This window comes from Bacillus sp. FSL K6-0993 (assembly GCF_037977205.1).
Lineage (GTDB): Bacteria > Bacillota > Bacilli > Bacillales > Bacillaceae > Bacillus > Bacillus subtilis.
Window position 1 is genome coordinate 981,263 of sequence record NZ_CP150275.1, and the last position, 458,892, is coordinate 1,440,154.

The 458,892-nt window shown below is 44.1% G+C and carries 483 protein-coding genes, 1 tRNA gene, 14 pseudogenes, 10 riboswitches and 2 other annotated features (1 of these 510 running past the window's edge); of the genes and pseudogenes, 310 read left to right on the forward strand and 188 right to left on the reverse strand.

The annotated features are described in order from the left end of the window. Positions 1-35: 35 nt before the first annotated feature. The 3 genes from yhcY to yhdA are packed head-to-tail and all read left to right on the forward strand — an operon-like array spanning position 36 to position 2,340. The gene (gene yhcY / locus MHH79_RS05090) at positions 36-1,175 is read left to right on the forward strand and encodes a two-component system sensor histidine kinase YhcY (RefSeq protein ID WP_063334950.1); all 1,140 of its coding nucleotides are present in this window, start codon (positions 36-38) and stop codon (positions 1,173-1,175) included. Further along, positions 1,172-1,819, forward strand: a complete 648-nt coding sequence (yhcZ, locus tag MHH79_RS05095; RefSeq protein WP_015383201.1) for a two-component system response regulator YhcZ — start codon at positions 1,172-1,174, stop codon at positions 1,817-1,819. Before yhcY ends, yhcZ begins: the two co-directional genes overlap by 4 nt. Next, positions 1,816-2,340 carry an FMN-dependent NADPH-azoreductase gene (yhdA, locus tag MHH79_RS05100; RefSeq protein WP_063334951.1) on the forward strand — a complete coding sequence of 175 codons (525 nt, stop codon included), beginning with the start codon at positions 1,816-1,818 and terminating at the stop codon, positions 2,338-2,340. The genes yhcZ and yhdA overlap by 4 nt, the downstream gene beginning before the upstream one ends. A gap of 14 nt (positions 2,341-2,354) precedes the next feature. On the opposite strand, the gene MHH79_RS05105 is transcribed toward yhdA, so the two are convergent. Further along, positions 2,355-2,597, reverse strand: coding sequence for a YhdB family protein (locus MHH79_RS05105; RefSeq protein ID WP_003233373.1), 243 nt, complete (start codon positions 2,595-2,597; stop codon positions 2,355-2,357). A 200-nt stretch (positions 2,598-2,797) separates the two neighbouring features. On the opposite strand from MHH79_RS05105, the gene MHH79_RS05110 reads away from it, so the two are divergent. Then, a complete protein-coding gene (locus MHH79_RS05110; RefSeq protein WP_014476269.1) occupies positions 2,798-3,121 on the forward strand; it encodes a YqzG/YhdC family protein in 324 nt (107 codons plus the stop codon). Between the two features lie 41 nt (positions 3,122-3,162). Here the strand turns inward: MHH79_RS05110 and lytF are convergent, their stop codons facing one another. From lytF to MHH79_RS05125, 3 genes and pseudogenes are all read right to left on the reverse strand, one after another. Continuing rightward, positions 3,163-4,626, reverse strand: a complete 1,464-nt coding sequence (gene lytF, locus MHH79_RS05115) for a peptidoglycan endopeptidase LytF (protein WP_063334952.1) — start codon at positions 4,624-4,626, stop codon at positions 3,163-3,165. A 152-nt stretch (positions 4,627-4,778) separates the two neighbouring features. Beyond that, on the reverse strand, positions 4,779-5,219 hold the full coding sequence (gene nsrR, locus MHH79_RS05120) for a nitric oxide-sensing transcriptional repressor NsrR (protein WP_063334953.1): 441 nt from the start codon (positions 5,217-5,219) through the stop codon (positions 4,779-4,781). A 107-nt stretch (positions 5,220-5,326) separates the two neighbouring features. Next, a pseudogene (locus MHH79_RS05125) lies at positions 5,327-6,987 on the reverse strand (mechanosensitive ion channel). A gap of 30 nt (positions 6,988-7,017) precedes the next feature. Here MHH79_RS05125 and spoVR point away from each other — a divergent pair. After that, positions 7,018-8,424: a stage V sporulation protein SpoVR gene (gene spoVR / locus MHH79_RS05130; RefSeq protein ID WP_003233364.1), complete on the forward strand. Its 1,407-nt coding sequence runs from the start codon at positions 7,018-7,020 to the stop codon at positions 8,422-8,424. A 29-nt stretch (positions 8,425-8,453) separates the two neighbouring features. Here the strand turns inward: spoVR and phoA are convergent, their stop codons facing one another. Continuing rightward, positions 8,454-9,839: an alkaline phosphatase PhoA gene (gene phoA / locus MHH79_RS05135; protein ID WP_080467285.1), complete on the reverse strand. Its 1,386-nt coding sequence runs from the start codon at positions 9,837-9,839 to the stop codon at positions 8,454-8,456. 528 nt (positions 9,840-10,367) lie between these two features. On the opposite strand from phoA, the gene lytE reads away from it, so the two are divergent. Continuing rightward, on the forward strand, positions 10,368-11,372 hold the full coding sequence (gene lytE / locus MHH79_RS05140; RefSeq protein WP_063334956.1) for a peptidoglycan endopeptidase LytE: 1,005 nt from the start codon (positions 10,368-10,370) through the stop codon (positions 11,370-11,372). Between the two features lie 70 nt (positions 11,373-11,442). Here the strand turns inward: lytE and citR are convergent, their stop codons facing one another. Then, a complete protein-coding gene (gene citR, locus MHH79_RS05145) occupies positions 11,443-12,318 on the reverse strand; it encodes a transcriptional regulator CitR (RefSeq protein WP_003233357.1) in 876 nt (291 codons plus the stop codon). 108 nt (positions 12,319-12,426) lie between these two features. Here citR and citA point away from each other — a divergent pair, with 108 nt between their 5' ends. The 4 genes from citA (at position 12,427) to MHH79_RS05165 (ending at position 17,591) form a co-directional block, all read left to right on the forward strand. Beyond that, positions 12,427-13,527 (forward strand): citrate synthase CitA, encoded by a 1,101-nt coding sequence (citA, locus tag MHH79_RS05150; RefSeq protein ID WP_063334957.1) that lies wholly within the window; start codon positions 12,427-12,429, stop codon positions 13,525-13,527. Between the two features lie 73 nt (positions 13,528-13,600). After that, on the forward strand, positions 13,601-14,470 hold the full coding sequence (locus MHH79_RS05155; protein WP_015483011.1) for an SDR family oxidoreductase: 870 nt from the start codon (positions 13,601-13,603) through the stop codon (positions 14,468-14,470). Between the two features lie 249 nt (positions 14,471-14,719). Continuing rightward, positions 14,720-16,117 carry a branched-chain amino acid transporter BcaP gene (gene bcaP / locus MHH79_RS05160; RefSeq protein ID WP_003233350.1) on the forward strand — a complete coding sequence of 466 codons (1,398 nt, stop codon included), beginning with the start codon at positions 14,720-14,722 and terminating at the stop codon, positions 16,115-16,117. A 118-nt stretch (positions 16,118-16,235) separates the two neighbouring features. Further along, positions 16,236-17,591: a sodium-dependent transporter gene (locus MHH79_RS05165; RefSeq protein ID WP_063334958.1), complete on the forward strand. Its 1,356-nt coding sequence runs from the start codon at positions 16,236-16,238 to the stop codon at positions 17,589-17,591. 35 nt (positions 17,592-17,626) lie between these two features. On the opposite strand, the gene MHH79_RS05170 is transcribed toward MHH79_RS05165, so the two are convergent. Next, positions 17,627-19,036 (reverse strand): PLP-dependent aminotransferase family protein, encoded by a 1,410-nt coding sequence (locus tag MHH79_RS05170; protein WP_340035023.1) that lies wholly within the window; start codon positions 19,034-19,036, stop codon positions 17,627-17,629. A 109-nt stretch (positions 19,037-19,145) separates the two neighbouring features. On the opposite strand from MHH79_RS05170, the gene MHH79_RS05175 reads away from it, so the two are divergent. After that, a complete protein-coding gene (locus tag MHH79_RS05175) occupies positions 19,146-19,574 on the forward strand; it encodes a GNAT family N-acetyltransferase (protein ID WP_100506249.1) in 429 nt (142 codons plus the stop codon). Between the two features lie 32 nt (positions 19,575-19,606). Here MHH79_RS05175 and MHH79_RS05180 read toward each other — a convergent pair whose 3' ends face one another. From MHH79_RS05180 to sigM, 3 genes are read right to left on the reverse strand one after another with little or no spacing between them, the layout of a single operon-like run. After that, on the reverse strand, positions 19,607-19,897 hold the full coding sequence (locus tag MHH79_RS05180; protein ID WP_063334960.1) for a hypothetical protein: 291 nt from the start codon (positions 19,895-19,897) through the stop codon (positions 19,607-19,609). After that, positions 19,885-20,961 carry an anti-sigma factor gene (locus MHH79_RS05185; protein WP_010886459.1) on the reverse strand — a complete coding sequence of 359 codons (1,077 nt, stop codon included), beginning with the start codon at positions 20,959-20,961 and terminating at the stop codon, positions 19,885-19,887. Before MHH79_RS05185 ends, MHH79_RS05180 begins: the two co-directional genes overlap by 13 nt. Continuing rightward, entirely contained in the window at positions 20,951-21,442 is a 492-nt protein-coding gene (sigM, locus tag MHH79_RS05190) for an RNA polymerase sigma factor SigM (protein WP_003224177.1), read from the reverse strand. Before sigM ends, MHH79_RS05185 begins: the two co-directional genes overlap by 11 nt. A 196-nt stretch (positions 21,443-21,638) precedes the next feature. On the opposite strand from sigM, the gene akrN reads away from it, so the two are divergent. Both akrN and MHH79_RS05200 read left to right on the forward strand, forming a co-directional pair. Then, positions 21,639-22,634, forward strand: a complete 996-nt coding sequence (gene akrN / locus MHH79_RS05195; protein ID WP_003245422.1) for an aldo/keto reductase AkrN — start codon at positions 21,639-21,641, stop codon at positions 22,632-22,634. 133 nt (positions 22,635-22,767) lie between these two features. Next, on the forward strand, positions 22,768-23,367 hold the full coding sequence (locus tag MHH79_RS05200) for a 1-acylglycerol-3-phosphate O-acyltransferase (RefSeq protein WP_003233335.1): 600 nt from the start codon (positions 22,768-22,770) through the stop codon (positions 23,365-23,367). A gap of 68 nt (positions 23,368-23,435) precedes the next feature. Here MHH79_RS05200 and MHH79_RS05205 read toward each other — a convergent pair whose 3' ends face one another. Together MHH79_RS05205 and cueR are read right to left on the reverse strand one after the other, a co-directional pair. Next, positions 23,436-24,770, reverse strand: a complete 1,335-nt coding sequence (locus MHH79_RS05205; protein ID WP_009966903.1) for a hemolysin family protein — start codon at positions 24,768-24,770, stop codon at positions 23,436-23,438. 60 nt (positions 24,771-24,830) lie between these two features. Further along, positions 24,831-25,262: a Cu(I)-responsive transcriptional regulator gene (cueR, locus tag MHH79_RS05210; RefSeq protein WP_010886460.1), complete on the reverse strand. Its 432-nt coding sequence runs from the start codon at positions 25,260-25,262 to the stop codon at positions 24,831-24,833. Positions 25,263-25,418: 156 nt separating this feature from the next. Between cueR and MHH79_RS05215 the strand changes: the two genes are divergently transcribed. Both MHH79_RS05215 and MHH79_RS05220 read left to right on the forward strand, forming a co-directional pair. Next, positions 25,419-26,600, forward strand: coding sequence for a pyridoxal phosphate-dependent aminotransferase (locus tag MHH79_RS05215; RefSeq protein ID WP_047183551.1), 1,182 nt, complete (start codon positions 25,419-25,421; stop codon positions 26,598-26,600). 299 nt (positions 26,601-26,899) lie between these two features. After that, positions 26,900-28,285, forward strand: a complete 1,386-nt coding sequence (locus tag MHH79_RS05220; protein ID WP_015483017.1) for a hemolysin family protein — start codon at positions 26,900-26,902, stop codon at positions 28,283-28,285. Positions 28,286-28,300: 15 nt separating this feature from the next. Here MHH79_RS05220 and crcB read toward each other — a convergent pair whose 3' ends face one another. Genes crcB through MHH79_RS05235 form a run of 3 tightly spaced genes read right to left on the reverse strand, consistent with a single transcriptional unit; the run spans position 28,301 to position 29,767 of the window. Then, positions 28,301-28,657 carry a fluoride efflux transporter CrcB gene (gene crcB / locus MHH79_RS05225; protein ID WP_063334961.1) on the reverse strand — a complete coding sequence of 119 codons (357 nt, stop codon included), beginning with the start codon at positions 28,655-28,657 and terminating at the stop codon, positions 28,301-28,303. Next, positions 28,654-29,049 (reverse strand): CrcB family protein, encoded by a 396-nt coding sequence (locus MHH79_RS05230; protein ID WP_014479308.1) that lies wholly within the window; start codon positions 29,047-29,049, stop codon positions 28,654-28,656. Before MHH79_RS05230 ends, crcB begins: the two co-directional genes overlap by 4 nt. Further along, a complete protein-coding gene (locus tag MHH79_RS05235; RefSeq protein WP_015383217.1) occupies positions 29,036-29,767 on the reverse strand; it encodes a glycerophosphodiester phosphodiesterase family protein in 732 nt (243 codons plus the stop codon). Before MHH79_RS05235 ends, MHH79_RS05230 begins: the two co-directional genes overlap by 14 nt. 233 nt (positions 29,768-30,000) lie before the next feature. Here MHH79_RS05235 and MHH79_RS05240 point away from each other — a divergent pair, with 233 nt between their 5' ends. The 3 genes from MHH79_RS05240 (at position 30,001) to srtN (ending at position 32,185) form a co-directional block, all read left to right on the forward strand. Continuing rightward, on the forward strand, positions 30,001-30,108 hold the full coding sequence (locus MHH79_RS05240; protein WP_009966908.1) for a YhdX family protein: 108 nt from the start codon (positions 30,001-30,003) through the stop codon (positions 30,106-30,108). A gap of 148 nt (positions 30,109-30,256) precedes the next feature. Beyond that, on the forward strand, positions 30,257-31,372 hold the full coding sequence (gene mscY, locus MHH79_RS05245) for a small-conductance mechanosensitive channel protein MscY (protein WP_063334962.1): 1,116 nt from the start codon (positions 30,257-30,259) through the stop codon (positions 31,370-31,372). 69 nt (positions 31,373-31,441) lie between these two features. Further along, positions 31,442-32,185, forward strand: a complete 744-nt coding sequence (srtN, locus tag MHH79_RS05250) for a sirtuin NAD-dependent deacetylase (RefSeq protein ID WP_063334963.1) — start codon at positions 31,442-31,444, stop codon at positions 32,183-32,185. Between the two features lie 23 nt (positions 32,186-32,208). Here srtN and MHH79_RS05255 read toward each other — a convergent pair whose 3' ends face one another. Then, positions 32,209-33,057 (reverse strand): polysaccharide deacetylase family protein, encoded by an 849-nt coding sequence (locus tag MHH79_RS05255; protein ID WP_063334964.1) that lies wholly within the window; start codon positions 33,055-33,057, stop codon positions 32,209-32,211. A gap of 284 nt (positions 33,058-33,341) precedes the next feature. Here MHH79_RS05255 and dat point away from each other — a divergent pair, with 284 nt between their 5' ends. After that, positions 33,342-34,190, forward strand: a complete 849-nt coding sequence (dat, locus tag MHH79_RS05260; protein WP_015483020.1) for a D-amino-acid transaminase — start codon at positions 33,342-33,344, stop codon at positions 34,188-34,190. 42 nt (positions 34,191-34,232) lie between these two features. On the opposite strand, the gene nhaC is transcribed toward dat, so the two are convergent. Both nhaC and MHH79_RS05270 read right to left on the reverse strand, forming a co-directional pair. Beyond that, positions 34,233-35,594: a Na+/H+ antiporter NhaC gene (nhaC, locus tag MHH79_RS05265; protein WP_319932082.1), complete on the reverse strand. Its 1,362-nt coding sequence runs from the start codon at positions 35,592-35,594 to the stop codon at positions 34,233-34,235. Positions 35,595-35,720: 126 nt separating this feature from the next. Continuing rightward, the gene (locus MHH79_RS05270; RefSeq protein ID WP_015383222.1) at positions 35,721-36,221 is read right to left on the reverse strand and encodes a universal stress protein; all 501 of its coding nucleotides are present in this window, start codon (positions 36,219-36,221) and stop codon (positions 35,721-35,723) included. A 163-nt stretch (positions 36,222-36,384) separates the two neighbouring features. On the opposite strand from MHH79_RS05270, the gene MHH79_RS05275 reads away from it, so the two are divergent. The 3 genes from MHH79_RS05275 (at position 36,385) to bmrD (ending at position 40,441) form a co-directional block, all read left to right on the forward strand. Further along, positions 36,385-36,546, forward strand: coding sequence for a hypothetical protein (locus tag MHH79_RS05275; protein ID WP_010886461.1), 162 nt, complete (start codon positions 36,385-36,387; stop codon positions 36,544-36,546). A gap of 119 nt (positions 36,547-36,665) precedes the next feature. Continuing rightward, a complete protein-coding gene (gene bmrC / locus MHH79_RS05280; protein WP_063334966.1) occupies positions 36,666-38,423 on the forward strand; it encodes a multidrug ABC transporter ATP-binding protein BmrC in 1,758 nt (585 codons plus the stop codon). Next, on the forward strand, positions 38,420-40,441 hold the full coding sequence (gene bmrD / locus MHH79_RS05285; protein ID WP_063334967.1) for a multidrug resistance ABC transporter ATP-binding protein/permease BmrD: 2,022 nt from the start codon (positions 38,420-38,422) through the stop codon (positions 40,439-40,441). The genes bmrC and bmrD overlap by 4 nt, the downstream gene beginning before the upstream one ends. Before the next feature lie 49 nt (positions 40,442-40,490). Here the strand turns inward: bmrD and MHH79_RS05290 are convergent, their stop codons facing one another. From MHH79_RS05290 to spaC, 6 genes are all read right to left on the reverse strand, one after another. Beyond that, on the reverse strand, positions 40,491-41,111 hold the full coding sequence (locus MHH79_RS05290; protein WP_063334968.1) for an SDR family oxidoreductase: 621 nt from the start codon (positions 41,109-41,111) through the stop codon (positions 40,491-40,493). A 38-nt stretch (positions 41,112-41,149) separates the two neighbouring features. Further along, positions 41,150-41,275: a hypothetical protein gene (locus MHH79_RS05295; protein WP_003245136.1), complete on the reverse strand. Its 126-nt coding sequence runs from the start codon at positions 41,273-41,275 to the stop codon at positions 41,150-41,152. Positions 41,276-41,378: 103 nt separating this feature from the next. Beyond that, positions 41,379-41,582 (reverse strand): beta type acid-soluble spore protein SspB, encoded by a 204-nt coding sequence (gene sspB / locus MHH79_RS05300; RefSeq protein WP_003233287.1) that lies wholly within the window; start codon positions 41,580-41,582, stop codon positions 41,379-41,381. Positions 41,583-41,792: 210 nt separating this feature from the next. Beyond that, on the reverse strand, positions 41,793-42,011 hold the full coding sequence (locus MHH79_RS05305; RefSeq protein WP_010886462.1) for a YheE family protein: 219 nt from the start codon (positions 42,009-42,011) through the stop codon (positions 41,793-41,795). A 149-nt stretch (positions 42,012-42,160) separates the two neighbouring features. Beyond that, positions 42,161-43,522 (reverse strand): spore coat associated protein YheD, encoded by a 1,362-nt coding sequence (yheD, locus tag MHH79_RS05310; protein ID WP_015383228.1) that lies wholly within the window; start codon positions 43,520-43,522, stop codon positions 42,161-42,163. After that, positions 43,512-44,603 carry a spore coat associated protein SpaC gene (gene spaC / locus MHH79_RS05315; protein ID WP_003233283.1) on the reverse strand — a complete coding sequence of 364 codons (1,092 nt, stop codon included), beginning with the start codon at positions 44,601-44,603 and terminating at the stop codon, positions 43,512-43,514. Before spaC ends, yheD begins: the two co-directional genes overlap by 11 nt. A gap of 266 nt (positions 44,604-44,869) precedes the next feature. On the opposite strand from spaC, the gene MHH79_RS05320 reads away from it, so the two are divergent. Both MHH79_RS05320 and MHH79_RS05325 read left to right on the forward strand, forming a co-directional pair. Next, positions 44,870-46,003, forward strand: a complete 1,134-nt coding sequence (locus tag MHH79_RS05320) for a DUF445 domain-containing protein (protein WP_063334969.1) — start codon at positions 44,870-44,872, stop codon at positions 46,001-46,003. A gap of 92 nt (positions 46,004-46,095) precedes the next feature. Beyond that, positions 46,096-46,449 (forward strand): YlbF family regulator, encoded by a 354-nt coding sequence (locus tag MHH79_RS05325; protein WP_003224239.1) that lies wholly within the window; start codon positions 46,096-46,098, stop codon positions 46,447-46,449. A gap of 43 nt (positions 46,450-46,492) precedes the next feature. Here MHH79_RS05325 and MHH79_RS05330 read toward each other — a convergent pair whose 3' ends face one another. Next, positions 46,493-47,566 (reverse strand): DNA alkylation repair protein, encoded by a 1,074-nt coding sequence (locus MHH79_RS05330; RefSeq protein WP_063334970.1) that lies wholly within the window; start codon positions 47,564-47,566, stop codon positions 46,493-46,495. Between the two features lie 485 nt (positions 47,567-48,051). Here MHH79_RS05330 and MHH79_RS05335 point away from each other — a divergent pair, with 485 nt between their 5' ends. Continuing rightward, positions 48,052-48,918, forward strand: a complete 867-nt coding sequence (locus MHH79_RS05335; protein WP_003233277.1) for a Cof-type HAD-IIB family hydrolase — start codon at positions 48,052-48,054, stop codon at positions 48,916-48,918. A gap of 111 nt (positions 48,919-49,029) precedes the next feature. Then, the gene (locus tag MHH79_RS05340; protein ID WP_063334971.1) at positions 49,030-50,535 is read left to right on the forward strand and encodes a coproporphyrinogen III oxidase; all 1,506 of its coding nucleotides are present in this window, start codon (positions 49,030-49,032) and stop codon (positions 50,533-50,535) included. 17 nt (positions 50,536-50,552) lie between these two features. Here the strand turns inward: MHH79_RS05340 and khtU are convergent, their stop codons facing one another. The 3 genes from khtU to khtS all read right to left on the reverse strand — a co-directional run bounded on the left by khtU (position 50,553) and on the right by khtS (position 52,676). Then, on the reverse strand, positions 50,553-51,770 hold the full coding sequence (gene khtU / locus MHH79_RS05345; RefSeq protein WP_063334972.1) for a K(+)/H(+) antiporter subunit KhtU: 1,218 nt from the start codon (positions 51,768-51,770) through the stop codon (positions 50,553-50,555). A 6-nt stretch (positions 51,771-51,776) separates the two neighbouring features. Next, entirely contained in the window at positions 51,777-52,274 is a 498-nt protein-coding gene (gene khtT, locus MHH79_RS05350) for a K(+)/H(+) antiporter subunit KhtT (RefSeq protein WP_015383233.1), read from the reverse strand. Positions 52,275-52,337: 63 nt separating this feature from the next. Continuing rightward, on the reverse strand, positions 52,338-52,676 hold the full coding sequence (khtS, locus tag MHH79_RS05355) for a K(+)/H(+) antiporter modulator KhtS (protein WP_010886463.1): 339 nt from the start codon (positions 52,674-52,676) through the stop codon (positions 52,338-52,340). Between the two features lie 164 nt (positions 52,677-52,840). On the opposite strand from khtS, the gene MHH79_RS05360 reads away from it, so the two are divergent. Then, positions 52,841-53,608, forward strand: coding sequence for an enoyl-CoA hydratase (locus MHH79_RS05360; protein WP_015483023.1), 768 nt, complete (start codon positions 52,841-52,843; stop codon positions 53,606-53,608). Positions 53,609-53,628: 20 nt separating this feature from the next. Here MHH79_RS05360 and MHH79_RS05365 read toward each other — a convergent pair whose 3' ends face one another. Then, positions 53,629-53,814: a YhzD family protein gene (locus tag MHH79_RS05365; protein WP_003233264.1), complete on the reverse strand. Its 186-nt coding sequence runs from the start codon at positions 53,812-53,814 to the stop codon at positions 53,629-53,631. 126 nt (positions 53,815-53,940) lie between these two features. Here MHH79_RS05365 and MHH79_RS05370 point away from each other — a divergent pair, with 126 nt between their 5' ends. The 6 genes from MHH79_RS05370 to yhaL all read left to right on the forward strand — a co-directional run bounded on the left by MHH79_RS05370 (position 53,941) and on the right by yhaL (position 61,673). Continuing rightward, positions 53,941-54,837, forward strand: coding sequence for an ABC transporter ATP-binding protein (locus MHH79_RS05370; protein WP_003233262.1), 897 nt, complete (start codon positions 53,941-53,943; stop codon positions 54,835-54,837). Beyond that, positions 54,830-56,089: an ABC transporter permease gene (locus MHH79_RS05375; RefSeq protein WP_015383237.1), complete on the forward strand. Its 1,260-nt coding sequence runs from the start codon at positions 54,830-54,832 to the stop codon at positions 56,087-56,089. Before MHH79_RS05370 ends, MHH79_RS05375 begins: the two co-directional genes overlap by 8 nt. Before the next feature lie 106 nt (positions 56,090-56,195). After that, positions 56,196-57,422, forward strand: coding sequence for a DNA repair exonuclease (locus MHH79_RS05380; protein ID WP_340035024.1), 1,227 nt, complete (start codon positions 56,196-56,198; stop codon positions 57,420-57,422). 4 nt (positions 57,423-57,426) lie between these two features. Next, a complete protein-coding gene (gene sbcE / locus MHH79_RS05385) occupies positions 57,427-60,318 on the forward strand; it encodes a DNA repair/recombination ATPase SbcE (RefSeq protein ID WP_251218196.1) in 2,892 nt (963 codons plus the stop codon). A gap of 73 nt (positions 60,319-60,391) precedes the next feature. After that, on the forward strand, positions 60,392-61,336 hold the full coding sequence (gene yhaM, locus MHH79_RS05390; RefSeq protein ID WP_003245698.1) for a 3'-5' exoribonuclease YhaM: 945 nt from the start codon (positions 60,392-60,394) through the stop codon (positions 61,334-61,336). 124 nt (positions 61,337-61,460) lie between these two features. Then, positions 61,461-61,673, forward strand: coding sequence for a sporulation protein YhaL (yhaL, locus tag MHH79_RS05395; protein WP_003233252.1), 213 nt, complete (start codon positions 61,461-61,463; stop codon positions 61,671-61,673). 40 nt (positions 61,674-61,713) lie between these two features. Here yhaL and prsA read toward each other — a convergent pair whose 3' ends face one another. Continuing rightward, positions 61,714-62,592: a peptidylprolyl isomerase PrsA gene (gene prsA / locus MHH79_RS05400; protein ID WP_015383240.1), complete on the reverse strand. Its 879-nt coding sequence runs from the start codon at positions 62,590-62,592 to the stop codon at positions 61,714-61,716. 159 nt (positions 62,593-62,751) lie between these two features. Here prsA and yhzE1 point away from each other — a divergent pair, with 159 nt between their 5' ends. Continuing rightward, positions 62,752-62,838: a sporulation protein YhzE1 gene (gene yhzE1, locus MHH79_RS05405; protein ID WP_003327753.1), complete on the forward strand. Its 87-nt coding sequence runs from the start codon at positions 62,752-62,754 to the stop codon at positions 62,836-62,838. Between the two features lie 124 nt (positions 62,839-62,962). Beyond that, positions 62,963-63,049 carry a sporulation protein YhzE2 gene (yhzE2, locus tag MHH79_RS05410; RefSeq protein ID WP_003155248.1) on the forward strand — a complete coding sequence of 29 codons (87 nt, stop codon included), beginning with the start codon at positions 62,963-62,965 and terminating at the stop codon, positions 63,047-63,049. 52 nt (positions 63,050-63,101) lie between these two features. On the opposite strand, the gene MHH79_RS05415 is transcribed toward yhzE2, so the two are convergent. Both MHH79_RS05415 and MHH79_RS05420 read right to left on the reverse strand, forming a co-directional pair. Beyond that, complete coding sequence (locus MHH79_RS05415; protein WP_024571667.1) at positions 63,102-63,284, reverse strand: hypothetical protein; 183 nt, start codon at positions 63,282-63,284, stop codon at positions 63,102-63,104. A gap of 107 nt (positions 63,285-63,391) precedes the next feature. Continuing rightward, positions 63,392-63,910, reverse strand: coding sequence for a DUF3267 domain-containing protein (locus MHH79_RS05420; protein ID WP_015483028.1), 519 nt, complete (start codon positions 63,908-63,910; stop codon positions 63,392-63,394). A gap of 207 nt (positions 63,911-64,117) precedes the next feature. Between MHH79_RS05420 and MHH79_RS05425 the strand changes: the two genes are divergently transcribed. After that, positions 64,118-64,459 carry a YhaI family protein gene (locus MHH79_RS05425; protein ID WP_009966921.1) on the forward strand — a complete coding sequence of 114 codons (342 nt, stop codon included), beginning with the start codon at positions 64,118-64,120 and terminating at the stop codon, positions 64,457-64,459. On the opposite strand, the gene MHH79_RS05430 is transcribed toward MHH79_RS05425, so the two are convergent. Together MHH79_RS05430 and MHH79_RS05435 are read right to left on the reverse strand one after the other, a co-directional pair. Beyond that, a complete protein-coding gene (locus MHH79_RS05430; protein ID WP_003239501.1) occupies positions 64,456-65,067 on the reverse strand; it encodes an HTH-type transcriptional regulator Hpr in 612 nt (203 codons plus the stop codon). The two genes, MHH79_RS05425 and MHH79_RS05430, sit on opposite strands and share 4 nt — an antisense overlap. A gap of 177 nt (positions 65,068-65,244) precedes the next feature. Then, entirely contained in the window at positions 65,245-65,601 is a 357-nt protein-coding gene (locus tag MHH79_RS05435) for a YtxH domain-containing protein (protein ID WP_003245875.1), read from the reverse strand. 129 nt (positions 65,602-65,730) lie between these two features. Here MHH79_RS05435 and MHH79_RS05440 point away from each other — a divergent pair, with 129 nt between their 5' ends. Next, positions 65,731-65,922, forward strand: coding sequence for a hypothetical protein (locus MHH79_RS05440; RefSeq protein ID WP_014476318.1), 192 nt, complete (start codon positions 65,731-65,733; stop codon positions 65,920-65,922). Positions 65,923-65,995: 73 nt separating this feature from the next. Here MHH79_RS05440 and trpP read toward each other — a convergent pair whose 3' ends face one another. From trpP to MHH79_RS05455, 3 genes are all read right to left on the reverse strand, one after another. Beyond that, entirely contained in the window at positions 65,996-66,514 is a 519-nt protein-coding gene (gene trpP, locus MHH79_RS05445) for a tryptophan transporter TrpP (RefSeq protein WP_340035025.1), read from the reverse strand. A gap of 124 nt (positions 66,515-66,638) precedes the next feature. Continuing rightward, positions 66,639-67,718, reverse strand: a complete 1,080-nt coding sequence (gene serC / locus MHH79_RS05450; RefSeq protein ID WP_340035026.1) for a 3-phosphoserine/phosphohydroxythreonine transaminase — start codon at positions 67,716-67,718, stop codon at positions 66,639-66,641. Between the two features lie 146 nt (positions 67,719-67,864). Next, positions 67,865-68,302: an HIT family protein gene (locus MHH79_RS05455; RefSeq protein WP_003233231.1), complete on the reverse strand. Its 438-nt coding sequence runs from the start codon at positions 68,300-68,302 to the stop codon at positions 67,865-67,867. Between the two features lie 487 nt (positions 68,303-68,789). Here MHH79_RS05455 and ecsA point away from each other — a divergent pair, with 487 nt between their 5' ends. From ecsA to MHH79_RS05470, 3 genes are read left to right on the forward strand one after another with little or no spacing between them, the layout of a single operon-like run. Further along, positions 68,790-69,533 carry an ABC transporter ATP-binding protein EcsA gene (ecsA, locus tag MHH79_RS05460; protein ID WP_003233230.1) on the forward strand — a complete coding sequence of 248 codons (744 nt, stop codon included), beginning with the start codon at positions 68,790-68,792 and terminating at the stop codon, positions 69,531-69,533. Further along, positions 69,526-70,752 carry an ABC transporter permease EcsB gene (gene ecsB, locus MHH79_RS05465; RefSeq protein WP_017695369.1) on the forward strand — a complete coding sequence of 409 codons (1,227 nt, stop codon included), beginning with the start codon at positions 69,526-69,528 and terminating at the stop codon, positions 70,750-70,752. Before ecsA ends, ecsB begins: the two co-directional genes overlap by 8 nt. Before the next feature lie 19 nt (positions 70,753-70,771). Continuing rightward, positions 70,772-71,482, forward strand: a complete 711-nt coding sequence (locus tag MHH79_RS05470; RefSeq protein ID WP_047182363.1) for an EcsC family protein — start codon at positions 70,772-70,774, stop codon at positions 71,480-71,482. Positions 71,483-71,499: 17 nt separating this feature from the next. Here the strand turns inward: MHH79_RS05470 and sndC are convergent, their stop codons facing one another. The 4 genes and pseudogenes from sndC to hmoB all read right to left on the reverse strand — a co-directional run bounded on the left by sndC (position 71,500) and on the right by hmoB (position 75,082). Further along, positions 71,500-72,690, reverse strand: a complete 1,191-nt coding sequence (sndC, locus tag MHH79_RS05475; protein WP_063334979.1) for an N-acetyl amino acid acetylase SndC — start codon at positions 72,688-72,690, stop codon at positions 71,500-71,502. 72 nt (positions 72,691-72,762) lie between these two features. After that, positions 72,763-74,154, reverse strand: coding sequence for a hypothetical protein (locus MHH79_RS05480; protein ID WP_340035027.1), 1,392 nt, complete (start codon positions 74,152-74,154; stop codon positions 72,763-72,765). 65 nt (positions 74,155-74,219) lie between these two features. After that, positions 74,220-74,537, reverse strand: a pseudogene (locus MHH79_RS05485) (hypothetical protein). A gap of 44 nt (positions 74,538-74,581) precedes the next feature. Then, positions 74,582-75,082, reverse strand: a complete 501-nt coding sequence (hmoB, locus tag MHH79_RS05490) for a heme-degrading oxygenase HmoB (protein ID WP_015483033.1) — start codon at positions 75,080-75,082, stop codon at positions 74,582-74,584. 121 nt (positions 75,083-75,203) lie between these two features. Here hmoB and MHH79_RS05495 point away from each other — a divergent pair, with 121 nt between their 5' ends. The 6 genes from MHH79_RS05495 (at position 75,204) to MHH79_RS05520 (ending at position 84,081) form a co-directional block, all read left to right on the forward strand. After that, the gene (locus MHH79_RS05495; protein WP_340035028.1) at positions 75,204-77,348 is read left to right on the forward strand and encodes a transglycosylase domain-containing protein; all 2,145 of its coding nucleotides are present in this window, start codon (positions 75,204-75,206) and stop codon (positions 77,346-77,348) included. Between the two features lie 121 nt (positions 77,349-77,469). Continuing rightward, the gene (gene hemE / locus MHH79_RS05500; RefSeq protein ID WP_015483035.1) at positions 77,470-78,531 is read left to right on the forward strand and encodes a uroporphyrinogen decarboxylase; all 1,062 of its coding nucleotides are present in this window, start codon (positions 77,470-77,472) and stop codon (positions 78,529-78,531) included. Between the two features lie 71 nt (positions 78,532-78,602). Further along, positions 78,603-79,535: a ferrochelatase gene (hemH, locus tag MHH79_RS05505; protein ID WP_014663414.1), complete on the forward strand. Its 933-nt coding sequence runs from the start codon at positions 78,603-78,605 to the stop codon at positions 79,533-79,535. Between the two features lie 14 nt (positions 79,536-79,549). Beyond that, the gene (gene hemY / locus MHH79_RS05510; RefSeq protein WP_340035029.1) at positions 79,550-80,962 is read left to right on the forward strand and encodes a protoporphyrinogen oxidase; all 1,413 of its coding nucleotides are present in this window, start codon (positions 79,550-79,552) and stop codon (positions 80,960-80,962) included. 145 nt (positions 80,963-81,107) lie between these two features. Further along, entirely contained in the window at positions 81,108-81,683 is a 576-nt protein-coding gene (locus tag MHH79_RS05515; RefSeq protein WP_014479348.1) for a TetR/AcrR family transcriptional regulator, read from the forward strand. Positions 81,684-81,753: 70 nt separating this feature from the next. Continuing rightward, entirely contained in the window at positions 81,754-84,081 is a 2,328-nt protein-coding gene (locus tag MHH79_RS05520; RefSeq protein ID WP_015483038.1) for a YhgE/Pip domain-containing protein, read from the forward strand. 41 nt (positions 84,082-84,122) lie between these two features. On the opposite strand, the gene fabHB is transcribed toward MHH79_RS05520, so the two are convergent. Next, positions 84,123-85,100: a beta-ketoacyl-ACP synthase III FabHB gene (fabHB, locus tag MHH79_RS05525; protein ID WP_003233200.1), complete on the reverse strand. Its 978-nt coding sequence runs from the start codon at positions 85,098-85,100 to the stop codon at positions 84,123-84,125. Between the two features lie 128 nt (positions 85,101-85,228). On the opposite strand from fabHB, the gene MHH79_RS05530 reads away from it, so the two are divergent. The 4 genes from MHH79_RS05530 (at position 85,229) to MHH79_RS05545 (ending at position 87,881) form a co-directional block, all read left to right on the forward strand. Next, on the forward strand, positions 85,229-86,005 hold the full coding sequence (locus tag MHH79_RS05530; RefSeq protein ID WP_100506226.1) for a YhfC family intramembrane metalloprotease: 777 nt from the start codon (positions 85,229-85,231) through the stop codon (positions 86,003-86,005). Between the two features lie 114 nt (positions 86,006-86,119). Then, positions 86,120-86,287, forward strand: coding sequence for a hypothetical protein (locus tag MHH79_RS05535; protein ID WP_172398294.1), 168 nt, complete (start codon positions 86,120-86,122; stop codon positions 86,285-86,287). A 133-nt stretch (positions 86,288-86,420) separates the two neighbouring features. Continuing rightward, positions 86,421-87,461 carry a M42 family metallopeptidase gene (locus MHH79_RS05540; protein WP_038428732.1) on the forward strand — a complete coding sequence of 347 codons (1,041 nt, stop codon included), beginning with the start codon at positions 86,421-86,423 and terminating at the stop codon, positions 87,459-87,461. Positions 87,462-87,473: 12 nt separating this feature from the next. Next, a complete protein-coding gene (locus tag MHH79_RS05545) occupies positions 87,474-87,881 on the forward strand; it encodes an ASCH domain-containing protein (RefSeq protein ID WP_015383260.1) in 408 nt (135 codons plus the stop codon). A 37-nt stretch (positions 87,882-87,918) separates the two neighbouring features. On the opposite strand, the gene gltT is transcribed toward MHH79_RS05545, so the two are convergent. Next, on the reverse strand, positions 87,919-89,208 hold the full coding sequence (gltT, locus tag MHH79_RS05550; RefSeq protein ID WP_003245579.1) for a glutamate/proton symporter GltT: 1,290 nt from the start codon (positions 89,206-89,208) through the stop codon (positions 87,919-87,921). Between the two features lie 270 nt (positions 89,209-89,478). Continuing rightward, positions 89,479-89,613, reverse strand: a complete 135-nt coding sequence (gene yhfH / locus MHH79_RS05555; protein WP_003244802.1) for a protein YhfH — start codon at positions 89,611-89,613, stop codon at positions 89,479-89,481. 157 nt (positions 89,614-89,770) lie between these two features. Here yhfH and MHH79_RS05560 point away from each other — a divergent pair, with 157 nt between their 5' ends. The 4 genes from MHH79_RS05560 (at position 89,771) to lcfB (ending at position 93,881) form a co-directional block, all read left to right on the forward strand. Beyond that, on the forward strand, positions 89,771-90,505 hold the full coding sequence (locus MHH79_RS05560) for an MBL fold metallo-hydrolase (RefSeq protein ID WP_047182374.1): 735 nt from the start codon (positions 89,771-89,773) through the stop codon (positions 90,503-90,505). 12 nt (positions 90,506-90,517) lie between these two features. Further along, on the forward strand, positions 90,518-91,513 hold the full coding sequence (gene lplJ / locus MHH79_RS05565; RefSeq protein ID WP_014479356.1) for a lipoate--protein ligase LplJ: 996 nt from the start codon (positions 90,518-90,520) through the stop codon (positions 91,511-91,513). A gap of 64 nt (positions 91,514-91,577) precedes the next feature. Continuing rightward, complete coding sequence (locus MHH79_RS05570; protein ID WP_015483041.1) at positions 91,578-92,222, forward strand: SDR family oxidoreductase; 645 nt, start codon at positions 91,578-91,580, stop codon at positions 92,220-92,222. A 117-nt stretch (positions 92,223-92,339) separates the two neighbouring features. Continuing rightward, positions 92,340-93,881 (forward strand): long-chain-fatty-acid--CoA ligase LcfB, encoded by a 1,542-nt coding sequence (gene lcfB, locus MHH79_RS05575; protein ID WP_309529744.1) that lies wholly within the window; start codon positions 92,340-92,342, stop codon positions 93,879-93,881. A gap of 38 nt (positions 93,882-93,919) precedes the next feature. Here the strand turns inward: lcfB and MHH79_RS05580 are convergent, their stop codons facing one another. Beyond that, positions 93,920-94,315, reverse strand: coding sequence for a hypothetical protein (locus tag MHH79_RS05580; protein WP_003245187.1), 396 nt, complete (start codon positions 94,313-94,315; stop codon positions 93,920-93,922). Between the two features lie 148 nt (positions 94,316-94,463). Here MHH79_RS05580 and MHH79_RS05585 point away from each other — a divergent pair, with 148 nt between their 5' ends. Beyond that, positions 94,464-95,744 carry a M48 family metallopeptidase gene (locus MHH79_RS05585; protein ID WP_309529743.1) on the forward strand — a complete coding sequence of 427 codons (1,281 nt, stop codon included), beginning with the start codon at positions 94,464-94,466 and terminating at the stop codon, positions 95,742-95,744. A 38-nt stretch (positions 95,745-95,782) separates the two neighbouring features. Here MHH79_RS05585 and aprE read toward each other — a convergent pair whose 3' ends face one another. Then, the gene (gene aprE / locus MHH79_RS05590) at positions 95,783-96,928 is read right to left on the reverse strand and encodes a subtilisin AprE (RefSeq protein WP_046340224.1); all 1,146 of its coding nucleotides are present in this window, start codon (positions 96,926-96,928) and stop codon (positions 95,783-95,785) included. Positions 96,929-97,354: 426 nt separating this feature from the next. Between aprE and MHH79_RS05595 the strand changes: the two are divergent. The 3 genes and pseudogenes from MHH79_RS05595 (at position 97,355) to MHH79_RS05605 (ending at position 100,048) form a co-directional block, all read left to right on the forward strand. Next, positions 97,355-97,797 (forward strand): annotated as a pseudogene (locus MHH79_RS05595) (GNAT family N-acetyltransferase). A 71-nt stretch (positions 97,798-97,868) separates the two neighbouring features. Continuing rightward, positions 97,869-98,861: an acryloyl-CoA reductase gene (locus MHH79_RS05600; protein ID WP_003233163.1), complete on the forward strand. Its 993-nt coding sequence runs from the start codon at positions 97,869-97,871 to the stop codon at positions 98,859-98,861. A gap of 215 nt (positions 98,862-99,076) precedes the next feature. Then, positions 99,077-100,048: an ABC transporter substrate-binding protein gene (locus MHH79_RS05605; protein WP_063334991.1), complete on the forward strand. Its 972-nt coding sequence runs from the start codon at positions 99,077-99,079 to the stop codon at positions 100,046-100,048. A 31-nt stretch (positions 100,049-100,079) separates the two neighbouring features. On the opposite strand, the gene phoE is transcribed toward MHH79_RS05605, so the two are convergent. From phoE to MHH79_RS05635, 6 genes are all read right to left on the reverse strand, one after another. Continuing rightward, positions 100,080-100,661 carry a phosphatase PhoE gene (gene phoE / locus MHH79_RS05610; RefSeq protein ID WP_003233157.1) on the reverse strand — a complete coding sequence of 194 codons (582 nt, stop codon included), beginning with the start codon at positions 100,659-100,661 and terminating at the stop codon, positions 100,080-100,082. A gap of 70 nt (positions 100,662-100,731) precedes the next feature. Further along, a complete protein-coding gene (locus tag MHH79_RS05615; RefSeq protein ID WP_063334992.1) occupies positions 100,732-101,826 on the reverse strand; it encodes an acetyl-CoA C-acyltransferase in 1,095 nt (364 codons plus the stop codon). After that, positions 101,827-103,263 (reverse strand): acyl-CoA synthetase, encoded by a 1,437-nt coding sequence (locus MHH79_RS05620; RefSeq protein ID WP_063334993.1) that lies wholly within the window; start codon positions 103,261-103,263, stop codon positions 101,827-101,829. 4 nt (positions 103,264-103,267) lie between these two features. After that, positions 103,268-103,828, reverse strand: a complete 561-nt coding sequence (locus MHH79_RS05625; RefSeq protein WP_015383271.1) for a biotin transporter BioY — start codon at positions 103,826-103,828, stop codon at positions 103,268-103,270. 134 nt (positions 103,829-103,962) lie between these two features. After that, a complete protein-coding gene (gene hemAT, locus MHH79_RS05630; protein WP_309529742.1) occupies positions 103,963-105,261 on the reverse strand; it encodes a heme-based aerotactic transducer HemAT in 1,299 nt (432 codons plus the stop codon). A gap of 138 nt (positions 105,262-105,399) precedes the next feature. Beyond that, positions 105,400-106,929, reverse strand: coding sequence for an FAD-dependent oxidoreductase (locus MHH79_RS05635; RefSeq protein WP_181218753.1), 1,530 nt, complete (start codon positions 106,927-106,929; stop codon positions 105,400-105,402). Positions 106,930-107,040: 111 nt separating this feature from the next. Between MHH79_RS05635 and MHH79_RS05640 the strand changes: the two genes are divergently transcribed. Further along, positions 107,041-107,898, forward strand: a complete 858-nt coding sequence (locus MHH79_RS05640) for an SDR family oxidoreductase (RefSeq protein WP_015483049.1) — start codon at positions 107,041-107,043, stop codon at positions 107,896-107,898. Positions 107,899-107,925: 27 nt separating this feature from the next. Here MHH79_RS05640 and MHH79_RS05645 read toward each other — a convergent pair whose 3' ends face one another. Next, complete coding sequence (locus MHH79_RS05645) at positions 107,926-108,159, reverse strand: IDEAL domain-containing protein (RefSeq protein WP_003233142.1); 234 nt, start codon at positions 108,157-108,159, stop codon at positions 107,926-107,928. Positions 108,160-108,451: 292 nt separating this feature from the next. Here MHH79_RS05645 and comK point away from each other — a divergent pair, with 292 nt between their 5' ends. Further along, positions 108,452-109,030: a competence transcription factor ComK gene (gene comK, locus MHH79_RS05650; RefSeq protein WP_015483050.1), complete on the forward strand. Its 579-nt coding sequence runs from the start codon at positions 108,452-108,454 to the stop codon at positions 109,028-109,030. Positions 109,031-109,076: 46 nt separating this feature from the next. Here comK and MHH79_RS05655 read toward each other — a convergent pair whose 3' ends face one another. Then, positions 109,077-109,976: an SDR family oxidoreductase gene (locus MHH79_RS05655; RefSeq protein ID WP_063334995.1), complete on the reverse strand. Its 900-nt coding sequence runs from the start codon at positions 109,974-109,976 to the stop codon at positions 109,077-109,079. Between the two features lie 217 nt (positions 109,977-110,193). Between MHH79_RS05655 and MHH79_RS05660 the strand changes: the two genes are divergently transcribed. Next, positions 110,194-110,463 (forward strand): excalibur calcium-binding domain-containing protein, encoded by a 270-nt coding sequence (locus MHH79_RS05660; protein WP_100506218.1) that lies wholly within the window; start codon positions 110,194-110,196, stop codon positions 110,461-110,463. 43 nt (positions 110,464-110,506) lie between these two features. Here the strand turns inward: MHH79_RS05660 and MHH79_RS05665 are convergent, their stop codons facing one another. From MHH79_RS05665 to MHH79_RS05675, 3 genes are all read right to left on the reverse strand, one after another. Then, positions 110,507-111,976, reverse strand: coding sequence for a sodium:solute symporter (locus tag MHH79_RS05665; RefSeq protein ID WP_340035030.1), 1,470 nt, complete (start codon positions 111,974-111,976; stop codon positions 110,507-110,509). Then, on the reverse strand, positions 111,973-112,173 hold the full coding sequence (locus MHH79_RS05670; protein WP_003224377.1) for a DUF3311 domain-containing protein: 201 nt from the start codon (positions 112,171-112,173) through the stop codon (positions 111,973-111,975). Before MHH79_RS05670 ends, MHH79_RS05665 begins: the two co-directional genes overlap by 4 nt. A gap of 207 nt (positions 112,174-112,380) precedes the next feature. After that, positions 112,381-112,743 carry a hypothetical protein gene (locus tag MHH79_RS05675; RefSeq protein WP_003233132.1) on the reverse strand — a complete coding sequence of 121 codons (363 nt, stop codon included), beginning with the start codon at positions 112,741-112,743 and terminating at the stop codon, positions 112,381-112,383. A gap of 151 nt (positions 112,744-112,894) precedes the next feature. Here MHH79_RS05675 and MHH79_RS05680 point away from each other — a divergent pair, with 151 nt between their 5' ends. The 4 genes from MHH79_RS05680 to MHH79_RS05695 all read left to right on the forward strand — a co-directional run bounded on the left by MHH79_RS05680 (position 112,895) and on the right by MHH79_RS05695 (position 116,309). Continuing rightward, positions 112,895-113,518 carry a VTT domain-containing protein gene (locus MHH79_RS05680; RefSeq protein WP_010886465.1) on the forward strand — a complete coding sequence of 208 codons (624 nt, stop codon included), beginning with the start codon at positions 112,895-112,897 and terminating at the stop codon, positions 113,516-113,518. 1 nt (position 113,519) lies between these two features. After that, entirely contained in the window at positions 113,520-114,026 is a 507-nt protein-coding gene (lepB, locus tag MHH79_RS05685) for a signal peptidase I (protein WP_003233128.1), read from the forward strand. Positions 114,027-114,205: 179 nt separating this feature from the next. Continuing rightward, positions 114,206-115,705 carry a monooxygenase gene (locus tag MHH79_RS05690; protein ID WP_340035031.1) on the forward strand — a complete coding sequence of 500 codons (1,500 nt, stop codon included), beginning with the start codon at positions 114,206-114,208 and terminating at the stop codon, positions 115,703-115,705. A gap of 76 nt (positions 115,706-115,781) precedes the next feature. Continuing rightward, entirely contained in the window at positions 115,782-116,309 is a 528-nt protein-coding gene (locus tag MHH79_RS05695; protein ID WP_003245853.1) for a MarR family transcriptional regulator, read from the forward strand. 157 nt (positions 116,310-116,466) lie between these two features. On the opposite strand, the gene glcP is transcribed toward MHH79_RS05695, so the two are convergent. The 4 genes from glcP to ntdA all read right to left on the reverse strand — a co-directional run bounded on the left by glcP (position 116,467) and on the right by ntdA (position 120,955). After that, complete coding sequence (glcP, locus tag MHH79_RS05700; protein WP_063334999.1) at positions 116,467-117,672, reverse strand: glucose/mannose transporter GlcP; 1,206 nt, start codon at positions 117,670-117,672, stop codon at positions 116,467-116,469. 71 nt (positions 117,673-117,743) lie between these two features. Then, the gene (gene ntdC / locus MHH79_RS05705; RefSeq protein ID WP_063335000.1) at positions 117,744-118,796 is read right to left on the reverse strand and encodes a glucose-6-phosphate 3-dehydrogenase NdtC; all 1,053 of its coding nucleotides are present in this window, start codon (positions 118,794-118,796) and stop codon (positions 117,744-117,746) included. 13 nt (positions 118,797-118,809) lie between these two features. Further along, complete coding sequence (gene ntdB, locus MHH79_RS05710) at positions 118,810-119,658, reverse strand: kanosamine-6-phosphate phosphatase (protein WP_340035032.1); 849 nt, start codon at positions 119,656-119,658, stop codon at positions 118,810-118,812. Further along, on the reverse strand, positions 119,630-120,955 hold the full coding sequence (gene ntdA, locus MHH79_RS05715) for a 3-dehydro-glucose-6-phosphate--glutamate transaminase (RefSeq protein ID WP_133953536.1): 1,326 nt from the start codon (positions 120,953-120,955) through the stop codon (positions 119,630-119,632). The genes ntdB and ntdA overlap by 29 nt, the downstream gene beginning before the upstream one ends. A 103-nt stretch (positions 120,956-121,058) precedes the next feature. Here ntdA and ntdR point away from each other — a divergent pair, with 103 nt between their 5' ends. Beyond that, positions 121,059-122,048 carry an NTD biosynthesis operon transcriptional regulator NtdR gene (gene ntdR, locus MHH79_RS05720; protein ID WP_340035033.1) on the forward strand — a complete coding sequence of 330 codons (990 nt, stop codon included), beginning with the start codon at positions 121,059-121,061 and terminating at the stop codon, positions 122,046-122,048. A gap of 219 nt (positions 122,049-122,267) precedes the next feature. Here the strand turns inward: ntdR and MHH79_RS05725 are convergent, their stop codons facing one another. After that, positions 122,268-123,422 (reverse strand): AbrB family transcriptional regulator, encoded by a 1,155-nt coding sequence (locus MHH79_RS05725; protein ID WP_015383286.1) that lies wholly within the window; start codon positions 123,420-123,422, stop codon positions 122,268-122,270. A gap of 106 nt (positions 123,423-123,528) precedes the next feature. Next, entirely contained in the window at positions 123,529-124,734 is a 1,206-nt protein-coding gene (locus MHH79_RS05730; RefSeq protein WP_309529737.1) for an MFS transporter, read from the reverse strand. A gap of 113 nt (positions 124,735-124,847) precedes the next feature. Between MHH79_RS05730 and MHH79_RS05735 the strand changes: the two genes are divergently transcribed. Further along, positions 124,848-126,575, forward strand: a complete 1,728-nt coding sequence (locus MHH79_RS05735) for an SgrR family transcriptional regulator (protein WP_015483055.1) — start codon at positions 124,848-124,850, stop codon at positions 126,573-126,575. Between the two features lie 29 nt (positions 126,576-126,604). On the opposite strand, the gene MHH79_RS05740 is transcribed toward MHH79_RS05735, so the two are convergent. Next, entirely contained in the window at positions 126,605-126,931 is a 327-nt protein-coding gene (locus MHH79_RS05740) for a four-helix bundle copper-binding protein (protein ID WP_063335007.1), read from the reverse strand. A 117-nt stretch (positions 126,932-127,048) separates the two neighbouring features. Next, complete coding sequence (locus MHH79_RS05745) at positions 127,049-127,486, reverse strand: ferritin family protein (protein ID WP_063335008.1); 438 nt, start codon at positions 127,484-127,486, stop codon at positions 127,049-127,051. A 183-nt stretch (positions 127,487-127,669) separates the two neighbouring features. Between MHH79_RS05745 and addB the strand changes: the two genes are divergently transcribed. The 5 genes from addB to hlpB all read left to right on the forward strand — a co-directional run bounded on the left by addB (position 127,670) and on the right by hlpB (position 139,807). Continuing rightward, a complete protein-coding gene (gene addB, locus MHH79_RS05750) occupies positions 127,670-131,170 on the forward strand; it encodes a helicase-exonuclease AddAB subunit AddB (RefSeq protein WP_340035034.1) in 3,501 nt (1,166 codons plus the stop codon). Beyond that, positions 131,157-134,855, forward strand: a complete 3,699-nt coding sequence (gene addA / locus MHH79_RS05755; RefSeq protein ID WP_340035035.1) for a helicase-exonuclease AddAB subunit AddA — start codon at positions 131,157-131,159, stop codon at positions 134,853-134,855. The genes addB and addA overlap by 14 nt, the downstream gene beginning before the upstream one ends. A gap of 71 nt (positions 134,856-134,926) precedes the next feature. Further along, on the forward strand, positions 134,927-136,102 hold the full coding sequence (gene sbcD, locus MHH79_RS05760) for an exonuclease subunit SbcD (protein WP_047182392.1): 1,176 nt from the start codon (positions 134,927-134,929) through the stop codon (positions 136,100-136,102). Next, on the forward strand, positions 136,099-139,491 hold the full coding sequence (gene sbcC / locus MHH79_RS05765) for an exonuclease subunit SbcC (protein WP_340035036.1): 3,393 nt from the start codon (positions 136,099-136,101) through the stop codon (positions 139,489-139,491). Before sbcD ends, sbcC begins: the two co-directional genes overlap by 4 nt. A gap of 13 nt (positions 139,492-139,504) precedes the next feature. Further along, positions 139,505-139,807, forward strand: coding sequence for an HNH nuclease-like protein HlpB (gene hlpB / locus MHH79_RS05770; protein ID WP_015383294.1), 303 nt, complete (start codon positions 139,505-139,507; stop codon positions 139,805-139,807). Between the two features lie 36 nt (positions 139,808-139,843). Here hlpB and MHH79_RS05775 read toward each other — a convergent pair whose 3' ends face one another. From MHH79_RS05775 to MHH79_RS05810, 8 genes are all read right to left on the reverse strand, one after another. Then, complete coding sequence (locus tag MHH79_RS05775; protein WP_003233096.1) at positions 139,844-140,062, reverse strand: spore germination protein; 219 nt, start codon at positions 140,060-140,062, stop codon at positions 139,844-139,846. A 31-nt stretch (positions 140,063-140,093) separates the two neighbouring features. Beyond that, entirely contained in the window at positions 140,094-140,495 is a 402-nt protein-coding gene (locus MHH79_RS05780; RefSeq protein WP_032725362.1) for a spore germination protein GerPE, read from the reverse strand. After that, positions 140,495-140,671, reverse strand: coding sequence for a spore germination protein GerPD (gene gerPD, locus MHH79_RS05785; RefSeq protein WP_014476380.1), 177 nt, complete (start codon positions 140,669-140,671; stop codon positions 140,495-140,497). The genes MHH79_RS05780 and gerPD overlap by 1 nt, the downstream gene beginning before the upstream one ends. After that, positions 140,668-141,285: a spore germination protein GerPC gene (locus tag MHH79_RS05790; RefSeq protein ID WP_014476381.1), complete on the reverse strand. Its 618-nt coding sequence runs from the start codon at positions 141,283-141,285 to the stop codon at positions 140,668-140,670. The genes gerPD and MHH79_RS05790 overlap by 4 nt, the downstream gene beginning before the upstream one ends. A 23-nt stretch (positions 141,286-141,308) precedes the next feature. After that, positions 141,309-141,542 (reverse strand): spore germination protein GerPB, encoded by a 234-nt coding sequence (locus MHH79_RS05795; RefSeq protein ID WP_340035037.1) that lies wholly within the window; start codon positions 141,540-141,542, stop codon positions 141,309-141,311. A gap of 14 nt (positions 141,543-141,556) precedes the next feature. Next, complete coding sequence (locus MHH79_RS05800; RefSeq protein ID WP_003233088.1) at positions 141,557-141,778, reverse strand: spore germination protein; 222 nt, start codon at positions 141,776-141,778, stop codon at positions 141,557-141,559. 422 nt (positions 141,779-142,200) lie between these two features. Then, positions 142,201-142,371, reverse strand: a complete 171-nt coding sequence (gene yisI / locus MHH79_RS05805; RefSeq protein WP_003233086.1) for an aspartyl-phosphate phosphatase YisI — start codon at positions 142,369-142,371, stop codon at positions 142,201-142,203. 145 nt (positions 142,372-142,516) lie between these two features. Further along, positions 142,517-143,440, reverse strand: a complete 924-nt coding sequence (locus MHH79_RS05810) for a CotH kinase family protein (protein ID WP_063335014.1) — start codon at positions 143,438-143,440, stop codon at positions 142,517-142,519. Between the two features lie 154 nt (positions 143,441-143,594). On the opposite strand from MHH79_RS05810, the gene MHH79_RS05815 reads away from it, so the two are divergent. The 3 genes from MHH79_RS05815 to wprA all read left to right on the forward strand — a co-directional run bounded on the left by MHH79_RS05815 (position 143,595) and on the right by wprA (position 147,824). Next, positions 143,595-144,500 (forward strand): fumarylacetoacetate hydrolase family protein, encoded by a 906-nt coding sequence (locus tag MHH79_RS05815; RefSeq protein ID WP_063335015.1) that lies wholly within the window; start codon positions 143,595-143,597, stop codon positions 144,498-144,500. A 115-nt stretch (positions 144,501-144,615) separates the two neighbouring features. Continuing rightward, positions 144,616-144,972, forward strand: a complete 357-nt coding sequence (locus tag MHH79_RS05820) for a YisL family protein (RefSeq protein ID WP_014479397.1) — start codon at positions 144,616-144,618, stop codon at positions 144,970-144,972. A gap of 167 nt (positions 144,973-145,139) precedes the next feature. After that, positions 145,140-147,824: a cell wall-associated protease WprA gene (wprA, locus tag MHH79_RS05825; protein WP_063335016.1), complete on the forward strand. Its 2,685-nt coding sequence runs from the start codon at positions 145,140-145,142 to the stop codon at positions 147,822-147,824. Between the two features lie 30 nt (positions 147,825-147,854). Here the strand turns inward: wprA and MHH79_RS05830 are convergent, their stop codons facing one another. Then, complete coding sequence (locus MHH79_RS05830) at positions 147,855-148,433, reverse strand: DUF2777 domain-containing protein (RefSeq protein WP_080467295.1); 579 nt, start codon at positions 148,431-148,433, stop codon at positions 147,855-147,857. 145 nt (positions 148,434-148,578) lie between these two features. Between MHH79_RS05830 and asnB the strand changes: the two genes are divergently transcribed. Together asnB and MHH79_RS05840 are read left to right on the forward strand one after the other, a co-directional pair. Continuing rightward, the gene (gene asnB, locus MHH79_RS05835) at positions 148,579-150,423 is read left to right on the forward strand and encodes an asparagine synthase (glutamine-hydrolyzing) (RefSeq protein ID WP_100506208.1); all 1,845 of its coding nucleotides are present in this window, start codon (positions 148,579-148,581) and stop codon (positions 150,421-150,423) included. Positions 150,424-150,504: 81 nt separating this feature from the next. Next, positions 150,505-151,334: pseudogene (locus tag MHH79_RS05840) on the forward strand (phytoene/squalene synthase family protein). Positions 151,335-151,363: 29 nt separating this feature from the next. Here the strand turns inward: MHH79_RS05840 and MHH79_RS05845 are convergent. After that, positions 151,364-152,731, reverse strand: coding sequence for an MATE family efflux transporter (locus tag MHH79_RS05845; RefSeq protein WP_014476390.1), 1,368 nt, complete (start codon positions 152,729-152,731; stop codon positions 151,364-151,366). Positions 152,732-152,854: 123 nt separating this feature from the next. Here MHH79_RS05845 and MHH79_RS05850 point away from each other — a divergent pair, with 123 nt between their 5' ends. The 3 genes from MHH79_RS05850 (at position 152,855) to iolX (ending at position 155,980) form a co-directional block, all read left to right on the forward strand. Further along, on the forward strand, positions 152,855-153,718 hold the full coding sequence (locus tag MHH79_RS05850; protein WP_015483064.1) for an AraC family transcriptional regulator: 864 nt from the start codon (positions 152,855-152,857) through the stop codon (positions 153,716-153,718). Positions 153,719-153,735: 17 nt separating this feature from the next. After that, the gene (gene degA, locus MHH79_RS05855) at positions 153,736-154,749 is read left to right on the forward strand and encodes a transcriptional regulator DegA (protein WP_100506207.1); all 1,014 of its coding nucleotides are present in this window, start codon (positions 153,736-153,738) and stop codon (positions 154,747-154,749) included. Positions 154,750-154,951: 202 nt separating this feature from the next. After that, positions 154,952-155,980: a scyllo-inositol 2-dehydrogenase gene (iolX, locus tag MHH79_RS05860; protein ID WP_251218215.1), complete on the forward strand. Its 1,029-nt coding sequence runs from the start codon at positions 154,952-154,954 to the stop codon at positions 155,978-155,980. 50 nt (positions 155,981-156,030) lie between these two features. On the opposite strand, the gene MHH79_RS05865 is transcribed toward iolX, so the two are convergent. Together MHH79_RS05865 and MHH79_RS05870 are read right to left on the reverse strand one after the other, a co-directional pair. Continuing rightward, positions 156,031-156,540, reverse strand: a complete 510-nt coding sequence (locus MHH79_RS05865; RefSeq protein ID WP_251218216.1) for a DinB family protein — start codon at positions 156,538-156,540, stop codon at positions 156,031-156,033. A gap of 49 nt (positions 156,541-156,589) precedes the next feature. Next, positions 156,590-157,078: pseudogene (locus MHH79_RS05870) on the reverse strand (LysE family transporter); the annotation flags it as partial. 74 nt (positions 157,079-157,152) lie between these two features. On the opposite strand from MHH79_RS05870, the gene MHH79_RS05875 reads away from it, so the two are divergent. Then, a complete protein-coding gene (locus tag MHH79_RS05875) occupies positions 157,153-157,305 on the forward strand; it encodes a recombinase family protein (RefSeq protein WP_339202489.1) in 153 nt (50 codons plus the stop codon). A gap of 625 nt (positions 157,306-157,930) precedes the next feature. Here the strand turns inward: MHH79_RS05875 and MHH79_RS05880 are convergent. Together MHH79_RS05880 and MHH79_RS05885 are read right to left on the reverse strand one after the other, a co-directional pair. Next, the gene (locus MHH79_RS05880) at positions 157,931-158,254 is read right to left on the reverse strand and encodes a hypothetical protein (protein ID WP_340035038.1); all 324 of its coding nucleotides are present in this window, start codon (positions 158,252-158,254) and stop codon (positions 157,931-157,933) included. A 14-nt stretch (positions 158,255-158,268) separates the two neighbouring features. After that, the gene (locus tag MHH79_RS05885) at positions 158,269-160,134 is read right to left on the reverse strand and encodes a DEAD/DEAH box helicase family protein (RefSeq protein ID WP_339202491.1); all 1,866 of its coding nucleotides are present in this window, start codon (positions 160,132-160,134) and stop codon (positions 158,269-158,271) included. 183 nt (positions 160,135-160,317) lie between these two features. On the opposite strand from MHH79_RS05885, the pseudogene MHH79_RS05890 reads away from it, so the two are divergent. Then, positions 160,318-160,653 (forward strand): annotated as a pseudogene (locus MHH79_RS05890) (PLP-dependent aminotransferase family protein); the annotation flags it as partial. A gap of 7 nt (positions 160,654-160,660) precedes the next feature. Here MHH79_RS05890 and MHH79_RS05895 read toward each other — a convergent pair. Then, the gene (locus MHH79_RS05895) at positions 160,661-161,299 is read right to left on the reverse strand and encodes a pentapeptide repeat-containing protein (protein WP_251218218.1); all 639 of its coding nucleotides are present in this window, start codon (positions 161,297-161,299) and stop codon (positions 160,661-160,663) included. A gap of 205 nt (positions 161,300-161,504) precedes the next feature. On the opposite strand from MHH79_RS05895, the gene MHH79_RS05900 reads away from it, so the two are divergent. Beyond that, positions 161,505-162,311, forward strand: coding sequence for an alpha/beta hydrolase (locus MHH79_RS05900; protein ID WP_340035039.1), 807 nt, complete (start codon positions 161,505-161,507; stop codon positions 162,309-162,311). 27 nt (positions 162,312-162,338) lie between these two features. Here the strand turns inward: MHH79_RS05900 and cysC are convergent, their stop codons facing one another. The 3 genes from cysC to MHH79_RS05915 form a co-directional block, all read right to left on the reverse strand. Then, the gene (gene cysC, locus MHH79_RS05905; protein WP_003245829.1) at positions 162,339-162,938 is read right to left on the reverse strand and encodes an adenylyl-sulfate kinase; all 600 of its coding nucleotides are present in this window, start codon (positions 162,936-162,938) and stop codon (positions 162,339-162,341) included. Continuing rightward, positions 162,935-164,104, reverse strand: coding sequence for a sulfate adenylyltransferase (sat, locus tag MHH79_RS05910; protein WP_047182406.1), 1,170 nt, complete (start codon positions 164,102-164,104; stop codon positions 162,935-162,937). The genes cysC and sat overlap by 4 nt, the downstream gene beginning before the upstream one ends. A gap of 112 nt (positions 164,105-164,216) precedes the next feature. After that, positions 164,217-164,927, reverse strand: coding sequence for a phosphoadenylyl-sulfate reductase (locus tag MHH79_RS05915; RefSeq protein ID WP_080344184.1), 711 nt, complete (start codon positions 164,925-164,927; stop codon positions 164,217-164,219). Positions 164,928-165,113: 186 nt separating this feature from the next. On the opposite strand from MHH79_RS05915, the gene MHH79_RS05920 reads away from it, so the two are divergent. Next, positions 165,114-165,800: a 2-phosphosulfolactate phosphatase gene (locus MHH79_RS05920; protein WP_340035040.1), complete on the forward strand. Its 687-nt coding sequence runs from the start codon at positions 165,114-165,116 to the stop codon at positions 165,798-165,800. Then, a complete protein-coding gene (locus MHH79_RS05925) occupies positions 165,797-166,555 on the forward strand; it encodes a phosphosulfolactate synthase (RefSeq protein WP_003233048.1) in 759 nt (252 codons plus the stop codon). Before MHH79_RS05920 ends, MHH79_RS05925 begins: the two co-directional genes overlap by 4 nt. 44 nt (positions 166,556-166,599) lie before the next feature. On the opposite strand, the gene MHH79_RS05930 is transcribed toward MHH79_RS05925, so the two are convergent. From MHH79_RS05930 to MHH79_RS05960, 7 genes are all read right to left on the reverse strand, one after another. Beyond that, positions 166,600-167,229, reverse strand: coding sequence for a YitT family protein (locus MHH79_RS05930; RefSeq protein ID WP_340035041.1), 630 nt, complete (start codon positions 167,227-167,229; stop codon positions 166,600-166,602). A gap of 95 nt (positions 167,230-167,324) precedes the next feature. Continuing rightward, entirely contained in the window at positions 167,325-168,440 is a 1,116-nt protein-coding gene (locus MHH79_RS05935; protein ID WP_340035042.1) for a mandelate racemase/muconate lactonizing enzyme family protein, read from the reverse strand. An 8-nt stretch (positions 168,441-168,448) separates the two neighbouring features. After that, positions 168,449-169,717: an MFS transporter gene (locus tag MHH79_RS05940; protein ID WP_047182410.1), complete on the reverse strand. Its 1,269-nt coding sequence runs from the start codon at positions 169,715-169,717 to the stop codon at positions 168,449-168,451. Between the two features lie 111 nt (positions 169,718-169,828). After that, complete coding sequence (locus MHH79_RS05945; protein WP_100506200.1) at positions 169,829-170,677, reverse strand: GNAT family N-acetyltransferase; 849 nt, start codon at positions 170,675-170,677, stop codon at positions 169,829-169,831. Positions 170,678-170,682: 5 nt separating this feature from the next. After that, a complete protein-coding gene (locus MHH79_RS05950) occupies positions 170,683-171,132 on the reverse strand; it encodes a GNAT family N-acetyltransferase (protein ID WP_015383317.1) in 450 nt (149 codons plus the stop codon). A gap of 90 nt (positions 171,133-171,222) precedes the next feature. After that, the gene (locus MHH79_RS05955; RefSeq protein WP_327844253.1) at positions 171,223-173,061 is read right to left on the reverse strand and encodes a bifunctional homocysteine S-methyltransferase/methylenetetrahydrofolate reductase; all 1,839 of its coding nucleotides are present in this window, start codon (positions 173,059-173,061) and stop codon (positions 171,223-171,225) included. 89 nt (positions 173,062-173,150) lie between these two features. Then, a riboswitch (SAM riboswitch) is annotated at positions 173,151-173,268 on the reverse strand. 106 nt (positions 173,269-173,374) lie between these two features. After that, positions 173,375-173,866 carry a YajQ family cyclic di-GMP-binding protein gene (locus MHH79_RS05960; protein WP_047182413.1) on the reverse strand — a complete coding sequence of 164 codons (492 nt, stop codon included), beginning with the start codon at positions 173,864-173,866 and terminating at the stop codon, positions 173,375-173,377. Between the two features lie 98 nt (positions 173,867-173,964). On the opposite strand from MHH79_RS05960, the pseudogene MHH79_RS05965 reads away from it, so the two are divergent. Next, positions 173,965-174,862, forward strand: a pseudogene (locus MHH79_RS05965) (S1 RNA-binding domain-containing protein). A gap of 51 nt (positions 174,863-174,913) precedes the next feature. Here MHH79_RS05965 and MHH79_RS05970 read toward each other — a convergent pair. Genes MHH79_RS05970 through MHH79_RS05980 form a run of 3 tightly spaced genes read right to left on the reverse strand, consistent with a single transcriptional unit; the run spans position 174,914 to position 176,945 of the window. Beyond that, entirely contained in the window at positions 174,914-175,498 is a 585-nt protein-coding gene (locus tag MHH79_RS05970; RefSeq protein WP_003244950.1) for a sporulation delaying protein family toxin, read from the reverse strand. After that, positions 175,495-176,424 (reverse strand): sporulation-delaying protein SdpB family protein, encoded by a 930-nt coding sequence (locus MHH79_RS05975; protein ID WP_063335028.1) that lies wholly within the window; start codon positions 176,422-176,424, stop codon positions 175,495-175,497. Before MHH79_RS05975 ends, MHH79_RS05970 begins: the two co-directional genes overlap by 4 nt. Further along, entirely contained in the window at positions 176,409-176,945 is a 537-nt protein-coding gene (locus tag MHH79_RS05980; RefSeq protein ID WP_047182414.1) for an SdpA family antimicrobial peptide system protein, read from the reverse strand. The genes MHH79_RS05975 and MHH79_RS05980 overlap by 16 nt, the downstream gene beginning before the upstream one ends. A 177-nt stretch (positions 176,946-177,122) precedes the next feature. Here MHH79_RS05980 and MHH79_RS05985 point away from each other — a divergent pair, with 177 nt between their 5' ends. The 4 genes from MHH79_RS05985 (at position 177,123) to nprB (ending at position 180,119) form a co-directional block, all read left to right on the forward strand. Continuing rightward, positions 177,123-177,470, forward strand: coding sequence for a PadR family transcriptional regulator (locus tag MHH79_RS05985; protein ID WP_003245674.1), 348 nt, complete (start codon positions 177,123-177,125; stop codon positions 177,468-177,470). After that, positions 177,467-178,054, forward strand: coding sequence for a hypothetical protein (locus MHH79_RS05990; protein ID WP_063335029.1), 588 nt, complete (start codon positions 177,467-177,469; stop codon positions 178,052-178,054). Before MHH79_RS05985 ends, MHH79_RS05990 begins: the two co-directional genes overlap by 4 nt. A 19-nt stretch (positions 178,055-178,073) precedes the next feature. Beyond that, the gene (locus MHH79_RS05995) at positions 178,074-178,367 is read left to right on the forward strand and encodes a DUF3784 domain-containing protein (protein WP_003233021.1); all 294 of its coding nucleotides are present in this window, start codon (positions 178,074-178,076) and stop codon (positions 178,365-178,367) included. 135 nt (positions 178,368-178,502) lie between these two features. Continuing rightward, positions 178,503-180,119 carry a neutral protease NprB gene (gene nprB, locus MHH79_RS06000; protein WP_063335030.1) on the forward strand — a complete coding sequence of 539 codons (1,617 nt, stop codon included), beginning with the start codon at positions 178,503-178,505 and terminating at the stop codon, positions 180,117-180,119. A gap of 46 nt (positions 180,120-180,165) precedes the next feature. Here the strand turns inward: nprB and MHH79_RS06005 are convergent, their stop codons facing one another. Then, the gene (locus tag MHH79_RS06005) at positions 180,166-181,017 is read right to left on the reverse strand and encodes a DegV family protein (RefSeq protein ID WP_309529718.1); all 852 of its coding nucleotides are present in this window, start codon (positions 181,015-181,017) and stop codon (positions 180,166-180,168) included. Between the two features lie 137 nt (positions 181,018-181,154). Between MHH79_RS06005 and MHH79_RS06010 the strand changes: the two genes are divergently transcribed. Both MHH79_RS06010 and MHH79_RS06015 read left to right on the forward strand, forming a co-directional pair. Beyond that, on the forward strand, positions 181,155-181,997 hold the full coding sequence (locus MHH79_RS06010; protein WP_003245017.1) for a YitT family protein: 843 nt from the start codon (positions 181,155-181,157) through the stop codon (positions 181,995-181,997). Between the two features lie 18 nt (positions 181,998-182,015). Next, on the forward strand, positions 182,016-182,471 hold the full coding sequence (locus MHH79_RS06015) for a BsuPI-related putative proteinase inhibitor (protein ID WP_047182417.1): 456 nt from the start codon (positions 182,016-182,018) through the stop codon (positions 182,469-182,471). A 30-nt stretch (positions 182,472-182,501) separates the two neighbouring features. On the opposite strand, the gene MHH79_RS06020 is transcribed toward MHH79_RS06015, so the two are convergent. From MHH79_RS06020 to yitU, 3 genes are all read right to left on the reverse strand, one after another. After that, positions 182,502-182,699: a DUF3813 domain-containing protein gene (locus tag MHH79_RS06020; RefSeq protein ID WP_003245613.1), complete on the reverse strand. Its 198-nt coding sequence runs from the start codon at positions 182,697-182,699 to the stop codon at positions 182,502-182,504. Continuing rightward, the gene (locus MHH79_RS06025) at positions 182,700-182,852 is read right to left on the reverse strand and encodes a hypothetical protein (protein ID WP_015483078.1); all 153 of its coding nucleotides are present in this window, start codon (positions 182,850-182,852) and stop codon (positions 182,700-182,702) included. It abuts the gene before it with no gap. Between the two features lie 103 nt (positions 182,853-182,955). Then, positions 182,956-183,768 (reverse strand): 5-amino-6-(5-phospho-D-ribitylamino)uracil phosphatase YitU, encoded by an 813-nt coding sequence (gene yitU, locus MHH79_RS06030; protein ID WP_309529717.1) that lies wholly within the window; start codon positions 183,766-183,768, stop codon positions 182,956-182,958. Positions 183,769-183,888: 120 nt separating this feature from the next. Here yitU and MHH79_RS06035 point away from each other — a divergent pair, with 120 nt between their 5' ends. From MHH79_RS06035 to MHH79_RS06095, 13 genes are all read left to right on the forward strand, one after another. Further along, on the forward strand, positions 183,889-184,656 hold the full coding sequence (locus tag MHH79_RS06035; protein ID WP_100506196.1) for a prolyl oligopeptidase family serine peptidase: 768 nt from the start codon (positions 183,889-183,891) through the stop codon (positions 184,654-184,656). Positions 184,657-184,718: 62 nt separating this feature from the next. Beyond that, complete coding sequence (locus tag MHH79_RS06040) at positions 184,719-185,027, forward strand: metal-sulfur cluster assembly factor (protein ID WP_014479422.1); 309 nt, start codon at positions 184,719-184,721, stop codon at positions 185,025-185,027. Between the two features lie 64 nt (positions 185,028-185,091). Next, positions 185,092-185,262, forward strand: a complete 171-nt coding sequence (locus tag MHH79_RS06045; RefSeq protein WP_003232996.1) for a YqaE/Pmp3 family membrane protein — start codon at positions 185,092-185,094, stop codon at positions 185,260-185,262. A gap of 61 nt (positions 185,263-185,323) precedes the next feature. Beyond that, the gene (locus MHH79_RS06050) at positions 185,324-186,754 is read left to right on the forward strand and encodes an FAD-binding oxidoreductase (RefSeq protein WP_181218819.1); all 1,431 of its coding nucleotides are present in this window, start codon (positions 185,324-185,326) and stop codon (positions 186,752-186,754) included. Continuing rightward, positions 186,754-187,293: an MFS transporter gene (locus MHH79_RS06055; RefSeq protein ID WP_003232993.1), complete on the forward strand. Its 540-nt coding sequence runs from the start codon at positions 186,754-186,756 to the stop codon at positions 187,291-187,293. Before MHH79_RS06050 ends, MHH79_RS06055 begins: the two co-directional genes overlap by 1 nt. A 204-nt stretch (positions 187,294-187,497) precedes the next feature. Next, the gene (argC, locus tag MHH79_RS06060) at positions 187,498-188,535 is read left to right on the forward strand and encodes an N-acetyl-gamma-glutamyl-phosphate reductase (RefSeq protein WP_047182419.1); all 1,038 of its coding nucleotides are present in this window, start codon (positions 187,498-187,500) and stop codon (positions 188,533-188,535) included. Between the two features lie 19 nt (positions 188,536-188,554). Beyond that, positions 188,555-189,775 (forward strand): bifunctional ornithine acetyltransferase/N-acetylglutamate synthase, encoded by a 1,221-nt coding sequence (gene argJ, locus MHH79_RS06065; protein WP_340035043.1) that lies wholly within the window; start codon positions 188,555-188,557, stop codon positions 189,773-189,775. Between the two features lie 14 nt (positions 189,776-189,789). Then, entirely contained in the window at positions 189,790-190,566 is a 777-nt protein-coding gene (argB, locus tag MHH79_RS06070) for an acetylglutamate kinase (RefSeq protein WP_014476417.1), read from the forward strand. After that, a complete protein-coding gene (locus tag MHH79_RS06075) occupies positions 190,563-191,720 on the forward strand; it encodes an acetylornithine transaminase (RefSeq protein WP_340035044.1) in 1,158 nt (385 codons plus the stop codon). Before argB ends, MHH79_RS06075 begins: the two co-directional genes overlap by 4 nt. 70 nt (positions 191,721-191,790) lie before the next feature. After that, entirely contained in the window at positions 191,791-192,852 is a 1,062-nt protein-coding gene (locus tag MHH79_RS06080; protein WP_327844259.1) for a carbamoyl phosphate synthase small subunit, read from the forward strand. After that, positions 192,845-195,937: a carbamoyl phosphate synthase large subunit gene (locus MHH79_RS06085; RefSeq protein ID WP_340035045.1), complete on the forward strand. Its 3,093-nt coding sequence runs from the start codon at positions 192,845-192,847 to the stop codon at positions 195,935-195,937. Before MHH79_RS06080 ends, MHH79_RS06085 begins: the two co-directional genes overlap by 8 nt. Beyond that, positions 195,925-196,884: an ornithine carbamoyltransferase gene (argF, locus tag MHH79_RS06090; RefSeq protein ID WP_340035046.1), complete on the forward strand. Its 960-nt coding sequence runs from the start codon at positions 195,925-195,927 to the stop codon at positions 196,882-196,884. The genes MHH79_RS06085 and argF overlap by 13 nt, the downstream gene beginning before the upstream one ends. 85 nt (positions 196,885-196,969) lie before the next feature. Further along, positions 196,970-197,149, forward strand: coding sequence for a YjzC family protein (locus tag MHH79_RS06095; RefSeq protein ID WP_003245356.1), 180 nt, complete (start codon positions 196,970-196,972; stop codon positions 197,147-197,149). Between the two features lie 45 nt (positions 197,150-197,194). Here MHH79_RS06095 and MHH79_RS06100 read toward each other — a convergent pair whose 3' ends face one another. Further along, complete coding sequence (locus tag MHH79_RS06100; protein ID WP_003245236.1) at positions 197,195-197,380, reverse strand: DUF2929 domain-containing protein; 186 nt, start codon at positions 197,378-197,380, stop codon at positions 197,195-197,197. A 250-nt stretch (positions 197,381-197,630) separates the two neighbouring features. Here MHH79_RS06100 and MHH79_RS06105 point away from each other — a divergent pair, with 250 nt between their 5' ends. The 4 genes from MHH79_RS06105 to comZ all read left to right on the forward strand — a co-directional run bounded on the left by MHH79_RS06105 (position 197,631) and on the right by comZ (position 200,253). Beyond that, positions 197,631-198,365 (forward strand): hypothetical protein, encoded by a 735-nt coding sequence (locus MHH79_RS06105; RefSeq protein WP_014479433.1) that lies wholly within the window; start codon positions 197,631-197,633, stop codon positions 198,363-198,365. Positions 198,366-198,446: 81 nt separating this feature from the next. After that, positions 198,447-199,004 carry a hypothetical protein gene (locus tag MHH79_RS06110; protein WP_063335038.1) on the forward strand — a complete coding sequence of 186 codons (558 nt, stop codon included), beginning with the start codon at positions 198,447-198,449 and terminating at the stop codon, positions 199,002-199,004. Positions 199,005-199,093: 89 nt separating this feature from the next. Next, positions 199,094-200,047, forward strand: coding sequence for a transcriptional regulator Med (med, locus tag MHH79_RS06115; RefSeq protein ID WP_014476425.1), 954 nt, complete (start codon positions 199,094-199,096; stop codon positions 200,045-200,047). A 14-nt stretch (positions 200,048-200,061) separates the two neighbouring features. After that, positions 200,062-200,253, forward strand: a complete 192-nt coding sequence (gene comZ / locus MHH79_RS06120) for a ComG operon transcriptional repressor ComZ (RefSeq protein WP_003224559.1) — start codon at positions 200,062-200,064, stop codon at positions 200,251-200,253. A gap of 29 nt (positions 200,254-200,282) precedes the next feature. Here comZ and yjzB read toward each other — a convergent pair whose 3' ends face one another. Further along, entirely contained in the window at positions 200,283-200,519 is a 237-nt protein-coding gene (gene yjzB, locus MHH79_RS06125; RefSeq protein ID WP_015383342.1) for a spore coat protein YjzB, read from the reverse strand. A gap of 164 nt (positions 200,520-200,683) precedes the next feature. Between yjzB and fabH the strand changes: the two genes are divergently transcribed. From fabH to MHH79_RS06170, 9 genes are all read left to right on the forward strand, one after another. After that, positions 200,684-201,622 carry a beta-ketoacyl-ACP synthase III gene (gene fabH, locus MHH79_RS06130; RefSeq protein ID WP_015483083.1) on the forward strand — a complete coding sequence of 313 codons (939 nt, stop codon included), beginning with the start codon at positions 200,684-200,686 and terminating at the stop codon, positions 201,620-201,622. Positions 201,623-201,644: 22 nt separating this feature from the next. Next, positions 201,645-202,886: a beta-ketoacyl-ACP synthase II gene (gene fabF / locus MHH79_RS06135; RefSeq protein WP_003244890.1), complete on the forward strand. Its 1,242-nt coding sequence runs from the start codon at positions 201,645-201,647 to the stop codon at positions 202,884-202,886. A gap of 75 nt (positions 202,887-202,961) precedes the next feature. Then, positions 202,962-203,747: a DUF2268 domain-containing protein gene (locus tag MHH79_RS06140; RefSeq protein ID WP_063335039.1), complete on the forward strand. Its 786-nt coding sequence runs from the start codon at positions 202,962-202,964 to the stop codon at positions 203,745-203,747. 191 nt (positions 203,748-203,938) lie between these two features. Beyond that, a complete protein-coding gene (appD, locus tag MHH79_RS06145; RefSeq protein WP_047182427.1) occupies positions 203,939-204,925 on the forward strand; it encodes an oligopeptide ABC transporter ATP-binding protein AppD in 987 nt (328 codons plus the stop codon). Further along, positions 204,922-205,911, forward strand: coding sequence for an oligopeptide ABC transporter ATP-binding protein AppF (gene appF, locus MHH79_RS06150; RefSeq protein WP_047182428.1), 990 nt, complete (start codon positions 204,922-204,924; stop codon positions 205,909-205,911). Before appD ends, appF begins: the two co-directional genes overlap by 4 nt. A gap of 87 nt (positions 205,912-205,998) precedes the next feature. Then, positions 205,999-207,627, forward strand: coding sequence for a peptide-binding protein (locus MHH79_RS06155; RefSeq protein ID WP_015383346.1), 1,629 nt, complete (start codon positions 205,999-206,001; stop codon positions 207,625-207,627). A gap of 78 nt (positions 207,628-207,705) precedes the next feature. Then, complete coding sequence (locus MHH79_RS06160) at positions 207,706-208,656, forward strand: ABC transporter permease (RefSeq protein WP_041056500.1); 951 nt, start codon at positions 207,706-207,708, stop codon at positions 208,654-208,656. 15 nt (positions 208,657-208,671) lie between these two features. Then, on the forward strand, positions 208,672-209,586 hold the full coding sequence (gene opp4C / locus MHH79_RS06165; protein ID WP_015383348.1) for an oligopeptide ABC transporter permease: 915 nt from the start codon (positions 208,672-208,674) through the stop codon (positions 209,584-209,586). A 205-nt stretch (positions 209,587-209,791) separates the two neighbouring features. Continuing rightward, positions 209,792-210,544: a YjbA family protein gene (locus MHH79_RS06170; RefSeq protein WP_003239298.1), complete on the forward strand. Its 753-nt coding sequence runs from the start codon at positions 209,792-209,794 to the stop codon at positions 210,542-210,544. A gap of 34 nt (positions 210,545-210,578) precedes the next feature. Here the strand turns inward: MHH79_RS06170 and trpS are convergent, their stop codons facing one another. Further along, the gene (gene trpS, locus MHH79_RS06175) at positions 210,579-211,571 is read right to left on the reverse strand and encodes a tryptophan--tRNA ligase (protein WP_015483084.1); all 993 of its coding nucleotides are present in this window, start codon (positions 211,569-211,571) and stop codon (positions 210,579-210,581) included. A 58-nt stretch (positions 211,572-211,629) separates the two neighbouring features. Then, positions 211,630-211,844: a binding site (T-box leader), on the reverse strand. 470 nt (positions 211,845-212,314) lie between these two features. On the opposite strand from trpS, the gene oppA reads away from it, so the two are divergent. The 8 genes from oppA (at position 212,315) to spx (ending at position 220,556) form a co-directional block, all read left to right on the forward strand. Continuing rightward, entirely contained in the window at positions 212,315-213,952 is a 1,638-nt protein-coding gene (oppA, locus tag MHH79_RS06180) for an oligopeptide ABC transporter substrate-binding protein OppA (protein ID WP_063335040.1), read from the forward strand. Positions 213,953-214,059: 107 nt separating this feature from the next. Further along, the gene (gene oppB, locus MHH79_RS06185) at positions 214,060-214,995 is read left to right on the forward strand and encodes an oligopeptide ABC transporter permease OppB (RefSeq protein WP_003245554.1); all 936 of its coding nucleotides are present in this window, start codon (positions 214,060-214,062) and stop codon (positions 214,993-214,995) included. Between the two features lie 3 nt (positions 214,996-214,998). After that, positions 214,999-215,916: an oligopeptide ABC transporter permease OppC gene (gene oppC / locus MHH79_RS06190; protein WP_003232954.1), complete on the forward strand. Its 918-nt coding sequence runs from the start codon at positions 214,999-215,001 to the stop codon at positions 215,914-215,916. Between the two features lie 4 nt (positions 215,917-215,920). Beyond that, the gene (oppD, locus tag MHH79_RS06195) at positions 215,921-216,997 is read left to right on the forward strand and encodes an oligopeptide ABC transporter ATP-binding protein OppD (protein ID WP_077670618.1); all 1,077 of its coding nucleotides are present in this window, start codon (positions 215,921-215,923) and stop codon (positions 216,995-216,997) included. A gap of 1 nt (position 216,998) precedes the next feature. Further along, a complete protein-coding gene (oppF, locus tag MHH79_RS06200; RefSeq protein ID WP_047182432.1) occupies positions 216,999-217,916 on the forward strand; it encodes an oligopeptide ABC transporter ATP-binding protein OppF in 918 nt (305 codons plus the stop codon). Between the two features lie 105 nt (positions 217,917-218,021). Continuing rightward, positions 218,022-219,239 (forward strand): MFS transporter, encoded by a 1,218-nt coding sequence (locus tag MHH79_RS06205; protein WP_080467291.1) that lies wholly within the window; start codon positions 218,022-218,024, stop codon positions 219,237-219,239. 162 nt (positions 219,240-219,401) lie between these two features. Continuing rightward, the gene (locus tag MHH79_RS06210) at positions 219,402-219,980 is read left to right on the forward strand and encodes a GNAT family N-acetyltransferase (protein WP_003224597.1); all 579 of its coding nucleotides are present in this window, start codon (positions 219,402-219,404) and stop codon (positions 219,978-219,980) included. Between the two features lie 180 nt (positions 219,981-220,160). Beyond that, entirely contained in the window at positions 220,161-220,556 is a 396-nt protein-coding gene (gene spx, locus MHH79_RS06215) for a transcriptional regulator Spx (RefSeq protein WP_014476435.1), read from the forward strand. A gap of 42 nt (positions 220,557-220,598) precedes the next feature. On the opposite strand, the gene MHH79_RS06220 is transcribed toward spx, so the two are convergent. Then, positions 220,599-221,255 (reverse strand): TerC family protein, encoded by a 657-nt coding sequence (locus MHH79_RS06220; protein ID WP_003232944.1) that lies wholly within the window; start codon positions 221,253-221,255, stop codon positions 220,599-220,601. Positions 221,256-221,424: 169 nt separating this feature from the next. On the opposite strand from MHH79_RS06220, the gene MHH79_RS06225 reads away from it, so the two are divergent. Beyond that, positions 221,425-221,565, forward strand: a complete 141-nt coding sequence (locus MHH79_RS06225; protein ID WP_119122854.1) for a hypothetical protein — start codon at positions 221,425-221,427, stop codon at positions 221,563-221,565. Beyond that, positions 221,532-222,188: an adaptor protein MecA gene (mecA, locus tag MHH79_RS06230; RefSeq protein ID WP_003232942.1), complete on the forward strand. Its 657-nt coding sequence runs from the start codon at positions 221,532-221,534 to the stop codon at positions 222,186-222,188. Before MHH79_RS06225 ends, mecA begins: the two co-directional genes overlap by 34 nt. On the opposite strand, the gene MHH79_RS06235 is transcribed toward mecA, so the two are convergent. Next, a complete protein-coding gene (locus MHH79_RS06235; RefSeq protein ID WP_021479547.1) occupies positions 222,183-222,305 on the reverse strand; it encodes a hypothetical protein in 123 nt (40 codons plus the stop codon). The genes mecA and MHH79_RS06235 overlap by 6 nt on opposite strands. Positions 222,306-222,348: 43 nt before the next feature. Here MHH79_RS06235 and coiA point away from each other — a divergent pair, with 43 nt between their 5' ends. Next, positions 222,349-223,500 carry a competence protein CoiA gene (coiA, locus tag MHH79_RS06240; protein ID WP_063335042.1) on the forward strand — a complete coding sequence of 384 codons (1,152 nt, stop codon included), beginning with the start codon at positions 222,349-222,351 and terminating at the stop codon, positions 223,498-223,500. Positions 223,501-223,729: 229 nt separating this feature from the next. Beyond that, positions 223,730-225,559 carry an oligoendopeptidase F gene (pepF, locus tag MHH79_RS06245; RefSeq protein ID WP_003245178.1) on the forward strand — a complete coding sequence of 610 codons (1,830 nt, stop codon included), beginning with the start codon at positions 223,730-223,732 and terminating at the stop codon, positions 225,557-225,559. Between the two features lie 37 nt (positions 225,560-225,596). Here pepF and MHH79_RS06250 read toward each other — a convergent pair whose 3' ends face one another. The 5 genes from MHH79_RS06250 to MHH79_RS06270 form a co-directional block, all read right to left on the reverse strand. Continuing rightward, a complete protein-coding gene (locus MHH79_RS06250; RefSeq protein WP_003244944.1) occupies positions 225,597-225,764 on the reverse strand; it encodes a hypothetical protein in 168 nt (55 codons plus the stop codon). Between the two features lie 314 nt (positions 225,765-226,078). Continuing rightward, the gene (gene spxH / locus MHH79_RS06255) at positions 226,079-226,978 is read right to left on the reverse strand and encodes a protease adaptor protein SpxH (protein WP_003245184.1); all 900 of its coding nucleotides are present in this window, start codon (positions 226,976-226,978) and stop codon (positions 226,079-226,081) included. Continuing rightward, positions 226,975-227,373, reverse strand: coding sequence for a group 2 truncated hemoglobin YjbI (locus MHH79_RS06260; RefSeq protein ID WP_003232928.1), 399 nt, complete (start codon positions 227,371-227,373; stop codon positions 226,975-226,977). The genes spxH and MHH79_RS06260 overlap by 4 nt, the downstream gene beginning before the upstream one ends. Positions 227,374-227,627: 254 nt before the next feature. Next, positions 227,628-228,362: a bifunctional muramidase/murein lytic transglycosylase gene (gene cwlQ / locus MHH79_RS06265; protein WP_041340378.1), complete on the reverse strand. Its 735-nt coding sequence runs from the start codon at positions 228,360-228,362 to the stop codon at positions 227,628-227,630. Between the two features lie 14 nt (positions 228,363-228,376). Beyond that, a complete protein-coding gene (locus MHH79_RS06270) occupies positions 228,377-228,949 on the reverse strand; it encodes a CYTH domain-containing protein (RefSeq protein WP_015252351.1) in 573 nt (190 codons plus the stop codon). 124 nt (positions 228,950-229,073) lie between these two features. Here MHH79_RS06270 and MHH79_RS06275 point away from each other — a divergent pair, with 124 nt between their 5' ends. The 4 genes from MHH79_RS06275 to MHH79_RS06290 are packed head-to-tail and all read left to right on the forward strand — an operon-like array spanning position 229,074 to position 231,839. Next, positions 229,074-229,442, forward strand: coding sequence for a hypothetical protein (locus MHH79_RS06275; RefSeq protein WP_003232922.1), 369 nt, complete (start codon positions 229,074-229,076; stop codon positions 229,440-229,442). 28 nt (positions 229,443-229,470) lie between these two features. Further along, positions 229,471-230,106: a GTP diphosphokinase gene (gene yjbM, locus MHH79_RS06280; RefSeq protein ID WP_003245294.1), complete on the forward strand. Its 636-nt coding sequence runs from the start codon at positions 229,471-229,473 to the stop codon at positions 230,104-230,106. Between the two features lie 18 nt (positions 230,107-230,124). Continuing rightward, the gene (locus MHH79_RS06285; RefSeq protein WP_003232918.1) at positions 230,125-230,925 is read left to right on the forward strand and encodes an NAD kinase; all 801 of its coding nucleotides are present in this window, start codon (positions 230,125-230,127) and stop codon (positions 230,923-230,925) included. A gap of 14 nt (positions 230,926-230,939) precedes the next feature. Next, a complete protein-coding gene (locus MHH79_RS06290; protein ID WP_063335045.1) occupies positions 230,940-231,839 on the forward strand; it encodes an RluA family pseudouridine synthase in 900 nt (299 codons plus the stop codon). A gap of 12 nt (positions 231,840-231,851) precedes the next feature. Here MHH79_RS06290 and prpE read toward each other — a convergent pair whose 3' ends face one another. Continuing rightward, entirely contained in the window at positions 231,852-232,586 is a 735-nt protein-coding gene (prpE, locus tag MHH79_RS06295; RefSeq protein WP_015383361.1) for a bis(5'-nucleosyl)-tetraphosphatase PrpE, read from the reverse strand. 234 nt (positions 232,587-232,820) lie between these two features. Here prpE and MHH79_RS06300 point away from each other — a divergent pair, with 234 nt between their 5' ends. The 10 genes from MHH79_RS06300 (at position 232,821) to cotO (ending at position 241,813) form a co-directional block, all read left to right on the forward strand. Continuing rightward, positions 232,821-234,665: a monovalent cation:proton antiporter family protein gene (locus MHH79_RS06300; protein ID WP_340035047.1), complete on the forward strand. Its 1,845-nt coding sequence runs from the start codon at positions 232,821-232,823 to the stop codon at positions 234,663-234,665. Between the two features lie 61 nt (positions 234,666-234,726). Further along, positions 234,727-234,835, forward strand: a riboswitch (TPP riboswitch). 78 nt (positions 234,836-234,913) lie between these two features. Next, the gene (gene tenA / locus MHH79_RS06305) at positions 234,914-235,624 is read left to right on the forward strand and encodes a thiaminase II (protein ID WP_340035048.1); all 711 of its coding nucleotides are present in this window, start codon (positions 234,914-234,916) and stop codon (positions 235,622-235,624) included. Beyond that, positions 235,599-236,216, forward strand: a complete 618-nt coding sequence (gene tenI, locus MHH79_RS06310) for a thiazole tautomerase TenI (protein WP_015383364.1) — start codon at positions 235,599-235,601, stop codon at positions 236,214-236,216. Before tenA ends, tenI begins: the two co-directional genes overlap by 26 nt. Then, positions 236,200-237,309, forward strand: a complete 1,110-nt coding sequence (thiO, locus tag MHH79_RS06315) for a glycine oxidase ThiO (RefSeq protein WP_047182438.1) — start codon at positions 236,200-236,202, stop codon at positions 237,307-237,309. Before tenI ends, thiO begins: the two co-directional genes overlap by 17 nt. Next, positions 237,309-237,509 carry a sulfur carrier protein ThiS gene (thiS, locus tag MHH79_RS06320; protein WP_072173897.1) on the forward strand — a complete coding sequence of 67 codons (201 nt, stop codon included), beginning with the start codon at positions 237,309-237,311 and terminating at the stop codon, positions 237,507-237,509. The genes thiO and thiS overlap by 1 nt, the downstream gene beginning before the upstream one ends. Next, the gene (thiG, locus tag MHH79_RS06325; RefSeq protein ID WP_010886483.1) at positions 237,506-238,276 is read left to right on the forward strand and encodes a thiazole synthase; all 771 of its coding nucleotides are present in this window, start codon (positions 237,506-237,508) and stop codon (positions 238,274-238,276) included. The genes thiS and thiG overlap by 4 nt, the downstream gene beginning before the upstream one ends. Then, positions 238,273-239,283, forward strand: a complete 1,011-nt coding sequence (gene thiF / locus MHH79_RS06330; protein WP_100506179.1) for a thiazole biosynthesis adenylyltransferase ThiF — start codon at positions 238,273-238,275, stop codon at positions 239,281-239,283. The genes thiG and thiF overlap by 4 nt, the downstream gene beginning before the upstream one ends. A gap of 18 nt (positions 239,284-239,301) precedes the next feature. Continuing rightward, positions 239,302-240,117, forward strand: coding sequence for a bifunctional hydroxymethylpyrimidine kinase/phosphomethylpyrimidine kinase (gene thiD, locus MHH79_RS06335; protein ID WP_251218232.1), 816 nt, complete (start codon positions 239,302-239,304; stop codon positions 240,115-240,117). A 135-nt stretch (positions 240,118-240,252) separates the two neighbouring features. Beyond that, positions 240,253-241,029, forward strand: coding sequence for an enoyl-ACP reductase FabI (gene fabI, locus MHH79_RS06340; RefSeq protein WP_340035049.1), 777 nt, complete (start codon positions 240,253-240,255; stop codon positions 241,027-241,029). Positions 241,030-241,129: 100 nt separating this feature from the next. After that, positions 241,130-241,813 (forward strand): spore coat protein CotO, encoded by a 684-nt coding sequence (cotO, locus tag MHH79_RS06345; protein WP_015383369.1) that lies wholly within the window; start codon positions 241,130-241,132, stop codon positions 241,811-241,813. A 93-nt stretch (positions 241,814-241,906) separates the two neighbouring features. Here the strand turns inward: cotO and cotZ are convergent, their stop codons facing one another. The 5 genes from cotZ to cotV all read right to left on the reverse strand — a co-directional run bounded on the left by cotZ (position 241,907) and on the right by cotV (position 244,485). Further along, the gene (gene cotZ, locus MHH79_RS06350; RefSeq protein WP_003239244.1) at positions 241,907-242,356 is read right to left on the reverse strand and encodes a spore coat protein CotZ; all 450 of its coding nucleotides are present in this window, start codon (positions 242,354-242,356) and stop codon (positions 241,907-241,909) included. 127 nt (positions 242,357-242,483) lie between these two features. Then, positions 242,484-242,972, reverse strand: coding sequence for a spore coat protein CotY (gene cotY, locus MHH79_RS06355; protein ID WP_003239243.1), 489 nt, complete (start codon positions 242,970-242,972; stop codon positions 242,484-242,486). A 151-nt stretch (positions 242,973-243,123) separates the two neighbouring features. Next, positions 243,124-243,642, reverse strand: coding sequence for a spore coat protein CotX (gene cotX, locus MHH79_RS06360; RefSeq protein ID WP_003244668.1), 519 nt, complete (start codon positions 243,640-243,642; stop codon positions 243,124-243,126). Positions 243,643-243,742: 100 nt separating this feature from the next. Then, positions 243,743-244,057, reverse strand: coding sequence for a spore coat protein CotW (cotW, locus tag MHH79_RS06365; protein WP_024572403.1), 315 nt, complete (start codon positions 244,055-244,057; stop codon positions 243,743-243,745). Between the two features lie 41 nt (positions 244,058-244,098). Beyond that, positions 244,099-244,485 carry a spore coat protein CotV gene (gene cotV, locus MHH79_RS06370; RefSeq protein ID WP_063335049.1) on the reverse strand — a complete coding sequence of 129 codons (387 nt, stop codon included), beginning with the start codon at positions 244,483-244,485 and terminating at the stop codon, positions 244,099-244,101. A gap of 159 nt (positions 244,486-244,644) precedes the next feature. Here cotV and yjcA point away from each other — a divergent pair, with 159 nt between their 5' ends. The 4 genes from yjcA to spoVIF all read left to right on the forward strand — a co-directional run bounded on the left by yjcA (position 244,645) and on the right by spoVIF (position 246,107). Then, positions 244,645-245,001 (forward strand): sporulation protein YjcA, encoded by a 357-nt coding sequence (gene yjcA / locus MHH79_RS06375; RefSeq protein WP_100506178.1) that lies wholly within the window; start codon positions 244,645-244,647, stop codon positions 244,999-245,001. Positions 245,002-245,282: 281 nt separating this feature from the next. Next, positions 245,283-245,489, forward strand: a complete 207-nt coding sequence (locus MHH79_RS06380) for a hypothetical protein (protein ID WP_003244769.1) — start codon at positions 245,283-245,285, stop codon at positions 245,487-245,489. An 81-nt stretch (positions 245,490-245,570) separates the two neighbouring features. Next, a complete protein-coding gene (gene yjcZ / locus MHH79_RS06385; protein WP_003232872.1) occupies positions 245,571-245,720 on the forward strand; it encodes a sporulation protein YjcZ in 150 nt (49 codons plus the stop codon). Between the two features lie 132 nt (positions 245,721-245,852). Further along, positions 245,853-246,107: a sporulation-specific transcription regulator SopVIF gene (gene spoVIF / locus MHH79_RS06390; RefSeq protein ID WP_014479471.1), complete on the forward strand. Its 255-nt coding sequence runs from the start codon at positions 245,853-245,855 to the stop codon at positions 246,105-246,107. Between the two features lie 73 nt (positions 246,108-246,180). On the opposite strand, the gene MHH79_RS06395 is transcribed toward spoVIF, so the two are convergent. Further along, positions 246,181-248,460, reverse strand: coding sequence for an ATP-dependent helicase (locus MHH79_RS06395; RefSeq protein ID WP_340035050.1), 2,280 nt, complete (start codon positions 248,458-248,460; stop codon positions 246,181-246,183). A gap of 116 nt (positions 248,461-248,576) precedes the next feature. Here MHH79_RS06395 and MHH79_RS06400 point away from each other — a divergent pair, with 116 nt between their 5' ends. Next, positions 248,577-248,831: a hypothetical protein gene (locus tag MHH79_RS06400; RefSeq protein WP_003232866.1), complete on the forward strand. Its 255-nt coding sequence runs from the start codon at positions 248,577-248,579 to the stop codon at positions 248,829-248,831. Between the two features lie 71 nt (positions 248,832-248,902). Here MHH79_RS06400 and MHH79_RS06405 read toward each other — a convergent pair whose 3' ends face one another. Genes MHH79_RS06405 through MHH79_RS06415 form a run of 3 tightly spaced genes read right to left on the reverse strand, consistent with a single transcriptional unit; the run spans position 248,903 to position 250,603 of the window. Further along, entirely contained in the window at positions 248,903-249,325 is a 423-nt protein-coding gene (locus MHH79_RS06405; protein ID WP_003245407.1) for a GNAT family N-acetyltransferase, read from the reverse strand. 3 nt (positions 249,326-249,328) lie between these two features. Then, positions 249,329-249,844 carry a YjcG family protein gene (locus MHH79_RS06410; protein ID WP_015383375.1) on the reverse strand — a complete coding sequence of 172 codons (516 nt, stop codon included), beginning with the start codon at positions 249,842-249,844 and terminating at the stop codon, positions 249,329-249,331. Between the two features lie 36 nt (positions 249,845-249,880). Beyond that, complete coding sequence (locus MHH79_RS06415; RefSeq protein ID WP_015383376.1) at positions 249,881-250,603, reverse strand: esterase family protein; 723 nt, start codon at positions 250,601-250,603, stop codon at positions 249,881-249,883. Between the two features lie 167 nt (positions 250,604-250,770). Then, positions 250,771-250,890, forward strand: a riboswitch (SAM riboswitch). Positions 250,891-250,957: 67 nt separating this feature from the next. Here MHH79_RS06415 and metI point away from each other — a divergent pair. Both metI and metC read left to right on the forward strand, forming a co-directional pair. Then, entirely contained in the window at positions 250,958-252,079 is a 1,122-nt protein-coding gene (gene metI, locus MHH79_RS06420; protein ID WP_003232857.1) for a cystathionine gamma-synthase/O-acetylhomoserine thiolyase, read from the forward strand. Beyond that, entirely contained in the window at positions 252,072-253,244 is a 1,173-nt protein-coding gene (gene metC, locus MHH79_RS06425) for a cystathionine beta-lyase (protein WP_063335052.1), read from the forward strand. The genes metI and metC overlap by 8 nt, the downstream gene beginning before the upstream one ends. Positions 253,245-253,276: 32 nt before the next feature. On the opposite strand, the gene MHH79_RS06430 is transcribed toward metC, so the two are convergent. Both MHH79_RS06430 and MHH79_RS06435 read right to left on the reverse strand, forming a co-directional pair. Beyond that, positions 253,277-253,822 carry a GNAT family protein gene (locus MHH79_RS06430; RefSeq protein ID WP_014476464.1) on the reverse strand — a complete coding sequence of 182 codons (546 nt, stop codon included), beginning with the start codon at positions 253,820-253,822 and terminating at the stop codon, positions 253,277-253,279. 69 nt (positions 253,823-253,891) lie between these two features. After that, positions 253,892-255,082: a DUF819 family protein gene (locus tag MHH79_RS06435; protein ID WP_309529705.1), complete on the reverse strand. Its 1,191-nt coding sequence runs from the start codon at positions 255,080-255,082 to the stop codon at positions 253,892-253,894. 168 nt (positions 255,083-255,250) lie between these two features. On the opposite strand from MHH79_RS06435, the gene MHH79_RS06440 reads away from it, so the two are divergent. Beyond that, positions 255,251-255,323, forward strand: a tRNA-Val gene (locus MHH79_RS06440). Between the two features lie 147 nt (positions 255,324-255,470). Here the strand turns inward: MHH79_RS06440 and MHH79_RS06445 are convergent. The 3 genes and pseudogenes from MHH79_RS06445 to MHH79_RS06455 all read right to left on the reverse strand — a co-directional run. Next, a pseudogene (locus tag MHH79_RS06445) lies at positions 255,471-255,755 on the reverse strand (contact-dependent growth inhibition system immunity protein). 67 nt (positions 255,756-255,822) lie between these two features. Further along, on the reverse strand, positions 255,823-256,131 hold the full coding sequence (locus tag MHH79_RS06450) for a hypothetical protein (RefSeq protein WP_044453792.1): 309 nt from the start codon (positions 256,129-256,131) through the stop codon (positions 255,823-255,825). Between the two features lie 20 nt (positions 256,132-256,151). Then, a pseudogene (locus MHH79_RS06455) lies at positions 256,152-256,325 on the reverse strand (EndoU domain-containing protein); the annotation flags it as partial. A gap of 97 nt (positions 256,326-256,422) precedes the next feature. Between MHH79_RS06455 and MHH79_RS06460 the strand changes: the two are divergent. After that, a pseudogene (locus tag MHH79_RS06460) lies at positions 256,423-256,530 on the forward strand (N-acetylmuramoyl-L-alanine amidase); the annotation flags it as partial. Positions 256,531-256,636: 106 nt separating this feature from the next. On the opposite strand, the gene MHH79_RS06465 reads toward MHH79_RS06460, so the two are convergent. Next, a complete protein-coding gene (locus tag MHH79_RS06465) occupies positions 256,637-256,927 on the reverse strand; it encodes a contact-dependent growth inhibition system immunity protein (RefSeq protein WP_070548821.1) in 291 nt (96 codons plus the stop codon). Between the two features lie 16 nt (positions 256,928-256,943). Further along, positions 256,944-258,806 (reverse strand): T7SS effector LXG polymorphic toxin, encoded by a 1,863-nt coding sequence (locus tag MHH79_RS06470; protein WP_340035051.1) that lies wholly within the window; start codon positions 258,804-258,806, stop codon positions 256,944-256,946. 136 nt (positions 258,807-258,942) lie between these two features. Here MHH79_RS06470 and MHH79_RS06475 point away from each other — a divergent pair. Then, positions 258,943-259,047: pseudogene (locus MHH79_RS06475) on the forward strand (peptidoglycan-binding domain-containing protein); the annotation flags it as partial. A gap of 290 nt (positions 259,048-259,337) precedes the next feature. On the opposite strand, the gene MHH79_RS06480 reads toward MHH79_RS06475, so the two are convergent. Further along, positions 259,338-259,739 (reverse strand): hypothetical protein, encoded by a 402-nt coding sequence (locus MHH79_RS06480; protein WP_309529679.1) that lies wholly within the window; start codon positions 259,737-259,739, stop codon positions 259,338-259,340. A 197-nt stretch (positions 259,740-259,936) separates the two neighbouring features. On the opposite strand from MHH79_RS06480, the gene MHH79_RS06485 reads away from it, so the two are divergent. Next, positions 259,937-260,317 carry a hypothetical protein gene (locus MHH79_RS06485; protein ID WP_309529678.1) on the forward strand — a complete coding sequence of 127 codons (381 nt, stop codon included), beginning with the start codon at positions 259,937-259,939 and terminating at the stop codon, positions 260,315-260,317. A 481-nt stretch (positions 260,318-260,798) separates the two neighbouring features. Here the strand turns inward: MHH79_RS06485 and MHH79_RS06490 are convergent, their stop codons facing one another. Next, a complete protein-coding gene (locus MHH79_RS06490; protein ID WP_063335058.1) occupies positions 260,799-261,206 on the reverse strand; it encodes a hypothetical protein in 408 nt (135 codons plus the stop codon). Positions 261,207-261,319: 113 nt separating this feature from the next. Here MHH79_RS06490 and MHH79_RS06495 point away from each other — a divergent pair, with 113 nt between their 5' ends. Both MHH79_RS06495 and MHH79_RS06500 read left to right on the forward strand, forming a co-directional pair. Then, on the forward strand, positions 261,320-261,637 hold the full coding sequence (locus tag MHH79_RS06495; protein ID WP_015383387.1) for a putative quinol monooxygenase: 318 nt from the start codon (positions 261,320-261,322) through the stop codon (positions 261,635-261,637). Between the two features lie 237 nt (positions 261,638-261,874). Further along, positions 261,875-262,630, forward strand: coding sequence for an SDR family oxidoreductase (locus MHH79_RS06500; RefSeq protein WP_063335059.1), 756 nt, complete (start codon positions 261,875-261,877; stop codon positions 262,628-262,630). A gap of 159 nt (positions 262,631-262,789) precedes the next feature. On the opposite strand, the gene MHH79_RS06505 is transcribed toward MHH79_RS06500, so the two are convergent. Beyond that, a complete protein-coding gene (locus MHH79_RS06505; protein WP_003232839.1) occupies positions 262,790-263,137 on the reverse strand; it encodes an Ig-like domain-containing protein in 348 nt (115 codons plus the stop codon). A gap of 561 nt (positions 263,138-263,698) precedes the next feature. Here MHH79_RS06505 and manR point away from each other — a divergent pair. The 4 genes from manR to MHH79_RS06525 all read left to right on the forward strand — a co-directional run bounded on the left by manR (position 263,699) and on the right by MHH79_RS06525 (position 269,361). Next, positions 263,699-265,645, forward strand: a complete 1,947-nt coding sequence (manR, locus tag MHH79_RS06510) for a mannose transport/utilization transcriptional regulator ManR (protein ID WP_340035052.1) — start codon at positions 263,699-263,701, stop codon at positions 265,643-265,645. Between the two features lie 149 nt (positions 265,646-265,794). After that, positions 265,795-267,747 carry a PTS mannose transporter subunit IIABC gene (manP, locus tag MHH79_RS06515; protein WP_100506169.1) on the forward strand — a complete coding sequence of 651 codons (1,953 nt, stop codon included), beginning with the start codon at positions 265,795-265,797 and terminating at the stop codon, positions 267,745-267,747. 14 nt (positions 267,748-267,761) lie between these two features. Further along, positions 267,762-268,709 (forward strand): mannose-6-phosphate isomerase, class I, encoded by a 948-nt coding sequence (gene manA / locus MHH79_RS06520; RefSeq protein ID WP_340035053.1) that lies wholly within the window; start codon positions 267,762-267,764, stop codon positions 268,707-268,709. Between the two features lie 169 nt (positions 268,710-268,878). Next, positions 268,879-269,361: a YjdF family protein gene (locus tag MHH79_RS06525; RefSeq protein ID WP_080030658.1), complete on the forward strand. Its 483-nt coding sequence runs from the start codon at positions 268,879-268,881 to the stop codon at positions 269,359-269,361. 45 nt (positions 269,362-269,406) lie between these two features. Here the strand turns inward: MHH79_RS06525 and MHH79_RS06530 are convergent, their stop codons facing one another. Together MHH79_RS06530 and MHH79_RS06535 are read right to left on the reverse strand one after the other, a co-directional pair. Next, positions 269,407-269,913 (reverse strand): GNAT family N-acetyltransferase, encoded by a 507-nt coding sequence (locus MHH79_RS06530; RefSeq protein ID WP_340035054.1) that lies wholly within the window; start codon positions 269,911-269,913, stop codon positions 269,407-269,409. Between the two features lie 218 nt (positions 269,914-270,131). Then, positions 270,132-270,527, reverse strand: a complete 396-nt coding sequence (locus tag MHH79_RS06535; RefSeq protein ID WP_009967031.1) for a hypothetical protein — start codon at positions 270,525-270,527, stop codon at positions 270,132-270,134. 228 nt (positions 270,528-270,755) lie between these two features. Between MHH79_RS06535 and ybaK the strand changes: the two genes are divergently transcribed. Continuing rightward, positions 270,756-271,235: a Cys-tRNA(Pro) deacylase gene (gene ybaK / locus MHH79_RS06540; RefSeq protein WP_100506167.1), complete on the forward strand. Its 480-nt coding sequence runs from the start codon at positions 270,756-270,758 to the stop codon at positions 271,233-271,235. Positions 271,236-271,275: 40 nt separating this feature from the next. Here ybaK and MHH79_RS06545 read toward each other — a convergent pair whose 3' ends face one another. The 4 genes from MHH79_RS06545 to cotT form a co-directional block, all read right to left on the reverse strand. Beyond that, positions 271,276-271,470, reverse strand: a complete 195-nt coding sequence (locus MHH79_RS06545; protein WP_003232825.1) for a DUF4177 domain-containing protein — start codon at positions 271,468-271,470, stop codon at positions 271,276-271,278. Between the two features lie 165 nt (positions 271,471-271,635). Further along, positions 271,636-271,965: a YjdJ family protein gene (locus MHH79_RS06550; RefSeq protein ID WP_003232822.1), complete on the reverse strand. Its 330-nt coding sequence runs from the start codon at positions 271,963-271,965 to the stop codon at positions 271,636-271,638. Between the two features lie 619 nt (positions 271,966-272,584). Then, positions 272,585-273,574, reverse strand: a complete 990-nt coding sequence (gene cyoE / locus MHH79_RS06555) for a heme o synthase (protein WP_100506276.1) — start codon at positions 273,572-273,574, stop codon at positions 272,585-272,587. Positions 273,575-273,697: 123 nt separating this feature from the next. Next, the gene (gene cotT / locus MHH79_RS06560; protein WP_014479515.1) at positions 273,698-273,931 is read right to left on the reverse strand and encodes a spore coat protein CotT; all 234 of its coding nucleotides are present in this window, start codon (positions 273,929-273,931) and stop codon (positions 273,698-273,700) included. 254 nt (positions 273,932-274,185) lie between these two features. Here cotT and pdaC point away from each other — a divergent pair, with 254 nt between their 5' ends. After that, positions 274,186-275,589 carry a peptidoglycan-N-acetylmuramic acid deacetylase PdaC gene (gene pdaC / locus MHH79_RS06565; RefSeq protein ID WP_100506166.1) on the forward strand — a complete coding sequence of 468 codons (1,404 nt, stop codon included), beginning with the start codon at positions 274,186-274,188 and terminating at the stop codon, positions 275,587-275,589. A gap of 39 nt (positions 275,590-275,628) precedes the next feature. Here pdaC and MHH79_RS06570 read toward each other — a convergent pair whose 3' ends face one another. Beyond that, positions 275,629-276,102 carry a YjfA family protein gene (locus tag MHH79_RS06570; RefSeq protein WP_015383395.1) on the reverse strand — a complete coding sequence of 158 codons (474 nt, stop codon included), beginning with the start codon at positions 276,100-276,102 and terminating at the stop codon, positions 275,629-275,631. 128 nt (positions 276,103-276,230) lie between these two features. Continuing rightward, a complete protein-coding gene (locus tag MHH79_RS06575) occupies positions 276,231-276,398 on the reverse strand; it encodes a YjfB family protein (RefSeq protein ID WP_014476499.1) in 168 nt (55 codons plus the stop codon). 126 nt (positions 276,399-276,524) lie between these two features. Here MHH79_RS06575 and MHH79_RS06580 point away from each other — a divergent pair, with 126 nt between their 5' ends. Further along, positions 276,525-277,424 (forward strand): DUF2268 domain-containing protein, encoded by a 900-nt coding sequence (locus MHH79_RS06580; protein WP_100506165.1) that lies wholly within the window; start codon positions 276,525-276,527, stop codon positions 277,422-277,424. Positions 277,425-277,432: 8 nt separating this feature from the next. Here MHH79_RS06580 and MHH79_RS06585 read toward each other — a convergent pair whose 3' ends face one another. Beyond that, the gene (locus MHH79_RS06585; RefSeq protein ID WP_041517813.1) at positions 277,433-277,831 is read right to left on the reverse strand and encodes a DUF2809 domain-containing protein; all 399 of its coding nucleotides are present in this window, start codon (positions 277,829-277,831) and stop codon (positions 277,433-277,435) included. 101 nt (positions 277,832-277,932) lie between these two features. Beyond that, positions 277,933-278,508: a YjgB family protein gene (locus tag MHH79_RS06590; RefSeq protein WP_063335065.1), complete on the reverse strand. Its 576-nt coding sequence runs from the start codon at positions 278,506-278,508 to the stop codon at positions 277,933-277,935. A gap of 145 nt (positions 278,509-278,653) precedes the next feature. Here MHH79_RS06590 and fdhF point away from each other — a divergent pair, with 145 nt between their 5' ends. From fdhF to MHH79_RS06610, 4 genes are all read left to right on the forward strand, one after another. Beyond that, on the forward strand, positions 278,654-281,611 hold the full coding sequence (gene fdhF, locus MHH79_RS06595; RefSeq protein WP_340035055.1) for a formate dehydrogenase subunit alpha: 2,958 nt from the start codon (positions 278,654-278,656) through the stop codon (positions 281,609-281,611). Next, on the forward strand, positions 281,604-282,164 hold the full coding sequence (locus MHH79_RS06600) for a DUF1641 domain-containing protein (RefSeq protein ID WP_029726254.1): 561 nt from the start codon (positions 281,604-281,606) through the stop codon (positions 282,162-282,164). The genes fdhF and MHH79_RS06600 overlap by 8 nt, the downstream gene beginning before the upstream one ends. Positions 282,165-282,453: 289 nt before the next feature. Continuing rightward, complete coding sequence (locus MHH79_RS06605) at positions 282,454-283,044, forward strand: DUF4352 domain-containing protein (protein ID WP_047182464.1); 591 nt, start codon at positions 282,454-282,456, stop codon at positions 283,042-283,044. Positions 283,045-283,134: 90 nt separating this feature from the next. Further along, complete coding sequence (locus MHH79_RS06610) at positions 283,135-283,737, forward strand: NUDIX hydrolase (protein ID WP_340035056.1); 603 nt, start codon at positions 283,135-283,137, stop codon at positions 283,735-283,737. 30 nt (positions 283,738-283,767) lie between these two features. Here the strand turns inward: MHH79_RS06610 and MHH79_RS06615 are convergent, their stop codons facing one another. After that, positions 283,768-284,046, reverse strand: a complete 279-nt coding sequence (locus MHH79_RS06615; protein ID WP_003232791.1) for a hypothetical protein — start codon at positions 284,044-284,046, stop codon at positions 283,768-283,770. 390 nt (positions 284,047-284,436) lie between these two features. Between MHH79_RS06615 and yjiB the strand changes: the two genes are divergently transcribed. Beyond that, positions 284,437-285,627: a monooxygenase YjiB gene (gene yjiB / locus MHH79_RS06620; protein ID WP_063335068.1), complete on the forward strand. Its 1,191-nt coding sequence runs from the start codon at positions 284,437-284,439 to the stop codon at positions 285,625-285,627. 22 nt (positions 285,628-285,649) lie between these two features. Then, positions 285,650-286,828, forward strand: a complete 1,179-nt coding sequence (locus MHH79_RS06625) for a glycosyltransferase (protein ID WP_181216994.1) — start codon at positions 285,650-285,652, stop codon at positions 286,826-286,828. Positions 286,829-286,868: 40 nt separating this feature from the next. Here the strand turns inward: MHH79_RS06625 and MHH79_RS06630 are convergent, their stop codons facing one another. Then, complete coding sequence (locus MHH79_RS06630; RefSeq protein ID WP_003232781.1) at positions 286,869-287,057, reverse strand: hypothetical protein; 189 nt, start codon at positions 287,055-287,057, stop codon at positions 286,869-286,871. Between the two features lie 173 nt (positions 287,058-287,230). Here MHH79_RS06630 and MHH79_RS06635 point away from each other — a divergent pair, with 173 nt between their 5' ends. Next, entirely contained in the window at positions 287,231-288,046 is an 816-nt protein-coding gene (locus tag MHH79_RS06635) for a uroporphyrinogen-III synthase (protein WP_063335070.1), read from the forward strand. A gap of 45 nt (positions 288,047-288,091) precedes the next feature. On the opposite strand, the gene fetB is transcribed toward MHH79_RS06635, so the two are convergent. The 3 genes from fetB to MHH79_RS06650 all read right to left on the reverse strand — a co-directional run bounded on the left by fetB (position 288,092) and on the right by MHH79_RS06650 (position 290,690). Next, complete coding sequence (gene fetB / locus MHH79_RS06640; RefSeq protein WP_041344741.1) at positions 288,092-288,844, reverse strand: iron export ABC transporter permease subunit FetB; 753 nt, start codon at positions 288,842-288,844, stop codon at positions 288,092-288,094. After that, the gene (locus MHH79_RS06645; protein ID WP_181218927.1) at positions 288,844-289,596 is read right to left on the reverse strand and encodes an ATP-binding cassette domain-containing protein; all 753 of its coding nucleotides are present in this window, start codon (positions 289,594-289,596) and stop codon (positions 288,844-288,846) included. The genes fetB and MHH79_RS06645 overlap by 1 nt, the downstream gene beginning before the upstream one ends. Positions 289,597-289,715: 119 nt before the next feature. Next, the gene (locus MHH79_RS06650; RefSeq protein ID WP_340035057.1) at positions 289,716-290,690 is read right to left on the reverse strand and encodes a multidrug resistance efflux transporter family protein; all 975 of its coding nucleotides are present in this window, start codon (positions 290,688-290,690) and stop codon (positions 289,716-289,718) included. A gap of 131 nt (positions 290,691-290,821) precedes the next feature. On the opposite strand from MHH79_RS06650, the gene MHH79_RS06655 reads away from it, so the two are divergent. The 13 genes from MHH79_RS06655 to MHH79_RS06715 all read left to right on the forward strand — a co-directional run bounded on the left by MHH79_RS06655 (position 290,822) and on the right by MHH79_RS06715 (position 305,908). Continuing rightward, positions 290,822-291,319: a cupin domain-containing protein gene (locus MHH79_RS06655; RefSeq protein ID WP_340035058.1), complete on the forward strand. Its 498-nt coding sequence runs from the start codon at positions 290,822-290,824 to the stop codon at positions 291,317-291,319. Between the two features lie 388 nt (positions 291,320-291,707). Next, positions 291,708-292,130 carry a DUF1641 domain-containing protein gene (locus MHH79_RS06660; RefSeq protein WP_003220510.1) on the forward strand — a complete coding sequence of 141 codons (423 nt, stop codon included), beginning with the start codon at positions 291,708-291,710 and terminating at the stop codon, positions 292,128-292,130. A gap of 39 nt (positions 292,131-292,169) precedes the next feature. After that, a complete protein-coding gene (locus MHH79_RS06665) occupies positions 292,170-293,348 on the forward strand; it encodes an NAD(P)/FAD-dependent oxidoreductase (protein ID WP_015383407.1) in 1,179 nt (392 codons plus the stop codon). 197 nt (positions 293,349-293,545) lie between these two features. Further along, positions 293,546-294,967: a glucuronate isomerase gene (gene uxaC / locus MHH79_RS06670; RefSeq protein WP_100506155.1), complete on the forward strand. Its 1,422-nt coding sequence runs from the start codon at positions 293,546-293,548 to the stop codon at positions 294,965-294,967. A 67-nt stretch (positions 294,968-295,034) separates the two neighbouring features. Next, complete coding sequence (locus MHH79_RS06675; protein WP_063335073.1) at positions 295,035-296,414, forward strand: MFS transporter; 1,380 nt, start codon at positions 295,035-295,037, stop codon at positions 296,412-296,414. A 104-nt stretch (positions 296,415-296,518) separates the two neighbouring features. Next, entirely contained in the window at positions 296,519-297,532 is a 1,014-nt protein-coding gene (gene allD / locus MHH79_RS06680) for an ureidoglycolate dehydrogenase (RefSeq protein ID WP_340035059.1), read from the forward strand. Between the two features lie 5 nt (positions 297,533-297,537). Beyond that, positions 297,538-298,557 (forward strand): zinc-binding alcohol dehydrogenase family protein, encoded by a 1,020-nt coding sequence (locus tag MHH79_RS06685; protein ID WP_047182472.1) that lies wholly within the window; start codon positions 297,538-297,540, stop codon positions 298,555-298,557. Between the two features lie 24 nt (positions 298,558-298,581). Next, a complete protein-coding gene (uxuA, locus tag MHH79_RS06690; RefSeq protein WP_063335076.1) occupies positions 298,582-299,661 on the forward strand; it encodes a mannonate dehydratase in 1,080 nt (359 codons plus the stop codon). After that, entirely contained in the window at positions 299,658-300,494 is an 837-nt protein-coding gene (locus MHH79_RS06695; RefSeq protein ID WP_063335077.1) for an SDR family oxidoreductase, read from the forward strand. The genes uxuA and MHH79_RS06695 overlap by 4 nt, the downstream gene beginning before the upstream one ends. A gap of 47 nt (positions 300,495-300,541) precedes the next feature. Further along, positions 300,542-301,810, forward strand: a complete 1,269-nt coding sequence (locus MHH79_RS06700; RefSeq protein ID WP_063335078.1) for an MFS transporter — start codon at positions 300,542-300,544, stop codon at positions 301,808-301,810. 87 nt (positions 301,811-301,897) lie between these two features. Then, positions 301,898-302,899, forward strand: coding sequence for a LacI family DNA-binding transcriptional regulator (locus MHH79_RS06705; RefSeq protein WP_340035060.1), 1,002 nt, complete (start codon positions 301,898-301,900; stop codon positions 302,897-302,899). 76 nt (positions 302,900-302,975) lie between these two features. Next, positions 302,976-304,418 (forward strand): tagaturonate reductase, encoded by a 1,443-nt coding sequence (locus MHH79_RS06710; protein WP_340035061.1) that lies wholly within the window; start codon positions 302,976-302,978, stop codon positions 304,416-304,418. After that, positions 304,415-305,908: an altronate dehydratase family protein gene (locus MHH79_RS06715; RefSeq protein ID WP_340035062.1), complete on the forward strand. Its 1,494-nt coding sequence runs from the start codon at positions 304,415-304,417 to the stop codon at positions 305,906-305,908. The genes MHH79_RS06710 and MHH79_RS06715 overlap by 4 nt, the downstream gene beginning before the upstream one ends. A gap of 38 nt (positions 305,909-305,946) precedes the next feature. Here MHH79_RS06715 and MHH79_RS06720 read toward each other — a convergent pair whose 3' ends face one another. Both MHH79_RS06720 and MHH79_RS06725 read right to left on the reverse strand, forming a co-directional pair. Beyond that, positions 305,947-306,711 carry a sulfite exporter TauE/SafE family protein gene (locus MHH79_RS06720; protein WP_014476525.1) on the reverse strand — a complete coding sequence of 255 codons (765 nt, stop codon included), beginning with the start codon at positions 306,709-306,711 and terminating at the stop codon, positions 305,947-305,949. A 224-nt stretch (positions 306,712-306,935) separates the two neighbouring features. After that, on the reverse strand, positions 306,936-307,400 hold the full coding sequence (locus MHH79_RS06725; protein ID WP_327844302.1) for a DinB family protein: 465 nt from the start codon (positions 307,398-307,400) through the stop codon (positions 306,936-306,938). 148 nt (positions 307,401-307,548) lie between these two features. Here MHH79_RS06725 and yjoB point away from each other — a divergent pair, with 148 nt between their 5' ends. The 3 genes from yjoB to phrA all read left to right on the forward strand — a co-directional run bounded on the left by yjoB (position 307,549) and on the right by phrA (position 310,225). Next, complete coding sequence (gene yjoB, locus MHH79_RS06730) at positions 307,549-308,820, forward strand: ATPase YjoB (RefSeq protein ID WP_015383418.1); 1,272 nt, start codon at positions 307,549-307,551, stop codon at positions 308,818-308,820. Between the two features lie 144 nt (positions 308,821-308,964). Beyond that, positions 308,965-310,101 carry a response regulator aspartate phosphatase RapA gene (gene rapA / locus MHH79_RS06735; RefSeq protein WP_340035063.1) on the forward strand — a complete coding sequence of 379 codons (1,137 nt, stop codon included), beginning with the start codon at positions 308,965-308,967 and terminating at the stop codon, positions 310,099-310,101. Then, positions 310,091-310,225, forward strand: a complete 135-nt coding sequence (gene phrA / locus MHH79_RS06740; protein ID WP_003245487.1) for a phosphatase RapA inhibitor PhrA — start codon at positions 310,091-310,093, stop codon at positions 310,223-310,225. Before rapA ends, phrA begins: the two co-directional genes overlap by 11 nt. 29 nt (positions 310,226-310,254) lie before the next feature. Here the strand turns inward: phrA and MHH79_RS06745 are convergent. Beyond that, positions 310,255-310,511: pseudogene (locus MHH79_RS06745) on the reverse strand (YciI family protein). Positions 310,512-310,630: 119 nt separating this feature from the next. Here MHH79_RS06745 and MHH79_RS06750 point away from each other — a divergent pair. Further along, entirely contained in the window at positions 310,631-311,584 is a 954-nt protein-coding gene (locus MHH79_RS06750; protein WP_015483118.1) for an N-acetylmuramoyl-L-alanine amidase, read from the forward strand. Positions 311,585-311,622: 38 nt separating this feature from the next. On the opposite strand, the gene MHH79_RS06755 is transcribed toward MHH79_RS06750, so the two are convergent. Next, positions 311,623-312,000, reverse strand: coding sequence for a PH domain-containing protein (locus tag MHH79_RS06755; protein ID WP_015483119.1), 378 nt, complete (start codon positions 311,998-312,000; stop codon positions 311,623-311,625). Positions 312,001-312,104: 104 nt separating this feature from the next. Between MHH79_RS06755 and MHH79_RS06760 the strand changes: the two genes are divergently transcribed. Further along, positions 312,105-312,707, forward strand: coding sequence for a poly-gamma-glutamate hydrolase family protein (locus MHH79_RS06760; RefSeq protein WP_015252289.1), 603 nt, complete (start codon positions 312,105-312,107; stop codon positions 312,705-312,707). 76 nt (positions 312,708-312,783) lie between these two features. Beyond that, the gene (locus MHH79_RS06765; protein WP_003245071.1) at positions 312,784-313,620 is read left to right on the forward strand and encodes a manganese catalase family protein; all 837 of its coding nucleotides are present in this window, start codon (positions 312,784-312,786) and stop codon (positions 313,618-313,620) included. A gap of 43 nt (positions 313,621-313,663) precedes the next feature. Here the strand turns inward: MHH79_RS06765 and MHH79_RS06770 are convergent, their stop codons facing one another. Both MHH79_RS06770 and xre read right to left on the reverse strand, forming a co-directional pair. Continuing rightward, complete coding sequence (locus MHH79_RS06770; RefSeq protein WP_015483120.1) at positions 313,664-314,260, reverse strand: ImmA/IrrE family metallo-endopeptidase; 597 nt, start codon at positions 314,258-314,260, stop codon at positions 313,664-313,666. Between the two features lie 162 nt (positions 314,261-314,422). Beyond that, complete coding sequence (gene xre, locus MHH79_RS06775) at positions 314,423-314,764, reverse strand: HTH-type transcriptional regulator Xre (RefSeq protein WP_003232719.1); 342 nt, start codon at positions 314,762-314,764, stop codon at positions 314,423-314,425. Positions 314,765-314,942: 178 nt separating this feature from the next. Here xre and MHH79_RS06780 point away from each other — a divergent pair, with 178 nt between their 5' ends. From MHH79_RS06780 to MHH79_RS06955, 36 genes are all read left to right on the forward strand, one after another. After that, positions 314,943-315,122: a hypothetical protein gene (locus tag MHH79_RS06780; RefSeq protein ID WP_015383422.1), complete on the forward strand. Its 180-nt coding sequence runs from the start codon at positions 314,943-314,945 to the stop codon at positions 315,120-315,122. Continuing rightward, on the forward strand, positions 315,109-315,945 hold the full coding sequence (locus tag MHH79_RS06785; RefSeq protein WP_251218343.1) for a phage portal protein: 837 nt from the start codon (positions 315,109-315,111) through the stop codon (positions 315,943-315,945). The genes MHH79_RS06780 and MHH79_RS06785 overlap by 14 nt, the downstream gene beginning before the upstream one ends. After that, positions 315,845-316,645: an ATP-binding protein gene (locus MHH79_RS06790; RefSeq protein WP_080030662.1), complete on the forward strand. Its 801-nt coding sequence runs from the start codon at positions 315,845-315,847 to the stop codon at positions 316,643-316,645. The genes MHH79_RS06785 and MHH79_RS06790 overlap by 101 nt, the downstream gene beginning before the upstream one ends. Further along, a complete protein-coding gene (locus MHH79_RS06795) occupies positions 316,645-316,812 on the forward strand; it encodes a hypothetical protein (protein ID WP_015383425.1) in 168 nt (55 codons plus the stop codon). The genes MHH79_RS06790 and MHH79_RS06795 overlap by 1 nt, the downstream gene beginning before the upstream one ends. A gap of 84 nt (positions 316,813-316,896) precedes the next feature. Then, positions 316,897-317,247, forward strand: a complete 351-nt coding sequence (gene xkdD, locus MHH79_RS06800; protein WP_251218344.1) for a phage-like element PBSX protein XkdD — start codon at positions 316,897-316,899, stop codon at positions 317,245-317,247. Beyond that, positions 317,244-317,450, forward strand: coding sequence for a phage-like element PBSX protein XtrA (xtrA, locus tag MHH79_RS06805; RefSeq protein WP_014476537.1), 207 nt, complete (start codon positions 317,244-317,246; stop codon positions 317,448-317,450). Before xkdD ends, xtrA begins: the two co-directional genes overlap by 4 nt. Before the next feature lie 115 nt (positions 317,451-317,565). Beyond that, a complete protein-coding gene (locus MHH79_RS06810; protein WP_015483123.1) occupies positions 317,566-318,075 on the forward strand; it encodes a sigma-70 family RNA polymerase sigma factor in 510 nt (169 codons plus the stop codon). Positions 318,076-318,192: 117 nt separating this feature from the next. Continuing rightward, complete coding sequence (gene xtmA / locus MHH79_RS06815) at positions 318,193-318,990, forward strand: phage terminase small subunit (RefSeq protein WP_251218345.1); 798 nt, start codon at positions 318,193-318,195, stop codon at positions 318,988-318,990. Then, on the forward strand, positions 318,987-320,288 hold the full coding sequence (locus tag MHH79_RS06820) for a PBSX family phage terminase large subunit (protein ID WP_251218346.1): 1,302 nt from the start codon (positions 318,987-318,989) through the stop codon (positions 320,286-320,288). The genes xtmA and MHH79_RS06820 overlap by 4 nt, the downstream gene beginning before the upstream one ends. 3 nt (positions 320,289-320,291) lie before the next feature. Further along, positions 320,292-321,779: a phage portal protein gene (locus MHH79_RS06825; protein ID WP_047182485.1), complete on the forward strand. Its 1,488-nt coding sequence runs from the start codon at positions 320,292-320,294 to the stop codon at positions 321,777-321,779. A 19-nt stretch (positions 321,780-321,798) separates the two neighbouring features. Next, positions 321,799-322,626: an XkdF-like putative serine protease domain-containing protein gene (locus tag MHH79_RS06830; protein WP_047182486.1), complete on the forward strand. Its 828-nt coding sequence runs from the start codon at positions 321,799-321,801 to the stop codon at positions 322,624-322,626. Positions 322,627-322,651: 25 nt separating this feature from the next. Then, complete coding sequence (locus MHH79_RS06835; RefSeq protein ID WP_003232690.1) at positions 322,652-323,587, forward strand: phage major capsid protein; 936 nt, start codon at positions 322,652-322,654, stop codon at positions 323,585-323,587. A 21-nt stretch (positions 323,588-323,608) separates the two neighbouring features. Continuing rightward, the gene (locus tag MHH79_RS06840) at positions 323,609-323,992 is read left to right on the forward strand and encodes a DUF3199 family protein (protein WP_021479474.1); all 384 of its coding nucleotides are present in this window, start codon (positions 323,609-323,611) and stop codon (positions 323,990-323,992) included. Continuing rightward, complete coding sequence (locus MHH79_RS06845) at positions 323,989-324,345, forward strand: YqbH/XkdH family protein (protein WP_015383432.1); 357 nt, start codon at positions 323,989-323,991, stop codon at positions 324,343-324,345. The genes MHH79_RS06840 and MHH79_RS06845 overlap by 4 nt, the downstream gene beginning before the upstream one ends. After that, positions 324,342-324,827 carry an HK97 gp10 family phage protein gene (locus MHH79_RS06850; protein WP_063335090.1) on the forward strand — a complete coding sequence of 162 codons (486 nt, stop codon included), beginning with the start codon at positions 324,342-324,344 and terminating at the stop codon, positions 324,825-324,827. The genes MHH79_RS06845 and MHH79_RS06850 overlap by 4 nt, the downstream gene beginning before the upstream one ends. A 12-nt stretch (positions 324,828-324,839) precedes the next feature. Then, positions 324,840-325,280, forward strand: coding sequence for a hypothetical protein (locus tag MHH79_RS06855; RefSeq protein ID WP_063335091.1), 441 nt, complete (start codon positions 324,840-324,842; stop codon positions 325,278-325,280). Positions 325,281-325,283: 3 nt separating this feature from the next. Then, on the forward strand, positions 325,284-325,499 hold the full coding sequence (locus tag MHH79_RS06860) for a hypothetical protein (RefSeq protein ID WP_015383435.1): 216 nt from the start codon (positions 325,284-325,286) through the stop codon (positions 325,497-325,499). Beyond that, positions 325,496-326,896, forward strand: coding sequence for a phage tail sheath family protein (locus tag MHH79_RS06865; RefSeq protein ID WP_003245369.1), 1,401 nt, complete (start codon positions 325,496-325,498; stop codon positions 326,894-326,896). Before MHH79_RS06860 ends, MHH79_RS06865 begins: the two co-directional genes overlap by 4 nt. 1 nt (position 326,897) lies before the next feature. After that, positions 326,898-327,341 carry a phage tail tube protein gene (locus MHH79_RS06870; protein WP_003232677.1) on the forward strand — a complete coding sequence of 148 codons (444 nt, stop codon included), beginning with the start codon at positions 326,898-326,900 and terminating at the stop codon, positions 327,339-327,341. Between the two features lie 90 nt (positions 327,342-327,431). Continuing rightward, positions 327,432-327,878 carry a phage portal protein gene (locus MHH79_RS06875; RefSeq protein WP_063335092.1) on the forward strand — a complete coding sequence of 149 codons (447 nt, stop codon included), beginning with the start codon at positions 327,432-327,434 and terminating at the stop codon, positions 327,876-327,878. Between the two features lie 41 nt (positions 327,879-327,919). Beyond that, complete coding sequence (locus MHH79_RS06880) at positions 327,920-328,060, forward strand: hypothetical protein (RefSeq protein WP_014479557.1); 141 nt, start codon at positions 327,920-327,922, stop codon at positions 328,058-328,060. Then, positions 328,061-332,983, forward strand: a complete 4,923-nt coding sequence (locus tag MHH79_RS06885) for a transglycosylase SLT domain-containing protein (protein WP_340035064.1) — start codon at positions 328,061-328,063, stop codon at positions 332,981-332,983. After that, a complete protein-coding gene (locus tag MHH79_RS06890) occupies positions 332,976-333,635 on the forward strand; it encodes a LysM peptidoglycan-binding domain-containing protein (RefSeq protein WP_063335094.1) in 660 nt (219 codons plus the stop codon). Before MHH79_RS06885 ends, MHH79_RS06890 begins: the two co-directional genes overlap by 8 nt. A 15-nt stretch (positions 333,636-333,650) precedes the next feature. Then, the gene (locus tag MHH79_RS06895) at positions 333,651-334,628 is read left to right on the forward strand and encodes a phage-like element PBSX protein XkdQ (RefSeq protein ID WP_003245730.1); all 978 of its coding nucleotides are present in this window, start codon (positions 333,651-333,653) and stop codon (positions 334,626-334,628) included. After that, positions 334,628-334,894, forward strand: a complete 267-nt coding sequence (locus MHH79_RS06900; RefSeq protein ID WP_015383440.1) for a DUF2577 family protein — start codon at positions 334,628-334,630, stop codon at positions 334,892-334,894. The genes MHH79_RS06895 and MHH79_RS06900 overlap by 1 nt, the downstream gene beginning before the upstream one ends. A gap of 58 nt (positions 334,895-334,952) precedes the next feature. Next, entirely contained in the window at positions 334,953-335,378 is a 426-nt protein-coding gene (locus MHH79_RS06905; protein WP_100506136.1) for a DUF2634 domain-containing protein, read from the forward strand. Beyond that, a complete protein-coding gene (locus MHH79_RS06910; RefSeq protein WP_340035065.1) occupies positions 335,371-336,417 on the forward strand; it encodes a baseplate J/gp47 family protein in 1,047 nt (348 codons plus the stop codon). Before MHH79_RS06905 ends, MHH79_RS06910 begins: the two co-directional genes overlap by 8 nt. Further along, positions 336,401-336,979: a YmfQ family protein gene (locus MHH79_RS06915; RefSeq protein WP_309529656.1), complete on the forward strand. Its 579-nt coding sequence runs from the start codon at positions 336,401-336,403 to the stop codon at positions 336,977-336,979. The genes MHH79_RS06910 and MHH79_RS06915 overlap by 17 nt, the downstream gene beginning before the upstream one ends. Next, positions 336,976-337,248, forward strand: a complete 273-nt coding sequence (locus MHH79_RS06920) for a hypothetical protein (protein WP_047182490.1) — start codon at positions 336,976-336,978, stop codon at positions 337,246-337,248. The genes MHH79_RS06915 and MHH79_RS06920 overlap by 4 nt, the downstream gene beginning before the upstream one ends. 2 nt (positions 337,249-337,250) lie before the next feature. After that, the gene (locus MHH79_RS06925; RefSeq protein WP_309529655.1) at positions 337,251-339,332 is read left to right on the forward strand and encodes a terminase; all 2,082 of its coding nucleotides are present in this window, start codon (positions 337,251-337,253) and stop codon (positions 339,330-339,332) included. A 13-nt stretch (positions 339,333-339,345) separates the two neighbouring features. Beyond that, positions 339,346-339,675 carry an XkdW family protein gene (locus MHH79_RS06930; protein ID WP_063335097.1) on the forward strand — a complete coding sequence of 110 codons (330 nt, stop codon included), beginning with the start codon at positions 339,346-339,348 and terminating at the stop codon, positions 339,673-339,675. After that, a complete protein-coding gene (locus MHH79_RS06935) occupies positions 339,672-339,836 on the forward strand; it encodes an XkdX family protein (protein WP_063335098.1) in 165 nt (54 codons plus the stop codon). Before MHH79_RS06930 ends, MHH79_RS06935 begins: the two co-directional genes overlap by 4 nt. Positions 339,837-339,879: 43 nt before the next feature. Then, entirely contained in the window at positions 339,880-340,719 is an 840-nt protein-coding gene (gene xepA, locus MHH79_RS06940) for a phage-like element PBSX protein XepA (protein ID WP_340035066.1), read from the forward strand. A 52-nt stretch (positions 340,720-340,771) separates the two neighbouring features. Further along, positions 340,772-341,041, forward strand: coding sequence for a hemolysin XhlA family protein (locus MHH79_RS06945; protein ID WP_003232655.1), 270 nt, complete (start codon positions 340,772-340,774; stop codon positions 341,039-341,041). A 12-nt stretch (positions 341,042-341,053) separates the two neighbouring features. Further along, the gene (locus MHH79_RS06950) at positions 341,054-341,317 is read left to right on the forward strand and encodes a phage holin (protein WP_003232653.1); all 264 of its coding nucleotides are present in this window, start codon (positions 341,054-341,056) and stop codon (positions 341,315-341,317) included. 12 nt (positions 341,318-341,329) lie between these two features. Further along, positions 341,330-342,223, forward strand: a complete 894-nt coding sequence (locus tag MHH79_RS06955; protein ID WP_251218349.1) for an N-acetylmuramoyl-L-alanine amidase — start codon at positions 341,330-341,332, stop codon at positions 342,221-342,223. A 36-nt stretch (positions 342,224-342,259) separates the two neighbouring features. Here the strand turns inward: MHH79_RS06955 and spoIISC are convergent, their stop codons facing one another. From spoIISC to steT, 6 genes are all read right to left on the reverse strand, one after another. After that, entirely contained in the window at positions 342,260-342,397 is a 138-nt protein-coding gene (spoIISC, locus tag MHH79_RS06960; protein ID WP_003232648.1) for a three component toxin-antitoxin-antitoxin system antitoxin SpoIISC, read from the reverse strand. Between the two features lie 85 nt (positions 342,398-342,482). Continuing rightward, positions 342,483-342,653 carry a three component toxin-antitoxin-antitoxin system antitoxin SpoIISB gene (spoIISB, locus tag MHH79_RS06965; protein ID WP_003232646.1) on the reverse strand — a complete coding sequence of 57 codons (171 nt, stop codon included), beginning with the start codon at positions 342,651-342,653 and terminating at the stop codon, positions 342,483-342,485. Then, positions 342,653-343,399, reverse strand: coding sequence for a toxin-antitoxin-antitoxin system toxin SpoIISA (gene spoIISA / locus MHH79_RS06970; protein WP_047182497.1), 747 nt, complete (start codon positions 343,397-343,399; stop codon positions 342,653-342,655). The genes spoIISB and spoIISA overlap by 1 nt, the downstream gene beginning before the upstream one ends. 109 nt (positions 343,400-343,508) lie before the next feature. Continuing rightward, positions 343,509-344,510 carry an inorganic phosphate transporter gene (locus tag MHH79_RS06975; protein ID WP_340035067.1) on the reverse strand — a complete coding sequence of 334 codons (1,002 nt, stop codon included), beginning with the start codon at positions 344,508-344,510 and terminating at the stop codon, positions 343,509-343,511. A 12-nt stretch (positions 344,511-344,522) separates the two neighbouring features. Next, complete coding sequence (locus MHH79_RS06980) at positions 344,523-345,140, reverse strand: DUF47 domain-containing protein (RefSeq protein WP_003218470.1); 618 nt, start codon at positions 345,138-345,140, stop codon at positions 344,523-344,525. A gap of 275 nt (positions 345,141-345,415) precedes the next feature. Then, complete coding sequence (steT, locus tag MHH79_RS06985) at positions 345,416-346,732, reverse strand: serine/threonine exchanger (protein ID WP_041850924.1); 1,317 nt, start codon at positions 346,730-346,732, stop codon at positions 345,416-345,418. 388 nt (positions 346,733-347,120) lie between these two features. Here steT and MHH79_RS06990 point away from each other — a divergent pair, with 388 nt between their 5' ends. The 4 genes and pseudogenes from MHH79_RS06990 (at position 347,121) to MHH79_RS07005 (ending at position 351,411) form a co-directional block, all read left to right on the forward strand. Then, positions 347,121-348,071: a ring-cleaving dioxygenase gene (locus tag MHH79_RS06990; RefSeq protein WP_340035068.1), complete on the forward strand. Its 951-nt coding sequence runs from the start codon at positions 347,121-347,123 to the stop codon at positions 348,069-348,071. Between the two features lie 100 nt (positions 348,072-348,171). Further along, a pseudogene (locus tag MHH79_RS06995) lies at positions 348,172-348,279 on the forward strand (hypothetical protein); the annotation flags it as partial. A 7-nt stretch (positions 348,280-348,286) separates the two neighbouring features. After that, entirely contained in the window at positions 348,287-350,428 is a 2,142-nt protein-coding gene (locus MHH79_RS07000; RefSeq protein ID WP_251218350.1) for a glycosyltransferase family 39 protein, read from the forward strand. A gap of 11 nt (positions 350,429-350,439) precedes the next feature. Further along, positions 350,440-351,411 carry a glycosyltransferase family 2 protein gene (locus MHH79_RS07005; RefSeq protein WP_251218351.1) on the forward strand — a complete coding sequence of 324 codons (972 nt, stop codon included), beginning with the start codon at positions 350,440-350,442 and terminating at the stop codon, positions 351,409-351,411. A 183-nt stretch (positions 351,412-351,594) separates the two neighbouring features. Here the strand turns inward: MHH79_RS07005 and MHH79_RS07010 are convergent, their stop codons facing one another. Together MHH79_RS07010 and htrA are read right to left on the reverse strand one after the other, a co-directional pair. Continuing rightward, a complete protein-coding gene (locus MHH79_RS07010; protein WP_340035069.1) occupies positions 351,595-351,771 on the reverse strand; it encodes a hypothetical protein in 177 nt (58 codons plus the stop codon). A gap of 156 nt (positions 351,772-351,927) precedes the next feature. Beyond that, positions 351,928-353,286, reverse strand: a complete 1,359-nt coding sequence (gene htrA, locus MHH79_RS07015) for a serine protease HtrA (RefSeq protein WP_340035152.1) — start codon at positions 353,284-353,286, stop codon at positions 351,928-351,930. Positions 353,287-353,454: 168 nt separating this feature from the next. Between htrA and proG the strand changes: the two genes are divergently transcribed. The 10 genes from proG (at position 353,455) to MHH79_RS07065 (ending at position 363,834) form a co-directional block, all read left to right on the forward strand. Continuing rightward, entirely contained in the window at positions 353,455-354,273 is an 819-nt protein-coding gene (gene proG / locus MHH79_RS07020; RefSeq protein ID WP_015483138.1) for a pyrroline-5-carboxylate reductase ProG, read from the forward strand. Positions 354,274-354,401: 128 nt separating this feature from the next. After that, positions 354,402-355,226 carry a D-aminopeptidase DppA gene (gene dppA, locus MHH79_RS07025; RefSeq protein WP_340035070.1) on the forward strand — a complete coding sequence of 275 codons (825 nt, stop codon included), beginning with the start codon at positions 354,402-354,404 and terminating at the stop codon, positions 355,224-355,226. Between the two features lie 16 nt (positions 355,227-355,242). Further along, the gene (gene dppB / locus MHH79_RS07030) at positions 355,243-356,169 is read left to right on the forward strand and encodes a dipeptide ABC transporter permease DppB (protein ID WP_003245446.1); all 927 of its coding nucleotides are present in this window, start codon (positions 355,243-355,245) and stop codon (positions 356,167-356,169) included. 5 nt (positions 356,170-356,174) lie between these two features. Further along, positions 356,175-357,137 (forward strand): dipeptide ABC transporter permease DppC, encoded by a 963-nt coding sequence (gene dppC / locus MHH79_RS07035; protein WP_181218967.1) that lies wholly within the window; start codon positions 356,175-356,177, stop codon positions 357,135-357,137. Between the two features lie 4 nt (positions 357,138-357,141). Beyond that, positions 357,142-358,149 (forward strand): dipeptide ABC transporter ATP-binding subunit DppD, encoded by a 1,008-nt coding sequence (dppD, locus tag MHH79_RS07040; RefSeq protein WP_015715751.1) that lies wholly within the window; start codon positions 357,142-357,144, stop codon positions 358,147-358,149. A 2-nt stretch (positions 358,150-358,151) separates the two neighbouring features. After that, positions 358,152-359,801 carry a dipeptide ABC transporter substrate-binding protein DppE gene (dppE, locus tag MHH79_RS07045; protein WP_072174130.1) on the forward strand — a complete coding sequence of 550 codons (1,650 nt, stop codon included), beginning with the start codon at positions 358,152-358,154 and terminating at the stop codon, positions 359,799-359,801. An 87-nt stretch (positions 359,802-359,888) separates the two neighbouring features. Next, positions 359,889-360,848 (forward strand): LD-carboxypeptidase, encoded by a 960-nt coding sequence (locus tag MHH79_RS07050; protein WP_181218972.1) that lies wholly within the window; start codon positions 359,889-359,891, stop codon positions 360,846-360,848. Further along, entirely contained in the window at positions 360,845-361,945 is a 1,101-nt protein-coding gene (gene ykfB, locus MHH79_RS07055; RefSeq protein WP_251187009.1) for an L-Ala-D/L-Glu epimerase, read from the forward strand. The genes MHH79_RS07050 and ykfB overlap by 4 nt, the downstream gene beginning before the upstream one ends. After that, positions 361,942-362,832 carry a gamma-D-glutamyl-L-lysine dipeptidyl-peptidase gene (gene eepC / locus MHH79_RS07060; RefSeq protein WP_015383461.1) on the forward strand — a complete coding sequence of 297 codons (891 nt, stop codon included), beginning with the start codon at positions 361,942-361,944 and terminating at the stop codon, positions 362,830-362,832. Before ykfB ends, eepC begins: the two co-directional genes overlap by 4 nt. 12 nt (positions 362,833-362,844) lie before the next feature. Beyond that, positions 362,845-363,834: an oligopeptide/dipeptide ABC transporter ATP-binding protein gene (locus MHH79_RS07065; protein WP_015483140.1), complete on the forward strand. Its 990-nt coding sequence runs from the start codon at positions 362,845-362,847 to the stop codon at positions 363,832-363,834. Between the two features lie 42 nt (positions 363,835-363,876). On the opposite strand, the gene pgl is transcribed toward MHH79_RS07065, so the two are convergent. Further along, a complete protein-coding gene (pgl, locus tag MHH79_RS07070; protein WP_015383463.1) occupies positions 363,877-364,926 on the reverse strand; it encodes a 6-phosphogluconolactonase in 1,050 nt (349 codons plus the stop codon). 89 nt (positions 364,927-365,015) lie between these two features. Beyond that, positions 365,016-365,876 carry a dimethylarginine dimethylaminohydrolase family protein gene (locus MHH79_RS07075; protein ID WP_322839566.1) on the reverse strand — a complete coding sequence of 287 codons (861 nt, stop codon included), beginning with the start codon at positions 365,874-365,876 and terminating at the stop codon, positions 365,016-365,018. 159 nt (positions 365,877-366,035) lie between these two features. Here MHH79_RS07075 and MHH79_RS07080 point away from each other — a divergent pair, with 159 nt between their 5' ends. After that, entirely contained in the window at positions 366,036-366,554 is a 519-nt protein-coding gene (locus MHH79_RS07080) for an acyl-CoA thioesterase (RefSeq protein WP_003232595.1), read from the forward strand. A gap of 226 nt (positions 366,555-366,780) precedes the next feature. Further along, positions 366,781-367,992: an NO-inducible flavohemoprotein gene (gene hmpA / locus MHH79_RS07085; RefSeq protein ID WP_340035153.1), complete on the forward strand. Its 1,212-nt coding sequence runs from the start codon at positions 366,781-366,783 to the stop codon at positions 367,990-367,992. Between the two features lie 77 nt (positions 367,993-368,069). Here the strand turns inward: hmpA and MHH79_RS07090 are convergent, their stop codons facing one another. Then, the gene (locus MHH79_RS07090) at positions 368,070-368,294 is read right to left on the reverse strand and encodes a hypothetical protein (protein ID WP_015252245.1); all 225 of its coding nucleotides are present in this window, start codon (positions 368,292-368,294) and stop codon (positions 368,070-368,072) included. Positions 368,295-368,442: 148 nt separating this feature from the next. Here MHH79_RS07090 and MHH79_RS07095 point away from each other — a divergent pair, with 148 nt between their 5' ends. The 9 genes from MHH79_RS07095 to MHH79_RS07135 all read left to right on the forward strand — a co-directional run bounded on the left by MHH79_RS07095 (position 368,443) and on the right by MHH79_RS07135 (position 375,412). After that, positions 368,443-369,174: a DUF421 domain-containing protein gene (locus tag MHH79_RS07095; protein WP_017695102.1), complete on the forward strand. Its 732-nt coding sequence runs from the start codon at positions 368,443-368,445 to the stop codon at positions 369,172-369,174. Between the two features lie 92 nt (positions 369,175-369,266). Beyond that, on the forward strand, positions 369,267-369,794 hold the full coding sequence (locus tag MHH79_RS07100; RefSeq protein WP_100506123.1) for a DinB family protein: 528 nt from the start codon (positions 369,267-369,269) through the stop codon (positions 369,792-369,794). Continuing rightward, positions 369,784-370,302, forward strand: coding sequence for a GNAT family N-acetyltransferase (locus MHH79_RS07105; RefSeq protein ID WP_100506122.1), 519 nt, complete (start codon positions 369,784-369,786; stop codon positions 370,300-370,302). Before MHH79_RS07100 ends, MHH79_RS07105 begins: the two co-directional genes overlap by 11 nt. Positions 370,303-370,334: 32 nt before the next feature. Then, positions 370,335-370,446, forward strand: a riboswitch (guanidine-I (ykkC/yxkD leader). Positions 370,447-370,523: 77 nt separating this feature from the next. Continuing rightward, positions 370,524-370,862 (forward strand): multidrug efflux SMR transporter subunit YkkC, encoded by a 339-nt coding sequence (ykkC, locus tag MHH79_RS07110; protein ID WP_015383469.1) that lies wholly within the window; start codon positions 370,524-370,526, stop codon positions 370,860-370,862. Further along, a complete protein-coding gene (gene ykkD / locus MHH79_RS07115) occupies positions 370,862-371,179 on the forward strand; it encodes a multidrug efflux SMR transporter subunit YkkD (protein WP_014476583.1) in 318 nt (105 codons plus the stop codon). The genes ykkC and ykkD overlap by 1 nt, the downstream gene beginning before the upstream one ends. 70 nt (positions 371,180-371,249) lie before the next feature. Further along, positions 371,250-372,152, forward strand: coding sequence for a formyltetrahydrofolate deformylase (gene purU / locus MHH79_RS07120; protein WP_100506121.1), 903 nt, complete (start codon positions 371,250-371,252; stop codon positions 372,150-372,152). 87 nt (positions 372,153-372,239) lie between these two features. Then, positions 372,240-372,450 (forward strand) — a binding site (T-box leader). Between the two features lie 52 nt (positions 372,451-372,502). Then, positions 372,503-373,600, forward strand: coding sequence for a glutamate 5-kinase (gene proB, locus MHH79_RS07125; RefSeq protein WP_063335117.1), 1,098 nt, complete (start codon positions 372,503-372,505; stop codon positions 373,598-373,600). A gap of 11 nt (positions 373,601-373,611) precedes the next feature. Next, the gene (gene proA / locus MHH79_RS07130) at positions 373,612-374,859 is read left to right on the forward strand and encodes a glutamate-5-semialdehyde dehydrogenase (RefSeq protein ID WP_063335118.1); all 1,248 of its coding nucleotides are present in this window, start codon (positions 373,612-373,614) and stop codon (positions 374,857-374,859) included. A 127-nt stretch (positions 374,860-374,986) separates the two neighbouring features. Further along, positions 374,987-375,412 carry an organic hydroperoxide resistance protein gene (locus MHH79_RS07135; RefSeq protein WP_003232574.1) on the forward strand — a complete coding sequence of 142 codons (426 nt, stop codon included), beginning with the start codon at positions 374,987-374,989 and terminating at the stop codon, positions 375,410-375,412. A gap of 30 nt (positions 375,413-375,442) precedes the next feature. On the opposite strand, the gene ohrR is transcribed toward MHH79_RS07135, so the two are convergent. Next, positions 375,443-375,886, reverse strand: a complete 444-nt coding sequence (gene ohrR, locus MHH79_RS07140; protein ID WP_014476587.1) for an organic hydroperoxide resistance transcriptional regulator OhrR — start codon at positions 375,884-375,886, stop codon at positions 375,443-375,445. 142 nt (positions 375,887-376,028) lie between these two features. Here ohrR and MHH79_RS07145 point away from each other — a divergent pair, with 142 nt between their 5' ends. Next, a complete protein-coding gene (locus MHH79_RS07145) occupies positions 376,029-376,439 on the forward strand; it encodes an organic hydroperoxide resistance protein (RefSeq protein WP_015383474.1) in 411 nt (136 codons plus the stop codon). 333 nt (positions 376,440-376,772) lie between these two features. On the opposite strand, the gene guaD is transcribed toward MHH79_RS07145, so the two are convergent. Then, entirely contained in the window at positions 376,773-377,243 is a 471-nt protein-coding gene (gene guaD / locus MHH79_RS07150) for a guanine deaminase (RefSeq protein ID WP_063336194.1), read from the reverse strand. Positions 377,244-377,377: 134 nt separating this feature from the next. Here guaD and MHH79_RS07155 point away from each other — a divergent pair, with 134 nt between their 5' ends. Beyond that, the gene (locus MHH79_RS07155) at positions 377,378-378,004 is read left to right on the forward strand and encodes a histidine phosphatase family protein (protein WP_015383476.1); all 627 of its coding nucleotides are present in this window, start codon (positions 377,378-377,380) and stop codon (positions 378,002-378,004) included. A gap of 40 nt (positions 378,005-378,044) precedes the next feature. Here the strand turns inward: MHH79_RS07155 and metE are convergent, their stop codons facing one another. Beyond that, entirely contained in the window at positions 378,045-380,333 is a 2,289-nt protein-coding gene (metE, locus tag MHH79_RS07160; RefSeq protein WP_003232565.1) for a 5-methyltetrahydropteroyltriglutamate--homocysteine S-methyltransferase, read from the reverse strand. 127 nt (positions 380,334-380,460) lie between these two features. Next, positions 380,461-380,616, reverse strand: a riboswitch (SAM riboswitch). A 132-nt stretch (positions 380,617-380,748) separates the two neighbouring features. Continuing rightward, on the reverse strand, positions 380,749-381,708 hold the full coding sequence (gene isp / locus MHH79_RS07165) for a serine protease Isp (protein WP_309529648.1): 960 nt from the start codon (positions 381,706-381,708) through the stop codon (positions 380,749-380,751). A 222-nt stretch (positions 381,709-381,930) separates the two neighbouring features. Between isp and rsbRB the strand changes: the two genes are divergently transcribed. Then, positions 381,931-382,764 (forward strand): RsbT co-antagonist RsbRB, encoded by an 834-nt coding sequence (gene rsbRB, locus MHH79_RS07170; protein ID WP_003232560.1) that lies wholly within the window; start codon positions 381,931-381,933, stop codon positions 382,762-382,764. Positions 382,765-382,796: 32 nt separating this feature from the next. Here rsbRB and thiX read toward each other — a convergent pair whose 3' ends face one another. From thiX to thiU, 4 genes are read right to left on the reverse strand one after another with little or no spacing between them, the layout of a single operon-like run. Then, positions 382,797-383,561, reverse strand: coding sequence for an HMP/thiamine ABC transporter permease ThiX (thiX, locus tag MHH79_RS07175; protein ID WP_015483146.1), 765 nt, complete (start codon positions 383,559-383,561; stop codon positions 382,797-382,799). After that, the gene (locus MHH79_RS07180; RefSeq protein ID WP_100506116.1) at positions 383,536-385,179 is read right to left on the reverse strand and encodes an ABC transporter ATP-binding protein; all 1,644 of its coding nucleotides are present in this window, start codon (positions 385,177-385,179) and stop codon (positions 383,536-383,538) included. The genes thiX and MHH79_RS07180 overlap by 26 nt, the downstream gene beginning before the upstream one ends. Beyond that, a complete protein-coding gene (locus MHH79_RS07185) occupies positions 385,166-385,765 on the reverse strand; it encodes an ECF transporter S component (RefSeq protein WP_003232554.1) in 600 nt (199 codons plus the stop codon). The genes MHH79_RS07180 and MHH79_RS07185 overlap by 14 nt, the downstream gene beginning before the upstream one ends. A 1-nt stretch (position 385,766) precedes the next feature. Then, positions 385,767-386,369 carry an HMP/thiamine ABC transporter substrate-binding protein ThiU gene (thiU, locus tag MHH79_RS07190; protein WP_100506115.1) on the reverse strand — a complete coding sequence of 201 codons (603 nt, stop codon included), beginning with the start codon at positions 386,367-386,369 and terminating at the stop codon, positions 385,767-385,769. 94 nt (positions 386,370-386,463) lie between these two features. Continuing rightward, positions 386,464-386,576, reverse strand: a riboswitch (TPP riboswitch). 101 nt (positions 386,577-386,677) lie between these two features. On the opposite strand from thiU, the gene ykoG reads away from it, so the two are divergent. The 7 genes from ykoG (at position 386,678) to mgtE (ending at position 392,093) form a co-directional block, all read left to right on the forward strand. Beyond that, positions 386,678-387,364, forward strand: coding sequence for a two-component system response regulator YkoG (ykoG, locus tag MHH79_RS07195; RefSeq protein ID WP_038428855.1), 687 nt, complete (start codon positions 386,678-386,680; stop codon positions 387,362-387,364). A 3-nt stretch (positions 387,365-387,367) separates the two neighbouring features. Next, a complete protein-coding gene (ykoH, locus tag MHH79_RS07200; protein WP_015383484.1) occupies positions 387,368-388,732 on the forward strand; it encodes a two-component system sensor histidine kinase YkoH in 1,365 nt (454 codons plus the stop codon). Next, positions 388,729-389,409, forward strand: coding sequence for a PepSY domain-containing protein (locus MHH79_RS07205; RefSeq protein WP_340035071.1), 681 nt, complete (start codon positions 388,729-388,731; stop codon positions 389,407-389,409). Before ykoH ends, MHH79_RS07205 begins: the two co-directional genes overlap by 4 nt. Before the next feature lie 91 nt (positions 389,410-389,500). Next, positions 389,501-390,013, forward strand: a complete 513-nt coding sequence (locus MHH79_RS07210) for a PepSY domain-containing protein (protein WP_003232544.1) — start codon at positions 389,501-389,503, stop codon at positions 390,011-390,013. An 82-nt stretch (positions 390,014-390,095) separates the two neighbouring features. Then, entirely contained in the window at positions 390,096-390,233 is a 138-nt protein-coding gene (locus tag MHH79_RS07215) for a transcriptional regulator SplA domain-containing protein (RefSeq protein WP_003218541.1), read from the forward strand. A 107-nt stretch (positions 390,234-390,340) separates the two neighbouring features. After that, positions 390,341-390,506: riboswitch (M-box (ykoK) riboswitch) on the forward strand. 91 nt (positions 390,507-390,597) lie between these two features. Continuing rightward, on the forward strand, positions 390,598-390,720 hold the full coding sequence (locus MHH79_RS07220; protein ID WP_009967087.1) for a hypothetical protein: 123 nt from the start codon (positions 390,598-390,600) through the stop codon (positions 390,718-390,720). A 17-nt stretch (positions 390,721-390,737) separates the two neighbouring features. Next, complete coding sequence (gene mgtE / locus MHH79_RS07225) at positions 390,738-392,093, forward strand: magnesium transporter (protein ID WP_003232543.1); 1,356 nt, start codon at positions 390,738-390,740, stop codon at positions 392,091-392,093. A 42-nt stretch (positions 392,094-392,135) separates the two neighbouring features. Here mgtE and tnrA read toward each other — a convergent pair whose 3' ends face one another. After that, positions 392,136-392,468, reverse strand: coding sequence for a MerR family transcriptional regulator TnrA (gene tnrA / locus MHH79_RS07230; protein ID WP_003232541.1), 333 nt, complete (start codon positions 392,466-392,468; stop codon positions 392,136-392,138). 193 nt (positions 392,469-392,661) lie between these two features. Here tnrA and MHH79_RS07235 point away from each other — a divergent pair, with 193 nt between their 5' ends. From MHH79_RS07235 to MHH79_RS07245, 3 genes are all read left to right on the forward strand, one after another. Next, positions 392,662-392,817 (forward strand): hypothetical protein, encoded by a 156-nt coding sequence (locus MHH79_RS07235; protein WP_003232538.1) that lies wholly within the window; start codon positions 392,662-392,664, stop codon positions 392,815-392,817. 87 nt (positions 392,818-392,904) lie between these two features. Continuing rightward, positions 392,905-393,087 (forward strand): stress response protein YkoL, encoded by a 183-nt coding sequence (ykoL, locus tag MHH79_RS07240; protein ID WP_003245766.1) that lies wholly within the window; start codon positions 392,905-392,907, stop codon positions 393,085-393,087. 132 nt (positions 393,088-393,219) lie between these two features. Next, on the forward strand, positions 393,220-393,684 hold the full coding sequence (locus MHH79_RS07245; protein ID WP_003232536.1) for a MarR family transcriptional regulator: 465 nt from the start codon (positions 393,220-393,222) through the stop codon (positions 393,682-393,684). Between the two features lie 5 nt (positions 393,685-393,689). Here the strand turns inward: MHH79_RS07245 and MHH79_RS07250 are convergent. Further along, positions 393,690-394,819: pseudogene (locus tag MHH79_RS07250) on the reverse strand (glycosyltransferase). Between the two features lie 91 nt (positions 394,820-394,910). Between MHH79_RS07250 and MHH79_RS07255 the strand changes: the two are divergent. Beyond that, the gene (locus tag MHH79_RS07255) at positions 394,911-395,462 is read left to right on the forward strand and encodes a hypothetical protein (protein ID WP_100506274.1); all 552 of its coding nucleotides are present in this window, start codon (positions 394,911-394,913) and stop codon (positions 395,460-395,462) included. Positions 395,463-395,489: 27 nt separating this feature from the next. On the opposite strand, the gene MHH79_RS07260 is transcribed toward MHH79_RS07255, so the two are convergent. Next, positions 395,490-396,302 (reverse strand): metallophosphoesterase, encoded by an 813-nt coding sequence (locus tag MHH79_RS07260; RefSeq protein ID WP_251218362.1) that lies wholly within the window; start codon positions 396,300-396,302, stop codon positions 395,490-395,492. A 192-nt stretch (positions 396,303-396,494) separates the two neighbouring features. On the opposite strand from MHH79_RS07260, the gene MHH79_RS07265 reads away from it, so the two are divergent. Continuing rightward, positions 396,495-398,189 carry a DUF6044 family protein gene (locus MHH79_RS07265; RefSeq protein WP_014479610.1) on the forward strand — a complete coding sequence of 565 codons (1,695 nt, stop codon included), beginning with the start codon at positions 396,495-396,497 and terminating at the stop codon, positions 398,187-398,189. A 12-nt stretch (positions 398,190-398,201) separates the two neighbouring features. Then, positions 398,202-399,215, forward strand: a complete 1,014-nt coding sequence (locus MHH79_RS07270; protein ID WP_015483153.1) for a glycosyltransferase family 2 protein — start codon at positions 398,202-398,204, stop codon at positions 399,213-399,215. A gap of 25 nt (positions 399,216-399,240) precedes the next feature. On the opposite strand, the gene MHH79_RS07275 is transcribed toward MHH79_RS07270, so the two are convergent. From MHH79_RS07275 to MHH79_RS07285, 3 genes are read right to left on the reverse strand one after another with little or no spacing between them, the layout of a single operon-like run. Continuing rightward, on the reverse strand, positions 399,241-401,076 hold the full coding sequence (locus MHH79_RS07275; protein WP_015483154.1) for a DNA ligase D: 1,836 nt from the start codon (positions 401,074-401,076) through the stop codon (positions 399,241-399,243). A 3-nt stretch (positions 401,077-401,079) separates the two neighbouring features. Continuing rightward, positions 401,080-402,015, reverse strand: coding sequence for a Ku protein (locus tag MHH79_RS07280; RefSeq protein ID WP_080344191.1), 936 nt, complete (start codon positions 402,013-402,015; stop codon positions 401,080-401,082). Between the two features lie 36 nt (positions 402,016-402,051). Continuing rightward, positions 402,052-404,454, reverse strand: coding sequence for an EAL domain-containing protein (locus MHH79_RS07285; protein WP_340035072.1), 2,403 nt, complete (start codon positions 404,452-404,454; stop codon positions 402,052-402,054). Between the two features lie 180 nt (positions 404,455-404,634). Here MHH79_RS07285 and MHH79_RS07290 point away from each other — a divergent pair, with 180 nt between their 5' ends. The 4 genes from MHH79_RS07290 to rsgI all read left to right on the forward strand — a co-directional run bounded on the left by MHH79_RS07290 (position 404,635) and on the right by rsgI (position 408,512). Then, positions 404,635-405,300 (forward strand): DedA family protein, encoded by a 666-nt coding sequence (locus tag MHH79_RS07290; RefSeq protein ID WP_041518224.1) that lies wholly within the window; start codon positions 404,635-404,637, stop codon positions 405,298-405,300. Between the two features lie 76 nt (positions 405,301-405,376). Further along, positions 405,377-406,351: a TerC family protein gene (locus tag MHH79_RS07295; RefSeq protein ID WP_251218364.1), complete on the forward strand. Its 975-nt coding sequence runs from the start codon at positions 405,377-405,379 to the stop codon at positions 406,349-406,351. A gap of 263 nt (positions 406,352-406,614) precedes the next feature. Next, a complete protein-coding gene (gene sigI, locus MHH79_RS07300; protein ID WP_003245855.1) occupies positions 406,615-407,370 on the forward strand; it encodes an RNA polymerase sigma factor SigI in 756 nt (251 codons plus the stop codon). Beyond that, positions 407,367-408,512: an anti-sigma-I factor RsgI gene (gene rsgI, locus MHH79_RS07305; protein ID WP_014476612.1), complete on the forward strand. Its 1,146-nt coding sequence runs from the start codon at positions 407,367-407,369 to the stop codon at positions 408,510-408,512. Before sigI ends, rsgI begins: the two co-directional genes overlap by 4 nt. 10 nt (positions 408,513-408,522) lie before the next feature. Here the strand turns inward: rsgI and sspD are convergent, their stop codons facing one another. After that, entirely contained in the window at positions 408,523-408,717 is a 195-nt protein-coding gene (gene sspD / locus MHH79_RS07310; RefSeq protein WP_003218568.1) for an acid-soluble spore protein SspD, read from the reverse strand. Between the two features lie 129 nt (positions 408,718-408,846). Further along, the gene (gene htpK / locus MHH79_RS07315; protein WP_015483158.1) at positions 408,847-409,548 is read right to left on the reverse strand and encodes a transcriptional regulator HtpK; all 702 of its coding nucleotides are present in this window, start codon (positions 409,546-409,548) and stop codon (positions 408,847-408,849) included. A 170-nt stretch (positions 409,549-409,718) separates the two neighbouring features. Here htpK and htpX point away from each other — a divergent pair, with 170 nt between their 5' ends. The 4 genes from htpX to MHH79_RS07335 all read left to right on the forward strand — a co-directional run bounded on the left by htpX (position 409,719) and on the right by MHH79_RS07335 (position 412,626). Then, the gene (htpX, locus tag MHH79_RS07320) at positions 409,719-410,615 is read left to right on the forward strand and encodes a protease HtpX (protein ID WP_003232513.1); all 897 of its coding nucleotides are present in this window, start codon (positions 409,719-409,721) and stop codon (positions 410,613-410,615) included. A gap of 173 nt (positions 410,616-410,788) precedes the next feature. After that, the gene (ktrD, locus tag MHH79_RS07325; protein ID WP_015383499.1) at positions 410,789-412,138 is read left to right on the forward strand and encodes a Ktr system potassium transporter KtrD; all 1,350 of its coding nucleotides are present in this window, start codon (positions 410,789-410,791) and stop codon (positions 412,136-412,138) included. A gap of 153 nt (positions 412,139-412,291) precedes the next feature. Continuing rightward, a complete protein-coding gene (locus tag MHH79_RS07330) occupies positions 412,292-412,447 on the forward strand; it encodes a hypothetical protein (protein ID WP_003232510.1) in 156 nt (51 codons plus the stop codon). 2 nt (positions 412,448-412,449) lie between these two features. Continuing rightward, on the forward strand, positions 412,450-412,626 hold the full coding sequence (locus tag MHH79_RS07335; RefSeq protein WP_003245411.1) for a hypothetical protein: 177 nt from the start codon (positions 412,450-412,452) through the stop codon (positions 412,624-412,626). A 41-nt stretch (positions 412,627-412,667) separates the two neighbouring features. Here MHH79_RS07335 and MHH79_RS07340 read toward each other — a convergent pair whose 3' ends face one another. Beyond that, the gene (locus tag MHH79_RS07340) at positions 412,668-413,690 is read right to left on the reverse strand and encodes an acyltransferase family protein (protein WP_015252222.1); all 1,023 of its coding nucleotides are present in this window, start codon (positions 413,688-413,690) and stop codon (positions 412,668-412,670) included. Between the two features lie 252 nt (positions 413,691-413,942). Here MHH79_RS07340 and kinE point away from each other — a divergent pair, with 252 nt between their 5' ends. The 3 genes from kinE (at position 413,943) to MHH79_RS07355 (ending at position 416,869) form a co-directional block, all read left to right on the forward strand. After that, positions 413,943-416,159: a sporulation two-component system sensor histidine kinase KinE gene (kinE, locus tag MHH79_RS07345; protein ID WP_063336184.1), complete on the forward strand. Its 2,217-nt coding sequence runs from the start codon at positions 413,943-413,945 to the stop codon at positions 416,157-416,159. Next, positions 416,156-416,653: a methylated-DNA--protein-cysteine methyltransferase gene (gene ogt / locus MHH79_RS07350; RefSeq protein WP_181219011.1), complete on the forward strand. Its 498-nt coding sequence runs from the start codon at positions 416,156-416,158 to the stop codon at positions 416,651-416,653. Before kinE ends, ogt begins: the two co-directional genes overlap by 4 nt. Positions 416,654-416,743: 90 nt before the next feature. After that, positions 416,744-416,869 carry a hypothetical protein gene (locus MHH79_RS07355; RefSeq protein ID WP_003232500.1) on the forward strand — a complete coding sequence of 42 codons (126 nt, stop codon included), beginning with the start codon at positions 416,744-416,746 and terminating at the stop codon, positions 416,867-416,869. Between the two features lie 33 nt (positions 416,870-416,902). On the opposite strand, the gene mtnA is transcribed toward MHH79_RS07355, so the two are convergent. The 3 genes from mtnA to MHH79_RS07370 form a co-directional block, all read right to left on the reverse strand. Beyond that, positions 416,903-417,964, reverse strand: a complete 1,062-nt coding sequence (gene mtnA, locus MHH79_RS07360; RefSeq protein WP_021479417.1) for an S-methyl-5-thioribose-1-phosphate isomerase — start codon at positions 417,962-417,964, stop codon at positions 416,903-416,905. Positions 417,965-417,971: 7 nt separating this feature from the next. Next, positions 417,972-419,165 (reverse strand): S-methyl-5-thioribose kinase, encoded by a 1,194-nt coding sequence (gene mtnK, locus MHH79_RS07365; RefSeq protein WP_251218365.1) that lies wholly within the window; start codon positions 419,163-419,165, stop codon positions 417,972-417,974. Positions 419,166-419,257: 92 nt separating this feature from the next. Continuing rightward, positions 419,258-419,414: riboswitch (SAM riboswitch) on the reverse strand. Between the two features lie 83 nt (positions 419,415-419,497). Beyond that, positions 419,498-420,277 (reverse strand): carbon-nitrogen family hydrolase, encoded by a 780-nt coding sequence (locus MHH79_RS07370; protein WP_047182533.1) that lies wholly within the window; start codon positions 420,275-420,277, stop codon positions 419,498-419,500. 94 nt (positions 420,278-420,371) lie between these two features. On the opposite strand from MHH79_RS07370, the gene mtnE reads away from it, so the two are divergent. From mtnE to mtnD, 5 genes are all read left to right on the forward strand, one after another. Continuing rightward, complete coding sequence (gene mtnE / locus MHH79_RS07375; protein ID WP_015383505.1) at positions 420,372-421,568, forward strand: methionine-glutamine aminotransferase; 1,197 nt, start codon at positions 420,372-420,374, stop codon at positions 421,566-421,568. A 38-nt stretch (positions 421,569-421,606) separates the two neighbouring features. Continuing rightward, positions 421,607-421,707, forward strand: a riboswitch (SAM riboswitch). 84 nt (positions 421,708-421,791) lie between these two features. Further along, entirely contained in the window at positions 421,792-423,009 is a 1,218-nt protein-coding gene (mtnW, locus tag MHH79_RS07380) for a 2,3-diketo-5-methylthiopentyl-1-phosphate enolase (protein WP_154796996.1), read from the forward strand. After that, positions 423,006-423,713, forward strand: a complete 708-nt coding sequence (mtnX, locus tag MHH79_RS07385) for a 2-hydroxy-3-keto-5-methylthiopentenyl-1-phosphate phosphatase (RefSeq protein WP_063336179.1) — start codon at positions 423,006-423,008, stop codon at positions 423,711-423,713. The genes mtnW and mtnX overlap by 4 nt, the downstream gene beginning before the upstream one ends. After that, the gene (locus MHH79_RS07390; RefSeq protein WP_029726989.1) at positions 423,671-424,300 is read left to right on the forward strand and encodes a methylthioribulose 1-phosphate dehydratase; all 630 of its coding nucleotides are present in this window, start codon (positions 423,671-423,673) and stop codon (positions 424,298-424,300) included. The genes mtnX and MHH79_RS07390 overlap by 43 nt, the downstream gene beginning before the upstream one ends. Positions 424,301-424,314: 14 nt before the next feature. Next, a complete protein-coding gene (gene mtnD, locus MHH79_RS07395) occupies positions 424,315-424,851 on the forward strand; it encodes an acireductone dioxygenase (RefSeq protein ID WP_015383508.1) in 537 nt (178 codons plus the stop codon). A gap of 40 nt (positions 424,852-424,891) precedes the next feature. On the opposite strand, the gene MHH79_RS07400 is transcribed toward mtnD, so the two are convergent. After that, positions 424,892-425,212 (reverse strand): YkvA family protein, encoded by a 321-nt coding sequence (locus tag MHH79_RS07400; RefSeq protein WP_024572991.1) that lies wholly within the window; start codon positions 425,210-425,212, stop codon positions 424,892-424,894. Between the two features lie 202 nt (positions 425,213-425,414). Between MHH79_RS07400 and spo0E the strand changes: the two genes are divergently transcribed. Together spo0E and MHH79_RS07410 are read left to right on the forward strand one after the other, a co-directional pair. Next, a complete protein-coding gene (gene spo0E / locus MHH79_RS07405; protein ID WP_003218598.1) occupies positions 425,415-425,672 on the forward strand; it encodes an aspartyl-phosphate phosphatase Spo0E in 258 nt (85 codons plus the stop codon). Positions 425,673-425,757: 85 nt separating this feature from the next. Next, positions 425,758-426,189, forward strand: a complete 432-nt coding sequence (locus MHH79_RS07410) for a hypothetical protein (protein WP_041344817.1) — start codon at positions 425,758-425,760, stop codon at positions 426,187-426,189. A gap of 27 nt (positions 426,190-426,216) precedes the next feature. On the opposite strand, the gene kinD is transcribed toward MHH79_RS07410, so the two are convergent. Next, positions 426,217-427,737 (reverse strand): sporulation kinase KinD, encoded by a 1,521-nt coding sequence (gene kinD / locus MHH79_RS07415; RefSeq protein ID WP_072557174.1) that lies wholly within the window; start codon positions 427,735-427,737, stop codon positions 426,217-426,219. Between the two features lie 192 nt (positions 427,738-427,929). On the opposite strand from kinD, the gene mhqR reads away from it, so the two are divergent. Beyond that, positions 427,930-428,367 carry a MarR family transcriptional regulator MhqR gene (gene mhqR / locus MHH79_RS07420; RefSeq protein WP_003232475.1) on the forward strand — a complete coding sequence of 146 codons (438 nt, stop codon included), beginning with the start codon at positions 427,930-427,932 and terminating at the stop codon, positions 428,365-428,367. A gap of 39 nt (positions 428,368-428,406) precedes the next feature. On the opposite strand, the gene motB is transcribed toward mhqR, so the two are convergent. The 3 genes from motB to clpE all read right to left on the reverse strand — a co-directional run bounded on the left by motB (position 428,407) and on the right by clpE (position 432,459). After that, complete coding sequence (motB, locus tag MHH79_RS07425) at positions 428,407-429,192, reverse strand: flagellar motor protein MotB (RefSeq protein WP_003232473.1); 786 nt, start codon at positions 429,190-429,192, stop codon at positions 428,407-428,409. Continuing rightward, the gene (gene motA, locus MHH79_RS07430) at positions 429,164-429,976 is read right to left on the reverse strand and encodes a flagellar motor stator protein MotA (RefSeq protein ID WP_003238984.1); all 813 of its coding nucleotides are present in this window, start codon (positions 429,974-429,976) and stop codon (positions 429,164-429,166) included. Before motA ends, motB begins: the two co-directional genes overlap by 29 nt. A gap of 383 nt (positions 429,977-430,359) precedes the next feature. Continuing rightward, on the reverse strand, positions 430,360-432,459 hold the full coding sequence (gene clpE, locus MHH79_RS07435) for an ATP-dependent protease ATP-binding subunit ClpE (RefSeq protein ID WP_047182535.1): 2,100 nt from the start codon (positions 432,457-432,459) through the stop codon (positions 430,360-430,362). Positions 432,460-432,824: 365 nt separating this feature from the next. Between clpE and MHH79_RS07440 the strand changes: the two genes are divergently transcribed. From MHH79_RS07440 to queF, 5 genes are all read left to right on the forward strand, one after another. Beyond that, positions 432,825-433,868 (forward strand): transporter, encoded by a 1,044-nt coding sequence (locus MHH79_RS07440; RefSeq protein WP_015383514.1) that lies wholly within the window; start codon positions 432,825-432,827, stop codon positions 433,866-433,868. A gap of 138 nt (positions 433,869-434,006) precedes the next feature. Further along, a riboswitch (PreQ1 riboswitch) is annotated at positions 434,007-434,051 on the forward strand. Between the two features lie 129 nt (positions 434,052-434,180). Continuing rightward, positions 434,181-434,840 carry a 7-cyano-7-deazaguanine synthase QueC gene (gene queC / locus MHH79_RS07445; RefSeq protein WP_014476630.1) on the forward strand — a complete coding sequence of 220 codons (660 nt, stop codon included), beginning with the start codon at positions 434,181-434,183 and terminating at the stop codon, positions 434,838-434,840. Beyond that, positions 434,833-435,282, forward strand: a complete 450-nt coding sequence (gene queD, locus MHH79_RS07450; RefSeq protein ID WP_003232462.1) for a 6-carboxytetrahydropterin synthase QueD — start codon at positions 434,833-434,835, stop codon at positions 435,280-435,282. Before queC ends, queD begins: the two co-directional genes overlap by 8 nt. Beyond that, positions 435,275-436,006 carry a 7-carboxy-7-deazaguanine synthase QueE gene (queE, locus tag MHH79_RS07455; protein WP_340035073.1) on the forward strand — a complete coding sequence of 244 codons (732 nt, stop codon included), beginning with the start codon at positions 435,275-435,277 and terminating at the stop codon, positions 436,004-436,006. Before queD ends, queE begins: the two co-directional genes overlap by 8 nt. 17 nt (positions 436,007-436,023) lie before the next feature. After that, entirely contained in the window at positions 436,024-436,521 is a 498-nt protein-coding gene (gene queF, locus MHH79_RS07460) for a preQ(1) synthase (protein WP_003218613.1), read from the forward strand. Between the two features lie 580 nt (positions 436,522-437,101). Here queF and MHH79_RS07465 read toward each other — a convergent pair. Then, positions 437,102-437,458, reverse strand: coding sequence for a winged helix-turn-helix transcriptional regulator (locus MHH79_RS07465; RefSeq protein ID WP_022553431.1), 357 nt, complete (start codon positions 437,456-437,458; stop codon positions 437,102-437,104). Positions 437,459-437,626: 168 nt separating this feature from the next. Between MHH79_RS07465 and MHH79_RS07470 the strand changes: the two genes are divergently transcribed. The 5 genes from MHH79_RS07470 to MHH79_RS07490 all read left to right on the forward strand — a co-directional run bounded on the left by MHH79_RS07470 (position 437,627) and on the right by MHH79_RS07490 (position 442,307). After that, the gene (locus MHH79_RS07470; protein WP_010334554.1) at positions 437,627-438,373 is read left to right on the forward strand and encodes a glucose 1-dehydrogenase; all 747 of its coding nucleotides are present in this window, start codon (positions 437,627-437,629) and stop codon (positions 438,371-438,373) included. A gap of 481 nt (positions 438,374-438,854) precedes the next feature. Continuing rightward, positions 438,855-440,054, forward strand: a complete 1,200-nt coding sequence (gene ykvP / locus MHH79_RS07475) for a spore protein YkvP (protein ID WP_340035074.1) — start codon at positions 438,855-438,857, stop codon at positions 440,052-440,054. 15 nt (positions 440,055-440,069) lie between these two features. Next, complete coding sequence (locus MHH79_RS07480) at positions 440,070-440,297, forward strand: LysM peptidoglycan-binding domain-containing protein (protein ID WP_015417349.1); 228 nt, start codon at positions 440,070-440,072, stop codon at positions 440,295-440,297. Between the two features lie 95 nt (positions 440,298-440,392). Next, entirely contained in the window at positions 440,393-441,328 is a 936-nt protein-coding gene (locus MHH79_RS07485) for a glycosyl hydrolase family 18 protein (protein WP_063336174.1), read from the forward strand. A 688-nt stretch (positions 441,329-442,016) separates the two neighbouring features. Further along, entirely contained in the window at positions 442,017-442,307 is a 291-nt protein-coding gene (locus tag MHH79_RS07490) for a YkvR family protein (RefSeq protein WP_063336173.1), read from the forward strand. 120 nt (positions 442,308-442,427) lie between these two features. Here the strand turns inward: MHH79_RS07490 and MHH79_RS07495 are convergent, their stop codons facing one another. After that, positions 442,428-442,613, reverse strand: a complete 186-nt coding sequence (locus MHH79_RS07495) for a YkvS family protein (RefSeq protein WP_003232446.1) — start codon at positions 442,611-442,613, stop codon at positions 442,428-442,430. Between the two features lie 165 nt (positions 442,614-442,778). Here MHH79_RS07495 and MHH79_RS07500 point away from each other — a divergent pair, with 165 nt between their 5' ends. The 5 genes from MHH79_RS07500 to pfeT all read left to right on the forward strand — a co-directional run bounded on the left by MHH79_RS07500 (position 442,779) and on the right by pfeT (position 448,050). Next, on the forward strand, positions 442,779-442,973 hold the full coding sequence (locus tag MHH79_RS07500; protein WP_015383518.1) for a hypothetical protein: 195 nt from the start codon (positions 442,779-442,781) through the stop codon (positions 442,971-442,973). 298 nt (positions 442,974-443,271) lie between these two features. Then, on the forward strand, positions 443,272-443,898 hold the full coding sequence (locus tag MHH79_RS07505) for a cell wall hydrolase (RefSeq protein WP_003232442.1): 627 nt from the start codon (positions 443,272-443,274) through the stop codon (positions 443,896-443,898). A 117-nt stretch (positions 443,899-444,015) separates the two neighbouring features. After that, positions 444,016-445,353, forward strand: a complete 1,338-nt coding sequence (ykvU, locus tag MHH79_RS07510) for a sporulation protein YkvU (protein WP_251218368.1) — start codon at positions 444,016-444,018, stop codon at positions 445,351-445,353. 50 nt (positions 445,354-445,403) lie between these two features. Continuing rightward, on the forward strand, positions 445,404-445,901 hold the full coding sequence (stoA, locus tag MHH79_RS07515; protein ID WP_251218369.1) for a sporulation thiol-disulfide oxidoreductase StoA: 498 nt from the start codon (positions 445,404-445,406) through the stop codon (positions 445,899-445,901). Between the two features lie 235 nt (positions 445,902-446,136). Next, complete coding sequence (gene pfeT / locus MHH79_RS07520) at positions 446,137-448,050, forward strand: metal-transporting ATPase PfeT (protein WP_100506100.1); 1,914 nt, start codon at positions 446,137-446,139, stop codon at positions 448,048-448,050. Between the two features lie 37 nt (positions 448,051-448,087). On the opposite strand, the gene MHH79_RS07525 is transcribed toward pfeT, so the two are convergent. After that, on the reverse strand, positions 448,088-448,291 hold the full coding sequence (locus tag MHH79_RS07525; protein WP_014476643.1) for a hypothetical protein: 204 nt from the start codon (positions 448,289-448,291) through the stop codon (positions 448,088-448,090). 165 nt (positions 448,292-448,456) lie between these two features. Between MHH79_RS07525 and papB the strand changes: the two genes are divergently transcribed. From papB to splB, 8 genes are all read left to right on the forward strand, one after another. Next, positions 448,457-449,551 carry a di/tri-peptidase gene (papB, locus tag MHH79_RS07530; protein WP_033884222.1) on the forward strand — a complete coding sequence of 365 codons (1,095 nt, stop codon included), beginning with the start codon at positions 448,457-448,459 and terminating at the stop codon, positions 449,549-449,551. Between the two features lie 281 nt (positions 449,552-449,832). After that, positions 449,833-450,798 carry a LacI family DNA-binding transcriptional regulator gene (locus tag MHH79_RS07535; protein WP_340035075.1) on the forward strand — a complete coding sequence of 322 codons (966 nt, stop codon included), beginning with the start codon at positions 449,833-449,835 and terminating at the stop codon, positions 450,796-450,798. A gap of 62 nt (positions 450,799-450,860) precedes the next feature. Then, positions 450,861-451,727 carry a ptsGHI operon transcription antiterminator GlcT gene (glcT, locus tag MHH79_RS07540; RefSeq protein ID WP_015383525.1) on the forward strand — a complete coding sequence of 289 codons (867 nt, stop codon included), beginning with the start codon at positions 450,861-450,863 and terminating at the stop codon, positions 451,725-451,727. Positions 451,728-451,955: 228 nt separating this feature from the next. Next, positions 451,956-454,055, forward strand: a complete 2,100-nt coding sequence (ptsG, locus tag MHH79_RS07545) for a PTS glucose transporter subunit IIABC (RefSeq protein WP_003244661.1) — start codon at positions 451,956-451,958, stop codon at positions 454,053-454,055. 97 nt (positions 454,056-454,152) lie between these two features. After that, positions 454,153-454,419: a phosphocarrier protein HPr gene (locus tag MHH79_RS07550; protein WP_003154654.1), complete on the forward strand. Its 267-nt coding sequence runs from the start codon at positions 454,153-454,155 to the stop codon at positions 454,417-454,419. Continuing rightward, positions 454,419-456,131 (forward strand): phosphoenolpyruvate--protein phosphotransferase, encoded by a 1,713-nt coding sequence (gene ptsP, locus MHH79_RS07555; protein WP_003218638.1) that lies wholly within the window; start codon positions 454,419-454,421, stop codon positions 456,129-456,131. Before MHH79_RS07550 ends, ptsP begins: the two co-directional genes overlap by 1 nt. A gap of 90 nt (positions 456,132-456,221) precedes the next feature. Continuing rightward, a complete protein-coding gene (splA, locus tag MHH79_RS07560; RefSeq protein WP_003218644.1) occupies positions 456,222-456,461 on the forward strand; it encodes a splAB operon transcriptional regulator SplA in 240 nt (79 codons plus the stop codon). A 77-nt stretch (positions 456,462-456,538) separates the two neighbouring features. Continuing rightward, a complete protein-coding gene (splB, locus tag MHH79_RS07565; RefSeq protein ID WP_251218370.1) occupies positions 456,539-457,567 on the forward strand; it encodes a spore photoproduct lyase in 1,029 nt (342 codons plus the stop codon). Here splB and MHH79_RS07570 read toward each other — a convergent pair. Then, the gene (locus MHH79_RS07570; protein WP_041517836.1) at positions 457,560-458,261 is read right to left on the reverse strand and encodes a GNAT family N-acetyltransferase; all 702 of its coding nucleotides are present in this window, start codon (positions 458,259-458,261) and stop codon (positions 457,560-457,562) included. The genes splB and MHH79_RS07570 overlap by 8 nt on opposite strands. A 134-nt stretch (positions 458,262-458,395) precedes the next feature. On the opposite strand from MHH79_RS07570, the gene mcpC reads away from it, so the two are divergent. Next, positions 458,396-458,892, forward strand: partial view of a methyl-accepting chemotaxis protein McpC gene (gene mcpC, locus MHH79_RS07575; protein WP_309529632.1) — the beginning only. Its footprint extends 1,471 nt past the window's final position; the window shows 497 of its 1,968 coding nt (coding positions 1-497); its start codon is at positions 458,396-458,398; its stop codon lies beyond the right edge, outside the window.

A 458,892-nucleotide genomic window follows, 5' to 3' on the forward strand; every position in this document is an offset into this window, starting at 1 on the left:
ATCTTAAATACAAGATCAATGCCGGAGTGAGAAACGTGAGCAAAACGAGGATGGAAAAATTAAAAACGCTTAAAATGATTGCGGAAACCTTAAATCAAGGGCACGATATCAAAGCAACACTGGATGAGGTTTTAAAAGAGTTGCTGAGTCTGACAAACCTTCAATCCGGATGGATTTTTCTGATCGAAGAAGATGGAACTTATACGTTAGCGGCCGACGCGTATCTGCCTCCGGCTTTAAGCCGCAAGGAAAAAGTGCTGATGTGCGAAGGGGAGTGTTACTGCCTGACGAAATTCAATAACGGAGGGCTTAGAAAGGCTGCAAATATCATGAACTGCAAACGCATCGAATCAGCAGAAAACCTGCATTGTTTTGACACAGAAGGGATTACGCATCATGCAACTGTGCCTTTAGAAGATGGGGACAGAAGATTCGGATTGTTAAATGTAGCGGCGGCCGGAAAAACCATGTTTGATGAGGAAGAGCTGCATTTACTCGAGTCTGTCGCCTTTCAGATCGGAACGGCAATTCAGCGTATGAGACTTTCTGAATATCAACAAAAAAATGCTCTTTTAATGGAGCGTAACCGCCTCGCTCAGGAGCTTCACGATTCAGTCAATCAAATGCTGTTTTCCGTCAGTTTAACTGCCAAAGCTGCGAAGACACTAACAAAAGATGAGAATTTACAGCAGATGATTGATTTCATCCAAAACCTATCACAGGACGCGCTCGCAGAAATGAAAGCGTTAATTTGGCAGCTTCGCCCCGGAGGATTGGAAAAAGGGCTGGCTGAAGCCATTAAAAGCTATGGTGCGCTCATTGGATTGAAGATCATTTTTACACAAAAAGGCTGTCCTGTTCTGACTGATGAGCAGGAGCATATGCTATGGCGTGTCGTACAGGAAGCTTTAAATAACTGCAAAAAGCATGCTGGAACGGATACGGCGTATGTTAGTCTGACTGCTTCTTTGTGCCATGCGGAGCTGGATATCATCGATCATGGGGCAGGATTTCGCTATGAAGCGCATGCCGGTCTGCCTTCACTTGGCATCAAGGGTATGAAAGAACGGGCGGAAAAAGCCGGCGCTAAGTTTTGGATTGAGTCAGCGCTTGGAACTGGAACAAAGCTGTCCATCAGGCTTCCGCTAAAAAGCCGAAAAGGAGGGGCGGTATGAAAATTGTCATTGCTGATGATCATCATGTTGTCAGAAAGGGTCTGCGTTTTTTCTTTGCCACCCAGGATGATATTGAAGTTGTCGGAGAAGCTGCAACCGGATTAGAAGCACTCCGTGTCATCGAAGAGACAAAGCCGGATCTTGTGCTAATGGATCTGTCTATGCCCGAGATGGACGGCATTCAAGCCATTAAAAAAGCAATACAGCAATTCCCGGAGACGAATATCATTGTGCTGACGAGCTACTCTGATCAGGAGCACGTCATCCCCGCGCTTCGGGCAGGCGCGAAGGCGTATCAATTAAAGGATACGGAGCCCGAGGAATTGGTGAAAACACTAAGACAAGTGCATGCTGGCGAATACAAGCTTTCTACAGCTATTATGCCCCATGTGCTGACACATATGAAAAATCAGCACGACCCGGAAAAAGAAAAATACTATCAATTAACAAGAAGGGAAAAAGATGTTCTGACTGAAATAGCGAACGGGAAAAGCAATAAAGAAATCGCAGCAGCCTTGTTTATTTCAGAAAAAACAGTAAAAACCCATGTATCGAATCTTTTAGCAAAACTTGAAGTGGCTGATCGTACGCAAGCAGCGCTTTTCGCAGTGAAATATAACCTGAATGGAGAGATCTCGAAATGAACATGTTAGTCATAAATGGCACGCCTAGAAAACATGGCAGGACAAGAATTGCAGCATCCTATATTTCAGCACTGTATCACACGGATTTGATTGATCTAAGTGAGTTTGTATTGCCGATTTTTAACGGTGAAGCGGATCAATCTGAACTGTTGAAGGTACAGGAGCTTAAACAACGCGTTACTAAAGCGGAAGCGATTGTATTATTATCGCCTGAATATCATAGCGGCATGAGCGGTGCTTTAAAAAATGCCTTGGATTTTCTAAGCAGCGAACAATTCAAATATAAGCCCGTTGCATTATTGGCAGTAGCGGGAGGCGGAAAAGGCGGCATCAATGCGCTGAACAATATGAGAACTGTGATGCGGGGTGTCTACGCCAATGTCATCCCGAAGCAGCTGGTGCTTGATCCGGTGCATATTGATGTTGAAAATGCTACAGTGGCTGAAAACATTAAGGAAAGCTTAAAAGAGCTTGTCGAAGAACTCAGTATGTTCGCAAAAGCAGGAAATCCCGGCGTCTAAACGCCGGGATTTGTTTATGTGAGAAGGGCTATTTGATCTTCATAAGTCAGCTCTGTGGCATGATCAATATAACGGAGAAGGGAATACAGCATCTTTTCTAAAACGGCGTAATCCTGTTCAAAATGATACGCATGCAGAAAATGCTCAATTCGTTTTGACAACAAATCGTCCTCTGTACGCACCATTAAAATTAATAAATTATCCCATTGAGAACGATGGGTGTAATAAAGCGCTTTATCGTAATCGGCATAATCCATGAATCGCTTCTCCTTTCTTGGATGAGAAGTTCATGATTAGTTTATGCCGCATCCTCTGTTATTGACGGGGCAAAACTTGGCGTCTGCGGCAGTAAAGGGGTAGCAATATGAGGGAGACATAAAATCCAAATGCCTGAATGAAGATATCGCTTTTGGTAAACCTATGAGGGAACATATTCTGGGTACAGGAGACTGAAAAAATGAAATCTCTGCCGTATACCATCGCGCTTCTTTTTTGCGGATTGATTATCGTGTCAATGGCTGCAAAAGGTCATTCAACGGACACAAACGAGTCCGTTCAAAAGTGGGAACAGCTTGCCTGGAGCAAAATTCAGGATGAATATAAGGGCGCTTCATTTTCTGATTATGCTTATATGGGGCGTACAGAGGTGAATGATCAGCAGACGAAAGATGTCTTTCGGGTGACAGTCAGACAGAAAGATGACACTTTTTCTGTTCGGGCCGAAGTCTATTTTCATCCGGTGACAAATCATATGATCAGCATCAACGTCTTTAGGCTCTAATAAAAAACTGTACAGCCGTTAAGGCCGCACAGTTTCTGTTTTTAGAAATATCGTTTTGCACCGAGATAGCGCTGTTTCCAGTAAGAGTTGTTCATATTGGAAATGACAACTCCGGAATCGTTGGCATTTATGAATTCCCCGTTGCCTAGGTAAATTCCGACGTGGGAAGGGCCGGCTTTATATGTTGTAAAGAAAACGAAATCTCCGACAGCAGGCTGGCTAACTGATTTCATTGTGTTCCAATATCCCGCTGCCGTTAATCTAGATACGGATGTGACTTTGTTCAGTACATAATAAATGAATCCGCTGCAGTCAAACCCGGACGGTGTCGTGCCTCCCCAGCGATACGGAACCCCAAGCTGCGCTTTAGCGGCCGAAATCATTGTGTTAATCTTCGCACTCGTTGAGCTGGTGTTGTTTGAAGAACCGGATGAAGACGATGATGAAGCTTTTCCGGAAATGACCAGCTTTTGGCCAACCTGCAAGACATCCGTTTTTAAATTGTTTTTCTCACGAATCTGCTGAGCTGTTACATTAAATTTTTGAGCAATCACCCATAAGGAATCACCGCTTTTCACCGTGTATGTAGTCGTCGTGCCGGAGCTTGCATTTGACGAAGAAGACGACGATGATGAAGAGCCTGAAGATGCTTCTTTACCTGTCAGCTTCAATACTTGTCCAACGTACAGCACATCTGATTTCAGATTGTTGATATTTCGGATTTGCTGTACAGTCAGGTTATAGTTGTTTGCGATTTTCCAAAGTGAATCTCCGCTTTTAACGGTATATTTAGTTGTTGCTGAAGTTTGGTTCGATTTGGATGAATTGTCTTTAGAAGACGTATCAGAGCCGCTTGATTTTGTTTTCAACACCTGATTCACGTAAATGGTGTCTGATTTTAAGTTGTTCAAGACCTTCAATTCAGCGATGGACATATTGACTTTGTTTGCAATTTTCCAAAGTGAATCTCCAAGCTGCACCTTATATGTTCCCGTAGAAGATGAAGAACTTGAACTCTTATTAGAACTGCTTTTTGAACTGGAGCTTGAACTCTTATTGGAACTGCTTTTTGTACTGGAACTTGAAGAAACAGTACCGGACACCTTTAATTTCTGCCCAGCACGAATTAAATCGCTGCTTAGTCCGTTTAATTTTTTCAGTTCCTGCACCGTCATTTTAAACTCATTTGCGATCAGCCAAAGTGAATCTCCGCTTTTCACTGTGTAAACAGAACTTCCGCTCTTCTTGGTTGTTGAGCTTGAAGTAGATGAAGAAGTGCTGGAATTGCTGCCTGGAATAGTAAGCGTCTGGCCGATCGACAGAACAGTAGTCGAAAGATGATTGGCGGATGTGAGGGCCGCCACACTTGTGTTATAGGTTTGGGCCAGTTTCCATAAAGAATCTCCGCTTTTGACCTTAATCGTTGCTGCTTCAGCTGGTGTCACTACTAAAGTTGTGCCGACAATCGCAGATGCTGTCAGCCCTGCTGCTAATTTCTTTTTCATCTTAGCTCTCCTTTTTCCCCCAATGATTTTGCATTTGCTGTTTCTTTTTTATATCGGCACATTTGTCTCATCGTTTTGCCTTTTTATAAAAATAGCCAAATTATCTTAACAATAAGGGGGAAAAAGGGCATAAAAAAAGAAGGAATCTTGATCTATTCCTTCATTTTTAAAAGCTTCATGATATCTTCTTTGTTTTTGACGAGGTCGCGCAGTGTGTATCTGTCTAAAACTGCGAGGTAGGCTAAAAGCGCTTCATTCAGCACATGTTTTAAGCCGCAAACCGGGGAAATAACACAGAGATTCTTGTTCGCATCAAAACATTCAACAATATTAAAATCGTCCTCCGTTTTTCTGACAACCTCACCGATGTTGATGTCTTCAGGTTCCATGCCTAATCGTATGCCGCCGCCCCGTCCGCGTATCGTTTCTACGTAGCCGAGCTGGCCAAGCCTGTATATGACTTTCATGAGATGATTTTTTGAAATAGAATACGTTTCGGCAATCTGTTTTATATTTGAAAGTTCTCCGGGACGCTCTGCAGCCAGAAAAATCAACACTCTTAATGAATAATCTGTATAATTGGTTAACTTCATAATAAGACCTCAGAATAAGACATTTTCTATATCTTATCATAATCGATTGAAAAATGAAAAAAAAGGAATTAAAAAAACATGCACCCAGCTGGGTGCATGTTTTTTGCTTACATGTCATTCGGCGGATTTTGGTTTTTACGGTTTTTTTCGATTTCTGCATTTTGCATTTTGCGTTCAAATGTAGACAGATAACGTGATGCAAAATCCTTACCGCCAAGGCCGAAGGATAAACCGAAAGCGAGTCCGAAGCCGCTAAGAACGATGATGAACGCGGAATTGACGATTGTCGCAGCGACACCAAGCTGATCCAGGGCCATAAAGAAAGCAAGTGCGATAATCGTATATTTAGCAATAGGCGCTAAAGACTTGAATTCCTGGCCTTTTATCATGCTTGCGAGCACTTTTCTCACCAATTCTCCTGCGTAAAGGCCGAGTCCGAGAATGAATACGGCGACAAGGACATTCGGCAGATACGCGATGATGCCAGTGGCAATTTCTACGAGGAAGTGCAGCCGAACAATTTGAAGCGCCTCAGCTGTAAAGAGCAGAATGACAATGATTTGCGCAATCATACCGACAACTTGAGACAAGGACAGCTTTGCAGGCGTTCCGGCTTCCATGCCCATTTTCCCTAAGACAGAATCAAAGCCTGCGCGATGGAGCAGTCCGGACACCATGGATTTCACCCATTTTCCTGCCCAGATACCCGCTAAAACAAGCACGATGGCAATCAAGATGTTCGGAAGCATGTTTAAAATCGTATTCAGCATAGAGACAGCCGGTTTTGAAATGCCAGCGACATCCAGCTGATCAAGCGCTGAAATGACCACCGGAATCATAATCAGCACATAAGCGATTGTTCCGATGACTGCTGAAAGGCTTGTATCTTTTAAGTAAATTGATAAACCCATACGTGCCGCGAATCTCTCCGTGCCGATGCTCGCAAGGAAATTCGTAATGATACCACGAACAAGGCGGGCAACAAGCCAGCCGATTAATACGATAAGCGCCGCTGCAAATAATTTCGGCAGAAAAGCGAGCACGCTTTCCATCATATTTGTAAAAGGACCTGAAATGCCGCTGATTTTCAAAGAAGATAAGACCCCTGGCAGAAAAACAAGCAGCACGAGATAAAAGACAATTTGTGAAGCGGTATTGACAGCCTGGTGAATATCTTTTCCTTCAGACACCAAATTCCACTTGCGCAGTTTGTCACTCGTGTTCAGCTTCATCCCGATTTTTTTGACAAGGAAGCTCAAAACAGAGGCTGCAGCCCATCCTAACAGCAGAATGAGTCCGGCTTTCAGCACGCTTGGAATCGCCGCTGCAATCGCCGAAAGCATACTGACAAACGGCGATGCCACTGTTGTCAGGTGCAAAATGTTAAAGAATAAAATAAAGACGATGATCAGTGCGATAAAATAAACGACCTTGCTTATGACTTTTTCTGAGGAATAGCGTGAAGGCTTTTTCCCAGCAAAGAGCTTGTCGTCGATTTTTGTTTTGCTGAGCCCTTTGTATACCGCTTTTTCAATGATTTTAGCGATAGCCCATCCGATTAATAGGACGAGTAAAGCAATGATTACGTTTGGCAGCTTACTGAGATAAGAAGAAAGCACGTCTGCTACATTCAATTGGTATCGCTCCTTTTTTTCGTAGTATGGTGTGTGTTTACCCACTGATCCAATAAGCAAACAGCTGAATGTGCCGGGGGAATTTTTTTCTGCCTGAGTGAGGCTATCATCTTTTGTCTGGCGGGCTCATACATTATAGATAAGTCCAAGTAGGGGGGATTCGGTTGAACGCGGAGGAGAAGAAGGGATTACAGCGGGCAATTGAGGAAATTACCGAAATTGCAAAAGGATTCGGCCTTGATTTCTACCCGATGAGATATGAAATCTGCCCGGCTGAAATTATTTATACATTTGGCGCGTACGGGATGCCGACAAGATTCAGCCACTGGAGCTTCGGCAAGCAGTTTCACAAGATGAAGCTGCACTATGATCTAGGGTTAAGCAAGATCTATGAGCTGGTCATTAACTCAGATCCATGCTACGCTTTTTTGCTGGACAGCAACTCACTGATCCAAAATAAATTGATTGTCGCACACGTTCTTGCCCATTGCGATTTCTTCAAAAACAACTGCCGTTTCCAAAACACGAAGCGCGATATGGTGGAAAGCATGGCGGCAACGGCTGAACGGATAAAACACTATGAACAGGTTCACGGGATTAAAGAAGTCGAATCTTTTTTAGATGCGATCCTTTCGATTCAGGAGCATATCGATCCGTCGTTGGTCCGACCAAAGCTCCAATGGAGTGTGGATGATGAGGAAGAGGAGATTGAAGAGGCAGCCACGCCTTACGATGATCTATGGTCTTTGGATGAAAAGAAGCCGAAAAAACAAGTGAAAAAATCGAAAAAACCGTTCCCGCCGCGGCCTGAAAAAGATATCCTGCTTTTTATCGAGGAGCATTCCCGGGAGCTGGAGCCATGGCAGCGTGATATATTAACGATGATGAGAGAGGAAATGCTTTATTTCTGGCCTCAGCTGGAAACCAAGATTATGAATGAGGGCTGGGCTTCCTATTGGCACCAGCGAATTATACGTGAGCTTGATTTAACCTCTGATGAAGCGATCGAGTTCGCCAAGCTGAATGCAGGTGTCGTTCAGCCGTCCAAAACAGGCATTAATCCTTATTATTTAGGGCTGAAAATATTTGAAGACATTGAAAAGAGGTACAACAACCCGACGGAGGAAATGAAGAAAATGGGCGTGCAGCCTGACTCCGGCCGGGAGAAAATGTTTGAGGTCAGGGAGATTGAATCCGATATCTCTTTCATCCGCAATTATTTAACCAAAGAATTGGTCATGCGCGAGGATCTTTATTTGTTTCAAAAACAGGGCCGAGATTATAAAATCATCGATAAACAGTGGAAGTCGGTGCGCGACCAGCTCGTAAGCATGCGGGTAAATGGCGGTTTTCCATATTTGACAGTAAACGACGGCGATTATATGAAAAATAACGAGCTCTATATTAAGCATTGGTATGAGGGAATAGAGTTAGATTTGAAATATTTGGAGAAAGTGCTCCCTTATTTATTCCAGCTTTGGGGAAGAAGCGTGCACATTGAGTCTGTGCTTGAGGATAAGGAAGTCATGTTTTCGTACGACGGAAAAGGTGTTCACCGCAGATATTTATAAAAAAGAGGATGCAGCGTTCTGCATCCTTTTTATTTTCCAGTTTTTAAAATCTTAAATATGATGTTTGCCTGGTCCGTATTGTTAATCAATCCGCGGAATTTTTCTTTTCCGGGGCCGTACGCGTATACCGGTACTTCTTCGCCGGTATGATCGGTACTCGTCCATCCGCTGTTGGAGCGGGTATTAAAAATCTTGATGATAGCTTTGTAGGCCCCTTTGCTTTTGTCAGCCTGTGCAGCTGCTTCAACGCTTTTGATTTCTTCAGATGTGAATTTCAGATTGGCATAGCGGGCGAGCACATCTTTAACCGGCTTGCCTTCACTGATTTTTTTGGCCATGAATTCAGGTGTTTTCTTAGCGGAGAGAATCGGTTCTGCGTGCCAATTCTTTTCCCCGTTTGCGCCAATGGTAAAGCCGCCGGTTGTATGGTCAGCAGCTGCAATCACAAGTGTATGTTTGTCTTTTTTCGCAAATTCAATCGCGGCTTTATAGGCCTGTTCAAAATCTTTAACCTCGCTCATGGCTCCTACGGTATCATTGTCATGGGCCGCCCAGTCAATCTGGCTCCCTTCGACCATCAAGAAAAATCCTTTTTTATTTTGGTTCAGGCGATCAATTGCTGAAACCGTCATTTCTTTGAGAGACGGTGTTTTACTGTCACGGTCGAGCGCTTTAGCAAGCCCTCCATCTGCGAAAAGCCCGAGCACCTGCTGATCTTTATTTTTTTTCAATGCTTGTTTCGTTGTCACATAGCTGTAGCCGGCTTGTTTGAATTCCTTTGTCAAGTTTCTGTCCTTGCGGTTAAAATAAGATTTTCCGCCGCCGAGCAGCACGTCTATTTTATGTTTGCCTTTTATTTTGTCATCCATATAGCTGTTGGCGATTTGGTCCATGTTTTTCCGTGATTCATTGTGGGCGCCATATGCGGCTGGAGTGGCGTGGTTAATTTCAGACGTGGCGACAAGCCCTGTTGACTTGCCTTGCTGTTTGGCCTCTTCAAGTACAGATTTCACTTTTTTTCCATTTTTATCGACGCCAATTGCATTGTTGTATGTCTTAACGCCTGTCGCTAATGCTGTTCCGGCTGCTGCTGAATCTGTAATATTATAGTCAGGGTCATCCGGATGCGTCATCATCATGCCTGTCAGGTTCCGGTCAAATTCTGTTAACTTCGGGTTATTCGGTGTGTCACCGTTATTTTTCATGGAACGGTAGGCTCTTATGTAAGGCGTCCCCATGCCGTCGCCTATCATCACAATGACATTTCTGATCTCAGCTTTGTCTTGTTTTTTGGCGCTGGCCTTTTCTGTTTGCTGCAGCTCAGCTCCGGCAAAAATTCCAGCTGTAAGGACAGAAACAGCGGCGATTGGCAGAAATTTTGATTTCATTTTTTGAAACAAATTCATTTTTTTCATGCCTCCTTTAATGTATTCCGTTTATCATGTTAGGGAAATTTTGTTAAATATGGCTGTTGATCATGTAAACAATAAGTAAAGCCTTGTAAGGAAATGAAAAAACACTTTTCGTTATCTTGCCTTATTTGATGTAAAGCATTCATTTTTCAGAAAAATCTTTACCTCTCTGTCTTTGCATGATATGTTTGTTTAAATAAAAAAACTGCGGATAACCGCAGCTCTCCTCGAATATTCTTTATCACTCATTTTCCGGTATGTGAGCCGACCCCGAAAGTTTTTCATTTATTTCCTTTATGTTGAAAAACATCCCATAAAACATGACAAAAGCACTCATTTTTTGTCACCTTTGCAACGAAAATGAAATATTTAATACCCTTAAAAACTTTTTTTTAGAACGAATAATTAAGAAATTTGTCACATGAAGTCAAGACTATTTCTGATGGGAATCTATCCTTATAATAGAAATCAATAAGAATAATTAAAAAAAAGAGATACATATATATAGAGTTAACATTTGGGGAGGAAAATATGAAAAAGCAAATCATTACAGCTACGACAGCAGTTGTTTTAGGATCGACGTTATTTGCAGGAGCGGCATCTGCACAAAGCATTAAGGTGAAAAAAGGCGACACGTTATGGGATCTTTCAAGAAAATACGACACAACGATCAGTAAAATTAAATCAGAGAACCACCTTCGTTCAGACATTATTTACGTGGGACAAACTTTATCGATTAACGGCAAATCTACAAGTTCAAAAAGCAGCAGTTCTTCTTCCTCTTCTTCTACATACAAAGTAAAGAGCGGGGACAGCCTTTGGAAAATTTCAAAAAAATACGGCATGACAATCAATGAACTGAAGAAGCTGAATGGCTTAAAATCAGATTTGCTTCGTGTTGGACAAGTCCTGAAACTGAAAGGTTCAACTAGTTCAAGCAGCTCCAGCTCATCAAAAGTGTCATCATCTTCCACTTCTACTTATAAAGTGAAGAGCGGAGACAGCCTTTCTAAAATTGCGAGCAAATACGGCACTACGGTTAGCAAATTAAAAAGCTTAAACGGCTTAAAATCAGATGTAATCTATGTCAACCAAGTATTGAAGGTGAAAGGAACAAGCACAAGCAGCTCAAAACCTGCTTCATCTTCATCATCTTCAAGCAGCAAAACGTCATCTACATCACTTAATGTGAGCAAACTGGTTTCTGATGCAAAAGCGTTAGTCGGAACGCCATATAAATGGGGCGGAACGACAACTTCCGGCTTTGACTGCAGCGGATTCATTTGGTACGTACTGAATAAACAAACAAGTGTGGGCAGAACAAGCACTGCAGGATACTGGAGTTCTATGAAGAGCATTGCCAGCCCGTCTGTTGGTGATTTCGTCTTCTTCACAACATATAAATCCGGCCCTTCTCACATGGGGATTTACATTGGAAACAACAGTTTCATTCATGCAGGGTCTGACGGCGTACAAGTCAGCAGCCTGAACAACAGCTACTGGAAGCCTCGTTACCTCGGTGCGAAAAGATTCTAATTTTTAGAGAAAACCCGTTCATTGGAACGGGTTTTTTTCATTAGGCGGAGCACAGGCGTTTTGGTTGCTCCTAAAAATGAAAATGTGATAAAAAATCCAAGAATTTTTTTTCTTTCTTATTTTCATAAAGGGCAATCGCGTAAGCGCCGGCATAGGGCAGCTGTACAGACTGATAAGGAATTCTGATCATCTGTTTCTCTGCTAACTCACGCTTTACTGTAGATAAAGGCAGAAATGAAACTCCGAGTCCTTCCTTGATAAACCGTTTCGTTATATGTGTTTGAGTGACCTTCATTGTTCTCACAAATGGAAATGTCATTCTGACTTGACGGAGCAAGTCGTCCCAGTAATCAGGATGATTGTGGGTCAAAAGCAGGTATTGTTCGAGCACCTCTTTGGCATCAATTTCGTTGTCTTCTATGAAACGCTTATCGGGCGGGGCAACAAGGACGACAGGGTCTTTGTATAAGCAGTGGCAGCTTAAAGAAGAAGACTGTACTTTTAAACAGCTTAGTCCGATATCTGCTTCCCCGGCTTTAATCAGTGACGCGATTTCCGCTGATTCGAAAATCGTAACCGCCATTTCTGTTTCCGTATTCATTGCTGTGTACCGCTTCATGACAGAAGGAAGCACTGTATCTGCAATAAGCGGAGAAACCGCGAGCTGTAAGGTTTGAGAGTAGCCTTGTCTCACTCTGTGAAGCTCTGCCATGCTGTTTTCATAATCATCAAGAAGCCTGAGCGCATACGGCAAATACGCCCTGCCTTCATCAGTCAGCTGGATTTGCCTGCCTTTACGCTCGAACAGCTTGCAGCTGATTTCTTTTTCTAATTGCTTGATATGTACGGTCACAGTGGGCTGAGATAAGAAAAGCGTTTCCGCCGTTTTTCGGAAGTTTTCATATTTTGCAGCGGTCACAAAGGTGTGAAGCCATTTGAAATCCATTTCTATTCTCCCTCTGATTAATATTTTTAATTAATTCCCTTTAAAATATTCATTATTTTTTAAATATTATATTTACTATAATAACAGAAAAGGATAGGGGGAATACAAATGGTACATTACGGATTAAAGGGAATTACATGTGTGGAAACATCCATCAGCCATATTGATGGTGAAAAAGGGCGTCTGATTTACAGAGGACATCATGCAAAAGACATCGCACTGAATCACAGCTTTGAAGAAGCGGCTTATTTGATTTTATTTGGAAAACTGCCTTCAACTGAAGAATTGCAGGTATTTAAAGATAAGCTGGCTGCGGAACGGAACCTTCCGGAACACATTGAGCGCTTGATTCAATCACTGCCAAACAACATGGACGATATGTCGGTGCTGAGAACGGTTGTTTCAGCATTGGGGGAAAATACGTACACATTCCATCCGAAAACAGAAGAAGCAATCCGGCTGATTGCAATCACGCCTTCCATCATTGCATACAGAAAAAGATGGACGCGCGGTGAACAAGCAATTGCACCTTCTTCCCAGTACGGACATGTCGAAAACTACTATTATATGCTCACAGGCGAACAGCCTTCAGAGGCAAAAAAGAAAGCGCTTGAAACCTATATGATTCTGGCCATGGAGCACGGCATGAACGCATCCACTTTTTCGGCACGAGTCACGTTATCAACAGAGAGTGATTTAGTGTCAGCCGTCACGGCTGCTCTCGGCACGATGAAAGGTCCGCTGCACGGAGGCGCTCCTTCTGCGGTGACAAAAATGCTTGAAGACATTGGAGAAAAAGAACATGTTGAAGCATATCTAAAAGAAAAACTCGAAAAAGGAGAGCGCTTGATGGGATTCGGCCACAGGGTGTACAAAACAAAAGACCCGCGGGCAGAAGCTTTGAGACAGAAAGCAGAACAGGTGGCCGGCAATGACCGTGATCTTGATCTTGCGCTGCATGTAGAAGCAGAAGCGATTCGTTTGCTAGAAATCTACAAACCGGGACGTAAGCTGTACACAAATGTTGAATTTTACGCAGCTGCAGTGATGAAGGCCATCGATTTTGACGATGAATTGTTTACTCCGACCTTTTCAGCAAGCCGAATGGTAGGGTGGTGCGCCCATGTACTGGAACAGGCAGAAAACAACATGATTTTCCGCCCGTCAGCGCAATATACCGGTGCCATTCCCGAGGAAGTTCTTTCATAACATATTTTGGCGTTTATTCATTTCTATCGTGTGGTAACGTTCAGTATCAACCACATGTCTAGGAGTGATGAATGTGAACCCAATGGACAGACAAACAGAAGGACAAGAACCGCAGCATCAGGACAGACAGCCGGGCATTGAGTCAAAAATGAATCCGCTGCCGCTGTCAGAGGACGAGGATTATCGAGGAAGCGGAAAACTGAAAGGAAAAGTTGCGATCATTACTGGAGGCGACAGCGGAATAGGGAGAGCAGCAGCTATTGCCTTTGCTAAAGAGGGGGCTGATATCTCCATTCTATACTTAGACGAGCATTCGGACGCAGAGGAAACACGTAAACGGATCGAAAAGGAGAATGTCCGCTGCCTGCTTATCCCGGGAGATGTCGGGGATGAGAACCATTGTGAACAAGCTGTGCAGCAAACAGTGGACCATTTTGGTAAACTCGATATCTTGGTGAACAACGCCGCTGAACAGCATCCCCAGGACAGCATTCTCAATATTTCAACAGAACAGCTGGAAAAAACCTTTCGCACAAATATTTTTTCCATGTTTCATATGACGAAGAAAGCTTTGCCTCACCTGCAAGAGGGGAGTGCCATTATTAATACGACATCGATTACCGCTTATGAAGGGGATACGGCGTTAATTGATTATTCTAGCACAAAGGGTGCGATTGTCTCCTTTACGCGTTCCATGGCGAAGTCGCTTGCAGATAAAGGCATCAGAGTGAATGCGGTGGCGCCCGGTCCGATTTGGACACCGCTTATTCCGGCGACATTCCCTGAGGAAAAAGTGAAACAGCATGGCTTGGATACCCCAATGGGAAGACCGGGACAGCCGGTTGAGCATGCAGGCGCCTATGTTCTGCTGGCGTCTGACGAATCTTCCTATATGACAGGGCAGACCATTCATGTGAATGGCGGCCGTTTTATTTCAACGTAATCAACGAAAAACCAGCTCCAGAGCTGGTTTTTTTGTATGGTAAAAAATTTCAAAATAAAAAATTTGTCGATTTTTCTAACAATTTTGTTTTCATTTTTGCAATTTTATATATAATATTGAGTAGGAGAAAGGAATGATTCGCGACCAGTACAAATATAGTAGAAAAAAAGAAAAATGACCATTGTTGCTCATGAATTCAGAAAATTCAAATAAAATATATAAAAATAGATGATCGGGAGTTGAAGGGGAATGAAAGGGAGCGTTTTTAGGAAGAAAAGCATTCAGGATTTAATCGCTGCGACGAGCGGGGAAAAATCTTTAAAAAGAGAATTAGGGGCATTTGATTTAACGTTGCTTGGAATCGGCGCCATTATTGGCACAGGGATTTTTGTTCTGACGGGAACAGGTGCAGTCACGGCCGGTCCCGGGCTGACGATTTCATTTGTTGTGGCGGCGCTGGCTTGTTTATTCGCCGCCCTGTCTTACGCGGAATTTGCGTCAAGTGTGCCTGTTTCAGGTTCGGTATATACATTCACTTATGCGACATTGGGAGAGCTTATGGCCTTTATTATCGGGTGGGATTTAATTTTAGAATACATGCTGGCGGTAAGTGCAGTGTCGGTCGGCTGGTCTGGTTATTTCCAATCGTTTTTATCAGGGCTCGGCATTCATCTTCCGGTTGCTTTAACAGCGGCACCGGGCGCAGTGAAAGGCACCTTTACCCTGTTTAATCTTCCTGCATTCGTCATTGTAATGGCGATCACATATTTGCTTTATTTAGGCATCAAAGAATCAAAAAGAGTCAACAATATCATGGTTATCTTGAAGATACTGGTTGTTCTGCTGTTTATCGCGGTGGCAGCCGTTTACGTGAAGCCGCACAACTGGCAGCCGTTTATGCCAATGGGCTTTGGCGGCGTGTTCAGTGCAGCGGCGCTCGTATTCTTTGCTTTTATCGGATTTGACGCTGTATCCTCTGCTGCGGAAGAAACGAAAAATCCCGCGAAGGATCTGCCTAAAGGCATTATTTTCTCTTTATTGGTCTGCACGATTTTATATGTCACCGTATCAGCGATCATGACTGGGGTTATCCCGTTTGCTCAATTTGCGGGTGTGGATCATCCGGTTTCTCTAGTTCTTCAAAGCGCAGGGCAAAATTGGGTGGCAGGCATCATTGATATTGGCGCCGTGCTGGGAATGACAACAGTTATGCTCGTGATGCTTTACGGGCAGACCCGCGTCATGTTTGCCATGTCGCGTGACGGGCTTGTGCCGGGTTCACTTTCTAAAGTGCATCCAAAGCACAAAACACCTTATGTAGCCACTTGGTTTTTCGGAACGATGTCGGCGCTTCTCGGCTCACTTGTTCCGCTGGATGAACTTGCAAAGCTGGTGAACATCGGGACGCTGTCGGCATTTGTACTGATTTCTGTGGCAGTTATCGTTTTGAGAAAGAAGCAACCGGATCTTCCGAGAGCCTTTAAATGCCCGGGAGTTCCGTTTATCCCAGGCCTGGCGATTCTGTTCTGCCTGTTCTTGATTTTAAATCTGGGGTGGGTGACGATTGTTCGCTTCCTAGTGTGGCTGTTAATCGGCTTGGTAATCTATTTCCTGTATTCAAGAAAGCATTCAAAATTAAATCAATAACTTTTTGATAAAGAGAGCGGCCATACAGGCCGCTCTCTTTTCTGTTCTTGGCAAATGAATCTATAGAAATGAAGACAAAAATAAGAGATAATATAGGCTGGAAAGGAAGTGACGTTTATTGTCTGAGCAAAAACCAGTCCAATGGGCTTCGAAAATCGGTTTCGTCATGGCAGCGGCCGGCTCGGCTATCGGCTTGGGCGCGATTTGGAAGTTCCCTTACGTAGCGGGGACCAATGGGGGAGGAGCCTTTTTTCTTATCTTCGTGTTATTTACCATCCTCTTAGGCTATCCGCTTTTGGTGGGGGAATTTATTTTTGGAAGACGGAACCAGACGAATGCCATTGATGCATATAAAAAAGAAGCGCCGCGATCAGCTTGGTTTCTTACAGGGTGGATCGGCGTAGCCGCGTGTTTCTTAGTGCTGTCGTTTTACAGTGTAATCGGGGGATGGATTTTGCTGTATATCGTGAAAACAGCGTCAGGATCACTGTCCGGGCTTTCTCAAGCACAGTATGGCGCTCTTTTTGCTTCTATTATCCAAAATCCGGTGCAGACGCTCGCGGCTCAGCTTGTCTTTATGGCACTGACTGTACTCGTTGTCGCAAGAGGGGTTCAAAAAGGGATTGAACGGGTCAGCGCGGTGATGATGCCAATTTTGTTTTTATTGTTTATTCTGCTCGTTCTTCGGTCTCTTACGCTTAATGGTGCAATGGAAGGCGTAAAGTTTCTGCTTGTGCCTCATTTCGGCGATCTGACTCCGGAATCCATATTATTCGCGCTGGGACAGGCCTTCTTTACGTTAACACTGGGGGTTTCGGTGATGGTGACCTACAGCTCCTATTTGCCGAAAACACAAAATATCCCTCGTTCGGCAGCCTCCATTGTCTTGATGAATATCATTGTGACACTCTTGGCAGGTTTGGCTATTTTTCCGGCGGTTTTCTCATTCGGTTTTCAGCCAAATGAAGGACCGACATTGCTGTTTACAGTGCTTCCGGCCGTTTTTGAACAGCTTCCGTTCGGCACGTTGTTTTTTATCGGCTTTCTCGTTGCATTTTTATTTGCAGCCTTAACCTCAGCATTTTCGATGGTTGAAATTATCGTTGCCACAATCGGAAAAGGGGACGAAAAGAAAAGAAAAAAACTGTCATGGACGAGCGGGCTTTTGATCTTTTTGGTCGGAATCCCATGCTGCTTGTCTTATGGCGTATTGAGTGATGTGCACCTATTTGGCAAAACGTTTTTTGATATTGCCGATTTTACCGTCAGCAATGTTTTAATGCCTTCAGGCGCTCTGTTAATTTCTCTATTTATCCCGCTGAAAATTTCGAAAAGCGAACTCTTATCTGAAATGCGAAATGGATCAAATGCAGGTAAAGCATTCTTTTACACGTGGTTTTATTTGCTTCGTTTTATCGTGCCGCTTGCCATTATTATCGTGTTCTTAAATTTAATCGGAATTTTATCATTTTAAAAAAACAGGCTCCGTTTCTGGGGCCTGTTTTTTATTTAATAAGATGATATCAATGGTGCCCATGCCGTTTTCAGTTTTTGGATGCCGAGCCTGATGTCCTCTTCTGACAAACCGCCATAACCGATTAAGACAGAAGCAAAAGGCGTCTGTTCTTTATATGAGGGAGACACGGGATAGATGGTTACACCGTGGTCTGCGGCTGCTTGTATTGCTTCTTCCTCACTTGCTGGAAACAAAAGGCGCAGCAGAATGTGAAGCCCCGAGTTTTTACCGAGAATCTCAACGGTGTTTCCTAGTTCAGAGCGGATGGCTTCTAACAGGACAGCGTGTTTTTTTCGGTATAAGCTTCTCATTCTATTTATGTGTTTTTGCCACTCTCCGGTTTCGATGAAGTCTGCCAGTGCCAATTGCGAGTGAACAGAGACGGTCTGCTTCATTAACTGAGCGTTGTTTTTGATTGGTTCCATGAGTTCAGGGGGCATAATCATGAAGCTGAGCCGCAAAGAAGGCAGAAGTGACTTTGAAAAAGTGCCCAGATATATGACTCTGCCATTCGGATCAAGACCCTGTAAAGACGGAATGGGATGGCCGCTGTAGCGAAATTCTCCATCGTAATCATCTTCTATAATGAATGAATTTGTTTCTGCCGCCCATGCCAGCAGCTCCTGTCTGCGGGTAATCGTCATAATGGTCCCAATCGGAAACTGATGCGAAGGAGTCGTATACATGAGATAAGGATTCTGACGGTAGAGCTCATCTGGCAGGACGCCTTCTGCATCAGAACAAATCGGAGTGACATCCATGTGATTTGCTTCAAACATCCTTCTTGAACGGTGAAAGCCCGGTTCTTCAAAGCCGATTTTTGTACCTGGCTTTAGCGAAAGGCAAAGAATTTGCAGAAGCACGGTGGTTCCTGCGCCGATGATAATCTGGCCGGGTTCGCAATTTACTCCCCGAGACAGCTTGACGAATCGGGCAATCATGTGCCTGAGTTCGTATTCTCCTTGAGGGTCGCCAGAGGTGTGAAACGATCCGGAATAGCGATCAAGACTTTTTACTATGCTTTTTCTCCATGCGTTAAAGGGAAAGAGGGTCGGATCAACGTTGCCCTGATGGAAGTCAATAGCAGGTGCGTTCTTTTCATGTAATCCCGGCTGTACAGACTGCTGGAAATGGTCAGGAGCCGTCGGGAAGCATGGTTCTACTTCCGTCGCGAACCAGCCGATTTTCGGCTTGCTTTTGACATAGCCCTCAGCAGTTAATTGCTCGTAAGCTCGTTCTATAGTTGCCGTGCTGACATCGAGCAAACTGGAGAGCCTGCGTTTTGACGGAAGTCTTGTTCCCTTTGTTATTCGCGCATGTGAAATTTCTTGTTTAAAAAAGGTATAAAGCTGCTCATACAGCGGTGTTTTGCTCTTTTTATCAAGAAACGGCGTAATATCCATCTCATGTCTCCTTTATATCTGGCATGGTCATTTTTTCTGATATTGGCTATTTGGCAAATGCCATTTATTAGCTATGATCATTGTAACGAAAGGAAAGGGGATTGAGAAGATGATCCATATGAAACAATTAACCTCGAAAGAAGAATGGGCTGAGTCGTATCCGATTATGAGTGAATTGAGAACAGAACTGGATATTGAGACGTATTTACAAAGGCTTGAAGTCTGTGTGCAGAAAGAATCGTATATGCTGTTTGCCTTATATGAGGATACAGCAATCAGAGCGCTGTGCGGGGCTCTGCCGAGGGTTTCCATTCATAAAGGAGAGCACTTGTGGATTGCGGATCTTGTTACAACGGCACCTTGCCGATCAAAGGGATACGGCAAAATGCTTTTGGATTATGCCTCAGACTGGGCGAGAAAAGCCGGACTTGGTTTTGTCAGTCTTTCATCTGGCCTTCAGCGTAAAGACGCACATCGATTTTATACAGATAAGATGGGTTTTACTATAGAAAGTTATTTGTTCCGAAAACCGGTATAACGAAAAAAAAGACGCCTGAAAAGGCGTCTTTTTTAAAAGCCAAACTGTAAATTCGTATCTACAGATACAATGGTATACACACAAATAATCACAAAGAGATTAAGGATGACGCCGAGCAGGCCGGGGCCTGTGCGCCCTCTCTTGATGAAGAGTTCAACAACGCCAAACGGAACGGCAGCCATGGCGAATGGAAGCATTTGATAGGAATAAAACGTGACGTTGCTGATAATGGCCAAATTCAGCAACAGCAGGGACAGAACCGCTGTCCCGACAGAGATCCAGCCGAATACATTGTGTTCTTTAAAAATTTTTACCAGTTCCATAATTCCACCTCGCCGACATTCGCTGATTTTACAGATTTATTTTTCAGCATGCGCTGGATTTCCTTGGTTGGCCCTGTAACGACCGAACCGTATACATTGACACCGTTTTTCTCTACATAATCTAATCGGTTATCTACATTCAGGTCTTTCCGTTTTGAAATGACCTGAGCCCATTTTTCGTGTTTGGACATGAATTTCAGGGCGTTGATAAACTGATCGCCATTCGACTTGCCTTTTGTATTAAGGGCGGCCAAGAACTTTGAATCCTTCCCAGGATAGCCAAGAGGTTCTGTGGAAGCTGTCTTATTTGTGTTTTTCTCTGTTTCGATTGCGTTCCACAAAAAGCTCACATCATAGCCTTTGAATTTGTTATACACGTCTTTTGTCGGATATGCACGGTCATATGAAAGGTAGACCTCTGATACCGTTCCTTCGGGCAATGTGCTTAACGTTTTTTCTGCTTTTGCGGTCGTTTGTTCAGACTTGTTTGAAGGATGTGTAAAGTAATGGCCAGTTTTATTCACTTCTAAGTCATAGTAGTTTACTGCCGGCGCTTTTACTTTGTTATAAAACATTTCAACCCGTTCATTCCCTACGGCAGCCGTCTTCGTGCCAATCTGCTTTTGCAGCGGGAATTCCGTATTCATTCCAAATAGCTTCACTTGGCTTTTCAGTCCGGAAGTATCAACAAGAACATTCGGCATGGTCAGGGCTACAGTGACTGCGGCAGTTTCCATAAACTCATTGCCGGTGCTGTGTTTTCCACCCATTCCGTAATAGAGGTAGCTTCCCAGCGTACAAAGCGGCAAAATCATCAATGTCGAAATGACGGCAAGCACAGAAATTCGCAAATAAGACTTGCGTTTGCCGTAGGCTAAAATCGCTTTTTGTTTTTCAGGACTGATGCTGAGATCCCAATCGTTATCGTCCTCGAGTTCGCTGTCAATCAGTTCCTGATATACTTCGAGCTTCTCAAGTTCTTCCTCAAATGCAGTCATTTCCTGGTCGCTCATTTCCCCATTTTTATATTGATCAAAACGCTTTTTAAATTCTTCATTCATCATTAACACCTCTATTATAAAGTGCTTTCAGCCGCTGTCTGGCACGAAATAAAACACTTTTAAAATTCGCCTCTGAAATATTCATAATATGGGATGCTTCTTTGTAGTTTAACTCTTTTAAATAATATAGCGTTAAGGCCTCCCGATAATTATCGGGGAGCTCGGACATATAACCAGTCAGCACTTCCTTTATCTCTACCTGATGGGCAGGACTTTGAACAGCATTTTGAAAGAGGCTTCCGATTAAGTCATCAGAAATGGTTACTTCTTTCTTATGCTTTCTGACGTAATCAATGAAGGCGTTTCGCGCCACTTGAAAAAGCCAGGGCTTTACTTTGCTGTGATCATAGGAGTGAATGTGTATGTATGCCCGCATAAAGGTTTCCTGCAGCAAGTCTTCAGCAAGATGCTTGTCTTTTGTCATGGAGAGCAGGAACCTGTAAACATCATTCATGTACATTTGGTAAATTTCATCGATCGTCACTGCCTTTTCTCCCCTCTATGTTATACACGCATAAGAAAGGTTTAAAGTTGCACATTACATGCAAACGGCTTTTTTATACCTAATCAAACACCATTACTATATAGTACCCAAAAATGGCCCCAAAAGATAGTGCGGAGAAATGTTTAACATTTTTTCCAGAGGGGAAAAAATAGTGAAAAAGTGAAGGAGTGGCACAATGGAATATACCAGTATAGCAGATACAGGAATAGAAGCCTCTAGAATCGGCCTCGGCACATGGGCCATTGGCGGAACGATGTGGGGAGGCACTGACGAAAAAACATCGATTGAAACAATCCGCGCCGCTCTTGATCAGGGGATTACACTGATTGACACCGCACCGGCTTACGGCTTCGGGCAGTCCGAGGAAATCGTCGGAAAGGCAATCAAAGAGTACGGTAAAAGAGACCAGGTGATTCTCGCAACGAAAACGGCTCTGGACTGGAAGAACAACCAGCTGTTCCGCCATGCGAACAGAGCGAGAATTGTAGAGGAAGTTGAGAATTCTTTGAAGCGGCTTCAAACAGACTATATTGATCTTTATCAGGTGCATTGGCCCGATCCGCTTGTGCCAATTGAAGAAACGGCTGAAGTCATGAAGGAATTATATGATGCGGGAAAAATCCGGGCGATTGGCGTCAGCAATTTTTCAATTGAGCAAATGGATACATTTCGCGCCGTCGCACCTCTCCATACGATTCAGCCTCCATATAATCTGTTTGAAAGAGAGATGGAAGAGAGTGTTCTTCCTTATGCGAAAGATAACAAGATAACAACATTATTATACGGCAGTTTATGCAGAGGGCTGTTAACAGGAAAAATGACCGAAGAGTATACATTTGAGGGCGATGATCTGCGTAATCACGATCCAAAATTCCAGAAGCCCCGCTTTAAAGAGTATCTTTCTGCTGTCAATCAATTGGATAAGCTGGCGAAGACACGTTATGGAAAATCAGTGATTCACTTGGCTGTCAGATGGATCTTAGATCAGCCGGGAGCGGATATCGCTCTTTGGGGAGCAAGAAAGCCTGGGCAGCTTGAGGCCCTATCTGAGATTACAGGCTGGACGCTGAACAGTGAAGATCAGAAAGATATCAATACTATATTGGAAAATACGATATCAGACCCTGTCGGACCGGAGTTTATGGCCCCGCCGACCAGAGAGGAAATATAACAAAAGCTGAGGATGAATCCTCAGTTTTTTGGCGTTTAACGGGAGAAATCTTAAAAATTAGTACCAGGTAATAAAAAATGTTGTTATAATAGATGACAGAAAGAATCATTGATTACGACAAAGGAAGTGCGATATGTATAAGTTTTGTGCAAATGCTTTAAAAGTTATTCTTTCTCTTCGCGGAGGAGTGAAGGTGTATAACAAAGAAAACCTTCCGGCCGATTCAGGTTTTGTCATCGCGTGTACACATTCCGGCTGGGTTGATGTGATTACACTCGGAGTCGGGATTCTTCCTTATCAAATACACTATATGGCGAAAAAAGAGCTTTTTCAAAATAAATGGATCGGTTCGTTTCTGAAGAAAATTCATGCCTTTCCGGTAGATCGGGAAAATCCCGGGCCAAGCAGTATTAAAACGCCGATTAAGCTGCTGAAAGAAGGAGAGATCGTCGGTATCTTCCCAAGCGGAACAAGAACCTCTGAGGATGTGCCTTTGAAAAGAGGTGCGGTGACGATTGCGCAAATGGGGAAAGCGCCGCTTGTCCCCGCTGCATATCAGGGCCCTTCAAGCGGAAAAGAATTATTCAAAAAAGGAAAAATGAAGCTGATTATCGGTGAGCCTCTTCACCAGGCTGATTTTGCCCACCTGCCTTCAAAGGAAAGACTTGCAGCAATGACAGAGGCTTTGAATCAGCGGATTAAAGAACTAGAGAATAAACTTGATCAGCTATAAGGCGTTATGAGAGATTGCCCTGAAACTGTGAAAATAAGAAAAGCACCTTATACAAGGTGCTTTTCTTATTATGCTTCCTGCTGGTTAGCTGTCTCCAGAAGTTCTTCTTCTTGAAGCTTTTTCACTTCAATATATGCGACGTGGTGGCCGTCAATTTCATTAATGATGAACTCGCAGCCCTCTTCGATGATGGAATCATCTTTTTCAACATCGTATTTTTGAGTAAGGAACCAGCCGCCGATTGTATCGACTTCTTCGTTCTCTAAATGAATGCCTAGCAGGTCGTTTACTTGGTCAATTAACACTTTTCCGTCAAGAATATAATGGCCTTCGCCGATTTTGCGGATTTCGCTAATTTCATCAATATCAAATTCGTCGCGGATTTCACCGACAATTTCCTCAATGATGTCCTCAACCGTCACAAGCCCGGCAGTACCGCCGTATTCATCAGACAATATGGCCATGTGGACCCTCTCTTTTTGCATTTTGACAAGCAGGTCTTGGATCGGCGCAGATTCAATGACATGAATGATCGGGTTGACGAATTGAGAAATGGTGGAATCAACAGATACCTCACCGCTGATGCAGGCGGTCAGCACTTCTTTAATGTTAATAACCCCGATAATGTTATCTTTATCGCCCTCTTCCACAGGGTAGCGGGTATATTTTTCAATCTGAATGATGTCCATCATTTCAGAAATCTTGATATCATGCGGAAGGCTGACAATTTCGGTCCGCGGAATCATAATTTCTTTCGCAAGCCTGTCGTCAAATTCAAAGATTTTATTCACATATTTAAACTCTGATTGGTTGATTTCACCGCTTTTATAGCTTTCAGACAAAATGATTCGCAGCTCTTCTTCTGAGTGAGCCAGTTCGTTTTCTGAAACGGTCTCCAGGCCAAATGCTTTGGTCAATAACCGTGCGGAATTGTTCAAAAGCCAAATGAATGGGAACGCGATGCGGTAAAACCAAATCAGCGGTTTCGCAAACAGCATAGACACTGCTTCCGCCTTTTGGATAGCGACTGTCTTAGGTGCAAGTTCTCCGACAACAACGTGTAAGAACGTGATAATGGCATACGCAAAAATAAACGATATGACATGTGAAAGGGAACCTGGAACGTTCATTTGTACGAAAAGCGGGTGAAGCAGCCTTTCGATCGTTGATTCACCTAAAACCCCTAATCCGATGGAAGTCAATGTAATTCCGAGCTGACACGCAGATAAATATTCATCAAGATGCGTGGTCACTTTTTTTACGGCTATTGCTGCTTTATTTCCTTCCGCGATCAGCTGATCGATCCGTGAGCCTCTGATTCTGATAATGGCAAACTCAGATGCCACGAAAAATGCCGTCAGGGCGATTAAAACAGCAACTAAAATCAAATTCACTATGTCCAATTAGAACCTTCACTCTAGCAATGAGAATGAAGGTAACACCTCCTGTTAGATAAAATGGTTTTAACTTAACAGCAGCATAAATGATTGGAACACGGCGAGCTTTTCAGGCGGGAGTTTGCTTTTCAGCTTGTCACGATCCTCGGGCTTCAGCCGTTCAAACCGATGCAAGATTCCGGAGATGTTTTGATTCATATGATCAATTTCTAATGCCAGATTTCCAATTTCATCATCAAGTTTAGCTGAAGAGGGAAACTGGTTCTCCAGTCGATCTTTAATATCGGACAGGGCCAATCGCTGCTTCTTGCAATCTACAATAAATATAAGTCGTTTGAGTGCATTTTCGTCGTAGTAACGGTAATTTGAACAGGATCTGGCCGGCGTAAGCAGACCGAGATTCGTATAATAATCAACTGTCCGTTTCGTTACTCCGGCGAGTGCCGCTAGTTCACTGATGCGATAAGTCTCAGCCCCATCTATATCCCTCCCAACCATCACGTTATAGTTATGAGAATAGTTTAATATATGAACGGTGTCTTGCACAAGTTTATTGTTTTTTTCGGACCGGAATTGGAAGTTGTGGAATTCATCATCTGATTGAAGTAACATAGGAAGATAGAATTTTCAAATTTTTATATGCGGAAGGGACAGATGAAATTGGCTGGGTTATCCCGGGAAGTTGAAGAAAACTTAAATAAAGGATCATGGATTCGCAAGCTGTTTGATGAAGGTGCAAGGCTGAAGAAGGAGTTCGGGGAAGACCAGGTATTTGATTTTTCACTCGGCAACCCGATTGTTGAACCGCCTGAAGCTTTTAAGAGAGCGTTAATAGAGGAAGCTGAAAAAGGCAGCCACGGATACATACAAAACCAAGGGCTTCCTGCAGCCAGAGAAAAAGTCGCGCAATTTCTGGGGTCGCGTTTTGAAGCTGATTTCTCAGCGGAGCGTATCGTCATGACGGTGGGCGCGGGAGGCGCTTTGAATGTTGCGTTAAAAAGCATCGTAAACCCTGGGGAAGAGGTCATTATTCTCGCACCTTATTTTGCCGAATATAAGTTGTATATTGAGAACTACGGGGGAAAGCCCGTCAGCTGCCCGTTGACAGGCCGGTTTGAGATCGACATTGAAGCGGTAAGGCAATCGATCACTCCACAGACGAAAGGGCTGATCCTCAATACACCGCATAACCCCACAGGCACGGTTCTCAGCCAGAAAAATATAGACGATTTAGGCGCTTTATTAAAAGAAATAGAAGAGAAGAGCGGCCAGACGATTTATGTGCTGTTTGATGAACCGTACAGTCAATTAATCTATGATGAAGAGCTGGCAAATCCGTTTCAATCGTACCATCGTGTGATATTGGCTAGCTCATTCAGTAAAGATCTCGGCATAGCCGGGGAGCGGCTCGGGTATATCGGATTGGACAGCCGAATGCCGGATGCGGACCTTTTGATCAACGCTTTTGTGTATTGTAATCGAACGCTTGGATTTGTGAATGCCCCTGTCATGATGCAGCGGGCTGTGGCACGAATGGATGATTTAAGAGTAGACGCGAGCGCTTATAAAGAGCGCCGGGATTTAATGGTAGACATTTTAAAAGAAGCCGGTTTTGAATTTGAAATGCCAAAGGGAGGTTTCTTTGTTTTTCCGAGATCGCCGATTGAAGATGAAGTTGCATTTTGCGTGCATGCCGCCCAAAAATACAAATTATTAATTGTGCCGAGCAGCGGATTTGGAATGAGCGGGCATTTCCGATTATCCTTCAGTGTGCCGATCGAGCAGATTAAAAACTCACGGGACATTTTCATTTCTTTATATAAAGATTTTGCTTAAGAAGGCAAAGAAAAGAAAACAGTTTTCAAGGCTGTTTTCTTTTTATATCCGCAAAATCCTTCCTCTTCCAATCCAGACAGGCGCAGAATTGACCATGATAAAAGTCTAAAAATTAAAAATCATTTTTGGAATGAGTTGTGTTACAATAAAATATACAATTTATAATCAAACTTTGACTTTTGGAGGTGGTATGATGGGGCCCTCTGCTTAGGCAACAATACACCGCGTACCTCAATGTTAAGGAAAAATGATTATATCAGGAGGTGACTCCTTATCCTTTGTTGAGAGGATAGGGTTAAATGGACGATATTGACAGTCTGATTTTAATTGGCGTGCTCATTGCTTTAACCGCGTTTTTCGTTGCAAGCGAGTTTGCGATTGTTAGAGTAAGGAGATCCAGAATAGATCAGCTTATCACAGAAGGAAACAAACGGGCGATACTCGCAAGGCGTGTCATTACAGATTTGGATGAATATTTATCCGCATCCCAGCTAGGCATTACATTGACATCAATCGGGCTTGGCGTACTGGGTGAGCCGGCCTTTGAACGGCTGCTGCATCCACTGTTTGAACCGCTCGGCTTGCCGGAATCGGTTTCACATGCAGTCTCTTTTGCAGTCGCGTACGGCTTGATCACGTTCCTGCACGTTGTTGTAGGTGAACTGGCCCCGAAAACGGTCGCGATTCAAAAGGCAGAACAGCTGACTTTACTGATAGCGGGCCCTTTGCGTTTATTCTATTTGCTCCTGTTTCCGTTTATTTGGATCCTCAATGGATCGGCGCGGCTTTTATGCGGGATGTTCGGTTTGAAGCCTGCGTCAGAACATGATGGTTCCCATTCTGAGGAAGAACTCAGGATGCTGTTATCTGAGAGTTTAAAAAACGGAGAGATTAATCCGTCTGAATATAAATATGTGAATAAGATTTTTGAATTTGATAATCGGATCGCCAAAGAAATTATGATACCGCGGAAGGAAATGGCTGCTGTGTCAACTGAGATGACGATGGCCGAGATGCTTGAAGTCATGCTGAAGGAAAAATACACGCGCTGGCCAGTCACAGATGGAGACAAAGACAGTGTGATCGGTTTGGTCAATACGAAGCATTTGTTTTCTGATTTGCTGTTTATGACAGAAGAAGAACGAATGAAGATGACGATCCATCCGTATGTGAGGCCGGTCATCGAAGTGATTGAAACGATCCCGGTTCATGACTTGCTGATTAAAATGCAGCGCGAGCGCATTCATATGGCTATATTGTCGGATGAATACGGAGGAACCTCGGGACTTGTGACGACAGAGGATATTCTTGAGGAAATTGTCGGAGAGATCAGAGATGAATTTGATGAAGATGAACAGCCGCTGATCCAAAAGCTTGGCGACGGCCATTATGTGATGGATGGAAAGGTTCGGATCGATCAGGTGAACAGCCTTCTTGGCGCATCGATTCAAGAAGACGTCGATACGATCGGCGGGCTGATATTAAAAGAAAACATCGATATTGAGGCTGGTGAATCCATTCGCATCGGTTCATATACGATAAAGGTGCTGAAGATGGACGGCCGATTAATCAAGCAAATCGATATAAAAGAAGAAGCCGGCAACACAACCGGGATTACGGCGCACCACAAGCTGCCGCTGCCTGAGCCTGTGATGCTGAACAGTGCAACCTTGAGCGAGAAATAAGCTCAAGGTTTTTTTTTATATTGTGATTATCCAGCCGCACCAAAATGCCAAAAGCGACCCGTAAAGTGTCAGGGCGATGTACAAGATGCTTTCTATTACACGTTTGGCCATAAGGAGTTGAATACTTTCAACGCTGAAAGTGGAAAAGGTCGTAAAGGCGCCAAAAAACCCCGTGCCGATGATAAGCGAGACCGAAGCATTTGCAACGTGAAGTCCTGTAAATATTCCGAGCCCGAGAGCTCCGAGAATATTGACTGTCAGTATGCCAATGGGCAGGCTGAGACCTTTGGTTTTGGCGGTTATGACATTGCCAAGCCAGAAGCGAAGCATTGCGCCAAGTCCGCCCCCTATGAAAATACCCGCTAGTGTCATCTTTCCTGCAGCCCCTTTCTTTGCTGAATGCCTGCTATGCGCCGTCCCGCAAAAACACCAATCAGTGCAAATATGATCCCTGATATCAATGAGGCTGCCACATATAAAAGAGCCAATGAGGGTTGTCCTTGCAAAAGCATCACTGTTTCCTTAGAAAACGTGGACATTGTTGTGAAGCCTCCGCAAAAGCCGGTGCCTAAAAAAGCCGACAGCAGAGGCCGTTTTGCCCCGATCATAAAAAATCCGGTCAAAATGCCTAATAGGAGGCTGCCTGCCGCATTTTCCAGCCAGGTTGCCGCCGGGAACTGACCGGTGTGTATCCATAAGTTTAATCCGTATCGGAGGCAGGCGCCAAGCGCGCCTCCGATAAAAACCGCGCTATATATTTTCATGTTTGCCATCCTTTATGATGAAATCCGGGTAATCTGTAACGATGCCGTCCACGCCCATGGCTTGTAATTTTGCCGCTGTCTTTTGATTGTTGACAGTCCATGCAAATATGGTTAAGCCATTTTTATGGACGGAGCCGATCATCAGACGGTTGAGCCGTGTGTATTTTATATTGACATAGTTTGCAAAAGAGCGGAAGGCCTTCATCTGATTTCTGGACAGCATGCCAAAGTTGGGCCTTGTAATGATGGCTGTCGGAATCGATGGATAAAGCTCGCGGAATCTTTGGACGGAGCGGAACTGAAAGGATTGAACAATATTATTGATAGAAAAAGAAAATTGCCCTAATAGCTGCCCCACCTCTTCTTCAATTCCGACTTGAGACGGATGGCCTTTTAGTTCAATTAAAAGGCCGATTTTTTTGTGGTAGCGCTTGAGCACCGCTTCCAGGGTCGGAATACGCTCTCCTTGAAAAGCGGGGCCGTACCAGCTTCCTGCATCGAGTTTTTGCAATTCCTCCAAGGTAAAATCCTTAACAAAGCCCGATCCGTTTGTTGTTCGGTCAACCCTGTCATCGTGTATCACAACAATCTGCCTGTCTTTTGTAAGCTGGACATCCAGTTCGATCATATCTGCATTCATTTTCACCGCAAGGTCAAATGCGGCAATCGTATTTTCCGGAGCGTAGCCGGATGCTCCGCGATGGGCAATGATGTACAAGCTAAGTCAGCTCCTCGTATGGGCATTTCTGTTATTGTATCAAATCCATATATGCACCGCGATACAAACTGGTGAATTTTTTCTGCCATATCGGAATGGTCCGGGCTGAGGAATGCGTATAACTAAAAAAAGACACTCAGCGTATCAGAACACATTTCGTCAGAAAATTAGGTCTTTCGACATGTTCACAACAAAATATGATCCTTTATAATAGCAAAAAAGGAGGCGAGATCATGGGAAAAGGGAGAATCAGAGTGGAGGAAAGAATTAAAGCCGAAACGGATGCTGAAATGCAAAAAGCAACTCTCCTTGATCAGACACAAACGAAAAAAGGTAAGTGACTGTCCCTATTGAATCTGGCTGATAGATGAATTGAGAAATGACCCCGGCGTTTCGCCGGGGTTTTGTGCTGCAAAAGACATTTAAATGAACATCCTTACGAATATTTTAGTATAATAAACAATTGATTGGGATAGAGGGGAGACAGTCATGCCGGATTATCTGCAGCAGTATTTTACGCTTGATATCATCATTCAAATCGGCATCAGCTTGGCGATTTTGCTGGTGTTTCTTATACTTAGAAAATTATTCACAAGATATTTCTTTAACCTGCTTTTTAATTTGACAAACCGGCCGAAAACAGAAATTTTTAAACAGGTGGTTCTGGCGTTTGATAAGCCGGCCAGATGGTTTTTTGTTGCCCTTGGGCTGTTTTTAGCGATCCGGTATTCACCGTTTTTAGATGAGCAAATGCCGGTCATCAGCAAAATATACCGCTCACTGATTGTGGCGCTCTTGTGCTGGGGTCTTTGTAACTTGACCGCAACATCGTCGTTTATCTTCCATAAGGTGAATCAGCGCTTCGAGCTTGACATGGATGACATTCTGGCTCCGTTTTTATCCAAATTGCTTCGTTTTGTGATCATTGCGCTCAGTGTCAGTGTGATCGCTCAGGAATTCAATTATGATGTCAACGGATTTGTAGCGGGCCTAGGTCTTGGTGGGCTGGCTTTTGCGCTTGCCGCGAAGGATACCATCAGCAACTTCTTCGGCGGTATTATTATTATTACTGAAAAGCCGTTTACAATTGGTGACTGGGTGGAGACGTCGACAGTAACAGGATCAGTCGAGGATATTACTTTTAGGAGCACGAGATTCAGAACAGCACAGGGGGCGCTTGTAACGGTGCCGAACTCTACGCTGTCGATGGAAGCGATCACGAACTGGACAAGAATGACCAAACGCCAGATTACGTTTTCCATCCATGTGTCCTACGCTACGCCGATTGAGAATCTTGAACGCTCCATTCATTCTCTCAGAACAATGCTCTTAGAGCATGAGGGCATTGATAATGAAACAATCATGGTCAACTTTGATACGTTTGCCGACAGCTACTACAATTTATTTTTTAACTTCTATACAAAAACGACGGTTTGGGCTGAAAACCTTAATATTAGAGAGGATATCAACTATAAAATTATTGAGATTTTAGGTGCAGAAGGCGTTCAGTTTGCATATCCTGGCCAAATGGTTGTTGTCAAGCAAAAGCACGAAAGCGACCCATTCCAGGTGAATCTAAATAAAGAGGAAAAGGAACGGGCTTAAAAGAGAGACTTCGTCTGACAGAGGCGGAGTCTTTTTCATGGTAAAATAAGAGAAAAAGGCGGTGTTGAGTTGGAAGCATTCAAAAGTATTCTACATGAAGCACAGCGAATTGTTGTGCTGACCGGAGCGGGAATGAGCACAGAATCAGGGATTCCCGACTTTCGTTCAGCAGGGGGCATTTGGACGGAAGATGCCTCAAGAATGGAAGCGATGAGCCTTGATTATTTTTTAAGTCATCCGCGTCTGTTTTGGCCCAAATTCAAAGAATTGTTCCAGATGAAAATGAGCGGCAGCTTTGAACCGAATGAAGGCCATTTGCTTTTAGCTGAGCTGGAGAAGCAAGGGAAGCAGGTCGATATTTTTACGCAAAACATTGACGGTCTTCATAAAAAAGCGGGGAGCAGGCATGTATACGAACTGCATGGTTCTATCCAGACAGCAGCTTGTCCGGCATGCGGCGCCCGATATGATCTTCCCCATTTGCTGGAGCGGGAGGTGCCGGAGTGCACGGCGCCCGGAAACAATGGGGACATTTGCGGAACGGTATTAAAAACCGATGTTGTTCTCTTTGGCGACGCCGTCATGCACTTTGACACCCTTTATGAAAAGCTGGATCAAGCAGATCTTTTATTGGTTATCGGCACGTCTCTCGAAGTGGCTCCGGCTAGATTTGTGCCTGAGGATGCAAGTCTGATTCCCGGCATGAAGAAAGTCATCATAAACCTTGAACCAACGTATTGCGACAGCTTGTTTGACATGGTCATCCATCAAAAAATCGGCGAGTTTGCCCGAAGTTTGGGCATAAAAAAGTGAGCCGCCTTATGCGCCTCACTTTTTTATTCATGAACAGGAACCATTGTGTCCTCTAACACTCCGAAGGAATAGCCTTTTTCTTTTAATTTATTGATTAGTACCGGCAGCGCGTTTACGGTAGCGGGAAGATCATGCATGAGAATCACATTTGGGCGGCCTGAAGAGCTGTGTTCCATATTTTCAAGCTGCTCTAACACGGCCGTCACATACTTTGAATTTCGGTATTTCCAGTCCATGCTGTCAATCGTCCAATCCCAGTACACAAAACCGTCTTTCTCAAGATTGCGGATTTGTGAGGGGGTTAGTGACGGTTTGCTTCCGTATGGCGTTCTGACAAGATCGGTTTTATAACCTGTAATGTCCTGCAGCGTGTCACGCGCCTCCTGCATTTCTTTTAGAGGAGATGTCGGTGTTTGATAGAACAATCTGTTATTGTGGGTAACGCCATGTAAACCGAGTGCGTGGCCTTCCTTTTCTGCTCTTTTCACAGCTTGTTTGAATTCGTTCATCCGCGGTGACAGCATAAAAAACGTCGCTTTTACATCAGCGCTTTTCAGTACATCGAGCAAGCGGTTTGTAAAGGCTGACGGGCCGTCATCGAAGGTTAAGTAAACCGTTTTATCTCCCATGTCCTGCTTTGTCTGCAGATGTTTTATCAGCAGATCGGGGGAGTCGTTTTTCAGCTTAAGGCTTTCCTTCTCATCTCGAAGCTGTCCGTTAGTTGTGACAGTGACTTCCTTTGCTTTCGTTGAACTGTTGGAATAACCCAAAATCACCATAAGCAAAAGCAGCACGCATAAAACTGCTAAACTTGCAAATTTAAAAGCAAGCGAAACTGCAGAAGGAGAAGCCTCTCCTCTCGTTTGTCGCATAACAATCTCTCCATTGGCATAAAATCTCTACATAATGCTGTACAGCAGGCAGCTTATGAAGATGCCTTATGTTTACAACCTATGTATTACCAGTCAAGTATACAGGAATAAAACTGGAAAGCACATAGAAAATTTGTCGAAATGTCAGATTTTAAGGAAAAAATAAACTCCTTTCCGCTATAGATCTCTTGATCTTTTTGTTTTTCAGCTTGTCCAATATGGTAGAATTAGTGACAATGACAGCTTGAATTACATCAGGGACATCTCGAAAAGGGAGGGCTTTTATGAAGGTTTTAGTCAATGGCCGGCTGATTGGGCGCAGTGAAGCATCAATCGATTTGGAAGATCGCGGTTATCAGTTTGGTGACGGCATCTATGAAGTGATCAGGGTGTACAAAGGAGTATTGTTTGGCTTACGTGAGCATGCTGAGCGTTTTTTCAGAAGTGCTGCTGAAATCGGAATTTCACTGCCATTCAGTATAGAAGATCTCGAGTGGGACCTGCAAAAGCTTGTACAGGAAAATGCGGTCAGTGAGGGAGCGGTATACATTCAGACAACAAGAGGTGTGGCCCCGCGAAAACACCAGTATGAAGCCGGCCTCGAGCCGCAGACTACTGCTTATACGTTTACGGTGAAAAAACCGGAGCAAGAGCAGGCATACGGAGTGGCGGCCATTACAGATGAGGATCTTCGCTGGCTAAGATGTGATATCAAAAGTCTGAATTTACTGTATAATGTCATGACAAAGCAAAAGGCCTATGAAGCGGGAGCATTTGAAGCCATTTTACTTAGGGACGGCGTTGTTACGGAGGGTACATCCTCTAACGTTTATGCCGTTATCAACGGCACGGTGCGAACACATCCAGCTAACCGGCTCATTCTCAATGGAATTACACGGATGAATATTTTAGGACTGATTGAAAAGAATGGGATCAAACTGGATGAGACTCCTGTCAGTGAAGAAGAGTTGAAACAGGCGGAAGAGATCTTTATTTCGTCAACGACGGCAGAAATTATTCCGGTCGTGACGCTCGATGGACAATCGGTCGGAAGCGGGAAACCCGGACCGGTGACCAAACAGCTTCAGGCTGCTTTTCAAGAAAGCATTCAACAGGCTGCTAGCATTTCATAAATGAACGAAGAAAAGAGCCCGCTTTATACAGCGGAGCTCTTTTTATTTTTTAACAAATCCAATCAAAATGGAGATCATCGGCGATATATAGAGGAAGAACGTAAACGGGATGTAGTCTATGACTGGAACACCAAGTGCGCTCGCCATAAATGCGCCGCTGACGCCCCAAGGAATCAATGGGTTAATTAATGTTCCGCCGTCCTCTAATGACCTTGTCAGAAATTTTCGCTGGATGTTTTGTTTGTCATATAAGGATTTAAATGATTGTCCCGGTATTAATATCGATAAATACTGTTCGCCGGTTGCCAAGTTGACGCCGATGCTTGAGCAGACAGTTGCTGCAACAAGACGGCCTTTTGAGCGGATGCCTTTCATGACGCCTTCCAATAGTGCAGAAATCAATCCGATTTTCTCCATCAATCCGCCAAGTGCAAAAGCAATCATAATGAGAGAGACAGAGCCCATCATGGATTGCAGTCCGCCTCTGTTGATAATTTTAGCGGCTGCCTCATTGTCAGTTTCGAAAGTTGTGCCATTTTGCAAAGCTGTCATAAACGCCTGCAGGCTGCTGTCGGGTACAAAAATAGCAGTCAAAATTCCCGAGGAAATAATTCCGGCAGTCAGAACGGGGATTACTGATACCCGTTTAATTGCCAGCAAAACGACTAAGAGCGGAGAAAGAAGGGCCCACGGTGTCACGTTTGCAGCATCTTTTATTCCGGTTATGACCTGCTGAATATTATCGGTTGAAGCAGCGTCCGCTGACACTGATGAACCGAGAAAGTAAAACAGAACGACAGTGACGAGCAAAGCTGGAATGGTTGTGCCCATCATATGGCGAATGTGTTCAAAGATCGGTATTTCGCCTATCCCGGCTGCAAAGTTGGTTGTGTCCGACATCGGCGACATTTTATCCCCAAAACAAGCGCCGCATATGACTGCGCCTGCTGTCCATTCAAGCGGAACGCCAGCCGCGCTCGCCACGCCAATCAGCGCTACTCCGATTGTGCTTACAGTTGTCAGGCTTGAGCCAACAAGTGTGCTGATAATCATACATGAAAACAAAGCAGTCAACAGAAGGTGGCTTGGTTCAATAAAGGCTAGGGCATAAACTGTCACAGTCGGTATTGCGCCGCTGTACATCCAGGCGCCGATTAAGATGCCGATCAGCGCTAGAACAATAATCGGCTGTACGCCGTTTTTGATCCCATCTACAATCCCTTTTTCAATGCTCTTCCAGGAAAATCCAAACCATAAAGCTGCTGCTGAAAGCATGACAACACTTAAAAACAGCGGGATATGAGGTTCTACATGAAGCAAGAATAAGCAAGAAATAATAATGCATAACATGAATATAAATAAACCGACGGCTAACGGAAACGTCAGCTTTTTTTGAGAATCCAAAATAACACCCCATATTTATCTTTAATGCTTTTGTGCTTTTGGGCACGAAAGCATTATAACAGAAAAAAACGAAAATCTATGTTTTTTCACAATTATGAATATAAAAGAAGTGAGCACAGGGCGTGCTCACTTTACAATCAGGACGGGTATATCCGATTTTGCTGAAAGCTTTTCACTTACACTTCCGAATATTAGCTTTTTCAGCCTGTTTTGGTCTCTGCTTCCGGTTACGATCATATCGGCAGAAATGCGGTTTGCATGCTCGATAATTGATTCAGCCGGATCGCCTTCTAATATATCGATATCTCCATCTGCCTGCTGTTCATTCAGCATCATTCTGGCTTCGGCGATGACTTCTTCCGTACGGTCTTCATAGATCATTGGCTCAGGTGATGTTACATCCGATATCAGTGGATCAGGAACACTTGTCACGCCTCCGCTGATATAGCTTGCCTCAGCTGCGGGTCTGGGCGGGTCGATGACGGTCTGATTGTCTTTCATATCATGTGAATGGGCGACGGTAATAGTGGCATTTACGGTTTTAGCAAGATCAATGGCTGTCTGAAGCGCTTTCTTACTATTTTCACTTCCGTCAAACGCAACAATGATACGGTCAGCATGGAACATCCTTCTCACCCTTTCAAAGCGTCTTACAACACTACTACCCGAATTTGAGTACAATTAACCTTTTCCTATTCAAGTAATGATTGACAATAAAAGGTTTTGTTTATATGATGATAAAAAGATGAAATCAGAATGGAAGGAGGGTTTGCTATGCCAAGGAATTTGCGTGTTTATCAAACAGTTTCATATTGGCGCGGCAAATCTTTTGTTCTGTTTTCGTGAACGGTTTTTTAGGTCGGACCGCGCGCTGAAAAGCGCTGTGCGTAACATATCGGTTAAAAAAGGCATGGAGCTGACGCTTCATGCCTTTTTTATATACAAAATCTAAGGAAAGACAGGTGTATGGGATGTGAAGACAAATACAGAGGCGAGGGCTGTTCGTGCCAAATTGGATGAAAAAAGCTGCAAGGAAAAAATAGAAGGCGGCTGATGAGGAGATGGGGATAGATGTTTTCAGTTTTGAAAAAGCTTGGCTGGTTTTTTAAGGCGTACTGGCTGCGCTATACGATTGCGATTGTCCTTTTATTAGCAGTCAATGTCATTGAAATGTTTCCGCCTAAGCTCTTGGGGAACGCCATAGATGATATGAAAGCAGGGGCGTTTACTGCGGAAGGGCTGCTGTTTTATATCGGTATCTTTTTTGTGCTGACGGCGGCCGTGTATATCATGTCTTATTTTTGGATGCATCAGCTGTTTGGCGGAGCGAATCTGATGGAGAAAATTCTTCGTACGAAGCTGATGGGGCATTTGCTGACTATGTCGCCGCCGTTTTATGAAAAAAACCGGACAGGCGATTTAATGGCACGAGGGACAAATGATCTTCAGGCCGTCAGTTTAACGACAGGGTTTGGCATCTTGACGTTAGTCGATTCTACGATGTTTATGATGACGATCTTTTTGACGATGGGGTTTTTGATCAGCTGGAAGCTGACCTTTGCCGCCATTATCCCGCTTCCAGTCATGGCGATTGCAATCAGTCTATATGGAAGTAAAATTCATGAGCGGTTTACTGAGGCCCAAAACGCGTTCGGGGCGCTGAATGACAGAGTGCTGGAATCTGTTTCAGGCGTGCGGGTGATTCGCGCGTATGTTCAGGAAACAAACGATGTTCGCCGGTTTAATGAAATGACCGCTGATGTTTATCAGAAAAATATGAAAGTGGCTTTTATTGATTCCCTGTTTGAGCCGACGGTGAAACTGCTTGTCGGCGCAAGCTATCTGATTGGGCTCGGCTACGGAGCGTTTCTTGTATTCCGGAACGAGCTGACGCTTGGAGAGTTAGTGTCCTTTAACGTTTATCTAGGCATGATGATTTGGCCGATGTTTGCAATCGGTGAACTCATTAACGTGATGCAGCGCGGCAATGCGTCATTAGACCGGGTAAATGAAACTCTTTCTTATGAAACGGATGTGACAGATCCAAAACAGCCCGCTGATCTTAAAGAGCCTGGAGATATCGTTTTCAGTCATGTCAGCTTTACATATCCAAGCTCAACAAGTGACAATCTTCAGGATATTTCATTTACGGTGCGAAAAGGGCAGACTGTCGGGATTGCAGGTAAAACCGGGAGCGGAAAAACCACAATTATTAAGCAGCTTTTGCGCCAGTATCCTCCAGGTGAAGGGAGCATTACATTTTCAGGCGTACCGATTCAGCAAATCCCTCTTGACCGGCTTCGCGGATGGATCGGATATGTGCCTCAGGATCATTTACTGTTTTCACGGACTGTAAAAGAAAATATTTTATACGGAAAACAGGATGCAACTGATAAAGAGGTTCAGCAAGCCATTGCCGAAGCACATTTTGAAAAAGATTTGCACATGCTTCCGTCCGGTCTGGAGACAATGGTCGGTGAAAAAGGCGTGGCACTGTCAGGCGGGCAGAAACAAAGAATTTCGATTGCGAGAGCACTCATGGCGAATCCGGAAATCTTGATTCTGGATGATTCACTATCCGCTGTAGATGCCAAAACAGAGGCTGCAATTATCAAGAACATCAGAGAAAACCGCAAAGGAAAAACGACAATGATTTTGACGCACCGATTATCCGCGGTAGAGCACGCTGACCTGATCCTTGTGATGGACGGCGGCGTCATTGCTGAGAGAGGCACACATCAAGAACTGCTGGCCAATAATGGGTGGTACCGGGAACAATATGAAAGACAGCAGCTGTTCACTGCGGAAGAAGGGGGAGCAGGGGCATGAAAATAGGAAAAACGTTATGGAGATACGCACTTCTTTATCGAAAATTGCTGATCACAGCCGTCCTTTTGCTAGCTGTTGCCGTCGGTGCAGAACTGACTGGGCCCTTTATTGGCAAAAAAATGATAGACGACCATATCCTCGGCATTGAGAAAACATGGTATGAAGCTGCGGAAAAAGATAAAAATGCCGTTCAGTTTCACGGCGTCTCATATGTCAGAGAGGACCGCTTGCAGGAGCCTGTTTCAAAAGCAAAAGAAGCGCATATTTATCAAGTGGGAATGGCGTTCTATTTTGTTGATCAGGCTGTCAGCTTCGACGGGCATAGAACGGTTTCTGACGGGAAGCTGACGATCATAAACGGAGACAAGAGCCGAGCATATGCTGCCGAAAAGCTGACTAAGCAGGAACTTTTCCAGTTCTATCAGCCGGAAATAAAGGGAATGGTGTTACTGATCTGCCTGTATGGGGGCTTGCTCGTGTTTTCGGTATTCTTTCAATACGGACAGCATTATCTGCTGCAGATGAGTGCCAATCGGATTATTCAAAAGATGAGGCAGGACGTGTTTTCGCACATACAGAAAATGCCGATTCGCTATTTTGACAACCTTCCGGCCGGAAAAGTCGTTGCGCGGATTACCAATGATACGGAGGCTATCAGGGATTTATATGTCACAGTGCTTTCAACATTTGTGACAAGCGGAATCTATATGTTCGGGATATTCACGGCCTTGTTTCTGCTTGATGTGAAGCTTGCGTTTGTATGTCTGGCAATTGTGCCGATTATCTGGCTGTGGTCGGTCATATACCGGAGATATGCGTCATATTACAACCAAAAAATCCGCTCGATCAACAGTGACATTAACGCAAAAATGAATGAGTCAATTCAAGGCATGACCATTATTCAGGCTTTCCGCCATCAAAAGGAAACAATGAGAGAATTTGAGGAATTAAATGAATCACATTTTTATTTCCAAAACAGGATGCTGAATTTAAACTCCTTAATGTCCCATAATCTGGTCAATGTCATCCGCAATCTTGCGTTCGTCTGTCTGATCTGGCATTTTGGCGGTGCGAGCCTGAATGCGGCCGGGATTGTTTCTATCGGTGTGCTGTACGCGTTTGTCGATTATTTGAACCGGTTATTTCAGCCGATCACAGGCATCGTCAATCAGTTTTCAAAGCTGGAGCTTGCAAGGGTCTCCGCCGGGCGTGTTTTTGAACTGCTTGAAGAAAAGAAAACGGAAGAAGCGGGTGAACCGGCGAAGGAGCGTGCGCTGGGGCGGGTTGAATTTCGTGATGTGTCATTTGCGTATCAAGAAGGTGAGGAGGTATTAAAGCATATTTCCTTTACTGCACAAAAAGGCGAAACCGTAGCGCTCGTCGGCCATACCGGATCAGGAAAAAGCTCGATTTTGAATCTTCTGTTTCGTTTTTATGATGCGCAAAAAGGTGATATTCTGATTGATGGGAGAAGCATTTACAACATGTCAAGACAGGAACTCAGATCCCATATGGGCATTGTGCTTCAGGACCCGTACTTATTCTCGGGTACAATCGGATCTAATGTAAGTCTGGATGACGAAAGAATGACTGAAGAAGAAATAAAAAATGCACTGCGGCAAGTCGGTGCTGAGCCTCTTCTAAAGAAGCTTTCGAAGGGCATTAATGAGCCCGTGATTGAAAAAGGCAGCACGCTATCCTCGGGAGAGCGGCAGTTAATTTCTTTCGCTAGAGCTTTGGCGTTTGATCCCGCGATCTTGATTTTAGATGAAGCTACAGCGCATATTGATACAGAGACAGAGGCCGTAATCCAGAAGGCGCTTGATGTCGTCAAACAAGGACGCACCACCTTCGTCATCGCTCACCGGCTTTCAACAATCAGAAATGCTGATCAGATTTTGGTTCTTGATAAAGGAGAAATTGTTGAGAGAGGGAACCACGAGGAACTGATGGCATTAGAAGGCCAATATTATCAAATGTATGAACTGCAAAAGGGACAGAAACATTCCATTGCATAACGCTCAAAAAACCCAAAACAATCGTGTTTTGGGTTTTTGGTTTATGTAGTCAATAAGCCAGTCCGACACGGTATCCGACATACTTACCTGTAACGAGCTCACGATATAAAAAGTCCGCAGTATCGCCGACCGAAATGCTTGTGCCGCCCTCAGGCAAAACGTTACGCTCCGTACGATATACGCCGGTTGCTGTTCCGTCCGGGAGGTAAGTGGGGCAGATGATTGTCCAGTCTAATGATGATTCTTTAAGCATTTCGTATACTTTTGTATGCTCCTTGGCTGCGCGGGTCTGCTTTCGTTTCGATTCATTTGTTTCAAACCGGTATTTTCCCGGTTCATATCGGGAATCTAGGATCCCTGCGGTGCCGATCGTAATAAGCCGTTTGATATGCTGTTCCTCCATAGCGGAGAGAATGTGTGCCATAGCAGTTGACAAGGTATCATCACCATCTGTGTCTAGACAGCTGATCACGATTTCAGCATTCTCCATTATTTTTTTCACATCTTCTAAGCGGCGGGCGTTCCCCATGACGGTTCTGTCTTTTGAAAGGGGAAGATCAGTATGTTGAGATCTGATCAGAGCGAAAATATCAAATCTTTCATCTGCTGCAGCTTGTGTTAAAAAGGCCTGTCCGACGCGGCCGCTGGCTCCTAATAAAGCGATTTTCATCAAAAAACCTCCTCGCCTTTCATTATAAAAGGATGTTCTCAGTTTGAACAGCGCGGGAAAGAATACCTGTACAAATAAACAGAACGATGGGAAACATATTCATGAATCATGGATACACTTACGAACTGAACCAGCTCCCAATTCACAATGGTGATGAATGACACCCCGATTCCCTCCCTTTTTTTCTAGGATATGTGGAGCAGGAAAAAAGGGTGACAAAAAAAGAGAGCGCGGAAACCGCGCCCTCTATAGCCATATATTGAATTGTTATTGAACTCTGCCGCCCATTTGCTGCTGAGCGAAAGATACTAAACGTTTTGTGATTTCTCCTCCGACAGAACCGTTAGCGCGAGAAGTAGTGTCCGCTCCAAGGTTAACGCCGAATTCAGAAGCGATTTCAAGTTTCATTTGATCGATAGCCTGAGCTGCGCCAGGAACTAGTAAGTCATTTGAAGAGTTTTGGTTAGCCATGTGTAAAATCTCCTTTTTATTTAGTATGGTTGGGTTAACTGGAGTTGCACCAGATCTGTGAACCCTTATCGGATGTCACTGCCGCCTCGGCGTAACCCAATGCTTTGTCGGCTTGTTACTACGTATTATGTTAAAATGGCCGGAAACTCATGCGGAGAATTGTGTGGTAAATCTTGAGAAAGCAAAAAAAGCTTAGCCGTTTAGGCTAAGCTAGTCATAAATATGAAAAAGCATCAGTTCATGTATCTCGTTTGTAAGAGCAGGCTCGTCAGCGCGGGCGGGAAACAAGTCTCCCCATTCAATTTCACCGCTCTTATGATAGATGCCTTCATAATGGGTTCCTTTATAATAAAATGATATTTTCCAACCGGGCAGCTTTTCTTTTGGGAACAAAGGTTTCCAGCTGAAATGAGAAATCATAACGGCCACGCTCCTTACATTTGGTATCAATTGACCTGAATATAAACGGCTTATGTTCATTGTATCATTGTTCCAGAACATCATTGAAGAGGCCTTAATATGCAGTTTGTCCCAGCCTTGGATAAAGATAAGCCCGCTTTATTAAAAAAGCGGACAGGTTACGAAGGCCACAATGCTTCAGGAGATGTGATTGCCTTCTCAGATAAATAGGACGCGTATTCAAAGCTTCTTCGTTTTGTAAGAGAATCAACATGATGCAAATTTGGATGAGAAAAAATGCTTCGGCCCGGGCGCGAATTCGCTTCAAACATCCATACTTTACCGTTCTGATCAATGCCAAAATCGAAACCGATCTCCCCGATAAACCCCTCGATATGATCATGAAGGACATGGCTTGCCGTCAGTGCCGCTGCAGAAAGCTTTTTTATGACCTCAACTCTTTCAGCGGGATCATCGTATACTTCCGCAAGTGTCTTTACAGTGCCGCCGTTAGAAAGATGTGTTGTAATGCTGTTCTTTCCGGAAATTTTTACGGCGATTGCTGTCACTGTCCATTTTCCTTTTCTGTTTTTATTGGTATGGACACGGAAATCTGCTGGTTTGCCTTGAAATTCGATTAGATCAACACCTTGCTGAATGAGAAAGTCGGACGGGTTGTGCTGTTTTTGAAATTCTGCAAGGAATGAGGCGGCATCGGAATAATCAATCGAAGTAAATGTTTTGGCGTCATTCGTATGCTTTACCGTCAGGCCGCCATCTGTTCTTGTCAGCTGATAAATGCCGGTGCCGAGTGCTCCATTTGCCGGTTTGATATAGACTTTTTTGTATGCGCCACAGAGCTCATCTATCAGCTCCACAGACGGTGTCAGCTCGGATCTAGGCAAAAAGGGTGCCGTTCTCGGATCTTTTTCGAGCAATTGATGAACGTTCCATTTATTGAAAAACGTTTTATTAAACCATGGGATCTGATATTCATCGATCAGCCTCTTTTTTGTATGTTGCAAGAGAAGTGAATCTTCAATTTTTCGGTTCGGCAAACGGTCATAAACGACGTTCGGCAATGGAACGATTTTTTTCTCCCAGCCGTTTTCCCTGTAAAGGAGGCCTTCAATCGTGCCTTCCTCCCAATTGATTTGGTGCGCGCCAAAAACGAAGCAGTAGCCTCCGGCTTGCTCGTGTAACGTGACAAGCTTAGAAAAAAAGAGGGAACGATCCTTAAATGGACGTTCAAGAGATACAGTAAACCCTGCCGTAAAGATGCCGACTAATGGCCCGATATGCACTGTATGATCATGAATCAGTATATCAGCCCTGCTTCGGTGGGGAAGCAAAAGCTCATGAAACAGATTTTCAGAGAGAAGCACGGTTTGTTCCAGATGCCGTCTGTAAGCAACGTGGCATCTGACAACCTTCGTTCCGAATGCGGCATGCAAAAGTCCGTCTTGCTTCAGCGAAGAGGGCAGAAACAGGGTGTTTTCACTGGTTTTGTCTATGCCGATCAAAAACCGTTTAGGATTCACGCGGAAGAACTCCTTTCTGGCTTTGCTCAGAAAACAGATATTGGCAGCGCTTTAGGGGACAAGTGTACAGCTGTTCTTTTTGCTCGGGAGAGACACGAAGGATTGACTTCCTGCCCGGTTTGGAATTGATATCTAAAATCCAAATTCTCCCGTCCTTTGCAAGACATATATCAAGACCGAGTTCAAACAACGGCCCGTAGCGCTCGTCAAGATAATACGGAACCGATTGGGTAATCGAAAACACATCATCTAGTAAAACCACTTGCTGTTTTTTCGGTATATCTTCAAACCAGGAGTCAAATGTCAGCGCATCAGATCCGCCTGACAAATTGGCCAGCAGCCCGTGTTTGTATCCGCGTCTTACTGCCTTTCCGACTGTATTCCATTCACCTGCTTCGTTTTTTTCCATAAACAGACGAATATCACAAGGGTATTGTTCCTTATCTTGAATGTTTAAGTAAGGCTGAAGCAAATATTGATGCTGAAGCACTTTTTTGCACCATGTTTTAAAAGAAGTCTGGTTGGAAAACGTTTTTGTCTGCTTATCCTTTCCGATGTGATAAGTAGCAGTGATGTTTTTCTTGCCCAGCTTCAAAAGAATCACGCCTCTGCCTCCCGCGCCGAATGCCGGTTTAAGGATGCAGGCTTTTTCTTTGGATAAAAAGGAGTGAATTTGTTCGTAGCGGTTCACCTTTATCGTTTCGGGAATATAGGGATTGATTACAGAGTGCTGCTGCAAATCGTGAAGGACGGTCCACTTATCGGGAAGACCCCGCCCAATAAATTCCGTTTTCGGATATTTTTTGAGCCACTCAACGATTGGTTTTGCTTTTTGGGAATGTGAATCCTTGCCGTAAAAACAGCGATCATAAATATAATCTGGAATCGCCATTTCAGTTTCGTTCCATGTGCTGCTGGCCGAATGATAGACCGATGCTTTGACACGCAAAGTGTCAGGTGAAATATCAAATGGTGTAAACCGGATGAAACGTATGCCGAATTCGGGTGCTCTTTTGGCCAGTTCTGCGGAATAATCCGCTTCATGCTGGCGGGATAAGGACATAAAACCGAGTGTTATCATGGTGAGACTCCCCCTTTTATTCAAAAGCTGCCGGCGGGTGTCCGCAGCTTTACACTAAATACATGTAAGACGAACGCAGCTGACGGTATTCTACTTTACAGAATACGATTCTCCACCTTGCCCTATTCCAAAAGAACAAGCTGATTTTCTAAGAATAGGAATTTGTCTCCTCGTTTGCTAAGTGATTGCATGAGCCTCTATAATACGTATAGGTACATAATCTATATGAAAAAAGCTGAAGCACAGATGGAGGAAGATGAATAGGAATGGGTATTGCAGGAACCTTTATTTTTATGATCGTGATCGGCGCTGCCATTGGAGCGGTGACCAATCATTTAGCAATTCAAATGCTGTTTAGGCCGTATAAAGCATACTATTTGTTTGGGAAACGAGTTCCTTTTACGCCCGGGCTGATTCCGAGACGGCGAGATGAACTTGCAAAACAAATGGGACTGATGGTAGTCAATCATCTCTTAACCCCTGAAGGCATTAAAAAGCGGCTCGTCTCTGATGCAGCCAAAACGCAGGCTCTTCGAGTGGGGGAACAGCTGATTCAAAAGCTGTCACTTTCTGAAGTGACAGTAAAAGAAGCGCTTGAAAAAGCCGGGATGAAGCGCCCCGAAAAAGCTGCTGATGCATGGATCAGCAGCTGGACGGATGATAAGCTGAATGAGCTTTTCCGCCAATACGGGCACCAATCGTTAAAAGAGCTGGTGCCTATAGAGGTGCAGGAAAAGCTAGAGGAAAAGATTCCGATGATTTCAGGATATATATTGTCACGGAGTGTCCGTTATTTTGAAAGTGATGAAGGAAAAATCCGTCTTGGCAATATGATTGATGACTTTTTAAAAGAGCGCGGCATGCTTGGAAGCATGGTGCAAATGTTTCTTGGCAATTCAAGCCTTGCGGATCGCGTGCTGCCGGAGCTGCTGAAATTCTTGCGGAATGAGGAAACAAATAAATTGCTTTCTGATCTCTTAAAAAACGAATGGGGCAAGCTGAGGGAGTATACGTTTAATGAAGCAGATGAAAAATGGAATGCAAAGGCGCTCATTTTCAGTTTGAAACGAAGAGTGCTGCAAGCATTTTCGACTGCCCCTTTCTTCGACAATACGATTGGCACGCTTACCGTCCGCTATGAATCTGAGCTGACCCAGCAAATGCTGCCGGCACTGTTAGACAAATTGCTTGAAGGGATTTCGTCCAACCTTGAAAGTGTCTTAAAACGGTTGCGTCTTGAGGAAATCGTCAAGGAGCAGGTGGATCAGTTCCCGGTGGAGCGTCTTGAAGAAATGGTGCTGTCCATTTCAAAAAAAGAATTTAAAATGATTACCTATTTGGGGGGCCTTCTCGGCGGAATGATAGGCGCGATTCAAGCACTGTTTGTCATCCTTTTTTAAGAAGAAATGGTTTTTGATTAATGAAAGGAGCTCCATAGTCTGTTATAGTGGAGTGGTATGTCAAACGGCAATGATGAAAGGAGCTATTTACAATGGCTGTTAATTTTTATGATGTAGCGTATGATCTGGAAAATGCATTACGCGGGAGCGAAGAGTTCACCCGTTTAAAAAACCTTTACGACGAAGTTAACGCAGATGAATCAGCGAAGCGCATGTTCGAAAACTTCCGTGATGTACAGCTTAGACTCCAGCAAAAACAAATGGCAGGAGAAGAGATTACACAAGAAGAAGTGACGCAGGCTCAAAAAACAGTTGCGCTTGTACAGCAGCACGAGAAAATTTCTCAGCTGATGGAAGCGGAGCAGCGCATGAGCATGCTGATTGGTGAATTGAACAAAATCATTATGAAGCCTTTAGAAGAGCTTTACGGCAGTGTTGAAGGCTAATCAGCAAAATCCCTTCTTGGATAAGAAGGGATTTTTTATTCATTCAGCAAACTTGGAAATCCAATGAATCTTTTACCTCTCCATTGATGATCACTGATAATGTATGAATTCCTTTGTAATGCTTTCTGGTGGTTAAATCCTTAAAGGATTGGATTCTTGTGTATGATTTCGTTTCGTTTTTTCGTATATTTGTTTCTGTTATTTTAAATACTTTCTGATGACGCTGGCCTCTTGCTTTTACAAAATCAATTGCGTACTCAATTCTTACTTTTTGATCCCTGTCTGAATGAATATAGAAAGAAAATTCAAGGCTTTCGCCAATAACTATACGTTTGGGCTGGCATGTTAAATCATGTAGTTGTATCGAATCAGCATTTTCATAACCAAAAAGCGCTAAGGCCTGTTTATCACCCTTTTTTAATAAGGTCCGATAGGCGTGTTTGATAATCCAGTCTGTATGTGGATGTGTTCCATACCATTGATCTGCGACTTTTCTCAGTAAATGAGGATGCGTTTTTGATATATCATTAAGGTTGTTGGCCACGCTTTTTCTTACATATAAGGACTCGTCCTGCATCAGCTTCTCAAGGATCGGCAATACGGGGGAAGGGTCCGATTTCAAAGCCGGTATCGATTTTCCCCATGGCAGTCGGGGCCTGCTGCCTTCGCTCGCAAGTCTTCTCACGTGTTCATTTTTATGCTCAGACCATGCAAGCAATTGTGCAATCATCTTTTCTTGATCTAACAGCAAAAAAGGCCTTACAGCAAATTCTGAGGTCGAATATTGCGTAAAGTATTCCAATGCCTTTATTGATTCTTCCCAATGCGCTAACCCGTACTGTTCCACATAATCTGGAAATAAAATTCCGCTGAGTCCTTTAAAATGAGGGGCTGTATCCCGTAAAATTGCGAGCGCTTCAACGTATTGCTTTGGCAAAGTTTCGTATAAAGAAACTGTCATGCGGCGCATCCGCTCTTTTAAAGTGAGTTCAGGCCAGTCCTCCAGCCGTAATGTATCCAAGAATCTGTTTTTGTTAAAATCAGGATAGGATGACCTTACATGATGGATCAACTGAGATATCAGTTCTTCATTATATATTTCTTTTAAATCAGCCATATAAACACCGCTTTTTCGTTTATTATTTATATTGTATGGGAATATACGTTCTGAATCAAGCGTATGGTCCTAAAAATTAACAACTGATCCTACCACGGATATACAAAAGTTGGTTACTTTTTTTAGTTAAAAAAACCCTTGTCATCGGCAAGGAAAACTGAGATAATAGCATTGAAAGCGCCTACACTTACCTATTTCAAATGGATACGGTCGCATATCATGCCGTTATATAGAGGGGATAAGCAACAGAGAGTAAGTGTTCGGAGCGCATCATTGGTCAAACAAGGGGTTCCTGATACATGATTTTTCGTAAATCGAAATAACGATATTAGGGAGAATGGCTGCTTCGATCGTATCCTATCAACAAGCCATACATAAAGTCTGCTGAGCCAGGCTTTTTTTGCTTTAAGAAAAGGTTGTTCTAAACACAGAGACAGGGTCATATCCTATACACAAGTACAGTCATCAAGGAGGGGGACATCTCTGTGTCAAAACAATTGCTTGCCTTAAATATAGATGGAGCGCTGCTTCGGTCGAACGGGAAGATTCATCAGGCAACGAAAGACGCGATTGAATATGTAAAGAAAAAAGGGATTTACGTCACACTTGTGACCAACCGTCATTTTCGCTCAGCACAGAAAATAGCGAAATCGCTAAAGCTTGATGCCAAGCTGATCACCCATAGCGGGGCATATATCGCTGAGAAAATTGACGCCCCGTTTTTTGAAAAAAGAATTTCTGATGATCATACCTTTAACATTGTTCAAGTGCTGGAGAGCTATCAATGCAATATTCGGCTTCTTCACGAAAAGTATTCCATCGGAAACAAGAAAAAGGTGAATTCGAATTTATTGGGGAAAGCACTCATTCATCCGTCTGACCCGATCTTTTATCCAGTCCAGTTCGTTGAATCATTAAGCGATCTCCTCATGGATGAGCCGGTGAGTGCACCCGTCATCGAGGTGTACACGGAGCACGACATTCAGCATGACATTACAGAAACGATTACAAAAGCCTTCCCTGCGGTGGACGTGATTCGCGTAAACGATGAGAAGCTGAATATCGTCCCGAAAGGTGTCTCGAAGGAAGCGGGGTTGGCCCTCGTCGCTTCAGAGCTGGGGCTGAGTATGGATGATGTCGTGGCCATTGGGCATCAGTATGACGATCTGCCGATGATCGAACTTGCAGGTCTTGGGGTAGCGATGGGGAATGCCGTTCCGGAAATTAAGAGAAAGGCAGATTGGGTTACAAGGTCCAATGACGAGCAAGGTGTCGCTTATATGATGAAGGAATATTTCCGAATGCAGCAGCGAAAAGGATTTCTTGATAAGTTCCACATGAAACGTGTGTAAAAAAGCCGCTCGCACCCTGACAGGTGCGGCGGCTTTTTTGCCGGATTGATTTTAGCAGTTTATTTCTGTACACTAAAGAAAGTTTTGAATCTGATAAATTAGGTGATGAAGTTGCAAATTAAAATAGAAGGCATACATGATGACCGCCTGCATCGGCCTCTGCAAAATATTGCAAATTTGTTTTATGAAGAGTGCGAGCTTGCGTATGGCGGAGAGGAGCCCGCAGATTTTGTCATTTCTTTAGCGTTGTCACAAACGGATGAGCATGTGACGGTTTCGGGAGAAGTGAAGGGTACTGGCATAAAGGAACAGCATACAAAAAATTTTTCTCCCGGCATGACTGAAAAAGAAGCTTTTAAGCAAGTGAAAAACACAATTTCTTATGTGTATCTCAATCTTCTTCAGGCGCATACGGGCATTACGCAGAAGTGGGGAATCCTGACAGGAATCCGGCCCACAAAGCTGCTTCATAAAAAACTGCAAAGCGGAATGTCCAAGGAGCAAGCGCATGCTGAGTTGAAAAAAGACTATTTAATTCATGATGAAAAAATCATGCTAATGCAGGAAATTGTTGACCGTCAGCTGGCGGCAGTTCCGGATTTGTACCGAGTAAAGGATGAAGTCAGCATTTATATCGGCATTCCGTTCTGCCCGACAAAATGCGCGTATTGCACATTCCCTGCGTATGCCATCCAGGGACAGGCGGGCAGAGTCGGCTCATTCCTATGGGGACTGCATTACGAAATGCAGAAAATCGGTGAATGGCTGAAGGAGCATGATGTTAAGGTTACAACCATTTACTTTGGCGGCGGGACGCCGACAAGCATTACAGCGGAGGAGATGGATCTGCTGTATGAAGAAATGGTCCGCTCCTTCCCGGATGTGAAAAACATTCGTGAGATTACGGTGGAGGCCGGTCGTCCTGACACGATTACAGAAGAAAAACTCGCCGTTTTAAACAAATATGACATTGATCGGATAAGCATCAATCCGCAATCCTATGAAAACGAAACGCTAAAGGCGATCGGGCGGCACCATACGGTTGAAGAGACCATTGAGAAATATCATCTGTCACGCCAGCACGGCATGAATAATATCAACATGGACTTGATTATTGGTTTGCCTGGGGAAGGCGTGAAGGAGTTCAGGCACAGTCTTTCAGAAACAGAAAAACTGATGCCGGAATCCCTTACCGTTCATACTCTTTCATTTAAACGGGCGTCAGAAATGACGAGAAACAAGCATAAGTACAAAGTTGCCGGCAGGGAAGAGGTTTCTCAAATGATGGAAGACGCGGTAGCCTGGACGAAAGAGCATGGGTACGTGCCTTATTATTTATACCGCCAGAAAAACATTCTTGGAAACCTTGAAAACGTCGGATACTCTTTGCCGGGACAAGAAAGCATCTACAACATTATGATTATGGAAGAGGTGCAGACGATTATCGGCATCGGCTGCGGCGCTGCTAGTAAATTTATTGATCGGGATACAGGGAAAATCACGCATTTTGCGAATCCGAAAGATCCGAAATCGTACAATGAGCGCTTCGAGCACTACACGGACGCAAAAATCAAATATTTAGAGCAGATTTTTGAGAAGACGACAAAGCAGCACTGATCACAGTGCTGCTTTTTTTATCCCTGTTTTTTTGCGGGCTGAACCTCAGGCTTCCATTTAAATACCTTGTTCAGCAAGCGGTAAATTCGTTTTGATTCCTTTGTGACAAGCGGTCCCAAAATCGCCAGAATGAGGACATATAATGCGGCAAACGGCTTTAATGTGGCCGACAGTCCGCCTGCTATTCCGAGATTCGCAACGATAATCGAAAATTCTCCCCGCGATACGATCGTCAGCCCGATATTCGATGAAGCCTTATGAGAAAGCCCTGCGCGTCGTCCTGCCACCATTCCGGCGATAAAATTTCCCAGAATGGTCAAAATCACTGCACCCAACGCAAGCCAAACCGCTTCACCGAGCGAAAACGGATCGATGCTGAGGCCGAAGCTGAAAAAGAACATCGCACCGAAGAAGTCGCGAAACGGAACGACGAGGTGTTCAATCCTATCGGAATGCTCTGTTTCTGAAAAGACCAAACCGAGCAACAGCGCGCCGATTGCTTCCGCTACATGAATCGTCTCGGAAAACCCGGCGATAAAAAAGAGTGCTGCGAAAATGACGATAATAAACACTTCGTTTGAGCGAATGTCCAACAGTTTGTTCAACAGCGGCGGGAGTTTTCTTGCTGCGATAAAAAACAGCAGCATATAACCGAAGGCGATCAAAATGGACAAGAGTGCACTCCCTACGGATGTCGCATCACCTAGCACAAGGCCGGAAACAACGGACAGATATACGGCAAGGAAAATATCTTCAAACATGATGATGCCGAGAATCAATTCGGTTTCCGGATTGGCGGTTCTTTTTAAATCAACGAGCACTTTTGCGACAATCGCACTTGACGAGATTGTGATGACGCCTGCGAGGATGAGGACTTCCAGAAAGGAAAATCCGGTGATAAACCCGTAAAGCAGTCCGAGGCTGAAGTTAATCAAAATATAAATCGTCCCGCCGACCGCGATTGATTTTCCAGATTTGATTAACTTCCCGACAGAGAATTCGAGTCCGAGATAGAAGAGGAGGAACAGTACGCCCATTCGCCCGAAAAACTCGATGATTTCACTGCTTTGAATAAATGTTAGATCAATAATCCCTATTTTCGGCGCGTGCGGTCCAACAAGCATTCCCAGCACAATCAGAAACGGAATAATCGAAAATTTAATTTTATTGGCGATCACACTGGCGATTGCCACAAGGACAAGTGCAGTTCCGACTTCAAATACAAGATGGTCCATCGGGGCTCACACGCCCTCTCCAGAAAGAAAATCGTGAATCAGTTTCTTCAGATGCTTTCTCTCACCTGAGAGGACAAGGGTGTCATTTTCTTCAATAATCGAATCGGCTCCGGGATTTAGGAGCTTTTCCTGGTTGTGTTTGATAATGGCAATCACAGTGACATCGTAATTCTGGCGAACATCAAGCTCTCCGAGTGTGCGTCCGATCGATTTGGCGCCTTTTTCGACCTTAAACCATTCAATAATAAGATCGCTGAAGGCCATTTCGATGGACTCCAGAGCTTGCGGTTTATAGACCATGCCCCCGAGAATAGCTGCAATTTGCCTTGCTTCAGTATCATCCAATGAAATATTTGAAAGAAGCTCATCCGGGTCCCGGTCATTAAACCGGTAAATTTCCCTTCTTCCGTCATCATGAATGATAATCGTCATTTTTTCATGGCTTCTTGTTTCGATTTCAAACTTTTTGCCGATGCCCGGCAGATCGTTTTCTTTAATATTCAATGAAAATCCCTCCGAATGTAGTGTTGGCAGTATGGGGTGAGTTACAAATAAAACTTGAGCAAATTATATTCGGAGGTAATTAGACTGGTATTTGACAGGGACGGCCAAAGCCTTTTCCAGCCTGTTTATCAGCGGTTCGTCAAGTGGTTTGACAGAGAGCTGCCTGACAGACTGCGCCAGCGGGCTGTACTCTTTGATCAGCTCAGCCGGGTGCATGCTGCCCGGCGACGGCGTTTTTGCCGATTGTGTTTCCTGCGGATATGAGGACATAGGCACATAGCTGTCAGTGCTTGCTTCAAACTGGGAAGGCAGAACCACGTCCGAAGGGGGAAAGTACACCATAAATAAACTTAACAGAAAACTGATCAGCAATTTATCCATGTTCCTTTCCTCCCTTCTCATCAAGATATCCCTTCTATTTCACTATATAAAACTTTATGTTTCCATTCAAACAATATGCATTTTTCAGTATCTATTGACCTTGAAAAATAAAAAGGTTTATTTGAGGATGGCGGGGAATGTATAGGAGAAAGAAAAAAGCAAGCGCATACATGGAGGTGCTTCATATGGAGTTTGTTCAATATGCATGTAATGGGGCCGTTGCAGAGATTATCCTGAATCGGCCTGATGCCCATCACGCCCTGAATGAACAGATGCTGTCTGAATTGAAGGAGGCAGTCGAAATGGCGGCTGCAAGCGAGGCGCTCATCGTTCTCCTGAGAGGAAGCGGGAAAGGCTTTTCGGCCGGCGGTGATATCAGGATGATGACATCAGAGCATGACTCTGATCAATTTAAACGGCTGATGGATACGATTGAGGCTGTCACCCTGAATTTATATCAGATGAAGAAAGTGACAATTGCAGCCATTCATGGCGCTGCTGCGGGACTAGGCCTGAGTTTGGCGCTTTGTGCGGACATTGTGCTCGCTGAAAAAAACGCCGTCCTCGCGATGAATTTTATCGGCATTGGGCTTGTTCCGGACGGCGGAGGACATTATTTGCTGAAGAAAAGAATCGGTGAAGCAAAAGCGAAAAAACTGATTTGGAGCGGAAAAAAACTATCTGCCTCGGAAGCTGACGATATGGGGCTTCTTGATGGGACATTTGCCGGAGACCCTGCCGAAGGCGCAAGACCCATTATCGAAACCCTGTTGGCCTCCCCTCTTTTGGCGATGATCGAAACGAAAGCTATTTTTCAAAGCCTCCAAATTGAAGAACTGAAAAAAGTGCTATTCCTTGAGCGCAGCGCCCAAGAGAGAATGAGAAGGACCAAGGATCACCAAGAAGGAATCCGTGCCTTTTTAGAAAAACGGGAGCCGAAGTTTCAAGCGTAACAGATCAGCCGGAAAGCTGATCATCTGTGAAACAAAATCAGCTTTCCGGCTGCATTGACTAAACGATGAGTATGACTATGAAGCTCTTTTTCTTTTAAGAGGGCTTCACCATGCGTTTTTGCCGCTTCTTCATGTTCTGCCTCGAATTGCTCGTTTACCAGCGTGTTCCCCGAAGGATCAAATACGGTAAGGAAATAATCAGCCATCAGGTTTCTCCCCCATTTTAAGGTTTATCAGTCTTTCTTCATTTATATTCTAAATAGGAAATCAAAATCCTTTATTATGCTTTATCCAAAATTAGTATATAATGGGTCAGGGAAGGAGGAGATTCAGTGCTTACAATTGATCACGTAACGAAGACATTTGGAGATTATAAAGCCGTTGACGGATTGGACTTAGATATTCCGGAACAGCAAATGTTTGGTCTATTAGGCGCAAACGGAGCGGGAAAAACAACGACGTTTCGCATGATCCTAGGATTATTAAGCATTACGGAGGGCTCAATCAGCTGGAAGGGCCGTCCTGTGAATTATCATATCAGCAACAAAATCGGTTATCTGCCGGAAGAACGGGGCCTTTATCCGAAAATGAAGGTAAGGGATCAGCTCGTCTATCTTGCCAGATTAAAAGGGATGGAGAAGCGGGAGGCTGTAAAAGAGCTCGGGACATGGCTTGAACGCTTCAATATCACAGATTACGAGAATAAGAAGGTGGAAGAGCTTTCAAAAGGGAATCAGCAGAAAATCCAATTCATTTCGGCAGTTTTGCATAAGCCGGAGCTCCTGATTCTAGATGAACCATTCAGCGGCTTGGACCCTGTCAATGTTGAGCTGTTAAAAGAGGCTGTGATCTCGCTGAAAAACAGCGGTGTTTCTATTTTATTTTCAAGCCATCGGATGGAACATGTGGAGGAGCTTTGTGAGAACCTTTGCATATTGCAGAAAGGAAAACCGGTTGTACAAGGCAAGCTGAAGGAGATCAAGCGTTCTTTCGGTAAAAAGAATGTTACCATTCACTCCGATGACGATTTGCGCTTTTTGCAGTCTCATGAAGGCATTCTTCAATGGAAGGAAACGGCTGACGGCGTCAAGCTGCAGATTGCCAATGAAGACATTTCTCAAGAGATTTTTGCGATGCTCCAAGGAAAAGGGTTTATCAGAAAGTTTGAGCTTGAAGAGCCGTCACTGCATGATATTTTTATAGAAAAGGTGGGGGCCGTCTATGAATAAATTTTGGATCATGCTTTCTCATACATACAAAAATAAGATTATGGCAAAATCCTTTATTATTTCGACTGTCATCACGGTGCTGCTTGTTTTAGTTGTAACGAATCTGGAGTCGATCATTTCTTTGTTTCAAGGTGACGATGCGAAAGAAAAAATTGCCGTTGTTGATGAAACAAACGAATTATATCCGGTTTTTTCAAAGCAGCTGAAAGCGGTGGATACAGATGGCGATCTTGATGTGAAGCTGTCGAAGCAATCGGAGGATGAGGTCACAAAGCAAGTCAAAGATGAATCACTCGATGGCATGCTCATCATCAAACGAGATGAAAAAGGGACCATTTCAGGAACATATAAAGCGTTAACGATTTCTGATGAAAGCACGTATCAAACGCTGCAGCAGGCGCTGACGCAAACCAAAACAGCTGTCGGAACAGCGGAGCTCGGCGTGTCGCAGGAAACGATCAGCAGCCTTTATGCGCCCGTTACTGTGGGGCAGAAGGCGCTGAAAGAAGGGGCAAAGTCTGAGGAAGAGCTTGGCCAGACGGTAGGGCTTGTTTACATTATGCTGTTCGTCATTTATTTTTCGGTGATTATGTATGCCAGCATGATAGCGATGGAGGTCGCAACCGAAAAATCTTCGCGAGTTATGGAAATCCTGATCTCAAGTATGCCGCCGATCCAGCAAATGTTTGCAAAGCTGCTTGGTATCGGGCTTGTCGGGATCACACAGCTTGCTATTATTATAGGAGCCGGCTCTCTGTCGCTTAAGCTGAACGAAAAGAGCGAAACGGCTTCATCTGTCGGCGGATTCCTTAATTTGACCGATGTATCTGCAACCACTGTCATCTATGCTGTCATTTTCTTTTTGCTCGGATACTTTTTGTACGCGACACTTGCCGCGTTTCTCGGCAGTGTCGTCAGCAGAATAGAGGACGTGCAGCAAACGATCACGCCGATGACGCTTTTGGTTGTCGCCGGTTTTATGATCGCGATGTTCGGTTTGAATGCGCCTGACGCAGGATTTATCACGGTAACTTCGTTTATTCCGTTCTTTACGCCAATGATTATGTTCCTGCGCGTCGGCATGCTTGATATTCCGTTCTGGCAGGCGGCTGTCGGAATCGGAATCACACTGCTCACCATTGTCATACTGGCCGTTATCGGCGCCAGAATTTATAAAGGCGGTGTATTAATTTACGGCAATTCAAGCGCGTTCAAAGCGATCAAACAAGCGCTACGTTTAGCGAAAAACTGATTGGAAAACAGCCTGGGGATTCTCAGGCTGTTTCTTTATTGACAGAACGTGCATTCGCAAGAATTCGGTGCTAAAATAAGGGTACTTCATCCTGGAAAGGAGCAGAATGTTGACTGATCTAACCTTTATTCATGCGGCAGATCATCATCTTGACAGCCCGTTTTACGGGATATCGCATCTGCCGGAGCCGATTTTTGCCCGGATTAAAGAAAGCACGTTTGCAAGCGTGAGACATATGATAGACGCCGCAGTGAGAGAACACGTTGATTTCATTTTGCTGGCGGGAGATCTGTTTGATGAAGCCAATCGAAGCTTAAAGGCTCAGCTCTTTTTGAAAAAACAGTTTGAAAGACTCAGAGAGTGCGGGATTTCGGTATACGTCATCTTTGGGAATCACGATCATCTTGGCGGGGAGTGGACGCCGATTGAATGGCCTGAGAATGTCCATATTTTTTCGTCCGCTGTTCCAGAAGAAAAATCGTTTTTTAAAGAAGGCAGGCGCATAGCAAGCATTTACGGCTTCAGCTATCAAGCCAGAGCAGTGACGGAAAACCAAGCTGCCCGCTATCGGAGATCAACTGACGCACCGTTTCATATCGGCATGCTCCACGGCACGCTGTCTGGATCTGAAGGACACGATCCGTATTGCCCGTTTACACATGACGACCTCGTGAAAAGCGGGATGGATTATTGGGCGCTTGGCCATATACATAAACGCCAAGTTCTATCTGCCGAGCACCCGGCAGTCATTTACCCGGGAAACACGCAAGCACGCCATATGAAGGAGACGGGAGATAAAGGCTATTATCTCGTTCGTGTGACTAACGGAGATATTTCTTATGAATTTCAGAGAGCGCATGATGTCCTGTGGGAAAAAGCGGCAGTTGATGTGACGGGGGCAAAGAATATGACCGCCCTCTTCCAAATGGTGGAGAACACGTTTTCGAAGCTGCGGAAAAAGGGGAGCCCTGTTTGTGTAAGGCTTGTTTTACAAGGGACGGCGCCGGAATGGCTGCTGGAGGCGCCAAAAGGCACCTTGGATGAGTTTCTTGAAGCTCTTCAGGAACAAGAAGCGGAAGAGGAACATTTCGTTTGGCCTCTTGGATTGGACGATGAGACAGAAAACGAAGCAAACCTAACAAACCTTGATCCTTTTTTTGGCGGTTTATTTGCGGACATTGACCGCGGCGATCTGTCAGACGTGCTGGAAGGGCTTGAGCGCCATCCTGTGTACAGAAGGCACGTGGACCGGTTTAGCCAAGAGGAAGTAAAGGAAATAAAAGAGCAGGCACAGATTTTATTGAAAAGGCAGCTTAAGGTGCTTGATACATGAGGCGGTGACAGCTTTGCGAATTATATCTTTACATATCTACCAATACGGAAAATTTTCTAATCGGACCTTTCGCTTTTCCGCCTCTCCTGTCCAAGTCATCTACGGATTAAATGAGGCAGGAAAAACGACGATGATGTCATTTATTGAAAGCATGCTGTTCGGTTTTCCGAAAACGAAAAAATATGAACCGAAAACAGGCGGTGTCTACGGTGGTGTTCTTGAAGCTGAACATCCTGAGTATGGGGTGCTGAAGATCGAACGGACGAAAGGGAAAGCCGAAAAACTAAGCGTGTACACAGAAAAGGGCGAAGTAAAGCAGGGAGATGTTATAAAGCAGCTGTTCCAGGGCACAGACAGGTCGTTGTACAAAGCCATATATTCGTTCGACGTATTCGGGCTGCAGGAAGTTCACGCCTTTAATCGGGACAAGATAGGGGAATTTTTGCTCTTTTCCAGCTTGTTTGGTGCTGAAGCCGTATCAAAGCTTGATACAAGGCTGACGAAGGAAAGCGAAAGGCTCTATAAACCAAATGGGCGAAACCCTCAATTGAATCAGGAGCTGGAAACGCTTAAGCAGCTGGCAGTGAAGCTAAAACAGGCTGAAGCAGAGGAAGCGGGCTATCATCAGCTTCTCGAGGAAAAACGAACGCTTGAAGCCCGCCTTGCAGCCGCGGAAATCGAATTGAAAGAGACGGCAGGACATATCCGAATGATTGAGGGGGCGATTGAGCGAAAGCCGCTGCTAAATGAAAAAGCGACACTCGAACAGGTAATTGCAGAATGTCAGGAACATGCAGGACAATTTCCTGCTGACGGACTGCATCAGCTGGAAAAATATGAATCCCATCTTCACCCGAAATCAGCACAGCTTGAGGCGCTTCGGGTGAAGATGGCGGAGTTGGACAAACAGAGGCAAAAGCTTATCCCCGATAAAGAACTATTGGCGAAAGAAACGCTGATACAAGAGCTTTCGGCAGCGTTTCATATGTACCAATCCTGGGGAGAACAGCTGGCAGCCATTCAGGCACAGCTGCGCCAGGCGTCTGCGCAGACAGCGGCAGGGCTGGAACAGCTCAATAAAACGGATGAAAATGAGCTCCTGAATATGAACACCTCATATGATTATGAATGGCAGCTTCAGCAAGCGGTGCAGCAATATGTACAGGCAAGAGACAGAAAACGGCAGCTTGACGAGACGTTTGAACTTGCCCGGCATGAGCTGGAAGACGCGGAAAAGGCCGTTCGTGCCGCTTCGTCCGCGATTCTTGAAAACAGCCAAAGAAAAGATAAAGAAGCAGCTCTTAGAGCATATGATGAAACACAGGGGCAGCACCAAGAGCAAACGAAGCTCAGAGAACAGCTAACGTTTTTTGAAAGACAGCAGGCTAAACAGAAAAAGACTGTCATTGCAGCTGGTATGTTGTTCTTCGTTCTCTTTTCTCTGCTGCAGCAATGGATTCCCGCCATAAGTTTCGGCGCTGCACTTATTGTGTATTGGCTTGTATCAGGAAAACCGTCTTCTCGAAACAGCCGAGAGACAAGACAGTCCATGACGGATATTTCACCAGCAGAAGCTGAAATGCTTAGAGAAGCGTTATGGGAGGATGACCGCAATAAGCAGCACCTTCTCACACAGCGTGCAGCGCTCCAGCAAAAGGAGGCGGCGTATGAAAGGGTCATCCAGCAGTTTGAACAGTGGGAAGCCGAAATGGCGCCGTCCTTTACACAGATTGAGCGTTTTATGAATGAGCTCGGATTTAAGGAAGATCCATCATTTTTGCTTGATGCATACAGCTTAATGAAGGATGTTAAAAAAGAAGTGAAGAAAAAGCATGAGCTGACCATTGAAGCAGGCAGGCTGAAAAAGCACCGGAGAACATTCGAAGAACGCGTCAGTATGCTTCTTCCCGTGAATCAGAGTCAGGATATCTCCATTTCGGACGCCCTTCACACATTGCGGAAAAGCATTGAACGTGCAAAAGAAATTGAGAAGCAAAAAAAGGAAATTGAAACAGATATTCATTATACAAAGGAACAGATGCTTGAACTTGAGCAAGAAATACAGTATTTCCACGCACAGATTGAACAGTTATTTGCCGCGGCTGCTGCAAAAGACAGAGATGCGTTTTTTTCCATAGCCGACATCAGCAGGCAATTGAAGGATACGGAGAACAAGCTTTATCACGTAAACGCACAGCTTCAAGGCGGGTACCCGGAGGAACTTGAACTGGCGGATTCCAATACGCTTTCTGAATTGAAAGATAAGCAATTTGTTGAGAATGAAAGAAAAGAGCGGCTGACTGAGGAGATCGAGCAGCTCCGCAGCCAAATCGCACTGCTCTCAGTCAAACAGGAACAATTAGAGGCTTCGGGATTGGTCTCAGACCTCAAGCTTCAAACCGAAATGCAAAAAGAACGTGTAAAAGAAACGGCTAAAAAATGGGCCTCGATACAAATGATCAAACAGGTGATCAAAAACAAATTGGAGCGGCATAAAAAAATCGAGCTTCCGCGCCTTCTGGAGACGGCAGGAGAATTCTTCCGCCCTCTGACTGACGGAAACTACCAAACCATTTATTTTTCCGAAACGGATGATTCGATCATGGTTATGCATGGCGATGGAACTGTCTATCATGCGGAAGAGCTGTCACAAGGGACATGTGAACAGCTGTATACAGCGATCCGATTTGCTTTGGCTGTTACGCGCCAGGATGGGTCAATGCTTCCGTTCCAGCTTGACGACAGTTTTGTTCATTTTGATCAGGAAAGGCTGAAACGTGTATTACATGTTCTGTATGATTTATCCGAAGGCGGTAGGCAGATTTTGTATTTTACATGCCATGAGCACGTAAAAGATGCATTTCATAGCAGCCAAATCATCCATTTGGTGTCATAAAAGAGGTTCTATAGCTGAAAATCGGTATGTGATATACTGGTATTATGTAAGATACGGAGGGAGCTTTAATAGAATGGCTAAAGGGATTATGCTACATGAGGTTGGCGAACAGGTGGACCAGTATCTATTGATTAAATCCTCGACGAAAGGGATTGCAAGCAATGGAAAACCGTTTCTGACGCTGATGCTGCAAGACCAGTCAGGCGATATTGAAGCGAAGCTGTGGGATGCCAAGCAAAGTGATGAAGTGACCTATGCGCCGCAGACGATTGTCAAGGTCGTCGGCGATGTTCATCATTACCGCGGACGCACCCAGCTGAAGCTAAGAAATATCAGACCGGTAAGCGAGCAAGAAAACGTCAATATTGATGATTTTTTAGAAACCGCGCCGATTCCGAAAAATGAAATGATGGATACCATCACTCAATATATATTTGAAATGAAAAATCCGAATATCCAGCGAATCACAAGGTTCTTGGTTAAAAAACACGAAGCTGAGTTTATGGATTATCCGGCGGCTACGAAAAACCACCATGAGTTTGTCTCAGGTTTGGCGTATCATGTTGTCTCTATGCTGAACCTGGCGAAAGCAATAGCAGATTTATATCCGTCTCTTGATCGTGATCTGCTTTACGCCGGTGTCATCCTGCATGATCTTGGAAAAGTGAAGGAGCTGTCCGGCCCTGTTTCCACTTCGTACACGGTTGAAGGCAATTTGCTCGGCCATATTTCCATCATGGTGACAGAGCTTTCAAAAGCGGCTGAGGAGCTTCAAATCGATTCTGAAGAGGTGTTAATTCTTCAGCATTTGATTTTGAGTCACCACGGCAAAGCAGAATGGGGCAGCCCGAAACCGCCGATGGTGAAAGAAGCGGAAATTCTTCACTATATAGACAATCTGGATGCAAAAATGAATATGATGGACAGAGCGCTTGAGCGCGTGAAGCCGGGCGAGTATACTGAACGCGTATTTGCACTGGAAAACCGTTCCTTTTATAAACCGACATTTCATAAATAACTTAAAAAGGACTGATGCTGACATATTCAGCTCAGTCCTTTTTGATGCGTCTTTCCCGCACATAACTCGTCTCATTCCCGCATATGGTTAAGAATAAAGAATCTATGCAAAGGGGGAGGAGCCCGTGTTATTTTTTCCATGGTGGGTGTATCTTTGTATTGTAGGCATCATTTTCAGCGCATATAAACTTGTGGCGGCAGCCAAAGAGGAAGAAAAAGTAGACCAGGCTTTTATTGAAAAAGAAGGGCAGATTTATATGGAGAGGATGGAAAAGGAGCGAGAACGCCGCAGTTCTCAGCAGCATGAAGAAGAAAATCAAAACCATTCCATCGCATAAAAAAAGCTGTGCGGCTCATTGAGCCTGCACAGCTTTTTTATTATTTAGAACTGCTTGAAGGTGAAGAAGTGCTGTTGCTTGTTGAAGATGTATTAAATGTGTCTTTCAGATCTTTATCTTTTACTTCGATGTCAGCTTTCTTCATGACTTTTTGAACAGCTTCCTGAACAGCTGCGTTGTCATTTAATTTTTGTTCAAGCACTTCAGATTTCAGTTCTTTTTTCATATCATCGTATTTGCCGCGTTCTTCTGTCTTTTTAATGATATGGTAGCCGTATTGCGTTTTGACAGGGTCACTGACTTCACCTGTTTTTAATTTGAATGCAGCTTTGCTGAATGTTTCGTCCATTTGGCCTTCTTTTGCAAACCAGCCTAGATCTCCGCCTTGTGAAGCAGAGCTGTCTGTTGAGTATTCTTTCGCAAGATCTTCAAACTTCTCGCCTTTTTTCAGCTTTTTCTCTACTTCTTCAGCTGTCTTTTTATCAGCAACAAGGATGTGGCTTGCACGGATTTTGCCTTTTAAGCCTTCCCAGTACTCTTTGATATCGGCGTCTGTTACTTTGATGTTATCTTTAGCCGCTTTTTGTGTCAGCAATTCATATTTTACTTGTTCTTTCAGGTAATCCTTGCCATATTGCTTTTCGAGGGCAGTATATTGATCGCCAAGCTGCGTTTTGTATTCTTTCAGCTTGTTGTCAATTTCTTTATCCGAAACTTTATACTTCTTGTCCAATACTTTTTCTTGCACTAGCTGTGTCAGTACGCTTGCGCCAGCTGTTTTCTTCATGTTTGTGTAAAGCTCGCCTTTTGTGACATCGCCTGCGTCTGTTTTTGCGATGACTTCTTTGTCGCCGCTGCTGCAAGCACTGAGAGCGAGGATGCTTGTAGCAGTAATAGCTGCTATTGCGATTTTCTTCATTGGTTTCAAACACTCCTAATCATTCCAAATTAAATTACCTATGCGTATCATAACATATTGTGGCTTTCTGTAAAAAGATTTTAAATAAAGGGCATTCGTCTAGTCAAACTTTTGCTGATGACATACTTATATATTGATCAAGAAAAGGAGGTATGTAACATGAGCGGAGGATACTCTAACGGATTCGCGTTGCTCGTAGTACTGTTCATTTTGCTTATCATCGTAGGTGCAGCTTACATCTACTAAGCAGCCCGAGGATCGCTTGCAACATAAGCGATCCTTTATTTTCACTAGCGCCTAATCGTTTCAAACATGAATTGCATAACATGTAATTGGTAAATAAAGCTTATTACAGGAGGTGCTTTTTAAGATGGGTGAAGTATTTGCAGGCGGATTCGCTTTATTGGTTGTGTTATTTATTTTATTGATTATCATCGGCGCTTCTTGGCTGTACTAATCAACATAAAAAAGCATAGCTGCTTAATCAGCAGCTATGCTTTCTTTCGTATTTACACTGTAAAGGAGATCTCCACAAACGAAGAGATCAGTAAAATTAATATAGATACATTAATAAATCGGAATACCTTATCTTGCCGCTCTTCAGGAATCTCTCTGACAAGGCATAATGTATTGGTGAGCCTGTTTATGAAATATAAAATAAACACGGCAGCCACGATAAAATAGAATAAAATGATGGGAGATTCCCCCTCTCTCTGAACTGTCCCATATTACATTACCAAATATTTATTAAAAAAGATAGAATGCAAATTGAAAAATCGCCACCAGCACCAGGGGTTGACTACTTTTCAACAAGAATATCCAAGCCGTCTGCTTCCTGATCAATAAAAGCGGTTTTCGGTGCTTTTATCAGCTTGAGAGCCAGCAGGAAATCAGGCAGACAGTAGCCGGCGTGAATGCCCGAGATCATGCAGAAATAATGAGCATGATTCGGAAATGCCAGTGCTGCGTAAAACAATACCGGTGTAATCAGCAAGAACGGGCTGACCAGTGAAATGAGCATTGTTGTTTTTGGTATACGTTTCCATGTGCGCGTGCGCAATATGTAAAACTTTTTTTCTATTTTTCTTTTTTTGCAGATGATTGGCAGGACATGGATGACTTTATGTACAAATAAAATAACGACGAGCAAACCGCCGAATAAAGATACATATTCATCGCTTAAGCTTGTGCCAGGCCGCAGCAGCTCAAAAGCTAAAAAGGTAGATATAAAAACCAAAATCATAAAACATACAGCAGTTAATATTATGCGAACGGCGCCATAATCCTTCATGAGATTTATGGTCTTCCAGCAATTCATCAAAGTCATCCTTCCATACATCTTGAATAGAATCTCAAAATAATTTACTCCTCCCAAGAGAAAAAATCAATGCTTTTTTAAGAAAAAATATCATCCGGCAGGTATTTTTTTGAAACAAGCAAACAAACTGCGAAATATGGGGTTAGAACTTTCTTCTCAGTGAATTATCAGCTAAAATAAGATTAAAGATAGAAAGAAGTGGTGTGGATGGATTCGATGGATCATCGCATTGAGCGATTAGAATATTACATACAATTATTAGTGAAAACAGTAGATATGGACAGGTACCCCTTCTATGCGCTTCTCATTGACAAAGGGCTGAGCAAGGAAGAAGGGGAAGCGGTTATGAGGATATGCGATGAATTGTCGGAAGAGCTGGCAACACAAAAAGCGCAAGGATTTGTAACCTTTGATAAGCTCCTTGCGCTTTTTGCCGGACAGCTGAATGAAAAATTAGATGTTCATGAAACGATTTTTGCCCTGTATGAGCAGGGGCTTTATCAAGAGCTGATGGAAGTCTTTATCGACATCATGAAGCATTTTGATTAACTGTTTACAGGTTCGAGCTCTTCAGCCGGTTCATCCGCCGCACTGTCCTTTGCTTTTTTCTTCAGTTTTCCGTTTACGCTTTCAAAGTCATTGTCAATATTGGTGAGTGACGTTTCGAAAATTTCCATAAAATCATCGCCGTAGATATGGCGTATCATACACATCATTTCTGCCACTTCAGGAAATTTTCCGAATAAATGATACAAAGGCTGTGACCCTTTAAAAACAGCGTTGCGTGTCGGATCAAATTCCTCAAGCAAGCTCCAGAATACCTCGGTACCTTCCTCAGTCAATTGGACATATGTGTTCCGTTTATCATTCAGCCGTTTGGAGAACCTTAAATATCCCCGTTCTTCCAGCTTTTTTGAAAAGTTGAATGCGGTTGATACGTGCATGACCCCGAATTTCGCGATTTCAGAAATGGAAGCTCCATTCAATTGATACGCAATCCATAAAATATGATGCTCATTAATATTCAGGTCATACGGTTTGAGCCATTGCTGCCAATCCTTCTCGATCGATTTCCAAAGAGCCTTGCTAAGCTGAGCCATTTTCTGGGTGAAGACTAGAGCTTCTTTCACATCATAGGGCGGTTCCACTCGATTCATTACGTCACCTGCTTCTCTTTTTCTTTTTCTCTATTATGCCAATAAAATAAAGATTAATAAAGATGAAAATGTAAGAATTTTTTAATAAATTCACAAACCATTGCGGCGGAAGGGTTTTTCGGCCAAAAAAAATACGGGTCCAATTTTGGCCCGCATTTTTTTCTTTTGAATAGGATATTAGTTTTGTAAGGTTTTCTCCAGCTGTCTGATTTTCTCTTCGATATCGGCAATTTCTTTTTGCAAATCCTGCTGGTGAGGCTTGATCTCTTCCTGCCATTTTTTAATTGACGTTTGGAGCTCGCCGCCCACGTCTTTAATAACATCCGTGCTTTCTTTTGCCGCTTTGATCAGCTGGTCTTTTAATGCAAGCCCGTCTGACTTTAAGCGTTTGATTGTTTCTTCAAAAGAATCATAATTGGTTTTCATTTTTTCACGCAGCTGCTTTCCTGAGGAAGGTGCAGTAAGAAGAACCGCTGCTCCTCCGATGATGCCGCCTACGAATAGTCCTGTTAATAGAGAACGTCCGCTCGCCATTACAATCACCCCGTCTTTTTCTTCAAAATAGGATTCATTCAGCATTTTTCATTTTTGTTGAAAGCCTGAACTTCTATACATAGCTTGCTTTATTTTAGCATATTTTTTAAGTGAAAAGGAGGGAGAAGGTTGTCTGTCTTTTTAATTGTGTTATCCTGCATCACCCTTGCCTTCGCTTCAGGCGCTGTTTACTATATCAGACTTCTCAGCCAGGCTGCTTCTTATCCGCCCAAGAAAGTCATCCGGCAGAAAGCGCTTGTTTGTTCAACCGGAACCGCCTTTACACTATGTCTTATCTTTTTCACAAAACTCCTCGCTTAAAACATGCTGACATGCTGCGAGCGCTCTGTTCAAAAAAACCTCTCCCGGAAGCGGAAGAGGTTTTGTGTGACAATTATTTAGCAGCTTCCATAAAGCTTGAACGTCTTAAAATGGTTTGCACAATCGGATAAATAATGATCATTGAGATTGTATTCAGCACAGCGGCCGGCAGAACAACAGCCGCGAACAATGCGGCGAAACCGCCCGGCAAACCGACGATCAATAAAGCTGACGATAGAAACACAATTCCTGATAAGATGGTCCCGATCACTGTCAGCGCAGAGGCTGCACCTGTTTTCCGGCTCTTTCTGAACAAGAGAAACAGGGAGAAGAACAGAAACGCTGATACGGGTTTATCAATGATGTTAGGGATCTGTCCGGCTGGAAACGCGGTTGTAAGCGCGGAAATGATTCCGGTCACGATCCCGATGACGAGTACATTTTGCACCCGCGGGAACAGCAGAATGCCCATGAACATCATGATCAGCATCATATCTGGTTTCATGCCGCCTAAAAAGGGCGGAATAATGGAATGAAGCGCTGCGCCGATTGCGGCAAACAGAGCCATAATGACTAACTCTTTTGTTTTCATAACTATGCTCTCCTCTGCTAAGCTTTTTGCCCTCCAATAATATGCTCATCATTTATTGCGAAGGCTTTACAGAATGTGTTATGCAAACAGTATACCAAACGGACGGTTTACATAGCCAGACTTTTTACTCATTTTCCTGCTGGAATTTCTTCATGAACGCAGCTAATTTTTCACAGTCTTCGAGAGAGACCGCGTTATAAATAGAAGCGCGGCAGCCTCCCACCGAACGGTGTCCGCCAAGGCCGATCATCTTCGCATCTTTTGCTTTCTGAACGAATGTATTCGTTAATTCGTCATCCCGAAGCGTGAAGGTGACATTCATGTGTGAGCGGCTGTCCTTTCTGGCATGTCCTTTATAGAAGCCGTTGCTTTCATCAATACAGCTGTAGAGAACCTGCGCTTTTTGTTCATTGCGCTGTTCAACAGCTTCCACACCGCCGTTTTCCTTGAGCCATTCCAGAACAAGGCTCAGCATATAAATCGCAAATGTCGGCGGAGTGTTGTAGAGTGAATCCGCTTTGACATGCGTGGAATATTTCAGGATTTTTGGGACGTTCGCATTTTCATTTTTCAGCCAGTTTTTTTTCATGATGACTACAGTCACGCCGGAAGGGCCGAGGTTCTTTTGGGCGCCTCCGTAGATCACATCAAATTTAGACACATCGATTTTTCTGCTTAAAATATCGCTGGACATGTCGGCTACGAGCGGAATTGGAGAATTCGGAAACTCCTGCCACTGAGTGCCGAAAATTGTATTGTTGGATGTGATATGTAAATATGCGCCGTCTTTTACATTCGTAAGGTCAACCTCTGGAATATAGCTGTAATTGTCTGTTTCACTAGTAGCGATGATAGACGTGTTCCCGAACAGTTTCGTTTCTGCCAGTGCTTTTTCAGACCAAGCGCCTGTCATGACAAAATGTGCGGTTTTTTCAGGTGTTAAAAAGTTCATCGGAAGCATTGAGAATTGAAGGCTTGCCCCGCCTTGAAGAAACAAGATATCGTAATCTTCCGGAATGCCCATCAGTTCAATTAAGAGGCTTTTCGCTTTTTGGTGCACCGCTTCATACTCTTTGCTGCGGTGGGAAAGCTCCATAACAGACATGCCGGATTCGTTAAAATCAATAAATTCTTTCTGTGCTTTTTGCAGAACTTCCAGTGGCAGCGCTGCAGGACCTGCGTTAAAATTCGTTGTACGTTCCATTATGATCTCTCCCTGTTTTCCACGTTAATGTATAAAATAATACAATTATCCTATCACAAAAATTCAGTTTTTTGATAAAAAATTAGAATTATCAAAAGAAATTGACGGATGTTTGCGAAATGTTCACAAAATAAAATAACCTCATCTTATGATGAGGCCAGGCGTTTTGCGATAGAGGAAGAGATGTTCTGCAGATCCTCCGGTTTATAATCATCAGCATGCGTTTTCCAAACCGCTCCGAAACCATCTCCTTTTCCGTAGCGAGGGATAATATGCATATGGTAGTGGAACACAGATTGTCCAGCTTTTTCGCCGTTATTGTTCAGCGTATTTAAGCCGATCGGTTCAAATTCATCCCGGATAGCGCGGGCGATTTTCGGAACAGCATGGAAATATTGTTTTGCTAATTCATCTGTAAATTCATATACATTCTCAATATGTGTTTTCGGAATGACAAGCGTATGGCCTTTTGTCACTTGGCTGATATCAAGAAAGGCAAGTACATGTTCATCTTCATACACCTTTGCGGATGGAATGTCGCCGGCGATAATTTTACAAAAGATACAATTCTCTGCACAATGCATGAGGGTTCCTCCTTATGAAATTGTTTAGTATGTATACACTCATCGTACCACAGAAATGCAGAAAATAGAAAACAGGATGAACGGCGAGCGTTCACCCTGAATGCAGAGGAAGAGCTTATATGAAGAAAATGTGTTATGCCTTTGGTAAGCACCTCATTTGTCAATAAAATGAAGACTTGTTTAATGCCTAACGATTCCTGCGATAAACACCTCATTTGACAATTTGCTTCATACATGAAGAATTCATCAATTCAGTGAAGAGAAATGGTTTGAGCATTGGACATGTTTATTTTCTATCCAACTGTTTCTAAGACGTCTTTGACAAACACCTCATTTTTCAGTTGATATGCTTTTCCTCTACAACTATTAAGATGTCCAGAACCCTGTCTCTTTATGACAGCAAATTCATCATTTGTTAAAAGGGAATTGTTTCAAATCAGGCCTTGTTTTTGGTACTATGAAGAAAAACACTATAAGGGGAGAAACTATGTCTCTGCTATCGGTAAAAGACTTGACCGGCGGATATACAAGGAATCCGGTTTTAAAAAACGTATCATTCACCCTTGAACCGAATCAAATTGTCGGCTTAATCGGGCTGAATGGTGCTGGTAAAAGTACAACAATCAGACACATCATCGGGCTGATGGACCCGCATAAAGGTTCAATCGAATTAAACGGTAAAACGTTTGCTGAGGATCCGGAAGGCTACCGTTCACAATTTACCTATATACCTGAAACACCTGTTTTATACGAAGAATTGACGCTGATGGAGCATCTTGAACTAACAGCCATGGCATATGGACTGTCAAAAGAAACGATGGAGAAAAGGCTGCCTCCGCTTTTAAAGGAATTCCGAATGGAAAAGAGGCTGAAGTGGTTCCCGGCCCATTTTTCTAAAGGAATGAAGCAGAAGGTTATGATTATGTGCGCATTTTTGGCAGAGCCTGCGCTCTACATTATTGATGAGCCTTTTCTAGGGCTTGATCCGCTTGCCATTAACGCGCTGCTTGAACGGATGAATGAAGCGAAAAAAGGCGGGGCGAGCGTGCTGATGTCAACACACATTTTGGCAACGGCAGAACGCTATTGCGATTCGTTTATTATTTTACATAACGGCGAGGTGCGGGCGCGCGGCACGCTGTCAGAGCTCAGAGAGCAGTTTGGAATGAAGGACGCGGCGCTGGACGATTTGTATCTTGAGCTTACAAAGGAAGACGCTGGCCATGAATAATATGCTTGATATTTGGCAGTCGCGGCTGCAGGAGCATATCAAAGAAACAAGAACATACATGAAATATATGCTCAACGATCACCTCGTCATTGTTTTGATTTTTTTTCTAGCGGGCGCTGCAAGCTGGTACAGCAAATGGATACGGGACATTCCCGCTCACTTTCCGTCCTTTTGGGTGATGGCTGTGCTGTTTTCGCTCGTGTTGACAAGCTCTTATGTGCGAACGCTTTTGAAGGAGGCTGACCTTGTTTTCTTATTGCCACTTGAAGCAAAAATGGAGCCTTACTTGAAGCAGGCGTTTGTCTACAGCTATGTGTCTCAGCTGTTTCCGCTTATTGCGCTGAGCATCGTTGCGATGCCGCTTTATTTCGCAGTCACACCGGGGGCTTCGCTCGTATCGTATGCCGCGGTCTTTGTCCAACTGTTGCTGCTGAAAGCGTGGAATCAGGTAATGGAATGGCGCACGACTTTCCAAAACGACCGCAGCATGAAACGGATGGACGTCATCATTCGCTTTGCGGCGAATACACTCGTTCTTTATTTTGTTTTCCAATCTGTTTATATGTATGCGCTTCTCGTCTATGTCATTATGGCTGTTCTTTATCTGTATATGTCTTCCGCAGCAAAACGGAAAACATTTAAATGGGAAAGCCATATTGAGTCCGAATTGAGACGAAAGCAGCGTTTCTATCGGATTGCCAACCTGTTTACTGATGTGCCGCATTTACGAAAGCAAGCCAAACGCAGAGCTTATCTCGACTTTTTGCTGCGGCTTGTGCCGTTTGAACAGCGCAAAACATTTGCCTATATGTTCACCCGCGCCTTTTTGCGTTCGAGTGATTATTTGGGCATTCTTGTCAGATTAACGATCGTTTTCGCGCTGATCATTATGTATGTCTCAGCTAGCCCACTGATTGCAGCGGTTTTGACAGTGTTTGCCATTTTCATTACGGGCATTCAGCTTCTGCCGCTCTTCGGCCACTTTGACCATCTGGCGCTTCAAGAGCTGTACCCTGTGAAAAAAGAAACAAAGCTGAAAAGCTATTTCTCTCTATTAAAAACTGCACTTAGTATTCAAGCGCTGCTGATGTCTGTTGCATCTGCCTATGCAGCCGGCTTGACCGGTTTTCTGTACGCGCTGATCGGTTCTGCCGTTCTGATTTTTGTTGTTTTGCCTGCTTATATGACAACCAGGCTGAAAAAGCACGGAAAGCTGTGAACTGAAAAGAGGTAATCAAATGACAGATAATCAGCTGCTGATGCAGGAAGCTTTGCAATGGAAAATGCATTTTTTGCGAAAGGGTTCCATGTTTGAACGCTTTTCGAAGCGTGTGCAGACGAAGGTGAATGAACGGATTCCTGAAAAAATCCATACGGTCGTCACCGAGAGTGTGAAAAAAATGGTAGAAGCGACAATGGCCGGCTCCAATATCATCACTTATAAAAAGGATACAAGCGCACTGTCGCTCAGTGAAAAAAACGAATTGGCGAAAAAAACGATTGTTTCTTATCAGAAAGTGGCAGCTGCTGAGGGAGTCGGCACCGGAGCGGGCGGCATTTTTTTAGGCATTGCTGATTTTCCGCTGCTGCTTTCAATTAAGATGAAGTGTTTATTTACCTTGTCTTCCATTTACGGCTTTGATGTCAAGGATGCACAAGAAAGGATGTTTTTGCTGCTCGTATTTCAGCTTGCATTTTCGAGTGACGATGGCCGTAAATCGCTTTTTTCTGTCATCGAAAATTGGGAGACGGAGAAAAAGAGCATCGACTGGAGAGTGTTCCAGCAGGAATATCGCGATTATATCGACGTCGTGAAGCTTTTTCAGCTTTTGCCGGGCGTAGGAGCGGCAGTCGGCGGAATTGCCAATTATAAGCTGCTTGCTCAGCTTGGAGAAACGGCAAGACATGTTTTTCATCTGAGGATATTAAAGGAAACAGCCGGAGAATAAACACTCCGGCTGTTTTTTTATAGCTGATGATAGGTGATCGCAGCGCCGGCAAGGACCTTGGCCGCTGTCAGCATGGCTTTTTCGTTGATATCAAATTTCGGATGGTGGTGGGAATAAACTCGCTCTGGCTGTTCGGGAGCGGCACCTGTAAAGAAAAAAGTGCCTTTCACGTTTTGTAAGTAATAAGCAAAATCCTCGCCGCCCATTTGCGGTTCACCGTCAATGACCTGCTGAACGCCCTCGGTATTCTTTGCGGTGCTCACCAAGTGGTTCGTTTCGGCAGTATGGTTCATAACCGCCGGATAACCCTGTTCATAGGTGTACTCATAGGACGCGCCGTGCATGCTGCATATTCCTTTTACAACCGCTTCAATTTCTTTCTCCAGAATGTCCCGGACATTTTCATCAAAAGAACGCGCTGTGCCGATGAGTACTGCTTGGTCTGCGATGACATTAAACGGATTGTCGGCGATGAAGGAGCCTGTCGAAATGACGGCGGATTGAATCGGATTGACTTTGCGGCTGACAATGTGCTGCAAAGAGGAAACGATTTGCGAACCGATCAGGACGGCGTCTTTAGTATCATGCGGATGAGCGCCGTGGCCGCCCTTTCCGAAGACTTTAATCGTAAATCGGTCTGCCGCCGCCATTACGGCACCGGGGCGGCAAAGAATGGTTCCGAGCGGTTCGGTTGCCCAAAGATGAGTGCCGAATATCACATCCGCATTTTCGAGACAGCCGTCATCAATCATTGGCTTTGCGCCTCCCGGATAATATTCTTCTGCATGCTGGTGGATCATCACAAATGTTCCCTTCAGTTCATGTCTGTTTTGGTGAAGGACCTTGGCCACTGCGAGAAGAGCTGCGGTGTGGCCGTCGTGGCCGCATGCATGCATGACACCTGGCACTTTGGAGGCGTAAGGGACATCTTTTTCATCTTGAATGGGGAGAGCGTCAAAGTCGGCCCTCAAAGCGACTGTAGGGCCGGGTTCGCTTCCTTCTATATATGCTAAAACCCCTCTGCCGCCGACGTTCGTGCGGATTGGGACTCCTAACGATTCATAATAGGAAGCAATAAATGCGGCGGTTTTTTCTTCTTGAAATGAGAGCTCAGGATACATATGAAAATGGCGCCTGATCTCAACCATTTCTTCAAAACAGCTGTCGAGCTGTTTGTTTATCTCTTTCTGCAGTGTGGATATGGACAAAGCCGCTTCCCCCTTTTCTATGCTTTTCCATGATTGTATAGAAAAAGTCTGAATATTTCAACTTGTACTGTTTTAAAGCATCATCACAGCTGCGAGGGTTGTCACCAAAAGGCCAATCGCGACTGGAATGAAGTTTTTTCTGGCAAGCTCAAAAGGATCAACTTTGCAAATGGCCGCGGCGGGAATCAACGCCCATGGGACCAGTGTTCCTCCGCCCACCCAGATGGCAGAGATTTGTCCGAGCGCGGTCAGAACGGCGGGATCGGCATGGAGAGCGGACGAAAAGAGCTTTGCGATGGAGCCGGCGAGAGAAATGCCAGAAAATCCTGAGCCGTCAAGGCCTGTTATGGCTCCAGCGGCAGTTAATGCAGCGGCGGCAAGCTCCTTTGACATAGGCATCATATGGGATAAAGCAATGCCAAGATCGTTGACAATGCCGTGGGAACCTTTAGGGAGTGAAGTGCCCAGTATGCTCTCATAGCCTGAGTCGCCAAGATAAAAGAAAGCGGCAATCGGGATGACGGGGCCGAAAACCTTAAAACCAAACTTAAATCCGTCAATAAAATAGCCGGTGATTTTTTCAAGCCCTTGATGCTTATACACGAAAAAATGAACGGTAAGGAGGATACAGATTGCAGACCCGCCAATTAACGCGGTGGCATCATTTCCTTGTAGGTTAAACAAGAGCATGCAGGCGATATCTGCAAGAAAGGCAAGTGGAATCAAAAAAGCCAGTATGGACCGCAGGCGTTTTGGCAAGTACAGCGAGTTGTCTTGTTCGCCGGAAAGAACGAGGGAAAAAGAAGCGGGATGCTCCTGTTTTTTGCGTTCGCGCTGAATCATGATAAAGGCAGCGGTTGTTGTGGTCACACCCATAATCAGCACAAGCGGAATGCTGGCCGAGACGACATCACCGACTGGAATGCCTGCTGCATCCGCAGTCAGCTTTGGCGCCGCCTGAATGACAAAGTCTCCTGACAGGGCAAAACCGTGTCCGAATAAGTTCATGGCCATGGCCGCGGCAAGAGGCGTCAAACCGGCACGTGCGGCTGCGGGGAGCAGGACGGCGCCGATTAAAGCGACACCCGGAGAAGGCCAGAAGAAGAGAGAAATGGCGAACATCAGGCCTCCAATCAGCCAATAGGCAGTCACAGGCCCTCTCACAAGGCTTGCAAAGGGAGAAATCATCGCTTCATTTATCCCTGTTTTTGTTAACAAATCACTCATCGAAACGATAAAGCAAATGATGAAAATCGTGGGCAGCAGTTCGCCGGCCGCATAGATAAAGCTGTGGAATAAACTGCTGACAGAAGCTGAAAGTGAATGGCTGGCCCATAGCGATATGATAAAAATGCCGAATAGAGAAATAAATGTCGTGTCTTTTCTCAGCAGCATAAATAGGATAATTGCACCGATAAAAAACACATACAGAACATGGACAGACAAAATCCCGACTTCCATCATCGATCACTCCTTCCGCTTACAGATTATTCATAGGCGGGCGGAAGGTGCCGGGACAGAGGGGAGGGTTATGATGGAAGATGAACATTGATTTGTTTCAGCTGCTCAATCAGATGATGCATTAATACTCTATTCGCTTTTTGCAGATGTTTTGGGAAGCATTCAGGAGAAAAAATGACGCACCCTTCAGCAAGCCAGTTTTTTCTATAGGCGATGGTGCTTTCCGATGGCTCTACATATGAACCATCCTCGTGCTGCATCTCGTACTCATCAAATCCGAACTGAAAAACGCAGCACGGGCAGATTTCATGAGAATGATTGCCTTCATGATCATATGGCGGTTCAGCCAATCCCTTAAACCCGCAGACTGGGCAAGTATGCTTCATTTTGCTTTCCTCCCAATAAAATAAGCTGCCGGACATGACGGCAGCTATTCGACAGCGAAATATGTGGTGACATAGGAAGGCCGGGAGAAGATGGACGTTGTGTCAATTCCGGCAGATGTATCGCGTTTTTTGTGGGCTTCTTTGTAAGAACCGGACTGCTGCCAGTCTTGAAAGGCGCTTTCCGTTTCCCACAAGGTCAGAATGACATAGGTGTCACTGTCAAGCGGACGGAGCACTCGAATGGCTTCAAAGCCAGGCTCGTTTTCGACTTTTCCCGCTCTGTTTTTAAATCTGTTTTCAAACAGCGGACGCCCTTCCTGAGTGACGGCAATATTGTTCAATACTGCAAAACCGGGATGCATAATCTCTCCGACTTGGTCAATGACTTCATAAGCGTGTGGTGCCTGGAAAACGGTATCTCCGTTTGTTTCATGAATCAAAATGGCGTTTTCCTGCCCCTGCATCAAAAGGATATTTTCTGAGGGATGCTTCTCTACGATCGTTTTTAAAAAATCGGCTGTCCCATATGTAATATAAACCTTCATATCAGCCACCTCCTGCTTGCTAGTATATCAAAACAATGGTATAAGTTTCTATTGGCGAGTGCTTCGAACATAATTCCAAACAATTTTTCCCATACTACCTTTAGAAAGGCGAGGTGAGTTCATGTTTAAGATAAAGAAAAAGAAACTTTTTATACCTATCATTATTTTAGTGTTAACTGCTTTTCTCGCTTTAATAGGATATATTTCAATTATTTTTCTCGGCCATTATGTCATAGATGAAAAAAAGCTTATTCTTCATGCTTCTTCAAAAATTGTTGATCAAAACGGAGATGAGGTTGCAAGCCTGTATACAGAAAATCGCGAGCCGGTCTCGATCAATGAGATTCCAAAGCAGGTCAGAGAAGCGTTTATCGCTGTTGAGGATAAAAGGTTCTATGAGCATCACGGCATTGATGCAAAATCTGTCGGAAGGGCAGTGTATCGCGATATATTAGCAGGCGGAAAGGTGGAAGGAGGAAGCACGATCACCCAGCAGCTTGCCAAAAATATTTTTCTGACACATGACAAAACATTTCTAAGAAAAACAAAAGAAGTGATCATTGCGATCAATCTTGAACGGGATTACAGCAAGGACAAGCTGCTTGAAATGTATTTGAACCAGCTTTACTTCGGACACGGGGTCTACGGCATACAAGCGGCGTCCCATTATTATTTTAATAAAGAAGTAAAAGATTTGACTGTATCTGAAGGCGCTGTTTTGGCCGCTATTCCGAAGGCGCCTTCTACGTACTCTCCGATTTTGCACCCTGATAAAAATAAGGAGCGGCGTGATACAATTCTAGGTATGATGAATGACCAAGGCTATATCAGTGCGAAAGAGGCTGTCACCGCACAGGGCCGAACGCTTGGACTGCATGTGAAGAAACAGTCGGAAACACCTTGGTTTGACAGCTACATTGACCTTGTGATCAAAGAGGCAGAAGACAAGTATTCCATTTCCGGAGAGCAGCTTCTTCAAGGCGGATACACGATCAAGGTGCCGCTCGATTCGAAGCTGCAGAAGACGGCTTACCAGGTGATGAAAGAGGGGAGCTATTATCCCGGAACAGATCAGAATGCCGAGGGAAGCGCGGTCTTTATTAATAACAAGACAGGCGGTGTAGAAGCGGCCATCGGCGGAAGGGATTACACATCCAAAGGATATAACCGTGTCACAGCTGTCCGCCAGCCGGGTTCCACATTTAAGCCGCTTGCCGTATACGGACCGGCGATGCAGGAAAAGAAATTTAAGCCATATTCTCTATTGAAGGATGAGTTGCAGTCCTACGGAGATTATACGCCGAAAAACTACGACAGCCGGTATGAGGGCGAAGTCACTATGTCTGACGCCATTACGTACAGCAAAAACGCGCCGGCTGTCTGGACGCTGAATGAGATCGGCGTCGAAACAGGAAAATCTTATTTGAAAGCAAACGGCATTGATATCCCTGATGAAGGCCTTGCTCTTGCTCTAGGCGGCTTGGAAAAAGGCGTTTCGCCGCTCCAGCTTGCCGGCGCGTTTCATACATTTGCCGCGAATGGAACGTATACTGAACCCTTCTTTATCTCGAGCATAATAGATGAAGACGGAGAAACAATAGCCGATCATAAAGAGGAAGGAAAGCGGGTTTTCAGCAAGCAGACGTCTTGGAATATGACGAGAATGCTGCAGCAGGTAGTCAAAAAGGGAACGGCCACGTCCGGCACCTATCACGGGGACCTGGCGGGAAAAACAGGTTCTACATCTTATACAGGCGTCTCCGGCGCGACAAAGGACGCCTGGTTTGCAGGCTATACGCCGAAAATAACCGGGGCAGTCTGGATGGGCTATGACAAAACGGATCAAAGCCATTATTTGAAAGCCGGGAGCTCATACTCGACGCGGCTGTTTAAGGATATTTTGACACAGGCAGGAGAAACCGGTCATGTGTTCACAAAGCCTAAAAACGTTAAAGAACTGGAAAGCCCGATTGAGCTGAAGCCGGTCAAAACACTCACAGCCGATTACACATTTAAAGCAGCGGGGCTCTTTACTATTGAATTAAAGTGGGACGCTCAAGAGGATGATCGGGCCGTATACAGAATTTATGTAAACAAGGAAGGCAAGGAGACGCTTCTTGATTCGGTTGAAGGGAAAGGAAGCTATGAAATTCCTTATGCCAACTTATTTTCGGGCGCGTCTTATAAAATTGTGCCTTATAATACACAGACAAAAAGAGAAGGGGAAGGAACCGATTACGTTCAGCCAAAATTGTTTTCCTCTTAATGGAATTCGGCGATTTTTTGAACTTTGAGCTACATTTCTATACCATTTGCCTAAAACAAGGTATAGTGTAATAAGTCAAGAAATACGAACGTATGGTTGCCGTATGAAAGGTGGAAATCAGATGAGTAAACGAGAAACGTTTAACGAGACGTTTTTAAAAGCTGCGCGGGGAGAAAAAGCGGATCACACGCCTGTGTGGTATATGAGGCAAGCAGGGCGCTCACAGCCGGAATACCGCAAGCTGAAGGAAAAGTACGGATTGTTTGAGATCACCCATCAGCCCGAACTTTGTGCGTATGTCACAAGACTGCCGGTTGAGCAATACGGAGTCGATGCTGCAATCCTTTATAAAGATATCATGACGCCGCTGCCGTCAATCGGTGTGGATGTTGAAATCAAAAACGGGATCGGTCCTGTGATTGATCAGCCAATCCGGTCTCTGGCGGACATTGAAAAACTCGGCCAAATTGATCCGAAACAGGACGTGCCGTACGTGCTTGAGACAATTAAACTGCTTGTCAATGAGCAGCTGAACGTCCCGCTCATCGGTTTCTCAGGTGCGCCTTTTACGCTTGCAAGCTATATGATCGAAGGCGGCCCGTCGAAAAACTACAATAAAACAAAAGCCTTCATGTACAGCATGCCGGATGCATGGAATCTGCTGATGTCCAAGCTTGCCGACATGATCATCGTGTACGTGAAAGCGCAGATTGAGGCAGGCGCAAAAGCGATTCAAATCTTTGATTCGTGGGTCGGCGCATTGAATCAGGCAGATTACAGAACATACATCAAACCCGTAATGAACCGGATTTTTTCAGAGCTCGCAAAGGAGAATGTGCCGCTGATCATGTTTGGCGTTGGCGCAAGCCATCTTGCAGGTGATTGGCATGACCTTCCTCTCGATGTTGTCGGGCTTGACTGGAGACTCGGCATTGATGAAGCCAGGTCAAAAGGAATTACTAAAACAGTGCAGGGCAACCTGGACCCGTCCATTTTGCTTGCGCCATGGGAAGTCATTGAGAAGAAAACAAAGGAAATACTTGATCAGGGTATGAAATCAGACGGCTTCATTTTCAATCTTGGCCATGGGGTATTTCCTGACGTCAGTCCCGAGGTTTTGAAAAAACTGACAGCATTTGTCCATGAATATTCACAAAATAAAAAAATGGGTCAATATTCCTAAGCATATCTTTTGGTATCTTAATGATATCCTGTCAAAATGTTTGTATCAGATCATTAAAGAGGGTGTAAACAGTGAGTAGAAAGAAAATGGGGCTTCTCGTGATGGCGTACGGCACGCCTTATAAGGAAGAAGATATTGAACGTTATTATACACATATCAGAAGAGGCAGAAAGCCTGAACCTGAAATGCTTCAAGATTTGAAAGACAGATACGAAGCGATTGGCGGCATTTCACCGCTTGCCAAAATCACAGAAGAGCAGGCGCATAATCTGGAACAGCACTTGAATGAAATTCAGGATGAGATTACATTTAAAGCGTATATCGGACTGAAGCATATCGAGCCGTTTATTGAAGACGCCGTAGCAGAGATGCATAAGGATGGCATTACAGAAGCAGTCAGCATCGTGCTGGCGCCACATTTCTCCACGTTCAGCGTTCAGTCCTACAACAAACGTGCCAAAGAAGAGGCTGAAAAACTCGGCGGCTTAACGATTACGTCAGTTGAAAGCTGGTACGATGAACCGAAGTTCGTGACATATTGGGTTGACCGAGTGAAGGAAACATATGCGTCAATGCCTGAGGATGAAAGAGAAAACGCAATGCTTATCGTATCCGCACACAGCCTGCCAGAAAAAATCAAAGAATTTGGAGACCCGTACCCGGACCAGCTGCATGAATCGGCGAAATTGATTGCTGAAGGCGCAGGCGTTTCCGAATATGCTGTCGGCTGGCAAAGTGAAGGGAACACGCCTGATCCTTGGCTCGGACCCGATGTTCAGGATTTAACACGTGATTTATTCGAACAAAAAGGCTATCAAGCATTTGTATATGTTCCTGTTGGATTTGTCGCGGATCACTTAGAAGTGCTTTATGATAATGATTATGAATGCAAAGTGGTTACTGACGATATCGGCGCAAGCTATTACCGGCCGGAAATGCCAAATGCCAAGCCTGAATTTATTGATGCTTTGGCAACAGTCGTATTAAAAAAATTAGGACGTTAAAGAAGGCGATGAACATGAGTGACGGCAAAAAACATGTAGTCATCATCGGCGGCGGCATTACCGGTTTAGCCGCCGCCTTCTATATGGAAAAAGAAATCAAAGAAAAGAATCTGCCGCTTGAGCTGACACTTGTTGAGGCAAGTCCGAGAGTCGGCGGGAAAATCCAGACTGTCAAGAAAGACGGCTATATCATCGAAAGAGGGCCAGACTCATTTCTGGAACGAAAGAAAAGCGCCCCGCAGCTTGTTAAAGACTTAGGTCTTGAGCATTTGCTTGTCAACAATGCGACTGGACAATCCTATGTGCTTGTAAACCGCACCCTGCATCCAATGCCGAAGGGCGCTGTAATGGGGATACCGACAAAAATTGCGCCGTTTGTTTCTACGGGTCTGTTTTCCTTGTCCGGGAAGGCGAGAGCTGCTATGGATTTCATCCTGCCTGCAAGCAAAACAAAGGATGATCAGTCATTGGGAGAATTCTTCCGCAGACGTGTCGGAGATGAAGTGGTCGAGAACTTAATCGAGCCGCTTCTATCAGGGATCTACGCAGGCGACATTGACAAGCTCAGCCTGATGTCGACATTTCCGCAATTTTACCAGACGGAACAAAAGCATAGAAGCCTGATTCTCGGCATGAAAAAAACAAGGCCTCAAGGCTCAGGCCAGCAGCTGACGGCAAAAAAACAAGGGCAGTTCCAGACTCTGTCAACCGGTTTGCAGACCCTTGTAGAAGAGATCGAAAAGCAGTTAAAGCTGACGAAGGTGTATAAAGGCACAAAAGTGACCAAACTCAGCCATAGCGGCTCTGGCTATTCGCTCGAACTGGATAACGGCGTCACACTTGATGCTGATTCAGTAATTGTGACTGCTCCGCATAAAGCGGCTGCGGGAATGCTTTCTGAGCTTCCTGCCATTTCTCATTTGAAAAATATGCACTCCACATCCGTGGCAAACGTCGCTTTAGGTTTCCCTGAAGGCACCGTCCAAATGGAGCATGAGGGCACGGGTTTTGTCATTTCAAGAAACAGTGACTTTGCGATCACAGCCTGTACGTGGACGAATAAAAAATGGCCGCACGCAGCGCCGGAAGGCAAAACGCTGCTTCGGGCATATGTCGGAAAAGCTGGAGACGAATCCATTGTCGATCTATCAGATAATGACATTATCAACATTGTGTTAGAAGACTTAAAGAAAGTCATGAACATAAACGGCGAGCCGGAAATGACATGTGTCACCCGATGGCATGAAAGCATGCCGCAGTACCATGTCGGCCATAAGCAGCGTATCAAGGAGTTGCGTGAAGCACTTGCATCTGCGTATCCGGGTGTTTATATGACAGGCGCTTCTTTCGAAGGTGTCGGCATTCCCGACTGCATTGATCAAGGAAAAGCTGCCGTGTCTGACGCGCTTACCTATTTATTCAGCTAAAACCTCCGCTTTATCGCGGAGGTTTTTTGATGTGCAATGGCAATATTGTGTAAAAAAATGATTGAATTGAACGGAAGGTTATGATACATTTGCATATGTACTTAATGACTAAAATGTTCAAATGGTCAGTTTCGAGGTGAATACAATGTCAATAGATCGAAAAAAGCTCATTTTGGAGGCGGCTACAAAGTCTTTCACGCAGTTCGGGTATAAAGCGACGACAATGGATCTTGTCGCAAAACTTGCGAACGTGGGGAAGGGAACCATTTATACTTTTTTCAAAAACAAAGAAGAGCTGTTTGACGAGATTTTCACTACTTTATTAAAGGAAATGAAGCAAAAAGCGGATGAAGCGATGGAGCCGAACCTTCCGTTCCATGAAAATGTGCACAGAGCGCTGTTTGCCATTCTGGAGTTCAGGAAAACACATCAGCTGACGATTAAAATTTTCCAAGAGAATGCCGAGATTGGTACAATGGCTGTTCAGGAAGTGATCCAGAAAATGGAGCGAGCCATACTGTCTTATATCAAAAGTAAGATTGAAGACGGGATCAAAAGCGGCGCAATCAAGCCGTGCGACCCTGAGCTGACAGCCTTTGTGATGCTGAAGCTTTATATCGCGCTCATTTTTGACTGGGAAAAACAACACCCCCCGCTTGATAAAGAGACAATTGCGGGACTGCTTGAATTGTATGTTGTCAAAGGATTGTCAGCGAACTAGATAATCCTTTCTCTTTGCAAGAAAATGACCATTTTTCATGATGAGTCAGTTTTAGAATGGAGGCATCAGGATGAACACAATACGAAGTCAGTGGAAAGACATCGTAACAAGTAAAAAATTATTGATTCCCATCATCGCCATTTTGTTTGTCCCGCTTATTTACAGCGGCGTATTCTTAAAGGCTTATTGGGACCCGTACGGCACAGTTGACCAGCTGCCTGTCGTTGTCGTCAACCAAGACAAGGGAGCAACGTATGAAGGAGAAAAACTTCAAATCGGTGATGATCTGGTCAAAGAATTAAAGGATAATAACAACTTTGATTGGCATTTTTCCAATGATCTCGACCAATCGTTAAAGGACTTATTGAATCAAAAATATTATTTAGTTGTCGAGATTCCTGAGGATTTTTCTAAGAATGCCAGCACTGTATTAGACAAAAATCCGAAAAAATTGGATCTGAAATACCATACAAATGCAGGGTCCAACTATGTAGGGGCAACGATCGGCGAAAAAGCAATTGATAAACTGAAAGCCTCTGTTTCAAAAGAAGTGACCGAGCAATATACGAAAGTTATTTTTGATAACTTTAAAGATATCGCAAAAGGTTTGAGCGACGCGAGCAGCGGCGCGAAAAAAATTGATGACGGCACAAAGGATGCGAAAAACGGAAGCGCCCAGCTGAAAGAAAATCTGGCGAAGCTGAAGGAAAGTACCGCTACCATCAGTGACAAAACAGCGCAGCTTGCAGATGGAGCGGCTCAGGTGACGAGCGGCATCCAATCACTTGACAGCTCGCTTGGGAAATTCCAGGACAGCAGCAACCAGATTTATGATAAATCTGGTCAGCTTGCAACAGGATCTGGCAAGATAACGGGCAAACTGAATGAACTGAATGCCGGCCTTCAAAAGGTGCAGCAGGGCTTGCCTAATCTGACAAACGGGCTGGATCAGCTCAACAGTAAAGCGCAAGAAGAGTCGGAAAAAGCAGCAAAAGCGGAAAAACTCATAAATGCGCTCGATTTAACACAGCTTGAAACAGCTGTGAACAACCTGGAAAAGTCAGAAACTGCGATGAAGGAATTTAAAAAACAGCTGTCTGACTTTGAAAACAGCTTAAAAAACCGTGATCAGGCATTCAAAAATCTCATCAATTCGAGTGATTTCTTAACAGCGGAGCAAAAAAGCCAGTTGATCAGCTCTGTTGAAAAGCAGCTTCCGAAAGTTGATGCGCCTGATTTTGATGAAATTTTAAGTGGGCTTCCTTCAGCTGATCAGCTGCCTGACATCGCAACGATAAAAAGCTCATTGGAAGATGTGAAAGCGGAGGTTGCCCAGGTGAAGGCATTGCCGGAAGCTACCGCTAAGCTTTATAACGGCGCAAAAGCCACTCAAGATGCGATTGACAAATTAACTGCTGGATCTGAGAAGATATACAATGGTTCACAGCAGCTGACAGAAAACCAAAATAAACTGACAGCGGGCATCGGTGAATATAATAAGCAATTCGCAAAAGCAAAAGCGGGCTCAGAGCAATTGGTGACAGGAAGCAGCCAAGTATCCGGCGGATTGTTTAAGCTGTTAGACGGGTCTAAACAGGTCCAAAGCGGATCATCAAAACTTGCAGACGGATCTGCATCACTTGATACAGGTTTAGGCAAGTTATTGGACGGCACAGGAGAGCTGTCTAGTAAGCTGAAGGATGCGGCTGACCAAACAGGAGATATCGATGCTGATGATCAAACATATGGCATGTTTGCAGATCCGGTTAAAACCAAAGATGATGCCATTCATTCCGTTCCTAACTACGGTACAGGGCTGACACCTTATATCCTGTCAATGGGCTTATATGTCGGCGGCATCATGCTGACGGTTGTCTTCCCGCTGAAGGAAGCGTCAGGACGTCCGAGAAACGGTTTTGAGTGGTTCTTCAGCAAATTCAATGTCATGATGCTTGTAGGAATCATTCAATCATTGATTGTGGCGACGGTTCTTCTATTGGGAATTGGTCTCGAGGTAGAGAGCACGTGGAGATTTTACGTGTTTACGATCATTACGAGTCTAGCTTTCCTGGCGATAATTCAATTTTTGGCTACAACGATGGGCAACCCGGGACGATTTATCGCAGTCATTATTTTAGTGCTGCAGCTGGGAGCGAGCGGAGGAACCTTCCCGCTGGAATTGCTTCCGAATTTCTATCAGGTCATCCATGGTGCATTGCCGATGACCTACAGCATTAACGGATTCAGAGCAGTCATTTCAAACGGTGACTTTGGCTACATGTGGCAGATGGCCGGCGTCTTAATCGGCATCGCCCTCGTCATGATTGCACTAAGCATTACTTACTTTACAATGTTAAGCCGGAAGGAAGAATCATCAGAAGAACAGCCGGCTTCATAAAGAAAAAGAACTTGTTTCCTTGGAAACAAGTTCTTTTTTTGTTACATTCCCCATTTAATAAGCAATCCTGTATAGGTTAATCCGCCGCCAAACCCGAAAAGCAAAACGATTTGATCTTTTTTCAGCTTCCCGGCTTTCACTGCGAGATCGAGCGCCAAAACAATTGAAACCGAAGACGTGTTTCCGTAGTGCTCAACACTAGTGAGCGTTTTTTCAATCGGGAACGGTGTTTTTTCACAAATTGACTCGATCATGCGCAAGTTGGCGCTGTGAGGAACAAACCAATCGAGATCATCAGAGCTGAGTCCTGCTTTATGTAAAAGCCGTTCAAATTCGCCAGGGACGGTTCGTGCGGCCCATTTATATACCTCGCGTCCGTTTTGCACCATTTTTCCAGAACCGACAAGCTGCACACCGTTTATTTCATTTCGCAGTCCGGCACGATACAAAATATCGCCGCCGTTCCCGCTTGTTCCTTGTACAGACGCAAGAAATCCCGGCGTCTCTTCATCTCGTTCCACTAACAGCGCACCCGCGGCATCGCCGAACAGAACGCATGTCGTTCGATCGGTATAATCCGTTACCTTTGATAACGTCTCTCCGGCGATCACGAGAATTTTTTGATGAAGGCCAGATGTGATCAATCCATTTGCCAAATGGAGGCCGTAAGTCAGCCCGGCGCATGTCGCATTAATATCCAGCGCGCCGGTGCTTTCCCAGCCGAAATATTCCTGTACGCGGCATGCCGTACTCGGAAAGGCGTAATCGGATGTGGTTGTGGCAACGAGGATCATATCGACATCATCAAGTGTTCCTTTATAACGGCTCTTGAGATTCTTCACAGCTTCTATGCATAAATCAGAGGTAAATTGATGTTCATCCGCAATCCGGCGTTCTCTCATTCCTGTGCGCTGAACGATCCATTCATCAGAGGTATCAACGATCTTTTCTAAATCTGCATTGGTTAAGCGTCTGCTCGGCGCATAGGTGCCGATAGCTGTAATTTTTGCTTTTGACATATGAATCACTCCTTATGGTCAGATTATAACACTAGATATTAGTATCTGGTACTAAAAAGAAGGTTTTTTTACAAAAAAAGAGAAGTGTAGAATAGGGAATCTATGAAAAAGAAAAAGGAGGCTGAAAAATGGTCAGTCAAGAAGCAGTAGTCTTTTTGGCATTATCCGGGGCTATTGCGTTTCTGTTGCCAATCGGGCTGATTGTATGGTTTAAGCGAAAGTATGGCGCCTCGCTTAAAGTGTTTTTTATTGGCGCTCTCACGTTTTTTGTCTTCGCTCAGCTGCTGGAAGGCGGCGTTCATGTTTATGTACTGCAAGTGAATGAAATGACGAAAGAAGCGATGCAACATCCATTATGGTATGGCATTTACGGCTGCTTGATGGCTGGAATTTTTGAGGAGTGCGGAAGGTATATGATGATGCGATTTTTTATGAAGCGCCATCATACTTGGGCGGATGGTCTGGCTTTCGGGGCAGGCCATGGCGGGCTTGAAGCCATCCTGATTACAGGCTTGTCCTCTATCTCACTTATTGTATACGCATTTGCAATCAATAGCGGGACGTTTGAACAGCTTTTGGTCAATGGCGACGTCAAACAGGCGCTTTTGCCGATACAGGAGCAGCTGCTGCATACTCCTTCGTATGAATGGATGCTGGGCGGAATAGAAAGAATCAGTGCCATTGCCGTTCAAATTGGGCTGTCTCTGCTTGTTTTGTACGCGGTTAAAAGCCGCCGGCCGCTGTTTTTGTTGTATTCTATTCTTTTACATGCACTGTTTAATGTACCGGCGGTTTTATATCAGAGAGGAATCATAGAGCATGCTGCTGCTGTTGAAATCATTGTTGCTCTTATAGCGTCTTTATCAGTTTATTGGATTGTAAAAGCAAAAAGGGTGTTTCAATAAAAGGTCCAAGCAGCAGCAATGCCCGCTTGGAAAAATGTGAATGGAAATATTCATTAAGCATGGGTCATCAGAATATTTCTGATTCAGTCTTTAGCAATGACAGCAAGAATGTCTGTGTTTTTTACAAGAGAAACAATGGTGTTTCTTTTTCTTCTTCTTCTCGCAAGGGTCATGGCATTCTTTCTTTTTCTTGCAATGGTCGTGGAAATCTTTATCGAACCACTCGTCAAAGAACCAAAAATCATCGAACCAATCGTGACAACGACATTTCTGTTCATGTGAATGACGACAGCACATAGATATCCCTCCTCTTCCCATGCTCTCTACAGCATATGAGAGATTGATAGGAAAAGATTGGACGGGTCCCTCGGGAAAAGAGTATATTTTAAGTAGAAAATAAAAGGAGGAATGCCCTATGACGTCCGTACGTAAAACGATGGAGCTCATTAAAGAACTTGTATCGATCCCAAGCCCGACAGGAAATACATATGAGGTGATCAATTATATTGAAAGCCTTTTAAAAGAATGGAAGGTAGAAACGGTTCGGAACCACAAGGGCGGCTTAATTGCAACGCTTCCAGGACGCGACACATCCCGGCATCGTATGCTGACAGCGCACGTTGACACCCTCGGCGCTATGGTGAAGGAGATTAAAGCGGACGGCCGGCTGAAAATCGACTTAATCGGCGGGTTCCGCTACAACTCGATTGAGGGGGAGTATTGCCAAATTGAAACCGCCTCGGGAAAAACGTACACAGGCACAATTTTAATGCATCAAACGTCTGTGCACGTATACAAAGACGCGGGAAAGGCTGAGCGGAATCAAGAGAATATGGAGATCCGCCTAGATGAACCTGTTCACTGCCGGAAAGATACGGAGGAGCTTGGCATTGGCGTCGGAGACTTTGTGTCGTTTGATCCACGTGTCGAGATCACATCAAGCGGATTTATTAAATCGCGCCATTTGGATGACAAAGCAAGCGTCGCCTTATTGCTCCGCTTAATTCATCAAATTCAAACAGAAGACATTGAGCTGCCGTATACAACCCATTTTCTTATTTCAAATAATGAAGAAATCGGTTACGGCGGAAATTCGAATATTCCTCCTGAAACAGTTGAATATTTGGCGGTTGATATGGGGGCTATCGGTGACGGGCAGGCGACAGATGAGTATTCAGTATCAATCTGTGTGAAGGATGCGAGCGGGCCGTATCATTATCAGCTCAGAAAGCATTTAGTTCAATTAGCCGAGAAGCATCATATCGACTATAAGCTTGATATATATCCGTACTACGGGTCTGATGCGTCAGCAGCGATCAAATCCGGGCATGATATTGTGCATGGCCTCATAGGGCCGGGAATTGATGCTTCCCATGCATTTGAACGCACCCATAAATCATCTCTTCGCCATACCGCTAAGCTTCTGTATTACTATGTACAGTCACCAATGGTATAAGGGGGAGGACCAATGAAGATTTATAAGCTGAAAAGCACATTCGGCTGGGAAGGTGATGACGGGTTGGGAGAACAGCTGATTCAGCAGATCCTTGCCGGAGAAAAAACCGCCACGTGCGCGCCGAAATCATTGTATTCAAAAGATGAATTGAGGGACGTTTATCAAACAGCGGGTCAGCTTGTTACCGTTTATGATAAACATGACAATCCAAGATGCAATATAAAAGTAACAGATGTCTTTGAAACCAGCTTTGGTGCGCCTGATATGAGGTTAGTCAAAGGAGAGGGCAATGGAGACCGAATTGAGGAGTTTCAAGAGGATCATCAGATGGCATGGGCGGAACTGATCAAAAGCGGTGAACTGGAGCTGAATGAGGATACTGTTTTGATTACAGAGCTGTTTGTGCTCGTTAAAGATTAAAAAAAGCCTGCGGGGCAAGAACCCCGCAGGCTTTTCATTAACCAGAAATGGTTGCGTTTTGTTCTGTTTTCGATTGGGACATAACAGTTTCTGCTTTCGCAGGATTAAACATGCCTTCCCATTTAGACATCACAACGGCAGCAAGCGCGTTACCAGTCAGGTTGACAACTGTACGTGCCATATCCATGATGCGGTCTACGCCGGCAATAAAGGCAAGTCCTTCAGCCGGAACGCCGATGGTGCCAAGCGTTGCAAGCAAGACAACAAAAGAAGTACCAGGCACGGCAGCCATCCCTTTAGATGTCACCATTAAGACGAGCACAAGCGTAATTTGGTGCCAAATCGTCAAATCAATGCCATATACCTGTGCTAAAAAGAGTGCGGCAATAGATTGATAGAGAACGGAACCGTCTAAGTTAAACGTGTAACCGATCGGAATAACAAAGGAAACAATGCCTTTCGGACATCCGATTTTCTCCATTTTTTCCATAATGCGCGGAAGAACCGTTTCAGAGCTGGACGTACTGAACGCCAGTAAGATTTCGTCCTTCATGTAAGCAAGGAACTTGAAGATGCTGATGCCGGCAATTTTTGCGACAATCCCGAAAATAACAATTAAGAAGAAAGCAAGCGCGACATAAACCAATCCGACGAGCTTTCCGAGAGAGATAAGAGAACCGAGTCCGAATTTAGACACAGTCACTCCGATAAGAGCGAAAACGCCGAATGGCGCCACTTTCATCACAAGGTTTACAACGTGGAACATGGCATGGGATACACCTTCAAAAAAGGCTAATACAGGCTTGCCTCTTTCACCGATCGCGGAAATACCCAATGCAAATAGTACTGTAAAGCAGATGATGGCTAGAAGATCCCCTTCGACCAATGACTGGAAGAAGTTTGTCGGCACAATATGGAGGAACGTTTCCGCCACTGATTTATTACTTTGTTCTTTTTCAGTTTCAACATATTGACTGATGTCCGATTTTTGAGCTTCGTGTATATTAACTCCTGTACCCGGATGGAAGATGTTTGCAAGGGCTAGTCCGAGAATAATGGCAAAAGTCGTGATGATCTCGAAGTACAGAATCGTTCTGAAGCCTAATTTACCGACTTGCTTTCCATTTCCTGCACCGGCTACACCGATGATTAAGCTGGAGACAACAATAGGAATCACTATCATTTTGATTAAGCGTAAAAAGAGATCCCCGATTGGCTGCAGGTAAGTAGGCAATGCTGGGTTGCCATACCAAATGACGCCAACAATGACACCTAGAATAAGTCCAACGAATATTTGTGTGGCTAATCCAAACTTAATTCTTTTCATAGATTACCTCCCAAAAAACAAAGTATCAACATATATCATGAATAGACATATATTTAATCTCACTATTAGATCAAATTATAATAGATAAGAAATCAATTCGTCTATAGTAAATTATATTTCGAAAATAAAGAATATTCAATGACATTATGATAATCACCAGAATTATCTAAAAACAGGTGAGCTTTGACCTAACCTGACTATTATTTCAAAATTAAGAGATATGTGAAAAAATAAGAAAATCCCACGCGTAAGGCGCGGGATTTTCGCTCATTACAAATCGTTTACTTTTATACAGTCATTGCAGATATTACCATAGCACTCATGCTGCTCTTCTATCTTTTTTCCGCATTCCGCACACTTTTTCGAAGGCAGGTTTCTAAAAAATTCTGTGATTTTCCCCAGCATAACCAATCCCTCTTTCCCCTTTGTAGTGATTTCATTGTAATATAACAGATTGAAAAAATCAATAACTGTTTTGATACAATGTTTAAAACATGCTTTTTTCAAGAAAAATGGGTATATTGAAGGAGGATCAATTTTTTTGAAAAGATAGGAGGACATTATGAAAGTTACAGTTATCGGATGCTATGGCGGTTTTCCGGCCGCAAATGAAGCGACGTCAGGCTATTTGTTTCAATCAGGTGATTACTCTCTGCTTGTTGATTGCGGCAGTGCCGTATTGTCTAAGCTGTTCGGATATGTGCCGGCGGAAAAGCTGGATGCGGTCGTTCTGTCTCATTATCACCATGACCATATCGCTGATATCGGGCCGCTTCAATTTGCCAAGCAAGTCGGTTCGTTTCTCGGCAAAGGAGAGCATACGCTTCCGATTTACGCACATGATGCTGATATAGAACAGTTTCAAAAGCTTACATATAAAACACATACAAAAGGGATCGCCTATCAGCCGGATCAGCCGCTGACTGCCGGTCCGTTTACGATCACCTTTTTAAAAACGATTCACCCGGTGACGTGCTATGCCATGCGGATTACTGACGGCAGCCACACTGTCGTTTATACTGCTGATTCCAGCTATCAGGATTCATTTATACCGTTTTCGAAAGATGCTGATTTATTGATCTCGGAATGCAATTTTTATGCCGATCAAGACGGAACAAGTGCAGGCCATATGAACAGCCTGGAAGCCGGGCGCATTGCAAACGAAGCGGGAGCGGGAGAACTGCTGCTGACACATTTGCCGCATTTTGGCGTGCATGACAACCTTCGCAAAGAAGCGAAAACCGTTTTTAACGGAGAAGTGAATATTGCGAAATCAGGTTTTGTGTGGGAAGGATAAAGGAGGAGCACCATGTTATTTATAGACAATCAAAATATCAATGATCCGCGGATCAATCTTGCTATCGAGGAGTACTGTGTCAAGCATTTAGACCCTGAACAGCAATATTTGCTCTTTTATGTGAATCAACCGTCTATTATCATTGGGAAAAACCAAAATACAATAGAAGAAATCAATACAAAATATGTTGAGGAAAACGGGATTATCGTCGTCCGCCGTTTATCAGGCGGGGGCGCTGTGTACCATGATCTGGGGAACTTGAACTTCAGCTTTATTACCAAGGATGACGGGGACAGCTTTCATAACTTTAAAAAATTCACTGAGCCGGTGATTCAGGCGTTACATCAGCTTGGGGTTGAAGCCGAATTAAGCGGCCGGAACGACATTGTAGTAGATGGCCGGAAAATATCCGGAAACGCTCAGTTTGCAACGAAAGGCCGTATTTTCAGCCACGGCACCCTCATGTTTGATTCAGCCATTGATCATGTTGTATCAGCATTAAAGGTGAAAAAGGATAAAATTGAATCAAAAGGCATCAAATCGATCAGAAGCCGAGTGGCAAACATCAGTGAGTTTCTCGATGATAAAATGACCACCGAAGAATTCCGCAGCCATTTGCTTCGCCATATTTTTAACACAAACGACATTGGAAACGTGCCGGAGTATAAGCTGACGGAAAAAGATTGGGAGACCATTCATCAAATTTCGAAAGAGCGCTATCAGAATTGGGATTGGAACTACGGCCGCTCGCCGAAATTTAACCTTAATCATTCGAAGCGTTATCCGGTTGGATCGATCGATTTGCGCCTGGAAGTCAAGAAAGGCAAAATCGAGGACTGCAAAATCTTCGGAGATTTCTTTGGTGTCGGTGATGTATCTGAAATTGAAAACCTGCTGGTCGGAAAACAATACGAACGCAGCGTCATCGCTGATGTGCTCGAAGGTGTGAATCTCAAGCATTACTTTGGGAACATTACGAAAGAGGATTTCCTTGATCTGATTTATTAAGGCAAAACACATCGTTTGAAAGAGCGGTTGTGTTTTTGAAATAATGGAGGCAGGAGGGATTCACATGAAAGTGTTTTTAATCGGAGCGAACGGACAAATCGGGCAAAGACTCGTCTCTTTATTCCAAGATAATCCTGATCATTCCATCAGAGCGATGGTCAGAAAAGAAGAACAGAAAGCGTCTCTTGAAGCTGCCGGTGCAGAAGCTGTGCTTGCGAATCTGGAGGGCAGCCCGGAAGAAATCGCCGCTGCGGCAAAAGGCTGTGACGCGATCATTTTCACAGCCGGTTCCGGCGGCAGCACAGGCTATGATAAAACGCTGCTGGTGGATCTTGATGGAGCGGCAAAAGCCATTGAAGCTGCGGACATTGCCGGAATCAAACGGTTTATTATGGTCAGCGCCCTGCAAGCCCATAACCGTGAAAATTGGAATGAGGCACTCAAACCTTATTATGTGGCCAAGCATTATGCTGATAAAATTCTGGTAGCGAGCGGTTTAACCTATACGATTATCCGTCCGGGAGGCCTTCGCAATGAGCCTGGAACGGGAACTGTTTCAGCAGCGAAGGATCTGGAGCGGGGATTTATTTCCCGTGATGACGTTGCAAAAACGGTCATTGCCTCTTTAGATGAGAAGAATACGGAAAATCGGGCCTTTGATCTGACAGAAGGAGATACGCCGATTGCCGAAGCATTGAAGAAACTATGACAGTACTGACACTCAGGGCTTTTTGCTCTTGAGTGTTTTTTTCTGTTTCTCTATAATGGAGGAGAAAGCTTGGCTTCAATAATGAATGACTATTCATTCACTTTAAGGGGTGGGAGAATGAATCTTGTTTCAAAATTGGAAGAAACAGCATCTGAGAAGCCCGACAGCATCGCATGCAAGTTTAAAGATCACAAGATGACGTATCAAGAGCTGAATGAACATATTCAGCGATTTGCGGACGGCCTTCAGGAAGCCGGTATGGAGAAAGGGGACCATCTAGCTTTGCTGCTTGGCAATTCGCCTGATTTTATCATCGCGTTTTTTGGCGCTTTAAAAGCTGGGATCGTGGTTGTTCCCATCAATCCGTTGTACACGCCGACAGAAATTGGTTATATGCTGACAAATGGTGATGTAAAGGCGATCGTGGGCGTTAGCCAGCTTTTGCCGCTTTATGAGAGCATGAATGAATCGCTGCCAAAGGTTGAGCTCGTCATTTTATGCCAGACGGGGGAGGCAGAGCCGGAAGCTGCGGACCCAGAGGTCAGGATGAAAATGACAACGTTTGCAAAAATACTGCGGCCGACATCTGCCGCTAAACAAAACCAAGAACTTGTCCCTGATGATACCGCGGTTATTTTATATACGTCAGGAACGACTGGAAAACCGAAAGGCGCGATGCTGACTCATCAGAATTTGTACAGCAATGCCAACGATGTCGCAGGCTATTTGGGAATGGATGAGAAGGACAATGTGGTCTGCGCTCTTCCCATGTTTCACGTGTTTTGTTTAACCGTCTGCATGAATGCACCGCTGATGAGCGGCGCAACTGTCTTGATTGAGCCTCAATTCAGTCCGGCATCTGTTTTTAAGCTTGTTAAGCAGCAGCAGGCGACCATTTTTGCCGGTGTACCTACGATGTATAATTACTTGTTTCAGCATGAAAACGGAAAGAAAGATGATTTTTCTTCCATCCGGCTGTGCATTTCGGGAGGCGCGGCCATGCCAGTCGCGTTGCTGACGGCGTTTGAAGAAAAATTCGGTGTTACCATTTTGGAAGGCTACGGGCTCTCGGAAGCATCACCCGTCACGTGCTTTAACCCGTTTGACAGGGGCAGAAAGCCGGGCTCCATCGGGACAAGTATCTTACATGTCGAAAACAAGGTCGTAGATCCGCTCGGACGCGAGCTGCCCGCTCACCAGGTCGGCGAATTGATCGTGAAAGGCCCCAACGTGATGAAGGGCTATTATAAAATGCCGATGGAAACAGAGCATGCCTTAAAAGACGGCTGGCTTTATACGGGGGACTTGGCAAGACGGGATGAGGACGGCTATTTTTACATTGTTGACCGGAAAAAAGACATGATCATTGTAGGAGGATACAATGTGTATCCGCGGGAGGTGGAGGAGGTGCTGTACAGCCATCCGGACGTCAAGGAGGCGGTTGTCATCGGCGTGCCGGACCCCCAAAGCGGGGAAGCGGTAAAGGGATATGTGGTGCCGAAACGCTCTGGGGTAACAGAAGAGGACATCATGAAGCACTGTGAAAAGCATCTGGCAAAATACAAGCGGCCTGCCGCCATTACGTTTCTTGACGATATTCCGAAAAATGCGACGGGGAAAATGCTCAGACGGGCACTGAGAGATATTTTGCCCCAATAAAATGAAAAAGCGAAGCGGTTAGCTTCGCTTTTTCATTTTCAATCCTTTGCTTCTTTTTTAATAATATTTAGCAGCGCCTTTGTATCATTTTTGCTTAATTTGTAGTATGTGCCATCCTTCAAAAAAACGGCTTGCTGGCTGCCGTCAATCCATAGTCTGAATGAGTCATACCGGTCTTTATGAAACTTGATTGTCCCTTCGTAATCAGGGGCTGATGTTTTTTCTGTCTTCACCTGTTTTCCCTGATTCATAATATCCAGCATATCTTTGACGTGCTGTCTTTTTTCAATCTCGATATCTTCCTGGCCGCTTGAAGACAGTGTGATCAAATCCGCGTCTACCGATTGATACACATCGCCTGATCGGCTGTAAAGATAGAAAAATGCTATAAACACAAGACCGATTACCACGATGGCTGCCACTATTTTTTTCATTTTCATCACTCCAAACATTGTTAGTTTTCCCAGCGATCGGGCTTTCCATGCTTAAAAGGGTGGAAAAGTGCGGAACACAGCTTGGTTCTAAGAATTTGAATTTATGATTAGAATAGAAGTAACGGGTTGATGTGAGGAGTGAGGCGTTATGCGCAAGTGGATTGCGGCAGCAGGACTTGCTTACGTGCTGTACGGGCTGTTTTTTTATTGGTATTTTTTCCTGTCGGGTGATTCCGCAATACCGGAAGCCGTGAAAGGGACGCAGGCTGATCCGGCTTCTTTCATGAAGCCGTCTGAGTTGGCAGTGGCCGAGCAGTATTCGAATGTCAAGAATTTTTTATTTTTTATCGGGGTACCACTTGATTGGTTTCTGTTTTTTGTTCTGCTGGTCAGCGGTGTTTCAAAGAAAATTAAGAAATGGATGGAAGCGGCCGTGTCTTTTCGGTTTTTGCAGACCGTTGGTTTTGTGTTTGTGCTTTTGCTGATTACAACATTGGTGACGCTGCCTTTAGATTGGATAGGATATCAAGTATCGCTTGACTATAACATTTCCACACAGACAACGGCCAGCTGGGCTAAGGATCAGGTTATCAGCTTTTGGATCAGCTTTCCAATCTTTACGCTTTGCGTTCTCGTTTTTTATTGGCTGATCAAAAGGCATGAAAAAAAATGGTGGTTATACGCCTGGCTGTTAACAGTGCCGTTTTCGCTTTTTCTGTTTTTTATTCAGCCGGTCATTATCGATCCTTTATACAATGATTTTTATCCGCTGAAAAACAAAGAGCTTGAAAGCAAAATTTTAGAGCTGGCAGATGAAGCCAATATTCCGGCTGATCATGTATATGAAGTGAACATGTCAGAAAAAACAAATGCGCTGAATGCCTATGTTACAGGAATTGGGGCCAACAAACGGATTGTATTGTGGGATACGACGCTGAACAAACTTGACGATTCAGAAATTCTGTTTATTATGGGCCACGAAATGGGCCATTATGTCATGAAGCACGTCTATATCGGACTGGCCGGCTATTTGCTCGTGTCGCTCGCTGGATTTTATGTCATTGATAAGCTTTACAAGCGGACGGTTCGCCTAACCCGCAGCATGTTTCATTTAGAAGGGCGGCATGATCTTGCGGCACTTCCGCTGTTATTGCTTTTGTTTTCTGTTTTGAGCTTTGCGGTGACGCCTTTTTCTAATGCTGTCTCGCGTTATCAGGAGAATAAGGCTGACCAGTATGGGATCAAGTTGACAGAGAACAGAGAAGCCGCTGTTAAAACGTTTCAGGATTTGGCCGTGACGGGGCTGAGCCAGGTTAATCCTCCGGTGCTTGTGAAGATTTTCAGAGGCAGCCATCCGTCGATCATGGAACGGATTCAACATGCGGAGAAAGAAGAGAATGCGCCGGAACATCAGGATGCTGACAAATAAAAAGAAGCAGGTATGGAGGAACCTGCTTCTTTTTACTATTATTGTGCAGCTGCTTGTACGTTGATTAACCCTTTTCCATAGTAGAAAGAGTTTCCAAGATATGTTGCAGTGCTTTCTAAACGATCACGGACTTGCGCGTTTGTCCAAGTCGGATGCTTAGAAAGAATTAGCGCTGCTGCTCCGGCAACGTGAGGAGTCGCCATTGACGTTCCGTTGTAAGCACCGTAAGTGCCTCCAGGAAGTGTGCTTTGGATGGACACGCCAGGAGCCATTACATCAAGCTCAGAACCTGCGCTTGAGAATGAAGCTCTTTGGTTGCTGCTGTTTACCGCACCTACCGCAATGGTAGAAGGATATTTTGCAGGGTAGCCGACTGTGCTTGTGCTGCCCGATGAACCTTCGTTTCCGGCAGCGGCAGCAACGACGATACCGCTGGAAACTGCTTTATCAACGACTGTTTTCAGAGCTGTAGATCCAGAAGGTCCGCCAAGGCTCATGTTGATAACATCCATATTGTTGGAAATAGCCCACTCAATGCCGTTAATAATCCAGCTGTATTGGCCGCTTCCTGTTGAGTCAAGAACTTTTACTGCATATAACGATGCGTTTGGCGCTACGCCCAGAACACCGATTGTGTTATTAAGAGCGGCAATCGTACCGGCTACATGTGTGCCGTGAGAACTGCCGTCCTGGTATGGGTTTGTTTCAGAAGGTACGAAGCTTGCTCCGCCTCTGACGTTTAAGTCAGGATGAGAAGAGTCAATTCCGCTGTCGATAACAGCTACTTTTACGTTAGAGCCTGTGTAGCCTTGAGAGTGAAGAGCCGGCGCTTTAATTTGAGAAATGCCGTAAGGAACAGATTGCGCATATTCATGTGCAATATGATCTTCTTCCACATATGCAACGCTCGGATCTTGTTTCAATTCTTTTACAGCTTTTTCATCCAATGTTGCTGCGGCTGCGTTAACATACTTAAACTGCTTTTGAACCTTTCCGCCTTTTTCAGAAATAACATCCTTTTTCTTGGCGGAACTCATGGCACTCATTGTCTGTTTAAATCCAACAATGTATTTCTTTTCTGTACTGCTTTTTCCGGCAGCCTGCGCAGACATGTTGCTGAACGCCATCGTAAAGATTAACGTTAACGCAAACAACAAGCTGATCCACAATTTTTTGCTTCTCACTCTTTACCCTCTCCTTTTAAAAAATTCAGAGTAGACTTACTTAAAAGACTATTCTGTGAATTTATTGTAATAGATGGAATAATATTTTAGTAGACCCATTTTTTTGAGATGATTTTATCTCTATTTAGGTATATCATCTCTCGTTATTTCCGTAGAGACTCGAAATAACTACTTTCATACAGAAAAGAACGAAAATAGACATGAGTAAATGTTCATTATGCTGAAATGTCATGCTTTTTTAGGTTAAATGCTCCTGAGTCCCGACAAATTCCTGTCGAAAAAATTCGTTCAAATGACCTGCATGTGTTTCCGTGAGAACAATGGATATTATCGTGATATTCTTTCAATGCATGATGATAAAAGTATTCTGGAAAATAAGTTTTACAGAAAATTCTATTAGGGATAGAAGAGGGAGGAAGAAATGAGATGAACATTCGCCAAGCAAAGACATCAGATGTGGCCGCCATTGCGCCGTTGTTTAACCAATATCGGGAATTTTATAGACAGGCATCCGATTTGCAAGGGGCAGAGGCTTTTTTGAAAGCTCGTTTGGAAAATCACGAGTCTGTTATTTTGATAGCAGAAGAAAATGGAGAATTCATAGGCTTTACCCAGCTCTATCCAACGTTTTCTTCTGTGTCAATGAAAAGGATCTACATATTAAATGACTTATTTGTCGTTCCTCAGGCGCGTACAAAGGGAGCCGGTGGCTGGCTGCTTTCTGCCGCAAAGGATTATGCAGGGGGGCAAAATGTTTAGCACTTCAGACTGAGCACCACAACCGGAAGGCAAGAAGCTTGTATGAGCAAAACGGCTATGAAGAGGATACCGCATTTGTCCATTATCGTCTCAATGTGCCGGCGAAGTGAAAATGGCGGCTTGATGATTTGGTTTTTTGAACGTTCTTCGGTTACGATATAAATGAAAAGGAGTGTGCCGAATGTCAACGTTATTTCAAGCATTGCAGGCAGAAAAAAATGCCGATGATGTTTCAGTCCATGTGAAAACCATATCAACAGAGGATTTGCCGAAGGATGGTGTCCTGATTAAAGTTGCTTATTCCGGCATCAATTACAAAGATGGTCTGGCCGGAAAAGCAGGAGGCAATATTGTCAGAGAGTATCCGCTTATTTTAGGCATCGATGCTGCGGGTACGGTCGTCTCTTCCAATGATCCGCGTTTTGCGGAGGGGGATGAGGTGATCGCGACAAGCTATGAGCTCGGTGTCTCCCGTGATGGCGGATTAAGTGAATACGCTTCGGTGCCTGGTGACTGGCTGGTGCCTTTGCCACAGAATCTTTCGTTAAAAGAAGCGATGGTGTACGGAACGGCGGGATTTACTGCGGCGTTATCAGTGCATCGGCTTGAACAGAACGGTCTGTCTCCGGAAAAAGGCAGCGTGCTAGTCACAGGAGCAACTGGCGGTGTCGGCGGAATTGCGGTATCGATGCTGAACAAGCGGGGCTATGATGTGGTGGCAAGCACCGGAAACCGGGAGGCGGCTGATTATTTGAAACAGCTCGGTGCAAGCGAAGTAATCAGCAGGGAAGATGTCTATGACGGAACGCTTAAGGCGCTGTCCAAGCAGCAATGGCAGGGAGCGGTTGATCCAGTCGGCGGAAAACAGCTTGCCTCGCTTTTAAGCAAAATTCAATACGGCGGATCTGTCGCGGTGAGCGGCTTAACCGGAGGAGGAGAAGTTCCGGCAACGGTGTATCCTTTTATTCTTCGCGGAGTAAGCCTGCTCGGAATCGATTCAGTATACTGTCCGATGGACGTCAGAGCCGCTGTTTGGGAGCGCATGTCTTCTGATCTCAAGCCTGATCAGCTGCTGACCATCGTGGACAGGGAAGTATCATTGGAAGAAACGCCGGGTGCGTTAAAAGATATTTTGCAAAATCGCATTCAAGGAAGAGTGATTGTGAAGCTTTAACAGGATCAGCTTGCAGAGAATGTTATTTTTCTGCAAGCTTTTTTGTGGACAGGATGATCAGCTGCTGAACTGCTGTGTCGCGAAACAAGATTTTCCTGTAAGCCGAACTTTCTCTTCTCATTTTAAAATAATTGGTGATAATGATTCTCATTCCGTGTTATACTACTCTTGGACATCTTAACCATAGAAACTACCAACAGGAGAGACTGGAACATATGAAAAAAACACTGATTATTCTTACAGTTTTACTTCTTTCTGTCTTAACGGCTGCTTGCTCGTCTTCAAGCGGCAATCAAAACAGTAAAGAACATAAAGTGGCGGTAACACATGATTTAGGGAAGACAGATGTGCCTGAGCATCCGAAGCGGGTTGTTGTTCTTGAGCTTGGTTTTATTGATACACTGCTTGATCTCGGCATTACGCCTGTCGGGGTTGCCGATGACAACAAAGCGAAGCAGCTGATCAACAAGGATGTGCTGAAGAAAATTGACGGCTACACATCTGTCGGCACTCGCTCACAGCCAAGCATGGAAAAAATCGCTTCATTAAAACCCGATTTAATTATTGCTGACACGACCCGGCATAAGAAGGTGTACGATCAGCTGAAAAAAATAGCGCCGACGATTGCGCTTAATAATTTAAATGCAGATTATCAGGATACAATTGACGCTTCACTTACGATTGCAAAAGCAGTCAGCAAGGAGAAGGAAATGGAGAAAAAGCTGACGGCGCATGAAGAAAAGCTTAGCGAGACAAAGCAGAAAATCAGCGCGAACAGCCAGTCCGTGCTTTTGATCGGAAATACAAATGATACGATTATGGCCAGGGATGAAAACTTCTTTACATCAAGACTTTTAACACAGGTCGGCTATCGATATGCAATCAGTACGTCAGGTAATAGCGATTCAAGCAATGGCGGCGACTCTGTGAATATGAAAATGACACTGGAGCAGCTGCTGAAAACAGATCCGGATGTGATCATCCTGATGACAGGAAAAACAGATGACCTCGACGCCGACGGTAAACGCCCGATCGAAAAGAATGTCCTTTGGAAAAAGCTGAAGGCAGTGAAAAATGGGCATGTATACCACGTGGACCGTGCGGTGTGGTCTTTGCGCCGCAGTGTAGACGGGGCGAATGCCATTTTGGACGAGCTTCAAAAAGAGATGCCGGCTGATAAGAAATAAAAGAAAAGACAGGCAAACACCTGTCTTTTTCTTATTTGATAAAGCCGGATAAGTGGCTGTTGATATTATAGTCTTTTATCCGCCATTTTTCTTCTGCAAATTCAATGTTGCTGAGGCAGGCGTTGACGAGGCGCGTGCTTTGAAGCTCCGGGTCACCGCCCGATATTTCCGTCAGCAGTGCGTGAATTGCCGCACCGTGCGCCACGATCAGTACCTTCTTGTTTGGGTACGCCTGGTTCACTTTTGCCAAACCGCCCATCAGCCTGTCAGTGAGTTCTTCTAACGTTTCCATATTCGGATAGATGTTATCCGGATAGCGCTTTGTCCGTTCCTCCAGCGGCATGCCCTCCGCGTCGCCGTAATCGCGCTCCTTAAAATCATCCATCTCGACAATCGGAAGATGCAGATATTCATTAATAATTTCCGCGGTTCTTTTCGCTCTTTTCAGCGGGCTCGTCACGATAATATCCCAAGAAAAGTCCTTTACATATTCTCCGGTTTCTCTTGCTTGGCGTTCACCTGTTGCGTTTAGCGGAATATCGGTTTTGCCTTGGCATTTTTGCTGCAGGTTCCAATCGGTTTCTCCATGTCTTACTAAGCAAACGGCTGTCATAAAATCCCCTTCCTGACTTTATTCATATCACTATTATACTAAATCGAAAGCGTGCATCCTATGAAAAAGCCTATGCAAGAACTTCAAATAATAACGCCAGCCCGATTCCGCCGCCGCTTCCGATGGCTGCAACAGCATATTGACAGTCTGTCCGTCTTTTCGCTTCATAAAACAATCTGGTTACCAGAGCTGCACCTGATGCACCGTATGGATGGCCAAGAGCTAATGCGCCGCCGCGCACATTGATTTTTGAAAAGGGAATGCAGAGTTCTTGCGAGCAGACACAAATTTTGACGGCAAAGGCTTCATTGATTTCAAATAAACCGATATCCTCAGGTGTTACATCGTGTGTATATAAGAGGTTACGGATCGCATCAACCGGTGCCGCGGGCGGATAGTTGGGGTGAATCCCGCTGACTGCGCTGCCGATAAACCGGAGAACAGGCTTAAGTCCCAGGGCTGCCGCTTTTTCTTCTTTCATTACCAAAAGAGCCGCTGCTCCGTCTGCTATGCCGCTGCTGTTGGCTGCTGTGACTGTTCCGGAGCTGGTGTCGAAAACCGGCTTTGCGCGGGGAATAATCGCTTTTATCGGACGTGTTTTCAAAAATGCTTCGTCTGTCTCCAATTCCCCGAGAGGAACAATTTCTTCACGGTAAAATCCTCCATCATGCGCGTTCCTGCTGCGTTGATGGCTGAGAAGCGCGTACTCATCCTGCATGTTTCTGCTGATGGAATAACGTGCTGCCGTATATTCTGCTGCGATTCCCATGTCGGGATCGCCGATGGCATCTGGAGAAAAGCGGGCCCGTTCTGAAAAAGGGGATTGGCTGCTGCTTTCTGAGCCGCCCGCGATATACATCGTGCCGGCTCCCGCTTGAATAAGGCTGCAGGCATAGCGCACAGCTTCAAGGCCGGAGCCGCACTGTCTGTCAATTGTCATTCCGGGAACCGATAAAGGCAGTCCAGCTTGAAGGGCTGACAGTCTGGCGAGGTTGCCGCCTCTGCCGGTAGCATTTCCGAGAATGACCTCGTCAATTTGATCCTCTAGCTTTCGGCTGAGACAGCGGATGATGGGAGCCGCCAAATCCTCCGGCAGGAAGGGCTTCAGCAGTCCGTTTTGATTTCCAAAGATCGTTCGTTTTGCATCAACAATAACGGCATTCATTTATACTGTACGTCCCTTTTCTAGCCATTTTTTCACTCTGGAACGGGCAATTTTTCCGCTGCTCGTTTCCGGCAAGCTGTCTGCAAACACCCATTTTTTCGGGATTTTATAGGAGGCTAATTTCTGTTTACACCAGGCTTTCAGTGTTCTGGCATTAGCGTTTCCAAGAATGACAGCTACAGCGATTTCTCCCCAATACTCGTCGTGAATGCCAACGACAGCCGCGCTTTCAACCTCTGGGCAGGCGAGAAGCACACGTTCAATTTCTTCTGGGAAAATATTTAATCCTCCGTACACGATCATCCCGTTTTCTCTTCCTGATATGTATAGAAAGCCATCCTCATCAACATAGCCCATATCATCCACAGTCATCCATTCATCTGGTGTGCTGCCGTTAACATAGCCGGAAAACCGCATCGGGCTTTTGACAAATATTTTTCCGACTTCCCCTGGCTGACAGCGTTCTCCTCCAGCGTTGCGGATTTCGATCCGGACATTATGAAAAGGGCGGCCCGCTGACTGCGGCTTCCGTTTGCTGTCTTCCGGTGAAGAAAACGTCACAAAACTAAGCTCTGATGTGCCGTAAAAATCGTACAGCTTGAGATGAGGCCATGCAGCGGCAAGCTTCTTCTTGGATTCTGCCGGCCAGTCTGCGCCGGATGAAATGATTTTGACGGGACTGTCGGGAAAACCCTCAATCCTTACGAGGGCGTCTGTCATCGTCGGTACGGTATAGAGAACACTGATGGATTCACGGCACAGCCATTCCTTCGCTTTGGCAGCAGAAAACTTTTTCAGCAAACAAACGGTTCCTCCGAGAAACAAAGTGCTGACTGCCCCGTATAAGAAGTGAGAGGACATTAACGTCCCGGGAATCAATACCGTGTCATTTGATGAAATCGAAAAATCTGTTTCTGTACAGGTAAAGCTCTCTATCCATGAGCGGTGAGATCGCGTAAAGGCCTTCGGTTTTCCTGTCGAGCCCGATGTAAATCCCATATAAAAAGGGTGCTCCGGATCAATGGTAGGCAAGGGATCAGCGGCTGCTTCAGAAATATCTGCCATACAGTTATCCAGAAAAACAACAGGTGTCTGGCTATCTGTCAGTTTGTTTTTGAAAAAGGCTAAAGTAACCACAAGATCCGCATTGCTTATGGACAGCCTCTCCTTGCATTCAGCCGGGCTCCAGCGTGTGTCGATGGGAATTGCCGTACATCCAGCCGCTGCGGCTCCGGCAAACAGCTGTAAAAACGCCAGACTATTTGGGAGCAGGATCGCCACACGATTCGGCATGCTCGGCTGTGACCGCAGCCAATTTGCGGTTTGAAAGACAAGCCGATCCCAATCCTGGTACGTGATTTGCTCCGATTCAGTCTGGATCGCCACACGCCCGGGCGATGTTGCGGCAATAGATGAATAGGTATGAGTAATTGTCATAAAATCAGCCTCCTTTCGTAAACATCGTATCAGAAAGAGACAAGGCTTGAGTGATTTTTATCGCCAGAAATGCAGATACAGCCGCTTTTATCAAATCACCGGGCACATATGCAAGGCTCATGAAGGCGGCCTGTGACAAATCAATATGCATGATAAAAGCTTGTACCGGTATACCAAGCAGATAAATAAAGATGATGCCGAATACAATATGAGTGAAAAAGAGACGCAATACTGTCACCTTCCGCATCCTGTTAGCGGCTAAACTGATAAGCCATGAAGCGAGGGGATAAGCAATCAAAAAGCCTGCGCTCGGTCCGAAAAACACACCAAAACCGCCTCGTCCGCCGGGCAACAGCGGCGCTCCGAAGGCGACGAGCAGCAAAAAGACAAGCTGGCTTAAGAAAGCAGACTTTGGCCTGAGGATGCTGCCTGCCAGCATGACACCAAGCGTTTGCAATGTAATCGGAACAGGTGTAAAGGATAAGAAGAGAGGGGGCATAAAGCCGAGCACTGCCATCAGTGCGGTGAAAATAGCAATATGCATCATGTCGATTAATTTCAGCATGTGAAATCCTCCAAACAGTAATCAAATATGGTTATACAATAAATGCAGGTAATTATTATGTCAACTGATTTTTAATTTAAGTTTACATAATGAACGCAAAAAAACCGGCCGTATGGCAGACCGGTTTTTGATGGTTATTCTTCTGTCAGGATGACAAGCGAATCAACGGAAGCGGCCACATGGGAAACGGCGCGGCTGACTTCCTGAAGCCCTCCAAGAAAGGCTTGCAGATCGACGTCGATTTTGCCTGATTGCTCTTTGCTGATTTTCATGCTGTGGACGATTTCATCGAATAAGCGGTTAATTTGCGTCATTTTTTCTTTACTGTCGCTGACTAGCTCATTCACGTCTTTTATATGCTTGGATACAATGTTGATTTGTGTATTCGTATTGTTCACAAGCTCAGAAACAGTAGAGACGGTTTTTTTCGTGTCCTCAGAAAGCTTCCGTACTTCATTTGCCACGACAGCAAAGCCTTTGCCGTGTTCTCCGGCGCGGGCGGATTCAATAGATGCATTGAGCGAAAGAAGGTTTGTTTGTTCAGCTATGCCTGTGACGATGCCGAAGATTTTTTCAATTTGCTGCGCGATTTCATCCAGTTTGACCATTTCTTTTTCGATTTGGACAAGGCTTGTGTCAATTTTGTTCATCTGTTTTTGCTGGACTTCTAGCTCTTTTTTTCCGCCGATCGACTTTTCTTCAACAGTGCTGGATGTTACAGTGCCGGCTTTGGATGCTTGAGAAATGCCCTCAGATTTGTCCACAAGCTCTTGAACTGATCTGCTTGTTTCTGAAAACAGATTGGCAATCGATCCAGAGGTTTCTTGAATTTTCTGATGAAGAAGGTTTTTCTTTTCTTCTTGTTCATCACGGGTTTGGTTGTACTCGCTTTGAAACGCTTCAAGGACAAGCTGCTGTTCTAAGTTCAAGATTTTTGTTGTTGCTTTAATGGCTTTCAGCAGTTCTTGCTGATTTATAATGGACGCTTCGTAAATGTCAATCATTGACAAAAGGAGCTCTTGAAACGCACCCATATACCATTTTGGCAAAAGGCCGATTCTTAAATGGATGGAGGCGATTCGGTTACGCTTTTCAATAAATTCATCATCGATAACGCCTGCAAACATTTCCTGAATATGCCGTTTTAACGTTTGTTTTAAGCGGTCAACTGAGCTGTGATCATTAATGATATCCATCAATGAGCTTTCATGGTCAAGGTTTTTATAAAACGCATCAACGATGCATACGATATTTTCTTGAATGAGTGGCTGAAGCTGCTCTAACACGTAAAGCTCAGCATCTCCCAACCTGACCATTTTGAGCTGTTTTTTGACATCTGCATGTTTGTTTGTGAGATGAATGCGGTTTTTTTGTTGTCCGTTTGAATCTGAAAAGTAAGCTGTTTCTTGTTTTCTGTCTTTTTTAAATAACAATACAATGATCCCCCTTGGGAAAAATATAATTTTTACTTTTTGGCTTTTTAAGCCTTTTTCTTTTTTATCGGCCAAGGGAAACATGAATGAAGCTGCAGATGAAAAATATTTGAAAAACCGTTCATTAAAATGAACGGTTTAATCGAGATCTATTTGTTTTAATGGTTTAATGGCCGGACCCTCTACAACTTCGCCAGATGGCTTAAAGCGTGATCCGTGGCACGGACAATCCCACGTATGCTCACTGTCGTTCCACTCGACCTCGCAGCCTAAATGGGTACAAGTCGTATCAACGAGATGGAGGCAGCCTGTCTCATCCCGAAATGCTCCCGCTCGCCTACCGTTTATGGTGACGGCTTTCCCTTCTCCTGGCGAAATGTCTTCAAATTGGACATCAGGCTTTTCAAGCTTTCCTTTAATCAAATGCTTGGCGACATCGGCATTGTAGGAAATCACTTTCTGCAACCCGGGATTCAGATGGAAACGGGACGGAGTGAAAATGCTTTCGTATGGATTGTCTTTTTTCTCCACAAGGTCTGACAATAAAGTAGCTGCGACTGCTGAGGACGTCATGCCCCATTTTTTGAACCCGGTCGCTACTAGAATATTGTCCTCATTTTCCGACATCGGCCCGATAAACGGGATTTTGTCGATCGTCACTAGATCTTGGGTGGACCAATAATATGGAATGCTTTCGATGCCGATGGTGCTTTCGGCCAGTTGTCTTAGTGTTTCATAATGTGTAGACATGTCTTTTCCCTGGCCTGTTTTATGGCTTACTCCGCTGAAGAGAATCAGCTTTTCACCGTTTACAACCGTATAGCGGAGCGCCACTGACGGTTGATCGATACTCAAATACATGCCCTCGGGATACTCGATCTTCGGCTTGATGGCAAGGACATAAGATCTGTCGGAGTACATTCTCGCAGCATATAATCCGCCTCCGTCATAAAAAGGGAAGTGGGAACAGCATATGATAAAGCGGCTCTTAATAGCGTGCCGGCTTTTGGTTACCACTTCGGGCCTTTCGCCTTTTTTGATATCAAGCGCAACGGTCTCTTCATAAATTCGGCCGCCTTTTTGAACAATTTGCTCCAGAAGCGCTTTTAAGTATTGAAGCGGATGAAATTGAGCTTGATTCTTCATGACAAGCGCCAGCTTAGAACCTAAGGGAATTGGAAGATCCTTGATAAGGTCTCTTTCAATTCCGAGCTTTGTGTATGCCTCATGCTCGGTGCGGATTTTTTGAACAGCGTTTTCATTTGCCGTATAAAGATATGCGTCTTGCTCGATCCATTCACAATCAATTTGATGTTCATCCACAATGCCTTTTATGTAATCAATTGCGTTTTGGTTTGCTTCATAATAAAGCCTCGCATGGTTTAATCCGAAATTGCGGATAAATTCGTCGTATATCATGTCATGCTGTGCGGTAACTTTAGCAGTTGTATGCGCAGTGGTTCCGTTAAGAACCTGATTTGCTTCAATCAAAACGACACGGAAGCCTCTCTTCGTAAGTTCATATGCCGTTGTGATTCCTGTAATCCCGCCTCCGATAATGGTGACGTCACATTCAGTGTCCTCTTGAAGCGCAGGAAAAGAAGGCAGGTCAGTTGATGTTTTCCAGTATGTTTCAGGTGCTTCCTTTGCAAAATGTTGATTAGCCAAGCCGTTATACCTCCAATCAGATTTATTCTTAATTTTTCCATATTCTATCTTTTCATACATAGGAAGCAGGCATTGTTCATAACATAATAAGGTTGAAAAGGAGTGATTTCATTGGCGAATCAAAAAAAGAAAACATTACCGCCTCAGCACCAGAACCAGCAGCCTGGTTTTGAATATCTCATGGACCCGCGTCCGGTTTTTGATAAGCCGAAGAAAGCGAAAAAATTAGAGGGCAAAACCGCTATTATTACTGGAGGAGACAGCGGGATTGGACGCGCTGTCTCGGTGTTATTCGCAAAAGAAGGGGCTAATGTGGTCATTGTGTATTTGAATGAACATCAGGACGCCGAGGAAACAAAGCAGTATGTAGAAAAGGAAGGGGTAAAATGCCTGCTGATTGCAGGAGATGTCGGGGATGAAGCGTTTTGCAATGATGTGGTCGCGCAGGCAAGCCAAGTGTTTCCATCCATTGATATATTGGTTAACAATGCAGCTGAGCAGCATGTCCAGCCCAGCATTGAAAAAATCACCAGCCACCAGCTGATCAGAACCTTCCAAACAAACATTTTTTCCATGTTTTACTTAACAAAGGCAGTGCTGCCTCATTTAAAAAAAGGGAGCTCTATTATTAATACCGCTTCAATTACCGCCTATAAAGGCAATAAAACGCTGATTGATTATTCAGCGACAAAAGGCGCGATCGTTACGTTTACAAGGTCTCTTTCCCAGTCGCTTGTTCAGCAGGGCATACGGGTCAATGCAGTGGCACCGGGTCCCATTTGGACACCGCTTATCCCGGCCAGCTTTGCCGCAAAAGACGTGGAAGTGTTTGGTTCAGACGTGCCGATGGAACGCCCGGGACAGCCGGTCGAAGTGGCGCCAAGCTATCTATACCTTGCAAGCGACGATTCCACATACGTCACAGGACAGACGATTCACGTCAATGGCGGAACAATTGTGAACGGATAATAAAAAGCCAATCCTTGAAGGATTGGCTTATTCGCTCTGCTTGAGCGCTGCATATTCTTTAGAGAGCGTAAGAAACGCATCTTTATCTTTTTCGTCCAAGGCTTTGTTAATTTGGTCCGTCAGCATGGCAAGCCGACGGTTATACAAGGATTCATCGAGCACCATTTGAATGTAAATATCCGTCATTGTGACATCGAATTCTTTTGTTTTTTGCGTGTTGCGGGACTTCATGAGCTCAGTGTACGATTTTTTCTCTTTCATAAAGAATCCCCCCAATGCCTTTTTTATAGTATATGGATAACGGTCGAAAAAATCAATAAATTTTTATAATTTTTAGACAACTAATACTTGGCAATCTATCGACATATCCTGCAAAATGCCGTAAACCGGCAAGTCTTATGAAAGTAAAATCGGTTTATTACTAGTAATTTAGTACCATTAAATATCATTAAAAGATGATTTTATCTTAAATGTTAAAAAAACCTGTCGTTTTACAAAAACAGATGATAGATTATTAGTATAAATTTTGCAGAAAAAGGATGGAGGCCATAATATGAGTCAGAAAACAGACGCACCTTTAGAATCGTATGAAGTGAACGGCGCAACAATTGCCGTGCTGCCAGAAGAAATAGACGGCAAAATCTGTTCCAGAATTATTGAAAAAGATTGCGTGTTTTATGTCAACATGAAGCCGCTGCAAATTGTCGACAGAAGCTGCCGATTTTTTGGATCAAGCTATGCGGGAAGAAAAGCAGGAACTTATGAAGTGACAAAAATTTCACACAAGCCGCCAATCATGGTGGACCCTTCGAACCAAATCTTTTTATTCCCTACACTTTCTTCGACAAGACCCCAATGCGGCTGGATTTCCCATGTGCATGTAAAAGAATTCAAAGCGACTGAATTCGACGATACGGAAGTGACGTTTTCGAATGGGAAAACGATGGAGCTGCCGATCTCTTATAATTCGTTCGAGAACCAGGTATACCGAACAGCGTGGCTCAGAACCAAATTCCAAGACAGAATCGACCACAGCGTTCCGAAAAGACAGGAATTTATGCTGTACCCGAAAGAAGAGCGGACGAAGATGATTTATGATTTTATTTTGCGTGAGCTCGGGGAACGGTATTAGAAAAATAGGAAGGAGCTGACCGAACAGGGCAGCTCCTTTCATAAAGCTATGCCGTCGGAATTCCTCCGGTGATGCCATATACCTGAGATGTCACATAGCTTGAATTCTCTGAAGCTAGAAATACATAAACATCGGCCAATTCCACTGGCTGTCCAGCGCGATGTAATGGAGCTGGCGGCGTGCCTTGTCCGAATTTCGGGATGTTTTCCGTCGGCTGTCCGCCGGAAATTTGCAGCGGTGTCCAAATTGGTCCGGGCGCAACTGAATTTACTCTGATGCCTTTGGAAGCAAGCTGTTTTCCCAGTCCGACGGTAAAGCCGATAATGGCGTTTTTCGTTGCTGCGTAATCTAACAGCATCGGGCTTGGATTATAGCCTTCTACTGAGGTAGTTGTGATAATTGAAGCTCCCTCCGGCAAATACGGAAGCGCCGCTTTTACAACCCAGTAAAGGGAAAAGACGTTCACTTCAAATGTTTTATAGATTTGTTCAGTAGGCAGATCTTCGATGTTTTCGACCGCTTGCTGTTTGCCTGCAACGAGCGCTAGCACATCAAGTCCGCCGAGTTCGTGATGCGACTGTTTGACTAGATCTTGGCAAAAGGATTCGTCGCTCAAATCTCCGGGGATCAGCACTGCTTTTCGGCCTTCTGCTTCAATCAGTTCTTTTACCTCTTCAGCATCTGGCTGTTCCTCGGGCAAGTAGTTAATGGCCACATCGGCACCTTCTCTGGCGTAAGCAATCGCGGCAGCGCGGCCGATACCGGAATCGCCGCCCGTGACAAGCGCTTTTCGACCCGTTAGTTTACCTGATCCTTTGTAGCTTTTTTCTCCGCAATCAGGGACAGGCTTCATGTTCTTTTGCAGGCCTGGCGGTTCTTGATATTGTTCGGGAAATTCATCATGAAAAAATGCTTTTATAGGATTCGTAAGATTTGAATCAGACATCAGCAACGCTCCTTTTCTGTTTGGTGTACATTCGTATGTGTACCCCTGAGCATAAACAGAAAAACATGTGTTGGCAGTTTGAACACTGAAGGACCAAAGAAAACAAGAAAAAACAAAGCCTTCTTCCATATTTATCTTGTCAAATAAGACTATATGAATTATGATAAATTCGAGCTATAAATCAACTAAATATTGGGTATTGGGAGAGTGGATCGTCATGAAAAAAGCGGCGGCGATTTTGCTGTCACTCGGTCTCGTTTTCGGTTTTTCATACGGAGCTGACCATGTGGCGGAAGCCAAAACAAAGGTGAAGGTCTATAAGAACTGCAAGGAGTTAAACAAAGTATACAAAGGCGGAGTGGCCCGCACTTCGAAGACGAAAAACAAAGGCGGAAAAACAAAGTACAAGCCTTACGTCTCTAAGGACCTTTATGATGCCAATAAAAAGAAAGACCGCGATAAAGATCTTATCGCCTGTGAACGGTAAATAAGAAAAAGCAATCTGGTGTCCAGATTGCTTTTTCTATTGCTTAAGCTGCCTGATCGGCCGCAGCGCTTTTCGCCTTCCTTGTCATAAGGCTGACTGCCATCATGACCGTGATATTCAAAAGCAGGGCGACGATGCCTACATTCAAGTCTTTTGCGGCTTGCGGCAGCGCCGGAAATAAAGTGCCGATGATCGTTTCCGTCATTGTAATATAAGTAACTGCTCCGACACCTGCAATAATGCCGGCGAAGGCTCCTTGCTTTGTCACCATATTATGCTTGAACAGGCTGAACAAAAGGGCGGGGAATAGCTGTGTGACAAGGCTGTAGCCCATCAAAAGCAACGTAACGATGGTATTCCCGCCTTTGAAGGTAAAATACACCGAAATCAACGCAATCACCGGCACTAAAAACTTAGCAAGCGCCGATACTTGCAGTTCTGTCGTGCGGGGCGCGATTACCTTGTACACATTTTTTGCAAACAGCGTGGAGGCGGACATTAAGATCATAGACCCTGGCACAAGTGCTGTCAGCAGTCCGGCAGCACCGATAATTCCGACAAACCAAGGGTCAAATGTTTGCAGAGACAGTCTCAAAAGCGATAGATCCCCGTCTGCGCCTTTCAGATCTGGAACTTGCAGGATAGCCGCAAAGCCAACGAAAAGGACGAAGAGCAGGACCAGCTGGTACAAAGGCATGATGATGGCGTTTTTGCGAAAGACTTTTGGATTTTCAGCTGAATACGAGGCGGAAAACGTGTGAGGCCACATGTAAAAACCAAGCGCTGTCAAGAGTACGGTTGAACTGAACCAGGCCACACTTTGTCCCGATTCGGGGAGCGTAAGAAAGCCAGGCTTTGCCGTTTCAATCTGCTGAAACATGTCTTGAAATCCGCCGTAGTAATGAATTGGCAAATACACACCTAAAAGCAGAACGACAACCAGAATCATGATGTCCTTCACAACCGATATCCAGGCAGACCCGTGAATGCCTGAAACCATAACATAAACCGTGATGGAAACAGCGCCGATCCAGATGGCGGCGGTCGGGGTGATTTTGCCGTACGAGGTTTCCGATACAATCAGCCCGAGGCCTTTCAGCTGCAGTACAAGATAGGGAATGAGTGCGGCGATGCCGACCAGTGAAACGAGAATGCCAAGCAGCGGACTGTTGTATTTTTTTGTGAAAAAATCAGACTGCGACATCAGTTTATGCTGTTTCGCGTACAACCAAACTGCCGGAAGAAGCCAGTAAGAAAGGATGTAGGCCAGACATCCGTAGGCGATGATATAAAAGGATGGACCGCCCTTTCCGTAGGCCCAGCCGCTGCCGCCGAGAAACGTAAAAGTAGTATAAATTTCGCCTGCCATCAAAAGGAAGACGAAAACAGTTCCGAAGCCGCGCCCTCCGACCGTCCACTGCTCCAGGTTCATGTCTTTTCCTTTTTGGGCGCGTATACCGAGAAAAATACTCAAGAGCAGGACACCGAAAATGATGATGAGTGCTGCATTCATTCTGCTTCCTCCTTTTTATTTTCCTTGTCGAGGACATATACAATCGCCATCAGCGCAGAGGTCAAAAGAGCCCACATCACAATATAGGCAAGAATAAACGGCATGCCGAACACATAGGGGGTCACCTTATTTGCAAAAGGGATGCCGAGTAAGATTCCGATAAAGGGCAAAGCGGCAAGAACGTGAATCAGTTTCATAGAATCCTCCTTCTATTTAGGAATGGGGTGTACAAGCCCAAGCGTACTGAAAATGATGTCGCAGATATGGCAGTACATGTCACTTTTTAGGGTGAAAGGCTGTGGTTCGAATTATAAATAAATTTATTTTGTTTGTATAGTGTGAATTGTCTGAAATTAATACTCTGAATCGCCCGAAGAGGGAACGGGCAGTATGATTCAAAAGGCTCAGAGTCTGTCTGGGGCAAATAGATAGTATGTTAATAATTCGCTGACCTGCTCACGGATTCGCGGATTAAAATAGCGGTGGTTTTCTTCATAACCGTCGATGACAAATGTATAGAGCGTAAAGGCCTCATCGCGTTCCGTCTCGCGGATTGCAATTTTTCTTTTCCTCAGTTCTTTTCTGACTTCCATCAAATCCTTTTGTGCTATTTTTAATGATTCGCTGATAAGCTGTTTATAAGGATGCTTCAATTTTAATGTGCTTTCTTCAATTCCGGCGAGATCACGGTTAAAAATCGTAATGGCCATGGGCAAAAAGAGAGCCCGTTCAATTAAATCGTATATTTCCTCCTGCAGATTTGGCATGTTGACTCCTTCCTTCTAAGGGAACGTTTGTTCTATTTGTATTCTATATCGGCTGGTGAAATGTTTCAAGACAGAAAAAATCACCAAAACTTTTTAGTTTTCTGCTGATAATGTGTAGAATAAGGATAGACAAACCTGGTAAGGAGTATAAATGTTGGAGCATTTTTTATCCTATTTGACACAAGAACATTTAACTGAATTATTTCAAAGCTATAGGGCTTTCGGTCCGCTCATTGCTGTGCTGCTGCCTTTAATTGAAGCATTTCTCCCGTTTTTGCCGCTAATCGTGTTTGTGGTGGCGAATACGAACTCGTTTGGCTTGTGGGAAGGATTCATCCTGTCCTGGGCGGGATCAACTGCTGGTTCCATTCTCGTATTTTTAATTGTGCGTCAATACGGACAGAGAAAATTGCTTGGATTTATCCGCAGTCATCCGTCTGTCAGAAAGCTGATGTTATGGGTGGAAAGACACGGCTTCGGTCCCATGTTTCTTCTGCTTTGTTTTCCATTTACACCGTCAGCCGCGGTGAATGTTGTTGCCGGTTTGTCAAGGATCGGAACGCGGCCGTTTATTTTGGCGGCAGCCTCGGGGAAGCTTGTCATGATTTTTATGATCAGCTTCATCGGATATGATCTGCACGCGCTGATTACACAGCCGATTCGAACGGTCATCGCCGTATTGGTGATCACTGTCTTATGGTATGTCGGCAAAAAGGTGGAGCGGTATCTGCATGTAAGAGCCAGTCAGCGTGAGCATGATGGAGGGAGACAGTAACATGAAAAAACGGTTTTGGTTTCTTGCCGGTGTAGTGTCCGTTGTTCTCGCCATTCAGGTTAAAAATGCTGTCTTTATTGATTACAAGGTAGAAGGCGTCAGTATGAACCCGACCTTCCAGGAAGGAAACGAATTGTTGGTCAATAAATTTTCGCATCGATTTAAAACCATCCATCGTTTTGACATCGTCCTTTTTAAAGGCCCTGATCATAAAGTGCTGATTAAACGGGTAATCGGCTTGCCCGGTGAAACGATCAAATATAAAGATGATCAGCTGTATGTGAACGGAAAGCAGGTTGCTGAGCCATTTTTGAAGCATTTGAAATCTGTTTCTGCCGGCAGCCATGTAACGGGTGATTTTTCTTTGAAAGATGTGACGGGAACAAGCAAGGTGCCGAAAGGAAAATATTTTGTCGTTGGAGATAATCGCATATACAGCTTCGACAGCCGGCATTTTGGTCCGATAAGAGAAAAAAATATTGTCGGTGTGATTTCTGATGCCGAATAAAAAGACGCTAATGGAAGAGGCGTCTTTTTGTATGCCGTTTGGAAAAATGTGTTGAAGAAAAATTTGTAAGGAGCTATAATCAATATTGTTACCTGTGTAACAAAATTTATACATTTTTTGATTGGGAGGCTGTTTTTATTGGTTTTTGTTCGTTTTTCATGAAACAAAAGGAGTGGTGAATGATGATGAAATATGAAGCAGTGATTATAGGAGGAGGGCCGGTTGGATTTATGCTGGCTTCTGAGCTTGCGATGGCCGGGTTGGGAACATGTGTGATTGAACGGCTTGAAAAACCTGTTCCGCATTCCAAGGCGTTGACGCTGCACCCTCGAACGCTGGAGCTCCTTGAGATGAGAGGGATTTTAGAGCGGTTCGTATCCAAGGGAAGCAAGATACCTTCCGGACATTTTTCAATGCTGGATACCCGTCTGGATTTTTCAGGCTTGGATACGAGCTGTCCTTACACGCTTTTGCTCCCGCAGTCAAAAACAGAAAAGCTTCTTGAAGATCATGCACGAAGCCTGGGAACAGAGGTGTTTCGGGGTGCCGAGGCGCTGGCGGTTACGCAAAACGGGGAAACGGTCCAAACGATTTTTAAGGATCGGGACGGCAGTGTACGGACGATCACAAGCAAGTTTGCCGTTGGGGCAGACGGCGCCGGAAGTACCGTCCGGAAACAGGCGAAAATTGAGTTTCCGGGAACAGACAGCACTGTCACCGCTGCGCTTGGGGATGTGGTGCTCCTTTCTCCGCCGCCGTCAGGCGTGCTGTCCCTTTGCACAAAAGAGGGCGGTGTTATGATTGTTCCGTTATCTTCAGACCGATATCGTGTCGTTGTGATCAGTCCTTATCGCACGCAAACGCCGAAAGATGTGCCTATGACTGAGGAAGAGCTGAAAGCTGACCTCCTGCGAATTTGCGGAACTGACTTTGGTTTAAGCGACCCTTCGTGGATGTCGCGGTTCGGGAACGCCGCGCGCCAAGCGAAACGGTATCGGGACGGCAGAATCTTTCTTGCGGGTGATGCCGCGCATATTCATTTTCCGGCGGGCGGGCAAGGACTGAATGTCGGCCTTCAGGATGCAATGAACCTCGGGTGGAAACTGGCGGCGGCCATCAAAGGCTCTGCGCCTTCGTGGCTTTTGGACAGCTACCATGACGAGCGGCATCCGGCAGCTGAAGGGCTCCTCAGAAACACAGAGGCACAGACAAAGCTGATCGATTTCAGTCAAGCAGGCCTCCATTTGCGAAGCATGATGTCGGAGCTGCTGGCCTTCCCTGATGTGAATCGATATGTAGCAGGGCAAATTTCTGCACTCGATGTCAGATATGAAGCTGATCGTACCATGCCGCCGAATCGTTTGAACGGGGCAAGGCTCCCTGACATGGAGCTGATTCTTTCCGACGGCAATTCGGAACGGCTGTACAGCTTTCTCCAAAACGGGACATTCGTTTTGCTGTCATTGAGTCAGGAAGCTGATGATCATATCGCAGTGAAAGGCTTACGTACGGTAACCGCCTCGCTTGCAGAACCGAATGAAAAGTTGCGGGATGTGCATACCATATTGATTCGTCCCGATGGACATGTAGCCTGGGCGGTGGATGCATCAGCGCCCGATTGTGCCGAGGTGATTCAAAAAGGGATCAGCCGCTGGTTTTCCGTCACCAGCCGAGTATAATTCAATTCGATTGTTTCATCTGTAACAAAACGGTATGATAGAAGAAACAATCGAATGAAAAAGGATGGAAAACCCGATGAACACAGATCATACGAAACGCAATCTTTTTGAATTGTATGCGGAGCTCATTCATCAGCAGGAGAAATGGGAGGGGCTTATTAAAGCCTTTTTATCTGACGAATTGAGGAAGCTGGATGTAGAGCACGGGAGTAAATCTCAATTGACGATGACAGAAATTCATGTTCTATCCTGTGTCGGGGACAACGAACCAATTAATGTCACGTCGATAGCAGAAAAAATGAATACGACAAAAGCGACTGTATCACGCATCAGCACAAAATTGCTCGGCGCAGGCTTCCTTCACAGAACACAGCTCAGCGATAATAAAAAGGAGGTCTACTTCCGATTGACGCCTGCTGGAAAAAAGCTGCACAGTTTGCACAAATATTATCATCAGAAGGCTGAACAGCGTTTTCTGTCATTTTTTGACCGCTATACTGAGGAAGAGATTCTTTTTGCGGAACGGCTGTTTCGGGATCTGGTGACAAAATGGTATCCGTCGTCAGAAGAAATTGAAGGGGGGCTTCCTAGCATTTTTAAATAAAAAACACGCACTGCGGTGCGTGTTTTTCGCGGTTCTTCTTTCTTTTTCAAGGCTGTAACGTAAATCAGATTTCCTCTTGAAGAATGAAATTCAAGATGTTCAGGAATTTGCACTGCTTATACGATATGTCTATTAGTATCTTTATTTTATACGTTTTCTACTGTGTTTTTGATGCTTTGTTTTCAAGTGAAATAGGGTCTTCTGTTTTAGTTCTCCTAATCTTTACAGAAATACCTACTAGAATGACCGCCATAGTTGTAAATATTCCCATGGTTAATAAGATCGTATCCTGATTTAAACTCCATCCAATTAAGAAAGAGATGATCGCTCCTCCGAAACTTGCCGAAGCAATAAATAAACTTGTAACTTCGTCAACGTACCTCTGAATAATGATTGATGCTAATGTTAAAGCAATGGGAAATATGCCTGCTATACTTAGGCCAATCAAAAATGTACCACCCAATTGAAGTATTGGGTTACTTATATAAGAGAAAGCAATCAACAAAACAATTAAACAACTACAACTAAAAAGGAGGTATTTGGAAAAATCAAGCCTTCTACTTACTAAACCAATCAGTATTCTTCCTATGATGATCCCTACCCAGAAAAAGGAGACACTTATAAGACTAATTTGTTCATTGTCTTGGTTTATCATGATTGAAGGTAAAAAGTTGGCAAAATTTGTTTCAATTCCAGCATATAGGAAAGCGAAAAATACAAAAAAGCCTAATTGCTTTGATTTTTTTCTATCTCCTATAAAGTATTGAAATGCTCCTCCATCTGGAAAGGTCACTTGTTGGTTGGCATTCTTAGCGTACTTTCGGTTCTTGGACAAGAAAATTAACCACCCTACGAATAGGACGAATAAAAAGGTGAATATACAGTAATACGGTAAAAACCAGTTATTGATATCTATGAAGGAATTAATTAATAATGGGAAAGATAAAGCGCCTAATCCAAAGAGAACTTCCAGCTTACTCATTTTTTCTGCATTACTTTCGAAATTAGCTATAACAAATGAACCAACTGTCGTTTCTAATGTGCCTGCTCCATATCCTAAGAGAAAAGCCATTACAATAATATAATACCAATCCTTAGTTAGAAAAAAGATACTTAACGCTGCAAGCATTATTGTCAAAGCTAAAGTAAGTGTCCTAAAATGACTGTATTTCTTAATCATTAACGGTGCGATTAATACTCCGCTTAGAAATCCGGTAAACTGAAAGAAGATTATGACTGAAATATCATCTGTTGTCTTGTTAAAAGACTCTAATAGAAATGGTGTCAAACTCCCTGTTGATATATGGATAATACCTACTGTAAAAAAGAAAGCATATCCAAATAAATATGTCCCTCTTAACATTCATTTCACCCCTATATGAAAAAGCAGGAAAATAAATTCCTGCTTTTTTAGTAACTTCTCTCTTTGAAATACTAGTTGACTGCTGAAACAGACATTGGTTGAGAGTTGCTGTCTTTCTCAAAGAACATTTCTAACACTGCCTGAGATCTAAAACCATCACTAAAAGAAGGGATCTCAACCCAATCATTCTGAGTTGATGCAATCCAATTGATTAACTCGCTTCTAAAAGAATCAGCCCATCCATAAAACTCGTTTGGCGGATCGTTTAATAGGCTTTGCGGTACTGGGCAGTCTACCACGTTCAAGCCATCTATGAGCTTGTAAACGTGAGGATTACCAGTGTGGTATTTAAACTCTTTTTTGTGTCCAACTACTTCAATGCTAAAACCACAGTCTTCAGGTACAGAACACTTTGATGTGATGATATTTACAAATACCTTGTTCTTCAGCTGGCCATAAATTTCTGCATAGTCATCTACTAGTACCTGTTTATCCTCTTTTGTTTTTACATTTGTGTTCATTTTTGCCCTTACTGATTCTGTGATGAAATCACTCTCGAACAAATACCATACCATGTCAATAAGGTGAATACCCAGATCCCCCAATGATCCACTCGTCTTCCTACTGTTAGCGTCATCTCTCCAAGTAAACTTCTTACGTCTAAGTGCACTATTTTTCTTGAAGTGTACTTTTATAGACAGTATGTTACCTAGTTCATTATTGATAATTAAGCTTTTTAAGATATTTACGTAAGATAAATATCTATAATTAAATCCCATACTGGCTCTTACGCTCAACCTTTCAGCAGTATCTTTCATTATGCTTGCTTCTTCAAGAGAAATAGCCATAGGCTTTTCACACAATACATGCTTATGTTTTCCTAATGCTTGCAAAGCATGTTCTTTATGGCAAAAGTTTGGTGATGCTACAATTAAACCTTCTGAGGCATCAATTAGTTCATCTGCGTTTTCAAATGACTTCCCGCCGAAAGTTTTCACAAAGCTTTCCGCGTTTTGTTGATTTATGTCATATACCCCTACTAACTCTGCATTTTTTATTGTAGATAAAGCAGTTGCATGCGCTCTTGCAATACCACCTGCACCTATGATGCCAATCTTCTTCATTTTAATTTCCTCCTCATGATCCAATTAATTTTTTTAAGGTATTAGTAATTCCTTTTGAGTACTCACTATCAGTTATAAGGTGGTGCAAGTTTTTGGCTTCTTGTGTTGCATTTTTTAGCAGATATCCATTCCCTACTGTCTGTAACATACGAACATCATTTCCACTATCTCCAAATGCGATAGCTCTTTCGGTATTTAGGTTGTATTTCTCTAACATAAACGTTACAATTTCATTCTTTCCTGTCCCTATGGGGATAAAATCTACATCATAGCTGTCTTCTGGATCGCCTGCTAAGGGATTACACCGATTTATATTTACTGAAACGCCATATTCCTCGCAGATTTTTTCAATTGCTAATAGGTTTTTCTTGTCGTTTATTTCATCTTGTTCCTGATAGTAGAAGTTATGCTTATACCGTGACTTTCCTAATTGAGTTTGAGGATTCAAAAGAATGTTATGATTTTCATGCAGCTGTTTCACAAGTTTTTCAACCTTTTCTTTACTAAACCCTTCATTTATGCGACTGTTCCACTTGTTATCTTGCTGACCGAAGTTATGCTCTGAAAAGTACGTAATTTCAGTTCCAAGATCACTAGCTATAAAATGCGGAAAATATCTAAATTTTCCTCGTCCCATTTTATCGAGAATAGATTGTATACTGCTCCCAGTAACCCATCCGATTATTAGTTCCCCATCTTTACTTTTTTGTTCTAGATAGTCTTCGAGTTCATAGATGTCTTGTTGCTTTTGTTCGTCGATTGTATGCGGAAAATACGTTTCATCAAAATCACAAAAAACAATATATTGAGGATGTTCAACCGTGGATAACGTTTTATACTCCGATTTCTTGCTTAATAACATGAAACAGTCCCTCCATTACTCTGTCTTGTTCTTCTAAAGTAAATGACGGATATAAAGGCAAATGCAGTACCTGACTATGAGCCTTTTCCGTATGAACCAATTGGAGTCCTGCATACTTGTCCTGTACTAAAGGAGTTTTTTGCATATGAGACAGTATTGGATAATATACATCTGTTTGAACACCAAAATCTTCATTTAATTTAGTCATGATATCTGCTCTATCTTCTGTTCTCACCTTAATAGGAAACAGATGCCATACATGATCTTCACTTAATTCTGGTAATTCAATAAAGCCTTTATTCTGCAACTCTGCTAATTGGGTAATGTATCTATCCGCCAAGAACAGTCTTTTGAAGTTGTTTAATGAAAGGTACTTCATTCTCTCTAAACCAATTGCTGCCTGTAAATTGTCCATTTTTGAATTAAATCCAAAATTGATGACTTTCTTATTTTTCACATTTACTTCAAAACCATGATAACTAAATTGAATGCATTTTTTAGCGAGTTCTTCATTATCAGTTGCTATTGCCCCAGCCTTGCCACATACACCAAAATTCTTATAGGGATTAAAACTTAATGTAGTGATGTCTGCATACTTTCCTAAGTCTGTCAGTCCAATTCCTTGGCAGGCATCTTCAATTACTTTCAATTTATAACGATTTGCGATTTGACGGATATGCTGCATGTCTGAATGTTTTCCGTATAAATGCACAGGTAGAATAAACTTTGTATAAGGAGTGATTGCTTCTTCAATTTTGTCAGGATCGATGCAGAATGTTTGTGGGTTAATATCTACATATATAGGAACGCCTCCCAAAGCTAACACAGCATTTTCAGTAGCTGAAAAGCTATTAGCCGGCATGATCACTTCATCCCCTGGGTTTAACCCTAAAGCCAATAAACCTATCATAATAGCATCGGTTCCACTGCTGGTTGCAATTACATACCTTTTATGTAAATATGTAGATAAAACTTTTTCGAATTGCTCTAAATAGGGACCACTCGTAAATTTTCCAGTTGGCAAAACTTCAGTTAATGTATTTAAGATATCTTCCACTTCATCATTGGTTATTAATCTGTCTACAGGCAAAAAAGGGACTTTACTGATTTCACGATTTTTTTGATAGTTGAAAAGATCATGTTCAATATCTATCTTTTCTTTTAATACTTGTTTCCACCGCTCGTTTACAATACTGTCTTCAATAACAAGTTCTTTTCCTTGTACGTCACCTTTTAAGTGTTTTAATAGTGACATGTTTTCTTTGCTTTTACCTGAAATCTTAACCTGTTTTTGCATGAACAGTACCTCCAATGATTTTATAATCTAAAAATTTATTACAAATTTATCCTAATTTCTGAAATCGGTAACATGTCAACAACTTTTTTAAGGAAGGGAAAATATGCCTACAATTGATGAAATAGCAAAATTATGCAACGTGTCTAAAACCACAGTGTCAAGAGTATTGAATAATCATCCTTATGTGTCGAAAGAAAAAAGAGATATGATCTTAAAGGCAATTAACGAACTTGACTACACTCCCAATTATTTAGCTCGGAATTTTAGGAGAAATAAGACACAAACGATAGCTTTATCGGTTCCGAGTATCGACCATCCATTTTTTGCTCAATTAATAAAAGGGGTCTCTCATGAAGCACTGTTTAAGAATTACAAGGTAATTGTATTTCAGACCTTTTATGACAAACAGACGGAGCTAGAATTATTAGAGTTATTGAAACATAAAGAAGTGGATGGTATTATTCTTGGAACTTTAGAAAATGAATGGGATCAGATATCCCCTTTCTTAAAGTATGGTCCTATCTTATTATGTAATGAATATCATCACTCAGCGGACATCACGATAATTGGGTATGATGAATTTGAAGCTACATACATGGGGGTAGTACATTTAATTGAAAGAGGGCATAAAAAAATTGGGTTTTGTTTTGATACTCCATATAGCGAAGCTCAATGTCAGAGGAAAGAGGGTTACTTGAAAGCTTTACAAGATTACAATTTACATCATAGAAGCGAATGGATATTGGGCGAAATGTTTAATATCGAGGATGGATTTCGTGTTTTTCATAAGATAAAGGATCTAAAGGACAGACCTTCAGCAATATTTACAGGAAATGATCAAGTCGCCGCAGGGATTATTAAACAGGCAATGAAAAATGGCTTTAAAGTTCCAGAAGACTTAGCTGTAATTGGTTTTGACAACCAATTGATTTGCCAAGTCGTTACTCCGACCATAACAACAATTGATATCCCTGTAATAGAATTAGGCCAACAGGCTGTGTTGAAAATTATCGAGTCCATTTCGGGTAATGTCACTTTAAACAGAAGAATTATTAAACTGCCAACAAAGCTTATTATAAGAGAATCAACGTAATGATAGATTTCCCTTTATCATTTTATATCTTTATATAAGAAAAAGAGGTTATTCATTTTAACCTCTTTTTCAATAGTAAGTCGTCAATTATTTCTTTGCCTTTCATTTCACCCTCTGGCAGCACTCACTTCAAATCTGATCCATTAACAACGAAATATCCACTTATATTTCCCCATCTCGATGGTTTGCGATTTAAAAGTTCTTGAACCCTTTTTTCAACTAGGCATTACTGCCGCTAATCGAGCTCTTTTTGTCTTTTTTTTCACCATGAAGATGGTGAAGCAGGCGATAAAACGGCGGCAGCAGGGCAATAACCAGAATGACGCGAATGACCTGAACCGCAACGACAAAGGTGGAATCAGCATGTAAGGTAACTGACGTCGTCGCCATCTCTGCAATCCCGCCGGGCGCAAATGCCAGAACAGAAGTGATGAGCGAAATTCCTGTCAGCTCAGAAACGATCACGGCGCTCAAAAACATTGCTGCGATTAAACCGACGGACGAGACAAACCCGACGATGATAATACGGGTGACGCCGGCAAACATGCTTTTGTACATCTTAGAGCCGATCGTTGCCCCGAGAAATACTTGTGATACATGGTTAGCTTGTGATGGCCACCATGCCGTCATGTCGTGCCCTGTCACCGCAGCTCCGCCAACATGTACAATTGCTACACCGAGCATGCTGCCGAGCAGCCATGGAGCTGGAAATTTTAAAAATTTCGCAGCTTTGCAAGCTCCCCAGGCAGCGAGAATAAGAATGACGGTCCACAAAACGGGAGCGAGCCTAAAATCTGTCGTTGCAGAAGAAATCGTCTCTGCTGCGGCACTTGCGGTACGATCTTGTTTTGTATAGATCAGAATGACTAAAAACGGAATGGAAAGCACCACGAGCAGCACACGCATCATTTGAACGAGGCTGACTATAGCGGTATTAGCGCCTACTTCCTGTGCGATGCTCGGCATGGCGGAAAGCCCGCCGGGAGCGGTGCCGACAAAGCTAGTCATCATATCCGTTTTGCTGAAACGCCAAAGCACATATCCTGACAGCATAGCCAGCAGGATAGACAATATCAGCATAACGCCGACTGAAAACCAATGGTCTTTGAGAACAGAGAGAACGGATAAATTCAGCTTTTGGCCCAATTCGATGCCGAGGATCATCTGCCCAAGGGCGAGCCATCGTCGGTTAATTCCTTTTTGGTCTGGTGCCATCATCAGCCATGCCGGCCGTATCATGGCGAGGCAGCAGGCGACAATCAGTGTTCCGATCATCCATCCAATTGATATTCCGGTTAATGAAAGAATAAACCCCCCGGCTGCACTGATTGCGATAAACCATAGATCTTTGAGGAGATTTTCGTCTTTCTTCAATGTAAAACCCTTCTTCCTTTTTCACGTAACACTCCAATTGTTCACGTAGTGAATGTATTTATTACTATAGTATATTTTTGTTGATAAAGAAATTATGAATTATTTTCTATAAGCGATTCACTTTTCTTATGACCTTGTGTTCGAGCTTCTCTATTGTGTAAGTCAGAGATAAACCCGCTGTCAGCAGACACACGGCAAGAGCGTAAAAAATCACTTCTCCGCCAAATGATGTCAGGATCAGCCCGCCTGCAAGCGGTCCGATTGAGCGGGATATATCCCAATGCAGACCATAGACAGCATAAAACCGGCCCAGCAAATGAGGCGGCGCCAATTTCGATATGAAGGTCTGGATGTGGGTTAGCCCGATGCTTTCGCCAACCGTCATCACCGCTGCCGTCACTAAAAGCATTGTCAGGGAGGTTGAGCATGCAAAACCGGCAGCCGCAAGGGAGTAGCAAATATAAGTAATGGAGAGGATCGTTTTCATTGAAAGCTTTTCGGTCCCTTTGACAAGAGGTACTTGGAGAACACAGCTGAATAAAGCTTTCGCTGCTGAATAGATGGTCAGCATGGACAGATAGTCAGAAAACATGTTTTTGCTGAACAGCCTGTATGTTGTTTCTGTTTGTGCATATAACATGCTGATGGGGAGAGAAAGCAGCAAAAGAAGCAGGACAGGCCTGTATATCGTAAAGCTCGCGGACATTTTCGGGGTAGCAGCTGGGTGTAGCGGCTTTGTCTCAGGCAGTTTCAGTGCAGCGATCAGAAAGTAGACAAACAATGCCGCAGCATCTAATGCGAATATCCACACGGGGTTATGATTGTACAGAAGCATCCCGACAAGCGGCCCTGCCGTCAGGCCCGCCGAATAGATCGCATTGATGACCGCAAACACTTCCGAACGTCTGCTTTCCGGCGTGCTTTCAGCGATTTGGGCGCGGGAAGCAGGAATGTACAACGACCTTCCGATGCCATTCATGACATAGAGAATGGCGAAAACATACGCATGCTCAGCAAATACAAACCCTGTCATTGCCGCTGATTGAAGAAGCAATGCGGTCAAAATCGCTGTGCGCCTCCCAAGCCGGTCCGCCGCCTTTCCTGCAGCGAGCGTCAGGAAAATATCAGCAAATGGCTGAAGGCTGATGATCAGCATTGGCATCATGATACTGCCGTTTAATTGTTCATGCAGATACAGCACCATAAAAGGTCCCATCATTGCACCTGTCAAGCTTGTCAGCAATTCGCCGAAAAAGCGGAGCCGAACGGGAGCGGTATATCTCGATTTTATAGAGTGAAAACTGGTCAACATGTGATCGCCGCCTTTCGCTGTTTGATATAGTAGTAGTGTATAGAAGGGGCGGCGGCCCAAAAAGTGAAGAAAAGAAGAGATAAAAATTCCCCTTTTGTCGGGAGGTGCGGGGATTGAAGCTAATAGAGCACTACGTGGCGCTTGTAAAAACAGGCTGCGCCGAGTATGGGCAAATGAACGAAATGACGCTCACTGAGATTGCCGACTGTTTATTTTGTACAGAAAGAAATGCAAAGCTCATTTTACATAAGCTGGAGAACAGCAATTGGATTATCCGGGAAAGCGGGGCGGGGCGCGGCCGCAAATCTAAAATCGCGTTTCTTCGGAGGCCTGAGGAACTGCTTCTTCAAACTGCCAAGGAATATACCATGTCAGGAAAGCTTAAAAAGGCAAAGGAGCTGCTTCAGCAGTATCAGTCCGCGTTTCCAGGGCTTCAAAACGAATATAACATGTGGCTTTCAGAGGTATTCGGATTTGTGACGGAGACAGGCGAGAATGGGGCGAAGGATGTTCTGCGGCTGTTCATCACGCCTGAATCTGTCAGTAGTTTGGATCCATGCCAAATATTTTTACGGTCTGAGGGCCATTTCGTCAAACAGATATTTGATACACTCTTCACGTTTGATTCGGATATGCAGGAGCCAAAGCCTCATTTGGTTCATGGATGGGAAGAGGTCGAAAAAAAACAATGGAGATTTTTTCTTCGAAAAGGTGTGTCATTTCATAATGGACAGCCGCTGACATCGCGGGACGTTGCGTTTACATTTCAGCGCTTTTTGGAACTGGCTGACAACCCGTATAAATGGCTTCTGCACGGAGTGAAACAAGTCTTAGAAAAGGGCCCTTATTGTGTGGAACTCATACTCGATAAGCCGAATGCGCTTTTGCCGTATGCTCTTTGTGATGAACGGCTGTCCATACTGCCGGCAGAACAGGGCGGCGGGAAAAATGGAACAGGGCCTTTTCAGATGAATCAGCAACACAGCGGGATGCTTGTGCTTGAAGCCAATGAGCGCTACTTCAAGGGACGCCCCTATTTGGATCGCGTTGAGTTTGTTTTTTCTGAGCAAGCCGGAGAGATGAACGGTTTTACCATTCAAGAAAAACAAACATGTCCTGAGCAGCAAACTGTTTTTGATGAGCGGCATGTTCAGTATTTGTCGCTCAATCTGAAAAAGAAGGGGCCTCTTCAGCACCGAAGCTTTAGAAAAGCGCTCCGGCTGCTGATTTCCTCTGAACGGCTCGTTCGTGAAGCGGGAGGGCACCGAAGAATCCCGGTTACGTCCTTTTTGCATCCGAGTTCTTTTGAGTGGGAGGGCGTTTCACCATCTGAATTGTTGAAGAAAAGCGGATACGAGGGCGAAACAATCGTGCTTTATACCTTTTCGGAAACGGATCATCGTGAGGACGCCGAATGGATTCAAAATATTTGCGCCCAGCACGGTATCAGGCTTACACTTCAATTCTGTGATGCTGCTGATCTGCGACGGCCGGAAACCGTGCAGATGGCGGATATCATTCATGACAGTGCGACGTTTTATCAAGACAGCGAGTTTGGTTTTCTGCATTTGCTGCTGTCGGAGAACAGTTTCTTGTATCAGCATCTATCTGAAAAGTTGACACAGATTTGCTTAGGAATGACAGAGCGGATGTTTTCCATGCCTGACCGCTGTTCGAGAATCGACATCCTGCGTGACATTGACCGGCAGATGAAACAGGAGCTGAATGCGATCCCGCTGTATCAAAATGTTCTCCAGGTGACATCAAGTAAAAATGTAAAAGGCCTGGTGCTTGATGAAGAGGGATGGATTGATTTGTACTCCGTATGGCTGTCCAAATAAAAAGAGGGTTCTTTTTTGAACCCTCTTTTTTACGCTGCTATGCTGCGGCATTGTTCAGCACAGGTAAAGCAGGCTTTCGCACATGCTTGGCAATGATCATGATCGTGCTTTCCGCATTCAGTGCCGCATGCTTCACAAATATCGGCGCAAAGTGCACAAATTTCTTTCATAAACGGGCTGTCCGTTTGGATGGCTTTCACCGCCAGCGCGCAAATATCCGCGCATTCCCTGTCAAGCCGGATGCATCCGCTGAGATGATGCTGCACACTTTCTTCCAAGCATTTAGTGAAACAATGATTGCAAGCCTTCATACAATCGATGCAAGCCTCAATACAAGCTTCAGAATATTGCTCCATGGTTGATTCCCCCTGTATGACAGTATATGGTTTTATGTTTCCCGGCTGCATTTGAAAAAAACAGGGGAGTGTGTTTTTAGCTAAGGGGATATGTACATATACCCTGAACGGGTATATCTAATGTTCCATCAGATAGTATAGGAACCAGACAGCGTGATTTTGTTCATCACGTGCTGCGCGCGTAAAGACGCCTTTTGCTTTTAAGTTTGACGTTTCCTCGGCCGCACGCAAGTAAAAGTCGACGGTTTCTTGTTCATCTTTAAAAGCGGCGTCCAGTCCTCTTGTGAAATCGTCCGGGCATTCTTCCGTTTGTTTCGGCATGATGTGTTTGCCGGTAATTGAACCATATAGTGTGGAAAATTCACGGAGGTGGCGAATCTCGTCACGCCTGATTTCTTCAATCTGTTTTCTGACCTCATCGCTGTGGGCGAGTTCGGCAAGCTTGCGGTAGCATTGAATTGCACTGAATTCTCCGTTGATGGCCTTCTGCAAATTCCGAATCAAAACAGGATCTTCCCTGTATGGCACCGGATAGGGATAGTAGCTGTAATGCAAGGGGGTTCAACTCCATTCTTAGGAATTGGGCTTCTGTAAAAGTATATGTTGGGCAGGGAGAGATGTGCGGAGATAATCAGCTTTTTATATGTGAAAAGGCCGTTTTTACCAATAGATCAGATTGGTCATTTTCGTCAACATTCGATAAAATATATAGAGATAAAAAGAGAGGGGTCTTCTAATTTGGGAGCAGAGTTTTTAGTAGGCAGGTCCGGGAGTGGAAAAACGAAGCTGATCATCAACAGCATTCAGGATGAATTGCGCCGGGCTCCATTCGGGAAGCCGATCATTTTTCTAGTCCCGGATCAAATGACGTTTTTAATGGAATACGAGCTTGCTAAAACGCCAGATATGGGCGGGATGATACGCGCTCAAGTGTTCAGTTTTTCACGATTGGCTTGGCGCGTCCTCCAGCATACGGGAGGAATGAGCAGGCCGTTTCTGACGAGCACCGGCGTACAAATGCTCCTGCGGAAGCTCATTGAGGAGCATAAACAGGAGTTCAAAGTCTATCAAAAAGCGAGTGACAAAAGCGGGTTTACCGCACAGGTTGAGCGGATGCTGACAGAGTTTAAGCGCTATTGTCTGGAACCGGAGGATATCCGCCGGATGGCGGAAAGCGGAACGGCTTCCGAGTATCGCGGAGAACGTGTTTTATCTGAAAAGCTCCATGACTTATCAATTCTGTATCAGCAAATGGAAAAAAGCCTCGCAGACCAATATCTTCACTCTGAGGATTATTTGACATTGCTGGCAGAGCATATCCCGCTTGCGGAAGATATAAAAGGCGCCCATATCTATGTGGATGGCTTTTATCAGTTTACACCGCAGGAATTCAGGGTGTTGGAGCAGCTTATGGTTCATGCGGAGCATATCACGTTTTCGCTCACAGCGGACAAGCCGTCATATGAGCGGGAGCCGCATGAACTGGAATTGTTCAGAATGACGGGGAAAACCTATTACCGCCTGCATCAGAAGGCGAAGGAACTGAATTTGGACATTACGTATAAAGAGCTGAGCGGGACTGAGCGGCATACAAAGACGCCGGAATTGGCGCATCTAGAGGCACAGTATGAAGCGCGTCCGGCCGTTCCATACGCAGAAAAACAAGAAGCCCTTACTGTGATGCAGGCCGCAAACAGACGAGCTGAGCTGGAAGGCATTGCCCGGGAAATTCACGCCCTAGTCAGAGAGAAGGGATATCGCTATAAGGATGTAGCAATTCTTGCGCGCCAGCCGGAAGACTACAAGGATATGGTGAAGGAAGTTTTCGCAGATTACGAGATTCCTTATTTCATTGACGGAAAAGCATCTATGCTGAACCATCCGTTAATTGAATTTATCCGGTCAAGCCTTGATGTTCTGAAAGGGAATTGGCGTTATGAAGCGGTGTTTCGCTGCGTGAAAACCGAACTGCTATTCCCGCTCAATGAACCGAAGGCCAAAGTGAGAGAACAGGTCGATCAGCTCGAAAATTACTGTATCGCCTATGGTATTAAAGGCGACCGCTGGACAAAGGGCGATCGGTTCCAATACAGGCGTTTTGTGTCATTGGATGATGATTTTGCGCAGACTGATCAGGAAATCGAAATGGAAAACATGTTGAATGACACCCGCGATTGGATTGTTCCGCCGCTTTTTCAGCTTCAAAAACGCATGAAAAAAGCGAAGACGGTTCAAGAGAAGGCGGAGTCGCTCTATCGTTATTTAGAAGAGACGGATGTGCCGCTGAAGCTGGATCAGGAAAGGCAGCGTGCTGAGGATGACGGCAGAATCATTGAAGCGCAGCAGCATCAGCAGGCGTGGGACGCAGTCATTCAGCTGCTTGAGGAGTTTGTTGAAATGATGGGAGACGATGAGATTTCTCTTGATTTGTTTCAGCAAATGATAGAAGCCGGCGCGGAGTCGCTTACATTTTCTCTAATTCCGCCTGCGCTTGACCAGGTGTTTGTCGGCAATATGGATTTGTCCAGAATGTATGGCACCTCCTGCACCTTTGTGCTCGGGGCAAACGACGGCGTTCTGCCGGCACGCCCTGATGAAAACGGGGTCCTGTCGGATGATGACCGGGAATGGCTGAAAACGATAGGGGTTGAGCTATCCTCAGGCGGACGGGAGCGTTTGCTTGATGAGCACTTCCTCATCTACATGGCGTTTTCAAGTCCGTCTGACCTGCTTTACGTATCGTATCCGATTGCTGATGCGGAAGGAAAAACGCTTTTGCCGTCGATGATCGTTAAGCGGCTGGAAGAACTGTTTCCGCATCATAAGGAGCGCCTGTTAACAAATGAACCTGAACAGGTCAGCGATGAGGAACAGCTGATGTATGTCGTGAATAAAAGCGTGGCACAGTCCTTTACCGCGAGCCAGCTCAGGTTATGGACACGGGAATACGACATCAGCGACGTCTGGTGGAGCACGTACAATGTGCTGATGAGTGAGCCGGACAGGCTGCAGTCGAAAAAGCTGTTCTCAAGCCTGTTTTTCCGGAATGAAGTGAAGCAGCTTGAACGCAGCGTGTCGAGACAGCTCTATGGGGAACGCATTCAGGGCAGTGTATCGAGAATGGAAACCTTTAACGCATGCCCGTTTTCCCATTTTGCGTCACACGGGCTGCATTTGAAGGAACGGCAATTCTTCAAGCTTGAAGCACCGGATATCGGCCAGCTGTTTCATTCCAGCTTAAAGCTGATTTCTGACAGGCTGCGTGAGCAAAAGCTGGATTGGCGCGATTTAACGAAGGAGCAGTGCGAGCTGTTTTCCTATGATGCGGTAGAGCGGCTGGCACCGAAACTGCAAAAGGAAATTCTGCTCAGCTCAAACCGGCATTATTATGTGAAGGAAAAACTGCAAAAAATTGTGACACGTGTGTCCGGCATTTTAAGCGAGCATGCGAAAGCGAGCGGATTCGTACCGATCGGGCTTGAACTGGGCTTTGGAGGAAAAGGGCCGCTTCCGCCGCTGACCTTTCAACTGAAAAACGGCTGTACGATGGAACTCGTCGGGCGAATTGACCGTGTTGATAAGGCTGAAAGCTCAAAAGGCCTGCTCCTCAGGATTGTCGATTATAAATCAAGCGACAAAGGGCTTGACTTAGCGGAAGTATATTACGGATTGGCACTGCAAATGCTGACGTACCTTGATTTATCGATTACACATTCAGCTGACTGGCTCGGGATGAGGGCGACGCCTGCCGGAGTGCTGTATTTCCATATTCATGACCCGATGATTCAATCTAATCTCCCGCTTGGGCTTGACGAGATTGAACAGGAGATCTTTAAGAAATTTAAAATGAAGGGCTTGCTCCTCGGTGATCAGGAAGTGGTTCGCCTCATGGATACAACCCTTCAAGAGGGACGGTCAAATATCATAAACGCCGGCTTGAAAAAAGACGGATCTCTTAGATCAGACTCGGCAGCAGTCGGTGAAAAGGAATTTGATCTTTTGACAAAACATGTGCGCCGCACCTTCCAGGAAGCGGGCGAACAAATCACCGACGGGCGCGTATCCATTGAGCCGTACAAAATGAAGAACAAGACGCCGTGCACATACTGTGCGTTCAAATCAGTATGCCAATTTGATGAATCACTGGAAGAAAACGAGTATCGCCCATTAAAGGCTGAAAAGGACAAGACAATACTTGAGTGGATAAAAAAGGAGGCGGATGGCAATGAACATTCCTAAACCGGCAGACAGCACATGGACAGATGACCAATGGAATGCCATTGTTTCAACCGGCCAGGATATTCTTGTGGCAGCGGCTGCGGGCTCTGGTAAAACCGCTGTGCTCGTTGAACGAATGATTCGGAAAATCACTGCGGAGGAAAACCCAATAGATGTAGACCGTCTTCTCGTTGTGACATTTACAAACGCCTCAGCGGCAGAGATGAAGCACCGAATCGCAGAAGCCTTGGAAAAAGAGCTTGTACAGCGCCCCGGCTCGCTGCATATTAGACGCCAGCTGTCTCTTTTAAACCGGGCCAGCATTTCGACGCTCCATTCCTTTTGCCTGCAAGTGCTGAAGAAATATTACTACTTGATTGATCTTGATCCGGGCTTTCGGATAGCTGATCAGACGGAAGGCGAGCTGCTCGGGGATGAAGTGCTTGACGAGCTGTTTGAAGACGAATACGCAAAGGGCGAAAAGGCGTTTTTTGAGCTTGTTGACCGCTATACGACAGACCGGCACGATCTGGATCTGCAATTTCTCGTTAAACAGGTGTACGAGTATTCCCGATCCCATCCCAACCCGGAGACGTGGCTGGAAAGCTTTGTTCATTTGTATGATGTATCAGAAAAGAGCGCCATCGAGGAGCTGCCGTTTTATCAATATGTCAAAGAAGATATTGCAATGGTGCTTAACGGGGCGAAGGAAAAGCTCTTGCGCGCGCTTGAGCTGACGAAAGCGCCGGGCGGCCCGGCGCCGCGTGCTGACAATTTTCTTGATGATCTTGCGCAGATTGATGAACTGATTCAGCATCAGGACGATTTCAGTGAACTATATAAGCGGGTGCCCGCCGTCTCTTTTAAGCGTGCCAAAGCAGTAAAAGGGGATGAGTTCGATCCAGCGCTCCTTGATGAGGCGACAGATTTGAGAAACGGCGCAAAAAAACTGCTTGAAAAGCTCAAAACCGACTACTTTACGAGAAGTCCTGAACAGCACTTGAAAAGCCTAGCCGAGATGAAGCCTGTCATTGAAACGCTCGTACAGCTTGTCATCAGCTATGGAAAACGATTCGAAGCTGCGAAACAGGAAAAATCAATCATCGATTTTTCTGATTTGGAGCATTACTGTTTAGCGATTTTGACAGTTGAGAATGACAAAGGTGAACGTGAGCCGAGCGAGGCTGCAAGGTTTTATCAGGAACAGTTTCATGAAGTGCTCGTTGACGAATATCAGGATACCAACCTCGTGCAGGAATCGATTCTGCAGCTCGTCACAAGCGGGCCGGAGGAGACTGGTAACCTGTTTATGGTAGGAGACGTCAAACAGTCGATTTATCGATTCAGGCTCGCGGAGCCGCTTCTTTTCCTTTCTAAATACAAACGGTTTACAGAGAGCGGAGAAGGCACGGGGCGGAAAATCGATTTAAATAAAAATTTCCGAAGCCGGGCTGATATTTTAGACAGCACAAACTTTTTATTTAAACAGCTGATGGGCGGCAAAATCGGTGAGGTCGATTATGACGAGCAGGCTGAGCTGAAGCTTGGTGCAGCGTATCCGGACAATGACGAGACGGAAACAGAGCTGCTGCTGATCGACAACGCAGAAGATACGGATGCAAGCGAGGAAGCAGAAGAGCTTGAAACGGTGCAGTTTGAGGCAAAAGTCATCGCTAAGGAAATCCGCAAGCTGATTTCATCGCCATTTAAGGTGTATGACGGAAAAAAGAAAACACATCGCAATATTCAATACCGAGATATCGTGATTTTGCTCCGTTCGATGCCGTGGGCTCCGCAAATCATGGAGGAGCTGAGAGCACAGGGCATACCGGTTTACGCCAATTTAACGTCAGGCTATTTTGAAGCGGTCGAAGTCGCCGTCGCGCTTTCTGTGCTGAAGGTGATTGATAATCCGTATCAGGATATACCGCTTGCCTCTGTGCTGCGCTCACCGATTGTCGGAGCAGATGAAAACGAGCTGTCTTCGATCCGGCTTGAAAATAAAAAAGCGCCGTACTATGAGGCGATGAAAGACTACCTGGCTGCTGGTGACCGGAACGATGAGCTTTATCAAAAGTTAAATACGTTTTACGGACATCTGCAAAAATGGCGCGCGTTTTCGAAAAACCACTCAGTATCTGAGCTGATTTGGGAAGTGTACCGCGACACCAAATATATGGATTATGTCGGCGGCATGCCGGGCGGAAAACAGCGCCAGGCCAATTTGCGTGTTCTTTATGACAGGGCGCGTCAATATGAATCAACGGCATTTCGCGGCTTGTTCCGTTTCCTGCGGTTTATCGAACGCATGCAGGAGCGGGGCGATGATCTTGGTACGGCGAGAGCGCTCAGCGAGCAGGAGGATGTTGTCCGCTTAATGACGATCCACAGCAGCAAAGGGCTCGAATTTCCAGTCGTGTTTGCAGCGGGTCTCGGCCGGAATTTCAACATGATGGATTTAAATAAATCGTACCTGCTGGACAAGGAGCTCGGGTTCGGCACGAAGTATATTCATCCGCAATTGCGCATCAGCTACCCGACGCTACCTCTCATTGCGATGAAGAAAAAAATGCGCAGGGAGCTGCTGTCAGAGGAATTGCGTGTTCTCTATGTTGCATTAACGAGAGCGAAGGAAAAGCTGTTTCTGATTGGCTCATGTAAGGATCATCAGAAACAGCTTGCAAAATGGCAGGCATCCGCGTCCCAAACTGATTGGCTTCTGCCGGAATTTGACCGCTATCAGGCGAAAACGTATCTAGATTTCATCGGGCCGGCTCTTGCCAGGCACAGAGACTTGGAGGATTTGGCTGGTGTGCCAGCTCACGCTGATATCTCAGATCACCCGGCTCGTTTTGCCGTTCAAATGATCCATTCCTATGATTTGCTTGATGATGATCTGGAAGAAAGAATGGAAGAAAAAAGCGAGCGCCTAGAAGCGATCCGCCGAGGTGAACCAGTTCCCGGCTCGTTTGCGTTTGATGAAAAAGCCCGCGAGCAGCTGAGCTGGACATACCCGCATCACGAGGTGACGCAAATTCGGACAAAGCAATCGGTTTCTGAGATCAAAAGAAAAAGAGAGTACGAGGATGAATACAGCGGCAGGGCCCCTGTAAAACCGGCTGATGGAAGCATTCTGTACAGACGTCCCGCTTTTATGATGAAAAAAGGCCTGACAGCTGCAGAGAAAGGGACTGCCATGCATACGGTTATGCAGCATATCCCGCTGTCACATGTACCGTCGATAGAAGAAGCTGAGCAGACGGTTCAAAGGCTCTATGAAAAAGAGCTTCTCACTGAAGAACAAAAAGACGCTATTGATATAGAAGAAATCGTGCAATTTTTCCATACAGAAATCGGCGGACAGCTGATCGGCGCTAAGTGGAAGGACCGGGAAATACCATTCAGCTTAGCGCTTCCGGCCAAGGAGATCTATCCTGATGCACAGGAGGCGGATGAGCCGCTTTTAGTGCAGGGTATCATTGACTGTCTCTATGAAACTGAGGACGGATTATATCTATTGGATTATAAGTCGGACCGGATTGAGGGCAAATTCCAGCATGGATTTGAAGGAGCGGCCCCGATCTTGAAGAAACGATATGAAACGCAAATTCAGCTGTACACAAAGGCAGTTGAGCAAATTGCAAAAACAAAGGTAAAGGGATGTGCGCTTTATTTCTTTGACGGGGGGCACATTCTCACATTATAGCGAGATCCATAAGCTCCGGAATTTTAGGCGGAGCGGGTCTCGTTTTCTATATAAAAGAGAGGTGAAAGCATTTGCGGATTTTACATACGGCTGACTGGCATCTTGGAAAAACGCTTGAAGGAAGAAGCAGGCTGAGTGAACAGGCCGATGTGCTGGATGAAATGAATACGATTGTAAAGGATGAGCAGATCGATGCCATTGTAATGGCGGGGGATGCATTTGACACCGTAAACCCGCCAGCTTTAGCCGAGCAGCTGTTTTATGAAAGCCTGTCTGCGCTTAGCGACAGAGGAAAGCGCCCGATCGTCGTCATTGCCGGAAACCACGATAATCCTGACCGTTTGTCCGCCGCTTCACCGCTGACACATGAAAACGGCATTCATTTAATCGGTTATCCGACAACAGAGCCGATTCATATTGAAGTGCCTTCAGCAGGAGAGCTTTTGGCGGTTGGAGCACTGGCGTACCCATCTGAAGCGCGGTTAAATGAAGTGCTATCCGATACGTTTGATGAAAAGCTGCTCCGTGATCACTATGATGTGAAAATCAGGCAGGCGTTTGAGCATATGACAAGCCGGTTCCGGAACGATGCAGTGAAGATTGCCGCCAGCCATATTTATGTGGCAGGCGGAAACCAAACCGATTCAGAGCGGCCGATTGAAGTCGGCGGTGCATACACGGTGGCTGCTGAAAGCCTGCCGGCAGATGCCGCTTACGTTGCGCTCGGCCATTTGCATCGCCCGCAAACGATCAAGCGGGCGCGGACGCTTGCGCGTTATTCAGGATCTCCGCTCGCCTACAGCTTTTCTGAAGCGGGCTACGCTAAATCAGTGACGATTGTGGACGCAAAGCCTGGGGAAGAGGCCACTTGGCAAGAGGTGTTATTATCAAGCGGCAAGCCACTTGTGAAGTGGAAAGCGGCAAATGGATTGAGTGAGGTATATAGCTGGCTGGATGAAGGCAGAGATCAGAATGCTTGGATTGACCTGGAAATCCGTGTCGCGGACCAGCTGTCACTTGAAGAGATTCACAGGCTGCGGAAGGCGCACCCGGGCTTTATCCATATCAGGCCGGTTTTTGAAGAACAGAACAAAGACCGGGAACGGATCGAGGTTAAACATGTCTCAATCGAGGACCGCTTTAAGAAATTTTATGAAAAACAAACTGGCGGTGCGATGCCGGATGAAGAAATGGTGAAGCTGTTTTTAGAGCTTGCATCAGGCGTTGAAGAGGAGGATGCGAAATGAAGCCGATCGCTTTAAGCATTAAGGGGCTCCATAGCTTTAGAGAGGAGCAGACGATAGATTTTGAAGGCCTTTCCGGTGCCGGTGTTTTCGGCATTTTCGGCCCGACAGGAAGCGGTAAATCCTCTATTCTCGACGCAATGACGCTTGCTTTATACGGAAAGGTGGAACGGGCGGCGAATAATACGCACGGTATCTTAAACCAGGCGGAAGATACGCTGTCTGTTTCCTTTACCTTTGCGCTTCAGACGAATCACCAAATCTCATACAAAGTCGAGCGTGTGTTTAAGAGAACGGATGAAATGAAGGTGAAAACGGCACTTTGCCGCTTCATCGAAATCAAGGATGAGCATACGGTGCTGGCTGATAAAGCCAGCGAAGTGAATAAAAGAGTTGAGGAGCTCTTAGGGCTGACGATCGACGATTTTACGAGAGCGGTGGTGCTGCCCCAAGGGAAATTTGCTGAATTTCTGTCTTTAAAAGGGGCAGAGCGCAGGCATATGCTTCAGCGTTTATTTAATTTGGAGCAATATGGAGACAGGCTTGTGAAAAAGCTGAGACGGCAGGCGCAGGAAGCCAATGCGAGAAAAAATGAAATGCTTGCTGAACAGTCCGGTCTCGGTGAGGCGAGCTCAGAGGCAGTTGAGCAGGCTGAAAAGGCTCTCGAACAAGTTGAAGCCCGGCTGGAAGCGATGAGGGAGAACCGTAATCAGGCGAAGGAGCGGTTTACAGAGCATCAGGAGATATGGAATGTCCAAAAGGAAAAATCCGCTTATGAAGAAGAGGAAAAACGTCTCGCAGAAGAACAGCCGCATATAGACAGTATGCAAAAACGCCTGCTGGAAGCAGAAACAGCAGCAGCCCTTAAGCCCTATGCGGACCGGTACGCAGAAGCGATCCAGCATGAGGAGCAAGCTGAAAAGGAACAAACGCTAGCCCAAAAGGATTTAGCAGACCGGACAGCTTTCTTTCAGCAAAAACATGAAGAGTATGAAGCGTGGCGCCAGCATAAAAGCGAGAAAGAGCCTGAGCTTTTAACCAAACAGGAACAGCTTTCACGCTTGCAGGAAATCGAAATCAAACTGAGTGAGGCCAAGCAAGAGGAAGAGCGCAAAAAGGCTGACCTTCGGCAGAAAGAAGAGGCTCTTCAATCTGTCATGAATGAATTAGAGACCGTAACAGACCGCCTGACACGAGGGCAAAACAGACAGACAGAATTGAAACAGCAGCTCAAATCCCTGCAGGTGACATCCGATGAGCGAAAAAGCTGCCAGCAGGCCGCAGAAATGGCATTGCGCATCAGACAAACCGAGGAACAAATCAAAAAAGAGAAAAAACGAAGTGACGAATTGAACCTCGTGCTTCAGAAGATAAATGAAGAGAAGAATACACTCGTTCAAAAGACGGAAACAGAAGAAAACAACATCATTCAGGCATATGAGGCAGTTCAAACTGTGTACCATTTGGTGTGCGAAACGGAACGCTCATTAACACGTATGACGGAAGAGACTAGAAAGAGTCAACACACGCTTCACTTACAGCGTGAAAAAGCAAGGGTGGCACTGCTGACAAAAGAGTTAGCCCAAAAGCTGACTGCCGGAAAGCCTTGCCCGGTATGCGGTTCAACCGATCATGATCCATCTGCCTCAGTACATGAAACGTATGAAGCCGACAGCCATCTTGAAGAGGACATCAAACGGACAGATGTGTTATTGACGGAAGCTGCAGCTCTCAGCCAGGAGATTCTTTCAGCCAAAATTACGCTTGAAGAACAGTCCGCGCGCTTTATTGAACAGTGTCCGTTTTTGCAGACAATTCAAGCACAGAACCTTGAAGCGGCAGCTTCCTTCGAACATCAGCCGGTGTATGAAGCATTTGAAACTGCCAAATTTGAATGGAAACGAATCAAGCAGGACATTCTTTCTGTTAAGACACGAATGGCACAAATGATTGGCGCCTATCAGGAGTCTTTAAAAAAGGCCGAGCAGCTTAATGAAAAAATCGGTTTTGAAAAAAGAGAAGCTGACCGTATTGAAAGCATCATCAGCGAGCTTCAATCCTCAATGGACGGCAGTCTGAACATGTTTAAAGAAGCATTTCAGAATCAATCTGTGGACGAAGCAGAAAAATGGCAGCAAGCCATTGAAGAAAAGGACCGGGCTGCAGAAGAATGTGAAAAACGAATTGAGAAGAGTATCGCGTTTCTTGCTGAGCATGAAGCACAAAAGGAAAAACTGCGGGAATCTGGACACCGGCTTGAACGGGAAAAGCTGGAGCTTCATTATGCGGCTGAACGCATCAAGAGCGTGATAGCTGATTATGAGCACGAACTCGGAGATTATGCAAAAGGAGATTCGATTCAAATCAAACTCCGCTCTGTCCAGCAGGATCTAAAGCTGTTAAAGGAAAAAGAACAATTTTTATATGAAGAACTGCAAAGCGCCCAAATGAAGCTCAACCAGGCGAAAAGCCGCGCTTCTGCAAGCGAGCTCACTCTTCAAGAGGCGAAGGGCAGATTGGAAAAAGCAAAAGCTGCTTGGCTTGAGCATACAAAAAACACCTCCATTACCCGGACTGAGGAGGTTGAACAAAGTCTCATCCCAGCTGATGAACTTGAAAAGATGAAAACCGGCATAGACCAGTTTATGGATAAACTGAAGCAAAATGCTGCAAACTTAAAACGAGTAGCAGAGATACTTGCCGGCAGAGCATTATCAGAGAGCGAATGGAACGAAACCGTTGCAGCATTACAAGAAGCTGAGGACGCATTTGGCATTGCTATAGAGGAAAAAGGCGCGGCAGCAAAAGCACTGGCTGTCATTCGCGAACATCATAAACGGTTTAATGAAATTGAAGCTGAACTGAAAAAATGGCAGACGCATATCGACAGGCTGGACAAGCTGCAAGCTGTGTTTAAAGGCAATACCTTCGTCGAATTTTTAGCTGAGGAGCAGCTTGAAAGCGTTGCGAGGGACGCCTCAGCAAGACTCAGTATGCTGACAAGACAGCGCTATGCCATCGAAGTAGATTCAGAAGGCGGCTTCGTGATGCGGGATGACGCGAATGGAGGCGTAAGACGCCCGGTTTCCAGTTTGTCTGGAGGAGAGACCTTCCTCACCTCGCTTTCACTTGCTCTTGCGCTGTCTGCGCAGATCCAGCTTCGCGGGGAATACCCGCTTCAGTTCTTTTTCTTAGATGAAGGCTTCGGCACACTGGATCAAGATCTGCTTGATACGGTTGTAACGGCCTTGGAAAAACTTCAGTCAGACAATCTGGCTGTCGGTGTCATCAGCCATGTGCAGGAACTGCGTGCACGGCTTCCGAAAAAGCTGATCGTCCATCCGGCTGAACCGAGCGGCCGCGGTACGCGGGTATCACTTGAGTTGATGTAAGGGAGGAGCGGATATGGCAAAGCAGACTGCCGGAATATGTGAGCTGTGCGGCCGGAGCGATGTCCAGCTGACAGAGCATCATCTCACACCGAAAGAGGAAGGCGGAACGTTTTTGCCGACAGCGATGCTCTGTATTCCTTGCCATAAACAGATTCATGCCTTATATACCAATCAAGAGCTCGCTGTACGTTTAAACGGAATGGCTGAACTCAGAAGCAATCCAGAGCTTGCCCGGTTTGTCAAATGGATCAGAAAACAGCCGCCTGAGAAGCTGATCAAAACAAAGAAATCAAATGAACGAAAAAAGAAAAAATGACTAAAAAGCAGCCCTCTCTTTGCAGAGCGGCTGCTTTTATCCGTTTCCAACCATATCCTGATCGTTGACATCGGGGTCTATATAATTTGTCGCGTTGACTGCGTTATTTAATAGAAGGAAATCTCCCGTGTTTCCTGCTCCCGAACCGAGCGCAGATTTTGAAGAGCTTTTCGGAGAAAGGTAAAAGGAATCACCAAAGTTTACGACTCCGCCCGATATGGAATTGATAGCTATAGGCCCGACAATTGCTGGCATAAACGACACCCTTTATCGAAGTCTCTGTTTATTATATGTTCTTGGCGGGCGATTGTGAGCGCGGAGACTGAATCTGTCTGATATGTTTGATTCTCGCATCACCGCGGATAAGCGAAGCTGAACCAGCATGTAAAACAGAAGAGGCAGACACCCCTTGAATTTTGATGCTGCGAACATAAATAGCCGGCACCTCGTGGCAAAATGCGCTTTGTACACCTGTTTCGGGAATCGGCTTCACTGCCTGCTGCTGAAAGATCTGATACTCCTTTTTGTTAAATGAGCCTTCATTATTGTAAAACGTGGACAGAGAACGCTGAACAGCAAATACTTTTACACTCATATCGATTTCATTTGTGTCGCCAACTTGAAACACACTTGCGATCCCGAGGGAATTAAACTTAACTAGTCTGATGCGTGATATGCGTTTAAGCATTATTCTGGCGCAATCGGAGCAAACGGCCCGATAATAAGAGATTCAGGCGGTGTATCAAAAATAGAAGACAGGTAAATGGATTCAGTGTCTCCGATGTGGAAAACGGAGGAACTGGATACACCGTTCATCCGGATGTCCCCGACTTCCAAGCTGCGGTTGATGACTGTAAAGATCATGCTTGCTCATCTCCTTTCATTTCTGATGGAATATGCTCCAGAAAGTGTTCTACAGCGCGGATGACATCACGCTTCACATGCTCAGCGATATGTTCTGCATATTGTGCAGGCGGTGTATTTTCTTCTTTTTTGATATGGGACATATAATAGTGAATCCGGCTATCCATTTGTTTTCTGATGTCTTCAATGACATGATGTCTGTTTGTATCGTCAAGTCTGCTGTCATATTGGTTTTCAAGCTGTTCCAAAATATCTGGGATTTCCTCGGTTAAGTACATGTCGACATTCTGCCGGATCTGCTGCATGAGCTGAGCACTCTCTTCCTGCTGCATCATCCCGATTTGCGGTGTCGACTGGCTGACTTCAAAGTTTTGGACGCTGTTCGGGTCAGTCGGATTTAAGCCGATATTCAAAGTTCCGTCGAGCCTTTCGATTTTCAGCTGATCAAATTTATACTCCACACGCTCAATGGTAGTGGCCGGCCGCTGTTTCATCGTATTCATTTCAGTTTGAATCTCTTTCAGCTGACGTTCGAGCTGCTGAATGTGAATCGCCTGCTGCTGAACGAAGGAATTCAAGTTTTGCAGGTAAGAGGAAACAGATTGATCATACATGTTCTTTCACCTCTTTCATATGATTAACGGCCAGGAGGCTGGAGCGGGACCAATGAACCTGTAGAAGGCCCCTGTAATTCAACTGGCTGCCCCGCGGAGGCTACCTCAGGTGCGGCCTCTACATAACTCCCTGTATTATACAAATTTGACATAGACTTGATTGATCCGGCGCTCCCGATTTGCAGAATGGAGGAGTTGCTGATTGATTCCAGCCGGAGATAGTTGATTTGAATGGTTTGATTAATATAGAAGTTCATGAGCCTCACTCCTTTTACGCATTGGCCACGATCGGCTGATCAACCGCATCATTGTCATACACATTCGTCGCGTTTTGATAATTCATCACCTTGAGGCTGTCGCCGGTATTAAAGCTGCCAGCACCGGCAAACGTTCTGACCTGAGCCTGAGGAGAAATCGTAATGCAGTCCCCGATGTGAACGACTCCGCTCGTACCAATCGCATTAATTTTAAACGCTCCGACAATGGCCGGCATACGAGCACATCCTTTGTTGAAAAATTAAAAAAAGACAGGTAAAGTGAAATGACAATTCTGATTTCAATTGGGCTATTCACGATAGCTTATGACAAACGCACATATGTGTGAGAGAAATTTAAAGGGGACATATCGGCTCTTGGTGAAAGCGTTTTATTTTTTCGGGCCGTTATGTTTAAACATGGCAAAAGAGGATGTTGGGTATAAATTGAGCGGAAATGCGGCGAAGGATGCCGCTATCCGCCTATGGTGATTTTTGTTTATTTCTTTGGTGTTTTTGCGTGTAGAATGCTTTTTGGAGTATGTCGTGCTGCGGTATTCGATTTTTGGGCGGGCACATTCTCGCCCTGAGGTATATCCCAGAAGTGCTGAGCAAAAAGCGGAGTTACATGTGGTGTATTCTAATCGTTATAGAAAATGATTTACATACGGGAGTTTTCAAGATATCTCCCAAAAATCATTTCTTCTTTAATCCGGGTATTCAGCAGGATATCCAGCTCTTGGCTGCATTGAATCGTTTCTTTTGAATTCATGCCGTATTTTTGTGCGGTTTCAATTAGTGTGATCCTCATTTCTTCAATTTTACTGTTCATTACGCTATCTCCAATTCTAGATTTTATTTTGATATAAATACAGGATATCGTTAGTATAACCTATTTTGGCTCAAAAGGTTGCCTTTCGTCAATTTGACTAAAAAAGCGACAATTTTTGCTGCGGCCTTTTTTAATGGAGAAAGGACTAAAGTCTTGCTAAGTGTGCTTGCAAAAAGTCCTGCCGTTCCTCAATTTCTCTAAGTATGTTTGTCTGCTCCTTTTCGATCTGAAAGGGGCTTTTTTTGATAAAAGGATCATCAGCAGCACTTTGACAAATGTCAAGGTACCATTCGTTGATGAGAGGAGATAATCGTTCAATAGTAAACGACCGCTTCAGCACGTTTTTCATTAAGGTGTGATATTGCGACCGGAAGGCGGGAATGGATAGAAGCCTTGAGGAAAGCGTCTTTCCTTTTGTCAGAAGCGGGTCTTCTTCATACCATTCTTGTACGGCAAGCGATCTTGTCTCCATCGGGGAAACGTAAAGCCGACCGGATTCGTTTAAACAAAATGTGTAGTAAAAGCCTTGATTGGTGCAGGCGTTGCCGATCAGCCACAAAAAAAACAGCTTGACATCCAGATACAATTTAATCCTTTCAGCCAATTCGTCATCTCCGGCTGTGCGGATCAGTATGAAAAATTCATGTAAGAATGCCGAGGAATCATTGTTAAAAAGGGACAACGGAACCCTTGGATCGGCCGTCTTTGCTCCGTAACTCGTTTTACCGGCTGGCTGATGGTTCTTGATGTTCAAATAAATGCCTTCAGGCTGGCCATTGATTGTCAGAAAGCTGTACGAGGCAGCGGGAGCAGGTACGCCGATCTGGTCAAAAAAACAATAGGCGAGTCTGCGCCGCATCAGGGACGGATCATCCTGTTCTGCATTCAAAAAAAGTGTCCTTTCACCAAGCAGAGACTTTTCCCAGCTGATTTCATAGGATGCCTTTTCCGCTCTGTCACGCTGTGTGAGAAGAATGGGAGAAACAGATCGATCTGTTACGAAAAGCCCCTTGGCAGTACCTTTCCTTTTCAGCTGCTCCCGATGAAAAAATAAATGCACGCGCTCCATATTCTTTCCTCCTTCTCAAAACGACATTTGTATGATATGTAGAGCAAGCCCGTCCTGAAACGAAATGAAAACGGAATTGAGAAAAAGGGATTTCAGCATTCGACAGAGAATACATGAAGGAGCATTCTGATTTAAAAGATGATGGAGGAATAACATGAAATTTGCGACAGGGGAACTTTACAACCGAATGTTTGTCGGCCTGATCATTGACGATGAGAAAATTATGGATTTGCAAAAGGCTGAAAAAAAACTGTTTGAACTTGAGACGATTCCGGGATCGCTGATTGAATGTATCGCAGAAGGGGATAAATTCGTTGCGCATGCAAGGCAGCTGGCCGAGTGGGCAAAGAAACCGAATGATGAGCTGGGATCATTTATGTATTCATTATCTGAGGTGAAGCTCCATGCACCCATTCCGAAGCCATCAAAAAATATCATCTGCATCGGCAAAAACTACCGGGATCACGCGATTGAAATGGGAAGCGAGGCTGATATTCCGGAGCATCCGATGGTATTTACAAAATCGCCGATAACGGTTACAGGGCATGGTGATATCGTAAAGAGCCATGAAGAGGTTACCTCTCAGCTTGATTATGAGGGAGAACTTGCTGTCGTGATCGGAAAAAGCGGGACCCGCATTTCAAAAGAAGAAGCATATGACCATGTTTTCGGATATACGATTGTGAATGATATCACGGCGCGTGATCTGCAAAAAAGGCATAAGCAGTTTTTTATCGGAAAAAGCTTGGATACGACATGTCCGATGGGGCCCGTGCTTGTACATAAATCATCTATTCAGGAGCCAGAGCGCCTCAAGGTTGAAACAAGAGTCAACGGCGAGCTGCGCCAATCCGGTTCGGCAAGCGATATGATCTTTTCCATTCCGGAATTAATTGAAACCCTCTCAAAGGGGATGACGCTTGAAGCGGGCGACATCATTGCCACCGGTACGCCGTCTGGTGTCGGCAAGGGGTTTACGCCTCCAAAATTCTTGCGGTCAGGTGACAAAATTGATATTACAATTGATCCGATCGGAACGCTGTCAAACCAAATTGGCTGAATAAAACTGGAGGGCGGACCCGGACCCGCCCGTTTTTTCTGATAATCATCTTTGTGGCAGAGGACAAGTTCATGGTACTATAAGTGGGGTAATTTATCTGATAGGGGGAACATGTATGACACACCTACATATTACGACATGGGTGGTAGCGCTGATTCTGCTTTTCGTCAGCTACTCGTTGTATTCGTCAGGAAGTGCAAAGGGCGCAAAAATCACTCATATGATTCTGCGGTTATTCTATATCCTTATTATTTTGACAGGAGCTGAGCTGTTTGTCCGTTTTGCCAACTGGAACGGAGAATACGCCGGCAAAATGATTCTGGGCATTATCACCATCGGCCTGATGGAAATGCTCCTCATCCGCAAGAAAAAAGAAAAATCAACAGGAGGCCTGTGGATCGGCTTCGTCATTGTCCTTTTGCTGACAGTGCTGCTCGGTCTGCATTTGCCAATCGGTTTTCAATTGTTTTAATAGAAAAACCTATGAACCCGGCTCTTTGATAGAGTTGGGTTTTTTTATATTTATCCCCTTATATGCCAAATCATTTAAAATAACCTTAAAATTCCCTGTAAGCGGTATCTCGTCCTATGAAATTATGATACCTTCAAGGAGATTCATTATTTTGCAGGAGGGATAACATGAAACGCAGAAAATTCAGCTCGTTTGTGGCGGCAGTGCTTATTTTTGCACTGATTTTCAGCCTTTTTTCTCCGGGAACCAAAGCTGCAGCGGCCGGCGCGATCGATCAGGCGGCTGCTCTGGAAAACGGCAAAGAGCAGACAGGCGCCATGAAGGAGCCGGAACAGGTGAAATGGTACAAAGTGACCCCGGGAGCAACGGATATTCAGAAAAACTCACATATGGCACTGACCGTAAAGAGTGATTCAGTACTGAATGTATCTGTATATCCAAGTAAGGAAAAAGCGCTTAAAGATGAAACGTTTGAGATGTACCGTTCTTTCACAGCGGAGGATGGAAAAAGCGAAGTCATTTTTCCATACGCGTGGAGCGGCCCTTACTATGTAAAAGTTGAATACCTCGGAGAAGAAGAGCCAGAGGACGGCGGAACGGCAGAAGCAGCTGCAGAAGCCAAGTATACGATCGGGTATAAAGGCACCAAAAAACAGCCGTCAGATTTAGAAGAGGAAGAAGCTTGTCCGGTTGAAATGAGTGTCGATCAGAAGAAATCAGGAAAAGGCATCCTGGATAAGTTGAGAGCGATTCGTGATGAGCAGCTGAGCCAAACAGCAGAAGGCAAAGAACTGACAAGCCTTTATTACAAGGCAGCACCGTTTATCGTTGCAAAGCTCGCACTCAATAAAACAGCAAGAAATGAAATCTATCAGGATCTTGTGACATTAAAGCCGTTATTTGACGATGTGTCAGAAAACGGAGCATCATCTTCGTATAAGGTCACTGAAAAGGATCAAAAAGCGATCAACCGGCTATATGATAAAGCTTTACAATCAGTCCCGTCATTCCTTAAAGAGGAGATAAAGAAACAAGCGGACCGACTAAATATGAAGCAGCTGCAAGGCAAAACAGCAGGAGCCATTTTAACAGAAAACAATATTGCAGCAAAAAGTGAAGTTCAGACAACAAAGGTTATTTTCAAGGTGAAGGACAATAAAAGCCTCTCATCCGTACATAATGAAATGAAGGGCTTTTCTGCAAGCGCGCAATCGAAAAAAGACATATCTAATGTGAAAAAGGCAAAGAAACTGTTTGACAATCTGTATTCATTTGAACTTCCGAAAGACGAGAAACAGAACGGCGCATATACGGCAAGCGCCAAAAGGGTCAAAAGCGCTGCTGCGACACTATCCAAGATGTCCAATGTAGAGTTTGCGGAACCCGTACAGGAATACAAAAGCCTGGCAAACGATATTCAGTACCCTTATCAATGGCCGCTTAAAAACAACGGTGAAAACGGCGGTGTCAAAAACGCGGATGTGAAATATGAGCCTGCCAACACATTGCTGTCCAAACGCAAGCTTAACGATACACTCATTGCAGTAGTAGACACAGGCGTAGACAGCACGCTTGCTGATTTAAAAGGAAAAGTAAGAACAGATCTCGGACACAATTTTGTCGGACGAAATAACAATGCAATGGATGATCAGGGGCATGGGACGCATGTCGCAGGCATTATTGCGGCCCAAAGCGATAACGGCTATTCAATGACAGGATTGAATGCCAAAGCAAAAATCATCCCTGTAAAAGTGCTTGATTCCGCAGGTTCCGGAGATACTGAACAAATTGCTCTCGGCATCAAATATGCTGCTGACAAAGGAGCAAAGGTGATTAATTTAAGTTTAGGCGGAGGCTACAGCCGCGTGCTTGAATTTGCTTTGAAGTACGCAGCTGACAAAAATGTGTTGATTGCCGCAGCCAGCGGGAATGATGGAGAAAATGCCTTATCTTATCCTGCATCTTCTAAATATGTGATGTCGGTCGGCGCAACGAACCGCATGGATATGACCGCTGATTTCTCTAACTATGGAAAAGGTCTGGACATCTCTGCTCCAGGGTCGGATATCCCGAGCTTAGTGCCGAACGGAAATGTCACGTACATGAGCGGAACGTCTATGGCGACGCCGTATGCTGCCGCTGCTGCAGGATTGCTGTTTGCTCAAAATCCTAAACTGAAAAGAACAGAAGTTGAGGATATGTTGAAAAAGACGGCAGATGATATTTCCTTTGAAAGTGTCGATGGCGGAGAAGAAGAGTTGTATGACGATTATGGCGATCCGATTGAAATTCCGAAGACACCTGGTGTAGACTGGCATTCAGGCTACGGGCGGCTGAATGTCATGAAGGCTGTCAGCGCAGCTGATTTACAGCTTAAGGTCAACAAGCTGGAAAGCACTCAAACAGCTGTCAGAGGAAACGCGAAGGAAGGCACACTTATCGAGGTGATGAACGGCAAAAAGAAACTCGGCAGCGCCAAAGCCGGAAAAGACAATGCGTTCAAGGTTAATATCGCGACTCAAAAACAGGATCAAGTACTGTATGTGAAAGCAACAAAAGGCGATGCGAAAACATCGTATAAAGTTGTCGTCGTCAAAGGAAAACTTTCCGGCACACCGAAAGTAAACGCGGTGAAAACGAAGGATACGGCAGTAAAAGGGAAGGCAAACAGCAAAGCGATGATCAGAGTGAAAAACAAATCAAAGAAAGTCATTGCTTCTGCCAAAGCTGACGCAAAAGGAACGTTTTCGGTGAAAATCAAAAAACAAAAAGCCGGAACGGTGCTGTACGTCACGGCTGCGGATACAGATAAAAAAGAAAGCAAGGAAGCAAAAGTTGTTGTTGAAAAGTAACCAAAAAGCGGTGCTCGATGCACCGCTTTTTTATTTGCGCCCCCGTTGGACTGCTGAATACATAATGGATCGCTTTCCGTTTGAAGCCGTCCATTCAAAACGGTCTCCTCCTTCGCTGCTGTAGTGATGCTGCATCGCGCATTGTGCGGTGTCATTTGAAAAGTGATAAAAGGACACACCCTGCCCCGCCGAAGTATTCGAAAAGACTCCTTTATTATAAGAAAAGACGCAATCGAATACCGATAAGCCGAAGCTGTGCAAGTGCTGTAGAAATGCGAGAAAGGTTTCGTCGTCAAGCGAATCCAAAAGCGCCATGAGCGGCCGCTTGACTGATTTCTCATAGCGGATGCGTTCTCCGCCGGAAAGGGAGATGTTTTCTGCCCCGCATGCCAAAACCAACTTGTCCTGAAAGCCGGCTTGCTCCCACTTTCCTTTATGATGGATCCAGATTGGGCTGTGTTGGAGACTGTCCGCCAGCAGTATATCGCCTTCACCGTTTTCGATTAAGCAGATGCCGTCTTCAATGAGGATGGTGCCGTATTCCCACTTTCGTTCCTCTGTATATAACAATTGTTTCCGTTTCATCCATGCTGTCTCCTTTTTCTTCATTCCTCTCTTTTCTTTCCAATTCAAGCCTGTCCCATACAACTCTTTTATGGACAAATCAACTATCTGCCTATAGATGCATAAACTTACTAAGGTGCTGAAAGAAACGAAATTGTTACGAAAGAAACGGGATTGGAGCTGATGTCACATGTGTGGAATTACGGGTTGGGTCGATTTTAAAAAGCAGCTCGTCCAGGAAAAACAAACGATGGACAGAATGACAGACACTCTTTCCAAACGAGGGCCTGATGATTCAAACGTTTGGGGGGAGCACCATGTTTTATTCGGACATAAAAGACTTGCGGTTGTTGATATTGAAGGCGGACGCCAGCCGATGGCGTGTACCTATAAAGGCGATACGTACACCATTATTTACAATGGCGAGCTTTATAACACGGAAGATTTGCGCAAAGAATTGCGGGCGCGGGGCCATCAATTCGAACGTACGTCAGATACCGAGGTGCTTCTGCACAGCTACATCGAATGGCAGGAAGAATGTGTCGACCATCTCAATGGCATATTCGCTTTCGCTGTGTGGGATGAAAAGCGTAATCTGCTGTTTGCTGCGAGAGACCGTCTCGGCGTAAAGCCGTTTTTTTACACGAAGGAAGGCTCTTCATTTCTCTTCGGATCAGAAATTAAGGCAATCCTCGCGCACCCTGATATAAAAGCGCGAGTGGACAGAACGGGACTTTCTGAAATTTTCGGTCTTGGACCGTCCAGAACCCCGGGCACTGGCATATTTAAAGGCATAAAAGAAATCCGCCCGGCTCACGCGCTGACATTTTCCAAAGACGGACTTAATATTTGGCGTTATTGGAATGTTGAAAGCGAAAAACATACGGACAGTTTTGATGACACGGTTGCCAATGTCAGATCGTTATTTCAGGACGCGGTGACGCGGCAGCTTGTGTCGGATGTGCCGGTTTGCACATTCCTATCAGGCGGTCTGGACTCAAGCGCAATTACAGCGATTGCGGCGGGCCATTTTGAAAAGGAAGGAAAAGCACCGCTTCATACTTATTCGATTGATTACGAAGAGAACGATAAATATTTTCAAGCAAGCGCTTTTCAGCCGAATGATGACGGACCATGGATTGAAAAAATGACAGAGGCTTTCGGCACAACGCACCACAAATGCGTCATCAGCCAAAAAGATCTCGTTGATCATTTGGAGGAAGCTGTACTGGTCAAAGACTTGCCGGGAATGGCGGATGTCGACTCATCCCTGCTGTGGTTTTGCCGGGAAATCAAAAAGGACTTTGTCGTCAGCCTATCGGGAGAGTGCGCGGATGAGATTTTCGGCGGGTACCCGTGGTTCCATACGGCAGATGTTGAGTCTGGCTTTCCATGGATGAGATCAACGGAGGAGCGGATCAAGCTGCTTTCTGACTCATGGCAGAAAAAATTGAATCTGAAAGAATACGTAAATGCCAAATATGAAGAAACCTTGGCAGAAACGCCATTATTAGACGGAGAAACGGGTGTGGATAAAGCAAGAAGACAGCTGTTCTATTTAAATATGCTTTGGTTTATGACGAACCTTTTGGATCGGAAGGATCGCATGAGCATGGGGGCGAGCTTGGAAGTGCGGGTGCCGTTCGCCGATCACCGGCTTGTGGAATATGTTTGGAATATTCCGTGGGAAATGAAAATGCATGATAATCGGGAAAAAGGCATTTTGCGCAAAGCGCTTGAAGGCATTTTGCCTGATGACATTCTGTATCGCAAAAAAAGCCCGTATCCGAAAACACATCATCCGGAATATACAAAAGGCGTCAGCGAATGGCTGAAAACGATCAGAAGCCAAAAGGACTCCGTGCTCCATACCTTGCTGGACAGAAAACAATTAGATCAGCTTTTAGAAACGGAAGGCTCCTCCTTCAAGGTGCCGTGGTTCGGGCAGCTCATGAAGGGGCCTCAGCTGATCGCCCATCTTGCTCAAATTCATACATGGTTTGAAGCGTATCGCATTGATATTGATGAAGGATAAAGAAAAAGCCGATTCTGCTCAAAGGAATCGGCTTTTTCTTCATATACAATTGCGAGAAAACATAATAGACTTGAAGAAGCAGTGATACATAGGAGTGAAAAGAAATGAAAGAGATAAAAGAAGCCTATCAGCAATGCGGCCAGATCGTCAGCGCCCGCGAACCAGCCTGTTACAAAGCATTTTCGCTTCTACCGCTGAAGCAAAGGCAGGCAGCATGGGCTGTTATGGCGTTTTGCCATACGGCAGCCAATGCGGATGAGAAGGCGTTATCTGCCATTGAAGCTGAGGCGGAAGATGTTTTTTCCGGTACGTATAACGGGAATCATTTTTTGTGGAAGGCTTTCGGCCATGCGTACCAAACCTTTACACTGGACAGCGAGCCATTCCGTGAGTTCATTGCCACACAGAAAGCGGAAGATAAACCGTTTGGAAACCTTGATGAATTGCTCATGCACGCATACCAGACAGGCGGCGCAGCAGGATTGATGCTGCTCCCGATTATGGCGCGCCGGCATCAGAACCAGCTGACACATGCAGCTGGTTCTCTCGGTTTAGCGATTCAGCTGATTCGGATTCTGAGAGATTTCGGCACTGGCCAACAGCAAAAAAGCCGTATCCCTCGGGAAGTGATGCAGCAATTTGGATATACAGAGGACGACCTTCAAAAGGGCGTCGTGAATAAGGCGTTCACAATGACGTGGGAGTATATCGCTTTTGAAGCAGAAGCCTACCTTGAAGAGTGTCAGGATGCCTTGCCGCTATTTCCGCAGTATTCTCAAAAAACGGTGAAAGCCGCTCTTCATTTGTACCGGGCTGTTTTAGAAAAAATCCGGGCGAAGCAGCACGATGTATTTCAACATCACTTCGCTCTCACAGAGACCGAAGTGAAGCAGATTCTGTCTGATATCTAAAAAACACCCGGGCTTGATTGAGCCGGGTGTTACGCCATACCTTTTTGAATCCAGATACGTGAGCGCCATCTTCTGTACATTAAGATTCCCCGGACCCATTCATCCGCGATAAAAGAAATCCAAATGCCGGCAAGACCGAAACCGAGGTGGATGCCGAAAAGATAAGCAAGCGGGAGGCCGATGCCCCACATTGAAATCATTGCCATGTAAACCGGGAATTTCGCATCCCCCGCGGCCCGCAGAGAGTTAATGATAATGACATTAAACGAGCGGCCTGGTTCAAGGATAATGGTCATGGCAATCAATAGGCTTGCAGTTGCTATAATGTCAGGGCTTTGTGTGAAGAGTCCGATCAGGTCTTTTGAAAAGATCGTCATCAAAACAGAGGTAGCCGCAGCAATTCCGAGTGCCCAATATAAGCTCTTCATGCAGCGCTCATAAGCGGCATCAAATTGTTTGCCGCCGATATAACGGCCGATTAAGATTTGTGTACCCTGGCTGATCGCAGTGCCGAACAGCAAAATAAACATCGTAATATTTTGCGTATACACTTTTGTTGTCAACGCCTGCGCGCCCATGATGGCGATAAAATACGTGACAATCATTTGCGAAAGGTTGTATGAAAGCTGCTCTCCCGCAGAAGGAATGCCGATTTTCAGCAGCTTGCGCAAATGCTCTTTATGCATATGAAAGACTTTTTTCAGCGACATCTTCAGCTGAATGCGTTTGTTGACAATCACAATCATCGCGATTAATCCGATGACGCGAGCGATAGATGTGGACATGGCCACACCGGCAACGCCGAGAACAGGAAAGCCGAACAAACCGAAAATCACAACAAAGTTTCCGGCAATGTTTAAAATGTTCATGCCGATAGTGACAAACATTGTATCTTTTGTGTAGCCGTAGCTTTTTAAGATCGCGCTGAATGTCATGATTAAAGCCTGAATAAAGGACAGACCTCCGACAACTTGTAAAAAGACTTTCGCATCAGGCATCAGTGCGTTTGATAATCCCATCATATGAAGCAGAGGGACAGCCGCGAAAAAGACGACGGCGCTGATGGCCAGGCTGATGAAGAAGTTGGCGCCGATTGACACATAAGCGACTTCCATGGCTTCTTTCTTTTGCCGTGAGCCTAGAAATTGTGAAATGATAACGGTCGTTCCTGTTGCGATAAAGCTGAACATCACGATAATTAAATTTAAAATCTGGTTGCTGACGCCGACTGCTGCCACGCTGTTATCCGAGTATTGGCTGAGCATCAGTGTATCGGCATTACCCATAAACATATATAATGAGACCTCAATAAAGATCGGCCAAGTAAGCGAAAATAATGAGAACGTTTTGTCAGCGGGTTTTTTCAAAGCAGTTGATTTGAAGACAGCTTGTTTCATAGTGTCTAACCCCTTTCGTAAATAAAATCAACGTTTTAAAGTGTACCTCCATTTCCTTATAATAAAAAGGGATAGAAACGATACTTCTTGTAAAAATCCGACTTAAAAAGGAGGATGATTCAAATGCCTCGCATCCTGTTTACAGTCCCGCCTTTTCCGGTATTTATCGCAGCTGGGGAAGGGGTTTTTAAAAAAGGAGAAACCCATGTGAAACGTGTATTCTCCGTGTTTGATCTGATATATGTCAAACAGGGAACGTTATATATAACGGAAAATGAAACATCGTTTTCTGTTGAAGGCGGCGAGTACATCTTGCTTTCTCCCGGTCTTGAACACTACGGGACGAAGGGCAGTGATGAAGCAACCTCCTACTATTGGCTTCACTTCGATGAACATCGATATGAATTTACGGCAAAGGGAGGCAGCAACTGGTCTGAGCTTCAGCAGGAAAAAGGGAGCTTCGAAGAGCCGGCCCGCTACGGATTGGCCTTGCCGAGAAAAGGCAAGGTGCAGCGCCCGCAGTTTATGGCGCAGCAGTTTGAAAAGCTGATCGATTACTCCGCGGAAAACTCTGATTTGCCGCTCAGAAAGCAAATTTTATTTGAGGAGCTGATGCTGCATCTTCAAAAAGAAGCGTTCCAAATACCGTCTGCGAAAGAGCGGGTAGCCTGGGAGGCGGCCCGGTACTTACAGGAGCACTATAAGGAAAAGACGACAATCAAGGATCTGTCGCTCGCCCTTCACTATCATCAGGATTATGTGAGCCGCTGCATGCAACAGGTGCTCGGCGTAACTCCGGCACAATACACGAACCGGGTGAGAATGACAGAAGCGAAGCGTCTTTTATCCTCTACAAATGATAAGATGGGCGTTATTGCGGAAACGATCGGAATGGAAGATCCGACATACTTTTCAAAACTCTTTAAGCAGATAGAAGGCATTTCACCAATTGAATACCGGAAAATTGTCAGCCGGAAAGTTCAATAACCAGACGAGGGATGAACATGAAAACAACAATTTACGATGTGGCAAAGGCGGCGGGTGTCTCGATCACAACTGTGTCGCGTGTAATTAACAATACGGGGAGAATCAGCGACAAAACACGGCAGAAGGTCATGAATGTCATGAATGAAATGGCATACACGCCCAATGTCCACGCCGCGGCGTTAACGGGAAAACGAACGAATATGATAGCTCTCGTGGCGCCTGATATTTCAAATCCGTTTTACGGCGAACTGGCCAAAAGCATTGAGGAAAGAGCGGATGAGCTCGGTTTTCAAATGTTGATTTGCAGCACCGATTACGATCCGAAAAAAGAAACAAAGTATTTTTCTGTGCTGAAACAGAAAAAGGTGGATGGCATTATTTTTGCAACAGGGATTGAAAGCCATGACAGTATGTCTGCTTTGGAGGAAATCGCCAGTGAACAAATTCCGATTGCCATGATTTCTCAGGATAAGCCGCTGCTTCCGATGGATATTGTTGTGATAGATGACGTTCGTGGCGGATATGAGGCTGCCAAGCATCTTCTGTCACTCGGCCATACGAACATCGCCTGCATTGTCGGAGACGGTTCAACGACAGGCGAAAAAAATAGAATCAAAGGCTTCCGTCAGGCGATGGAGGAAGCGGGCGTGCCCATTGATGAATCACTTATCATCCAGACGCGGTTTTCCTTGGAAAGCGGCAAGGAAGAAGCGGGAAAATTGCTCGACAGGAACGCTCCGACTGCTATTTTTGCCTTCAACGACGTATTGGCCTGTGCCGCCATACAAGCTGCGAGAATAAGAGGCATAAAAGTGCCGGATGATCTTTCTATCATTGGTTTTGATAATACGATACTCGCAGAAATGGCGGCTCCGCCCCTGACAACCGTAGCCCAGCCGATAAAAGAGATGGGACGGAGCGTCATCGAACTGCTGGCAGAAGCAATAGAGGGAAAACGAAAGGCGAAACAAAAAATAGTGCTCCCGCCTGAGCTTGTAGTCAGACATTCTACATCACCGCTCAACACATGAACCCGCTAATGAGCGGGTTTTTTCATTATGACAGTTGAAGCCAAAAAAACATATTGCGTGTAAACCAAAGGCAGTGTAAAATGAAATCATCTTTTGGGAAAGCGCTTGCGCAAAATGGTAGAGCGGATAGAACCGCTGTTTTTTTGCTGTTAAGAGAAAGCGCTTTCTTAATCCTGAAATGAGTTAAAGGAGAGGATGGGACGTGGAACATCAAGTAAGGTGCGCTGTATTAGGATTAGGAAGGCTCGGTTATGATCATGCGAAAAATCTTGTCACCAGTGTACCGGGAGCAAAGCTGGTTAGTGTCAGTGATCCGTTAAAAGGGAGAGCGGAGCAGGTTGCCAGAGAATTCGGTATCGAAAAATGGTCAGAGGACCCGTATGAAGTGTTAGAAGATCCCGGCATTGACGCTGTCATTATTGTAACGCCGACAAGCACACATGGTGATATGATCATCAAAGCAGCCGAGAACGGCAAACAGATCTTCGTTGAAAAACCGCTGACATTAAACCTTGAGGAATCAAGAGCAGTTTCTGAAAAAGTGAAAGAGACAGGTGTCATCTGCCAAGTCGGCTTTATGAGACGATTCGATCCAGCATACGCAGATGCCAAACGGCGGATCGACGCTGGAGAAATCGGCAAACCTATCTATTATAAAGGCTTTACGCGCGACCAAGGCGCGCCTCCCGCAGAATTTATCAAACACAGCGGTGGAATTTTTATTGACTGTTCCATCCATGACTATGATATGGCCCGTTATTTGCTAGGGGCGGAAATCACTTCTGTTTCAGGACACGGCAGGATTCTGAACAATCCGTTCATGGAGCAGTATGGCGATGTGGATCAGGCGATGACGTATATTGAATTTGACTCCGGCGCAGCGGGGGACGTCGAGGCAAGCAGAACCTCTCCATACGGACATGACATCCGGGCGGAGATTATCGGGACAGAGGGCAGTATTTTCATAGGGACATTGAGAAATCAACATGTGACCATCCTATCGGCTAAAGGGAGCAGTTTTGATATCATTCCAGACTTTCAAACTCGTTTTCATGAAGCCTACTGCTTAGAGCTTCAGCATTTCGCCGAGTGTGTCCGGAATGGAAAAACACCGATTGTGACTGATATTGATGCGACAATCAATTTAGAAGTGGGCATCGCCGCAACCAATTCCTTTCGAAGCGGCAGGCCGGTACAGCTAGATGTGAAGAGTGCTTATACCGGTATGTAAAAGCTAGTATGTTTCATTTGAGGCTTTCCGCAAAAAAAAGCAAGGACATTTTAGCCCTTGCTTTCTCTTTTCTCATATAAATAGTACATATAATCAGTAGGTACGCCAGAATGGCCCAGCTGTCTCAGCATGGCGGTTACGTTCCCTCTGTGGTAAGTGCCGTGATTGACGACATGCAGGATGGTGTCTGCATAGGTTGATTCCAGTGTACCTAGTTTCGGATGCTGCATTGTGAAGGTCTGTTCTAAGTCCGTCTGGCGGCTGAAGAAATCATGATACTGTGACTCCAGCTCGGCAGCGTGCTGTTTAATCGCTGCCATATTACCTTGCGCGGACTCTAATTTGCCTGCGCTGTCTATAATCTCTTGGTAGGCCACTCCCGAAAGAACATTCAGCCAAATGTAGTCAGCCCTGCACATATGAAGCAGCACTTCGCTGACAGAAGGAAATACGCTCTTTACTTCTTGATAGGCAGTTTCCTCCGGCAGGTTTTCGATATGGTTAAATATTTTCTTGTTTGCCCAAGAATGATAGTCATAAAACTGTTTTGCATCAGTCATCAGCATGCCCCCTTTTCTAAGAAATTCGTTGTTTTCATCTGTTTCTCCTTCAATTGCAAAAGAGTGACACCCCAAAATATCCTGCCGCTGCCCACATTACCGCTGCAGAGCATTTGTTTACGATCAGCATAAGCCTGCCGCTCGTATCTATCGTCTGAAACAGCCGGCCCGCTATTGCAAGGCTGATAAACCAAATCCAAGACACAGCGATGCAGGCGGCCATAAAGAGCCATTTCTCAAGCCCCGAATATTGAAGAGAGCTCGTGCCGATGACGCCGATCGTGTCCAGAATGGCATGCGGGTTTAAAAGAGAAACAGCGGCCGCAAACGCAGCTTGCTTTTTTGGTGTGAACGTATGTTTCTCATTTTGGCTTGTGTTCGGACGGCTGTTCCAAGTCACCCAGCCCATATAGAGCAAAAATAAAAATCCGCCGGCCATCATGACTGTCTCAAACACAGGCAGCTCCTGCACAATGACAGATACGCCCGCAACGGCTAATACGATTAACAGGGTATCGCAGACTGAAGCACTGATGACTCAAACTTAATGAAGAACTAGCACTCGGGAATATTCTGAAGCCGAGAAAGGCGTATTTTTGGAAACTGTCTACTGTGCAAACAATCTTAAAGAACCCCATTTACTGTGGTTTTTTTACTGCGAACAGGCAAACACATGTTAAAGCAGGCGAAAAATTCATTAGAAACTCGAAAGAAAAGTGGACCATTTACAAAGACATGTGTCCTAAAATCATATCCGAAGAATAATATGAGAAAGCCAACAATAGGGAACACAAGCTGCGAAAAAACGATTTAACCTTAAAAATGAAATGCGTGGTCTTATGAAATGTGCTGTATGCGGATGCAATATCGACAAATACAATAGAAGAAAGAGGTAAATTATCTAACGCCTATCGTCGTAGAGGTATGGCTCTCTACGTGAATCATTATCCAGTCTAATATAAAGATTCACGAGCTTTTGTTATAAGAATGCTGAAACAAAAGGGAAGAAAGTTAAGACTCAATTTAATTCGGATGTTGAAGAGCGTAAGAAAAACCGGATCAAACAAACTAAAAAACTAATTGAAAACGCTGAAAAAAGAAACAGTGTTTGATTTAATTATATCTGGAAGATCAACTGATCTCTAAAGCGGAATTTCAGGCGAAGAGAAAAGAGACCGATGAACAAATTCAGCAACTGAATGACAAACTGTTCTTAATTGAACATGAAGAAATACGGATTGACATTTCAAATATAAAGAATGCCTTTTCTCAATTACAGGCTCTTTTTTAATTGATGAGTGTCATTTTAAAAAAACATATTGGGCATGACTTTAGCGAATGTATGTTCGTTTTCGATCGAAAAATAAAAGCCCAATCGAGCTTTTATTTACTACACTGCAGCTTTGTCAGAAAATAATGTTTTTTTGGCTAATGTATAATATTCTTTAATGGCTTTCTCTCTATTATATATTTCTGAGTTTTCTCCATTGACATTTGAAGTTAGTCGCACTAATTTATTCTCTTTATTAAAAAAGTAAGTGAAAGTTGCTATTTCATCTTTGTTAATTTTACATTTACTGATACCGATAATGAAATCATTTTCAGTTTTAAAATCGACAGAAATATAATTTGGTAATTTAACGTTCTCGAGTAACTCATAAGGAGTTAGCTTGGGTCCGTGTATTTCATCGTAAAGATGTTCAATTATACTCATATTAAAACACCTCTTTACTTTAAATTTTTGGTGATTATACTTCTTAAGTGAGAGTCTAACTTTTTAACAAAGTCAATACCACGATCATAGTCGTCTAATTCCCATTCGCTTCTTGCCGCGCCAATATGATCTTTTAATGATATATTAAAGTATAGCCCGAGTAAAGCCCCATTTTCATTAGCCTGCCGATATAAAAATGAATATTTTCTTGGAACTAAGAATCGATTCCTAATAAGTTCATCACCTTGAAGATCTAAATTAAAATCAACCAATAATTGAGGGATTACTTCCTCTCTTACTAATTGGTCAATCTCTTGTTTTTTGTTTTTTAAATATAAATCAGGTCTTAAATAACGCTCTTTATCTTGCGAGATCAAGCTTTGTTGGTAAAAAGATCTGGCCTTTTCTTCAGATACATTTAATAACTTTTTCAGTTCTTCTATTTTTTTCTTTTCTTCATCTTGTTTTTCTTTTCGTATTTTCAATAATTCACTTTCAATAAAAGAATCCTTCTCAGTCTTAAAATCTTCAGACTCTTTTACATAGCCAAAGGAAACGTTTTTAGGCTCTCGGTCTGTTGGTTCAATTGGGTAATCTGCTTTGATTTTCTTTATAATATCTCTTTTCTTAATTTCTTTTTTGTAAAAGTCCCAAAGTTTATCTAAACCAAGCTCTTTATGATGAATAGCTACAGCGATGTTATCCTCTTCATTCACGTTATCATTTACATCTTCATCTGATAAAGAACGTAATACTCTGCCGATAAATTGAGCATAAGGAAGAAGGGTTTTAAATGGTCTAAAAATAGCTGCTATAGATAAAAATTTGTGATCATAACCTTCACCTAACATAGCTACATTTATAACTACATCTACTTCGTGCTTTTCGATTTTTTGAAATTCCTTTTCCCTTTCAGTTTTCTCTAAATTACTGTGTACAATTGAACATAAGTAACCTTGCTCTTCATACAAATTTTTTATTTGTTCGGCATGCCAAATACTACAGGCCACAGCAATAATTTTATGTGGGTGGTTTGTTTTTTCTTTTTTCTCCTCTAAGTAATGTATTGACTGAGAAATAATGCTTTTATTACTTTCTGGAGATAAGGCTACAGATCTTAAAATCCAATCTTCATCTTTTATCCCCATTTTTCTTATTTCTTCTATTGTATAAACCACTTCGTTATTTTTATCTAATGTTAAATACACTTTATCAGGAATATAATCAATTTTCTCAAGACTCTTTACATATCCTTTGGCCATTGCTTTTCCAAGACTGTATGTATAAATCTCTTCACCTTGAATTTTTCTCCCATCACTTCTGAATGGAGTTCCGGTCACTTTTAGTACTTTGGCATTATTAAAATATTCTAGCGCTTTTTTCCATGTATTAGCTTCCGAGTGATGAGCCTCATCTATAATAATAAAATCAAAAAAGTCTTTCGGCACCCGTCTTATTAGGGAAGAATGCAACCTTTCTTGTAGTTTATGAATATTCAATATTACAATGTCAGCTTGATCTAATATCTCGTCTGTTAAGGTTTTGTCATATTCAATCACTGACGGTAGTTCGGTATAATTTTGAAAAATTCTTGTGAAAAGCCAAAAATTATTAGGGTATGCTGGATCAAGAGAACCAAGTACTGAGTCTCTTATAACCGTTTGAGGAGTTATTATTAGTACCTTTCCATCAGAAATTTCATATGGAGCGATTCCCATAAGCCCAGTTTTGCCAGTACCAGTAGGTAAAACTACAAGGGCGTGTTCTGTGCTTTGTTTAGTTAGAAAGTGTTCTTTAAGTTTTTCATAGGCTTGAATTTGTGGTTCTCTTAAGTAGCTGTTCTCTAATATGTTTGGATTTGCCGTTTTAAAGTAAGTCATATTTTTCCCCCATTGATTTGAAAATTCCAACTTAATACAAAATATATTATAAACCACATGAGATAGGGATACTATTGGACTATTTCGACAAAATAAGACAATGGAATTTTTTGAGGAGAGGGAATCAGTTTGGTAACAGTTCCATACATGTCTAACTCACAAACTAGAGCCCTTTAGAGGCACGGGTATTACGAAGAGCATCTGACTTGGGTACGCAGGAAGCTTAAAGAAAGGAGAGACGCCGCCGTTCATTTTCTCGAGCGGTATGCCGGGGACATTGCCACGTGGCGGATTCCCGCAGGCGGCTTTTATATTTGGGTGACATTTCACAAAAACCTGCCTGTCAGCCGTTTCTTTTATGGATTGCTGAAACGGCAGGTGCTTATGAATCCCGGCTACATTTATGACGGTGAAGACCGAAACAGCATCAGGCTGTCATATTCCTATGCATCTCTTGGAGATTTGGAAACTGGCATTAAAGCGGCAGCCGAAACAGCACGCCGCCTGATGATGTCCTAGGCTTTGATTATACGATGACAGCTCCCAGTGCCCTGGCGAAGGCAATCGCATGCTCAGGTGCGATTTTGCAGCCTTTCAATTTGTCGAGGGAGACATGAAGCTGTTCAAAACGGCACGTGCTGATGTCCATGTTCTGAAGGGACGTGCCGGTAAAGCTGGCGCCTTCCAATTCGCACCTGTCAAAGTGTGTCTGCTGGAGCACCGTATTGCTGCATTCACTTTGCATAAGAGCACAGTGATCAAATCGAACTTGTTTCATATTTGAGTACGAAAATGAGCTGAAATGTCCGTGGCATTCCTCGAATGAAACATTCCGCAGCGTTGCTTCCGCCACATTCATTCCAACCATTTTTGACTGCTTAACAGAAGTTCTGTGAATGACAGCCCCGCTGAAATCGGCGTTTGATAAATCGCATTTTTCAAAGATCACATCGGTCAGTTCAATATGCCGAAAAGACACATCGATAAAGACGACATTTCTGAATACCGTTTTTTCCACACAAAGTCTTTCGATATCTTCGCCGCAGATTGTACAATCTTCAAACAAATGCATGCTGATTACATCATCCTGCGTCACGGCATCATGAAAATCTGCGGTACGCAGGTTTTCCGGTATGTTCGGTTTTTGAATTGCGATTTTATTCATGTGATGACATCCTTTGCTGCCCGAAAAACAGAGGCTTCCGGGTTCAATTTAATAGATCGTTAAGGAAATTGATACATATAGTAAATCGTGAAGAGCCTTTTCTTGGTACAGCAGCCCGCTTGTTTTGTAAGCATAAATGGAAAGCTTCCTATACGTCAAGGCGTTTACAGGCCGGGAAAGCCAAAGGGAACAGGAGGAATGCGGAATGGGGCATTACGTCAAAACCGAGGAGCATGTGACACTGTTTGTAGAGGATATCGGACATGGAAGGCCGATCATCTTTTTGCACGGGTGGCCGTTGAATCATAAGATGTTTGAATATCAAATGAATGAGCTTCCGAAAAGGGGATTTCGTTTTATCGGCGTTGATTTGCGGGGATATGGGCAATCTGATCGCCCTTGGGAAGGCTACGATTATGACACGATGGCTGATGATGTGAAGGCAGTCATTTATACGCTGCAGCTTGAGAATGCGATTCTTGCCGGTTTTTCGATGGGCGGCGCCATTGCAATCCGTTATATGGCAAGGCATGAAGGAGCCGATGTTGATAAGCTGATTTTACTGTCTGCAGTGGCCCCCGCGTTTACAAAACGCCCGGGTTATCCGTATGGGATGAGGAAGCAGGATATTGACGATATGATTGAATTGTTCAAAGCTGATCGGCCCAAAACACTGGCTGATTTAGGGAAACAGTTTTTTGAGAAAAAAGTGTCTCCAGAGCTTAGACAGTGGTTTCTCAATCTGATGCTGGAGGCTTCCTCCTACGGGACGATCCATTCGGGCATCGCATTAAGAGACGAAGATCTCAGAAAGGAACTTGCTGCAATCAAGGTGCCGACGCTGATCCTGCACGGGAGAAAGGATAGAATTGCGCCGTTTGATTTTGCGAAAGAATTGAAGCGCGGCATCAAACAGTCGGAATTGGTTCCGTTTGCAAACAGCGGGCACGGAGCATTTTATGAAGAAAAAGAGAAGATTAACAGTTTGATTGCGCAGTTCTCCAACTCATAAGAAAAAACCCGACATTGATCGGGTTTTTTATATAATACCTCTGTTTTGCAGTGCGTTAATGATGAGATCAGCTCCATCGGAAATAGAGGTCTGGTCTGACTCAATGATGAAATCGGGTGAAAGCGGCGCTTCATACGGAGAATCGATCCCGGTGAAATGTTTGATCTCTCCGTTTCGCGCTTTTTTGTAAAGCCCTTTTGGATCGCGCTGTTCACAAACATGCAGCGGGCACTTCACATAAATTTCGAAGAATTCACCTTTAGGAAAGAGTGCTCTAACCATGTCCCGATCCTCTCTGAATGGAGAAATAAAAGCCGTTAAAATCATTTGCCCGCTGTCGACAAACAGCTTCGCCACTTCTCCGATCCGGCGGATGTTTTCAATCCTGTCACCAGTCTGAAATCCAAGATCTTTGTTTAAGCCATGGCGGATATTATCACCGTCAAGCACATAGCTCTGAATGCCCTTGCGGTAAAGTTTTTCATCGACTGCATTGGCCAGCACCGATTTTCCGGAGCCGGACAAACCTGTAAACCAGAGCACGCAGCTTTTGTGTCCGTTTAAGGACTGTCTGTCAGACTTTGAGATGGCAGCGGGATGCCAAATGATGTTCGGATTGTGTGTCATTGCAATTCCCCGCTGTTTTGCTTGATGGCAACAGGCTGTTGGTGAAGTCCCTTGATCAGCACGGCTGCGACCTCAGGCCGGCTGAATTCTTTAGGCGGCTTTTTGCCTTGGCGGAGAAGCTCTCTCACTTTTGTGCCTGATAAGTGGATGTGGTCTCTCGGGCTGTGCGGACATGTTTTGGAGGTGCCCATGTTTCCGCATTTTCGGCAATAAAAGCTGTGCTCAAAAAACAGCGGCTTGATGCCCAGCTCTTCCTCTGTGAATGATTGAAAAATATTTTGGGCGTCGTATGTTCCATAGTAGCTGCCGACACCCGCGTGATCACGGCCTACAATAAAATGAGTGCAGCCGTAATTTTTTCGGACGAGCGCATGGAAAATCGCTTCCCGCGGACCTGCATAACGCATGGCGGCAGGGAAAACCGATAACATGACACGATCCTTTGGATAATAGTGATTAAGCAAAGCCTGGTAGCTCTCCATTCTGATATCGCTGGGGATATCGTCTGACTTTGTTTCTCCGACAAGCGGGTGAAGCAGCAGACCGTCGACCGTTTCTAACGCTGTTTTTTGAATATATTCATGCGCTCTGTGAACAGGGTTCCTGGTTTGAAAGCCGACAATCGTTTTCCAGCCGAGTTTTTCAAAGGCCGCTCTTGTTTCTGCGGGCGTTGCATAAAACTGTTCGAAAGATTTGTCAGGCAGGCGGCTGACCGTGATAGGCCCTCCGATATAGTAATCCGGGCGAGCCAGCAATTTTTTTATGCCTGGGTGGGCAGGATCGTTTGTTTTAAAAACAGACAGTGCTTCTTGTGTTTTATCAGGCTGGTATATATCGGTGACTGTGATCATGCCGTAGGTAACACCGTCTTTCACAAGCTTGACGTGATCTCCGGCAGACAGCTGTTTTGCTGTTTTTTCTCCGACAGGCAGCGTAATCGGCAGGCTCCACGGCAAGCCGTTTGCCAGCCTCATCTCTTTCACAACGGAATGATAATCTTTTTCTCCCAAAAAACCTGTTAACGGGCTGTATCCGCCGATCGCGATAAGCTCCAGATCGCTCAGTGCAAGCTGATCCAGCTCTGCTTGGCACGCGCACCCTTCAAAATGGCATGCGGGATCACAGCGGTTGATTAATACCCCTCCGTGGGGCTCGTTTCCATTCAACGTGTTCAACCTCCATTTATACGTTTCCTTGTTTTCTTTTCTGCACTTAATGAAAGTTTGACATCAGCGCCTTAACATCATTTCGATTCTCACAGCAAGAACCTGCCATCCGCTATTCCTGATGCAGGCCGCATTCTGTTTTCTCCCGTCCGGCCCATCTTCCAGCCCTCTCATCGTTCGGGTCCGAGGAAGGCAATGTACACATTTCACAGCCTATGCTCGGATAATGTTGATCGTGCAGTTTGTTATAAGGCAAATTGTGCAGGCGGATGTACGTCCAAACGTCATCCCATGTCCAGTGGATGAGCGGGCAAATTTTGATGAGCTCAAACTTCTGGTCCAGGTTTACGTATTGAATATGCTTTCTCGTTGGTGACTGCTCCCGGCGCAGTCCTGAAATCCAAGCTGTCATGCCGGACAGGTGCTTTTTGAGCGGTTCGATTTTCCGCAATTGGCAGCAGAGGTTCGGGTTATGCTTCCACAGCTCTCCACCGTACTTCGTCCCCTGTTCTGTTAAGCTCAGCTCGGGTTCGAGCATCTGGATTGCAAATCCCGGATATCGCTCTTTGACGGTATCGATCAGCTCATATGTTTCCTGAAAATGAAGCCCGGTATCCAAAAAGATGATGTGCGCGTTTTTGTTGATTTTTGATATTAAGTCGAGAAGCACCATTCCTTCTGCGCCAAAGCTGCATGCGTAAACAATCTTTTCTCCGTACGTTCGGTAAGCCCATTTCAACACATCAAGCTCATCGATCAATTGATCCGTTATCTGTTTGGACAGCATGTCGTTCCATGTGTCATATGTGATGGTTTCGTTCAATGTTTTCCCCCCGTTTGCATTTGCTTTTTTTATCTATTGATCGAGTTATAGGCAGACTATTCATTTTTTGCATAAAGGTTCAGGGTTTTTAGGTGCCGCGCCCGCCTAAGATGAGGTGCGGAACCATTAAGAGCCCGGCTGAATATGCTTTTTAGCAAAATGGTTTTATGCCCAAGGAGAGGTAGTATGCCGATTGCCATTTATCAGGGGCAGCATCATTCGCTTGCCCCGGCTGATATTAACATCATCATTGATGTCACCAGAGCCTTTACGGTCGCCCATTATGCGTTTATCGGCGGGGCGAAAGAGATTTTGTTGGTCCGGACAGCTGATGAAGCCTTTGTGCTGAAAGACACCTATCCGGATTATGTTTTGACGGGAGAGGAAAAGGGGGTCGGTATCAGCGGATTTGATTTAGATAATTCTCCAAAACGCATGGCTGGGCAGGATATGGCGGATAAGCGCCTGATCCAGAAAACAACAAACGGCGTCACAGCAGCATTGGGGGCGCTGAACGCAAAGCATCTGTTCGTAACTGGATTTTCCAATGCCAAAACAACGGCACAGCATGTGAAAAAGCTCGCCGCAAACGATTGTGTCATAAACATTGTGGCTTCCCATCCATCCGGTGATGACGATATGGCGTGTGCGGAGTATATCAAAGGCATCATTGAAGGGACAAATGCGGTAACGGCTGAGGAGGCGATTGAAAGAATAAAACGCTCTTCTGTTGCGGAGAAGTTTTTTGACAGCCGCCAGCCATTGTTTGATTCGGAAGACATCGTTTACTGTACAAAAGAACTGACGGGCGATTTCGTGATGAAAGTGAAACAAGATGGAGAAGTTCCAACGATAGAGAGGGTCATAATATGAATGATTTTTCACTAGAATTGCCAGTGAGAACAAACAAGCCGAGAGAAACCGGACAGTCCATTTTAATTGATAACGGCTATCCCTTGCAATTTTTCAAAGATGCGATAGCTGGAGCGTCCGACTATATTGATTTTGTGAAATTCGGATGGGGCACATCATTACTTACGAAAGATCTTGAAGAAAAAATCAGCACACTGAAAGAACATGACATTACATTTTTCTTTGGCGGCACACTGTTTGAGAAGTACGTAAGCCAGAAAAAAGTGAATGAATTTCATCGGTATTGCACCTATTTCGGCTGTGAATATATTGAGATTTCAAACGGTACGCTCCCGATGACAAATAAAGAGAAAGCGGCTTACATTGCCGATTTTTCTGATGAATTTCTTGTGCTCAGTGAGGTGGGCAGCAAGGATGCGGAATTAGCAAGCCGGCAAAGCTCTGAGGAATGGCTTGAATATATCGTTGAGGATATGGAAGCGGGCGCGGAAAAAGTGATTACAGAAGCCAGAGAAAGCGGAACGGGAGGGATCTGTTCCAGCAGCGGCGATGTCAGGTTTCAAATTGTTGACGACATCATTTCCTCGGATATTGATATCAACAGGCTGATTTTTGAAGCGCCTAACAAAACGCTTCAGCAAGGGTTTATTCAAAAAATCGGGCCGAATGTGAATCTGGCCAATATTCCATTTCATGATGCCATCGCGTTGGAAACGCTGCGTTTAGGGCTAAGATCTGATACCTTTTTTCTGTAAAGCAGCGGCTGCGGGGCTCTCGTCGTGAAGAGAGCCTCTGCCTATTATTTTTTATGGCGGTACATAGGCGTGAGATAGGGAAGTGAGGTCAGACGGATGTTGTAGATGAAGTCGATGACTCTTGTCGATATCACTTGGCATATCAGGGCTTGAATGACGATGCCCCAGTCAATAATAGACGCGGTGACCATAAAAATGATGCAATTCATGATGAGCAGGATCGTTCCAGGATTCCCGCCGCGGTAGATAGAAATCATCAGAGCAAGGGCTCCGAATCCTCCGTTCGAAATTTTATATTTGTATAAAAGTCCGATGCCGAGTCCCAATAACACTGCGCCGCTTACCAGATCAAGCCACAGATTAGATGTGATATCCGGAAAAACCGCATCAAAGATCAATACCGAGACAGAGGTGACGGTGATAGAAGCAAGGGTGCCGGTGAATGTTCTCATCTCCAGCCATTTTAAAGCGGTAAAAAGCATTGATACATTCACAGCCCACACTGAAAACCCGTGGGGGATTTGAAACAGATAATGCAATAGCACCGCAATACCTGCTGCACCGCCTGTCGGAATATCATGCGGAAATAAAAACAAGGACATGCCGAGTCCCTGTAGTACGCCGCCTACGACAATCATAAACGTAAGTTTTGCTTTCATCAGCAGTTCAGCCATTAAGTCATTTGCTCCTTTATGAAAAGACTTGTCCGCTGTTTTCATTTTATGAGGCTGTCCATGATTTATGTCTCAAAATAAAGAAATGGCCCAGCTTAATATGCTGAGCCATCCCACTTGTAGCGATTGACGATCTCCATATTGATCTCTGTTCCAATGCCTTTTCCTTTCGGGATGTGGACCATTCCTTTTGAAGGCTGCAGGCTGACGAGATCTGTAAAAGGATTCTCCATGACGTCCCACTCGATCGGTTCAATGTGATCGTTCTTCATTTTAGACCATGGGGGCAGACAGGCTTGTGCAAATAAAGCATAGAGCCGTGAGAGCGATCCGTCATATGCATGGGCGGATGCTCTGACGCCAAAATAACGCGCGAGCTGGAGGCAGTCCCGAAACTCATCAATTCCGTTGACATGCATGACATCGGGCTGAATGATATCCAAACAGCGCTGTGAAAGGAGAGGCACAAATTGCGCCGGGCCTTTCATGTTTTCTCCGCCGGCAACAGGAACAGACAAACGGCTTCGAAGCATAGCGTAATCCTGCGGCTGATCAAAGGGTAAAGGCTCCTCAAGCCAGCCAATGTTCGTCCATTCGGAGAAATAGCGCTCCCATTTAAAAGCTGCAGCGGCATCGTAGCTTTGGTTTGCGTCCAGAATCATCGTAATGGAGCTGCCTGCTGTATGCTGCAGCGCATTGATGTGCCGGACATCCTCTTTGAATGAAGTCCCACCAATTTTGACTTTGATTTGCTCAAAACCTTTTTTCAACTGGGCTTCAACATTGGAGACTGAGCGGCTGATCCATTGCGGGGAGTCTGAGTACGATTGAAAAGACGCGTACACAGGAATCTCCTCTCTGTATCGCCCGCCCCATAATTCGCATACCGAACAATCCGCAGCTTTGGCTGCAATCTCTGTCAGCGCCATGCTTACAGCGGAGGCCGCCCGCTGGTGCCATTTTTGAATCGTGCGCACTAATGACAGGCGGCTGCCAGCCTGTTTTCCTAATAGAAACGGGATGATCCGCTTCGTAAAACCGACATGGAGAGCAGGGAGCCAATCAACGCATTCTCCCCAGCCGTCTATCCCGCTTTCGGTGATAATCCTGATGAGATAACAAGTCCGATATTGTTTAAACCCATTGGCATCTCCGTATGGCTTTTCTAATCGGTGAAATAGCGGAAAGGTTTCAATCCGTACAATTTTCACACTGGGTGCTACCTTTCCTCAGCGGGCTGGAGCCGATTTCCAGCCATTTTAGGGTCTTCTTTTTCTTTTGTTTCTTCATTGTTTTGCTTCACATGGATGAGCATCATCACAAGAATCCCGACAACGAGAGTCAATCCCGCAATGCTTAAAAACATGCCGGGTCTGGACCATTGCATCAGGCGGCCGAAAATCGGAGGACCGATCGCTACCCCTAAGAAACGTACAGAGCCGTACAGCGAGGTGACAAATCCCCGTCTTTCTTTGCCGACAGCCCCGGTAATAAAACTGTTCACACAAGGAAGGACAAGACCTGAGCCGATACTGCTCAGTACAAGAACACTGATAAAAAGGACAAGATTTTCAATGAATGACAGTGCCGCGTAGGATACGGTCATGAACGCCAATCCAAGTACGATCAGCTTTTTCATTAACGATTGCTTTTGCCCGATTTTGCTTCCTGTTGTATAAGACGTCACACACATAACCAAAAGCGGAATCGCTAAAATTAAGCCTTTTTTCACGCCGTCGGTGTCGTATGTTTTTTCAAGAACATCTGAGAGATAAAACAGGATGCCGAATAAAGTAAACAAACAGGTCGCACCTGCTAAATAAGCGGTAAACAGCCATCTGCCTTCATGTTTAAAGACACTTAACAGCCCTTTTGCATATTTTCCGATTGGTGGCGGTTCTTTTTCCTTTTTCTTTTCTTTGATAAAAATCCAAGTCAGTACGATCGAAATGATACAAAACACAGGAAAGGCAAAAAACGCGCCATACCAGACAAGCAGGGCGATCAGCGAGCCAATGATCGGTGAAAGTACTTTCCCCATGCCGTTTGAAGCTTCAACAAGGCCGAGCACCTTGCTCTCCTGGGCGCCTTTAAACAGATCTCCCGTCAGTGCCATGGCAATTGGGCCGGTTCCGGCTGCCCCGATTCCCTGAAGCGCACGTCCTGCCATGACCCAAGGAAAGGCATTATCAAAAAAACCTGCCGCAAACCCGGCTAACAAACCGCCGGCACCATACAAAATTAAGCAGGGAATAATGATGACTTTCCTTGAGAATCGGTCTGCGAGATAACCGACAATCGGAATCGCAAATGCTGCAATCAAGGAAAATACTGTGATCACGAGACTGACTTGAAATTGTGATAAATGAAGTTCAGATTTCATTTTTGGCAAAATCGGAATAAGCATCGAGTTTCCTAGGGTTAATATTAAAGGGATTGAACCGATTGCTACAATCGTCATTCCGTTATTTTGTTTTGATGATTCCATCTCAGAGCACACTCCTTTTCTTCTGCTTAGAATGTCCCTGATGGCTTCGTTTATTCAGCGATCAGACAGCAAAAAACCGAACAGAAGATACCTGTTCGGGAAAAAAGAGGGTTAACCGAGAGCCTGTGAAATCAAAGCATATAAGTGTCCATTTTGAATAGGTGCTTTTTTCTGATAGAACAAAAGCGGAGGTTCATCATCTTTATGAAAGCCCATTTCTATCAGGCTGTCATGCAGAGACGTGTGTTCACTCGGTATATCGATTCGCACCGGCCCTTGTTTGCCGGCCGCCAGCCTGTTAATTATCTGTGCTGCAACATCTGATGATGGAGCGATGATGGGACCGAATTTCAAATTGGCCGGTGTCTGTACAGAAAGTCCGTAGCCAATTAGCTGTCCGTCATGATTTCTGGCGATGATACATTCGCATGAAGCAGAAATAAGCTGCTGCAAAAGGTTTGATCGATCTCCGCCAAAGGCAGCCAGATCCGCCGCGGTTAAGTCGTGAAAGTCTTGTTCTCTAAAGGATGTCAGTTCAGCGTCAAGCTTTTTTGTATAAGGTTGAAAACTATGACAGCTGTACTTTCGCACTGAACCTGCCGTATGAAAACCTGCTTTTTCATAAAGGAGCAAACCTTCTTTTGTGGCGCAAAGCCTGATGGCGGTGTTTTCATCTGTTTGGGTGATACAGGCGTTTACCATACGCCGGCCGAGACCGAGCCGTTGATATTCCTTGTCCACGATAACGAGGCCGATAGAAGCAAGACGGCCAAACAAAAACAAGCCGATGCAGGAAATAATATCACCGCTGACATTTTGATAACCGAAAAAGCGTCCCTGCTGAACAAGCAGTTTCAGCTCTTGTTCGCCATAATCCGGCCACCCGGCTTGCCCGCAAAGCCGCAATAGACTAGGGGTATGTTCTTCATGAAGCTTAATCAGCTCATCGATTACCCTCATACAGATCACCTGCTTGTTTCGAGTTTTTTATACATGATGATATGAGTGCCTATGCCGGGAATCTCAAACGGTTCGCCGAGTTCTTCCCAGCCAAGTTTTGAATAGTAGCCTTTCACATGGCTTCTGGCATTGCACCAGACTGCCTGAACGCCGTTCTTTGCCAGTTTCTCTTCCGCGTGTTTGATCAGCGTGCTCCCGCCTTTTTGATCGCGATATCCTTCAAGCGTTGCCATGCCTCTCAGCCGATATGCTGGGGATTCTGTTATTAATGGCTGAATTTGCGGGGAAAAAGAAGCGATGCTGATCAGCTTTCCTTCAAAAAACGCGCCGAGATGAAAGGAGCCTTTTGCATGATCCTCTTCATATTTGCATTGTTCAATGGATTGATGGGGGCGCAGAATGCGGTGCCGGATTTCATATGTATCTTCCGCGGAAATGGTTTTGACTTCGAGCATAATGTTCCTCCTCATGACTGTTTTTCTATATCGTAACACGAATCCCGTTGAAAAAGACCGCCCGATTGGATCAGACAGTCTTTTAAGGGATTAATGCAAAAAGATATTTTGGCGCTGCTCATCTTTTTGCTGAATATATGAAGTAAGCTCAGCGGTTAAGTCAGATCTGAGGAAAGGCGTTATCAAGTAGATGCCGTTGAACAGCTCGCATGCCGTATCCAGCAGGGAGCGTGCAATCGCAAGGCCTTCCGCCTTTTGCTTTTCTTTATCTTCACCGGCATGGGCCATTTTTTCGCGAATCGTATCAGACAGCTTAATGCCGGGAATTTCATTATGGATGAATTCGGCATTCCGGCTGCTTGTCAGCGGCATGATGCCGATATAGATCGGCGTCTTCAGATGTTTTGTTTCATTATGGATATCGACAAGCTGCTGCTCGGAATAGACAGGCTGAGAAACAAAATAATCTGCGCCGCAATCTATTTTTTTCTCAAGCCGTTTTACCGCTTTATCCAGATGGCGGACGTTAGGATTAAATGCAGCGGCAACTGAGAAATTCGTTTTCTTGCCGAGCGGTTTTCCAGACAGAGACAGACCTTCATTGAATTGCTTGATCAGCCTGATTAAATCAAAAGATGTTAAATCATATACAGACGTCGCACCAGGAAAATCCCCGATTTTAGAAGGGTCACCTGTAATAGCAAGCACGTCATTCAGCCCTAACGTATCAAGGCCCATTAAATGTGACTGTAAGCCGATAATGTTACGGTCACGGCACGTAATATGGACAAGGGAACGCATATCGAGCTGCTGCTTGACAAGGGCGCCGCAGGCAACATTGCTGATCCGCGGGGTCGCCAGAGAATTGTCGGCGAGTGTCAGGGCATCGATTCCCGCTTCTTTTAATTCAGCCGCCGCCGATAGAAATTTGTCAAAGCTCAGTTTTTTTGGCGGGTCCAGTTCTACGATAATAGAGCGTTTTTTCGCCGCGATCTCATCCAGGCCGGGCTCGGTTCGCTCATGATGAACAGAAATGAATTCTTTCGCCCGGGTTTTGACTTCTTTTTCCGTAATCGGAGCCAGCCCGCCAACTGCTTCCGCCATCGCCCGGATGTGATTCGGCGTTGTGCCGCAGCAGCCGCCGATAATCCGCGCGCCTTGCTTACGGAATTCTGACGCACTGTTTTGAAAATACGTGTCGTCTGTTTCATAGACGAGCCGTCCCTCTTCAAGCGAAGGAAGACTGCTGTTCGGATAAACGGATAAGAAGACGTCATCAAAAATCGGCACTTCGCTGAGCGCTTCAATCATGTGATAAGGGCCGAGGCGGCAGTTAATGCCGACAATATCAGCTCCGAGATCCGCAATCGAGCGCAATGCGTCAGAAAGCGGCGTTCCGTCCTGCAATACGCCTTGCTCGTGCATGGAGACATTGAGCATAATCGGAAGATCAGTCTCTTTGCGCGCGATTTTCAGCACTTCACGGGATTCTTCCAAATCATAATATGTTTCTAACAGCAAGCCATCCGGCTCTTCATGCAGCAGCAGGTACAGCTGCTCGCGGAAGCTGCGCTTAATTTCGTCAAGACTGTACGCGTTTTTATTAAATGTGCGTATGCCGCCCATCGTTCCAAGCACGTATGCATCGCCTGCTGAAGCCCGCGCGATCTTTACGGCTTCCTGATTCATTTTTTTGATGTCATCCTCAAGCCCGTGTCTGGATAATTTAATATAGTTGGCCCCGTACGTATTCGTTTGAATAATGTTGGCTCCCGCTTCAACGTACGCTTTATGTATGCGCTGAATTTCCTCCGGCTTTGAAATATTGAGCTCCTCAAAACACCTGTCAATGCCATAGGAGTAGAGGAGCGTCCCCATGGCGCCGTCACCGATTAACACCTGTCTTTGCAAATCTTCTAAAAGTCCCATTGTCTGCCTCCTTTATTCACATCAGCAAGGAAAAAAGAGAAATAAAAAAAGTCCTCTTAAGAAGAAGACTTTGTCAGTGATTTTGTCTCTTCTTATCTTCCAAGCTGTTCGAGCTTGCTGGATTTAGCACCTTGGTCATGGCTGATCGCCATTACACCGGTTGCTGAAGCTTCGTCGGGCCAGTCCCTCTGCTTCTCTTGATAAGAACGGATATGAAATTTTCGTGTCAGGAAGTGCCAAAAGATACCTAGCGTTTTTCCCTTTCTCCAAATTTACCGAAAATAAAGACAATAATCAATAGGAATCAGAAAATTTATCTGAAATTTATAAATTGAACGTCAATTGGCAGATCTGCTCCCCGCACAGCTGAGATAAGCTGCTGCAGGTCATCTTTGTTTTTTCCGGTGACACGCACTTGATCATCCTGCACCTGAGACTTTACTTTCAGTCCGGAGTTTTTGATGATCGTATTGATTTTTTTTGCGTTGTCCTTGTCAATGCCTTGAACAAGCTTTGCACGCTGGCGTACCGTTCCGCCTGACGCGTTTTCAACCTTGCCGTAATCAATGTTTTTTGTCGGTACGTTTCGTTTAATCAATTTGCTGACCAGCACATCTTTCAGCTGGCTTAATTTGAATTCGTCATCGGAAACGAGGACCAGCTCCTCTTTATCTAAAGAAATGTCGCTTTTGCTGCCTTTAAAGTCATATCGGGTACTGATTTCCTTCAGTGCGATTTGGATTGCGTTTTGCACTTCAGGCAATTCCACCTTGGATACAATATCAAATGAGCTTTCTTTTGCCATATGAAAACCTCCATAACATTTAACTTATGTGTTGATTATAGTAGAATAAAGAGAAACTTCCAACAGAACAAAGAATCAATTTGTGATGATTGGAAAAAATGTTAACAAAATCCGCAGAGGAATAAGCGGAACAGGAAGGACGATAGCATGAGACCAGGGCAGCAATTAACCTTGAGTATAGATCACCAAACCGACTTCGGTTACTTTTTAACCGATGGGGAAGATACGATTCTCTTACATAACAGTGAAATGACTGAGGATATCGAGGACAGAGACGAAGTAGAAGTCTTTATATACGTCGACCAGCAGGAAAGGCTTGCGGCCACGATGAAAATTCCGGTCATCAGCGCGGATGAATATGGCTGGGTTGAAGTGGTGGATAAAGTGGAAGATATGGGCGTTTTCGTTGATGTCGGTTTATCGAAGGACGCACTAGTCGCAACTGAGCATTTGCCCCCGTACGAAGATGTCTGGCCGCAAAAAGGGGACAAACTTTACTGTATGCTGAAGGTGACGAACCGGGGGCGCATGTTTGCGAAACCAGCGCCGGAAGATATCATCAGCGAACTGTTTACCGACGCTTCAGAAGATCTGATGAATAAAGAGCTGACAGGTACGGTGTACAGGCTGATCGCATCGGGTTCATTCGTGATCACGGATGACGGTATCCGCTGTTTTATTCACCCGTCAGAAAGAAAAGAGGAGCCAAGACTGGGTTCAAGAGTCACAGGACGGGTGATTCAAGTGAAAGAAGACGGTTCAGTCAACTTGTCGCTGCTTCCGAGAAAACAGGATGCAATGTCAGTTGATGCTGAGTGCATTCTAACGTATATGAGAATGAGAAACGGTGCCATGCCGTACAGTGACAAAAGCCAGCCTGACGATATCAGAGAACGTTTTAATATGAGCAAAGCCGCCTTTAAACGCGCGCTGGGCCATTTGATGAAAAACGGAAAAGTGTATCAGGAAAATGGATGGACATACGAGAAAAAATAGCATGAAAACGGCTCGCCTGCAGCAGACTGCGGAGCGAGCCGTTTTTTATGTCTAGTTTAATTCATCAACCAGCGTTCTGATTGCCATTTCGCGATCCACATTGTCTGAAATCGCAATCGGCGTAATATCAATGGCGAGAATGATCAGAATCAGGGCACCGGCTGCAGCAACATAAGAAACATAATAGAAATAGTTAGCGGTATCAACAGTGTTGACAAGCTCGGCCTGAACTCTGGATGTATCATCCTTGGAAGCGGCGATTTCCTTTGCAGCTTCTACTTTCTCTTCAACGATTTGACCTGCTTTTTTCAGCAGTTCATCCACTTTCAATGCATCTTTGCTGTAAACAGCTTTCTTCAGGTTATCAAAAAAGTCAGCATCCTCTTTTTTAATATCAGCGACAACCTGATTGGCAAAAGCCTTTGCCTGTTTTGTGTTGAGTTTGTCTGTCATCGCTTTATTAAAGACCTCTGGAAGCTGTTTGCCAACTTCCCCTTGGGCAAACACAAAGCCTTTAAAAATTTCCTCACCTGAATACTCAAGCTGCTTTGCCTGTGCCACACTTTCTTGCTGCTTCACCAAAAACACAGTCGTCACCAATACAACCGACAAAAATACTAGAAACGCCTTCTTCAAACTGAAACCTCTCCCTTCTTGTGTTTTTTATTCCACAACAGTCTGCGAATATATGTAAATTGAATCGTGGAATCGATAGGAGTGAGATACAATATCAAAATGCCGGCCATGATAATCGAAAAACTGATGAGGCCCAGCATGACTGCAAAAATCTCATGCATAAAAACAGCGATGATCAAAATCAATCTCCAATGCTTCTTCGGCGTAAACAGCGCCGCGAAGATGACAATTTGAACCAGCAGCGTCCCCCATGTCGGAATCACCACGAACGGACTTGTTACAATTGGCTTCGTTAACGCCTGAAAAAAGCCGTTGAAGCCAATGGTTTTTTCCTGGGCGAAATAATAGACGGCCGTTCCGTCCACCCATTCCTGCTGAGACAGCTTAGCGACGGTAGAGTGAAAATAAAGCACCGCCACTTGGATTCTGATCACAAAATAAGAAATAAAAGCTGTTATTTTTCCAAGTGTTCTTTTGCCCTCTATAGGTCTCGTACTCCAATGCCATTTTCTCGGATCGGTCAGCGTGATGGGAAGCAATAAAAAGGTCATGACGGCTGCTGCCTGCTCGCCTCCGTCGATGACGATCAGCGATGACTGCAGGCTGTAACTGACATACCAATGCAGAACCCCGGTGATTCTGGGACGCCAGCCAATGACAACAAGCACCAGAATGGCAATGCAGACCCATCTGAAAAGATTTAACATCATATAGTTATTTTCACCGAGGCAAAAGAGACTGAGATTCATTTTACAAGCTGGATAGCTGCTGATCCCGCTGGCTGGCTTCATAATGAGGCTCGGGTGATTGATGAGCAGCGTCAGCAGGCTGGATAGCGCAATGATGCTTCGCGCGAGGCCGTATACATTTGTCCACGGGTTTCTTTCGTCCCATCTGGTGATGGTCTGTTTTATGTTTTCGAGCATGAGATCACAACCTTGACTATGCTTTTTACCTGATAAGACGAAGGGGTGTATTTAGAATAGCTCCAAGGAACAATATCCTCTTTCGTCAAATAGTAGCTGCCACAAAGCAGCGGGCGGGGAGCGGGTGTTTTTAATTGCACGGTTTTGGCTTTGCTTTTGCATGCGCCGAGGTCCTTTTCTTTACATGCTGTCCACTGTTCCTTGCTGACTTGGCTGTAGATCACGCCCATTTCAACGCCTTGTGACCGCCCATACCGATACAGGCCGAATAGGTTGTCAGCCCTCATATTGGGCCATCTGACCATGGCGCTGGCATTTTCAGCCTCATATAAGCCGATTGCAGTATCACGCGGATTTTTGCTAAAAAAGCCCCAGCCCTGAGGGAGGATGCTGGACATGAGAAATTTGGAGTCCTTTGTCAGCGGAATCGGGGTTGTCCCTAAGCTGCCAATAATAGAAAACAGAAATAGCGAACCCCAAAGGATTGAAAAAATGACAAAAAATGATATCGATTTCTGCATTCGACTGCTCCTTTTAACCTGAAGAATCGTTTTTACACTTTTCATAATATAAAAACATTTATGTAATAAAAAGGTTAAAAAGTATGAGAAATTCCATTTTTGTTAAAAGAAAAAACAGGACATTTTACACTGCTATATGTGATTGATATATAGTGTTTTTTTCGATATATTTAAACCATGAAAACGAATCAAGTTAATGACCGCTGGATTGTTCAATTTCGAAAAGGGATTTTCGAGCTGGCCATCCTATCCCTGCTGCGTTCTAAACCGATGTACGGTTATGAGCTGACGTCATCCTTAAAAACCACCTCGGCGCTGGCTATTTCAGAGGGAGCGATTTATCCGATTCTGAAACGTATGACCGAGAAGGGATGGATCGAATTTTTTTGGGAAGATTCACTGGACGGCCCGAAAAGAAAGTATTACAAAATGACGCAAAAAGGAGAAGAAATGTTAAAAGAACGGCTGGAGAAATACCTGGAAACCCATCAAGCCTTACTGTCTTTATCGGGGGATTTGCTATGAATGGACAGCTTATCATTGACCGATACATGGAGGAACTAAATGCAGAGCTGGCGAATATGCCTGATGTAGAGAGAGAAAACGCTATCGACGAATTAAAGGGGCATATCACCGCTTTCGTTCAAGACAGAATCAAAGCCGGCCTTAGTGAAGAGGAACTGCAGGAAGCTGTTGAATCTGAATTTTCTCATCCGAAGGAGCTTGCCGAATTGATGGCGGGTGATGGGGGAGAGACGAAAAGGAGGAGGTCTTTATTGGGCAAAAGCTGGCTTTCGGTCCTTCTCATTGTCACAATTATCGCCCTGCCGCTGCTGCCGTCCGACTTCAAACATCTGCCGCTGGCTGTTTATTTAATGGTGCTCGCCGGATATGTATGGAAGCGGAAAAAATTGATGATGTTTGCAGGTGTCAGAAAAAACAAAATGCGCTCTCAAAAGGAGATTGTCAAGATTTCGCGAGTCGGTGCGGTTTATCTGCTGTTTTTAGCAGTGCTGCTTCTTTTGAGCCCGTTCCTCAATGCGCTTGTCGTCCTGCTGCTGATTGCAGTAAGCTGTGCCGCTTTTTTTCTTTTTCTTAACATCAAGTAATCTTGTAGGAGGCTGTAAGATGGAAATCAGCATCAATTATCTATTAATTGTCATCGCGCTTTTATTCTTTGTGGTTGCCTATTTTGTCGGAATCAAAAAACAAACCTGGATGCTGGCTGGGTTTAACGAGGCGCGTATACGGGATAAAGATCGGCTGGCCAGAATAGCAGGCTACTTTTTCTTGAATTCCGGTTTGTTCATTTTGCTGAATAGTTTTATCTCATTTCAAGGTCAGGAGCAGCTCATACCTCCGCTTATACTGGCATATGGAGCAGGGGTTATTATTTATGTCAATAAAAAATTAGTAGAGTAGAAAAAGAAGGGCAGAGCGAAATATCTCTGCCCTTCTTTTTGGGGAAAATAAGAACGAAGCACCACATACAAGTTTTTGTATTTTTGATAGGATGAAGAAAAATGATAGATTCCAAAATAGGAAGGATGTGGTGTTTTGCGCAACCTGACCAAGACATCTCTATTACTGGCCGGCTTATGCACGGCGGCCCAAATGGTTTTTGTAACACATGCCTCAGCTGATCAAAGCATCGAATACGACCATACGTATCAAACCCCTTCATACATCATCGAAAAGTCATCGCAGAAGCCGGTACAAAACACAACCCAGAAAGAATCGCTATTTTCCTATCTTGACAAGCATCAAACGCAGTTTAAGCTCAAAGGGAATGCGAACAGCCATTTTCGCATTTCGAAAACCATAAAGGATCCAAAGACAAAACAAACGTTTTTTAAAGTAACGGAGGTTTACAAAGGAATTCCGATTTACGGCTTTGAACAAGCGGTCGCGATGAAGGAAAACAAACAAGTGAATAGTTTCTTTGGAAAGGTGCACCCGCAAATCAAGGACGTCTCCGTCACACCGTCTATTTCTGAGCAAAAAGCAATACATACAGCGAGGCGTGAGCTCGAGGCTTCCATTGGAAAAATCGATTATCTTGATGGGGAACCAAAAGGCGAATTATATATCTATCCACACGACGGTGAATATGATCTCGCCTACCTTGTGAGACTCTCGACATCTGAACCTGAGCCTGGCTATTGGCATTATTTCATCGATGCCAAAAACGGAAAAGTCATTGAGTCCTTTAATGCCATTCATGAAGCGGCAGGTACAGGAATCGGCGTGTCAGGTGATGAAAAAAGCTTTGACGTCACAGAACAAAATGGGCGCTTTTATTTGGCTGACGAAACAAGGGGAAAAGGGATCAATACGTTTGACGCGAAGAACCTGAACGAAACCTTGTTTACGCTTTTGTCTCAACTGATCGGGTATACGGGCAAAGAAATTGTCAGCGGCACGTCCGTATTTAATGAACCTGCGGCTGTGGACGCACACGCAAATGCGCAAGCCGTTTACGATTATTACAGCAAGACATTTGGCCGTGATTCTTTTGATCAAAACGGAGCAAGGATTACGTCTACCGTGCATGTCGGCAAACAATGGAACAATGCTGCGTGGAACGGTGTCCAGATGGTATACGGTGATGGAGACGGTTCGAAATTTAAGCCGCTGTCTGGATCGCTCGACATTGTCGCGCATGAAATCACACACGCAGTCACACAGTATTCCGCCGGTCTTTTATATCAAGGAGAACCCGGTGCATTAAACGAGTCCATTTCTGACATTATGGGCGCGATGGCTGACCGTGATGATTGGGAGATCGGCGAAGATGTCTATACTCCTGATATTGCAGGAGATTCATTGCGGTCATTGGAGGACCCATCTAAGCAGGGAAATCCAGATCATTACTCGAACCGCTACACAGGAACAGAGGATTATGGCGGAGTCCATATCAATTCGTCCATTCACAATAAAGCAGCTTATCTTCTTGCAGAAGGAGGCGTGCACCACGATGTACAGGTTGAAGGGATTGGGCGTGAAGCAAGTGAACAAATTTACTATCGGGCTTTAACATATTATGTAACGGCATCTACAGATTTCAGCATGATGAAGCAAGCGGCGATTGAAGCTGCCAATGATTTATACGGTGAAGGTTCGAAGCAATCAGCTTCAGTCGAAAAGGCGTATGAGGCTGTCGGCATTCTATGAGCAAACAAAAACAGTCAGGACACAGAGTCTGACTGTTTTTGTTTGCTCATTTTCTTAAAAAGAATATCGCCAATGTACCTGGACCGGCATGCGAGCCGATTGCTGAACTGATTGGATGCATAATGATTTCTTTCGGCTTGAACGCTTCCTCAATCAGGTGTTTCATGTCCGTGGCTTTTTCTTTGTTCGCGGCGTAGCTGATCCCGACGGTTTGATTGCTCCAATCATCCCCGCGCTCTTTCATAAGCTCGATGATCCGTTTGAAAAGTTTCTTCTGTCCGCGGATTTTTTCCAGAGGCACAAGCTTGCCGTCCTCCATCTGAAGCAGCGGTTTAATATTCAACAGGCCGCCGACAAAAGCGGACGTTTTGGATATCCGGCCGCCCCTCGCGAGATATGTTAAATCATCAACGGTAAAAATGTGTTCAAGCTGGCTGCAAAAGTTCTTTACAGACGTTTCAATTTCTTGTATTGTATTCCCGTTGATACAGAGATCGGCAGCATGCCGGACAGCCAGACCGTATCCTAATGACGCGCATTTGGAATCAATGATCCGCAAATCGAAATCGGGAAATTCCTCCTTCACTTCATTGGCGATCATTACAGCTGTCTGATACGTGCCGGAGAGACCTGAGGAAAAGGCAATGTAAAGAGCGGGATCACCTGTTTCGGCATATTGCAAAAACACATTTTTAATCGTTTGCGGTGAGGCTTGGGACGTCTTAGGCGTTTCTCCATTTTGCATCGCTTCAAATATTTGATCCGCATGAATTGTGACTGCATCTTCGAATTCTTTATCGCCGAGAGAAACCCTGAGTGGAATAAAGCCAATGCCTTTTTCTTCAAAATAAGAACGAGGCAAATCAGTGGCGCTGTCAGCGATGAGATGAACTGTCATATTGCTTCCCTTCTTTCCGTTATCGCTCGTTATCTTGAGAGTTAAGCCAACTATATCATATTAATTTGCCAAAATCGTGTTCAAATATTTGTTTTAAGGGAAAACATAATAAAGAAGAAAGAGCGGAGGAACATGCCATGGTACTAGATCAAACAAAAAAATTACTCATCGTCATCATCGGCGCTTTACTCAATGCTGCCGGGCTGAACTTATTTTTGATTCCGGCAGATGTATATGCCAGCGGATTTACAGGTGTTGCCCAGCTTTTATCAAGCGTCGTTGATCAATATGCCCCCTTTTACATATCGACGGGAACGCTCTTGTTCCTCTTAAACATTCCGGTCGGTATTTTAGGATGGCTGAAGGTCGGCAAATCGTTTACGGTTTACAGCATTTTAAGTGTCGCACTCACTACTCTGTTTATGGGGATCCTGCCGGAAACAAGCCTGTCACATGACATTTTGCTGAACGCGGTGTTCGGCGGCGTCATTTCCGCAGTCGGTATCGGCTTAACATTAAAATACGGAGCTTCGACAGGTGGGCTTGATATCGTCGCCATGGTGCTTGCAAAGTGGAAGGATAAACCCGTCGGCACGTATTTCTTCATTCTGAACGGGATTATCATCTTGACGGCAGGATTATTGCAAGGTTGGGAGAAAGCATTATATACCCTGGTTACACTATATGTGACAACGAGGGTGATCGACGCCATTCATACTCGCCACATGAAGCTCACGGCAATGATCGTGACGAAAAAAGCGGACGAAATCAAGGAAGCCATTTACGGAAAAATGGTGCGCGGCATCACAACTGTTCCGGCAAAAGGAGCTTTTACGAACGAACAGAAAGAAATGATGATTATCGTCATCACGAGGTATGAACTGTACGATTTAGAAAAGATCGTCAAAGAAGTTGATCCGAAAGCATTTACGAACATCGTTCAAACGACAGGGATTTTTGGTTTCTTTAGAAAAGACTGACGAAAGCAGGTGGAAGTCGTGAAACGGCTGCTTGTGATGCTCCTCCCCGTGCTGCTTTTGATAGGCTGCGGGAAAGATGAGCAGACAGAACCCGATAAGGAGGTATCAGGCGGAATGGAGAATCAAGAGGTTGTTTTATCTATTGACGCAATTCAGGAGCCTGAACAAATCAAGTTTAACATGTCGCTGAAGAACCAAAGCGAACGTGCTATTGAGTTTCAATTCAGCACAGGGCAAAAATTTGAACTTGTCGTGTATGATTCTGAGCACAAAGAAAGATACCGTTATTCGAAAGACAAAATGTTTACGCAGGCTTTTCAAAACATGACGCTTGAATCTGGAGAAACATATGATTTCTCTGATGTGTGGAAGGAAGTCCCTGAGCCCGGAACCTATGAGGTAAAGGTGACATTTAAGGGCAGGGCGGAAAATCTCAAGCAGGTTCAGGCTGTTCAGCAGTTTGAAGTCAAATAAGAGGCTATGGCGAGTCGCCATAGCCCTTTTTTATTGCAGTTTGTCCAGCTGATTTTGAAATTGATGCAGCTGTTGACGTTCCGCATCTGTCGAATTGGCATACGCAGAAGATACAGCATTTTTGGCTCTCAGAATCGCTTGCTCCTGATCGCCTTCCTCAAAGCCGTTTGTCACCATGACCGCCTGTTGAACAAATGATTTTGCCTGCTGAAACAGTTCATTTCTCATTTAATATTCATACTGCCTTTCAGCCGAGTCTCGTGCCGCGGCATGCTGATGAGCTTCTTCTAAAGTAGACCGATATGGAAATTTTGCGGCGTGTAGCCCGATGGAGTCTTTACCCTGCTGAATAAACCTTCTGGATTTGCTTCGTTTACCCATTTTGAGACTGCCCCCTTCCATACTTTGACGAGATGAGTCGTCTTCAATAGTATGGTGGGGTAAAGTAAGGTTTATGAGTGGGAAAAATTAATACGGACCTTCTTTAAAGTGAGAAATATTCTTTCAAAAACCTTGTCACGCCGTCCTCTTCATTTGTAGCCGTTGTTCGGTTGGCAATCTGCTTGACCGCGTCAATTCCATTTCCCATTGCAACGCCGCAGCCTGCAAATTCAAGCATTTCCAAATCGTTATCCTCATCCCCGAAAGCAATGATCCGCTCCCTCGGCACGCCGTAATAATCGCTGATTTTCTGCAGGCCGACCGCTTTATTCATGCCGCTTTTGATAATTTCAATGACATGCCACGGTGCGGCCCATCTTCTATGGTCGATTACCTCGGCATGCACATCCGATAAATATGAGCGTATTGCCGGCACATCCTCTTCTTTTGCATGTATGAGTACAGACGTCACATCTTCACCAAGATTTTCCCTCAAGTCTCCGACTGTTACATTTGTTGTGTTCATGTTAAAGGCATCTATCAGGTGCTCATCATGGTAATGAAAGTATACGTCGTCAATCACTTCAGCAAGCACGTTATGTACGTTGTAGCTCTCGCTGATATCCACGAGCTGTTTGACAACATCAAGCGGCAGTGACGTATGATACCGTCCCCAGCTGTCGTCTTGCGGATGATGGACAAATGCTCCGTTAAAATTGACAATTGGCGTTGTCAGCTCCATCTGCTGGTAGTACATGGAACTTGAACGATACGGACGGCCTGTTGAGATGCAGACATAATGCCCGTCATCTTTTAGGCGCTGTATCGTCTGAAGGGTGTTTTCAGATATGGTTTTATCATCCTTTAATAATGTTCCATCTAAATCTAATGCGATTAAATAGGGTTTTGTCTCCATGAAAAGCTCCTTTAACCTTAGATTTTGCTTGTTTTGCCTTACTTACAGTGTAGCTTTTTACCATCTTTATTGTCTACATGTTACACTTATGATTATGGTTATCCTAAGGAGGGGCACATTGTGATACAAATTGAGAATCAAACCGTTTCCGGTATTCCGTTTTTACATATTGTAAAGGAAGAGAACAGGCACCGCGCTGTTCCTCTCGTGATCTTTATACATGGTTTTACAAGCGCGAAGGAACACAACCTTCATATTGCTTATCTGCTTGCGGAGAAGGGTTTTAGAGCCGTTCTGCCGGAGGCTTTGCACCATGGGGAACGGGGAGAAGAAATGGCTGTCGAAGAGCTGGCGGGGCATTTTTGGGATATCGTCCTTAACGAGATTGAAGAGATCGGCGTACTTAAAAACCATTTTGAAAAAGAGGGCCTGATAGACGGCGGCCGCATCGGTCTCGCAGGCACGTCAATGGGCGGCATCACAACGCTTGGCGCTTTGACTGCATATGATTGGATAAAAGCCGGCGTCAGCCTGATGGGAAGCCCCAATTACGTGGAGCTGTTTCAGCAGCAGATTGACCATATTCAATCTCAGGGCATTGAAATCGATGTGCCGGAAGAGAAGGTACAGCAACTGATGAAACGTCTCGAATTGCGGGATCTCAGCCTTCAGCCGGAGAAACTGCAACAGCGCCCGCTTTTATTTTGGCACGGCGCAAAAGATAAGGTCGTGCCTTACGCGCCGACCCGGACATTTTATGACACGATCAAATCCCATTACAGCGAGCAGCCGGAACGCCTGCAATTTATCGGAGATGAAAACGCTGACCATAAAGTCCCGCGGGCAGCTGTGTTAAAAACGATTGAATGGTTTGAAACGTACTTATAAAGCACTAAGTTATTAACAAGAGCTGAATTTACGTTATACTGTAGAAAAAGGAGTGAGGGAACGTGGAAGAAGCATTAAAAGAAAACATCATGGGCGCCCTGGAACAGGTTGTCGATCCTGAGCTTGGCGTTGATATCGTGAACCTTGGTTTGGTATACGATGTTGACATGGATGAAGACGGCTTAACGCACGTGACGATGACACTGACATCAATGGGATGCCCTTTAGCGCCGATTATCGTGGATGAGGTGAAAAAAGCATTAGCGGACCTTCCTGAAGTGAAAGACACAGAGGTTCACATTGTATGGAATCCGCCTTGGACTAGGGATAAAATGTCCAGATACGCAAAAATTGCGCTTGGCATTCAATAAAACAAAAGAGGACAGCCTGACATGTGAGGCTGTCCTTTTTTACAGCTGAAAGGAGTGAAGGGAAATGATGTACCTGCTGGCAGTTTTATGCCCGCCGCTTGCTGTTTTGTTTTCGGGAAAACCGTTTCAGGCCTTGCTGAATCTCATATTGACCTGTATCTTTTGGCTGCCGGGCGCGATTCACGCCTGCTTTATCGTCGCCGACCGCCGTGCCGAAAAACGGGCAAGAAGATAATTTGGAAAAATGAGGACGCAGTCATGGTATAATGGTCATAAAAAACAGCAGGGAGAGCACTATGAAAAAGAAATTGCTTGCATTCGCGCTTTGTACTGGCGCGTATGCGGCCCTGTTTGCGTACTCTGTGAACTCAGAGCAAAAAACAGACACAAGCGAGATGACGGATGTCAGCCGCCTGATGCCTGTAAAAATAAAGCAGACAGTGAAAGGGCAGGAAGAGGAAACGCTCATTGACACAGTCAAAGAGGCAAATCGAAAAAACATAAAAATTTCAATCGCCGGGGCCCAGCACTCCATGGGCGGCCATACATATTATGAGGACGGCATCGTTCTCGACATGACGGGCTACAACAAAATCCTGTCACTCGATCAAGAGAAGAAAACCATCAGGGTGCAAAGCGGTGCAACGTGGAATGATATCCAGAAATACGTGAATCCATACGGACTCGCGGTAAAAGTCATGCAGTCACAAAACATTTTTACAATCGGCGGATCTCTCAGCGCAAATGCACACGGGCGTGATATTCGCTACGGCTCGCTGATTGATACAGTTAAATCATTCCGGCTTTTAAAAGCTGACGGGACGATTATCACTGTCACTCCAAAAGATGATTTGTTTACGGCGGTCATCGGAGGGTACGGTCTTTTTGGCGTGATTCTTGATGTAACGCTTGAGCTGACAGATGATGAGCTGTATGTCATGAAGACAGAAAAAATGAATTACAGCACATACGCAGACTATTTTTCAAAGCATGTAAAAGGAAATCCAGATGTCCGAATGCATCTGGCGCGAATTTCAACAGCGAAAAAAGGATTTCTGAAAGACATGTATGTCACAAATTACGTATTGGCTGATCACCAGGATCAACTGCCATCATACAGCGATCTCAAAGAAGATGAGTATACGGGAGCCACAAAGTTTGCACTCGGTTTGTCAAGACGGTATGAATGGGGCAGGAATTGGCTGTGGGACACACAGCAATCCTATTTCCTGAGCCAAAACGGCACAGAGATTTCACGCAATAACGTCATGCGGTCCGAATCTAAGTTTCTTGAGTATGAAAACAATGACAACACAGATGTTTTGCAAGAATACTTTGTGCCCGTGAAGGAGTATGGGTCCTATATTGATGACCTGAGACAAACGCTGTCGGACGAAGATCTGAACCTGCTGAATATTACGATCCGCTACGTGCAGAAAAATGAAAAGGCCGACCTTTCCTATGCGAAGGACGATATGTTTTCGCTCGTGCTATTAATAAACGAGGGTTTTTCAAAAGAAGACCAGGCAGATACTGCCCGAATCATCAGGCGCATGACAGACGTTGCCATCAAGCACGGCGGCAGCTATTATCTGCCTTATATGACCTACCAGACAAAAGCGCAAATGAGGCAGGCATATCCGAAAAGTGAAGCGTTTTTTCAGAAAAAACGAACCTATGACCCGGATGAGCGCTTTATGAATTACTTTTATCAGAGGTATAAATAATGGGGAAAAACAAATTAAAATGGCTGACATTATCACAAAGCAGCGTGTTTTTCGCAAGCAGCTTAATCTTTCCGTTTTATATTCTGTTTGTGAAAAATATCGGCTCAAGCTACACACAGTTCGGTTTTTCCTACGGATTGTTCGGGTTGAGCGGAGCGCTCATTTACCCGCTCCTCGGACGGCTGTCTGAAAGGTTTGACAGCCGTTATTTTTTGCTTCTGAACTCGTGGGGGATGGCTGTTCTGCTTTTATATGTCCCGCATATCGGAAGCGTCGTTCAAGTGTATATCGTCCAAGTGCTGTTAGGGCTCTTTGGAGCGATGCAAAAGCATGGAGAAAAAGTGCTGATCGCTAATTTTACAGACAGCGGAGAGCGTGGAAAGAAGATTGGGAATTACCATTTTTGGACAGCTGTCTTTTCAGCAGCAGCCATTATGCTCGGGGGTTTTCTCGCTGACTTTTTTACAGTGCAAATGATTTTTTATGCAAGCTCTATTCTATATTTTTTGAGTGGATTGATGATGATGAAAACAGGCTGACGCGGTCAGCCTGTTTTTTTATGCGGCTGAAAATCGGCGACACATCAATGTTTTCTGCTGGAGTCGTGCTGATTTTTTTGAGCGGAATTTCCATTGAACAGAAAATTTATAAATGAATAAAAATATTAAATATACGATTGAATTAATTTTTATTCATGTTATAATGTTAAATAATTTCACAAAGACCAAGAGGGTGAACTTGTTTTGAAAATAGGAATTGTAGGTGCTACAGGATATGGAGGCACCGAACTTGTCAGGATTCTCTCGCATCATCCTCATGCAGAGGAATGCATACTTTATTCATCCAGCGGAGAGGGAAATGTCTATAGCGAGGGTTATCCTCATCTTACCGGCTTAGCGGATCAGAAGCTGAAGCCGATTGATATGAATACGATCAAACACGAAATAGATATCATGTTTCTCGCTGCACCGCCCGGAGTATCAAGTGAATTGACTCCAAAGCTGGCAGACGCGGGAATTCCGGTCATTGATCTGTCAGGTGATCTGAGGATACAAGAACCGGCTGAATATGAAAAATGGTATAAACGGACAGCGGCACCGAAGGCGGTGATTCAAGAGGCGGTATACGGTCTGGCAGAACTGAATCAACAGCAAATTCAACAGGCGAAACTCATTGCCAATCCAGGCTGTTTTCCAACAGCTGTTTTGCTTGGCCTCGCGCCATTGGCTCAAAAGAAACTGCTCGATGAATCTTTTGTTATCGTTGACGCGAAGACGGGTGTTTCCGGAGCGGGAAGAAAAGCATCCATGGGAACCCATTTTTCTGAGCTGAACGACAATTTTAAAATTTATAAAGTCAATGAACATCAGCATACGCCGGAAATTGAGCAGGCGCTGAATGAATGGCAGCCAGGTCTCGGGCCCATTACATTTTCGGCTCACTTGGTTCCGATGACAAGGGGCATCATGGCGACGATGTATACCAGATTAACCTGTGATCTATCCGCAGATGACCTGCATGATTTATATTCGGAATTTTACCAAGATTCATATTTTGTGAGAGTGAGGCCAAAAGGTCAGTACCCGCAAACGAAAGAAGTGTGCGGCAGCAATTTCTGTGATATCGCCGTGACCCTCGATGAGAGAACGAACAGAGTCACGATCGTCTCGGTAATCGATAATTTAATGAAGGGTGCCGCCGGTCAGGCAGTGCAAAACTTTAATTTGATGAATGGCTGGAATGAAGAAACTGGACTCACCATCACGCCAATTTATCCATAGAACGGGAGAGAATCGAACCATGATTCAGTTAAGTGAAGATCAAATTGTAAAAGTAACAGGTGATGTATCCTCGCCAAAAGGGTTTCAGGCAAAGGGTGTGCATTGCGGGCTGCGTTACTCGAAAAAAGACCTCGGCGTCATTATCAGCGAGACACCGGCCGTGAGCGCAGCGGTTTATACCCAAAGCCACTTTCAGGCTGCTCCGATCAAAGTGACACAAGACAGCTTAAAGCACGGACCGACACTGAAAGCCGTCATCGTCAACAGTGCCATTGCCAATGCCTGCACGGGAGAACAGGGCCTAAAGGACGCATACACAATGCGGGAGAGCTTTGCTTCACAGCTTGGCATTGAGCCGGAGCTTGTCGCTGTTTCATCAACGGGCGTCATCGGCGAGCATTTAGACATGGAAAAAATCCACGCGGGGATCGAGCTGCTGAAAGAAACACCTGCGGGATCAGGCGATTTTGAGGAAGCGATTTTAACAACTGATACGGTGATCAAGCAGACGTGCTATGAACTGGCAATCGGCGGCAAAACAGTCACGATCGGCGGAGCGGCCAAAGGCTCAGGGATGATACACCCGAACATGGCCACGATGCTGGGATTTGTGACAACTGACGCGGCAATCGAAGAAAAAGCGCTGCAAAAGGCGCTTCGGGAAATCACTGACGTTTCATTTAACCAAATCACAGTTGACGGAGAAACATCCACGAACGACATGGTATTAGTTATGGCGAATGGCAGCGCCGAAAACGAGTGCCTGACAGAAGACCATCCAGACTGGCCGGTCTTTAAAAAAGCGCTCTTGCTCACTTGTGAGGATCTGGCTAAAGAGATTGCCAGAGACGGAGAAGGCGCGACAAAACTAATTGAAGCCCAAGTACAGGGAGCGAAAAATAATCTTGATGCAAACGTCATTGCCAAAAAGATTGTTGGCTCAAATCTTGTAAAAACGGCAGTATACGGAACAGATGCCAACTGGGGGCGGATCATCGGAGCCATCGGACACTCCGCAGCACAGGTGACGGCAGAAGAAGTAGAGGTTTATCTTGGCGGCCAATGCCTGTTTAAGAATAACGAACCTCAGCCATTCTCTGAATCTCTCGCCAAGGAATACCTTGAAGGAAATGAAATCACCATTGTCATCAAGATGGATGAGGGGGACGGAAACGGGAGAGCGTGGGGCTGTGACCTGACCTATGACTATATCAAAATTAACGCGAGCTATCGCACGTAATAAAGGGGAGCGAAATGAAGAAAACAATCGTTTTTAAATGCGGGGGAAGTGTCATCCGTGAGCTGTCGGAGGAATTTTTTCAAAATCTGAAAGAGCTGATGGCGTCAGGCTGGAAGCTGGCGATCGTACATGGCGGGGGACCGGAAATCACAAATATGCTGAAACGGTTAAATATCAAGACAGAGTTTTCGGGCGGACAGAGGAAAACAACGAAGCCGGTGCTGGAAGTGGCGGAAATGGTTTTATCCGGTTCTGTCAATAAATTTTTCGTTGCTGAGCTTGCCAAACACGGACTGCGAGCCGCAGGCATTTCTGGTAAGGATGGCGGTCTTTTGGAGGCTGATTATCTAGATCCGGAAACATACGGAGAAGTGGGAGAAATCAAAAAAGTCGATGCGTCCATGGTGAACGCGCTGATGGAAAATGGCATCATCCCCGTTATTGCGCCGCTGTCTATGACAAGCGACTGCAAAACGCTGAATGTAAATGCTGATCTGGCTGCTTCAGCAGTCGCCGGAGCGCTTGAAGCCGATAAGCTGATGTTCGTCACGGATGTCGATGGAATCATGAAGGAAAAGCAGCGTCTGGACGTCCTGACCCCTAAGGAGATTCAGATGCTGATCAAGCAGGAAGTGATCACAGGAGGGATGATCCCGAAGGTCAATTCAGCCTTGTCAGCTTTATCAGATCAGGTGTCTGAAGTCATGATCGTAAACGGAAAAGGATCATTCTTCGCAGAACAAACCTTTCAAGGGACAAAAATCGTCAAAGCAAAGGAGGCTGTTTCATGAGCAGCTTGTTTCAAACCTACGGCCGTTGGGATATTGACATCAAAAAAGCAAAGGGAACGTACGTTGAGGATCAAAACGGCAAAACGTACCTCGATTTCATTCAGGGGATTGCGGTATCAAATCTAGGACACTGCCATGAAGCGGTGACAGAGGCTGTCAAAAAACAGCTTGACAGCGTATGGCACGTATCCAACCTGTTTCAAAACAGTCTCCAAGAGCAAGCGGCGCAGAAGCTGGCAGCGCATAGTGCGGGAGATCTTGTCTTTTTCTGCAACAGCGGCGCGGAGGCGAATGAAGGTGCGATAAAACTTGCCAGAAAAGCAACTGGAAAAACAAAAATCATCACTTTTCTTCAGTCGTTCCATGGCCGCACGTATGCAGGGATGGCTGCGACCGGACAGGATAAAATTAAAACAGGCTTCGGCCCGATGCTTGAAGGCTTTCACTACCTGCCATACAATGATCCTTCTGCTTTTAAAGCTCTTGGGGAGGAAGGCGATATTGCCGCTGTGATGCTTGAAACAGTGCAGGGAGAAGGAGGAGTCAATCCGGCGAGTGCTGAATTTTTATCAGCCGTACAGTCGTTTTGCAAGGAAAAGCAAGCCCTTCTCATCATTGATGAAATCCAGACCGGCATCGGACGGACGGGAAAAGGCTTCGCATATGAGCACTTCGGACTCTCACCGGATATCATCACAGTCGCCAAAGGATTGGGAAACGGCTTTCCGGTCGGCGCTGTCATCGGAAAGAAACAGCTTGGAGAAGCGTTTGCCCCTGGTTCTCACGGAACGACTTTCGGAGGAAACATGCTGGCGATGGCTGCTGTGAATGCCACATTGCAAATTATATTCCAGCCCGACTTTCTGCAAGAGGCTGCTGACAAAGGGGCATTTTTAAAAGAACAGCTTGAGGCAGAGCTAAAGAGCCCTTTTGTTAAACAAATCCGAGGTAAAGGATTAATGGTTGGAATTGAGTGTGATGGCCCGGTTGCTGACATTATTGCTGAATTGCAGACATTAGGCTTGCTTGTATTGCCGGCCGGCCCGAACGTGATTCGGCTGCTGCCGCCGCTCACCGTGACTAAGGATGAAATAGCAGAAGCCGTCAGCAAGCTGAAACAGGCAATCGCTCATCATTCCGCTGTAAACCAGTGATTTTTTTTCGATATAAAGGCATAAAAATTCATTTTTATAATTAATTATTCATCAAGAGGTGGGCTGTTAGATGGAAGGTTATTTAGTGTTAGAAGATGGGACATCGTTCAGCGGCGAGCTGGACGGTCATGAAAACTGCACGGGAGAAGCTGTTTTTTTCACAGGAATGACAGGCTACCAGGAAGTGCTGACAGATCCATCATATAAGGGACAGATTATAGTATTTACCTACCCGCTGATTGGCAACTACGGCATAAATGAAAAGGATTTTGAAAGCAAGAAACCGCAAGTAAAAGCCGCGGTTGTCTATGAGGCGTGTGATCACTTTTCTCATTATGAAGCGGTATACAGCCTCAAGGAGTATTTACAGAAATGGAACATTCCGCTGTTAACCCATGTTGATACGAGGGCAGTCGTGAAGAAAATCCGGGCAAACGGGACGATGGGTGCGACAGTCACAGCCTCTAAAGAAGGAGCTGAGATTGCCCTTCAACCAGAGAATGTGGCAGAGCAGGCTTCCGCCCAGAAAATCAGCACATTTGGCGACGGGAATAAACACATCGCTCTCATTGATTTTGGCTATAAAAAGTCAATCGCATCATCACTTGTCAAACGAGGCTGCAAGGTTACCGTGGTGCCATACCAGCAAATGGAGGCCGTATACAACATCAAACCCGATGGCATTGTGCTATCGAACGGACCTGGAGATCCGAAAGCCATTCAGCCATATTTAGGAAAGATCAAAAGCATCATCAGCCGCTTTCCGACTCTCGGCATTTGTCTCGGACATCAGCTGATCGCGCTCGCGTTCGGAGGGAATACTTTTAAGCTGCCATTCGGGCACAGGGGAGCTAATCATCCGGTCATCGACCGTGAGACGAAACGGGTCTTTATGACAAGCCAAAACCACAGCTATGTGGTTGATGAACAGTCGATTAATGAAGAAGAGCTCACGATCAGGTTTCATCATGTCAATGATACGTCAGTTGAAGGGCTTGTCCATAAAAAACTGCCTGTCATGAGTGTTCAATTCCACCCGGAAGCACATCCCGGACCGGCGGAAAGCGAATGGATTTTTGATGATTATCTAAAGAATGTGATACCAGCAAGGAGAGAAATCGCGCATGCCTAAAGACACCAGTATTTCAAGCATATTAGTAATCGGCTCAGGCCCGATCATCATCGGGCAGGCAGCAGAATTTGATTATTCAGGCACTCAAGGTTGCATCGCGCTGAAGGAGGAGGGCTACCGGGTGATTCTCGTCAACAGCAATCCGGCGACAATTATGACTGATGAAGCCTTCGCTGATGAAATTTATTTTGAGCCTCTGACAGCAGAAAGCCTGACAGCCATCATTAAGAAAGAACGGCCTGATGGGCTTCTTGCCAATTTAGGCGGTCAGACCGCGTTGAATTTAGCGGTGGAGCTTGAAGAAACGGGTGTTTTAAAAGAGCACGGCGTCAAACTTCTCGGCACATCCGTTGAAACGATACAAAAAGGAGAAGACCGGGAAAAATTCCGTTCGTTAATGAATGAATTAAAACAGCCCGTGCCGGAGAGTGAAATTGTTGATAACGAGGCCGATGCCCTCCATTTTGCGGAATCCATCGGTTTTCCTGTTATTATCAGACCAGCTTACACATTAGGCGGAAAGGGCGGAGGAATCGCCCCTGATAAAGAAGCCTTTACAGCTATGATTAAGCAGGCGCTATTAGCAAGTCCGATCAATCAATGCCTTGTCGAAAAAAGCATTGCCGGTTTTAAAGAAATTGAATATGAAGTCATGCGTGACAGCAATAACACATGCATTACCGTCTGCAATATGGAAAATATCGATCCGGTCGGCGTGCATACAGGTGACTCTATCGTTGTGGCGCCGTCACAAACATTGACAGACGAAGACTATCAAATGCTGCGGACAGCAAGTCTGACGATCATCTCAGCACTTGATGTTGTAGGCGGCTGCAACATTCAATTCGCGCTTGATCCATTCAGCAAGCAATATTACGTCATTGAAGTGAATCCGCGTGTAAGCCGGTCATCGGCTCTCGCATCTAAAGCGACCGGTTATCCGATTGCGAAGATGGCCGCGAAACTGGCAGTCGGATACACCCTTGACGAGCTGAAAAATCCGCTCACAGGCTCGACTTACGCAAGCTTTGAACCGGCACTGGACTATGTGATCGTCAAATTTCCGCGCTGGCCGTTTGATAAATTCAAAAACGCAGATCGCAAGCTTGGCACAAAAATGAAAGCCACCGGTGAAGTGATGGCGATTGAACGGAATTTAGAAGCGGCGATACAAAAGGCAGCCGCGTCGCTTGAATTAAAAAATATCGGGACACACCTTCCAGAGCTCAGCGGGTTGTCAATTGATACGCTATGGGGTTTGGCAATCACTCCGGATGACCGCAGATTTTTCGTTGTCATGGAGCTGTTGAGCCGCAGCGTCTCGATTGATGACATCCATGAAAAAACAAAAATTGATCCGTTTTTCCTTCATACCTTTGACAACATCATCAAATTGGAAAACCGCCTGATGGAAGCAGGGAGCGATCTCACTTTTGAATTATTGAAGAAAGCAAAGGAAAAGGGATTCTCAGACGCAACGATTGCCTCGCTGATCAGCAAAACAGAAGAAGAGGTGCGCGCGCTTCGCAAGGAGATGGGCATTACGCCTTCCTTTAAAATCGTAGATACATGCGCGGCAGAGTTTGATGCGAAAACAAACTATTTTTACTCCACATATTTCGGAGAGACCGATGGAGACATCAGCCGCAAAGAGAAAAAACGCGCGCTCATTATCGGATCAGGCCCGATTCGGATCGGCCAAGGCGTTGAATTTGATTACAGTGCTGTTCACGGTGTGCTGACACTGCAAGAGCTTGGGTTTGAAACCATCATGATTAACAATAACCCGGAAACGGTCAGCACCGATTATGAAATTGCGGACCGCCTGTATTTTGAACCGATGACAACGGAGCATATTGTAAACGTGGCGGAGCAGGAAAATATTGATTTTGCAATTGTGCAATTCGGCGGCCAAACTGCAATCAATGCTGCTGAAGCGCTCGAAAAAGCCGGCATTACTCTTCTTGGCACATCATTTCAAACGCTCGACGTGTTAGAGGATCGGGATCAATTCTATCAGCTTCTTGACGAGCTGGGATTGAAGCACGCAAAAGGAGAAATTGCCTATACAAAAGAAGAAGCTGCTTCAAAAGCCAGTGAGATTGGCTATCCGGTGTTAATTCGTCCATCTTACGTTATCGGCGGAATGGGCATGATCATTGTTGACTCGCAAGCCCAGCTTTCTCAGCTGCTGAATGATGAAGACAGTATGCCATATCCGATTTTGATTGATCAGTATGTGTCTGGAAAGGAAGTCGAAATTGATTTGATTTCCGACGGCGAGGATGTCTTTATCCCGACATATACCGAGCATATTGAACGGGCAGGTGTCCATTCGGGGGACAGCTTTGCCATTCTTCCGGGACCGTCCATCACGAGCGGGCTGCAGCAGGGCATGAAAGATGCCGCACAAAAAATTGCTCGAAAACTTTCATTTAAAGGCATCATGAACATCCAATTTGTGATCGACAATGGAAACATACTCGTTCTCGAAGTGAATCCTAGAGCGAGCCGCACGGTTCCTGTCGTCAGCAAAGTAATGGGCGTTCCGATGATTCCGCTCGCCACACGTCTGCTGGCGGGAGCGTCCTTAAAAGATCTAAATCCGGCAGTTCAAAATTATCATGGAGTTGCCGTGAAGTTCCCTGTTTTTTCTTCTCATGCGATCCAGGATGTGGATGTCAAGCTTGGGCCGGAAATGAAATCAACGGGAGAAGGCATGTGTGTCGCCTATGATGCCAACAGCGCCTTGAAAAAAATCTATACAAGAGTCTGGAGTCAAAAAGGAAGCATTTATTTGCAAAACGTTCCGGAAGATGTGAAGGAGTTAGCAGAAAACGCAGGTTTTACCGTTCATGAAGGGACATTTGCCTCATGGATGGAACAGGAAGGAAAAGCGCTCCACATCAATCTGAGCGGTTCTGAAGAAGCACGCAAAGAACGTTTGGAAGCCATGACGCACGGCATCCCTGTCTTTACAGAAGAAGAAACTGTGCGGGCGTTCTTACAAAGCAGTTCAGGCCATCCGCAACCTGTATCTCTCAAAGACCTCTATAAAAAGGAAGTGGCATCATGCACACAGTGACGCAAACCAGTTTATACGGAAAAGATTTATTAACGTTAAAGGACCTTAGTGAACAGGACATAAACGCCTTGCTCACAGAAGCCGGTGAGCTGAAACAAAACAAAATTCAGCCTATATTCCATGGCAAAACCTTGGCGATGATTTTTGAAAAATCATCAACGCGGACCCGTGTTTCATTTGAAGCGGGCATGGCGCAGCTGGGCGGGAACGCCCTCTTTCTAAGCCAGAAAGATCTGCAGCTGGGGCGCGGTGAGACTGTCGCTGATACGGCAAAAGTGCTGTCAGGCTATGTGGATGCCATCATGATCCGGACCTTTGAACATGAAAAGGTGGAGGAACTTGCCAAAGAAGCTGACATTCCGGTGATCAATGGACTTACCGATAAATACCACCCATGCCAGGCGCTGGCGGATCTCTTGACGATTAAGGAGATAAAAGGGAAGCTTAAAGGCGTAAAAGTCGCATACATCGGTGACGGAAATAACGTGGCGCACTCCTTGATGATCGGCTGCGCGAAAATGGGCTGTGATATCTCGATCGCTTCACCAAAGGGATATGAAGTGTTAGATGAAGCAGCTGAAGCGGCAAAGACATATGCACTTCAATCCGGCTCTTCTATCACGCTGACAGATGATCCGATTGAAGCTGTAAAAGACGCGGACGTGATTTATTCTGATGTGTTTACAAGCATGGGGCAGGAAGCGGAAGAGAAAGAACGTCTTGCTGTCTTTGCGCCTTATCAGGTGAATGCGGCGCTAATCAGCCATGCCAAGCCTGACTATACATTTTTACATTGTCTCCCTGCGCATCGTGAGGAAGAAGTGACTGCGGAGATTATTGACGGGCCGAACTCTGCAGTGTTCCAGCAGGCGGAAAACCGTCTTCATGTGCAAAAAGCACTGCTGAAGGCCATTTTATATAAAGGGGAATCATCAAAAAACTGCTGAGCCAAACTCAGCAGTTTTTTTGATGGCAACATATTCACAGCCACTTAGGCGCATACTACAGCAAAAAGGAAAAGGAGGAAAAACAGTGGGACAGCAGCACCAATTCCGGCCCGGACAGAAAGCGCCTAATAACGGTGTCTACGTAGAAATCGGCGAGACAGGGAGTATGGTTAAAAACCCTCAAAAGGTCCATCTGTCAGCAGGGGAAATGTTTCCCGAAACATCAAACCACAACCGGCTGTGGACCTACAAAAGAAAGCCGTGACCACTAAAAAACCCAAAACAATAAATGTTTTGGGTTTTTGGCTTTTTAATGCTGGCTTGCATTTTTGTTCATAGGCATGATTTCTGCTAAAACCATGATTAAGACATACAGTACAACAGCAATGACAGATGATGTTTTGAAATTATACGTAACGCTGTTCATGCTTGCAACCAAGTAGCATGCCATATGTGATAAAAGGAACGTCCAAATAAAGGCAATAATATATCGCACGTTTCCACCTCGTCCTTCTCATTCTATTCTAAAAGTTATCATACCATACAAAAAGCGAAGGGGGAATCCAATTTTAGCAGAAAGTGAGGTGACAAAAGAGTCTGATTCGTCACACTTTAATGGTAAAATATAAAAAACGTCAATCAGTATAATAGCCAAAAATGTAAAAGGCTAGGACTTTACCTTATTCGTTTCTTTTCTATTTACATAAGATAGCGTGAGATGAAGTGTGAAAGGAGGCGGGCAAGCGATGGGAATAACGGAAAGATACTTTCAACTGGGAACGGAGCATAATGTCATTCATCTGCCCTATCGCCCGAACGGCTTCGGCATCTTTATCTTGGGGGACAGAACCCACTTTGTCGGACATGATTCAAGCTTTTGGCAGCAGCATTACGGCAGAAATCAGCTTCTGAGCATGTTGAGGAATGAAGGATATACTCTTTTTAACAGCAATCTGTTCGGAAGGCATTGGGGGGCGGAAAAAGCAGTCACCTATGCCAAACAGCTGATACATTCTGTGCTGAAGCAGGAAATCCTCAATCCGAAGATTCATATATTAGCAGAAGGCATGGGTGCTCTCGTGGCCGATGAACTGCTTCGTTTTTCCCCGGATCATATCCGCTCAGCCGCAATGTTGAATCCTTGTCTCGATCTTCAGGCACATTATGAATCGGAAAAAGAAAATAAATTTTTCTATAAGCAATTTTTGAAAGAAGTTTCGAAAAGCTACGGAATTTCTGAAAAAGAAGCGGAAGCGCTTCGTTATAAAACAATTCAAAGCTACCCGAGCGGCGTACCGGTTCATATATGGCAGCGTATGACCGGAGCTCCATATCCCTACAGCGTACATGCGGAAGTTTTCAAGGAAAAACAGCAAAAGCAAGGCTCACCGGTCGACATGACATTTCATTTATTTGAGCATCCAAGCAGAATTTATGCATCAATTTGCAAATTCTTTCACAGTCATGAAAAAGAATTATAGAGAATATAATGACAACAGCCTTCTCTTTTGCGGAGGCTGTTTTGTTTTGGGAAATGAAAAACCGGAAGGGCGGCAGATGCAATGGAATCAACGCTGATTGTAGGTGCGGACGAATTTTTCGGCCTTTCATTATGTGAGCGAATGATGGATGAAGGCATACATGTTGACGTTGTTCTGGCGGAAACAGAAGATAAAATGAGTCAAATGTACTTAGAAGAAAGACTCATGTGGCTTGGGAGAAATGAACTCTTTCGCCAGCTTGAACACATTGGAGACCAAAATTATGATACAATTTGTATCCAGTTCGGAAGTTTTTTGCCTTTAGACCAATATGATTCTCCTTATATTTTAGTATATGAAGAAGACCGAAAAGAATGGGAAAAGCGTGAAAAAACAGGCTCGGAAAAAACCGTGATCCTGCCGAAAATGTATGGGCCATGGAAAGAAGAAACAGAGGAAGACGGCTATTATACAAATGACGTCGCTGACGAGTTGCTGAGATTCCTGTTAGAACCAATCGGTCATAGCAAAGATCAGCTTTTTGAATTGCAAGTCACAGAGAAAACCTCAAAAGAAGAAGCAAAAACAAAAATTATCGAGTGGAAAAGACAATTTTCATCAATTTTCGACAAATATTAAGAAAAACCTTCCATGTTTCGAGTTTTCTAGATACAATAAACGTATAAAATAATACATGTTATAGCTTGTCAAAAGGAGTTGAACATGACTTGATCACAAGGCTTGTCATGATCTTTTCTGTCCTCCTTTTATTGAGTGGATGTGGACAAACTCCGTTCAAAGGAAAAATTGAGAAGGTCGGCATGCTCTTTCCTGATACGATTAATGACCTCGTATGGGGCACAAAAGGGTATAAAGGGTTACTGAATATACAATCCAAATACAATGTGGACGTCTATTATAAAGAAGGCGTTAAAACAGAAGAAGATATCATAAATGCGATTGAGGATTTTCATAAGAGGGGCGTCAATCTGCTCTACGGCCATGGGAGTGAATATGCTGAGGTGTTTAACCTGGTCGGTGAAGATTATCCAGATATGGAATTCGTCATTTCCAATGCGAAAGCGAAAGCTGATAATGTAACGAGTGTCCATTTCAGCGGGGAAGCAATGGGCTTTTTTGGAGGAATGACTGCTGCCCATATGTCGAAAACGAATCAGGTCGGTGTAATTGCTTCCTTTACGTGGCAGCCTGAGGTTGACGGTTTTATCAAAGGGGCCAAGTATGAAAATCCGGATATAGAGGTAAATACGAAATATACGGATCATTGGGATGATGATACAACAGCAGTAAAGCTTTATCAGAAAATGAAGAACGAAGGCGCGGATGTTGTGTATCCCGCCGGAGACGGGTATAATGTTCCTGTTATTCAGCAAATCAAAAAAGACGGTCTTTATGCCATTGGCTACGTCACAGATCAATCGGACCTGGGCGAGAATACCGTATTAACCAGCACGGTGCAAAATGTGGACAAGGCCTATGAAATCATTGCTGAACAATTTAATAAAGGCACCCTTGAGGGCGGCGATCATTACTACGACCTGAATACGGGAGTCGTTGAGATGGGAACATTCAGCCCGCTCGTCGATAAAGACTTTCAGCAAAGAATCGCCAAGCTGATCAAAACATACAACAAAACAGGCGAGCTGCCAAAAAACGAGTAATGGAGTGACGTCACATGCAGCACGAAAAATCACTTGAATTCTTGCAAATTGCCATGAAATATCTCCCTGAAGCGAAAGAACAGCTTGAGAAATCAGGCATTGAGCTCTCAATGGAGGCCATACAGCCGTTTATGAATCTGTTTACAACGGTAATGGCGGAAGCTTATGAGCTTGGCAAGTCTGACGCTAAATCTGAAACAGAATAAGAAGAAGCCACTTTTTTGAAAGTGGCTTTTCACATGATTTTCTTTTTAATAGCGGAGAGCATGGGCGCAAGCTCCTTTAAAGCGGGCTTGATTTGATCAAGAGAGTTCATAATTGAACCGATTTGGTCCATAATATGCATGTAATTAATCGTCTCTTCGTCGTTTGTCTGAGAAACCTGAGAAACCTCCTCTTGCTGTTCCTCCTTCTCTTCTGTTGGTTTTGCTGCATCGCCGAACATCATTCTTGAAAACACATCCAACTGCATACGCCTCCTTTCCATATACCATACTCTATGAGTAAGATGAACTGATAGTTTAGACGAATATATTGCCATGTGAAAAAAAATAGGATAGAATTAGTACCTGATACTAATAATTGATCACAACCTGATTGATCTTCTAAATTTAAGATATAAAGGAGTCTTCCCTTATGAAAGCTGGAATACTTGGTGTTGGACGTTACATTCCTGAGAAGGTTTTAACAAATCATGATCTTGAAAAAATGGTTGAAACTTCTGACGAGTGGATTCGTACAAGAACAGGAATAGAAGAAAGAAGAATCGCAGCAGATGATGTGTTTTCATCACATATGGCTCTTGCTGCAGCGAAAAATGCGCTGGAACAAGCTGAAGTGGCTGCTGAGGATCTGGATATGATCTTGGTTGCAACTGTTACACCTGATCAGTCATTTCCTACGGTCTCTTGTATGATTCAAGAACAGCTCGGCGCGAAGAAAGCGTGTGCTATGGATATCAGCGCGGCTTGTGCGGGCTTCATGTACGGGGTTGTAACCGGTAAACAATTTATTGAATCCGGAACCTACAAGCATGTTCTAGTTGTCGGTGTAGAGAAGCTCTCAAGCATTACCGACTGGGAAGACCGCAATACAGCCGTTCTGTTTGGAGACGGAGCAGGCGCTGCGGTAGTCGGACCTGTCAGTGATGACAGAGGAATCCTTTCATTTGAACTAGGAGCCGACGGCACAGGCGGTCAGCACTTGTATCTGAATGAAAAACGACATACAATCATGAATGGACGAGAAGTTTTCAAATTTGCAGTCCGCCAAATGGGAGAATCATGCGTAAATGTCATTGAAAAAGCCGGACTTTCAAAAGAGGATGTCGACTTTTTGATTCCGCATCAGGCGAACATCCGTATCATGGAAGCTGCTCGCGAGCGTTTAGAGCTTCCTGTCGAAAAGATGTCTAAAACTGTTCATAAATATGGAAATACTTCTGCCGCATCCATTCCGATCTCTCTTGTAGAAGAATTGGAAGCCGGTAAAATCAAAGACGGCGATGTGGTCGTTATGGTAGGGTTCGGCGGAGGACTAACATGGGGCGCCATTGCTATCCGCTGGGGCCGATAAAAAAAGGTGAGGTGCACACAAGATGACTAAAAAAAGAGTAGTTGTTACAGGACTTGGAGCATTATCTCCACTTGGCAACGACGTCGATACAAGTTGGAATAACGCAATCAACGGTGTGTCCGGAATCGGTCCGATCACTCGTGTTGACGCTGAAGAATATCCGGCAAAAGTTGCCGCTGAATTAAAAGATTTTAATGTTGAAGATTATATGGATAAAAAAGAAGCCAGAAAAATGGACCGCTTTACACAATATGCGGTTGTGGCTGCGAAAATGGCGGTTGAAGATGCAGATCTTAACATTACCGATGAAATCGCGCCGAGAGTGGGTGTTTGGGTAGGCTCAGGTATCGGAGGACTTGAAACACTAGAGTCTCAATTTGAAATCTTCTTAACAAAAGGCCCAAGACGGGTAAGCCCGTTTTTCGTGCCAATGATGATTCCTGACATGGCGACAGGCCAGATTTCTATTGCATTAGGAGCAAAAGGGGTGAACTCTTGTACGGTTACAGCATGTGCTACAGGAACGAACTCCATCGGTGACGCGTTTAAGGTTATTCAGCGTGGTGATGCAGACGTGATGGTCACAGGCGGAACAGAAGCGCCGCTGACAAGAATGTCATTCGCCGGCTTTAGTGCCAACAAAGCGCTGTCTACTAATCCAGATCCGAAAACAGCGAGTCGCCCGTTTGATAAAAACCGTGATGGCTTTGTCATGGGGGAAGGTGCAGGGATTATCGTTCTTGAAGAACTTGAGCATGCCCTGGCCCGCGGCGCTAAAATTTACGGAGAAATTGTCGGCTACGGCTCAACCGGAGACGCTTATCATATCACAGCACCGGCCCAAGACGGTGAAGGCGGAGCGAGAGCGATGCAAGAAGCCATTAAAGATGCAGGCATTGCACCTGAGGAAATTGATTACATCAATGCTCACGGGACAAGCACGTATTACAACGACAAATACGAAACAATGGCGATTAAGACCGTTTTCGGTGAGCATGCGCATAAACTTGCGGTAAGCTCTACAAAATCGATGACAGGCCACCTCTTAGGAGCAGCCGGCGGTATTGAAGCCATTTTCTCTATCCTGGCCATTAAAGAAGGCGTGATTCCGCCGACAATCAATATTCAAACACCTGACGAAGAATGTGATTTGGATTATGTGCCTGATGAAGCCCGCAGACAGGAACTTAATTATGTTCTCAGCAACTCATTAGGATTCGGCGGACACAACGCAACATTAATCTTTAAGAAATATCAATCATAATTAAGCCAAACCGGCTGCCCTTAAAGGGTAGCCGGTTTTTTTTGTGTGCATAGGATTAAAAGAGGAGGCGATCACATGAGTGTAGAACAAACATATAGCTGGCTCAGGAAGGCTGATTCAATAGATGATTTGGCGCATTACATTATCCCGCTTTTTTCAGGTGCGGAGAAAAAGAACTGGAAGGGCATTCTGGGGCATCTTCAGCATCATGGGATGTTTAAAAACATAAAAGAGGGTATTCAGACTGTTTCCAAGCTGAAGGAAAAAGGTTTTTACGGACATATCCAAAAGGAAGAACAGTACCTCAAAAACAAATGGCAAGGTCCTAATGTACCAATTGTCACGCTGCCGGTTGATGAACGAAACAGGAGAATCCGTTTAGAATTCGGATCAAAATCAGGACTCGCCTTTCAAGACAAAATGTTTCTTTTTCTTTCGTCAGATTTAGATTTTGGGTCGGTATCTGCCCTTATGACGCATGAGTATCATCACGTTTGCCGGTTAGGTCATCTGACAAAAGAGGAAAAGGATGTCACATTACTTGATACAATCATCATGGAAGGGCTGGCGGAATATGCTGTTTATGAGAGGTTCGGCCGAAGTCAAACGGCTGAATGGACGACTTGGTATACACCGGAACAGCTTCAGTCTTTATATGAAAAAAAGATTGCGCCCCATCGGGATATCAAACGGGATAATCGATTATTTCCCCAGCTGTTATTCGGCAAAGGATATCAGCCGAAAATGCTTGGATACGCAGTTGGATTCAATATTGTAAAAAAATATTTAACCGCCAGCAAGGCAAGCGCCGCAGACGGACTGTCCATTCCTGCTGAAACCTTTTTGGATGCAATGCTTTAAAAGGATAAAATAATGGAATTTCATTAATAATATTACATTTATCCTAAAAAATTCTTGATTTTGCAAAATGATTGTAATAATATACAACTATAAAATTTTTCGATAATTCAATATTATTTATTATTTCTGAATAAGGGGATTGCTTTCTCTTGAAAACGTTTGACGACAAGAGGGGGGAAAGGGGAGCTAGCATGAGCACACTTTTAGAAGTGAATAATTTAAAGACTTATTTTTTCAGGAAAAAGGAGCCGATCCCTGCGGTTGACGGAGTCGATTTTCACATCAGCAAAGGCGAAACCGTCGCGCTTGTAGGTGAATCGGGCTCCGGAAAAAGCATTACTTCTTTATCAATTATGGGCCTCGTCCAAAGCTCAGGCGGAAAAATCATGGACGGCTCTATTAAACTCGAAGACAAAGACCTCACCTCATTCACTGAAAACGATTATTGCAAAATCCGCGGTAACGAAGTATCCATGATCTTTCAGGAACCAATGACCTCCCTTAATCCGGTGTTAACAATCGGAGAACAAATTACCGAAGTGCTGATTTACCATAAAAACATGAAGAAAAAAGAAGCCCATCAACGAGCTGTTGAACTCTTGCAGATGGTCGGTTTCTCCCGGGCGGAGCAAATTATGAAGGAGTACCCGCATCGGCTGTCCGGCGGTATGAGACAGAGGGTGATGATTGCCATCGCACTGAGCTGTAATCCTAAACTGCTCATTGCCGATGAACCAACGACAGCGCTGGATGTGACAATACAAGCCCAGGTGCTGGAGCTCATGAAAGATCTCTGTCAGAAGTTCAATACATCGATTCTTCTCATCACACACGACTTAGGTGTCGTGTCTGAGGCTGCCGATAGAGTAATTGTCATGTACTGCGGACAAGTCGTAGAAAACGCTACCGTTGATGACTTATTTTTAAAACCGCTTCATCCGTATACAGAAGGCCTGCTTACGTCAATTCCTGTTATAGATGGAGAGATTGATAAATTAAATGCGATTAAAGGCAGTGTGCCTACACCGGATAATCTGCCGCCGGGATGCCGTTTTGCCCCAAGGTGCCCGAAAGCTATGGATAAGTGCTGGACAAATCAGCCTTCGCTTTTGACACACAAAAGCGGAAGAACGGTGAGATGCTTTTTATATGAGGAAGAGGGTGCCGAACAATCATGACAGCAGCTAATCAAGAAACAATCTTAGAGCTTCGTGACGTAAAAAAATACTTTCCGATCCGGTCAGGCCTTTTTCAAAGAAAAGTCGGTGATGTAAAAGCGGTGGATGGTGTTTCATTTTCGTTAAAAAAAGGAGAAACACTCGGAATCGTTGGAGAGTCGGGCTGCGGAAAATCGACTGCCGGCAGAACGATGATCAGACTGTACAAACCGACAGAGGGCCAAATTCTTTTTAAAGGGCAGGATATTTCCAATCTGTCAGAGGAGAAGCTGCGGAAGAATGTCCGCAAAAATATTCAAATGGTTTTCCAAGATCCATTTGCTTCGTTAAACCCGAGAAAGACCCTGCGTTCCATCATAAAGGAGCCGTTTAATACGCACAACATGTATACCATGCGTGAACGAAACGAAAAAGTTGAAGAGCTGCTTGCAAGAGTAGGGCTTCACCCGTCGTTTGCCAGCCGTTATCCTCATGAGTTTTCAGGCGGCCAGCGTCAGCGGATCGGCATTGCCAGAGCACTCACTTTGAATCCAGAGCTGATCATTGCAGATGAGCCGGTTTCCGCACTTGATGTATCTATTCAGGCCCAAGTGATTAACTTGATGGAGGAATTACAGGAAGAATTTAATCTTACGTATCTATTTATCTCTCATGATCTGAGTGTCGTACGCCATATCAGCGACAGAGTCGGAGTAATGTATCTTGGCAAAATGATGGAGCTGACCGGCAAGCATGAGCTTTATGACAACCCGCTTCACCCATATACCCAAGCGCTTTTATCCTCCGTTCCAGTTACAAGAAAAAGAGGATCTGTCAAACGTGAACGCATTGTCCTGAAGGGAGAACTGCCTAGTCCGGCCAACCCGCCAAAAGGCTGCGTATTCCACACAAGATGTCCTGTTGCAAAACCGATATGCAAGGAACAAATACCAGAATTTAAAGAAGCTGCTCCCAGCCACTTTGTGGCTTGTCACCTTTATAGCTAATGTTGCCCGCACAGCTTTGAGAGGGGGTATGCACACTACATAAACAACAGCTGAGAAGAACGAACATTTCAAGAGGGGGAATATCTAATGAAAAGACGGAAAACCGCACTGATGATGCTAAGTGTATTGATGGTTCTGGCCATTTTTTTATCAGCCTGCTCGGGATCAAAATCAAGCAACAGCAGCGAGAAAAAATCCACAGGCAAACCGCAGCAAGGCGGGGATTTGGTTGTTGGTTCAACTGGGGAGCCAACGTTGTTTAATCCACTCTATTCTACAGACGTTTCCAGTTCAGATATTGAAGGGATGATCTATAGTACATTATTAGAAACGGATGAAAAACTAAATGTGAAACCTGCTTTAGCTGAGAAAGTAACGGAATCCAAAGATGGCCTGACTTATGATGTCAAAATTAGAAAAGGTGTAAAATTCCATGATGGAAAAGAACTTACAGCCGATGACGTTGTTTTCACTTATAGCATCCCTTTAAACAAGGACTATAATGGTGAACGGGGTTCTGGTTTTGAATCACTAAAATCTGTTACAAAAAAAGGTGATTATGAAGTTGAATTTAAATTAAAGAAAAAGGATGCGTATTTTTACAATGTTGTTTTAGACAGTTACGGTATTCTGCCTAAACACATTTTAGGGAAAGTACCAGTTGCAGATTTAGGAGAAAATGAATTTAACAGGAAGAATCCAATTGGTTCGGGTCCATTCAAGTTTGTTGAATGGAAGAAGGGCGATTATGTAAAACTTGAAGCAAATGATGACTATTATGGCGGAAGACCGTATTTAGATACAGTGACAGTTAAGACGATTCCTGATTCTAATGCAGCTGTTGCTCAATTAAAAGCTGGAGATATTGACTTCTTTGTTGTACCAGGCACAGACTTTGAGACAGTTAAAACATTTGATAATGTGCAAGTTAAATCAGATCTTGGTTTGAACTACAGCTATATTGGATGGAATGAAAAAAACGAATTATTTAAAGACAAAAAAGTCCGCCAAGCTCTTACGTATGCACTTGATCGAAAAGCAATGGTAGATCAGGTGTTAAACGGTGATGGTAAAGTTGCAAATGTTCCTGAAAGTCCGCTTTCTTGGAACTATCCAAAAGGTGATGTACCTACATTTGATTACAATCCTAAAAAGGCTAAAAAGCTCTTGGAAGAAGCAGGATGGAAAGATACAGATGGAGACGGTTACCTTGATAAGGACGGAAAGAAATTTTCATTTACCATTAAAACTAACCAGGGTAATAAGATTCGGGAGGATTTAGCAGTTGTTGTTCAGCAGCAACTTAAAGAAGTAGGAATTGAAGCAAAACCGCAAATTGTAGAATTTAGTGCTCTTATTGAACAAACAAGCGCACCGAATTGGGATTATGATGCACTACTGCTCGGTTGGAGCTTGGCTACATTCCCAGATCAATTTTCGATTTTCCACTCCAGTCAATCTAAGAACGGATTAAACAACATATGGTATAAGAATCCTAAAGTCGATAAACTTTTAGAAGAAGCTAAGTCTATTACAGATAGAAAAGAATATCAGAAAAAATATGAAGAAATCTATAAATTGATTGCTGAGGATCAGCCTTATTCATTCCTGTTTTATTACAATTATCATAGGGCAATCCCGACAAACATGAATGGATATGTATTCCATCCGAAAAATGACTTATATCATATTGAAAAATGGTGGCTTGAACAATAATAATTAAATCCCTAGAGAGGGGAGGATCAAGTAAGCATCCTTTCCTCTTTATCCTATTTTAGAAAAGGGGACAAGAATATGGTTACATATATTGTTCGTCGAACATTAATGTCTCTGCCAATTCTTTTGGGCATTACAATTTTATCATTTGCGATAATGAAAGCGGCGCCAGGTGACCCGATGTCACTTATGATGGATCCGACAATCAGCCAAGCTGACAGAGCGAAATTTATTGAAAAGTACGGGCTCAATGATCCAGAACCTGTTCAATACTTAAAATGGCTAGGAAATATGCTCCAAGGCGACTTTGGGACATCTATTGTAAAAAAGGGGACACCAGTTTCCGATCTAATCCTTTCACGTTTACCGAATACTCTGGTGCTTATGGTTTTTTCAACTCTTGTTGCTCTTCTGATTTCAATTCCCTTCGGTGTTCTTTCTGCAAAACGCCCTTATTCTAAGCTTGACTATGGTATAACTGTCACGTCATTTTTAGGGCTGGCAATACCAAATTTCTGGTTCGGATTAATTCTTATAATGGTTCTTTCCGTAAATCTCGGCTGGTTTCCTACGGGGGGTGTCAGCACTTTAAACGCTGACTTTAGCATTATTGACAGGCTCCATCATTTAATTTTACCTGCGTTTGTTTTAGCAACTGCTGATATGGCAGGTATTACTCGTTATACTCGATCTAGTATGCTCGATGTATTAAAACAGGATTATATTAGAACAGCTCGTGCAAAAGGTTTTAAGGAAAATAAAGTTATTTTCAAACATGGATTGAGAAATGGCCTTCTGCCTGTTATTACAATTTTCGGATTGATGATCCCTTCATTTATTGGCGGTGCTGTAGTAGTTGAACAGATTTTTACTTGGCCGGGATTAGGGAAGTTATTTATTGATTCGGCATTCTCTCGAGATTATCCGGTTATTATGGCCATGACTGTAATTTCTGCTGTTTTGGTTGTACTGGGGAACTTGATTGCAGATATTTTGTATGCATTAGTTGATCCGAGAATTGAATATTAAAAGGGGGAGACACATATGGCACATCCAAACACTGCGGCTCCCTCTAATGAGGTAAAGCTAAAAGAAAATATTAGAAAAAAACCAGAAACAATGACTAGGATCTTTTTTGAGAAATTTTTCAAAAATAAGCTTGCTGTTGTTGGGGGTATCATATTAACAGTTATTATTTTAATGGCAGTCTTTGCCCCTTTTATTGCGCCTTACTCACCTGAGAGTCAATCACTTTTAAACAAACTGAAGCCGCCAAGCCCTAAAAATCTAATGGGAACGGATAAATTTGGGCGAGATATATTTACAAGGGTGTTATATGGAGCTCGTGTGTCTTTATTAGTCGGTTTTGCTTCAGTAATTGGTGCGATTACTATAGGTACGGTTGTTGGAGCTGTAGCAGGGTACTTTAAAGGAATAGTAGATGCTGTATTAATGAGGGCTGTCGATGTAGTCTTATCTATTCCTGATATTTTTCTGCTTATTACCTTGGTTACAATTTTTCAACCCGGAATGGATAAGTTAATTTTGATTTTTTCTTTGACGGGTTGGACTACAACAGCGAGACTAGTCAGAGGTGAGTTTTTATCTCTAAGGTCAAGGGAATTTGTATTGGCTGCTAAAACAATAGGCACAAAAAATCACAAAATTATTTTTTCGCATATATTACCGAATTGTATTGGACCAATTATTGTCTCCGCTACTCTAAAAGTAGGCAGTGTCATTCTAGCTGAATCAACGCTAAGCTATTTGGGTTTCGGTATCCAGCCGCCAATCGCTAGCTGGGGAAACATGCTTCAGGATGCTCAAAACTTTACATTAATGATTCAAGCATGGTGGTACCCGTTATTTCCCGGGCTATTTATTTTAATGACCGTTTTATGCTTCAACTTTGTCGGTGATGGCCTGCGGGATGCGCTTGACCCGAAAAATATTAAATAAAAATGAATATCATATCTGTTATAAAATATCACCAAATCAGAAAAAAAGCAGGTCTCCTTTTGTCAGAAAATATACAAAGAGATCTGCTTTTTGTGATTCTTACATAAAACTAGTGATTCCAGATTTCCTCAATCTCTTTGGAATAATTTCTCTATCCCTTGCCTATACTGTGGACAACAGTTTTTATAAAAGTGAGGGGTTAGAGATGTTATTTCTTCATGATGTGTGGGTCAATTGGTTTGAAGGGGAAGAAAATGGCTACAATGTATGCCACTTTCACGAATGGCGCAAGGAAGATACGGTTGAGCTTTTGGATCAGGTGCCGCTGCTAAGGGTGCCGTCAGTACTGTTTCATTACATAGAAAACGATTTGTCAGAGCTTCCGAAAGGTTTGCTTGAAGACGTACATCAGAAATCGTACATTCGGAAAAATCATGAGCGGACAAAGCTTGAGTATTGTTTTGTCGTAACAGACGGAATCGGCATTTTAGCTGTCGACACGATCGGCTACACGATCCCTGTCAGAAAAAGCCGTCTGATCCCAAGACAGGAGCAGCTCGTTTATGAAATGGTGAAAGATGTAGAGCCTGAAACATATGAATTTGAGCCAAAGAAGCTGGAATCCTCCAAGGAATATCACATCTTATCATTAGCACCAGAACATGTCAGAGGACTGACTAGAAAAGAACGGCAAATCAAGCAGCTGATGTTTATGGCGCTTGACCAATTAAAAGGGCTGAAAAACCGGGCTGAAATCGGCTACTGGTACACAGAGTGGAATCCGCATATGTATGAACAAATCAAAAGGATGAGCTTTGAAGAGATTTGGGACATGCTGTATAACGAAACAATTGAAGGCTGGTCGGACAAGCACCTAGCTTTTTGCGAAAACCTAATAAAAGGTCAGCCTTTTTTCGAAAAGCTTTGGGAAATGGAAAACGAATCAAAGGTAAACTGAAAAAAACCGCTCTTTGCAAAGAGCGGTTTTTTGATTAGCGTCTTTTTCTTCCAAGACCCATGGCATTCTCCATTTTTTTCAGCATTTTGTTTGCTGTCCGGTTCGCTCGTTCCGCGCCTTCATCAAGAATCCGGTCTAATTCTTCAGATTCTATCAGCTCATAATAGCGGTCCTGGATCGGTTTTAATGCGTTCACCACGACTTCTGCCAAATCACCTTTAAACTCGCCGTAGCCTTTTCCTTCGTACTTTGCTTCAAGCTCTTCAATTGTCGTATTGCCGAGGATTGAATAAATCGTAAGAAGGTTGGAAACGCCCGGTTTGTTTTCTTTATCAAATTTCACAATGCCTTCAGAATCTGTCACAGCGCTTTTGATTTTCTTTTCAAGAAGCTTCGGTTCATCCAGCAGGGTAATATAAGCTTTCTGATTCGGATCAGATTTGCTCATTTTCTTCAGCGGATCATTCAGAGACATGATACGTGCACCGACTTTTGGAATTTTCACTTCCGGAATCGTAAAGATGTCGTTGTATTTTTTGTTGAATCGTTCTGCAAGATTCCGCGTCAGCTCAAGGTGCTGCTTTTGATCCTCGCCGACAGGTACAAGATCCGTTCCGTACAGCAGAATATCAGCGGCCATCAGTGGCGGATATGTTAACAGGCCGGAGACGACAGCTTCATTGCCTTTGGATTTGTCCTTAAATTGAGTCATCCGCTCAAGCTCGCCGATATATGCGACACACTGCATCATCCATCCGGCCTGCGCATGCGCGGGGACCTCTGATTGAATAAACAATGTTGCTTTTTCTGGATCAAGTCCGACAGCTAAGTAAAGCGCTGCGAGATTGCGGATATTCTTTCTAAGCTCAAGCCGGTCTTGAGGAACAGTTATCGCATGCTGGTCCACGATGCAAAAATAGCTGTTATAATCATGCTGCAGTTCGACAAACTGCTTCATTGCACCGATATAGTTGCCGAGCGTCACTGAGCCGCTTGGCTGAATGCCTGAAAAAATCGTTTGTTTCATGAAAACATCAACCTCATTTCTTAAAACATAATAAAAAAGGCTCATTCATCCCCTGTAAAAAAGGGACGAATGAACCGTGGTACCACCCTGATTATTCCATTAAAATGGAATCACTCTGACGTTTGTAACGGAGACTGCTCCGGCTGAGCCTACTTTTTTCCAGTTCGGTCAGCTGCTCCAAAGTCCATTCCACATTGCCCGTTATCTGCTCCCAGCACCGCAGACTCTCTTCAAACAGGTGAAATGTGTACTACTCTTTTTCATAGCAAGCTTTTCTTTTGATTGCTTCATTATAAATCAATTATAACCAATTGTCATCATGAAAAAACATTCTTTTTTCCAGTAAAATTGTAATTATATAAATAACACGCGTGCTGTAAAATCCTTAAATGATAACTGCTATCAGCGTAAAAACAGGCAGATATTATATGTAAAAAGCAATATGGGCAGAAAACACATGAAAAAGTTTTTAATCAATTTATGCTTTAAATGGTAGAAGGATATTATGTTCATGGAAGAAAAACTAACGAAGTTTAAATATTTTAAATTGATAAAATAATATTGCAATAAATTATTTGTTTCATTATAATGAACTTGTTCACTCTATTGTTACAGCTTTTTTACAAAAATAATCAGAAAAGACGGAACAGAATAAAAGTTGCGGAAACTCAGGTTCATTTGTCTGATATTTCTGAGGATTTAGCCGTAAGGAGCTGAAAATTATTATTAGGGGGTTTGCGAATATGAAAAAACGTTGGTCGATTGTCACGTTGATGCTCATTTTCACTCTCGTGCTGAGCGCGTGCGGCTTTGGCGGCAGCGGATCAAACGGTGAAGGGAAAAAGGACAGTAAAGGAAAGACGACACTTAACATTAATATTAAAACTGAGCCGTTCTCCTTACATCCGGGATTGGCAAATGATTCAGTATCAGGCGGTGTCATCCGTCAGACTTTTGAAGGATTGACACGTATCAATGCAGATGGTGAGCCTGAAGAAGGCATGGCTTCTAAAATTGAAACGAGCAAGGACGGAAAGACATATACATTTACCATTCGTGATGGTGTGAAATGGTCTAATGGAGACCCTGTAACAGCACAAGATTTTGAATATGCTTGGAAATGGGCGCTTGATCCTAATAACGAATCACAATACGCTTACCAGCTCTACTACATAAAAGGTGCTGAAGCGGCGAATACCGGCAAAGGCAGCCTAGATGATGTGGCAGTAAAAGCTGTGAATGACAAAACGCTGAAGGTTGAATTAAATAACCCGACTCCATATTTCACTGAATTAACTGCGTTCTATACGTATATGCCGATCAATAAGAAAATTGCAGAGAAAAATAAAAAGTGGAATACAAATGCCGGAGATGATTATGTATCAAACGGGCCGTTCAAAATGACGGCATGGAAACACAGCGGTTCTATTACTCTCGAAAAAAATGACCAGTATTGGGATAAAGACAAAGTCAAACTGAAGAAAATCGATATGGTTATGATCAACAATAACAATACGGAACTGAAAAAATTCCAAGCTGGCGAACTTGATTGGGCCGGTATGCCGCTCGGACAGCTTCCAACAGAATCCCTGCCGACCCTGAAAAAAGACGGTTCTTTACATGTTGAGCCGATTGCAGGTGTGTATTGGTACAAATTCAACACTGAAGCTAAGCCATTAGACAACGTAAATATCCGTAAAGCTTTAACATATTCGCTTGACCGTCAGTCGATTGTTAAAAACGTTACGCAAGGAGAGCAAATCCCGGCAATGGCTGCAGTGCCGCCTACAATGAAGGGATTTGAGGATAACAAAGAAGGATACTTCAAAGACAATGATGTCAAAACAGCAAAAAAATACCTTGATAAAGGCCTAAAAGAAATGGGCTTAAGCAAGGCATCTGATTTGCCAAAAATCAAATTGTCTTACAACACTGATGACGCACACGCGAAAATCGCTCAAGCAGTACAAGAAATGTGGAAGAAAAATTTAGGCGTTGATGTTGAGCTTGATAACTCAGAGTGGAATGTCTATATTGATAAGCTCCACAGCCAAGATTATCAAATCGGCCGTATGGGCTGGCTCGGCGACTTCAATGATCCTATCAACTTCCTTGAATTGTTCCGTGACAAAAACGGAGGAAATAACGATACAGGCTGGGAAAATCCAGAATTCAAAAAGCTTCTGAATCAGTCACAAACTGAAACAGATAAAACAAAACGTGCAGAGCTGCTGAAAAAAGCAGAAGGTATTTTCATTGATGAAATGCCGGTTGCCCCAATCTATTTCTATACTGATACTTGGGTACAGGATGAAAACCTAAAAGGTGTTATCATGCCAGGTACTGGTGAGGTTTATTTCAGAAACGCATATTTTAAATAAGGCTACGTCTGAAAATAAAAGACCTCAAGGTATATGGGGAGAAAAGCCCCATATACCTTTCTTACTGATGGAGTATAAAAATGTAAAAACCATGGAGGTGTTCCCCCTTGCTAAAATATATCGGAAGACGCTTAGTCTATATGATTATCACACTATTTGTGATTGTAACTGTGACATTCTTCTTAATGCAAGCAGCACCGGGCGGGCCATTTTCAGGTGAGAAAAAGCTTCCGCCTGAAATTGAAGCAAATTTAAATGCGCATTATGGCTTGGACAAGCCGTTGTTTGTACAATATGTAAGTTATTTGAAATCAGTTGCAATGTGGGATTTCGGACCGTCATTTAAATATAAAGGTCAGAGTGTTAACGACCTGATCAGTTCAGGTTTCCCCGTTTCATTTACTCTTGGAGCAGAAGCTATTCTCCTCGCTTTAGCGTTAGGTGTATTGTTTGGGGTCATTGCAGCCCTTTACCATAATAAGTGGCAGGATTATACCGTCGCGATTTTAACGATATTTGGTATTTCGGTTCCGAGCTTTATCATGGCGGCTGTTCTGCAATATGTGTTCTCCATGAAGCTTGGGCTGTTTCCGGTCGCGGGGTGGGATTCCTGGGCATACACCTTTTTGCCTTCAATCGCACTTGCTTCCATGCCGATGGCGTTTATTGCCAGACTTTCCCGTTCAAGCATGATCGAAGTGTTAAACAGTGATTATATCCGCACAGCGAAAGCGAAAGGGCTTTCCCGCCCAGCGGTTACAGTGCGGCACGCCATTCGAAACGCGCTTTTGCCGGTTGTTACATATATGGGCCCGATGGCCGCACAGGTCTTAACGGGGAGCTTCATTATTGAAACCATTTTTGGGATCCCGGGGCTTGGTGCACACTTCGTCAACAGTATTACAAACCGTGATTATACGGTCATTATGGGTGTAACGGTGTTCTTCAGTGTCATCTTGCTATTGTGTGTATTAATCGTAGATGTGTTATACGGCATTATTGATCCAAGAATCAAGCTTTCCAAAGCAAAGAAAGGAGCCTAGGCCATGCAGAACATTCCAAAAAACATGTTTGAACCAGCCGCAGCGAATGCCGGCGATGCAGAAAAAATAAGTAAAAAGAGCCTTTCCCTCTGGAAAGATGCGATGCTTCGCTTCCGCAGCAATAAGCTTGCAATGGTCGGGCTTATCATTATCGTACTTATTATCCTTATGGCAATTTTTGCGCCGATGTTCTCAAGGTATGATTATTCAACTACTAATCTCTTAAATGCGGATAAGCCGCCTTCAAAAGATCACTGGTTCGGAACAGATGATCTTGGACGGGACATTTTCGTCCGTACATGGGTAGGGGCGCGAATCTCAATCTTTATCGGTGTTGCAGCTGCTGTTCTTGATTTGCTGATCGGCGTCATTTGGGGGAGCATTTCAGGCTTCCGCGGAGGCAGAACGGATGAAATCATGATGCGTATCGCTGATATCCTTTGGGCAGTTCCTTCATTATTAATGGTTATCTTACTGATGGTTGTTCTTCCGAAAGGTCTATTTACGATTATTATTGCCATGACGATTACAGGCTGGATTAATATGGCCAGAATCGTGCGCGGACAAGTGCTGCAGCTGAAGAATCAGGAGTATGTGCTTGCTTCACAGACACTGGGTGCAAAAACATCCCGTCTTCTGTTTAAACATATCGTGCCAAACGCAATGGGTTCTATTTTGGTCACGATGACACTGACAGTTCCTACTGCGATTTTCACAGAAGCCTTTTTAAGCTATTTGGGACTTGGTGTTCCGGCTCCGCTGGCAAGCTGGGGAACGATGGCTTCTGACGGATTGCCTGCATTGACCTATTATCCGTGGCGTTTATTCTTCCCTGCCGGATTTATCTGCATTACAATGTTTGGTTTTAACGTTGTCGGCGACGGATTAAGAGACGCATTGGATCCTAAGTTACGTAAATAAGGGAGTGATACGGGTGACACGCCTATTAGAAGTAAAAGATTTAGCAATTTCATTTAAAACATATGGCGGAGAGGTCCAGGCAATCCGCGGAGTGAATTTCCATCTGGATAAAGGAGAGACGCTGGCCATTGTTGGAGAATCAGGTTCCGGAAAAAGTGTAACCTCTCAAGCGATTATGAAGCTGATTCCAATGCCTCCGGGTTATTTCAAACGCGGTGAGATCCTGTTTGAAGGAAAGGATCTAGTGCCGCTGTCCGAAAAAGAAATGCAAAATGTCCGGGGAAAAGAGATCGGCATGATATTCCAAGATCCGATGACCTCTTTAAATCCAACGATGAAGGTCGGTAAACAAATTACGGAAGTGCTTTTTAAACACGAGAAGATCTCGAAGGAAGCGGCTAAAAAACGCGCGGTTGAACTGCTGGAATTAGTCGGTATCCCAATGCCGGAAAAGCGGGTTAACCAATTTCCGCACGAATTTTCAGGCGGGATGAGGCAGCGGGTTGTCATTGCCATGGCGCTTGCAGCGAATCCGAAGCTTCTGATCGCCGATGAGCCGACAACTGCTCTTGATGTAACGATTCAAGCGCAAATTTTGGAATTAATGAAGGATTTGCAAAAGAAAATTGACACGTCCATCATCTTTATCACACACGACCTTGGTGTTGTGGCTAACGTTGCTGACCGGGTCGCTGTCATGTACGCGGGACAGATTGTAGAAACCGGTACGGTAGACGAAATCTTCTACGATCCGAGACATCCGTACACTTGGGGGCTTCTTGCATCCATGCCGACACTGGAAAGTTCAGGTGAGGAAGAGCTGACTGCAATTCCGGGCACGCCGCCTGATTTGACAAACCCGCCAAAAGGAGATGCTTTTGCCCTGCGGAGCTCTTATGCGATGAAAATCGATTTTGAACAGGAGCCGCCAATGTTTAAGGTATCCGATACTCATTATGTAAAATCGTGGCTGCTTCATCCTGATGCGCCAAAGGTAGAGCCGCCTGAAGCGGTAAAAGCGAAAATGCGTAAACTGGCAAATACGTATGAAAAACCTGTCTTAGTGAGAGAAGGTGAATGAATTGACTGAAAAATTATTAGAAATCAAACATTTAAAACAGCACTTTGTCACGCCGAGGGGAACGGTCAAGGCTGTAGATGATTTATCATTTGATATCTATAAAGGTGAAACATTAGGGCTGGTTGGTGAATCTGGCTGCGGTAAATCGACAACAGGCCGAAGCATTATCCGGCTGTACGAAGCAACCGATGGTGAGGTGCTGTTTAACGGTGAAAATGTGCACGGGAGAAAATCGCGGAAAAAGCTGCTGGAATTCAACCGCAAAATGCAGATGATTTTCCAAGACCCATATGCATCCCTAAATCCGAGAATGACAGTTGCTGATATTATTGCTGAAGGCCTAGATATTCATAAGCTGGCGAAAACGAAAAAAGAGCGGATGCAGAGGGTTCATGAACTATTGGAAACAGTTGGTTTAAACAAGGAACACGCGAACCGCTATCCGCATGAATTTTCCGGCGGCCAGCGCCAAAGAATCGGGATTGCCAGAGCTCTTGCTGTTGATCCGGAATTCATTATCGCGGATGAGCCGATTTCCGCTTTGGATGTATCCATTCAAGCGCAGGTTGTGAATTTAATGAAAGAACTGCAAAAAGAAAAAGGGCTCACATACCTGTTTATTGCCCACGATTTATCGATGGTCAAATACATCAGTGACCGCATTGGAGTCATGTATTTCGGGAAACTGGTTGAGCTTGCGCCGGCAGATGAGCTTTATGAAAATCCGCTTCACCCATATACAAAATCATTGCTTTCTGCGATTCCGCTTCCAGATCCGGACTATGAGAGAAATCGCGTCCGCCAGAAATATGATCCGTCCGTCCATCAATTAAAAGATGGGGAAACGATGGAATTCCGTGAAGTCAAACCGGGACATTTTGTGATGTGCACGGAAACCGAATTTAAAGCTTTTTCATGATTCATCAATCCTTCAAGAGAATCTCTTGAAGGATTTTTTTGCGTCCTCATAGAAAGTGAGAATGATAACATTTACAATTAGAGGAAAAAGCGGAGGCGAAATACGATTCAATTTCTGCATAACAAAAATGTTTTTGCGCTATTGCTGTCTCAATCTTTTCAATCTTTAGCAGGAGTCCTCGTCACAATCGTTTTAATGGTCCGGGTCTATCAAATGACTGACTCCGTTTTTTTGGCGGGTCTTATTTTATCGTTCATGTCGTTTGCGAGTATAGCAGCAAGCTTTTGCGTCTCTCCGGTGCTTCGCATTCTCGGTTTTAAAAAGGTGCTTGTGGGGGCGAATCTGCTGAGAGCGGTCTTTACAATACTGATGGCATACAGCGTCACTCATCACGGACAGGCATTCTTTTGGATTACGCTGCTGTTTGTGTTTTGTTTTTCCTTCGCGGGCGCTTTTTTTCAGCCAGCAAGATTTGCGCTGCTGCCGATTATTGTTCCAAAGAAGCAATATGTAAAAGCGAATGGTGTGATCTCCCTCTCGAATCAATTGTTCTTAACAGCAGGCTGGGGCCTTGGAGGCCTTCTGACGTACGCCGTCCCTTTTGAACTCGTTGTCGGCGCTGCCATTTTCCTGTTTGTTCTATCGGGAGCTTCCATTAGTGTGCTGCATGTAAATGAAGAAGAGTCTGTAGGAACTGCTGAAACAGCATCTGCCAGAAGTATATGGAAGGATTTAATGATCATCCCTATTGTAAGAGACATTACTATAATGGACATGATAGAAGCTTTGGCGGGTTCCGTATGGTCATCTGCTATTCTCCTCGCATTTACTGCGGCTGTTTTGCATGAAACAGAGGTGTGGTGGGGGATGTTTAACGCTTCCTATTTTATAGGCGCAATTGTCGGCAGTGTGATTGCCATTCGTTTTTCTTCTTTTTTTGAGCGGAATATGGGCTATGCCATTATGTTCAGCTCGCTTGTAATGTCGGCGCTGACCCTTTTGTTTTCATTTTCTCCAGTCCCATTTTTATGCGCTCTGGCTTGTGCTGCAATGGGGCCTTTTTATCAGGTGCGTGATATTTGCCAGGAAACCATGCTGCAGGAGGTTATTCCCGAACAGAAACGAATCGGAATCATGGCTGCAAAAAATGCAATTTTGACTCCTTGGTCAGGCGTCACCTACTCCATTATAGGGCTAGTGGCTGATGCTGCTGGTGCGAAAATAGCTTTTATCGCGGCTGCTGCATTATATATCATGACATTTCTGATTGCACTGGCGCAGCCCCGCCTGATTCATTACAGGCGGGAAAATCGAGTTCAATGAGAAACACTTCAAAATGAACGGAGCAGCTGGCTCCGTTTTGCTGAAAAAAAATGAAACCATGGCGGAAGTTCGCACGTCTTTATAGATGTAAGGCTGTTTAAACAAGAAGAAATGGGGTATATCTAAAAGTATGAAGACAACGAACTCATAAGGAGCAAATCAATGAACTGGTATGAAAAGCTTAGCGAGTACTTTCCAATTGAAGAAATGAAATCAAAAGCGCATATGGAAGCTCTTCTGAAAGAGCGAAGCGATATTTATCATAAAGATGAAGGCAAACATCATATTTTAATGTTTGCGGAATTCGATTCTTTTATCTTCGTTGATTATCTGTATGTGTCTAAGGATGCAAGAGGGCAGGGGCTTGGCGGCAAATTGATCGCGAAGCTGAAAAAGAAAAATAAGCCCATATTGCTCGAGGTGGAACCTGTGGATGAAGATGATACTGATACAGAAAAACGCCTGAGGTTTTATCAAAGAGAGCATTTCAAGCATGCTCAGTCAATTGGGTACCGGCGCCGGTCATTGGCTACGAATGAAGTAAACAAGATGGAGATTCTGTACTGGTCACCAAAAACAGAATCAGAAGAAGAAATTCTTGAAGCCATGAAACAGACATATGAAAACATTCATACTTATAAAGACGAGAAATGGTACGGGGAATCGTACGAAAAAACGGATGAAGTCCTGAAACTCATTGATGAAGAAAAACAAAAAAATATTTTCGATCAGTTAAGCTAATTGAGAATTAGAACATATCATGAACATTAAAAATTTGCTGGATTGACACATTTTTTTCTTAGGATACTGTTCACACTTACTTTTTTATAGTATAATACCTGTAAAGATTCCTTTTTTAGAGTAATTTCAATTTAAGAATAAAATAGATGTTCATCCTACTAATTAGAGGAGTGAAGATGAATGGTTACACTATACACATCACCAAGCTGTACTTCATGCAGAAAGGCGAGAGCGTGGCTCGAGGAGCACGATATTCCATTTGTAGAAAGAAACATTTTCTCTGAACCTTTATCAATTGATGAAATAAAACAAATTCTTCGAATGACTGAGGATGGAACAGATGAAATCATCTCAACCCGTTCAAAAGTATTCCAAAAACTGAATGTGAACGTTGAATCTATGCCGCTGCAAGATTTGTACCGCTTGATCAACGAGCATCCAGGGTTGCTTCGCCGTCCGATCATCATTGACGAAAAACGTTTGCAGGTCGGATATAACGAAGACGAAATCAGACGTTTCCTGCCAAGAAAAGTTCGCTCTTTCCAATTAAGAGAAGCACAGCGTTTGGCAAACTAATAGATCGTATCATCAAAAGAAGGCTGAGTCATCAGCCTTCTTTTATTTTTCAACCTGCTGGTAATAAATGCTCGCAAGGATGACAAACGCAACCGTCAAAATGGGGAGGAGCGTTTCGACTGTGCCGTGCTGCGCCATAAAAAGCGACAGCTTTTTGTCTCTGACAATCATTTCTCCGCCAGTATAAGCAAGCAGCCCGCTTCCCGCGTAAATCAGAAGCGGTATTTTCTCTAGTGCAATATGGATGAGTTTGCTGCCCCAAATAATAACCGGAACCGATACACACAAACCTATAACAACGAGAGAAAACTCACCGTGTGATGCTCCCGCAACTGCGATGACGTTGTCCAGCGACATAAAGAGATCTGCAAGCACAATCGTTCGTATCGCTCTCCACAGGGAGGTGCTGCTTTTAATGTGTTTCGTGTCTTTTTTTTCAATCAGCAGCTGATATCCTAAATACAGCAGGAAAATTCCGCCGGCGCACTGCAAGAACGGAATGTTCAAAAGATATACTGCTGCACTTGTTAATCCGATTCTCATGGCAACGGCAATAAATGTTCCGAGAATAATGGCTTGCTGTCTTTGCTTGTCCGGCAAATGTCTGCTGGCCATGGCAATAACAACCGCGTTATCTCCGCCAAGGATCAGGTCAATCCCAACAATGACAAGCAGAGAAATCAGATAGTCATGCTCCATGAAGCGGCACCTCGCTTTCAGTCCTTCGCTTGTACTACTACTATATGAGACAGGTCATATTTTATGATATCAGCCGCCTGATCTGCCGTTTTTTAGGCAAAGGTGCATTTTTATTTCTTTTGTGACTGTTTTATCATAAAATAGAAATACAAAGGAATTCACACTGGCCTTGGTTAAGGTTAAGATGTGGACGGAATGGGTAAAGTGTAGTAAAGTACAATTAATCGGGAGCTTAGATGTCCCTTCAACATCTTATATAGAAGGGAAGGTTGGCAAATGGAAATTGAAAGAATTAACGAGCATACAGTAAAATTTTATATGTCTTACGGAGATATTGAAGATCGCGGTTTTGACAGAGAAGAAATTTGGTATAACCGTGAGCGCAGTGAAGAACTTTTCTGGGAAGTCATGGATGAAGTTCATGAAGAAGAGGAATTCGCTGTGGAAGGCCCACTTTGGATTCAAGTTCAGGCACTGGACAAAGGATTAGAAATCATCGTCACAAAAGCCCAGCTTTCCAAAGACGGACAAAAGCTCGAACTGCCGATTCCTGAGGATAAAAAGCAAGAACCAGCATCTGAGGATCTTGACGCCTTGCTGGATGATTTCCAGAAAGAAGAGCAAGCCGTCAATCAGGAAGAGAAGGAGCAAAAGCTTCAATTTGTCTTGCGATTTGGCGATTTTGAGGATGTTATTTCTCTATCTAATTTGAACGTTAACGGAAGCAAAACGACTTTATATTCGTTTGAGAACCGATATTATTTATATGTAGATTTTTGCAATATGACTGATGAAGAGGTTGAAAATCAGCTAAGCATCCTGCTGGAGTACGCAAATGAATCCTCAATCAGCATACACCGTCTTGAAGAATACGGCAAGCTGATTATTTCAGAGCATGCTCTAGAAACGATAAAAAAACACTTTGCATCATAGCAAACCGATTTCCTTCCGGAAATCGGTTTTTTTTATGCACGAAAATGCCATTTTAGAGATGTGAAAAATCAAAAACATATAGACAAGCGGAAAATACAGCGAACAGGAGTTGATCATCTTTTCCAGAAAGTATACTTCATCTGGAAAGGAGAGATGACAATTGTTTAGTGCTGTGACTGAAGACGGCCAAATGTTTCACCTTCTAGGCGCTCAGCAAAACCAGAAATTAAAGCGGAGACGGTTCTTCTGTCCGGTATGCGGGGGAGAGCTAGCTGTGAAGCTCGGCCTTCAAAAAGCGCCGCATTTTGCCCATAAACAGAACAAGTCCTGCTCCATAGACATCGAACCGGAAAGCGCCTACCACTTAGAAGGAAAAAGACAGCTGTATGTATGGCTGAAAACACAACGGGCTTCACCAATATTGGAGCCGTATATAAGGACAATCAACCAAAGACCGGACATCATGGCAAGGATCAAGGAGCATATGCTTGCTGTTGAATATCAATGCGCCACTATCGCACCAAATGTCTTTCAGAAGCGGACAGAGGGCTTCAAACAAGAAGGAATCATCCCGCAGTGGATTATGGGATACAGCCGCTTAAAACGGACTGCTTCGTCCTTTTATCAGCTTTCAGCTTTTCATTGGCAGTTTATCAATGCAAGTCCATACAAGGAACTGATATGTTATTGTCCTGAAAGGCGTTCTTTTCTCCGGCTTAGCCACATCATTCCATTCTACACAAACCATTCTTATTCCTCAGTCCAAACGATCCCTATCCATCGGGCAGTTGTAGACGATCTTTTTTTCACTGAACCGAAACCCTCAATTCAATATTCAGGCTGGACGAAAGCGATTCACCGTTTTCGCCATAAACCCCATCGGTTTAACTCAAAGGAAACAAATCGCCTTAGGCTGCTGTTTTATGAGAAGCGGCAGACACCTTTTTCTTTTCTGCCGACTGAAGTGTTTGTTCCTGTTAGAAAAGGGGCAGTTTTTAAGAGTCCGGTTTTTGTGTGGCAGGGGTTTCTTTATTTGTTTATGACGGATCTTGGAGGTAAACGTGCGCCAATTCATTTTTCAGCCGTTTTGCAGCAGTGCAAACTGCACATTCATAATAAGAACATTGCACTCAGATTTGAATGCAGCGAAGAGTGTCTTTCAGAAGCGGTTAAACAGTATATTGATTTTTTGTGCAAGAAGGGATTTTTAAGGGAGACTCAGAAAGAAGTATATGTGCTGAATCAGCCTGCAGGTGGCATACACTCAATGCAGGATCTCATAGAAAGAGACCGCAGCTGTTTTATAGAATGAGTTTGTCTTATTTGGCTCACCCTAAGACAAAGGTGGTGGGCAGGCTGTGAAAGGCACAAAAGGAAAGGTTTTTCGTGTTTTTACTGCTTTTTTGGCATTCGTTCTCTTCATTACTGCATATGATTTGACAAAAGGCAGTGAAAAACCGGAAGATATTCACAACACAAGTTTATTGAGAAACAGCTGTTTTTTCAATTGGCTTGAATCAAAGAAGACGAGGGGGATCACCATGGCTGAGGAAAAAAAAGCAAACCAACTGCCTGACAGAAGTGAGGTAAAGGCAGAAGACACATGGAGACTTGAGGATATTTTTCCTAGTGATGAGGCCTGGAATAAAGAATTTCAAGCTGTAAAAGAATTAATTCCGAATTTATCTAAGTATAAAGGAAAGCTGGCAGATTCAGCTGATCATTTATACGAGGCTCTTACGTATCAAGATAAAGTGATGGAGCGGCTGGGTAGGCTGTACACATATGCGCATATGCGCTCTGACCAGGATACTGGGAACTCCTTTTACCAGGGGCTGAATGACAAGGCGGGAAACCTGTATACACAGGCCGCAAGCGCGACAGCTTATTTGGTTCCGGAGATTTTATCCATAGAAGAAGACAAACTGCAGCAGTTCATTCTTGAAAAAGAAGAATTGAAGCTGTACTCTCATGCGATTGAGGAGATTACAAAGGAACGTCCGCATGTGCTGAGCGAGAAGGAAGAGGCGCTGCTTGCTGAAGCCTCCGAGGTACTGGGGTCATCTTCAAATACATTCAGCGTGTTAAATAACGCAGATATAACGTTTCCGTCCATTAAAGACGAAGATGGGAATGAAAAACAGATCACTCACGGCAACTTTATTAATTTCTTGGAAAGTGAAAACCGTGAAGTCCGCAAAAATGCGTTTGACGCAGTGTATAAAACGTACGGACAATATAAAAACACAATGGCCACGACGCTTAGCGGCACTGTGAAAAAGGACAACTTCTACGCGAGAGTGAAGAAGTACAAGTCAGCGCGTGAGGCTGCGCTTTCTAACAACAGTATTCCTGAGGAAGTATACGATAACCTTGTTAAGACGATTAATAAGCATTTGCCGCTCCTGCACCGCTATATTGCGCTGAGAAAGAAAGTGCTTGAGCTTGATGAAGTGCATATCTATGACCTGTATACACCGCTTGTGAAAGATGCGGGGATGAAGGTGACATACGAGGAAGCCAAAGATTACATGCTGAAAGGCCTCGCACCTTTAGGGGAAGAATATGCCTCTATCCTAAAAGAAGGACTGGAAAACCGCTGGGTGGACGTTTACGAGAATAAAGGCAAACGCAATGGGGCTTATTCATCAGGAGCTTACGGCACGAATCCGTATATTTTGATGAACTGGCATAATAACGTCAATAATCTCTTTACGCTCGTGCACGAGTTTGGACATTCCGTACACAGCTACTATACGAGAAAGCACCAGCCTTATCCATACGGCAATTACAGTATCTTTGTCGCGGAAGTTGCTTCTACGACAAATGAAGCGCTCCTTGGCGAATATTTGCTGAACAATTTAGAGGATGAAAAACAGCGCTTATATATTCTCAACCATATGCTTGAGGGCTTCAGGGGAACGGTCTTCAGACAAACGATGTTCGCTGAATTTGAACATCTGATCCATACAAAGGCGCAAGAAGGCGAGCCGCTTACACCTGAGCTTCTGACAAATGTCTATTACGACCTGAATAAAAAGTATTTTGGAGACGGCATGGTGATTGATAAGGAAATCGGCCTTGAATGGTCGCGTATTCCGCACTTCTATTACAATTACTATGTGTATCAGTATGCGACAGGGTACAGCGCTGCCCAAGCATTAAGCAGCCAGATTTTGAAGGAAGGAAAGCCGGCGGTTGACCGTTATATTGACTTCCTGAAAGCGGGAAGCTCACAATACCCGATTGATGTCCTGAAAAAAGCGGGCGTGGATATGACGTCTCCAGAGCCAATCGAAGCCGCGTGCAAAATGTTTGAAGAAAAACTTGATGAAATGGAAGAGCTGCTGATGAAAGTCAAGCAGTCTTAAAAAAGTAAGCCTGTGCGGAAATGACGCACAGGCTTTTTTAAAACCCTTTAAAGGTTTTCCGGTGATTCAAGCGGTAGAGGGTAAACAAAATAGACAGAAACAGCAGAGGAGAGGTAATATAAAGCGGCAGCATATGCATCATGCCTAAGATATTCAGACAGAAAAAAACGGCAATGCACACAATTGAGATCAAAGTAGACATCATGGCGGTCCTCCTCGTCCTTTTTCCTTATAAGGATATGAGTGAATGCACTTCGTTATGTTTTGTGACAAAAATATGAACATTAAGCATAGAGGTTGTCAAAAGTCGACATCTTTTGTTATCATAAGGATGTGAAATTGATCACAAACAAACATTACCCCTTTGTTTGACCGTGAAAAATTTCTCCCATCCCCTTTGTTGTCGTTAAGACATATGAAACCGCGCTTATCCCGGCGCGGTTTCTTTAGCGCTAAAAACAGAACGTACGTTCGGTTAATGGCGTAAAAAAACAGCCTCAAGCATATGCACGCCTGCGGCTATTTTTCACATGATTGATATTCATCAGAATAAGTGCTGAGAGACTTCCAAAACATTCCGTGTTTGGCTTCCACTTTGGCAACCTTTTTAGCAAACGCCAGTTTTTTCATTTCTTTTTCTACCTCTTCAAGGCTCAGGTCATATACAAGAGCAATTTCCTTCGAGGCAACGAAGCGGAAATATTCAATAAAACATTCTAAAGGCGGTGTTTCCGACGGCTTCGGCTCGTCGCCAAGCATCTCAAATAAAATTTCTTCATATACATCATATGAGTAGCTGCCAGGAACTTTAAGCCCTTCATCCTCATGCTGCGTATTAAAAAACGTCAGTGTCGGATTAACAGAAACATCCATCTCAGCAGCAATTTTCATGTCACATTGAAGCGCCTTGACCGCGCTTTGAGAATGCAGATCTTTTTTGAATTCTTCAAGATCGAGACTTGTATTTTCAGCAATCTCCAAAAGCACGTTTTCATCCGTAATATTTTTCTTTGAAACAAATAGGCTCTCCTGCATATTTCTGAGAAATTGCATGCCGGCTTTTCGTCCTTGCAATTCGGCTGCTTTAAAAGCGAGAGCAGCCATATAAGGCGATGAAAGCGGCTGATCCTGTTCGAACCAGACATTGCCGTCACATGACATGCCAGAGCGGCTCGCGATCTTTTCCCATGCTTCTGCGAGAAGATGCTTTTTTCGCTTTTTATTTAAAGCGGTAAGGCTTGCGGAAGCGATAATGCGTAAGGTGAAAAAACGTCCGTATCTGATTTTCAGCTTTTTGATGACGGGCTCTAAGGACCAGCATTCAGGACATAAAGGGTCTACAAACATATAAATTTCAAGCGGTTTTTTTGGATGACCGTGGCAATGGGCGAAGTATAGCTCATGCTGATAGTTTGTCAAGATGATCGATCCTCCGCTTCCGTTTGATTCACCATATGCCTTGCTGTCAACTCCAGCCGGCCAAACAAAAACTCACGAATTTCGCCCTCCAGCCCTACATGGTCCATTGCGTCCTTCATACAGCTGAGCCACGCATCAGCTCTCTCGTTTGTAATTGGAAAGGGAAGATGCCTTGCTCTGAGCATAGGATGGCCGTGCTCCTCAGTATAAAGAGGAGGCCCGCCTAAATACTGAGTTAAGAATTGCTTCTGTTTCCTGGCGGTTTCTGTCAAATCGCTTGGAAAAATCGGCTTCAGCAAAGGATGAGACGCGACACGCTCATAAAAAGTATCAACAAGTTGCGATAGAAGTTCCTCTCCAATCGCTTCATAAGGTGCGTTAAACGATTGTCCCATGTTGACTACTCCTTTAAATATGGCTAATAGGAATCATAAATCCTATTGCAAAAAGTAATTTTCTGTATTTCATTGTTTCATCTAGGTTTATTTTAGCAACAAGGCATCATTTCTACAAACAAACTGCCTTTTTTGCGTATGATGACTCATTTCGGCTGACAGCCGGGGTTTGTATTTCATATCATATCACATAAAAATCAGGAATGCGTAAGATTTCACTTCGCAAAAAAACCAGAGGGAAAGAGCCCCTCTGGTTACGCGTAATAAGCTGAAGTTATTTTTTTTACATAGTTTTGCGTTTCTTGGAAAGGAGGAATGCCTCCGTATCGGTCAACATTTCCCGGTCCGGCGTTGTAAGCCGCTAATGCCATAGACACATTGCCGTCGTATTTATCCAGCATTTGTTTTAAATATTTCGTTCCGCCCTCCACATTTTGCTGTGGATCAAGCGGATTGGAAACGCCAAGTGAGCTTGCTGTTGACGGCATCAGCTGCATGAGGCCCATCGCGCCTGCTCCGCTGACCGCTTTTGCATTAAAGCCTGATTCCTGTTTGATGACGGCACGGATCAGTTTTTCATCAACGCCATATTTATCAGCGGCTTTTTTAATCGCACTGTCAATAGAAAAGTCTCCCGAACTGATCTGATTTGCTTCATGTTTGTTTGAAGCTGAATCTGCAGCAGCTGTTTCAGTGCTTTCTGCCGCTTTTGTGATTGAACCTGAATTGCTGCTCGTATATGAGTTAAGCCCATACGCTGAAAGCAGTGACGGCGCTGTTGTATTCGCGCTGTTCAGCATGCTGAGCGGGCTTGGCGATGAAGAAGGTGCTGATTGCTGAGATGCCAGACCGTTTGTATATTGGCTGAGCAAAGAGCTAAAACTTGAAAGCGGGCTTTCCGTATTCTGAGTGTCCGAGCTGCTGCGTGCATTAGATATGGACTGTAGTGCCTGAAGCTGAAGTAAAGCTGCCCAATTCGTTACATTCACGATGTCATTCCACCTTATATAGACTTTCGTTTTTCTTCATAAAAACGCAGAATTTTATTTTTGGTTTCGCGCTGAGGAATGCTGAATTGCTGAAGCAGCTTCTCGAAGGCTTGTCTGCCCTCATGCCAATCCGCCGCCTCAAATTCAATTTCATAGTCCTCTTTATTTAAATATCGGCTGTGGTCTAAAACTATTAAGCCTTTTTCTGTTTCTTTTTCCGCACGGTTTGTTGCTAAAGATCCAAAGTATTGAATGGCATCCGTATCGATCTGAAGCTTGTGCAACTGGTCCTTCACGGGGCCCTCGGGAACTGAAAATCCAGCGAGATCTGATACCTCTGAAAGCTGCTGGTGCGTTTCCAGAAGCCCCACATCGGCCGGCTCCTTTAATGTAAGAACATACTTTCCGTTTTTTCTGCGGATACGAAGCGCAGCATGTTTTTGTTTCAGCGCGAAGCTGTCTGTATCAAAATAATGATTCTTTTGATCTGTAAAATCTTTTTCTGTCAGCTGGAGTGCCGCTGCTATGTTCTTGAATTCTTGTTTGGTTAGCATATTTTTAAATTCGATTTCAATTTCTTGGCTCATGATGCTCTTCCTTTCCGCCCTGTAAATCTTATTTTTACTATTATCTCTTTAGATGTTAGGTTTATCAATATCGAGCTCGATATGATAAAATGAATCTGTACTTTGTTTAAAAAAGGAGAGCATTATGCAAAACAGAATCGAAATTTTGAATGCAACATTATCGGATGATCAGCTTCGCCTTGCCTGTCAGACAGAAGGAAACGAAGCGGAACGCAAGCCGTCAGGTCAAATGCTTGTTGATTCTGACCACTTTGCTTTTGTATACATACTTGAATTAGCTGATTCTTTTGAATATGTCATTATAAAGGAACATGTATGGCCGGAACTGAAGCAGGCTCATGCACAAAAAATACCGGTTGTTTTAGAGGCAGGAGACCAAACAATTGAACTGGCAGGCCTGCATGAGGAGCTGGAATATCTTTTAGAAAATATAAAGGATAATGCAAACTACGGAGAAGAAATGGAAGAAAAAGTGAAACGCGTGTTTTTATAGAAACTGGTTCGGAATTGGGGGATGTATGATGGATGACAAACAATGGGAGCGTTTTTTAGTGCCGTACCGCCAGGCTGTCGAAGAGTTGAAAGTGAAGCTCAAGGGGATCCGCACACTATATGAATACGAGGACGACCATTCACCGATCGAATTTGTGACCGGACGCGTCAAGCCTGTGGCGAGCATACTTGAAAAAGCGAGACGGAAAAGCATACCGCTGCATGAAATTGAAACCATGCAGGACATTGCTGGCCTTAGAATCATGTGCCAATTTGTCGATGACATCCAAATCGTAAAAGAGATGCTTTTTGCCAGAAAAGATTTCACCGTCGTGGATCAGAGAGATTATATTGCGGAACATAAAGAGAGCGGATACCGGTCATACCATCTTGTTGTGCTGTACCCTTTGCAGACGGTATCCGGAGAAAAGCATGTTCTCGTGGAAATACAGATCCGTACACTGGCGATGAATTTTTGGGCGACCATTGAGCATTCATTGAATTATAAATACAGCGGAAACATTCCTGAAAAAGTAAAACTAAGGCTTCAGCGCGCCTCTGAAGCGGCTTCCCGGCTTGATGAAGAGATGTCGGAGATCAGGGGTGAAGTACAGGAAGCTCAAGCTGCCTTTTCAAGAAAGAAAAAAGGAAGCGAGCAACAATAGGTAAAGGGGAAGAAGAGCATGAAATTTGCCGTATCATCAAAAGGAGATCAAGTTTCTGATACGCTGAAAAGCAAAATACAGGCGTATTTATTGGATTTTGATATGGAACTGGATGAAAATGAACCGGAAATCGTTATTTCAGTCGGAGGCGACGGAACGCTTTTGTATGCTTTTCACAGATACAGCGACCGCTTGGACAAAACAGCATTTGTCGGCGTTCACACAGGTCATCTGGGTTTTTATGCCGACTGGGTTCCTCATGAAATTGAAAAACTTGTTCTTGCCATCGCGAAAACGCCGTATCATACAGTCGAATATCCGCTTCTCGAAGTCATTGTGACCTATCACGAAAACGAGCGGGAAGAAAGATACTTAGCTTTGAATGAATGTACGATTAAAAGCATCGAAGGAAGCCTTGTTGCAGATGTGGAAATCAAAGGGCAGCTCTTTGAAACCTTCCGGGGCGACGGCCTCTGCCTGTCAACTCCATCAGGCAGCACAGCCTACAATAAGGCGCTGGGCGGAGCGATTATCCATCCCTCTATCAGGGCGATCCAGCTTGCGGAAATGGCTTCAATTAATAACCGCGTGTTCCGTACGGTCGGGTCACCTCTGCTTCTCCCATCCCATCATGATTGCATGATTAAGCCGAGAAACGAAGTTGACTTTCAAGTGACGATTGACCATTTAACCCTTCTCCATAAAGATGTAAAGTCGATCCGCTGCCAGGTTGCATCCGAAAAAGTGCGGTTTGCGAGATTCCGTCCGTTTCCATTTTGGAAAAGAGTCCAGGATTCGTTTATTGGAAAAGGTGAATAGAAAGAGGACATATCGTGGAGCATTTTTTTATCAGAAAGAACATTACTTCCGCTGAGGACGGGATGACTGTAAAAGAATATGCCGGTGAACTGGGAATTTCGAAACGTCTGCTGACCGATATTAAGTTTGGCGGGGGAGACCTGCAGATTAACGGTGAGCATGTGACGGTCAAATACGTTTTGAAAGAGGGAGATCTTCTTATCGTGAAGTTTCCTGAGGAACAGGTGAGCGAGACGCTGCTGGCAGAGCCTGTTCCACTCGATATCCTTTATGAGGATGAACATGTGCTTGTGATAAACAAGCAGCCGTATGTGTCATCAATCCCTTCGAGAGAGCACCCCTCCGGCAGCATTGCCAATGGAATTATTGATCATTATCAAACAACCGGAGTGAGGGCGACAGTACATCTTGTCACCCGGCTAGACCGGGATACATCTGGTGTCATGCTTGTTGCCAAGCATCGATTTGCCCACTCCATTTTATCGTCTGCGCAAAAAAACGGCCTTGTGAAACGCCGGTATGCGGCAGTGGTTCACGGGCGGATGGCACAGATGGAGGGAACAGTCGATGCTCCGATTGGCAGACATCCTGACAGTATCATTGAACGGACGGTAACACCGGACGGCCAGAAGGCTGTTACTCATTTTTACGTCACATGTGCAAATGACGACATGACCTCGGTGGCATTGCAGCTTGAGACTGGACGAACCCATCAAATTCGTGTTCATATGAGCTATCTCGGGCACCCGTTGTGCGGCGATACACTGTACGGTGGAACGAGACGAAACATTGGCCGGCAGGCTCTGCACAGCGAGCATCTTTCGTTTATCCATCCGCTGACACAGAAGAACATGACGTTTCATGCTCCACTGCCTCAGGACATGAGAAAACTGATAAAAGGAGAGAATCATTGATTCTCTCCTTTTTTATATGGGGCGAAATCTTGATTCGTCGTAGGGCAGGGAGCTTGGAACAGAGACGGTTTCTATTTCTGGAAAGCGAAAGCCTGTCAGTTGATTTCCGAACACGCAGCCTGTATCAATGTTGATGGTGCGATTGACCTTCCGAGGCTCTTTCACAGGTGTATGACCGTATACCACCCAAGCCTTTCCGTTATAGGCTGCCGCCCAATCACGTCTGACGGGTCTGCCGTCCGGATATGTTTCACCCGTCACGTCACCGTAAAGCACAAAGTCCTTCACTCTGCGGGTATATTTGCCGATATCGTCAGCTCTTATGCCAGCATGGGCGACAACTAATTCTCCATTATGTAAGATGTCGTAAAGCGGCGCTGTTTCGTACAGCTTCATAAACTGTTCGCTGACTGCTTTTCTCTCATCTTTGGAAAGTTCCTCAAGCTCTGCCGCTGTTGTTTCGAGACCATGCATCACTTTTACCGGATTTCCTTTTAAGTAACGATATAATTTATTGCAATGGTTTCCCGGGACATAACGTACAGCGCCTTTTTCGTAAGCGCCTGCTACAAATCGGATGACCTCTATCGATTTAGGCCCTCTGTCAGTTAAATCTCCGGCAAAAACAAGCACTCTGCCTTCTTCATGGACAGGTACTCCATTTTTGATTGTATAGCCAAGCTTTTGGATTAATGCAGTCATTTCGTCATAGCAGCCATGAATATCGCTGATGATATCGTAAGCCATGCGGTATCCTCCTTACCGATTGTTTTATTTATTATGAAGCAAAGTGTTGTGAGTCATCACAAGCTTTTATGTGCAAATTATAGAAGAAGAATCATTTTCTAAACAGGATTAAGACCTTATCACTTTATTTTTCATCATCACCCTTGTTAAAATCGCGTTATGTTTTTTAAAAATGAGGTTTTGTTCTCTGAGTGAGAACTAGCATAACCCTGACTTAAAAAGGAGGTTCTGATTATGGCGCATACATCTGTCGCATCTTTAGTTGTTGTACTTATCGTTGCATTTTTGACACCCATCCTTTTGCATCGGTTTAAACTCAGCATCCCGGTTGTTGTTGCTGAAATCATTATGGGGCTGATTATTGGGAAAAGCGGCCTTAATTTAGTTGTGGAGGGTGACACCTGGCTCCAGACACTTTCTATGCTCGGATTTATCTTTTTAATGTTTTTAAGCGGGCTTGAAATTGATTTTTCATCGTTTGAGAAAGGGAAGAAAAAGCAGTTCCTGCCGAACGGCAAGGAAGCGCCTAATACGTTTGCTGCGGCATCTATTATTTTTGTCGGCATTTTTATTTTATCATTGCTCTTGTCCTATGGGTTCGTCTTGGCTGGATTTATCCAAAATGCTTTTTTAATGACCCTGATTATTTCAACGATATCGTTAGGCGTTGTCGTTCCAACATTAAAAGAAGAACGGATCATGAATTCAAATATCGGGCAGATTATTTTGCTTGTTGCTGTTATTGCTGATTTGGCCACGATGATTCTTCTTGCTGTTTTTTCTTCTTTATACGGAGAGGACAGCGGAAACATGTGGCTCCTGATGATTCTGTTTGCGGCCGGAGTGGTGCTATACTTTTTCGGCCGGGTCTTTAAACATCGCTCTTTTGTTCAGTCCATGTCAAAAGGGACGATCCAGATCGGGACGCGTGCCATTTTTACGTTAATTATTGTACTCGTTGCCCTGTCTGAATCACTTGGGGCGGAAAATATTCTCGGCGCTTTCTTAGCGGGGGTTCTCGTTTCCCTGCTTTCGCCAAACAAAGAACTTGTTCAGCAGCTGGATTCATTTGGTTATGGGTTCTTAATACCGATTTTCTTTGTGATGGTCGGTGTGAAGCTGGATATTTGGACTCTTTTTCAGGATAAAACAATTTTAATCATGATTCCGCTCCTGCTGCTGGCGCTGTTAGTCAGCAAAATCATTCCTGTCATGTACTTAAAGAAGTGGTATGATAACCGAACCATTTTCGCGTCTGGTTTCTTGCTGACATCAACGCTTTCGCTCGTGATTGCCGCTGCAACAATCGGCCAGCAGCTTCACGTGATCAGTGCAAATATGTCAGGAGCACTAATTTTAGTAGCCGTCATTGCAAGTATTTTTACGCCGATCTGTTTTAAAAAATTATACAAACGGGAAGAGCAGCCGGAGGAGAAAAAGACGATTACGTTCATCGGCGCCAATCAAATGACTTTGCCTGTTACACTCGAATTGCCAGAGGAAGAGTATAACGTGCGTGTTGTACACGTCTACCAAGAGAATGCAGAGGAAAAGCTGTCAGAATCAGTGTTTGCTGTTGAAACAATTTCTGACTATGAATACGAGACGCTTGAATCACTCGGCATTTTTGAAACGGATATCCTCGTTGTGGCGACAGGAAATGAAGATATGAATGCAGACATTGCATTACTTGCAAAAGAAAAAGGCACAGAAAGAGTCATTGCAAGCGTAGGATCACCGGAGCATGAAGCAGCTCTGAAGGAGCAGGGAATCAGCATCTTTTCTATTCTGCTGTCGACAAAAACGCTGCTTCGCGCACTGATTGAAGCGCCTGGCGTCATGAAGCTGCTCACGAACCAGGAGTCTTCACTGTATCAAATTAATATGGAGAACAGTAAATACGACGGTGTGATTTTACGGGAATTCCCTTTAACAGGTGACGTCATCTTTGTCAGGATTTTCAGAGGTGTGGACAGCATTGTTCCTCATGGGGATACAAGGCTGAAACTGGGAGATCGCTTAATTGTCACCGGATCTCGGGGGTACGTAACGGATCTTAAGAAAACATTGGAAGGATAAATCTTGACCAAATAAGGATTCGTGTTAATATAGAGATGCAGAACAATTCAATATGTATTCGTTTAACCACTAGGGGTGTCCTTCATAAGGGCTGAGATAAAAGTGTGACTTTTAGACCCTCATAACTTGAACAGGTTCAGACCTGCGTAGGGAAGTGGAGCGGTATTTGTGTTATTTTACTATGCCAATTCCAAACCACTTTTCCTTGCGGGAAAGTGGTTTTTTTATTTTCAGAGGGGGAATGATTTGTGAAGTTTTCAGAAGAATGCCGCAGCGCAGCCGCAGAATGGTGGGAGGGGAGCTTTGTCCATCCGTTCGTTCAAGGAATCGGTGACGGAACGCTTCCGATTGACCGTTTTAAATACTACGTACTTCAGGATTCCTATTACTTAACGCATTTTGCAAAGGTGCAGTCATTTGGCGCAGCTTATGCGAAGGACCTTTTTACAACGGGGAGGATGGCAAGCCATGCCCAAGGTACATATGAGGCGGAAATGGCGCTTCATCGGGAGTTTGCCGAGCTGTTGGAAATCAGCGAGGAAGAGCGTAAGGCGTTTAAGCCGTCTCCTACGGCGTACTCTTATACATCCCATATGTACCGTTCGGTTTTGAGTGGGAATTTCGCTGAAATCTTAGCGGCCTTGCTGCCATGCTACTGGCTCTATTACGAGGTTGGTGAGAAATTACTGCATTGCGATCCTGGGCATCCGATTTATCAAAAGTGGATTGGGACGTACGGCGGTGACTGGTTTAGACAACAGGTTGAGGAGCAAATCAACCGCTTTGATGAGCTGGCGGAAAACAGCACGGAGGAAGTGCTTGCCAAGATGAAAGAGAATTTTGTCATCTCCAGCTTCTATGAATATCAATTTTGGGGAATGGCCTATCAAAAAGAAGGCTGGTCGGAGCGCGGCATAAAAGAGGTGGAGGAATGTGGAGCTTCACGCCATAACGGATAACTGCAAGCCGGTAGAAGAGCTAGCGAGAACCATCATTTCGATTCAGAATGAAGTTGATTTTATTCACATTCGGGAACGCTCAAAATCGGCGGCAGATATTCTGAAACTGCTCGAGCTTATTTTTGAAGGCGGTATAGATAAACGAAAACTGGTGATGAACGGGCGCGTGGATATTGCACTTTTCTCTACTATTCACCGCGTGCAGCTGCCAAGCGGCAGCTTTTCACCGAAGCAGGTCAGAGCCAGATTTCCACACCTTCATATCGGGAGGTCGGTGCATTCACTGGAGGAAGCGGTTCAAGCAGAAAAGGAAGACGCGGACTACGTGCTGTTCGGCCATGTGTTTGAAACGGATTGCAAAAAGGGTCTTGAAGGCAGAGGGGTGTCTTTGCTGGCAGATATCAAACAGCGGATTTCCATCCCTGTTATAGCCATCGGGGGGATGACGCCGGACAGGTTAAGAGACGTAAAACAAGCAGGAGCAGACGGTATCGCTGTTATGTCAGGAATTTTCTCTTCCGCTGAGCCTTTGGAAGCAGCCAGACGATATTCCCGCAAGCTAAAGGAGATGCGCTATGAAAAGGCATTATGAAGCAGTGGTGATTGGAGGCGGAATTATCGGTTCCGCGATTGCTTATCATTTGGCAAAGGAAAACAAAAGCACCGCATTATTTGAAAGCGGAACAATGGGCGGCAGAACGACAAGTGCCGCTGCCGGAATGCTGGGCGCCCATGCCGAATGCGAGGAACGTGACGCGTTTTTTGATTTCGCCATGCACAGTCAGCGTCTGTACAAAGGTCTTGGAGAAGAGCTTTATGCATTATCCGGTGTGGATATCAGGCAGCATAACGGCGGTATGTTTAAGCTTGCATTTTCTGAAGAAGATGTGCTGCAGCTGAGACAGATGGACGATTTGGACTCTGTCAGCTGGTATTCAAAAGAAGAGGTGTTAGAAAAAGAGCCGTATGCGTCAGGTGACATCTTTGGTGCATCTTTTATTCAGGATGATGTGCATGTGGAGCCTTATTTTGTTTGCAAGGCATATGTGAAAGCAGCAAAAATGCTTGGAGCGGAGATTTTTGAGCATACGCCCGTCCTGCATGTCGAACGTGACGGTGAAGCCCTGTCCATCAAGACCCCTAGCGGAGACGTATGGGCTAATCATGTTGTCGTTGCCAGCGGGGTGTGGAGCGGAATGTTTTTTAAACAGCTTGGACTGAACAATGCTTTTCTCCCTGTAAAAGGGGAGTGCCTGTCCGTTTGGAATGATGATATCCCGCTGACAAAAACGCTTTATCATGACCATTGCTATATCGTACCGAGAAAAAGCGGCAGACTGGTTGTCGGCGCGACAATGAAGCCGGGGGACTGGAGTGAAACACCAGATCTTGGCGGATTGGAATCGGTTATGAAAAAAGCAAAAACGATGCTGCCGGCTATACAGAATATGAAGGTGGATCGTTTTTGGGCGGGACTCCGGCCGGGAACAAAGGATGGAAAACCGTACATCGGCAGACATCCTGAGGACAGCCGTATTTTATTTGCGGCTGGTCATTTCAGAAATGGCATCCTGCTTGCTCCCGCAACGGGCGCTTTGATCAGTGATCTCATCATGAATAAAGAGGTCAACCAAGACTGGCTGCACGCATTCCGAATTGATCGCAAGGAGGCGGTTCAGATATGATGCTACAGCTGAACGGTAAAGACGTGAAGTGGGAAAAAGACACAGGTACAATTCAAGACCTGCTGGCGTCGTATCAGCTTGAAAATAAAATCGTTATCGTGGAAAGAAATAAAGAAATAATCGGGAAAGAACGCTATCACGAGGTTGAGCTTTGTGATCGTGATGTCATTGAAATTGTCCATTTTGTAGGAGGCGGATGAGCATGTTAACGATTGGCGGAAAATCATTTCAATCAAGATTGCTGCTAGGCACGGGGAAATACCCATCGTTTGACATTCAAAAGGAAGCAGTAGCTGTTTCTGAGTCTGATATTTTAACATTTGCTGTAAGGAGAATGAACATCTTTGAAGCATCTCAGCCGAATTTTCTGGAACAGCTTGATTTATCCAAATATACGCTTTTGCCGAATACAGCGGGCGCCAGTACTGCTGAAGAAGCGGTTCGGATTGCAAGGCTGGCAAAAGCGTCAGGCCTTTGTGACATGATTAAAGTTGAAGTCATCGGATGCAGCCGTTCCTTGCTGCCTGACCCTGTTGAGACATTAAAAGCGTCTGAACAGCTTCTTGAAGAAGGCTTTATTGTGCTCCCGTACACGTCGGATGACGTTGTGCTGGCGAGAAAGCTGGAAGAGCTCGGCGTTCATGCCATCATGCCGGGTGCATCTCCGATTGGATCGGGACAAGGAATCTTAAATCCTTTGAATCTGTCATTTATTATTGAACAGGCGAAAGTGCCGGTCATCGTGGATGCTGGAATCGGCTCGCCTAAAGATGCGGCATACGCAATGGAGCTTGGAGCGGATGGCGTACTGCTCAATACGGCTGTATCGGGCGCTGACGATCCTGTGAAAATGGCTCGTGCCATGAAGCTCGCGGTGGAAGCAGGACGCCTTTCTTATGAGGCGGGCCGAATCCCGCTTAAGCAATACGGAACGGCAAGCAGTCCGGGAGAAGGTCTTCCTGTATGACGGGCAGGTATTCAAGGCAGGAGCTGTTTGCTCCGATCGGCCCATCCGGCCAGAAAAAATTGAAAGAAGCGCGCGCCGTGATTATCGGCGCCGGCGCGCTCGGAACAGCCAGTGCAGAAATGCTGGTGAGAGCGGGAGTCGGCTCTGTGAAAATTGCCGACAGAGATTATGTGGAATGGAGCAACCTCCAGCGCCAACAGCTTTATACAGAAGATGATGTCAAAAAAGAAATGCCGAAAGCAGCCGCTGCGGAGCGCCGTCTCCGTTCGATTAACAGCGATGTTGATGTGACCGGACTTGTCATGGATGTGACAGCAGAAAATATCTTCGAGCTGATTAGGGATGCATCGATCATTGTGGATGCGGCTGATAATTTTGAAACCCGCCTGATCGTAAATGATGCTGCGGTAAAGGAAGGGATTCCTTTTCTTTACGGTGCCTGTGTAGGGAGCTACGGCCTCACCTTTACCGTGGTGCCGGGTTCTACTCCTTGCCTGCATTGCTTGCTCGATACACTTCCGATTGGCGGAGCAACATGTGACACAGCCGGCATCATCAGTCCGGCTGTTTTGCAGGTAGCAGTCTTTCAGGTAACAGATGCGTTGAAGCTGCTGACGGGAGAGGAGTGCGAGCCGGTGCTGCGCTCCTTTGACTTGTGGAAAAACGAGCGGTCAGAAGTGAGAGCGGCCAGTCTCAAACATGACGCATGCCCAAGCTGCGGCACAAAGGATTTTCCGTTTTTGTCATATGAAAATCAAACAAAAGCGGCTGTATTGTGCGGCAGGAACACGGTGCAGATCAGATCATCTGTTACAAAAGAAGCGGATCTTGAAGCGCTTGCCGGTCAGCTGAGACAGGCCGGGCTTGAAGTGGCTGCGAACCCGTATTTAATTTCTTGCCGCTCGGATGATATGAAAATGGTGCTGTTCCGGGACGGCAGAGCTTTGATCCATGGAACAAATGATGTTGCCCGGGCAAAATCCATTTATCATAAATGGATCGGGTAATAAAAGGAGTGTAGTGTAGTGAGTATATATAAAGCATTGACAATCGCCGGATCAGATTCAGGCGGCGGCGCGGGGATACAGGCTGATATTAAAACCTTTCAAGAGCTTGATGTATTCGGAATGTCTGCGATTACGGCGGTAACCGCTCAAAATACGCTTGGCGTTCATGGGGTGCATCCGCTGACTGTAGAGGCGTTGAGACAGCAAATTGACGCTGTTGCTGAGGATTTGAGGCCGGATGCAGTAAAAACGGGAATGCTCTGGAATGCCGACATGATTGAAGAAGTGGCGAGAAAAATTGACGAGTACGGATTCAATCGTGTAATTGTTGATCCGGTTATGATCGCAAAGGGCGGGGCATCCTTGCTGCGTGATGAGTCAGTTGCCACCTTAAAGGAGTTGCTCATTCCAAGAAGCTACGCGATTACGCCGAATGTCCCGGAAGCAGAAACGCTGACAGGAATGACAATCAGCTCGCTGGATGACCGAAAAAAAGCAGCGGAGCAGCTCGTCAAGATGGGTGCGCGGCATGTCATTATCAAAGGCGGGCACCAGCCTGAGGACAATCACATTACTGACCTTCTTTTTGATGGCAGCATGTTTATGCAAATCACCCATCCTTATATCAATACGAAGCATACGCATGGCACAGGCTGCACCTTTGCTGCGGCTTTAACGGCCCAAACGGCTAAAGGAGACAGCATCCATCAGGCATTTGAGGTTGCGGCCAACTTTGTCCGCGAAGCGGTGGAAAATACGCTTGGCATCGGGTCGGGACACGGGCCGACAAACCATTTCGCTTTTAAACGAAATAGCTTAAATACAAGCCGATGAGATCACCAGCTGATGGTGATCTCTTTTGCGTTTGCTACGGTATGCGCTTTTCATCTGGACAAGGTTATGATATGATAGGAATTAAGATCAGGTACTAATACTATGTCTTTATTAAATATAGGAGGCTTTATACATATGAATTTTTCACTTGAAGGCCGCAACATTGTTGTGATGGGGGTAGCCAACAAACGCAGCATCGCCTGGGGCATTGCGCGTTCTTTACATGAAGCGGGCGCACGTTTGATTTTCACATACGCTGGTGAACGCCTGGAGAAATCCGTTCACGAGCTTGCCGGAACGTTAGACCGCAATGATTCCATTATCCTTCCTTGCGATGTAACAAACGACGCAGAAATCGAAACTTGCTTCGCAAGCATTAAGGAGCAGGTCGGTGTAATCCACGGTATCGCGCATTGTATCGCGTTTGCCAACAAAGAAGAACTTGTCGGCGAATACTTAAACACAAATCGTGACGGCTTCCTTTTGGCTCATAACATCAGCTCATATTCTCTGACTGCTGTTGTCAAAGCGGCACGCCCGATGATGACTGGAGGCGGAAGCATTGTCACTTTGACGTACCTTGGCGGAGAGCTTGTGATGCCAAACTACAACGTCATGGGTGTAGCAAAAGCTTCTCTTGATGCAAGTGTGAAATATTTAGCTGCTGACTTAGGAAAAGAAAATATCCGCGTCAACAGCATTTCTGCCGGCCCGATCAGAACATTATCTGCTAAAGGCATCAGCGATTTCAACTCTATCTTAAAAGACATCGAAGAGCGTGCACCGCTTCGCCGCACGACAACACCTGAAGAAGTGGGCGATACAGCTGCGTTCTTGTTCAGCGATATGTCCCGCGGGATTACAGGTGAAAATCTTCACGTTGATTCAGGTTTCCATATCACTGCCCGCTAAGCTGGAACTATATCAAGCAATCCCGAATAGGGATTGCTTTTTTATTTCTTCTGATTTTCAGCTTTCTGTCATATAGATAGAATATGACACAATCGGAGGGATGAAGATGTCTAATAAGAAAAGAAACGCGGATAAAAAACCGCTCATGTATATTGTTCAGCCGGATTATGCAGAAACTACAAGGTCATCCATGCAGGAGATTGTCATCAAAAGAAAGGCCGACAAACCTGCTCCGCCAAAAGCTGAGGAAAAGCCGGTTTACCATGAGAAGCAGCAGGAGGAAGCCGTGGCACAGGATGTCCTGCAAGAAGACCAAAAGCCTGCAGCCGAACCAGTGAGTCAGCAAACACAAGAGGTGAGAGAGCCAGAGAACATAAAAAGCCAGGAGGAACAGAAAGCAGAGCCGCAGGCCGTAGAAGAAACCGTCGAACACGAGCCCCCGAAAGCAGAAAAAAAGGAAGAGCCTGCACTTGAGACCCGGAAGCCTGAGAAAGAACCGGAAGCTGTCCATAATGCTGCCAAAGCGGAGGAAAAAGCACCGCCGGCAAGAAAAGTAAAGAAACCGATGAGCAAGATGTCTATTCATGAAAAAATTGATTTTTTAACAAAGCTGCCTCATAACATGCCGAGAGCGCTTTGTTTGATTGAAGCCAATGGAAGAACGTACAGGGGCGTGATTGTCGGAAGAAGAAATGATTCCGTCCTGCTTCGAACAACCGGAAACGGAGCCCCAACCGAACTTGCAATCGATGATATTACCTCTTTGCACCCGCTCGGTTTTTAACGAAAAAGAAAAAAGCTGCCCGGTCGATGTTGCCGGACAGCTTTTTTTACTTAGAGAAAAGCCTGCAGGCCTGCAAGCTTTTCCAGCTTATGATTAATGATGATGATGTGTACGATTGATTAATCGAGGATTTAAGCAGTTGATTGCGCAGAAGCAGTCTAAGTCAACTTCAATACAGTAGTTTGTTTTTTCAAGTCGGAAGACTTCACACACCGTATCTTTATCGGTGAAGTCCAAAATGTGTTTGTGTTCGTCAAATGCGATTAATAATGACAGTGTTGCGCAGCTTCCATGCACTCTTTCGACCCTGAAAAATACTGTATTAAAGCAAGGGCCGTTATCGAGTTCGCCGACATTTCCGAAGGCGACTAATGGCGTTGATTTTGATGTAAATATTGCAAAAGGCACTGTGTCGCCTAACGAATGGCTTACAGATAAAAGCTTAGAGTGGCAGCCGGTCGGGCAGTCTTCTTCAACAGCGTTTTGTAGTTCTTCAATATTTTCTACAGCTTCACGCACGCAGCTTGATGTTTTCTGGCTCATATTATCCCTCCTGCCTTATAAATTTGAGACTGGCGAAATGATGGAGAGTCAGCTGCCTCACGCTGGAAGCAGCTGAATGATTTGCACCTGTAATAGAGTTTGGAAGGGGATTCCTCTTTACAAGTGTTTATCCATTGTGATGATGCTTTTTATCTTTATGAGGCGATGTTCTGTCAACTAGCTCTGGTGACAGGCACTGAATCGCGCAGAAGCATCCGAGATCCACTTCAATGCAGAAATCTGTTTTTTCTAGCCCGAAGAAATCCGGGTCGCAAGGGTGGCAAACACTTAAGGTATCGCCTTTGACATCGACCGGGCGTAAAATAGAAAGTGTTGCACAGCAATCGCATAATTTTTCGACGCGGAAGAAAATGGATTCAAAGCATTGCATATCATCCACAAATCCCCCTACGTTTCCGAATGTGGAGAACAATCCGCCTTTTTTATCGAAAACGAGAAACGGAATTGTGTCTTTTCCAGCAATCGTAGGGTTTAAAAGGTTGGTATAGCAGCCAGTCGGACACTGTTCTTCAACTGCCTCCTGCTCTGCTAAAATCTTTTCCACTGCATCGCATACACAGTTCTCATGCCGGCCATGGGTTTTTCCGCAGCTCATTGATTTCAGCTCCTTCTTTATAGGGTATTTGACTTTAGTCCTTAACAACATATGTACCCGTGCCCCACTTGGTGTGGGTGAACGTCTATATATTCATCATATGCTTGGAAAATAAGAAAAAGCAGAGCGTTTTTAGCTCTGCTTTTAGGTTCTAGAGGACAAGAGTGATAACTAGGATGGCTACGAGTGTATTTGTTGCTGTAGAGATAAGGGTTGCGATATCGGCATCTACTGTTGTGACGTTTACGCCGCGGGAACATTCGATGAGAAGTTTTTGGCGATTTACTTGTTTGTTGGCTGTAAGCTGTAACAAATCTTGTGCGACTAATTCGGCAATTACGCCGTCTGCAATTGATGTCAGAGTTGCCGTTACGACAGCGGCATTAAGTGCTGTTACAACTGATGTTACGGCTTGAACGTCTGTAGATGTAACATTGATGTCACAAGAATCTCTAATAATAATCGTTTCATCTGAAACTTGTTTGTTGAGATTTGCTTGAGCTAGATCTTGGTCGATGAAGGCGTTGTCGTTGCCAAAAAAACCATTGCCATTACAGCAAACGTCGCAATGACATTTTCTTTCGTGTTTTTCTTTATCTTTCTCTTTGTCATCTAACGGATGGTCACAGTCAGGATCAAGTGCAACCCAAGAATATGGTCTGCTTTCCATTTCTATTCCTCCTTTTCTTTTACTGTTATTAAATGAGCGAGCCTCTTATTTTGACTGAGTCATATATCCTGATGAAGAACCCTATTTTTTTTATGATTGGCTAATTGTTATCGTTTTTCCGTCTTTGTCTGATCTGTTCAATGAGCTGCTCTCTGCGGCTTAGCGGTTTTGTGTTTTGCTCTTGCACGGCTGCTTCTTCTTTTTTCTTCTTTTGGTTTTCTATTAGCGCTTGTGATTTAGCTTGTAAGTCTTTTACAAGATTTAAGAGCATTTCTTTTTCTTCGTCTGATACTTTTTTCATTTTGTCTTTCGTGACACCATGTTTAGAAAATATATTTTGGACCAGCATTTTCGTCATTGGATCAACTTCTGGAAGCTTTGCAAGCTCTTCTTTGAATTTGTCATTATCTGACATTTGTTTTCACCTCGTCTTTTAAGTTTGTGAAAAAGAAAGGGTTAAAGGACGTCAAGTTCACTGAGAATGCTGTTTAACACCTGAAGCAAGATTTGTACAAAGGTTATTATCTCGTCGGCAGACAAAGTAATTTTGATGTTGCGGCTGTTGATAATTTTAATGATGGTTCTTTTTTTGATTTGGGAGCTATCGAGAATAAGAATTTCACTTGCCACTGCGTCAGCCAAATCCTCGTCGGCGATGACGAGCTGAGTCGCCACGATAATCATGGTTGTCACAAAGGCTTGTATAGAAAGGGCAGCTGTTATATGTGACGTGTCAATTGTGATATTTTCGCAATCAATCACTTCGATCTGCTGTTCGAATTCGCTTGATAATTGATCAAATATTGCAGGGTGCAGGGATTCGACTTTTTCTTCAAATGACATAACCTTCACTCCTTTCTTATCCATACTCTATATAATGCAAATGGGGTGCAGAGCGGAATAATAAAAATAACCAATTTTCTGCCGGACAAGATACAATTCATGAAGAATAGGGTTTTGGCATATATGTGAAGGGATCATGATTGGCAAAGGAGTGAACGAGTGGTTATAAATGGGCTGACAATTGTTCTTCTATCGCTTGCGGTCTTTCGGCTCGCCCGCCTAATGGTGTTTGACACGATTATGGCGCCGCTTCGCAGTCTGTTTCATGAAGAGAAGGAAGAAAAGGATGCCGACGGGAATATTCAAACCTATATCGTGATTAAAGGAACCGGTGTCAGGGCGTTTATTGGTGAATTGCTGAGCTGCTATTGGTGCACAGGCGTGTGGTGCGCCGGCTTTTTGATTTTATGCCAGGCGGTGATCCCGCAAGCGGCGCAGTGGCTGATTTTACTTTTGGCGATCGCCGGACTTGCCGGCATTATAGAAACGCTCGTATCAAAATGGCTGCAAGAATAAGGCGTTACCACTAGCAACTTTCTGTCAGAATACGCATAAAGTAGCATATATGACATAAGGAAAGGAAGGGGACAAAAATGAATCAGCATCATAAACCTTCCCAAAAATCTCCATATACAGATTCATCGTATCAATCAAAAAAGATAAAAAAGAAAGGCTGCGGGTGCGGAAATAAAAAGAAAAAGCCTCAATAGCCTGGCAAAGAAACCGGAGAACTCCGGTTTTTTGTTTTTTTAACGAGGCGGCCTCGCTCAGCATATATCATAAGCGGGGGGATAAAAGTGAATGAGTTTGAAAAATGGATAGAAGGAAGATATGAACCACACGAACAAAAGCAAAAAGAGCATGAAGACACGATGGGCAGTATCAGAAAAGACTTGGATGCATTTGATAAAGCCGGTCTGGAATTTGAAGATGAGATTGAAGAGCTCGCTGAAAAAACGGAGGCCTTACTTAAAAAACATCAAGCTCAATATGATCAATCGTAAATCCGCAAACGCCCTATGCGAATATCCAAGCCGATCCCAGCAGCTCACATAGTGTATAGAGAGTAAAGGAGGTGCTTATCTATGGGCTTTGGATACGGATTCGGCGGCGGCTACGGCGGCGGCTGTTATGGCGGTTATGCTGGCGGTTACGGCGGCGGCTATGGTTCAACATTTGTTTTGTTGGTCGTATTATTCATTCTCCTCATCATCGTAGGTGCATCTTTCTTTTAAGATGTATTGAGGAAGTACGGGTTATAACCCGTGCTTCCTTGCCTTGTGTTTATTTTTAAAAATGTTGGAAAAGCACATTGTATTATGTGCATTCATACAATACCGTATTACTCCGCCAAAAGGAGGCGCATTATGGATAATCAATTTTTTAAGAACATCGAAAAGAAAACAGGTGTGAAGATGCAGGATGTAATGAATCTTGCCGGATCACTCCAAAACGCTAATTTTAAAGATGAAAATACAGTGCGCAGTGTGATTAACCGCGTAGCGCAGCTCGCAAACAGACGCGTACCAAAAGAATTAGAAGATAAAATTGTGGAATCTATTACAAGCGGAAAAGAAAAGCTTGATTTTGGCACGATTTCTAAAATGATGGATAATAAATAAGTGGATGGCCTGGCTGACTCACTGCAGCGGGCCTTTTTTTACAGTAAAAACCCGGCAGTAATCTGCCGGGCTGTTAATGATGCAAGGGCTGTCTTGCTTTCTGTAGCAGGGGATACAAAAATCTTGAGCGGTTGGCTGTCTTGCCGCGCCTGTTAGCGGGGCAAGACAAATATAAATGCTGTTTCGCCCGGGTCATGGCTACATATAAAAGGCGTCTTTCCTCCTCAAGAGCGGCCTCGTCTCCTTTTCTTGCCGTTTCTAATGAGAAATCGTGCGGAATCGAGCCGTCTACAGTGCCTAACACGTAGACTGTTTTGAATTCAAGGCCTTTTGACCGGTGAATGGTCATCAGCTGAACGCCATGTTCATCCGTTCTATTTTTCTCAGCGGCCCTCATATGGTCTACGTGGGCAAGAAAGTCAGGAATCGTTTTGAACTTCTTGGCGACAACCTTGATGTCGCGCAGGTCATCGGAACCTTTTTCCAGCTTGTTGCCCTCATTGCCCCGCTTTTTTAAATACTCGGAGAAGCCCATTTTTCCTTCTGCAAAGGTGATGGCTTCTACGGGTTTCATTGTGCGGAGGCTTGCAAAAAACGGTACGATTTTCTTGATTTTGTCCAGCTGGAATGGCTTCAGATCAGGCAATTTGGCCAGCGCTTTGATCATGGTACAGTCCTCTGTAATCGAGAGCGCCTTCAGCGTATTCAAAGCGGACTGTTTTAAAAACAAGGCGGGAAGCAAGTGTTTAATCGCCTCGGTGTCATCCTCATTTTGGCTGGCGTACAAGTAGGCGAGAATCTGGCGGACGATCCGTCTGCTGTAAAACGATTGGACGCCGCGGTCAGCTGTATACGGAATTGATGATTGATGAAGCCTTTCATAAATAGCACGGCCTCCGCTGTTTGTACGGTAAAGAACCGCAAAGTCTTCTGGACTGGCTCCATTTTGAATTTTTTCTTTGATATCGGAAACGACCATTGTGGCTTCTTCCTCTTCATCATAAGGATAAAACAGCACAGGGACCTGAATGTCATCGCGGGCCGCTTCAAGCGTTTTGGCATATCTGTTTTTGTTCTTTTTCACGACGATATCAGCACTAGAGACGATCGGGTGCGTAGACCTGTAGTTCGCAGTTAAATAGATCGTCTTCGCTCCCGGATAATCCTTTTGAAAATCAAGAATGAAAGATGGATTGCTTCCGCGGAACGCGTAGATGGACTGGTCATCGTCTCCGACACAGCACAGGTTTTGCTCCGGGCTGGCGAGCATTTGCATGATTTTGTATTGAACCGGATTAATGTCCTGAAACTCATCAATTAAGATATACGTAAACCGAGATTGATATTGTTCCAGAAGGTCAGGCCGCTCGATAAACAATTCATAGCAGGCTGAAGCCATGTCATCAAAATCAAATTGGCTGTGTTCTTTTTTCTGACGTTCATAATGTTCATATAAACGATAAACTTGTTTTTCCCACTCATCTTTTAGAGGGATGCGTTCATTTGGGACATAAGTGTTTTTCCAAAAACCGATCTGCTGCAGGGCTTGGTCAACTGGGAATTCTTTCTCATCGATGCCCTCTTCATAGAGTGCTTTTTTGATATATTGTTCCCGCTGCCACTCCATTTTCAGCAGATGCTCACCGTTCCATTTAGCAGAATTAGAGTGATACAAGATCTTATAAAACAGACTGTGGAATGTTCCTGTCACAAGTCTTCTGACTTTTGTCGGCTGTAATCCGTACTGGTTCGCCATACGCTCTTTCATTTCAGCGACAGCTTTTGTTGTAAAGGTGACAAGCAGCATATTTTCAGGCGGTATGCCTAAGTGTTCGATCATGTGGGCGGCACGGGCTGTCAGCACCCGTGTTTTTCCGCTCCCCGCACCTGCAAGCACAAGCAGCGGGCCCTCTGTTTCCGTGACAGCTTTCAGTTGATCCGTGTTTAAACCGACAGACGGAAAAAGGCTCGTATCGGGTTCTATTGTTTTTGGCACAAATGGTGTTCCTGGTTTAATGCTTCTAGGACGGTGCCATTCCGTAACAGCTGGGGACGGGTCAGCGGCGATCGCTTTTCCCTTGGGTAAACGAATGACACCAGATTCCTGATCGTCTTCTTTTTTTCCCTCTTTAGCGGGCTTCGGTTCGCACGCCTCCTCACATGCCAGAAAATCGCCTGGCTGGCGATGGATAAACTCTGGCGGATCGGCGATGTTAAGCCGTAACAGAACGGGCTTTCCGCAATGAGAACAAAATAAATGTCCTTTTATTCCCTCTTCAAAGAGGAATTGATAATGTTCTCTCGAATATGTATGTAAATATATGATTCTATCATTCAGTCGGGCGCATTTCAAAAAGGGGTCCTCCCAATCAAAAGGTGTTCATTACAGACAATGACTATCATATCAAAAGAAATGTGTTTCAAAAAGTAAGTTTAAGGGAAAAGAGACAGCAGAGGGGTGGGTATTGTATGATATATGCAGGTCAAATTCAGAACCAGCAATACGCTCAATATGCTAATAGAACGATTGGACATAAGCAGGATTATGCCGGAACCGAAAAAATCAGCTATGTCCCGTTTCAGCGGGTATACAAAGAACTGGAAAAGCAGCAGGAGAATCAAACGGCCGCTGAAAGAAAAGTAAACGAGATGAAACGTAAGCGCTCTCTTTATAAGAGGTTGCGAGAAAAAGGAATGGGCACATATATTAATCGATATGTATAAAAAACCGTTCATACCAGAGAACGGTTTTTTATATGCAGTAAAAATCCGGATCTCAAAAGATCCGGATGCGTTCAGTCCTTCATCATTTGTAAGTGCGGAATGCCGGCATCGAGGAATTCTTTTTCAGAAAGCACGCGATACCCGTGTTTCTTGTAAAACGGCACAGCCTGTGTTTGCGCGTTTAAAATGAAACCGGAAGCGCCTCCGTCTGCCGCTGCTTTTTCGAGCGCTTTCATAATGATACCGCCGACACCGGCTGAGCGGTGGCTTTTCAGTACGCAAATTCGCTCTAACTTGCCGTAGCCGTCCTTCATACGCCATCTTCCGGCACCGACAGGCTTTTCACCGTCATACACGACGATATGCTCTGACTCATTTTCAAGTTCGTCAATTTCTTCTTCAGCAGGCACGTTTTGTTCTTTGACAAAGACTTCTTCTCTTACATAGAATGCATCTTTCAGTTGTTCTTCATTTTTTGCGATAACTGCTTTCAAACATTATTCTCCTCTGCCTAGCAAGAAGGTTTCATATACTGTCCACGATCCGTTTTCCAACTGGTAAAGCAAGTGGAAACGGTCAACGATTTCTTCATGCGACACTTCCTGCATTTTTAATTGTCCCAGCACATCTGAATGCTCGTCGTCGGAAAGATTTTGGCCGACCGTCACATGCGGAACGAAATTATATTCCTGTTCGCCTGCCAACACACCGGTGTATAGCTTTTCATTGAGTGTTTTTAACTCTTCCGTCGGTTCTGCTTTAATATAAATGACATTATTAACAGGCGCAAATGAGCTGTATTTTGTCATTTTGAGAACGATTGGGTGGGACTCTTTTGCGATGTTTCTTAAATGTGATACGAGCTGATCCGCTTTCTCCTCCGCGCATTCAAAGGATGCTCTCAGCGTCAAATGAGGCGGGATTAGAGAGTAGCTTGGGTCATAGCGCTTTCTGTAAGAGTTTGCAAGGTCTTGGAGCTTTTTTGATGGAAATAAAACGATTCCGTATTTCATATTATGTCCCTCCTGGAAATAAAGTATGATAGAGTGTTAAAGCATTTTTTTCAGCGCCGGGGTGATGAGCGGCTGCCAGTATGTCCATTTGTGGTCTCCGTCAAATGGCTCAAAATAATAATCAGAAAGCTTCTTCTCCAGCAGCTGCTTCAGCTCCTGGTTCGGTTCTGTAAAGTCCAGGATGTTCCCGTCTGTCGTGTGGACGTCAGTTTCTTTTGTTCCAATTTGGTGATAAATAGAGAGGTGTTTGATATCGTCTGACTGTTTTACGGCTTCTAGTACGTGTTTGTCAACATAGGGAGACTGCATGATGATGTTGCCAAACATATTCGGATAATCAAGCGCTGTCATAAGTGACACGGTTGCTCCGAGCGAATCACCGATCAGCGTTCGGCCGTAACCGATCTGATAGGTTGGATACTCATCATCTGCAAAAGGAACGAGCTCATGGGCGATGAACCGTTTATACGCCGAAAATTTTGAACCCTCCGGATGATAGGTGTTTCTGCGCTCTTTTACATCCTTATAAGGAACACCGATAATAATGCTCCGGTCTATTTCGCGTTTCGACAGCAATTCCTCAACCTGTCTGCCGATTCTCCCCAGCCTGAAATAATCGTGGCCGTCCTGCGCGATAATGACATGGTATTTATAAAGCGGGGAGTAGTTGGACGGCAGATAAACAAGTAAGGTCATTTCCTCGTTAAGCTCTTTTGAAAAGAATTTCTTTTCTTGCACTGTGCCGTTTTTCGGTGCCATAAAAACATTCCTCCAGGACATCACTATACTTTCTTGCATTTTCAATTATTGTACCATGAATTATTAGAAATTTCTCTCTTTAAACGGTTCGACACACGAAGAAAAAAGTGTTGAAATAAACTGTGAATTGCGCTAATATAAAACAATCAGAAAATTGAAATCGATATTTCTTATCGTGAGAGGTGGAGGGACTGGCCCTTAGAAACCTCAGCAACCGGCTTGTTTTGCATGTGCAAAGCGCCAAGGTGCTAAATCCAGCAAGCGTTTTTATGCTTGGAAGATAAGAAGAAGCGTTAAACCCCTTCTTCTTATGAAGAAGGGGTTTTTATTTTGAAAAGGGAAGGTGTCAGCTATATGTCACAGCACGTTGAAACGAAATTAGCCCAAATTGGGAACCGAAGCGATGAAGTCACGGGAACAGTGAGTGCTCCTATTTATTTATCAACAGCATACCGCCACAGAGGGATCGGAGAATCAACTGGATTTGATTATGTCCGCACAAAAAATCCGACACGCCAGCTTGTTGAGGACGCCATCGCTAACTTAGAAAACGGCGCAAGAGGGCTTGCCTTTAGTTCGGGAATGGCTGCTATCCAAACGATTATGGCGCTGTTTAAAAGCGGAGATGAACTGATCGTTTCATCGGACCTATATGGCGGCACGTACCGTTTATTTGAAAATGAATGGAAAAAATACGGATTGACTTTTCATTATGATGATTTCAGCGATGAGGACTGTTTACGCTCTAAGATTACGCCGAATACAAAAGCGGTGTTTGTGGAAACGCCGACAAACCCCCTCATGCAGGAGGCGGACATTGAACATATTGCCCGGATTACAAAGGAGCACGGTCTTCTGCTGATCGTAGATAATACATTTTATACACCGGTCTTGCAGCGGCCGCTTGAGCTGGGAGCTGACATTGTCATTCACAGCGCAACCAAATATTTAGGCGGGCATAACGATCTGCTTGCTGGACTTGTCGTGGTGAAGGATGAGCGGCTCGGAGAGGAAATGTTTCAGCATCAAAATGCAATCGGCGCTGTCCTGCCGCCATTTGATTCGTGGCTTCTGATGAGAGGAATGAAGACGCTGAGCCTCAGAATGCGTCAGCATCAGGCAAACGCGCAGGAGCTTGCGGCGTTTTTAGAAGAGCAGGAAGAAATTTCGGATGTGCTGTATCCCGGAAAAGGCGGCATGCTGTCCTTCCGTCTGCAAAAAGAAGAATGGGTCAATCCGTTTTTAAAAGCACTGAAGACCATTTGTTTTGCAGAAAGTCTCGGCGGGGTGGAAAGCTTTATTACATACCCTGCGACCCAGACGCACATGGATATTCCTGAAGAGATCCGCATCGCAAACGGGGTGTGCAATCGTTTGCTGCGCTTTTCTGTCGGAATTGAACATGCGGAAGATTTAAAAGAGGATCTAAAGCAGGCATTATGTCAGGTCAAAGAGGGAGCTGTTTCATTTGAGTAAACACAATTGGACGCTGGAAACCCAGCTCGTGCACAATCCATTTAAAACAGACGGCGGAACCGGGGCGGTCAGTGTACCGATTCAGCACGCCTCGACTTTTCACCAATCTTCATTTGAAGAGTTCGGGGCATATGATTACAGCCGCTCTGGCACGCCGACAAGAACAGCTCTCGAAGAAACAATTGCCGCATTGGAAGGCGGAACAAGAGGATTTGCTTTCAGTTCAGGCATGGCTGCTATCTCAACAGCATTTTTACTGCTGTCACAGGGTGATCACGTTCTTGTGACAGAAGATGTATACGGCGGAACCTTCCGTATGGTGACAGAGGTGCTGACCCGGTTTGGCATTGAGCATACGTTTGTCGACATGACGGATCGTAATGAAGTGGCGCGGAGCATCAAGCCGAACACAAAGGTCATTTATATGGAGACGCCATCAAATCCGACACTTGGGATTACGGATATTAAAGCAGTTGTTCAGCTTGCAAAAGAAAACGGCTGCCTGACCTTTCTGGACAATACATTCATGACACCGGCACTGCAGCGTCCGCTTGATCTCGGCGTGGATATTGTACTTCACAGCGCGACAAAATTCTTAAGCGGACACAGCGATGTGCTCTCAGGTTTGGCTGCTGTCAAAGATGAAGAGCTTGGGAAGAAGCTGTATAAGCTGCAAAACGCGTTCGGCGCCGTCCTTGGCGTACAGGATTGCTGGCTTGTCCTGCGCGGATTAAAAACATTGCAGGTCCGTTTAGAGAAAGCGAGTCAAACAGCCCAGCGGCTTGCGGAATTTTTCCAGAAGCACCCGGCGGTGAAGCGCGTGTATTATCCGGGACTGGCTGATCATCCCGGCGCTGAAACCCATAAAAGCCAGTCGAAGGGAGCGGGCGCCGTGCTATCTTTTGAGCTTGAAAGCAAAGAGGCCGTTAAGAAGTTAGTCGAGAATGTGTCACTGCCGGTCTTCGCTGTCAGCCTTGGCGCCGTGGAATCGATTTTGTCCTATCCGGCAACGATGTCTCACGCGGCAATGCCTAAGGAAGAGCGTGAAAAACGCGGTATCACTGATGGCCTGCTCCGCCTGAGTGTGGGCGTCGAACATGCAGACGATTTAGAACACGATTTCGAACAAGCGCTGAAAGAAATTGCACCAGTTGCGGTTCGTTAAAAAAGAAGCCGGGGATGGCCCGGCTTCTTTTATTATTGTTCGTCATCAGGATTCAGAATCGCGAGGACTTGATGATCCTCCCAAACGCCATTAATTTTTACATTTTTTCGGGCGATGCCTTCTTTATGAAATCCCGCTTTTTCTAAAACACGCATGGACCCGAGATTACGGGGCATCACACCGGCTTCAATCCGATGCAGTTTCAATTCGTGGAACGCATAATCAACAACCAATCTGACTGCCTCTGTCATAATGCCCTTTCCATTATGGGCTTTGTCTAAAAAATACCCAATGAACGCAGTTTGCAGCGCTCCACGGATGATTTGAAAGAGCGAAACCGTCCCGATTAATCTATCGTCTGACGCTGTAAAGATGCCAAAATGATATTCTTCATCTTTCTCAAGTCTTTCCTGATACTCGGTTATTCGTTTTCTTTGCCCCTCAACCGTATAGTAATCGTCTGCGCGTATCATAGAAAACTGTTCGAAAAAATCCCGATTTTCGCTTTGCAGTTGCAAATTTTCTTCGGCATCCGTTACTTCTAAAGGTCTAACATAAATGGTTTTTCCTTTTAACATACAGTGATCTCTCCGTTCTCATGTCAGCATTCCTCTTACATTATTCTCAGGGAAATGCAAATATCCTTTTTATAAGAAGGAAGAAAACCAATTTCCCATAAAAGTGCCAACATAGTTGCCGATTAAGTAGCCGAGCGTACCGACAAGCATGATCGGGGCGACAAGCTCCCGCCATCCCTTGGCAATTGCCATCGCAGCCGCAGTCGTCGGTCCCCCGACAGTAGCGTTGACGGCGAGCAGAATTTCTTCAAGCCGCACACAGAACAATTTTCCGGCAGCTAAGGAAACCGCTAAATTGCTAATCGCAATGATAAACACGAATAATAGAATAAGAGGCGCATTCGTGATGATTAAGCGGAGATCTGCAGGAATGCCGATCACCACAAAAAACAAATAAATCAAAAAGGTTCCAAGCTCCTGAGATCCATTGAGCCTTTCAAAAAAACGCGGGAAAAGAAAAATGATAAGAACAGTTAAAGACGTAAGCACCAGGTACTGATCGCCAAGCGTACCGGTCAGCAGGGGATGAGAAAAAATGCTTTTAAAATAACCGGAAACCTTCATACTCACCGCAACAAGCGCGAAAGCAGCACCGGCATTAAATGCGATATCCTTTAAGGAAATATCCTTCCGTTTCCAATAGCTTTCAGCACTGTTTCCGCTGTTTCCATCGGCTTTTACTTTCTCTTCAAACGGCATGGCATAATGCCGCTGAAACCATTTGAGTGCAGGAATGCTGATTAAAATAAAAAACAAAAGCGCCATCATAAAATTATCAGCCACAACCGTAGCCGACACATATTCACCAGGCGTCTCAAATTTTGCCGCCATCGCCGCAAAGTTGATCCCGCCGCCGATATAAGAGGCGCTGATCATCCCACCGATTTTATCTAAGTAAGGAATATGCTGTTTGAGTAGAAAAAAAGCCAGGATACTGCCAAGCACTGTTCCAACGGAGCTAATCAGAAAAATAAACAGCAAACGCCTGCTTTCCTTAAAAATTTGCCTAACATTGATCTGAAACAATAAAAGTGGTATCGCCAGTGGTACCACATAAGACCACACAGTGTCATACACAGGCGACTCAACAGGAAGCACTCCTACATTTGTAAACACCATAGCACCTGCCAGGGCGATAATAGCACCCGACACAGCGGACGCCCACTTAAAGCGCTGCTCCAGCCCGATGCTCACTGCCGCCCACACCGCAATAAACCCCCATAATATCCAAACATCATCGGAAGAAATCAAAGAATGCAAAACCCCATCACCCCTATTGTTAGAAAATTAAGACATATTATAATGGCCGGGGAACAGAACAGCAAGTCCAAAAAAAGTTTTTCTGAAAAAGCAGTTGACGAATAGAAGGGAAGGTTATATAATAGAACTTGTCAGAAAGACAACAACATACCCAGCCATACATATCATGATTCCGTAGCTCAGCTGGGAGAGCGCTACCTTGACAGGGTAGAGGTCGCTGGTTCGAGCCCAGTCGGAATCATAGCTTAAACCCTTGCGTAGCAAGGGTTTTTTATTTTGCTTATTTATTGATTTTGTCATCATTCATCGAGTTGGGGACGAAAGTTTTTTTAAGCTGATTTTGAAGTGAATTCAAAATCAGCTCTGTTTCTATGCTAGGTTTAATGGATTATAAAGTTTCAATATTCTTTTCGATTTTTTGAATAACTTGTTCGAGCCATATGATTGGAGATACGCCGTAACTAAGAACGTCCACTCCGTCAGCAGCTTCATCGATAAAATCATTCTTTTCTTCATCCGAATAATCGCTGTTAATAAAATCTTTCAATGCAACTATATCAGTTTCTTGCTCTTCTTTTGGAATCTCTTCTAAGTATTCGTCCAGTGCTGACTCTGGAGAATCAATATCCTGTTAGAAATACCCACCAAGGAATCTAAACACAGGATCAGGAATTTCGGTTCAATCATTACTTATCACCACTAAGAACGATTAACTTCAAATCTAAGAGATAGTACGTATCTTACTCTATATAACTTTCTGCTATATCGATATCATTTGTCATTTCTAAGTCAGGGTATTTTTCATCTAATTTTCTTAAACAATTAATAAGTTCTTTACTTTGTAAACTTTCAGCTAAATCTTCAAATACCTCACTGATCCAATATAAATCTTCTTTATTACAATTTTCTAGATAGCTAATTGTATTTTCCTCATTTTCTGATAGTACTTCAATTATTTCATCCCAACTCTTTTGAATTCCATAGTCATCATTAAGATTAAGTTCTTTTCTTTTAATTAATATAGCTTCCATTTTTTTCTCTAAGTTCATATTGATCCTCCATACTTTGTCTATGGTTGTTTAGTGGCATCTGGGAAAATGGTTCCTATTTCTCCATTTGTTTTAATAACTCCAACCCTAACACCTTTATACTCTCCGAATATAGTCACACCATTTTCTGCATTAGCGAATTCGGGTAATTCAGCAATCTTTGCACCAGCAGCTGCAATATCAGACTCTGTCCAACTTTCGGGAAACTAAGATTGATTGGAGCCTGATCTTTTTTTGCTAAATTAAAAGCACTTGGCGGCAAAACATCAAGTAAAAAATAACTTCATGGTTTTTAATCTGCCTTCGTGCATTTTCAAAGTGAAAAACCCATTGATGCACAGCGATGCTGTTGAGCAGATCCAAACAGCGTTGGCGGCATTGCGTTTCTATCCAGATAAGTAAGCCAAAAACTTCGGTATAGATGGCTATTATGAACCAGCTACAAAAGCGAAATTGAAGTAATATAAAAAGGCCCTCTTAAAATGGGGGCCTTTCAGTGTTTCTTTTAAATAGCTTCTTTTAGTTTTTCTATTACACTTTTCAACCATTCTATAGGTGGTAATCCAATTGTCGGGAAATATATTTCTGCATTACACTTTATAATGTCTTCCTTTTTTTCTTTAGTTAGATCGCTATTTAGAAACTCTTCGCAAAACTTAACTGTAAATAGCAAACCTTCTTTACTAATTTCCTCAATAAATTCGTCTAATGCATGTTCAGGGGATCTGATATCTTGATGAAATGTTGCACCTAAAAAATTTTCTAATTCGTCTAAGAAATCATAACTTTCATCCATGATACTTCCTCTCTTTCTATTTGGTTGGATATCCTGTAAGAATAAAGTTACCGTTGTTATCTTTTTTGAGTATAATTTTTGCATTTGTAACGTTCTCTACTAGTTCTGAATTTCTTGTTACACTTCTGCCGATTATTTCTCCCTCGCCCTTGTATTTTAACATTAATTTAGGTTTTTTAGGATCATCAATCCAATTTTCGATTTTCTTTATATTTTTTGGATCGTTTAAGACTGAATTAGCAATTCTCTCAGCGGTAGCCCTATCTTTAAAAGTAGATGAAGCTGTAATATGTGGGTTAGGATCAGTTCTCAGTCTTTCTATTAATTCTTCGTCGGTCTTCCCAACGTGTCTTTCAATAAGGTGCCCGCCTTTTGCTTCATGAGCAGCTAATCCGCCGCCAGGTGCGAGAGGGGTACTATCACCTTGTTTGATATTACCTGTACCCATGTTGTTAGAACGTTCAGATCTTCTGAGAACACTCTCTTTTTTATCTTCCGCAATGCTTTTTAGCAGCGGAGTATTTTTCACATTAATGGTATTCTCAGCATCTTGAAGGATTCCTTCTAATGCAGGAGTATACCGGTTAACAGGAGATTTGACAAACTGTTTTACAGACTTTCCACCTTTCTTAATTGTATCACTAGCTGTTTTCCCAACTTTAGCAAGATCTTTCGAGCCTGTTGAGACAGAGGACTTTCCACCTTTCAATAACAGAAGACTTCCGCCCAAATAAGTAACATAGTGCAACCGCGTGTATGCATCCCCGTGAATCATTTTTGTATCCCAATTATCCTTCAATGTGTCGACCATACTTTGAAAGGCAGCTTGATAGTCGTATTCCAGAACTGTATCCAGCACTTTTTGAGGATCCTTGTTTAAGTTGTCAATTGTCCAACCGATATTCCATCCGAATTGAATGGCTCCTTCACCGGTATCCTTGGCAAGATCGTATATACCAACAATCGCACCCTTGGCGCCATCACCTATGATTTGCAACACTTCTTTTCCGTTATCCATGAAAGCTTTACGCTGTTCAAGAAATGAAACAAATTCAAGCTGTTCAGGGGTAAGATTCTCATAGCCGACCTTCTTGGCAATGTCTAAGTATTCATCTGGATCCGTCACTCCGTCAGCTAGCTTCTTTTTCAGCTCTTTGATTTCTCGTTCTTTCGTTTCATCTTTCTTGATCTTCAAATAAGCTTCAGTCTGTTTCTCGATATCGCCTTTTTTCTTATGTATGTCACTGTCACGGTACGCCTTGGCATTGTAATGGATGGGTGTAGCATTCTTACCCTTGCCAGTGGATTCCTCAAGCTTTTGAAAGTCCTTCTTGATGAATTGCTCGTTTGGCTCTGATTGGGCATATTCAGTAACAAGTGCTTCGTCCACGCTGCCTAGTTTATCGACTGTTTTTTTGCGTTTGTCCTCCGCATCGGCGAGTTCGTCTTTAAAGTCCTCAGTTGAAAACAGATCAAGCGGAAGGATATCGTCGATATCATGTAAGATATCTTTCATGGCTTTCTTTTGTTCAGACATAATAGATTTTGATTTTGTGTAGGCGTTAGCCAGCTCGTGTTCTAAGAAGGATTCTTCTATATAAGCATCAGATAAGCTGGCGTCCTCTAGAGTGCCTGAAATGCTTGTCAAGAAAGCAATTTTCATATCAAGTAAGTCAATCCAATTGTCAGCTACACCTGCATGGTCTTGATAAAATGCTTTAATGTTGTCAGCGCCTTTGCCGGAAAACTCACTGTCATCTAAATCAGCTACAGCTTTAAAAGCCTTTTTTAGATTGACCATCTGACTTCTTAATTCCTTGTATTCCTTTGAACGTCTATCTGCTTCTGAAAGCAGTGATTTGGCTTCAAATACTTTCATGATCATATCCTTTCGTTTGAATAGCTCCAACAAAATTTTACCATGGGAAAATGAAGAAATAGACAGCGATGTAATTCAAAAGTGTGAAATGAATAATTTGATATGTGTCAATTTACCTATTCGGATTATTTGTTTGGAAACTAATGACGCAGTAAGACGATTCCAGCTGATGAATGGTTTAAATCCTGATGGCATTTATGGCCCGAAAACTAAAGCGAAGCTCGAATCCCTTCTTAAATAAAAAAGCCCTTCCCGATTGGGAGGGCTTTTTCTCTTATTTAATAGAAACGTGATGTGTGTACCAGTTTCCGGTTGCAGTGAATCGTAATTCCATATGGCCGTGGCGGTTACCTCCATACTTTACAAACGTGTAATCAGAATTGGCGATTGCATCCTTAGCTGTTTTATCAATGTTTGCAATTTTCTTGGAAGTGATTTTACCATTCCAGCCAGCAAAACCTGAAGCGGATGCACTTGGCGGGCTTTCCCACTTTGTTATTTTCTTTCCATATTCGTATGAATAGTTGTCACTTACTCGAATATCATATAATTTATCCCTGTAAACTTTACAGCGTAATAGCCACTTGCAGTTTTATTTTGGGTGGCCTGTGTTTTTATCTTTTCCATTCCCATATCTGTACTGACGCCCATTTCCACAGTGAAACCATTACCGAGATCAATTTCTTGATATGGATGATCTTTGCTGACATGCATACTGTTTAAAGCCTTATTCACTTCTTTAACAGTTGGGATTTTCTCAGATGAAAGGGTTCTTAAGTTTTTTTGTTTTGTTACCTCGTGAAAGGTCGCCTTATCAATAATCAGATCAGAATTCTTGTCCACTTTTTCGGCAGCATTTGCACTTTGAGGACTAAACAGAGATGAAAAACTCAAAGCTAGGGCAAAAACCACACCCACAAGTAATTTTTTCATTTTATCCCTCCTTAATGTTTTCGTCCCCATCTTATCTTGGTGTATAATATTGGTAAATGAGATGAAAGTAACAAATGGGGCTATTGATTAAAGTATTAGGCTTTGAAGAAGCGGGAAGATTGAAAAGTAAATGAATGGTTTTACCCATTTAAACAACCTTATATCACGTGTATATTGGATTGTAGGGGAGGGATATCATGGTCAAGATCATATTGGCATTTGTTTATCTATTTGGCTTCGTTGTGTTGAGCAATTGGGCTTTCGACGGAATATTTTCCGAGAGCTATTTCTCGCCAATCGGTTTCCTTTGGTCTATTTTATTTACATTTTTCATAGGGGGTTATACCGGCTTGCCTTTAATCTACAAAAAGTTTTCTCAATCAAGCCGTTTGACTTTGAAAAGTAAAAAGCCGATTTATTTCACTATCGGTACAGCCGTTATTCTCTTTGGGCTTTATTTTCTCAAAAACGAAATCGCCCCCTATTTTATGCTATGTGGCTATTTTTTAACTCTGGCATCAGGTATAGCCCTGACCATCTTATTACAGCCCAAAACCAACAACTGTAAAACAGTATAACCAACAAGAATTAATTAAAAGCCCGACGTTTTTTAGGCGGGCTTTATACAAATTTAATCAAACAAAAAGGAATATTTTTAATCAGAAACTTATGTAAGAAAACCCTATAAAATAGGGTTTGGGAATAAAACGTCTGTTCGTGTCAGAACATAATCGCTATCTTGTGACAGGGTAGTGATCCCTGGTTCGAGCCCAGTCGGAATCATAGCTTAAACCCTTGCTGCGCAAGGGTTTTTTACTTTTTATAGGGGCTGTCGGTTTATTAATGCAGTATATGATTTAAATGAAAACTCAGGAATAATATTGAGTTGAGAAGATAAAATAAAAACCCCATTTCTAAAGTCCAAAATGAGGTTATTTCTTAATATCATATTAAGTTGCTGCTCTATCTGCGACCTTATAAGTCGACTGCTCAGAAAGAGCGTATGAAGCGCTGGATACTCCAACAATGCCAAGCAAGAGCGCTAAACAAATTGCAATTTTACATTTTTTCATTTAAATGTTTCCCCCTTTGAATTTGTTTACGTGCTTCAATTGCCATTTGATAAAAATCGACCGCATCATGTCTGTCTTCTTTGTTGGTCAAAAAATCAGCAACAGCAACAGCGTATTCTTCCATATCACCATAAAGGTTTTTCTCTTTGAAGAACTTGAACACTTCTCTAAGTGTTTGTAAGTCAAATGATAAATAAAGACCTTTAACCAGTTTTAATTTCTCGGTTACTTCCTGGTTGTTGTGTCGGGAAGCAACCTTCTGACCTTCCTGGTATAATTCTAACGCAGCCTTTAAATCATTCTTCTTTGCTTTGACATACGCCAGATTAAAAATCGCTTTGGACTCATAAATGTGCTTTCGATTCTTATGAATTTCATAGGCGATTTTCTTCAAGATTTAATAAATCAAGATATTTTTCGGCTTCGCGATAATATGTTAGAGCAATGACTAAATCTCTCGTTTAATGATTTATAAATGGCATCTATCTTTTTCAAGAAAATGTTATAATGAAAAGCCATAAAATGATAGGAGGGGGAATTTCGATGCATTACATAACGGCATGTTTAAAAATCATCAGTGATAAAGACCTTAATGAGATAATGAAGGAATTCAAAAAACTTGAGGAAGAAACGAACAAAGAAGAGGGTTGTATTACATTCCATGCTTATCCGCTTGAGCCATTAGAACGTAAAATAATGCTTTGGGAGATTTGGGAAAACGAAGAAGCTGTGAAAACCCATTTCACGAAAAAACACACAATAGACGTTCAAAAACAAGAATTAACGGAAGTAGAATGGTTAATGAAAAGCAATGTGAATGATTGAAAGGCTCTTTAAAAAGAGACATTCAATGACTTAGAATCAGCCACTTGTGATTAAGTAGTAATTAGTTGTCCAACTCTTATTTTTTTCTATTTAATATTTTTTGAGACGAAAATGTTTTTTTGAGCTGATTTTGAAATGTATTCAAAGTCAGCTCTGTTTGATTTAATAGATTATATTCTTTGGATAGCTTGTTACCATAATAATAGAGATACTCCGTATAAATTGGAGGTTAAAATAATGAGTCATTCTCGAGAAAAAATTGCACTAATTACAGGAGCAAGCAGTCAAGGGGATATTGGTACGGCTATTTGTCGTAAGTTAGCCTCACAGGGTATACATATCTTCTTTACTCACTGGAATTCTGATGCGGCCTGGATAGAAGAATTCCAACAGGAAATTTTACGTATGGGTGTCCGCTGTGAGGCAATGAAAATTGATTTATCAGATGCACATGCTGCATTCACAATACATGAAAAAATTTCAGATGAATTAGGATATCCTTCCATCCTTATTAATAATGCAGCTCATTCCGCAAGTGATAATTATGTATCGTTAGATGCTAAATCACTTGATGATCATTATGCGGTTAATATGAGATCGAATTTTCTTCTTTGTGTTGAATTCGCCCGTCGGTTTAAAAAATCTAATTTACTATCAGGAAGAATCATCAATATGACATCAGGGCAGGATTTAGGTCCTTTGCCTGGGGAGTTAGCGTATGCAGCTACTAAAGGAGCTATTTCTGCCTTTACTAGGTCGTTATCACAAGAACTTGCACCATTGGGCATCACTGTTAACGCTGTAAACCCAGGTCCAACAGATTCTACATGGATGACAGATGAAATAAGAAATTTTCTTTCACCTAAATTTCCAATGGGGCGTATTGGCACACCAGATGATGCGGCACGAATTATTGCTTTTCTTGCAAGTGATGAGGCTGAATGGATAACTGGACAAATTATTCATTCAGAAGGTGGATTTATTCGGGGTTAAGCTACTGAAACACAATATACACCAATGTATGATGTATTCCCAAAACTAAATCTAAACTTGAAGCGCAATTGAATTAAAATAAGGTCCCTTCTCTTTTTAGAGGGGGACCTTATTTTATTCATGCGTGTTTTACATCCAGAAAATCTGGCGGATAAGAGATTAATAAACCGTTACATATACTTTTCCGAATACTGCAGTACCTTTAAACAAAGTAATCGTGGCTTTCCCTTTTGATTTAGCCGTCACTAAACCATTTTGATCGACTTCAGCAACTTTTTGGTTATCAGTCCAATAACGAGTAGCTGAATTATTTTTAACAGAATAGGTTTCTCCAACTTTTAGAGGTAAATTATAGTCTTGAATCTTGATAACATGTGTAGGTGAAATAGAAATGTTCTTTACTTCAGTAGGTGTGGAGTTTATTTCATGAGCTGAAGCTACCCCGCTGACCGACAGAGCTAACGCAGAAATCGATAAAGCAGAAACAACAGTTTTTTTGAAATTCATTTTGAAACACTCCTTTAAAGTTTTTTGTCTTGCACTATAACAATTCAATAAAAGTAATTATTTTCCTTGTAAATAAATGTTAATAATATGTGAACGATCAATTGATTTGAGCTAAGACTATTGTGTGCTCTGCACAGAGTTTGTATTTATGATTGAAAATTGCTGAGAGAGAATGGCCATCCTTAAAATGTTAATAGCACACATTTGATGGTTATTAGTTTGTTGAGCGTGTGGAAATTTTGTTACCTGCACTTTATCCCCGAAGATACCAAATCACTTTTCTTCATCATGTTCTTATTTTCGTACTCATACATTAGAAAATCCCCGTTCTAAATAGGTGAAGAATTGGAGTATTTTTATGAATTTCTGCTGAATAACGATAAAAAATACATTACATAGCAAACTCAAAGAATATAAAAATCGCTTTTTTCCGGAAGCTTCGGTAAAAAACGAAACTTTTGTCTCTATGATTTTATTTTATAATGTAAACGGTTTCTTATATAGTATACTTATACTATCAATTTGCTCAAGTAGATACTGACAGGAAGGATAGAAAAACAGATGGAATACATAAATACAAGACAAAAAGAGATTTTGTATCTGTTGTTATCTGAACCTGATGACTATTTAGTTGTGCAAGATTTCGCAGATAGGGTACAGTGTTCTGAAAAAACAATCCGGAATGATTTGAAAGTGATCGAGGATTATCTCAATGAGCATTCTCATGCACAGCTTATTCGAAAACCAGGGTTGGGCGTTTATTTACATATAGAAGAACAGGAAAGGACCTGGCTAAGCCAACAATTACATACTGAACATTTTTCTTCTAGGCAGCGGAGCGATGAAGAAAGAATGCTGCACATTGCTTATGACTTATTAATGAATCCGAAGCCTGTTTCCGCAAAAGACATTGCCGCTCGGCATTTTGTCAATCGATCTTCCATAAAAAAGGATTTATACGCAGTAGAAGAGTGGCTGAAGCGTTTTGATCTCACACTGGTTTCTAGGCAGCGGCTTGGATTAAAGGTTGAAGGGAACGAAAGAAATAAAAGAAAGGCATTGGCAAGAATATCTGATTTGATTCACAATACAGAGTTTACCAGCCAATTTATTAAAAGTAAGTTTTTACATTATGAAGTAGACTTTGTGACGAAAGAAATCAAATCACTACAAAAAAAGCATTCCCTCTATTTCACAGACGAAACGTTTGAAAGTTTGCTGCTGCATACATTGTTAATGGTCCGCCGCATCAAAATGAAGCAGCCGATTTCATTGTCCCCAAAAGAAATGGCGGCAGTAAAAAAGAAGAAAGAATATCAATGGACATTTGCTTGTTTACAGCGGCTTGAACCGGTTTTTGCAATCCGCTTCCCTGAAGAAGAAGCCGTGTACTTAACATTACATATATTGGGCGGTAAAGTTCGTTATCCATTGCAGACAGAAGAGAACCTTGAAAATGCTGTGCTTCCTAAGGTTGTAGGGCATTTAATCAATCGTGTTTCAGAGCTGAAAATGATGGATTTTCATAAGGATCAGGATTTGATTAATGGTTTGAACATTCATCTCAATACTGTGCTACAACGGCTGAGCTACGATCTTTCTGTAGCAAATCCTATGCTCAATGACATCAAAAAGATGTACCCTTATTTGTTCCACCTCATCATTGATGTTTTGGAAGATATCAATCAAACTTTTGATCTTCATATTCCTGAGGAAGAGGCAGCATATTTGACATTGCATTTTCAGGCAGCGATCGAACGGATGCAGTGCAGCAGCGAGACACATAAAAAGGCGATTATCGTCTGCCACATGGGGATTGGGATGTCACAATTGCTGCGGACAAAAATTGAACGGAAATGTCATCAAATCGCTGTAATGGCCTGTATTGCAAAGGCCGATTTAAAGGATTATATCAAAAAGCATGAGGATATTGATCTTGTCATATCCACCATTGCGCTGGAGAATATAACGGTTCCCCATATTGTTGTGTCTCCGCTTTTAGAGCCTGGCGAAGAGATGAAATTAAGTGCGTTTATACGTCAGCTGGGCGAATCACACCGCCAAAAACAAAAAACGTTTCAGATGCTGAACAATACGACTCCTTTTTTGGTTTTTTTGCAGCAGGAGGCGGAGCATCGCTACAAGTTAATCGAACAGCTGGCGACAGCTTTGTGTGAGAAAGGCTATGTTGATAAGGACTATGCGGTTCATGCGGTGATGAGGGAAAAAATGTCGGCGACAAATATTGGATCAGGCATTGCCATTCCTCATGCAAACGCTAAATTTATTAAACAATCAGCAATCGCGATTGCCACATTAAAGGAGCCGCTTGAATGGGGAAATGAAAAAGTTTCGCTCGTTTTTATGCTGGCTGTCAAACACGAGGATCAAACCATGACAAAGCAGCTGTTTAGCGAGCTTTCATATCTTAGCGAGCAGCCGGCCTTCGTCCAGAAGCTGACGAAAGAAGCCAATGTCATGACATTTTTATCTCATTTGGATTATTAAAAGCAGGGATTATTCCTTGCTTTTTTTTGTTATAGGGAAAAATGCCTTTATTACCGGAAGCCTATGGTAAAAAAAGCGATTTTAATGAGCTGATTTCGGTATACAGTTGAGACAAGATCTTATTATTCACACTTTAAAGGAGGTTTCCTATGAAACTGTTAGCGATTACATCTTGTCCGAATGGAATCGCCCATACGTATATGGCAGCGGAAAATCTGCAAAAAGCTGCTGACAGACTGGGCGTTAGCATCAAAGTTGAGACCCAGGGGGGAATTGGTGTCGAAAATAAGCTAACCGAAGAGGAAATTCGCGAAGCGGACGCAATCATTATTGCTGCAGACCGCTCGGTAAACAAAGACCGGTTTATAGGCAAAAAACTGCTGTCTGTGGGGGTACAGGACGGCATCCGCAAACCGGAAGAATTGATTCAAAAAGCTCTTAACGGGGATATACCGGTCTATCGTTCCGCTTTAAAATCGGAATCCGTCAATCATCAGGAGAAGAAACAAAATCCAATTTACCGTCATTTAATGAACGGCGTTTCATTTATGGTTCCTTTCATTGTTGTCGGCGGATTATTGATAGCGGTTGCATTAACGCTTGGAGGGGAGAAAACACCTAAAGGCTTAGTTATTCCGGATGATTCCTTCTGGAAAACGATTGAACAGATCGGCAGTGCTTCATTTTCATTTATGATTCCGATTTTAGCCGGCTATATCGCCTATAGCATCGCTGATAAACCAGGGCTTGTGCCAGGGATGATCGGCGGATATATTGCGGCGACTGGAAGTTTTTATGACAGCGCAAGCGGCGCCGGATTTCTCGGGGGGATTATTGCCGGGTTTTTGGCCGGATACGCTGCACTTTGGATCAAAAAATTAAAAGTTCCAAAAGCCATCCAGCCGATTATGCCGATTATTATTATTCCGGTGTTTGCATCACTGATTGTAGGTTTAGCGTTTGTGTTTTTGATCGGCGCGCCTGTAGCTCAAATTTTCGCCTCTTTAACAGTTTGGCTGGCGGGGATGAAAGGGTCGAGCTCGATCCTTCTGGCATTGATTTTAGGGGCGATGATCTCATTTGATATGGGCGGTCCCGTAAATAAGGTGGCGTTTCTGTTTGGATCGGCAATGATTGGAGAAGGAAATTATGAAATTATGGGACCAATTGCTGTCGCCATTTGTATCCCGCCGATTGGCCTTGGCATTGCGACGTTTTTAGGAAAAAGAAAATTCGAGGCATCTCAAAGAGAAATGGGGAAAGCGGCATTTACGATGGGACTCTTCGGCATTACTGAAGGAGCGATTCCATTTGCGGCGCAGGATCCTCTTCGAGTCATTCCAAGTATTATGGCAGGTTCTATGACAGGTTCTGTGATAGCCATGATTGGCAATGTGGGAGACAGAGTGGCGCACGGCGGACCTATCGTTGCAGTGCTTGGCGCAGTTGATCATGTCTTGATGTTTTTTATTGCTGTGATTGCAGGATCTCTTGTCACTGCTCTGTTCGTCAATGTACTAAAAAAGGATATTACGGCGTCTCCTGTGCTCAGTGAAACTGCACCGCCCTCCGCGCCAAGTGAAGCTGCGGCAGCAAATGAAATAAAGCAGCCAATTCAAAGCCAAAAAGCTGAGATGTCGGAAATCAAAAAACTGACAGATATTATCAGCCCGGAATTAATTGAACCAAATTTATCGGGGGAAACGAGGGATGACATCATAGATGAATTGATTCAGAAATTGTCCCGCAGAGGTGCGCTATTTTCAGAGAGCGGGTTTAAACAAGCCATTTTGAATCGTGAACAACAGGGAACAACGGCGATTGGCATGAATATCGCGATTCCGCACGGAAAGTCTGAGGCGGTCAGGGAGCCGAGTGTTGCCTTTGGGATCAAACGATCAGGCGTTGATTGGAATAGCCTGGATGGATCAGAAGCTAAATTAATCTTTATGATTGCTGTACCGAAAGAGAGCGGGGGAAACCAGCATCTCAAAATACTGCAGATGCTATCTCGAAAGCTTATGGATGACAATTATAGGGAGCGGCTGCTCTCCGTGCAAACAACAGAAGAAGCCTATAAGCTGCTAGAAGAAATCGAATAAAGCGGGGGATTTTCATGACGACTGAACCGTTATTTTTCAAGTCTGTTTTCAAAGAAAGAATTTGGGGCGGGACCGCTTTAGCTGATTTTGGCTATACCATTCCGTCACAACGAACAGGAGAGTGCTGGGCTTTTGCCGCGCATCAAAATGGTCAAAGCGTTGTTCAAAACGGAATGTATAAGGGGTTCACGCTCAGCGAATTATGGGAACATCACAGACATTTATTCGGACAGCTTGAAGGGGACCGTTTCCCTCTGCTTACAAAAATATTAGATGCTGACCAGGACTTATCTGTTCAGGTGCATCCGAATGATGAATATGCCAACATACATGAAAACGGTGAGCTTGGAAAAACAGAATGCTGGTACATTATTGACTGCCAAAAAGATGCCGAGATTATTTATGGCCACAATGCAACAACAAAGGAAGAACTAACTACCATGATAGAGCGTGGAGAATGGGATGAGCTCTTGCGCCGTGTAAAGGTAAAGCCGGGGGATTTTTTCTATGTGCCAAGCGGTACTGTTCATGCGATTGGAAAAGGTATTCTTGCTTTAGAGACGCAGCAGAACTCAGACACAACCTACAGATTATATGATTATGACCGAAAAGATGCAGAAGGCAAGCTGCGCGAGCTTCATCTGAAAAAGAGCATCGAAGTGATAGAGGTCCCATCTATTCCAGAGCGGCAAACGGTTCACCATGAACAAATTGAGGATTTGCTTACAACGACATTAGTTGAATGCGCTTACTTTTCGGTGGGGAAATGGAACTTATCAGGATCAGCAAGCTTAAAGCAGCAAAAACCATTCCTTCTTATCAGTGTGATTGAAGGGGAGGGCCGTATGATCTCTGGTGAGTATGTCTATCCTTTCGAAAAAGGAGATCATATGTTGCTGCCTCACGGTCTTGGAGAATTTAAACTCGAAGGGTATGCAGAATGTATCGTCTCCCATCTGTAACATAGCAGGGCTTGAGAAATAAATTTGCGAGTGAAGACTCCTATTCTCCAGCAATGATCTAAATAAAATAAGAGTTTAATAGTTGGAGAAGAAATGTTACACTCTTTTCTGTATATGGTAAAGAATGAAAAAACACGATTCGGTTGGTAGTCCGGATGCATGATTGAGAATGTCAGTAACCTTCCCCTCCTCGGGATGTCCATCATTCTTTAATATCTTTTATGAGGAGGGAATCGTTATGAAATTAACGATTTACTACGATGGTCAGTTTTGGGTAGGCGTTGTTGAAGTTGTGAACAATGGAAAGCTAAGAGCCTTTCGTCATCTTTTTGGCAAAGAGCCGAGGGATTCTGAAGTATTAGAGTTTGTTCATAACCAACTTTTGAATATGATGGCCCAAGCTGAGCAGGAAGGAGTGAGTTTACAAGGCAGACGTCAAAAAAAGATCAATCCAAAAAGATTGCAGCGCCAGGTTTCAAAAGAGTTGAAAAACGCCGGAGTAGCTTCTAAAGCTCAAGAGGCGATAAAGCTAGAGCTTGAAGCAAGAAAGCAAAAGAAAAAACAAATAATGAAAGAACAACGAGAACATGTAAAAGAGCAAAGGTATATGCTCAAAAAGCAAAAAGCGAAAAAGAAGCACAGAGGTAAATAATCCAAACAAAAGCAGGCGCAGTGCCTGCTTTTGTAATTAAGAACTCTACTTTGTAACATATATCCAATGTTTATAATCCGCTGATTTATGATCCAATATAAACCCTAACTTCTCCAAGGTTTTTTGTGAGCCTAGATTATCATGTTCGCATCTTGCGGTGATCCGGTTTACTGTTTCTTGGCTTAATGCCCAGTTTATTAGTTTTTGGGCGGCTTCCACACAATAACCTTTGCGGCGATGACTTTTATTTATTGCAAAACCGATTTCAATCATGCCATTTTCGTCTGGTTCACCTAAAAATCCAGTTCCCCCAACAATTTCATGACTGTCCTTCTTTACAATAATCCATGAATCAAATCCTTTTGTTCCATTGTTTTTGACTAAAATCTCGCGGAAATAAGGTATCGCTTCAAAAAAATCAGAATTTGGCCATTCACCATTTGTTTCATAACCTAAGTCTTTGATAGCCTGATGATCTTGTTTAGACGCGGCGTCAAGAAGGGGAATATCAATCGTTTTTAATCGTAATCGATTCGTTTTAAGGAGAACCATATATCTAATCCTCTTTTCTTTTTACTGGGTATAATGATAACATATAACAATTTTCTCTGATACCATGGCAGTAGAGAAAGATGAAGAAATTGAGGGGAATTGAAAGAGTGACAGGTGAGAGTTTGCCCAGACCAAAAACGGGTAGGAAAATGCCGATGTTAATGTGTCCCTACCCGTTTTTCTGTTCCTGAATGCAGGGTTTCTGATAACATGTTGTGCTACCTTTTCGCAATCAAATAAAGCGATATGGCTCTTTGGGTTTGCACAGGATTATGAATGATAATGACCCATTGGTTTCTTCGTCTTGGAAAGCTTGCTACCGCATACAATGGAGCAGTATCGCGCGGAGTGAACCCGCCATTTATCACGTTGATATCTCTTCCTTCAAGATGACAAACTAAGTATTCACCTGGATTGATGACCTGTTGGTTCGTCCATGCGTAAGAATAAAAGCCGTCTCCAAGATCTTCGGTGGAAGATGGGGGGACAAAGCCATCTACAGTCAATGTGATTTCTCTTCTTCGCTGTCTTTCTGAAAAGTCTGGACTTCTTTGAGGGTTATGAGTATGTGAAAAGTAAGGAATTAACGCAGGGCCATAAAAGTAATGATACAAAGCAACCACTCCTTTATTTTCCATTCATACAAATTGTATGTGGGAGTTATTTGTTCATTCCTGTTTTGTTCCATGTAGACTAATAATGGGCTATAGGCATCCATGGTAATCAGTTTGTCCTTTCGTTGATTCAATGCTAGTAACCTTGAAAATGCAGGTTAGGATGATAGAATTTACATATTACTGCAAGAAGTTAGACATACATCATTTTGATAGTGGGTGAAAACGATGGCGAAAAAAATAGCAAAAACAAATGCGGTTCGTCTGATAGAACAGCAGAACATCTCTTATGAGTTATTAGGGTATAAAACAGACGGCCAGCCTGTAGATGGCATCTCTGTTGCGGAAAAAATCGGTTATCCTGTGAAATATGTATATAAAACGTTGGTTGCAGCAGCAGGAACAAATCATTATTATGTCTTTGTTGTACCCGTTGCAGAAGAGTTAGATGTAAAAAAGGCAGCAAAGGTGACAGGGGAAAAGAAAATAGAAATGATTGCAATGAAGGAGCTATTAGCGGTAACTGGCTATCTTCGCGGCGGCTGCTCGCCAATTGGCATGAAAAAATTGTTCCCGACCTATATTGATGCATCTGCAGAAACGCTTGATTTTATCATTGTGAGTGCAGGGAAAATCGGTATGCAGCTAAAGTTGGCGCCACAAGATTTAGCCAAATCATGTGATGCCGCATTTGCAGAAATTGTATAGATGCAGATATAGGGGAAACGAAAAAGCTTAGTCATATCGATTAAGCTTTTTCTGCATCTCTTTCAAATATGATTTCAAAATAAGCAGCTGCCCCATACCCATCTATACTGGGAGCGAAAATCTGAACAAATCTCCAGCCTCTTTTTGCATAATCATGGATGATTTGCTGGTAGTCTTCTTTAGGTCTTCTTCTCATCGTACTCAGCTCAACTCTTACGAATTCATATTCTTTCATCGTTTAATCCCTCCTAATAAGGTATACGTAAAATGGAGCAAGAAGTTCCGAAAACCTAGGTTAAGAGCCGAAAGTATATTTCCCTCACTAAAACAAATACATTTATGCCAGCTGCCTGTATGCATCTGGAAAGAGTTAAGGGGCTATAAAACGAATGTCACCGGGTCAGCAGTCCAAATGAATCTCTTGCTTATTGCATTTGACTGAGTATATAAGTAAAAAAAGAGCGGCCAGAACATATAAGAAGGAGATGATCATTAACGCACTCATAACAGGGTAATGTTTAGCGGAGTAGATGAAAAAATCAAGCTGTGAAATTTGTTTGGGGCTGCTGACGGCATCAATTCCATTTAGCAGTTTTGAGAGTTTAGCAGTATAGTTCCAATCAAATCGATCTGAAACAAGCTCGCTTCCTTGATACCAATTAACAGCAGCTAAAAACAGAAATACCATAATAGAAAATCCAAGCTGAACAACTAAAAATATTCCCTTCACTTTTGTATGACCTCCAGATCTATGAATATGGGAAAATCAAACAATATATTATCACCGTATGGGTTATTCTTGCAATTTCACTTTCATACAACTCAAACGCAAGTCTATTTTTTTGTTTGTTTTTGGCTTATAATACCTGATGATGGAAAAAGAATGCGGGTTTATAGATTAGAGAAACAAATGTATTTCTTAGCATTTTTTATTTGTGGAGAGAGTATAGAAGCATTCGATTAGATCTGCTTTTTCACAGAAACGGTTTTCATCTGTTTGCCTGAGCTTTACAATTGGCTGGCAAAAAAACAATGATTTCTTTCAATCAAAACATGCAACGATGCGACACATTTTATATCTTTATGACTTATCTCATTGCCTTTAAGTCATCCTATCGAGAAAGCGATGGTATTTTATGAATAAAGAAACCCTAAAAAACATACTCATGATTTTTTCAATATGCGCAACCCTTCGAGAAACTGATGGTATGCGCATAGCTGATAGCTGGATTTTGAGTGAGATTATACGATTTTTGATTTGCATGGCTGTGTTTTTTGCCGTGACATTTCTATTAGATGCTGTTTTTTCAAATAAAAAAGAGTCACATTAATGTGTGGCTCTTTTTGCATCATCTGATCAGAAACATCATAAATGAATCGATCATCATGATGAAGAACAGCAAGCAAAAATAAATAAGCGAGTAGACAAACATATCCTTTGCCCACTTCACGTCATCGTCTGTTTTGAATCCTTTGATGCTTTTTTTGATCCATATGCCTCCGAGAACCAAGGCGGCTAAGAAATAAAATGGGCTGATATGGCCGGTGCCGAGAGAGAAAGGAAATAATAGCGTGACCGGCACCAGGACGGCAATATATTGCATCATTTTTATTTTTGTTACATGATTGCCTTTGACTACTGGCAAAAGCGGAACGCCAGCGGCACGATATTCTTCTTTGCGTCTTATCCCAATCGCCCAAAAATGCGGCGGCTGCCACAGAAACATAATCGTGTACAACAGCACTGCTGTCATACTGAAGTCACCGGTTACGGCACAATACCCCATCAATGGCGGCGCGGCTCCTGGAAAGCTCCCGACAAATGTGCTCCACACAGACGTTCGTTTCACCCATACCGTATAGATGATCGCATAAAAAATAAAGGCGGCCAGTCCGAGAAAGGCCGTTAATGGATCGAGGGAATAAAGCATGGCAAGACCTGCGATTCCTAAAACAGAGCCATATGTTAAGATCATGGCTGGCGGCATTTTCCCTGTGACCGAGGCCCTGCTGCGAGTGCGTGCCATTTTTGCGTCCATATGCCGATCAAAATAGTTGTTATAGACAGTGCCGGAAGCCATCACAAACGCGGTTCCCAACATTGCTGTCACCATTGTCATCAAAAAAGCCATTCCGGTTAACGTTTTTTCTGCGCTTGCAAACGCGATCCAAAATCCGCCGAAGGCTGCTATCGAGTTTGATATGATAATGCCGGGTTTTGCAAGTTTGATAAAATCGTAAATGGTTACCCGGTTCGAAGCTTTTATGTATTTTGTTTCAGATATGGCTGCAGAATCTCTTGTATTCTCCAAAAATAGACGCCTCCCCCAAAACTGCATGCTTTTGTTATCGTAACAAGAGGGGGACGGAATCACAATTATTTCCTATATTTGTCATGATATTGTCATTTTTAAAACAAAAAAAATGGGGAGCTGGACTGCCCCCATTTTGATATGCGGCGACTAGTAACCGTAACCTCCGCCATATCCTCCGCCATATCCGCCGCCGTAACCGTACCAAGGGTAGTAAGGCGGTCGCGGGCGCGGGTAGTAATAAGGCGGGCGCGGATAAAACGGGTAGAACGGATAATAATAAGGCGGATAAAATGGCCGTCTCGGACGCGGATAATAATAAGGCTGTCTTTCATCATAAGGGGTAATTTGTTCAAATGGCTGTTCATTCAAAGGGTAATCCAAGAGGAAAACCTCCCTAGCTTTTTTTATTCCTTTTACCATATTCTTGATGCTTAAGTTGGGTGTATGTCCATTCATGAAACTCGGTTTTTTTTTATGATGAAATTCCTTAAAAAGGATTGACATGAACTTCTAAATCTCATAGTATTACAAATGTGAAATAAATATTACTACAATGTTACAAAATCATTTCTAAATAGATACAGTTCCAACTGACGAAGAGTAAATCGAAATGGCTGCGAAAGAAGGAGTTTTTGTTGTTGGCAAAAAGAATCAAATGGTTTCATGTATTAATAGCAGTTGTATGTGTGGTGGGTCTTATCGGCTTTTTCCATAATCATTCATTGAAAAAAGAAACGGTCATGAATAAAGTAAGAACTGATTCTCAATATGGGAATGTTGAGATCGCGACACTTGTGAATGACGGGAAAACTTTTAATTACGCGGTTAACTATCCCGTTTTCAAAAATGAAAAAATGGATTCGGCATTAAAAAGATTTGCAGAAAAAGAGGTTCGTCAATTTCAAAAGGAAACAAAAGACGTTGATCAAGAGCATACGACAAAACGCAACGAATTAAATGTTGATTATAAAATTGTCCATTATGCCAAACAGACAGTGGCGATTGTATTTAATGAATATAAATACATCGGCGGGGCACACGGGCAAACCGTGAAAAAAACGTTTAACTATGATTTTAGTAAACAAGCGTTTCTTTCCATTGATAATATTTTCAAAGAGGACGCTGACTACTTACATAAGCTTTCGTTAATCGCTTATCATGAGCTGAAAAAGAATAAGGACATTGCAGCGGACGATGCACTGTTAAAGGAAGGGACGGCTCCGAAAAAAGAAAATTTCAGCCGCTTTGCCATCAAGGAGGATTATATCGAACTTTACTTTGACACATATCAGGTTGCAGCAGGCTATCTTGGAGAGCAATCGATTGCCATTAAAAAAAGTCTTTTAAAAGACATTCTGAAAGAACAATATATTGATAAAGCAAAAAATAAAAATAAAATCAAAGAACAAAAGCCGAAGCATGAAGTGATTTCTTTACCCAAAGAGGAAACGGTTGATCCAAATCAAAAAGTCATTGCGCTTACTTTCGACGACGGCCCGAATCCTGCGACAACAAATCAGATTCTAGACTCCTTGAAGAAATATAAGGGTCATGCCACGTTTTTTGTTTTGGGGAGCAGGGTTCAATATTATCCGGAAACGCTAATAAGAATGCTGAAAGAAGGAAATGAGGTGGGGAACCATTCATGGAGCCATCCGCTTCTCACAAGGCTTTCAGTGAAAGAAGCGTTAAAGCAGATCAATGATACGCAAGACATCATTGAAAAAATAAGCGGATACCGTCCGACGCTTGTAAGACCCCCATACGGCGGCATTAATGATGAACTGCGGAGTCAAATGAAAATGGATGTTGCGTTATGGAATGTTGACCCGGAAGATTGGAAAGACCGTAACAAAAAAACAATTGTTGACCGTGTCATGAATCAGGCGGGAGATGGAAGAACCATTTTGATTCACGATATTTACCGCACCTCTGCTGATGCGGCCGATGAAATTATGAAAAAGCTCACCGATCAAGGCTATCAATTGGTTACAGTTTCTCAGCTTGAAGAGGTTAAAAAACAAAGAGAATCGAAATAAATTAAAAAAGGCTGTCCGTACGGACAGCCTTTTTTCTATTTAATAAGAGCCTGTGGTGGCCCAAACATTTAAGTTTGGTCCTGAATACTTGCCGAAAGCGTAAGAAGTCCTTGGATCTAAATCATATACCATCGGTGTATAGCAAGACTTTTGGCCGGCCACCGCTTTTCCATTGCCGCCTGCAGAATCACAATTATATCTCTTTCCGTCCGTGTTCCGGGTAATCTCCGCATTTGCTTCAAAGCCAGACGTCAATGTATTATTCATCGTGATTTTTGCCCAAGCCGTTTTACATGTACTGCTGAATTTAAGCTCGACTACTCCGATGACTTGATTGCTGGCATTCACTAAGTTTGAGGATTTTTTTGTAGAGCCGCTGGACGCACAATCATTGTAATAAGGGCTTTTTCCATCGTAGGCATGGGTTTCCGCATTGGCGGGTACTCCTTTGACGGCAAAAACAAATACTACTGCGAATAACATCAATAAAGCCTTCGTAAACAGTCTTTTCATATCCTTTATGACCTCCTTAATATGGCAAACAATAAATCATACGGAGGAACAATCAAAACATGCATGCTTTTTTGTGAACAATAAAGGCGGCCGGGAGGATGGAGTTATTGGCCGCCTTTGGTGTGAGGTTAAGCTTTTACATCAATAGTTTGTCCGAGAGTCGGATGCTGAATCATCTTTAAGGTTTGATCGGCATTTTGCTGGGCGGTGTCCAGCATTTTTTTCGTTAAAGCGATATTAACATTCTGGGCAAGGGATGCTTGATGCATCGCAACTGATAAAGCAGGAATATCCATCGTTCCACCTCCTATGCCTTACCTATCGGCGGCTTTGTATCATTTTACAGTGAAAAATGGCTTAATTTTCTCTGTTGACCCTTACGCTGCGGCATATCGTATGTTTTTGACAAGGAGGGAATCAGGATGAATCTTGTAATGGAAAAGACCTTTGAGCAATACGAAAAGCTGTTTTCAATGGAAGAACAGAAAAGAGAAGATGAATTTCGGTATACGATGATGAGGCCGTTTGAAAGGATGTGGACCGCCATCCAAGTTCCGCTGAAAGCGAAGGAGCCAAACGGCTATGATGTGATCATGGCTGCGAAAATGCTGGGCTATTTGGATGTCCGTGATGCTGAAAGCGGCCAGAAAGCACTGCAAATACTGAAAGAATCATATGTTTCAGAGACAGCTGAATCTGCACTTTTGCAATGCATATTTTTTGCTGAGCGCGAACAGCTGCGGGTGAATGCAGAGGAGATCAAATTCGGCCTTTATATCGCTGATCCAAATAAACTTCAGCTGCAAAAAGGCTACTGCGGGTTTGGCGGGATACCGGACTTTGTTCATGTATGGATTGATCCGAACCGTTATAACCTGCCAAGGATTCCTTCAATTATTGCTCATGAGTTTCATCATAATGTGCGGTTTTCGTATATAGATTTTCATCATGGCTCTGTAAGTGTCGGGGATTATCTTGTGATTGAAGGATTGGCGGATTCATTCGCCAGAGAGCTGTTTGGTACGGAACGATTGGGCCCTTGGGTAACTCGTTTTGATCATGAGGATTTGCAATATTCCATTGATGTGATTAATGAGGTGCTGGATGTGAAAGGATTTTCGGAAGTCAGCCGTTATATGTTTGGTGATCCAATTGCTAACGACCAAGGCTTTAAGCCTGCAGGTTTATCGGCTTTTGCAGGTTATGCGGTTGGATATCATGTCGTTCAGTCATTTATGAATCAACATCATATCACGATAAGCGAGGCCACACGTTTGGATGCGAAGACCATTCTTTCTCAATGCGGGCTGTTTTCTACATGAAAAAAGCGTCACATACAGCGGCGCTTTTTGATTCCCAAAACCAGCAGTTCTATGGCGGCACAGGCGGCAATTCCGATTGTATATGCTTCGATATCGCTCCATAAAAAACCGTACCCCAGTACAAGTCCGCCAAGAGAAGTATCCCTAATCTGGTCGATCCATTCGGCATGATAGAGCTGGCTGAATTCAATGACAAAACAGAAAGAAAGACTGATAATGCCCGTTATCATTGTCTTCAGCTTCCGAAATAGAAATCCGCATCCCGTAAAGATCATGGCGGCCCACAACGAGTCTCCCAGATAAGTATTGAGGGTATCAGGAAGAACACTGGAGAATGCTCTGGATCCAAGCCCCAGCCCAATGATCAGTATGGTGAAAACTACATATATCCAACGATTTCGCTTCATTGCGAATTGATACCCCGTCTCTGTTTCATCTCCCTGTATTGTAAGGAATATAGCTTTTATTTGTCCACTAAAAAAAGCGGCTGAATAGCCGCGTAGGGTGTTTATTTTGCTTTTAGGTTTACATGGTCGGCTGTCTGATCCGTGCCTATTACAAAATGGAGTTCATAGCGGCCTGTATCATATACATAATCGATTTCATCGGTAAACGGGACGGTTAACACCCGATTTGCTGGTCCTAATTGCTTCTGCAGCACTTCCGGCGTAACTCCGCCTAAATTCAGCTGCCGTTCCACACCGGTTCCAAAGTAACGGACTTCTGAAATTGTCATGTCTTTATGATAGGAAAATCCGTAGCCCGGCTGTCCCATATTCCAGTGATATAAATCAAATCGATTGTCTCCCCCGACTGGTCTTTCCGGTTCCCCAAACGCAGCATGGACATCGCCTTTTGTGCTTTTGTTAATGGTGAGGCCTTGCGCCTGCTGAGGCATTTCCCCTTTATAGGCGGTGTTATAGAGGTTTTTGACAAGCTCGGCGGCTGATTGATTCGTGTTTTCGGAGAGCGTGTTTGTTTGAGCTGCGGCCTTTGCCGGTGCTGAAAAGGACGCAGCCCCAAAGCCTGTAAAACAACTTGTTATTGCTGCCGCCGCGGTAATAGCAGACATTGTCTTTTTCATGTTGATCCCTCCTTATTGATCTACCATTCCGTTTCCCTGTGTTTGTGCAATAAAACATGTGAGTGCGCTTTGTATGTTTTATTGAGTTGTTGTAAGGGAACTGAAATAGGTAATTCGGTATATAAAGCAAGAAAGGGGAATGGAGATGGCTGGCAAGAAAACAATCACAATAAACGGCGTTGAAATGGAAGCGTCCGAGGAACAGACGGTGCTGCAGCTTTTGAATAACAGCTCGATAGAAGTGCCGCAAGTTTGCTATCATCCAAGCTTAGGGCCGATTGAAACATGTGATACGTGCATCGTCAGCATCAATGGTGAGCTGAAGAGGTCGTGCTCCGCTGAATTAAAGGATGGGGATATCATTGATACGCTCTCGCCTGACGTGAAAAAAGCGCAAGTCATCGGGATGGACAAGATTTTATATAATCATGAGCTTTATTGTACAGTTTGCGATTACAACAATGGGGGATGCGAAATACATAATACGGTGAAGGAAATGAAAATCAATCACCAAAGCATTCCGTTTGATCACAAGCCATACCATAAGGATGAATCCCATCCGTTTTATCGGTATGATCCAGATCAATGTATTTTGTGCGGGCGCTGTGTTGAAGCATGCCAGGACGTTCAGGTAACTGAAACGCTGACCATTGACTGGGAGCGGGAACGCCCGCGCGTCATTTGGGATAACGACGTGCCGATCAATGAGTCGTCATGTGTGTCATGCGGCCATTGTTCAACGGTCTGTCCGTGCAACGCGATGATGGAAAAAGGAATGGAAGGGGAAGCCGGATATTTAACAGGCATCAATAACGAAACGCTGCGACCGATGATCGAGATCACGAAAGGCGTAGAGACAGGCTACGGCTCGATTCTCGCCATTTCTGATATGGAATCCGCCATGCGTGATGAACGAATCAAAAAAACGAAAACCGTCTGCACGTATTGCGGCGTCGGCTGCAGCTTTGATGTCTGGACAAAGGGCAGAGACATTCTGAAAGTAGAGCCGCAGGAGGAAGCGCCAGCCAACGGCATTTCTACTTGTGTGAAAGGCAAGTTCGGCTGGGATTTCGTTAACAGCGAAGAACGCCTGACAAAGCCGCTGATCCGTGAAGGTGACCATTTCCGTGAAGCAGAGTGGGAGGAGGCGTTATCGCTGATCGCCAGCAAGTTCACGGAATTAAAAGAGGCGTTTGGCCCGGATTCTCTCGCTTTTATTACATCTTCTAAATGTACAAATGAAGAATCCTATCTTATGCAAAAGCTGGCCAGAGGGGTCATTGGCACAAATAATGTGGACAACTGCTCTCGCTATTGCCAATCTCCTGCGACTGCCGGCCTGTTCCGGACAGTCGGCTATGGCGGTGATTCAGGATCAATTACAGATATCGCGCAAGCGGACCTTGTTTTGATTATCGGTTCGAACACGTCTGAGTCGCATCCAGTCTTATCCACTCGCATTAAACGGGCTCATAAGTTAAGAGGGCAGAAAGTGATCGTCGCGGATATCAGAAAACACGAAATGGCAGAACGCTCCGATTTATTTGTCCAGCCGCGTGCCGGATCGGATATCGTCTGGCTGAATGCGATCGCCAAATATTTAATAGAAAACGGCAAGGCCGATGAACGATTTTTGAGAGAAAGAGTGAACGGACGGGATGAATATGTAAAAAGCCTCGCGCCGTACACACTTGAATATGCCGAGGAGAAAACCGGGATTGATCGAGAAACCCTTATCCAAATGGCAGAGATGATCGGGCAAGCTGACAGTGTGTGCGCATTGTGGGCGATGGGCGTGACACAGCACATTGGAGGAAGCGACACGAGCACGGCGATATCTAATCTGCTGCTTGTGACAGGAAACTACGGAAAACCGGGAGCAGGTTCTTACCCATTGCGCGGCCATAACAATGTGCAGGGAGCAAGTGACTTCGGAAGCATGCCTGACAGAATGCCGGGCTATGAAAAAGTGACGGACGAACAAGTCCGCCAAAAATACGAGCGGGCGTGGGGCGTGCCGCTGCCGAAGGAGCCGGGTATGACCAACCACGAAATGATTGAAAAAATCCATTCCGGACAGCTGAAAGCGATGTATGTAAAAGGTGAAGAAATGGGCCTGGTGGATTCCAACATCAATCATGTACACGCCGCATATGAAAAGCTTGATTTCTTTGTGGTGCAGGACATTTTCCTTTCACGTACAGCGGAGTTTGCTGATGTGGTTCTTCCTGCGAGCCCAAGCCTTGAAAAAGAAGGAACCTTTACAAACACAGAACGCCGGATTCAGCGTTTGTATCAGGTATTTGAACCGCTGGGCGAATCAAAGCCGGATTGGCAGATTATTATGGAGGTTGCCAATAAGCTTGGCGCCGGCTGGCACTATGAGCATCCTGCAGACATTATGGAGGAAGCAGCCAAGCTGTCGCCGATTTATGCCGGTGTCACCTATGAACGTCTTGAAGGCTATAATTCCCTGCAATGGCCTGTAAACGCTGATGGAAAGGATTCGCCTTTACTCTTTACAGAGCGCTTCCCTTTCCCGGACGGCAAGGCCATTCTCTACCCTGTCCAGTGGACAGAGCCTGAGGAATTCGGTGAGGAATATGATATCCATGTCAACAATGGGCGGCTCTTGGAGCATTTCCACGAAGGGAATCTGACTTACAAATCAAAAGGGATTTCGGAGAAAACACCGGAAGTGTTCTTAGAAATTTCTCCTGAGCTTGCGGCAGAACGAGGGATTCAGGACGGAACCCTCGTCAGACTCACATCGCCTTTCGGAAATGTCAAAGTGAAGTGCCTGATTACTGATCGAGTCAAAGGGAAGGAAGTATATCTGCCAATGAACGATTCAGGGGAAGCGGCGATCAACCTGTTAACAGGCAGCCATGCCGATAAGGATACCGATACGCCTGCTTACAAAGAAACATCGGCCAAGATGGAAATTTTGAAGCAGGACGGAATCAGCCCGATGCCTAAGATCAACCACCGCAACGGCAATCCGCAGCCGCAAATCGGTGTGCAGGTTCAAAAGAAATGGGCGCGGAAGGATTATATTTTCCCTGGTGACGCTGTGAAAAGGGGGATGGGCCATAATGGCTAAAGCGATTAAACGAATCCAAAAAATCGAGGTAACCGAAGAGGATCAGCGGAAGCGTGATTTGCGGGAAATTGAAGATGCTCTAGTTGATCACAAAGAAGCGATTCTCGAAACCTTGCATATGCTGGGCCATATGAACGAGCGCGGTGTCCTGCCGTTGCTCCGCGGCCTTTTTGGTCAAGGGGATAAAGTTCTTGATATTCTGGTGAAAAAGGCAGATACAGAGGAAACAGCCAATACGCTGAAAAATCTGCTTCTTCTGTTTGGGACACTCGGCATGCTGGATGTGAAGCAGCTGGAGCCCCTCATTTTGAAAGTGAATGCGGGAGTGGCAAGTGCTGTAGAGCAGAAAAACAGCGAAGAAAAGACAGGTTATTTTGATATTATCCGCTCGCTAAAAGACCCGGAAATCAACAAATCAATTACACTGCTCTTTTCCTTTTTAAAAGGAATGGGACAAGATACAAAGGAGCTGGAACGCACGACGCAGCCTCCGGAACACCAAAAACATCATCAGGAACCTCGAGAGAAAAGAGGAATGAATAAACGAGATTGATCTCCCGCCCGAGCGGCTTCAGCCAGCTCGGGTTTTTTTGTGAGGTGAGTCTTAGGAACTGGGATGAAAGATCTAATTTAGAAACAAGACAAAGTAGCTTTGATTTTGGAAAAATGATATGACAGCATAGGCCCGTCCAGTATTTTTTCAGTAGAGGATAGATATCTATATCATTGGCTGACCTATAATAGAATGGAAATGATAGAGTAATTTGTTACTTTGTTCTCTGTTAAGAAAAGGAAAAGCGTGATTATAATAGAAAACGATTACTTTAGATGGAGGAACAGCAATGAAAAAAGCATTATTCATTTTGTTTGTGCTAGCGATTGGCTTTGCGCTTTCTGCGTGCAGCAAGTCAAGTGATGCGTCAGCTGAGCAAAAGACAGCAAAGAAAGAAGCAACAGCAACGGAAAAGAAAACAGAGGGGAAAAACGAAACCAAAACGGATGAAAAGGTGCATAAAGTAGGCGAAACTTTTAAAGCTTCCAGCACAAATTTCTCGGTCAATAAAGTATATACGACGGCAGAACAAGGTGAATATAAGGCGAAAATAGGAGATAAAGAAAAAACAATAAATCAAAAGGAAGAATTTTTAATAGCTGAGGTAACGATCGAAAATACAAGCGACAAGCCTTTCAATTATACGAGTGGCGGTTTTGAATTGAAAGACAGCAAGGATCAAACGATCAGAGCAAACATAGTATCTACTGCTGACCTGAAAACAAGCCTAAAATCAGGGAAGTTAGCCTCGGGTAAAAAGGTATCAGGCACAGTCAGTTTTGTGATTCCAAAAGGAGAAAAAAACCTTACTCTATCATATAATCCATCATTTTTAAATTTTGAAACAGAGGATATTACATATTTGGTAAAATTGAATTAAGGTATCTTTTGAGCATGTCACCGGTAGATCGGAGCATGCTTTTTTTATTTTAAAGACTTATGGTATAAAATGGTAGTGAGGTGATCGATTATGCAAACCAAATGGCTGATTCGGGCAATCGCCCAAGCGGGGCTGGCTTTTTCTAAGGATGTGTATGACAGGGAAAGGTACGAAGAGCTAATGAAGCTCAGCGCGGAAATGATGGCGGATTACTCGGAGAAGGAGATTGAAGTCATCACTGATTTATGGCAAGGCGAGAAGGGCTATCCGACACCGAAATCGGATGTTCGCGGCGCAGTATTCCGAGAGAATCAGATTTTGCTTGTCCGGGAGAAGCATGATGAGCTGTGGTCGCTGCCGGGTGGATTTTGCGAGATTGGTTTATCGCCAGCTGAAAACGTCGTCAAGGAAATCAAAGAAGAGTCGGGGTACGATACGGAGCCGTCTCGATTGCTGGCCGTGCTAGACAGCCATAAACACTCCCATCCCCCTCAGCCTTATCACTATTATAAAATCTTCATCGCATGCAGCATGACGGGCGGGCAGGGGGAAACAGGGATCGAGACGAATCATACCGCTTTTTTTCCGGAAGACAGCCTCCCGCCGCTTTCTCCCAAACGAAACACACCCTCACAGCTTAGCATGCTGTTTGACTTTTTGCGCCATCCGGACAAGAAAACGATATTTGACTAAAAAAGAAAGAGCCTATGGGCTCTTTCTTTTTTATAATGTAATGTGTTTTTCGTTGGCGAGTTTCAGAAGGGTCAAAATAGAATCGGCTTGTTTATGGCCGAGTTTTTGCTTTAATTTGTTTTCTTCAACTAATCGGCTGCCATAAATTTTGACAGAGGCTTTGTCGACGACAGTATGCCAGTTTTCCTGTTTTTTTCCCTCAACAAGCGGTTTTTCATGTCTCTCAGAAAAAGAGAACACAAACAGTACGAATGCAAGTGAAAGTAGGATGCCGACAACTTGTTTTTTGTAATCAGTCTGTGCTGCCACGTTGTTCTCTCCTTCACCTTTTACCTTCTATTTAATCATAGAATCAGCTTATTTTACATAATGGGAAAGTCATTTTTGGAGTTAGTGCATTTGGTTGGAAACAGAGACGTTTTTTGAGCGGAGCGGTGCAATTGAATCCATATTGGATTTGCGTGCTTATGCCTAAGGTCACGTTGTGAGCCAAAACAGCAGTGCAGAATAGAAAAAAATTGAAAGATTATGGTAAGATGAACGAAATTCGAGGGGGAATATATGATGCCTGCATCGAACATCGTGATCGCCTGCCTGCTGTTATCAATTTGATTATTTGTGGTAGTCCCTCTCTTTTTCGAAAGCGGGAGGTGAAGTGGAACATTAATTGCTGAATTCTTTCAAGGGGAGTGACCATACATGAATGTGTTAAACCGCCGGCAAGCCTTGCAGCGAGCGCTGCTCAATGGGAAAAACAAACAGGATGCGTATCATCCGTTTCCATGGTACGAATCGATGAGAAATGATGCGCCTGTTTCCTTTGATGAAGAAAATCAAGTGTGGAGCGTTTTTCTTTATGATGATGTCAAAAAAGTTGTTGGGGATAAAGAGCTGTTTTCCAGTTACATGCCGCAGCAGACAAGCTCTATTGGAAATTCCATCATTAACATGGACCCGCCGAAGCATACAAAAATCCGTTCAGTCGTGAATAAAGCCTTCACTCCGCGTGTGATGAAGCAATGGGAACCGAGAATTCAAGAAATCACAGATGAACTGATTCAAAAATTTCAGGGGCGTAGTGAGTTTGACCTTGTGCACGATTTTTCATACCCGCTTCCGGTTATTGTGATATCTGAGCTGCTGGGAGTGCCTTCAGCGCATATGGATCAGTTTAAAGCATGGTCTGATCTTCTGGTCAGTACACCGAAGGATAAAAGTGAAGAAGCTGAAAAAGCCTTTTTGGAAGAACGAGATAAGTGTGAGGAAGAACTGGCTGCGTTTTTTGCCGGCATCATAGAAGAAAAGCGAAACAAACCGGCACAGGATATTATTTCTATTTTAGTGGAAGCGGAAGAAACCGGCAAGAAGCTGTCCGGTGAAGAGCTGATTCCGTTTTGCACGCTGCTGCTGGTGGCCGGAAATGAAACCACTACAAACCTGATTTCAAATGCGATGTACAGCATATTAGAAACGCCAGGCGTTTACGAGGAACTGCGCAGCCATCCTGAACTGATGCCTCAGGCAGTGGAGGAAGCCCTGCGTTTCAGAGCACCGGCCCCGGTTTTGAGGCGCATTGCCAAGCGGGATACGGAGATCGGGGGGCACCTGATTAAAGAAGGTGATATGGTTTTGGCGTTTGTGGCATCGGCAAATCGTGATGAAGCAAAGTTTGACAGACCGCACATGTTTGATATCCGCCGCCATCCCAATCCGCATATTGCGTTTGGCCATGGCATCCATTTTTGCCTTGGGGCTCCGCTTGCCCGTCTTGAAGCAAATATCGCGTTAACGTCTTTGATTTCTGCTTTTCCTCATATGGAGTGCGTCAGTATCACTCCGATTGAAAACAGTGTGATATACGGATTAAAGAGCTTCCGTGTGAAAATGTAATAGATAAGGAGACTGGAGATTCATGAAAAAGTACCATATTTCAATGATCAATATCCCGGCGTACGGACATGTCAATCCTACGCTTGCTTTAGTAGAGAAGCTTTGTGAGAAAGGGCATCGTGTCACGTACGCGACGACTGAGGAGTTTGCGCCCGCTGTTCAGCAAGCCGGTGGAGAAGCATTGATCTATCATACATCCTTGAATATTGATCCTAAGCAAATCAGGGAGATGATGGAAAAGAATGACGCGCCCCTCAGCCTTTTAAAAGAATCACTCAGCATTCTGCCGCAGCTTGAGGAGTTATATAAGGATGATCGGCCTGATCTGATCATCTATGATTTTGTTGCACTGGCTGGAAAATTGTTTGCTGAAAAGCTTAATGTTCCGGTCATTAAGCTCTGTTCGTCATATGCCCAAAATGAATCCTTTCAGTTAGGAAATGAAGACATGCTGAAAAAAATAAGAGAAGCAGAGGCTGAATTTAAAGCCTACTTGGAGCAAGAGAAGTTGCCGGCTGTTTCATTTGAACAGTTAGCTGTGCCGGAAGCATTAAATATTGTCTTTATGCCGAAGTCTTTTCAGATTCAGCATGAGACGTTCGATGACCGTTTCTGTTTTGTCGGCCCCTCTCTCGGAGAACGGAAGGAAAAAGAAAGCCTGTTGATTGACAAGGATGATCGCCCGCTTATGCTGATTTCTTTGGGTACGGCGTTTAACGCATGGCCGGAATTTTACAAGATGTGCATCAAGGCATTTCGGGATTCTTCATGGCAAGTGATCATGTCGGTTGGGAAAACGATTGATCCAGAAAGCTTGGAGGATATTCCTGCTAACTTTACCATTCGCCAAAGTGTGCCGCAGCTTGAGGTGTTAGAGAAAGCTGATTTGTTCATCTCTCATGGCGGGATGAACAGTACGATGGAAGCGATGAACGCAGGTGTGCCGCTTGTCGTCATTCCGCAAATGTATGAGCAAGAGCTCACTGCAAATCGGGTTGATGAATTAGGCCTTGGCGTTTATTTGCCGAAAGAGGAAGTGACTGTTTCCAGCCTGCAGGAAGCGGTTCAGGCTGTATCCAGTGATCAAGAGCTGCTCAGCCGCGTCAAGAATATGCAAAAGGATGTAAAAGAAGCTGGCGGAGCGGAGCGTGCGGCAGCTGAGATTGAAGCGTTTATGAAAAAATCCGCTGTCCCGCAGTAAAAACATAAAAACCGAAATCAAATTGATTTCGGTTTTCTGTTTAAATATTTTTTTTCATCCCGCATCTCCGGCATTCTCTAAGAAATTTTCCGCCTTTTACAGAGCTTTTGAACAGTGTGTAATCACAGTTGTCGCAGCGCCCGCTGCGGGCGTCCGGATATTCATTGAATTCGTAAACGATCGATGTATCGTAGCCTTTTGTTTCATATTCTTCTTTTTTTGTTTCCATGTCGTCCCTCCGTTACAAGACGTGTCTGCTGTTTATCTTACAGCAAGCTTCCGGCGTATTCAATGGATTTTAGGGGTTTTGGTTTATCTTGATTTCTCCCTTGGTTTGCGCCAAAATAGCTTTATTAAGCTTATATACATAAAAAGCCTATGCAAAGAGGAGAGGAAACGGGTATGGGAAAAGGGTTACTTGGAAAACGCGTGGCAATCGGTGGCTCACGAAAAACGGAAGAAATCAGTACAATCATTGAAAAACAGGGCGGAATACCTGTCATCCGGCCTCTCCAAGGTACAGTTTACTTAGCAGAGAAGCAGGTGGAGCCGGATTTGCGGACGTTTGTGGAGGGGAAAAAAGCTGACTGGGTCATTTTCACGACAGGCATCGGGTTGGAGACTCTTGTCGATATGGCAGAGAAAATTGGACTGAAAGATGAGTTTCTGCAGGCCATTCGCCAAGCGAAAGCGGCATGCAGGGGATACAAAACGCTGTCTGCGCTGAAAAAGCTTGGGATCACACCGGAAGCTTCGGATGAAGACGGGACAACAAGAGGCTTAATCCATTCTTTGGAGCCTCACGACTTTTCAGGAAAAACAGTCATGGTGCAGCTTCATGGCGAAAAAGCGCCGGCTCTCATGGCATTTCTTGAAGAAAAAGGCGCGTCTGTCCTGCCGATTCTGCCTTATCAGCACATCCCGCCGGAGGAGGAAACGGTGGAGCGGTTATGCCGAGAGCTGATGAACGGTGAGATCGATGCCGTTTGTTTTACAACGGCCATTCAGGTTCGTTCCCTGTTTGATTTTGCTAAGGGGCGAGGTTATATCAATGAAGTGAAGAAGGTATTCGAAGAACGTGCCATCGCAGCTGCTGTCGGAAAAGTGACTGCTGAAGCACTGCGGGAAGAGGGCATTACGAGACTGCTTGCGCCAGAGATTGAGCGGATGGGTGCGATGATTGTTGAGCTGGCCAAGTATTATGAAGAAAAGGAATAACAAGTACAAAAAGCCGCTTTTCCCTTGGAAAGCGGCTTTTGTCTGTCATTCATTCTGCTTCAGCTGCTGATGAACGGTGAATAATGATGGGTATGTCAGCACGCTTAAGATTACACAAGTCAGCGCGGCTGAAGCCATCGTTGTAAACACGATTAAGAGTTGAAAGCGTACTGCCTGAATCGGGTCCGCGCCGGCTAGAATCTGGCCTGTCATCATGCCGGGAAGCTGAACAAGACCCAGTGTCTTCTGGCTTTCGAGCGTCGGGATCATACTCATTTTCATCGCTGACGTAAGAATGCGCTGTATGGATTGCTTCGGTGTGCCGCCAAGTGACAATATTAATTGAATTTCTTCTTTGCGAACGCCGACTTCTGAGTTGAGCCGGTTTAGAAACAAACTTGAGAGCACCATCGAATTTCCGATGACCATCCCGCTGATCGGAATGACATATCGTGCCGTAAGCGGAATGATATGAAGAGACAGCAGAATTCCCTGCGTCACAATTTCTACGATTGCTAACGCGGCAAACACCCTCCAAAACGAACCGATTGTATTTTTCTTTCGCTTGATGACATTTTGCGCCGCCACCGCGAGCATTAACATCACCATCAGCAGGATAAAAACAGGGTGGTCTCCGCGAAAAATCAGCGACAAAACATAACCGATGATAAGCAGCTGCACCGCGGCCCGGATGGTGGCGATGATCATGTCTTTTTCTACACCTGCTTTAAAGGATTTTGATAAAAACAAGGCGATCAAAACAAAGATCATCGTTAAAGAGAGAGAAAGGTAATCCATTACCGAGTGCCTCCCTTCAAAAATTCTTTCGCTGCTTCATGCTGCGGAGCAGAGAAAAATGTTTCGGTTTCAGCGATTTCAAGCAGCCGGCCATCTGCCATAAACCAAATGGTATCGGCTACTCGTTTTGCCTGCTCCATATTATGAGTGACCCACATGACTGTCCATTTTTTCTCTTGATGCTGACGTTTGATCAGTTCTTCAATCTCAAGAGCAGAAACCGGGTCCAAGGCCGACGTGATTTCGTCCAACAATAGAATGGAGGAAGGATTTGAGAGCGTTCTGGCCAGTGACAGTCTTTGCCGCTGCCCGCCCGATAAGTCTCTGGCGCTTCTGTCTAACAGCTCTGGCGGCAGCCCTGCAAGAGAAGCCAGCTTTTCAGGAGAGTACAGCTGGGATTGATGCAGCCTTTGTACAAGATTTAAATTGTCACGCACTGTCCCGTCGAGCACGGGAGCCGATTGAAATGCGAGGGCTGCCGTTCGCCTCAGCTCATTGACATTCCATTCTCTGATTTCCTTTCCATATATTTTGACTTCGCCGCTGTCAGGAGTTCTCATTAAATTACACATAGAAAGGAGGGTGCTTTTGCCTGAGCCGGAAGGACCTAAAACGGCTACGATTGCACCCTGTTGAATGTCTCCGGTGACATCCTGCAGCACATCATAGGTTTGTCCATCTTGTTTATAGCTTTTTCTGACTGATCTGAAGGAGATGGCTGGTATGTTTTGTGTTTGATCGTTTGCTTCCATTACAATAATCACCTTTCAATATAAGTAGGCTGACATTATATTTAACTATAACGTGAAACAGATCCCTTTTGGTAGCACAAATAAAGGAGAACAGGCTTTCACCCATTCTCCTGCAGATGCTACGCAGTCAGATTTGACTGTGCTTTCTTTTTCGGTTTTCTCGGCTGTGAAGCGAAGGTATGTAACACCATCCCGGCTATTATAATGAATAAACCGGCAAATGATAAAAGAGATGGGAAAACGCCTGACAGCAGAACAATTTCACCAAGCAGCGCGAAAATCACTTCACCGGATTGAGTGGCTTCAACAGCTGCGAGTTTTTGCGGATTGTCTCTTACCATATCAGTGGCCCAGAAAAATAAAACCGTCGCAATGATGCCTGAGCTGACGGCAACGATAAAGGATTGAACGGTTTGACTTGCTGATGGAAGGCCATCTGACCACCAGCCGTAAGCTGCTAATATAAGCCAGAATGGAAGGCTTGCCAATGTCATTCCAAGCACGCGCTGAAATGTATCAAGCCGGCCTCCGTATTCTTCAAGCATTCTCCTGTTTCCTAACGGATAGGCAAAAGCCGCAATGACAACCGGCAGCACACTGAAAAGCAGCATCCTCCCAGAAAGCGATTCTGCATGCTGAAGCTGAATCAGAGCCGCTCCAATCAGGATGATCATGGAAGTGCCAAGTGAAACCAGGGGAATCTTTTGGCGAACGAGCTGCGGACCGCCCGGCATATCTTGTTTGACATAAAACAAAGGAGATAAGAGCACCCCGGCTACAATTGTAATTTGCCAGGTTCCGGCTATGAGCCACCCCGGACCGTATGCAGCCGCAAATGTAATCGGCGCGTAAAAAAGCACGAAGCCGACGAAGCTCCATTTGATCCAATAAAACGGCTTTTTCCTCATCTCTAGTAAGAGAGGCGTGAATGTCCCTCTCATGATGACAATCAAACATAAAAATGGCACCATAAAAATAAAGCGCAGCGAAGAGCTCCAAAGCCAGCTGCCTCCTGATAACTCCATCGCTCTGTTTAATATAAAGGTAACGGCGAAAAAGAGTGAAGCCAATATTCCGATAACGATAGCTTTCATGATATCCCTCATTCTGGCATTATTTTTTTATACTATACTATTCGGTATCATGCAGATCAATGGAATCATGAGAAAAACATCATGTTTTGCGAACCGCTATGTGTGGAAGACAAAAAAGGGAGGTGTAATTGATGGAAAAAGAGACACAGACATACTTCTTTCCGGATGACGGCAGGATTCCGAATCACCCTGATTTTCCGCTCGTGGTGTATCAAAACGCGCTTAAGGACACCGGACTGGCAGAGCGGATCGTCATCCGGCATGGCTGGTCAAACAGCTGGTCAGGGAGTGTTTTTCCATACCATCATTATCACAGCAATACGCATGAAGTCCTGATTGCCCTTAGGGGAGAGGCTTTGATTCAGTTTGGGGGAGAAAAAGGGGCTGCCATCCCTTTAAAATCAGGCGACGTAGTCGTGATTCCAGCCGGAGTCGGACATAAAAAGCTAAGCTCAAGCCCCGATTTTACTGTCCTTGGCGCCTATCCCGGTGGCATTCAGTATGATATGAAGATGGGAAAGCCGAATGAGCGAGAGGAAGCGGTCAAACAGATTAAGCAGGCGGCGTTGCCGGCGAATGATCCGATCACAGGAAAAAGAGAGCCTCTATTGGAAATATGGGTAAAGTGAAGGGGAGAAATTGCTGGATTGTCAATAACTAGTGCCGCAGAAACGATATGACATGAGCTCCATATAAATTAATTTCATAATCGAAGCAATTCACGTTCAAATTTTGTTCAAAAAGTGTTATCATATAGAAGGTAATCGAATTGGAGTTTTTTGTGTTTGCTATTTTCAGAGAGAGTAAAGGATTTTGACTTATTCAATTGTTTATTTTTAGATAAAAATAATACTGAATATGGCAAGATGAAAAACTGGGTAGTAAACATTTATTTTTGTAAATGATTGTGCATGAATTCACAATCCTTATTCTTATGCCTTAAAAGCGTGAGACAGGGAGAGGCACTACCCTTTCCAAAAAAATCAGCAAACTGCTTATAGTAAAGGAGAATTGGATATGCCAGAAACAATCGATCAAACAAATGCGTCTGTCAGCCAAAGCCAGCAAGATCTTATTGATCAGCTATTAAAGCCAGAAGTTCAAGAATCATTGACTGTTTTAGTTGACCAGCTTCCGAAGCTGACTGAGTTAGTGAATATTTTAACGAAGTCTTATGATTTCGCTCAGTCTGTAGCGACTGACGAAGTGTTAAAGAGCGACACAGTCGGTGCGATCACTGAAATTCTTGAGCCTGTAAAAGAAACAGCGAAAGAAGTAGCTGCGACTGCGATCGAAGCAAAAGACCGCGCGGAAGCAAGCAACGAAACAATTGGACTTTTCGGCCTTCTTCGCATGCTGAAAGATCCTCAAGCTCAAAAGCTGTTCCGTTTTGCTAACAGCTACCTTGAAGTCATGAATGAACGCGAAAACCAAAAATAATCTCAGATTCAAATTGATATAAAGGACGGAGGATATACGATGTCAAAACATATTGTCATTCTAGGCGCTGGTTATGGCGGAGTTCTTTCTGCTCTAACAGTTCGCAAACATTACACAAAAGAACAAGCACGCGTGACAGTGGTAAACAAATACCCTACTCACCAAATCATTACGGAATTACACCGCCTTGCTGCAGGCAACGTGTCTGAAAAAGCGGTTGCAATGCCATTAGAAAAACTTTTCAAAGGCAAAGACATTGATCTTAAAATTGCGGAAGTAAGCTCTTTCTCTGTTGATAAAAAAGAAGTTGCGCTTGCTGACGGTTCTACATTAACTTACGATGCGCTTGTTGTAGGTCTTGGTTCTGTAACGGCTTACTTCGGCATCCCAGGTCTTGAAGAAAACAGCATGGTATTGAAATCTGCTGCTGATGCGAACAAAGTCTTCCAGCATGTTGAAGATCGTGTGCGCGAGTACTCTAAAACGAAAAACGAAGCAGATGCAACAATCCTTATCGGCGGCGGCGGCTTAACAGGTGTTGAGCTTGTTGGTGAGCTTGCTGACATCATGCCGAACCTTGCGAAAAAATACGGCGTAGACCATAAAGAAATCAAATTAAAACTTGTTGAAGCAGGTCCGAAGATCCTTCCTGTTCTTCCGGATGATCTTATCGAGCGTGCGACTGCAAGCCTTGAAAAACGCGGCGTTGAGTTCTTAACAGGTCTTCCTGTTACAAATGTAGAAGGAAACGTAATTGATCTGAAAGACGGATCTAAAGTTGTTGCCAACACATTTGTTTGGACTGGCGGCGTACAAGGTAACCCATTAGTCGGTGAATCAGGCCTAGAAGTGAACCGCGGACGCGCGACTGTAAATGACTTCCTGCAATCTACATCTCATGAAGATGTATTCGTTGCTGGAGACAGCGCAGTTTACTTCGGTGCAGACGGCCGTCCATACCCGCCAACTGCACAAATCGCATGGCAAATGGGTGAGCTGATCGGTTACAACCTATTCGCTTACCTGGAAGGCAAAACGCTTGAAACATTCAAGCCAGTAAACTCTGGTACACTTGCAAGTCTTGGACGCAAAGACGCGGTTGCCATCATTGGTGCAAATTCTACACCGCTTAAAGGTCTTCCTGCTTCCTTGATGAAAGAAGCAAGTAACGTACGCTACTTAACACACATTAAAGGACTTTTCAGCCTGGCTTACTAATCCTTTTTATGAATCTGACATTGCCAAAAGCGTTCCTTTCCGAGTGCTTTCTGGCAATGTCTTTTTTTGTTTATATGCCAACGTTAACATTTCATTTTCAAAAAAGAGATTGATCCCAGAGGAATATAAAGGTAAAATGAAAACAAATCAAAATGTTAACGTTAACATTTTGAAATAGAATGAAAGACGGTGAGGACATGGAACCCTTCATGGGCGAAAACTTTTTATTGAAAAATGAAACCGCTGTCAGCCTCTATCACAATTATGCGAAAGACATGCCAATTATTGATTACCACTGCCACTTAAGTCCGAAAGAAATCTATGAAAATAAGACATTTCAAAACATCACGGAAGCCTGGCTGTATGGTGACCATTATAAATGGCGCATCATGAGAGCCAATGGAATTGAGGAGACATACATTACCGGAGATGCGCCTGATGAGGAGAAATTTATGGCTTGGGCAAAAACCATGCCGATGGCGATTGGCAATCCGCTCTACAACTGGACTCACTTAGAATTGCAGCGTTTTTTTGGCATTTATGAGATTTTAAACGAGAAGTCCGGGCCGGCTATATGGAAACGGACAAATGAACTGCTCAAAGGGGAAGGCTTCGGGGCAAGGGATTTAATCGTGAAATCAAATGTAAAGGTTGTGTGCACCACAGATGACCCTGTCGATTCTCTTGAATACCATCTATTATTAAGAGAAGACAAAGACTTTCCTGTCAGCGTGCTGCCTGGATTTCGGCCGGATAAAGGACTTGAGATCAATCGTGAAGGCTTTCCTGACTGGGTGCAGGCGCTTGAAGATGCCGCCGCCATATCCATTACAACCTATGATGAGTTTTTAAAGGCGTTGGAAAAACGAGTGCGATTCTTCCACTCAGCCGGCGGCAGAGTTTCTGATCACGCGATAGATTCAATGGTATTTGCCGAAACAACAAAAGAAGAAGCTGGACGGATTTTTGCTGACAGATTACAAGGAACAGAGGTTTCTTATGAAGATGAGAAGAAATTTAAGACATATACGCTTCAGTTTCTTTGCGGTTTGTATGCGGAGCTCGATTGGGCGATGCAGTTTCATATCAACGCTTTAAGAAACACGAATACAAAAATGATGAAAAGGCTCGGACCTGATACAGGCTATGATTCAATGAACGATGAAGAAATTGCTAAGCCTTTATACAAGCTGCTGAACTCAGTTGAGATGAAGAACCAGCTGCCGAAAACGATTTTATATTCACTGAATCCAAATGATAACTATGTCATCGCCAGCATGATTAACAGTTTTCAGGACGGTATTACCCCGGGAAAAATACAATTCGGCACAGCCTGGTGGTTTAACGATACTAAAGACGGAATGCTCGACCAAATGAAAGCGTTATCAAATGTTGGCCTTTTCAGCCGTTTTATCGGCATGCTCACCGATTCCAGAAGCTTTCTTTCGTATACGCGTCACGAATATTTCAGGCGGATCGTCTGCAATTTGATTGGAGAATGGGTGGAAAACGGCGAAGTGCCGCGCGATATGGAGCTTCTGGGAAGCATCGTTCAGGGGATTTGCTATGACAATGCGAAACACTACTTTCAATTTCAAGAAGAGAAAGCAAACGTGTAACAAAGTGTCCGCTCAGTATCGCTGAGCGGATCACTATCCGAAAATTCTTAAGACACAGAGGTGGAACATGCGAACTGAACTGGCAAATAAGGTTGTGTCGGTCGAAACGGAAAAAAGGCTTTCATTGAAAGAGAAAATGTCCTATGGTTTTGGTGATTTTGGCAACGGTTTTATGTTTGATCTCGGCCAGATTTATTTATTGAAGTATTTCACTGATGTAGCGGGAATCCCCGCTGCGATGGCCGGCGGCATTTTTTTAGTCAGTAAGCTGTTTGCGGCAATAACAGATCCAATTGTCGGCTCATCAATCGATTATCGCAAAAACATCGGCAAACGGGGGAAATTCAGGCCTTATCTATTAATCGGCAGCATCGTGCTTGCGGTGCTTACTGTTCTTATTTTTCTGTCTCCCAATGTATCAACGACCGGAAAACTGATATATGCATATGCATCCTATATGATTTGGGGCATCGGCTATTCGTTTGTGAATATTCCGTACGGCTCATTAGGGGCAGCGATGACTCAAAATTCTGAGGACCGGACCTCCATTTCGACGTTCCGCCAAATCGGATCACTTGGCGCCTTGTTTATTACAAGTGTGGCCGTGATGCCGCTGCTCGTCAAGTTTGATAATCCGAAGGTCGGCTACCCGGTGGTCATGGGCTTGTTCGCCGCGTTCGGTGTGTTTTGGTTTTATATTTGCTACCGCAACTGCAAAGAGCGCATTGTCATATCGGAAGCACCCAAAGAAAAATTAACACTCTCATCTGTCGTCAAAACATTTATTACAAATAAACCGCTGTTAACCCTTGTCCTGATGACGATTTTTTCAATTTCCGCATACAACATTAAATCCGCCATGCTCGTCTATTTCGCACAATATAACTTGGGCAATGTTGAATTAATGGCTTATATGAACTTCATCATTATTGGTTCTTCCTTTTTGGGCGTCGTATTCCTACCAAAGCTCGTCAAGATGTTTGGAAAGAAACGAACGGCAATGATCGGCTTCGGCATCAGTGTGGCCGCGGATCTAATCAACTTTATGCTTCCATCTAACGTTTATGTGTTTACAATTCTCGCCAGTATCGCCTTTATCGGAATCAGTATCCCAAATGGCATCACGTGGGCTCTTGTCTCCGATATTATCGACTATGGCGAATGGAAATCCGGTGAACGGAAGGAAGCAACGACATATTCACTTTTCAATTTCTCAAGAAAGCTTGCTCAATCTTTGTCTGGCTTTCTCTCGGGGATCGGTTTGGGGATTATCGGCTATGTGCCGAATGCAGTCCAGACAGCACAGGCGCTGATTGGCATCAAAGCGCTGCTTCTTCTGTATCCGGCCATTGCTTTGGCATTAGCGATGATCATTATCGGCTTTCTTTATAAACTCACAGACCAGCAGCATGCTCAGATCGTTCAGGATCTTCATCAAAAGATCTGACAATATAATATAGAGAATATTTAAAATAATTTGTAAATAAAATGTGTTTGTAGGGGGTTCGCTAGGAGAGTGCCCAAAAAACTGAAAAGGAAGGAGGCACTTACTTGAAAACGATAACAATTGCAGCTGAAGAAGCAAAGGAACTCGTTCGGCAAAAGCTGGCCGGTGCCGGTTTGAATGAACGAGATGCTGAAAAAGTAGCAGATGTTCTCGTGCACGCTGATTTGCGCAATGTACATTCGCATGGCGTGCTGCGCACAGAACACTATGTGAACAGGATTTTAGCGGGAGGGATCAATCCTGGGGCACAGCCTGTTTTTAAAGAAACGGGGCCTGTGACCGGGGTGCTTGACGGAGACGATGGTTTCGGTCATGTGAATTGCGACATGGCGATGGACCATGCAATTGACATGGCGAAGAAAAAAGGAGTCGGCATGGTCACGGCCGTAAACAGCAGCCATTGCGGAGCGCTAAGCTATTTTGTGCAAAAAGCGGCTGACGAAAAGCTGATCGGAATGGCAATGACGCATACAGACAGTATCGTTGTCCCGTTTGGGGGGAGGACTCCTTTTTTAGGGACAAATCCGATTGCTTACGGTGTTCCGGCTAAGCATAAAAAACCGTTTATCCTAGATATGGCGACATCCAAAGTGGCTTTTGGGAAGATTCTGCAGGCCCGTGAAGAGGGCAAAGAAATTCCTGAAGGATGGGGAGTCGATGAAAACGGAGAAGCAGTAACTGATCCTGACAAGGTCGTCTCACTTTCAACATTCGGCGGCCCGAAAGGCTATGGACTATCGATTATGGTGGATGTGTTTTCCGGATTGCTGGCGGGCGCGGCTTTTGGCCCTCATATTGCCAAAATGTACAGCGGCCTTGATCAAAAAAGAAAGCTGGGGCATTATGTTTGCGCGATCAATCCAGCCTTTTTTACTGACTGGGATACGTTTTTAGAGCAGATGGATGCCATGATTGATGAACTGCAGCAATCACCGCCGGCTGTTGGATTCGAAAGAGTGTATGTGCCCGGCGAGATCGAGCAGCTGCATGAAGAAAGAAATAAGAAAAACGGAATTTCTGTTGCCCGGAGCGTGTATGAATTCTTAAAAAGCAGGTGAGTAAAATGAAAGCGGTTCAAGTGCGAAAAGCGTATGATCTGGTGACAGCGGAGGTGAAGAAGCCAGTTCTTTCAAAGGATGATGAAGTGCTCGTGAAAGTCAAGCGAGTCGGCATTTGCGGTTCAGACATGCACATTTATCATGGAACGAATCCGCTTGCTACCCTCCCGAGAGTTATCGGACACGAGGTAACGGGACAAGTGGAGGTAGTTGGTGCGAATGTACAGAGCCTAAAACCCGGTGATCATGTGGTGATTGAGCCGATTTCTTATTGCGGATCGTGCTATGCCTGCCGCAAAGGGCGGCCGAATGTTTGCGCCAAGCTTTCTGTATTTGGCGTACATGAGGACGGAGGCATGCGGGAATATATTGTGCTTCCGGAAAGGCAGCTTCACGCGGTCTCAAAGGACTTGCCTTGGGAGGAAGCAGTCATGGCCGAGCCTTATACGATAGGCGCCCAGGCAGTGTGGAGAGGACAAGTGGAAAAAGGTGATACCGTCCTGATCCAGGGAGCGGGGCCCATCGGGATCTGTGTGTTGAAAATGGCAAAGCTGGCGGGCGCTGCTGTCATGATGACTGACTTGAACAACGAGCGGCTGTTATTTGCGAAAGAAAACGGCGCCGATGCTGTTGTAAATGTCCAAGCAGAACATGTTGCCGAGCGGGTCCTTGAATGGACTGGGAATGAAGGAGCAAACGTGGTCATTGATGCTGTTTGCCTGCCGGAGACTTTTGCACTTTCAATTGAGGCTGTGTCACCGGCGGGACATGTGGTTGTGCTTGGATTTGATGAAAGAGCGGCTCAGATTTCTCAGCTGCCAATTACAAAAAAAGAAGTCACGATAACCGGATCGCGATTGCAGACCAATCAGTTTCCAAAAGTGGTAGAGCTTTTGAATGGAGGCCGGTTAGTGCATAACGGGCTGGTGACCCATACATTTTCAGTTGATGACGTTCATCATGCATTTCAGTTTATTAAGGAGCATCCAGATCAGGTGCGGAAAGCCGTCATCACGTTTGATTAAATGACTGAATCCGGAGGTGCGAGCATGAATATGACATTCCGATGGTATGGACGAGGCAACGATACAGTCACACTTGAACACGTGAAGCAAATTCCCGGAGTCAAAGGCATCGTTTGGGCTCTCCATCAAAAGCCTGTCGGCGACGTGTGGGAAAAAGAAGAAATCAGAGCCGAGACCGAATATATTCAATCCTATGGTTTTCATGCTGAAGTTGTAGAAAGCGTGAATGTTCACGAAGCAATTAAACTTGGGAACGAAGAACGCGGCCGGTATATTGAAAACTACAAGCAAACGATCCGCAACCTTGCCGAATTTGGCGTGAAAGTGATTTGCTATAATTTTATGCCGGTTTTTGACTGGACACGCACGGACATGTTCCGGCCGCTAGAAGATGGATCGACCGCTCTGTTTTTTGAAAAGGCCAAGGTGGAAAGCCTTGATCCTCAAGAGCTGATTCGGACGGTGGAGGATGCATCTGACATGACACTGCCGGGGTGGGAGCCCGAAAAATTAGCTCGGATCAAAGAGCTTTTTGCTGCCTACAGAACGGTCGATGAAGAAAAGCTATGGGACAATTTATCATTCTTTTTGCAGGAAATTCTTCCTGTTGCTGAGGCCTATGGTGTTCAAATGGCTATTCATCCGGATGACCCGCCGTGGCCGATTTTCGGACTGCCGCGCATTATCACAGGAGAGGCAAGCTATAAGAAACTGCGGGCGATATCAGATTCACCCTCTAATTGTATCACCCTTTGTACAGGTTCAATGGGAGCCAATCCCGCTAACGACATGGTGGAGATCGCTAAAACGTATGCCGGCATCGCTCCATTTTCACATATTCGCAATGTGAAAATTTATGAGAATGGCGATTTTATTGAAACATCTCATTTAACAAAGGATGGTTCGATCAACATTCAAGGCGTGATGGAAGAACTGCATAAGCAGGATTACGAAGGATATGTCAGACCGGATCATGGGCGCCATCTTTGGGGCGAGCAATGCCGCCCGGGATATGGCTTATACGATCGGGCACTTGGCATCATGTATTTGAACGGGCTGTGGGACGCCTATGAAGCAATGGCAAAAAAAGAGGTGGGCGTATGATCCCGCTGCATGAGAACCTGGCTGGTAAAACGGCTGTCATCACTGGCGGCAGCGGCGTGCTTTGCTCTGCGATGGCCCGGGAGCTAGCCCGTCATGGCATGAAGGTGGCGATTTTGAATCGGACGGCTGAAAAAGGCCAAGCGGTCGAGAAGGAGATAACGGCGGCTGGCGGCACAGCGTGCGCTGTTGCTGCGGATGTGCTGGACAGGATGTCACTGGAGCGGGCAAAGGAAGACATCCTTGGCCAATTTGGCGCTGTTGATCTGTTAATTAACGGGGCTGGCGGCAATCATCCTGCCGCGATAACCGATGTGGAGACATATGAAGAAGCGGGAGAAGGCCAATCCTTTTTTGATATGGATGAGAGGGGCTTTCTAACTGTATTCTCCACCAATTTCACCGGTGCGTTTCTGGCCTCGCAAGTGTTTGGAAAAGAGCTGCTGAAGGCACATTCACCCGCGATTATCAATCTTTCTTCGATGAGTGCTTATTCACCTATGACGAAGGTTCCGGCATACAGTGCCGCGAAAGCATCCATTAATAATTTTACGATGTGGATGGCTGTTCATTTTGCCGAAACCGGGCTGCGGGTCAATGCGATTGCCCCAGGCTTCTTTCTGACAAAACAAAATCATGATCTGCTGATCAACCAAGACGGAACGTTCACCAGCCGATCTCACAAAATTATTGCGGGAACACCGATGAAGCGCTTCGGAAAACCGGAGGATTTGCTCGGTACGCTTCTTTGGCTGGCGGATGAATCCTATTCCGGTTTTGTCACTGGGATCACCGTTCCTGTCGATGGAGGATTTATGGCTTATTCAGGTGTGTAACGAAAGCGGTGCAACAGAAACTGAACCAACATAGGGGTGAGGTTGAGATGTTTTCAAAAGATAAGCTTCCCGTTATCCTTTTTTTGTTCCTGGCAGGGGTGATTAATTACCTGGATCGCTCGGCGCTTTCCATTGCAGCTCCTTTTATTCAGGATGATCTCACATTGTCTGCCACGCAAATGGGCTTGATTTTCAGCAGTTTTTCGATTGGTTATGCGATTTTTAACTTTCTTGGGGGCGTGGCATCCGACCGATATGGAGCAAAGCTGACCTTGTTTGTCGCGATGGTCGTTTGGTCGCTGTTTAGCGGAGCAGTCGCCCTCGCTTTTGGCTTTGTCAGCCTGCTGATTATACGCATTCTCTTCGGAATGGGAGAAGGCCCGCTTTCGGCGACCATCAACAAGATGGTGAACAACTGGTTCCCGCCGACCCAGCGGGCGTCTGTTATCGGTGTAACCAATAGCGGCACGCCGCTCGGGGGAGCCATTTCCGGCCCGATAGTCGGCATGATCGCAGTGGCGTTCAGCTGGAAGGTATCCTTCGTTCTCATTATGATTATTGGATTGATATGGGCAGTGCTCTGGTTCAAGTTTGTCAAAGAAAAGCCGCAAGAGACGATGAAGGAAGCATCAGCAATCAAAGCAGAAACGTCTCCTGGAGAAAAAATTCCGCTTACCTTTTACCTGAAGCAAAAAACGGTCCTGTTCACGGCGTTCGCTTTTTTCGCTTACAACTACATCCTCTTCTTCTTTTTGACGTGGTTTCCGAGCTATCTAGTCGACGAGCGGGGATTAAGTGTTGAATCGATGAGTGTCATCACGGTCATACCTTGGATTTTAGGCTTTATCGGGCTGGCTGCGGGGGGATTTGTTTCTGACTATGTGTACAAAAAAACGGCCCGAAAAGGTGTGCTGTTCTCGCGCAAGGTTGTGCTTGTCACGTGTTTGTTTTCATCAGCTGTCCTGATTGGTTTTGCCGGGCTTGTGGCAACGACTGCGGGGGCTGTCACTCTTGTCGCTCTGTCAGTGTTCTTTCTTTATTTGACCGGTGCTATCTATTGGGCTGTCATTCAAGATGTGGTTGATCAAAACAATGTCGGTTCTGTTGGCGGCTTCATGCATTTCCTCGCCAACACGGCAGGAATTATCGGTCCGGCTTTAACCGGATTTATTGTTGACCAAACAGGCACGTTTTCTGGAGCATTTTTGCTTGCCGGAGGGCTGGCTGTCTTCGCTTCACTTGCTGTGATTCGTTTTGTCCGTCCAATCATTGGCAAGCCAGCGGGAACAGGAGCGGAGAATCCTGTGTCTTATTAATCTGGAAATACAGTGGGAGAGGCGGTATGTTTGATGATACAATATACAGTAAATAATCGCAGCCGGTATGATAAGGAAGGGAATTAGATGGTAACCATAAAAGATATCGCAAAACTCGCAAACGTATCCCACACAACCGTTTCCAGAGCACTCAACAACAGCCCTTACATCAAAGAACATACGAAGAAAAAAATATTAGAGCTAGCAGAGCAGCTCAACTATACACCAAATGTAAATGCGAAAAGCCTGGCGATGCAAAAGTCGCATACGATCGGGCTGTTCTTTACAAGCATTACAAACGGAACCTCACACAGCTTCTTTGCAGACACAATCAAAGGCGTCAATCAAGCCATAAGTGAGGATTACAATCTGTATGTGCGGGGCATTGATGATCTGAAACACTATGACTCCGTTACATCGATGAGATATGACGGCATCATTTTAATGAGCCAAAGTGACATTGATAATTCTTTCATTTACCATATTCGCGAAAAAAATATTCCGCTTGTCGTGCTGAATCGTGATATTGATGATCGCACCATCACGAATATTTTGTCTAATGACAAGGAAGGCTCTCAAGAAGCTGTAGAATACTTCATTCAGTCCGGCCATCAAGACATCGCCATCATCGAGGGGATCGAAGGCTTTAAATCCTCCCAGCAGCGAAAGGAAGGCTACTTATCTGCACTGATTCAACACCATATTCCGATCAAGCATGAATACAGTGTCAAAGGACAGTACGATATGGAAAGCGGCTTTCAAGCGATGGAGCGGCTGCTGGCGCTGCCGAATCCTCCAACCGCTGTTTTTTGTTCGAATGATGACATGGCAATCGGAGCGATGAATGCGATATTCGCAAAGGGCCTGCGCGTCCCTGATGATATTTCGGTGATCGGGTTTGATGATATTGGGTTTTCACAGTACATCACGCCAAGGCTTTCAACAGTAAAGCGCCCAGTGGAGAAAATCAGCGTGCTTGGCGCGCAAAAACTCTTGTCTCTGATCAGCAAGCCCGAAACAAAAGCAGAAAAAATCTTGGAAAACACAGAATTCATGGTGCGTGATTCAGTCAGACGATTGACGACGTGATGTCCCGTTTTTCAGCGGGCATTCTTTATATAGAAAAATGTTAACGTGTGCATATAAGGAGAGGGAGGCAATAAGGGTGCAGAAGCTGAATAAAAATGTGTACGATCACTATACTCAGTATCCAGAAAAAATTCTCCAATTCGGAGAAGGAAACTTTCTTCGGGGATTTGTCGATTGGCAGATTGATCAATTGAATCAACACACTGATTTTAATGGGAGTGTGGCGGTTGTTCAGCCAAGAGGTTCAGAAAAAATCAAACGATTAAATCAGCAAGATGGATTATATACGCTTTTTTTACAAGGTATGAAAGACGGAGAAGCGGTAAACGAGCATATGATTATCAACTCAATCAGCCGGGGAATTGACCTGTTTTCTGATTATGAAGCATACAAAGAATTGGCATCAAGCGAAGGGCTTCGGTTTATCATCTCCAACACCACTGAGGCTGGGATCGTATGTGATGAAAAAGATCGTTTAGAGGATAGGCCGCAAAAAACATTCCCTGGGAAATTAACTGCATTTCTCTACTTCCGCTATCAGGCTTTTAAAGGAGATCAGACAAAAGGGTGTGTCCTAATCCCATGTGAACTGATCGAGAACAACGGCGAAAAGCTGAAGGAAACGGTTCTTCATTATGCACATCTGTGGAAGCTGGAGGAAGGATTTATACAGTGGATTCATGAGGCCAATACGTTTTGTAATAGTTTAGTAGACCGGATTGTCCCGGGTTTTCCCGTCGACAGCATTGATGAGATCACGGCAGAGCTTGGCTATCAGGATGATTTGATAGTTGTGGGAGAGCAATATTATTTATGGGTTATCGAGGGGCCTGATTGGATTGGAAAAGAACTTCCCTTTGCGGCTGCAGGGCTGCATACAAAGATCGTCAGCGACCTCACTCCATACCGGACTAAAAAAGTAAGAATTTTAAATGGCGCTCATACAGCAATGACGCCAGTGGCTTTATTATACGGCTTAAAAACTGTTAGGGATGCTGTCGAGCATCCGGTAGTGGGGCAATTTATAAGAGAGCTGATTGACGACGAAATTCTTCCTGTTTTAAAAATGGAAGGTCTTTCTCAGTATGCTGACGATGTGCTGAACCGTTTTAAAAACCCGTATATTAAGCATTACCTGGAAAGCATTGCATTGAACTCCGTTTCCAAATTCAAAACGAGAAACCTGCCGACTCTTAAGGAATATGCTGAACAAAAGGGACAGCTTCCTGAACGCTTGGTGTTTTCTTTCAGCGCTCTTCTGTATTTTTATCATGATAACGAGACATTGCAGGATGATCCGGCAGTTCTTCAATTTTTCAAAGAGGTTTGGTGTCAGGAGGATGGCGACATGCTTCGGATTGCATCAAGAGTGTTAGGCGAACAGCGGCTGTGGGGGGCAGATCTCAATGAGATATCGAAGCTAACTGATAGAGTCGCTGTTTACTTGAATCATATTCATGAGCTGGGCATGCAGCGGGCTCTTGAACAATACTGCATACAAGGGGGAGAGGTACGTTGAAGTCGTTTATAAAGATTCATAAGCAAGATAATGTCCTTCTTGCTCTGCGGGATATCCAAAAGGGAGAGAGGCTGCATGCGGACGGCGTGTCGATTGAAGTAAAGGATGATATAAAAAGAGGCCATAAGATTGCATTGCAGTCTATCAAAGAAAACGACAGCATCATTAAATACGGGTTTCCAATCGGTCATGCATCACAAGATATCTCGATCGGAGAGCATATTCATGTCCATAATACGAAAACAAACCTGTCTGATATCCAATCATACAGCTATACACCGAGATTTGATGAAAATCCGTATTCTAATGAGAACCGGACGTTTAAAGGTTTTAGAAGAGAAAACGGAGATGCGGGTGTACGGAATGAATTGTGGATTGTCCCAACTGTCGGCTGTGTCAATGGAATAGCAGAAAAAATGCTGCAGCGTTTTGTCAGAGAAACAGGGGATATTGCTCCATTTGATAACGTACTGGTGTTAAAGCATCAATACGGATGCTCGCAGCTTGGCGACGATCATGAAAATACGAAGCAAATCCTGCTGAATGCCATTCGCCATCCAAATGCCGGCGGCGTCTTGGTGTTAGGGCTTGGCTGTGAAAACAATGAGCTGGCAAGAATGAAGGAGGCACTGCAAGATGTGAACTTGAAGCGGGTGAAGTTTCTGGAATCCCAGTCGGTGACCGACGAAATGGAGGCAGGCGTTGCTTTGCTGAAGGAAATTCATGAAGCGGCCAAAGGAGATAAGAGAGAAGACATTCCGCTGTCTGAACTGAAGATCGGGCTGAAATGCGGAGGTTCGGACGGTTTTTCCGGCATAACCGCAAACCCGCTGCTTGGACGTTTTTCAGATTATCTCATTGCACAGGGAGGGAGTACTGTGCTGACGGAAGTACCGGAAATGTTCGGCGCAGAAACCATCCTGATGCAGCGGGCTGCCAATGAAGAAGTGTTTCATAAGATAGTCCAATTAATCAATGATTTTAAACAATATTTTATCAAACATGATCAGCCGGTGTACGAAAATCCTTCACCGGGCAACAAAGCGGGCGGCATTTCTACACTTGAGGATAAATCGCTGGGCTGTACACAAAAAGCGGGGATTTCTCCTGTCACGGATGTCTTGAAATACGGGGAAGTGCTCAAGACAAGAGGGCTGACGCTTTTGAGCGCGCCAGGCAATGATTTGATCGCCTCCTCCGCATTGGCGGCTGCCGGCTGCCAAATTGTCCTCTTTACAACGGGAAGAGGCACGCCGTTTGGCACCTTTGTCCCGACGGTGAAAGTAGCGACAAACACCGAGCTGTATGAGGCGAAGCCGCATTGGATTGATTTTAACGCAGGCCTTTTAGCAGAGGATGATGTTCATGAGGAATATGTGCTGCGTGAGTTTATCCACTATATGATTGAGGTGGCAAGCGGCCAGCATGTGAACCATGAAAAAAATGATTTCAGAGAACTCGCCATTTTTAAATCGGGTGTGACGCTATAATAAGAAAAGGCTATCCTTCAAGCGGATAGCCTTCTTCATTAAATCAATTTTAAACCGCTGACTAAAATAATGGACGCCATAATAAATTGCAGTGGACGCGGGGAGAATCGAGGCGAAAGATGGCTTCCGATCAGCACGCCGGGAATTGAACCAATGAGCAGATTAGCTGCCAGCATGTAATCCACGCTTCCGAAGCTTGCGTTCAAAATGCCTGCTGCCGTAACAAGAAGAAATGCATGCGCGATATCGGTTCCGACAATCTGTGACGCTTTCATGTTAAATAAGTAAATCATGGCAATTGCAAATAATGAGCCGGAACCGATTGATGTTAATCCGACGATAAACCCAAACACAACACCAATAAGAATTGTCAGCGCCCTCTTATTTTCAAGCGGCATCAGCTGCCAGCGGTTGGGACGAAGTTTTCTATCCAAAAACAAACGAACGATGATTGAAATGGCAACCAGCGTTAACACATATCCTAGAGCGTGCTTAATAATTTCTTCCTGATGCTGGTGAAAGGCGGGGAACAAATGCAATATGCCAATGGCTAGCGAAGCACTCGGAATACTGCCGATGGCTAAGTATTTTACCAATTTAAAGTTAATCGTTTTCTGCCGCCAATGGGAGGCAACGCCAAACAGCTTTGTGATCGAGTTATATACAAGATCTGTACCGACCGCGATGGAAGGATTAATTCCAAGCACAATTAAAAGGGGAGTTAATAAGGCCGCTCCACCCACTCCCGTCAATCCGACTAAGGCTCCGACAAACAAACCCATCAATATGATGCTTACACTCATGATAAAGGCCTCCTGAAAACCCGACTATTTTTATCAGATTATATATGATTAGGACGCGTTAATCAATTAAATTTTTTGAATTTTTGCACGTTAGCTGCTTGAAATTTTGGTATGCTCAATATCTCTATTCATTTGCCCTATAATGAGTGTCTGGACGAAATCGAGAAGTACTAAAGGCGCAAAAAAAAGATACCTCTTAACAGGTATCTTTTTTCTTGTTTACACTACATGCGCTGCTGATAGAAAGGAAGCTCAGTGTGGCCCATTTCCCGCACATACACGAACAGGTTGCCTTTATGGTGAATTTCATGCTCCATTGCAAGCTGAAGCAGCGCGCGGCCTGTGACTTTTCTGCCGAAAGCGGATGTCAGATCAATTTCTCTGTCCAGCTGCTCTTCAGTCAGCTGTTCAAGGATAGCGACCGTTTTTTCTGTATATGTTTTTGCCAGAACATTGAGATCTGTTTCTGTTTCTTCCTGCTTGTTTTGAAATGGTGAGGCATTGCCTTCCTTAATGACATTTGCGAACAATTGAAAAGACGTAAGAATGTGTTTGACCAGCTCTTCTGCTGACATTGATGTTTCTGCCGGTTTGTAGCTGTAATGGTCTTTGCTGATTTTTTCGGCAAGCTCATTGGTCACGTTTCGATGGGATAAAAAATGGCTGACAATTTGATTGGATTGGCTCATTATGATCTCCTCCATATGTAAAAATAAATGGTGCAATGAAATCCTATATCAACGGTTATGAATTCACAAGTAATATGCTGTGGGATGAAACAAAATGCTATGTCAATCGTATATATAACGTTTACAAAACATGAAATGGAGTATAAACATGACTAACATACCTTTCATTTATCAGTACGAAGAAAAAGAGAATGAAAGAGCTGCGGCGGGCTACGGCACTTTCGGTTACCTTATCACACGGATTGAAGAAACGCTTTATGATCAATACGGTGTATTCTATGAGCTCTATGCCAGTGATGATCCAAATACGGAATACTGGGAGCTTCTTGTAGAAGATGTCCGCAGCGGTTCATTGGAGCCTGAGCATGTGGCATATATATTTGAAAAGCTTGAAAAGAAAACCTTTGCTTACGATGAAGATGAGAAAGAACCGGATTATACCGTCCATAAGTCTATAAGAAACAGTGTATACGCGTATCCTGAAAAGGGAGTTGCTTTTGCCAGAATTCCATATTTTCAAGATGGGAGCATTATGAGTTTTGATTGTCTGTTTGCGGTTAACGATGAAAAGATGCGTGCATTTCTGGAGGGAGTCAGACCGCGTCTTTGGGAAAAAAGCAAGCGGAAAGTGACCGTGTTTACGGATGGAGATGGAGGGATTTCAAGAGAGCAGGAAGCCATTGTCAGAGAGGTTCAGCGGAGTCAAGTCATCATGAATCCGCTATTGAAAAAAGAGATATACAGATCAATTGATCAGTTTTTTCATAGTGATAAATCGTTTTATCAAACATATGACATCCCTTACAAGCGCGGCATTCTGTTATATGGACCTCCTGGAAACGGAAAGACGACGTTAGTGAAGTCGATCGCAGGCAGTATCGATGCACCTGTTGCTTATTGGCAAATTACTGAATTTACGTCGAGCGAGACAATAGAAGAAGTCTTTCAGGCAGCGAGACGCCTCGCTCCTGCAGTTCTGGTCATCGAGGATATAGATTCGATGCCGGAAGATGTGCGGTCCTTTTTTCTCAATACGCTGGATGGCGCGACATCAAAAGAGGGGCTATTTCTCATCGGTACGACAAACTATCCCGAAGAGATCGATCCAGGTTTGATGAATCGTGCAGGGCGATTTGACCGTGCCTATGAAATCGGGCTTCCGGATGAAGAGCTGCGGCTGGAATATATGAAAATGAGAGGCTTTGGCATCTTTTTGAGTGAAGGAGAAATAAAAAACGCCGCAAAACTTACAGAAGGCTTTTCCTTTGCACAGCTGGGAGAATTATATGTATCTTCAGCCCTTCAATGGCACCAAGAAGGGAATCACCATATTGAAACCATGGTGAAAGACATGACAGGAGAGCAAAGAAAAAGCCAGCGGGGAAGCTGGATGGAAAGAAACAAAGTCGGTTTTCACTAAAAGAAAGCACGGGTGTTTGAAAAACCCGTGCTTTTTTGTTGCGGTTAGCCGAAATTCGACAATTGCGGTTATTTTGCGTTCTTCTTTTTCTTGTAAATATGATAAAATATGACATATCTCGGGTAATTCAAAAGGGGGGATTAATTGAGGATGAAGCAGACGATTCCGTCCTCTTATGTCGGGCTTAAAATTAATGAATGGTATACTCATATCCGGCAGTTCCACGTCGCTGAAGCCGAACGGGTCAAGCTCGAAGTAGAAAGAGAAATTGAGGATATGGAAGAAGACCAAGATTTGCTGCTGTATTATTCTTTAATGGAGTTCAGGCATCGTGTCATGCTGGATTACATTAAGCCTTTTGGAGAGGACACGTCGCAGCTAGAGTTTTCAGAATTATTAGAAGACATCGAAGGGAATCAGTACAAGCTGACAGGGCTTCTCGATTATTACTTTAACTTTTTTCGAGGAATGTATGAATTTAAGCAGAAGATGTTTGTCAGTGCCATGATGTATTATAAACGGGCAGAAAAGAATCTTGCTCTCGTCTCGGATGATATTGAGAAAGCCGAGTTTGCCTTTAAAATGGCCGAGATTTTTTACAATTTAAAACAAACCTATGTTTCGATGAGCTACGCCGTTCAGGCATTAGAAACATACCAAATGTATGAAACGTACACCGTCCGCAGAATCCAATGTGAATTCGTTATTGCAGGTAATTATGATGATATGCAGTATCCAGAAAGAGCATTGCCCCACTTAGAACTGGCTTTAGATCTTGCAAAGAAAGAAGGCAATCCCCGCCTGATCAGTTCCGCCCTATATAATCTCGGAAACTGCTATGAGAAAATGGGTGAACTGCAAAAGGCAGCCGAATACTTTGAGAAATCTGTTTCTATTTGCAAGTCGGAAAAGTTCGATAATCTTCCGCATTCTATCTACTCTTTAACACAAGTTCTGTATAAACAAAAAAATGACGCCGAAGCGCAAAAAAAGTATCGTGAAGGATTGGAAATCGCCCGTCAATACAGTGATGAATTATTTGTGGAGCTTTTTCAATTTTTACATGCGTTATACGGAAAAAACATAGACACAGAATCAGTCTCACACACCTTTCAATTTCTTGAAGAACATATGCTGTATCCTTATATTGAAGAGCTGGCGCATGATGCTGCCCAATTCTATATAGAAAACGGACAGCCCGAAAAAGCACTTTCATTTTTTGAGAAAATGGTGCACGCACAAAAACAAATCCAGAGAGGAGATTGTTTATATGAAATCTAAATGGATGTCAGGTTTGTTGCTCGTTGCGGTCGGGTTCAGCTTTACTCAGGTGATGGTTCATGCAGGTGAAACAGCAAACACAGAAGGGAAAACATTTCATATTGCGGCACGCAATCAAACATGATGCATAAAAAAGACCCTTAGGGGTCTTTTTTATTTCTTCAGCTTCCATTCTTTTATCGTCAGCTCAGAAGATCCACTTGCCACCAGCGGATCCGCATGCCCGATTTCCGCTGCCTCTTCCAGTGAATCTGCTTCGATGACATACGCTCCGCCTGTGGCGTCGCTGAATGCCCAAACATTTTTAAACGTTTTTCTGCCTGTAAACGATCCAGAAATTCATAGTGCCCAGCCACATGCTCCTGATTAAATTTCTCCGTTCTCATTGTCAGCATTAAATATGTATACATATTCAGACCCTCCGTGAACTTCGATTTAACACATTTATCCATATTACGGTGATAGATATATGAGCTTTTCGTCCTACGAATGCCACCTATTTATGAAAAAAGAAAAGGAGAGATGATAGGTGAGCATTCCAGTAAAGAAAAATTTGGTTTCTGAGGCGAAATACGCGTTGAAGTGTCCTAATGCGATGTCCGCTGAATACATTACCATTCACAACACGGCAAACGATGCGTCAGCGGCCAATGAAATCAGCTATATGATCGGGAACACAAGCTCGACAAGCTTTCATTTTGCAGTCGATGATAAAGAGGTGATTCAAGGTCTGCCGCTTAACCGAAACGCCTGGCACACAGGTGACGGCACAAACGGTCCGGGAAACCGCAAATCAATCGGCGTTGAGATTTGCTACAGCAAATCGGGAGGCCCGAAGTATGAGGCAGCTGAAGCCTTGGCGATTTCATTTGTTGCACAGCTGTTGAAGGAGCGCGGCTGGGGCATCGATCGGGTGAGAAAACATCAGGACTGGAGCGGAAAGTATTGCCCGCACCGCATTTTATCAGAGGGGCGCTGGGATCAAGTGAAGGCGGCGATTGAAAAGGAATTAAACGGTGGCGTATCAGCGAAAAAAGCTGCAGTCTCTTCTTCGGCGTCTGAATATCATGTAAAAAAAGGCGACACACTGTCAGGGATTGCCGCATCACACGGGGTCAGTGTGAAAACGCTGCAAAGCATAAATCATATCTTTGACCCGAACCACATCAAAATCGGACAGGTGATCAAACTGCCTCAGACGGCATCTGCTTCTAAAAGCCATGCCGCATCCTCATATCCGCTCCCATCCGGCGTGATCAAAGTGACAAGCCCGCTGACGAAAGGGACAAAAGTAAAGCAGGTGCAGACCGCTTTAGCCGCTCTTTATTTTTATCCTGATAAAGGAGCGAAAAATCACGGCGTTGACGGCGTTTATGGCCCGAAAACAGCAAATGCAGTGAAACGTTTTCAGTCTGTCAGCGGTTTAACGGCTGATGGGATTTACGGTCCGAAAACGAAAGCGAAGCTGGAGGAAAAGCTGTAATAAAAAGACGGAAGCTGTAAAGCTTCCGTCTTTTCACCTTACATACAAACTGCGGCAAGCACCTTTTGAATATCATAAATGCTTTCATCTTTTTTAAACTGCTTTGAGACGGCGGGAAGTTCCGCGCCGGAGATCCAAATTTTCAGCTCTGAATCAAGATCAAAGCGGCCGGCGGTTTCCACGCTGAATCTGGAAATGCTTTTGTACGGAATCGAGTGAAATTCCGTTTTCTTGCCTGTGATTCCCTGCTTATCTACAAGGATAAGCCGCTTGTCAGTAAAGACAATCAAATCGCGAACCAGCTTAAACGCGGCTTCAACATTCTCACTCTCCAGCAAAATGTGGGCAAGCTCTTCTTTCACAGCTGCCGTTGACAGTGTTGACGCATTGCCGAGTAATCCATCAATAAACCCCATCATATACCTCCTCTGCGTATTCTATCAAATCATACTATAAAAAAGGTTTTCATTCATAGATGAGTAGAGTAAACTGGTGCTGACTGGTAAAGGGGGCGTTCAAAATGGAAGATATGTATGACAGCTTTGCGGCCCTTTCTGCTTCTGAGTCGGAGTACCGGATTATTTATGAGGAGAAAAACGGAAGTGAGCTTATCGTCCTCGGTCCTCACGGCGGCAGAATTGAGCCTGGCGTCAGTGAACTGGTGCGGGCATTTTCTGATCGATGTTCCATCTATTTGTTTGAGGGTCTAAAGCAGCGAAACAACCGTTCCTTGCATCTCACTAGCATTCGTTTTGATGAGCCGCTGGCTTTAGAAAAAGTGAATGATCACCATTACGCATTAGCGTTTCACGGGTATTATGATCCGAAAATCCCGCATACATTGGTCGGCGGGGCGGATCGTAAAAAAGCCAAGCTCATTTGTGAGCGTCTGAATGAAGCGGGTTTTAGCGCCGAGCTCACTAATGAGAAAGACCGCCTGGCAGGTGTACACCCAAACAATATTGTCAATCGGACGAAAAGAGAAATGGGACTGCAATTGGAGGTAAGCACGGCGCAGCGAAACGCGCTATTCCGCAATTTTGGGTGCCGTGATAAAAGCTACATACAAAACGATTTGTTTGATCGATATGTGGAAGCCGTCAAGCTTGGCTTTTATAAATAAAACTAGACGGGACCTGCACGGTGGGCCTATTCCTTCATACGCTGGGGTTGTGCGAAAGTGTGGGGAGGAATGATTCATGTTTTATCATATAAAAGAGCTTCAATATCAAGCAAAGCCAGCTCATCCCGATCCGGTTTATGCGAAAAAACTTCAAGAGGTGCTCGGCGGCCAATTCGGTGAAATTAGCGTCATGATGCAGTATTTGTTTCAAGGGTTTAACTGCAGGGCGGATGCTAAGTATAAAGATTTGTTATATGATGTGGGGACCGAAGAGATTGGGCACGTAGAAATGCTGGCAACGATGATTTCCAGGCTTCTGGACAATGCACCCGCGGATGTACAGGAGGATGCTTATAAAAGCAATCCCGCTATCGCAGCAGTCATGTCAGGGATGAATCCTCAGCACGCGATTGTGTCCGGATTGGGGGCGATGGCATCAGATAGTGAGGGCTATCCGTGGAATGCAAAATACATTATCTCGAGCGGAAACCTGCTGGCCGATTTTCGCGCTAACTTAAATGCGGAGGCCCAAGGACGCCTTCAGGTGACACGGCTATATGCCATGACCGATGATCCAGGGGTAAGAGATATGCTGTCATTTTTGATTGCAAGGGATACCTATCATCAAAATATGTGGTACGCGGCCATTAAAGAGCTGGAGGAAAGAGAACGGGATATTGTCGTCCCGACGACGTTTCCGCGTGAGCTCGAAAAGCAGGAAGTCTCCTATGACCTGTTTAACTTTTCCAGGGGGGATGAAAGCTCACAAGGAAGATGGGCACATGGGGAAGCCTTTGACGGCCGGGGTGAATTCAGGTATATCCCGGCTCCGATTGCGTTCGCATCTGCGCCTCATCTTAAACCGGCGCCCATGTGGCTGCATAATACAGTTCCCCCAATGTCGAAATGTTAGGTTCTCTTCTGGGCTGAGGAATATATCCTTAGCCCGTATTTGATCAGATGTTTTTGCCAATATGATATAACGCTTTTTCCTCAGCAACATGCAAGTGCTGCTGATCGCCTTCCTCGTACGCATGTGGCCGCTTGTGGGATAATAAATAAGCGAGCCGCTTCTGAAATTGAATACCTGCTTTACGCCGTTCAAACATGTCAAGCCTTTTATCAGCAAATTCCTTTGTTACCCGGAATACCGCCGAAATTGTGGCGAGTGCCTGGCTTCTCCATTGCGGCAGTTCCATCTGCAACAGCATAAAGGTTGGCACACAGAAGTGGTACATAAATTGATTTGCCTGAAATTCCTGAAGCTCTCTGAAGAGCTTGTTCATCTGAAAATGATTGCCTGCATGCTTTAACACGTGGCACAGTTCATGGCCAAAATCCTCCCATTGCTCTTCCCGTGACTTTTTTTGGTTCAATACGATACTGTACATGCCGTCGTATTTCACCATCATGCTCCCCATATCCTCAAAATGCACCCAAATATCCAGATCCTTTGCGATTTTCAGCATGTCAATGTGATGAGGGGATGTGATGCCCAGCCGGCCGTATAAATTTTTAACGTATTCCTCCAGATGTGATAAGTAATCGCCCAATTGAATACTCCCTTTCGAACATTTGTTCTGTTTTTAGCGAGAAAGAAAAGCCCGTATAGGACTGGAAAGTAGTGTAGAAATCTTTCCCTTTTCTTTAAAAAATAAACACTTTTTTCTTTATATCGGTCTACTTTTTATATGTTTTAGAGAACAGAGAACGATTTATTTATTTTTCGGTTTGCGGTTTTTCTCTTTTTCTTTTAAATAGTTGATAAATTCGATGGCCTGCTGTTTGCTTTCTGGGGAAAAATCCTGCATATCGCGGTATGCAAGCTGCAGGTCCGGATCTGAGAACATATCGTCATCGGATTTTTTGTCTTTTCCCGTTAATAAGTAATCAGTCGTTACTTGAAAGTAATCAGCCAGCTTTTGGAGTGTGTCGTAATCAGGTTCGCTTCGCCCGTTTTCATAGTGGGAATATCGTGCCCGTGACACACCGATGTGTGATGCGATTTCTTCCTGTGTCCTTTTCCCTCTGAGACTCTTCAATCTGCCGCCTATCATACTATGACCTCTCTTTTTTAAACTCCCTAAGTTACTTATGATTATAGATACAATATGTATCAAAATAAAGTTATGATAAAAAAAGTATCAAAAATAACTTGATGATACAGTTTGTATCGTTTATACTTGGTAACATCCGATACAAAATGTATCAAAAAAAGGTCAGGAGAGTGATCACATGTATCCGATCCAAATCGTTTTTAGTGAAAATCCCATAGATCAGCGCCATCTCGTACAATCCGGCGGCACCATTTCGTTCACCGCTTGCGGACTTCCGGTGTTTCACTTTGAAACGCAGGAACAGTTTCAAGCATACATGATGTTAAAAGGAGAAGCGGCGTACAATGAAAAACGATAAAAGCTATCCTTTTCCGACGTATTCAGGGTTACTGAATTCAGAACATTATGACAAAATCGGCCCGGCGCTATGGCTGTTTCTCTGGTTTATCAGCTCAACAACAAAAGAAATCGAAAAAGACGGCGTAAGCTGGGGCATCGTCCTTGGCCATAAGCCGTTAAAAGCGAGAGAAATGGCGGCAGTCTTCGGCGTAAGTGAAAAAACCGTCAGAAGATGGCTGGAGCTTCTCGAAAACCATGAATACATAAAGGCCGTCCGTGCGCCATACGGACTGATGATTTCGGTAAAGCATTCCAAAAAATTCAGCTTCAGATCGGACAATACTGTACACGGGAGTCTAAAAGAACGGCCATTTTCGCCGCAGACACCGGACACAAACGACCGTACAGATATAGATAAAACAAACAAATATACTGCTGCTGATGATGCAGTGGATCACATTGCGAAGCGGTTTACACAATTACGGTCGGCTCAAGAAGGACGCACCGTGTATCCTTCCTCAAGAGATTATCAAGCCATCGCCCGCATTGTTGCCATCGGCGTTCCTGTCACGCAAACAATCAAATGGCTTGAAGAATGCTTTCAGGCTTTTGAAAACCGGCGGACCGCCGCTTCTGAAACAATCAAGGCTTTTCGCTACTGCTCGAAATTCATTGAAGATCGATTTTTCGCGCAGCAAGCCAAAAAGAATGTCGCAATTCAGAATGAGAGGATGAAAAAACATGACAAAACGAACAATCGAACAGATTTTGGACGAGCTGAGAAGAGGGAGACGTCCATTACTGGTGGACAAACCGGCCGAATCAGACGTAAGCAGGTATGATTGCCTACGCTGCAAGGATCAGGGAGGTTATCTCGTCAGGCAGAATGGCCTGGAAGTTTGGACGATGTGCAGCTGCATGGCAGAACGGAAAGTGAAGCGGCTGCTGGGTGCAAGTGAGATTACCCACGCTTTCAGACAGCTGGGCTTCAAGGAATTCCGCACGGAGGGAAAGCCGCAGGCCATAAAAGACGCATTTGAGTGTACAAAAGAGTATGTTGCCGATTATGAACAAATCAAGGATTGCCGAAAAAACAGCATTGCTCTTTTAGGACAGCCTGGATCAGGGAAAACACACCTTTTGACTGCCGCTGCCAACGAATTAATGAGAACATGCTATGTGCCTGTCATTTATTTTCCGTTCGTGGAAGGCTTTACTGATCTGAAAAATGATTTTGCCCTATTAGAAGCGAAGCTGAACCGGATGAAGCAGGCGGATGTGCTGTTCATTGATGATCTGTTTAAACCGGTTAACGGCAAACCCCGCGCTACAGATTGGCAATTAGAGCAAATGTATTCGGTACTCAATTATCGCTACTTAAATCATAAACCGATTTTGCTTTCGAGCGAGCTGACAATTGAAGCACTTGTACGGGTCGATGAAGCGCTCGGCACGAGAATCTATGAGATGTGCAGTGACTATTTAGTGATTATCAAAGGAGCAGCCTACGAGCTTAACCATAGATTGGAGGGCATCAGATAATGTGCAAGCTTTGTCAAACAAAGAAAGTCATTGTGGAACATACCGGTATTGGAGTCGTTTTTCATCCATGTCCGAACTGCCGGTCCGGCACTGATTTAACGCCTGTCATTCAAAAGCTGGAGCAAATGCTGACAGCGGGAAAAGCGAGGCTGAATGTCTATGATTAAACAGCTGACTGCACTAATCGCTTTGCTGTTTCGGGCAAAGCGAACAGAAAAAAACATTGAACAATGGTATAAGGACGACGGGAAGTGAAAGTGTTGGCAAAGACAAAACAGGCAGAGAAAAGCCCTGCGCCGTGGCGTGCTGTCCCGTGCGGGGATACGAAACCGATCTATATTTATTCAGCTTACAGTGAAGAAGAAAAAGAAAGATTCCCATATTCAAACGGACGGCTGATTGCCGCTGTATTTGACCTCAGCTCTTATTCGCAAAAAAGCAATGCCGCTTTGATGGCCGCTGCGCCTGAATTGCTGGAAGCGTCTAAAGCAGCACTTGATTTTCTGAAGGGAAATTCTGTTCATTCAAAGGAGCGCATCATTCAGCTATTAGAAAAAGCCGAAGCAAGCGCTGTACCGAAAAAGGGAGGAAAAGAAACATGATTCATCCTAAAAAACTGCTGCATATCGATTCCATCACGCTTAAGAGCCAGCTGGAGGAAGGGAAAATCCGTGTCATTATTGTGGATGGCATCAAGCAAGAAGCATGGATCACAGAAGCGCCCGAGCATGGAAAAACGCTCGTCGAAACAAGAAAGGGCGATCTTGCCCGTGTGGAATTTGAAATCGGCTACAAATTAAATTAAAGCGAAAACAGAATACGTCCAAGACGGAAAGCCTGCGGACACTGATCAACTGCACAGCATTTGTGCGTTGATTGGTGTCCGTTTTTTATTTGCCAAAAATAAGGAGGATCATAGAATGCAAGACTTACTATTTGAATATAAACGAACGCTCAAACAAACAAGAATGCAATATAAACCGCTCGCTGAGGCAGATGAATCCGCACTCTCAGCTGAAGAGCTGAAGGATAAAAAAATCATCAGAAATATGATTACTGATCTTGAATATGTAACAGAATGGCTTGAAAAAGGAAGGCAGCCCGGCATCAGACGGGCGATTGACCGGCGTGATGCCTACCAGCGGCTGATGATCAAGGACCCGAGAATTATCGAATCATTTTCCAGCGCTATGATGTTTGAGCCGGACGGACAGGTATCAGAAGAAGACAGAGAGAGAATTCGAGAAGCATTAGCCCTGTTAACGGACAGAGAAAAGGAAATGTTTTTGCTGCATAAGGTAGAATGTTTTTCTTATGAACGGATCGCCGATCTTCTCGGTGTGAAAAAATCGACAGTGCAAACGACGATTAAACGGGCGAGTTTAAAGATGCAAAGACAGCAGGAAGAAATGAATCGATCACTTGCCTGAAAGCTTGTCATACGTTTGCCACCTATAAGTGAATAGAGCATGACACATAAGCGGCTGGCATGATCAGCCGCTTTTATGAATAAACAACCATGCTGGAGGTGGCGGTGATGCCGTAGCATGAAAACACAACAGCGCGAACAAGCATTAGCAATCTATCAACAACATCAAGGAAAGATCACAAATCGGGCGATTGCGGACACAATCGGTGTTTCCGCGAAAACAATCGGCATCTGGAAAAAACAAGACAAATGGAAAGAGGCCGTGTTTTCTGCGTCCAAAAACGAACAAAAACAGCGACCTATAGACAACGACGAATTAAATGAACGCCAGCGGCTGTTTTGCCTGTATTACGTCAAAAGCTTCAATGCCACACAGTCAGCAATCAAAGCGGGCTATTCTCCGGACAGCGCTCATGTGACGGGCAGCCGGCTCTTAAAAAACGAAAAGGTCGCTGCTGAAATCAGGCGCATAAAAAAAGAAATGGTCAATGAGATGTTTATTGAAGCGATGGATGTGCTGCAGGTTTATATCAAGATCGCGTTTGCGGATATTACGGACTATGTGACCTTTGGAAAAAAAGAGGTCCAGGCTGTCGGGAAATCGGGTCCGCTGTTTGATGAAGATGATAACCCCATTATGAAGGAAATCAGCTTTGTCGATGTCAAAGACTCCGGGCTCGTTGATGGCACCATTGTAACGGAAGCAAAGCTTGGCAAAGAAGGCATTGCCATCAAGCTTGCAGATAAAATGAAGGCGCTTGAGAAGCTATCCTTATATTTTGATTTGTTTCCAGATCAATTTAAACAAAAAATTGAAAATGAGAAATTGAAGCTTGCCAAACAAAAAGCGGAGAAAACAGATGACAGCCAAGAGCCGATTGAAATTATGATCAAACGAAAAGAGGGCAAGTCATGATTGTAAAAGAAATCAACCCTCATTTCGAAGATTACGTGTTCAATTGGGAGCAGACGTACCAATTTCTTGTCGGCGGCTACGGCTCATCCAAAAGCTATCATACCGCATTGAAAATCGTGCTAAAGCTGCTGAAGGAAAAACGGACGGCCCTTGTGATCCGGGAGGTGTTCGATACCCATCGGGATTCGACCTTCGCCTTGTTTCAAGAGGTGATCGAAGAGCTCGGTCTCACAAAGGCTGTGGTATCTCTTTCTTCCCCGCTGCAGCTGCGATTTTACAATGGCAGCCGGATCATGTTCAAAGGAATGGACAATCCGGCAAAATTAAAATCGGTTCATAACATTTCATTAATATGGATTGAAGAGTGCTCAGAGGTGAAGTATGAGGGGTTCAAGGAGTTAATCGGACGTCTTCGCCATCCTGAGCTAAAGCTTCATATGATCTGTACCACCAATCCCGTCGGCACCTCCAATTGGACGTATAGGCACTTTTTTCGGGATGAACGCAAGAAACGGTTTGTGCTGGATGACAGCGAACTTTACGAAAAGCGGACGATTGTGAAGGGAGATACGTATTACCATCATTCCACCGCTAACGACAATCTTTTTCTCCCGGAAAGCTATCTGAAACAGCTTGACGGACTCAAAGAGTATGATCCCGACCTGTACCGGATTGCCAGCAAAGGACGATTCGGCGTCAACGGGATCAGGGTGCTGCCGCAGTTCGAGGTACTCCCGCATAATCAAGTGAAAAAATGTATCGCAGCCATCAGCAAGCCGATCTTTCGTACAGGCATGGATTTTGGATTTGAGGAATCCTACAATGCCGTCGTCCGGCTTGCTGTAGATCCTGAAAAAAAATACCTCTACATTTATTGGGAGTATTATCAAAACAAAATGACAGATGACAGGACGGCTGAGGAGCTGCGTGAGTTTATTGAGACACAGGAATTGATCAAAGCCGACTCGGCTGAGCCGAAAAGCATTCAATATTTCCGCCAGCAGGGCTTTCGGATGATTGGAGCCAGAAAGTTTCCCGGCTCCAGGCTTCAATATACCAAAAAGGTAAAACGGTTCAAAAAAATCTTCTGTTCGGACCGCTGTGAAAATGTCATCTATGAGCTCAAGACACTTACGTATGCCAAAGATAAAAACGGAGCTCTGATTGAGGATGAATTCACGATTGACCCGCATACGCTTTCTGCCATTTGGTATGCGCTTGATGATTATGAGGTTGCTGATATGAAAGAGACAGCACACAAACGAATCCGGCCGAACCGAGAAAGGAGGAGGTCATAAATCATGCACAATCAAACAGTCAGAGCAACTGTATTTAAAGCCAATGCCGCGGCTCCTCAGACAAAGCAAATCTATGAAGATGACTTTTCTGAGCTGTACGGAGAGGACATTATCGCTCCGCCCTACAATATCATCGAGCTCAAAACCATTGCCGAATACTCGACCATTCTTCAGCAATGCATTGATGCGTATAGAGTGAATATTACAGGATTTGGATTCGATGTTGAGTACACATTTGATGTCAACGCAAGTGATGTCGATCAGGCAAAAAAGAAAAGAGCGGAAAAAGACTGGGCCAGACTCGAAGCCTTTTATAAATGTCTTCACTTTGATGAATCAGCTGAAATGATTTTAGGCTATGCCATCGAAGACAGAGAAAAAACAGGCAACGGATTTATGGAAGTGCTTCGTGACGGGGCGGGAAAACCTGCAGGCATCGAATATTTAGATGTGAAATATATGCGCGTATGCGGAGCAGGCGAGCCTGTAGAGGTCTCATTTGTATATGAAGAAAACGGGAAAATGAAAAGGATCAAAAGGCAAAGACGCTTCCGAAAATATGTGCAGATGATCAATGGAAAGAAAGTATTTTTTAAAGAATACGGCGATCCGCGAAAAATGGATATGCGTACAGGTGAATATGTAAACACATTGGCAGAGAAGTATCAAGCAAATGAAGCCATTCACCTCAAAATTGGAAGCGGCGTATACGGTGTACCCCGCTGGATCGGCAATATTGTCAATTTATACGGAGCCCGAAAAGCAGAAGAGCTCAATTTTATGTATTTTAAGCAGGGGCGTCACGTCCCCGCTGCGATTACAGTGGAAAACGGGATGCTGTCTGAAGCTTCTTACCGGGAGCTGCAGGAATACATGAATGATCTTGAAGGCGTGGAAAACGCCCATAAATTTCTCCTGATCGAAGCGGAAGGAATCGCAAAAGAAAAGGATCTCCATGGAGGCGAGGATATTACGCCGGTTTCCGTGGAAATCAAATCCTTGGCGGAAATTCTCCAAAACGACGCCCTGTTTCTTGAATACGATGAAAAAAGCAGAAATAAGCTGCGTTCAGCGTTCCGTCTCCCGCCGCTGTATACAGGCGAGGCCCAGGAATACAACCGGGCGACAGCTGATACTGCTAGAAAAATTACGGAGGAGCAGGTCTTTCAGCCGGAGCGAAAAACGCTCGTGAATAAACTGAACACACTGCTTTTGCCGGAGCTGAATATCCATGACGTCAGGCTGACATTAAAAGGACCGGACTTTCGTGATCCGCTTGAGATTGCGAAGGTGCTCGGTCCTTTTATTACAGCAGGAGCGGTCTCGCCGAATGATTTACGCGACCTTGCCGGACGGGTGCTTGGCAAAACACTGGAGGAGTGGCCGGAGGACATTTATAAACGGCCTGCAGGACAGGATGCGGAAAAGACAAACCTGACTGCGCTCATGCAGGAGTTGAAAGAAAGCATCGAAGACATCAAAACGTCCTGAAGGGAGGTGAATCAAGCAGGTGGCGCGAGAATTAAGAAATGCCAAAATCAGCTTTGTCAGTTATGTGGACAAGGCGGCTAACCAGACAGAATTTTTCTTTACGAAGTCAGCCGAACCTCCGTCATTTGAAAAAAAGGTTCGGCTGTTTACAAAAAGTGAGCAGGATGAACAAAAGCTCGTGTACGGAATCGTGTATGAGCCTGATGTTCCTGATGCCCACGGCGATTTTATGACCGCCGATGAAATTGAAAAAGCGGCGCACGGTTTTCTCGCGGAGGCACGGGAGATTGATATCAATCACAGCTTTGAGGGTGGAACCGGCGTCGTGGTCGAGTCCTATGTGGCGCCCGATGATTTTATGATCGGGTCAAAGCGGATTACAAAGGGCTCATGGGTGCTCGTAACAAGAGCGTCTGACGAGGTATGGGAACAGATTAAGGCTGGAATTATCACCGGCTACAGCATGGCGGGCACTGCAGATGTGTATGAAGAAGAACCGGTCGAAAAAGCAGGGTTCTTCAGTGTATTCAAGCAAATGCTTGCTGACAAAACAGGGAAGGAGACTGAAGAAATGAGAAAAGAAGACATGAGAGAATCATTCGAGCATGCGCTTTACCCTCTGCTCAAACGGCTTGAGCGGATTGAAAAAAACACAGACACGGAGGAAAAGCCGGAGCAGACGGGGGATGACGAGCGTCTGAAAAAGCTCGTTGAAGACATGCTTGCCCCGCTGATCGAACGCATCGAGGCTTTGGAAAAAGCGCGAGGCGCGTCTAAGCAGACATCGGACGATACGGGCGGCAATACAGAGCAAGTCAAAAAATCAATCTGGAGCGGACTGCTGTAAAACCAGTCAAGGAGGAGGAAATCAATTGAGAAATCAAGAGATCATTCGAAAAGCGGAAATGTCGCTTTCTGCTTTAAAAAGCGGCGGGCTTATGAACCCTGCGCAAGCATCGGCTTTTATCCGCATGGTGCAAAACACGCCGACCATTTTCAGTGAATCCCGCGTCATTCAAATGGAAAATGACTCGCAAAAATTTGAGAAAATCGGCTTCGGCCAGCGTATTCTGCGGGCTGCGCAAGAAGGAAAAGCACTGTCAAACGACGAGCTGACAGTTCCAACGACAAGCACGGTCCAGCTGAACACGAAGGAAGTCATTGCGGAAATTAACATTACGTATGACACACTTGAAAACAATATTGAAAAAGACGGCCTGCAGCAGACAATCATGCAAATTTTAGCAGAGCGCGCAGCCGTTGATATTGAAGAGCTGATCGTTAACGGCGATACAGCATCAGCTGATCCGTATCTGGCACAGCTGGACGGCATCCGTAAACAGGCAGTTTCCCATATCGTTGACATGAACGGTGAAGAACTGTCCAGAGCGACATTCAAGAAAGGCTTAAAGGCAGTTCCGCCGAAATATTTGCGCATCCCTCAGGAATTCAGATTCTATACGTCTCACGGCTTAGAAGTTGAATGGAAGGACCGCGTGGCAGACCGCCAGACAAACCTTGGGGACCAGGCTGTTCAGGGCGGCTTGTCAACAGCATTCGGCGTACCGGTCAAAGGGGTATCCAATATTCAGCCGTACACAGTCGGTGAGGGAGACGCGCAATATGACGCTTCTGATATCATTCTCACACATCCGAAAAATATCATTCTCGGCTTCTCCCGCAATATCCGAATTGAAGTCGACAAAGACATCCGCTCCCGTAAATTCATTATTGTCTTAACGGCCAAGCTGGACAGCAAGTTCGAGGAAGAGGATGCCTGCGCGAAATTAATTAACGTAAAAGAATAATAGAAACGAGGTGGTCAGCTCATGCTCATTGAACCGACTGACGTAGCCTCCTATTCGGTCTATGATCGGGTGAAAAACAGGCCGGAAGAGCTGCTGGCGCAGGATATCATCGAGGCGGAAGCAGAAGCGGCTCTCATCACGGGCCACCGCTTTGAAGACAGCTTGTATGATCCGCTGCCCGGTAAGGTGAAGTTGGCTTTAGTAAAGCTTGCCCAGTATTTTGCGCTTGTCAACAGCGATGAATCTGCCTCATCAAGCTATCAGTCTGAGAAAATGGGGGATTATTCCTACACGGTTTCCGGAGAAGGCGGGATTCAGCGGCCTGAGGTGTATCATTTGCTCGAAGAGTTTATCAAGCCGGGCTACGTCCCTGAATCCTCCAGACTGAAGGTGAGATCTTTATGAGCTACAAGCAGATGCTCATTCACCGTTGCGACATTTATCATGAAGCAGCGCAAGCGCCGTCTGCAGGCCGATTTGGGATTCCGGCAGACAGGCTGCAGCCGGTGATTTCATATCCGGATACACCCGATGAACAAGATGTCCCTTGTTATTTTACCGAAAAAACGCAGCAGCTGATTCAGGAGGAGCCGGATCAAACTGTATATCATAGCTTTCTCGTCCATTTTCCGTTGTCAGCGGACATCCGCGTGAACGATAAAATCATTTGGGAGAATCATAAATATATACTAAAGCTGCCGAAAAGGATCAGACATCATCATTGGGAGGTCATCGCAGTCAGGGATGAAAGCCTATGAAAATAGCGGGATTGAAACAGCTGAACACGGCATTAAAAGAAGCGGCTTCAGGCGGTTTTTCCAGACAGGCGTCCCGGTGGCTTGAGGAGTGCGGGCAAGATTTTCTGGAGATCGTCCAATCTGAACTCATCAGCACACAAACGATTGATACAGAAAAACTGCTCAGTTCCTTTAAGAAAGGCGCAGAGGACAATCTCTGGATTGTGCAAAGCGGCGGGCTTTCGCTTGAGGTGGGGACACAGCTTGATTACGCCTCATTTCTTAATGACGGCCATTGGACGTCAAAACAAGATGTGAGATGGGTGCCGGGGCGTTTTCAAGGCTCACGGTTTATTTATGATCCAGCGGCTTCAACGGGAATGGCGCTTAAGAGAAAATGGATACCGGGCACGGGCTACTGGGATCATGCACTGCTTTTATATGAACAGCTGTTTGAAAAATCGCTGGAAAGCAAACTGCGCCAGTGGCTGAAGAAGCTGTAAAGGAGGAGCAGGATGAACAGTGAAACAGGATCGATCATGGCGTTTTTGTACAGCCGGTGGTCTGTTCCCATTTATGAACGCGAGCTTCCTGATCGCTTTCAGGTGCCGTCGTTATACGTCCCGCCACCATCTGTTTTCGAGGAAACAGATACGGTTTCCACATTTAAAAAAACCTACAGTCTCAATGTAAAACTGTTTCATCTGGACTCCGTTCAGGCTCTGGATGAAGCGGACAGGCTCGCGGATGCCATCAGAGAAGCGAGAAATATGATTCCGCTGCTGAGTGAATCCGGCGAGAAGACGGGGGATATGGTTCGCATCTCCCAAATCGAGACAAGGGTAGGAGACAGGGGCGAGGCGGCCATGGTGATCAGGTGGAGCAGCCGATATTATTATTACAAAACAGAACAGCATGTCTTACAGGATATCGACATGAACAGCGGGGTGAAATAAACGGTGAAGGACAAACAACAGAAGAAGGCTGTACATACAAAGAGCCGGGAAGCTCTATTTGATACAGCGGATTTGATTAAGCACGCGAAGGAACTGTTCGGCGTTAAGCCGGATATTCTTCAGGGGGCTTTATTTGGCGTGGATCAACCACGTATGACGAAATCAGAAGCCAACCAATTGATTCAAACATTTCTAACCAAGGAGGTCATGTCATCATGAATGGCGGAACATTTACAACAGGCAAAGAAAAAGAACGTGCAGGCATTTATTTTAACTTTAAAACGACGGCACAGGAGCGGGTATCACTCAGTGAACGGGGAACAGTCGCACTTCCGGTCGCATCAAGCTGGGGCGAAGCGAAAACGTTCGTCTCCATTTCCAGCGTTGAAGACCTAAACAAAAAAGTGGGCCTCAGCATTGATGACCCGTCTTTATTGCTGCTGCGTGAAGCGAAGAAAAATGCGAAAACGGTATTGATGTACCGACTAACCGAAGGTGTCCGAGCGTCTGCTGATATTGCTGAAGGCGTCAAAGCAACTGCAGTATATGGCGGAACAAAAGGAAATGACATTATCATCCGCATCAATCAAAATGTGCTGGATGCTAATTCTTTCGATGTGACAACATATATGGACGAATCAGAGGTTGATAAACAGACTGTCAAAAAGGCTGAAGAATTAACAGCTAACGGCTATGTCACTTTTACCGGAACAGGCGATCTTTCTTCAACGATTCCTCTCACTGGATCAGAAGGAGACACTGCAGCTGAGACGCTGAATGCATCCGCGGGCATCCGTTTATCCGGCGGTACGGATAAAGCCCCTGTCAACTCCGACTATACAGATTTCTTAGCCGCGGCTGAAACGGAGAGCTTTGATGTGATTGCGCTGCCTGTTGCAGAAGGTGACCAGTTGAAGGCGACGTTTGCTGCTTTCATTAAACGCCTTCGCGACGGCCAAGGACAAAAAGTGCAAGGCGTCACAGCCAATTATGCCGGTGATTATGAAGGCATCATCAACGTAACCGAGGGTGTGCTGCTTGAAGATGGCACGGAAGTTACACCCGACAAAGCAACAGCTTGGGTAGCTGGAGCGAGTGCAGGAGCAACCTTTAACCAATCACTTACATTTGTAGAGTACGAAGGCGCAGTTGATGTGTTACACCGCCTTGACCACGATACGATTGTTGAACGTCTGGGTAAAGGTGAATTTTTATTCACATTCGACGCCCGCGATAAATCCGTCAGCGTAGAAAAGGACATTAACTCACTCGTGACGTTCACAGCTGAGAAAAACAAGAAATTTGCGAAGAACAAAATCGTTCGTGTCCTGGATGCTGTGAATAATGATTTAACACGCGAGCTGAAAGCCTTAATTAAATCAAGAAAAGGCAGCGGAAGCGATATCCCGGCATCTGAAGACGGACTGCAGTATGTAAAAACGATGATCACGCAATACATGACAACGCTTCAGGATGCGGGCGGCATCACTGGCTTTGATTCCGATGAAGATATCACAATTTCAATGAATGAAGATCGTGACGGCTTCTTGATTGACCTGGCTGTACAGCCTGTCGATGCAGCAGAAAAATTCTACTTTAATGTGGAGGTAAACTAATATGGCATTAAAAGCACAAAACACAATCTCAGGAAAAGAAGGCCGCTTATTTCTCGATGGTGAGGAAATGGCGCACATCAAAACATTTGAAGCAAACGTTGAGAAAAACAAATCCGAAGTCAACATTATGGGCCGCCGCATGACAGGCCATAAAACAACAGGGGCAAATGGAACAGGGACCGCAACGTTCTACAAAGTCACATCAAAATTCGTGCTCCTGATGATGGACTATGTCAAAAAAGGCAGCGACCCTTATTTCACACTCCAAGCCGTGCTGGATGATCAATCCTCCGGCCGGGGCACTGAGCGAGTCACGCTGTACGACGTCAACTTTGACTCTGCCAAAATCGCAAGCCTTGATGTCGATTCAGAAGCGTTAGAGGAAGAAGTTCCATTTACATTCGAAGACTTCGACGTCCCTGAAAAGCTATCTGACACGTTTTAATCAAAGCTGAATCAGCCCATACGCAGACCTTTCTCAGAAAGGTCTGTTTTTTAAAGATGAAACCAAACAATAGACAAGGGAGTTTTTTACATGAGCGAGAAGAACGAAAACGTATATGATCTTTCCTTTTTTATGCCGGGAAAAACAATTGAAGCTGAGGAAATCAAAGTGCCGATCTCAAAGCGTTTTGTTGATAAAAAAGGGAACATCGTGCCATTTATTTTTAAAGCGATCACGACGGAGCGCATTGATGAATTGGAGAAAGAAACAACAACGTATAAAAATGTCAAAGGCAGAGGCCGTGTAAAAGATTTAGACAGCCAGCGCTTTTATGCCCGAATCGCAGTTGAATCAACCGTTTATCCTGACTTCCGTTCAAAAGAGCTTCGAGAAGCTTACAAAACGGCTGACCCGGTAGAAGTTGCGAAACGCGTGCTCTCAGTTGGAGGCGAGTATGCGAACTGGTTAAACAAAGCGATTGAGATTAATGGATTTGAAGATGAATTAGAGGATCTGGAAGAAGAAGTAAAAAACTAATCAAGGATGGGCATAAAGAAGCCGTGTATCTCTACTATGCGATGCACGAGCTTCACTATTCCCCATCAGATTTATTGGCGCTCTACGAAGCGCCCAGAAACTATAAAGCGCTGTTGTATGGACTGATCGGATATAAGCTCGATCTCCTTGAAAAACAAGCAAAGAAAGGAGGGGCATCGTAATTGGCAAAGCTGACGGCAAGGTTTGAAATGGAAGACCGTGTAAGTAAAAAGTTAAGAAAGATTCAGAATGGGTTTAGAGCACTTGAAAAATATAGAAAAATGGTGCAGCGAAAAAGCGCTATTGATGTACGAAAAGAAAGCAAAACTGTATTAAGGACAATTGATCGCATACAAAAATCATTAAAGAAAAAGCTTGGCGCCCAAATGATCTCCATTTCAACTGAGGATAAAGCCAGCAGTATCATTCAGCAAGTTAATGTTCAATTGCAGGGATTGCCGTCATCTGTATCTATTAAAATAGATGCTAGTGACCAAGCAACCGAAAAGTTTGAACGATTAAGAGAGCTCGTGGCAGGTTTTAAAGGCTTTACGATTATGCTGAGTGCAGAAGATCAAGTGTTGCCGGCTGTGCAAAAAATACAGCGCTATATGGAAACTGCACTTAAAAATGGTTACTCTGTTACGATACGCGTGATTGATCACGTCATGAAAACAGTCGGTCGTATTTCTGCTGGTATTGATGCCTTAACAGGAAAAGACAACAAACTTGAGCTCGCTATTAATGACAAGGTGTCAAATAAGCTGGATTCATTGCAGAAAAGAATTGACAGCATGGGAAGCTCAGGTCCCTCCGAAAAAGGAGCGCCTTCAGCAGGAGGAAATACAGGAGATATTGTGAGCATGTTTGATCCAGAAACGATTTTGACAGCACTGGACAAATTTGCTGCTTCATTCATGGAAAAGGTGGATGAAATCGCTACAAAGTTCAGCCCGGAAACAATCTTAACAAAGCTGGATAAATTCACAACATCGTTCATGAATAAAGTGGATGAGATCGCCACAAAATTCAGCCCGGAAACAATCTTAACGGAACTGGATAAATTCACAACATCGTTCATGAATAAGGTGGATGAGATCGCCACAAAATTCAGCCCGGAAACAATCTTAACAGAGCTGGATAAGTTTACAACATCGTTCATGAGTAAAGTGGACGCAATTGCAACGAAGTTCAGTCCAGAAACGATTTTAGCACAACTGGAAAAGTTCACAACATCGTTCATGGGTAAGGTGGACGCAATTGCAACGAAATTCAGTCCAGAAACGATTTTGTCGCAGCTGGATAAGTTTACAACATCGTTCATGAGTAAAGTGGACGCAATCGCAAGTAAATTCAGTCCAGAAACGATTTTAGCACAACTGGATAAGTTCACAACATCGTTCATGAGTAAAGTGGATGCAATTGCAAGTAAATTCAGTCCAGAAGCTATTTTTAAGCAGCTGGACAAGTTTACAGATTCCTTTATGAAAAAAGTGGATGATATCGCAAGTAAATTCAGTCCAGAAGCTATTTTTAAGCAGCTGGACAAGTTTACAGATTCCTTTATGAAAAAAGTGGATGATATCGCAAGCAAATTCAGTCCAGAAGCTATTTTTAAGCAGCTTGATAAGTTTACAGATTCCTTCATGAAAAAAGTGGACGATGTCGTAAGTAAATTCAGCCCGGAAACCATTTTTAACGAGCTTGACAAGTTTACAGATTCCTTCATGAAAAAAGTGGACGATGTTGTAAGTAAATTCAGCCCGGAAACCATTTTTAACGAGCTTGACAAGTTTACAGATTCCTTTATGAAAAAAGTAGATGATGTCGCCAGCAAATTCAGTCCAGACGCCATTATTACTAAAGCGGAAGACTTTGTAACAAATATTGTTGACAAAATTTCAGAAAAATTTAATTTCCTGAACCCGGATAAAATCGCTAATAAAGCAGAAAAATTTGTTGATAACATTGTTTCAAAAATCGCCAAGAAATTCGAGAAATTCAGCCCTGATAAAATTATTGAAAAAGTGGGAGAGTTTTTTGAAAAAATTATAAAAGGCATTGCTGAGAAGCTGGGGAATCTGGATATTGGCGGGTTGCTTGGCGGCAAATCCAGCGGAAGCAAAGGCAAACAAAAAGCTTCAAAAGCCAATACAAAGAACTCAACTTCTAACAATTCAAACCGCACTAAAAAACCTTCTATGAACCAAAAATCTTCAGGTTCAAAATCGAAAAAGTCAGGCGGCAAATGGGGCGGGGCTTGTGGTGGCTGCTGTGCCGGAATCAGTACAGGCAAAAGCAAAAAAGTCAAAAATAGAAACGGTTCATCAACAAAAGGGAATAAAACAAATCCTGTGAATACACCTAAATCTGCTAAAGGAGCATCAGGCAAAGGTTTTTCAGGCCTTCTGAAAACATTGGGTGAATCAAAAGGCTTAAAAGGCGGACTGAAGGGCTTAAAAGGAGCCGCAAAAGGAATACCGGGATTAGGCGAAATACTGTCCCTTACTGACTTAGCCGGTATCAATAAAGATAATGCTGGTGAAAAAGTAGGTTCAGCCGGCGGAGGTTTAGCAGGAGCCGCTGCAGGAGCGGCTATTGGAAGCGTTGTGCCGGGAGTCGGAACCGCTATTGGCGGTGTTGTGGGAGGAATTGCCGGTACTTTCGGCGGTGAAAGTTTAGGTAAGGCAATTGATGCCGGAGCTCTAGAAGATACATGGAACAGCATCACAGAGGGTGCGCAAAATGCCTGGTCAGCCATTCAGGATACTTGGGGAACTGTATCAACATGGTTTATGGATAATGTCTGGACGCCAGTGTCAACCGCAGTTGTGGGTGTAGCAACAAGCATATGGTCCAACATCGTGAATGCTTGGACAACGATCCAAACGATATTCAGTACTGTATCAACATGGTTTATGGACAATGTCTGGACGCCGGTTTCATCAGCAGTTGTGGGTGTAGCAACAGCAATATGGTCTAAAATTTTAAATGCATGGACGACAATTAAAAATGTGTTCAGTACAGTTGCTTCATGGTTTATGAGTAATGTGTGGGGGCCAGTCAAAACTGCTGTAATAGGAGCGGCAACTACAATCTGGGATAAAATGACCGGTGCTTGGAATAAGATTAAGAGTGTTTTCAGTACGGTATCGGGATGGTTCATGGATACAGTTTGGAACCCGGTTAAAAATACAGTCTCAGATGTAGGTAAGGGAATCTCAGATGCTTTCAAAAAAGCGATAGACACCGTTAAGAACATTTGGAAAGGCCTGAGCGGCTGGTTTAAAAAGAATATTCAAGAACCTCTTACAAAGGTGGGAGAAGCGATTTCAGATGCTTTTTCTAAAGCGTTTGGCTGGGTGAAGCAAATCTGGGATAAAGCTGGCGGCGTAGCTAGTAAAGTAATTAATTTTGTAACCGGCGGCGGTGATCCGAATAAAGGTAAGGATCCGGATAAAAAAGCCACAGGCGGCTACATCACCAAACCAACCATCTCTTGGATCGGTGAAGCCGGCAAGGAATTCGTTATCCCGGTTGATAACAACCGAGGCCGGGGGAAGATGCTTCTTTCACAAGCGGCGTCTAAGCTGGGTATGCAAGTTGTAGACGACATGGGCGCAGCTTCGTCTTCTGGCGGAAGTCCAGCGTCTGTTTCAGGAGGAGCAGCTGTCAGTCCTTTATCAGGCTCAGCCTCCCCAGCAATGAACACTGTAAATCTTACAGGCCAAGCGTCCACACTCGGACAGCAATTTTCAGAGGGCTTTGACAAGGGAATAAGCAATCAACCTGTCAAAATGGAAGACTGGAAAAAGAAAAACATCAATACGCCATTTACACAAATGATTTCTGCTTCACCAAATTACGGTAAACAAATGGTGAGCGGGTATGCCAAGGGCCAAAACGGCACTGCAACCGGCACAGACGGCTTTTTGCAATCAAAGGTCAAAACACCGTTCCAAGCCACTGTGAACAAATCGTCATCATGGGGGACAGGTACGGTCAAAGGCTTTGCGCAAGGACAGAACTCGACCCAAACAGGGACAGCGCAGTATGTAAGCTCACATGTTGACAAACCGTTCCTGCGCTCAAAAGACACATCGAACAGCTGGGGTTCAGGCATGGTCGGAAACTTTGTGACAGGCATGAATTCTAAATCCAGTGAAGTAAAACAAGCAGCAAAGGATATGGCCAAGAGAGTGGAGCAGGCTTTCCGTGAGGAGCTAGATATTCATTCACCTTCCCGTGTCATGATGAGCTTGGGGCGTTTTGCTTCAATTGGTGTTGTCAAAGGCCTTGGCTCAGTAGATGTAAAGAAATATGCTGAAAAACAAGCCGGATCACTGGCGGCTGCCTATTCCGGAATGGGAGCCATGAATGGGAACGTAAAACAATGGATTATGGCTGCTCTCATGGCCACCAAGACACCGGTGAGCTGGCTTCCGGGACTCATGACGATTGCACAGCATGAATCCGGAGGCAATCCGAATGCCATTAACTTGTGGGACAGCAACGCAAAAGCGGGGCATCCGTCACAAGGGCTGATGCAGACCATCCCAAGCACCTTTAATGACCATAAAGCACCGGGGATGGGTAACATTAAAAACCCGATTCACAACGCAGCTGCTGCGATCGGCTACATTAAAAGCAGATACGGATCAATCAACAATGTGCCGGGTATTAAAAGCTTGAATCATGGCGGACCGTATGTCGGTTACGCAAACGGCGGGCTGATTACAAAAGAACAAATTGCACGTGTCGGAGAAGGAAATAAACGTGAATGGATCATTCCGGAGGAGCGAGGCATCCGCGGCCGCTACCTCCTTCAGAGAGCTGCGCAAGCTCTTGGTATGGAAGTGACAGATCCGTCTCAATCCCAGCAGTCTGAGCTTTCTTCAGGACAAGTTTCAGCAGTTACATCCGGTACACGGCAAACGATACAAACAGCCGGAACGAAAGAAATAAAGATTGAGTTTAACGGCGATCAGCATTTCCATAATGGACAGGATGCTGATGGCCTGGTTGCGAAAATCAAGCAGGCATTACTTGATGAATTACAAAAAGACATTAACACCGGAACAAAGGGGGTCGTGGCTTTTGACTAAGTCTATCTATGAATTTTGGATATCACAGGGGAAAGAAAAGCTGCGATTCCCTGTTCTTCCTGAAGCGATTGATATAGCGAATAGTGTACAAAATGACTCAGTAAAGATAACGGGATTAGGTGAACTAACGTTTATTGAAGAACCCGGAGCAAAAGAAATTTCATTTTCTTCTTTTTTTCCAAAAAAGTATACGCCGATAGCTGAATATCAAAATCTCCCGTCTCCGGAAAATGCCATTGCGAAAATTGAAAAATGGATGAAGGCAAAAAAGCCTGTTCAATTTTTAATTACGGGAACAAAAATCAATATGACATGCAGTATTGAAAGCCTTAAATATAGTGAGGGAGACAATGAAATAGGAGATCGGAATTTTGATATTGTATTAAAAGAATACAAAACCGCTTCCCCGCGGAAAATCAAGCAGAAGAAAAAAACAAAGGCAAAACGTCCGTCGAAGGCTGCGCCGAAGACGTACACAGTGAAAAAGGGAGACACGCTATGGGACATTGCAGGCAGATTTTACGGGAACAGCACTCAATGGCGCAAAATTTGGAACGCCAATAAAACAGCAATGATCAAACGAAGCAAACGGAACATCAGGCAGCCGGGCCACTGGATTTTTCCCGGCCAAAAATTAAAGATACCGCAATGAAACAGGTGATGTATGATGATAGAACTGTTCGTCATTAAAGACACAGAGTGGCTTGAGCTGGTTGCAGAAAGCGTATCGCTTGAGGGCCATCGTTATCAGGCGCCGCGCTCCATTGAAGCGACCATCGTCACCAAACAGGGCGACCAGACGTATTACAGTGTCTCAGAAGGAGATACGGTCTTGTTTAAATGGAAGGGAAAAGAGCTTTTTCGGGGCATTGTTTTTGCAAGAACCCCGGACGAGCATACGCTTGCCTTCAGCGCTTATGACATGCTTCAGTACCTGGTCAAAAACCAGGATATGTACGTGTTTTCCAATCAGCGGGCCGACCAGATCATCAGAAGGATTGCTAGTGACTTCCAGATACCGACAACCTCGATCGCAAACACAGGCCATACGATCAAAAGTCTTGTCATTAAAAATGATACGACATTGTATGACATCATATTAAAAGCGCTGAAACAGACGAAAAGCCAGACAGGACGACATTACCAGCTGTATTCGGAAAAAGGAAAGCTCGGTCTGCGCGCTTGGCCAGATCCGTCAGAAGTATGGGTGCTTGAAACGGGCGTCAATATCACGGGCTACCAATACAGCACTTCTATAAACGACACTGCTACTCGGGTGGTGCTTCGCCGGCAGAAGGACAATAAGACATATAAAGCCTCTGCCAAGGACAGTTCAGGCTTAAATAAATACGGTGTGCTTCAATATACGGAAACGGTCACAGATGACATCAACCAGGCACAGCTTCAGCAGCGGGCAGATGTACGCCTTGCTGAAAAAAAGGGCGTGAAAAAAGAACTGAAAAATATTCAGGCAGTGGGCATCCCGGAAGTGCAGAGCGGCTTGCCCGTCTATATTTCGATTCCGGAGGCCGGCATCAAGAAAACCTATTGGGTAGATACGGACCGGCATGAATTTAAAGGAACGAAACATACGATGACGATCGATGTTGTGGAAAAGAATACGATGCCGGAAGGAGTTTCCTGATGAGATTAAGTGAGGCTATAAAACATTTGGCAGTCGGCGCAGTTGACGCTGAGTCTCCGGTAGAACTGCTCCCGGCTGAAGTCGTTTCGGTTTCTCCTGTGGAAATCAAATTAAAAGAAAACAGCAAACTGATCATACCGGCTGACGCCATCATTATCCCAAAACGGATGCAGTCCGGAGGAGACGATGCACTCGAACCGGGGGATCGCCTCATGACCGCGGCTCTGACTGGCGGGCAATCGTTTTTTATTTTAGATAAGGTATAGACAAAACCGCTTCAATACGAAGGGGTTTTTATTTAGCATGTAAAAAGGAGTGGGCATCATGGCCCTGACACCAGAAGTGGAGTTTGAGGATTTTGAAGATGAGAGCGAAGTCATTGAAACCTCGCAAACGTACAAAATAGATTTTGAAAACGGAAGAATTACGAATGAGCTGATTACCGGGCTTGAAGCGATCAGGCAGTTCGTGTTTATCGCCTTACAGACAGAACGCTATGCGTATTCCATATACAGCCATAATGTCGGAAACGAGCTTCAGGACGTGCTGACAGATCATGAGACGACTGATGCCTATAAAAAGATGGAGATCCCGAGACTGATAGAAGAGGCGCTGGTTTATGATGACCGGATATCGGCTGTAACAGATTTTGAGATTGAAAAACAAGGCGACGCGTTTCATGTGTCCTTCGTGGTGGAGACGGATGAAGGAACGCTTGAGATTGAGGAGGTGATTGGCGAAGATGTTTGAAGATCAGACTTTTGAAGCGATTATGGAGCGTATGCTGAACAGCATTTCCGCAGATATTGACACAAGAGAAGGCAGCGTCATTTATAATGCGTTAGCCCCGGCGGCGGCCGAGCTTGCGAAGTCTTATATATGGATGGATACTGTGCTTGAGCTAGTTTTTTCTGATACCGCACAAGGCGAATTTTTAGACAGGCGTGCAGCGGAAGCGGGAATTGAAAGAACTGCCGCGACAAAGGCTGTCAGAGCGGGAGAGTTTACGTCTGGAGTAACCATTCCTGTCGGCTCCCGTTTCTACGTGGATAATCTTTATTTTCAATATACGGCAGACGGGACGCTCATCTGTGAAACACCTGGTGAAGCGGGAAATGCCAATCTGACCGGACGCAATTTACTATCATTGGATACCATTTCCGGTTTAGAAACGGCCATTGTCAAAGAAATCCTGATTCCGGGACGCGAGGAAGAAGGAGATGACAGCTTGCGGGAACGGTATTTTACAAGGGTTCGGCGTGAGGCCGTCAGTGCCAATAAAATGCATTATAAGGAGTGGGCTGAAGAAGTGGACGGTGTGGGGAAGGCAAAGATCTTCCCGCTTTGGAACGGTGAAGGCACGGTCAAAATTGTCGTCACGAATGCAAATCTTGAGCCCGCTTCTCAAATTTTAATTCAAAAAGTGAAAGATTATATCGACCCTGAACCAGGACAGGGAGAGGGACAGGCGCCAATCGGAGCCGTTGTCACAGTGGAAAGCGCGGTCTGGAAAGAAGTTGAGATTTCTGCCGAAGTGCTGCCTGAGATCAATCACTCAATTGATGAAGTGAAGTCAGAAATTGAGGAAGGCGTTTTAAATCTCTTTAAGAAAATGGCGTTTGAAGATAACGTCATCCGTCTTTCTCAAATTAACAATATCGTCTATAATTCACCGTCTGTCAGTGACTACTCCAATATTCAAATCAACGGCACGTCTGAAAATCTGGTGCTGAGCGACGTGGAAATTCCTAAGCTTGGGCAGGTGAAGATCATTGAGCAAACAAGATGACATGAGAGCTTATCTGCCGCCGTTTCTCACCAGCCTTAAAGAAATGGCTGAGCTGCTGAAAGCGGAAGCGCCTGAGTTTGATAAACAAAATGACAGCATATTTGATCTGACGGATCAGTTATTCGTACCGACGGCGACATGGGGGCTCAGCCGCTGGGAAAAGATTTTAAACGTACCGCGTGAATCAGGTGACACTGATGAGATCAGACGATTGCGGCTCATTTCCAAAATGTCGAACATCCCGCCAATCACATATAGGGCCATTGAGCAGGCGGTAAACCGTTTCTTGAAAAAACCGTCTGCACAGGTCCGCCTGCTTCCAGGCGAATACCGATTTAACGTCGATATCAATGTTGATGACCTCCAGCACATGAATGAGCTGATCGAAGCGATAGAAAACATGAAACCCGCTCATTTGGCGTATACGCTCAGAGGCGGATTGAATGAGACGCTGCAAATCAAAGATACAGTCATCCTGAATCACCGCAGATACCGAACAGCCAGTGAGCTCAAGGTCGGTTATTCTGTCACTCTTAACAACAATGAGGTGGTCTTAACTTGATTTCAACCATATACAGAGAACGCACAGCGGCTGATCTAAAAAGCAGAATCGATCACGTGCTGCTCAACGGCCAAAAAACAGAAATAGTAGAGCTCGCCATTGACGGTGCGACCGTCACCGTTCTGACAAAACGTGAGGAAGACATCAAGCATATCGAAATGGTACAAATTTTTGACGAGCTGGGCAATGTGATCACAGAGAGAAAGACTGACCTGGACGTTAGCGAAAACAGAACACTCGATTTCAGATTTACTTTTGAGGTGGTGTAAACATGGCATACGAAGAAAAAACAGACTGGCTTCCGGACGACCCCATCAACGAAGATGACGTCAATCGCTGGGAAAAAGGCATAAAAGACGCCCACACCGACCTGGCCGCCCACAAAAACGACATGAACAACCCCCACAACACAACAAAGGCGCAAATCGGGCTGGGGAATGTGGATAATGTGCAGCAGGCGGCGAAGAAGGATTTTGACAAGCATATTTCAGATGAAACCATACACATTTCATCCAGTGAGAGGACAAAGTGGAACAACGCACAATTAACTAAGTTAACTGATGAAAACGGAAAATATCTAGCAAGCATCCAAAATGGTCTGGATTTTCACAAAATTGTGGAAGAATTGGATCAAACCTTTTTCTTTTATACTGATAAGACTGGAATCAATACCCCACCGTTTGCCACTAGAGGATTGTATATTGGCTACAAATCTTATGGAGAAGCTTTGGCAATGGATTATGAAGGAGGTACATGGCGAAAAACCCTGAATGATTCCGGCTGGACTGATTGGGTTCAATTAGAAACTTCAGAAGGCGCTCAAGTTAAGGTGAGGAGCCATGAAGAAAAAACTGAAATACATGTAAATAAAAGCGATAAAGACAAATGGAATTCTGGACAGTTATTTAAAATAACTGCCGATAACGGGACACAAAAGATTAACCTGTCATCTGGATCTTTTTATGATTCGCTTAAAGATGTCGGGACTGTCACTTTCTATGGAACAAACGCGGTCACAGATAACCCGTCGGACACCAGTCTTCGAGGTATGCAATTGGTCGGTCAGCTAGGAATAGGCATTGGATATGCTGTGGATGTGAGAGGTAACGCTTGGTGGTTTTACTATAACGCTAACGATAGTGCGATCAATTGGTATCAAATTGAGTCTATAACGGGGGCGCAGTCAAAGATAGATGCACATGCCAATAAAACAGATATCCATGTAACACAATCCGATAAAGACAAATGGAATAATGCACAACTATATAAATTAACTGATACTCAAGGCTGCCGGACTAAAATCCCAGATGGGACTGACTTATTAACGCTGCCATCTGGCTTTTATTATGCATTAGGGAATGTCATAACAAACAACCCTGTTTCAGGAGATGGATCATGGTATAACTATGATGTAATCGAAACAGGGAGTGGCGGGCGAAAAACAATTTTGGCCTCTAGAAGTTATGACGGAACCTTTTGGACGTCAACGATCCATACAGACGGAGTGTTTAAAGGCTGGAATAAGATCGAGACTGAGGCAAGTGCTCAAACCAAAGCAGATAAAGCGCTAGCTGATGCAAAAAACTATGTTGACACAAATTATACAAATCAAAAGTTAACTGTACTTACAGGCTCTAGTGCAATTGAAGACGCAAGAATTGGAGGGAATGAATATCCTCCGGGGTTAACTTTAATGGATATTGGGCAAGGTAATACAACTGGTTATCCACTAGGTTTTGGAATCGTCAAAAATGAGAAATATCATGATTATAGATTCACTCAATATTTTTATGGTACTGGAAATGAATCAGGTAGTTATTTTGATAATACTGGTACATGGATACGGCACTGGTGGAGCGGATCCGGCTGGACAGCTTGGCATAAAATTTCTGGATTCGCACATGCCAATATTCGGGCCAACAGCATACAATATTTAAATAAAGCTAACCATACAAAAATTCAGTTTAAACGCAAAATAAAAGATAGTCATAATGCTTTTGACACAAATAATAGTAGATTCGTTGCCCCTAATGATGGAATGTTTTTAGTGGGAGTTGGGCTGTATATGATAAATACACCAGCTTACATCAATTTTCATCTGAAACTCTATCTAAATGGATCATTGTATAAACCAATTGACCATAAGAGAGGGGACTTTGTTGATAAGCAAAATGAAATGTACCTTGGATTAAATGGTAATGTAACCGTTCCTATGAACAAAGGTGACTATATAGAGATCTATTGTTATTGCAATTATAGCGGTGATGATAGAAGAGGTGTATCCGATTTTAACGAGCTATACAACTATATAGACGTCCAAGAACTTGGAGGACTTAACTATCCTACAGTATAAGATAGGAGGCAAAATGATGATCGCAGAAGCAATCATGTTTAAATACCCCAGTGCAGACCCAACAAGAGATTTTATCGTTCAAAATGACGGGGAAGGGTCTTATATAGCCGAGTGGAACCTGCGCGCCCCAATCCCAACCCAAAAAGAACTCGAATCCTGGTGGGAAGAGCTGCAAAAAAATCCGCCGTATGAGCCGCCTGATCAGGTGGAGCTTCTCGCTCAAGAATTGTCACAAGAAAAGCTGGCACGCAAGCAGCTTGAAGAGCTGAACAAAACTTTAGGAAGCGAGTTGTTAGATATAAAGCTATCATTACTTTCCTTGAAAGGAGATCTTGCCGAATGAATTATTGGGTGCTTGCCCTCTATTATGAGTGGGCGACAACGGATATGGTGAAACAGGCCTTAGCATATCAAGACTGTTCAATTGAGGATCTGGCAGAAGGTGTGAACAAAAAACTGATCACAACTGACCAGTATAAAGAAATTACCGGTAAAGCCATGTAAGGCTTTTTTATTTTGCCTGTTTTTAGATCAAAGGAGGATGAAGATGGTGAAGTATCAATATGAATTTCCTCTCGATAGGACTGGAAAAGCCGGCGCTGTAAAGCCCTATCGAGGAGGAAAAAATGATTTTGTGACACCTGTTTCGAATTTGTCGGGTGCAGCGGAGATTTTAACAAATGCTGCCTTAAAGGCGACTGAGGCATACAGTCAGCTCGGGCAAGACAGGCTTGGCGCAGTTCTGATTTCGAAAGTGAAGGGCTGGGCGTATGCAGATCGTGAAGGTACGCTCTTTATAGAAGAAAGTGACAATAACAATGTTTGGACAACGACAGCAGCAGTTAATGTCGCAGCAGGTGTCCTGACAGCGACGGACTGGGTATACCTTTCTAAACGCTATTACCGTTTCCGTTATGTGAACGGGAATCTTCAGCAATCTGAGTTTGTATTATACCAATCAGTCGGTGCGGGTGAGATGGATGTGCGTGTCAATGGAAAAACGCCTTTACAGATTGACTTTGCGGATAATCAAACACACGATGGACGGCTGAAAGTCGAGGCTCGCAAAACATTTGACTTTGTCTTTCATGAAAATGCAGAGTCCGCCGGCGAGGGTGCTTCTTTACCTGTTGACGGCGCCGCGCATTTACTCGTTGAAGTATATGGCACAGCGGAAATGAGCGAAGTCAAATTTTGGGGCAAATCGGTGTCAGGACAGAAACTGCCGATCAGAGGCGTGAAAACTGATGATGCTACCACTGCCTCCAGTACATTAGGAAAAGCTGAGGCATGGGCCTTTGATATTAAAGGGTTTAAGGAGATCATCATGGAGATTATCAGTATCACCGGCGGTACTCTTTCGGTAAAAGGGACCGCGGTTTCATAACAGTCTCGGCCCTCGGAAGGGAGGTGATCTGCATGTGAAGGAGGAGTGAGAGATGCAGCAAGAGGCAGATGTGAATGTGTTTCAGCAGGATTTAGCAGACATGAAAGGCGAGCACAAAGCACTTGAGCAGAGGGTTTCCGCATTAGAACGCGTGTCTGATCGGCAAGACCAGCAAATCATGACGCTGAACGAAAAATTAAACAAAATTGAAGAAAACACAACGTGGATTAAACGCACCATCACAGGTGCCATCATTACAGCAGTGTCTACAGGCATCATTGGCGGAGCCATCGCCATTATGTACAGTCTGCTGCAGCATTAAAGGGGGATTTTCATGAACACGTTTGACAAGGGCACGGTCATCAGGACGGTGCTTCTTTTAATTGCTTTAATCAACCAGACCATGCTGATGCTCGGCAAATCACCATTGGACATTCAGGAGGAGCAGGTCAATCAGCTCGCTGACGCTCTTTATTCAGCCGGTTCCATCGCATTTACAATTGGAACGACACTTGCCGCTTGGTTTAAAAACAACTACGTAACAGAAAAAGGGAAAAAACAGCGCGACTTGTTAAGGGACAATAATCTGACGAAATAAGGAGAGATGAAAATGGTTAACATTATTCAAGACTTTATTCCGGTTGGCGCAAATAACCGTCCAGGCTACGCAATGACGCCGCTTTACATTACGGTGCACAATACAGCGAATACCGCAGTAGGAGCAGATGCTGCAGCGCATGCCCGCTATTTGAAAAATCCTGATACGACGACAAGCTGGCATTTTACAGTTGATGATACAGAAATTTATCAGCATCTGCCTTTAAATGAAAACGGCTGGCATGCGGGAGACGGAAATGGCAGCGGCAACCGGGCTTCTATCGGAATTGAAATTTGCGAAAATGCCGATGGCGATTTTGCAAAAGCAACAGCAAATGCCCAGTGGCTCATCAAAACATTAATGGCTGAACATAATATCAGTCTCGCCAATGTCGTCCCTCATAAGTATTGGTCAGGGAAGGAATGTCCGCGGAAATTGTTAGATACGTGGGATTCGTTCAAAGCAGGAATTGGGGGAGGCGGCAGCCAAACTTACGTCGTGAAACAGGGCGACACGCTTACATCGATAGCGAGAGCATTTGGTGTTACGGTTGCTCAGCTGCAAGAGTGGAACAATATCGAAGACCCGAATCTTATTCACGTTGGTCAAGTATTAATTGTAAGTGCTCCATCGGCTGCTGAAGAACCCGAGTTGTATCCGCTCCCAGATGGTATCATTCAATTGACAACACCATATACCTCAGGAGAACACGTCTTTCAGGTGCAACGAGCACTTGCGGCTCTGTATTTTTACCCTGATAAAGGCGCTGTTAACAACGGAATTGACGGCGTTTACGGACCGAAAACAGCTGACGCAGTTGCCCGTTTTCAGTCTGTTAACGGTCTAACTGCTGACGGTATCTACGGGCCTCCGACGAAAGCGAAGATCGCAGCGCAATTAAGCTGATCAAAGACCATAAAAATCCCGGAGCTGCTCCGGGATTTATTTTTTCTTCTTCAACTTTTTAATAATTCCAGCACTGCGCTCCCTCACCCGAAGCGAGTACCCGGAAAGCCCAAACCTTCCGTAATCAACAAACTTCACACGCCTCACCAATTTTTTCACTGTATCACCTGACATTATCCTCTGTTTGTATTTATTATATGTAACCCTTTAAGAAAAGGAATAAGGACAAGAGCTGTTTTCCCTTGTCCTTTTAGTGTGATCATGCTTTTTTTCGTTTATACTCGTCAATCAGCCGTTCGTTTTCTTTGAAGATTCTTGCTGTATGCGGACTGACTTGATAGCTTGCGACACTGGTGGTTGAACGTTTTTTCAGGATTTTAAACGGCTTCGCCGCTCTGGGCTCGCATCTGTTTTGAAACGCACGTTCCATTATCCTTCACCTTCCTCCTCAATTGGCAGCACCAAATCATATATGCTCGTTAATGACGTAAATAGCAAATAATCAAATTCTGTGACAATGCTGTCAGACGTCAGCTTGATGACATAGTTCTGTGTCTCGATGGTAAAAGGGATGAGAACCACTTTTCCGTATTGGTCGTAATAAACATCCTTTCGATCGAGCCGTGTTTGTACATCTGCCGGATCATCCATATGCTCGGTTAACCGGTCTTTATCAGCCTGTGTCGAATAGTGGCAAAGAGAAGCCGTTAAGTTCATTTTATCAGCATAGGTTTTCAGCAGCTTATCAATACCTTCAGCATAAGCATCTATACTTCCATAATAAACATGGATCGGTTCGTTTTTCAATAGGTATTGGTATGTTTTCAGCCGATTGAGATACATGTGGAGCATTTCGTTGTTTTCTTCAAGAATTTCTCTTGTGTCTGTTTCAAGCTCGCTGCCGGCCAGTTTTTTGACGTATGCACTTAAGAAGATAAAAGCATCGATCAAAGCAAAACTGACTGCGACAATGAGATACCGTTCCCAGTGGGTAAATAGGGAAGTGGGCTCATATGTCCAGTATACCATAGCGCCCAGAACAAACAGCAAATACCAAGTTTTCCGGATGGCGGAGATTTTTTCTTTGACCTTCGCTTCGAAACGCCACGTGGCATACACGTATAACCCCAGTCCGGCCACGATGCACCAGACCATGATCTGAAAGAATAAAACCATATTCGAATCCCTCACATCTGAAATAGGTTCTGCTTATTGTATTCGAGAGATCCGGATGGTTTTCCTGTTCCATCAAAAAAACCGCTCCTTTGACAGAAGCGGTGTGACATTAAAATATCATATTTAAAATAAAGTAGGCGATGGCACCAAGTGTCGCTGAAATCGGAAGCGTGATGACCCATGTAATGAGCATTCGCTTGGCCGTACCCCAGTTTACGCCTTTTACCCGGTGTGACGCACCGACGCCAAGAATTGATGATGAAATGACGTGGGTTGTACTGACCGGCAAATGAATAAACGTGGCGCCGAAAATAATGGCTGCTCCGGTTAAGTCAGCGGAAACACCGTTTACCGGGCGGATTTTCATGATCTTTCCGCCAACGGTTTTGATGATTTTCCAGCCGCCGATTGATGTTCCGAGACCCATGGCTGTCGCGCAGGCGAATTGCACCCAGGTAGGAATATCATTAGCAGAAGTATGTAAATTCGCTGTGATGAGAGCCATTGTGATAATTCCCATTGCTTTTTGCGCATCGTTTGTTCCGTGTGTATACGATTGCAGGGCAGCTGTTACAATCTGCACTCTGCGGAATTGCTTATTCGTTTTCGCCAAGTTGCTGTCTTTGAAAATCAGCTTAACGATGCTATATAGAATAAAACCAAGGACAAAGGCAATAATTGGTGATAGGATCAGTGCTTCAATGATTTTAATGAAGCCCTTATAGTTTAACGCTGCAAATCCGGCTGCCGCTACTGCCGCACCGGCAATAGCGCCGATGATGGCATGGGATGAGCTGCTTGGGATACCGTAGTACCATGTGATAAGGTTCCAGGCAATTGCAGCGAGTAGCGCAGCCAAAATTACAACAGAGCCATTTTCCAGCGTATAAGGATCTACGATGTCTTTCGTAATGGTTTTGGCAACACCTGTAAACGTCATTGCTCCGACAAAGTTCATCACAGCCGCCAATATAATGGCATGGCGCGGTTTCAACGCTTTTGTTGATACTGAAGTCGCAATTGCGTTTGCCGTATCATGAAACCCATTGATGAAATCAAACGCCAGAGCACAAATGACTATTAGTATCGTTAATATTAATAGAATATCCATTTTTACCCCTCGTTACGCGTTTTTCATAATGATGGTTTCAAGATTATTGGCAACACTTTGACAAGAGTCGGCGATTTCTTCAAGCGTTTCGTAAATTTCACGATATTGAATGACTTTAATTGGGTCTGTTTCATTTCCGAAAAGATTCTTTAATGATTTTCTGTGCAAGTTGTCACAGCTGTGCTCATACTCTTTAATTTTGATTGCGTGAGGCTGAATATCCTTTAAGCGATTTTCTGCCAGCAGCTCGATCGTAATCAAAATCTCTTTCGCACATTCTCTGATGTATCCGCTGAATTTATCGATATGCTCGTCTGATGAAGTAATTGAGAAAATCTCCATCATGGCAGAGAAATGTTCGATTCCGTCAAGCACATCATCCAAGCTGTTTGTCAGCTGAAGGATATCTTCGCGCTCAATAGGAGTGATGAACGCTTTGTTAAGCTCTTTAATCATGACATGAACATGATTGTCACCTTTTGTTTCATATTCCTTTAACGTATCTGCAAATTCTTTAAGAGTGGTTTGGTTAGTGACCTTAAAATTCACAAAATATTCTGCAGTTTCGTCTATGTTCTTTGCAATTTCTGTTAAAAGGAGTGAGAACTTATCTTTTTTTCTTCTTATCATTAAAAACCCTCCATAGTTTGAATGAACAATGCACACATCAAATTATTATATAGCCTTTTGTCGAAAAAAAACAGGTAAAGTCGAAAAAAACGTATCTTGACTTTTTTGATAAATCGTGTCTCCTTATTTTGACCTACTTCGCTTTAAAAAAACGACCCAAGTTTGCAAAAACTTTCTGCTTAACGTAAAAAGTATATCAAAAGTTGTGTTTTTCCTGTCAACTTTTATCTTCTGTTTCACCAAAAAACGGTTCCCTAAACAAGGGAACCGTTTTATCAGCTTGCTTTTCGTTTTTTCATCCCGTAATAAACAGGCAGTCCGGCAAGGCCGATGAGGATGGATAATCCGCAGCTCATTGTATCTGTAATGAGTGTGCTGCCTAACACAAAGAAGGAGCCCGCGATTGCCAGAATTGGCATAAATGGATAAAGCGGAACACTGTAGGCGCGCTTTTCTCCCTTTGCTCGCTTGCGGAGAATAAACACTGCAAAAAAGGCCATCACATAAAAAATGTAGATCATGAAAATAGAGATTTCTGAGAGCTTATCAGGGTTGCTGATCAGCATCATAATCAAAGCCAAAGCAATTTGAAAAGAAATCGCAATCCATGGTGTACGGAACGACGGGTGTACATGTGACAGTTTTTCAGCAAATGGAAGCTGTTTGCGTTCCGCCATTGCAAATGAAACACGCGGGAAAGAAAGCACCTTTCCATTTAAGCACCCAAAGATGCTGACGATAATCCCTACACTGATCAGCTTTCCGCCAATTGAACCGAACAGCATGGTTGCAGCGGTGCTTGTCGCATTTTCACCAAGCGTGACAATTTCGTTCGCTGACAGGATGTGAAGCAATGCAAAATTAATGAAAATATAGATCGCCGTTACAATTAATAATCCGCCCGTCATAGCGCGTGGCAGCAGCTTTTCGGGATTTTTCATTTCTCCGCCGAGAGCGGCAAGGAGAATCCAACCGTCATAAGCAAACAATGTAGCTAAAATAGCCGCCCCGAAGTTCATATCGGAAATGCTTTCGTTTACTGCTGTGAAGATGTGCTGATCGCCTTTCCAAAGGCCAAAGATGATGATGCAGGCAATCGGAATCAGTTTTCCAATCGTTGTCAGCGTTTGGACAAAACCGCCGTATTTTGTACCGATAATATTAATGACGCATAAAAAGAGAACTGCTATAATTCCAATGACTTTTGATAGTCCAGATCCCCAGCCGAAAAGATTCGCCATTAAAGATCCAAAATATAAACCCAGCGCGCCAATAATCGCCGGGCCGTAAATGATAATCTGCACCCAGCCGCACAAAAATCCCCAAAACTCACCGTACACTTCTTCAAGGTACGTATAAAGCCCGCCGGTTTTTGGAATCTGCGTTCCGATTTCCGCGATTGTCAAACCGCCCGCCAATGTTAAAATACCGCCTAACAGCCAGGCGAATAGCGCCGTTTTTGAATCACCTGAATAAGCAAGCACAGCGCCGGGCTTCATAAAAACACCAGAACCGATAATGGTTCCGATGACAAGAGTAAGGGCAAACAAGAGGCCTATCTCTTTTTTCAAACCGTTGTCTTCAGTATGCATGTCCTTAACCTCCTATGATGTTGAAGCTTCATGTTGAAGAATCTATTTTTTCATATTGTAAACCCTATTTTAGAAAAGTGAAATAAAATAAATTTTCTGATTTTCGAAATTTGCTTTAGGTACAGCAGATAAAACTGTGGAAATACCTGTTTTAACGATCTATAAACGAATAAAATTCATGATTTTCATTTACAAAGTTCGTATTTTCTGTATTAGGATTTTAGCTGGTACAGAGGGGAGGTGAGAATTTAGAAAATGAACGAACCTTCGGTGAAGCTGATATGTTGACTTTCTCATGCGAATAAAATACTTTGTTATTAGAACAATAAATATACAATTATGATATGATATCTCGAAATCGAGATAAAATAACCTGGAGGGACAGCATATGAAAGTTAACGGCATTCACCACGTATCGGCATTAACGGCCGATGCACAAAAAAACTTGGATTTCTATAAGAAAGTATTAGGATTAAAGCTCGTCAAAAAATCCGTCAATCAGGATGAACCGACAATGTACCATCTATTCTACGGAGATGAAGTGGCAAACCCGGGAACTGAGCTGACGTTTTTCGAGATTCCCCGCATTGCACCGTTTCATGCGGGAACAAACAGTATTTCTTCTATTGGATTGCGCGTTCCAAGCACAGAAGCCCTGCATTACTGGAAAGAACGTTTTGAAGAGCAGCAAGTAACGCACAGCGGCATCTCCAAAAGGGCCGGACGTGACATATTGGCATTTCAAGATCATGAAGGGCAGCGACTTGTGCTGACTGCTGATGAAGAAGGAAAAGGATATGGCCTGCCTGTTAAACAGAGCGGCATTCCGGAAGAATTTTCGTTTCGCGGGTTAGGACCGGTTGAACTGACTGTGCCATATGCTGAACCAACCTTACACGTATTGACGAATATTCTTGGATTTACAGAAATCAGCCGTGAACCAGTCGAAGGGCAAGGAACTGCCGTTATTCTGGAATCAGGAGAAGGCGGTGCTGCAGCGGAAATCCATTTAATAGAAAGAAACGATCTTCCGCGCGAGCGTCAAGGCAAAGGGAGTGTTCACCACGTCGCATTTCGGGTAAGAGATGAAGAAGAACTTGCCGGGTGGCACCGGATCATCAGCCGGGAAGGCTTTAGCAATTCCGGCATTGTGGAGCGCTACTTTTTCAAGGCGCTGTATTTCAGAGAACCGAACGGCATTTTGTTCGAGTTATCAACGGACGGACCGGGCTTTATGGTAGATGAAAATCTTGATGAGCTTGGCCAAACGATCGCTCTTCCGCCGTATCTTGAGCATCGAAGAGCTGAAATTGAAGCAAAATTGAAACCGATCCAATAAAATTGTAATTCGTTTGCCTTCCGGTATGCCGGAAGGCTTTTTTATTTTGCTGAAGCAGCATCGCTCAATGGGAAGGAAGTATCGATTCCGGTTAAGGGAAATGGATGATTGGCATGAAATGACCTCGGCAAAAATATTGTCTTTGTTTATTAATAGTTTATTCATATTTGCTTGTTACACTATTTCCAAGTTAGACAAAAAGGAGTGAAAAACACGTGGAAAAGAAAAAACGCGAGCTGGATATTTTCCTCATCCTCATTTTGCTCGCATCTGCATTCTTAAATATCTATAACATCTGGAATGATGATACGGTGAATCCTTATTACACCGCTGCAGTCACAAGTATGATGCAAAGCTTTCATAATTTCTTTTATGCTTCGTTCGATGCTGCCGGCTTTATAACAGTGGATAAACCGCCTGTTACATACCAAATCCAAACGATCAGCGCACTGATATTCGGTATGCACGGGTGGAGCGTCATTCTGCCTCAGGCATTGGCGGGTATAGGTTCAGTCCTTCTGATGTACTTGCTGATAAAACCGACATTCGGAAAAACGGCGGCGCGCATTGCCTCATTTGTTATGGCATGTACGCCGATAGCTGTAGCTGTGGCACGTACAAACAATGTTGATGCATTACTTGTATTTTTCTTATTGCTGGCTACATGGCTTCTCTTTAAAGCGATCAGAAAAGGAAAAATGATCTGGCTGTTAGCGGCGTTTTTCGTTGTTGGAGTAGGTTTCAATACAAAAATGCTTCAGGCTTACATGATTTTACCGGCCTTCCTATTGTTCTATTTGATTGCGGCAAATGCCGCGGTGAAGAAAAAAATCATTTCGCTGGTAAGTGCGTTAGCCGTATTAGCAGCCGTTTCGTTATCGTGGCCGCTCATTGTCGACAATATCCCTGCAAGCAAGCGGCCTTATATCGGAAGCAGCCAAACCAACTCTGTTTTGGAATTGGCTTTTGGCTATAACGGAATCCAGCGGCTGACAGGCCAAAATTCAGGCGGCGGCCAGGGTGCGCCAAACAAAGACGCTTCAAAAGAAATGTCTTCTTCTGATAACACTCAAGCACCGCCTAATCAGTCATCAAGCAGCAGCTCATCAAATGATGACAAATCTTCAAATGGCAATATGGCGGCGCCTCCATCCAATGGCCAAATGCCAAGCGGCGGCCAAGGAGGCCCTCCAAGCGGCGGAGATGGCGGCCAAGGCGGACCCGGCGGGAAAGGCGGTACAGGAACCGGTTCGAAAATGCAATCAGGTTCAGGGATGTTTGGAACGGGAACACCTGGTCCACTGCGGCTTTTCCAACAAGAGTTATCTGATCAAATCAGCTGGCTTCTGCCATTTGCGATATTTGGAATCACAGGCTTACTGATCGCAGGCGCGAGAGAAAGAAGAAGATTATCTGCAGAGCAGAAGGAAACGGTGTTCTGGGTTGCGTGGCTTGTACCGATTGCTGGATTCTTCAGTGTCGCAGAATTTTTCCATCATTATTATCTCATCATGCTGGCACCGCCGATTGCGGCTCTTGTCGGTGCGGGATGGGTTGCCCTTGTTCATCTGTATCGCAATCAGACAGGCTGGAAAGCATGGCTTTTGCCGGGATCAATTATTGCGACAACTGGATTTGAATTGTTTATTCTCAGAAACTACAACGATCAAATCGGTGCAGGCTGGAGCATCGGTGTAGGTGTTATCGGCGTGTTGTCAGCGATTGTTTTGCTGCTGTTTAAACAGCGCCAAAAACCGTTCAGTTATTATGTTTCAATTGCAGCTCTCCTCGCATTGCTGGTGATGCCGATTTATTGGGCAAGTACACCGCTTCTGTACGGAGGCAACAGCTCACAGCCTGAAACAGGCCCTCAGCTCGCATCAATGAGCGGAAAAGGCATGGGAATGTCTGATGCCGCTGTAAATGAAAAACTGATCAAATATCTGGAAAAGAATAACTCCGGAGCTGAATACCTATTCGCCACAACCGATTCGAACACAGCGGCGCCATATATCATTAAAACGAAAAAAGCTGTCATGGCTATTGGCGGATTCAGCGGTTCTGACCCGGCGATCACACTGACTCAATTCAAAAAGCTTGTAAAAGAAGGAAAAGTGAAATACTTCTTGGCTTCTGGAATGGGAAGAGGCGGAAACAATGACATTGTTGAATGGGTTGAGAAAAATGGAAAAGAAGTAGCATCAGAAAAATGGCAATCAAGTTCTGAGCAAAAAACAGAACATACTGATTCAGCTGATACATCAAGCAGCAAGGCTTCAGATAAAAACGGCAAAATGGGGGGACCTGGCGGAATGAATCAGTCAGCAACATTATACGAACTACATGCTGATGAATAGGAGGCAAAAACATGAGCAGACATATTCAATATTCAATTGTTGTACCTGTGTATAATGAAGAGCTTGTCATTCATGAAACCTATCAGCGCTTAAAAGAGGTCATGGATCAAACGAAGGAAAACTACGAGCTGCTTTTTGTCAACGATGGCAGCAAAGACCGCAGTATTGAGATTTTAAGAGAGCACAGCCTGATCGATCCGAAAGTGAAAATTATTGATCTTTCAAGGAATTTTGGACACCAGATCGCCATTACGGCGGGTATGGATTATGCACAGGGGAATGCAATCGTCGTCATTGACGCCGATTTGCAGGACCCTCCTGAACTGATTTTAGATATGATTGAAAAGTGGAAGGAAGGCTATGAGGTCGTGTACGCCGTGCGGACTAAACGAAAAGGGGAAACCTTTTTCAAAAAACAAACCGCGGCTATGTTTTACCGGCTTCTCAGCGGTATGACAGATATTGATATCCCGATTGATACGGGGGATTTTCGTCTCATGGACAGAAAAGTCTGTGATGAAATGAAGAGATTAAAAGAAAAAAATCCATTTGTCAGAGGGCTAGTCAGCTGGGTGGGTTTCAAACAGACAGCGGTCGAGTATGTACGTGATGAAAGGCTCGCCGGAGAAACAAAGTACCCGCTCAAGAAAATGCTGAAGCTGTCAATGGACGGCATCACGACATTTTCACATAAACCGCTGAAGCTGGCAAGCTATGCGGGGATTTTAATGTCAGGTGCTGGATTTCTGTATATGTTTATCGTGCTGTATCTGAAGCTATTCACAGACAGCACGATTACCGGCTGGTCATCACTTATTGTGATCCAGCTCCTGTTCAGCGGCATTGTCCTTCTGATTTTGGGCGTGATCGGCGAATATATCGGCAGAATCTACGATGAAGCCAAAGACAGGCCGCTTTACATCGTCCAAAAATCGTATGGAATTGAAAATAAAAGACTCTATAGAGACCAGCATATGTCATAACCTCAAACCCCCTGTCCGTAACGGACAGGGGGTTTTTATGCTCTGAGCCCGATCTAAAGCAAAAGATGCTGATAGATATATGGAAATTGGGTAAAGAAGAGATTGTGAGCTTGTACTGCGGTTCAGTCATGCCGAAATAAAAACAGCAAAACTTAAAGATTTCGTCATCGGCTTTGCTGCATGTCAGCTGTTATATTGGGGGGCTTTTAAGAAACGCATGATTAGAGCCGTACCAGTTATGTTTAATAGAATACTGGTACCCAATACAATTCCCCACATCAACGTCGATTCAGAGAGAAGAAAGCTCAGCAAAAGAAAAGCCAATCCTGCGCAGATCATACTCAGTCCCAAGGTTTTCATGTTCATGCCTCCTAGCAACGATGTTTCTAGCATCTGATGAGAATGATGTCAATCTGTATGATATACGGATATCTCGTCAGAAAGTTTCATAGAACAATTAGGTCTTTTATCTAATAAAAAGCCTCAGACCGCTTTTGCGGCCTGAGGCATTATGTCTTACGAAGTTTTCTCTTCTTTTTGATCAAGTTTAATTTTTTTCGTCATTTCTTTGCCGTTTCTGAGAATTTTCACTTCAACGGTATCACCGATCTTTGCGTCTTTATATAAGATATTGCGCAATTCACTGCCTGTATCAATTTCTTTACCTTTTAGGCCGATGATAATATCCTCTGCTTTTAATCCGGCCCTTTCAGCAGGAGAGCCTGAAGCGACTTCACGGATGTAAACACCTTTATTCAGCTGGCTGCCGAACAGGCCGAGTGTGCCTTCTTGGTAATTTTGCGGCACTTGTTCCAGATCAAGCATGCTGACACCGATATATGGACGTTCAATTTGACCTTTTGACAGCAGTTCTTCAGCAATCGGTTTTACGTCATTGCTTGGAATGGCAAATCCGATACCCTCAACATCATCCTCACTGATTTTCATACTGTTAATGCCGACAATTTTGCCGTCTGTATTTAACAAAGGACCGCCGCTGTTACCTGGATTAATTGCTGCGTCTGTCTGAATGACGTTAATGCTCGTTTCGCCGGCTGATGTAGTCATTGAAACCGTTCTGTCCACGCCGCTTACAATTCCTTGTGTTACTGTGCGGGACAGATCTTTTCCAAGCGGATCCCCAATCGCAATAACGGTCTCGCCTGTTCTGAGATCAGATGAATCACCGAAGTTTGCCACTTTTGTGACGTGGTCATCACTGATTTGGAGGACGGCTAAATCAGTTAACGAGTCACTGCCTACCAGCTTTGCAGTAACCTCAGTGCCGTCATATAAAGATACCTTCAGTGATGATGCCCCTTCTACGACGTGGTTATTTGTAATGATATAAGCCTTGCCATTCTCTTTTTTGAAAATGACACCTGACCCTGAACCGCTTTCTGTATCTTCGCTGGAATCAGAAGAACTAGAGCCGAACAAAGAGCTGTTTGATTGTGCCTGAAGATTTGTAATACCGACAATCGCTGGTGAAAGGTCTTCTACCATATCTGAGATTTTAGAAGAGTCCTCGCTCTTGAATGCAGATGAGCTGCTTGAGCTTGATGAGCTTTTTTTAGATTCAGAGGAGGTGCTTGTTGCTGTAACAGATTGCGTTTGCTGCTGGCTGGATGATTGTTTTGCAGTGTCCTGAGAATCATGGTCGCCAAGCGGTGTAAACGTATAGATGCCAAGGGCAAGACTGCCGCCGATCACTCCGCCAAGCAACGGTCTGAACCATCCGAATCCTCGTTTTTTCTTCTCCTGATCATGAATGACATTGCGGGCCGAGTAGGAGGCGCTCTGATCGTTCTCTTTCGTTAAAAAGACCTCATTCTCATTACCTTTCGTTCTGTTTTCATCACGATAGTTATCCATCATGTTCACTCCGTTTCTCTATTTTCACATGTCTATTTATATTGATAGGTTTATGACTTGAGTTTATCATAAACAAAAACTGTGGGATAAAAATGAAAAGATTATGGGAAATTGTGAAAAAGTGCGGAAAACGGTACACTTCATATTGTATATGAAAGGACTGAGTCGATGGAACAGATTGGATTGATTGGATATGGCAGCATGGCGGATATGATCGCCAGACAGCTGTTGAAACATGAACAAATAAAAGAGAATGAGCTATTTATTGAGACGAGAACGAAGGGGGAGCGGCTGCGGGCACTCATGTCAGATTATCCAAACGTATCGGCTGATCCGTTGGAGAATTGGGCAAATACGTGCCAATTGATTTTGATATGCGTCCCGCCGCTCCATGTCATCGAAACAATGCGCCGTCTGCACCCGTATGTGAACAGAAATACTCACATCGTATCCATAGCTGCCGGTGTGCCGCTGCGTCTTTTGGAGGCAGAAACAGAAGCGGGTATCTCACGTGTTATTCCTGCCATTACGTCCGAAGCAGAAGCTGGCATCTCACTTGTCGTTCACAGTGAAGCACTGGCTGCAGAGAAGAAAGAGCATCTGAATGAATTGTTATCGGTTTTCAGCCGTGTACGAGAAATCAAAGAATCGAATTTAGATGCGGCCAGCAATTTAACGAGCTCGGCACCGGGATTCATAGCGGCAATCTTTGAAGAGCTGGCACTGTCTGCCGTCAGAAACAGCAGCCTGTCCAAAGAAGAAGCCTTTGATTTTCTGATTCATTCGCTATACGGAACTGGCAAGCTGCTGATCGAAAAAAATATGTCTTTCGAGGAGACGCTGGAACGTGTCGCAACCAAAGGCGGAATAACGGGAGAGGGAGCTGAGGTGATACGTGCCTCTGTGCCGGACGTTTTTGATGAGGTGTTTGAAAGAACCCTGAAAAAATATGAACTGCTTACAGAACTGGTTGGTAAACAGACATGAATCCTTGAAAAAGGATTCTTTTTTTATCACTGAGTGGTTGAGATTTTCCCCAGTTATATTGCATTTTTCCTCTTTTTTTAATATAATCTGTTAGAATATTCATAATTTAGTAAAAAAGGAGGAGCGTTATGAAATTGTACATGTCAGTAGATATGGAAGGTATTTCGGGTCTTCCGGACGATACCTTTGTGGATTCCGGCAAGCGGAATTATGAACGCGGACGGCTTATCATGACTGAAGAAGCAAACTACTGTATTGCTGAAGCATTTAACAGCGGGTGTACCGAGGTGCTGGTCAATGACAGTCATTCGAAGATGAATAATCTGATGGTTGAAAAGCTTCACCCTGAAGCAGACTTGATTTCTGGTGACGTCAAACCATTTTCAATGGTGGAGGGACTGGATGATACGTTTACAGGCGCTTTGTTTCTCGGTTATCATGCGAGAGCCTCGACTCCCGGTGTCATGTCACACAGCATGATTTTCGGCGTCCGTCATTTTTACATAAACGATCGGTCTGTCGGTGAGCTTGGATTAAATGCATACGTTGCCGGTTATTATGATGTCCCGGTATTAATGGTTGCCGGGGATGACCGGGCGGCGAAGGAAGCAGAAGAGCTTATCCCGAACGTGACGACAGCCGCAGTCAAACAAACCATTTCAAGATCCGCAGTGAAGTGCTTGTCCCCTGCGAAAGCCGGACGGCTGTTGACAGAAAAAACCGCGTTTGCCCTGCAAAACAAGGACAAAGTCAAGCCGCTCACACCGCCTGACAGGCCGGTTCTGAGCATTGAATTCGCCAATTATGGCCAAGCAGAATGGGCGAATCTGATGCCGGGAACGGAAATCAAGACGGGAACTACAACCGTTCAATTTCAGGCGAAGGACATGCTTGAAGCCTATCAGGCGATGCTTGTCATGACTGAGCTTGCGATGCGGACATCATTCTGCTAAAGGGGTGTTTTAGGCTTTGGCGCGATACATGATAAAGCGTTTTTGGGCAATGGCAGCTACGATTTTGGTGATTACCACCCTGACTTTTGTTCTCATGAAGGTCATTCCCGGATCTCCTTTTAACGAGGAGAGAGGCACAAATGAAGCCGTTCAAAAAAATCTCGAAGCCTACTATCACTTAGACGATCCTCTCATTTTCCAATACATTTTCTACTTAAAATCCATCATTACATTCGATTTCGGACCTTCAATTAAAAAACCGTCGGACAGTGTAAATGATATGCTGGAACGCGGATTTCCCGTTTCCTTTGAGCTTGGGATGACAGCGATTGTCATTGCTGTGATTTCTGGGCTGGTGCTGGGCGTAATCGCTGCACTCCGCCGCAATGGCTTTTTGGACTACGCCGCGATGAGTCTTGCAGTACTCGGCATCTCCATCCCGAATTTTATTCTGGCAACATTGCTCATTCAGCAATTTGCTGTCAATCTCAAACTATTTCCTGCTGCCACATGGACGAGCCCGATTCATATGGTGCTTCCGACCGCAGCGCTTGCTGTAGGGCCAATGGCGATCATTGCCAGGCTGACACGGTCGAGCATGGTCGAAGTTCTGACACAGGATTATATCCGCACAGCAAAAGCAAAAGGGCTTTCTCCGTTCAAAATTATTGTAAAACACGCACTCAGAAATGCACTCATGCCCGTCATTACCGTCCTGGGCACACTCGTCGCCAGCATCTTAACAGGAAGTTTTGTCATTGAAAAAATCTTTGCCATTCCGGGAATGGGAAAATATTTTGTTGAAAGCATTAATCAGCGGGACTATCCCGTGATTATGGGAACGACCGTTTTTTACAGCGTCATTCTGATTATCATGCTGTTTTTGGTCGATTTGGCCTACGGTCTCTTAGACCCGCGCATTAAACTGCATAAGAAAGGGTGAAGTGTGTGAATCTCCCTGTACAAACGGATGAACGCCAGCTAGAACAGCACAATCAGGTGCCTGATGAGTGGTTTGTCTCGAATCAGGAAAAAAATCGGGAAGCCGATTCGGTCAAGCGGCCGAGTTTGTCATACACGCAGGATGCCTGGAGGAGGCTGAAGAAAAATAAATTAGCGATGGCCGGACTCTTTATTCTTTTATTTCTTTTTGTCATGGCAGTTATCGGGCCCTTTTTATCGCCCCATAGTGTCGTACGACAATCGCTGACAGAACAAAATCTTCCGCCCTCAGCCGATCATTGGTTCGGCACCGATGAACTCGGCCGGGATGTGTTTACCCGAACATGGTATGGCGCGAGAATCTCGTTGTTTGTCGGCGTGATGGCAGCACTTATTGATTTTTTGATCGGTGTCATTTACGGAGGCGTTGCCGGCTATAAAGGCGGCAGGATTGACAGCATTATGATGCGGATTATCGAAGTGCTGTACGGCCTGCCGTACCTGCTTGTTGTCATTTTGCTGATGGTGCTCATGGGACCGGGACTGGGCACTATTATTGTGGCGCTGACTGTGACCGGGTGGGTCGGCATGGCGAGAATTGTAAGAGGCCAGGTGCTTCAGATTAAAAATTATGAATATGTACTCGCCTCGAAAACCTTTGGCGCGAAAACCTTTCGCATCATCCGAAAGAATTTGCTGCCGAATACTATGGGAGCGATCATCGTACAAATGACATTAACCGTACCTGCCGCCATATTCGCAGAATCATTTTTAAGCTTTCTCGGCCTCGGCATACAGGCCCCGTTTGCAAGCTGGGGCGTGATGGCGAATGACGGCCTGCCTACGATTTTATCTGGGCATTGGTGGCGCCTGTTTTTTCCGGCCTTTTTCATATCTCTGACGATGTACGCGTTTAATGTGCTGGGGGACGGTTTGCAGGATGCGCTTGACCCTAAGCTGAGGAGGTAGCTGTATGGAAAAAGTTCTGTCAGTCCAAAATCTGCACGTGTCTTTTACGACTTACGGCGGGACGGTTCAGGCGGTCAGAGGGGTGAGCTTTGATTTGTATCAAGGAGAAACCTTTGCGATCGTCGGCGAATCCGGCTGCGGCAAAAGCGTTACCTCCCAAAGCATCATGGGCCTGCTTCCGCCTTATTCGGCGAAGGTGACAGACGGCAGCATTCTATTTAAAAACAAAGACCTTTGCCGTCTCTCTGACAAAGAAATGAGAGGTATCAGGGGAGCCGACATTTCTATGATTTTTCAAGACCCGATGACGGCGTTAAACCCTACGCTGACTGTCGGCGACCAGCTGGGGGAAGCGCTATTGCGCCACAAAAAAATGAGCAAAAAAGCGGCACGGAAAGAGGTGCTTTCCATGCTGTCATTGGTTGGTATTCCAGATCCCGAAGAGCGCCTAAAGCAATATCCCCACCAATTCAGCGGCGGCATGAGACAGCGGATTGTCATTGCGATGGCGCTGATTTGCGAGCCTGACATCTTAATTGCGGATGAACCGACCACCGCCCTGGATGTAACCATTCAGGCACAGATTTTAGAGCTGTTTAAAGAGATTCAGAGAAAAACGAATGTGTCTGTCATTCTGATTACACATGATTTAGGGGTCGTTGCCCAGGTAGCTGACAGAGTCGCAGTCATGTATGCCGGGAAAATCGCGGAAATCGGCACGAGAAAAGATATTTTTTATCAGCCGCAGCACCCTTATACAAAAGGACTGCTGGCTTCTGTTCCGCGGCTGGATTTAGATGGCGCTGAGCTGATCCCAATCGACGGAACGCCGCCGGATTTATTTTCGCCTCCGCCGGGCTGCCCGTTTGCCGCCCGCTGTCCGAACAGGATGGTTGTGTGTGACAGGGTGTACCCGGGCCAGACGATCAGATCTGACTCGCACACCGTCAACTGCTGGCTGCAGGATCAACGAGCAGAGCATGCGGTGCTGTCAGGGGATGCGAAGGATTGAACATGAAAAGGGGGAAGAGGATGAAACGAGTGAAAAAGCTATGGGGCATGGGTCTTGCATTAGGACTTTCGTTTGCGCTGATGGGGTGCACAGCAAATGAACAGGCCGGAAAAGAAGGCAGTCATGATAAGGCAAAAACCAGCGGAGAAAAGGTGCTGTATGTAAATAATGAAAATGAACCGACTTCATTCGATCCGCCGATCGGCTTTAATAATGTGTCATGGCAGCCGTTAAATAACATCATGGAGGGGCTGACGCGTCTTGGCAAAGATCATGAGCCCGAGCCGGCAATGGCGGAGAAGTGGTCTGTTTCGAAAGATAATAAAACTTACACATTTACGATTCGGGAAAATGCGAAATGGACAAACGGAGATCCTGTAACAGCCGGAGACTTCGAATACGCGTGGAAGCGGATGCTTGATCCGAAAAAAGGCGCTTCATCGGCATTCCTAGGTTATTTTATTGAAGGCGGCGAAGCATATAACAGCGGGAAAGGGAAAAAAGATGATGTGAAGGTGACGGCAAAGGATGATCGAACCCTTGAAGTTACACTGGAAGCACCGCAAAAATATTTTCTGAGCGTTGTGTCCAATCCTGCGTATTTTCCGGTAAATGAAAAGGTCGATAAAGACAATCCAAAGTGGTTTGCTGAGGCGGATACATTTGTCGGAAACGGCCCGTTTAAGCTGACGGAATGGAAGCATGATGACAGCATCACAATGGAGAAAAGCGACACGTATTGGGATAAAGATACAGTGAAGCTTGATAAGGTGAAATGGGCGATGGTCAGTGACAGAAATACAGATTACCAGATGTTTCAATCAGGGGAACTTGATACCGCTTATGTCCCTGCTGAGCTGAGTGATCAGCTGCTTGATCAGGATAACGTCAATATTGTTGACCAGGCGGGTCTCTATTTCTATCGATTTAATGTCAACATGGAGCCGTTTCAAAATGAAAACATCAGAAAAGCCTTTGCGATGGCTGTGGATCAAGAGGAAATTGTAAAGTACGTCACGAAAAATAATGAAAAACCGGCGCGTGCCTTTGTATCGCCTGGGTTTACGCAGCCTGACGGCAAAGATTTCCGTGAAGCAGGCGGAGACCTGATCAAGCCTAACGAAAGCAAAGCGAAGCAGCTGCTCGAAAAGGGCATGAAGGAAGAAAACTATAATAAGCTTCCTGCGATCACGCTTACTTACAGCACAAAGCCGGAGCATAAAAAGATTGCCGAAGCTATCCAGCAAAAATTGAAAAATAGCCTCGGAGTCGATGTGAAGTTGGCCAATATGGAATGGAACGTATTTTTGGAGGATCAAAAAGCGCTGAAGTTCCAATTCTCTCAAAGCTCATTTTTGCCTGATTACGCGGACCCTATCAGTTTTCTGGAAGCCTTTCAAACGGGAAATTCGATGAACCGCACAGGCTGGGCCAATAAAGAATACGATCAGCTGATCAAACAGGCGAAAAATGAAGCCGATGAAAAAACACGGTTCTCTCTTATGCATCAAGCTGAAGAGCTGCTCATCAATGAAGCGCCGATCATTCCGGTTTATTTTTATAATCAGGTTCACCTGCAAAATGAACAAGTAAAGGGAATTGTCCGTCACCCTGTCGGCTATATCGATTTAAAATGGGCAGATAAAAACTGATGGCGGTGATTGAGGAAATACTGCTTCTTTATGCGAAGGAGCGGTATTTTTTCTCTTTCTTGCACGTATACGTAGGGTGCAGAGCAAATGAAAGGAGTGTTTTCGTTGAATTACAAGCCGAAAGCGCTGAAAAAGGGTGATACAGTCGGAGTGATCGCGCCCGCAAGTCCGCCGGATCCAAAAAAGCTTGACACCGCGCTTTTATTTTTAGAAGAGCTCGGTCTTCAGGTGAAGTTGGGCAAGGCGCTGAAAAATCAGCACGGCTATTTAGCGGGACAGGATGATGAGCGGCTGGCGGATCTCCATGAGATGTTCAGAGACGAGGAGGTAAAAGCGGTGTTGTGCGCATGCGGGGGTTTTGGGACAGGACGTATCGCCGCCGGCATTGATTTCAGCTTGATCCGCAAACACCCTAAAATTTTTTGGGGATACAGCGATATTACGTTTTTACATACTGCCATTCATCAAAACACAGGTCTTGTCACCTTCCATGGCCCGATGCTCAGCTCGGATATTGGCCTTGACGACGTTCACCCGCTGACAAAAGCGTCATATAAGCAGCTCTTCCAGGAGACGGAATTCACCTATACAGAAGAGCTTTCTCCGCTGACCGCGCTTGTTCCCGGCAAAGCGGAAGGCGAGCTTGTCGGGGGGAATCTGTCTTTGCTGACGTCTACACTGGGCACGCGATTTGAAATTGATACGAGAGGAAAGCTTCTGTTTATTGAAGATATTGATGAGGAGCCTTATCAAATCGACCGGATGCTGAATCAGCTGAAAATGGCGGGGAAGCTGACGGACGCGGCGGGAATTCTAGTTTGTGATTTTCACAATTGTGTCCCGGTGAAGCGAGAGAAGTCTCTCTCACTTGAGCAGGTGCTGGAAGACTATATTATTTCTGCGGGCAGGCCTGCTCTGAGAGGATTTAAAATCGGCCACTGCTCGCCAAGTATTGCCGTTCCGATCGGTGCGAAAGCTGCTATGAATACAGCAGAAAAAACAGTCGTAATAGAGGCGGGCGTTTCAGAAGGGGCGCTGAAGACATGAAAATCATTCGAATCGAAACAAGCCGAATCGCCGTTCCACTGACAAAGCCGTTTAAAACCGCACTTCGCACTGTGTATACGGCTGAATCAGTCATAGTAAGGATTACTTATGACAGCGGTGCAGTCGGATGGGGAGAAGCACCCCCGACGTTAGTGATTACAGGAGACAGCATGGATAGCATTGAAAGTGCCATTCACCATGTGTTGAAACCGGCATTGCTTGGAAAAAGCCTGTCCGGCTGTGAGGCCATTCTGCACGACATCCAGCATCTTCTTACAGGAAATATGAGCGCGAAGGCTGCTGTAGAGATGGCGCTATACGACGGCTGGGCGCAGATGTGCGGGCTGCCGCTTTATCAAATGCTTGGCGGATACCGAGATACGCTGGAAACAGACTATACCGTCAGTGTCAACTCACCTGAAGAGATGGCAGCTGATGCCGAAAATTATCTCAAACAAGGCTTTCAAACGCTCAAAATAAAGGTCGGAAAAGATGATATTGCAACAGATATCGCCCGTATCCAGGAAATCAGAAAACGTGTCGGATCAGCTGTGAAACTGCGTTTAGACGCTAATCAGGGGTGGACGCCGAAGGAAGCGGTAACTGCCATTCGGAAAATGGAGGATGCGGGTCTAGGCATTGAGCTTGTCGAGCAGCCTGTCCATAAAGATGATCTCGCTGGGCTTAAAAAGGTGACAGATGCAACAGATACGCCGATTATGGCTGATGAAAGTGTTTTTACACCGCGCCAGGCGTTCGAAGTTCTGCAAACCCGGAGCGCAGACTTGATCAATATTAAATTGATGAAAGCGGGCGGCATCAGCGGAGCAGAGAAAATTAATGCCATGGCGGAGGCCTGCGGGGTGGAGTGTATGGTCGGCAGCATGATCGAAACGAAGCTGGGCATTACGGCCGCGGCGCATTTTGCGGCAAGCAAGAGAAACATCACACGCTTTGATTTTGACGCGCCGCTGATGCTGAAAACAGATGTATTCAAAGGCGGCATAACATATAGCGGCAGCACGATTTCGATGCCTGGCAAACCGGGTCTCGGAATCACCGGGGCTGCGCTTTTGAAAGGGGAAAAAGAGCAATGATGCACACTGTCATATCAGCAGTGGCCAACATCTGGACAGCGCCTGATTCACCGCGTCCGTCTGATCAATTCATGCTTCAACCGACTGTAATGATCAGAGACTGGCTGAAGCGCATGACGTATGATGAACGGCTTAGATTATGTACAGACAATGTAATCCAAACTCAGGTTCTCTTTGGCGAAAAGGTACTTGTGACAGCGGAACAGGGGGAATGGGTTTCTGTGATCGTGCCTAGCCAGCCATCCCGAAAGGATCCACGCGGATACCCAGGCTGGATGAAAAAGAACCAGCTGGAAAAAACAAAGCCCATCCATACACAACACGATGTGATGATCAGCAAACCTGCTGCCTTTTTGTACAGAAGCAATGGGGAAAAGGAGATCGAATTAAGCTTTTTGACGGTTCTCCCCTTCATTGCAAAAGAAAACGGATATTTTAAGGTTTCGACTGTTTTGGGAGAAAGGTTTGTGAAGCAAAGTGATGCAGTGCCTGTCAGCGAACAGAAAGGGACTGCTGAAGACATCATTCAAACGGGAGCTTTTTTTCTCGGACTTCCCTACCTATGGGGAGGAATCAGCGGGTTTGGGTTTGATTGCTCCGGTTTTATGTACAGTATATTTAAGGCGAATGGATACAGCATCCCCCGTGATGCGGGAGATCAGGCTAAGGCGGGGGAGGATGTCCTGCTTGATGATATGAAGGCTGGTGATCTGCTGTTTTTTGCTTATGAGGAAGGAAAAGGAGCGATTCATCACGTCGGTCTCTCCGTTGGCGGCGGGAAAATGCTGCATTCTCCAAAGACAGGGAAGTCAATCGAAATCCTCACATTAAAAGAGACAATCTATGAAAAAGAATTATGTGCGGTGCGCCGCTGTTTTTCAGAATAAGGAGGGAGACAAATGAGGCGACTGCCTTTGTTAGAGGTCAGCCAGCTGAAAATGCATTTTGACGCAGGGAAAAAGCGGACAGTCAAAGCCGTCGACGGGGTCACCTTTCAGATTCATGAAGGAGAAACGTTCGGGCTAGTCGGGGAATCAGGGTGCGGGAAATCAACCTTGGGGAGAGTGCTGATGCGCCTTTATCAGCCGACAGAAGGAAGCGTGACATACCGCGGCACAAATCTTCATGCACTGAGTGAAAAAGAGCAGTTTGCCTTCAACCGCAAACTGCAGATGATTTTTCAGGACCCTTATGCTTCATTGAACCCGCGCATGACCGTTCGAGAAATTATTTTGGAGCCGATGGAGATTCACAATCTCTACAATACCCATAAAGCGCGGCTTCTCGTCGTAGACGAGCTGCTTGAGGCAGTTGGGCTTCATCCCGATTTTGGCAGCCGTTATCCGCATGAATTCAGCGGCGGGCAAAGGCAAAGAATCGGGATTGCGAGAGCACTGTCGCTGAATCCTGAATTTATCGTGGCGGACGAACCGATTTCTGCTCTTGATGTCTCAGTCCAGGCACAGGTGGTCAACCTGCTGAAGCGGCTTCAAAAAGAGAAAGGGCTTACGTTTTTATTCATTGCCCATGATCTTTCGATGGTGAAGCATATCAGTGACAGGATCGGTGTTATGTACTTAGGACACATGATGGAAATTACAGAGAGCGGCACCTTGTATCGTGAACCGCTCCATCCCTATACAAAGGCGCTTTTATCCTCGATTCCGATTCCAGATCCTGAATTGGAGGACAAGCGTGAGCGTATTCTCTTGAAAGGAGAGCTGCCGAGCCCGGTCAATCCGCCAAGCGGCTGCGTGTTTCGGACCCGCTGTCCGGAGGCGATGCCTGAATGTGGGGAATCTCGTCCCCAGCTTCAAGAAATCGAACCCGGCCGTTTTGTCGCTTGCCATTTGTATCGAAATGCTGAAACGAAGGAAAAAGTGAGATAAATAAAAAGAGTGGCTCCTTTTTACTAGAGCCACTCCATTTGTTTATAGTTGATGTAAAAACTTTACACAAACCGGGTAAGGGACAGAAACCGTTGATGGGAGGAGTGTCAATCGGCCGGTTTCTTTGTCTCTTTCAAACAAGACGAGGTTGCCTGTTTCTTCATTTGAAGCAACGAGGAACCCTTCCGTTGGGTCAAATACAAAGTCACGAGGCCAGTTGCCTTCAGTCGACACTCTTTCTACGAAAGCCAGCTCTCCTGAATATTGATTCACTTCAAATACGGCGATACTGTCATGGCCGCGGTTTGCGACATAAACAAAACGTCCGTCCTCTGTGACATGAATTGCGCTTCCCTGGCTGTTATCTGTAAAATCATCAGGGATGGCAGAAACGACTTGGATTTCTCTAAATTCGCCGGCTGTCGGGTTGTATTCAAGCGCAATCACTTCATTGCTTAATTCTGTCATGACATAAGCGTATTTTTCTTTCGGATGAAAAGCGATATGGCGAGGTCCTGCACCGGGGGCGAAGGAATGGCTTCCGGATTCAGTCAATACGCCGTCTTTCAGCTTATAGGTGTAGAGCTTATCTATACCTAAATCAACCGCTACCACATAATTGTGTTCAGGTGTGAACCCCGCGTAGTGTGTATGCGGTTTTTCTTGTCTTTCGTGCGGCCCTTTTCCTGTGTGAGCGGCCTCTGAAACAGGTGATTGCAAGCTGCCGTCTTCCTGAACCGGAAAAACGTGTACCTTCCCGCTGTGATAATTGGCAGTCAGGACGAATTGATTTTGATCATCAACGCTTACGTGGCATGGCGAAGGGCCGTCAATTAACTGATGATTCAGAAATGTCAATTCGCCGCTGTTTTTATCGATTTGATAGGCAGCAACTCCGCCTTGGCCGTCTGCTTTTTCGATGGAATAAAGGATGGTGTTGTTTTTATTCGGCGCCACATATGTCGGGTTGCCCAGCTTAGCGGCCAGCTTTGGCTCGCTGAGTGCTTTTTTCTCAGTATCAAGCTCAAATGAATAAATTCCTTCGCTTCCGCCTTTTGTATATGTTCCCACATATCCTATGTATTTTGTCATGCGATTTCCCCCTTAAAAATGATGTCACCTCTATATTAACGTATCTTGCTAAAATAAGCTGTTCAAAACATGAAAAAGGGGAAGTTTCTTCAATCGCCTCGAATCAGCGGCATTGTGCAGCACCTGAAGGAGCCGCCTGATTTAATAATTTCTGACAGGTCAATTTCGATAATGTGATAGCCTCTTTTCGATAGCTGTTGATTGACATGGCGGTTGCCAGGGAGACTGATGATCGTTTTTTTTCCGATTGAAAGGACGTTGGTGCCAAGCGTAAATTGTTCGTCCTCGGGCACCTCAATAAGATCATAACGTTTCGCCAGCATATCGGCTGCATCTGGCTCAATGGCCTGTGGATAAATTAACGCTTCGCTTTCAGATACAATGTTAAATACGCAGTCCAAATGCAAAAATTTTTCATGAAGCTTCACTGGAACGATCGTATATTCAGAAAGTGCCTCTTCCAGCTGGCCGATAGCTGAAATGTCGGTGCGCTGGCTGATTCCGACATAGACAATGTCATCATCGATAATGACGTCTCCGCCTTCAATACTCGTATCAAGCATACGGGTGTAAGAGATACCTTGGCTGTGAAAAAAATCTTTTATAACGGCTTCTTCTCCTTGGCGAATCGGTTCAGTCATGCTCGATAGGAAGGCTTTTTCTCCGATGACAAATCCTATGTCCCTAGTAAAAACCTGTTCCGGGAGTCCGTCGCGAACGGGCAAAAGGACGACCTCAACGTTATGTGACCTAAGTGCCTCCACTAAGCGGCTGTGCTGGTCGTTGGCGGTTTTTACATGAATATTGTCATCTTCAAAATGTTTTTGTGTTTCGTTTATAACATCTTTTATGGTCATGTGCTCAGGTTTGCATAAGATCACTTTCTGAAGTGTGCTGTATTCCGTTCGGCATACTGTTTTGTGCTGAGATTTCGGGATGGATACGTCCATTTGTTTTTCCTCCTAAAGTGTGAAGAATACATTTATTATTCCCTCATCATGAAAATCATTAAACCATTTTAAATTTTAGACAAATGGAAGAGAATATTGTTTAATAGGAGAATATAAGTACATTTAGCTAAAAGATCAGACATCAAAGGGGAGAAAGGTATGGAAACACCGGAAACAAGATTTTGTAAAGAGTCAAAGGTTGTAAAAACCAGCAGGGTGTTCCCGCTTGACACGAACAACCATAATACGCTGTTTGGCGGAAAATTAATGAGCTACATCGATGACATTGCCTCTATTTCCGCGGCGCGCCATTGCAGACGTGAAACCGTAACGGCTTCAATGGATTCTGTAGATTTTTTAAAGCCGATCGGGCAAAAGGATTCTGTCTGCCTAGAGTCCTATGTGACATGGGTCGGCACATCTTCTATGGAAGTATTTGTGAAAGTTATTAAGGAGCATTTGATGACTGGCGAACGGGAACTCGCTGCCACATCCTTTTTGACATTTGTCGCATTAGATTCAAATGGCAAGCCGGTGCCTGTACCGAGGGTTGTACCGGAAACAGAAGAAGAAATCATGCTGCATAATACAGCAGTACAGCGCGCTAATGAACGAAAGAACCGCAAGAAACACAGCCAGGCGCTTGCAAATGCGCTCGGAACTGATAAGCCTTGGTGAACGTTAAACCCAAAACATAAGTTGTTTTGGGTTTTTTTGTACTTTTCAATGGTGATTATTACAATGGTTAGTCCGTTTTTGCTAGGGGATTCTATAAAAAAGCAACAAATGTCATGTTAAATTGATAATTTTGTGACAACTTTATTAAAGATTCATTTTAAATATATCTTTTATTCGTAAGATCATGTATTTTAAAGATATATTTTAAATACATCTTTTCGAAAGGATTGTTTATACAATGTTAGATAACAAAACAATCGAAATTATTAAAAGCACTGTACCCGTATTGCAACAGCATGGAGAAACAATCACTGGCCGTTTTTACGATCTGATGTTTCAAGACCATCCAGAGCTTTTGAACATTTTTAATCAAACAAACCAAAAGAAAAAAACACAGCGAACTGCATTGGCAAATGCCGTTATTGCAGCTGCGGCAAATATTGACCAATTAGGAAACATCATTCCGGTTGTCAAACAAATCGGCCACAAGCACCGCAGTATCGGAATTAAGCCTGAGCACTACCCAATCGTCGGTAAATATTTGCTGATTGCCATTAAAGATGTATTGGGAGACGCTGCAACCCCTGACATTATGCAGGCATGGGAAAAAGCGTACGGATTCATTGCTGACGCGTTCATCGGAATTGAAAAAGACATGTATAAACAGGCTGAAGAGCAAGCCGGCGGCTGGAAGAAGTATAAGCCATTCGTTATCGCAAAAAAAGAACGGGAAAGCAAAGAAATTACATCCTTCTATTTGAAACCGGAAGACGGCAAGCCGTTACCTGAATTCCAAGCAGGGCAATATATCAGCATCAAAGTGCGGATTCCTGATTCTGAATATACGCATATCCGCCAGTACAGCCTGTCTGATATGCCGGGAAAAGACTATTATCGAATTTCAGTGAAGAAAGATGGTGTCGTGTCTTCCTACTTACACGATGGGCTGCAGGAGGGAGATTCAATAGAGATCAGCGCACCGGCAGGGGACTTTGTTTTAGATCATGCATCACAAAAAGATCTCGTTTTGATCAGTGCCGGAGTTGGCATTACACCAATGATCAGCATGCTTAAAACATCTGTTTCCAAACAGCCTGAACGGCAAATTCTGTTCATTCATGCGGCGAAAAACAGTGAATATCATGCATTGCGCCATGAAGTAGAAGAAGCAGCAAAACATTCTGCTGTTAAAACAGCATTTGTGTATCGCGAGCCGACAGAGGAAGACCGTGCAGGTGATCTGCATTTTCATGAAGGACAGATTGATCAGCAATTCCTCAAAGAACTGATTGCCAACACAGATGCGGATTACTATATTTGCGGTTCACCGTCGTTTATTACGGCAATGCATAAGCTTGTATCAGAGCTCGGATCAGCGCCGGAGTCTATCCATTACGAGCTATTCGGTCCGCAATTAAGTTTGGCGCAGTCCGTTTGAACACATACATGAAACTCTTCTCCTTTTCAGAGAAGAGTTTTTTATTGAGATATAAGAAGGTAGACAAGCGCCGGTTTCTACATCCGGACAATCACAGACCCGCCGCCATTTGTGCATACACGGTTTTGCTGTTCTTGCATTGTTCTCAGCAATTCATTGTTTACCTCAATCGCTCTAATTAGTTGCTCCATCCTTAGCTCCAAACCGGCCAGCCTGTCGATTGTTTGCTGCTGGTAGCCCTCGGGTTGGGGAGCCAATGGCAGATCAAAGGGCCAAAGGGTATTCGACTTCTGATTTTTCATATTGCGTATTGCACCTCCAATCGGTGTCACTTTCTATTATGTTATGTTCAGGCGATGTGCACGTTCGCCTATTTAGACCCTGATGCATAGAGGGTCTGCCACGGGGCACAATAGGCTCAATATAACCAGCGGATGGAGGTAAAGATCGGTGTTATGGATGATATGGGTATTTTTACTGAAGCCAGTTATCGTATTTTCGATTGCATATATTTTATTTCGGCTTGCCGGTAAAAAAGCTGTGTCACAAATGAACAATTTTGATCTGCTTTTGACCTTCGCAATCGGAACCATTATCAGTGAGCCGATCCTTACATCCAAGCTGCCGATGTCAATTTATTATGCGGGTGCTTTTTTGGTTCTTTATCTTATCATGAGCAAGCTCTCTTTATCTAATAAATGGCGATGGCTCCTGGTCGTGAGCCCGACTGTCCTAATCCGAAACGGGGATATTGATGAACGCGGCCTTCGTAAAGAAAGGCTGACTGTTAATGAACTGCTCGGAAAGCTGAGGGAAAAGGGCTATGCCGACCCGGCTGACATTGATCTTGCTATCATTGAAGAAACGGGAGAAGTAAGCGTCATCCCGAAAGAGGAAGCGAGAGCGGTGCAGGTGCGGGATTTGAATATGGAAGCTGAACGAAACTTTATCCCGATTCCGCTCATACTGGATGGCGAAATCCTTGATCATAATTTGAAATATCTCCAAAAAAACCGATCCTGGCTGTTTGAGAAGCTTGAGGAAAAAGGGTACAGCCCCAAATTGCTGTCTTCGATCACCCTAGGCACGATGAATGCGCGAGGTGATATATCCCTTGATTTAAATACCTCTAATGATCCGCAGCATGATCCTTACTTATATAAACCGGGAAATAACAATTAAGATGGCTCTCTCTTGTAATGAGGGCTTTTTTCTTTTTTAAAAGGGAATTTTTGTTTGGTGTCAAATGTACCTAGTTAGGAGGGGAACTGAACATGAAGGACTTATCCATAAGAAACGACATGGCGCCAACGGTCAGTCTGCTGTATTCCGCAGTGGAAGAAAACAGTCTCCGTCTGGCTTCTATCGTAAGCCAAATGACACACAGTGAACTTTACTATAAGGGGCGCTGCCAAACAAAAAACAGCACGGCTCAGCTTTTGCACCATATCACAAATGTTGATATCAGATGGGTCTGGCGTATCAAGGAAAATCGGATACCGGACCATATTGAACAGGCATACGGCCCGATGACAGATGAAAGCGGACGGCTGCCTGAACCGGTGAATCAGCCAGACTTAGATGAACTCCTGAAAAGACATCAGCATGTAGTAGACGAGCTGAAATCGGTATGCTTCACTTTAACTGAACATGCTTTGAACCAGCCGCTTTCTTTCGAAGGTGACACCGCGACGATACGATGGGGAATTTGGCATATGGCAGATCATAACCGCTATCATCAGGCACATATTGAAGCTCTCAAAAAAGAATGGAAGCAGAATGTGGCGAAGTATGAACGCTAAAACGAAGCTTGTGACCGATCGAATTCGTTTGCGCTGTATGGAAGATCGGGATCAAGCCAATTTGTTTGGGCTGCTTTTTAATGATCCTGACGTCATGAAATATTATTCCGGTTTAAAAGATAAGAGGCAAACCCGCGAGTGGGTCAATTGGAACCAACGAAATGAAAAAGGGTACGGCGTTAGTCTGTGGATCGCCGAAGATAAGCGGACAGGGGCGTTTTTGGGGCAATGCGGCATCGTTCCCCAGCAGATCGAAAATCAAACCGTAATGGAAATTGGCTATATGTTTGCCCGCCGCCACTGGGGGAACGGCTATGCGCAAGAAGCGGCTCGGGCCTGTCTGGACTATGGCTTTAACGATCGGCAGTTCGGCAAAATGGCGGCTTTGATTGATCCGGGTAATAAAGCGTCCATACGGGTAGCGGAGAAAATCGGCATGCATTACAGCAAAACGATCAGAAAATGGAATAAACCGATCGCGGTATATGAAAGAAAATCTTACAATTGAAAGATAGAGCTGAGTTTAGTATGATGATATCATGTAAAGTTTTCTAGGGTTCCGCATGTCAATTGACATGGACTGGTCCGAGAGAAAACACATACGCGTAAATAGAAGCGCGTATGCACACGGAGGGAAAAAAGCCCGGGAGAGTCAATCTCATGTGAGACGACTGTCCGGGGTTTTTTTGTTTTCGGAGAATCTTAAAAGATAGAAAGGAATGACTCAAAATGAAATGGGGATTGGTCGTGCTTGCCGCTGTTTTCGAGGTAGTTTGGGTGATAGGCTTAAAGCACGCTGACTCAGCCTTAACATGGAGCGGCACTGCCATCGGCATCATATTCAGCTTTTATCTTCTAATAAAAGCAACTCACAGTCTGCCTGTTGGTACCGTATATGCCGTCTTTACCGGACTCGGCACAGCGGGAACAGTACTTAGTGAAATTGTTCTGTTTCATGAACCGGTTGGATGGCCGAAGCTATTGTTAATTGGCGTGCTCTTAATCGGTGTAATCGGATTGAAGCTTGTGACACAGGATGAGACAGAGGAAAAAGGAGGCGAGGCATAATGCTGCACTGGATCAGTTTATTGTGCGCGGGCTGTTTAGAAATGGCCGGCGTGGCCCTTATGAATCAATATGCGAAAGAAAAAAGCGTGAAATGGGTGCTGTTGATCATTGTTGGTTTTGCCGCTTCGTTTTCCTTGCTGTCGTACGCAATGGAAACCATTCCGATGGGAACGGCTTACGCGGTCTGGACAGGGATTGGCACCGCCGGCGGGGCGCTTGTCGGCATCCTCTTTTACAAGGAGCAGAAAGACGCCAAACGGATCTTCTTTATCGCGTTGATTTTATGCTCAGCGGTTGGTTTAAAAATTCTGTCATAAATTGATTTTTATCAAATCTTCAGTATAATGGATAAATAGTTTAGACTTACAAAGATAAGAGGGATTATTCATGAAATCATATATGACTCAGCGGTTGGACGAATACCGTGACGGAAATGAGGATAAAGGGCGGCTCTTGGTCAGCTGCCCCGATCAGCCGGGTATCGTCTCTGCCGTTTCCGCGTTTTTATTTGAACACGGTGCCAATATTATAGAATCAAATCAATATACGACAGACCCTGAAGGCGGCCGGTTCTTCCTGAGAATCGAATTCGACTGCGCGGGCATTCGTGAGAAAAAAGCATTTCTTCAGGCGGCGTTTGCCTCTGTTGCGGAAAAATTCGACATGACATGGAGCTTAACTTTGGCAAGCGAACTGAAGCGTGTCGCTATTTTCGTTTCAAAGGAGCTCCACTGCCTGCATGAGCTGATTTGGGAATGGCAAACCGGCAACCTGATGGCGGAGATCGCTGTTGTCATCAGTAACCATGAGGAAGCGAGAGAGCTGGTGGAGCGCCTGAACATTCCATTCCACTATATGAAAGCGAACAAAGACATCAGAGCGGAAGTCGAAAAGAAGCAGCTTGAACTGCTGGAGCAGTACGATGTTGATGTCATCGTGCTCGCACGCTATATGCAGATTCTAACTCCTGATTTTGTTTCGGCTCATCCGAATCGCATCATCAATATCCACCATTCATTCCTGCCTGCTTTTATCGGTGCGAATCCGTACAAACGGGCTTACGAGCGCGGCGTGAAACTGATCGGTGCGACATCTCACTATGTGACAAACGATCTTGATGAAGGGCCGATCATTGAACAGGATATTGAGCGCGTGGACCACCGCGATAATACGGAAGCGCTGAAAAACATCGGAAGAACAATTGAACGCAGCGTGCTTGCCCGTGCTGTGAAATGGCATTTGGAAGACCGTGTCATCGTTCATGAAAATAAAACAATCGTCTTTAACTAGACTGCAAGAGGCCCGCGCAATGCGGGCTATTTTTGATGACAAAAAACCTTGACAAGTGTCTTTTTTCTTTGCATAATATAAAAAAATCATTGAGCGTTGAAGAGGATTAGTAAGCAGACCTTTCTGTGACAGAGAGCAAAATGAATCGCTGAAACATTTTGCCGCATGAAACCTGCCGAACCTGCCTTGGAGTCCTAGGGGGAAAACCTAGGCGCATAACCTGGCGTTACAGGAGAGCGGAGCGTGCACAAGCACGTTCAATCAAGGTGGTACCACGGAAACCCATTTCGTCCTTATGAATCAGGATGAAATGGGTTTTTTTATTGTAGAAGGGCCGCGGAGGAGAATAAATGAAAAAACAAAGAATAGTAGTGAAAATAGGAAGCAGTTCGCTCACGAATAGCAAAGGAAGCATTGATGAGGCAAAAATCAGAGAGCATGTTCAGGCGATTTCCGTGTTAAAAAAAGCGGGGCATGAAATGATTCTGATTACCTCTGGTGCCGTAGCGGCGGGGTTTTCCAGCCTCGGTTATCCGTCCCGTCCCGTTACCATCAAAGGAAAACAGGCGGCGGCCGCGGTCGGACAAACACTGTTAATGCAGCAATATATGAATCAATTTAAACAATACTCACTGACTCCGGGACAAATCCTTTTAACGAGAAATGATTTTTCGAAAAGAGAACGGTACCGAAACGCGTATGCTACGATAATGGAATTATTGGAACGCGGCGTCATTCCGATTATCAACGAGAACGATTCTACATCTGTTGAAGAATTGACATTCGGAGATAATGATATGCTTTCTGCGTTAGTCAGCGGATTGATTCACGCGGACCAGCTCATAATTCTCACCGACATCAACGGACTGTATGATGCCAATCCGAATGAAAATCCTGAGGCGAAACGATTTGATTATTTGCCGGAGATCACGCCTGAATTGCTTGGATATGCAGGTTCAGCCGGATCGAAGGTCGGCACCGGCGGAATGAAATCAAAGCTGTTAGCCGCACAAACCGCGCTGTCTCTGGGAGTGAAAGTATTCATTGGAACAGGCAGCGGAGAGCAAAAACTTGCGGATATTTTGGACGGCAGGGGAGACGGCACTTATATCGGAGACAAAGAACTATCTTCGGTTAACAACACAAGGCAGTGGATTCAGTTCCACTCGCCGATATCGGGAGAAATTATCATTGATGCGGGTGCCGAAGAGGCGATGATCCATAATGGAAGCAGTCTTTTGCCCGCTGGCGTTGTGGGTGTGAACGGGAGCTTTCCGAAAGGCGCGGTTGTGGAAGTCAGGGGACCGGGCGGCGTGATCGGCAAAGGCCAAACTCATTACTCCTCTGAGGAGATTATGGAGGCCAAAGGCAAACGCAGTGACGAACTTGATTTTGAGAAAACGTTTGAGGTTATTCATAGGAATGACTGGGTCAATGTAAAAGATTAGGAGGCGGAAAAATGAGTGAAGTTTCTGTAAAAGCGAAGCTGGCGAAAGAAGCAGCAGCCGAAATGATCATGAAAACAACAGCCGAGAAGGATGAGGCGCTCAGCCTCATTGCAAACGGACTCCGCAAAGAACTTGATTTTCTCTTGGCGGAGAATGCAAAAGACATTGAGAACGGAAAAGAGAATGGTTTAACACCGGACATCATTGACCGTCTCACACTGGATGAGAAACGGATACGCGATATCGCGGACGCGGTGGAGCTCTTAATCGACTTAGCGGACCCAATCGGCGATTCTCTTGAAACGATTGAAAAAGAAAACGGCCTGTTTATTGAAAAAGTCCGTGTGCCGCTCGGTGTCGTAGGAATGATTTATGAGGCGAGGCCAAACGTCACAGTTGATGCGGCTACCCTTTGCCTGAAGACAGGGAACGCGGTTGTGCTGCGGGGGAGCTCCTCAGCCATCCACAGCAACAAAGCGCTCGTCAGTGTCATTCACAGAGCACTTGAGCAATCAGCGCTTCCGATTCACGCTGTGCAGCTGATTGAGGATACGAGCAGAGAGACAGCAAAAGAGCTCTTTACGTTAAATGATGGCTTAGACGTATTGATTCCGCGCGGAGGCAAGAAACTGATTGATCTCGTTGTGAGAGAATCAACAGTTCCTGTATTAGAAACGGGAGCAGGAAACTGCCACATATTCATTGACGAAACAGCCAAACCGCAAATGGCAGAAAAGGTTGTCGTGAATGCCAAAACGCAGCGCCCTTCCGTATGCAACGCAATTGAATCATTGCTGATTCACAAGGCTTGGGCAAGACAGCACGGGAAAGAATTGCTGGACCAGCTGGAAAACGCGGGAGTTGAAATTCGCGGTGATGAATTGGTATGTGAACTTCATCCTTCAAGCAAACAAGCATCAAAAGAAGATTGGGAAACCGAATTTTTAGCGCCTGTCCTCAGCGTAAAGACGGTTGAAAACGTCCAAGAAGCTGTGAAGCATATCCAACAATACGGCACCAATCATTCTGAAGCGATTTTAACTGAAAATGACAAAAACGCGGCATATTTTCAAACGGCTGTCGATGCTGCCGCTGTCTATCATAACGCGTCAACCCGCTTTACCGACGGCTTTGAATTCGGCTACGGAGCCGAAATCGGCATCAGCACGCAAAAGCTTCATGCAAGAGGACCGATGGGACTTCCTGCACTGACTTCTACAAAATACATCATTAAAGGAACTGGGCAAATCCGTGAATAGCGGGGCAATGTTCAATGAAAAAGCTTATCTCGTAACGAGATAAGCTTTTTTTTATACGAGAAAAATTGACATACCAAATTTAATTGTGTACAATTTAATTGTATAAAATATATTGGGGGAATGAAAAATGAGTCAGCCATTATTTACAGCAACTGTTTCAGCGGTAGGAGGAAGAGAAGGAAAGGTCATTTCATCAGACCGTGTTCTTGAGCTTGATGTCGCAATGCCAGGGACACCGAGAGCCAAGAAATTAGAAAAAGCGACAAATCCAGAGCAGCTGTTTGCAGCAGGTTATGCAGCTTGCTTTGACAGCGCCCTGCAGCTTGTCGCAAGAACAGAACGGGTAAAAGTAGAGACAGAGGTTACGGCGAATGTAAGCCTGTTAAAGGATGAAGCAGACCAGGGCTATAAGCTGGGTGTGACGCTGCAAGTAAAAGGAGAAGGAGTCAGTGCATCAGAATTGGAGGCGCTTGTGAAAAAAGCGCACGGCGTCTGCCCGTATTCAAAAGCAACCTCCGGAAATATTGATGTGACACTTGAAGTTGCTGAATAAATAAAAAGAGGATGCCTGTACAAGGCATCCTCAATTTTTTTGATGAAGTGTTTCCAGCAATGTATATAGAGCGGATTTTAACTGTTTGAGATCCTCCCCAGACTGCTTTGAGAGCCCCAGAATTGTCTCTGGAATATCAACCGCTTTTTCTTTTAATAACGCTCCGTCCTCTGTCAGGCTGATCAACACGGACCGCTCATCCTCTTCAGATCTTTTTCTCGTAATCAAACCCTGTTGTTCCATTCGTTTAAGCATCGGAGTGAGCGTCCCTGAATCTAAATACAGCTGTTCGCCCATTTTTTTGACAGTAAGCGTTTCATGTTCCCATAACAATAGCAAAGCCAAATATTGAGGGTATGTTATATTCAGCTTATCAAGCAGCGGCTTGTATTGCTTTGTCATTTCCCGCGAACTCGCATATAGCAAAAAACAAAGCTGATTCTCCAATTTCATATGATCAAATTTATTTTCCATTTTGTTCACCAACTCTTTTTTGTCATTCGATTCTATTGTATCTGAAAAACCTCACTTTTCCTATTCTCGGCAAACTTAGCATGTTTAAAAAGATCAGAAAGGGAAATATAACAACTAGATACAAATAAGGAGGTTGGGAAATATGTCGCTATTTACAGCAAAAGTAACCGCGCGAGGCGGACGGGCAGGACATATTACATCAGATGACGGTGTTCTTGATTTTGATATTGTCATGCCAAATGCCAAAAAAGAAGGACAAACCGGCACAAATCCGGAACAGCTCTTTGCGGCAGGGTATGCTGCATGCTTCGGCGGCGCGCTCGAACACGTAGCCAAAGAGCAGAATATCGAAATTGATTCGGAGATTGAAGGGCAGGTCAGCCTCATGAAGGATGAGAGCGACGGCGGGTTTAAAATTGGTGTCACACTTGTTGTGAACACGAAAGATTTAGATCGGGAAAAGGCACAAGAGCTTGTCAACGCCGCTCATGAATTCTGTCCTTACTCAAAGGCAACCAGAGGAAATGTTGATGTAAAACTAGAATTAAAATAATGACCGGCATCCTGAGGGTTCTCAGGATGTTTTTTTTGTGTCGGAGCGGGTGTGATCTTTTCGAGGTCTGAGACATTTCTTATAAATGGATTCAGACTTATATCCATTATGAATTGACGCGGAACGGGGTAGGAGTGGGCACAGATTATTGATAAAACGTCAGATAAGCGATCACAGCGTTTAAAGCCTGCAAAAGTTACAGATGAAGGGGGCGGCTGGCTCGGTGTCTGCCAAGCTGAATTCCGGCTCGCATGATTGCTGTTTTGTATTTGCACAGGGCAAAGCGGCTACTTGGAGAAATAACAAGGATCAGGCCGCACATGCCTGATCCTTTTAATATTCTTTCTTGTTGGCAAAATCCCGCCATGCCTGAAACGGGGATAAATGCTCCATAAGAGTCACTTGATAAAAGGGGATCGTTCTTTCTTCAGCAGGTTTATCAATTTCTTTATAAATGAATGAATCATCAAACCCGGCTTCGGCAGCGTCAGTGTGCTCAGCTGCATAGAAAACGGCTTTAGGCCGGGCCCAGTAGATGGCGCCCAAGCACATTGGGCATGGTTCACAGCTCGTATACAAAATGCAGTCATCAAGCTGGTATGTTCCAAGCGCTTTGCAGGCGTTCCGAATAGCTGTCACTTCCGCATGGGCAGTCGGATCATTGCTTGTTGTGACGTTGTTCTGTCCCTCGGCAATAATGGCTCCGTCTTTCACGATAACGGCTCCAAAAGGCCCGCCGATTCCTGCATTCACTCCTTCACATGCGAGAGTGACAGCCCGTTTTAAGAACGTTTCATGATTCATCCCAATCCCTCCTGTCAATAGAGTGTTATTAGTATAGCCGAAAAAAGGGCAAAGAACATTCTCAAAAAAGTGTAAAATAAACAAAGTTTTTGGGGGATTTGCTAAGATAAGAGGAGAAAAGAGGAGGGGTAATCATGCTGCATTTATATATTGCCAGACACGGACAGACCCAATGGAACGTAGAAAAACGGATGCAGGGCTGGATGGATTCTGATTTAACAGAACTTGGGCTGTACAATGCCCGTGCTCTTGGGGAGCGTCTGAAGGATATTGAATTGAATCAGGTATACATCAGCCCGAGCAAGCGGACAGAAGAGACAGCAAAAACCGCACTAGGGTCGCGCAGGCTCCCGTTGGTGATAGATCATATGTTCAGAGAAATGTCACTGGGCTCATGGGAAGGGAAAAAACAAGAGGATATTGAAAGGGACGAACCAGATCTTTTTCACGCTTATTTTCATTATCCCGAAGCTTATCGCCAGCAGGGAAGTGAAACGTTTTTTGACTTTGAAAACCGGGTAAGGCTGGCACTCCAAACGATTTTAGACAGCCATTCTTCCGGTAATGTTCTCTTGGTTACCCATTCTGTCTTTATATTAATGCTGTTAAATATCATAAAGGGAAGACGCGTTAATGACATATGGAATTCTGCTTACATACATGATACATCATTGAGCCTTGTGGAATTTGATGAAAATGGAACAGCCGAAATAATAATAGAAGGGGACGGGAAGCATCGGAAACCGATTTCCGCTTTCTAATAGAAAAAACCATCTGCCAAATGCAGATGGTTTTTTCAAATTATACTAGCTGTGTCTGCTGTGCTCTTGCCTGTTTTGCGGCTTCAACCATGTTTTTCAATGCTGCAACCGTTTCTTCCTGCTGTCTTGTTTTCAATCCGCAGTCCGGATTTACCCAGAAGCGGTCAGTCGGACAGACGGCAAGCGCATCAACGATAATATTGTACATTTCTTCAGTTGACGGCACACGAGGGCTGTGAATGTCATATACACCAAGGCCAAGCCCTTTCAAATACGGGTGGTTTTTTAAGTAATCTAAAAATCCTCCGTGGCTTCTGCTATGTTCGATTGTAATCACATCGGCATCAAGATCATTGATTGTATCAACGATATCTTCGAAGTTGCTGTAGCACATATGTGTATGAATTTGTGTCTCGTTTTTCACGGAAGAAGTGGTTAATCTGAATGCTTCTGCCGCCCAAGTCAAGTACTCATCCCAATCGCGGGTTTTCAATGGAAGGCCTTCGCGCAGCGCTGGTTCATCGACTTGAATGATTTGAATGCCTGCGTCTTCAAGCGCTTTAACTTCTTTGCGAAGGGCAAGCCCGATTTGGAAGGCGATTTCTTTCCTCGAGATATCGTTTCGAGGGAAAGACCAGTTTAAGATTGTAACCGGGCCCGTCAGCATTCCTTTTACATGCTTGGAAGTCAATGACTGTGCGTAGACTGTGTCTTTCACTGTCATCGGTTCAATAAATTCAACATCTCCGTAAATGACTGGCGGGCGGACACAGCGTGAGCCGTATGATTGAACCCAGGCATATTTAGTGAAGGCGAAACCGGCCAGCTTTTCACCGAAGTATTCGACCATGTCTGTCCGTTCAAATTCGCCGTGAACAAGGACATCAAGCTCCAATTCTTCCTGAATATCAATCCATCTTTTTGTTTCCGCATTGATAAAGTTTTGATACTGTTCATCGGACCACTCAGCTTTCCGCCATTTTTGGCGTGCGCTCCGCACTTCAGCAGACTGCGGGAAGCTGCCGATCGTTGTCGTCGGCAAAAGCGGAAGGCCGAGAGATTCATTTTGCAGGGCTAAACGTTCTTCAAACGGAATCGGACGCTTGAAGTCTTTATCAGTTAATTGCTCAAGCTCTTTCTTTTGTTCAGAATTGGCGCCTGTTGCAAACTGTTTAAGCGCCTGGATATCAGCCTTAGCCTGCTGAATCTCTTCGCTGATCGCCGCTTTTCCTGATACTAAACCTTCTTTCAAAGCTGTCAGCTCGGCCAGCTTCTCTTTTGCGTAGGACAATCCGTTCAATAGGTCTTTTTCCAAATGCTCATCAGGGTGTTTCGCTACCGGAACATGCAACAGGCTGCTGGAAGGCTGAATCCACAGTTCATCAACTTTTGCAATGCTGAGAATATCAAGAACGGCATCGAGACGCTCTTCAAGGTCCGCTTTCCAAATGTTGCGTCCGTCGATAACGCCGGCTGCCAGCACTTTGTCTGTCGGAAAACCATGTGTTTTAAGCTGTTCCAGGTTTCTGCCTTTGTCGTGAACGAAATCAAGGCCAATTCCCTGAACCGGGTAAGAGATCAGCTCTTCATACGCATCAACAGAATCAAAATACGTCTGCAAAAGCACATTCAAGGATGAAAGCTCACTTGTAATGCTTTCAAATAACTCTTTTGCGCCGCGGACATCTTCACTAGAGGCGGTAACGAGCGCCGGCTCATCGATTTGAACCCATTTTACGCCTTCTTCTTCAAGTTCTTTCAAAAGCTGTACATATAATGGCACAAGGCGTTTTTGGATCGCTTTTGCTTCGGACGGTTCATAGCCTTTAGCGAGCGTAACGAACGTATAAGGGCCGACAATCACAGGCTTTGTTTCCACACCGTATTCCTGTTTGATCCGGCGATAATCTTCGAGTTGTTTGTTTCTTGTCAGACGGAACTCAATGCTCTCGTCATATTCCGGAACGATGTAATGGTAATTTGTATTAAACCATTTTGTCATTTCACTAGATACAGCGTCTTTGATTCCGCGGGCGATAGCGAAGTATGTATCGGTAGCGTCAGTCAAATGTCTGAACCGTTTCGGGATCCAGTTGAAGCTGACTGCTGTGTCGAGTACATGGTCATACTGTGTGAAATCAGAAACAGGCACAACATCAATCTGCTGGTCAATTTGTGTTTTTACTGCGGATAAAAATAGTTCGTCGATTTGCTTTAAAAACGTATCTTTATCAGTACTGCCTTTCCAATACGCTTCAAGTGCTTTTTTCCATTCCCGGTTCAGTCCGATTCTCGGAAATCCTAAATTCGATGTTTTGATGGTTGTCATTGTTTCTCCTCCTTTATATGTAAAACACTCTCTTTAACCCGCGGATACAGGCTGCTAAGAGGTTTTCTCACAACAAAAAGCCTCTTTCCCATGAGAGAAAGAGGCTTTTCTACGTAAAACACTGCCTCTCTCATCTCTCAGACACAATCTGATGGAATTAGCACCGTGCCTTATGAGACATCAGTCTCGGCGCGAAAAGCAGTGCGCCCCATTTCACAATGGTATTACGGTCGGTTGCTGTTGGGGTCAAAAGGCCAATCCCTCGCCCAACTCTCGATAAGAGAAAATGTTATTAATTTTTTGAAAAGTTGAATCATTTGTTGGTAATCTTAACAGTAATTCAAATTCATTGTCAACATAGAATTTGAAATTTTTATTTACATGATGTGGTGTATATTATATAAGAAAAATAATCTTATAGGGTCAACAAATGTGATTGCTCTGCTTTTTCTGCGAGCTCATCAGGAGCTGTTAAATACAGGAATCCATTGCCTGCCAGCGTTTTTGCAATATCAAGAGGAAGTGTCCTGCGGATTAGCTGTGCGAAAACCTCAGATTCAGAAAGCTTTCTTTGAAATGATTCTTCTTCATAGCTTTTGATTAAAGCAAGCGCACCGCTGACATGAGGGGCAGCCATTGAAGTGCCGGTCAGCTTACCGTACTTCTTGTTGGGAAGGGTGGATAAGATGTTTTCTCCTGGTGCCACAAGGTCAATCTCTTTATTTGCGTTAGAAAATTCTGACAATTCTCGCGCTACAGAAACAGATCCAACTGCAATCACTTCATTATAAGCTGCGGGGTAGGAAAGCTCTTCTGTGCGTTCGTCGCCGTCACCTTCATTTCCCGCTGCACAAACGACAAGCACTCCGTTTTTAACTGCGTTTTTCACTGCTTCTTCCAGCTCTGGCACATCGCTTGGCCCTCCAAGGGACATTGAGATGATGTCGACTTTCTGTTCCACCGCGTAGTTGATGCCGTTGATTATCCATTCGTATTGTCCGCTGCCGTTCTCGCCGCCAAGAACCTTCACAATCAATAGGCTTGCCTCAGGCGCGACTCCGGCAATGCCTCCGTTTGAATCATTAGCTGCAATCGTTCCGGCGACGTGTGTGCCGTGTCCGTTGTAGTCGGAAATCGCATCTTCCTTGCCGCCGTCGTCATCCGTGAAGTTCTTTCCGCCTATGATTTGATTTTTTAAATCAGGGTGGCTTGTGTCGCAGCCCGTGTCTAATACAGCAACTTTAATATTTTTGCCTTTTCCCCCTTTTGCCCACATTTCTGGCGCCTTAATCACTTTAATGCCCTCAGGAAGCTCGTTTACATCCATGATCTGCTCATTCGTCACATACGGGATCAAGCGGATTTCACCATTCATAAAAAAGCCCTCCTTTTTTATGCTTTCAAGTGGATTCAAGGGTGTTGCCTCATATTATATGAAAAAAGCAAGCGCTCGGACAGAGCCATTTGAAGCATTTTGAAAAAATAGGATACACACCAAAGAATTAGTAATCTTCAAAATATTGGATGGCTTCGGCATGTATGACTGGGATTCAACTGTAAGTCAAGTTATAATAGTGTTGGGGAAAGGAGCAGTGTCATGAAACTGAATGAAAAATTATATGCATTTTTTTCAGAGCATGTGGAACAAATGGCCGAGGAATGGATTGAAACGATGGAGGAAAGTGATCCGAATTCGCTTTACGCCCTACATAATGCAACAGTAACGGAAGAATTGAAAGAGCAGGACAGAGAATTTTACCGGCATCTGAATTACATGTATGTTTTACCGGAAAAACAATTTCTCGAAGAGTTTCAAGAGTGGGTCATTGAGCTGACCAACGATCAAAAACATCTCGACACACCGGTTCAGTATGTCATTCGGGAGTTTATGAGAAACAGGAGATTATATACGAAGTATTTTGAGAAGTTTGCAGAAGAAAATGAGTCAGCGTTTGAACCGGGAGAGAAGCAAAAATGGGCAGATTTGATTGTAAAAGTATTTGATTTCACCATTTATACATTCGTTGATCACGCTGAAATGAATGCCAAGCAGCAATTAAACGCCCAAAGAGAAATGATATTGGAATTAAGCTCACCTGTCATTACCCTGAGCAAATCAACAGCTCTGCTGCCTCTTGTCGGTGACATTGATACCGAACGGGCGAAGTTTATTCTGGAAAACACGCTTCAAGCTTGTGCGAAAAGACGCGTGGAGCATCTGTTAATCGATCTGTCAGGTGTTGTGGTAGTGGATACGATGGTGGCGCACCAGATTTTTAAATTGATTGAGGCGCTCAATCTGATCGGTGTCCGGTCAACCCTGTCAGGAATCAGGCCTGAAATTGCGCAAACTGCTGTACAGCTGGGGATTGACTTTTCGAATATTACCATTAAAACCAACCTTGCCCAAGCATTAAATTATCATCAATAAGAAAAAATCCGCTATCGTCGATAGCGGATTTTTTATGAGGCAAAACAGAAAGATACGAGAAAAGATCCTGCGAATAACAAGAGAACGAGGCAAAAGAACAGCCAGTCGCGCCGGTTCACGCTCAATGTCCTGTAATATGTCCGGTTTCTGCTTCCTGTAAAACCTTTCGATTCCATCGCAAGCGCTGTCCGTTCCGCTTTTCTGATGGCGCTTGCCAATAGCGGTATGGTATATCGTTTTAACGCACTGATTTTATTAATGATGCCGCTCTCCGCCGCTCCTCCTCTGATTTTATGAGCCTGCTGAATCAGCTGGACCTCATCCTTTAGCAGCGGAAGAAAGCGAAAGCCTGCAATGACACCGTACGCGAGCTTTGGTGAGAGCCTGCACTGCTGGACAAGGCTCAGCATAAATAAAATCGGATCGGTTGTAAAAACAAACATCATCGATAAGGCGGAGAAGCATAAAATACGAAACCCGAGAGAGATGCCGACAGACACATTATCGCTGTTAATTGAGATAGGGCCTGCTTGAAACAAAAAATTATCCGGTGTTGTCGGCACCTTTCCAAAAACTGCGGCTGTCCACACACATCCGAATGCTAAAATCAAAAACGGAATCGTAAACAACAGCCATTTTTTCAATGGGATTCCGGCCGCCAGTAGAACGCCCGCAACGATGATGATATAAAAACATGCCGGAGTGTAAGGGTTGTAAATAAACGACAGCATGACGACACAACAAAAAACCGCCGCCGCTTTCACAGTCGGATTAATGAGATGTAACGGCTGCTTCATCACGCACCTCCTCTTGATATGCCATCCATTCATATAGAAGGGGAAGGGTGAGCTTTGCTTTTTGGACAAGCCCTGTTTCTTGAGAAAACAACTGCTCTGGAGATCCGTCAAAGGCCAGGCCCGTATCGTGAAGCACAAGCACGCTGTCAGCATACGAAGAGACTAGCTCCATATCGTGTGTAATTATAAGGACAGCGGTTCCCTCTGCCTTGATACGCTGAATCATTTCCATGCATTCAGCCGCTGTGCGGGCGTCCTGGCCAAAGGTTGGTTCGTCTAATAATAAAACCTTTACGTCATGCATGAGCATAGTAGCTACGCTCAGTCGCCGTTTTTGCCCTTGGCTGATCGCAAACGGATGATGATCAGCCAAATGCGCAAGACCAAAACGCTGCAGCAGGTGTTGCGCTTTTTTCTCAGTTTCAGCATTTGCTTTCTGGCCGAACAGAAGCTCGTCATACACCGTATCGGTGACGAATTGATGCTCAGGGTTTTGAAAAACAAATCCCATCCGTTTACGCAATTCTTTTTCTTTATATTTCTGCAGCGGCTGGTCATTAAGAAGGATTTTGCCGCTTTGCGGTTTCATGAGACGGGCCAAAACTGATAGGAGCGTCGATTTTCCAGTTCCGTTCGGACCGACAAGCGCCGTTAAAGAACCTTCGCGCAACGAAAAGCTGATGTCTTTGAAAATCGCCTGCGGTCCTCTCGCGAACGAAAGGCTGCTGACTTCAAGCACACTCTCCCCAGAAGGGGCTTTCTTCTTTTTGGCATGCCCGGCAGGAATAGGCTCTTTGAACAGCATCTCTTTTGATAAAGTAAACGGCATACTCAGCTTTTCCTGCAGATGACAGACCTTTGGAATGGCGATGCCCAATTTCTTTAGTGTCTCCGCTTCATGCTGAAATAGATTTTTCGTCAGGCCATCCAGCGCCTTTTTGCCTGATTTGTCGAGCACGATCGTTCTCTCAATCCAAGGCGCCCATTCATCAAGCTGGTGCTCAATGACGAGGAGGCTGAAACCTTTTTCCCGCTGAAGATCTTTCATCAGATGAACGAACTCCCGCGCTGAGAAAGGGTCTAAAAGAGAGGTCGGCTCATCTAAAATAATAAGCTCAGGCTCCATCGCCAAAATACAGGCGAGAGCCACTTTCTGCTTTTGTCCTCCTGAAAGGGTTGAGATCGTTTTTTCTTTTAAATGGGTAATGCGTAATTTTTCTAATACGGCGTTGATTTTCTCTGTCATTTCTTCTTTTGGAATTTGCAGATTTTCCAGTCCGAACGCAATTTCGTCCTCCACCGTCAGCATACAGAACTGCTGATCAGGATCCTGAAAAACGACCCCGGCATGCTGAGCAATCGTTTCGGAGGTTTCAGCATCTGTGACCGGCTTTTGAAATAGAAAGACATGTCCGGACTGAATGCCGTCGCAAGCCTCCGGATATAGACCGTTTAAACAAAGGGCGAGCGAGCTTTTACCGCATCCGCTCGGTCCTAATAATAAAACACATTCTCCTTTTTGAAGCTCAAACGAAATGTCTTGAAAAACCGGTTTCTCGTCTTCTTCATAAGAGAAGCTGAGCTGCTCAACCGTCAGAAGCTCATCAAAGGCTTGCATGTTCTGACGCCCGCTTCCGTTTCTTTTTCAGTTCCTTTCCGAGTGCCATTCCGTTTAACACACCTGTATAAGCGAGAGAGTCGCTGACAGCTTTTCCGAGAAGTCCCGCCAAAAGCGCGCCGGAAATGAGGCGGATCACAAGCATAATGAGCAGATAACCTGGTGAATAGGCTGCATAGCCAGAAACAAAGAGATCATAGATAAAGCTGGCTACTGAAGACCCCATACCGGCCAGCATAAGGACAGGGAGAGAGTATGCTTTCCAGCGTGTTGCAAGAAATACAGCCTCAGCCCCGAGCCCTTGAACAATGCCAATGACGATGACCATCGGGCCAGACGGATTTCCCAGCAGGCACTCAACGAGAGCGGCAATGATTTCAGAAACGAGCGCCGCACCCGGTTTTCGAATCATGTACGCGGCGATCACCGAAACGATAAACCAAATGCCGTAAATCGGTTCATAGGCGATTGGCCCAAACATACCTGCAAGCACGTTTCCGAAATGTGTAAATAATAAATAAACAACGGCAAATACGATACTGATAACGGACATGATGACAATTTCTTTTACTTTCCAGCTTTTCATTTTATCCCTGCTTTCTGTTTTTTCTTGATGGACTGTTAGCCGAAAGATTCACAGTCATGGTGATGTGGTTTGTTTGCTGCTCGGCCATGCGGAAAACGGCTTCCAATGTGCTGAATACGTCATGCGCATCCCCGTCAAGCTCGCTCGCGTAATGGACACCCTGTACGAAAGTGCCTTGGGCTTTTGCAATGTCGACAGCCTTCATAATCAATCCCATATAATCCGGCTCGTTCATTGAATAAAGGGCAAATTGGCACGGCGCTTCCGCCTTCAAGCCTTGGACAGCATCTTCATTGACACGCTTATCACCTTTGGAAAGATATGTATCCCCCTGTGTGTCACCCGGGCATCCAATGGAAAACGTGCCGTTCATGACGATGTGTTGTTCGCTGTTTGCTGCATGAAGGTAAATGGCTTTTGCAGCATCGAATACATGATCAATCGATCCGCGTAACACCGTGCTGATATGGTCGGTTTTCGTCCATACCTTGGATGTATCTGTTTTTTTCAGCGCAGACTTGATCACACTGATAAAATCATCCGTCATCGGATATAAAGAGAAGCGAAAACCGGCGATTCTGCTTGTACCGCAAATATGCTCCATTTCTCCGACCTCCTTTTTTTGATAAAATAAAAAACTGCATATCCTAAGGGAATATGCAGTCATAGATCGATTAAGCGCACAAAAAAATACACCATTCGGTCAACCTGCACTTCCCCACGCTGGTATTATCCAGATCGGGTCATAAGGGATCAAAGCGCGTTTCTTCCGCGCTTTATCTCAGCCAAAACAGCACCCCTAGTGCTTTCCGTATACAATTTTTTATTTTGACATCATAATAGATGATAAGAATCATTTTGTAAACAACGAAATCATTTTTTTCATATAGGGACGGGAGAGGATGATCAAATTTGGAAAAAGGACACATATTAATTGTGGAAGATGAAGAAAAAATCGCCAGGGTTCTTCAGCTTGAATTGGAATATGAAGGATACAGTGTCACCATCAAACACAATGGCACAGAAGGTCTGGATGCGGCAGCGGAAGGCGGGTATTCCTTGGTGCTTCTTGATGTCATGCTTCCGGGGCTTAGCGGACTGGAAGTGCTGCGCCGCTTGAGAAAAACGGATCCCCAGACACCGGTCATATTATTAACGGCGCGAGACAGTATTCCTGATAAGGTAACAGGTCTGGATATCGGTGCGAATGACTATGTCACCAAGCCGTTTGAAATCGAGGAATTGCTTGCGAGAATCAGGGCGGCGCTGCGACAAAATGGAACAAAAACGGAAGATATCGGCACCTTTCTTACATATGACGATTTGCGGGTGAACGAAAAAACCCGTGAAGTGAGACGCGGAGACAAAGAGGTGGAATTAACGCCGCGGGAATTTGATTTACTCGTCTATATGCTAAAGCATCCGCAGCAAGTGCTGACACGGGAGCAAATTCTAAGCTCGGTATGGGGATTTGATTATATCGGTGATACAAATGTCGTGGACGTCTACATAAGATACATCAGAAAAAAACTGGACTATCCTTACGAAAAACAGCTGATCCATACGATTCGCGGGGTCGGCTATGCCATTAAGGGGTAAACGATGAAGCTGAAGACCAAGATTCATCTATACACATCAATATCACTGTTGATTTTATTAATTTTGGTTCATACCGCAGTATATCTCATTTTTTCGTCTGCGCTGACATCAAAGGATGCGGCCCGGCTTGCTGATGAGACGGATAACATTGCCGAAGCGCTGCGTGCCGCTGAAACAGAAGGAGTGGCTTTGCAGGATATGCTGCAGGCCTATCTTCCGGCAAATGGCATGGTGCGTGTAGTGAATGGTGATCAAAAAGCCGTTATGACGATCACAAAAGAAAAAGCCTATAAAGATTTTCCTCTCTCTTTTCATAGCGGAGAAACGGCAGATGTGAGGAAACATGACGGCAAGCTGTTTGCCGAGGCTGCTGTTCCGGTGATTTGGACCGATGGACAAGTGGTGTCTCTTCAGCTGGTTGAAAGACTAGAGAACACAGAAGAGAGTCTGTTTCTGTTGAAAATCATCTTAATCGCTGCAAGTGCTGCTGTATGCATTGCTTCTTTTTTTGCCGGCAGCTTGCTAGCCCGCCGAATCATCAATCCGATCAGACGATTAATGATCACAATGAAAGACATACAGCGAGACAAAGAATTTAAAACGATTTCTTTAGAAGGACAGTCCAACGATGAATTGTATCAAATGGGGCTGACATTTAATGAAATGGCAATGATGCTGAAGGAGCACTATGATAAACAGCAGCAATTTGTTCAAGATGCTTCACACGAATTGAAAACCCCGCTCACTATTATAGAAAGCTACAGCAGCCTGATGAAGCGGTGGGGGGCAAAAAAGCCGGAGGTGCTTGAGGAGTCGATAGAAGCCATTCACTCAGAAGCGGTGCATATGAAAAAACTGACCAATCAGCTTTTGGCGCTGGCCAAAAGCCATCAAGGACTCGAGCTTGATCTGAAAACAATCGATCTGATTGAAGCGACGCGCGCGGTTATGCAAACGCTCCAGTCCGTTTATCAGCGTGACATATTGCTTGAAACAGATAAAGAGAGCCTGCTTGTAAAGGCTGATGAAGAACGCATCAAGCAGCTGTTGACCATTTTGCTTGATAATGCAATCAAGTATAGTGAAAAGCCTATTGAGATGTCAGCTGGAACGAGGAATGGACGGCCGTTTCTATCAGTGAGGGATGAAGGCATCGGAATACCTGATGAGCATATCCCGCATTTGTTCGAACGGTTCTACCGGGCAGATGAGGCACGAAACAGAAAAACAGGCGGAACGGGTTTAGGCCTTTCCATTGCCAAGCAAATCGCTGATGAGCATGGCATTGAGCTGTCTGTCAAAAGCAAGCCGGGACAAGGAACAGCTGTCACCATGCAATTCAGCGAACAGAATGGGGGAGGCCGATGACGAAAACAATAAAAACAGTATCTTTTGCTGCAGCAGCCATTTTAGTTGTCATCATCTGTACGTTTCTCATCATTCGGCAAACCCATGAGAACATACTGTCAAAGGAGACTGTCGTAAAAAAAGTCGAAGCCTCCTATGAAGGCAAGGTCACGAAAGCAACACAATCAAAGGATAAAAAAACATATGATATAACCCTTGAAAATCCAAAGGGAACTTACTTTGTAAAAGCAGATGCAATATCGGCTGACATTCTTTCAATGAATAGAGTAAAAGCAGTGAATCCATCTGCCATGACAGAAAAAGAAGCCGAGCATCTTGCGCTTGAGCGGGTGCCGGGAACGGTCAAAAAACAAACACGGCAAAGTCAAGTTGCCACTTATACCATACAAAAAGAAGACGGGAAAACATACGAAGTGAAGGTAGACATGCAGGCAAAAACAGTCTTGTCTGCCGATCAAATCAGCAGCAAAGATCAACAAAAAACGCCGATTACGAAAAAAGAAGCCAAAACAATTGCAGAGCGAAAAACGGGCGGAACAGCGGATGACGCAGATCTCGAAGAAAGTGAGGGCACTCTCATCTTTGAAGTGGACGTTGATCTTCCTGATAATAAGGAAGCGACAGTGAAAATCAATGCCTACACAGGAAAGATAGCTAACATTGTGTATGAAGACTGACGGTTTCTCATCAAATTCTCATCTTGCTCTCGTTTTCCTTTCATGTTGAGTGTGTAAACTGTACTCATACAAAACAAAGGAGGACTCACAAATGCTCAAGAAAAAATGGATGGTTGGTCTTTTAGCAGGGTGCCTAGCGGCCGGAGGATTCAGCTACAACGCGTTTGCCACAGAAAACAATGAAAACAGACAGGCTTCTTCTAAGACAGATGCACTCACTGAACAAGAAGCAGAAGCAATTGCTAAAACAGTTGTTGACGGCACAGTAGAAGACATTGACAGAGACCTTTACAACGGCAAAGAAGTCTATGAAGTGGAGATTGAAAAAGAAGGTGAAGACTACGACGTATATGTAGATATTCATACAAAACAAGCGCTTAATGACCCGCTAAAGGAGAAAGCAGAACAAGTCGCCATAACAAAAGAAGAAGCTGAAGAAATTGCATTAAAGCAAACAGGTGGAACCGTAACGGAAAGTAAGCTTGATGAAGATGACGGTGCTTACATCTATGAAATGGAAATCCAAACGAAACAAGGAACTGAGACAGAATTTGAAATTTCCGCAAAAGATGGACGCATTATCAAACAGGAGATAGATGACTAATCAAAACCCCCGCTGCAGCGGGGGTTTTTCATGATAAGAAACCTTCTTTTGGACAATCTAAGTAGAAAAGGAGGCGAAACGCATGGAAAAGAAAGAGGAGCAATACATCAATCAGGCTGAATATGTCCCTCATCCGACGAAGGAAGGAGAGTACGCCTTATTTCTTCATGAAACGTATCATTTGCTTTCTGAAGATGACGAGACACAAACAACAGAATAAGGGCTTAGGCCCTTGTTTTGTTCCGTAATTGTGATGTAAGCGCATTTATTACTTTTTTGAGTTGACACAGCTTGTTTTTTTCTGTAATCTCAGTGTGTCAATTCAATTAGGAACTTCGTTAGGTGAGGCTCCTGTATGGAGATACGCTGCTGCCCAAAAATGTCCAAAGACGCCAATGGGTCAACAGAAATCATCGACATAAGGTGATTTTTAATGCAGCTGGATGCTTGTCCTATGCCATACAGTGCTAAAGCTCTACGATTGAAGGCGCCCGCACGCTTTTTTTGCCGTGCTTCTTTCACCTTCAATCCCGAAGGCTTTTTTTATGCCTTTAAAACGAAACCAATCAAAGGAGGTGCGGAGTATGGATTCTCCCCATTCGAGTCAATCTGAAGAAGTACCCATATACTATGACAGCAAGACAATTGATTACACGATGAGGAGACGAACAGCCGCACCTTCTGGCGAGGCCGGTACGTCTCCGTAGAGGAGGTACGAGTCCCGATGGTTCAAAACATGACCTATGACGAACTCATTTTACGCATCATTATTTTACTGCGAGACGGGAAAATCAGGGATTTCAGAAGTGTTATTGATGAGCTTCAGCCCTATGACATGGCATTTATTTTTAAAGAAATGCCGGAAAAACACCGCGCCCGCTATTTATCTTATTTAACTGTAGACGATATCACTGATATGATCGGGGAGCTGGAACGCGAATTTCAGCTTGTCGTCTTAAATAAAGTCGGAAAAACAAAAGCAACACTAGCGATGAACAAAATGGACAACGATGACCTCGCTCAATTGCTTGAAGAAATGGACGAAGAACTGAAGGAACAGCTTTTGTCCAGCATGGAAGCGTCAGAGTCAAAAGCTGTACAGCTCTTGATGAATTATCCAGCTGATTCAGCGGGACGCATGATGACAAACCGGTATGTGTGGATTCCTCAGCATTACACGGTAAAAGACGCGGTCGTCAAACTGAAAAGCTTCGCTGAAATAGCTGAGTCGATCAACTACTTATATGTTATTAATGAAAGCAAACAGCTGGTTGGGGTTCTTTCCTACCGCGATTTGATTCTGGGTGAACCTGAAGAAAAGGTGCAGGATTTAATGTTTACCCGCGTCATATCAGCAGATGCTCTTCAGGACCAGGAAGAAGTTGCCCGCCTGATTGAACGTTACGATTTTTTGGCAATACCGGTTGTAGAAGAAAACAACGTGCTTGTCGGCATTGTGACGGTCGATGATATTATCGACGTCGTTATTCGGGAAGCTGATGAGGATTACGAAAAATTTGCCGCTTCCGGTAAAGACATCACCTTTGACACAAAAGCTTACGTGGCGGCATACCGGCGCCTGCCATGGCTGATTTTACTCTTGTTTATCGGACTGATTTCAGGAAGCATTATCAGCTATTTTGAAGACGCGCTGAAGCAGGTTGTCGCGCTTGCGTTTTTCATGCCGATGGTGTCAGGGATGACAGGAAATACGGGAACACAATCTCTTGCGGTTGTCATCAGAGGTTTGTCTAAAGAAGAAATGAACAAAAAAACGATTGTGCGCCTGATCTTCCGGGAGTTCAGAACAAGCATTTTTATCGGAGCGGTTTGTTCTGTGCTGATTGCGATTGTTTCTATCATATGGCAGGGGAATGCGCTTTTGGGATTTGTTGTCGCCTCTTCACTGTTCTTAACCTTAATCATCGGAACGATGTCAGGAACGATTATCCCTATTATTTTGCACAAACTGAAAGTAGACCCGGCGATTGCTTCTGGACCGCTGATTACAACGTTAAACGATATTTTATCTTTATTAATCTACTTTGGCATTGCCACTGCATTCATTCACTCATTATAAACATAAAAAGTCCGTCTCAACTGCGAGCCGGACTTTTATTATTTAACGGTTTTTGTACCGAAAGTGAGCATTAAGCTGCCCCTCCAGCATTTTTTTCCGCACTTGCGGATCGTTTTTTAACATCTGTTCTTTTTTGCGCATATCCTTTAAAATCTCTGCTGTCTGTACGCCGTCTTCACGCTTATTGGCGATATCCATCAGCCGCTCCACATCGGCAAAGGAGTATTTTCTTGTTCCCCTTGAAGAACGCTGCGGGTAAATGAGCTTTCGTTCCTCATAATACCTGATCTGTCTTACGGACAATCCTGTCAATTCACTCACAATTCCGATTGAAATCACTTTTTTGTCTTTATAAGAATGATCTTCTGTGGTCATTTTTCCACCCCTGGATGTCTTTTGATAATAGTATATAAAAAACAAAGAGAAAAAACCTGACGCTTGTCATATTTTCTAACATCAAATAGAAGATTTTTGAAAAAATACGGAAGAAAAATTAACAAGAATAATGCGTAACACCCAAGCGCGTTTTATCCTTTATGTAACAAACAAACGAGGAGGAAGGATAATCATGGAGGAAGAAAAAGCGGTCTCACTGGCAAAAGAAATTATAGAGTTGGATATCAAGCGTGATGAAATGCTGGAGACGTTTATGCAGCTTGCCGGAGAACAGGCTTTTCAATTATTAAGATCGGTTCAAAACGGACAATACCGAAAATCTTCGTAAACATAAATTCTTTACATTAGATTCATACCACGTTCATTTAAAAAGAGTATCTTTTGTATAGGATACCTCAAAATGAAGGAGGACGCTATGAGTAATTTATTGAAATCCGCTTTAGAAAAAGAACGACGCCATTATTCTGAAAAACTCTATCAGATTGGGGTTTATAATAAAGAGGTTATGAACAAAATGACGATTTCAGAGCTTCGGAAAGAATATGCTTATTTCTTTCGAAGCATTACAAATCATAAAAATTATCCTTATACAAGATAATGTATAAGGATTTTTTTGCTTTTAGAAGGAATTTCTCGAATTATAGCGAATACGTATAGTAAGGGACTGAACTCTTATTATATGTAAGGGTTTTCATTATTTTTTTATAAAAATCCTATATACGAGGTAGATATGATGAGATTATCGTTTAACGAAGAAGAAGTTGAGCGTGCGATGAATTTGTACAGAGTTTTTGCGAGGGCTTTCAAAAGTGTGTCCGAACATAGTATCCGTGATAGCAAAGAGCACGGTTTTAATCCCACTGAATTTGCTGTACTGGAGCTCCTGTACACAAGAGGCCCGCAAAAATTACAGCAAATTGGGTCGAGACTTCTGCTTGTAAGCGGAAACGTCACATATGTTATTGACAAACTAGAAAGAAACGGGTTTTTAGTAAGGGAGCAGGACCCGAAAGATAAACGCTCTGTTTACGCACATTTAACTGACAAGGGAAATGAGTATTTGGATAAAATTTATCCGATTCATGCACTGCGTATTGCGAGAGCGTTTTCAGGCCTTTCGCCTGATGAACAGGACCAGCTGATCGTCCTGCTCAAGAAAGCAGGCATACACAGCCAGCATTTGCTGTTTCGTTAACTATTCTACACTCTCTGTTTCAGGAGAGTGTTTTTTTGTTTTATAAGATTCTTTTTAAAACATCTTCAATCTTCCTATCAGACATTTCGCCAAGGTATCCATTGACGTGTTTTTTATACTCCTTCATCTGTTCGTTCGATTGAAAAAATGCCGCGATATACTCTTCTGCTTTCTGCATGTCCCAGTTTCTCATATCTGTGACGAGCTTCCTTTCATGTAGAAGGTTTAAATTCATTTCTTCCTGTCCCGGCAGTGCATGATAAATAAATACCGGAAGCCGTTTCTGTAAGCATTCACTGATGGTCACGCCTCCGGGTTTAGTCATGATGCCTGTCGACTGTTCGTACAAACGGTTCATCTCTGCTTTGCTGTGAAGGTAAGGAATCGCCTCAATCAAGGGGTGGTGTAAACTTTTGACATAGCAGTAGAGCTTTTCGTTTCTGCCGCATAATATTTTGTATAAGATCTTTCCGCCTGGCGACAGTTCCTGCACCCATTTTAAAATTCCACCGACCCCCATACTGCCCCCAGTGATGATGATGGTATATGGCGGATGGTGCTGCAAGGTATCTGCTGATTCCATTTCAAAATTTCGGTGAACTGGAATGCCGGTCAAGTATATGTTGTTCTGATCGATCCCCTCTGATATTAGCTGCTTCTTTACTTCCGTGCTCGGAACAAAATGGTAATCAATGTTCTTCCGTCCCCATAATTGATTCACGAAAAAATCAGTGTATACATTCACAACCGTCAGATTCGGATATTCAGGCTTTAGTCGGTTCAGCAGATAAGAAGGCAGCGCATGTGTGCAGAAGGCGATATCAGGCTGTTTTTCTTGGAGGATGTGCCTCATTTGCTGTGTGAACAGCCATTCGTACATGAAATAGCGTTTATTATGCTGAAATTCTCCGCAGGCGAGGAGCCTGTAAATGCCGCTGTACGTTTTCGGGAAATATTGAATCCATTTTAAATAAGCTACGGAGGACAATTTTTCTAACCGCCTATACGCATGTGAAAAGATATCAATCTTTTCAGCTGCCAGCCCTTGAGACTCTAATTCAGCCTGCAATGCATCAGCCACATGATGATGGCCGGTGGAAATGCTTAAAAAAGGAAAAATGAGAATGTTTTTCATGACAGTCCTCCTAAAAAAATATGGCAACTATATTTTGAGGAGAACGTTCACAAAATATAAGGGTGTTTTTGATCATAAGGAAGGTGAAAAGATGAAAACCTGTTTCCTTTCCATTTGGAGAGTGGTTGACCCGATTTATTTCTTTTTTTCAAGGCTGACCTTGGTTGACAAAGATCGTAAAAGCGTCTTTCGAGTCAGGCTGACGAAGTACAAAGGACATCATGTCGTGCTTAGCGACGGAACGCATATAAGAAAAAATGATATGCTCGTTAAAATCCACCTGCATAACATAAAGCTGATCAGGGAGCTTCAAAGCATTGAGAGCGCAGTCAGAAAAGGAATCATTATTTATCAGAAAGTATATCAATCGATGCCGCTTCTTCTTGACTATATCAACAATCATAAAAAAAGCGAGAAAATCAAAGGAATCATTGGGATTACGATGCTTGACAAAGGTGTGGAAAGGCTCGGCTTTGATGTGATCACCCCGGTGAACCCTTTTTACAGATGCTTTAAAAAAGTGTCCCATGTGCCGATTTTATATTTGACTTCAAAGCCTGTGAGCTTGCGGCATTTACCGAATTCATCCTATTTGTTTATCTCAAAAGAAAAGCTGCAGAAAACCTATCAAAAAAAAGACTGATGCCTCGGTCAGCACAGTCTTTTTTGCTTAAATCTGATGAAATGTTACTTCAGGGCGGCTTCCGACACGGATATTTACGCCGGTTTGTCCCAAGCCCTCGCTGATATAAAATGGTTTATTGTGATGATAATGAAGGCCTTTAATCATGTTCATTCGCACGAGCTTTCCCATTTTCACCAAATGATACGGTTTTGGCCAGTGGATTTGCCCGCCGTGAAAATGCCCTGACAGCAGGTAATCATAGTGAACATCTTTCATATCCAGAATAATATTTGGGTCATGTGTTAAGACAAGATGATAGCCATTTTCCAGACTTTGATAAGAGCCGGTGATATTACTTCGATTCGTACTGTAATCATCAATGCCGATAATATTGACTGGCCCTGCAGCCGTCTCAATTCGAACATGTTCATTTTGCAGCGTGATACAGCCGTTTTCCTCTAAAACACGCTTCAATCTCTGAAAGTCCTCTTCTTTCAATACATAATCGTGGTTACCGAACACCGCGTACATTCCATATGCAGGCTTTAGCTTTTGCAAGGCGTTCAAGTAACCTCCCAGCTTCGGAATATTACGTTTCCGATCAAGAAAATCCCCGGTAAGAGCAATGATATCCACAGGCTGATCTTTTGTTAAATGATACAGCTCCTCAGGTGAGACTGAAATGTTTTCCAAGTGAAGATCTGATAAATGAAGGATATTTAATTTTTTTCTGGCTGGAAGGCCGTCTTTTTGGTCGATTGAAATGGTGTTGACTTTCACATCTTTTGTATTGCGGTTCGCTTTATATAGAAATGGCACAAATACGAGTATGGCCAATGAAAGTAAGATTGTAAACAAAATATATCCCCTCCCTCCTATCAGTATAGTGAGTGATCAAGCCCTATGGATAGTGGGAATTAATGGGTAGAGACAGGCTGAAAAACGGATTGTCATATGATGAATGATTTGGAAGGGAAAAGGGATAATAAATTTTGACACATGAGGCAGAACATGCCGACGGAGTCAGAATAACAAATGGATGTGTAAGCAATGTTACGATTGATGAGACAACAAAAAAAAGAAACATATTATCTCTGGATCGCATTATTTCTTCTTTTATTGTATGTATCCCCGCTTTTTATTTTAAAGGAAGATGCCCATATCCGGGTCCACGATAATTTAGATTCCAACATCGCTTGGTACAAGGTTCTGGCCGATAGCGGAGAAATCGTCGGCAAGGTTGACGCTGCCATTCCGCAAATCATTAACGGGCTGCCCCGGGATGCCTTTGGCACCGAGTGGAGCGGAATTGTTTGGCTCCATGCTTTCTTTTCTTCCATGACCGCCTATGCAATAAGCCAGACGGTTACAAGAGTTGTCGCTTTTTTTGGAATGTATGTGCTGCTGAAGAAACATATAATCCCGGAACCAAAAGCGGCTTTCATCCGAATTGGCGTATCGCTTGCATTTGCCTTAACACCGTTCTGGCCTTCGGGAATGCTGAGTACGCTTGGGTACCCTTTGGCACTGTGGGCTTTTTTAAATATCCGAAAAGGGGATATTTCATGGAGAGAGTGGCTGACACTGGGCTTGCTCCCTCTATACTCAAGCTTTGTTCTAGGCTTCTTCTTTTTCCTGGCAGGGATGGCGTGTTTTTGGCTGTATGATGCCATTACAAAAAGAAGATGGAATTTGATGTTCTTAGGCAGTATTGCATTTATGACGAGTATCTATCTTTTCGTTGAATATCGGCTTGTCTATTCGATGCTGTTTGAGCACGCACCGATGCATCGTATCGAATTTATCTCATCCAGGCATGACGTTTGGCATTCTCTTCGGCTATCCGTAAAAAACTTTGTCTATGGCCATAATCATGTGATGACCGTTCATACCGTTGTCATCCTCCCGATCCTGCTGGTCGTATTTGCTGCTCTGCTGTTCAAACGAAATCGGACAAAGCCAGAAAATGTTTATCTGTTTTTATGTGTGCTTAATTATGGATTGTCATTATGGTATGCGTTTTGGTTCAACAAAATTTGGGCTGTTCCAAAGCAGAAATTTGCCTTTTTAGCAGAATTTAATTTTGCCCGTTTTCATTTTCTTCGGCCGCTTGTTATATACGTGAGCTTTGCGCTTGCTTTATATCTCATTTGGCGGATGGGGAAAGGATGGAAATGGCTTGTGTACGCCGCAGTCGCTGCACAGCTAATGGTGTTGGCGCCTTTTAATGAAGAATATACGTATGGCGTTCATTACAACGCGCCGACATTCAAGGAGTTTTATGCATCGGAGCAATTCAAAGAGATTAAGGAATATATCGGACGTCCGCAAGATTCGTACAGGGTGGCGAGCATCGGACTGCATCCGTCTATCGCCCAATATAACGGGTTTTATACGTTAGATACGTATAACAATCTGTATCCGCTCTCATATAAATATGAATTTAGGAAAATCATCGAAAAAGAGCTGGAAAAAAATTCTCGGCTGAAACAATATTTTGATGAATGGGGCAGCCGCTGCTACCTTTTTGTCGATGAACTCGGTAAACGATATGATTTCAAAAAGAACTCGAAGAAAACGATCAACAACCTTCAATTAAATACAGATGTATTTAAAAAAATGGGCGGCCGGTACATTTTTTCTTCAGTTCCGATCATGAATGCTGAACAAAACCATCTCGCGCTCGTAAAGACGTTTGACCATAAAGATTCCGCCTGGCGCATTTATTTATATGAAACAAGATAAGGAGGATTTCGATTGAAACAGTCACAGCCAGTATTAACCATCGTCGTCCCGTGTTTCAACGAAGAGGAAGTGTTTCAAGAAACAAGCCGTCAGCTGACAGAGGTTGTAGATGATTTAATTGAAGAAAAATTAATTGCTGAAGACAGTAAAATTCTGTTTGTCGATGATGGCAGCAAAGACCGCACTTGGGCTTTGATTGCTATGGAGAGCATAAGAAACAAGAAGGTTACCGGCTTAAAATTAGCCTGCAATGTCGGCCACCAAAAAGCGCTTTTAGCCGGACTCCATAAAGCGAAGAATAGGTCAGACTGCGTCATTTCGATCGATGCTGATCTTCAGGACGACATCTCTGTGATCCGGGATTTTATGCTGAAATATCATGAGGGCTGCGAGATCGTTTACGGTGTACGCCAGAGCAGAAAAACCGATACCTTTTTCAAGCGCACGACCGCGTTAGGGTTTTATCGTCTCATGAATAAGCTTGGGATTAAATTAATTTATAATCATGCTGATTTTCGTTTAATGAATAAAAGGTCCCTTGAAGAGCTTGAACGTTATCCGGAAGCGAATCTGTTTTTAAGAGGTATTGTCCCTATGATCGGCTTTAAATCGGCCGAAGTTTTGTATGACCGCAAGGAACGCTTTGCCGGCAAAACGAAATATCCGCTGAAAAAGATGCTATCCTTCGCTTTTAACGGGATTACTTCATTCAGTGTCGCACCAATTCGATTCTTTACGCTTTTAGGGTTTGTTTTGTTTTTCCTCAGCGCTGTGGCAGGGGTTGGCGCGTTTATTCAAAAGATGCTCGGACATACGAATGCAGGCTGGGCGTCTCTCATCATATCCATTTGGTTTTTGGGCGGGCTGCAATTGATGGGAATTGGAATCATCGGAGAGTATATTGGAACGATTTTTTCTGAAGTGAAAAGACGGCCGAAATACGCGATTGATATTGATTTGTATAATGAGCAGCTGAGCCCGCTTCAGCGCCAGGAAAAAGAGCGGTTAGATAAAAAGTACAGTTAAACACGGAAAGAGCTGACTTCATTAGTCAGCTCTTTTTCTTCAACTGATGTAAAATAGCGCTTAGCGGTTCGTCTTGCGGGTTGCGGTAAAAATCAAAAAATGGGCAGCCCTGCTTCTTAATTCGATTGATGACCGTATCAATTGTAAACAGAGCGGGTGTTAAAGATGATTGCACCTCATGCCAGTAGAGCGGGGCTGCAACAGTCCCAAGCTCATTTCCTCTCGTCGAATAGGGACAGATAATCGTTTTTCCTTCTGCATGCTGCAAATAATCAAGATACAATTTGCCGTGTCTGTTTTTAATCAAGCGTTCAGTGGTAAATAGCTCGGGAAATGCATTGGTGCAGTACTCTGCGATCAGCTGCGTAAATTGGCGTGTTTCTTCATACGTAAATGCCTCGGGAGACAAGGGAATATAAAGCTGGATGCCTTTGTTGCCGGACAGCTTCGGGTACGATGTGATGCCAAAGGAATCCAACAGCCGCTTCAGTTCATTTGCGGCCTGCACGGCCATAAGAAAGTCATCTCGCGAAGGCGGGTCTAAATCAATGACAATCTCAGCCGGACGCCTGCTTTTAATGGTTTGAAAGGGAACGTGAAACTCCAAAGCAAGCTGGTTGCAAAGCCATAGCAATGTAGACATATCCTCACAGACTATATGTTCATGGCTTCCATCATAGAAAGATTGAACAAAATCCGGCGCATAGTCCGGCTTGTTTTTTTGGAAAAATGATTCGCTCCTAGATCCATGCGGATAGCGGATGACGGTGACAGCCCGGTTTTTCAGAAATGGGAGCAGGTAGTCACTGACTTCAATCATATACTGAATAAAATCTTCTTTTGTTTTTTTATTCTTTTCAAATATGATTTTATCCAGGCTTGTGAACTGCAGCTTTGGGTGAACCGGTTTGGAGTGTCGTATGACTTGCGCATACGTGCATTCGGTCCAGTCCATTTGGAATTCGAAACCTACAAACGATACCTCTCTTAATGTGCCTTGGAGAATTGTTAAGTATTGAACAGCTGCACAAATCGAAGGTTCAAGCGTAAATCCGCCTGAGGGTGTTTGATGTCCGTGCTGTTCCATAATCTCGCGTATAGCGCTTTTTTCCTCATCGCGCATTCCGTGCGAAACAGAGGCAATCGGTGTCATTATTCCGTTTTTTAACACTGATACCGTCAGAAACCCGTTGTTAGGGTTGAACCCTGTTATGCAAACATAAGCTTGTTTAAAGTTTTTATATTTGAGCCAATCGGACGACCGCTTCTTTTCAAGCCATTTGCTGTTTGTTTTCTTCGCTACAATTCCTTCTCCGTCATATTTTATTACCATCTCCCAGAGTTGATCAAAATGATCATAACAGGGAATGGATTGAATGGTTTCTTTTGCGTAAGGATCTGGAGATGCAGGAAGCTTTGCTGCGGATATGAGTTCACGCAGCGATTTTTTGCGGTCCAAATACGAAAGAAGCGTTACATCTTCTCCGCTTCGCTCTAACAAATCAAAGGCGAGAAAGCAGCACGGCCGCGCGTTTGCCGATTCCTGAATCTTGTCTGGCCTTTTCAAACGCCCCCGCACTTGAAGGTGTTCAAAATCTGCACGACAAGGATTCACCAAACATACGATTTCACCATCAAGTGTCAGCGGAAGCTCTTTTTCCATGTGCTGAAAGGCAGTTTTGGCGAATTGTGTGATTTCAGGGAAGGTGCTGCTGAGCTCCACACCATTTCTGCTGGTTAAGGTCACACCTGAAGAATGGATGCGGAGAATACAGCGGTACCCATCATATTTTACTTCGTAACGCCATTCTGCTCCGATTGGCGGTGACGAAGTTAGGACCGGCTGCATGGTAAACGCCATGGGCTATGACGTGCCGGAGGCTTTTTTTCTAGTTGTTTTTTGTTTTTTATCTCCGGCTCCTTTCGGTTCAGCAGCTTGTGCAGGTGTGGCAGCCGGTGTCTCCCGGTTCGGCCTTCTGGTTCTGTCAATGCTGGCTTGCAGAGCGCTTACCAGGTCAATGACATCTTCACGAGGTGGCGCTTTATCAGGAGTGACGGCCGTTTCTTTATTTTCTAGCTTGTCGTTGACTCTTTGCAGCAGCGCCTGTCGGTACGTGTCTTCATATTTCTCAGGCTCAAACTCAGCAGTCAGTTGATCTATTAATGTGATAGCGGTTTGCAGTTCCTTATCGTTTACATTCGATTGATCAGGTACACCTGGGACATGAGCGGCGCTTCTGACCTCATCGGGATAATGGATAGACTCCATGACGATACAATTTTCATACACACGGAGAATCGCCAGCTGCTGCTTTGACCTGATTGTCATATTGGCGATACCGATCTTTCCGGTTGAGCGCAGCGCCTCACGCAGCAGGGTATAGGCCTTCGTCCCATTATCCCCGGGGCCGACAAAGTAGGAGCGGTTAAAATAAATCGGATCAATTTCCTGGAGCTGAACAAAGTCAACAATCTCAACCGCTTTCTCCTCATGCTCCTGTTTTAAGCTTTTTAAATCTTCGTCCGTCAGCACTACATATTTCCCTTTTACATATTCATATCCCTTCACAATTTCATCAGGACTAAGAGTTTTTTCGCAATTTGTGCAAACTTTCTCGTATTTGATTGGTGCGTGATCCTCTTTATGGAGGCTGCGCAGTTTAATATCTTTATCTTCTGTGGCCGCATATAGCTTGATGGGGATGTTTACTAATCCAAAGCTGATCGATCCCTTCCACATTGTATGCATATCGATAAACCCCTTTTTTTCTTTAGTGTGAAGAGAAGGAGTACGATTCATGTGTAGTAACTTATGGGTGAAAAAAAGCCGGCGCACTTATTGCGACGGCTGTTCAGTAATGAATTGTTCGAGCTGTTCCGGAGGTATTGGCCTGCTGAAAAAGAAGCCCTGCAAATGGTCGCAGCCTTTTTCAAAAAGAAGCTGCTTTTGAGCTGCATTTTCCACACCTTCGGCAATCACCTGCAAAGACAGCTGATGCCCCATGGCAATAATAGCTCCGGTAATTTGCTCTGATTTAGGATGGGTCTGAATATCGTCAATAAATGATTTGTCAATCTTCAGCCTGTGAATCGGGAAGTCCTTCAAATAGCTAAGAGAGCTGTGACCAGTACCGAAATCGTCAATACTGATTCTGATTCCTAATTCTGTTAGGGATGACAAAACCTTTTTGGAGTGATCGAGATTGTCCATTGTCATGCTTTCCGTCACCTCCACTTCAAGAAGCTGCGGAGGAAGCTGGTATTTATTAAGCGTATCCTTGATGAGGGGAATCAGATCTTTAGATTGGAACTGTCTGGCGGAAATATTAATGGCGACAGAAAGATCATAGCCTTTGTCATGCCAAATCCTTGCCTGCTTGCATGCTTCATCTATAATCCACTTTCCGATATCAATAATAAGTCCCGTTTCTTCCGCAACACCGATGAATTCTCCGGGCGGACGCAGCTGCCCGTCTGGTGTCACAAGGCGTATCAGTGCTTCTGCTCCTGTCATTTTTTGTTTTTTCACACTGAATTGCGGCTGATAATGCAAGACAAATCTATCGTTTTCGATTGCTTCTCTGAGTACCATCTCTTGGTTAAGCTTGACGGTTTCTTTGTTGCCGATTGAAAAAGAATAGTATCTGTATTTGCTTTTGTTTCGTTCTTTAGCCGCATACATCGCCATATCAGCCTTTTTCATCAATTCAAGGCCATCCGTCCCGTCTTTTGGAGATATCGCAATCCCGATACTGACAGATGTGACAAGGGTGTGATCTTGAATTTTGAAAGGTTTTTTGAATTTTTGGATAATTTTTCTTGCTAAAACATCTGCTTCGCCTGTTCCTGTATTGGCGTCTGTTAATATAATAATAAATTCATCACCGCCAAGACGGGCAATAAATCCGTTATCAGGGACTACAGATGACAGGCGTTTAGCTGCAAACTGAAGCAGTTGATCACCGACATTATGCCCTAATGCATCGTTAATCACTTTAAACCGGTTTAAGTCGAGAAAGAATACAACGGTGTTATAATGCAAGGAATGCTCGCGATTCAGCACCTTTGTTAGATGAGAGATGGCATGCCTTCTGTTAGGTAAGTCTGTAAGCGAATCATAATGAGCCATTCTATGGATTTCTTTTTCTGCTTTGTACTGCTTCGTCATGTCTTTGCAAATGACATAAATGCTGTCTAGTTCCTGATTGACCTCAACAGGTATAAGCGTAATATTTAAGTGAAACTGGCCTTTTTCAGTGATAAGATCGCTATCGCTGTTCATCGCTTGTTTATCTTTTTTAACTTGCTCAAAAAGGCGCTTAATCTTCTGTGATGTGTAATTCCTCCAGTCATGCATGCTGAAGCCAAATTTGCTGATCATTTCCTCACCAGCGTGATTGGAAGATATTATGTCTCCTTCTATTGATAAAATAAAGATTGCATCAATATTGTGGACGATTAAAGACTGAAATCGCTGTTCGTTATCCTTTATGCGTTCGCTCTGTTTAATAAACTTTCGATCTGCATGGGAACTGAATAACAATAACGTTTGGATACAAAAAATAATTAAAGTAACAAAAATTGACCAATGAAACGTTTGTACCTCCATATGGCTTCCGGGCGGAGCCATGTCCTTATGGAAAGTTGCCGCAAGCATCCCTGTGTAGTGCATGCCCGAAATCCCAATACCCATTACAATTGAACTGATGACTTTATAGAATATAAGATGCTCAGAATGTTTTTTCACGGCCAAGTCAAAGAATATTTTTAACGAGACGAAAGAGGCTGCAATCGCAATGATAATTGAAACTGTAAATAAAATCGGTTCGTAAATAATCATTACCCGGGAAATGGCAGACATTCCGATATAGTGCATAGAAGCAATAGATGCGCCAAGCACAACTGATCCGGTAAGCAGTCTGTAATATGTAAGAATGTGCCGGCTGACAAAGTATAATGACACAAATGATCCCGAAACAGATGCGCCAATGGCTGCCATTAAAGGCATGAATTCATATTCCATCGGCATTTCCATATGGACGGCCATCATCCCTACAAAATGCATTGACCAAATACCGAATCCCATAATAAGTGAGCCGCCGATCAGCCAAATTTTACTTTTTAAGCCTGTATTGATGGTGACTTTCCTGGAAAGTTCAAGGGAAATATACGAGGCGGTACAGGCAATTAGAATAGATAAACATATGAGCGTCGTATTATATGTAGCGTGTATTTCCAAATGGAGATTCCCCCCGTATCGTGTGTTCCAGTCTTGTTGACTCTCTTTATTATCGGCTGCTTAACCGCAGAGTTTCAGCCTTCAAAACGATAGAAATACGAGGGAGATCTATTTTTAGTTCAACTGACCGTGAAAAATGTGTTAAAATCATCTTGACGTTTTCCGAAAAAACAAAAATGTATGATACATAAACATGAAACAAGGGAGTTGGTGGCTATCGAAGAGCTGGTTATGTCATGGATAGAAGCATTTAAAAGCTTATCTTATTTTGGAATATTTCTAGCGCTCAGTATTGAGTTTATCCCGGCCGAAGTCGTTTTGCCGCTTGCGGGCTATTGGGTATCTAAAGGCGATATGACACTTGCCGGCGTTGTTTTGGCAGGATCGCTTGGGGGAGTGGCCGGTCCGCTTACGCTGTATTGGATAGGCCGGTACGGAGGAAGGCCGTTTCTTGAACGTTTTGGAAAGTATCTCTTTATTAAACCTGAAGCGCTTGATAAATCAGATAAATTTTTCAAAAAACATGGGGGCTTTGTCGCGTTCAGCGGGCGTTTCTTGCCTGGCATCAGGACATTGATTTCCATACCGTGCGGAATTGCAAAAATGAATGTTTGGGTGTTTTCGCTTTATACATTCATTGCTATGCTTCCGATTACATTTGTATATGTTTATCTCGGTGTGAAGCTCGGTGAAAATTGGAAGGAAGTCGGCTCTATTCTTGATCAATACATGCTTCCGATCGGGATAGCGATTTTGGCACTGTTCCTGCTCTACTTACTGTTGAAAAAGAGGAAGAAACGCACGCATTCCGAACAATTATCTGTATTTTTAAAAAATAAACGTTGACAAATCATTGCGCTGCGCATATCATTGACGTATAAAATCATATTTCTTGAAATCCCAAAGGGGAGTAGCGTCCGGAATGTATTCCGGAAACAAAGTCGTCATTTCATGGATTGTATCCATCGGCTTTGTTGGCATGCCTGAATTCATGTCTAGCAAGACCTTTGCCTTATGTCGGCAAAGGTCTTTTTTGCATGGTCCGGCCGGCATAAGATCGGATGAAGAGAAAGAAAACAACTTTTTTGGGAGGGTATCATTTATGGATGCAGCATTATTATTAGAGTATGGTTGGGTTCTTCTCGTCTTGATCGGGCTGGAAGGGATTTTAGCCGCCGATAACGCGCTGGTTATGGCGGTAATGGTAAAACATTTGCCGGAGGAAAAAAGAAAAAAAGCGTTATTTTATGGATTGGCAGGGGCTTTTGTTCTGCGATTTGGCTCTTTATTCGCCATTTCATTTTTGGTCAACGTATGGCAGGTTCAAGCGATTGGCGCGATCTATTTGCTGTATATCTCAGCAAGCCACTTATTGAAAAGATATGTATTTAAGAAAGAAGACACACATAAAGAGACAAAGCAAAGTGGTTTTTGGCCGACTGTTTTAAAAGTTGAACTGGCAGATATCGCGTTTGCTGTTGATTCCATCTTAGCAGCAGTAGCGCTGGCGGTTACACTTCCTGGGACATCACTCCCGAAGATCGGCGGACTTGACGGAGGACAATTTCTCGTCATTTTGGCCGGCGGTATCATCGGACTGGTGATCATGCGGTTTGCGGCTTCCATGTTTGTGAAGTTATTAAAGGAACGTCCAAGCCTAGAAACAGCAGCCTTTGTGATTGTCGGCTGGGTCGGGGTGAAGCTTGCTTTATATACGCTTGCCCATCGCGACATAGCGGTTGTTTCTGAGCACTTTATCCATTCTGGAACATGGAAGCTGATATTCTGGGGTGTCTTAGCAGCAATCGCGGTTTGCGGCTGGTTTATGTCAGGTGGGAAAAAACAGCCGGAGATCGCACAAAACGAACAAAAAAACAGCACCCGTGAACGGGCGTAATCTGAAAGACTCTGCTTAAAAGCAGAGTCTTTTTGTGTTTGAAGCGTTTTCATAAGCGAAATAAAATAACATTTTTATAACATCTTTGTTACAAAAAACACGCATAAAACCCCCTTAATTCTTTAGAAAGGCACGAAATCATGTATAGGACGTCAGAATGGTTTGTCATAATTGAGACATTGGAAATCAATATTTCTTTTTCTCCTTTGCGAATCCCTATCAAATTAGCTATCATTAATGAGTAGTTATAGGGAGGAACTGAGGTGAAACCAGTGCTTAGCCTTTTGTTTAAATTGGGAAAAAAGAAGCAAACACTTGAAAAAGCTGTTGAGAGTATACAAAAAGGCAATAAAGATCTGCAAAATGAATTAATACAGCAATATAAGCCATTTATCGCAAAGACGGTTTCATCCGTTTGTAAACGATATATAGATGAAAAAGACGATGAGTTCAGTATTGGACTGATCGCGTTTAATGAAGCTATAGAAAAATATTCACCTGAAAAAGGAAATTCTCTGCTCGCATTTGCTGAGCTTATTATAAAAAGAAAAGTCATTGATTACATTAGAAAAGAAGCCAGAAGCGCACAAAATATAAATATCGATTTACAGGAAGGAGACGATCAGGAGTCATCACAAAGCCTGATTGAAGCCGAGCTTTCCATAGATGAATACCGCCGTCAGATTGAACAGGAGCAGAGGCGGGAGGAAATCCTCTATTTTCAAAAGCAGCTCAAGGATTATGGTTTATCGTTTAAAGAACTGCTTGAAAATTCTCCAAAGCACACGGATGCAAGACAAAACGCCATAAAGGTGGCAATGACGCTTGTTGAACATGAAGAATTGGCCGCTATCCTGTATACAAAGAAGCAGCTTCCGGTCAAACAGCTTGAACAGCTTGTCTCTGTAAGCCGAAAAACGATTGAGAGAAACAGAAAATATATTATTGCGATGTGTATTATCATTACGGGTGATTATATTTATTTAAAAGATTATCTTAAAGGGGTGCTGCACTCATGAGAAGAGGGATTATAGTAGAGAAAAATAAAAAATTCGTCACGTTGCTGACCCCTGACGGACAATTTTTAAAAGCCAAAAATGATCGACACAGCTATGAAATCGGAGAAGAAATCATGCTTCCGAGTGAAACACGCATGGGCAGAAGGGCCAGCTTTTTTGATTTTTTTAAACTGCGCCCTTTCAAAATGGGGATTTTTACGATGACTGCTATTATGCTTTTTATATTTATAGTTCTCCCCGTTTTTTCTAATAATAAGGCCTATGCGTATATGACAATCGATATCAATCCAAGCGTCGAAATGGCGTTAAACAGTGATTATGAAGTGATTGAACTGACGCCTCTAAACGATGAGGGACAGAAAGTCGTGAATGATATAGATGATTGGGAGAAGACTGATTTTAAAAAGGTGATTGACGATATTATAACCGACTGCAGTGAACACGGGTATGTAAAGAAATCGAAAGAAATATTGATTTCCACTGTTTATGAAAACACAGAAGACAATACATATAAAAAGGCTGTGAAAAAACAGCTGAATGATGTGACTGAAAAATATAAAACGACATACCGCATGGAATCTCTCGAGTCAGATATGCAAACGAGGGAAAAAGCGAAGAAAGAAGGCGTCTCAACAGGCAGCTACATCAAATCAAATGAAAAGAATGACAATAAAGATTTAAAAGATGACTCCAGCAAACCATCCGGGGAAGAGGATCAAAAGAGTGATGAAAATGAGGATGAAAACACCGATCAAACTGACACCCAGGACAGCAAGCAAGGAGATAATGAACAGCTGAATGATGCGGATTCCGGAGACCAGAAAGAAGATAAAGCGGATGACCAGATTGATGATAGTGACAAAGATAAAAAAATAAAGGAATCAGATGAAAACACAAATACCGAAAAAGATGGGGACCATGAGCAAACCCCAATACAAGATCCTCAAGATAAAGGAAATGAAAATAACGGCGCTGACAAGGGCCAAAGCCAATATCACAGGGACTGGAACAATGGTGAACAAGGCAAGAACCGTTCTTCGTCCAGAAGGGATAACGCTTCAGACCGACGTAATCCAAACGGCTACAGCAGTGATAATAATTCAGCTCAAAATGAAGATTCGCCGAGTGCCCCCGGCGAATAAAGACCTGAATTTATTTAGTTGTGCCATTTAATTGTGATTGTGCTTGCTGTACCAGCCGCTTTGTCATTTCTCCGCCTACAGAGCCGTTAGCGCGTGCGACTGTATCAGAACCAAGGTTCACACCGAATTCTTGAGCCACTTCGAGTTTAAATTGGTCTAGTGCCTGCTCCACCCCTGGAACAACGAGTTTATTTCTGCTCGCCATCTTTTTCATCTCCTTTTTCGATAAAGAAATTCTTAACGCGTATTTAGTTTGAAATATACGGGGTTTATTTATGCTGGCAATTGTTGTGGAGAAAAATAAAACCCCGGCCTCTGAGCCGGGTGACGCAGACTATAGAATGTCTGCTGTCATTTTATGTGCGGTTGCCTGAATATGGAACGTCAAAATGGAGAGGACTGTAATGGCGATAATTTGTCTGATTTTAAGCCATTGGCTGTGATTCAGTTCTTCAAAACGGTGACGGAGACGCTCTGTCTCCTGTTCGGCGATCTCCTGCAGATTTGATTCTTTCATAGAAGGAGTTTCTTGGTGATGGATGGCATCAAGCACATATGCGCAGCTTTCATAATAAGCAATCGGGCTGATGACATCATCAGATCTGTCTGAGATTGTGTTAAAGGCCACTTTTAAAATAGCCCGTATGTGTTCAAAGTCATAAATGGATTTTAAATCACGTACAATTAAAAGAATAACTGCCTGTTCAACTGAGTATTTTTTGCCCAGCTCAGGGTGTCCGATCAGATCCTTGATATCACGCTTTACCCAGTTTTGAATCGCGGTTGACTTTAACGAAGTCAGCTCGCACAAGTTGCCAAGCTCTACGATTTCATTTGTAGAAAGACCGTATTCTTTTTTCTGTTTTTTTCGTTCATATCTTGTAAGAAATTCAGGAATTTCTAGATGATTGGCTGCTTTTTCTGCTGACATATTCGCTGATTGGACGAGAATGTCGAGCGGGCTATGTTCTCCTTGTCCTTTTAGGGAATAGAGCAGCCGCACCATATCGGTTCGAGAGAGTTTAAAAATGTTCATTGTTCACCTCGTTAGACAATTTGACGCGGATATAGGTCTATGTATAAATTCAAAGTTCAAGCGTCAGCAAATTACATTAACATCATACGTCGAATTCCTTGCATTTTCAAATGGATGTTTTATAATTTAAATATACGGGTTCTTTTGAACTTAAAATAACGGAGGTTGTTATGGCGAAAAGAATTTTTCTGTTTATTCTAACGAATATTTTGGTGCTTACAACAATCGGGATCGTTTTGTCTGTTTTAAGCTCTGTTACAGGAGTCGGGACGTACTTTACAGCTGATGGCGGTATCGATCCAATGGCGCTTCTTGTGTTCAGTTTAGTTGTTGGATTTGTCGGTTCCTTTACATCTCTTGCGATGTCCAGATGGATGGCAAAGACGATGATGGGCGTCAGAGTGCTGAATCCGAAAAAACACTCGCTCAGCTATGAGGAACAGCAATTGGTTGATCGTGTTCACAGATTAAGCCGCTCTGCCGGTTTAACGAAAATGCCGGAAGTCGGGATTTACCGTTCACCTGAAGTAAACGCGTTTGCGACTGGACCGTCAAAACGCCGTTCACTTGTCGCAGTATCGTCAGGGCTGCTGGAGCAGATGGATGACGCGGCGGTTGAAGGTGTGCTTGCCCACGAGGTCGCGCATATCACAAATGGTGATATGGTAACAATGACGCTTTTACAAGGTATCGTTAATACTTTTGTCGTCTTTTTATCGCGTATCGCCGCTTGGATAGCAAGCCGTTTTGTCAAAGAAGATCTAGCGCCGATCGTTCATTTTATTGCAATGATTATTTTTCAGATTGTCTTTTCGATACTTGGCAGCCTGGTTGTGTTTGCGTATTCACGCCATCGTGAATTCCATGCTGACAGGGGAGGAGCGGATCTTGCCGGCAAGGATAAGATGATTCATGCGCTTCGGACGCTTAAAAGCTATTCTTCCCGGATTATGGAAGATGATCAGACAGCTGTCCAAACGTTAAAGATTAATGGCAAGAAGCGCTCTTCACTTTTCTCTACTCACCCTGATTTAGATGAGCGAATCAGACGGCTGGAAGCTAAATAATACAAACACATTGTTCCTCTGAGAGAATTCTCAGAGGTTTTTTATTTTATCCATTGACTAAAATCATAAAAAAATAAGCAAGTTAAGAAAATGTTTCGTAAAAGCCTTTAAAAATGGACCTAATATCTTTAGAATAATTACCGTACTTAAAAAGAGAGGCAGAAGGATTTTACATGAGATTAAAGTTTGGAAAATTGATACAGGCCTTGTCACCGGCCCAGCTGATCGCATTATATTATTTTCTTGCAGTTACTGTGGCCGTTATATTGCTGAGTTTGCCGGCGGCCCATAAACCGGGGGCGGATTGGACGTTTATTGATGCGCTTTTTACAGCTGTCAGTTCAGTCAGCGTAACGGGGCTGACGGTAGTTGATACAGCTGATACATTCAGCACAATAGGGATTTTTATATTAGCATTTGTTCTGCAATTTGGCGGAATCGGAATTATGACGCTCGGAACGTTCATTTGGCTGATCATGGGAAAACGAATCGGGCTGAAAGAACGGAAGCTGATTATGGTTGATCAAAACCAATCCCAGTTTTCAGGAATTGTCAATCTGATGAAGCAGGTACTGTTTCTGATCTTGTGGATTGAATTTTTTGGCGGGCTGATTCTCGGCACATATTTCTTAACCTACTATGACTCCTATCAGGAAGCCTATTTACACGGATTTTTTGCCAGTATCAGTGCAACGACAAACGGCGGATTTGATATTACCGGTAATTCGATGATTCCATTTCGCCACGATTACTTTGTGCAGTTTATTACAATGCTTTTAATTATATTTGGAGCGATTGGATTTCCCGTGCTTGTTGAAGTAAAGGATTTCCTGTTTTCAAAGCATCGGCGTTATCCATTTACGCTTTTTACAAAGATCACGACGATTACGTTCGGCTCACTTGTCTTGTTTGGAGCCATTGGCATCTTTGCCCTGGAAGCAAACCATGCGTTCGCAGGAAAATCATGGCATGATATTTTGTTTTTGTCCCTGTTTCAATCAACGGCAACCCGAAGCGGGGGACTGGCAACACTCGATATCAGCCAATTATCAGATTCCACACTCTTTTTTATTTGTGCGCTGATGTTTATTGGAGCGTCGCCAAGCTCAGTTGGGGGAGGCATACGTACAACGACTTTTGCTTTGAACCTTCTTGCGCTGTTTCATTTTGCCCGCGGCAATAAGGCCGTAAAGGTATTCAAACGGGAGCTTCACCCTGCTGACTTGATGAAGTCGCTTGTTGTCACGATGATGGCGATCCTGCTCGTTTTTGGCGCGACACTCATTCTGACCATTACAGAAAAACATTCCCTGCTGGAGCTTTTGTTTGAAGTGTGCTCGGCATTCGGTACAACCGGTCTGTCGCTTGGAATTACGGCAGATTTGAGCAGTGTTGGAAAATGTGTCATTATGATTGTCATGTTTATCGGGCGAATCGGCATCCTGACCTTCCTGTATCTGATCGGAAGAAAGGAAATTGAAGCGAATTATCACTATCCGAAGGAAAGAGTGATTATCGGATAGGCAAAACACCGCATATTTTGCGGTGTTTTTTGATTGCCAAAAAAAAGATGTGTGCCTTCTGTTCAGTTGGAGAACCTAACTTCGACAGGTGCAATTAACGCTCCTGCATCTTGAAGTGAGTAAAATGTCTGAAAACTGGCGAGGAGGATTCGTATGAAGCGTAAAGCTGAAGTGAATGAAGCCATTAAAAATAACAATACACCTACCGAGAGCATGGACCCCAATTCATATAAGACACAATATCATGACGACCCCAATTTTAGAGGGGCAAACCGCAATTCCAAACAGGGCCAGCAGGGAGGCATGTAATTGTGAAGAAAAACCGTCATAGCAGAGACATGCAAAATCATAAAAAGCCTATGAATAAAAAGGTGCTGGAGGAAGAGTTCTCAAGTGAACTTGGGGATTACAATGCCGGAAAGATCATCGAAACGCTGGAAGTCACCAAGCCTGAAAAGAAAAAAGAAAAAAACAAAAAACAACAATAAAAAAGACCTCTTAGGCGGCGTCCCGCTTAAGAGGTGCTTTTCTATTTTAAATAAGCATTTTTGCCCGTTCCTCTGACAAATTGCAATAAGCTGGTCATCCTCAGCTCAATGAAGGGCTGAGCGACTGTCTTAACAAAGTTGCTGGAGAGGACTGATGTCAGGGCTGCTGTTAAAAGCAAGAGGATCACTAAGCTTTGATAGTCAGTAAGCCAATCCTCAAGCCCGACCTGCCGTAATGTTTTAATAATAAACCCGTGAAGCAGATACACGTAAAATGTCCGGGTTCCCCATCTGGTAAAGAAATACCGTTTTTGCGGAACAAGCGCTAAAAAGCTGAAGGTTGCCCCAAAGGCGAGTACATACCAGCCGATTCGGGATAGTCCGCTTACCAGGGTAACGTCTCCAAATGAAGAATACGGTTTTGAACCAAACAGAAAAGAATAGTCAAAATCAATGCCCCAGCAGATGACGAATACGGCGGCAAGCACTCCGAGCGCAATTTGTTTGCCGCGTTTTGATCTCAATAAATCAAAATGATGTTTATTTAAATAAAAACCGACAAGGAACATCGGTAAGAATACGAATGTCCGTGACAAGCTCAGCGTGCTGCTGACAAAGTCCAGATAACCGATCAGCACGGCGATTCCGCAGCTGACAAACAGCGCCCACTGCTTTGAAAGCTTTGAAAAAGGATATAGGAGCAGGTTCCAAAAGAATAAGCTTACAAGAAACCATAACGACCATTGCGGATCAATCGGGTTCACATTTGCCATGCTTTCATCTTGCATAATGTAATAAAAGACGGAATAAATGATTTGGAAAATCAAATACGGAATAATCAGCTTGACCGCCAGCTTTTTTACATATCCCGCCCGTTTAAAGCCTTTCGCGAAATAACCGGATACAAGAATAAATGCAGGCATATGGAATGTGTAAATGAACTTGTAGAGGTAGAGCATAAAATGATTATCATTAATAAAGGAACGAAGGATATGACCGAATACAACAAGGAATATCAATAAAAATTTTGCGTTATCGAAATAACTGTCCCGCGATTTACTCATAGCATCACCTTCTCTTTCATCAGTCACTAAGAGATTATTCCCTGCTGGTACATATTTTAAAATAAAAGATGAAAAAGGAATCTAAAAAAATGCTGATTGTTAGGTCGATGTAAAGTGACGGTAAGGATCGTAGAAAATGTCTTCGTAATGTAATGGCGCTGAAATTTTCTGAAATTTATAGGGCAAATGAAGGAAGTTCCCGCATTTTGTAGAAATATTGAGGGATAGGTTTTGAAGAAGGAGTGTACATGCATGGAAACTCTTGGTGTCCAGACAAACTCGGAGCTGCGAGAGGAACTGAATCGCCTCAAAGAAGAAAACGCGCGACTGAAAAAGGAATTGAATCAGCATCAAGTGATTGTCAACAATACGCTCGATGCTATTTTTATTTGTGATAACGAAATGCGGATTGTTCAGGCAAATGAAGCAACAGAAAGGATGCTTCAAGTTGACTCGGAAGATTTGAAAAAGCGTTCTGTTTTGGATTTTTTGTTTTCAATCCCAAAGGATGAACTGAATCTTTCCGTAAAGAAGTTTTTTAAAAAAGGCTTTCTGTGGAAGGAGGTTCCGATCAGGCTTGATTGCGGGGCAACAAAATACATAGAGTTTCTGGCCAAAAGAGGCATTGGTGAGGATTTCTTTTTTGTTGTCATGAGGGACATATCTTCTAAGAAGATTCTGGAGCGGGAATTCTCTATGAATGAACAGCTTTTTAAGGACTTGTTTGACAGAGCAGTTGACGGAATCGTCCTGTTTGATAAAGATGGCGGTTTTATTGATGCCAATTTGTCCTTTTGTAAAAGCTTTGAAATCAATCATAATGAGCTGTCTCATTTATCTTTGTATGAGTTTATAGACAGCGGCTCACGAAAAGATTTCGACAATATCTGGAAGGCGCTCAACCGCAAGGGAAAAGCGAAGGGGGAGCTGCCTGTCAAGCTTCGTTCAGGAGTTCAAAAACTATTTGAATTCACGATTACATCAAACATCATCAGCGGTTTTTATATGTCCATTATGAGGGATATCACAGAGAAGCGGTCTATGGAGCTGCAGCTCTTTAAAAGTGAGGAGCGCTTCAGAGAAATCTTTGAAAATGCAATGGACGCCATCATCATCTGGTCGAATGACGGAAGAATCGTAAAAGCGAATCAATCAGCCTGTAAAATTTTTGAGCTGCCGATGAATTTGCTGTTGAAAAGAAAGCTGTGTGATTTTCTCGTTGACTCGCAGCAGAAATACAGCATAACGAAAAGGAAATACGCAAAATACGGAGAGATCAGAGAAGAGCTGCTGTTTCAAATGGGGAACGGGCAATTCAAAGAGCTTGAATTTACTTCAAAACGGACAATCCTTGAAAATCAGCATTTGACGATCTTAAGAAATGTAAGCGACAGAAAGCGGATGGAAAAGGAGCTTCGGGAAAGCGAGCTTAAATTCAGAAAAGTGTTCAACGGCTCAATGGACGGCAATGTATTGTTCGACAATCAATACAGGATCATCGACGCCAACCCGTTAGCAAGCCATATTTTGGGACTGTCACATGAAGAGATAAAACAGCACAGCCTGTTAGATATTATTTCTGCTTATGAAATAGAAAATCTGGCATCACCGGCAAGGCAGATTAATTTTGAAGAAATGGACAACGAAATTCCATTTTTGCTGAGCAGCGGTGATAACAGAAAACTCGAATTCTCATTTAAACGGAATATTATTCAAAATATGAACTTGGCTATCTTTAAAGACGTAACAGAGCGAAAAGAATTGGAGGAACGCCTGCGCAAATCAGATACCCTTCATGTTGTCGGCGAACTTGCAGCCGGCATTGCTCATGAAATCAGAAATCCGATGACTGCTCTTAAAGGCTTCATTCAGCTTTTGAAAGGGAGTGTCGAGGGAGACTACGCCCTTTACTTCAACGTGATCACCTCAGAACTAAAGCGCATCGAATCCATCATCACCGAATTCTTGATTTTAGCCAAGCCCCAGGCCATTATGTATGAGGAAAAACATGTTACCCAAATTATGAGGGACACGATAGACCTTCTAAATGCGCAAGCCAATCTCAGCAATGTACAAATGCAACTTGATTTAATTGACGACATTCCCCCGATTTACTGTGAACCGAATCAGCTGAAACAGGTTTTTATCAATATATTAAAAAACGCCATCGAAGTGATGCCTGACGGCGGAAATATTTTTGTAACGATAAAGGCATTGGATCCAGATCATGTTCTTATCTCCTTAAAAGACGAGGGAATCGGAATGACAGAAGATAAATTAAAGCGACTTGGTGAACCGTTTTATACGACAAAGGAACGGGGAACTGGACTTGGGCTTATGGTAAGCTATAAAATTATTGAAGAACATCAAGGCGAAATTATGGTAGAAAGTGAAGAAGGGAAGGGCACCGTTTTCCATATTACGCTTCCTGTCAGACAGAATGCTGAAGAAAGAAGGAATGATGAATGAACTACTATACGACAGCCGAAACGCCGCTCGGTGAACTTATCATTGCCGAAGAGGAGGATCTGATCACTCGTCTATTTCTCAGTCAGGAAGATTGGGTGGATTGGAAAGAAACGGTTCAGAATACTGAGCACAAGGAAACACCTAATCTTGCAGAAGCGAAACAACAGCTTCAAGAATATTTCGCAGGCGAAAGAAAGACATTCTCCCTGCCGCTCAGCCAAAAGGGCACTCCTTTTCAGCAAAAAGTGTGGCAGGCGCTGGAGAGGATTCCATATGGTGAATCCCGAAGCTATGCGGATATTGCCGCTGCGGTCGGCAGTCCGAAAGCGGTGCGGGCTGTCGGACAGGCTAATAAACGTAACGACCTGCCGATTTTTATCCCGTGCCACAGAGTGATCGGCAAAAACAGTGCGTTAACAGGATACGCCGGAAGCAAAACCGAGATCAAAGCATTTTTGCTAAACATCGAGCGAATCTCCTATAAAGAAAAATAAAACATATGGCACGTTCCCTTTTTTTTACGGCCGACATATCATTTTATTAAGTTAAAAAAGTTGGTCTGATGAAAAAGGAGGACAAAGCAATTGAAGCCGAGCCGCTCTGAGAAACTTGCCGTTTTTGCCGAACTGTTTGTGAAACTGCATATCTTATCAAGCGCTCAAAAAGATGAAATCATCAATGTTAACAAAAAGAAACAAAAAAACCGCTGACTCGGCTCCAAATGAGCAAAGTCCAGCGGTTTTTTAATGCACCTTTTCTCCTCTAAACAGCTGTTCAATCTCTTCTTCATAGTTTCCGGTCATAATCCCTTTTTCTGTGATGATTCCTGAAATGAGATCATGAGGTGTAATGTCGAAAGCGGGATTAAAGACAGGCACATTGGATGGAGCGGTCCGAACTCCGGAAATCTGCCTGACTTCCTCGGGATCCCGTTCCTCTATCGGGATATCAGCGCCGCATTTGACCTTTGTATCAAATGTAGATAAAGGTGCGGCGACAAAAAACGGAATATCAAAGGCGTTTGCTAAAATAGCAAGACCGTATGTGCCGATTTTATTTGCCGTATCACCGTTCTTTGCAATTCGGTCGGCTCCGACGATAACAGCGGAAATTTGTTTTTCCTTCATCGTATGGGCGGCCATGCTGTCTGTGATCAGAGTGACATCAATGCCCCCCTGCATCAGCTCCCAAGCAGTAAGGCGTGAACCTTGCAGGACAGGCCTTGTTTCACAGGCATAAATGTGCAATCCCAAATCTTTTTGTTTGGCCAAGTAAAACGGAGCTAGCGCCGTTCCATAGCGGCTTGTCGCGATTGAGCCGGCATTGCAGATTGTCATGATCCTGTCGCCTTTTTTGAAAAGCTGCAGGGCGTTTTGGCCGATCAACCGGCACGTTTCCTCATCCTCGACCTGAATCTGAATGGCTTCATGGACAAGGTTTGTTTTTGCTTCATTTACGGAAATCGCGTTTTCGACCGAATGACTCAGTCTCTCAAGCGCCCATGACAAATTAATGGCGGTAGGCCGTGAGCTGTTTAAATATTGTTTGATGTCTTCCAGTCTGCGGCGGAATTCCGTGACATTATCTGTTTCAATGTTTTTGGCAGCAAGCGCTAGTCCGAAGGCAGCCGTAATGCCGATCGCCGGAGCGCCCCTTACTTTGAGCGTGACAATCGCATCAAATACATCCTCTTTCGTCGTCAGCTCTAAATATTCCGTCTCATCAGGAAGCTTTTGCTGATTTAAAATGGTAATAGCTGTTTCTTTCCATTCAACAGAACGTGGAACAGCAAATGAATGGGTCATGAATGGATCATTCCTTTACAAGTAACTTAAATAATTCAATAACATCTGTTATCGTTTTGAATTCCGAACGTTTTTCGATAAAGGCTGTGCCGGTTTCGAGCGCCAGGCGTTTTCTGCCGATTCGTTTATCAAACGGCACGATCGTATCCAGGTCAGCTACATGGGCAAGGCCGATCGTGCGTCGTATCAGCTCACAGCCCGCAAATCCGATTGCTTCTTCAAAAATATGGCTGAGTGTATCAGTGAGGTAACCGTCGATGTTGGCGTAAACATCCAGACTGTCCTTCTGCCAGGCTTCACTAAACGTCTTTTCAAACGTTTCCCAGACCTGGTTGACATGTTCATATAACGGCTCTCTGTCAGCCCCGTCACGGCTGAGTGCGTTCAAAAATAAGTTGGCGATAAATTGCCCTACATCAAAGCCGATCGGTCCGTAAAAAGCAAACTCAGGATCAATCACCTTTGTTTCGTGTTCACTTGCGAAAATGCTTCCTGTATGCAAATCACCATGAATCAACGTTTCTGCAGACGTTAAAAATGACTTTTTCAGCTTAGCGGCTTCGATTTTAACGCTGTCATTATTCCAAAGCTTTTCGACAAAAGGACGGAGCTCTTCTTCAAAATCATTTGTGTCATGGTCGAAGAAAGGATCTGTAAAAACAAGTCTTTCCGTAATGTCGCATAGCTCTGGATTTGTAAACTGTTTAACAAGCTGTTTTTTCACCTTAGGTTCAAGCGCGTAATCTGATGAGTAGAATAGTGTTTTTCCTAAAAATTCACCGATGTGCTGTGACAGATGAGGATAGTTTTCACCCTCAATGAGTCCTTTTCTTGCGATCTTGAGGTGAGAGAGATCCTCCATGACGGTAACCGCCATTTCCGTATCAGAATAAAACACTCTTGGAACCAGGTGAGGCACATGCTCGCCCTGACGGATGAGAGCGCTGCTTTCGATTCTTGCACGGTCGATTGTCAGCGGCCAGCTTTCTCCCACCACTTTTGCATACGGAACCGCCTGTTTAATGATCAATGCTCTGTCATGTTCTTGATCATAAATATGAAAAACGTAATTTAAGTTGCCGTCTCCGATCTCCTGGCATGTCAGCGTGCTTTTGCTTGGAAAAAGGCCAAGCTTCACCGCCAACGCCACAGCGGAGCTTTCATTTAACGTTTCGTATAAAGGTGTTTTTGTGACTCCCATCATCATAACCTCCAATTATGTAATCACTTAATATGTGGCCGTAAAAAAGCCTCCTTCTCAGAGAGAAGGAGGCTTAACATCTATGTCCGCCTCTCTTATCTCTCAGATCAGATCTGAATGGAATTAGCACCGTGCCTTAAGAGACTAGCGTCTCGGCGCGAAAAAGATGCGCCCCATTTCACAATGGAATTACGGTCGGTTGCTGTTGGGGTCAAAAGGCCAAATCCCTCGCCCAACTCTCGATAAGAGAATATATTCACTTGTTTGACAATTCTAATTTATCAGTTGATGAACATGGTAACAGGTAATTTAGTTAGTTGTCAATATATTTTTTAATATAAATCTTTTCTGATATCATCGAAAACAGGAATGCTCTCCCGAACTTCTGCGCTTTCTTGAAGGTCAATTTCCGCTCGGACTATGCCTTCTTCCCGGCCGCCTTCAGCAAGTACACGCCCCCATGGATCAATAATCAGACTATGACCTGCAAATTCATTATCCGGATTTGAACCGGTACAATTGCAGGCTGCGACAAAGCATTGGTTTTCAATGGCCCGCGCAATAAGCAGGCTTTTCCAATGATCAAGGCGGGGAAGAGGCCATTCAGCAGAAATAAACAGCACGTTGGCGCCTTTTGTCGTATGTTTTCTGATCCATTCCGGAAAACGGATATCGTAACAGATCAATCCTGAGCTTTTGACGCCGTCAAGCTCAAAGTATCCGTCTTCGGAACCGGCTGATAAATACAGATGCTCATCCATCAGCTGAAAAAGATGGGCTTTTCTGTACTCTTTAATGATTTGCCCTTCCTTATCCGCGATGTACATTGTATTATAAACATCAGAATTCTCCCTGACAGCGACCGATCCGGCGACAATATGAACACCATGTTTTTTTGCCGTTTTCTTCAGCCAGCTCTGAGCGGAGCGGCCGTCTTCGTCAGCGAGTTCATCAAGATTGGCCAGATCATATCCGGTCGTCCATAATTCAGGCAGAACAAGAACATCAGCATGTTTGCTTTCTTTTTCGATGAAAAATTCAGCTTTTTTTATATTTTCCGAAGGTTTTCCGTATGAAATATCAAATTGAAGACAAGATATCGTCCATTTCATCTTTTTAACACCCCAAATTTTTCTTTACTTTTTTCATTTAACCATATATGATGATGGACTATCATTTCAAGATTTTTTTAGAAGGTGAGAATAGATGAAATTTGAACAGTCTCATGTATTGAAGGAATTGCCTAAACAATTCTTCGCTTCTCTGGTGCAGAAAGTGAACCGAAAGCTCGCAGAAGGACATGACGTTATCAATCTAGGACAGGGAAATCCAGATCAGCCGACTCCTGAACATATTGTCGAGGAGATGAAACGAGCTGTTGCTGATCCTGAGAATCATAAATATTCGTCTTTTCGCGGCTCATACCGTCTGAAGTCAGCGGCTGCTGCATTTTACAAAAGAGAATACGGCATTGATCTGGATCCGGAAACCGAAGTCGCTGTATTATTCGGCGGAAAAGCCGGTCTAGTCGAGCTCCCGCAATGCTTGTTGAATCCCGGTGATACGATTTTGGTTCCCGATCCGGGTTATCCTGATTACTGGTCGGGTGTCACACTTGCAAAAGCAAAGATGGAAATGATGCCGCTCGTAAAGGACAGGGCGTTTCTCCCTGATTACAGCAGCATAGCCGCTGAAGCAAGGGAACAGGCGAAATTGATGTATTTAAATTATCCGAATAATCCGACCGGAGCTGTTGCTACTTCCGAGTTCTTTGAAGATACCGTGCGTTTTGCGACTGAAAACGGAATCTGCGTCGTTCACGATTTTGCTTACGGCGCTGTAGGATTTGACGGCTGCAAGCCTTTAAGCTTTTTGCAGACTGAAGGTGCGAAGGATATCGGAATTGAAATTTACACGCTGTCAAAAACGTATAACATGGCAGGATGGCGGGTTGGCTTTGCCGTCGGAAACGCTTCGGTCATTGAAGCGATCAATCTTTATCAAGACCATATGTTTGTCAGTCTTTTCAGAGCGACTCAGGAGGCTGCAGCAGAGGCACTGTTAGCCGATCAGACGTGTGTGGCAGAGCAAAATGCCAGATATGAGAGCAGGAGAAACGCTTGGATCACGGCATGCCGGGAAATCGGCTGGGATGTAACAGCTCCTGCAGGTTCTTTTTTTGCATGGCTGCCTGTGCCTGAAGGCTATACTTCTGAGCAGTTCTCAGATCTTTTGCTGGAAAAAGCGAATGTGGCGGTTGCGGCTGGAAATGGCTTCGGTAAATATGGCGAGGGCTACGTCAGAGTCGGACTTTTAACAAGTGAAGAAAGACTTAAGGAAGCCGCTTATCGAATTGGCAAACTGAACCTGTTTACCCAAAAAAGCATTGACAAGACCTTATAACGATGGGATAATTCAAAATAATTTATAAAATCTATATTTTCTTATCAAGAGCAGGCAGAGGGACGAGCCCGATGAAGCCCGGCAACCGACTTATAAAGCACGGTGCTAATTCTTGCAGCTAGCGGCTGAGAGATAAGATTCGGACGAGAAACGAAACCTCTTTAGACGCGATTGCAGTTTGAAGAGGTTTTTTGATATGGATGAAAATGAAAGGAGCTCTGGCATGAGTGAGTTATTAGCGACATATCTCCTGACCGAACCGGGAGCCGATACAGAGAAGAAAGCAGAACAAATCGCAACAGGATTGACAGTAGGCTCCTGGACTGATCTGCCCCTTGTAAAACAGGAGCAAATGCAAAAGCACAAGGGGCGGGTGATAAAAGTTGAGGAGAGAGAGGGAGCTGCTGCATCAGAAAAACAAGCGGTCATCACAATTGCCTATCCTGAAATCAATTTCTCTCAGGATATTCCGGCTTTGCTGACAACAGTGTTTGGCAAGCTGTCGCTGGACGGAAAAATCAAATTAATCGATCTTCACTTCTCTGAAGCATTTAAGCGTGCACTGCCGGGACCGAAGTTTGGCGTATACGGCATCCGGAAGCTGCTGGGAGAGTTTGAGAGACCGTTGTTAATGAGCATATTTAAAGGCGTAATCGGAAGGGACCTGAGTGATATTAAAGAACAGCTCCGGCAGCAGGCGCTTGGGGGAGTTGACTTGATTAAAGACGATGAAATTTTCTTTGAGACAGGTCTAGCACCTTTTGAAACAAGAATTGCAGAAGGAAAACAAATATTGAAAGAAACGTATGAGCAAACCGGACATAAAACGCTGTATGCGGTGAATTTGACCGGACGTACGACTGATCTGAAAGACAAAGCGAGACGCGCCGCCGAGTTGGGAGCGGATGCGCTTTTGTTTAATGTCTTCGCTTACGGCTTGGACGTTATGCAAGGCCTTGCGGAAGATCCTGAAATCCCAGTTCCGATTATGGCGCATCCAGCAGTCAGCGGGGCGTTTACGTCTTCTCCGTTTTACGGTTTTTCTCACGCTCTTTTACTCGGAAAATTAAACCGATATTGCGGTGCTGACTTCAGCCTCTTTCCGTCTCCATATGGTTCGGTTGCGCTTCCAAGAGCGGACGCACTGGCGATTCATGAAGAATGTGTGAGAGAGGATGCTTTTAACCAAACATTTGCGGTTCCGTCAGCAGGCATTCATCCCGGCATGGTTCCGCTATTAATGCGTGATTTCGGCATAGACCACATTATTAACGCCGGAGGAGGCGTACATGGACATCCGAACGGTGCCCAAGGCGGGGGGCGAGCCTTCAGAGCCATTATTGATGCAGTCCTAGAGGCCCAGCCGATTGATGAAAAAGCCGAACAATGCAAGGATCTTAAGCTTGCGCTAGATAAATGGGGAAAGGTTGAAGCCGTATGACGACTCGAAAACCTTTTATTATTTGTGATTTTGACGGAACCATCACGATGAACGACAACATTATAAATATCATGAAAACATTTGCTCCCCCAGAGTGGGTGGCATTAAAAGACGGCGTACTTTCCAAAACGCTGTCGATCAAGGAAGGTGTCGGGCAGATGTTCGGCCTTCTGCCCAGCCGTTTAAAAGAAGAGATTACAAGTTTTGTATTGGAAGATGCAAAAATCAGGGAAGGCTTTCGGGAATTTGTAGCATTTATCAATGAGCACGAGATTCCGTTTTATGTCATAAGCGGTGGAATGGACTTTTTTGTATATCCTTTGCTTGAAGGCATTGTGCAGAAAGACCGCATTTATTGCAACCATGCTTCATTTGACAATGACTATATCCATATTGACTGGCCTCATTCCTGCAAGGGCACCTGCAGCAATCAATGCGGGTGCTGTAAGCCGTCGGTCATCCATGAACTTTCTGAACCGAATCAATATATCATCATGATCGGTGATTCGGTTACAGATGTGGAGGCAGCAAAGCTGTCTGACCTATGCTTTGCAAGGGATTATTTATTAAACGAATGCCGAGAGCAAAACCTCAATCATCTTCCGTATCAAGATTTTTATGAGATCAGAAAGGAAATTGAGAATGTAAAGGAGGTACAGGAATGGCTGCAAAACAAGAACGCTGGCGAGAGCTCGCTGAAGTAAAACGGGAATTGGCAGAGAGAGATTGGTTTCCGGCGACTAGCGGCAACCTGTCAATTAAGGTTACAGATGAGCCTTTAACATTTCTCGTCACTGCAAGCGGAAAAGATAAACGCAAAGAGACGGTTGAAGATTTTCTGCTGGTCGACCAAAACGGAGAGCCTGCTGAAAGCGGGCATTCTCTGAAACCGTCAGCAGAAACGCTTTTGCATACACATTTGTACAATAAAACCAATGCCGGATGCTGCCTGCATGTCCATACGGTAAACAATAATGTGATTTCAGAGTTATACGGAGACCAAAAGAAAATCACATTCAAAGGCCAGGAAATTATAAAAGCACTCGGCTTGTGGGAAGAGAACGCAGAAGTGACCATTCCGATTATAGAAAATCCAGCACATATCCCGACGCTTGCGGCACTGTTTGCGGAAGAAATTTCAGAAGATTCAGGAGCTGTTCTGATCCGAAATCATGGTATTACGGCTTGGGGGAAAACAGCATTTGAGGCAAAAAGAGTGCTTGAAGCGTATGAATTTTTGTTCAGCTACCATTTGAAATTGAAAACACTCCAGCATCAGCTGGTTAAATAAAAGGAGGAATTGAAATGGCTACAATTCAAATTCATGATGAGGCAAATACAACGATTGAAAATCAAGAGGAAGTAGCAAGCTTTCTGGACAGTCAAGAGGTTATTTATGAGCAATGGGATATCACGAAGCTTCCGGAACATCTTTCAGAGAAGTATGACCTGACAGAAGAAGAAAAACAGCAAATTCTTGATACCTTCGAAACTGAAATTAAGGATATCTCAACCCGCCGCGGCTATAAAGCACAGGATGTTATTTCATTGTCAGACAGCAATCCGAAACTTGATGAACTGCTTGAAAACTTTAAAAGAGAGCATCACCATACAGACGATGAGGTTCGTTTTATTGTAAGCGGACACGGTATTTTTGTCATTCAAGGCAAGGACGGCACGTTTTTTGATGTCCGTTTAAACCCTGGAGATTTAATCTCTGTGCCTGAGAATATCCGCCATTACTTCACGCTTCAGGAGGACCGCAAAGTTGTCGCGGTGAGAATTTTTGTCACAACTGAAGGCTGGGTTCCGATTTATGAAAAAGACAGCGTGAATCAATAAGCATGAGAAAGCCCCGTTCATCGAACGGGGCTTTTTATATTTATTGCAAACGCCACTTTTCATACTGTGACAGTTCTTTTTTAATCAGTGTCCAAATCAAACCTAAAACAGCTGCATCGTCAATGAACCCAAGACCGAGGATTACGTCTGGAATGATATCGAGCGGCATGACGATATACAGAATTGCGGCAGTTAACAGCAAAAGTGTTTTAACCTGTGAACGAGGGTAGTCGCCATTTCGCCAATCGCGAAGCATCTGAAAAAAAGTAGTGATGTGCTGAATACATTTTTTTCGGTTTTTCCTTTTCAAAATTGCTTTTCCGCCTGCCGCTCCGAGCATAATTGCATTCTTTTTCTTCATTGGGCATACCTCCTGCCTGGCGGCGTGTTTAAGATATTCTTCACCTGGGTATTGTTCTTCTAATCCTATCAATATATCTATTATACCTGAAAAATTAACTTATTTAATGAAAATATGTTTACAAATAAAGTATAATCTGTAATAATGCACAATAACCCAATCAAACTTGTTTCCTATTTCTTAGCGGCGAGGGGTGAAGTGAATGGGCGGTTCTTCTGAACAAGAAAGATTGTTGGTGTCTATTGATGAAAAAAGAAAGTTAATGATAGATGCCGCTAGAAAGCAGGGATTTACAGGGCATGACACGATCAGGCACAGTCAGGAGCTGGATTGTTTAATAAATGAATATCACCAGCTTATGCAAGAAAACGAACATTCCCAAGGGATTCAAGGCCTTGTAAAGAAATTAGGCTTGTGGCCCCGCAGAGATGTTATGCCAGCATATGATGCAAATAAATAGCGGCCTATCAGATGCATATATAAAGAGAGAGCTTTTCGGAAGCGCTCTTTTTTTCTGGGAAAAATTCATATGAAAGAGGGAACTAATGAAAGAACTGGCGATTCTCATTACCGAAATGGTCAATCAATTTCATGATGCTTTTATTTCCTTATGCGGAATATTTGGCATTGATTTAACTGACAAAGAAATGCATTTTTGGGTGATCGGCATTTTTGGCATATTCTTTTTCGGCGTCACTCACGCTGTGTTTACATGGCTTTCTAAATGGAGTATGACAGCCTTGTCCTTTATCTATACCGTTACAGTCATCATTGTCATCGTATTTGCGATTGAGATTCAGCAAAAGGTGACGGGGAGAGGGAATATGGAGTTTTTAGATGCCACGGAAGGTATAAAGGGTTTTTTAGTATTTTTTATGTTTTTTTTGCTTTTGAAAATGCTGTTGCGTTTCATCAAAATCCTTTTTTCTGGAAGACCAGCAAGCAAATCGAATGGCAATGCCCGATCACGAAGATAAAAAACCCTCCTGACATGGTCAGGGGGGCTATGAAGCGGATACAGGGAGGGTGATTGTCACCTCTGTGCCTCTTCGCACTTCACTTTCAATATGAATAGAGCCTCCGTACATCAGCACGATCCGTTTACAAACAACAAGGCCGAGACCGGTTCCTTTTTCTTTAGAAGTAACAAAGGGAAGGAAGATGTGATCCAGCATTTCCTGAGAAATCCCTTCACCGTTATCCACAACTTTGATTATGGCTTTTTTATCTAAAGCTCCCAGGGAGATCGTCAGTTTGCCTCCTTCAGGCATTGACTCGAGGCCATTTTTTGCTACATTTAAAATCACTTGTTTAATATGATCTTTTGTACATTTTACGAGTAAGGGCTGCTCGGTTAAATACTGTAATTCGACTTCAACATTGTATAGATTGCCCTCAGAATAAATGATCGGCATAATTTCTCCGATAATGTCCTGAAGTGAGTTCAGCTCCCATTTTTCAGCTGTCGGCTTGCCGAGAACAAGAAACTCACTCACTATTTGATTGATGCGCTTTATCTCCTGTTCGATAATGGAGAAGTAAAGCTGATCTTCCTCACCTTTATATTTCTTTTGCAACAGCTGAATAAAGCCGCTTATGCCGGTGAGGGGATTACGGATTTCATGGGCTGTGCTGGCAGCAAGCGTCCCGATCAGCTCTAATTTTTGCGCCTCATTTTCTGAGCGCTCCAGCTGGGTCTGCCGCTTCAGCAAATAATACAGCACGAGAATAAATAGGATATTCAGCAGAACAATAATACATGAAAGCGGAAGCACTAGGCTTTTCGTCAGTTCTTCTATTGTGACCGGGTTCGGATAGACTTTCATATTCCAGCTGATATCATCCAGATATCCGCTGACAGGTTTCTGATCCTCTGCATGAGAGGCTTGTCCGCTCGCAAAAATCATTTTCCCGTCTTGGTTCACAACTTCAATATAAACATCAGGGCTCAGTAAGTTAATGAGATTTTTCAAATAATCAATTTGAATTGCTGCGACAAGATAATCTGTCACATTACGTTTTGAGTCCAAAACAGGCACACAAATTGTGAAAATTGGCTGACCAGTAATTCTGCTCGAATAACTATCTGAAATGACTGTCTTTTTAGTTTCCTTTGCTTTTGTAAAAAAAGATCTGTCGGCCAGGTTTACTTTCGTTTTTAATTCGGTTGTGCTTGCGGTGACGTCTCCTTTGGCATTGAGAAAATAGAGACCGGAAAATCTCGGCTCTGAATCAAAGGTCTTTTCCAAAATTGACTGCATTTTCTTTATATCAACCGGTCTGTCGATGGCGATGGACAAGGAGGTCATTCTCGCCATTGTTTCTCCGATTAAATAATTGATTTTGTTGCGGTGAAGGTTTAGCAGGACACTTGCTTCTTGTTTATGTTCTGCAGCTATTGTATCTTTTTCTTTTTCATATACGAAAAAGCTGATGACGATTGCCGGAATCACGACCAGTATGATATAAAGTTTGACTCTCCCGCAGGCGCCTTTTAGTATTTTCAATTTGCATCGCTCCAACATACACCTGATTAGAGGTATTATATCATTGTTTCTTCTTCTTTAATAAGAAAAAATAACCAAAAAAATTAGAAAAAGGTGTTGGCAAGCTTACATTTTAAAAAAGAAGAGAAATATTGGAAAGATTTTTATTGACATTTTGGTCTTTGTTTATTAATGTTTCTCTGTAACGGTTTCTAAAAGGATGATTGAGACATGACAGAAAAATCACTGAAGTTATTTATCGTGCTGTCGCGCGCGTATCGGTCTATTAACGATCATATGAATAAGCATATTCATAAGCATGGGCTGAATCCGACTGAATTTGCTGTGCTAGAGCTTTTGTACCATAAAGGCGATCAGCCGCTGCAGCAGATAGGAGATAAAATTCTCTTGGCTAGCGGGAGCATCACATACGTTGTAGATAAGCTGGAGCAAAAAGAACTTCTCATTCGGAAAGCGTCTCCTACAGACAGGCGAGTGACATTTGCGCAAATTACTGAAAAAGGCATCGGTCTTTTGAACGATATTTTCCCTGATCACGCTGCTGAAATTGATGAAATGATCAGCGTATTAAGCGAAGAAGAGGTAGAGATGTGCACCGAAATGTTAAAAAGAGTAGGATTAAACGCAAAACAGTTTCATAATAAGTAAAAAAAGGAAGCCTGATATGTCACAAGGCTTCCTTTTTTGCTATTTTTCATTTGTTTCCGCTGCGCCTCTCGGCAAAATGAGAACTTCAACCCGCCGGTTTTTGCTTCGGCCTTCCGCAGTTTTATTGGAAGCCACCGGTTTATACTCGCCATAACCCTTGGCACTGAACACTTTTGCATCGAGCTTGGGGTTTTCAATCAGGAGCCCCATAAAGTTTACCGCTCTCATGACGCTTAAATGCCAGTTTGATTGGAATTCAGAATTTTTAATTGGCATATTATCAGTATGTCCGCTGATAATGATATTTCTTGGCGGGTTAATCACAAGAAGATTTGAAATCTCTTTTGCAAGCGGCACATCTTCCTTACGGATGGTCGCTTTTCCAGAATCAAAGAAGATGCTGTCTTTAATCGTAATCAGAAGGCCTTCACTAGTCATCTTCGTCTCCAGCTGATGTTCCAGCTTTTTATCTTTGATGAACTTTTCCACCTGGCTCTTCACATTTTCAAGTTCTTCTTGATCAGCTGCTTTTTCTTTTTCTTTCTTGTTTTTCTCTTTCTCTTCTTTTTCCTTTTTCACTTCATCGATGCCGTCTGACTCGTTTTCAGGAGGAGTGACACTGGAGTAGTCCAGTACACCGGTTCCGCCTGTAAAGACTTCATTAAATGATTTTGAGAGCATTTGAAACTTAGCTGCGTCAATCGAGCTGCTCGCGTACAGCACAATAAACAATGCCAGGAGAAGAGTAAGGATGTCGGCGTAAGGAACGAGCCATGATTCATCAACGTGCTCGTCCTCATGCTTCTTCTTCTTTTTTCTCGCCATTTTGCGCCTCTCCTTGTTCTGCAAATTTCAAGCGGTCCTTCGCAGGAAGATACATTAAAAGCTTTTGTTCGATGACTTTCGGTGCTTGTCCTTCTAAAACGGATAAAACACCTTCAATCATGACCTCACGCAGTTTTACTTCTTGTTTTGATTTTCGTTTTAATTTATTTGCGAAAGGATGCCATAACACATACCCTGTAAAGATACCGAGAAGTGTGGCAACAAAGGCAGCACTGATGGCGTGTCCAAGCTCATCTGTGTTATCCATATGAGAGAGAGCGGCAATCAGCCCGATTACAGCACCGAGTACTCCAAGTGTCGGGGCGTACGTTCCCGCTTGTGTAAAAATAGCGGCTCCGGCTTGGTGCCTGTCTTCCATTGCTTCGACTTCCTCTGTCATAATATCTCTGATAAATTCCGCGCTTTGCCCGTCAACAGCCATGCTGAGCCCGTTTTTCAAGAAAGCATCATCTACATCCTCAATGCTTGCTTCTAAAGCAAGCAGACCTTCGCGGCGTGCAAGCTGAGCCCATTCAGAGAACATAGGAATAAGTTCCTCTATTGTGAGCTGTTTATTTTCCTTAAATAAGACTCGAAACAGCGCAGGCACTTTTTTAATTTCTTTTGTTGGGAACGCAATAACGACTGCTGAGATTGTCCCGGCGATAATAATTAAAATGGCAGCGGGGTTTGCAAGGGCGCTGAAACTGACGCCTTTCAGAACCATCCCGACGCTCAATGCCACAAAAGCAAGAATAATACCGATTAACGAAGTTTTATCCATAGTTTTTCACCAAATCCTTTTTTACTAGCTTGTCTATGGTTAATATCGGTTTTGGTGCCCGGAACTTTAGGGACATTGTGAATTTGTTCATGAAATATTCAAGGAAGAGGCATAGAAGGGAGAAATAAACAAAAACGGGCTCTCCAAAATTTAAAAGCCCGGGGGTCTACTGAAATTGGCAGCTTGCTTGCAAGCTGTCCTTCAGATGGTATTCGTATAATAGTAGAAATACATATTCATTGTATATAAACATGTTCCATCCCTCCTTAAAAAAAGTGTAAAGGATGAAGGGAAGTAGCGCTTCAGGGGAAGGGACCGTATTTTCTAAGTCAAGAGTATGAAAGCATAAAAAAAGCGGCTTCCTAAAAGGAAACCGCTGATTGTTATTTCGCTCGCACTTTGATTTTATCATCTTCTAAAATCACGTGAAAACTTGTGATCTCGCCATTATCAAGCAGCAGATCGGTCATTTCATCCTCAACCCATTCTTGGATGGTTCTTCTAAGCGGACGTGCACCGAATGAAGGGTGATAGCCAAGTTCAGCGATTTTTTCTTTCGCTTCATCTGTCACATTCAAGCTGATGCCCCGTTCAGCCAATGTTTCTTCAAGTTCTCCAAGAAGAAGGCTGACGATTTTGACAAGATGTTCTTTTTCCAATGAGCGGAACTCAATAATGCTGTCAAAACGGTTGAGGAACTCAGGTTTAAAGAACATGCTCAGTGAATCAATCAATGTTTGTTCTTCGATGACACTGTCATCTGATTGGAAACCGACTTTCGTTTGTTTCTCACCAGCACCCGCATTACTTGTCATGATGATCACAGTGTCTTTGAAGCTTACGGTTCTGCCTTGGCTGTCTGTCAGACGGCCATCCTCCATAATTTGCAGGAACATATGCTGAACGTCTGGGTGTGCTTTTTCAATCTCATCCAGCAACACAATGCTGTAAGGATTGCGGCGCACTTTCTCAGTTAATTGTCCAGCTTCCTCATGGCCGACATATCCAGGCGGTGAACCGATAATTTTAGATACGGCGTGTTTCTCCATGTATTCGCTCATATCGAGTCGGATAATAGCGTCTTTTGTCCCGAATAATTCATCTGCCAGTGTTTTAGAAAGCTCTGTTTTCCCTACGCCGGTAGGACCGACGAAGAGGAAGGAGCCGACTGGTCTGTTTTTGGATTTTAATCCGGCGCGGCTTCGTCTTACCGCTTTTGCCACTTTTTGAACAGCGGCTTCTTGTCCGATCACGCGTTCATGAAGTTTTGCTTCAAGCTCTTTCATTTTCGTTTGTTCGTCTGCCTGCAGTTTGCCGACAGGGATGCCTGTTTTTTGTTCAACAATTTCCTGAATGTGCTCAGCTTCCACAGTGACAGCGGTATGAGCGGAGGAGCTGTTCAGTTTTTTCTCCAATGCGAGTTCTTCATCACGGAGTTTTGCCGCCAGTTCGTAATTTTCTTCTTCCAGGGCTTTTGTTTTTTCGGCTTCAATTGCAGTTAAGCGTTCAGCGGCATCCTCATCATTCAATTCATCAATTAACAGGTTGGCTTTTGAACCTGCTTCATCTAATAAATCAATTGCTTTATCCGGCAGGTGTCTGTCCTGAATGTAGCGGGAAGATAAAGTGACACACGCTTTGATTGCTTCATCACTGAATGTTACGCCATGGTACGCCTCGTATTTGTCTTTAATCCCTTGCAGAATGAGGATAGCCTGTTCAATTGAAGGCTCCTGCACCATGACAGGCTGAAAACGTCTTTCCAGTGCGGCATCTTTTTCGATTTGGCGATATTCTTTCAGTGTTGTCGCGCCAATGACTTGCAGTTCGCCTCTGGCTAGGGCCGGTTTGAGAATGTTGCCGGCGTCCATTGATCCTTCTGCAGAGCCTGCGCCGACGAGAAGGTGAATTTCATCAATGAACAGAATGACATTTTTTCGTTCCTTCAACTCAGTGATGAGCTGTTTCATTCTCTCCTCAAATTGGCCTCTGATCCCTGTGTTTGCAACAAGGGATGCAACATCAAGCAAATACAGCTCTTTGTTTTTCAGTTTGTTTGGAACATCACCTTCAGCAATTTTTAAAGCGAGCCCTTCAGCGATGGCAGTTTTCCCTACACCCGGCTCACCAATAAGAACCGGATTGTTTTTGTTCCGGCGGTTTAGAATTTCGATCACTCGCGCCACTTCATCATCACGGCCGATGACAGGGTCAATGAGACCGGCTTTTGCACCGTTTGTAATATTTTGAGCCAGCTCATCAAGCAACCCTTTTTTTCCGCTTTGTTTTGCTGCGCTCTGTTCTTTCGGCTGGAATGCCTGTTCAAACGGAAATCCGAAAGATTGAGGACCCATACTCATTGAAGGTTTACGGGTCAGTTCGTTATAGCAAGTTTCACAAAGAACCATCTGTTTATGAACGGAATTTATTTGCATGTTAAGGCGAATCGTCGCCTCGTTTTGATGACAATGTTGACAACGCATTTGCCAAAACCTCCTTAATAATTTGATCTTCTTTGACCAATGAAAGTGAATAAAAAGGTCTATTGGATTTGACCTTCTTTGACTATTAGTATACGGCAAACTTAACGGCATTCAAACCAATATGCTCAAAGCAGACTGAATATTTGACTATCTTTGACCAATTGATTTTTAAAAAAGGCCGGCTTGTTTGACCAACTTTGATTAATAGTATACTCTGACTATCTTTGACTTTCAAGTCTTATGCACAAAAAATTTTTGATTTGTTACAAAGTAAAACATGTTTTCTTCGTCTTTTCAAGGAACTTGTCTCATAGGTTATAAAAAGGCATATATGGACAAAACTGCGGTTCGTTCGGAGGGAAGAAATGGAACAATCAAAAGGGTCTGCAAGTCAGCTTGCTTTTGTGTATGTCGGCACAGTAGTCGGAGCTGGATTTGCGACTGGGAGGGAAATTGTTGAGTTTTTTCTGAAGTTCGGCTGGTTCGGTTTATTCGGCATTCTCGTCAGCGGCGGAATGTTTACGTTACTGGGGGCCAAGCTGATGATCATTTCAAAGCGAATCAATGCCAAGTCATATCAAGAAATGAACATATTTTTGTTCGGGGCGACGGCTGGGCGGATTATCAATGTATTTATGCTGTTTGTTCTCCTTGGAGTTACATCTGTTATGCTTTCAGGGGCAGGGGCGCTTTTTGAGGAACAGTTGGGGATGTCCGCTCAGATTGGGATGCTCATTACAATCGGTCTGAGTTTAATTGTAATGACTAGAGGAGTAAAAGGCATTTTCGGTGTCAATGTGTTTGTTGTTCCTCTTTTAATCATCTTTTCAATGATTGTGGTGGCCGACTCTTTTATATTCAGCGAATCACGAAACGCAGCTCAGTGGGTCTGGCCGCATCGCTGGGATTGGCTGTTATCAGCTGTTTCTTACGGGGCTTTGAATTTATCGCTTGCCCAAGCGGTTTTGGTTCCGCTGGCGAATGAAATGTCATCGGAGAAAGTGATAAAAAAAGGCGCTTTAATCGGAGGCACGATGCTGACGATTGTGCTGTCCGCGAGTTTTCTGTCTTTGTCGACTCTTCCGGATGTATTTTTGTATGATATACCGATGGCGCAAGTGGTTTATCTCTTTGCACGATCTGTCCATTTGATTTATTTACTCATTATTTTCGGAGAAGTGTTCACATCAGTTATCGGTAATCTATATGGATTAGAAAAACAAGTGCAAAGCTTTCTTCCAGTGAAAAGCAAATATATCTTTGCGGCCATTATGATCACGGCTTATATTACGAGCCAAATAGGGTACGGCAGGCTTATTTCAACGATTTATCCCTTGTTTGGCTATGTGAGCCTGGCCTTCATAGGCGCTTTGCTTTGCAAAAAAGCTCCTCGGCGGCGCAGTTTATAAATATATATAATGAAGCGAACCGTCACTATAGAGCGATAATTGATCTTGGAACCGGGGACTGACTTTTTTATTGTCAAGAAAAACAACATTATGGTAAGATAGCAGAAGTGAAAAAATTGAAGAAAATCCGTGCGATATGCGGGAGAGGTTCTAGCTACACCCTCTATAAAAAACTAAGGACGAGCTGTATCCTTGGATACGGCCTTTTTTATGTTTTTCTAGAGCACCTTCCGAAAAAAGGTGTTTTTTTGCGTGAATTAGCTGTAGCGATGTCTCTCGCCGACGTTTTTATTGCGGAGAAGGAGAGGAATCATGAAAAAAGAAAAAGCAATTGTCGTATTTAGCGGCGGCCAAGACAGCACCACATGCTTACTGTGGGCCTTAAAAGAATTCGAAGAAGTCGAAACGGTGACTTTTCATTATAATCAGCGACATTCGCAGGAAATTGAAGTGGCAAAATCCATTGCGGAAAAGCTTGGTGTGAAAAATCATTTGCTTGATATGTCACTTTTAAATCAGCTTGCACCGAATGCCTTGACTAGAAATGATATTGAGATAGAAGTAAAAGACGGCGAACTGCCATCCACATTCGTTCCAGGCCGCAATTTGGTTTTCTTATCCTTTGCGTCTATCCTGGCTTACCAAATTGGCGCGCGCCACATTATTACAGGAGTTTGCGAGACAGACTTCAGCGGTTACCCTGATTGTCGTGACGAATTCGTGAAATCTTGCAATGTAACGGTAAATCTGGCGATGGAGAAGCCGTTTGTGATTCATACGCCTCTCATGTGGCTCAATAAGGCGGAAACGTGGAAGCTTGCAGATGAGCTTGGCGCGCTGGAGTTTGTGAAAAACAACACGCTGACATGCTATAACGGCATCATCGCCGACGGCTGCGGCGAATGTCCGGCATGTCATCTTCGTTCAAAAGGTTATGAAGAATATATGGTGATGAAAGGAGAGCGTGCATAAATTGTTATCTCAAATTTATCCGCAGGCCCAGCATCCTTATTCGTTTGAACTGAATAAGGACATGCATATCTCAGCCGCTCATTTTATTCCTAGGGAAAGTGCGGGAGCGTGCAGCAGGGTTCACGGGCATACGTATACCGTAAATATAACCGTTGCCGGCGACGAACTTGACGATTCCGGCTTCCTCGTCAATTTCAGCGTACTCAAAAAACTGGTGCACGGAAACTATGATCACACGCTATTAAATGATCATGAAGATTTTTCTCAGGACGACCGGTATTCGCTGCCGACAACTGAAGTCGTGGCGAAAACGATTTATGACAACGTACAGGCTTATTTAGACACTTTGGAGAATAAGCCGACCTGTGTACAGGTGTTTGTCCGTGAAACACCGACAAGCTACTGTGTCTACCGTCCGAAAAAGGGTGGTTTGAATGGCTAAAGGAATTCCTGTATTAGAAATTTTCGGCCCGACGATTCAAGGAGAAGGCATGGTGATCGGACAGAAAACGATGTTCGTCCGGACAGCCGGCTGCGATTATTCCTGCAGCTGGTGTGACTCCGCTTTCACTTGGGACGGGTCTGCTAAAAAAGATATTCGCTGGATGACGGCGGAGGAGATTTTTGCGGAGCTTAAGGACATTGGGGGAGACGCGTTTTCTCATGTGACGATCTCAGGCGGCAACCCGGCCCTGTTAAAACAGCTGGATGCTTTTATTGAACTGCTGAAGGAAAATAACATCCGTGCAGCGCTTGAAACTCAAGGGACCGTTTATCAGGATTGGTTTGCGCTGATTGATGACCTGACAATTTCTCCAAAACCGCCAAGCTCAAAAATGGTAACGAACTTTCAAAAGCTTGACCACATTTTAACTTCACTTCAAGAGAATGATAGACAGCATGCTGTCAGCTTGAAGGTTGTCATCTTTAATGATGAAGATCTGGAATTTGCCAAAACTGTGCACAAGCGGTATCCGGGAATCCCGTTTTATTTACAAGTCGGAAATGATGACGTGCATACGACAGATGATCAGTCACTGATTGCACATTTGCTTGGAAAATATGAAGCGCTTGTTGATAAGGTAGCTGTCGATGCGGAGCTGAATCTCGTCAGAGTGCTCCCGCAGCTGCACACCCTGTTATGGGGCAACAAACGCGGAGTATAATAGAAAGGAAGATGAACATGACGACAAGAAAAGAATCAGAATTAGAAGGTGTAACATTGCTAGGCAACCAAGGTACAAATTATTTGTTCGAATATGCACCGGACGTGCTGGAATCCTTCCCGAATAAACATGTAAACCGTGATTACTTTGTAAAATTCAATTGTCCGGAATTCACATCTTTATGTCCTAAAACAGGGCAGCCTGACTTTGCGACAATCTACATCAGCTACATTCCTGATGAAAAAATGGTGGAAAGCAAATCATTAAAGCTGTATCTATTCAGCTTCAGAAACCATGGTGACTTCCACGAGGACTGCATGAATATCATCATGAATGACTTGATCGAATTAATGGACCCGCGCTACATCGAAGTATGGGGCAAATTCACGCCAAGAGGCGGAATTTCCATTGACCCGTACACAAACTATGGAAAACCTGGCACGAAGTATGAGAAAATGGCCGAATACCGTATGATGAACCATGATTTGTATCCGGAGACAATTGATAATCGTTAATTATTCCGTTGTGTGATACGGAGTGTAAAAGGAAGTGGAGTCACAGTAAAATCCGAACATTCAGCGTTAATTTTCAGCGGAAATGTGACCTGGTCACAGCGAAGTGTGACCCGAAGTGACCGGAGTGTGACCCGCACTAAGCTCAATAAAAGTGGGAAAAGTCACACCTGAAAATGGCTCTACTCATGGGAATTGTATTAAAAAGTGTGACCTGAGGTGCAACCTGAACTGTGACTTTTATGCAGTGAAAAATTGATAGTACAGAAGCAGATTAAGGCGTACAATTTGTACGTCTTTTCTTTTTTATCCGAAAGAAAAAATGCCTATCTAGAGATCATAGGCATTAAATATTATTATCAATATCTTCATTATTTTTTGGCTAAGTTTCTGAACCTTCTCTTTAACATTTGAAACAGCTCTTTTTTGAATTTCATCAAAGTTCTCCTGAATATAGTCCATGACACTTCTTATTAGAACTTCACTTTCAAAATTGAATATCTCATTTATTTCTGACTGTTCTTCATCTGTTAGGTGATGGTATTGAAGTTGTTTAGCATTTACTTCAGCAGCTACATCAATCCTAACTTAGTTGTTCTGGTTGTACAATTTCATATTCACCTTCTGCATACTCTTGCTCCGCATAATGGCTTCCCCATTGACAGAGCTCCTGCAAGATAGGTTTAAGAGATTCTCCAAGTTCAGTGGATGAATATTCAACCTTCGGCGGTACTTGATTATACATCTTTCTGCTCACAAGTCCACTGGCTTCAAGCTCTCTAAGTGTTTGAATCAGCATTTTCTGAGTTATATTTGGGATAATGCGCTTTAATTCACTCGTTCTCTTTGGTCCATTCATTAAAAAGTATAATACAAGGCCTTTCCATTTTCCTCCAATAACTTCCTTTGTCACTTCAAACCCACAGCTAAATTTTTTCATGTCTAAAGCTCTCCATTCCACATTTATTACTTTTTAGTTACTATATCACAAAAAAGTGGGTACTTCCGATAATGTGCTTACTGAAGGATACTATATCTTGTAAGTTGTTCTTCAAGTACTTAAAGGTACCAGACATAAAATAATATTAATTCTAAAGGAGTGTTAAGTATGGGTAAATTTGAAGGTAAAATAGCGCTTGTAACGGGTGGAACAAGTGGGATTGGTCTTGCTACAGCACAAAAGTTTGTAAACGAAGGTGCATATGTTTATATCACAGGACGTAGACAAAACGAACTTGATAAAGCTGTTAACCAAATTGGCAAGAACGTAACCGGTGTTCAAGGTGATATTTCTAAGCTTGAAGACTTAGACAAACTATATGACATTATAAAGCAGGAAAAAGGTAAGTTGGACATTCTTTTTGCTAATGCAGGCATCGGCAACTTCCTTCCATTAGGTGAAATTACTGAAGAGCAGGTTGATAGAACGTTCGACATTAACGTTAAAGGAACCATCTTTACTGTTCAAAAAGCGTTATCACTATTCCCGGACAAAGTAGGTTCTATTATTGTAACGGGCTCTACTGCTGGATCAATTGGCAACCCAGCGTTTAGTGTATATGGAGCATCTAAAGCAGCTTTAAGAGCACTAGTTCGCAACTGGATTCTTGACCTAAAAGGTACTGAAATCCGTGTAAATGTGGTTAGTCCAGGAGTTATTCTTACACCTGCATACGATGAGCTTTTTGGTGATGCACTTGAAGGAGCAATGGAAAATACCAGAAATACTGTTCCAGCTGGAAAAGTTGGGACCCCTGAAGAAGTAGCAAACGCTGTATCTTTCCTTGCTTCAGACGAAAGCAGTTACTTGACGGGTGTTGAATTGTTCGTAGATGGCGGGCTAGCACAGGTATAATTTCACTGCGCAGAGATTACAAATAGTCCCCAAAAAAGGTTAATGGGGATTTACTTGAAGAAGTCGTATAAAAAAGTCGTTTTCCTTAAAGGACAGGGAATTCGACTTTTTTATGTTTGAATTTGATTAACGTTGTAAATTCGCATTTCCCTGGGGCTACCACTAAATGACCTGTAAAAAAGATTACTTTGTGAATAAATGTACTTAAAGTAACGGGGGCTCTTGACTTTTAATAAAAAATAATATCCCTGTCCTTGTATTCTAATACTTTTGAAAATATTTAAAGGAATCCTTATGACCTGAATAGCCACATAGGAAAATATGTTGTAGGTTCCTTTCTTTTTTTGTGGGGCATCCCACACAAGCTATCACGTGATCTCACACCTGAACGTTTTTTTATAGACTAGTACCGCGACAAGTTATATTACATATACATACCAATAAAGTAGACATTAAAAAGTGAAAGAGAGGATGGAAATGTGTGAAAATTCTTTTCCTTGAGAGTCATCCCATGTGGCTCTATGGTTTACCGAATGGGTTTAGGGAAGCAGGACATACCGTAATGATTTCCGGTCCTGTAAGTCGGGAAAATATCACTGAAATGATAGACGAATTTAAACCAGATCTAATAGTATCTATGGGATGGACACCAGAGCATTCAAGGGAAAAGCAGGCCTGGATTCGCAACGCTATTAAAAAGGTGAATATCCCTCTCGTTTATTGGGCAACTGAAGACCCGCTGCACACTCAAAACTTTACTATCCCGTTAATTAAAAAGATGAAACCAGATTTTGTTTTCACGGTTACGCCTTCTCTGTGTAAAACTTATGAAAGCATGGGGATTAAAGCAGCTCACTTAGACTTTGCTTTTCACGAAAGTATACATCACCAGATTAAACCATTAGCAAAATACAGTTGTGATATAGCAGTGGTGGCTAATGCTTACCCTAATTTTCTTGAAGAACATCCGGAAGTGTTCCGTTCGTCCTCTTTAAAAACGCTGATTCGTCCTCTTATACGGAAGGGTATTCGCATTGATTTTTGGGGGAGAAACTGGGAAAAAATGAGTAAATATATAGGAAGAGAAATTCCCCGCAATTGGATCCATGGATACCTTGATTATACTGAAGCATATAAAGTTTACAGTTCAGCAAAAATCATTATCGGTTTGCAAAACTGTGAAAGCCAACTTACGCAACGCACCTATGAGATTCTTGGTTCCGGGGGGTTTTTATTGACATCGGATACACCAGCAGTTCGAGGTAAATTCAAACCTGGCCGCGATTTCATCGTTTCTTCCTCCCCAAAAGAAACATTGGAAAAGGTGAAATACTATTTGAATCATGATAGCGAGAGAAAAAAGATTCAGATAAACGGTAAAAAGGCTGTAAAGAATGATTCCTATCTGCATAGAGCCGAGAGAATGCTTGAGGTGCTAAAAAGCAGAGGAATTATAAGAAACTTAGGGGAAACCATTCATTATGTAGATGTTCTCAAAGAAAAATACGTGATCCATCATGTTACTCCCGGTGAAACATTATCAATAATTGCCAGGAAGTATAATGTTTCCCTGCAGCAACTCATGGAGCTTAATCATTTCAAATCAGATCAAATATATGCTGGACAAATCATTAAGATTAGAGAGAAACTGTTTAGAAATATTGATAACATATTTTTCTAAAGGAGAGTAATATGAATGAAGGGGAAAATACCTAAAATAAGAAATCAAGCGAATAAAGCAAAAAGAACGCCTCGTTATATGGAATTTCCCGTGACATACGAAGTATATCATGTGGAATCCGGCGATACATTATGGACGATTTCTAAATCCTTCAATATCCCGGTACAACAACTTATGAATCTTAATAAGCTTTCTTCAGATAGAATTTATCCTGGACAAATTATAAAGATAAAAGAAAGGTAATCTTTGAGGTTTCGGAAACGAAACAAATTGAAACGATAATCCTCATTTTTTTATTTGTAGGGAATTGATATTTTTGAGGATGAAGGGGTTATGAGATGTTTCAAATGAGCTATTTCTATTCTGGATTAGGATGGGATTTTATTCAACACGTTGATCAAACGAACGGAGTATTAAATGTTGTGTCTCCTGATTTTTTCTATATCAGAAAAGATGGATCATTACTTCTCCGTTCAGCTAATCCCGATGTGATTAAAGCTCTTCATAGAAGGAAATTAAAAGTAGTTCCTTTTCTAAGCAATCATTGGGATCAGGATTTGGGACGATTTGCATTAAAGAACCGAGTACTTTTAGCTAAACAAATTTCTCATGCAATAGAAGAACTGGATTTGGACGGAGTTAATATCGATATAGAAAACCTTACAGAAAAAGACCGGAATCTATTTATAGATTTTGTTAGACTGGTAAGAAAAAGTATTCCTAGACAAAAAGAAGTATCAGTTGCAGTGGCGGCAAATCCTTTTGGCTGGACGAAGGGCTGGCACGGATCATATGATTACGAGTATTTAGCTAAATATGCAGATTACCTTATGATTATGGCCTACGATGAAAGCCACCTTGCTGGGCCTACTGCAAGTGTAGGATGGGTGGAAAAGTCCATTCAATATGCTCTGACCCAAAAAATCTCTCCTCAAAAACTAGTTTTAGGATTGCCATTCTATGGCCGCTGTTGGATGAAAGGCCAATCTGCCTCTCAAGCCATTCCCCTTTACCTTGTTGACTCATTAGTAAAAAGGCATAATGGGACAATTATTTTTGACACAAAGAGTCAATCTCCAAAAGCTACTTTTACTGTCAATCACGATAACAAGGGGCTGTTGCCTTCGGGAACATATACATTATGGTTTGAAAATGAACAGTCACTCAGAGCAAAAATAAAACTCGCTCAAAAATATAATCTGAAAGGTCTTGGCAGCTGGAGTCTTGGACAAGAGGATGCGTCAGTCTGGAATACAGTGTTTAAAAATATATAATGATTTATAGTTCAAAGCAAAATTCGAAGATAATTGCAATGAATCTCTAAATCTTGGACATACTGAAAGGTGTTTATTACGAGTGCGGGTAAAACAGTGAGGGCATTCCATAGACCCTTGTCCCGAAATGTTCTATACGAGGCCTTGAAATACACATTCAAACTTATGTTATAGAACGCATTTCAAGTAATTACGGATGACTTGAATTTATTCTGCTTCCATGATTTATGTCATACACACGCTACCTTGATAGCGGGATTATTGCATTTCATTCAGAATTGTTCAGGCTCGATATGGAAGCGCACGAATAACTAGAACTTTAAAAACTTACCTCATATACTTCCTGAATGGATGCGGGGTTATCTCATTAAAGAATGGGGAATTCGGCGCCAAGGTACGCATGGAGAACCATGACTTGTTGTAATCGACCATATAGTTTCTCCTCAGAAATGAGGGGGGTTTTACATAAAAAAGACGAGCGAATCCGGGGGGAATTCCACTCGCCGCTTTCTAATGAAAAGACGGGATGCTGGATGGCAGCTCGTCTGTTTTATTATAATTTAACGAACGTATGTTTGTAAAGGTGTCTTTTCGAATGAATTGGTTCATATAACCGTTAAGAACAGATTCATTGTAAACATTCGCTAAGGTATGCTAAGATGCATGGACTATAAAGGAGTGATATGAAGTGAAGACATTGCGGTTAAACAATGTAACGTTAGAAATGGCTGCATATCAAGAGGAGGGCGAGCCGAAGCGTAAAATTGCATTTACCTTAAACGTTACGAGTGAGATTTACCATGATATCGCTGTCCTGTTGTATGAAAAAACGTTTAATGTCGAGGTTCCGGAACGCGATCTTGCCTTCCGGGGGGAAATGACAAATTATTCAACATCTTTGACCAACCTGTACGAACCAGGGTCCGTCAGCGAGTTCTATATAGAAATAACGGAAATAGACAAAAACGCCGATTCATGATCGGTGTTTTTTATGTAAAAAAGCTGCCGGCCGGCAGCTTTTGAGAAAGCGAATTTCATATGTAAGGTGTTAAATTGTCCGTCTTGCAGTTTTTTGAATAAATGTGGAAATAAGGAGGTTTTAATAGGAGTCTCTGATGATCTTATAATTTTTATGATTAACAACTGTCAATGAATCTAACTCAAGATCCCGATAGTTATCCATGATTGTCACATCAACGATAACAGAATTCTCATTTACTTTTTCAACAACACCGGTTAATCCGTTTTTAAATTCAATGACATTCCCAACCTTAGCGATTTTCACAAGCTTCCTCTCCTTTAAACATAATAATGCCTTTTGAAAGTATTTTGCAGTATTTTCATTGAGAAGTAAAGCGATAAGGAGTTTTATCTCCCTTATGAATTGTTCTGTCGCTATAAAGATGATATATTGATTTTCGTCAATAGAAAGAAAAGGGGGGAATTTTCGTTGCGTCCCGAAGAAATAACAGAAATGATTGAACAGCTGCGCACCGGCGCCATAACCGAACTGAGAGTCCAGAAAGAGCATTTTCTTAATTTCAGGGCCGTGTTATCTAAACAAGATGATTTTAAACATTTCCGAGGAATTGCCCAGCAAGGCGGAGATGTTATCTTTCAATACTTAGAACAGCCAAGAAGCTGAAGGTTTCTCATACGTGAGAAGCCTTTTTATCATATATGACAGAATACAAGCCTTTTATTACAGCTGTCTGTAACAGGTGTAAATAAAATGTAAAATGTAAAAGATGGATAAACATGTTTTAATTTGACAATATTTATAGAATTCCAGGCTGTTTTTTTGCCATTAAGCAGTGAGTCATCCTCTTTATTCCATCCTGATACCTCCTTGGGAGAGTTGGAAAATCTTTTTCCGTGAAAATGAATGGATCTCTTGTTAAGGTTATGAAGTGTTTTTTGGAGCACTTTAAGGAGGAAACTGTATGACAACGAAATTCACTGCTCTGGCTGTTTTTCTTCTTTGTTTCATGCCTGCAGCCAAAATTGAGCATACACAAGCTTCACTACTGAGCGCAAAGAAGACAAAACATGAAGAAGCGAAATGGCTTACACATATAGATCGAAATACGAATGAATCTTTCCCTTCACTGTCTGCTGATAAGGACAAGAAAATAAAACCGATTAAGCTATCAGCACACACTGAAAAGAAAGAGAAAGATAAACCGGACAAAACAAATGATGAGAAAGAAACATATACACAGTCTGAAAAAGAGTTGCTGTCCCGTCTCGTTCACGCAGAGGCCAAAGGAGAATCATATAAAGGCAAGGTCGCTGTAGCAAGCGTTGTACTGAACAGGACGGAGAAAAAAGGTTTTCCTGATACGATAAGAGGGGTTATTTATCAGAAAAACGCCTTTGAACCGGTCGCAAACGGGAGCATTAACCAAAAGCCTGATAAAGAATCGATTGAAGCTGCCGAAGAAGCGCTGTCCTCAAAAAATAGAGAAACAGATGCCATATTCTTTTATAATCCGAAAACAGCGTCAGATAATTGGATTCGTTCAAGAAAAATCGTAGAAAAAATCGGCAGACACGTTTTTGCCGTCTAAGCATAGAAGAGACAATTTGTCTCAGCTGTGCTTTTTTTCATATAAAGAGTAAAAATAAAATAATTTTTGAACTTGTCTCATATGATGTTGGTAGTACAAGAGACAAGGAGAGACATCATGAATCGATTTGTGAAAGGGATCATTCTTTTATCCATTGCCGCCTTTTTCGCTGAATGCCTTGAATTTGTCGTCAATATGATTTTGGCGCGGGAGCTTGGCGAGCATGGGATGGGGCTTTACATGAGTATTTTGCCCACGATCTTTTTAATTATTGTCATCGCGAGCCTGGAACTGCCGATATCCATTTCTAAATTCATTGCCGAGTCAAATCCTAAGCTTCATGAAAGCATGCTGAGGCACGCTTTCAGAATGACAGCCATTTTTACTGCTTTTTCTACTGCCGCCGCTAGTATTGCGCTTCCGTTTATACCGGTATTTGATACATACCACCCGTTTATTAAAGGGATTGTCATCGGCTTAATTCCTGTTGTCGCCTTTACTTCAATCGCCAGGGGCTACTTTATGGGTGTGCAGAAAATGGGGAAGATCGCAATTGCCAATGTGCTGAAAAAAATCATCCAGCTCTTGTGCTTATTCCTCTTTTTTCAATGGTACTCATTTGAATTGGACATGGCTGTGCTGATTTCCTTGTTTGTTCTAGTCGTGAGTGATGTGGTCGTGCTTGTTTATTTATATTCACAATTTATCATGGCAAGGCGGGCGTTATCCGGCCAGCAGCACATTCATTTGCGCGGAAAGGATGTAAGGAAAAGGCTGCTTGCTGTTTCAATTCCTACAACAGGACTGCGCATTTTTCATGCGGTTGTCAATGCAATTGAACCCTTTTTAGTAAAAGGAGCTCTTTTGGCTGCGGGCGTTGCCGGGACAGCGGCGATCGATCAATACGGAATGCTGGCAGGAGTGGCTGTGACGATAGGGTCGTTCCCTGCTTTTATTGCCCATTCGTTAATGGTCGTCATGATACCGAGTATTTCGGAAGCTTATGCACTTTCTCAGTATGACATCGTGTTAAAAAGGCTGAAGCAGTCGATTTTCATTACATTAGGTTACGGTATACCTGCCGTCTGGGTCATGTTCCAGTTTGCGGGACCTCTCACGCATTTGTTTTTTCACTCTCCTGAAGCGCAGTATTACCTGCAGCTGATGTGGCCTTACTTTCTCTTTCATCTGTTTGTCATGCCGCTGCAGGCGTGCTTAATCGGGATGGGTTTTGTGAAAGAGGCTTTTTATCACAATGTATGGAGCCATATCGTTGCGCTAAGTATGATGTATGTACTGGGATCAATGGAGAATCTGCAAATGCTCGGGATTATCCTTGGAATGAACACTGGCATGATTCTTTTGACGAGCCTGCACTATGCCACGATCTGCAAAGCATTGAAGGTATCCGTATTCCTTATGAGAGGGACCAGAACGCCGCGAATTGAAGGATGATATAGGAACTGCGGGGGCAAGCTAATTGAAAAGCATGAAAGGAAGATTCCATGTTGACGAAGCGCTTGCTTACTATATACATTATGTTATTAGGGTTGATTGCATGGTTTCCAGGTGCGGCACAGGCTGAGGAAAAACAGCCTGCTGTTCCCGCTGTTTTTCTTATGAAAACGATAGAAGGGGAGGACATCTCGATTCCGAATAAAGGGCAAAAAACAATTCTCCATTTTTGGACGTCATGGTGTCCGCCCTGCAAAAAGGAGCTTCCCCAGTTTCAATCGTTTTATGATGCCCATCCATCCGACAGTGTAAAGCTGGTAACGGTGAATTTAGTGAATTCGGAACAAAATCAGCAAGCCGTTGAAGACTTTATTAAAGCAAACAAGCTGACGTTCCCGATTGTCCTTGACTCAAAAGGGGAATTGATGAAGGAGTATCATATCATTACGATCCCAACATCATTTTTGCTGAATGAAAAGGGAGAAATTGAAAAAACAAAAATTGGCCCGATGACAGCGGAACAACTGAAGGAATGGACGGAAGAATAGCTGAGAGCATAGACTCTCAGCTTTTTTCATATAGAGAAGAAGTGAATAAACATTAATGATAATTATTATCAAAAAGAAATTAAAATAATTATAATTGAAATTCTCTTCTTGCGTGCTATAATAAAGGAAGACATCAAGAAATAACTGACGATAAAGCTGCCTTTTGGGCAGCGATTTTGTTTTTATAAGAGAAATGAAGATGATTTACGTTCTCAATTAGAGAGGAGAATTCGATATGAATGAACAAGTTATCGTTCAACGCGACCCGCATGAGCCATTGAAAACAGACAAGAGGGAAAAAAACTGGGCACAGCACGCGGAGCTTATTGCAGCACTTGTATCAGGCGCTCTTATTTTGGCAGGCTGGCTCTTATCCGGATATCAGGTATTATCCATAATACTTTTCTTGCTGGCTTTTGTGATCGGCGGATTTGCTAAAGCAAAGGAAGGAATCGAAGAAACACTCGAATCCAAAACGCTGAATGTAGAACTTTTAATGATTTTCGCTGCCGTTGGTTCCGCCTTGATCGGATACTGGGCAGAGGGTGCTATTTTAATATTTATTTTTTCCTTAAGCGGAGCTTTAGAAACATACACGATGAATAAAAGCAGCAGAGATTTAACGTCTTTAATGCAGCTTGAGCCTGAAGAAGCGACATTGATGGTCAATGGTGAAACCAAAAGAGTTCCGGTTTCAGACTTGCAGGCCGGTGATATGATTGTGATCAAACCTGGAGAACGCGTAGCGGCAGACGGTATCATTGAATCGGGCTCGACAAGCCTTGACGAGTCGGCTTTAACAGGTGAATCAATGCCTGTAGAAAAAAATACAGGCGACACTGTATTCACAGGAACGGTGAATCGCAATGGCTCCTTGACTGTCCGTGTCACGAAAGCAAATGAAGATTCGTTATTCAGAAAAATTATCAAACTGGTTGAATCAGCGCAAAATAGTGTTTCACCTGCGCAGGCTTTCATCGAACGATTTGAAAATGCTTATGTGAAAGGTGTGCTAATTGCGGTGGGGCTCCTTTTATTCGTCCCGCACTTTGCGCTGGGCTGGAGCTGGAGTGAAACCTTCTACCGCGCAATGGTGTTTATGGTTGTCGCGTCACCTTGTGCGCTTGTCGCCTCTATTATGCCGGCGGCGCTGTCCCTGATTTCAAATGGCGCCCGCAACGGTATGCTTGTGAAAGGAAGCGTCTTTCTTGAACAACTGGGCTCTGTGCAAATGATCGCCTTTGATAAAACCGGCACTGTAACAAAAGGCCAGCCTGCTGTTGAGACGATCAGAATAGCAGAAGGATTCAGTGAAGCGGAAGTTCTTGAGGCTGTCTATGCCATCGAAACGCAATCAAGCCATCCGCTCGCCCAAGCCATAACGGCGTACGCGGAAAGCCGCGGCGTGAATCAGTCCGGCTACATATCTATAGAAGAAACCTCAGGGTTTGGCGTTATGGCAGAGGTGTCGGGTGCGAAATGGAAGGTCGGTAAAGCAGGTTTTATCGGCGAGGAAATGGCAGCACAATTTATGAAACAAACAGCATCAGATGTCATTCAAAGCGGTCATACAATTGTATTTGTGAAAAAGGATGATCAAATAGCAGGCTGTATCGCACTGAAGGACCAAATCAGGCCTGAAGCAAAAGAGGTCATGGAAAAACTGAACCGACTTGGGATTAAAACGGCCATGCTGACAGGAGATCACGAAGACACGGCTCAAGCGATTGCCAAGGAAGCCGGCATGACAACTGTCGTGGCAGAATGCCTGCCTGACCAAAAAGTGAATGAAATCAAACGGTTAAAAGAAGAATTCGGAACGATTGCAATGGTGGGTGACGGAATCAATGATGCGCCGGCACTCAAAGCGGCGGATGTCGGCATTGCGATGGGCGGCGGAACAGATGTAGCACTTGAGACCGCTGATATGGTCCTCATGAAAAACGATTTGAAAAAGCTCGTAAACATGTGCCGCTTGTCTCGGAAAATGAACAGGATCATCAAACAAAATATCGTGTTTTCTCTAGCTGTAATCTGCCTGCTGATTTGTGCAAACTTTTTGCAGGTGATGGAATTGCCATTTGGCGTGATTGGTCATGAGGGCAGCACGATTTTGGTCATACTAAACGGATTAAGACTCCTAAAATAAAACCAGCAGCCTAATCAGGCTGCTGGCTTTTTATGTATCAAGCTTTCCCTTCATTTTTGTCTTTATCAGATCTTTTCATAACCAGGATGAGAGCGAGGATGCAGCAAAGGAAACCCGCTGCACAGCCTATGATAGAGCTGTAATAATAAAAGCCCACCATCTTCATCCCGATAAAAGGAGCGGAAATTCCCAAAACCGTTAAGAGCATAACTGCTTTTCGTCTGAAAAAATTCATCAGCAAACGGAACAACCCCCCTGCGATTGAACGTTACTGTCAGTATACAGGAAGAGGAGCAGGAAATAAAATGCATTAGAAAATGAAGGCGTCGTGAAAGGCAAACACCGGTAAAACCTGTTACAATGGAAGACAGAACAATGCATTGCAAATGGCAGGGAGGAACAAGAAGTGAATAGAATACAACGCGTCTCTTCATGGCTGAAGGAAGCGGGGCATACTGCCGCATTTATTCATACAAAAGAAAATGTTTTTTACTTAACCGGTTTTTACACAGAGCCGCATGAAAGATTAATGGGGTTATTTATTTTTCAAGAAGAGGAGCCTTTCTTTGTTTGTCCAGGAATGGAAGCAGGACAGGCCCGCAACGCAGGCTGGAATCATGAAATCATTGGCTATGCGGATCACGAAAATCCGTGGGAGCTGATAGAGAAGGCCTTGAAAAAGCGAAATATCAGCATACATATGCTTGCGGTAGAAAAGGATTCAATCTCGCTATCACGTGCAGAACAGCTGAAGCATGCGACGGGCGGGGCTCAATTTGTTTCAGCAGAAGAAACACTCAATCAATTTCGCCTGATTAAAGATGACAATGAGATTCGTTTGCTGAAAGAGGCGGCAAAGCTTGCAGATTACGGTGTTGAAGTTGGCACAGCCGCTTTGCGTGAAGGCATCAGTGAAGTGGAAGTGCTCGCTCAAATTGAGTATGAGCTGAAGAAAAAAGGAATTCAGGGCATGTCTTTCTCTACAATGGTTTTATTCGGAGAAAAATCTGGCCAGCCTCATGGAAATCCTGGTACAGCCACGTTGAAGAAAGGTGATTTTGTTTTATTTGATCTCGGTGTTATTCTTGATGGCTATTGCTCTGATATTACAAGAACGTTTGCATACAAAACCATCAATCCGAAGCAGGAGGCCATTTACGAGACTGTGCTTCAAGCGGAAAAAGCCGCGATTGAGGCAAGCAAACCCGGTGTGAGAATCGGAGATCTGGATTTAACTGCCCGCGGAATCATTGAAAAAGCGGGATACGGTGATTATTTTCCTCACCGGCTTGGGCATGGACTCGGAATTTCTGTCCATGAGTATCCATCAATGAGCCAGGCCAACGATACACTGCTGCAGGAAGGCATGGTCTACACGATCGAACCGGGGATTTATGTGCCTGAGATCGGCGGCGTGCGCATTGAGGATGACGTTCACGTAACAAAGGACGGAGCAGTTGCTCTGACCCAATATCCAAAGGAATTAATCATACTGCCGTAATAGAAATAAAAAAGGACTTTGTTCTCGACATCGTCCTTTTTTATCTGCATTAAATAAAAAAATCATCAAATGTTCGAAAGGGTTTAATTTCATGTTTTTGGTTGAGAGGTTTTACAGCTAGACAGCTGCCACCGAGAACAGTGAGACATAACCCAATTAAAATGAAGAAACCCATGTGATCTTCTCCTTTCAGCTAAAAACACAAAAAGATATCTGGTACGTCCATATCATATTGTATGAAACGCATTCCAGATCAAGGGGATTTAGAAAGAAGGGAATCTATGGCTAATATTAAAGACATTGCAGAAAAAGCCGGTGTCTCTGTTACAACGGTTTCCCGAGTCATAAACAATCATCCATACGTCAGTGAAGACAAACGAAAAAGAGTGTTTGAGGCAATGGAATCATTGGAGTACACGAGAAATATTCACGCTGTACATTTGTCGAAAGGATTTTCAAACATGATTGGTGTTGTCTTGCCGACGGTTAATCTGCCATATTTTGCAGAGCTGATTGCAGGAATAGCCGACGCAGCCGCGGAATCCGGGGTTCACCTCTCTTTATTCCAAACAAACTATGAGGTACAAAAAGAAATCTTTGCGCTGTCCCAATTAAAGCAGCGCCAGGTTGACGGTCTGATTTTTTGCTCAAAGGCGCTTGCTGATGAGAAACTCATGGAATGGGAGGGCCCGATTTTGCTTTGCCAGAATTCAGATAATGCCCGCTTCCCAACCATCAGTATTCCTCACCAAGAAGCATTTCGGAACGGCTTGGACTATTTAATTGCCAAAGGGCACAAAAAAATAGCCATCTGTTTGGCAAGAAAAAAAGGCATGAACAGCCATTTTCGAATCAAAGCCTACAAAGAGGCATTGGAAGAGATCGGCGAGGCATTTCGTGAAGACTGGGTAATCGAGAAAGCGATTACAATCAATGATGGGAAGGCGCTTTTTCATAAATGGAAAACGTGGAAGGAAAAGCCGACGGCTATTTTTGTTGCCAATGACCAAGTCTCAGCAGGGCTTTTTCTTGAAGCAAAGAACCAGCGGGTGTTAGTACCGGATGAGCTTGCAATTTTAAGCGTTGATAACCACGAAATCAGCCAAGCGCTTGGAATCACAACGATCGATATTCAGACAAGGGAAATGGGAAAGCAGGCATTTGCTATACTGGAAAAAAGAATTCAAGGGCAGCCGATTGAAAGGAAAGTTCTGGATTACCGTCTCATCGAAAGATCGACTGTTTAGTGAATGCATTGAAAAAAGGTTTGACGTGCATTCTGTTCGTTATGTACGATATGAGGTATTGAATGACAAAGGAGCTGAGGATCGTGAATGGGTCCTTCACAGTGAAAAAGGTACTGAATAATAACGTATTAATTGCTTCTCATCATAAATACAGCGAAGTCGTTTTAATCGGAAAAGGTATTGGTTTCGGAAAAAAACAAGATGATGTCATTGAAGATAAAGGCTACGATAAAATGTTCATTTTAAAAGACGAGAAGGAACAAAAGCAGTTTAAAAAGCTCCTTGACTATGTTGATGAAAAGCTCGTTGATATTTCAAACGATGTCATCTATCACATCAGCAATAGGACTAATCACTCATTAAATGAACATATTCACATTGCGTTGACAGACCATATCGCATTTGCGATCAAAAGGCAGCAGCAGGGATTTGATATGAAAAATCCATTTTTAATGGAGACTCAGTCACTATATCCTGAGGAGTACCAAATTGCCAAAGAAGTCATAGATATGATCAATGAAAAAGCGGGAATCTGTCTTCCTGAAGGGGAGATTGGTTTTATCGCTCTGCATATCCATTCAGCGTTGACAAACCGTCCGCTGTCCGAGGTCAATCAGCACTCTCAGCTCATGGCGCAGCTTGTCGAGGTGATTGAAGACTCATTTCAAATGAAAGTAAATAAGGAAAGTGTCAACTATTTGCGGCTGATCAGGCATATCAGATTTACAATAGAAAGAATTAAAAAAGAAGAACCGACTAAAGAACCAGAAAAATTAATGTTGTTATTGAAAAATGAATATCCGCTATGCTACAATACAGCTTGGAAATTGATTAAAATCTTGCAGCAAACATTGAAGAAACCAGTTCATGAGGCGGAAGCGGTTTATCTGACGCTTCATCTGTACCGATTAACCAATAAAATGTCATAAATTCAGTTTATCCTTATAACGTGTTACTGATTCGATCAGGCATGAGTGATTGAGGGAAAAAAACGGGAAGTTCATTCTCGTTCTTTTGCGCACCCAATTTTGCTCATGCCTTTTTGTTGTGTAAAAGGGCAAATGTAAACGGTTAAACTGGAAGACTTACGCCTGTGAATTCGTTGTCATGATTTTTAGCTGTAAGGTCAGACTAGTAAAAAGAGGAGGTCAATTCTTATGTTTAAAGCATTATTCGGCGTTCTTCAAAAAATTGGGCGTGCGCTTATGCTTCCAGTTGCGATCCTTCCGGCTGCGGGTATTTTGCTTGCGATCGGGAATGCGATGCAAAATAAGGACATGATTCAGGTCCTGCATTTCTTGAGCAATGACAATGTTCAGCTTGTAGCAGGTGTAATGGAAAGCGCTGGGCAGATTGTTTTCGATAACCTTCCGCTTCTTTTCGCAGTAGGTGTAGCCATCGGGCTTGCCAATGGTGATGGAGTTGCAGGGATTGCAGCAATTATCGGTTATCTTGTAATGAATGTATCCATGAGTGCGGTTCTTCTTGCAAACGGAACCATTCCTTCGGATTCAGTTGAAAGAGCAAAGTTCTTTACGGAAAACCATCCTGCATATGTAAACATGCTTGGTATACCTACCTTGGCGACAGGGGTGTTCGGCGGTATTATCGTCGGTGTGTTAGCTGCATTATTGTTTAACAGATTTTACACAATTGAACTGCCGCAATACCTTGGTTTCTTTGCGGGTAAACGTTTCGTTCCAATTGTTACGTCAATTTCTGCACTGATTCTGGGTCTTATTATGTTAGTGATCTGGCCTCCGATCCAGCATGGATTGAATGCCTTTTCAACAGGATTAGTGGAAGCGAATCCAACCCTTGCTGCATTTATCTTCGGGGTGATTGAACGTTCGCTTATCCCATTCGGATTGCACCATATTTTCTATTCGCCGTTCTGGTATGAATTCTTCAGCTATAAGAGTGCAGCAGGAGAAATCATCCGCGGGGATCAGCGTATCTTTATGGCGCAGATTAAAGACGGCGTACAGTTAACGGCAGGTACGTTCATGACAGGTAAATATCCATTTATGATGTTCGGTCTGCCTGCTGCGGCGCTTGCCATTTATCATGAAGCAAAACCGCAAAACAAAAAACTTGTTGCAGGTATTATGGGTTCAGCGGCCTTGACATCCTTCTTAACGGGGATCACAGAGCCATTGGAATTTTCTTTCTTATTCGTTGCTCCAGTCCTGTTTGCGATTCACTGTTTGTTTGCGGGACTTTCATTCATGGTCATGCAGCTGTTGAATGTTAAGATTGGTATGACATTCTCCGGCGGTTTAATTGACTATTTCCTATTCGGTATTTTACCGAACCGGACGGCATGGTGGCTTGTCATCCCTGTCGGCTTAGGGTTAGCGGTCATTTACTACTTCGGATTCCGATTTGCCATCCGCAAATTTAATCTGAAAACACCTGGACGCGAGGATGCTGCGGAAGAAACAGCAGCACCTGGGAAAACAGGTGAAGCAGGGGATCTTCCTTATGAGATTCTGCAGGCAATGGGTGACCAGGAAAACATCAAACACCTTGATGCTTGTATCACTCGTCTGCGTGTGACTGTAAACGATCAGAAAAAGGTTGATAAAGACCGTCTGAAACAGCTTGGCGCTTCGGGAGTGCTGGAAGTCGGCAACAACATTCAGGCTATTTTCGGACCGCGTTCTGACGGGTTAAAAACACAAATGCAAGACATTATTGCGGGACGCAAGCCTAGACCTGAACCGAAAACATCTGCTCAAGAGGAAGTAGGCCAGCAGGTTGAGGAAGTGATTGCAGAACCGCTGCAAAATGAAATCGGTGAGGAAGTTTTCGTTTCTCCGATTACCGGGGAAATTCACCCGATTACGGATGTTCCTGACCAAGTCTTCTCAGGGAAAATGATGGGTGACGGTTTTGCGATTCTCCCTTCTGAAGGAATTGTCGTATCACCGGTTCGCGGAAAAATTCTCAATGTGTTCCCGACGAAACATGCGATCGGCCTGCAATCCGACGGCGGAAGAGAAATTTTAATCCACTTTGGTATTGATACCGTCAGCCTGAAGGGCGAAGGATTTACGTCTTTCGTATCAGAAGGAGACCGCGTTGAGCCTGGACAAAAACTTCTTGAAGTTGATCTGGATGCAGTCAAACCGAATGTACCATCTCTCATGACACCGATTGTATTTACAAACCTTGCTGAAGGAGAAACAGTCAGCATTAAAGCAAGCGGTTCAGTCAACAGAGAACAAGAAGATATTGTGAAGATTGAAAAATAAGGGTGTTAGTACGCCGTGCTTGTCAGATGACAAGTACGGTTGTATGATATAATATTGTGAAGTAATAAAGCTTTAAGTTAAAAGGAGAATGATAAAAATGGCACAAAAAACATTTAAAGTAACTGCAGATTCTGGAATCCATGCTCGTCCTGCGACAGTTCTTGTACAAACTGCTAGCAAATACGACGCTGACGTTAATTTAGAATATAACGGCAAAACAGTTAACCTTAAATCTATTATGGGTGTTATGTCTTTAGGTATCGCTAAAGGCGCTGAGATCACAATCTCTGCTTCCGGAGCTGACGAAAACGATGCTCTTAACGCTTTAGAAGAAACAATGAAAAGCGAAGGACTCGGCGAGTAATGCAAGAATTAAAAGGGATTGGCGCTTCAGCCGGCATCGCGATTGCAAAAGCATACCGGCTTGAAGAGCCAGATTTAACGGTTGAAAAGAAAAACATCTCTGATTCTGAAGCGGAAGTAAGCCGTTTTGATGAAGCGATTGCACGTTCAAAAGAAGAGCTCGAAAAAATCAAAGAGCACGCTTTGAAAGAACTGGGTCAGGATAAAGCTGATATTTTTTCTGCTCACCTTTTAGTTCTCAGTGACCCTGAGCTTCTGAACCCTGTGAAAGAAAAAATCAGCACTGATTCAGTGAACGCTGAATTCGCTTTAAAAGAAACGTCTTCTATGTTCGTTACTATGTTTGAATCTATGGACAACGAATATATGAAAGAGCGTGCGGCAGATATCCGCGATGTAACAAAACGCGTAACCGGCCACCTGCTTGGCGTCGAAATTCCAAACCCAAGCATGATCTCAGAAGAGGTTATTATTGTAGCTGAAGACTTAACACCGTCTGACACAGCTCAATTAAACCGTGAGTTCGTTAAAGGATTCACTACTGATATCGGCGGACGCACATCTCACTCTGCCATCATGGCACGTTCTCTTGAGATTCCAGCAGTTGTTGGAACGAAAGCGGCTACAGGCACGATCCAAAACGGCGTGACTGTTATCGTTGACGGTATCAATGGCGATGTCATTATTGACCCATCTGCGGAAACTGTAAAAGAGTATGAAGAAAAACATAATGCTTATTTGGCTCAAAAAGCTGAGTGGGCGAAGCTTGTCAATGAACCGACTGTCTCAAAAGACGGACATCATGTAGAGCTTGCAGCGAACATCGGTACTCCTGATGATGTAAAAGGTGTTCTTGAAAACGGCGGAGAAGCAGTTGGCCTTTACCGTACAGAATTCCTTTACATGGGAAGAGATCAGCTGCCTACAGAAGATGAGCAGTTTGATGCTTACAAAACGGTTCTTGAGCGTATGGAAGGAAAATCAGTTGTCGTGCGGACACTTGATATCGGCGGAGACAAAGAGCTTCCTTACCTGCAGCTTCCTAAAGAAATGAACCCGTTCTTAGGATACAGAGCGATTCGTCTTTGCCTTGAAGAGCAAGAAATCTTCAGAACACAGCTTCGCGCGCTGCTTCGTGCAAGTACATACGGAAACTTGAAAATCATGTTCCCTATGATTGCGACAGTTAACGAATTCAAAGAAGCAAAAGCGATCCTTCTTGAAGAGAAAGAAAAGCTCGTAAAAGCGGGACAGGCTGTATCTGATGATATTGAAGTCGGTATGATGGTTGAAATTCCGTCAACTGCAGTCATCGCTGATCAGTTTGCTAAAGAGGTTGATTTCTTCAGTATCGGAACAAACGATTTGATCCAATACACAATGGCAGCTGACCGTATGAATGAACGTGTATCTTATCTGTATCAACCATACAACCCGGCAATCCTTCGCTTAATTACACTCGTAATTGAAGCAGCACACAAAGAAGGAAAATGGGTTGGCATGTGCGGAGAAATGGCAGGAGACGAGATTGCGATTCCTATCCTTCTCGGCTTAGGCTTAGATGAGTTCTCAATGAGCGCAACGTCTATCCTTCCGGCAAGAACACAAATCAGCAAATTATCTAAACAAGAAGCTGAGTCATTCAAAGAGAAAATCTTATCTATGAGCACGACAGAAGAAGTTGTCGCGTTCGTAAAAGAAACATTCAAGTAATGTACAAAAACCAGACAGGCCGGAGGCCGTCTGGTTTTTTTCATAAGTAAGGGTATAGAAGGACACAATAACATGGCTAGGAGGGATAGTATGTCAAACCAATTTAACGCAGGAGATACTGTTTATGTGATCTACAGAAATCCGCACGCCGCCAATGTAGCCCACATAAAGGAAGCCGAAATTGTGCACCATCCATACCATGAAGGCGAGCTTTCCCTGTTTATTTATGAAACCTATCATCCGTTCGCAGAGGACGATGCTGTGTTTGCAAGCTATGAAGAAGCTAAATCGCTTTACAAAGAACTCTTTGATATTGATCCGTATGAGTAACAAGGAAATCATTACAACTCATATCCTTTCCGCCTAGTGAGAAAAGTAACGTTAGTAAAGGAAAAGGATGTGGCATCATGCAGAACCCATTTGTTCCGCAGCTTGTATATATAGAACCGAGGGCACTGGAATATCCGCTAGGCCAAGAATTACAAGAAAAATTTGAGAATATGGGCATTGAAATCAGAGAAACAACATCCCACAATCAGGTGCGTAATATTCCTGGGAAAAATCATCTTCAGCAATATCGCAATGCGAAATCAACTTTAGTTATCGGTGTCCGGAAAACATTAAAGTTTGATTCATCCAAACCCTCGGCCGAATATGCCATTCCGTTTGCAACAGGCTGCATGGGGCATTGTCATTACTGCTACCTGCAAACAACCATGGGATCAAAGCCGTATATCAGAACTTATGTAAACGTCGAAGAGATTTTGGATCAGGCAGATAAGTATATGAAGGAGCGCGCACCAGAGTTCACAAGGTTCGAAGCATCATGTACGTCAGACATTGTAGGAATTGATCATCTGACACACACGCTGAAGCGCGCCATTGAACATTTTGGCCAAAGTGATCTCGGAAAGCTCCGATTTGTAACGAAATTTCATCATGTCGATCACCTATTAGACGCAAAGCATAACGGGAAAACGAGATTCAGATTCAGTATTAATGCCGACTATGTGATTAAAAACTTTGAGCCGGGAACTTCACCTCTTGATAAGCGGATAGAAGCGGCAGTAAAAGTTGCAAAAGCAGGCTACCCGCTAGGCTTTATTGTTGCTCCGATTTATATTCATGAAGGCTGGGAAGAAGGATACAGACATCTGTTTGAAAAGCTTGATGCTGCTTTGCCGCAGGACGTTAGACATGACATAACGTTTGAATTAATTCAACACCGTTTTACAAAACCGGCCAAACGAGTGATAGAGAAAAATTATCCGAAGACGAAGCTCGAATTAGATGAAGAAAAGCGCCGTTATAAATGGGGCCGTTACGGGATCGGAAAATATATTTATCAGAAAGATGAAGAGCATGCACTTCGAGAAGCACTTGAAACCTATATTGATACCTTTTTTCCTAACGCGAAAATTGAATATTTCACTTAAACGGGCTGTTGTGATCAACAGCTCTCTTTTTATAAAAAGGATTTTTCCATTCCATCAAAACGCCGTAATTCAATGATTCTTTATCCTCTATATAATTGCTGACTACACGAATAGGTGAACGCCCGCAACGGAGGAGAAAGGACAGCACAGGGTCGTTTTTCCTGCCTTCCATCACATCTTCAACGTACTGAACAGCGCTGATCTCGTGTGCGTATTTATGATATAAAGGAATGCGGCCGCCGCCGAGAAGGCGCTCCAGTCTCTTATCAACAGTCAGCTCATACATCGTATTCATCAGCCATTTTCCGATTCCAAGCTTTCGATAATGAGGAGAAACAGAAATATCCACTACATATAAAGTATTTCCTTGAGGTTCATGGTTTTTAATCGATCCGTTGTCTGTTGCTTGTGCCCATGTATGATCAGGAGATTCAGGCTCAAATTGTACAATAAGAGCAGTCATGGAACCGACAATTCTGCCATTGATAAACGCGCATAATGCGCCTTCCGGAAAGGTTTTGATATGGCTGTCAAGCTGGTCCTCTGACCACAGCAATTCCTGGGGAAACGGAGGAGGGAAACATTCTTTTTGAAGAGAAATCAGCCTCTCGATGTCAGTCTCAGTGTAGTTTCTGATGGTCAGAGCCTCAAATTTTCTGCCGTTGTGCACATACATTTGTTTTAGTATGATCATCACTCTCCTTATGTTGTTTCATTATAAAGAAGATTGAATTTTTAGTAAATATATTCCGATTTTCTTATAATTTATTTTTTGATTATTCATTTTTCAAACAAAAGGGCCGATATAGAAATTAGGAGGGGATTGGTTTGTTTAAAAAACTTCACATGAAGATTGCTGTTTTTGTTTCGATTATGTTAATCGTCACAGTTGTTCTTTTAATGCTGTCTTCTTATTTGACGCTAAAACCGATGATTACAGAGGATGGGAAAAATACAACTCAAAACGTGACGCAGTCACTTGAACAAAATATTGAATTGCAATTAAAGAGTTATGCCATTTCGTTATCAAGATTGGCTAATGGGGAATTAACGCATACATTTGTAACGAAACCAAGTAAAGAAGCTGCTCGGCTGTTTCACGATGACATTAAGCAAATCAAAGATAACGATGATTATGTTGCGATGGCTTACATAGGCACCGCAAAAAAAGAAATGTTTACATATCCAAAAGCGGATTTCGCTGAGGATTATGATCCAACATCAAGACCGTGGTATAAGCTTGCAGCTGAAACCCCGGATCAAGTTGTTTGGACGGAACCTTATAAAGATGTCGTGACTGGAGATATGATTGTTACTGCATCGAA

Bases quoted from the DNA above. Each gene is read 5' to 3' on its own strand.
- yhcZ (WP_015383201.1), top strand. From the start codon at position 1,172: ATGAAAATTGTCATTGCTGATGATCATCATGTTGTCAGAAAGGGTCTG.
- yhdA (WP_063334951.1), top strand. From the start codon at position 1,816: ATGAACATGTTAGTCATAAATGGCACGCCTAGAAAACATGGCAGGACA.
- MHH79_RS05105 (WP_003233373.1), bottom strand. From the start codon at position 2,597: ATGGATTATGCCGATTACGATAAAGCGCTTTATTACACCCATCGTTCT.
- MHH79_RS05110 (WP_014476269.1), top strand. From the start codon at position 2,798: ATGAAATCTCTGCCGTATACCATCGCGCTTCTTTTTTGCGGATTGATT.
- lytF (WP_063334952.1), bottom strand. From the start codon at position 4,626: ATGAAAAAGAAATTAGCAGCAGGGCTGACAGCATCTGCGATTGTCGGC.
- nsrR (WP_063334953.1), bottom strand. From the start codon at position 5,219: ATGAAGTTAACCAATTATACAGATTATTCATTAAGAGTGTTGATTTTT.
- phoA (WP_080467285.1), bottom strand. From the start codon at position 9,839: ATGAAAAAAATGAATTTGTTTCAAAAAATGAAATCAAAATTTCTGCCA.
- lytE (WP_063334956.1), top strand. From the start codon at position 10,368: ATGAAAAAGCAAATCATTACAGCTACGACAGCAGTTGTTTTAGGATCG.
- citR (WP_003233357.1), bottom strand. From the start codon at position 12,318: ATGGATTTCAAATGGCTTCACACCTTTGTGACCGCTGCAAAATATGAA.
- citA (WP_063334957.1), top strand. From the start codon at position 12,427: ATGGTACATTACGGATTAAAGGGAATTACATGTGTGGAAACATCCATC.
- bcaP (WP_003233350.1), top strand. From the start codon at position 14,720: ATGAAAGGGAGCGTTTTTAGGAAGAAAAGCATTCAGGATTTAATCGCT.
- MHH79_RS05170 (WP_340035023.1), bottom strand. From the start codon at position 19,036: ATGGATATTACGCCGTTTCTTGATAAAAAGAGCAAAACACCGCTGTAT.
- MHH79_RS05175 (WP_100506249.1), top strand. From the start codon at position 19,146: ATGATCCATATGAAACAATTAACCTCGAAAGAAGAATGGGCTGAGTCG.
- MHH79_RS05180 (WP_063334960.1), bottom strand. From the start codon at position 19,897: ATGGAACTGGTAAAAATTTTTAAAGAACACAATGTATTCGGCTGGATC.
- MHH79_RS05185 (WP_010886459.1), bottom strand. From the start codon at position 20,961: ATGATGAATGAAGAATTTAAAAAGCGTTTTGATCAATATAAAAATGGG.
- akrN (WP_003245422.1), top strand. From the start codon at position 21,639: ATGGAATATACCAGTATAGCAGATACAGGAATAGAAGCCTCTAGAATC.
- MHH79_RS05200 (WP_003233335.1), top strand. From the start codon at position 22,768: ATGTATAAGTTTTGTGCAAATGCTTTAAAAGTTATTCTTTCTCTTCGC.
- cueR (WP_010886460.1), bottom strand. From the start codon at position 25,262: ATGGTTGGGAGGGATATAGATGGGGCTGAGACTTATCGCATCAGTGAA.
- MHH79_RS05215 (WP_047183551.1), top strand. From the start codon at position 25,419: ATGAAATTGGCTGGGTTATCCCGGGAAGTTGAAGAAAACTTAAATAAA.
- MHH79_RS05220 (WP_015483017.1), top strand. From the start codon at position 26,900: ATGGACGATATTGACAGTCTGATTTTAATTGGCGTGCTCATTGCTTTA.
- crcB (WP_063334961.1), bottom strand. From the start codon at position 28,657: ATGACACTAGCGGGTATTTTCATAGGGGGCGGACTTGGCGCAATGCTT.
- MHH79_RS05230 (WP_014479308.1), bottom strand. From the start codon at position 29,049: ATGAAAATATATAGCGCGGTTTTTATCGGAGGCGCGCTTGGCGCCTGC.
- MHH79_RS05240 (WP_009966908.1), top strand. From the start codon at position 30,001: ATGGGAAAAGGGAGAATCAGAGTGGAGGAAAGAATTAAAGCCGAAACG.
- mscY (WP_063334962.1), top strand. From the start codon at position 30,257: ATGCCGGATTATCTGCAGCAGTATTTTACGCTTGATATCATCATTCAA.
- MHH79_RS05255 (WP_063334964.1), bottom strand. From the start codon at position 33,057: ATGCGACAAACGAGAGGAGAGGCTTCTCCTTCTGCAGTTTCGCTTGCT.
- dat (WP_015483020.1), top strand. From the start codon at position 33,342: ATGAAGGTTTTAGTCAATGGCCGGCTGATTGGGCGCAGTGAAGCATCA.
- MHH79_RS05270 (WP_015383222.1), bottom strand. From the start codon at position 36,221: ATGTTCCATGCTGACCGTATCATTGTTGCGTTTGACGGAAGTGAAAAT.
- bmrC (WP_063334966.1), top strand. From the start codon at position 36,666: ATGTTTTCAGTTTTGAAAAAGCTTGGCTGGTTTTTTAAGGCGTACTGG.
- bmrD (WP_063334967.1), top strand. From the start codon at position 38,420: ATGAAAATAGGAAAAACGTTATGGAGATACGCACTTCTTTATCGAAAA.
- MHH79_RS05290 (WP_063334968.1), bottom strand. From the start codon at position 41,111: ATGAAAATCGCTTTATTAGGAGCCAGCGGCCGCGTCGGACAGGCCTTT.
- sspB (WP_003233287.1), bottom strand. From the start codon at position 41,582: ATGGCTAACCAAAACTCTTCAAATGACTTACTAGTTCCTGGCGCAGCT.
- spaC (WP_003233283.1), bottom strand. From the start codon at position 44,603: ATGATAACACTCGGTTTTATGTCCTTATCCCGCCAGCATGAAGCGGAT.
- MHH79_RS05320 (WP_063334969.1), top strand. From the start codon at position 44,870: ATGGGTATTGCAGGAACCTTTATTTTTATGATCGTGATCGGCGCTGCC.
- MHH79_RS05325 (WP_003224239.1), top strand. From the start codon at position 46,096: ATGGCTGTTAATTTTTATGATGTAGCGTATGATCTGGAAAATGCATTA.
- MHH79_RS05330 (WP_063334970.1), bottom strand. From the start codon at position 47,566: ATGGCTGATTTAAAAGAAATATATAATGAAGAACTGATATCTCAGTTG.
- khtU (WP_063334972.1), bottom strand. From the start codon at position 51,770: ATGGACCATCTTGTATTTGAAGTCGGAACTGCACTTGTCCTTGTGGCA.
- khtS (WP_010886463.1), bottom strand. From the start codon at position 52,676: ATGAGAAGGGAGGAAAGGAACATGGATAAATTGCTGATCAGTTTTCTG.
- MHH79_RS05360 (WP_015483023.1), top strand. From the start codon at position 52,841: ATGGAGTTTGTTCAATATGCATGTAATGGGGCCGTTGCAGAGATTATC.
- MHH79_RS05365 (WP_003233264.1), bottom strand. From the start codon at position 53,814: ATGGCTGATTATTTCCTTACCGTATTTGATCCTTCGGGGAACACGCTG.
- MHH79_RS05375 (WP_015383237.1), top strand. From the start codon at position 54,830: ATGAATAAATTTTGGATCATGCTTTCTCATACATACAAAAATAAGATT.
- MHH79_RS05380 (WP_340035024.1), top strand. From the start codon at position 56,196: ATGTTGACTGATCTAACCTTTATTCATGCGGCAGATCATCATCTTGAC.
- yhaM (WP_003245698.1), top strand. From the start codon at position 60,392: ATGGCTAAAGGGATTATGCTACATGAGGTTGGCGAACAGGTGGACCAG.
- prsA (WP_015383240.1), bottom strand. From the start codon at position 62,592: ATGAAGAAAATCGCAATAGCAGCTATTACTGCTACAAGCATCCTCGCT.
- yhzE1 (WP_003327753.1), top strand. From the start codon at position 62,752: ATGAGCGGAGGATACTCTAACGGATTCGCGTTGCTCGTAGTACTGTTC.
- yhzE2 (WP_003155248.1), top strand. From the start codon at position 62,963: ATGGGTGAAGTATTTGCAGGCGGATTCGCTTTATTGGTTGTGTTATTT.
- MHH79_RS05420 (WP_015483028.1), bottom strand. From the start codon at position 63,910: ATGAATTGCTGGAAGACCATAAATCTCATGAAGGATTATGGCGCCGTT.
- MHH79_RS05425 (WP_009966921.1), top strand. From the start codon at position 64,118: ATGGATTCGATGGATCATCGCATTGAGCGATTAGAATATTACATACAA.
- MHH79_RS05430 (WP_003239501.1), bottom strand. From the start codon at position 65,067: ATGAATCGAGTGGAACCGCCCTATGATGTGAAAGAAGCTCTAGTCTTC.
- MHH79_RS05435 (WP_003245875.1), bottom strand. From the start codon at position 65,601: ATGGCGAGCGGACGTTCTCTATTAACAGGACTATTCGTAGGCGGCATC.
- trpP (WP_340035025.1), bottom strand. From the start codon at position 66,514: ATGAAAACAAAAGAGTTAGTCATTATGGCTCTGTTTGCCGCAATCGGC.
- serC (WP_340035026.1), bottom strand. From the start codon at position 67,718: ATGGAACGTACAACGAATTTTAACGCAGGTCCTGCAGCGCTGCCACTG.
- MHH79_RS05455 (WP_003233231.1), bottom strand. From the start codon at position 68,302: ATGCATTGTGCAGAGAATTGTATCTTTTGTAAAATTATCGCCGGCGAC.
- ecsA (WP_003233230.1), top strand. From the start codon at position 68,790: ATGTCTCTGCTATCGGTAAAAGACTTGACCGGCGGATATACAAGGAAT.
- ecsB (WP_017695369.1), top strand. From the start codon at position 69,526: ATGAATAATATGCTTGATATTTGGCAGTCGCGGCTGCAGGAGCATATC.
- MHH79_RS05470 (WP_047182363.1), top strand. From the start codon at position 70,772: ATGACAGATAATCAGCTGCTGATGCAGGAAGCTTTGCAATGGAAAATG.
- MHH79_RS05480 (WP_340035027.1), bottom strand. From the start codon at position 74,154: ATGATGGAAGTCGGGATTTTGTCTGTCCATGTTCTGTATGTGTTTTTT.
- hmoB (WP_015483033.1), bottom strand. From the start codon at position 75,082: ATGAAGGTTTATATTACATATGGGACAGCCGATTTTTTAAAAACGATC.
- MHH79_RS05495 (WP_340035028.1), top strand. From the start codon at position 75,204: ATGTTTAAGATAAAGAAAAAGAAACTTTTTATACCTATCATTATTTTA.
- hemE (WP_015483035.1), top strand. From the start codon at position 77,470: ATGAGTAAACGAGAAACGTTTAACGAGACGTTTTTAAAAGCTGCGCGG.
- hemY (WP_340035029.1), top strand. From the start codon at position 79,550: ATGAGTGACGGCAAAAAACATGTAGTCATCATCGGCGGCGGCATTACC.
- MHH79_RS05515 (WP_014479348.1), top strand. From the start codon at position 81,108: ATGTCAATAGATCGAAAAAAGCTCATTTTGGAGGCGGCTACAAAGTCT.
- MHH79_RS05520 (WP_015483038.1), top strand. From the start codon at position 81,754: ATGAACACAATACGAAGTCAGTGGAAAGACATCGTAACAAGTAAAAAA.
- fabHB (WP_003233200.1), bottom strand. From the start codon at position 85,100: ATGTCAAAAGCAAAAATTACAGCTATCGGCACCTATGCGCCGAGCAGA.
- MHH79_RS05530 (WP_100506226.1), top strand. From the start codon at position 85,229: ATGGTCAGTCAAGAAGCAGTAGTCTTTTTGGCATTATCCGGGGCTATT.
- MHH79_RS05540 (WP_038428732.1), top strand. From the start codon at position 86,421: ATGACGTCCGTACGTAAAACGATGGAGCTCATTAAAGAACTTGTATCG.
- MHH79_RS05545 (WP_015383260.1), top strand. From the start codon at position 87,474: ATGAAGATTTATAAGCTGAAAAGCACATTCGGCTGGGAAGGTGATGAC.
- gltT (WP_003245579.1), bottom strand. From the start codon at position 89,208: ATGAAAAGAATTAAGTTTGGATTAGCCACACAAATATTCGTTGGACTT.
- yhfH (WP_003244802.1), bottom strand. From the start codon at position 89,613: ATGCTGGGGAAAATCACAGAATTTTTTAGAAACCTGCCTTCGAAAAAG.
- MHH79_RS05560 (WP_047182374.1), top strand. From the start codon at position 89,771: ATGAAAGTTACAGTTATCGGATGCTATGGCGGTTTTCCGGCCGCAAAT.
- lplJ (WP_014479356.1), top strand. From the start codon at position 90,518: ATGTTATTTATAGACAATCAAAATATCAATGATCCGCGGATCAATCTT.
- MHH79_RS05570 (WP_015483041.1), top strand. From the start codon at position 91,578: ATGAAAGTGTTTTTAATCGGAGCGAACGGACAAATCGGGCAAAGACTC.
- lcfB (WP_309529744.1), top strand. From the start codon at position 92,340: ATGAATCTTGTTTCAAAATTGGAAGAAACAGCATCTGAGAAGCCCGAC.
- MHH79_RS05580 (WP_003245187.1), bottom strand. From the start codon at position 94,315: ATGAAAAAAATAGTGGCAGCCATCGTGGTAATCGGTCTTGTGTTTATA.
- MHH79_RS05585 (WP_309529743.1), top strand. From the start codon at position 94,464: ATGCGCAAGTGGATTGCGGCAGCAGGACTTGCTTACGTGCTGTACGGG.
- MHH79_RS05600 (WP_003233163.1), top strand. From the start codon at position 97,869: ATGTCAACGTTATTTCAAGCATTGCAGGCAGAAAAAAATGCCGATGAT.
- MHH79_RS05605 (WP_063334991.1), top strand. From the start codon at position 99,077: ATGAAAAAAACACTGATTATTCTTACAGTTTTACTTCTTTCTGTCTTA.
- phoE (WP_003233157.1), bottom strand. From the start codon at position 100,661: ATGACAGCCGTTTGCTTAGTAAGACATGGAGAAACCGATTGGAACCTG.
- MHH79_RS05615 (WP_063334992.1), bottom strand. From the start codon at position 101,826: ATGAATGCCGTTATTGTTGATGCAAAACGAACGATCTTTGGAAATCAA.
- MHH79_RS05620 (WP_063334993.1), bottom strand. From the start codon at position 103,263: ATGACAATTACTCATACCTATTCATCTATTGCCGCAACATCGCCCGGG.
- MHH79_RS05625 (WP_015383271.1), bottom strand. From the start codon at position 103,828: ATGCTGAAATTAATCGACATGATGCATATTGCTATTTTCACCGCACTG.
- MHH79_RS05645 (WP_003233142.1), bottom strand. From the start codon at position 108,159: ATGAAAGAGAAAAAATCGTACACTGAGCTCATGAAGTCCCGCAACACG.
- comK (WP_015483050.1), top strand. From the start codon at position 108,452: ATGAGTCAGAAAACAGACGCACCTTTAGAATCGTATGAAGTGAACGGC.
- MHH79_RS05655 (WP_063334995.1), bottom strand. From the start codon at position 109,976: ATGTCTGATTCAAATCTTACGAATCCTATAAAAGCATTTTTTCATGAT.
- MHH79_RS05660 (WP_100506218.1), top strand. From the start codon at position 110,194: ATGAAAAAAGCGGCGGCGATTTTGCTGTCACTCGGTCTCGTTTTCGGT.
- MHH79_RS05665 (WP_340035030.1), bottom strand. From the start codon at position 111,976: ATGAATGCAGCACTCATCATCATTTTCGGTGTCCTGCTCTTGAGTATT.
- MHH79_RS05670 (WP_003224377.1), bottom strand. From the start codon at position 112,173: ATGAAACTGATTCACGTTCTTGCCGCTTTGCCCTTTATCGGAATCTTA.
- MHH79_RS05675 (WP_003233132.1), bottom strand. From the start codon at position 112,743: ATGCCAAATCTGCAGGAGGAAATATACGATTTAATTGAACGGGCTCTC.
- MHH79_RS05680 (WP_010886465.1), top strand. From the start codon at position 112,895: ATGTTGGAGCATTTTTTATCCTATTTGACACAAGAACATTTAACTGAA.
- lepB (WP_003233128.1), top strand. From the start codon at position 113,520: ATGAAAAAACGGTTTTGGTTTCTTGCCGGTGTAGTGTCCGTTGTTCTC.
- MHH79_RS05690 (WP_340035031.1), top strand. From the start codon at position 114,206: ATGATGATGAAATATGAAGCAGTGATTATAGGAGGAGGGCCGGTTGGA.
- MHH79_RS05695 (WP_003245853.1), top strand. From the start codon at position 115,782: ATGAACACAGATCATACGAAACGCAATCTTTTTGAATTGTATGCGGAG.
- glcP (WP_063334999.1), bottom strand. From the start codon at position 117,672: ATGTTAAGAGGGACATATTTATTTGGATATGCTTTCTTTTTTACAGTA.
- ntdC (WP_063335000.1), bottom strand. From the start codon at position 118,796: ATGAAGAAGATTGGCATCATAGGTGCAGGTGGTATTGCAAGAGCGCAT.
- ntdB (WP_340035032.1), bottom strand. From the start codon at position 119,658: ATGTTATTAAGCAAGAAATCGGAGTATAAAACGTTATCCACGGTTGAA.
- ntdA (WP_133953536.1), bottom strand. From the start codon at position 120,955: ATGCAAAAACAGGTTAAGATTTCAGGTAAAAGCAAAGAAAACATGTCA.
- ntdR (WP_340035033.1), top strand. From the start codon at position 121,059: ATGCCTACAATTGATGAAATAGCAAAATTATGCAACGTGTCTAAAACC.
- MHH79_RS05730 (WP_309529737.1), bottom strand. From the start codon at position 124,734: ATGTTGACCAGTTTTCACTCTATAAAATCGAGATATACCGCTCCCGTT.
- MHH79_RS05740 (WP_063335007.1), bottom strand. From the start codon at position 126,931: ATGGAGCAATATTCTGAAGCTTGTATTGAGGCTTGCATCGATTGTATG.
- addA (WP_340035035.1), top strand. From the start codon at position 131,157: ATGAACATTCCTAAACCGGCAGACAGCACATGGACAGATGACCAATGG.
- sbcC (WP_340035036.1), top strand. From the start codon at position 136,099: ATGAAGCCGATCGCTTTAAGCATTAAGGGGCTCCATAGCTTTAGAGAG.
- hlpB (WP_015383294.1), top strand. From the start codon at position 139,505: ATGGCAAAGCAGACTGCCGGAATATGTGAGCTGTGCGGCCGGAGCGAT.
- MHH79_RS05775 (WP_003233096.1), bottom strand. From the start codon at position 140,062: ATGCCAGCAATTGTCGGGCCTATAGCTATCAATTCCATATCGGGCGGA.
- MHH79_RS05780 (WP_032725362.1), bottom strand. From the start codon at position 140,495: ATGCTTAAACGCATATCACGCATCAGACTAGTTAAGTTTAATTCCCTC.
- gerPD (WP_014476380.1), bottom strand. From the start codon at position 140,671: ATGATCTTTACAGTCATCAACCGCAGCTTGGAAGTCGGGGACATCCGG.
- MHH79_RS05790 (WP_014476381.1), bottom strand. From the start codon at position 141,285: ATGTATGATCAATCTGTTTCCTCTTACCTGCAAAACTTGAATTCCTTC.
- MHH79_RS05795 (WP_340035037.1), bottom strand. From the start codon at position 141,542: ATGAACTTCTATATTAATCAAACCATTCAAATCAACTATCTCCGGCTG.
- MHH79_RS05800 (WP_003233088.1), bottom strand. From the start codon at position 141,778: ATGCCGGCCATTGTCGGAGCGTTTAAAATTAATGCGATTGGTACGAGC.
- yisI (WP_003233086.1), bottom strand. From the start codon at position 142,371: ATGAACAGTAAAATTGAAGAAATGAGGATCACACTAATTGAAACCGCA.
- MHH79_RS05810 (WP_063335014.1), bottom strand. From the start codon at position 143,440: ATGGAGCGCGTGCATTTATTTTTTCATCGGGAGCAGCTGAAAAGGAAA.
- MHH79_RS05815 (WP_063335015.1), top strand. From the start codon at position 143,595: ATGAAATTTGCGACAGGGGAACTTTACAACCGAATGTTTGTCGGCCTG.
- MHH79_RS05820 (WP_014479397.1), top strand. From the start codon at position 144,616: ATGACACACCTACATATTACGACATGGGTGGTAGCGCTGATTCTGCTT.
- wprA (WP_063335016.1), top strand. From the start codon at position 145,140: ATGAAACGCAGAAAATTCAGCTCGTTTGTGGCGGCAGTGCTTATTTTT.
- MHH79_RS05830 (WP_080467295.1), bottom strand. From the start codon at position 148,433: ATGAAGAAAAAGGAGACAGCATGGATGAAACGGAAACAATTGTTATAT.
- asnB (WP_100506208.1), top strand. From the start codon at position 148,579: ATGTGTGGAATTACGGGTTGGGTCGATTTTAAAAAGCAGCTCGTCCAG.
- MHH79_RS05845 (WP_014476390.1), bottom strand. From the start codon at position 152,731: ATGAAACAAGCTGTCTTCAAATCAACTGCTTTGAAAAAACCCGCTGAC.
- MHH79_RS05850 (WP_015483064.1), top strand. From the start codon at position 152,855: ATGCCTCGCATCCTGTTTACAGTCCCGCCTTTTCCGGTATTTATCGCA.
- degA (WP_100506207.1), top strand. From the start codon at position 153,736: ATGAAAACAACAATTTACGATGTGGCAAAGGCGGCGGGTGTCTCGATC.
- MHH79_RS05865 (WP_251218216.1), bottom strand. From the start codon at position 156,540: ATGACTGATGCAAAACAGTTTTATGACTATCATTCTTGGGCAAACAAG.
- MHH79_RS05880 (WP_340035038.1), bottom strand. From the start codon at position 158,254: ATGAGTATAATTGAACATCTTTACGATGAAATACACGGACCCAAGCTA.
- MHH79_RS05885 (WP_339202491.1), bottom strand. From the start codon at position 160,134: ATGACTTACTTTAAAACGGCAAATCCAAACATATTAGAGAACAGCTAC.
- MHH79_RS05895 (WP_251218218.1), bottom strand. From the start codon at position 161,299: ATGAATAAAATCGCAATTCAAAAACCGAACATACCGGAAAACCTGCGT.
- MHH79_RS05900 (WP_340035039.1), top strand. From the start codon at position 161,505: ATGGGGCATTACGTCAAAACCGAGGAGCATGTGACACTGTTTGTAGAG.
- cysC (WP_003245829.1), bottom strand. From the start codon at position 162,938: ATGACACACAATCCGAACATCATTTGGCATCCCGCTGCCATCTCAAAG.
- MHH79_RS05920 (WP_340035040.1), top strand. From the start codon at position 165,114: ATGCCGATTGCCATTTATCAGGGGCAGCATCATTCGCTTGCCCCGGCT.
- MHH79_RS05925 (WP_003233048.1), top strand. From the start codon at position 165,797: ATGAATGATTTTTCACTAGAATTGCCAGTGAGAACAAACAAGCCGAGA.
- MHH79_RS05930 (WP_340035041.1), bottom strand. From the start codon at position 167,229: ATGGCTGAACTGCTGATGAAAGCAAAACTTACGTTTATGATTGTCGTA.
- MHH79_RS05940 (WP_047182410.1), bottom strand. From the start codon at position 169,717: ATGGAATCATCAAAACAAAATAACGGAATGACGATTGTAGCAATCGGT.
- MHH79_RS05945 (WP_100506200.1), bottom strand. From the start codon at position 170,677: ATGAGGGTAATCGATGAGCTGATTAAGCTTCATGAAGAACATACCCCT.
- MHH79_RS05950 (WP_015383317.1), bottom strand. From the start codon at position 171,132: ATGCTCGAAGTCAAAACCATTTCCGCGGAAGATACATATGAAATCCGG.
- MHH79_RS05955 (WP_327844253.1), bottom strand. From the start codon at position 173,061: ATGGGACTTTTAGAAGATTTGCAAAGACAGGTGTTAATCGGTGACGGC.
- MHH79_RS05960 (WP_047182413.1), bottom strand. From the start codon at position 173,866: ATGGCAAAAGAAAGCTCATTTGATATTGTATCCAAGGTGGAATTGCCT.
- MHH79_RS05975 (WP_063335028.1), bottom strand. From the start codon at position 176,424: ATGCTCGAAAACATAAAACAGACCATCACCAGATGGGACGAAAGAAAC.
- MHH79_RS05980 (WP_047182414.1), bottom strand. From the start codon at position 176,945: ATGCAGAAATCGATATCATTTTTTGTCATTTTTTCAATCCTTTGGGGT.
- MHH79_RS05985 (WP_003245674.1), top strand. From the start codon at position 177,123: ATGAAAACGAATCAAGTTAATGACCGCTGGATTGTTCAATTTCGAAAA.
- MHH79_RS05990 (WP_063335029.1), top strand. From the start codon at position 177,467: ATGAATGGACAGCTTATCATTGACCGATACATGGAGGAACTAAATGCA.
- MHH79_RS05995 (WP_003233021.1), top strand. From the start codon at position 178,074: ATGGAAATCAGCATCAATTATCTATTAATTGTCATCGCGCTTTTATTC.
- MHH79_RS06005 (WP_309529718.1), bottom strand. From the start codon at position 181,017: ATGACAGTTCATCTCATCGCTGACAGCGCCACTGATTTGCCTCGTTCT.
- MHH79_RS06010 (WP_003245017.1), top strand. From the start codon at position 181,155: ATGGTACTAGATCAAACAAAAAAATTACTCATCGTCATCATCGGCGCT.
- MHH79_RS06020 (WP_003245613.1), bottom strand. From the start codon at position 182,699: ATGAGAAATGAACTGTTTCAGCAGGCAAAATCATTTGTTCAACAGGCG.
- MHH79_RS06025 (WP_015483078.1), bottom strand. From the start codon at position 182,852: ATGGGTAAACGAAGCAAATCCAGAAGGTTTATTCAGCAGGGTAAAGAC.
- yitU (WP_309529717.1), bottom strand. From the start codon at position 183,768: ATGGAGACAAAACCCTATTTAATCGCATTAGATTTAGATGGAACATTA.
- MHH79_RS06045 (WP_003232996.1), top strand. From the start codon at position 185,092: ATGATGTACCTGCTGGCAGTTTTATGCCCGCCGCTTGCTGTTTTGTTT.
- MHH79_RS06050 (WP_181218819.1), top strand. From the start codon at position 185,324: ATGAAAAAGAAATTGCTTGCATTCGCGCTTTGTACTGGCGCGTATGCG.
- MHH79_RS06055 (WP_003232993.1), top strand. From the start codon at position 186,754: ATGGGGAAAAACAAATTAAAATGGCTGACATTATCACAAAGCAGCGTG.
- argJ (WP_340035043.1), top strand. From the start codon at position 188,555: ATGATTCAGTTAAGTGAAGATCAAATTGTAAAAGTAACAGGTGATGTA.
- argB (WP_014476417.1), top strand. From the start codon at position 189,790: ATGAAGAAAACAATCGTTTTTAAATGCGGGGGAAGTGTCATCCGTGAG.
- MHH79_RS06075 (WP_340035044.1), top strand. From the start codon at position 190,563: ATGAGCAGCTTGTTTCAAACCTACGGCCGTTGGGATATTGACATCAAA.
- MHH79_RS06080 (WP_327844259.1), top strand. From the start codon at position 191,791: ATGGAAGGTTATTTAGTGTTAGAAGATGGGACATCGTTCAGCGGCGAG.
- MHH79_RS06085 (WP_340035045.1), top strand. From the start codon at position 192,845: ATGCCTAAAGACACCAGTATTTCAAGCATATTAGTAATCGGCTCAGGC.
- argF (WP_340035046.1), top strand. From the start codon at position 195,925: ATGCACACAGTGACGCAAACCAGTTTATACGGAAAAGATTTATTAACG.
- MHH79_RS06105 (WP_014479433.1), top strand. From the start codon at position 197,631: ATGGGAATAACGGAAAGATACTTTCAACTGGGAACGGAGCATAATGTC.
- MHH79_RS06110 (WP_063335038.1), top strand. From the start codon at position 198,447: ATGGAATCAACGCTGATTGTAGGTGCGGACGAATTTTTCGGCCTTTCA.
- comZ (WP_003224559.1), top strand. From the start codon at position 200,062: ATGCAGCACGAAAAATCACTTGAATTCTTGCAAATTGCCATGAAATAT.
- yjzB (WP_015383342.1), bottom strand. From the start codon at position 200,519: ATGCAGTTGGATGTGTTTTCAAGAATGATGTTCGGCGATGCAGCAAAA.
- fabH (WP_015483083.1), top strand. From the start codon at position 200,684: ATGAAAGCTGGAATACTTGGTGTTGGACGTTACATTCCTGAGAAGGTT.
- fabF (WP_003244890.1), top strand. From the start codon at position 201,645: ATGACTAAAAAAAGAGTAGTTGTTACAGGACTTGGAGCATTATCTCCA.
- MHH79_RS06140 (WP_063335039.1), top strand. From the start codon at position 202,962: ATGAGTGTAGAACAAACATATAGCTGGCTCAGGAAGGCTGATTCAATA.
- appD (WP_047182427.1), top strand. From the start codon at position 203,939: ATGAGCACACTTTTAGAAGTGAATAATTTAAAGACTTATTTTTTCAGG.
- appF (WP_047182428.1), top strand. From the start codon at position 204,922: ATGACAGCAGCTAATCAAGAAACAATCTTAGAGCTTCGTGACGTAAAA.
- MHH79_RS06155 (WP_015383346.1), top strand. From the start codon at position 205,999: ATGAAAAGACGGAAAACCGCACTGATGATGCTAAGTGTATTGATGGTT.
- MHH79_RS06160 (WP_041056500.1), top strand. From the start codon at position 207,706: ATGGTTACATATATTGTTCGTCGAACATTAATGTCTCTGCCAATTCTT.
- opp4C (WP_015383348.1), top strand. From the start codon at position 208,672: ATGGCACATCCAAACACTGCGGCTCCCTCTAATGAGGTAAAGCTAAAA.
- MHH79_RS06170 (WP_003239298.1), top strand. From the start codon at position 209,792: ATGTTATTTCTTCATGATGTGTGGGTCAATTGGTTTGAAGGGGAAGAA.
- trpS (WP_015483084.1), bottom strand. From the start codon at position 211,571: ATGAAACAAACGATTTTTTCAGGCATTCAGCCAAGCGGCTCAGTGACG.
- oppA (WP_063335040.1), top strand. From the start codon at position 212,315: ATGAAAAAACGTTGGTCGATTGTCACGTTGATGCTCATTTTCACTCTC.
- oppC (WP_003232954.1), top strand. From the start codon at position 214,999: ATGCAGAACATTCCAAAAAACATGTTTGAACCAGCCGCAGCGAATGCC.
- MHH79_RS06210 (WP_003224597.1), top strand. From the start codon at position 219,402: ATGAACTGGTATGAAAAGCTTAGCGAGTACTTTCCAATTGAAGAAATG.
- spx (WP_014476435.1), top strand. From the start codon at position 220,161: ATGGTTACACTATACACATCACCAAGCTGTACTTCATGCAGAAAGGCG.
- MHH79_RS06220 (WP_003232944.1), bottom strand. From the start codon at position 221,255: ATGGAGCATGACTATCTGATTTCTCTGCTTGTCATTGTTGGGATTGAC.
- mecA (WP_003232942.1), top strand. From the start codon at position 221,532: ATGGAAATTGAAAGAATTAACGAGCATACAGTAAAATTTTATATGTCT.
- MHH79_RS06235 (WP_021479547.1), bottom strand. From the start codon at position 222,305: ATGATCAACTCCTGTTCGCTGTATTTTCCGCTTGTCTATATGTTTTTG.
- pepF (WP_003245178.1), top strand. From the start codon at position 223,730: ATGGCTGAGGAAAAAAAAGCAAACCAACTGCCTGACAGAAGTGAGGTA.
- MHH79_RS06250 (WP_003244944.1), bottom strand. From the start codon at position 225,764: ATGATGTCTACTTTGATCTCAATTGTGTGCATTGCCGTTTTTTTCTGT.
- MHH79_RS06260 (WP_003232928.1), bottom strand. From the start codon at position 227,373: ATGGGACAATCGTTTAACGCACCTTATGAAGCGATTGGAGAGGAACTT.
- MHH79_RS06270 (WP_015252351.1), bottom strand. From the start codon at position 228,949: ATGAGCCAAGAAATTGAAATCGAATTTAAAAATATGCTAACCAAACAA.
- MHH79_RS06275 (WP_003232922.1), top strand. From the start codon at position 229,074: ATGCAAAACAGAATCGAAATTTTGAATGCAACATTATCGGATGATCAG.
- yjbM (WP_003245294.1), top strand. From the start codon at position 229,471: ATGGATGACAAACAATGGGAGCGTTTTTTAGTGCCGTACCGCCAGGCT.
- MHH79_RS06285 (WP_003232918.1), top strand. From the start codon at position 230,125: ATGAAATTTGCCGTATCATCAAAAGGAGATCAAGTTTCTGATACGCTG.
- prpE (WP_015383361.1), bottom strand. From the start codon at position 232,586: ATGGCTTACGATATCATCAGCGATATTCATGGCTGCTATGACGAAATG.
- MHH79_RS06300 (WP_340035047.1), top strand. From the start codon at position 232,821: ATGGCGCATACATCTGTCGCATCTTTAGTTGTTGTACTTATCGTTGCA.
- thiO (WP_047182438.1), top strand. From the start codon at position 236,200: ATGAAAAGGCATTATGAAGCAGTGGTGATTGGAGGCGGAATTATCGGT.
- thiS (WP_072173897.1), top strand. From the start codon at position 237,309: ATGCTACAGCTGAACGGTAAAGACGTGAAGTGGGAAAAAGACACAGGT.
- thiG (WP_010886483.1), top strand. From the start codon at position 237,506: ATGAGCATGTTAACGATTGGCGGAAAATCATTTCAATCAAGATTGCTG.
- thiF (WP_100506179.1), top strand. From the start codon at position 238,273: ATGACGGGCAGGTATTCAAGGCAGGAGCTGTTTGCTCCGATCGGCCCA.
- fabI (WP_340035049.1), top strand. From the start codon at position 240,253: ATGAATTTTTCACTTGAAGGCCGCAACATTGTTGTGATGGGGGTAGCC.
- cotO (WP_015383369.1), top strand. From the start codon at position 241,130: ATGAAGATGTCTAATAAGAAAAGAAACGCGGATAAAAAACCGCTCATG.
- cotZ (WP_003239244.1), bottom strand. From the start codon at position 242,356: ATGAGCCAGAAAACATCAAGCTGCGTGCGTGAAGCTGTAGAAAATATT.
- cotY (WP_003239243.1), bottom strand. From the start codon at position 242,972: ATGAGCTGCGGAAAAACCCATGGCCGGCATGAGAACTGTGTATGCGAT.
- cotX (WP_003244668.1), bottom strand. From the start codon at position 243,642: ATGGAAAGCAGACCATATTCTTGGGTTGCACTTGATCCTGACTGTGAC.
- cotW (WP_024572403.1), bottom strand. From the start codon at position 244,057: ATGTCAGATAATGACAAATTCAAAGAAGAGCTTGCAAAGCTTCCAGAA.
- cotV (WP_063335049.1), bottom strand. From the start codon at position 244,485: ATGTCATTTGAAGAAAAAGTCGAATCCCTGCACCCTGCAATATTTGAT.
- yjcZ (WP_003232872.1), top strand. From the start codon at position 245,571: ATGGGCTTTGGATACGGATTCGGCGGCGGCTACGGCGGCGGCTGTTAT.
- spoVIF (WP_014479471.1), top strand. From the start codon at position 245,853: ATGGATAATCAATTTTTTAAGAACATCGAAAAGAAAACAGGTGTGAAG.
- MHH79_RS06400 (WP_003232866.1), top strand. From the start codon at position 248,577: ATGATATATGCAGGTCAAATTCAGAACCAGCAATACGCTCAATATGCT.
- MHH79_RS06410 (WP_015383375.1), bottom strand. From the start codon at position 249,844: ATGAAATACGGAATCGTTTTATTTCCATCAAAAAAGCTCCAAGACCTT.
- MHH79_RS06415 (WP_015383376.1), bottom strand. From the start codon at position 250,603: ATGGCACCGAAAAACGGCACAGTGCAAGAAAAGAAATTCTTTTCAAAA.
- metI (WP_003232857.1), top strand. From the start codon at position 250,958: ATGTCACAGCACGTTGAAACGAAATTAGCCCAAATTGGGAACCGAAGC.
- MHH79_RS06430 (WP_014476464.1), bottom strand. From the start codon at position 253,822: ATGTTAAAAGGAAAAACCATTTATGTTAGACCTTTAGAAGTAACGGAT.
- MHH79_RS06450 (WP_044453792.1), bottom strand. From the start codon at position 256,131: ATGAACTTAGAGAAAAAAATGGAAGCTATATTAATTAAAAGAAAAGAA.
- MHH79_RS06465 (WP_070548821.1), bottom strand. From the start codon at position 256,927: ATGGATGAAAGTTATGATTTCTTAGACGAATTAGAAAATTTTTTAGGT.
- MHH79_RS06470 (WP_340035051.1), bottom strand. From the start codon at position 258,806: ATGAAAGTATTTGAAGCCAAATCACTGCTTTCAGAAGCAGATAGACGT.
- MHH79_RS06480 (WP_309529679.1), bottom strand. From the start codon at position 259,739: ATGAAAAAATTACTTGTGGGTGTGGTTTTTGCCCTAGCTTTGAGTTTT.
- MHH79_RS06485 (WP_309529678.1), top strand. From the start codon at position 259,937: ATGGTCAAGATCATATTGGCATTTGTTTATCTATTTGGCTTCGTTGTG.
- MHH79_RS06495 (WP_015383387.1), top strand. From the start codon at position 261,320: ATGAAAAGCCATAAAATGATAGGAGGGGGAATTTCGATGCATTACATA.
- MHH79_RS06500 (WP_063335059.1), top strand. From the start codon at position 261,875: ATGAGTCATTCTCGAGAAAAAATTGCACTAATTACAGGAGCAAGCAGT.
- MHH79_RS06505 (WP_003232839.1), bottom strand. From the start codon at position 263,137: ATGAATTTCAAAAAAACTGTTGTTTCTGCTTTATCGATTTCTGCGTTA.
- manR (WP_340035052.1), top strand. From the start codon at position 263,699: ATGGAATACATAAATACAAGACAAAAAGAGATTTTGTATCTGTTGTTA.
- manP (WP_100506169.1), top strand. From the start codon at position 265,795: ATGAAACTGTTAGCGATTACATCTTGTCCGAATGGAATCGCCCATACG.
- manA (WP_340035053.1), top strand. From the start codon at position 267,762: ATGACGACTGAACCGTTATTTTTCAAGTCTGTTTTCAAAGAAAGAATT.
- MHH79_RS06525 (WP_080030658.1), top strand. From the start codon at position 268,879: ATGTCAGTAACCTTCCCCTCCTCGGGATGTCCATCATTCTTTAATATC.
- MHH79_RS06530 (WP_340035054.1), bottom strand. From the start codon at position 269,913: ATGGTTCTCCTTAAAACGAATCGATTACGATTAAAAACGATTGATATT.
- ybaK (WP_100506167.1), top strand. From the start codon at position 270,756: ATGGCGAAAAAAATAGCAAAAACAAATGCGGTTCGTCTGATAGAACAG.
- MHH79_RS06545 (WP_003232825.1), bottom strand. From the start codon at position 271,470: ATGAAAGAATATGAATTCGTAAGAGTTGAGCTGAGTACGATGAGAAGA.
- cyoE (WP_100506276.1), bottom strand. From the start codon at position 273,574: ATGCAGTTTTGGGGGAGGCGTCTATTTTTGGAGAATACAAGAGATTCT.
- MHH79_RS06570 (WP_015383395.1), bottom strand. From the start codon at position 276,102: ATGAAAAGACTGTTTACGAAGGCTTTATTGATGTTATTCGCAGTAGTA.
- MHH79_RS06575 (WP_014476499.1), bottom strand. From the start codon at position 276,398: ATGGATATTCCTGCTTTATCAGTTGCGATGCATCAAGCATCCCTTGCC.
- MHH79_RS06580 (WP_100506165.1), top strand. From the start codon at position 276,525: ATGAATCTTGTAATGGAAAAGACCTTTGAGCAATACGAAAAGCTGTTT.
- MHH79_RS06585 (WP_041517813.1), bottom strand. From the start codon at position 277,831: ATGAAGCGAAATCGTTGGATATATGTAGTTTTCACCATACTGATCATT.
- MHH79_RS06590 (WP_063335065.1), bottom strand. From the start codon at position 278,508: ATGAAAAAGACAATGTCTGCTATTACCGCGGCGGCAGCAATAACAAGT.
- fdhF (WP_340035055.1), top strand. From the start codon at position 278,654: ATGGCTGGCAAGAAAACAATCACAATAAACGGCGTTGAAATGGAAGCG.
- MHH79_RS06600 (WP_029726254.1), top strand. From the start codon at position 281,604: ATGGCTAAAGCGATTAAACGAATCCAAAAAATCGAGGTAACCGAAGAG.
- MHH79_RS06605 (WP_047182464.1), top strand. From the start codon at position 282,454: ATGAAAAAAGCATTATTCATTTTGTTTGTGCTAGCGATTGGCTTTGCG.
- MHH79_RS06610 (WP_340035056.1), top strand. From the start codon at position 283,135: ATGCAAACCAAATGGCTGATTCGGGCAATCGCCCAAGCGGGGCTGGCT.
- yjiB (WP_063335068.1), top strand. From the start codon at position 284,437: ATGAATGTGTTAAACCGCCGGCAAGCCTTGCAGCGAGCGCTGCTCAAT.
- MHH79_RS06625 (WP_181216994.1), top strand. From the start codon at position 285,650: ATGAAAAAGTACCATATTTCAATGATCAATATCCCGGCGTACGGACAT.
- MHH79_RS06630 (WP_003232781.1), bottom strand. From the start codon at position 287,057: ATGGAAACAAAAAAAGAAGAATATGAAACAAAAGGCTACGATACATCG.
- MHH79_RS06635 (WP_063335070.1), top strand. From the start codon at position 287,231: ATGGGAAAAGGGTTACTTGGAAAACGCGTGGCAATCGGTGGCTCACGA.
- fetB (WP_041344741.1), bottom strand. From the start codon at position 288,844: ATGGATTACCTTTCTCTCTCTTTAACGATGATCTTTGTTTTGATCGCC.
- MHH79_RS06645 (WP_181218927.1), bottom strand. From the start codon at position 289,596: ATGGAAGCAAACGATCAAACACAAAACATACCAGCCATCTCCTTCAGA.
- MHH79_RS06650 (WP_340035057.1), bottom strand. From the start codon at position 290,690: ATGAAAGCTATCGTTATCGGAATATTGGCTTCACTCTTTTTCGCCGTT.
- MHH79_RS06655 (WP_340035058.1), top strand. From the start codon at position 290,822: ATGGAAAAAGAGACACAGACATACTTCTTTCCGGATGACGGCAGGATT.
- MHH79_RS06660 (WP_003220510.1), top strand. From the start codon at position 291,708: ATGCCAGAAACAATCGATCAAACAAATGCGTCTGTCAGCCAAAGCCAG.
- MHH79_RS06665 (WP_015383407.1), top strand. From the start codon at position 292,170: ATGTCAAAACATATTGTCATTCTAGGCGCTGGTTATGGCGGAGTTCTT.
- uxaC (WP_100506155.1), top strand. From the start codon at position 293,546: ATGGAACCCTTCATGGGCGAAAACTTTTTATTGAAAAATGAAACCGCT.
- MHH79_RS06675 (WP_063335073.1), top strand. From the start codon at position 295,035: ATGCGAACTGAACTGGCAAATAAGGTTGTGTCGGTCGAAACGGAAAAA.
- MHH79_RS06685 (WP_047182472.1), top strand. From the start codon at position 297,538: ATGAAAGCGGTTCAAGTGCGAAAAGCGTATGATCTGGTGACAGCGGAG.
- uxuA (WP_063335076.1), top strand. From the start codon at position 298,582: ATGAATATGACATTCCGATGGTATGGACGAGGCAACGATACAGTCACA.
- MHH79_RS06695 (WP_063335077.1), top strand. From the start codon at position 299,658: ATGATCCCGCTGCATGAGAACCTGGCTGGTAAAACGGCTGTCATCACT.
- MHH79_RS06700 (WP_063335078.1), top strand. From the start codon at position 300,542: ATGTTTTCAAAAGATAAGCTTCCCGTTATCCTTTTTTTGTTCCTGGCA.
- MHH79_RS06705 (WP_340035060.1), top strand. From the start codon at position 301,898: ATGGTAACCATAAAAGATATCGCAAAACTCGCAAACGTATCCCACACA.
- MHH79_RS06720 (WP_014476525.1), bottom strand. From the start codon at position 306,711: ATGAGTGTAAGCATCATATTGATGGGTTTGTTTGTCGGAGCCTTAGTC.
- MHH79_RS06725 (WP_327844302.1), bottom strand. From the start codon at position 307,400: ATGAGCCAATCCAATCAAATTGTCAGCCATTTTTTATCCCATCGAAAC.
- yjoB (WP_015383418.1), top strand. From the start codon at position 307,549: ATGACTAACATACCTTTCATTTATCAGTACGAAGAAAAAGAGAATGAA.
- phrA (WP_003245487.1), top strand. From the start codon at position 310,091: ATGAAATCTAAATGGATGTCAGGTTTGTTGCTCGTTGCGGTCGGGTTC.
- MHH79_RS06755 (WP_015483119.1), bottom strand. From the start codon at position 312,000: ATGGGGTTTATTGATGGATTACTCGGCAATGCGTCAACACTGTCAACG.
- MHH79_RS06760 (WP_015252289.1), top strand. From the start codon at position 312,105: ATGGAAGATATGTATGACAGCTTTGCGGCCCTTTCTGCTTCTGAGTCG.
- MHH79_RS06765 (WP_003245071.1), top strand. From the start codon at position 312,784: ATGTTTTATCATATAAAAGAGCTTCAATATCAAGCAAAGCCAGCTCAT.
- xre (WP_003232719.1), bottom strand. From the start codon at position 314,764: ATGATAGGCGGCAGATTGAAGAGTCTCAGAGGGAAAAGGACACAGGAA.
- MHH79_RS06780 (WP_015383422.1), top strand. From the start codon at position 314,943: ATGTATCCGATCCAAATCGTTTTTAGTGAAAATCCCATAGATCAGCGC.
- MHH79_RS06785 (WP_251218343.1), top strand. From the start codon at position 315,109: ATGAAAAACGATAAAAGCTATCCTTTTCCGACGTATTCAGGGTTACTG.
- MHH79_RS06790 (WP_080030662.1), top strand. From the start codon at position 315,845: ATGACAAAACGAACAATCGAACAGATTTTGGACGAGCTGAGAAGAGGG.
- MHH79_RS06795 (WP_015383425.1), top strand. From the start codon at position 316,645: ATGTGCAAGCTTTGTCAAACAAAGAAAGTCATTGTGGAACATACCGGT.
- xtrA (WP_014476537.1), top strand. From the start codon at position 317,244: ATGATTCATCCTAAAAAACTGCTGCATATCGATTCCATCACGCTTAAG.
- MHH79_RS06810 (WP_015483123.1), top strand. From the start codon at position 317,566: ATGCAAGACTTACTATTTGAATATAAACGAACGCTCAAACAAACAAGA.
- xtmA (WP_251218345.1), top strand. From the start codon at position 318,193: ATGAAAACACAACAGCGCGAACAAGCATTAGCAATCTATCAACAACAT.
- MHH79_RS06820 (WP_251218346.1), top strand. From the start codon at position 318,987: ATGATTGTAAAAGAAATCAACCCTCATTTCGAAGATTACGTGTTCAAT.
- MHH79_RS06825 (WP_047182485.1), top strand. From the start codon at position 320,292: ATGCACAATCAAACAGTCAGAGCAACTGTATTTAAAGCCAATGCCGCG.
- MHH79_RS06840 (WP_021479474.1), top strand. From the start codon at position 323,609: ATGCTCATTGAACCGACTGACGTAGCCTCCTATTCGGTCTATGATCGG.
- MHH79_RS06845 (WP_015383432.1), top strand. From the start codon at position 323,989: ATGAGCTACAAGCAGATGCTCATTCACCGTTGCGACATTTATCATGAA.
- MHH79_RS06850 (WP_063335090.1), top strand. From the start codon at position 324,342: ATGAAAATAGCGGGATTGAAACAGCTGAACACGGCATTAAAAGAAGCG.
- MHH79_RS06855 (WP_063335091.1), top strand. From the start codon at position 324,840: ATGAACAGTGAAACAGGATCGATCATGGCGTTTTTGTACAGCCGGTGG.
- MHH79_RS06865 (WP_003245369.1), top strand. From the start codon at position 325,496: ATGAATGGCGGAACATTTACAACAGGCAAAGAAAAAGAACGTGCAGGC.
- MHH79_RS06870 (WP_003232677.1), top strand. From the start codon at position 326,898: ATGGCATTAAAAGCACAAAACACAATCTCAGGAAAAGAAGGCCGCTTA.
- MHH79_RS06875 (WP_063335092.1), top strand. From the start codon at position 327,432: ATGAGCGAGAAGAACGAAAACGTATATGATCTTTCCTTTTTTATGCCG.
- MHH79_RS06880 (WP_014479557.1), top strand. From the start codon at position 327,920: ATGCACGAGCTTCACTATTCCCCATCAGATTTATTGGCGCTCTACGAA.
- MHH79_RS06895 (WP_003245730.1), top strand. From the start codon at position 333,651: ATGATAGAACTGTTCGTCATTAAAGACACAGAGTGGCTTGAGCTGGTT.
- MHH79_RS06900 (WP_015383440.1), top strand. From the start codon at position 334,628: ATGAGATTAAGTGAGGCTATAAAACATTTGGCAGTCGGCGCAGTTGAC.
- MHH79_RS06905 (WP_100506136.1), top strand. From the start codon at position 334,953: ATGGCCCTGACACCAGAAGTGGAGTTTGAGGATTTTGAAGATGAGAGC.
- MHH79_RS06910 (WP_340035065.1), top strand. From the start codon at position 335,371: ATGTTTGAAGATCAGACTTTTGAAGCGATTATGGAGCGTATGCTGAAC.
- MHH79_RS06925 (WP_309529655.1), top strand. From the start codon at position 337,251: ATGGCATACGAAGAAAAAACAGACTGGCTTCCGGACGACCCCATCAAC.
- MHH79_RS06930 (WP_063335097.1), top strand. From the start codon at position 339,346: ATGATGATCGCAGAAGCAATCATGTTTAAATACCCCAGTGCAGACCCA.
- MHH79_RS06935 (WP_063335098.1), top strand. From the start codon at position 339,672: ATGAATTATTGGGTGCTTGCCCTCTATTATGAGTGGGCGACAACGGAT.
- xepA (WP_340035066.1), top strand. From the start codon at position 339,880: ATGGTGAAGTATCAATATGAATTTCCTCTCGATAGGACTGGAAAAGCC.
- MHH79_RS06945 (WP_003232655.1), top strand. From the start codon at position 340,772: ATGCAGCAAGAGGCAGATGTGAATGTGTTTCAGCAGGATTTAGCAGAC.
- MHH79_RS06950 (WP_003232653.1), top strand. From the start codon at position 341,054: ATGAACACGTTTGACAAGGGCACGGTCATCAGGACGGTGCTTCTTTTA.
- MHH79_RS06955 (WP_251218349.1), top strand. From the start codon at position 341,330: ATGGTTAACATTATTCAAGACTTTATTCCGGTTGGCGCAAATAACCGT.
- spoIISC (WP_003232648.1), bottom strand. From the start codon at position 342,397: ATGTCAGGTGATACAGTGAAAAAATTGGTGAGGCGTGTGAAGTTTGTT.
- spoIISB (WP_003232646.1), bottom strand. From the start codon at position 342,653: ATGGAACGTGCGTTTCAAAACAGATGCGAGCCCAGAGCGGCGAAGCCG.
- spoIISA (WP_047182497.1), bottom strand. From the start codon at position 343,399: ATGGTTTTATTCTTTCAGATCATGGTCTGGTGCATCGTGGCCGGACTG.
- MHH79_RS06975 (WP_340035067.1), bottom strand. From the start codon at position 344,510: ATGGATATTCTATTAATATTAACGATACTAATAGTCATTTGTGCTCTG.
- MHH79_RS06980 (WP_003218470.1), bottom strand. From the start codon at position 345,140: ATGATAAGAAGAAAAAAAGATAAGTTCTCACTCCTTTTAACAGAAATT.
- steT (WP_041850924.1), bottom strand. From the start codon at position 346,732: ATGCATACTGAAGACAACGGTTTGAAAAAAGAGATAGGCCTCTTGTTT.
- MHH79_RS06990 (WP_340035068.1), top strand. From the start codon at position 347,121: ATGAAAGTTAACGGCATTCACCACGTATCGGCATTAACGGCCGATGCA.
- MHH79_RS07005 (WP_251218351.1), top strand. From the start codon at position 350,440: ATGAGCAGACATATTCAATATTCAATTGTTGTACCTGTGTATAATGAA.
- MHH79_RS07010 (WP_340035069.1), bottom strand. From the start codon at position 351,771: ATGAAAACCTTGGGACTGAGTATGATCTGCGCAGGATTGGCTTTTCTT.
- htrA (WP_340035152.1), bottom strand. From the start codon at position 353,286: ATGGATAACTATCGTGATGAAAACAGAACGAAAGGTAATGAGAATGAG.
- proG (WP_015483138.1), top strand. From the start codon at position 353,455: ATGGAACAGATTGGATTGATTGGATATGGCAGCATGGCGGATATGATC.
- dppA (WP_340035070.1), top strand. From the start codon at position 354,402: ATGAAATTGTACATGTCAGTAGATATGGAAGGTATTTCGGGTCTTCCG.
- dppD (WP_015715751.1), top strand. From the start codon at position 357,142: ATGGAAAAAGTTCTGTCAGTCCAAAATCTGCACGTGTCTTTTACGACT.
- dppE (WP_072174130.1), top strand. From the start codon at position 358,152: ATGAAAAGGGGGAAGAGGATGAAACGAGTGAAAAAGCTATGGGGCATG.
- MHH79_RS07050 (WP_181218972.1), top strand. From the start codon at position 359,889: ATGAAAGGAGTGTTTTCGTTGAATTACAAGCCGAAAGCGCTGAAAAAG.
- ykfB (WP_251187009.1), top strand. From the start codon at position 360,845: ATGAAAATCATTCGAATCGAAACAAGCCGAATCGCCGTTCCACTGACA.
- eepC (WP_015383461.1), top strand. From the start codon at position 361,942: ATGATGCACACTGTCATATCAGCAGTGGCCAACATCTGGACAGCGCCT.
- MHH79_RS07065 (WP_015483140.1), top strand. From the start codon at position 362,845: ATGAGGCGACTGCCTTTGTTAGAGGTCAGCCAGCTGAAAATGCATTTT.
- pgl (WP_015383463.1), bottom strand. From the start codon at position 364,926: ATGACAAAATACATAGGATATGTGGGAACATATACAAAAGGCGGAAGC.
- MHH79_RS07075 (WP_322839566.1), bottom strand. From the start codon at position 365,876: ATGGACGTATCCATCCCGAAATCTCAGCACAAAACAGTATGCCGAACG.
- MHH79_RS07080 (WP_003232595.1), top strand. From the start codon at position 366,036: ATGGAAACACCGGAAACAAGATTTTGTAAAGAGTCAAAGGTTGTAAAA.
- MHH79_RS07090 (WP_015252245.1), bottom strand. From the start codon at position 368,294: ATGAAAAATCAGAAGTCGAATACCCTTTGGCCCTTTGATCTGCCATTG.
- MHH79_RS07100 (WP_100506123.1), top strand. From the start codon at position 369,267: ATGAAGGACTTATCCATAAGAAACGACATGGCGCCAACGGTCAGTCTG.
- MHH79_RS07105 (WP_100506122.1), top strand. From the start codon at position 369,784: ATGAACGCTAAAACGAAGCTTGTGACCGATCGAATTCGTTTGCGCTGT.
- ykkC (WP_015383469.1), top strand. From the start codon at position 370,524: ATGAAATGGGGATTGGTCGTGCTTGCCGCTGTTTTCGAGGTAGTTTGG.
- ykkD (WP_014476583.1), top strand. From the start codon at position 370,862: ATGCTGCACTGGATCAGTTTATTGTGCGCGGGCTGTTTAGAAATGGCC.
- purU (WP_100506121.1), top strand. From the start codon at position 371,250: ATGAAATCATATATGACTCAGCGGTTGGACGAATACCGTGACGGAAAT.
- proB (WP_063335117.1), top strand. From the start codon at position 372,503: ATGAAAAAACAAAGAATAGTAGTGAAAATAGGAAGCAGTTCGCTCACG.
- proA (WP_063335118.1), top strand. From the start codon at position 373,612: ATGAGTGAAGTTTCTGTAAAAGCGAAGCTGGCGAAAGAAGCAGCAGCC.
- MHH79_RS07135 (WP_003232574.1), top strand. From the start codon at position 374,987: ATGAGTCAGCCATTATTTACAGCAACTGTTTCAGCGGTAGGAGGAAGA.
- ohrR (WP_014476587.1), bottom strand. From the start codon at position 375,886: ATGGAAAATAAATTTGATCATATGAAATTGGAGAATCAGCTTTGTTTT.
- MHH79_RS07145 (WP_015383474.1), top strand. From the start codon at position 376,029: ATGTCGCTATTTACAGCAAAAGTAACCGCGCGAGGCGGACGGGCAGGA.
- guaD (WP_063336194.1), bottom strand. From the start codon at position 377,243: ATGAATCATGAAACGTTCTTAAAACGGGCTGTCACTCTCGCATGTGAA.
- MHH79_RS07155 (WP_015383476.1), top strand. From the start codon at position 377,378: ATGCTGCATTTATATATTGCCAGACACGGACAGACCCAATGGAACGTA.
- metE (WP_003232565.1), bottom strand. From the start codon at position 380,333: ATGACAACCATCAAAACATCGAATTTAGGATTTCCGAGAATCGGACTG.
- isp (WP_309529648.1), bottom strand. From the start codon at position 381,708: ATGAATGGTGAAATCCGCTTGATCCCGTATGTGACGAATGAGCAGATC.
- rsbRB (WP_003232560.1), top strand. From the start codon at position 381,931: ATGAAACTGAATGAAAAATTATATGCATTTTTTTCAGAGCATGTGGAA.
- thiX (WP_015483146.1), bottom strand. From the start codon at position 383,561: ATGAAGCAGCCGTTACATCTCATTAATCCGACTGTGAAAGCGGCGGCG.
- MHH79_RS07180 (WP_100506116.1), bottom strand. From the start codon at position 385,179: ATGCAAGCCTTTGATGAGCTTCTGACGGTTGAGCAGCTCAGCTTCTCT.
- MHH79_RS07185 (WP_003232554.1), bottom strand. From the start codon at position 385,765: ATGAAAAGCTGGAAAGTAAAAGAAATTGTCATCATGTCCGTTATCAGT.
- thiU (WP_100506115.1), bottom strand. From the start codon at position 386,369: ATGGAGCATATTTGCGGTACAAGCAGAATCGCCGGTTTTCGCTTCTCT.
- ykoH (WP_015383484.1), top strand. From the start codon at position 387,368: ATGAAGCTGAAGACCAAGATTCATCTATACACATCAATATCACTGTTG.
- MHH79_RS07205 (WP_340035071.1), top strand. From the start codon at position 388,729: ATGACGAAAACAATAAAAACAGTATCTTTTGCTGCAGCAGCCATTTTA.
- MHH79_RS07210 (WP_003232544.1), top strand. From the start codon at position 389,501: ATGCTCAAGAAAAAATGGATGGTTGGTCTTTTAGCAGGGTGCCTAGCG.
- MHH79_RS07215 (WP_003218541.1), top strand. From the start codon at position 390,096: ATGGAAAAGAAAGAGGAGCAATACATCAATCAGGCTGAATATGTCCCT.
- MHH79_RS07220 (WP_009967087.1), top strand. From the start codon at position 390,598: ATGGATTCTCCCCATTCGAGTCAATCTGAAGAAGTACCCATATACTAT.
- mgtE (WP_003232543.1), top strand. From the start codon at position 390,738: ATGGTTCAAAACATGACCTATGACGAACTCATTTTACGCATCATTATT.
- tnrA (WP_003232541.1), bottom strand. From the start codon at position 392,468: ATGACCACAGAAGATCATTCTTATAAAGACAAAAAAGTGATTTCAATC.
- MHH79_RS07235 (WP_003232538.1), top strand. From the start codon at position 392,662: ATGGAGGAAGAAAAAGCGGTCTCACTGGCAAAAGAAATTATAGAGTTG.
- ykoL (WP_003245766.1), top strand. From the start codon at position 392,905: ATGAGTAATTTATTGAAATCCGCTTTAGAAAAAGAACGACGCCATTAT.
- MHH79_RS07245 (WP_003232536.1), top strand. From the start codon at position 393,220: ATGATGAGATTATCGTTTAACGAAGAAGAAGTTGAGCGTGCGATGAAT.
- MHH79_RS07255 (WP_100506274.1), top strand. From the start codon at position 394,911: ATGAAAACCTGTTTCCTTTCCATTTGGAGAGTGGTTGACCCGATTTAT.
- MHH79_RS07265 (WP_014479610.1), top strand. From the start codon at position 396,495: ATGTTACGATTGATGAGACAACAAAAAAAAGAAACATATTATCTCTGG.
- MHH79_RS07275 (WP_015483154.1), bottom strand. From the start codon at position 401,076: ATGGCGTTTACCATGCAGCCGGTCCTAACTTCGTCACCGCCAATCGGA.
- MHH79_RS07280 (WP_080344191.1), bottom strand. From the start codon at position 402,015: ATGAATCGTACTCCTTCTCTTCACACTAAAGAAAAAAAGGGGTTTATC.
- MHH79_RS07290 (WP_041518224.1), top strand. From the start codon at position 404,635: ATGATACATAAACATGAAACAAGGGAGTTGGTGGCTATCGAAGAGCTG.
- MHH79_RS07295 (WP_251218364.1), top strand. From the start codon at position 405,377: ATGTATTCCGGAAACAAAGTCGTCATTTCATGGATTGTATCCATCGGC.
- rsgI (WP_014476612.1), top strand. From the start codon at position 407,367: ATGAGAAGAGGGATTATAGTAGAGAAAAATAAAAAATTCGTCACGTTG.
- sspD (WP_003218568.1), bottom strand. From the start codon at position 408,717: ATGGCGAGCAGAAATAAACTCGTTGTTCCAGGGGTGGAGCAGGCACTA.
- htpK (WP_015483158.1), bottom strand. From the start codon at position 409,548: ATGAACATTTTTAAACTCTCTCGAACCGATATGGTGCGGCTGCTCTAT.
- htpX (WP_003232513.1), top strand. From the start codon at position 409,719: ATGGCGAAAAGAATTTTTCTGTTTATTCTAACGAATATTTTGGTGCTT.
- ktrD (WP_015383499.1), top strand. From the start codon at position 410,789: ATGAGATTAAAGTTTGGAAAATTGATACAGGCCTTGTCACCGGCCCAG.
- MHH79_RS07330 (WP_003232510.1), top strand. From the start codon at position 412,292: ATGAAGCGTAAAGCTGAAGTGAATGAAGCCATTAAAAATAACAATACA.
- MHH79_RS07340 (WP_015252222.1), bottom strand. From the start codon at position 413,690: ATGAGTAAATCGCGGGACAGTTATTTCGATAACGCAAAATTTTTATTG.
- kinE (WP_063336184.1), top strand. From the start codon at position 413,943: ATGGAAACTCTTGGTGTCCAGACAAACTCGGAGCTGCGAGAGGAACTG.
- ogt (WP_181219011.1), top strand. From the start codon at position 416,156: ATGAACTACTATACGACAGCCGAAACGCCGCTCGGTGAACTTATCATT.
- mtnA (WP_021479417.1), bottom strand. From the start codon at position 417,964: ATGACCCATTCATTTGCTGTTCCACGTTCTGTTGAATGGAAAGAAACA.
- mtnK (WP_251218365.1), bottom strand. From the start codon at position 419,165: ATGGGAGTCACAAAAACACCTTTATACGAAACGTTAAATGAAAGCTCC.
- MHH79_RS07370 (WP_047182533.1), bottom strand. From the start codon at position 420,277: ATGAAATGGACGATATCTTGTCTTCAATTTGATATTTCATACGGAAAA.
- mtnE (WP_015383505.1), top strand. From the start codon at position 420,372: ATGAAATTTGAACAGTCTCATGTATTGAAGGAATTGCCTAAACAATTC.
- mtnW (WP_154796996.1), top strand. From the start codon at position 421,792: ATGAGTGAGTTATTAGCGACATATCTCCTGACCGAACCGGGAGCCGAT.
- mtnX (WP_063336179.1), top strand. From the start codon at position 423,006: ATGACGACTCGAAAACCTTTTATTATTTGTGATTTTGACGGAACCATC.
- MHH79_RS07390 (WP_029726989.1), top strand. From the start codon at position 423,671: ATGGCTGCAAAACAAGAACGCTGGCGAGAGCTCGCTGAAGTAAAACGG.
- mtnD (WP_015383508.1), top strand. From the start codon at position 424,315: ATGGCTACAATTCAAATTCATGATGAGGCAAATACAACGATTGAAAAT.
- MHH79_RS07400 (WP_024572991.1), bottom strand. From the start codon at position 425,212: ATGAAGAAAAAGAATGCAATTATGCTCGGAGCGGCAGGCGGAAAAGCA.
- spo0E (WP_003218598.1), top strand. From the start codon at position 425,415: ATGGGCGGTTCTTCTGAACAAGAAAGATTGTTGGTGTCTATTGATGAA.
- MHH79_RS07410 (WP_041344817.1), top strand. From the start codon at position 425,758: ATGAAAGAACTGGCGATTCTCATTACCGAAATGGTCAATCAATTTCAT.
- kinD (WP_072557174.1), bottom strand. From the start codon at position 427,737: ATGTTGGAGCGATGCAAATTGAAAATACTAAAAGGCGCCTGCGGGAGA.
- mhqR (WP_003232475.1), top strand. From the start codon at position 427,930: ATGACAGAAAAATCACTGAAGTTATTTATCGTGCTGTCGCGCGCGTAT.
- motB (WP_003232473.1), bottom strand. From the start codon at position 429,192: ATGGCGAGAAAAAAGAAGAAGAAGCATGAGGACGAGCACGTTGATGAA.
- motA (WP_003238984.1), bottom strand. From the start codon at position 429,976: ATGGATAAAACTTCGTTAATCGGTATTATTCTTGCTTTTGTGGCATTG.
- clpE (WP_047182535.1), bottom strand. From the start codon at position 432,459: ATGCGTTGTCAACATTGTCATCAAAACGAGGCGACGATTCGCCTTAAC.
- MHH79_RS07440 (WP_015383514.1), top strand. From the start codon at position 432,825: ATGGAACAATCAAAAGGGTCTGCAAGTCAGCTTGCTTTTGTGTATGTC.
- queC (WP_014476630.1), top strand. From the start codon at position 434,181: ATGAAAAAAGAAAAAGCAATTGTCGTATTTAGCGGCGGCCAAGACAGC.
- queE (WP_340035073.1), top strand. From the start codon at position 435,275: ATGGCTAAAGGAATTCCTGTATTAGAAATTTTCGGCCCGACGATTCAA.
- queF (WP_003218613.1), top strand. From the start codon at position 436,024: ATGACGACAAGAAAAGAATCAGAATTAGAAGGTGTAACATTGCTAGGC.
- MHH79_RS07465 (WP_022553431.1), bottom strand. From the start codon at position 437,458: ATGAAAAAATTTAGCTGTGGGTTTGAAGTGACAAAGGAAGTTATTGGA.
- MHH79_RS07470 (WP_010334554.1), top strand. From the start codon at position 437,627: ATGGGTAAATTTGAAGGTAAAATAGCGCTTGTAACGGGTGGAACAAGT.
- MHH79_RS07480 (WP_015417349.1), top strand. From the start codon at position 440,070: ATGAAGGGGAAAATACCTAAAATAAGAAATCAAGCGAATAAAGCAAAA.
- MHH79_RS07485 (WP_063336174.1), top strand. From the start codon at position 440,393: ATGTTTCAAATGAGCTATTTCTATTCTGGATTAGGATGGGATTTTATT.
- MHH79_RS07505 (WP_003232442.1), top strand. From the start codon at position 443,272: ATGACAACGAAATTCACTGCTCTGGCTGTTTTTCTTCTTTGTTTCATG.
- ykvU (WP_251218368.1), top strand. From the start codon at position 444,016: ATGAATCGATTTGTGAAAGGGATCATTCTTTTATCCATTGCCGCCTTT.
- stoA (WP_251218369.1), top strand. From the start codon at position 445,404: ATGTTGACGAAGCGCTTGCTTACTATATACATTATGTTATTAGGGTTG.
- pfeT (WP_100506100.1), top strand. From the start codon at position 446,137: ATGAATGAACAAGTTATCGTTCAACGCGACCCGCATGAGCCATTGAAA.
- MHH79_RS07535 (WP_340035075.1), top strand. From the start codon at position 449,833: ATGGCTAATATTAAAGACATTGCAGAAAAAGCCGGTGTCTCTGTTACA.
- glcT (WP_015383525.1), top strand. From the start codon at position 450,861: ATGACAAAGGAGCTGAGGATCGTGAATGGGTCCTTCACAGTGAAAAAG.
- ptsG (WP_003244661.1), top strand. From the start codon at position 451,956: ATGTTTAAAGCATTATTCGGCGTTCTTCAAAAAATTGGGCGTGCGCTT.
- MHH79_RS07550 (WP_003154654.1), top strand. From the start codon at position 454,153: ATGGCACAAAAAACATTTAAAGTAACTGCAGATTCTGGAATCCATGCT.
- ptsP (WP_003218638.1), top strand. From the start codon at position 454,419: ATGCAAGAATTAAAAGGGATTGGCGCTTCAGCCGGCATCGCGATTGCA.
- splA (WP_003218644.1), top strand. From the start codon at position 456,222: ATGTCAAACCAATTTAACGCAGGAGATACTGTTTATGTGATCTACAGA.
- splB (WP_251218370.1), top strand. From the start codon at position 456,539: ATGCAGAACCCATTTGTTCCGCAGCTTGTATATATAGAACCGAGGGCA.
- MHH79_RS07570 (WP_041517836.1), bottom strand. From the start codon at position 458,261: ATGATCATACTAAAACAAATGTATGTGCACAACGGCAGAAAATTTGAG.